We start from the raw sequence: 461,373 nt of genomic DNA on the forward strand, positions 1-461,373 counted from the left end.
ATGCCAGGCCCTTAATTTTTCCAGTGTCAGTAATGCTTCACAATGATTGGCCCGGCCGTAAATTTCCTGTAGCGCATGAAAAACCTGTGATCTCGCAGGGGCGGGGTCGTTTATCAGCTGTTCATGCCATTCGCTTAAAGGTTTATCCAGTAATGGGGCTACGCCCATGGCCCGGGCATGAAAATACTGGTGTGCAGGCCGTAAACCGGATGTTAGGTTGTCTTGAAAAATAACGTTTTTGTTGGCCTGAATATAGTCGTAATCGAATTGCCAGATGGTGCGGTAATAATGAAAGATCTCGTTTAGTTCAGAAGTTGTGGCAGGACGCCCAGACCTTTCCAGTTCGTACATAATTGCCGGCGGGTTAGATTTTATGTCTTTTGGAAAAAGCAAATTCAGGGCCAGCCAGGCAATCATTAGTGACATCAGTACGCCCAGGGCCAGGCCAAATTTCACTTTAACCCCATCCTGCTGATCGGTAAGTAAGCAAAGTTTGTCTTTTATTATTGTGTGCATGACTGGCCGCCTTAAATGCGTTGCTTATTTATATAGTTATAAAGTGAACTTAAATTGCCATTTCTCTCATGATTAATAAAGGATTTTTTCTCATAGGCCACCTATAAAGGAGGGGCTGGAGGCTGAAGAGGGAAGCAGTTATACACTGAAATGTTAAATTAATTTACCTTTTAAGTGTGATTTTTGAGCAATCAGTGACAGTATATAAAACAAGTATATTGGCTGGTCTCGTTATTTTACGAGACGCCAGCCAATAAAGGGTTTTGGTCCCTGGCAGTAAAGCACAGTGTCATTAGGGCAGTATGCTGTTCAATCGTAACCATGGTTGTATTATCTGCGGAGGGGAGCATGCTTCTACCTAACTATATTGTCACATCTGCTGTATTACTGGCTGTTAGTGCCTTAATCACATCACCTGTTATGGGCGCAGAAAAGCGCTTTTCATCCTGTACAGAAGAAGGTTGGATCAATAAATCTGATGCCCGTTTTGCTGCGGATTGCGCCAACATGGCTTTTGAGGGCGATTTGGCAGAGCGTCAGAAGATTGCCTGGATGTTTTTCGCCAGAGTGAACCAACAAATAGCCAGCGGTAAACACAAAGGAATGTCCGGTGGTAAAACCGTGCCGCAATGGATGGCGTGGCCTACCGACCCGGATACTTTTGCTACCACTAAACCGTTTGATTTTTCTGGCGCGCCTCGCACTGCGATGATGCCATCAGCGGAGAAGAAGGATCTCAACGTTGGTAATGTATCCACGGCAAATCCCGATGGCGCGAATGAAGAAGTCACCCGTAATCGCATTTCCTACGATTATTTGATTGAAAACCACCTGACAACCCGTGCCGATATTGCTGCCTTTTTCGAGAACAATGATTACGTGAATATGCCGGTTGGCACGGTTGAACTAAAAGCGTCCTGGCTACAGGTAACGCCTGGAAGCCCGGCACCGGAGGGTGCCCTAACGTTTGAATTTGATGCGGGCAAATACTGGTGGCGAGGTCTCCACATCATGGTAAAAATGCGTGTGTTAGAAGACCCTGCGCAAGTGTTTTACAGTGAAGAGCCCAGCTGGTTCTGGTCGACTTTTGAGTTTAATGGTAACCCGGGGATTCGCCACGTCAGAGAGCAATTAATTACGCAGCGAAAATCGCTGAGTAAAAGCGAAATCGAGAATCTGCTCCAGGCGGCCGATCTCACTTCGCCCGAGTACCAGAATTTTGCCCCTAATGGCACCCAAATACGCTTTACCGATAATGCAGATGGCGTGACCCCGGTTATTTTGGGACACACCGATATGGAAGATTTTGCTGGCAAGCCGAATACTGCTCAACCCGCTTACTGGACGTCGTTTGACGCCAGTTGTCACAGTTGCCATGCCACCGCAGCCTATAATCCTGCTACCAGGGCAACATTCCCTTTCTCCTCACCTACCGGTGCACTTGATCCTGCCTATAACGCCGCCGATAGCAATGGGTCAACGGTGTACCTTGGACAGGGGTTTAAGCCGCTTGATTTTATGTGGCCTATTGTATTTCAAACCAAATAATCCTAAGCCGATTGCTCAGAGTCAGGCTGCAATGATTCTGAGATTGTGTTTGGCGGGGCAATTCATGTAGCCACCGATTACTTTTACGTTCACCCGGGGAGAGAAGAATGAACAGTAAAGCACTAGCGGTTTTAAGCTGGATACTGGCCACCACTGCGGTTCATCCTGCCATTGGGGAGTCGACCGCGCCGTTTCGCTATGAAGTGCCGGCAAATATACAGGATTTTGCTGATGATCCAAAAAAGCAGCAGGCGCTTAATCAGCTATGGAATAACAATATGAATGCCTTTAATCTGCAGGCGATTAAAGGCAATCCCTGGACTAACGAACAGGATTCACCGCGCAGTAATTACCTTGATCCCAACGAATACGGGACACCGAGTCAAACGGTTATTCATCCGATAACCTGGACTGCCTTTCCAAACAGAGTTAACTGGTATTTTAGTACCAGCCAGAACAACCCTTACCAAATCCCAACGGATCTGCTTTATCCACTTGCTGATGATGGCCGGCTTGACCCGGATGATCCTGCGCTCATTGCCTGGGTGAGCCGTGAGTCATCACCATCACTCAAAAAAGAACTTTATCGGTTACTGACAAAATACCCCGCGCTGACAAGCGACGATATTAGCAATTTTGCGAAACTTCCGGTGCCATCGGATATTTGCCCGACCGTTAACTGGCAACAACCAGAGGATAAGTGGAAGACCGGAACATCATTCAATAGCTTTGGGCCGCCAGGCCCCCGAGGCTGGAAAGACGAATATAATGAGTGGGTAGTCACGCGCAATGAGCAAGGCAAAATTATTCGCGTGAACTTTACAGCGGAGAACCCTGAGTACTGGTTTAGTCTGTGGCATGTAGACCCAGGAAAGGTACTGCAACTGTATCGTGAACTGGTGAGTGAGAATGTTCGCCTGGAGGACCTTTACCTTAAGGATGCGAAAGGCAAAACCGTTAATGATTATCGTAATAAGCCTTACTACAACCCGTTAAATAAATGGAATTACGGGAATCGGGCCACTTCATCAAGGGGTGGTGCGGCACATCTCACCAGCCCACCGAATACTGTGGGGGCTGAGATATTTTTGGGGGCTGCTGCAACAATAATACGCGATTTAAACCCGGCTGATTACTCACCGCAAGAAAACAATTGTGTATCAGAATATGGCTCTTCATTTCGGAACAGTGATCCGAACATTGGGTTTCAGGCCAATCAGGTTGTCAAACAACTTAACTATCCTATTTCATTAAGTAATCCTATTGCGCTATACATGCAAATGCCTGATTTTTCGAATTACCAACTGCCAGATACAGAAACAGATCCCAACGCTAAAGCCAGGGATTTCTTTAAAATTCTCCGTGGTAAAACGGCCAGCGAGACAGGTCGCAACTATGACCAGATCCTCCACGCCGTCTTTGAAGTTCCCGCAGACAGAGGGTATACCGTGAGTGATATCACCATTAATGGTAAACCTATCTGGTGGGGCTCTCAAATAGCAGAAACCTTTAATCAGGCCCTCGCCGCCACCGCTTATACCAAGCAACCATTAAAAGACTCCACAAGCCATCCCGGTGTCGGCACACCTCAAAAACAACAACCGTGGCCGCAGCCTCTGGTTAAAAATTCGGTGCTTAAAACCATTAACAATACGCCTTCAATTAGTGCCGCTACCATTCCGTTGCTGCCACCGGTGGTTGAAGCCGGCAGTCGGTTAACCGATATGGCGCTCGAAGCGTTGGAGGGAGGCAGCAATCCCACCATCGAATTTACCAATCCCGATGGCACCGTGGCGGCAGACATTAAATTGGAAAATATAACTTACTACACGCCAAGTAATAACCAGGTGCCCGGCAAGCATAAGCTCTACAGTACTATCATTTATGTGTTTGATATTGATATTGGAGAAAATGTCGCGCCAGGCCAATATGGAATTCGGGTGAGTAATTATCCAGACAGTGTCCCTTCACCCGTACCGGCGGCGTTAACCGTTGTAGCCCAACCATAAGGAATCATTATATGAAACGTCTCTTTCCCGTGGTGATGCTAATAATGTGTGGGTTGATTTCGGCATGTGATGAGAACAAACAAGAAAAGTCAGTAAACCAGCCACATTGCCTGATTAACGTAGCGGTTTCATCCACTATCCCTCAGGATACCAAGCTAAGCGATCAGGCATCGTTTAATTGTATGGCGTGGCAACAGTTTATTGCATTGAACTGGTCGGCAGATCTTAATGCCGACGCTAAGACCTTTGGTACACCCGGTGATTACACCCCAAAAGTTTTTGAAACTTATAAGAATATTCATTCATTCTTAGGCGGGGATGGTAGCGATCCCGGTCCTTGGCGTAATCAAACCACCAGTACCGTGGTAAATGGTGAGAAGGTAGCTCACCCCCGGTATCTGAGCAGAACTTCCAAATTTAGTGATGGTTTTGATTCAGGTGATATTGAAGAAGCGGCTCCCAGTCCCAACGCCTGGCTGGCCGATAAACAAGGTAACCTGGTGTGGTATGAAGTGCTAGTTAACCAGGACGAATACGACTATTTCTATCGTAATGGTTTTTATAAAGCGAAGAAGCAAAATGAAGCCGCCAGCCAAGGGATCCATATCAACCTGCCGAAAGGCGAATTGGGCGGCAGAGTAGGGGCTATGGAAATTAAAACGGCCTGGCTGACAGTAGAGGAGCCCGACGATCCAAAATGGCAACGATACAAGCTGGCAAACGGGGTATTTTGTGACGATACCGAGCACTGCAGCAGCAATACTGTGGCGCTGATAGGTATGCATATAATTCATAAAACCGTGTCGCAGCCAAGCTGGATATGGTCCACTTTCGAACATGTTGATAATGCGCCGGACAAAGCCGATATCAATAGTGGAAAAGTACTTAAGAGAGATTACAATTTTTATTCCGAGAGTTGTACAGAGCAGGCAATACCAAGCGCCTGTATAAAGGGAACTGCAAGCCAGGACAAAGCAGTCACCACGACTTGTGAACCCAATACTGCACCAAAATTTGGCCTGAATATCGAGGCAGGCAAGCCCGTTGGGCAATGCTTACCTTATCCCATTCAGGTAGTCAGAGAATATCCAATCCCCAATACAAATGAAAACCCGGTTAGGGATATCAACGACATGGCGCACGCGCTAATAAGACAGGAGAATCCGGATTCGGTGTATCAGAACTATCAGTTAGTTAATGTCATCTGGAACGACTCCACGGTAGATGAAAATAAAGCTAAAGCGTTGCCCGTTGATAGTTTGTCATTAACCGGATTTCGGCCGAATCCCGCGACGTTTCCCGTGGCGAATACTGTACTGGAAACCTATGTACAGTAAACAAGCTGCGTTGAATGCCATGCTCACGCCCACATAGCAACGTTATCAACTTCAAAAACATCAAAAACATCAAACACAACACCGCCCGAGTTTGCTTCTGATTACAGTTTTCTATTTAAGCTGGCAAAATCCAAAGAATCTCAAACCCAACAGGTAAGCCCGGATGAATAACCTTTGCCAAATAACGCAATGTAGATCTTTTATAAAATAATTTCATCCCAGGTTGATACCAATATGATGGCCTATTAATTTACATTACTTTAACAGTGATATTCTTCCTAAGGGAGGCGTATCACGGTGGTAACTGAGTAGGAATATCGGGATGAAATTTTATCCAAAGGTGGTTGGCTTAATAACGGCAGCTATTTGGTTGGCAGGTTGCACCGGAACAGGCAGTACCGAGAACACAGAGTTAGCTTCCAGCTGTCCATTACCGTCGAAATTTGAGTGGGAGGCCAGCTCAGCGCTGGTTTCACCTAATGAAGGGATATTTGGCCTTAAGGATCCGTCGGTGGTTTTTTATGACAATCAGTATCATATTTGGGCCACTATTAATGATGGAAACTGGAAGTCGGTCTACTTTAACTTTACCGATTGGAAGGATGCGACCAAAGCAGTTCAGCAGCCAATGAGCGGCACTAACGTTGGTAATACCGTTGCTCCCCAGGTCTTTTTCTATCGCCCGCACAATAAATGGTACAACTTTACCCAATGGGGCCGGGGTTACTCTACTACCAGTGACATTACCGATATCAATAGCTGGACGCCAAGAAAAGACTTTTTACAGGATGGTCCGCCCGTTGAGACGTAACCGTTCACCAGGGCCCTATTGACAGGCAGCTTTAAAGTCGTTGAGCAGAGGATAGGTGGTTTTATTCAGCGTCGCAGCAAGTATTGCCCGGATCCAATTCATAGGATTCAGCTTTTGCTTTCGGCAGGTTTCTACGATGGTGAGTATACGTTGTCTGAACAGTTCGCCCCGATGTGACCACACGCCATAGCTGCCTTTGCGCCACAGCACATAGCTACGCAATGAGCGTTCTGCTTCATTATTGGTCAGGGGCACGCCTTCGTTTTTGAGGAATACCCAGCACATATCATCGTGTTTTAGCAGCAGCTTACACCGGTTCTGATAGCGGGGAGTGACACAACGCCTTGATGCCAGTTCAAGTTGTTCTCGCCAGGCGATGCGTAGTTTTTCCATTCGGTCCCGGTATCGCTTTTCACTTAGTTCGTTACTCTCATACCGGTGTTGCAGCCGGAACAGTATGCGAATGAGCCTGACTAACGTCGTTCCATAAGTCTTGTTCGTTCCCCAGCTTTCCGCCAGCGCATTCATGTTTCTTAAGATATGCGCCCAGCACAATTGTCGGTGGTCAGTATCAATGTAATGATAACCGGCATACTGGTCGGTAACTACAATGTTTTCTGGATTATCACCCAGTAATTTCTTTGCCGCCCATGCGCCGCGTGAGAAGTGGGTCATGAAGCATGATAACTCTGCTGTGCAGACCTGCCACATCCAGCGGTTTTCGTTACCACGCTGATGACGGGTTTCATCGCAGTGCACCACCGCCTCAGTGCGCATCGTCTCTTTGATATCCTGATACGCTGGCGTCAGTACTGAACTAACCCGGCCCTGCGCTTCAGAAATAGCACCGCGACTGAACGATAAGCCGAAGTTCTGTTCGAGCTGTTGCTGGATTTTACTGATACTCTGGTGAAACTGACCGGACTGCATTGCCACATATGCCAGCAGGTTATTGCCCATCTGCCCTTGATTCACGTTGTCAGGTAGCGTTGCTTTTACCGTTTTGCTGCACTGACAACACTGACCCTGATGTAACTGATGTTCAACCACAGAGAAGGCCTGAGAAGGAATATCAAAAACCTGATGGCGGCGATACGGTGAATCACTGATAGTAATGGCACCACCGCAATCACACGTATCATCGGGATAGTACGTCAGGGTTTCATCAACGCTCTCGGCTAACATCCGCTTGCTACCTTTATGACCGGATTGCGCACCACGCTTACGGCCTGTCGGCTTTTTAGCTGGCGCAGAAGAGGACGCCCCCGGCCCATTAGACGATGGCGGGCGCGACGAGTTACGACTGTTTTGATTCAGTCGGTCTTCGAGGTCATTTAGCCTGTCCCAGAGTGCTTGAATAACCAATTTTGCATCATCTAAGTTATCGACTGCGGGCGGCTTTGATAGCTGTTTTTTACGTGGCATGAAGTCACTTTGACAGACTGGGGGGATCAATCAATAGGATCCAAGAGATCACTGAAAATAAATATATTTAGCTGTCAATAGGGCCCTGGTGAACGGTTACGTTGAGACAGGTAAACCGGAACTCGATTACTGGGTAATTTGTGATGATGTGAATTGCCATTTATTCTTTTCCAGGGATGATGGTGTACTTTATAAGTCGAAAACATCCAGAGAAAACTTCCCGAACTTTGTAGGCTACGAAGTCGTCATGGAAGACCATCGCGGTAACGGTAATAGCTTCTTATTTGAAGCCGCCAATGTATATAAAATTGATGGTACCGGTAAGTACCTGTTATTGGTTGAGGCTTATAATAGTGAGGAGGGGAGTCATGGACCAAGATTTTTCCGCTCATGGACAGCCACTGATTTAGATGGCCCATGGACACCTTTAGCCGATACCGAACAAAACCCCTTTGCGGGTAACGCCAATGTTGACTGGGTTGAAGGCAAGTGGGCAGATGGAATCAGCCACGGCGAAATGATTCGTTCGGGCTATGATGAATATCTAACCATTGACCCGTGTAACTTACAGTTTGTCTTTCAGGGGGATTCTGGCGTATCGCTGAACGGCGGTTATGGCGGTGAACCTTATAAACTGGGCGTGTTGACACTGAAGTAACATAAATATTTTGCTTTGAAAAAATCGGTTAGTTCAATCTACAACTGTAAGCGGTTGAATTGAATTATTAAAATAAAGTAAGGACCATTGAAGTTTTATAATAATACAGGACTCTTAACAGAGTCCTTTTTAAGTAAATCCAATGGTTATTTTCGGGTATAGATATCTTTGAAATACAACATCTCTACAACCCGGTTAGATGCCCCGTTATAGAACCCCGTTTCTAGCTCATCAGTTTTGGGGTTTCTGAATGTGCCAAAAACAATGTCAAAAATAGGTAAATCGCTGTAGTTATAGTGATGAATCCCCTTGCCATGGTGAACTCTGTGACTTTCTGGCCGTTGGATCACATAGCCCAACCAGTAGGGTGTTTTAATATTACTGTGCTGAAATACAGCTAAAAACTGGCTTATAAAAAGGAAGTAGGTTGCTGCTTCTGGTGAGACGCCTACCACAACGACCAAACTTATACTGCCGAGTAGCGTAAATCCAATCATATCCAGCGGGCTAAAATAGAACGCTCCAATCGAATCAACGACTTCAGCACTGTGATGCATTTGGTGGAATATCCGCCATAACCAATTAGATTCATGCATCGCTCTGTGCCAAATATAAATTAATAAGGCTATGTTCGGATTAACTGTTGTTGAATCGAAAAGAGCCTGTTTTCGTTAAGGTTTTCTGGATTATCCATAAACCTGAACCAACCCAGGTAGTGTTCCAAGTATTTTGTGGCTACTCCGTGAAACCGTTTTATCCACGCTTTCAGACGGCTGTGATAGGCGTTAACATTCTGAATATGAAAGACTTTATCTATCACCTTAACACCTCCCGCCACGTCTAAGCGCTTGTGTATTAAATCATTTTTCTCAGAAAGAGCTATGTAGGGCTTATATCCATCACTACATAACACACTGTCTTTCTCTAATTTTCCTGCTAGCTCCTGATGCAGAGTTGCCGATGTAACACTTGGCACAACGGCCTCATACGTATTCTTGGCTCTGTCTCTGACCGTTAAAACGGGCACCCAGTCATCTTTTGAACGCCCTCGTTTTTTCGCTTTCATCCCTCTTTTGCGGGGCTGACGAGTCATCCGTTTTGAGCCTTTCTCTGAGTAGGGAAAAAGTGTTTCGTCAGCCTCGATAATACCTTCTAGTTTGCTCGCCTTCAGTGCTGATGGTAGCGCTAGGAATCGATGCCGCCACCTGAACGATGTTTCAAGGTGGAGACCACATTCTTCGGCACATTTACGCAATGGCTTACTGTCCAGCATACAGCGAATATATTCTAACCAAAGCTCTTTGTACCTCAGTCGAGCTAGCGGTGTCGCCGTTGTCGCTACAAAGGTTTTGCCGCAGTTCTTGCAGCGATAACGCTGCATCTTGTTTACCTTGCCGTGCCGATTGATCAGTGAGCTATGGCAGTGCGGACATTCAGGGTTTTCAACCATCCGCTCCTCAAGCTCTGTTATCAACTGTGAGACGCTATCAGTGCCTTTCAGCAGCTTCTCAACATAACGGGTTTGACTATCTGTTAAGTGTTCTAACTCGGCTATAAGCTTTGTAAATTGTGCTGGGATCATGATCAACCCTCAATAACTGTATCCATATACAGTATAGCAACAATTTAGCAGAACATAGCCATTAATAATTCAAAAATAAACAGGGCGGTAAAAGCGCTAAGCCAAGCGTTGGATTGGGTTAAGTCAAAGAGTTGATAACTTGCCAGATAATTATCCCAAATGAGTGGCAAATAACTGGCCAGGTAAAAATAACTAATTAACGCTATAGTACATTTCAGGTACCAGGCTTTGGGGCGCTGCAATTTTTTGCCAGGGAATAGATGTTCTATTAAAAATAGTCCGCAATACATTGCTAAGAGTCCCAGTGAAATGGGGTCGAGTAATACTTCCAGTGGTGTAGGCATGAGCGCTCCGGATATAGATAGCTAAATTGTTTTAAAATTATGCCTGGCAGAAAATATTCATCATGAACAAGAGCACACGATTGAATAATATTTAGATAACGATTATCTAAATGTGAAAATATTGGTGTGTGACTATAATCCGGCGCGACATAATGGCTAATAGAAGGACTTGACCTCGTTATGATTTATCAGCTGGGTAATATTCAGATTGATACAACACAATTTAAAGTAATGGCCGACGGCAGGCCAGGGCAAGATCGTGAACATTTCTTAACCAGTTGATGGGGAACTAAACGATCAGTTTGACGATCCGGTTTAGGCGTGATCTTATACTCTCTTTTCGGGGAGCTAAGCCATGTATATCGAAGCCTTCACCACACACTTTGGTGAATTATCTGACACTCGTCAATCAGCAAAAGTGACCTATCCGCTTGAGGATATTTTGTTTATCACCTTGTGTGGTGTCGTCGCTGGAGCCGAAGGCTGGAGCGAGATCCGCGATTATGCCGACGGCCACATTGACTGGTTTCAAAAGCATGGTTATCTGCGCGATGGTGTCCCCGTTGATGACACCATAGCCCGTACCGTTTCGCGTATCGACCCAGAGCAGTTCAGAGCCTGCTTTATCAACTGGATGCAGGCGATGCATGAAAGCACCGAAGGACAACTGATTGCGATTGACGGTAAAACGCTGCGAAGCTCCTACCAGCGCGGTGACCGCCAATCCACGATACATATGGTGAATGCGTTCGCTTGCGCCAATAAAGTGGTGCTTGGCCAGGTTAAGACGTCAGAAAAATCGAACGAAATTACGGCGATTCCTGACCTTATTCAGTTACTTGATGTCCAGGGTACCTTAGTATCAATTGACGCTATGGGCTGTCAGACTAGCATTGCAGAACAAATAGTCGAGCAAGGCGGTAATTACCTGTTCACGCTCAAAAGCAATCAAGGCAAGCTCTGTAAAGCGGTGGAAGATGCATTTGATGAGATACGCAAAGCGCCTCTCGGTGGCTTAACGTTCGAGCAAAAACGAGGACGCATAGACGCCCGCACCTACCATGTACTAAGCGCTGATGACGTGAGCAATGCGTTTCCACAATGGCCAGAGCTAAAGACGCTTGGCATGAGCATGAGCTTCCGCCAACAAGAAGGTAAAGCGCCGGAACTGACGTATCGCTATCATATTAGTTCAGCATCTTTGAGTGAAAAGCAACTCGCCGAAGCTGTGCGTTCTCACTGGGCTGTAGAGAACAGCTTGCATTGGGTTCTGGACGTTAGCATGCGTGAAGACGACTGCCAAATCCACCAGAACCACGGTGCCGAAAACTGGTCGATGCTACGCCACGTGGCTTTAAACATGTTGCGAGCTGAATCATCAAAAGGCAGCATACCCGCTAAGCAAAAACGGGCTTGGATGAAAGCGAGTTACCTGGAAGCTGTATTAACAGCGGGATTCAGCGGCATGGTTAATTAATGAGCCTTCATGCGGTTGCCCTGGACGGCAGGCCTATTCCTGTTGAGCCGAAAGTATTTGATTTGATTATTTATCTGATAACCCATCGCGATGTAGTTATAACCAGGGATGAGCTGTTTTCCCAAATTTGGAAAGGCAGGGCGGTTTCAGACACAACCCTGAGTAATCACATAAAATCAGCGCGAAAGGTACTGGGCGATGACGGTGATCTGCAAAAAGTAATTAAAACCGTAAGAGGAAGAGGCTATCAATTTGTTGGCGATGTAGTAGAACATTCAGCGGTAACGAAAGATTCGAAACCTATTGATCAACAATCAATATCCAACGCAGCAAAACGCACTCCAATCTTGTTACGGGCGCCTGGTTACCTAGTTTATGCAATTGTCACCTTATTTCTAATTGGACTGATCGGGATCGCATCACTAAAACTCACTAAACAACCGGCGCCGCATATACTGGTAATGCCCTTTGAAATTTCCAGTATGGAAGAGGGGAATTGGCAACCTTTTGCCGACCAGATGACCCGCGAGGTAATTCGCAAACTAAGCCGGATTTCCTCCTTAAAAGTAGTCCCGGCCACGTCGGCTTTCTCATTTAATCAACAAACAAATAATGACAGTCTTGAAGATAACCTGCCTCAAGTAAATTTAGTATTGTCGGCGGTTGTGAATGTGTCATGGGATAGCAAAATACGTATCACTACAGAGTTATCGGAGATTGAAAAGCATAAAATTATTTGGAATAAAGCTTATGAAACTACTATCGACAATACCAATTTTTTTTCCGTCCAGGAAGATATTGCTCGCTCCGTAACCAACTCTTTGAAGCTCATATTAGGGCAGGCTGAACAACATGCACTGGCAAGCTTCCCTACCGCTAATTTAGCCGCATATGAGCTCTACGTAAATGGCCAGTATGAAGCGAGCAAGCTAAACCATGATGCTTTACTTCATGCAATATCTCTATTTGATCAAGCTATAGAACTGGATCCTGACTTTGCGTTAGCCTATTTAGCAAAAGCCGATGCGTATCGGAATGTCATGGCGTATTTTGAAAGGCCTGTGGAGGTATTACCTGAAGTCGCCACAGCTGTGAACGCCGCGCTTAGTCATCAGGGTGATTCCGCCGAAGCGTTATCCTCTCTTGGTTTAGCCTATGCTTTTGCATGGCGTTGGGAAGATGCGATACGAACACTCTCTGCCGCCAAGGCACTCAATCCAAGGTTGGCGCAAACGGAATTGGGTTTGGCAATTTATTATAGCGGTATTGGTGATACAAAAAATGTTCTTAACTCAATCACCCTTGCTGATAAATTGGATCCATTGAACGTTGAAATCGCAGATTGGGGACACTGGCTGCTGGCCATGGTAGGTGAACTGGAAGCCGCGAAGCACTGGAGTCAGGAGAAAACAACACTGCATCCGAAAGTAGGGATGATCTTCAGCGGCGCGAGTATGTCTGCGTCACTAAGAAAGGAACATTCAGAAGCGATCAGGCTGGCAAAGCAGGGGATCCTGCTCGACCCTGAATCGCCATACTCATATTTAGCACTAGCTCAGGCATATGGTTATGCAGGACAACAGGAAAAGATTTTAGATTTACTAAAGGCTATGTTCGGATTAACTGTTGTTGAATCGAAAAGAGCCTGTTTCCGTTAAGGTTTTCTGGGTTATCCATAAACCTGAACCAACCAAGGTAATGTTCTAGGTATTTTGTGGCTACTCCGTGAAACCGTTTTATCCACGCTTTCAGACGACTGTGATAGGCGTTAACATTTTGAATATGAAAGACTTTATCTATCACCTTAACACCTCCCGCCACGTCTAAGCGCTTGTGTATTAAATCATTTTTCTCAGAAAGAGCTATGTAGGGCTTATATCCATCACTACATAACACACTGTCTTTCTCTAATTTTCCTGCTAGCTCCTGATGCAGAGTTGCCGATGTAACACTTGGCACAACGGCCTCATATGTATTCTTGGCTCTGTCTCTGACCGTTAAAACGGGCACCCAGTCATCTTTTGAACGCCCTCGTTTTTTCGCTTTCATCCCTCTTTTGCGGGGCTGACGAGTCATCCGTTTTGAGCCTTTCTCTGAGTAGGGAAAAAGTGTTTCGTCAGCCTCGATAATACCTTCTAGTTTGCTCGCCTTCAGTGCTGATGGTAGCGCCAAGAATCGATGCCGCCACCTGAACGATGTTTCAAGGTGGAGACCACATTCTTCGGCACATTTACGCAATGGCTTACTGTCCAGCATACAGCGAATATATTCTAACCACAGCTCTTTGTATCTTAGTCGAGCTAGCGGTGTCGCCGTTGTCGCTACAAAGGTTTTGCCGCAGTTCTTGCAGCGATAACGCTGCATCTTGTTTACCTTGCCGTGCCGATTGATCAGTGAGCTATGACAGTGCGGGCACTCAGGGTTTTCAACCATCCGCTCCTCAAGCTCTGTTATCAACTGTGAGACGCTATCAGTGCCTTTCAGCAGCTTCTCAACATAACGGGTTTGGCTATCTGTTAAGTGTTCTAACTCGGCTATAAGCTTTCTAAATTGTGCTGGGAGCATAATCAACCCTCAATAACTGTATCCATATACAGTATAGCAACAATTTAGCAGAACATAGCCTTACTAAAACAGGCTGATCAATTTGACAGTTATGTTTGTCCTTACGAAAAGGCAATTAATTATATTTTACTGAATGACATAGACCAGGCTTTTGCTAATTTGCAGGACGCCATCGAAGCACGCTCAAATTGCCTTGTATTTACCCGACAAGATCCCCGCTTAGCACCCATAAAAGAAGATCCAAGATATCTGATATTGTTGAAGCGTATCGGTTTAGATGATCAATCTATAGTGCGCTATTCAAAATAAAAAACAAGCTTAGGCTTTAAAGCGATAAATCAACTGCAATGCGATTTTATGAAGTGAAGGGCCAATGAGACTCGGCCCTGAACCATTAAAATCATTAAGCAAAATCGAGTAAATCGGTACCAAAAAAGTTATCGATAATACAGCGCCATTCACCATGTGGCTGACGCTGCATTACGTACAAAGCTCGCTTTCCCTCGCAGGGTGTTGCCAGTGGCGTAGCCTTAGGTACGAGATATAACTTGCTAATTACCAAGGCAATATCACCAGCCTCGATAACAATTTCATCTCCAGAGGTAACCAAATGCGATGGCATATACTTTTTCTGAAACGCCTGCAGTGCGGTAATGCTATCGTGTTGTTGCTGGCCTAATGGGGTAGCAACGATTTTGGCATCGTCACTGTAACAATTTGAAATAGCTTGCAGATCACCGTTATTTAGGCTGAACTACCGTTTAGGTCACTGAAATTCGATATTTTAACGTAAGTACCTGTTTTTTATATATAAGTCATTTAGTTTTAAAGTTTTCACTTAACGTTACCGCGACAGATATCGCTGAATAAAATGTCATTAAAACTACAAAACCTTTGGGCCTATCATCATAAATTTTATAATAGAAAACCTCTGGATTTGCTCCAAAACTTTTTGTCTCGCTTAAGAACGATGTTACACGCTCAATAGTATCGTCAGTTATTCTATTTACTTCATCAGAATTTATAGAGCTCAAATCACGTAATTCTTTGCTCATAACAAGCGTGGCGCCTTCCCACTTACTTTGAGTGTGATGGTAATACAATCCACATGCTATGTGCGATAACACGCTGTCAAAACGTCTTAGGTCGATTGAATACGCTGCAGTGTGTTCTACTTTTCCATCGGGATGTTTCAGCATTACACGTTGATAGTTATCTAAAAAGTTCGAATATGTGTCAGGTCGACGATCAATTGCTCGCATGATCTTGGTATTAAACACTGAGGGATCCCCACGAATTTAGCATGTAATCTTGCTCATGCAAGCTTCAGCGGTGAGTTCATCAAGCCAGCGGATCGTCTTTTTCCACTGATGCAGGGTAAATCGCATTGAGGTGTTAAAAGCTCTCAAGCCAAGAAAGTGAAAGGATAGTACGGATTTTGTTTCGGTATTTGCCTGAAAGCGTCGATGCTTGTTACTGACAACTAATAGCATGCCCAACAGTACAGCCACTAACGAAGCCAGTGTGGTAAGCAAGACCAGAACAGTAATGCGTGTCTTGGTTGTGCTGCGATTATTTTCATACCCCAGACCAAAGCGCGTGCTTTTCATATCCCGAAAGCCTTCTTCTATTTGCATGCGCTGGCGATAAATATCGATGACTTGTTTAGATAAGTGACGATGGTAGGGCAATGACGTCGCCAGTAGCCACGGATCTCTTGCGCCATCAGCATATTTCAATGAATTGGTATCCCGTTGGCGCGAGCCATTGGCATTAAACGCTCGTCGACCTTTCGCTTTCTCTTTAACCAACACCAAGGTACAGGCAAAAGGTCGTGACTTGACGATAAGCGCGTTATCAAATCGCTTGGGCCGTGTTGTAGCCTTTAGATAAAGCTCAGCGATAGATTGCCATTCATTACCGCCATCCAGCGAATATAAATGTGGCTTTCGCACACGTCCGACAATATGCCATCTCAATGCCTGCACTTCACGAAACCACGGCGATTTGTAGCCCGCATCAGTGACAATAATGGGCTGGCAGGTATCCGGTAAGAGCGTGTGCAATATCTCTAAAAAGTCTCTATGTGTAGTCGCTTTTGCACTGGCTTTTCTATCATGCACTTCCTGATAAAGGGTAATAGGCCGCCCTTTAACGACAATTGCGGCGCGAAGTAAAAAGTGCTTTTTGCACTTATCCAAATCTGACCAGTCAACGGCAATGACAGGATGTTTACAGGTACAAAATAACCGGCAAATCATTGCATAGATAAACGGTACTTCACGCTGGAGGTGACCATTAGATAACAGCCGGTCAGCCCGCTTAATACGGTGTTTCTCATAGGCATTGGAACGGATACCGCGCCCCATACTGGTCACAGTGGCCGAACCGCTCTCAATCAAGCTTCGCACACAGGCGACAACGGCCTGTTTGCGGGTTTTATGCATTTTATGGCTGACAAAAGAGACAAGATTGTTCAATATAGAGCGTGCATTCATGGTGTTTTCTGTGTTGGTTTTTTTTGGCGAAAGATCTGATCACCAAATGCCATGAATGTTCCCTAACTCTTTGACTTTATTTTACTATTCGTGGGGATAGCTCAGTATTAAACAGCTGCTCTTTTATGTCATTTCCATGAAAGCACGTAGACAGACAAAACACTAAATACTCATCGTCTTTACTCTTACTATTATTGTGTTCCTCGCAAGATGGTACCGTAATTAATTCTTTGCGTAGACTGAGCTCCCTAAGCACATCTTTTTGTTTTGGAAACAATGCTTTCGGAGGAATATGCTCTGTCGTTGTCGCTAAGGCATCGCACATGTAGCATGTTGTCTTTCGCATTAGCTACTCGACTTTTCTGTCTTTACCAGACGATGCACGTCGTTTTCGTTCTACCTGGACATAAACCGTATCGGTCGTTGCACTACTAGAGTGCCCTAAATCTTCGGATAAATCTTTCAGTGGACGATCTCTTTCAATCTCCATGCTGGCACCGGTGTGACGCAAGTAATGTGTCGTTGCTTCATTTAATTTCTGTGCGGCTTCTACTCCATGTTCAGACTTCATCTTGTCGAAAGCCGCATCAAAAACATGCTGTACAAGCCTGGAAATTTGACGACTCGTTAAACCACCGCGACCGCGAATTTTTTCGACCAAAACGGTTTGTTCACCTTTGGTTGGTAACGGTGACAGTCCACGCCACTGTCTGTAACGTTTCAAAAACGTAAGATAACCCGGTGGTACCGTGATATCTCTAATCTTTTTGCCTTTTCCATAGGCCTTAAACCACCAGTTGTTGTCCTCATCTGTCCAAAAATGACTCATCAACGGTGTCCAGTCTTGGCGCTCCGAGAGCTCTGAAAGCCTCAGAAACAGGGTTTTCATGGTAGCAATAACAAATAAATTGCGTTCTACAAGTGGATCGTTATCAGCCATCTCAACTGCGGTATCTAAGAGATATTGCCATTGCTGCTCCGTTAATCGACTGATCGTCTTCACCTGACTGTCTTTTATCAAATATTTGCAGTCACGTTTCGCCAATGGAATGGGATTGCCGAAACAAATTTCTTCATCGATGAGATGACGGTAAAAAGAACTTAATGCCACAAAGGTAGATTCGAGGGTTTGCAATGACGGTTGGTACTTTTTTGGATCGAGCACTCTATTCTTATCGTATTTGGGCGGCGATTGCCTGAACGGCGTCCACTTAAGGTTTGAAGCAAAGTAACCGTTATTGAGGCTAAATCGATCATGGAGCTGCGTACTTATCCATTTAACCGGTGGCGCCACACAAAAATCAATGTATCGCAAAATATCTGCTTTGCGTAAATCGTCCACTGGCTGTTTATCCACCATGAAGACCCACAGTAGAAACTTTTCGATATCATTTCGAAAACGCACATAGGTGTGCTGTGATTTGTTGCGACCGATATATAAAAGATATTCTTTCGCCCAGTCCCAGTGCTGTCTCATCCATGTTGGTTGCTTATCTAAGAATGAACTTAGCTGTGGATAGTCAGACAGACTGAGCTCTGCCAGCTCAGTATACGTGGGAAACAACGGTGTGGGTTTAGTGATGGCCAAGTGTGTTTTAATTGTTAGTTAAGATGGCAACACTATAACTTACCCCTACCCCCTATGTCTAATACTAAACCGTATTAGACATAGTAGAGGTTACATGTAGAAACTGTAACTGACCTGAGGTTTCTTTCCTAAATCAACATACTTCATTATTTCTCCCACTTTCTTTGCACACTCAAGAGTAATTGGTAAGCGCCCGTCCAATTGCGTGTTGTTCCAGTTCATCTTGGTTAAACCAAGAATTTCCTCCGCAAGCTCTTCAAGCGAAGAATCATTTTCAAACACATCAATTTTTAACGGATTGGGAATATATGCCCCCGGATATGTCTGATAAAAATCTATGGTTCCTCGTGTGTACAGAATACCTTCATTTTCATTGATTGAAAGTAAAGTACCTCTTACCGGTGGATAGTTTGAATCGCTGAACAAACGCATGTCAGTGTTTGTTATCGAAACAAAGTCCTTTGCACTGATGCTCTTTTCCTCAAGTACACGATTAAATCCTTTAATCTCAGTATCTCTAAACTTCGAAGTCTTATGGATGACAATCCTTGCAGGCATGTGCATTAGTGCTTTACCATATTCTGACAATGCTGAGCTCAACAAATCATAGGCTTGTTGCTCAGACATATATGGTCGTTTATCATTTTTGTCTATTACAACGGGCGTGCCACGGAGAATGACACCGTGTCCGAATTCATCGAACACCTGAGCAAGGCTTGTTGAGATCGTTTCACCATCTCTGCTTCGATAAAACCCTATTCCAACATAACAACTTTTGGGTTTAAATCGCTCTTCTTTTAACCGCCAGGGAACTGTTTTGTTACCCTTGTAATAGAGAGCTGTTGCAAAATTCCAAGCTCGTGTCGCATCATCCTGATTGCCTCTGTTAGCTTTACCCGTTAACAATGTGCTCTCAACAACTAACTGCAGTGGTACACCGAGATGCATACACTTTGCTTTTAGGAGCCTTCTGAAATCATGTTCCAGATAGAGTTCAACTTTCCCAGTGTCCTCTGTTGAATGCTTTTCTCTTTTTGTCAGAGAGATAAACATTTCATCAGGAATTACACAGATGATTACATCAATTGAACGATTTTCCGCAAGAAATTGTATCTGCTCATAAAACAAGTTAACGGCATCGACAACTCGCTCCTCTCGCGTTTTATTTTTACCAACTTTGACAATTGATGATTTTTGAATAGTGCGTGTGTAGCCCGGAGACGAAAGTAATTGGGTATGAAACCCATAATCCAATGACACCCCTCCAAAGCCTTTAAATAGATTTGAAAGATGGCTTTCTTTGGCTAAAATACCAGTTCGACATAAATCCAGCCAGACATTTAGCTTGTCAACACCTTCCCCTCTTCCCACGATCCCTAATCTAAGTTCTGAGCGCCGCAATTCATCTTTTGTGTTATATACGCCCATACGTTCAATTCCATTCCTTGGACATATATGAGTACCTTTCCCAAAGGCTATGTTCTGCTAAATTGTTGCTACACTGTATATGAATACAGTCATTGAGAATTGATCATGCTCCCAGCACAATTTACAAAGCTTATAGCCGAGTTAGAACACTTAACAGATAGTCAAACCCGTTATGTTGAGAAGCTGCTGAAAGGCACTGATAGCGTCTCACAGTTGATAACAGAGCTTGAGGAGCGGATGGTTGAAAACCCTGAATGTCCACACTGCCATAGCTCACTGATCAATCGGCACGGTAAGGTAAACAAGATGCAGCGTTATCGCTGCAAGAACTGCGGCAAAACCTTTGTAGCGTAAGCGATCAATATAGACCCGGATCACCCCATTTTATCTAAATCGCTCGTCAATTTTTTGTCCGCGAATTTCTCTTTCCAGACTCTTGGCGTCAGGTCGAGTACATCTTTGGCCGGGTGCAGTGCTACACGCTGCAATACATCCACCAGATAATGGTAGGGATTGACGCCTTGCAGGCGGCAAGTCACCATCAGGCTTTGTAATATGCCCAGTTGTTCAGCCCCGAGTTCGGACCAACAGAACAAATAGTTTTTTCTGCCCATGGGGATTACCCGCAGTGCCCGCTCAAGATGATTGGTGTCCATGGGTAACGCGGGGTTACTCAGGAACACCTTGAGTTGGCTCTCTCGCTCAGCGGTGTAATGAAGCGCCTTGGCGAAGGGGGATTTGGGTAGTAAATCAGTGCGCTGGCGTTGTTGGTAGACCCACCGGAAGAAGTCAGTCACGAGTGGTTCGCTGTGTTGTTGGCGGTAGGTATGGATATCGGCCAGGTCTGATTGCTTATCCCGGATGTGTTTTTCATGCCGGTAGAGTGTGGCGATAATATCCAATGCCTGTTGCGCTGTTTGCGGCTCACTGTCGAGGGCTTTTTCAAAGCCTCTGCGCATGTGTACCCAACAGGCAGCGTGCACAATCTGCCGTTCGTGTTGATTTAATTGTTCAACCGTTTTGGTGTAAGCGGCATAGCCATCTGTGAGCAAGGTACCGGTAAAGTCCTGTAACTGTGCTTTGGCGTGCAACATGCCCCGGCTGTGACTCCAGGTAAACGCCACCTCATCACTGTCACCGTACATCGGCCAGAAGTAGGTTTGTTTCATTTGCCCCGGTTTTCGGCCAGCCCCTTTGGTACGCCCGGCTTTAATGGGCACTTCATCCATCATCAGGATTTTGCTTTGCAGAATGTGCTGCCACTGGGCCTTGGCGATGGGCCGAAGCAGCTCAATGCCTTGTTGTATCCAGTTGATTAAGGTAGCCCGGCTAAGGGTGATACCGCTATCGAGCATCCGTTGATGTTGGCGGTGAAGCGGTAAGTGATATACCGCTTTATCCACCATCAGCCCAGCGAGTAGTGAGACATCGCAGTAACAGCCTTCCAGTACATTGATGGGGGCTGGGGTATCCTTAAGGGTTTGCGTGGTTTTATGACGCACGACCTGACGACGATACACCAGTACCACATAACTGCCGGGCTGTTGTGCTAAGCGACGGGTTTCTTTGATATCCACGACATCATACTGGTCGGCATCCGCCCCCTGTAACTCAGGCGCAGGCACATCAATAATCAGCTGAGGCACCGTCTCATCAAAGCGTAGGCCGTCATCATTCACATCCGAGTCGCGACGTTGCTTTTGTGAGGAACGGGTATGGGCCTTCACCGGTTTGGTGTCTGCCGGTAAGGCGTGCGTTTCCCCTTCGCTAAACAGACTACTCTGGGCCGGGTTATCCACTAACACTTTTTCAGACTTACGCCCGAACAACTGGCGTTTAAGCCAGTCCAGTTGATGCTTGAGTTGCGCAATCTCCTCAGCTTGATGAGCAAAGGCAGCCTCAATTTCAGACGGTGAAAGGTGACTAATAGAATGTGTTTTCATGGCGTAAATTATAACAAAATCAGTCAATTAAATCGCCTGTTTTGTTTGTCTTTTTGCCAGTAAATGCCATCAATCAAACACTGTAACTGAGCACTGTTTAATGGTGTTTTTGCTGTACCGTCAGTGACTTTGGCGAAGGTGCCTTTTTCTAACCGTTTACTCCACAAACAATAACCGCCCTGGTAGTAATACAACACCTTTAGCTGGGTGCGGCGCTTATTGATAAACACAAACCAGTCACCACAATGCGCTTGCATCCCCAGTTTGCCCTGTACCAGTGCCGCCAGCCCATCAAACTGTTTGCGCATATCGGTATTACCGGTATACAGCCAAATACGCCCATTGGATAAGGGTAACATCAGGCAGCCCGGTTCATCCGCAGCACCACACCACCGGGTAATGCCAGTTCAATCTCCCAGGCAGAGCCTGCGCTCTGGTTCGCACTTGCTGGCATATCAAAGGCAAGCCAGTTATCCTGCGGCGCAAGCGATTGGCTATCATCGCTCAGTTTTTTACGCCACAGATAGAAGTTTGATACTGTTAACGCATGCTGTGCACAAAATTCACTGACCGACAGTTCGCTTGCTGCTTGCTTATCAACCAATACCTGCCATTGCTCGCGTGTACGTCTTTTTGTTGCCATCGATTAAGTCTCCGTGAGTAAAATCTACGGGGACTATTTTACGGGGTAGTTCAATGAGGAAAAGACGGTCTAAATTGATCGCTTACTTTGTAGCGACAACGGCGACACCGCTAGCTCGACTGAGGTACAAAGAGCTTTGGTTAGAATATATTCGCTGTATGCTGGACAGTAAGCCATTGCGTAAATGTGCCGAAGAATGTGGCCTCCACCTTGAAACATCGTTCAGGTGGCGGCACCGATTCTTGGCGCTACCATCAGCACTGAAAGCGAGCAAATTAGAAGGCATTATCGAGGCAGACGAAACACTTTTTCCCTACTCAGAGAAAGGCTCAAAACGGATGACTCGTCAGCCCCGTAAAAGAGGGATGAAAGCGAAAAAACGGGGGCGTTCAAAGGATGATTGGGTGCCAGTTTTAACGGTCAGAGACCGAGCTAAGAATACGTATGAAGCCGTTGTGCCAAGTGTTACATCGGCAGCTCTGCATCAGGAGCTAGCAGGGAAATTAGAGAAAGACAGTGTGTTGTGTAGTGATGGCTATAAGCCCTACATAGCTCTTTCTGAGAAAAATGATTTAATACACAAGCGCTTAGATGTGGCAGGAGGAGTTAAGGTGATAGATAAAGTCTTTCACATTCAAAATGTTAACGCCTATCACAGCCGTCTGAAAGCGTGGATAAAACGGTTTCACGGAGTAGCCACAAAATACTTGGAACACTACCTAGGTTTGCTTTGTTCGTGTCTCAAGTTTGCAGGAATTTTCCCGCCATTAGCAAAAAACAACCACCGGGCAAACTCATTGAACTCTTCGCTCTTACAGGTCGCTGCCTGGATTGTTTTGCGCAGATCAACGTCGGTAATGTATTCCAGCAAAAACATGGTTCTGACCACGCGCCCGAGTTCACGGAACGCAAAGTACAGCTTGTTTTTCCGGTTCTTGGTGCCGAACCGGCGCAGGATTGTCGAAGCGGTGATTTTCCCTGCTTTAACTGACATGGCCGTTCGCATCATATCCGCATAGTGCTTTTCAATGAGATCCCACTTGATCGGCTCCTTGAACAAAGACTGAATATGCTTGAGTACCATGGAGCGATCAGGCTTATAAAAGCTGAGATCTTTGATATTTCGGATACGGGGCATGAGCTTTATGCCCAGCAAGTACGCCAGGCCAAAGACGGGTGTGGATTGCGCCTGTGTATCGCCGTGAACGGTGTCCGGATTAAAATCAGATTCATCGTTGAGTAGGCCGTCCAAGATATAAATCGCCTCGTAGACACCGCAGGGAATAAACCGGCTGAACAATGCAATATAGGTGTCCGAGACGTGGTAATAGGCAATGCCGCCATAGCTGCCATACCGAATATGGTATTCAGATAGCAAATTATCTTCGTAGAGATCCCAAAGCTTTCCATCAGCGGACACACTGCTGCCTGATCCCCAACACTCAATGAGCCGGTATTTCTTATACTCGCTATTGATCTTCGCAATAGCTTTATCGAGACGCGCTTCCGTCGTGCGTTTTAAGTTAAGCCAGGCGACTTGCTTGCGAGAAACGCCCTGCACAGATCGCACGGTTTCGGTGGGACCAATGTGGGGTTCTAGGGATTTTCCCCTCTAAAAAGACATAATCCTCTGTAGACCACACCAATAAATGGCTGCGGAGGTGGGTTACTACTTATAAGTGTGGCAAATTAGGTAAATATCGTACATTTAATACGGAACAGCCCTGATATGGCCATCAAAAACGAAATTACTATTCTCACGAGAGCAGAACAGGCAGATCTTTATTCCCCACCCATTTTTTCAATCGAAGAACAACGTCTGTACTTTTCTCTGAACGATGCGGAATTGGCAGTTTTTCGGTCAATTCGTCTCAGAGCTCATAGATGTTACTTTGTCGCGATTTTGGGATACTTCAAATCAAAGCCCGTCATCCTAGATATCGCTTACTCGCAGGTTTCTAAGGATTTAATGTTCATCAGTAAAGAGCTGCTTGGCGGCAAGGGGCTCAGACCATTCACTCCCTCACAAAAACAAAAAGATCGACTCTACGCAAAAGTATTAGACCTTGCTGGTTATCACAAATGGGACGAAAGTCAGCACTTCAATTCTCTTTTCGACCACCTTGTTCAGGTGGGCAATGCCTGGCTGGAGCCGCGTTACCTCTTTGATACTGCTATTGAATTCCTAGCCAGTCACAGCATTGCTATCCCCAGGTATACCGTACTCCAGAGACTGATAAGCAGAACAATGCAGCAGGTCAGAAAAGACCTGGCGCACCAACTTAATCAACTCACCAGTCCTGAACTTCACGTCTTTCTGGACAGCATAACAGCCATTGATGACGGACTAAGCCTGAACCAGCTCAGAGGCGGTGCAAAAAGTCTGACCGTACCTGAGCTTAAAAAAGAGCTTGCCCTTTATCATCAGTTAGCGCCATGGCGCACGCAAATCAATGGCGTTATCGATGGGCTTAATCTGTCTCTTAAAAATCGACAACACTTCGGTGAGCTCATCAACTATTACGGCAGTAAACTCAAACGATTCAAACGCGCACAGCAGCATCTATGGTTGCTATGTCACCTGACAGAGCGGATACAACTGGCACTGGAACGGTTAACTGATGGGTTCATTTACCATATCCGCAAGCAACAAGAAGCTGCCAACACCTTTGCACAACAAGCAGTGTTCCTGTCCTGGCAGTCAGCCGCGGACAATGTCACAAAAGCGGCAGAGTTACTGCATCTGTTTGTGGATGAGAACATTGATGATAATCAACCCTTCTCAGTAGTCAGACAACAGGCATTGAAGGTCATGAATGACAGGGATATCCAGACCCTCTGCCTTTACCTGAAAAAACAGAAACGGACCGTGGAAGAGTACCAGTGGCAACATTACGATGAACAATGCAATCTCCTGAAGCAACTGTTAAGGCAGGTGTTCTTGTGCCTTGATTGTGAGGCCGGTAAAGGCTCAGAAGCCGTCGTCGCCCAACTTCAACAGATTCAGACGGAAATCGCATCCGGTGGACCACTGAAGACGATGGATACGTCGCTCATCCCGAAAAAGCACCTCCCATGGTTGGTTAAACAGGATAACGTTAACCCGCAACGTTACGAATGGCTGCTCTACCGCCAGTTGACTTCGCGACTGAACGGACGCATTTATTTGCCAAATGTTACCAAATACCGCGCACTGGAAGACGACCTGATCCCCCAGACATCGCAGGATACCTTGCTGGCCTCATCAACACTGGACAGACTAAAACAGCCCGCAGAGTTATTGTTACAGGAGCAACAACACCGGCTGGAAAGTGCGCTCAAAGACGTTGCTCTCCATATTGATGAGGGAGACAATCGAAATGTGATCATGAAAAATCGTACCGGTACCCGCTGGCGTCTGCCGACCAAAAGCGCTACATCTCTGGTCAACAATCCCTTTTTTAAGCGAATGCAACCGGTCGATATCGCGGATGTACTGCGGTATGTAGAGCGCGAAACCGGGTTCATGAAATGTCTGACTCATGTACTTCCGATACAAAAACAAGGGTTCACTCATCAGGATGATTTACTGGTCATTCTGATTGCCAACGCCACTCACCGTGGTGTGTATGGCATGGCGCAGATCTCCGATCGAAGCTATGAACACCTGAGTACGGTGCAGGCCAACTATATCCGGCCTGAAACGCTGCATGATGCCAGCGATGTGATCAATAATGCGGTTGCAGCGCTACCCATCTTCCGCCACTACCATATTCAGGAGGACCAGTTGCATGCCAGTGCGGATGGTCAGAAATTCGAAACCCATCTGGAAACCTTTAAAACCCGGTACTCCTCTAAGTATTTCGGCACCAATAAAGGGATCACGGCCATGACACTGGTAGCCAACCACAGCGCCCTCAATGCTCGGATCATCGGTTCCAACGAGCACGAATCACACTATATTTATGACCTGTTACAATCCAACAGCAGTGAAATCAAACCTGACGTACTCTCGACAGATACACACGGTGTCAATCATGTTAACTTCGCCTTACTGGATCTATGCGGTTACAGTTTTGCACCGCGATACGCGCAGTTCAGTAGTGTCATCAATGATCTGTTTGACGTAACTGAAAATGAACACGGCGGCACCAACCTTGCCCTGAAAAAGCCCATCAGGACGAATGTCATCGAAACGGGATGGCAGGATATTAGGCGCATTGTTCTGTCACTTCAGACAAAGCGAACGACACAGGCAATGCTGGTAAGAAAGTTGTCTGGTTATCCTTCGGGGCACCCGACATTACAGGCGCTGACGGAGTATAATCGACTGGTCAAAGCGCAATATTTACTGGATTACATAGACAATGCCAGTTTGCGGCAGTACGTTCAGCGTGCCCTTAACCGGGGAGAAGCGTGGCACTTCCTGAGACGGGCTATTGCGTCGGTGAATGGCGATCAGTTCCGAGGCAAAAACGAGAGTGAAATCGCTATCTGGAATGAATGTGCAAGATTGCTTGCCAACGCGATCATCTACTTCAACTCCGCGATACTGAGTCATCTGCTGGGACACTTTGAAGCGAGAGGAGATGAAGAGAAAGCGGGTATCACTCGTGCTGTTTCGCCCGTTGCGTGGCAAAATATCAACTTAAGCGGAACGTATAACTTCACTAATACTGGGAAATTGCCCAATATTGGCGAAATAACAAGGCCGATAGTGGATGATTAGGCTCCAAGCTGAAAGTAAACCACCTCCGCAGCCATTTATTGGTGTGGTCTACAGAGGATTATGTCTTTTTAGAGGGGAAAATCCCTAGAACCCCTTTGTTGTTCATGAATAGGATTTCCTTCGATGTCGCTCAAAAGGCGGCTATGTACCGGCGTTACAAGTCGAAAATTTACGTCAAGATCAACTAGCCCACGATAAGGATGATTATCAGTGGTTAGTATCATGAATTCAAGCGATCTTGAAACGAACCAATATAATGTTATATTACGTGTTATGTAATATGTTACTAAATAATCCGAGAGGAATCACCATGGCCCGTGCCGGAGTCACTTATCACGATATCGCTAAAGCCGCTGAAGCCATTAAAACGCAAGGCCAGGAACCCACGGTGGATCGGGTGCGCGAACACCTGGGCACCGGCAGCAAAAGCACCATCGCGCCATTGCTCAAGCGTTGGCGGTCAGACAATGGGGAGGCGGCCGATGTCAGTGGGCTGCCGAACGACCTCGTCGAGGTGGTAAAGTCCCTGCATGAGCGGGTACAGCAGATGGCCGACCACCGTATCGAACAAGCTCGCCAGGAATTCGAGACTTTAAAGGAAGAACTCCGCAAAGAGTTGACCCATGCCGACAACACCATGGCGCAACTAACTGCCCGACAACGGGACCTGGAGAACCAGACCGAACGGCTGAGCAAAGAAAAAAGCGAGCAAAGTCGGTCCCTGGAAGACGCGCGTGTCAGCCTGGCCAAGGCCGAGTCCCAGCGGGACGAAGCTGCTGCACGGATTGTTGAATTGAAGGAGAGCGTTGCGGAACTCAAACAAGAAAATAAGGATATCCGCGATCATTTCGAACATTACCAGCAGCGTACTGCCGAAGACCGCCAGCAGGAGCGCGAACAATTCCGTTCAGTTAACCAGGGGCTGAACGATCAGATCCAGGATCTGCAACACCGGCTCGCCCAGGCTGAGTCGAGAGCGTCAGAGCTGTTTGACGCCAATGTGCAGTTACAACGACATGCCGATGAATTAAAACGGGCCAATGGGGCGCTAAATAGCGACGTGAAGGGAAAGATAGAAGATGTCCAGAACCTGAAACACGAGCTTGAATAAGCCGTGGCAAAGTGCCGGGAATACCAGCATCAAAATGATCATTTGGCGCAAAACATGGCCGTGCTCACCACTCAGAAAGCTGATGTTGATAAGCAAGTGGCCGTCTTATCCCAAACACTGGAGACCACAAAAACCGAATTGAAAACCACCCAGGATAAAGCGGCGCTTCTGATCGACGAGAATAAAGTCATTCTTCAGGAAAAAGCCGTGATCCAAGGTCAATTTAAACAGCTCCAAAGTTCGCTGTAGCCGGATGGATGTATTTTGAGCGCCCGGCAGCTTAATAGTGGAATCGTCGTAGCTCATCAAATTTGTCGGTTCTTCCACTTGAAGCTTCTGTGCTTCTTCACATCAAGGATCTTTTGCCAATGAATCTGCTGTCAATTTTCACAATATTTGTAATTACTGCGGTTGCCGAAATTGTAGGTTGTTATCTGCCGTGGCTGGTACTGAAACAGAACAAGTCGGTATGGTTGTTAATTCCTGCTGCGCTTTCGCTGGCGTTATTTGCGTGGCTGTTGACGCTTCACCCAACGGCGGCAGGTCGCACTTATGCTGCCTATGCGGGCATATATCTGGGCGTTGCTCTCCTCTGGTTGCGTATTGTTGACGGAGTGGCGCTCACCCGTTGGGACATCGCGGGGGCTTTGGTCGCATTGGTAGGGGTTACCATCATCGTTATACAGCCAACGGCCGGTTAGGCAAGGCGCCATAATGTTGAATAATATCAGCCGCTTATGCTCAAAGTGGCTAAATCCAACGCTTTTACCGGCCGGACCTCTAATAGCGGTACTGTTCGTTAGCCAGCCACCAATAAACTCGATAATGGTGAACACCACATTTAGGAAAAACGCCCAACCAATACGCTTTGACGCATCACTCGAACGTCCATGTGAATGGTCGTGACTATGATTGTGACTGTGCATGATTTAACTTTTTAAGCACATGATGTTTTGCTGCTTTACTAAAGTTCATAAAGCCCCTCCCACATATCTAATGTAGTTGCTTGGAGCGTCCTATTCATTTTCTTAATAGTATTATCGATTTAGTTACAAAAAAAAACCAATGACACCATCAACTATTACTTTCCAGCGTTTGTATTTCAAAGGTCGATACTAGGAATCGACCTTCTCCATAACCAGTATTAACTAGCGTGATTAATCGTCAATTTAGTTAAATGTCTCCCATACACTATTCTGTAGAGAACTGGTAGAACAACCAAAGTAAGCAGTGTCGAGGACAAAATGCCGCCAATCACAACCGTCGCCAACGGTCTTTGCACTTCTGCACCTATGCCCGTATTCAGCGCCATGGGCACAAATCCTAAGCTTGCCACTAGTGCTGTCATTAATACCGGACGCAAGCGAATAAGTGCCCCTTCAACAATGCTATTCACTAATTCTCCGGTTTCTAGCAAACGTTGCTTGATGAAGGACAGCATTACCAATCCGTTTAATACGGCAATCCCAGACAGTGCGATAAATCCTACCGACGCGGATATGGATAAAGGCATATCCCTTAACCAAAGAGACATTACACCGCCTGTTAATGCCAAAGGGATACCTGTGAAGATAATCAACGCATCGCGTATAGAACCAAACGCAATTACCAGCATTGTCAAAATCACAAACAACGTAACCGGTACCACAATAGTCAATCGTTGACTCGCACTCTCGAGCTGCTCAAAGGTTCCACCATAGTCGAGCCAATAACCAGCAGGTAAATCTACTTCATCATTGATTCTCGCCTGAGCTTCTTCAACAAAAGTGCCAATATCTCTGTCACGCACATTTGCTGTGACAACAATACTACGTTTGCCATTTTCCCGGCTTATTTGGCTAGGTACTTCTTTAAATGCCAGTGTGGCTAATTCGCTTATCGGTACATGCTCACCAGAGGGCGTGACGATGGGAACGCTCTCAAGCTGAGTGAGTTCATTTCGAATGTCGTCGCCATATCGCACGACAATCTCAAAGCGTCTGTCGCCTTCAAAAATCATTCCAGCGGTTTCTCCACCTGTCGCAGCATTGAGCCATAACTGCAAGTCGGCTATATCCAAACCAAAGCGTGCCAATTGATCAGGCTTTGGTGTGACGGTGAAGATTGGAATGCCTTCTACCTGCTCAAGCCTCGCGTCATCAGCTCCTTCAATCGTTGAAATAACGGTCAAAATGTCAGAAGCAGATGCAAAGAGCGTATCTAAGTCATCCCCAAATAGCTTTATCCCCAAATCTGCCCTTACGCCACTAATCAATTCGTTAAAACGCATTTGTATAGGTTGCGTAAATTCATAATTATTGCCGGGCAAAGTAAACAAGTCCTCTTCAAACGTTTCCACTAACTCAGCTTTTGTCATTGATGGATCGGGCCATTGCTCCCGAGGCTTTAAAATAACAAACGTATCAGTAATGTTTGGTGGCATAGGGTCGGTGGCGACCTCACCCGTACCCGTGCGACCGAATACCGTCTGTACTTGCTCATACTGCATAAGTTTCGCTTCAAGAGTTTTTTGCATTTCAACTGCTTGTTCTACCCCTGTCCCAGGGATCCGTATTGCCTGTACTAAGATATCACCTTCATTGAGCTGAGGAATAAACTCGGAGCCTAATTTACTGCCCATCCATAAACTGCCGACAACCAAAGCACTCGCTGCTACTACCACTAGCCATCTAAAACGCAGCGCTCCGGTTAAAACAGGACGATAGACTGCCTTTGCACCTTTAATAATTGGGCTTTCTTTTTCGCTAATTTTACCTCTCATGAAAATCGCTATCGCCGCAGGCACTACGGTAAAACAAAATACCATTGCGGCAAGCAAAGCCATTATCACGGTCGCTGCCATGGGGTGGAACATTTTACCTTCGACGCCAGTGAGCGTGAACAAGGGGATATAAACAATGGTAATGATCAATACACCAAACAAACTGGGACGTATGACTTCATTAGTGGCTTCATATACAACATTCAGTCTTTCTTTGAGCGGTAGAGTTGCGCCGTTTTGCTTCTGGGATTCGGATAATCGCCTGATACAGTTTTCAACAATGATAACTGCGCCATCGACAATCAAGCCAAAATCCAGTGCGCCTAAACTCATTAAGTTAGCAGACACATCGGTTTTGACCATACCCGATATCGTGGCAAGCATTGCCAGGGGTATTACAGCGGCTGTAATAAGTGCAGCTCGCACATTCCCAAGCAAAACGAATAGCACAACGATGACAAGTAAAGCGCCCTCGACGAGGTTTTTCTGTACTGTGTCGATGGTTTTGTCAACGAGGCTTGTTCTATCGTAAACCGCTTCAAGGATAACGCCCTCGGGTAAGCTTGTTTTAATGGTTTCGAGCTTACTGTCCACAGCTTTGGCGACCGTACGAGAGTTTTCTCCCACTAACATCATTGTCGTGCCAATCACTGTTTCTTGGCCATTTAACGTGCCGGCTCCAGAGCGCAGCTCTTTACCGAGGTTGATTTGGGCGATGTCTTGAATTTTTACCGGTACGCCATCAATGATCTTAACAACCACTTGGCCGATATCGTCGATGCCCCTCAGTTGGGCTTCCGATCTGATCAGTACTTGTTGCCCATTTTGTTCTACAAAACCAGCGCCTTGATTCGCATTGTTGCGTTCTAGCGCACTGAGAAGGTCACCTGTACTTATCCCAAAGTTTATCATTGCGACTGGATTAGGATTCACATGATATTGCTTTTCAAATCCGCCTATCGCATAAACCTCGGTCACCCCCTCAACAAGCGACAATTGGGGCTTAACTACCCAATCATGGATCTCCCTTAATGCCATAGCATCATAGGGTTGACCGTTGTCCTGTCGCGCCTGAGGCTCAGCACTTAACGAGTACATGTAAATTTCACCCAAGCCTGTGGCGATAGGGCCCATTTCAGGGGTTAACCCTGTTGGCAATTGCGCCGCGATGGCGGTGAGACGCTCGTTGACGAGATTTCGTGCGAAATATAAATCGGTGCCCTCTTTAAACACGACTGTGACTTGCGACAAGCCATAGCGTGATATCGAGCGGGTATACGATAAATTAGGCAAACCGGCCAGCGAGGTTTCAACTATAAACGTTATGCGTTGCTCAGTCTCCAAAGGCGAGTAACCTGGGGTTGCGGTATTTATCTGCACTTGCACGTTGGTGATATCAGGCACAGCATCAATCGGCAGTTGTTTGTAACTGTACATACCAAAAAAGGCGACAAACAAGGCGAACAACATCATGACACCACGGCGCTCAATCGACAGACGGAGTATTCGTGCAATCATGCTCTCACCTCACCGTTTTTATGGACTTGGCTTTGCTTTTGACAATAAATGCGCAGGTAATTAGTCATCATCGCCCGCCTCCATTTTTAATAAATCAGCTTTTAGTAGATAGCTATTTTCTACAACGACTTGCTGGCCTATTTGAACGCCCTTCACAATCTCTACTAAACGGTTGTCCGTGTTCCCAAGTTTTACTTGGCGGGGGTAAAATCGTTCCCCTTCTTTGACAAAAACAATGGTTTGCCCATCTAACTCTTGTATTGAACTTTTGGGGAGTGCCAGATTGACTTCTTGGAAACCAATCTGAATATAACCCTCTACCATAGCGCCTAAAGGCCAATAACCACTGCCATTATCAACGTTCACAAACGCGATAGAATAGGGTTTGTCATCCGGTGAGGACGTAATGTGGCTTATACTTGATTGTTGCTGCAATTCCTCAAGCCTTAAAGTGACTTCCATATCAGCGGCAATATGAGTACGTTGTTTGGGGAAAATAGCCAATTGAGCAATTGCGCGAGAGTAATTAGCAACAGAAAGCAGCACTTGACCGTTGGTGAGCTCACCATCATTGGCGTGTCTAGCTATGATTTTTCCAGACATCGGTGAGGTGATTGAGTATTGATTTAAACTCTCGTTTGACTCAATGATTGCCAGCGTGTCACCTTTTTCTACTTTATCTCCAATATTCACCATGATACGTTTTACAACACCGTCGAAGCGGGCACGAATATGACTCAGTGATGCAGGATCATGAACTATCCGCCCAAACGTTCTGGTTGTGAGCGATAATGTTCCTGATGCGGCAGAAGCAGTCACGATATCGTTTTCAAGCATCCGTTCTTGAGATAACACTACGTACTCGGGTCTTTCTTCGGCTTCCTCATCGTCATCATCAGCCAGGGCGACAGTAGCAAACAGTAAAGTCAGTAGCATGGCTAACACGCCAAGCAAGTCACGTGCGCTAGTGAGTAATGTAAATTGTGATGTATTCATTATTTTTTCTCTAGTAATTCTGATGATTGAGCAGACGTCGAGGGAGAGTCAGAAAACACGGGAATTCCCGTAAGTGCCTCTAGATCTGCGCTTCGAAGGTGGACTAAGCCTGCGGCTTTTATCAGTGTTCGTTGCATATCGATGAGTTGCTGTTGCGTTGTCACCCACTCTATATAGTTGTAGCGACCACTTTCATAGCCATCCCGCGCCAATTTCAATGCAGATTCCAATGTGGGAACGACATTGTCTTGAAGGGTCGTAACAGTGAGCAAGGCTTGGTCTTTTGCGCTAATGACTTGATTTAATTGGCGAGTGAGTTCACGAATTTTCGCTTGTTTTTGATAGTCGATACTGTCAAGCAATGCGCGCTGTTGTTCGTATTCTCCTAGATTCCGCTGCTTGGTATTTAACGGCACCGAAATACTGGCGACTAACGCTGTGTCATTAATTCCCTGCATTCTTCGGATACCGGCTTCCCACGCAATGTCGAACTGCTGACTGGCCTGAACCACTCTCAATCTGGCCTCTTGTACCCGATAGTTATCAGCATAAAGCAGAACGTGTGGATTGCTTTGAAGCTGTGAAAGCATATGTTCAAGTGATAGTGAATTTGGAAACGATAACAGTGTCCCTTCAACTTCCGCAAACGCAGCGTTAGTGTCACCCCACATGATGGCCAGGTCGCGTTTATACTCATTGAGTTTTTGTTCACTTATCAATAACGACAAACGCGCCTGCGACAACGCTGACTCTGCACGTTTTTTCTCAAGTGGTGAAGAAGCCCCCGCTTCAACCCGTGTAGAGACTGTCTGAAGCATTGTGCGAGCCAGCATTTCAGCTCGTTGCTCAGTCTTGTGCAACGCTTGTTGGACAATGACATTGATATATCGTCGAGTTGTTTCACCCAAGATGTCCAGCGTACGAATGCGCCGTTGTGTAAGCAGTTGTGCTTTTTTTGAACTCACCACATTCATTCGGCCGCTGACTTTATCTCCAAGCTCGATGACCGACGATAAGGTCAGTGTCAATTCGGCATCTTTGATACCAGACACTTCGCCTGTTCCCAACACATTTTCAACTTCAACCCCAACTGACATTTCAGGTCGTAAGCTGGCCATTTTTGATTCACCATCCAAAGCCGAAGATTTAAATTCGAACACAACTAAATCTGGGTTGTTTGATAATGTGCGTTTGAGCGCATTTTCAAGCGTGATTGAAGACTTTTGCGCATTGGCAGATTGAACAGATATGCTCATGGTTACCAGTGCAGCAGATATCAATTTCAGATACGCTGAGCTAGCTTTTTTTATGCCCAATGGGCGTGAAGAACTCATAAAAGAACCTTTTGTTCATAAGATAACGACATACATGGAAAGCACCCATGCAAACATATAGGAGGGAATGGATTAATGTTGAGGTGGGCGCAAAAGGCCTTCGACTAGGCCGTCAGTGACGTTGCGGGAATAACTGTATTGATTGGTATATAACGGTTTAGATACGTCATTTATTGGGTGTTGTGCCAGAAACTTAATCTGTCCACATTGACACAGCACACAATGGAAACACTTAGACTCTTCACTCGACGTATCATCAGCATTTACATTTTTTTCGGGAACATCATAAGTGCCTATGGACTTTGATTGTTCAGGGACTGACGATACCTCCGCCGGGTAGTCATCGCATTGAGCGGCGAACGAAAAGCCCGATTGACACATGAGCAAAGTAATAAGTAGCCATGCCAACCTACGCAATTTTGATGTGCAATTAAAAATTGGCATGTTCTTATCAACTTTGCGCATTAAGCGCTCGCTGTCTTTCATTTCCAGCCTCTTCGAGGATCATTTTTGCCCCGCGCAACACAACGCACGAAACTATCACACCGATAACCAGATCAGGCCATCGAGAATCGAGCCAAAACACCAAAACGCCAGCAAAAATAACGCCTAAGTTGGCAATCACATCGTTGGCTGAAAATATCCAGCTTGCCCGCATATGCACTTCTTCATTTCTTTGTTTGCGTATGATCACAAGACAAATGACATTAGCAACCAGTGCAACTGCCCCCATAGCCATCATTAATCCTGATACAGGTTCGCTACCGTAAATTGACCGTCTTACAATATCAATGATAATCAACAGACCCAATGCCATCTGAAAAAAGCCGCTAATTCTAGCCGCATTCGCTTTGTGCAATAGCGATTTACCAATAGCATAAAGGGCAACACCATAGACAACTGCGTCGGCGAGCATATCAAGTGAATCGGCTATTAATGCGGTTGAATCAGCAAGCAACCCGATCCCCATTTCTATAACAAACATTGTCGCGTTTATTCCCAAAAGCCAATACAAAACCTGTCGTTGAGACTGGTCTTTTATTTCAACTTCGCACCCACATCCGCTCATTGGAAACACACTCTTTACTGATGAATAAAATGAGTATAAAGTCTATACTTGGTATAGAGTCAACGGTTAGGAGAAAAAAATGAAAATTGGTGATGTCGCAAAGACGACAGGTTGTAGTATTCAGACCATTCGTTTTTATGAAAAGAAGGGGCTCTTGCCTGAGCTTAAGCGCTCAAGTGGAAATTATCGTGTCTACGACAAGGGGACTATTGAACAACTCCTGTTTATCAAACAGTGTCGTTCATTAGATATGTCTATCATGGAAGTAAAAACGCTAATGGACAGTCGTTCGAGGCCAGATCAGAGCTGTTCAAATATCAATACGTTAATAGCTAAGCATTTATCAGACGTCATTATTCGCATTGAAGAGCTAAACGCATTAAAGTCATCACTCGAAAATATGGCGTCAAAGTGTGATCAAAACAAAACCATTAGGGACTGTGGCATTTTAAATTATTTACACACTTAAAAGTGTAAGAAGCACACAGTTTCACTGTGCGCACTCGCCTTAACGTGTATCTATCGGCTAACATTCTTCATGCGTATAGATTTGTGAAGCAAAAAACACTAGCCTGAACTTTTGATTCTGAGGCAGCTATGCATATTCATTTGTGGCCCTACAAAGCGATTACATCGGAGTCAGTCCTGACAATAATGTTCATGCACATCATGCTGTCCAAATTTGCATTAGTTTAGACAAAGACATCTCGGTTCAAGATTACAGAGCACAAAGTATTCACACCGGACAATGTATTGTGATTTTCGAAGATGTCCCTCACAAGGTTTTGGCACAGGATCATCAAATTGTAGTCATCTATTTAGAGCCTGAAGATAGGCAAAACCAACAATTTCTCATTGCCTTACGTCAAGCCAGGAGTAATGGAATTAATACTCTGCCGCTTACTGGCAAAGAATTGGGATCCATTTCTCAGCATCTATTTACTGACGTCGATATCGACAAAGTGTGGAAAACAGTAAATAAAGCGGTAGGGCTAGTCTACAGTCCTCCGCTTTCATCGCGCCCAGAGGATAAACGGGTACGAGCCGTCATCGACATTATTGCTTCGCAGCGAGGTTGTGCAATCGATATGGCGTTTTTATCATCGAAGGTTTTCTTGTCCCCAAGTCGTCTCACACATCTTTTTAAGCAAGAAGTGGGTATACCTATTAGTCGTTTTATTGTCTGGTGGCGTGTGCGCGCCGCAATAGAACAACTGAGTAAGTCAGCAACATTGACTGAGGCTGCCCATGCTTCGGGTTTTTCTGACTTACCTCATATGAGTAAAACGTTTAAACAGCTGTTTGGATTTGCACCTTCCTCGTTATTCAAACCGCACACCATTAAAATTCACAGTAATTAGCCGTTTGATACAAGCCGAATCAAGTTTGACTAGGGAATAATATACGCATCAATAAAAACGCGAATGTGTAAATACTATGAGAACGTTGGTCCAATGGATGTTCAGTCCATTATTTTTTTTAAGCTTTATCTTTGCTGCAACCAGTATTTCCCAAAACACAGGATCTCCAGCTTGGCTTATCCCCCTGCTTTTATTCGCCATCGCCTTATCTTTTGTAGCTGAGAAATGGTTACCATATGAAAAAGCATGGAATACACCGCAGGGAGATTTCGGGCGAGATATAGTGCATGCCATTGTCAATGAAGGCTCTTTGGCTCTCACGGTCGCGTTTATCCCAATAATGACCGCGATAGTGCCCCACTTCAGTATTTGGCCTCACCATTGGCCACTACTAGTACAACTTGGCTTTGCCATCATCGTCGCTGACTTTGGGATAACGATGGCACATTATTTTAGTCATAAATACAAAGTGCTTTGGCGCTTACACGCGGTTCATCATAGCGTTGAACGAATGTACGGGTTCAATGGATTGTTAAAGCATCCCCTTCACCAAGCGATTGAACTAAGTGCAGGTACACTCCCATTACTTTTGATAGGTATGCCCTTAGAAATAGGCGCATTGTTAGGGTTTAGTGCTACCATACAGTTGCTGTTGCAACACTCTAACGTTGATATGCGGCTTGGCCCGCTAAAATATGTTTGGGCTGTTGCCCCAGGTCACCGACATCATCACGTAAAAGACGGTACCAGAGGTGACGTTAATTTTGGGTTGTTTACACATTTATGGGATCACCTCCTTGGCACATTCGTCACCAATTCTAATGAACGACCCTCACCACGTAATGGGGAGCTAGGAATTGGTAGTCAACCTAATTACCCACAAAATTATATCTCGCAGCTTTTTCAGCCTTTTAAGTGAAAGATTTAGCTTTTGGTTTTCTAATCAACTGCTCGACAATTGCTGCTCCAGACTATTATTCATGAGGAATATTACAAACATGTAATCAAACAGTAATAGCAGCGTCATGAGTTAATTACTTATGTTCGGTAGCCTAACTTAACCTGAGCTTCGGATAAGAAGTTAAGAAATCGAAGGAACTAAACGCTCGTTCCCTGATCCGATCATTCGACCAAGAGTAATTGGTCCAAAAAGAAGGAACGAGCGTGAATAAGTTAGTTGAAACCTACTGCGATGTCGATGATTTCTGCCAGTTATTTATCAAGCACTGGCAATGCATGCTGTTAGAGAACGGAGATATCAAGCGTCGCAGAGCCTGCCGCTTATCTCCCGCCGAAGTGATGACCATCATTATCCATTTCCACCAGTCGCATTACCGAGATTTCAAGAATTACTATCTTCACTATGTTTGTCGCCAGCTCAAATCCTACTTTCCAGAGTTATTAAGCTATACGCGGTTTCTTGCTCTGATGCCTGGTGTCGTCGTTCCTATGTGCAGTTACCTAACGTCAAAGCTTGGCGAACCCACCGGAATACAATTTGTCGATTCCACCAAGATAGAGGTATGTCACATCATTCGCGCTAAGAGAAATAAAGTGTTTGAAGGCATTGCCCAGCATGGCAAAGGCACAATGGGCTGGTCGTTTGGATTTAAACTGCATTTGATCATCAATCACCTGGGCGAAATCGTGGCACTGAAACTCACAAAGGGCAACGTGGATGACCGAAAACCGGTGGCAGAAATGGCCGACTCGCTATTTGGTAAACTCTACGGTGACAAAGGGTATATCAGCAAAGCACTATCTGGAGAGCTGTTGGACAAAGGCGTTGAGTTGCTCACAACGGTTCGAAAGAACATGAAGAAAAAGTTCATATCCCTGTGGGACCGGGCTATCTTAAAGAAGCGATTCATCATTGAGACGGTGAACGATCAATTGAAGAATATTTCTTACATCGAACACTCACGACACCGCAGCATGCACGGGTTTATGTTGAATTTGCTCGGCGGACTCATCGCCTACTGTTTAAAAGAAGAAAAGCCATCATTGGACTTGACGTCTCAGGAGCTTGAACTGTTAGAGAGCAACAATCTAATGCTGGCTTAACCAGATCTGAGGTTAACTTAGCAGTTATCGTTATTTCGAGGAAAAACAAATGCAAATTGAGCAATTCAGTGACATTTTAGAGTGGACAGCTAATTACCATAAGGCTCTCGCTGAACAACTGCATTGCTGTTGTAAGAAGACGGATTTGAACAAACTTGTACTCGATTATCTCGCAATGCATGAAAACCACCTAAGTAAGCTGATCTTAGCCTTCAAAAACTTAGGTAAAACCGGAGAATTGGATACTTATTTTGTTGAGTACATAAACGATAAGCCTGACATACCTTTGCTGTGTCCGCCTAACCTAGATGATTGCACTACTTATGAACAGGTCATAGAGCACGTTATGAAACGCCATCAACAAATTATCGAATTATTTTCGTATCTAAGGAAGCAAATGGTCGTTGGGCATCAAATAGAACTACTTGATTCTATTATAGAAACCGAACAACAAGAGATTAAAATAATGGCACATGGTATTAACCGAGCGCACGAATTATAAGCCTTTCATTGGATTCATAAACTATGGAGTGAGGTTGTGAGGAAGCACCAACACAAGTCAAATTACAAAGAAGGAAGTCTCAGTCTTATTGGCGCGGTTGCAATGGGTACAGGTGTCATGATCGGTGCAGGTATCTTTGCTTTGACCGGACAAGTGGCTGAATTGGCCCGCGAGTGGTTCCCATTAGCCTTTATCATAGCGGCAATGATCACATCAGCAAGCGCGTATTCCTACGTGAAGTTATCCAATGCTTATCCTTCTGCAGGAGGGATTGCCATGTTTTTACAAAAAGCTTATGGCAAGGGGACTGCCACTGCGGTTTTCGCATTACTCATGTACTTTTCAATGGTAATTAATGAAAGCTTAGTTGCGCGGACATTTGGTCAATATACCGTACAAATAATTAATACAAAACCCAACGATTGGTTTGTCCCAGCGTTAGGTGTAGCAGTATTGATCTTTGCCTTTTTCATAAACATTATGAGTAACAAGGCTATCCAATCTATTTCATTTGTAATGGGAATCGCCAAAGCTTTAGGATTGGCGGTATTAGCGTCTGGAGGAATATATGCGGCCCAAAGAGGAGTTGTTGACACTTTTGTTCAAACGACCGACGCTTCGATTGTTGACTTTCTGGGGGCCGTCGCGCTAGCCGTATTGGCATTTAAAGGTTTTACTACAATAACAAATAGTGGCGGTGAAATCGAAAATCCACGTAAAAACGTGGGTCGCGCAATAGTCATTTCAATTGCGATTTGTATTTTCATATACCTATTAGTTGCCGCAGCAGTTGGAACAAACCTATCAATCCAGGAGATCGTCGCAGCGCGCGATTATGCATTGGCAGAAGCAGCAAAACCAGCCTTCGGACAATATGGACTTTGGATAACAGTCGGTTTTGCGATAATTGCTACCGTGTCAGGCGTCATCGCAAGTGTATTCGCTGTATCGCGTATGTTAGCGATGCTAACTGACATGGAGCTTGTACCACACAGCCATTTTGGTATGCCAGGAAATATCCAAAAACACACGCTGGTATATACAATAGTCCTTGCTATGACGTTAACGATATTTTTTGATTTAAGCAGAATCGCTTCTTTGGGTGTGATTTTCTATCTGGTGATGGATATTGCGATTCACTGGGGCGTACTAAACTACCTGCGTAAAGAAATTTCTGCCAACCGGTTTATACTGTTAACCGCCATTATATTAGATTTAATTGTACTGATAGCTTTCATCGTCGTTAAGGTGAAAACGGATAGCATCGTAATTTGGACGTCATTAGCGGGCTTGTTTCTGATAATTACCGCAGAGAAGCTTTATCTTAGCCGCAAAAGAAAATGATTTTACTGTTATATAGATAGGTAACTGAGGTCTGCATAACTCTTTTCCACATTCTGATTTTAGTAGAAGTAATCTCACACTAAATTGTAATCCGTATTTTCCGGCGAATGAAAATCGTTACTTTATTCAGCTCATTGATTGATAATTGTAACAGCAATATCACGTATTAAAGAACTTATGGCACAAATATTGGATTGTCTTAGGTAAACCGTAAATATATACTAAGCAAACGGCATAAGCCATCTGACGCTGTAAATGTTATGCGCGGATAGGTAATTTTTACACTGTGTCGAATTGCAGCTATTAAAGGATTGTAAATTTAGATGACTCACGACGACCACACGACAATAGCTTTAAGTACACTTATCAAGTGCTTGATGCTTATTGCAAGTGTGACTTATGGTTCATCTGTATTGGGTTGCGAAAGTGAAGGTACTGGCAACATCTCATCCATGAAGGGAACACCGGAAATTGAACAAGCAAAGCTGCATGTTCAAATGCACATTGAAGATAATGTTGATGAGAGCTGTCATGAGGAGTGCTGCACAGGATCTTGCGATTGTTCTCATGGAAATTGTTTTACAATTTGGCTACTGACCGGCAATTATCACTACAAAATTAAGTCATTTGATTATGTTTTCTCATTATTCGAAGGTGATTTACTACGGTCTCCTCCTTCTAGATTGCTTAGACCCCCAATAGCATAAGCCCGTTCTAGTTTTAACTACGAAAACTCGGTACATGCTCGGTCCGTTTTAACGTAAGCATGTGTCTGAATCTATCCATCAAATTAGAGAACAATTTATGTTAAACCAATTAAATAAAGATAGGCGCAGATTCGTTAAGTCTGCCGCTTTGACATTAGGTGGGACAGCGCTTTTACGTCAAATTTCACCAGCCTGGGCTAATCCAGAGGGCTTATCTCATGCTGGGCAAGAGTTAAAACCAAGTTTTGGAAACAACGTTGTCAGCGGGGAAAACATCGATATGATGATTAGCAGGCAGCACAAGCGTATTGCAAGCGCAGCTGGCCTACCAATTACAATTAATGGTTCGTCACCGGGCCCGTTAGTGCGTCTAAAAGAAGGTCAGCATGTCACTATAAATGTAACTAACAACTTGCTTGAAAGTACGTCAATCCACTGGCACGGATTGATACTCCCTTACACGATGGACGGTGTACCTGGCGTATCGTTTCCCGGTATCGCCGCTGGCAGTACCTTTACCTATGAATTCGATATTGAACAAAACGGTACATATTGGTACCACAGTCATTCAGGTCTTCAGGAGCAGCTTGGGCACCTTGGCCCCATGGTTATTGAACCAAAAGATGGCGACATCGGTGCAGATCGGGAGCACACCATTATTCTCAGCGACTGGACCTTTGAAGACCCTCACGATGTTTTCCGTCACCTTAAAGTTGCTGAGGGCTATTATAATTATCAGCAGCGTACAGTCGAAAACACGATTAAAGATATAAAGAGCCAAGGACTGATCAATACGGTCAAAGAACGAGCAATGTGGTCTCGTATGCGCATGAACCCAAGAGACATACTCGATGTAACCGGCGCGACCTATACATACCTGATGAACGGCCGTGACCCGCAAACAAACTGGACTGCATTGTACAAACCCGGAGAAAGCATACGCCTTAGGCTTATTAACGGGTCAGCAATGACCTATTTTGATTTCCAAGTTCCAGGGTTGGATCTGACAGTTGTTGCAGTAGATGGTCAGCCTGTTAAGCCAGTAACAGTAGGTGAAATACGGATCGCTGTTGCAGAGACCTATGATGTCATCGTAAAACCCAAAGATACTAAAACCTATACCATTTTTGCACAAAGCATGGACAGAAGTGGCTATGCCAGAGGCACATTGGCAACATCTGTCGGCAAAGAAGCAAGTATCCCGGCACTTCGCCCAATGCCTGAATTAGGTATGGACGCTATGGGGATGTCGGGAATGGCTGACATGGATTCAATGGACGCTACGAACAACAAGGAGACTTATGGTGGCCAAGAAAATCACGGTCCTAATCATTCGATGGCAGCGATGCAAAACAAGGTAGTTCCTGTGGACGGAATCCCTATTACGCACTCACCGGACGGTCACGGACCAGGTGCGTCTATGATTGCCAAAAATCCGATCAGCCGACTAGACGACCCTGGAATAGGGTTTGATGGAGTTTCTCACAAGGTACTTGTTTATTCAGACCTTACAGGTGCCAAGCAGTGGCCAGATAACCGTGAACCAACACAAACCATCGAACTGCATTTGACCGGTAACATGGAAAGATACATGTGGTCTTTTGATGGAAAAAAATTCACTGAAGTGGATAAGCCAATTCACTTTAAGTACGGGGAACGCGTGCGTCTCATTCTTGTCAATGATTCGATGATGTATCACCCCATCCATCTTCACGGTATGTGGATGGAGCTGGAAAATGGTAACTCCCCTTCCCCTCGTAAACACACGATCAGTCTCAAACCGAGCGAAAAAGTCTCTTTACTGATCAACGCTGACGCACCTGGCAATTGGGCATTTCATTGTCACCTTCTATATCACATGGACGCTGGTATGTTCCGCGTTGTAAACGTTTCTTAAGGAGTATCTTCATGAATTTGCGAATTATATTTGGACTAATAATACTTACCGCTACACTTCGCACTGTCGCACAAGAAACGCCTGAAAGCTGGCCATCGCCGGTCAAAGACACACTTAATGGTATTGTTCTATTTGACAGGCTAGAAGTAGCGCGCAACAACCGTGAGGAGAACATCGCGGTTTGGGATATGATCGCATGGTATGGAGGCGACACGTACCGTCTTTATTTTAAAAGTGAAGGTGAAAATAAACAAAACGATGGTGAACCAACCGACATTGAAAGAGCTGAATTGCTTGCTAGTCGCTTAATTGCACCCTTTTGGGAGATTCAGGTTGGAATTGGCGCCCGTGGCGAATTGACGAGTGACAGTAATATGGAAAATTATGCTGTTATTAGTCTTTTTGGAATGGCACCCTATCAATTCGAAGTAGATAGTTCACTTATTATTAACGAAGAAGGTGATGTCAGTGTCTCAATGGAAGCCGAGTATGACTATCGCATTTCACAAACCTCATATTTGCAACCGCGAATATCACTCTCTGCTTCACTTTCTGAGTCAGAACGGTTTGATAGACCTTCTGGGTTTAATTCAATTCGTGTTGGCCTTCGCTATCGAATGGAGGTCTCACGGGAATTTGCCCCGTATATTGGTGCCTATTGGTCTAGAGCTTTGGGAAACTCAGCGGATAATCTACGTGGCCTAGGCGATCCTGTGCATGAAGCAGGTGTGGTTCTCGGTGCCCGAGTGTGGTTCTAATGTCTGAATTATCCCAACAGTTTACGGCGTTACTGATTCAGTTGTCAGTCGCATTACTAAGGCGTGTTGATCTTTCGTGATTAGTTTTTGAGCGGCATGATAAAGAGTTGTAATTTGTTTCGCCAAAAATAAACTAACAACTCAATATCATGCCGAGACTAATGCTAACTGATAAACGGTGGCAAAAGCTACTTCAAGTAATGAAAAGCACGGGCCGCATTTATAATAAACCAGAACACAGAATGACGTTTGAAGGGATACTCTTCCGGCTGAGAACCGGAATTCCGTGGCGTGATTTACCAACAGAGTTTGGTGATTGGAGTGCTGTTTATCGCCGGTTTAATTTGTGGTCGAAGAAAGGTTTATTAAACATGTTATTCAATGCAATGAGTTAGCAAAACTCTCTGATTACGATTGGGTCTTTGCTGACGGCTCTATTGTTAAAGCTCACCAGCATTGTACCGGAGCGGCTACTGAGGATAGTGAATGTATAGGAAAGAGCCGAGGTGGTAACTCCACAAAAATACATTTAGCCGTGGATAGTGGTGGGCTTCCAATTTATTTTGAACTATCAGGGGGCCAGAGAAATGACATTGCTCGGGCTCAAAGTCTGGTTGACCATTTAAGGGAAGTAAACATTTTCGTCGGTGACAAAGGCTACGATAGTGACACATTGAGGAAATATATCGAAGCCAAAGGGGGGACTTCAGTCATACCCAAACGCAATTATGGCCAGGATATAGACAAAAGCAGTGTCGATTGGTGTCTATATAAGTATCGGCACTTAGTAGAAAATGCATTCGCACGAATAAAGCATTATCGTGCAATATCAACTAGGTATGAAAAATTAGCGAGGAATTATGCCAGTATGGTTTCACTGGCATTTTCGATGATGTGGTTGCCGATGTATTGCTGAGTGAAATATGTACAGCAAAGATCAACAAGCCTTAGGGAAACTGCGAATAAGTCCTGCAGTTTAACGCTCAGTTAAGCCGCAGCATCACCTGCCTAATTTTTAAACTCTAATTTTGCAGTTTAGGCCAATATGCCGCCGTTTTAGGCAGGATTTTGGCCTTATTTCGGGCTATTCCCGGATTCTAGACAGATCTTGGCTGTCGTCGCAACATCTGGTCAACTTTAAACACGTTCGCCAGAGTGAATAACATAGCCAATTGACTGTCGTTTTTCACCAGTCCCTTATAGCGAGCTTTGATAAAACCAAATTGGCATTTGATGATGCGAAACGGGTGCTCAACTTTTGCTCGGATGCTGGCTTTTAAATATTCGATGTTGATGGCCGTTTTGTTTTTGCGGGGATGCTTTTTCAGTGCCCGAACTTTTCCAGGACGCTCAGCAATCAGCCATTCCACATCCTTTTCTTTAAGTTCTTCACGCTTCTCTGCGCCTTGATATCCAGCATCGCCAGAGATGAATTCCTCATCGCCATGCAACAGGTTCTTCATCTGATTCAGGTCATGTTCGTTGGCGGCGGTGGTCACCAGCGTATGGGTCAGGCCGCTCTTGGCATCCACACCGATATGGGCTTTCATACCGAAGTACCACTCATTACCTTTCTTGGTCTGATGCATATCCGGGTCACGTTCATTCTTTTTGCTTTTAGTGGAGCTGGGTGCTTCAATAATCGTGGCATCCACCAGTGTGCCCTGCGTCATCATCACACCGCAGTCAGACAGCCATTGATTAACCGTTTTGAATAATTGGCGAGTCAGCTTGTGTTTTTCCAGCAAGTGCCGGAAGTTCATAATGGTTGTGCGGTCAGGAATGGCTTTATCCAGTGATAGTTGCGCAAATTGACGCATCGAAGCAATTTCATATAATGCATCTTCCATGGCTTCATCACCGAGGCTATACCATTGCTGCATACAATGAATGCGAAACATGGTCTCAAGCGCGTACGGACGTCTGCCATTGCCAGCTTTAGGATAAAAGGGTTCAATCACTTCCAGCAGTTGAGGCCACGGCAGCAGTTTATCCATTCTGGATAAGAATATCTCTTTACGAGTCTGGCGGCGCTTGCTGGAAAACTCACTATCGGCAAAAGTTAACTGTTGGCTCAAGGGCGGTAATGGCTGTGATTCACTATGCAGCTATGATCTCACATTCAGGACTTATTCGCATCTTCCCTAATTCTTTTATTACTTATGATTTACTAGCGATGCGCAGTGTGCGATACGGTTACGTTTATCCATTTGCGGAAGCGTTCGCTGGGATTGGTATGCTTGCCGGAATATCAGGCTATGTCGTTGGCCCCGTATCTCTCTTTATTGGAACCATTGGTGCAGTATCGGTATTTAAAGCTGTTTACGTAGATAAACGCGAGTTGAAATGCGCTTGCGTCGGCGGAGACAGTAATGTTCCCCTCGGTTTTGTTTCGCTTACTGAAAATTTGTTTATGATTGGTGCTGGAATTTGGATGCTTTATCAAGCAATTGGAGCTTAAACATTGGGTGTTGCTCTAACACCTATTGATGAAGCCACAATCACTTTCCAAATTGCTCTAAAATACTTTATGCGCCCATTTGCCCGCAATGGGAAAATAGGCGCTTCCAGCGGCCAAAATTTGCCACGTTTTTAATCGTCACTCTTTGTCGAGAATGCTTTGAAAGCTTTTTCTAGCGAATCTTCAAACTTCTCTTTGTTACAACCCCCGTCTTCACTTTGTTTGGTTTCGTTGTCTGTTGGTTTAATGGCTTGATTTGGCGTGTTCGTGACTTGGAGTAAATCGGTATTTAGCATCGTGGAAACCCTTCTGTTCGCGTTGATCTCATTAAAAACTGGTGTGCCGGATAACACACACATTATCTAAAGCAAATAACAGGCCAAATTTCCATGTTAACAAATGTTTGGGGTTAACCCGAATGACAGTAAACTGCACTGAGAACGAATGCTTTCTATGTAGCTTTTCAAGGCATCGTCTACCGACGCTATGTCACGAAAACATATATCAATCGCTTTATCTACATGTGGACGAGATTGGATACTTGCAATAACCTGATCTCTATCACCACACATCATAAGCAAACGGATAGCCTCTTCCAACAGGAGCATATGGCAACCTTCCATTGCTAATACACCGTTATGTTGCATTCGGTTAACCGCCTTTAAAGCTCGTTTATCACCCGTAAAAAGGTTTGATGGTTTGTTTTCTTGAGCGCCAAACGTGAGAATAAGATCTCCTGCGTCAAGGTGAGGGGTACGAAGTTGTGCAATAACATCAAGGGCTTGCTCGTCGGAGATTGTGACAGGTTCGCTGTGAGATACAAAATAAAGAATACTTTGTATGTGCGCCGGTTCGAATCCCATTTCATTCTTACTATGATCCACAGTGCTAATATCCTGTTTTAATTAACCCGAATCCTGTTTAAGAAATTGAACTAAATGCCGGTTCCAAGATCCGATCTTTCGACTAAGAAAATTGGACCAACCAAGGAACCGGCATGAAGAAGTTAGCTGAATTATTTTGTGATGTCGATGATTTTTGCAAAGTCTTTATCCCTCAATGGCAAAAGCAATTGCTTGAAGATGGTACTCGAGTAAGAAGGCGGGAGTGCCGTATGTCAATGAGTGAAATGATGACCATTATTATCGGTTTCCATATGTCACATCATCGCGATTTTAAGAATTACTATTTGGGATATGTGAAGGCCTTCTATCGAAAAGACTTTCCTGAACTGCTCAGCTATACGCGCTTTTTAGAAGTAATGCCTCGTACCATTGTACCCATGTGCGCATACTTTAGTTCACTTAAGGGAAAGCCTACAGGTATTGAATTCATTGACTCTACAAGTCTTAAGGTGTGCCATAATATTCGAATACCCCGACATAAAACCTTCGATGGTATTGCCCAACGAGGAAAAGGCACTATGGGCTGGTTTTATGGCTTTAAGTTACACTTGATAGTGAATCATCTCGGTGAAATTGTGGCGGCAAAAGTGACGACGGGTAATGTACACGACACAAAACCCGTCGAGGAATTAGCGCGACATTTACCGGCTAAATTGTACGGCGACAAAGGCTATCTGAGCAAAGCACTCGAAGCCAATTTATTTGAAAAGGGCGTTGAGCTTATCACTACGGTTCGCAAAAATATGAAAGCAAAAGCGATGTCTTTATGGGACAGAGCGATGCTCTCAAAACGCTTCATTATTGAAACAATCAACGACCAATTGAAGAACATTTCATTCATCGAGCACTCAAGACATCGCAGTATGAATGGTTTTACACTCAATCTGATGGCAGGCTTGGTCGCTTATTGCCTCAAGAAAAACAAGCCATCCCTGAATATTAGTGATGTTGAGCGGAATTCAATGGTCGTTGCTTAAGCCGATCTCGGGTTAATTAGTGCTGATTGGTGAAGTCCAACATAAAGTTGCTCGATTCGCGCTACGCTATTTCTTTCTATTGCTTTGCCCGGGTGGGACACGATGGCAGCTCCAGGGTTTATGTTTCGCATTTTCACGAATGTTTTCGTCAACGAATTGGTAGTAGCCTTCTTTCATCTTTGTCCAAAAGTCATCAGAAATGTCTGCACCGTGTGCACGAATGATTGTCTCAATGCCATCTAAATTGCAGTGGGTCGCGTCATAGCCGATATGCAAAGTGTTTTTGGCTTCTTCAAATGAAACGGCATCAATACCAAAGGTCCCATCAATTTCAGCAACAATTGCTAATAAATTACCGTCGGTAATGCCGGTTAACTTCAAATGCCGTACCACTAAATTAGCCTCAGAAACGCCCACTCTGTGATCTAAATCGCTCATACTTTTCTCCTATAAATTAATTACCTACACAGTTATGTCAGTCACGTCACTAATTACTTAAAACGCTATTGGCATTAACCACTTGCTGCATTAACGATTGTAAAACTGTCATTCTTTGTTCTATTAACAACAAATGTTCATCTATCGAGTTCCCCATCACAACAATGTCGCTTGCTGATATGCCGCTTTCGATAAGAACAAGACTTCTTTGCAGGCCTTTTCTATATGTCTCTTTTAATAGTATCTTTTGTTCAGTATTAGATTCACTTTGGATCCTCTTCTCAATACTCGTTAAGTAGGTATCCATCATCTTCATATGCTCAACAATCAACGTTTGCCTCTCAGAAACGTCATTGATCCGTTGGATGCGTTGCATTAATGCATCCATGACGCGCTCGTTACTGCGTAACATCTCATCGGCACTCATGGATGTCTGAGCACTCGTAAAGGTAGCGGATAAAACGCCTGCGACAAACAATATTGAAACTAATGCTTTCTTCATTTTGTAATCCTTACACGGGGCTTGAAACGTTTGAATTGAGAAATCGTGGGAACCAACCTGGCGTGGCTTGCTTATATTGCCTATAGGTATCACCAAACTCAGTTTCGGCGTGCTGCTCTTCGCGTTTGGCCAGTCGAACATAGACAACAATGAGAATGGGAAACATGAGCAAAGTGGGTAGTGTTGGCCATTGCAGTAAAAAGCCAAACATGATCACAATGAAGGCAACATATTGGGGATGCCGACAACGTGCGTACCAACCGCTGGTCGCTAAACTGCTCGTTTTTTGCGCGTGATGCAGGACATTCCACGAAGCAGATAAAACAAAGAATCCTAAAACGATGAGAACATTACTCAAGATGTGCAGTACATCCCAATGCGCATCGCCAGATAACCCCAACAGTGTATGCCACAAGTGACCATTTTCGTGACTTAAAAAATCTACGCCTGGGTAACTTTCGGCTAACCAACCGGACAAAAAATAGATGGTAAGCGGGAAACCATACATTTCAGTAAATAACGCCACGATAAAAGCGGAAAATACGCCTAAGCTTCGCCAGTCTGTTTTTGACTTCGGCTTGACGAAACTAAACGCAAAAAAGATAAATATTGCGGAGTTAATGATGACTAACGTCCAAAGCCCATAATCTGATTCACCGTGCATTGTCGCTCTCCGTTTTACGTCTTTCCTTGCGTGCCTGCTCTAACCCTTCGATATAACCTTGTCTGTATTGATCATTGTCTTCGGTTTGCTCTTTAAATGTTTGCTCGTCGTTAGTATGTGTCTCATGCCCTTTACCATGACTTCCGTGCATAAAGATATGCATCACTGGGCATAGCAGCAGGATCAAGTAAGGTAGATAAGGGAAAACATGTTCACCATGCTCGACAAACAAGAAATAGCTTGCCGCCGCTATAAGTCCGATGGCGGACCAACCACTGGGGGTGCGCCAAAAAGGTAATTTTTGTTTATTCACAATACACCTCGCTTTTGTGTCGTTTAAGTTTTCAGAAAACGGTAAGTCACTTGATCACCAAAGTGCCACGGTACATTTGCATCTGACAATGAAACGGATAGCGACCTGCCTTTTTGGGGGGAATAGTGACCATCACACGCTTGTTAAGCACTAATGTTTCACTGATCTCCAACTCGGGTATTAGTAGTGTTTCCGCACAGGGGGTCGCATCTTCTCTATAGAACATCAGTTGTACAGACTCATTCGCGGGCACTGTGATATTGGCAGGTTGATATACGCCATCTTTCACGCGGACTTCGATGCTGCCGTCTCGTACTTCAGTTGACTTTGTTTGGTAAAGCCAAAACCACCAAACAATAAGCCCAATCACGACTAACCCTATCAAATTAATCCACATCATCTTTAGGTTCTCCTAGTGCTCTTTAGCTTTGAATAAACGTAATCGATTCGCGTTGGTCACTACCGTTAACGACGAGAATGCCATCGCTGCACCGGCAATTACTGGGCTAAGTAGTAAGCCTAAAAATGGATAAAAAACACCTGCAGCAAATGGGATCCCCGCGACGTTATAGATAAATGCTCCGAAGAGATTCTGCTTTATGTTTCTCAGCGTTGCCTTACTCACTGCAATCGCATCCGCTAACCCATGTAAGGAGCCTCGCATCAACGTGATATCTGCACTTTCTATTGCGACATCAGTGCCTGTTCCGATAGCAAATCCGACGTTGGCATGGGCTAAGGCGGGCGCATCATTGATCCCATCGCCGGTCATTCCGACGATTTCACCCTCACGTTGAAGTTCGAGCACTTTGTTTGCTTTATCTTCTGGCATCACTTCAGCAACGTAATCAACAATCCCCGCCTTTCGAGCAACGGCTTTTGCAGTCATACGATTGTCCCCCGTCAACATCACCACACGTATTCCGTTGTGCTGTAGGCGGTTAATCGCATCTATTGAGTCTGATTTTATTGGATCGGCAACAGCAATGACGGCAACTAATTTTGAATCAATCGCGAAATACATTGGGGTTTTAGCCTCTGCGGCCAGCCTCTGCGCTTTATCAACGTAATGATGAAGTTCTATTGATTTTTCTTTCATCAATTTTTCATTGCCAAATAGCAAACGCTGAGAATTCAGTGTTGCCGCTACGCCCTTCCCTGCAATGGACTCAAAATCAGTCACCGAGTGGATCGGCACACCTTGCTCTTTCGCTGATTCAACGATCGCCATTGCGAGTGGGTGTTCGGAACCCGACTCCAGGCTTGCAGCTAACGAAAGCACGTCATCTTGATTGTGAGCTGACGCAATAACAACGTCGGTAACTTTAGGCGCCCCCTCTGTTATGGTGCCGGTCTTATCTAATACCATTGTGGTAATTTTCGAAGCAGATTGCAGCGCTTCACCGTTGCGGATAAGTACGCCTGCTTCAGCCGCCTTGCCAACCCCCACCATGACCGACATCGGCGTGGCTAAACCTAATGCGCAAGGACATGCAATAATCAGTACCGTGGTTGCTGACACGATTGCGAAGGCAACCTCGGGAGCCGGACCAAAATTGAGCCACGCTAGTGCGCTCATTACGGCAATGATCATAACAACCGGCACGAAATAGGCAGAAATAACATCTGCCAATCGACCAATAGGTGGTTTTGAATTTTGTGCACGTTTTACCATGTTGATGATCTGAGCTAGCGCGGTGTCTTTTCCCACGCGTTCTGCCCGAAAGACGATAGAGCCTGATTTGTTGATGGTACCGGCCACAACCTCATCGTCTTTTCGCTTCTCAATTGGCATAGGCTCACCCGTTAGCATTGATTCATCAATACTGGTTTGGCCCTCGACGACTACACCATCCACAGAAATGCGTTCTCCGGGTCGAACCCGGATAAGATCATTGAGCAAAACATCTTCAATAGGAATATCAATATCATCGCCATCTCGGATGACACGTGCAGTCTTGGCTTGCAAGCCTATCAGCCTTTTAATGGCCTCTGAGGTTTTACCGCGTGCTTTGATCTCAAGGGCCAGGCCTAAATTAATTAGGCCGATGATCATAGCGGTTGCCTCAAAATAAACATGTCGTGCCATTTCAGGGACATAGCCCGGGAAGAACACAACTGTCATCGAGTACAACCAGGCGGTTCCTGTACCCAAGGCTATCAAAGTATCCATATTGGCCGAATGATTTTTAAACGAATTCCATGCACCCACATAAAAATGACGACCAGAGAACACCATGACACCTAATGTCATGAGCCCAATAATCAACCATACAATTCGCTCCGTGGTCGTGTTGACGCTCATTTCCCCGGTTACCAAACCATAGATCATGAGCGGTACTCCAAGCGACAATGCGATGACCATGTGTCGCATTAGCTTTTTATAATAAGCCCAATCCGCTTGCTCTTTTTCTTCAATGGCAGCCTCATCAGAATCGGCATTTGCCAGCGTTGCGTTATACCCAGCTTCTTCTACCGCACCAACCAGTTCGCTTGGTGAGGCATTACCATTGATAAGCACTGTACGCTGTGCAAAGTTCATTTCTGCGCCGGTGACGCCTGCGACTTGTTTTAAGGCTGTTTCAATTTTAGTGACGCAACTGGCACAACTCGCCCCTTGAATATTAAGTTGTATCTCGCCTGCTTCGGAAGACACCTGTCTGGTCTGCGTTTTAGTGTCAACCGCTTCGTTCGCCGTTGATGTTTTATCGCCGCCACTACAACACCCATGTGCTTTCGCACTGTCTGTTTTAGAATTCATGAACCACTCCCTATTTAAACCTTGTTATGACTTAAGCGCTGTGAAACCTTCAATTAAATGGCATATCGTATCGGCCGTTGGAGGTTGATCGGGTTTGTTTTGCCACTCTGAAGTGGCTAAGCGCATGCGCTCTCTAAGTTCATGCATGTCCTGATACCGCTGTTCAGTCTCTTTCAACCTCTTTTCAATAAGACGCCTTACCGTTGGACACGGCGCATTGGTTTGTGAAGATGTAACTAGGATCTCTTTAATATCATTGACCGAAAAACCTAAGGCGCGCGCACTTAAAATGAACCGCAGTCGCGTCACATCCGCCGGCCGATAATACTTGTATCCATTGTGGGATTTATTTGGGACCAAAAGTCCAATGCGCGTATAATAGCGCACGGTATCAACGCTAATATCTAGTGCATCTGCTATTTGTTTTACCCGCATTTTAACCCCCCGTCTTTATCAACATTGTTGTGCCGGTAAAACACGCCTTTAATCCTATGTTTTACTCTCACCTTCACACGATAAACCTGTGAGCCGCTCACAGGTCAACACCTAAACCTTCAACAGATCCGTGGAAGTGGCTCATCTTCAAGCTCACTCATGAAGCGTCGCCCTCCCATTGGCGTAATAATCGACACGCGGCCCTTTAAGCCTGTATTTTCCGTAATGACACCAATATGTTGGGCATTTTCACCGTTTTTTATACCCCGCCAATGAGTGAGTACTTCGCTGCTAATATCGGGACTAACAATTGCAATAACGCGTCCCTCACAAGCCAAAACGAAAGGATCAAAGCCTAGAATGTCACACACGCTTGCGACCTCTGGACGCACCGGAATGTTATTTTCAATTAGCTCGATATTGAAACCCGTTTCAGTTGCCACGTCATGGAGTAACACTGATAGTCCTCCACGCGTTGGGTCTCGGACAAAACGAACGCCTTCTAAGTCTCTGATTGCATTGACTAACGGGAAAACGCTGGCACAGTCGGACTTTAATTGGCCATGCAACCCATAGTCCTCACGCGCCAGTAATACGCAAGCACCGTGATCGCCAACAGAGCCACTGACAAGTACATGATCGCCCGGCCTTATAAGACTCGTATCCCAAATTGGTGTTTCTTGGCTGTCACCCACACCCGTTGTATTGATATAAACGCCACCACCGAATCCCTTTGGAACGACTTTAGTATCTCCCGTTATTATGGACACATTGGTTTCTACAGCAGCTTGATGCATTTTATGGACAACCTCCTTGAGAGCCGTCATCGAAAAGCCTTCTTCAATAATGAATGCAGTACTGATATACCGAGGGGTCGCGCCAACGACAGCCAGATCATTCACGGTACCGTAAATACTTAATGCCCCCACATTGCCACCTGGAAATGTGTAAGGTGAGACAACGAAGCTATCGGTTGTCATACTCAGAAAGGGACCGGCGAAGGTTACCGAAGCCGCGTCGTGTAGCAGATCTAGTTCTTTATTGGCAGTATTTTTAAACACATCATTAATAAGTTTTTTGGTCAATATTCCACCATTGCCTTGCGCTAACCGAATAGTATCGGTGTCCAACGGTTCTGATGATGCTCGATTATTACGCTCTATGCCTTTCATGATGATCTCCTTGAGCAATATTCGTGAATTTGCCCGACACTTATTGCTGCATCGTTTAAAGGTAAACTGCTTGGGATAACAACAGGAATGTCTGATTGTGCAAAACGTTCAGCTAGGCCATCGCATAAAATGCGGTTTTGGAAGACGCCTCCGGCCAAACCAATATGTTTGAAATCATACTTTTTGCGACAACGCTGGGTTAACTCCCACGCAGTTTCAATGAGTGATGCGTGAAAATTTGCGACGCGAACTGCTGGCGAACATGTTTTTGCGGATTGCATTAGCCTCTGTCCTCTATTAACTGTGCTGTGCTGGTATCGACCAGCCAATCACAAAGGATAAGGAAACAACAATCGCGCAAAGACCAAGCAATTGAAGCGATTTGAAGCGTTGTTCTTTGGGGCGCAGTAGTACTAGCTTGAATGCGATGAGTGTTTGTATAAGGTAATACAGTGCAAATCCCTTTGACGCGAGATTAATGATTTCAAATACGTTGGATGACCAAACTAATATGCCTGCAATCGCGATGACAAGAACATAATAAAACTGAGGAGATATAGGTAAATGGAAGAGTTCTTTTAGCAAACCACCGCCACCGATGGTATCGGCTAATGCGGCACTTAACTGGCTTGCCGTCGCGGCCACAAGTAATAATATCGGCAATACCCAAATGGCTTGACCCAGGGTATAACTAATGGTTGTTTCATTCAGTTCGGTTATCGGAAAATCGAGAAAAATGGGACAGGTTAAACCAATAAAAACAACGTAAAGGAAAATGGCAATCCACTGGGCATATCGTCCCGCTTTAATACGCTGCTCTGCATTATAGCTATTGCCCATAAAACGCGTGGTTTCGAACCCTTGTGTCACCATGAGCATACCGGCAAGCATGCTAAGGGTTTCAAAATGGCTGAGGGATTGTATCGCCTCATGTTTAAACCACGCACTTTTTACTTGTATATCGTAAGTTGCTAGTGCTGTTAGTACACCAATAATAATCGCCAACTTAATTGTGACTGCGAATAACTCGATGGTTTCCAATCCTCTTGCACCACGAAGCCAAGCGACCAACATAATGATGACAAGCAGCCCACTGGTAAACAATTTAATGAGTGTTGTATCAGCGATAGCCAAGCGGTCAAAGACAAATGCGGCAAACAAGCTAATGTAAAACGCCACAGAAATCGCATAGGCAGCGCCAAGTGCCCATTGACTGGCTTTCTCAAGCGTTGCGATACTGCCGTGGGGATTGCGAGCAAGCTCAGGCTCTGCGTGACGTATATTGAAGCGAATGACCGAACCCAACGTATATGCCAGAATGGACAACAGAATAATGCCCAGCAGCGCCCATTTGCCCATCACCGAATGCAGCAGTGGTGCAATGATCAAAAAGCCACTGCCAATTATTGAAGCCAACGGGGTGACTGTTGCTCGCCATTGGACAGATTGTCGTAGGCGAGGCAGAAACAATACTATTGCTACCAACAGTGAGGTTGCCAGCGCAATGGAATTTGTGATCACAGTTTCACCCCCTTAATGATGCTTGTACCAGCCGGCACGCTTAATATCGTTCCAGGAAGTCGATTGATGACAGGCATAACACGCCTCCACTTTGGCTTTTGGCTCGCCAGCGACTTTGGCGGAAATCATTTTAAAATGTTGCATGTAGTGACTGGGCGGCGCTTCATGACATTGATTGCAATCACGAGATTGACTCGAGGGGTGAATAAACGTCGGCAGTGACCACTTGTCTGTACTGTGGCATTGCACGCAATCCTCTCCGAACAACGTAAAGTGGCGATCATCGTTGCTGTGGCACTGTGAACAATTCAATAATGCTTCTTTATCACTGACGTCGGGATGCACAAATAGGGGATCAGCCGTTTGCTTATTCGCTAGAACATTTTCTAAAAAAGCCATCGTGGCTGCGCCTTCGTCAAACGGCACGTTTGGGTTGGGGAGCATATTGAACCCAATATCGACCAATGCAATATGGTTCATCAGTGAAATCTTAGCATCCTCACCTTGATGCTCAGTATGACAACTAGCACATTCTGTTATGTCGGCGTGAAACGCAGTAGGTTGACGCGCGACGATATGCGTATCATTTGCATGACAGGCCACACACTTGTCGCGCTCAACGCCTTCTACTGGCGTGTGACAACTCAAGCAGTCATCCGCCAAAAACGCATGCGCTTTGCTCAGTGAACCAGGCTCTACCATTTGTTCCCATGGAATTTTTGAAAGATCCTCTGGTGTGTGAAAAAAATGGCTAACACCAAAGCCCGCTGCGACTAAGCCCAGAATGACTATTATCCACTTGATCATAACCAGCGTAGTCCAAAGTAAACTTCACTGAAAATGTGAAAGAACAATACGCCATAGAGCGTTATCGAAATCACGATATGAAATTTCAACCAACGAGCAAACCAAGTTTTCGCAGTGTCGTGAATCAGAATGCTGTATTCAACATCAGAAATTGCATCGATAATAGATAGAACCTTACTCTCTTGTCGAAACAGCTTACTTTGCGCTGAAGTAGGTACACTTAAAGCAATGTATGGAATGTGTCTCGCTGATGTTTGGGCGAAAGTCGAATATCTTACGTCGCAGACCGCGTCTTTTAGAGATTGTTTGGCGCTTGAAAGTGCACCTTGGAGTTCGGTCACTTGACGCTTTTTCTCTTTCACATTTGAGGAAATAAGTCCTAGTACATACCGACCAACAAACCCACTGATCACAACGACCATCATAAAGATGATGATGGAGACTCCAGTAGCACTATCAAAACGATGGGCGCTATGGATGAGTGCAAGAATAGGTCCCAATACTCCAGCATAAATATGAATGCGCAGTAGCGTAGGCATGGCTATTTGCTTGGTCACGACTTTCTTAAGTGCTTTGTTGCGTTTAATGATCATGTAAAGCAACGGAATAAACATCAATACCAGCGCAGTCAAACCAACGACAAATCCAGCAAAGCTGCCAGGGAATGCTGGGTCACGGTGCCACACAAACCCTAGCCAAAGTAAGATCATTAAGACCACCAAGCTGCCTACAATGGTTCGTTCTTGACTATTCACTATGCTTCCACCTCCACATCAGTTTTAGGGATGGCTTGACAGGCTAAAATATAACCACTGACCCTATCTTCTGGCTCCAACCCATCATCAACCTCCATATCAACATCGCCGCGCAGTAATTTCACTTTGCAACTGCCGCAAGAGCCTGCCCGGCACGAATTCTCAATATCAACATCAAGTCCATCAGCAACGTCCAATACGGTTTCATCTGTGCCGGCTTGTGCCTGTGCATTTGATAAACTAAATCGCACTTGGCGCGTATTGTTTACAGGCGTGTTTGGGGCGACCTCCGTTTTAGTGGCCGTTTTCTTCGGACTCGCACCACCGAAAGCTTCTGTTTTAATATTCGCTTCAGGCATACCCAATTCAGATAAAATATCCTTGGTTGCATCCATCATTGCCGGCGGCCCACAAATGTGTGCTGTTTTTAATGCTATGTCCGGCACGAATTCATTTATCAATGCCGATGAAAAACGCCCCTGAGGTCCCATCCAAGATGTGCCATCCGCCTGTGTCATACTGACGAGTACTTTCAACCTTGGGTGACGTGCTTGTAGATATTTTAATTCCTGTTCAAAAATAAAATCGTTAGACGTTCGCGTACAAAACAGAAAATAAATGTCACCGTCCCAGCACGTCGTGGTTAAATAACGTACCGCGCTCATCATGGGCGTGATCCCAACCCCCCCTGAAATCAATACAACGCTACTTGCATCTTGACCATTGAAGTAAAACTTGCCGCCAGGCGCTTTAATTGAAAGCGTATCTCCCACATTTACGACGTCATGCATATGACGAGAAACAACACCGAATTCCTCGCGTTTGATGGTGACTTCAAAGTAATACTGCTCAGTGGGTGATGATGCGATGGTGTAAGACCGTTTCACCGGTTTTTCAACACCATCAATCGTGAGCGTAAAAGTCACAAATTGTCCAGGTTCAAAACTAAATGGGATGACTTGACCATCGGCGCTGGCAAGTCGAAACGTTTTAACATCATGGGTCTCATGAAAAATACCGGTGACTTGCATACTGCCACTATAGACACCTTTACGCGGTGACATAGTCGTAGAAGGTAATACATGCGCTGTAGCGGGTATTAAAACAGCGTCAGTCCCTACAGGTGCGTTAGTAGGTATCTCGTTAGGTGATGTTTGCTTAGTGGGCGCAGAAGCGCTTGCGGTCTCAGTGGACCTAAGCTCTTCTAGCAATGCGGCAGCTCTGCGCATTTTAAATCCATAAACATACACCATGACGACAGTGAAGATCAGCAGAACAAGCATCACTGCAGTATGAAACGGCGTCATGCCAAATAGTGTTGAGGAATCATTCACTGGTGAACTGGGTAGCAAATTCATTTGCGATTTAAACCAGGTTAATGCCACTCTTCTGGGATCTTGCCCATCTTGTATTGCCCGTTTTGCCGCAAGACCACTATCAAAATGCGCGATCCCTTCTTTAACGGTCTCAACAGCTACTTGCATTTGGGTATAGTCATCAACGGCTGCGGCACGGGCGAGCGATTCAAACCCGGTAGTCAGTTGTTCACTTCCTTGTTGCATACGCGCCGACGCTTTGCCTAAGATACTATCTCTTTGTTCCGGCGTGGTTGATTGCATCCGCATTAAAGTTGGATAGAGATCTTTAGGTTTAGGCGCTCCCATTTTCTCCATCATTTTATCCATGCCTTTTGCCATACCTGGCCCCATCATTGCGTTGGCATTGCCCGGCTGACCTTTAACTTGGTTGGCTAAAGGCGGAGAATCTGTGCTTGCCGCAACAATCGGCCCATTCGCTGCCTCAGGATGATGACTGGCATGCTCACTATCCTCAGTCTGTTGCTGTGCGTGCGCATTTATAATCACGAAAAAAAGAACGACGTTTAGAATGACACAATAGCGGTGAATGATTGATGCGTGTTTACTCCCCCTAGTCATGACGCATCCTTTTGTTCAGCCGCCCATAGCGCATTTATTTTCGCAATCTGCGGGGGTGTTAATACTGAGACGGCTTTCCCCACCGAAGCAATAAACTGTAGGCGTAGGGTGCTGTTTATGGCCTCTATTTCACTAATGGTGTCTTTAATATTGTCGTATTGAGGCAATCCTTGGGCTGTCAATTCCCACAATAATGCCTCTAATGCACTACGCTGCTGCGCAAGGCTTTTTTGGGAAGACTCCCACTCAGATTGAATCGATAACAACGTTTGATACTGCGTATCTGTTAGTTCTAATGTTGTTGTGTGGTTTAAGAAAAAGGCTTGTTCACCAAGGTGGTAAATATGAGGTGCACTACTCGCACCTGGCAAGCTTATCGTTGATGAAGGTTTGGATATCTCCGGTGTATTTTGTTCAGGAGGCATACCCATCATCGAACTATTTTTCATCATCATCTTACACATCATCCCCATGCAAGACTTTCCGTTCATTGTCATCTTCTTTTTCCCTTTTCCCATGCCCATCTTCATCTTGCTCGTCGCTTTGGGGGGCGTAGATGATTCGTTGAGTTGAGGGCTGGCATCGCTTTGTTTAACGCCGATATTGCTTTTTGATCGCGCTGCCAGTGAGTTGTCTAATGAGCGCAAAGCTGATTGGATCTTTGCAAAGTCAGCCGGTGCTAACTCGGGCGCAGTGTCTGAAGATTGTGTTTCTTGAGATTTTTCTTTCGAACTAGTTTGTTGTGTTACCGCTGAACACGCGGTTGTGAATAAGACACTAGATAATACCAGACTCACAATAGCCGCTAAACGGTAGGTTTGGTGACACTCTCTAATCTTCACAACGGCATGCTCCTATTCAAAAATATCGATTAAAACCCACGATCAAACTCGATCATGTCATAACGTGCAAGTTCGCCATCAAGTACAATAGCCTCTGCAAAATGCTCATCCTTCGTCTTACCTAATCGAATTTTGCCCACGAATTCGCGCGAGTAGCCGTCTTCCCCTTCAGAAATTGCTGTCGCATCAAAAACGGTGCGATAAACATTAAAGACTTGATGTTCTTTGAGACCATCGGTGTCAGAGACACACACCACTACTTGTTTATCATCGACGGTAACAACCTGCCCACTCATGATGTAGTCATGGTATACCTGGCTTGCACAGCCCCCTAGTAGCCCAACAGACAAGACTGCAATTGATAAAAGCTTGATTAATTTGTTCATGTAAAACTCCCGCGATTATTAAAAGAAAAGAGGCAGTCGCTTTTCCAGCCTCATAACGCATTGATTAGTTCTTTTTATGCTTGTGTATTGGCTTCGCTTTTTCAGCCGTATGTCCCATCATTTGCCCCATCATGTCTTCCATCATGGCCATACGCTGTTCCATCATTTTCATTTTCTCATCGGTCGACATATCACTGTGTTTATGCTCCATGCCCATGCCGCCTTTCATTCCTTTTCCATCTTTCATTCCCATCGAATCTTTGCCTTCCATCATGCCCATCATGTCTTGCATCTTTTGGGCATGCTCATGCAACATGGCTTCACGCTTTTCAGGATCAGATTCACTTTTTACTGCATCTAAAACTGCTTGCATTTCTTCCATATGTGTTTGCATTTTCTTCATCATCTGACCGTCCATCATCGGCATGTCAGATTTATCAGTGTGTTGATGCGCGTAAGAAGTCGCAATTGGCGCAGCGACAAGGGCGCTGGCCAGTAATAATGACGTTAATGTTTTCATAATTTTTCCTTTAATTGTGCTCACATGAGCGGTTTAGGTTTGAAATAGACGACTTGTCACCTTAATCCTATGTCTTAGACTCAGGTCAAGGTGCTATTTGGGCGATAAAAATTCGGCCAAAACCTCAAGCTCTTCATCTGTTATAGGCATTTGTGGCATTGCAGATTAGTGCTATCGTAATTTTTTGCACCCGATTTATCCTTTGCTTTTGATGAAATCCATCCTATAAATCACACGATAAATGTAATTGATTTAGATCAATCCTTCACGACAATCGGATTACAGAATCATTACATTTCCGTAATCTAATCATCGATTTATTTATCCTTGGTTCAAAATTATCTATGCTCAAGCTGCGTCAACAGGTCTCCTCATAGCTACTTTGCAGCGGCATATGCTGAATACCAGATGCAATTTTTAATTGGGTGAGCGGATAATAAGAAATGACGAAACACAAAATTGCGGTAATTACCGGTGCAGGATCAGGGATTGGATTAGCATTGACTAATGAATTCTTATCAAGGGATCCAAATATGCTTGTTGTTGCACTGTGTCGTGATAGCTCAGGACTAGGAGCGTTCAATGAAAAATTTGAACCCCGCCTCATCATAGAACACGTTGATTTTAATAACGAAGCGGCAACGATTGAAATTCAAGAAACGCTTAGCCAATACGAACAGATTGATTACTTAGTGCATTGTGCAGGTATTGTCACACCGCTTAAACCTATTCAATCAATAGGCTACAAAGAATGGCGCACGGCACAAAGAATCAACTGCGATATCCCCTTTTTGATAACACAACTGTGCCTGGATAAGTTTAAACATAGCCGCGTACTGTATTTGACAAGCGAGCAACCCGTTAGTGCAGTGAAAGGCGCATCAGCATACTGTGTGAGTAAAACGGCTTTAAATATGGTGTGTAGTTGTTTTAGACAAGAAGTTAATGAAGATGTAGCTGTTTTTGCCACCGCAGCTCCCGGAAATGTTGATACAGCGATGCAAAAAAAAATCCGGCAAGTGCCAAGCGATGTACTGCCGATGTCGGCCTTTTTAAGAGGCTTACATGAAGAGAACAAGCTACTACCGCCGCGCCTTGTTGCACAATACCTTTGGCAATTGTTAAATCGTATAGACCCAAAGACATTTAGCAGAACAAATTGGGATTTATTGCAAAGCATTGACGAAGCGCCGCTCAACCCAATTGATACCAATAAAACTATTTCAACGAAGCCAACTGAATCTGACTTACTGTCGTTGCGAAACAAGTTAAGCGGCAGTGTCTGGGACGTTGGAAGTACAGGCTATTCAGCGCGGCGTCATGTTTTTAATCGAGCCATTTCACATTTTCCATATGCGATAGTCGTGCCTGAGTCAGACGTCGATATCATTAATACAATTGACTATGCCAATCGCCTTAATTTACAAATATCAGTTAAAGGCGGCGGCCATGGGGTAACGGGTGCGGCCGTTATTGACGGTGGCATTGTCCTTGATATGTCTGCCTTTCAAAGTATAGAACTTTGCGCAGTTGGTCAGTCAGTAAGAGTGGGCGCGGGTGTGAAAAATCATAATTTGGATCTGTTCTTATCGAAATATAAGAAAGTGATCCCATTAGGCACCTGCCCGGATGTCGGTGTTGTAGGAGCAACGTTAGGCGGCGGGATCGGTTTTTTGTCACGCAAACATGGGTTAAGTTGCGACAATGTCTTGGCGTTTAATCTGATCACAGCAGATGGTCAGCAAAGAGTTATAAACACTTTGGAACACTCTGATCTTTTTTGGGCACTACGCGGCAGTGGCGGCTCTCAATTTGGCGTTATCACCCACATAACATTTAGGCTGCACCCGGCTCCAGCTTATGTTCAAGGAGGTATCATTGAATGGCCAATTCAAAAGGCAAAGCCTATTTTAAAGCAATACAGCGATGCTGTACTGCAGGGGCCGAGAACGCAATTCTTATATGCATACATCGCTCGTTCAGCGTTACAAAATGCAAAAATATCAATTATGGGGTTTAGTGAAGACCCTGACTCCAACCTAAATAACATAGCAAAATGGGAAACGGATGCCGATATCTCTGTTACGCATAAACAATACATAGAGTGCCAGTCAAATGAATATGAACAAGGGCACGCACTTTATTGGCGCAATGGGATCATTGAAGGTGAACTTACGGAACAGTTTATTGATGCGCTTTTGCAATGCTATCAGTCTTGCCCAGACAACGCAGCGGGCATTATGCTCGATCCGTTATGTGGCGCGATCCAGGATATCGAGACCCATGAAACCGCATTTATTCATCGCGATGCCTCATTTGTATGTAGCATCACGGGTGTGACTCTGCCCGATCAAGACAATACCAAGGTTATAGACTGGGTTAATCAAACCTATGAACGATTATCCCCATTTTTTAATGGCCATGCCTACCAAAATTATGACATGGGCAACGACTGTCCATTGACCAGTTATTTCGGTCACCATGTAGAGCGTTTGATTGCTTTAAAAAAGAAATACGACCCTCAACTTAGGTTTGCAGGCTCTTTGCAGCGGGATTTACAATAAACCGTTAAGCTGGTGTAATACTTACTCAAGCGCTATGGCGATCAACCGTCAGTTGCAGTAATTAGGATATATACAGTGTTTAAATGGATGTTAGTTTTTACTCTACTTCTTCCCACCATTTGCTTTGCCGATACCGATGACTATGTTCACGCAGACTTCTATCGCGGATTAGTTGGCCTTAAGAAACAGGTTGATGAGATTAATCGAGATTTACTGTTATTGGAGAATGCTACGCTTTCCAATGCAGAAGTTAATCGTCGACTTGCGCGTATTGAACAAGATATTGATGCGGTGAAAACGTTATATAATGAAGCGATCAAAATGCAACCCTCAACGCTTAGCGCATCTGAGTTAGAGCAAATAAAATCATCTTTGGATATTCTTGATATGCAAGAGATTCGCTTACGATTGCAATCCGAGTTAACGCAACAGCATCAATCTGTTAAATCAGAGACATTGTTAGCTTCGCGCGACTTTACTAATGAAGCTACACGCAATTTGGCCACCACAGTATTAACATTAACAGCCATCCTAGTTGCCGTTATTTCTGCAGTTATTGCTTGGATGAACCACATTCAAAGTACTCGAACTCAAGCAGTAAAAAACAAAGCAGAACAAGACTTGGAGGCGCTAAAAGAGGCAACAGATCAAGATCTACTAGCGTTAAGGGGGGTAACACAACGTCAAATTTCAGCGCTCACTGAGCGGCATGAGAAAGATATTAAGAGGCTCACAGACGGACACCAACAAAAAATTGAACGTTTGGAGCAGATAAATTTAGAAAAAGTTCAGTACGCGGCAAACGCTTTCGATAAGTTAATGAGTGAGACGGAGACGCAAAACGGTCTTGTTTTTAAAAATTTAGCGATATCGATTTATCTTCGCCGGTTTCTAATTGAAGACGGTTATGACCGTTTCTTTGATGATCTAAGCATGACGTCAGTTGAAGACAGCACTACCGCTCGTTGCGATCCGAGTGTTCTTAGAGAGGTCATCGCAATACAAGAACATGCTATTTCACGCTTCGAAATGGTCAAAGACAAATTAGATGACGCAAGAATGCTTTACTATGAAGCGCTACTCGATTTAGCATTTTACGAAGCAGAGATGACCCGCTTTGGTGTATTAAATGACAATGCCTTGCAGAGTATTAACAAACGGTTAAAAAGTTTTGAAGAGAATTTAAATTTTTGGTTGACCGAAGAGCGCAGTGAATACCAAGATCCTGAGCGGCTTCCGCGGTTCATTTTTCGGGTGATATGCATGGTCGATAGTCTAATTTTTATTAGAGTCTGTTTACGTGATAAAAGCCTTTTTACGAAACAAGCGGCGATGCATGAAATTTCTTGTCAGGTGAGACTATTATTGGCAGAAAAAGAAATGGCCACAGACGACGCTATCACTAACGTACTCGCGGGAGCACAATGTAACAGTCTATGGCAAAAATATACTGGATTCCAGAAAGAGCGCCCAAGATTGTTTGAAGACTAGCGGTAATCTGGGTTTGTTGGCACTAAAAGCACAGCGGTCCCTACCTAAAAATGTTGTTGTACGCTAAGTATATCCACACTATTACTGATATACAAGTGCTAGAAACGCCGAGACTACTTGTAAAACAAACAACGCTCTACTTTTGTCAAAGGTCCCTTATTATCATTGTCTCATCTTCAACTTAGACTCACATAACCGAATGCGAAAGCCAATACACGCTGCCTAATGTTACAAAAAACAGAGGTTGATGTAACACATACACAGCAAGACTGTGACGTCCTAAAAACGTGATTTTAGTTGATAATTTCAGTGAAGCACAGGGATCTATACCCTTAATAAACATATGGCCAACGCCAATGCCCAGCAATACAACGCCAACCCAAGGAAATAGTGCAACATAATCGTTGGGTGATGACGGCAGCCCCAATTCCCATAAGTTAAACGGCCATTTACTTGTAACCACATTCGTTAAGAACAGTGTAATAATCCCTATCCCAATAAAACAAGCCATGACTGGATAACGTGCGAAGGGAAGGCATAGTACACTGGCCACGGCGATAAAGTGTAAAACACCAAAAAATATCCAATTACTATTGAAAAACCAATAAGTAAATAGTGATATAACGCATGCCCATACCACTATCCACATTATTCGCTTCGCAAAGGATTTCAAATCCACGCGTTGGTGATGAGCGAACACCAATGATGCACCCACACTTAAGAAAAAGAGTGATAAAATGACATACCGAAATTGTTTCCAGCCAGGACCATTTGGCACACTCCAATCTACCCAGCCAAAGAACCGCAAGTCATACGCGAAGTGAAAGATCACCATTAATACAATGGCGACCGTGCGCATGATGTCTAGGGTAACGTTGCGAGTGATGGGCATACTGACGTCGCTTAATGATGCTTGTGGGGCTTTTTATCGCGGGTAGACGAATGTGAATGTATGACTTTCCATCCTTTACTCGTTCGTTTAAACAAGTACGTTTGGTAGCCCTTTTTGTCAAATGTTGAGCCAGTTTTTCTTACTTCACCAGACACATTTACGGTCGTAATCGCCCATGCCATATCGTCATCAATTGTAATATCCATATCCAATATATCGATGGTGAGGCGTTTGAGTACTTCTTTCTCTGGCTCCACATGATTTTCGACGAGATCACTTAATCCTGTGTTTTGGCCGCCTGATTCAATGTATCGAGCACCTTTATGGTCGAGATAGTGTTCATAAAAAGGCCGTCCTTGGCCCGACTCCCAACCGTTTTCAATAGCAATGATAATTTCTTCAATCGTCGCTTTGTCTTCATCTGCCTGTGATGCAAAGACGCCCAGTGTAGTTGTGCTTAACATCAGGACGAGTGAGATTCGCATAAGTAACGTCATTTAAAGTTTTCCTATAAATTAAAGTGTTAATGGGACCAGTGGATATGACTTATTTTCCAATGACCATTGATAAGGTTAAGTACCAGTGTTTCATTTCCTTGCTTATCAATTTGTTTACCTTTGTATGTGCCAAGGGTGTGGCTTCTGGCAATTGAGACCGCCGTATCCCCATAAACGCGAACATGATGTTCAATTGTTGTGGTTTTGACAGCCGCAGAAAACCGCATATCACCGTGTAAATGATGTTGTCGATATTCTTCAGCACTGCGTTCTATTCGCGATCCCTCTAAAATAATGACTTCGGATGTCAATGCACTCATGACGTCATCCGCTTGTCCATTAGATAATGCTTCGTGATAAGCGAGCACACTGCGACCCGCTGCAGTATCCAAGCCACTGAAGTGAGTTGCAGAGTGCTCTATTGATTTGAGTGGCTCATGAGCAAACGTACTAAATGAAAGCAGCGCAATAGACAAAACAGTCGTTAAAACGTAATTAATTTTCAGATAAATCCAAAGTTAAGATTGAGGACCAAGAACAGTAGTCAAAACAGCGGTGATCAGAAAAATGCATAGTCCAATGAGCATTTCAATTTGGATCGAACGGCGCATGTCTATCGCTGCGTTACTGTGCGTTAAAAGCTTGGGCGTTAATTTTAATTTATGCCATGCGGCAAGCAGCAGGATCGCATTGACAAAGCCCAGCTTTAACAGAAGGCTTTGTCCATAGATTTGATTGAATAAATTACCTACAGAACCAACTAGCTCCCATGCTAGCAGAGTGCCGGCAAGGAGCAGCAGGCTCACCAGTCCTATAGCAAGATGACCAAATTGCCGCATCAGACTGTATAGCGGTGTAGGCGATAGGTGTAGGCATGCTGCTGACAACGGCCAAAGAGCGCCCATCCAGCTTAGCGCGATGATCACATGCACAGCTAATGCATAACCATATGAACGTTCCAGTTGCACGGTATGCCCGGAAAGCATGAATACATATCCAATACTCCCCCACAGAATTATTGCACCAAGAAGAGTCACGATAAATTGAGGCGTTTTTTTGCGAGCGAGTTGCCAATAAAACGATCCACAAAAAGCAATGCCGACGATGAATATGCACAGCCGACTTATTGCAATAGTCCCTAAAGTAGATTGTGCAACCATACGTCGCATGACCGCATCAAACATGCCTGTGAAACCCGTTTGAGATAGCGACCCCACTTGGAAAAAGAAATCCAACGTAGTCGCGAAAACACCAACTAAACCAAACATAGCCATATACTTAATAATATGACCTTGCAGAAGCAGACGAACTTGAGATTGTTTTTCCAGACTAAATGGCACTAAAAGAAGGATAAGAAATCCGCCTAAAAGCGCCGACAGTCCTAGATAGACAGTAAGCTTGGTGGATAGGATCAATACTTCCCAAATTGCCATTTTAATCTTCCTCTTTAATGGTCTTTGTGTTGACTATGGGCTTTTTTGTCATCTTGCATGGACTTGCTTCCGTGAACCATGAAGTCAAATGAACCGTCCATTTTGTGCCCATCCTCACCAAGTAACATCCACTGTGCAGTATAGTTACCCGGCGATAACGTCGGTAAGTCGTAATTAAAGAAAGTGCTAGACTCCATCGATGGAGAAAAATTAAAGTCGACAGGCTCGCCGTTTTGAGAATTTAACGTCAATTTGGCCAAACGAACTGGCTCAGTAAAAACAACGGACAATTGTGGAGGCGATGACATTAACATCGCATTGTTTTTTGGCATGGACGTTTTCAACGATGTGTGAGCATAACTGCTTGTGCTCAAGAAAAGAGCGGTCAGTAAGAACGTTGACAATAGTGTTTTCATAAATAAACCTCGGTAGTTTTAAGTAGTAGTAAATGGTGAAAATGAATCGATTTGTATAGCATTTTCATTGACGGAGTAGCGTAATAGTAATTGGGTTACATCGTTCATCATTGCCGGAGGACCGCAGAGGAAAAACAAACACCGATGGAGGTCGCGGTGTGTATCTAAAAATACGGCCAAAGGTATTTGCACGCGCCCCACCGGTCCACACCAAATTGAAGAGGCGTTTGAAACAATCGGTTGATAGGTAAAATTAGAATGCTGTGTTTCAACCGCTTTCAACCAACAATAATTTGCCAGTTCAGCAGGGTGTTTGGCGCCATAAAAGAGGGTTATAGGCAGTGTCGAATGCAAGCCAAATATTAGTTCATCGATTAGAGCTTTTAGAGGTGCTATACCCGAGCCCCCACCAATCAACACAATTTCTCGTGCTCCAAGGTCCTCCGGTATGTTAAATCCTCCTTGAGGCGCAGCTATATCAATCACCGTGCCCACATTTAAATTACCAAGATGGAAAGAACCGATGCCAGGTCTTTGATTGTTAGATTGTGCCGGTTGCATTTTTATATTAAATGTAATCACGCCACTACCATCATTTCGGTTTGCAACTGAATAATGCCTGACAGTGGTTGGATGGGAAAATGTAGCTGATTCAAAACGCGGCCAATAAGGCTGATAGCGTCTCGGTAAGTCTTTCGGAAACGCTAAAGATTGACCTTCTTTAATCGTGAATTGAACAAAACTGCCAGGCTTAAAATCCAGTGGAACACTGCCTTGATATTTAAATCTTAATTCTTTGATAAAGGGTGTAATGAATGTGTTTGAGAGCAACTCGCATGATACTGTTTTGGGGTTTGGAGACTCTACAAGCTGAACGTTGCCTTTCAAATCAGTGTTTTGCTGACAAGCTAAACGATACCCGGACAACAACCTGTCTTGAGATAAGCGGTATCGTTCTGCAACTGAAATGGCAGCCGATGGATCAAGGCGCACAATACATTGGCCGCATGTTCCCCCTCCCCCACATACTGACCCAATAGAAAGGGCGTTGTGCTGTAGACAATCCAGAAGTGATTCATTGTCCTTAGCAACGACGTTTTGGAGGTAACCTTGCTGATCTCGTACCACTAAGTCTTGCTTTCTATACCACCACCCAATGAATACTTGCTTATTTTTAACGAGGCTAACCAGCCACGTAATTCCTGAAATACTCATCAGCACAGTCAGTAACGCGAGAGCCTTGATCCACCAGTGATTAAATGAGCCGGTGTTCTGATAATCCATAAAGTGCAATAGCATCAACAAGTTTGTCCATTCCCTGTTGCTATCGACGACGCCGGCCAATTCCCCTGTCGATGCTCGGACATAAATGTGTGTCGTTTCTCTGTCTGATAAACGTACATGCCAAACCGATTGTTGCTCTTTGGGTAGATGCTCTATCGGCGGATCAACACGGCGCAAATCTTGAATAGGCGAAGTTAGCCGGAACTGATTGTTGACCAGATCACGGATATCGTTCGCTGTTAGTTCTATTTTATTTCCCTTTATCGCGTCTATTAACTCATACTCTCTTTCATTGGCATGTCTAGCATAGTGCGTCATAACCTTATAGGTCGGGTTTCCCAACAAGCTAAGCAGCTCAATAGAGAGTGCATTGGGTGAGCGTATAAGGACGTTCTCGACGGATATTAGGTTTGGCGTTAATACACTTCCTGCAATAGCGTCACTTGCGATTCTGGAGAGCGGTTTACTGTGCTCAGCCTGTCCGAGTAAAAAACCCGTAGCAAGCCAAACCATTAATTGTGAAAACACAATTAATGCAAGGTATTTGTGAATGATCCGCCAGAACATTTCAGTCAGCTGCCTTTCGCGATGACGAAAAGGAATAAGGCAGCAATAGCAAGCCTGCTAATGCGGCCAACAGCCCTATGATAGTCATGCTCACTAATAGTGTATTACTAACGTCTTCACCTTCTTGGTAATCCATAATATGGAGGCGCCATAACCAATCAAATACTTGCCAAGGGGCATGTCGAATATATTCAACCGTACCTGTGTCTTGACTGACGTAAAATGTTGGCGCAAGTGCGCCTTTAAATTCAACTCGCCATAATGGACGTCCTCGTTGCCCAACCGGACTATCCTCTTCGTTTTCACCCAGCAAGGTCACATTGTCGACCTCATACGACCGACTTGACCTGGACATTGCGATGGCGGCGGCTTGTTTGTCTGACAACGGTTGGATGACGTCTCCTGATAAGCCGCTGATCAGGTGCGTCTTACTGGTGAGGGTTAATCGGTAAACCGGCATCTCCCCCACACTGCCCAAAACGATTGACTTAGCATCAGGGTAGCGAGCGACTATCTCATCAAAGCCAACGTTTACCGTTGACAATGATGAAAGCGCGGGCGAGCTTTTCATGAAATGATCGCCATGAATATAGTGGATATCAAACCAGACCATGTAGAGTCCACTCACTGACCAGAGGAGCATCTGCACACCGACAATCAACAGTAGGTATCGGTGTAACCGACGAGCAAGGCGACGCATAACTACCAATTACTCATCGTTTTGAGCTGCTGTTTTCGCCATATTAAATAAATGGCTGGTAAAATAAGTAGCGTCAATAAAATCGCACTGACCATCCCGCCCACCATGGGCGCAGCGATACGACTCATCACTTCAGACCCCGTACCTGAGCCATAAAGTACCGGTAATAGTCCGAATATAATGGTTGCGGTCGTCATCATGACTGGCCGGACACGCAAACCCGCGCCATGCAATACGGCTTCGGTTAGCATTCCTACGGTGGGTTTGATACCGTCCATTTTGCATTTGTCGATTAACGCCTGGTACTCATGATTCAAGTACACCAGCATAATGACGCCAATCTCGACAGCGACCCCGGCCAATGCAATGAAGCCAACGCCCACTGCCACTGAAAAGTTATACCCCTCTAAGTACATAAGCCAAATACTACCGACCATCGATAAAGGCAACGTTCCCATGATGATCGCTACTTCAATAAAATTGCGGAAGTTGAGGTATAACAAGATCACGATAATAGCTAAAGTCAATGGCACTACATAGGTTAATTTTTCTTTTGCCCGCATCATATATTCATATTGTCCCGACCACGTTATGGAGTATCCTGCAGGCAATACCAGCTCCTCACTGACGACCTGCTGCGCCGCGACGACATAAGAGCCAATGTCTACGCCATCAATATCCACATACACCCAGCCATTAAGGCGTGCATTTTCACTTTTAATGCCTGGGGGACCATCTTCAATATACACATCCGCGACATCAGCCAACGCAATGCGTTTGCCTTGTGGTGTGACAATAGGCAACAATGACAATGATTCAGGTGATGAGCGATATGATTGTGGATATCGAATATTCACTGGGTAGCGCTCTAATCCTTCGACGCTCTGTGTAACATTCATTCCTCCAATCGCACTAGAAACAACTTGTTGAACGTCTGCTATGTTGAGACCATAGCGAGCGGCCCGTTCACGTTGGATATCGACTTTGACATAACGCCCGCCGGCAACGCGCTCTGAATAAACGGATGCCGTGCCCTCAACATCTGAAAGTATCGTTTCAATTTGTTGACCAATCTTTTGAATTTCCATAAGATCTGGACCTCCAATCTTGATGCCAACGGGGGTCTTAATACCGGTAGCCAACATATCAATCCGCGTTTTAATTGGCATAACCCATGCGTTCGTTAACCCCGGCAAATTAACCACAGCATCAAATTCTTTGATCAGATCCTGTGTCGTCATGCCTTCACGCCATTGATCTTGAGGTTTTAATTGTATAAACGTTTCTATCATTGTTAATGGCGCAGGATCGGTTGCCGTATCGGCTCGGCCGACCTTGCCAAACACCGTTTCGACCTCAGGAACGGTCTTGATCAGTTTATTGGTTTGTTGCAATAACTCGCGTGCTTTACCTATCGAAATACCGGCATAAGTCGTCGGCATATACATTAAGTCACCTTCATCAAGCGGCGGGATAAATTCGCTACCGATCTTATCAATTGGCCAAAGCCCAATTCCCAGTACAATAACGGCGACCAGCATGGTCAACTTGGGAAAACGTAATACCGTTTTCAGTGTTGGCATGTATAAAAACGTCAAGAACCGATTAACAGGATTCTTATGCTCCGCAAGTACTTTACCGCGCACAAAGTACCCCATCAAAACTGGCACCAAGGTGATAGCAAGCGCTGCGGAAGCGGCCATCGCATATGTTTTGGTGAATGCAAGCGGCGAGAACATCCTGCCCTCTTGCGCTTCCAGCGTAAACACTGGTACAAAACTAACGGTGATGATCAACAAACTGAAAAACAGCGCAGGTCCGACTTCAGACGCTGAATCCATGACGACCTGCCATCGATTTTCTTTCGTCAGGGGGGTTCGCTCCATATGCTTATGCATATTTTCGATCATGACAATGGCCCCATCGCTCATTGCACCAATAGCAATAGCGATCCCCCCCAAGGACATGATGTTCGCATTGATACCTTGCATATACATCACGATGATTGCCGTGATGATTCCGACAGGAATACTTATAATTGCGACCAACGAAGAGCGTACATGAAATAAGAACGCGATACACACTAGGGCAACGACGATAAACTCTTCTACCAGTTTAGAGGCCAAGTTATCTACCGCCCGTTCAATCAAAGCTGAGCGATCGTAAACCGTGACGATTTCGACGCCATCCGGCAATCCTTTTTTAAGATCGTCGAGTTTAGCTTTGACTCCGTTAATGGTTGTTTGAGCATTTTCTCCAAATCGCATAACAACGATGCCGCCTACGGTTTCTCCTTCGCCATTCAGCTCAGCGATACCCCTGCGCATTTGAGGACCTAATTGCACATCCGCGATATCCCTAACCAACAGCGGCGTACCATTTTCATTCACGCCGAGAGGGATCGTTTCGATATCTTGTTTGCTTGAAATATACCCTGTCGCCCTGACCATATATTCAGCCTCAGCCATTTCAATAACAGATGCGCCAACTTCTTTGTTGCCTCTTTTGATGGCCGTTTGAATATGCGATAGCGGGATCCCATAAGCCCGCAGTTTTTCAGGATCAACTTTAACTTGATATTGCTTTACCATACCGCCTAGCGCAGAAACCTCAGAGACACCGGGAACGGTTTGCAGTTCGTACTTGAGAAACCAATCCTGCAGACTACGTAGTTGTGATATGTCGTTTTTGCCTGTGCGGTCAACCAATGCATACAAGTAAACCCAACCCACACCCGTTGCATCTGGGCCTAATTGTGGCCGAGCATTTTCAGGCAAATTGGGAGCAACTTGAGACAGGTATTCTAATACGCGGCTTCGGGCCCAATATAGATCCGTGCTGTCATCAAAAATGATGTAGACATATGAGTCGCCAAAGAAAGAATAACCCCTGACTGTTTTAGCGCCTGGTACCGACAACATCGCTGTTGTAAGCGGATAAGTCACCTGATCTTCAACCACCTGAGGTGCTTGTCCAGGGTAACTCGTCTTAATGATGACCTGGACATCAGATAGGTCGGGCAATGCATCAATTGGTGTATTCTTTATCGTGAATAAACCACCGCCGATAATAATTAAGGTCGTCAGTAATACGAAGAAGCGGTTGGAAACTGACCATCGAATAATAGCAGCGATCATTCGTGTGCTCCTCCATGGTTGCTATGATCCATCGAAGCATCTTGGCTTTCAGACTGAATGCTCAGGATCCTAAAGTTGCCGTCAGTGATCTCAAACGTAAATGTAATGTCAGCACCGACCGTAAATTGGCTGATATCGATATCGTCGCTCAAGGTAAAGTCAAGAGTTGCCGCAGGCCTATCCCACTTTGGGATCGCTTCACGTGAAATATTGACTACACGAGACTGCGTATTGATGGCATTAATGGTGCCTGTCACCATTGCGCTTTGCGCTGAACTTGGTTCTGCTGATTTTACATGGATGGTTGTTACCAGATAGTCGCTATCACCGGTTTTGGTGATTTCAATATGCAAATCCATACCAGCTTTCAACTGTGATAAATCGATAGTGTCAGCAACAAAGAAATCCATTGTCATCGCGGGCCAATCCCACGCTTCAATTGCTCCGTGGTCAAGATTTAGCATTTTGTGTGAGGGCATAACCGAATTAATCGTTGCTTCAGTCCATATAGTGCGTCCATTTATCGTCTGTGTATCAGCATTGTCGTCAATGATATGCACCGTCGTTACCACATACTGACCATCGTTTTCTTTACTAATTTCAATATGCGCCCCCATACCTTGCCGCAAACTCGTTAGGTCTACGTGGTTAGCGACAGTAAAATCCATTGTCATTTCTGGCCAATCCCATTCACTGATGGCGCCATGGTTCACTGTTATCATGTTATGTGAGGGCATAACATCGGTGATGGTGGCTTCGGTAAAAACCGACGACGGGAGTGCACCAGGTGCTTCCATCCGTTTAAAATCTGAACTGATACTGCTTTCTGAATCGAGTAAAAAGTGTGCCGAGGTGACAATCTGATCCCCGTCGATGAGACCTGTAGTAATCTCAGTGTAGTCCTCTACCACTCGACCTACATCTACGGCAATGGACTTGAATTGCCCGTCACCCAACGCCAAGACAACACGATCTTGCGTGCCGGTTCTGATAACCGCTTCTGATGGCACAAGAACGTTGTCTGAGTCAAAGTCTGAATGTATTGTGATCTGGGCAAACATGTTCGGCTTAAGCGCGTAATCGGCATTTTTAAAGCGTAACCGAACCCGTAGCGTTCGAGTGCTCTGTTCAAGTGTGGGGTAGACGTAATCAACCTCACCCTCCCATGTTTTGCCGGGTAAAAAATCTAACGTCATTGTGACGGGAAGTCCAACAGTGACTTGCGCGGATTGCCGTTCAAAGATTTCAGCATCAACCCACACCTCATCCAACGCACCAATGGATAGGAGGGTATTGCCTGGCTTGATAAAGAATCCTTCGCGGATATTTAAATTGTCAACAAACCCGGTATGCGGTGCCGAAAAAGTGATCGTTTGACGAACTTTTTTGCTCGATATTAAGGACTGAATCGCTTCATTTGGCATTTGCAACGCATCTAACCGCGACCGAGCAGCATTGATCAAATCGTCGCTCCCGCGGCGCATCGCGATCAGCAGCTCTTCTTGCGCATTGACCAATTCTGGGGAATAGAGCGAATACAATGGTTCGCCTTTTTTGACATACTCTCCCGAGGCTTTCACATGCAGTGTATCTACCCAACCTTCAACGCGTGGGTGGATATGTATCAAGGTGTCTTCATTGTATTGCAAATAGCCAACCGTACGAATAGGGACATGCAGCGAGCGGCGTTGAACCGATGCTGTTCTTACCCCTAAATTATTAACTACATTGGGTGATATGCTAATGGTTCCCGGACCTTCATTACCTCCGGTGCTCTCCTCATAAACGGGGACGAGATCCATTCCCATCGGAGATTTACCCGGTTCATCACGACGGTAATTGGGATCCATCGGTGCCACCCAATAGAGTGGCTGGGGTTCTGTGCTTTGCCCTGCTGCGTTAGATGGTGCATCAGAAGGAAGTAGGGATGTATATGCTAACGCAGTCATTGCACCGCCGATAACACATCCTAAAATAATGGCTTTCGTGTTATTCATTATTGTTCTCCGAATTGAGTCTTGGAAATACCTGCGGTGGTATTGAAATAATAATTAAGTCGAATGTTTGTTCTGACGAGATCCACATCGATATCCAATGCATCAATACGCGCATTCAAATCCGCGATACGCGCGCGAGCAACTTCGGCGAAATCGCCGTCATCATTGGTGTAGGCATTCAAGGACGCATCTGCTTGTTCTTGCATTTGTGCTAATAACTCGTCGTTGTATAACGATTGCCTGTCAGTTAAACGTTCTCGCTCAGCGTATAACGACTGGATGGCAGACATCATTTCGCGCAGTGCGAGTAACTTGTCAGTCTTTATGGCTTCTGATTGATTTACGGCTGCAGAGACTTCTTTGTCTTGACGGTTTTCAGTAAAAATAGGTAAATCAAAACTAACACCGACTGACAAAAAATCAGCTCGACTTGCACCTGCCGGGGTATCATCGCGAAAAGCGTAACTGGCATTTACGCCCCATTGGGGTTTGTATTTTTCTTTAGCTAACTCAACCCCGGTTTGACTCGCTCTGATACGTTGATTAATGGATAAAATATAAGGGTGATCTGCGAGTATTTCCGCGAGCTGTTGTTGGTTTTTCCTTTTTACCATTAACAACGTGTTGTCAGTGATTTTTGCAATGGCAGGTAATGTATTAGGCAACTGCAACGCGCTAAATGCATCAAAGCCAAGTTGGCGTGCAGACTGCTGGTTTTTTAGGATCCATTCCAATAACTTACCTGTGGCGCGTTCTTCCAGTGCTTGTAGTTTTGTTAATCTGTCTTCTAACCGCGTCAATTCTAACTTTGCCCTAATGATGTCTTGCTGTCGCACGCGTCCAAGGGCGGTCGCATAATTCGCTTTGGCAATGTCACTGAGTTGCTCAAACAATGCCCTATCTTGATGGATTAGCTTAATACTCTGCTGCGCGCGATAAATTTCAAGCCAAATATCAGAGACCTGCACACGTGTGCGGGCGATGCGATCAGCACGCATTAATGGGTGCTCGGCGGCTTGCTCTCTTAATTGACGAGAACGAATATCTAACGAATCCCCTCTGGGGAACATCTGCGAAACCCCTGCCTTAAGTTGCGTCATGGGTTCTTGATCGAATGCGAATCCATCTGTTGGTAAGTTCGCCAAACCAATATTAACTACCGGGTCCGGCAAACTAGCGGCTGCCACGCTACTTGAAACAATGGCTTGCTCGCGATACTCACTGCCTACAAGCCAAGGGTCGTTGTTAATCGCGATTTCAACAGCCTGCTCCAATGTCAATACCGACTTGGTTTGACTTTGGGCGAGCCCAGTATTCAAAAGCGTCATTAGTACAATGACATGAAATGAAAAGCGTCTCATTAGAATTGCTCCTCATAGGTATTAACTTCGGCATAAGTGGTTGCGCTGCCATCGTCATTGAGTTGCAGAATAAGATAAGGACGAAATTGATCACCGACTTCCATACCAGGTGAGCCAATTGGCATAGCCGGCACACTGAGTCCGATGGCGCCTTCAGGTATATTGTCTAAAAATTGCTGAATGAATTTTGCTGGAATGTGACCTTCAAAAACAAAACCGCCTGGGGACAATGCCGTATGGCACGAACGGTAATTAGGCGCAACACCATATTTGTCTTTAATTCGAGACATTAACGTAACATTGGATACGTCTGCGTCGAACCCGTGCTCTTCAATATGGTTCACCCACTTTTGGCAACACTTACAAGAACGGCTTTTGTAGACTGTTAAGGACGTTATCGGGGATTCAGTCACTGCCTCTGAATCGTTATTTATCTGTGTTGCGTCGGTACATGCTGATAAAAACAGTGCAAACACCAAGGCTATCCACATCGAGCGATGCGTAATAATTGACATAATTACTTTCTCATTTCTATTGTTTAAATAAATGGCTTGCTACGAACATTCGACTAACAAGCGATATCATTGCCCGGATTCTAGACGGACTTATCCTGCTTAAATGAGAGAGTGTTTCGGAGGGCGCTGCAATCCACCTAAAAAGATTTGGTTTAGGTTTGGGTTAAGAGACTGAATACTCAGCGACACGCCATCGGGTGACGAATGAGCTTGACTAGAGAGAAGACCAATATGAAACATCGCCATTGGACAACAGCAATCTTGCTGACAACAATCATCCATATCATCGCTTTGCGAGTGTTTCATCATGTCATGAGCGCTGTGCATATCGTGAGATCCGAGATCCATCTCCGCTGCCATTTCGTCACTGCATGGCATTTGCGCGAATGCAAATGACTCACTCACTTGCACACTGAGCAATGCAATCACAATAATTATGTGAATGAAGGCGCTTTTCACGGTCTCGTCGTTCCTTGGTGTTTGACAGACAGCAGTCAATGACTGTTTATTAATTGTTGCTGATGTTAGCACCATCGCCTGACAACCAGATTACCCCTACATTACAATTCGGTAATATAAACAATTGTAACCGTTCAGCAGGGCCCTATTGACAGCTAAATATATTTATTTTCAGTGATCTCTTGGATCCTATTGATTGATCCCCCCAGTCTGTCAAAGTGACTTCATGCCACGTAAAAAACAGCTATCAAAGCCGCCCGCAGTCGATAACTTAGATGATGCAAAATTGGTTATTCAAGCACTCTGGGACAGGCTAAATGACCTCGAAGACCGACTGAATCAAAACAGTCGTAACTCGTCGCGTCCGCCATCGTCTAATGGGCCGGGGGCGTCCTCTTCTGCGCCAGCTAAAAAGCCGACAGGCCGTAAGCGTGGTGCGCAATCCGGTCATAAAGGTAGCAAGCGGATGTTAGCCGAGAGCGTTGATGAAACCCTGACGTACTATCCCGATGATACGTGTGATTGCGGTGGTACTATTACTATCAGTGATTCACCGTATCGCCGCCATCAGGTTTTTGATATTCCTTCTCAGGCTTTCTCTGTGGTTGAACATCAGTTACATCAGGGTCAGTGTTGTCAGTGCAGCAAAACGGTAAAAGCAACGCTACCTGACAACGTGAATCAGGGACAGATGGGCAATAACCTGCTGGCATGTGTGGCAATGCAGTCCGGTCAGTTTCACCAGAGTATCAGTAAAATCCAGCAACAGCTCGAACAGAACTTCGGCTTATCGTTCAGTCGCGGTGCTATCTCTGAAGCGCAGGCCGGGTTAGTTCAGTACTGACGCCAGCGTATCAGGATATCAAAGAGATGATGCGCACTAATGCGGTGGTACACTGCGATGAAACCCGTCATCAGCGTGGCAACGAAAACCGTTGGATGTGGCAGGTATGCACAGCAGAATTATCATGCTTTATGACGCACTTCTCACGTGGCGCCTGGGCGGCAAAGAAACTACTCGGCGATAATCCGGAAAACATTGTTGTGACTGACCAGTATGCCGGTTATCACTACATCGATTCAGACCACCGTCAATTGTGCTGGGCGCATATCTTAAGAAACATGAATGCGCTGGCGGAAAGCTGGGGTACGAATAAAACCTATGGAACAACGTTAGTCAGGCTCATTCGCATACTGTTCCGGCTGCAACACCGGTATGAGAGTAACGAACTAAGTGAAAAGCGATACCGGGACCGAATGGAAAAACTGCGTATCGCCTGGCGAGAACAACTTGAACTGGCATCAAGGCGTTGTGTTACTCCCCGCTATCAGAACCGGTGTAAGCTGCGGCTAAAACACGATGATATGTGCTGGGTGTTCCTCAGTCACGATGGCGTCCCCCTCACTAACAATGAAGCAGAGCGTTCATTGCGAAGCTATGTGCTGTGGCGAAAAGGCAGCTATGGCGTGTGTTCTCACCGAGGGGAACTGTTCAGCCGTCATTCCGCACCTAATTAACTGATTTATTTTTCTTGACACCGATCCCCTATTTTGATCTATTACTCATCTTTGGGTGCAGCAAAATGGCAATTTCTACTACCTCCCTATCAGGGTTAACTATCAAACGCATGGACCATCTTGGTTTAGTATCCGGTATGTGTCGGGAGCTTGGTATCGCTAAGATGATTGACGCGGTTATCCCAAAAAACAATGAGCATAAGGTGACTCATGGAGAAGCCTTTGTCGCCATGCTTCTCAATGGTTTGGGTTTTCACAGTCGCACCCTACACATGTTTGCAGATTTTTTCGCTGACAAACCCACTGAACGCCTGATTGGTCCGGGTGTACAGGCCAAGCACCTGAATGATGATGTACTTGGTCGGTGTCTTGATGCCCTCTATGAAGCAGACGTGTCGTCGCTATATCAAGTCATGGCTGAGCGAGTGGTCGACACGCTGGGGTTAGCCAGTAACGCTGTGCACCTGGATATCACCAGTTTTCATGTCGATGGTGAATACGCTGTTGATGAACAAGATAGCGAGACTAAACGCATTGAGCTGGTTAAAGGTTACAGCCGGGACCACCGGCCAGAATTAAACCAGGTGATACTGGAGCTGATTTGTGAAAATCAAGCCGGTATCCCTGTCTATATGCAGGCTTTAAGTGGCAATACGAATGACCAGAAAGCTTTTGCAGAAGTCACCCGTCACCATATTCAGTGTTTAAAGGCCGCACAACAATGCCGATATTTTGTTGCCGATGCGGCGCTTTATACCGAAGAATCTATCACTGCCCTGGCAACACAGAACCAATTGTTTATCTCACGAGTCCCCATGACCATCAAAGACGCCAGGCAGCACGTAAGCAACGTGACGGAAGCCAGTCTCACTGCCATGGGTAACGGTTACCACGGTTGTTGGGTGGATGCAGACTATGCCGGAGTGAAACAGAAATGGTTGATTCTGCGCAGTGAGCAGGCGACTAAACGGGAGCAGCAGACACTGGCCCGCAATTTACTTAAAAGCAGTGAAAAAGAGCACAAGCAATTTATTAAATTGTGTAAGCAACGCTTTGCCTGCCAGACCGATGCCGAGACGGCAATGAAAGTCTTTAGCAAGACGTTAAAAACAACCCGCATCAGTGAGTTTGACTGTATAGCCCACCCCGTGTTCTCAGGTAAAGGTCGCCCCAAAAAAGGACAACAGCCAGCATACTATGAATACCAACTCGATGGGCTGATAGCCACCTGTTTGGATAAAGTTGGAATAGCTCAGGCGCAAACCGGGATGTTTATCCTCGCAACCAATGATTGTAGCGGGGAACTCAGTATGCAGACAGTGTTAGATACCTACAAATCCCAGCAACATGTTGAGCGGGGATTTCGTTTTCTCAAAAGTCCGGAATTTTTGACATCCTCACTGTTTCTAAAGAAACCGGAAAGGATTGAAGCGCTGCTCATGGTGATGACGTGCAGTCTGATGATATACGCCGCCCTTGAACACCGGATCCGAACGTCATTAAAAGAAAGACAACAATACTTCCCTGACATGAAAAAGAAACCGTCCCAGAAGCCAACGGCACGATGGGTATTTCTGTGCTTTAGTGGGATCCACGAAGTCAGCATTGGTGACTCTCCCCCCGTAATCACAGACAAACAGGAGCGCCAGCAGGTGATCATTGATGTACTTGGCACATTATACCAAGAGATTTATTCCTGAATTTGATGCGGAATGTCGGGTTCAGACAACGTATACTCACCATTGTAGAAACCTGCCGGAAACAAAAGCTGAATCCACTGAATTGGCTCCGCGCCATTCTCGAAGCGACGTTAAACAAAACGTCCTATCCTCTACTCGGCGACTTCAAAGCAGCCTGTCAATAGGGCCCTGCTGAACGGTTACATGCAGTTACCTACAGTAAGAGATAACATCTCTCCCTTACGTATTCCTGTTTCATAAAGAAGTATAATAATTAGCTTATTTCTAAAAAATATGCACGTTAGTTAAGTGTTATTTTCACTGTTTGGGATAAAATGTTGGTCTAATTCAGTTTTAATTTTTTTGAGATTTTATCCCTTCTTCAGTTTCATAGCTAAAAGGTACAATAATGGCTTTATCAAATACCTAAACGCGTTAATTCGAAACGACATTTAACGTAAAACCATAGTATCTAATGTAAAAAGCCGCTAAATAAGCGGCTTGATTTTACGTGATAATGCGTAAACTTTTAATTAAAAGTTATAACGCACTTTTACGCCATATTGGCGAGGTTCACCATAAGTGTTACTTGTATTACCGCTATCGGTAAGTGAGCCATCTAAATTTCGGCCAGCGGTGATATAAGTAGCATAACGTTCATCTAGCATGTTAGTGCCGTATAATGAAACTTCCCATTGATCATCAAATGTCATCAACGAAACTCTTAAATTAAGTAATGAATATGAGTCTGACTGGAATTTTTCTTCGTTGTTGCTTTTAAAGTAAACACCGTCACGCCATGCATAATCACCTCTGAAGACTAAGTAACCAACATTGGCTATTTCGGTAGTATATTGCGCGCCTAGTGAATAGGTTAAATTTGGCGTGTTAGGTAACTCGTTGCCAGCAAAATCTACACCTTCCCCCTGTGGAAAGTAGTCAAATTCGGAATTAGTATAAGTAACCACCAAATTAACATCAAAATTATCACTTACACGAGCAACAAACTCACCTTCAATACCTTGAATAGTGGCTTTACCTGCGTTTGTTGTGGTTGAAATGCCACTATCATCATCGTATTCAACAACCTGCAAATTGGTGTAATCATATAAAAACAAACCAACATTGGCACGTAAACGATTTTCCAACAAGGTTGATTTTATGCCTGTTTCATAACTCCATAAGTCTTCTTGTTCAAATGAAGTGCCATCACCAATTTGAAAACCGCCCGATTTAAAGCCACTAGTTGCTGAGGCATAAATCATAATGTCATCAGCTAAGTCATAATCTAAGGCAAAACGCGGTGTCCATGCACTCCAACTGTCATCCGGTGTTCCTGTGTCATCAAGGCCGCCATTAACATTAGTAATATAGCCATAATTTTTACTTTCATAGCTATAGCGTAAACCAAATGTGGCTCTTAATTTAGGGTTAACATCATAGGTCATTTGGCCAAAAGCCGCATAAGCTTCGGTAACATTTTCTTCGGTAATTTCAATGGCCAAACCATCAAATAAAAGATCAATACCCCCGCTGCCATCTTCTTTTAAATAAAATAGGCCAGTGATCCAATCTAAACCATCAGGTGTGGTATTTGATAATTGAAACTCTTGAGTAAATGATTCTGAGGCTTCAAAAAAATTGATGTTAAATACCGTAAACTCTGTAGCATCCGCATCCGTGGTTTGATCGAAATCACTTTCACGGTATGAACTAATCGACTTTATGGTGTAATCATCGCCAGTCCATGTCAACGTTGATGAAAGCCCCCATACTTCAACGTCTGTTTTAGGTTTATAGTTTAGCGCTATATCGTAGTCATCTTTTGGTATTGCCGCACCCGCGTCAACATAATCTTGGGTATAACCACCGCGTTGGCTAATATAGCCCGTGCCGCCATCATTGTTGTAATCGCCTCTTAAAACGATTTCTAATTTATCTGATAAATCAATAGCAAGCGTTCCACGGCCAGCAAAGGTATCTTCATCTTGGTATTCTTCACCCGTTAACATATCTTTGTAGATACCATCACGGGTATTTTTTAATAGCGTTACTCTACCGCGGCTATTGTCAGTTAAACCGCCAGAAAAAGTACCTGTTAGTGTTTGTTTATTATAACTGCCAAGTGTTAAACCAACGGTTCCTTCAGCATCATCGGTGGGCGCTTTAGAAATAATGTTTAAGGCACCACCAACAGAATTTCGACCAAATAAAACCCCTTGTGGACCACGCAGCAATTCTAAGCGTTCAACATCGAACATATCTTGATAGCCCGTGGTTGGCCTTGGTTGGTAAATTCCGTCAATATAAATAGTTGAGCTAGGATCAGTGGCGACACCAAAAGCGGTTGTGCCAACACCACGAATATTAATAATTGCCATCGAATCATTAGTAATCGTTATACCTGGGGCGAAAAACTGAAAATCGTCCATGTTGGTGATACCCATTTGATCCAAAACATCGCCTGAAATAGCGGTAACACTAATAGGAGTTGACTGAATACTCGCTTCACGTTTTTGCGCCGTGATTTGAATCGTTTCAAAAAGGGTATCTTTTCTAGCCACTTTTTCTTCTGTTTGTTGCGCTGTTTTAGTTTCCGTCTGATCGTTGTCGCTGTTTACTTGAGCTTCAGCAGCAAAACTTTGCCCCGATGATAAAGCCATAGCTAAAGTAAGGGCACTTAGCGGGTAGATAGTTTTTAACTTATATTTCATTCGACTATTCCTTTCATTAATTATTATTTAACCCCAACTCGGTTTAAGAAATTGAACTAAATGCCCGTTCCAAGATCCGATCTTTCGACCAAGAAAGTGGGAACAAAACAAAAGGAACAGGCATGAAGAATTTAGTAGAGTTGTACTGTGATGTCGATGATTTTTGCAAAGTATTCATTCCACAATGGCAAAAGCAGCTACTAGAAGATGGTAGTCGCCAAAGGCGCAGAGATAGTCGTATGTCTATGGGCGAAATGATGACAGTCGTCATTGGTTTCCATATGAGCCATCATCGTGATTTCAAGAATTATTACCTAGGCTATGTCTCGTGTTTTTATAAAAAGGACTTCCCTAAATTATTGAGCTACACACGATTTTTGGAAGTGATGCCTAGTCTTATTGTACCCATGTGTGCTTATTTCACTTCACTCAAAGGTAAACCCACAGGTATTGAATTCATTGACTCTACAACCTTAAAAGTGTGCCATAACATTCGGATACCAAGGCATAAGACCTTTGAGGGTGTTGCACAAAGAGGAAAAGGTACGATGGGCTGGTTCTATGGGTTCAAGTTACATTTAATTGTAAACTATAAGGGGGAGATTGTTGCCGCTAAAGTCACCACAGGTAACGTGCACGATACCAAGCCAGTCGAAGAGCTAGCGGAAGGTTTAACAGATAAACTTTACGGCGACAAAGGCTACTTAAGCAATGCGCTCAAAGACAATTTATTTGATAAAGGCGTCACGCTTATCACAACGGTTCGTAAGAATATGAAAGCAAAAGCGATGTCATTATGGGATCGGGCAATGCTGTCAAAGCGATTCATTATCGAGACGATTAACGACCAATTAAAGAATGGCTATGTTCTGCTAAATTGTTGCTATACTGTATATGAATACAGTTATTGAGGGTTGATCATGATCCCAGCACAATTTACAAAGCTTATAGCCGAGTTAGAACACTTAACAGATGGCTATGTTCTGCTAAATTGTTGCTACACTGTATATGAATACAGTTATTGAGGGTTGATCATGATCCCAGCACAATTTACAAAGCTTATAGCCGAGTTAGAACACTTAACAGATAGTCAAACCCGTTATGTTGAGAAGCTGCTGAAAGGCACTGATAGCGTCTCACAGTTGATAACAGAGCTTGAGGAGCGGATGGTTGAAAACCCTGAATGTCCGCACTGCCATAGCTCACTGATCAATCGGCACGGCAAGGTAAACAAGATGCAGCGTTATCGCTGCAAGAACTGCGGCAAAACCTTTGTAGCGACAACGGCGACACCGCTAGCTCGACTGAGGTACAAAGAGCTTTGGTTAGAATATATTCGCTGTATGCTGGACAGTAAGCCATTGCGTAAATGTGCCGAAGAATGTGGCCTCCACCTTGAAACATCGTTCAGGTGGCGGCACCGATTCTTGGCGCTACCATCAGCACTGAAAGCGAGCAAATTAGAAGGCATTATCGAGGCAGACGAAACACTTTTTCCCTACTCAGAGAAAGGCTCAAAACGGATGACTCGTCAGCCCCGTAAAAGAGGGGTGAAAGCGAAAAAACGAGGACGTTCAAAGGATGATTGGGTGCCAGTTTTAACGGTCAGAGACCGAGCTAAGAGTACGTATGAAGCCGTTGTGCCAAGTGTTACATCGGAAGCTTTGCATCAGGAGCTAGCAGGAAAATTAGAGAAAGACAGTGTGTTGTGTAGTGATGGCTATAAGCCCTACATAGCTCTTTCTGAGAAAAATGATTTAATACACAAGCGCTTAGATGTGGCAGGAGGAATTAAGGTGATAGATAAAGTCTTTCACATTCAAAATGTTAACGCCTATCACAGCCGTCTGAAAGCGTGGATAAAACGGTTTCACGGAGTAGCCACAAAATACTTGGAACACTACCTGGGTTGGTTCAGGTTTATGGATAATCCAGAAAACCTTAACGAAAACAGGCTCTTTTCGATTCAACAACAGTTAATCCGAACATAGCCATAACTATTTGCATTTCGGGGGGTGGAAAATCTGTTTTCGACCCTTCTGTACAAAAACGTCAGTGGGTTGGAAATTGATTTCTCGGGTGCGCTAAGCACAATAAAGCGACGTTGACAAGGTCGCTCTTGACTGGCAGTTGCCATTCTAAGGTTGGAAATATCAACTGAGAAGTGAGTGAAAATTCGACATTTAATGAGTTGTTTGCGGTTTTAGTTGACTGACAAAAAACATCCAAACCGGACATTCAACCAGTCGTAAGTTAGGTCTTTTTTTGCCACACTTGTCGGTACACAATTCAGGGATGAAGGAGTGTGTTGGCATTACAACAAAGTGAAACATACAAGCGCCATCGACCAGAAACAACGCTACTCTATCAATTGGTTGAACGTTACTACCCAGACTTTACCGCAAACCTAGCCGACCAAGGCAAGTATTTACCCAATTATGTTGAGCGTGAGTTTGATGATTTCTTGCGTTGTGGACGACTAGAGCACGGCTTTTTACGCGTGGTGTGTAATGACTGCAAGCATGAAAAGTTAGTCGCTTTTAGCTGTAAACGCAGAGGTTTCTGTCCTAGCTGCGGAGCCAGAAGAATGGCAGAAAGTGCAGCGCTACTTGTAGATGACGTATTACTTGGTTATCCAATTCGTCAGTGGGTCTTAAGCTTACCTATTCCACTTCGATTACTGCTAGCAAGAAACCCAAGTGAATTGAGCAAAGTGATGCAAATCATTCACCGCGCCATTTCCACGCACATTGTGAACAAGGCCGGCTTTACCAACAAACAATCGAAAACTGGGGCTGTTACCCTTATTCAGCGATTTGGTAGCGCCCTCAATCTAAACATCCATTTCCATATGCTGTTTTTAGAAGGAGTAATCAGTGAAAATCCATGGGGTGGTACGACTTTTACCCGCATCAAAGCGCCGTCCCATAGCGACATGGTGGAGCTAGTTCACACCATTAGCTATCGAATTGCCAACTATTTGGAGAAAGTGGGGTTAGTGGAGCGCGACATAGAAAACAGTTTTCTTAACTTACCTATTGATGATGAAGATAGTCTATTGCAGTTGCAAGGGGCCTCCGTCAGCTATCGGATTGCCATGGGACCACAACAAGGTCAAAAGGTGTTTACACTACAGACACTCCCTGCCAGCAATGAAGGCGAATATGGTCAGTTAGCCAATACCTCAGGTTTTTCCTTACACGCAGGGGTCTTCGCTAATGCCGATGAGCCAGAGAAGTTAGAAAGACTATGTCGCTACATCAGCCGCCCAGCGATTAGTGAACAGCGTTTAAGTATGACTGACCATGGAAAAGTGCGCTATGAATTAAAAACACCCTATCGAGACGGCACAACACATGTATTCTTTGAACCGCTCGACTTTATTGGCAAACTAGTGGCCCTCATTCCACCGCCAAGACTAAATCTCACCCGATTTTATGGGGTATTTGCTCCCAACAGCAATCTAAGAGCACAAATTACTGCGTCACAGAGAGGCAAAAACAGCCCGAAAATTGTCAATCAAAAAGATGGGCAATCAGATAAACCTTACCATGCAAGGGCTATGTCATGGGCACAGCGGTTAAAGCGGGTATTCAATATAGACATTACCGAATGCGAAAAATGCGAGAACCACAATGTAAGCATCATCGCTTGTATTATAGATATACACGTTATTCAGAAAATACTGGCACATATAGATAAAAAGCACCCAACTTCTAAACAAACAAAGCTATTGCCACATTTGCGTGCACCACCTGATGAACAATACACAAACGATTTCACTATTCAACGTGACTTCAATTTTGGGGCGTAGGCTCCATTTACTGCTGCAAGAGTAAAGAAAAACGCTAGTAAATGGTGGGGCTATTCGCGCTTCACCCCCCATTTCCTGCACCAAAGGCCTATCGTCGCAAGACATTGCAAACTAACACGCCTTAAAATACTCCCACAATTCGATAATTCAACAAACCAATCTAGTCAAAAAGACAACTGTCATAGGGGGTAGCAAATAGCTTTAATCCGTCTTATACTCCATTTTGGTTACGGAACCACAGAGTTACTGATGCAAAAAAAGAATAAGTACTCTTCGCTCAAAGCGCTTGAAAAGTTTGAAAAACGTAAAAGACCATCTCTGATTAAACTCTGCTTTATTTTCCCTCTTACCTTTGTCAAATCCTATGTTCTGCAAAGAATGTTTCTGTCTGGTAAGCGGGGGCTTGTGCATGCGCATATTGAAGCTATGTATGCTTTTCTAAAAGAGGCAAAATTGTTTGAATACCAACAGCTTGCCGGTAAACAACATGCCGATGCTCTGCAGAGAGGACGATTAAAATGAAAATTCTGCACGTACTGCAAAGTAAATTGTCTTTGCCTGCTCGAGATTACGGTGGAACTGAGCGTATTGTCTGGGGCTTATTAACTGCGCAACAGGCGTCTGGTCACGAGGTACGTTTGTTGTGGGGGGACGCTCCAGACTTACCAAAGAATGCTGCTCGGTATGATGCGACAAAGTCTATGCGTGAGCAGATAGGCGGCTGGCCCGATATAGTGCATTTTCACCAGCCCTTTGATGGTGAGTTAGATGTGCCTTATATTAGTACTGAGCATGGTAATGCAGAACATGCCCGTAGCTATGGCCAAAATACAGTGTTTTTAAGTGCACGCCACGCTAACAACCACAATGCGGAGTGTTTCATACACAACGGTCTGGACTGGACCGAATATGGCCAGCCGCATTTAGGTAAACCACAGAATTATTTCCATTTTCTGGGCAAGGCCAAATGGCCGATAAAAAACCTCAGTGGCGCAGTGGCTGTGTCAAAGCAAGCGGGTGTCAAGTTACAGATATTAGGTGGTGTCCGATTTAGCCTCAGTAGCAGAGGCTTTTATTTCCATCCTGATTGGCATTTACGTTTTAACGGCATGGTGGGGGGCGCAGTTAAAAACAAGTTGGTGCGTAATTCACGGGGGCTGTTATTTCCGGTCCGCTGGCACGAGCCTTTTGGTCTTGCCATTATTGAGTCTTTATATTTGGGAGCTCCTGTTTTTGCAACGCCGTATGGTGCAATTCCTGAAATCATCACCCAGCCAGAGCTTGGCTTTCTGTCGTCAAGTTACAGTGAGCTTGCATCGGTGATGCAAGACAGTAGCAAGTATGATCGCGAAGCCTGTCATCACTACGCTAAAACCCGATTTAATAACCTGACGATGGCTGCGGCTTATCAGCAGTGCTATCTAAAAGTTATTAGTGGTGGTGTGTTGAATAGCAAGAAGCCTTATGCGGAGCATCGCTGGCATGAGCTATTACCTGTTACTAATTGATGGGGCTGACGTACTTTGTTGTGTTGTAAACACCCATGATTAAAGTATTGTATTCAACAGCGTTGCTGCTGCTCACGCCTGTATTGCTGTTATATTTCCTGCTGCGTTCGCGTAAAGACCCGGCCTACCGTAAGCGTTTCAGTGAGCGGCTGGCGTTGCAGCCGGTGCCTACGCAAGCTGTAGGCGGCATGTAAGCGTTCATTCCACGACGTTCTGCCACCCCGCTAAAATTCGCCCTAACCCGGATTTCTCATGAAGGGATAAAAAGAAGCGGCTAAAAGTGCTATAGTTTCAAGAACCTAACCAATCCACCAAGCACCAGTAGCCGCATCCAGAATGGTACCTCAAAAACTGACCTTCTCGCCACTTTCCCGCCGCCAGATTGAAACCGACTTCTCCGGAGGCCATATCACCTCCGATGCCGGCTTGCTGTTACTGCGCGAAGTCGACAAACAACACCGGTTAGCACAAATTACTGCGTCACAGAGAGGCAAAAACAGCCCGAAAATTGTCAATCAAAAAGATGGGCAATCAGATAAACCTTACCATGCAAGGGCTATGTCATGGGCACAGCGGTTAAAGCGGGTATTCAATATAGACATTACCGAATGCGAAAAATGCGAGAACCACAATGTAAGCATCATCGCTTGTATTATAGATATACACGTTATTCAGAAAATACTGGCACATATAGATAAGGCTATGTTCGGATTAACTGTTGTTGAATTGAAAAGAGCCTGTTTTCGTTAAGGTTTTCTGGAGTATCCATAAACCTGAACCAACCTAGGTAGTGTTCCAAGTATTTTGTGGCTACTCCGTGAAACCGTTTTATCCACGCTTTCAGACGGCTGTGATAGGCGTTAACATTTTGAATGTGAAAGACTTTATCTATCACCTTAACTCCTCCTGCCACATCTAAGCGCTTGTGTATTAAATCATTTTTCTCAGAAAGAGCTATGTAGGGCTTATAGCCATCACTACACAACACACTGTCTTTCTCTAATTTCCCTGCTAGCTCCTGATGCAGAGCTGCCGATGTAACACTTGGCACAACGGCTTCATACGTATTCTTAGCTCGGTCTCTGACCGTTAAAACTGGCACCCAATCATCCTTTGAACGCCCCCGTTTTTTCGCTTTCATCCCTCTTTTACGGGGCTGACGAGTCATCCGTTTTGAGCCTTTCTCTGAGTAGGGAAAAAGTGTTTCGTCTGCCTCGATAATGCCTTCTAATTTGCTCGCTTTCAGTGCTGATGGTAGCGCCAAGAATCGGTGCCGCCACCTGAACGATGTTTCAAGGTGGAGGCCACATTCTTCGGCACATTTACGCAATGGCTTACTGTCCAGCATACAGCGAATATATTCTAACCAAAGCTCTTTGTACCTCAGTCGAGCTAGCGGTGTCGCCGTTGTCGCTACAAAGGTTTTGCCGCAGTTCTTGCAGCGATAACGCTGCATCTTGTTTACCTTGCCGTGCCGATTGATCAGTGAGCTATGGCAGTGTGGACATTCAGGGTTTTCAACCATCCGCTCCTCAAGCTCTGTTATCAACTGTGAGACGCTATCAGTGCCTTTCAGCAGCTTCTCAACATAACGGGTTTGACTATCTGTTAAGTGTTCTAACTCGGCTATAAGCTTTGTAAATTGTGCTGGGAGCATGATTAATCCTCAATAACTGTATTCATATACAGTATAGCAACAATTTAGCAGAACATAGCCATAGATAAAAAGCACCCAACTTCTAAACAAACAAAGCTATTGCCACATTTGCGTGCACCACCTGATGAACAATACACAAACGATTTCACTATTCAACGTGACTTCAATTTTGGGGCGTAGGCTCCATTTACTGCTGCAAGAGTAAAGAAAAACGCTAGTAAATGGTGGGGCTATTCGCGCTTCACCCCCCATTTCCTGCACCAAAGGCCTATCGTCGCAAGACATTGCAAACTAACACGCCTTAAAATACTCCCACAATTCGATAATTCAACAAACCAATCTAGTCAAAAAGACAACTGTCATAGGGGGTAGCAAATAGCTTTAATCCGTCTTATACTCAGGGAAAGAGTCAAAGCTGTGTCACATGGGGCACATCCTGACGGAAAATCGAAACGGACTGATCGTAGAGGCTGAAGTCACTGAAGCTGGCACAAGTAAAGAGTGGGATGCGGGTACCACGATGTTGGCAAAACAGGGAACACGTCCCGGAAGAACCGTAGGTGCCGATAAAGGCTACGACACCCTGGAATTTGTTGAGGGTAGTCGTGGCTTGGGCATTACCCCACACGTAGCTGCCAAGTCCTTGCGTAGCTGCATTGATAAACGAACGACGGGCACCGAGGGCTATAAAATCAGCCAAGTCAAACGCAAGCGAATTGAAGAGTGCTTCGGCTGGATGAAAGATATAGGGCTGATGAGAAAACTTCGTCATGTTGGGCGAGCCAAGGTCTCTTGGATCTTCCGCTTTACGGCGGCTGCCTATAATTTGACCCGATTGAAGGTGTTGATTGTCTGAAAGGGCAATTAAGGGCTTTGATAGCTGACATTTACGAGTGTTTTGATCAAATTTTGAACAAGACTTGCTGCAGAAAGATTATTGGTGCTGAAGCATCGAGAAATACCAAGATAAATTTTACTAAGGCGCACTTGTTATAAAAGTCGTAGCATTCAGGAAAACCAGATTTTTCAACAGCCTGTTAGGGTAGGCTACGCCGCCTTTCACTGTGACACAAAATTATCCCTGGATAGGGCCGGTGTGATTATAGAGGAGTTTTTATGGCGATTAGCGCCGTTTTGCCCCTGAAAGCCAGTGGCAGTTATGATGTCAACGACTTAAAGCGGGCGCACATTCTTTTTACGTCGCTCAGCACTTTTTTGCCGGCGGGGTTGATTAGCGAATTGTTTGTTGTCGTGCCCGGGTATGAAGTGGAATTGGTCAGACATGAATATGCCTGTTGGCAAGGGTTAAATATAATCGTCATTTCTGAAGACGAGTTGCTGCCGGAGCTGAAAAAATACCCTAAGATGCGCGGCTGGCGTAAGCAGCAATTGGTCAAAATAGCGATTGCAAATAAAGTGTCTAATAAGTTCTATCTGACATTGGATGCCGATGTGGTCTGCTTAAAGCCGTTAACAGAATTATTGTTACTACCCGAGGGCAAGGCGTTGTTGCAGTATGAGCCAAGGGCACAGCATCCGAAATGGTGGCGTTCGTCTGCCCGGCTGTTAGGTATCAGTGCAAATATCGGCCCGAAAGGAGTAGGTATGACAGTGACACCGGCGTTGATGGCAAAAACCATCAGCCAACAGTTGATGCAGGATTTAAAACCAAAAAACAGACAGTTAACTTGGGCTGACAGGTTGTGCTCATTACACAACCCTACAGACCCACGCAACTGGTGGCTGGGCCGTTACCTGCAGCTAAAGTGGACCGAATATTCGCTATATTATCTGTGTGCGCTAAAGCATCAGCTGTTAGAGCAGTTTCATGTGATTGCAGGCACCAGTAAAGTGCCGCAGCTCATGTTGATACACGACTCTCACCCCTATGAGCAGTGGCAGGTGGCGGATAGCTTCGCAGCCGACAATCCGGGGTTATTCTGTGTGGTGGGCAGTAAAACACGCTTGCCGCCAAAGCAGGTATTTGAGCGGTTGTCGGCATTTATTCAGCGGCAACCTGATGCGAGAGTACTGGCGCTTTTCGATTAAGGCGTCAATGAAGCAGCGTAGTGTGATACTTGGACAAAATAGCCATGAGAACGAGAAAAATTTCCTGTTTTGTGATTGTCTGTAATGAAGAAGATCGGATAGAGCGTTGTTTGCAATCGCTTTCTGGTTGGGTAGATCAGCTAATCGTATTGGACTCGGGCAGTAAGGATAATACTGTAGCTATAGCACAACAGTATGCAGACAAGGTTTATCAGACTGACTGGCCGGGCTTTGGCCCTCAACGTAATCGCGCTTTAACCTGGTGTGAGCATGATTGGGTATTAAACATCGATGCTGACGAAGTCATGACTGATGCCCTTAAAGCAGAAATTGATGCTGTCTTGTCTGAACCAGATTTGCAGGAAAATTTATTTAAAATGCCTTGGCATACTTACTTTTTTGGTAAGTTGCTGAAGCATGGTCGTTATTCCTCGCCGCAGGGTAAATTATTTTTAAAGACCGGTGTGAGTTTTAAGAACCGCCAAGTGCATGAAACGCTGCTTATTCCAAATGAGAAAAGTCGTACGCTTAAGTCTGCCATTATTCACCACAGTTGGCGCAGTTATCATCATGCACAGGAAAAACACCTGAAATATGCCTGTTTACTGGCTGAAGAAAAATATGCCAAAGGAAAAAGGAGTAGCCTGGCGTTTGCAGTGCTACGTTTTTTTACCGACTTCTTGCAGCAATATTTGTTACATCTTGGTTTTTTAGACGGGTGGAGAGGCTTTTTGATGGCCATTATTTTGGGGCAATACGGTTTTAATAAATACGCTGCACTGGTTACTTTACAGGCTGAGCATAAGGCAAAACAGCAATGACAAAGTCTGCTGAAAAATTACCCATAAGTGCCTTTCTGGTGACATGTAATGAGGCAGCGCACATAGCATCCGTTTTGGATGCTTTGCAGGACTTTGCCGAAATTATTCTGGTTGATTCGGGCAGTACAGATGGCACTCAGGAAATAGCCAGGGCAAAAGGTGCTAAAGTAGTTCATCAGGACTGGCTGGGATTTGCTAAGCAAAAAAACTTTGCCATGTCATTGTGCCAGTATGATTGGGTAATTAATGTTGATGGCGACGAAATACTTTCATCTGAGGTGATAACACATATTCGGAAACTGTACGAACAGAGCGAAGACATTGCCATGCGCTTGTACTTTGAGGATGTTTTTTGGGGCGAGCCCATGTCGCCGTATTCAGGCAAACGTTCTATAGTCCGCGTGTTCCGGCGAAGTCAGGCGCAGTACCCACTTGATCGAAAAGTTCATGAAAATCTGGTGTTGGCAAAAGGGGTATCGACTGTCAAAGTGCAGGGGCTGGTTACGCATTTTGGTTACGGAACCACAGAGTCACTGATGCAAAAAAAGAATAAGTACTCTTCGCTCAAAGCGCTTGAAAAGTTTGAAAAACGTAAAAGACCATCTCTGATTAAACTCTGCTTTATTTTCCCTCTTACCTTTGTCAAATCCTATGTTCTGCAAAGAATGTTTCTGTCTGGTAAGCGGGGGCTTGTGCATGCGCATATTGAAGCTATGTATGCTTTTCTAAAAGAGGCAAAATTGTTTGAATACCAACAGCTTGCCGGTAAACAACATGCCGATGCTCTGCAGAGAGGACGATTAAAATGAAAATTCTGCACGTACTGCAAAGTAAATTGTCTTTGCCTGCTCGAGATTACGGTGGAACTGAGCGTATTGTCTGGGGCTTATTAACTGCGCAACAGGCGTCTGGTCACGAGGTACGTTTGTTGTGGGGGGACGCTCCAGACTTACCAAAGAATGCTGCTCGGTATGATGCGACAAAGTCTATGCGTGAGCAGATAGGCGGCTGGCCCGATATAGTGCATTTTCACCAGCCCTTTGATGGTGAGTTAGATGTGCCTTATATTAGTACTGAGCATGGTAATGCAGAACATGCCCGTAGCTATGGCCAAAATACAGTGTTTTTAAGTGCACGCCACGCTAACAACCACAATGCGGAGTGTTTCATACACAACGGTCTGGACTGGACCGAATATGGCCAGCCGCATTTAGGTAAACCACAGAATTATTTCCATTTTCTGGGCACTGAGAAGTGAGTGAAAATTCGACATTTAATGAGTTGTTTGCGGTTTTAGTTGACTGACAAAAAACATCCAAACCGGACATTCAACCAGTCGTAAGTTAGGTCTTTTTTTGCCACACTTGTCGGTACACAATTCAGGGATGAAGGAGTGTGTTGGCATTACAACAAAGTGAAACATACAAGCGCCATCGACCAGAAACAACGCTACTCTATCAATTGGTTGAACGTTACTACCCAGACTTTACCGCAAACCTAGCCGACCAAGGCAAGTATTTACCCAATTATGTTGAGCGTGAGTTTGATGATTTCTTGCGTTGTGGACGACTAGAGCACGGCTTTTTACGCGTGGTGTGTAATGACTGCAAGCATGAAAAGTTAGTCGCTTTTAGCTGTAAACGCAGAGGTTTCTGTCCTAGCTGCGGAGCCAGAAGAATGGCAGAAAGTGCAGCGCTACTTGTAGATGACGTATTACTTGGTTATCCAATTCGTCAGTGGGTCTTAAGCTTACCTATTCCACTTCGATTACTGCTAGCAAGAAACCCAAGTGAATTGAGCAAAGTGATGCAAATCATTCACCGCGCCATTTCCACGCACATTGTGAACAAGGCCGGCTTTACCAACAAACAATCGAAAACTGGGGCTGTTACCCTTATTCAGCGATTTGGTAGCGCCCTCAATCTAAACATCCATTTCCACATGTTGTTCTTAGAAGGTGCAATAAGTGAAAATCCATTAAGTGGTACGACTTTTACCCGCATCAAAGCGCCGTCCCATAGCGACATGGTGGAGCTAGTTCACACCATTAGCTATCGAATTGCCAACTATTTGGAGAAAGTGGGGTTAGTGGAGCGCGACATAGAAAACAGTTTTCTTAACTTACCTATTGATGATGAAGATAGTCTATTGCAGTTGCAAGGGGCCTCCGTCAGCTATCGGATTGCCATGGGACCACAACAAGGTCAAAAGGTGTTTACACTACAGACACTCCCTGCCAGCAATGAAGGCGAATATGGTCAGTTAGCCAATACCTCAGGTTTTTCCTTACACGCAGGGGTCTTCGCTAATGCCGATGAGCCAGAGAAGTTAGAAAGACTATGTCGCTACATCAGCCGCCCAGCGATTAGTGAACAGCGTTTAAGTATGACTGACCATGGAAAAGTGCGCTATGAATTAAAAACACCCTATCGAGACGGCACAACACATGTATTCTTTGAACCGCTCGACTTTATTGGCAAACTAGTGGCCCTCATTCCACCGCCAAGACTAAATCTCACCCGATTTTATGGGGTATTTGCTCCCAACAGCAATCTAAGAGCACAAATTACTGCGTCACAGAGAGGCAAAAACAGCCCGAAAATTGTCAATCAAAAAGATGGGCAATCAGATAAACCTTACCATGCAAGGGCTATGTCATGGGCACAGCGGTTAAAGCGGGTATTCAATATAGACATTACCGAATGCGAAAAATGCGAGAACCACAATGTAAGCATCACCGCTTGTATTATAGATATACACGTTATTCAGAAAATACTGGCACATATAGATAAAAAGCACCCAACTTCTAAACAAACAAAGCTATTGCCACATTTGCGTGCACCACCTGATGAACAATACACAAACGATTTCACTATTCAACGTGACTTCAATTTTGGGGCGTAGGCTCCATTTACTGCTGCAAGAGTAAAGAAAAACGCTAGTAAATGGTGGGGCTATTCGCGCTTCACCCCCCATTTCCTGCACCAAAGGCCTATCGTCGCAAGACATTGCAAACTAACACGCCTTAAAATACTCCCACAATTCGATAATTCAACAAACCAATCTAGTCAAAAAGACAACTGTCATAGGGGGTAGCAAATAGCTTTAATCCGTCTTATACTCCTTTAAAGGGATTAACGATTCCCTGGGCCATGACTATGGTGACAAGTTGCTCAGAGTGATTGCGAATCGTATGCTTAATCAGGCATCCAAGAGTGATACTGTAGCCCGCTTAGGCGGTGATGAGTTTGTTATCGTTATGGAAGAGGTTGAGAGCGAGTCAGCGGTATCCAGTTTCGTGTCGCAGCTCATAGAGTCTATCGAAACGCCCATATCATTGGGTAAAGAAGTGCTGAGGGTGTCTTGCTCGGTGGGCATTTCATTTTTCCCTGATGATGCGACCGATCCGGCAGAACTGCTTAAACAGGCCGATGTGGCTATCGAGACGGCACAACACATGTATTCTTTGAACCGCTCGACTTTATTGGCAAACTAGTGGCCCTCATTCCACCGCCAAGACTAAATCTCACCCGATTTTATGGGGTATTTGCTCCCAACAGCAATCTAAGAGCACAAATTACTGCGTCACAGAGAGGCAAAAACAGCCCGAAAATTGTCAATCAAAAAGATGGGCAATCAGATAAACCTTACCATGCAAGGGCTATGTCATGGGCACAGCGGTTAAAGCGGGTATTCAATATAGACATTACCGAATGCGAAAAATGCGAGAACCACAATGTAAGCATCATCGCTTGTATTATAGATATACACGTTATTCAGAAAATACTGGCACATATAGATAAAAAGCACCCAACTTCTAAACAAACAAAGCTATTGCCACATTTGCGTGCACCACCTGATGAACAATACACAAACGATTTCACTATTCAACGTGACTTCAATTTTGGGGCGTAGGCTCCATTTACTGCTGCAAGAGTAAAGAAAAACGCTAGTAAATGGTGGGGCTATTCGCGCTTCACCCCCCATTTCCTGCACCAAAGGCCTATCGTCGCAAGACATTGCAAACTAACACGCCTTAAAATACTCCCACAATTCGATAATTCAACAAACCAATCTAGTCAAAAAGACAACTGTCATAGGGGGTAGCAAATAGCTTTAATCCGTCTTATACTCTCCTATGAAGAAAACATGTTTGCTGAGTATGGTTATGCTGATTCTGAAGAGCATAAACGACAACACAATGAGTTAATTGCTCAAGTGGTCGAATTAAAAGAAAAATTTATGGTGAACCCTCAAGGGACAATCAGTGCAGATTTGATGCTATTTCTCAAACGTTGGTTAACCAATCATATAATGAGAACAGATAAAGAATATTCAGAATTTTTAATTTCAAAGGGGGTTAAATACTGAGGGATCCCCACGAATTTAGCATGTAATCTTGCTCATGCAAGCTTCAGCGGTGAGTTCATCAAGCCAGCGGATCGTCTTTTTCCACTGATGCAGGGTAAATCGCATTGAGGTGTTAAAAGCTCTCAAGCCAAGAAAGTGAAAGGATAGTACGGATTTTGTTTCGGTATTTGCCTGAAAGCGTCGATGCTTGTTACTGACAACTAATAGCATGCCCAACAGTACAGCCACTAACGAAGCCAGTGTGGTAAGCAAGACCAGAACAGTAATGCGTGTCTTGGTTGTGCTGCGATTATTTTCATACCCCAGACCAAAGCGCGTGCTTTTCATATCCCGAAAGCCTTCTTCTATTTGCATGCGCTGGCGATAAATATCGATGACTTGTTTAGATAAGTGACGATGGTAGGGCAATGACGTCGCCAGTAGCCACGGATCTCTTGCGCCATCAGCATATTTCAATGAATTGGTATCCCGTTGGCGCGAGCCATTGGCATTAAACGCTCGTCGACCTTTCGCTTTCTCTTTAACCAACACCAAGGTACAGGCAAAAGGTCGTGACTTGACGATAAGCGCGTTATCAAATCGCTTGGGCCGTGTTGTAGCCTTTAGATAAAGCTCAGCGATAGATTGCCATTCATTACCGCCATCCAGCGAATATAAATGTGGCTTTCGCACACGTCCGACAATATGCCATCTCAATGCCTGCACTTCACGAAACCACGGCGATTTGTAGCCCGCATCAGTGACAATAATGGGCTGGCAGGTATCCGGTAAGAGCGTGTGCAATATCTCTAAAAAGTCTCTATGTGTAGTCGCTTTTGCACTGGCTTTTCTATCATGCACTTCCTGATAAAGGGTAATAGGCCCAGGGTGAGAGCATGAACGTTCAAATATCGTTCAACGCTACCAAACCCGCCGCTAACACCTTTTCCAAATAATCAGTGCTGCCATGCGCACGCTTCTGTTTCCGTGGCACACTCACTTTTCTGGTTGTCTCCGCGCGAAGCATGTTCAAGGCAAGTTTCCTCGCCCCCGACAGGATTTCGGCGGCATTGCCACGATATATCTGACAGTCATCTTCTTTCATCGAGACATCAAGGACCCAATGAAGACTGTTTTCTACTGCCCAATGACTTCGCACGGCATTGGCGAAGCGTGCTTTGGTCAAAGCGGCTGAGCTAATGTAGTACCGGTATTCCAAAGATTCCTTACCGTTTTTTGGTTGACGATAGCTTAGCGTAACGCCTATTGTTTTCAGCCCTTTCCATTCAGGGAACCTATTCACTAACGATGCCGCATCCATAACATGGTACGCTCTCGCTTCGCCTCGTCCATGATGTTTCTCCAGGCAAATGACTTCCTGGTTTATGGCACCCACAAGCTCATTGCGCACGGCATCATGAAGTTCCTTTTGATTACCTTTTAGGGCCAGAAGGTAATCACCACCGCTCTCTATAATCTTCTCCGCAATAGTAGTTTGACAGCCCATCGCATCTATTGATATCAAGCAACCCTTGATATCCAGCAGGTTCAGTAAGGCTGGAATGGCTGTGATCTCATTCGACTTACTCTGGGTCTTAATTTGCCCCAGTACCACATTATTTTCGGCTGCAAACGCATTCACCATATGGATAGCTGATTGCCGGTCTTCACGATTGTATGAACCACAAAGCCGCTTACCATCAATCGCAATTAGCTGCCCGTCGGATAAATCCGCGACTGACTGCATCCAACCTATAAAGCAACGCTGGAATTGTTCGCTATCGACTCTTGATATCACACGAGCAATCGTGTCATGAACGGGCAATCCATTCTTGAATAGCCCTTTCTCGCGGAACCAGTCAAAGTGTAAATCACCAAAATCTTCGATGTCTTCCCAGCCTTTGGCACCAGCGATGGAAGCACACACAACAAGGAATAAAATATCAGTGAATAAATGCGCCACCTTAGCTGATTGACGAGGATCTTCTAACTCACTAAAAAGCTGTTCAAATGCACCTGTACCCATGACTCTCTCCGCAAAAGAGAGTATAAGATCACAGTCACTATATTTCGTCCAGTTGTAATATCTATTGTTAACTCAGTTGGTCAATAAATGTTCGTGATCTTGCCCTGGTAATAGGCCGCCCTTTAACGACAATTGCGGCGCGAAGTAAAAAGTGCTTTTTGCACTTATCCAAATCTGACCAGTCAACGGCAATGACAGGATGTTTACAGGTACAAAATAACCGGCAAATCATTGCATAGATAAACGGTACTTCACGCTGGAGGTGACCATTAGATAACAGCCGGTCAGCCCGCTTAATACGGTGTTTCTCATAGGCATTGGAACGGATACCGCGCCCCATACTGGTCACAGTGGCCGAACCGCTCTCAATCAAGCTTCGCACACAGGCGACAACGGCCTGTTTGCGGGTTTTATGCATTTTATGGCTGACAAAAGAGACAAGATTGTTCAATATAGAGCGTGCATTCATGGTGTTTTCTGTGTTGGTTTTTTTTGGCGAAAGATCTGATCACCAAATGCCATGAATGTTCCCTAACTCTTTGACTTTATTTTACTATTCGTGGGGATAGCTCAGGGTTAAATAGTATAAAGATAAATTACGAGTGTAGCGTTTCAAAAGCCGTAACTCGTGGCTTACCGCCATTCATAATAATTATTGCACTTGGCTGTTCTGGGTGAACACCGATGAGCTAAATCACAATAGAGGTAACTGGAGTGTATGGATAACCATATTATTTTATTAATATTAACTTTACTAATATTAACTTTTGGCTTGTTTTCCAAATTATCTGAACGCTCATTTATCAGTGGCCCGATGGTGTTTTTATCCGTAGGTATCTTGATTAGCCCAATGGGATTTAACTTGATCACTGTTAACCTTGACACTGAAATTGTTAAAACCTTGGCTGAGTTAACATTAATACTTATTTTATTTGTCGATGCATCCTACTTGAAATATTGTCGCTTAAGTAAAATTCTCGCGGGCATTCCTGCGCGTTTATTATTAATTGGGTTGCCATTAACCATGTTGGTTGGTGCGTTCAGCGCTCAGTACTTTTTCCCCACCTATAATCTATGGGTACTGGCCTTATTAGCACTTATTCTTTCTCCAACCGATGCGGCATTAGGTCAGGCTGTTGTCCAAAGTAAAATGGTACCTAAACGTATACAAGAATCTATTAGTATTGAAAGTGGTTTGAATGACGGCATTGTGTTACCACCAATATTATTGTGTATTAGTGTTTTAGGAAGCGGAATAACCTCACTGAATAATGAAAGTTACTGGTTAACTTTTATGGCAACACAACTTTTTATTGCTCCGTTAGTTGGTGGATTGGTTGGTTATGCTGGTGGGAAATTAGTTGATCACGCTACATTAAAAAACTGGATGAGCCATACCTTTCACCATTTGGTATCTTTTGCATTAGCAATTTTAGCCTACTGTGCTGCAGAGCTTATTCATGGCAATGGTTTTATTGCCGCTTTTTTCGCAGGCCTGATGCTCAGTACAAAAATTCCTTTAGTTAGAACACAGATTCAAGAATTTAGTGAAGCCCAAGGTAAACTTTTTTCTTTGATCATATTTTTTCTTTTTGGTTTAGTGTGTGTACCTAATTTTTATATTTACTGGGATCTTAACCTTTTAATGTACGCATTATTAAGTTTAACACTTATTCGTATGATCCCTGTTTTCATTGCTTTAATTGGTGTTAAAATTGATTTTTATAGCAAAATATTTATTGCTTGGTTTGGCCCTCGGGGTATAGCTTCAATTTTATATTTATTTATTGTTATTGTTGAACTTGAAGTGACAGGTTACGAGCAGCTTATGGCGGTAATTGTATTAACCGTTTTGTTCAGTGTTTTTGCTCATGGTATAACGGCTGTGTTGATGTCAAAACAATTTAAAGCGATTAGCGAAGATGCAAATAGCGAAAGTACAAAAAATTGTCAATAAAAAACCGCTCAATGAGCGGCTTTTATGGCATGACTTTTACAAAAGAATTATGCGTTAATAAAATCAATACCTTCTTGAATGTCTTTCTTTAACGTATCAAGCATATCTTCTTTTGCTTTTTGCTCAAACGCGCTTAACTCACCGTAAGAAAGAATTTCTTCAACGCCGTTTTTACCTAAGGAAGATGCGAATAAGTCCCCGATGTGAGATCATAGCTGCATAGTAAATCACAGCCATTACCGCCCATGAGCCAACAGTTAACTTTTGCCGATAGTGAGTTTTCCAGCAAGCGCCGCCAGACTCGTAAAGAGATATTCTTATCCAGAATGGATAAACTGCTGCCGTGGCCTCAACTGCTGGAAGTGATTGAACCCTTTTATCCTAAAGCTGGCAATGGTAGACGTCCGTACGCGCTTGAGACCATGTTTCGCATTCATTGTATGCAGCAATGGTATAGCCTCGGTGATGAAGCCATGGAAGATGCGTTATATGAAATTGCCTCGATGCGTCAGTTTGTGCAACTGTCATTGGATAAAGCCATTCCAGACCGCACTACCATTATGAACTTTCGGCACTTGCTGGAAAAGCACAAGCTGACTCGCAAATTATTCAAAACGGTCAACCAATGGCTGTCTGACTGCGGTGTGATGATGACGCAGGGTACACTGGTGGATGCGACGATTATTGAAGCACCCAGCTCGTAACCGTTCACCAGGGCCCTATTGACAGTTAGTAATATTTATTTTCAATGATCGTGGGGATCCTATTGATTGATCCCGCCAGTCTGTCAGAGTGGTTTCATGCCACGTAAAAAGCAGCCCACAAAGCCACCCGTCGCTACTAATCTCGATGATGCCAATGAGCTCATTAGTTCACTCTGGGACAGGCTAAATGACCTCGAAGACCGACTGAATCAGAACGTAACCGTTCACCAAGGCCCTATTGACAGGCAGCTTTGAAGTCGTCGAGCAGAGGATAGGACGTTTTGTTCAGCGTCGCTTCGAGAATGGCGCGGAGCCAATTCAGTGGATTCAGCTTTTGTTTCCGGCAGGTTTCGACGATGGTGAGTATACGTTGTCTGAACGTAACCGTTCACCAAGGCCCTATTGACAGGCAGCTTTGAAGTCGTCGAGCAGAGGATAGGACGTTTTGTTCAGCGTCGCTTCGAGAATGGCGCGGAGCCAATTCAGTGGATTCAGCTTTTGTTTCCGGCAGGTTTCTACAATGGTGAGTATACGTTGTCTGAACAGTTCCCCTCGGTGAGACCACACACCATAGCTGCCTTTTCGCCACAGCACATAGCTTCGCAATGAACGCTCTGCTTCATTGTTAGTGAGGGGGACGCCATCGTGACTGAGGAATACCCAGCACATATCATCGTGTTTTAGCCGCAGCTTACACCGGTTCTGATAGCGGGGAGTAACACAACGCCTTGATGCCAGTTCAAGTTGTTCTCGCCAGGCGATACGCAGTTTTTCCATTCGGTCCCGGTATCGCTTTTCACTTAGTTCGTTACTCTCATACCGGTGTTGCAGCCGGAACAGTATGCGAATGAGCCTGACTAACGTTGTTCCATAGGTTTTATTCGTACCCCAGCTTTCCGCCAGCGCATTCATGTTTCTTAAGATATGCGCCCAGCACAATTGACGGTGGTCTGAATCGATGTAGTGATAACCGGCATACTGGTCAGTCACAACAATGTTTTCCGGATTATCGCCGAGTAGTTTCTTTGCCGCCCAGGCGCCACGTGAGAAGTGCGTCATAAAGCATGATAATTCTGCTGTGCATACCTGCCACATCCAGCGGTTTTCATTGCCCCGCTGATGACGGGTTTCATCACAATGAACCACTGCCTCATTATGCATAGTCTCTTTAATATCCTGATAGGCAGGCGTCAGCACCGCACTGACGGTAACCGTTCACCAGGGCCCTATTGACAGTTAGTAATATTTATTTTCAATGATCGTGGGGATCCTATTGATTGATCCCGCCAGTCTGTCAGAGTGGTTTCATGCCACGTAAAAAGCAGCCCACAAAGCCACCCGTCGCTACTAATCTCGATGATGCCAATGAGCTCATTAGTACACTCTGGGACAGGCTAAATGACCTCGAAGACCGACTGAATCAAAACAGTCGTAATTCATCGCGCCCGCCATCGTCTAATGGGCCGGGGGCGTCCTCTTCTGCGCCAGCTAAAAAGCCGACAGGCCGTAAGCGCGGTGCGCAATCCGGCCATAAAGGTAGTAAGCGGATGCTGGCCGATACCGTTGATGAGACGCGCACCTATTATCCCGACGATACTTGTGCTTGCGGTGGTGACATTGCTATCAATGATTCCCCTTATCGTCGGCATCAGGTATTTGATATTCCCAGCCAAGCATTCTCTGTAGTCGAACATCAGTTGCATCAGGGCCAGTGTTGTCAGTGCAGTAAAACGGTAAAAGCCACACTACCCGACAACGTGAATCAAGGGCAGATGGGCAATAACCTGCTGGCGTATGTGGCGATGCAGTCGGGTCAGTTTCACCAGAGTATCAGTAAAATCCAGCAACAGCTCGAGCAAAACTTTGGTTTATCGTTCAGTCGCGGTGCTATCTCTGAAGCACAAGGCCGCGTCAGTGCGGTGCTGACGCCTGCCTATCAGGATATTAAAGAGACTATGCATAATGAGGCAGTGGTTCATTGTGATGAAACCCGTCATCAGCGGGGCAATGAAAACCGCTGGATGTGGCAGGTATGCACAGCAGAATTATCATGCTTTATGACGCACTTCTCACGTGGCGCCTGGGCGGCAAAGAAACTACTCGGCGATAATCCGGAAAACATTGTTGTTACTGACCAGTATGCCGGTTATCACTACATCGATTCAGACCACCGTCAATTGTGCTGGGCGCATATCTTAAGAAACATGAATGCGCTGGCGGAAAGCTGGGGTACGAATAAAACCTATGGAACAACGTTAGTCAGGCTCATTCGCATACTGTTCCGGCTGCAACACCGGTATGAGAGTAACGAACTAAGTGAAAAGCGATACCGGGACCGAATGGAAAAACTGCGTATCGCCTGGCGAGAACAACTTGAACTGGCATCAAGGCGTTGTGTTACTCCCCGCTATCAGAACCGGTGTAAGCTGCGGCTAAAACACGATGATATGTGCTGGGTGTTCCTCAGTCACGATGGCGTCCCCCTCACTAACAATGAAGCAGAGCGTTCATTGCGAAGCTATGTGCTGTGGCGAAAAGGCAGCTATGGCGTGTGTTCTCACCGAGGGGAACTGTTCAGACAACGTATACTCACCATTGTAGAAACCTGCCGGAAACAAAAGCTGAATCCACTGAATTGGCTCCGCGCCATTCTCGAAGCGACGTTAAACAAAACGTCCTATCCTCTACTCGGCGACTTCAAAGCAGCCTGTCAATAGGGCCCTGCTGAACGGTTACAACAATTAGACCGATTATAATGGATTAAAAGCAAGGATTTCGTTGCATAATCAGCTACCTAAGGACTAACATATTTAGTGCACTCAACATTAAAGTATCTGGACATCGGCGAAATTACAAAGCGACCTACATAGTAGGTGTTTCGTTTCACGGTTTCGTTAGGTACATTAATATTGTAAGCGGGCTTATCATAAGTAACACGGGCGGAACATCGCATGAAAATATTAGTCGTTGAAGACGAAACAAAAACTGGAGACTACATCAAACAAGGCCTTGCCGAATCGGGCTTTGTTGTTGAGTTAGTTCGGACCGGCCTCGATGGCCATCACAAAGCCATGCTCGGTGAAAATGAGTTGATCATCTTAGACGTCATGCTGCCTGATATCGATGGTTGGAAAATATTGTCATCGTTACGAGAGTCTAACAATCATACACCGGTTCTTTTTCTTACTGCTCGTGATCATGTGAATGACCGTGTTAAAGGTTTAGAGCTCGGCGCAGATGATTACTTAGTGAAGCCGTTTGCATTTGCTGAGCTGCTAGCGCGTGTGCGTACGTTGATCCGCCGCGGCACGTCCGTGCCCAATAATATTTTACACATAGCCGATTTGGAGCTCGACATTCCTTCGCGTATTGCCACGCGAAGTGGGCGCACAATAAACCTGACAACTAAAGAGTTCACCTTATTAGAATTAATGGTGAGACGCCAAGGAGAAGTGTTGCCACGTTCTCTTATTGCCTCTCAAGTATGGGATATGAATTTTGATAGCGATACCAATGTGATTGATGTCGCCATTCGCCGTCTTCGAGCAAAAATCGATGATGACTTTTCACCAAAGCTCATTCAGACTGTGCGTGGGATGGGATATAAATTTTGTATTAATGAATCTTAAGGATCTATCAAAGCGACCAAGCTCTCTCGCCTTTCGAGTCACTATACTCGTTGGGCTCACTATCTTTGTTTGCCTAACGTTTATAAGTCTTATGGTGCAGCAATCTATTGCTCAGCATTTTGAAGAGCAGGATGCAGATGAGCTGAATGAGGTGTTTCTAGCCGTGAAACGCAAGCTTAATACAGCGTATAATGAAGGGGTCGCACCGTCTAGCATATTATTCCAAGCTGTCTCTGGGCATCACGGTGTCTATTATTTAGTTAAAAATAAAGACAACGAAGTTATTTTTAGCAGTGAGAGCGCGGTGCTAGAAAAATACCCTGGGGATACGTATGAAATAGAACAAATAACGCCATCCATGTTAAGCCTCTTTTTCGACGGCGAACATATGTTACGGGCAACGGAAATAACCGTGCGTATTGAAGACGGCAACAGCCAAACACATTATCAAGTCATCGTTGCCTCGAACATGGAATTTCATATGAACTATATGGAAGACTTCGAGACAACATTGTGGGGGATCATTGTATTGTCTGGGGCTATTACGATCTTAGCCGCGCGGTTTGCTGTTTATCGTGGTCACTCCCCCTTACGACGTCTCAGTCGCAAAATCGGTTCCATCACCGCGGATAAATTGGATATCAGGTTGGAACCCACCGAAGTCCCAGTGGAGCTTGCTAATCTGGTGGAGTCCTTTAATGCGATGATTGAGAGACTTGAAAGCGGGTTTGAGCAGCTGTCCCATTTTTCCGCTGACATAGCTCATGAACTAAGAACGCCTATCACCAACCTGACTACACAGACCCAAGTCATACTCAATCAACCACGCTCGACGAATGAATACACTGACATCTTATATTCTAACTTAGAAGAGTACGAGCGAATGTCGAAAATGGTCAGTGACATGTTGTTACTAGCACAAACGGAGCATGGCTTGATCAAACCCAACGCTGAGCGGATAGACTGTCAGAAAGAAATCGGTGAATTAATCGAATACTTTGAGCTCTTGGCCGAAGAGAAGCACATCAGCATTCAACTTATTGGTCACAAAATAACGTTAATGTGCGACAAATCGATGTTTCGACAAGCACTGAGCAACTTGTTATCTAATGCCATTCGGTACACTCCCGATAATGCAGAAGTAACCGTATCTACTCAAATACAGGATAACGAAGCATTGATATCGATTTCAAACCCAGGTAATAAGATCCCTGACATTCAACTTTCTCGCCTTTTCGATCGTTTCTACCGCGCGGATCCATCTCGAAAACGTGACGGGCAAGGCGCTGGATTAGGATTAACCATTGCGAGATCTGTTCTTGAAGTTAACGGTGCACATATACAAGTGGGATCAGATGAGCAGGCAACCACGTTCACGGTCATCTTTCCATTGCGTAGCTGACGCCTCGAACACACGCAAGTGTTAGTTCGAGACGCCCGTTGGACTAAAAGGTATACACGCCTTTTAAATAATAGAAACCGCCGTTAATGCCAATGGGTGACGTCGTTGGGTACTTTGAACCCGCCACTTCGGTATCATAAAGCACATTTTCATCAGGGAGGTTATCAAACGCATTTCGAGCGCCTAGTGTCATAATAAATGATTCATTAATATGATAACCAACTTCAAAATCGACCGTGTATTCCGCACCCACTTCCTCTATGGGTAAACCGGCATCGATGTGATCTTCAAAAATGTCACTAAAATAATTAAGGCGCGTTAATACCCGCCAATCGCCATTCGTATGATTGCCAGTCAGGCTGAAGCGGTATTCAGGCAAATTATCCTCAATCATTCGAATGCGAGTGGGTGAAATGTTTTGGACTTGCTCACCATTCACATCGAACGTTTTAACATCATCAACTTCTGTATCGGTCCAGTTCCCCGCAAACGAGAAAACCGTATCTCCTCCCAACATTTCCATTGAATAATTAGCGACGACATCAATACCTTGTGTTGACGTTGCAAAGTCATTTGTGAAGAAACTTACTTCACTAAAACTCGATGCGTCAGTGACGCCTTGGGCGAGAAGCGCATTGATATCCGCTTGCGTGAGGGTGATCCCCGACGTTGTGCTGATCCTATCTTCAACTTCAATATTGAAGTAATCGATGGTAACAAATAGCCCATTTTCAAATTCTCCTACCCATCCCACACTGTAGCTCGTAGATTCCTCAGGTTGGAGGGGCGTTGCCCCCTTTTGAATGGAAATCGGATCCGACGGCGGCAGCGTGGCTCTATCAACCAATCCCGTTGCACTGAACGCGGTAGTGACGTTTCGTACATTCGATTGTCCTATGGTCGGCGCTTTGAATCCAGTTGCAATGGCGCCGCGTATTGCGACGGTTTCATTCAGTTGATAGCGCGCAGACAACTTGCCTTTGGTTGTGTCACCAAAATCACTAAAGTCCTCGTACCGAATAGCTGCTCCCACCATAAAATCGTCGCTAAAGAAATACTCCGAATCAATATACAGCGCTGCGCTATTACGACTATTCTTGCCTTGGAACCGAGCGGCTAGCCCAGGAAAGCCGTTTGAACCGATACCAAATCCCTGTGCGGCTAAAGGGCCTACTTCGTAGGACTTTGGATCCCCAGCGATGGCTTCAAACGCTTCATATCGATATTCAATGCCCCCGGCTAAGAACAACGGTTCATTCCCGCCAATATCAATATACTTATTGATGTCGATATTGAAGCTCGCTTCTGTTTGAATGTAGCGCCCGGGATTAAACGATGTTGGTGTATCCGGTCCTAATGACGGATTTATGGTGTTGCTAATGGCATAATCGATTTCATTAGTACCATAAGCACCACTGACATCGTAATTTAGCTCGTTATCCAATTCTCCACGAGTACCAACAACCAATGAAGCATCAGTAACGATCCCCCCAAATTTTGGGGTAAATCCACCAGGAAAGAGTTCGTTGAATGCAAAACAATCAGGATTGTTTGCAACTTGGTTGATATAAACAGGGTTTTCTAGCACATTTGAGCCGACGGCTATATCGGTCGGACAGTTGCCCGATAGATCTGGCGTCAAGTCGGCTACCAGTAATAATTGCTCACCACTGTCATTGGTTCCGCCATCATTGACACCACCGCGGTTGTGTGGGTTTCGAAAGTAAAACCCGCCCTCCACTTCTCGTCTCGCATAGTTACCAAATAAATACGCTTCACTGTTTTGATCAAGCTCCAAACCTGCATTGGCAAAAAACTTAAGATCCCCTTTTATTTCAGGACTCCCCCAGACTTGCGCCGGATCTTCAACGAACGTGTTGCCATTGTTAATCAGCGCCGCCGCATCATCGCGTTGTACGCTTCGTGACGTGGGATCGGCCGTTCGATATTCTAGAGAGAGATTGACAAACCCTTGATCAGTCAATGGCAACCCAACATTGCCCGCGACCATCGTCGTTGCGCCATCCCCTTCATAATATTGACCTTTATTAAATTCCACTAGGCCTCCTTCAGCGTCTCACGCCGGCAATTGCGTCAGAGCCATATTGCGCTGCCGCACCGTCCCGTAATACTTCAACTTGTTTAAGTGCAACAGACGGTATGACGGATATATCAGGCCCTTGCGCACCGTCGGATATTTGACCACCTAAAAACGTAATAACCGCTGAGCGATGACGCCGTTTTCCATTCACCAGTATCAAGGTGTGATCCGGCGCGAGCCCTCTTAAATTCGCGGGACGTACTAGGGTTGAAGCATCATTGATTGGTTGGTCGTTAACATTAAAGGATGGCACGGCGGCTTGCATCATTGTCGTGATGTCGGTGGACCCCGTACTTTTAAATTCTTCTGCGCTGATAATGTCAACAGGTACCGCAGAATCTCCTATCGAGCGTGGCGCTGAACGCGTACCGACCACTGCGATTTTTTCTACATCCGCCTCAGTGGTGCCGGCCTGCTCTTGTGCAACCAGCGTGGGTGAAATAGCCACTGCGATGGAAGCAGACAAAAGAGTCTTTGCAAACCCCAACCTTGTCGCCTTTGATTTAGTGTTAGTCATGTGTTTCCCTGATTTTATGTCTATGTCGTGTTGTTTGAAAAATCTCTTGAGAACCCAAACCGGTTGTTACAGATGTAGGAGGGCTAAGAGACTACCGTGCTGCGCAAAATACGCGCAGACACTGGCCAAAACTGACAAAATCCGCCATGACCTACATGGCGGTGGGATTACATGATAATTACAATTTTGAAAGGCACTGAGAGTGTAAGAAATGCCTGATCTTCAGCCGGCAAATCATGACGATGCCATGGGACGCATAGGCTATGCTGCGCAGCGCCCCAGCACCGATAGCGTCATGAACAACGGTAGGGATTGGATCTTGAGCACAGCAATGTCATAAGAAAAGCAGACGGTCGATGTGCTCACCTGGTGAGACATTGTTCATTTGATAAGGTGGTATGTTTATCGTTCGCTACATAACATCTTGTGTCGTTTACGCATCAACAGCATTATCATTGCGGCGTATCATCGTTTACGCTTAACTTCTTCGTTTTTTTCACCGTTTTGTTTGTTTGGTGCATGTATTCTGCGATCAGATGCGCTTGTGTGTTTACCGTCGCGTCAGCTGCCACTAATTGTTGGCGAGTTTCATTAAGTGCAATCGTTTGTGTATTCAGAGCGTCAGTCGAAGAGGACAGATCATCGCGAAGCAGATCGGATGCGTGCTCTAACCTCTCGACGGTTTGTTCAAGACGCTGATTGTTACTGCGGGATTGCGCGAGTGCCTCTTCCAAAAAGCGGTTCTGCTCTGCCAATGCTTTGTGATCGTTAAGCGCCTGAGACAATGTAACCTCCAATCGCGCCAGTGTAAGTTTTTGCTCTTGGTTGGTGCCGGTTAAGCCGGCCAGCTCTTGCGTCAACGCGTGTTGTTGATGATTGAGTTGTGCGATCGTACTTTCAAAATGATGGGTTTCGCGCTCACGCTGAGACGCGACAGACGCACGATAATGCTCAAGCGCCGCACGCGCATCCACGTGCTTGTCCTCTAATGATTGATTATGCGTTGTCAGTAACTGGATTTCCTGTGTCATTGATGCGAGCCGTTGTTCGTAACGATCACACTCGCGAAGTGCTGTATCGCGCGCCGCTGTGATGTCAGTCACATATTGAGTCAATTCAGCGATGTCATTGTTAGCTCGCGCAATCTGAGCCTGCAACGTATCGTTTTGCTCCGATAGTGCGACTGCGCAAGCCGCCTGCTCGTCAAGTGACTTTTTAAACCTACTTTCACGTTCAACCAACGTGGCATGCGTCTCCTTTTTTAATCGCGCCGCAACGTGGCTTACAAGCTGCTGTAATTCTTCAGACAGTAAGACTTCTACCGGCGCATTTTCGCCCCCTTCGGTTAAGCGTTTCAAATGCTTATGAATAGTGCTCTTTGAGCCCGTATGCCCGAGCTCTGCGCGCACAGCGTCGATCGACACACTGTTACCGCGCGCAATGATGGCCTCTGTGGCTTGTTTAACGTTTGTCAGCGTCACGCCGGTTCGCGCCATGATAATGTACTGTATTACGTAATATTTATATACAGTATAATGTTTGAAGCATTCGAAATCAAAATAGGGAAATATAAACAAGCGATAATCTTGAATTATGCTATCTTGACTGGTGAATATCCCCTATTCTCATTCTTTAGAACTGTACTGACCGGACGGAGTCATCACGTCGTGACGAAATCACTCTCTAAACACAATGAAGCAAACGAGCAGGAAATCGCTGAGCGAATTTCGCGGTATATCAATGCGGCTACTCGGGATAACACGCGTAAAACGTATCGCTCGGCAGTCGAACACTTTGAGGTGCATTGGGGCGGAAAGTTACCCACGTCGCCTGAGAATATCGGACGCTATCTGGTGACGTATGCCAATGACTTAGCCCCTAGTACACTGAAGACACGACTGGCTGCGCTCAGCCAATGGCATAAAACGCAAGGGTTTGCAGACCCCTGCTCTTCTGTACACGTTCGTAAAATCATGCGAGGGATCCAGGCCGTTCACAGTAAAAAGCCTAAGCAAGCTCATCCATTACAAATAGAACATTTGCAACAGATCACTGGATCGTTGGACGCGCAAATTCGCGCTTCTGAGAACAATGCCAGCGTACAGCGCGCCTACCGTGATAAAGCTCTGGTGTTATTGGGATTTTGGCGAGGGTTCCGTAGTGATGAATTATCCCGGTTAATGTTTGAGGATTTGGAGATCATCAATAATGTCTGTCTTCGTGGTTATGTAAGGCAGTCCAAAACCGACCGACATAACCAAGGGATGTATTTTGAAGTGCCGGCACTTCAAACATTATGCCCCGTCAACGCTATTTCAGAGTTTGCAGCGCAGATAGAAATGGCTAATGGACCTGTATTTCGTAAGATTGACAGATGGGGCAAGCTAAATCAAAACGGCATCAGTGCCGGCAGCATTCCGGCAATACTCCGACGAGTTTTATTTCAATCAAACATACCAAATTCCAAAGAGTTCAGTAGCCACTCGTTGCGGCGTGGATTTGCTCATTGGGCTAATCAGCAAGGATGGTCTTTACATGAATTGATGCAGTATGTGGGCTGGAAAGATATCCAATCCGCAATGCGATATCTCAATCATAGCGATGCTTTTCCTAATAGATTAACCCAACTTAACACTAGAATTTAAAGAATTACAGCCCTTAATAAATTATTAAGGGTAAAGTAAACTAAATCAATTCAGCAAGTCGTCAATAAAACCGGTCTTTCTTGTAACTGTTTTATGACTGCTCTGTACGTGATATGCAGGCGCTTAGATTGCCGGTTAGATATCGATTCGCTTTATTTATTACTTACCAGTTTTGCGTGCGCCTAAGTGTATGACTTGGCGGCGTAAAGCTGTACTATGATGGTAGTGATTCATTTATATGCGGTTCTTAGGGGCCGTATCATTTAATTGATAGGCCTTTGGGGGAATTTTGAGAACACACACTTCACAATTCGAGTTTTTACCACTTGGACTTCAGTATTATGTTGGCGGCAGGTTTTTGGCGTTACAGTTACAAACACCTGTCGCTGGTAATTTGCTGCATCATGCGATTGAGCTATTTCTCAAAGCTGCCTTATCTGATCTACCAATAAAAAAGCTTCGTTCAAGAAAAGATTTCGGTCATGACCTACTCAAACTTTGGGCAGAATTTAGCCAAAGGAGTGGTGGGAGTAATGAGCAACATGTTAAGGCTATCAATGATATAAATAAATTTGAAGAGATTCGTTACCCATCCGAAAACGTTGAGGAGCTTTCATTACATTTAGCAATTTTTCGCCAAAAAGACGGTAAAAATATGGGGCCATCCGAGGCCTACTCATTCGTTTTAGAAGAAGTTGATTCATTAGTTTCTTTCATTCTAAGCTATCCAAAAATTTCGGGGTTTATAAATAATATGACAGCTCATTTTTCTGAGTTGAGCAAAAATAGTTTATTAGAGGCTAATAAATATCCAATCATATAGGCCTAACAATCTGCTTTAGTCCCTCGCTGGGACGCAAAAACATGGGCTGCGTAACTTCGTTCTTAATTTTATCCCATGTGTTTCCGCCCTAAGTAGGGCGTTAAGCTGAATATTGGCAAACCATAAATGCTGAAAATACAGTTTAGATATCTGCAATTTGAGACCTAAAAAATGAAGAGAAATTATATTATTCCATCAAAAATAATTATATATCTCAAACGCATTGCCACTGAATATCAGGCTCTGGGCCAGGAGTTAGAGGCACGGGTTGTGAATTCATCAGTCATCTATGTTCACGAAGAAACCAGTTATGATAATTGGAACGGTGGTATAGACGGACATGATGTAATTTTATTTTTACCCCCTGAAATTTATGGAGAAGTTACCTTAGGCAGAAAGAGTGACTTCGAGGCTGATTTACTTACGAAGCTACGGTTGTGTTGTCAATCCATCGAAAGCGAGTTTATCAATGCTGTGAGGTTTGAGGATGAAGATCAAAATGATCCTCAATTTCAAAATGCCATATCAATACATGATCGCCCAGGAATCAACCCGAATACACTGTCTATTTGGAAGCCTGATCATGTCAGAGTATTTATTAGTCACAGAGACATTCATAAAGTGCAAGCACAAGAACTTTCCATTTCATTAGAAGAGTATGGTATTTCTTCTTTTGTAGCCCATGACACGATTGAGCCAATGAGTACCTGGCAAAATGAAATTGTCAAAGGTCTAGAAACTATGGAAATTATGTTGGTTTATTTAACCGATGATTTTCATGATAGCGTATGGACAAACCAGGAGGTGGGTTTTGCTCTTGGACGCAACATTCCAGTTATTTCACTTAAGCTAGGAGTAACTGATCCCCAGGGGTTTATAGGTGAACGACAAGCACTGAAAAATAATCCGCATGATACGCTTCAAACGGCGCTAGATATATACAGTCTTATTGCTGAAAAGCTTGGCAATAAACATCGTTTGCAAACGGCGCTAATTAACGCTTTTTGCGTTTCCCCTAATTTTACTGAAACAAAAAAGCGATTTGATCGTATGAGTGGAGTTATCAAGACGTTAAGTGATGATGAAGTTACAGTAATAACAAGTGCCTTTCGTGATAATAGCCAGCTTTATAACGCAGGTCATCTAGTCAGTAGTAAAAACAGGCTCATTAAGTTTCTTAACCGTGTATCAAGTAAAACCTATGAAAAATCCGGGCGAGATATAAAGCTGATATCCATCGATAAAGAAATACCGTTCTAAGAGACATTACCGGTATTATGTGTGCTCCGGTCGTGCCTATAAATTAATATGCGGTTCTTAGGGTCCGCATCATTTAAATGTTAAGCATACAAATTAGAGTATCGAGAAATGGACAGAGAATCAAAACGACTAAAGAAACGGGAAGTACAGCCTGAAACCCATGAGTATGAAGAAGAAGAGATAGATATCGGGCCGTTTCTCGTGTATCTCGAATCTGAGAAAGGGCATGAAATTGCATCAAGAGTTCTCTGTATTTTCGAAGATATTAAAAAGGCAGCATTAGAGAAAAATGCCAGCCATGCTAAATTTGAAAAATGGCTTCAGGTTGGGATAGTTTTATTTGTCATCATCGCATCTAGCCTGCTTACTTACGCTGGAAAATTTGATTCAACCGTAGCCGTGCTTTTTGGTACTTTGGTAGGCTATTTGTTTGGTAAAAAGTAATGCTTAACAAGACCATTAAATTAGCTCCCTTCGCTCGTAGGCTAGCGCCGTTTATGGCGGTGTTAAACGTCTGCTGTTTGTCTTAAGTTGTCATTGAGAAAACGACAAAAAGTTGCTGTAATTGCCCCTAGTTGCGTTAAAACAAACATAGGACTCATCTCTGTGGTTGAAATTGGTTTGACATATTCACGGAAGTAAATCGTGGGGATTCACCTTAATAACCTCAGATAATTTATATAACAAGTCGACAGTAATATTCGCTTCCCCACGTTCAATACGTCCCATATAACTTCGGTCAATCTTAGCCTGCAAGGCTAAACTTTCTTGGGAAAAGCCTTTAGCCTTTCTAGTTTCACGAATGTTTTTCCCTAATATTTGTGCAAGAGACGACATACATAGACCTTTTCAAAAGTCAGTAATATCTCTACTTGCCGCCTCATTAACCACGGACTATAATCCGCATTTTTAAAATTCCCTTTGCAGTAAAAAGGTAACATTATGCGTCAATTTACACCTCATGCTGATTTGGTTAAGGCCATATCCTCTTTTGGTGAAACCCCTTTTCGTGTAACGATGTTGCGTGATCGTTACCTAGAATTATTTTCGACTAACAAAACTAAAAATGAGGTTAGACGCTGGGCGCATAGTTTTATGCGGACATTTGTCAAACATGGTTTGTTAATCGAGTTAACCGGGAATGAATACAACGTTGCACATTACATGGCAACGGAAAAGCTATTGGGTGTAAGAGGCACTGAAAAATCAGGCTCTAAGGATGTTTCACCACTTCATAATTACGCATCAGAGATCCAAAAAAGACTTCAGGCTCGCCAAAAGGATATTTTAATAAGCCTGGGAGCGACGGAAGAGTTAGAAAGTTTGAGAAGGGAATTTCCTGAGATGGCGAGTCGTATTGACAGTAAGCTGCATGATTTAAGAGAAGATAATGTCCGCACACTAGGCAAGATAAAGGCGTTGGAAACTTTATTGGCTACACACTCATGATATTAAGGTATTGGCAAGAAGTATGTCGTGATCTGGCCCTCACCCACTTTCTCCTGGGATATCGTCAGTTTGGTTGTTCAGCGACTCCCGGCTCTGGAAAAACCATCTTTGCGGCGGCAACCATCAAGGCCATGTTTGATAATGACATGATAGATTATGTTATTTGTCTTTCCCCCTCACTGGCTGTTAAGGAAGGATCTCGAAAAACGTTTGAGCAAGTGTTGAATCGCCCAATGGATGGCCTCTTTGGATCAGTCGGTATCTCACTCACATTTCAAAGCCTTGCAAATATCGCTGAAAACGTTATACAACGTTGGCAAAAATATAGACTGGCGATAGTCGTCGATGAAATTCATCATTGTGGCGGGCAAGAATTAGATAACGCTACAGCTTGGTCAAAGCCATTAATCAAACTGATTGATTCAAAAAAAGATATTTTTATCTTATCGCTTTCTGGGACGCCCTGGAGAACAGATGGCGCAATGGTAACGACATTATCCTATAACAGTGATCTTAAACCGAAGATGCATTTTGAGTACGGATTGAGAGAAGCGATAAAGGATGGCGTATGCCGAATACCGACGATATTAATGGTGGATAATGATAATTGGAAATCAACCGACTCACGAAGAGGAGATCGCTACCATTCCTCATTATCTGCACTTCTGACGGATAACGCATTATCCTATCAAATGGTGCTTAATGATGAAGAGTTTCTTAAGCACATGCTAGACTTATCAGTCACTACACTTAACCGATATCGACGAGACAAGCCAGATGCTGGCGGTTTAATCATTGCGTCTTCTATTTCTCATGCAAAAGAAATATATAACCTGCTAGAAAAAGCGACAGGCGAGTCCCCGGTATTGGTAACTAGTGAGGACAAAAACAGTCAAGACACTATTGTAAACTATAAATCCGGCACTCAAAAATGGCTGATTTCAGTAGGCATGGTCACTGAGGGAACTGATATCCCTCGCCTACAGGTCTGTTGCCATTTGAGTCGTATCTGTACTGAACTTCACTTCAGGCAAGTTCTCGGTCGGATATTAAGAATAGAAACCCAATATGACGATCATACAGCGACATTAATCATGCCAGCTCAACCTGATTTGTTTGATTTTGCTTCTCGATTGAAATGCGATGTCCCTAGAGCTGTCGTTAAGATAAACTCTATGAAGGCTGGAAAGCCAAACACGATAAATACTTTTGATAGTGCACCGGACAGACAGTTCAATTCAGATAAATCCAAGATTGAAGACATTAAATTAATACCAAACGGTATAGTCCAATGGGCAGCTGATGGTGTTAACGAAGTAGTAGCTACAACTGCTACTATTTCAGTCTATGGTCGCTTTAGAGAAGAAGTGTTGCGGATTTCACCGTAGTAAATGTTGATGAGATTTTAAGTCTGTAATCTACTATGAATGTTAAACTCTAGTAAGCAAGAATAGGTATTATTTTAATTGGACTTTACGAACGGCGTGTGACAATCGCCACAGATGATATTAAGCTCACAGGGCAACCGCATACTTTTACCCAAAAATAAGCTCTGCTCTGAATTCATCGGCCCAGCCAGCCATTTTGAGTTTGCTTCTCATGCTGGCTTTCTTGGGGTGTAAACGAGCCATATTCAAACAAAACCGCCTAATCACTCCGACATTTTCCGCTCCGTCCTCTTTGCGTATTCGGCTATCATCTTCTTTGAACGTCACGTCTAACACCCAGTGGACTTTATTTTCGACTTCCCAGTGTGCTCGGATAGCCTGGTTGACCGCAACGGGGTCAATATCCAGTGAACTGATGTAATATTGCGTTTCAGTGCTCACCTCTTTGTCTTTAAGGTGGCGCTCTCGCTCTATTTTGATAACACTGCGTATACCTTTCCAGTGCTGTGCTTCACTTATCCACTCACTGACTCTTAGTTGCTGGCACCGGCGTACTTCAATTCGTCCATGGCCAGAATCAGTCTGTTCATTACAGGCAATCCAAGCGGGATTATCCCTCTCTACCTTATGGAAATAGGCGGCAATTTCATCGCGTAGTTGTTTGTGGTTGTTTTTGATGCAGAGCACATAATCTGCGTTCTCCGAGCTGATTTTCTCGACTATCTTTTTCTGAGAGTTCATGGCATCTGCACTGATAAGAGCGCCTTTAATATTAAGCGTGTCGAGTAGGTCCAATACCGAAGCATTCTCATTTTTCTTGCCCGATGACTTCAGTTGCGCAAGCACTAAACCTGCATCTTTGCTCCAGGCGGTAATGCTATGTAATGCCGTTTGCTTATCGCCATCGTAGGAATGACGAAGTGTCTTACCGTCGATGGCAATTTGAGGCTTACCCGTTTCAACACGCACTTCATTCACCCAATTCATAAAGGCTTTATTTAATTGTTCAGGGCATATTACTCGAACAATTCGGGCAATGGTATCGTCAACAGGAATGCCGTTTTCAAAGGGACGGTATTGGCGCAACCAATCAAGTTTATCTCGACCAAACACTTCTATATCGCTCCAACCCTCTGCTCCAGAAAGGACTGCACTCACAGTCAGAAATATCACATCAATAAAGTCATGTTGAACATTAATTTGCGTGCGGGGATCGGTAACTTCTGAAAAATGGCTTAGAAAACTCATAATTAACTCGTGTCATCAAAAAAACTATTTGATCACACTAATGATGATAAATATAACGAATTAAATCGATCAGATATCAGAGTAATTTAACAAAAGTACGATCTTGCCCTGATTAAGCTCATGCTTACCGTATACTTTTACTTGACAAGATGGACACTCGAACTTGCTACGCGTTTGCTTACGCGCTACTTCTTCGACAAAGAACGATGTCGGTAGAGAATGCGTCGCGGGCATATGATGTTCATTTTCGGAATTCGAGTAGTGCATTTCCAATGACTCACTATTAATACACTGAGGAACCACGGAAACATCATCTGACTGACCTGATGATTGGTTATGATGATAAGTGATGTCCATATCAGCAATCACAGAATCATGCAGACGTGGTAACGCAAACCTGTCTACCCATTTGAGTTGATAGCTTTTATCACTAAGCAATAAATCAGCCACTTCAATAAACCGACCGCGTTTAATAATGTAATCACTCATCTGCCTCCCTACAGTTGCACCACCAGGCTCTCCAGTAGACGAAGGCATAAGCCCAATACTAATCATCTTTTGTGCCCATTCCTTATTATGGTAATGCGCGTCAACACAATGCCCAAATCTCGCTTGCCAAGCGTGAACCATTTCATGAACAAGCGTTTGAAAAACTTCAATCATACGACAATTTGCGAAATAGGACGGATTGATGGCTATCTCACTGCATGTTTCACCTTTTGTATTACCCCACCTTTGGGCAGCAAAATAACCCATAACGTTTTTTTTGCGTTGTAAAGTGAAAATAACAGTAGGTAACTCACCAGCAAACAAATAATGGTTGAAGTGATCGTATGCGAGCACTAAGGGCTCATAAAGTTCATGTGTAGGTGTACTCATCCCTTTATTGTACATAACAGGAATAACCAGAAAATACCTTTTCTAATAACTTGATGGAATAGAGATTCATATCTTTATAATTTTATTTTCATTTTTATGCACTGTACAGTGCATGAATTTAGATTTTTTGTTATATAAAAAAGCCGTTTGATATTTAAATCGAATAGAAGATAAAAGGAATACGACCGTGCCACTTCTAAAAATTCTGTCACCAGCAAGAAAGCGGGCCTTTCAACAGGCACCAAAACTTTCTAAAGAGGCAAGAAATACCTACTTTTTGGTCGACGTGGCTACGCGTAAAGTACTTTCAAAACTGCAGAATGATGTTAACAAAGTTGGATTCTTAGTTCAAAAAGCCTATTTCCAAGCAAAAGGGTGCTTCTTTGAGCCAAAAGATTTTCACAATGACGATGTTAAACGGGCAGTAAAAGCAATAGGTATAAGAATACCTATTGATATACTTGAGTATCGCGCAGAAGCACAGCATCGTCACAAAAAGATGATACTAGCACATTTTAACTGGAGTGCTTATAGTGACGACAAAAAGGCCGATTTAATCGCCTATGCAGAAAACCTAGTTGCTGTTCGTCAACACAAAGAAGACATTTTGTTTGCCCTAGTCTCGTATTGTTGGCAGAACAAAATTGAGATCCCAAGCTACAATCAACTCAATGAAATCATCACTCTTACCTTCCAGGATTATGACAATCAGGTACTTCTGCACTTTGGAGAAAAAGTCGATGCTGAACAAATAGCATCGCTAAACGAGTATCTCGATAATTTTGGGGTAAATTTTACGGCAAAAGAACTTAAACGCATTGATCAGGGCGAAACGCAACAAAAGCTTCAGCTTAATGCGAAGCTACTAGAGCTTTACAAAGAGCATTTCGTCACTATATTACCGTTAGTAAAATCCATCAACCTTACAGATGAAGCCGTTAAGCACTTTTCAGACACTTTCTACTTAAATGATTTATCCGTAATCAAACGATTAAAAAGGGATAACAAAACTTTTTTACACCTTTCAGCGTTAATTAAAGATCAGTTTTATCAACGACAAGATTTTGCTGCAATGGCTTTAATTAAAGTTATGCGTCAACATATCAGCCGAGCGCGAGGTGAGGAGCGTAAACGAAGAGAAGTTAGTCAACGTGAAACAATTGAAGCAAATAAAACTGTTTTATTAAGCGCCAAAGACTCAAAACAAGTTCTTCGCCTTATCCTCTCAATTACAAATGACATAGCATTATCAAATGCAGAAAAAAATGAACGTACTCGCCAGCTTATCATGGCTTTTTTTGAAACTGAAAACCCTGCGTTTGATGATTGTGCAGAAAAGTTAAATACCAGTTTGAACAAGCAAATTACGCAAGCTGATTTTTATAAAGCAATGTTTAGTAAAGCGCTTGTTATTCAGCGTCAATTTGGCAATCTTGTCAAAGCGATGGCTTTTGATACAACAAGTAAAAATAAAGCCCTACTTACGGCCGTAAAGTATTACCAGTTGCATACACCGGAGCAATCCGGACATCGATTCCGGCATTATCCGGACACCCTTTCCGTTTTAATCCGGACACCGATTCCGGGATAAGCCAGCCAGTTTTCTGCTAACTCCGGAATCACTGTCCGATTAGGCGGAAACCCTGTCCGGAATGCCGGAATCCCTCTCTTTTCTCTTTTAAATCAATTAGTCACAATCCTCGTTATCGATTGAATTATAGCGAGGACGTGAGCATGACAAAAAAGAGGACATCTATGGCAAATATCAAAGAGATTTTGCGCCTTAAATTCGAATGTGGTTTGTCTGTCAGAAAGATCGCCGCCTGTACCAAGGCAGGACGCTCGACCATCTCTGATATCCTGACGCGCTTTGAACAAAGCGCATTGCGCTGGCCACTTACCGACAACTGCTCCGATACCGCGTTAACACAGACCCTGTATCGGGAAAAAACGGCGGCTCAAAATAAGGTCATGCCTGATTTCGCTCAGTGCTTTATCGAGCTTAAGCGTAAAGGCATGACCAAGCAGCTTCTGTGGGAAGAATATGTCGCCGAACATCAGCACAGAGCCTACCGTTACAGTCAGTTCTGTGAGTATTACCTTCGATGGCATAAGATGCAAAAGCGGAGTATGCGTCAGATCCACACTGCCGGCGATAAGCTGTTTATCGACTACTGTGGCCCGACAATCCCGGTCGTGAATCCTGATACCGGAGAGGTTCGGTATGCGCAGATCTTCGTTGCAACGTTGGGGGCATCCAATTACACCTACGTCGAAGCCTGCCCTAGTCAAAAACTGGAGCATTGGCTGGAAGCGCACGCGAATGCCTTTGAGCACTTCGGAGGCGTACCAGCGCTTCTGATCCCGGATAACCTTAAAGCCGCGGTCACCAAAACGGATCGTTACGAGCCGAAACTCAACGACAGTTATCGTAAACTCGCGAATCATTACGGTACAGCGGTGATGCCCGCACGGCCTTATAAACCGAAGGATAAAGCCAAAGCCGAAAACGCGGTACTGATTGTTGAACGTTGGATCATGATGCGTCTTCGCCACCGCATATTCCACACTTTCCATGCATTAAATCTGGCGATCCGGGAGCTGATGGATGAGCTGAATCAAAGAGAGATGAAACAACTGGGTGCCAGCCGCAAAGCTTTATTCGACAGCCTGGATAAACCCGCGCTGAAACCTCTCCCGGTTCAGCGCTATCTGTATACAGAAAGCAAACGCGCCAAGGTAGGACCGGACTATCACATCGAATACCGACAGCACTATTACTCAGTCCCTCATCAACTGGTAGGCCAGCATGTTGAACTGGAGGCGAACGCGCGGTTAATCCAGATCTACCACCAGGGAAACCTGGTGTCTCAACATCCGACCAGCAAGAAAGCGCACGGCCTCAGTACACACACGGAGCATATGCCCAGCAACCATCAGTACCAGAAGTGGTCACCGGAGCGCCTGCTGAGCTGGGGTGGCAATGTTGGGGCTGCGACCCGACAGGTTGTCAGTGCTCAGCTCAGCGCCAAAGATCATCCCGCGCAAGCGTACCGCAGTTGCCTTGGCCTGCTTAATCTCACCAAAAAATACGGCGATGTGCGCCTGGAACAAGCCTGCAAAGATGCGCTGATGGTAGATAAGCCCTATCTGCGCTTTATCAGAAACCTGCTTAAAAACCACCGGGAAGGCCAGTTATCTTGTGAGTCTCATACCACCCCGGATATCCAGCACAGCAATGTGCGTGGCCCAAATAGTTACCACTAGGAGAACGACATGAATCAGCTTAATGAGCAACTAAGAACCCTGCGTCTTGGCCATGCCGCCAAGGGCCTTGAGCAACAGCGAGAGCAACTCTCCACCTATGCTGAGTTGACGTTCGAGGAGCGGCTTAGTCTGCTCCTTGAAAGCGAGGTACTGGGGCGAAGCCAGGCCAGGATCGAACGCCTGAAACGACAAGCCAAGTTACGTATTGATGCCTCACCCAATCAGCTTATCTACAAAGAAGATCGGGGGCTAAAACGTATCCAGATAAGTGAACTATTAACCGGGAGCTACCTGCTAAAGCACCAGAATATCCTACTCACCGGACCAACAGGTGCCGGAAAAACTTACGTAGCCTGCGCCTTGGCAACCCAGGCCTGTGAGCAGACGTACAGCGTTCGTTACTATCGTCTTAGCCGTTTACTGGATGATCTGAGTTCAGGGCGGCTGGATGGCAGTTATCAAAAACAGCTACTCGCCTTATCAAAGAAACAGCTGCTGGTAATCGATGACTGGGGAATGGAAAAGATGAACCAGGAGCAAGCCGGTCATCTACTGGAGTTACTGGAGGATCGTTATCAAACAGCCAGTACAATCATGGTAAGCCAGCTCCCGGTTAAAGAATGGTACAACATGATAGGCAATGCAACGGTGGCAGATGCTCTGCTGGACAGGCTGATCCACAACAGCCATCGGATTGAGTTGGGAGGAGAATCAATGAGAAAGCTGGCACAATCCGGACAGATAGGATAAAAATAGGATTAGAGAAAAGCGAGGAAAACAGGCGTCCGGATTAAACCGGTGCTGGTGTCCGGATTAGCCGGAATATGCAACCAGTCAGGCCCTACAAGTATAGACGATACGAGCCCCATTGATTTTTTAAACCAGGCCGAGAGACAACTTTTAGAAGCGGAGGATGATGTTTTACCAATCCATAAATACAGAGTGCTTTTGCTTATGGCAGTACAAAATGCCCTAAAGGATCGCAGCCTGACGCTTGAATATTCCTATAAACACCGGCAACCGTACCAATATTTAATACCTGATGAGGAGTGGCGAAACTATTGTCGAGAAAAACTACTACGAGCCGTCTCCATGGAAAAATTCAATGATGGTCCATCAATACTTAATCAAATAGGAAACGCGCTCACAATTGAATTTGACAGAGTAAATCAAAGGGTTATTAACGATGAAAACCCATATTTCAACCTCAAACAAGATGGTACATGGCGGATAAAACTACCGGACGCAGAATTCAGTATCGCTAAAGTAATCCCCAATCTTCTAGCTGGGTCGAAATCCGTGACCATACAAGAAATCATGTTTGAAGCAGATACACACTGTCAATTTTCATCATGTTTTACAAACCGTTCCCCTACATCAGGTAAATCTGAAATTGATATTCGACTACTATTTGCGACCATATTAAGTCTCGGTACCAACCTTGGACATACGGGGATGGCGCGCGCGACAAAACAGTTCAGTGAAAAGGCACTTAGAGATACAGAATCTAACTGGGTGACTCTAGCTAATGTAAAAAAGGCTAATGACAAAATCGTTAAGGCAATTCAAGAGCTTAACCTTCCTACTATTTATAATGATAATAAAGGCGTCCTTCACACGAGCAGCGACGGCAAAAAAATTGTAGTAAATGTTAACTCATTATTAGCAAACTATTCTTATAAGTACTTTGGTAAAGAACAAGGTATCAACATTAACAGTTTCCTTGATGAGAAACAGTCATTGTTCCATGTTAATGTACTGACGTCTTCAGATAGAGAGGCGCCTTACATGCTCGAGGGTATGGTGTCGTCTAAACATACGTTGCAACATGAGAATATTGATTTGCACCGCCACTCAACGGATACGCATGGCTACACAGAAGCAGTTTTTGCTGGTTTATATTTCTTAGACGTTGCTTTTGCGCCCAGAATTATGGATGTACATAAACAGACATTGTATTACTTTGACAACAAGACAAAGATTACACATAGCAATTCGCCCATCTCTCCGAAATCCGGCATCAATAAAAAACGCTTGCTGGATAACTGGGACAATATTTTAAGATTGATGGTGTCAATGAAGCTCGGGAGATGTAGTCCGTCTCAAATGTTAAAAATACTCTCTGCAAGTGAAAAAGACAGCGAACTATATTTAGCATTCAAAGACTTCGGGAGACTTTTAAAAACACATTTCATTTTGAATTATGTAAATGACGAAAATTTAAGGAAATCCATTCAAAAGCAATTAAACCGTGTAGAGCTTGGCCAAAAATTAGCGGAAGCAGTATTGTTCGGCAGAAAAGGCAAACTACAAGTTGGTTTAGAGAACGAAATACAATTAATCGCATCGTGCAATACCCTGCTTCGAAACATGATCATTTTTTGGAATTACCTTTTTCTCTCTGATACATGTCTCAAAACCGACTCTGAAGAAGGAAAAGAAGAACTCCTCCAATCAATTGCGTCGGGATCCGTTATAGCGTGGGCACACATTAATTTCTTAGGGACATATGAGTTTCAACCACAGCCTAAGAGTTCTTTTATTGCCTCATATCAGCAGATGAAAAACCTAAGGATATGAAGAACAGCGTAAGCTTTTTAGTCAAAAATACGAAAAAATTAAATATATTTCATATAGATAGAATTATTTTCCAAAATCTACAACCTCAAACTGTCGGTCACCCTGCCAATTGAGCACGCGCTCATTAAGCGAATTCCCTTCACTGAGTTTGTAGGCAGCATAACCGTTTACGGCGATACCAAAGATTGACAATAACAACATCCCGTCAGCCTGGGGCATTTCAGGCTCAGCCAGTCTGGGAATGGCTTCAAATAAGTATCCAAACGGAACCAATAGTCAGCACAACGCCGTTAATTAATGCGCCCAGCAGTGAAAACCGTTTGTATCCATAGGAAAATGTACGATTAGCATCTTTTTCACTGAGCTTGTTTAAACCCCATGAGGTGCCAATAGATAAACTATCGCCTAAATCATGAACAGCATCCGCCATAATAGCGGTACTGTTAGTTAACCAGCCACCAACGAACTCGATAATGGTGAACACCACATTTAGGAAAAACGCCCAACCAATACGCTTTGACGCATCACTCGAACGTCCATGTGAATGGTCGTGACTATGATTGTGACTGTGCATGATTTAACTTTTTAAACACATGATGTTTTGCTGCTTTACTAAAGTTCATAAAGCCCCTCCCACATATCTAATGTAGTTGCTTGGAGCGTCCTATTCATTTTCTTAATAGTATTATCGATTTAGTTACAAAAAAAAACCAATGACACCATCAACTATTACTTTCCAGCGTTTGTATTTCAAAGGTCGATACTAGGAATCGACCTTCTCCATAACCAGTATTAACTAGCGTGATTAATCGTCAATTTAGTTAAATGTCTCCCATACACTATTCTGTAGAGAACTGGTAGAACAACCAAAGTAAGCAGTGTCGAGGACAAAATGCCGCCAATCACAACCGTCGCCAACGGTCTTTGCACTTCTGCACCTATGCCCGTATTCAGCGCCATGGGCACAAATCCTAAGCTTGCCACTAGTGCTGTCATTAATACCGGACGCAAGCGAATAAGTGCCCCTTCAACAATGCTATTCACTAATTCTCCGGTTTCTAGCAAACGTTGCTTGATGAAGGACAGCATTACCAATCCGTTTAATACGGCAATCCCAGACAGTGCGATAAATCCTACCGACGCGGATATGGATAAAGGCATATCCCTTAACCAAAGAGACATTACACCGCCTGTTAATGCCAAAGGGATACCTGTGAAGATAATCAACGCATCGCGTATAGAACCAAACGCAATTACCAGCATTGTCAAAATCACAAACAACGTAACCGGTACCACAATAGTCAATCGTTGACTCGCACTCTCGAGCTGCTCAAAGGTTCCACCATAGTCGAGCCAATAACCAGCAGGTAAATCTACTTCATCATTGATTCTCGCCTGAGCTTCTTCAACAAAAGTGCCAATATCTCTGTCACGCACATTTGCTGTGACAACAATACTACGTTTGCCATTTTCCCGGCTTATTTGGCTAGGTACTTCTTTAAATGCCAGTGTGGCTAATTCGCTTATCGGTACATGCTCACCAGAGGGCGTGACGATGGGAACGCTCTCAAGCTGAGTGAGTTCATTTCGAATGTCGTCGCCATATCGCACGACAATCTCAAAGCGTCTGTCGCCTTCAAAAATCATTCCAGCGGTTTCTCCACCTGTCGCAGCATTGAGCCATAACTGCAAGTCGGCTATATCCAAACCAAAGCGTGCCAATTGATCAGGCTTTGGTGTGACGGTGAAGATTGGAATGCCTTCTACCTGCTCAAGCCTCGCGTCATCAGCTCCTTCAATCGTTGAAATAACGGTCAAAATGTCAGAAGCAGATGCAAAGAGCGTATCTAAGTCATCCCCAAATAGCTTTATCCCCAAATCTGCCCTTACGCCACTAATCAATTCGTTAAAACGCATTTGTATAGGTTGCGTAAATTCATAATTATTGCCGGGCAAAGTAAACAAGTCCTCTTCAAACGTTTCCACTAACTCAGCTTTTGTCATTGATGGATCGGGCCATTGCTCCCGAGGCTTTAAAATAACAAACGTATCAGTAATGTTTGGTGGCATAGGGTCGGTGGCGACCTCACCCGTACCCGTGCGACCGAATACCGTCTGTACTTGCTCATACTGCATAAGTTTCGCTTCAAGAGTTTTTTGCATTTCAACTGCTTGTTCTACCCCTGTCCCAGGGATCCGTATTGCCTGTACTAAGATATCACCTTCATTGAGCTGAGGAATAAACTCGGAGCCTAATTTACTGCCCATCCATAAACTGCCGACAACCAAAGCACTCGCTGCTACTACCACTAGCCATCTAAAACGCAGCGCTCCGGTTAAAACAGGACGATAGACTGCCTTTGCACCTTTAATAATTGGGCTTTCTTTTTCGCTAATTTTACCTCTCATGAAAATCGCTATCGCCGCAGGCACTACGGTAAAACAAAATACCATTGCGGCAAGCAAAGCCATTATCACGGTCGCTGCCATGGGGTGGAACATTTTACCTTCGACGCCAGTGAGCGTGAACAAGGGGATATAAACAATGGTAATGATCAATACACCAAACAAACTGGGACGTATGACTTCATTAGTGGCTTCATATACAACATTCAGTCTTTCTTTGAGCGGTAGAGTTGCGCCGTTTTGCTTCTGGGATTCGGATAATCGTCTGATACAGTTTTCAACAATGATAACTGCGCCATCGACAATCAAGCCAAAATCCAGTGCGCCTAAACTCATCAAGTTAGCAGACACATCGGTTTTGACCATGCCCGATATCGTGGCAAGCATTGCCAAGGGTATTACAGCGGCGGTAATAAGTGCAGCTCGCACATTCCCAAGCAAAACGAATAGCACAACGATGACAAGTAAAGCGCCCTCGACGAGGTTTTTCTGTACTGTGTCGATGGTTTTGTCAACGAGGCTTGTTCTATCGTAAACCGCTTCAAGGATAACGCCCTCGGGTAAGCTTGTTTTAATGGTTTCGAGCTTACTGTCCACAGCTTTGGCGACCGTACGAGAGTTTTCTCCCACTAACATCATTGTCGTGCCAATCACTGTTTCTTGGCCATTTAACGTGCCGGCTCCAGAGCGCAGCTCTTTACCGAGGTTGATTTGGGCGATGTCTTGAATTTTTACCGGTACGCCATCAATGATCTTAACAACCACTTGGCCGATATCGTCGATGCCCCTCAGTTGGGCTTCCGATCTGATCAGTACTTGTTGCCCATTTTGTTCTACAAAACCAGCGCCTTGATTCGCATTGTTGCGTTCTAGCGCACTGAGAAGGTCACCTGTACTTATCCCAAAGTTTATCATTGCGACTGGATTAGGATTCACATGATATTGCTTTTCAAATCCGCCTATCGCATAAACCTCGGTCACCCCCTCAACAAGCGACAATTGGGGCTTAACTACCCAATCATGGATCTCCCTTAATGCCATAGCATCATAGGGTTGACCGTTGTCCTGTCGCGCCTGAGGCTCAGCACTTAACGAGTACATGTAAATTTCACCCAAGCCTGTGGAGATAGGGCCCATTTCAGGGGTTAACCCTGTTGGCAATTGCGCCGCGATGGCGGTGAGACGCTCGTTGACGAGATTTCGTGCGAAATATAAATCAGTGCCCTCTTTAAACACGACTGTGACTTGCGACAAACCATAGCGTGATATCGAGCGGGTATACGATAAATTAGGCAAACCGGCCAGCGAGGTTTCAACTATAAACGTTATGCGTTGTTCAGTCTCCAAAGGCGAGTAACCTGGGGTTGCGGTATTTATCTGCACTTGCACGTTGGTGATATCAGGCACAGCATCAATCGGCAATTGTTTGTAACTGTACATACCAAAAAAGGCGACAAACAAGGCGAACAACATCATGACACCACGGCGCTCAATGGATAGACGGAGTATTGGTGCTATCATGTTCTCACCTCACCGTTTTTATGGACTTGGCTTTGCTTTTGACAATAAATGCGCAGGTAATTAGTCATCATCGCCCGCCTCCATTTTTAATAAATCAGCTTTTAGTAGATAGCTATTTTCTACAACGACTTGCTGGCCTATTTGAACGCCCTTCACAATCTCTACTAAACGGTTGTCCGTGTTCCCAAGTTTTACTTGGCGGGGGTAAAATCGTTCCCCTTCTTTGACAAAAACAATGGTTTGCCCATCTAACTCTTGTATTGAACTTTTGGGGAGTGCCAGATTGACTTCTTGGAAACCAATCTGAATATAACCCTCTACCATAGCGCCTAAAGGCCAATAACCACTGCCATTATCAACGTTCACAAACGCGATAGAATAGGGTTTGTCATCCGGTGAGGACGTAATGTGGCTTATACTTGATTGTTGCTGCAATTCCTCAAGCCTTAAAGTGACTTCCATATCAGCGGCAATATGAGTACGTTGTTTGGGGAAAATAGCCAATTGAGCAATTGCGCGAGAGTAATTAGCAACAGAAAGCAGCACTTGACCGTTGGTGAGCTCACCATCATTGGCGTGTCTAGCTATGATTTTTCCAGACATCGGTGAGGTGATTGAGTATTGATTTAAACTCTCGTTTGACTCAATGATTGCCAGTGTGTCACCTTTTTCTACTTTATCTCCAATATTCACCATGATACGTTTTACAACACCGTCGAAGCGGGCACGAATATGACTCAGTGACGCAGGATCATGAACTATCCGCCCAAATGTTCTGGTTGTGAGCGATAATGATCCTGACGCGGCTGAAGCAGTCACGATATCGTGTTCAAGCATCCGTTCTTGAGATAACACTACGTACTCGGGTCTTTCTTCGGCTTCCTCATCGTCATCATCAGCCAGGGCGACAGTAGCAAACAGTAAAGTCAGTAGCATGGCTAACACGCCAAGCAAGTCACGTGCGCTAGTGAGTAATGTAAATTGTGATGTATTCATTATTTTTTCTCTAGTAATTCTGATGATTGAGCAGACGTCGAGGGAGAGTCAGAAAACACGGGAATTCCCGTAAGTGCCTCTAGATCTGCGCTTCGAAGGTGGACTAAGCCTGCGGCTTTTATCAGTGTTCGTTGCATATCGATGAGTTGCTGTTGCGTTGTCACCCACTCTATATAGTTGTAGCGACCACTTTCATAGCCATCCCGCGCCAATTTCAATGCAGATTCCAATGTGGGAACGACATTGTCTTGAAGGGTCGTAACAGTGAGCAAGGCTTGGTCTTTTGCGCTAATGACTTGATTTAATTGGCGAGTGAGTTCACGAATTTTCGCTTGTTTTTGATAGTCGATACTGTCAAGCAATGCGCGCTGTTGTTCGTATTCTCCTAGATTCCGCTGCTTGGTATTTAACGGCACCGAAATACTGGCGACTAACGCTGTGTCATTAATTCCCTGCATTCTTCGGATACCGGCTTCCCACGCAATGTCGAACTGCTGACTGGCCTGAACCACTCTCAATCTGGCCTCTTGTACCCGATAGTTATCAGCATAAAGCAGAACGTGTGGATTGCTTTGAAGCTGTGAAAGCATATGTTCAAGTGATAGTGAATTTGGAAACGATAACAGTGTCCCTTCAACTTCCGCAAACGCAGCGTTAGTGTCACCCCACATGATGGCCAGGTCGCGTTTATACTCATTGAGTTTTTGTTCACTTATCAATAACGACAAACGCGCCTGCGACAACGCTGACTCTGCACGTTTTTTCTCAAGTGGTGAAGAAGCCCCCGCTTCAACCCGTGTAGAGACTGTCTGAAGCATTGTGCGAGCCAGCATTTCAGCTCGTTGCTCAGTCTTGTGCAACGCTTGTTGGACAATGACATTGATATATCGTCGAGTTGTTTCACCCAAGATGTCCAGCGTACGAATGCGCCGTTGTGTAAGCAGTTGTGCTTTTTTTGAACTCACCACATTCATTCGGCCGCTGACTTTATCTCCAAGCTCGATGACCGACGATAAGGTCAGTGTCAATTCGGCATCTTTGATACCAGACACTTCGCCTGTTCCCAACACATTTTCAACTTCAACCCCAACTGACATTTCAGGTCGTAAGCTGGCCATTTTTGATTCACCATCCAAAGCCGAAGATTTAAATTCGAACACAACTAAATCTGGGTTGTTTGATAATGTGCGTTTGAGCGCATTTTCAAGCGTGATTGAAGACTTTTGCGCATTGGCAGATTGAACAGATATGCTCATGGTTACCAGTGCAGCAGATATCAATTTCAGATACGCTGAGCTAGCTTTTTTTATGCCCAATGGGCGTGAAGAACTCATAAAAGAACCTTTTGTTCATAAGATAACGACATACATGGAAAGCACCCATGCAAACATATAGGAGGGAATGGATTAATGTTGAGGTGGGCGCAAAAGGCCTTCGACTAGGCCGTCAGTGACGTTGCGGGAATAACTGTATTGATTGGTATATAACGGTTTAGATACGTCATTTATTGGGTGTTGTGCCAGAAACTTAATCTGTCCACATTGACACAGCACACAATGGAAACACTTAGACTCTTCACTCGACGTATCATCAGCATTTACATTTTTTTCGGGAACATCATAAGTGCCTATGGACTTTGATTGTTCAGGGACTGACGATACCTCCGCCGGGTAGTCATCGCATTGAGCGGCGAACGAAAAGCCCGATTGACACATGAGCAAAGTAATAAGTAGCCATGCCAACCTACGCAATTTTGATGTGCAATTAAAAATTGGCATGTTCTTATCAACTTTGCGCATTAAGCGCTCGCTGTCTTTCATTTCCAGCCTCTTCGAGGATCATTTTTGCCCCGCGCAACACAACGCACGAAACTATCACACCGATAACCAGATCAGGCCATCGAGAATCGAGCCAAAACACCAAAACGCCAGCAAAAATAACGCCTAAGTTGGCAATCACATCGTTGGCTGAAAATATCCAGCTTGCCCGCATATGCACTTCTTCATTTCTTTGTTTGCGTATGATCACAAGACAAATGACATTAGCAACCAGTGCAACTGCCCCCATAGCCATCATTAATCCTGATACAGGTTCGCTACCGTAAATTGACCGTCTTACAATATCAATGATAATCAACAGACCCAATGCCATCTGAAAAAAGCCGCTAATTCTAGCCGCATTCGCTTTGTGCAATAGCGATTTACCAATAGCATAAAGGGCAACACCATAGACAACTGCGTCGGCGAGCATATCAAGTGAATCGGCTATTAATGCGGTTGAATCAGCAAGCAACCCGATCCCCATTTCTATAACAAACATTGTCGCGTTTATTCCCAAAAGCCAATACAAAACCTGTCGTTGAGACTGGTCTTTTATTTCAACTTCGCACCCACATCCGCTCATTGGAAACACACTCTTTACTGATGAATAAAATGAGTATAAAGTCTATACTTGGTATAGAGTCAACGGTTAGGAGAAAAAAATGAAAATTGGTGATGTCGCAAAGACGACAGGTTGTAGTATTCAGACCATTCGTTTTTATGAAAAGAAGGGGCTCTTGCCTGAGCTTAAGCGCTCAAGTGGAAATTATCGTGTCTACGACAAGGGGACTATTGAACAACTCCTGTTTATCAAACAGTGTCGTTCATTAGATATGTCTATCATGGAAGTAAAAACGCTAATGGACAGTCGTTCGAGGCCAGATCAGAGCTGTTCAAATATCAATACGTTAATAGCTAAGCATTTATCAGACGTCATTATTCGCATTGAAGAGCTAAACGCATTAAAGTCATCACTCGAAAATATGGCGTCAAAGTGTGATCAAAACAAAACCATTAGGGACTGTGGCATTTTAAATTATTTACACACTTAAAAGTGTAAGAAGCACACAGTTTCACTGTGCGCACTCGCCTTAACGTGTATCTATCGGCTAACATTCTTCATGCGTATAGATTTGTGAAGCAAAAAACACTAGCCTGAACTTTTGATTCTGAGGCAGCTATGCATATTCATTTGTGGCCCTACAAAGCGATTACATCGGAGTCAGTCCTGACAATAATGTTCATGCACATCATGCTGTCCAAATTTGCATTAGTTTAGACAAAGACATCTCGGTTCAAGATTACAGAGCACAAAGTATTCACACCGGACAATGTATTGTGATTTTCGAAGATGTCCCTCACAAGGTTTTGGCACAGGATCATCAAATTGTAGTCATCTATTTAGAGCCTGAAGATAGGCAAAACCAACAATTTCTCATTGCCTTACGTCAAGCCAGGAGTAATGGAATTAATACTCTGCCGCTTACTGGCAAAGAATTGGGATCCATTTCTCAGCATCTATTTACTGACGTCGATATCGACAAAGTGTGGAAAACAGTAAATAAAGCGGTAGGGCTAGTCTACAGTCCTCCGCTTTCATCGCGCCCAGAGGATAAACGGGTACGAGCCGTCATCGACATTATTGCTTCGCAGCGAGGTTGTGCAATCGATATGGCGTTTTTATCATCGAAGGTTTTCTTGTCCCCAAGTCGTCTAACACATCTTTTTAAGCAAGAAGTGGGTATACCTATTAGTCGTTTTATTGTCTGGTGGCGTGTGCGCGCCGCAATAGAACAACTGAGTAAGTCAGCAACGTAAGCGATCAATTTAGACCGTCTTTTCCTCATTGAACTACCCCGTAAAATAGTCCCCGTAGATTTTACTCACGGAGACTTAATCGATGGCAACAAAAAGACGTACACGCGAGCAATGGCAGGTATTGGTTGATAAGCAAGCAGCAAGCGAACTGTCGGTCAGTGAATTTTGTGCACAGCATGCGTTAACAGTATCAAACTTCTATCTGTGGCGTAAAAAACTGAGCGATGATAGCCAATCGCTTGCGCCGCAGGATAACTGGCTTGCCTTTGATATGCCAGCAAGTGCGAACCAGAGCGCAGGCTCTGCCTGGGAGATTGAACTGGCATTACCCGGTGGTGTGGTGCTGCGGATGAACCGGGCTGCCTGATGTTACCCTTATCCAATGGGCGTATTTGGCTGTATACCGGTAATACCGATATGCGCAAACAGTTTGATGGGCTGGCGGCACTGGTACAGGGCAAACTGGGGATGCAAGCGCATTGTGGTGACTGGTTTGTGTTTATCAATAAGCGCCGCACCCAGCTAAAGGTGTTGTATTACTACCAGGGCGGTTATTGTTTGTGGAGTAAACGGTTAGAAAAAGGCACCTTCGCCAAAGTCACTGACGGTACAGCAAAAACACCATTAAACAGTGCTCAGTTACAGTGTTTGATTGATGGCATTTACTGGCAAAAAGACAAACAAAACAGGCGATTTAATTGACTGATTTTGTTATAATTTACGCCATGAAAACACATTCTATTAGTCACCTTTCACCGTCTGAAATTGAGGCTGCCTTTGCTCGTCAAGCCGATGAAATTGCGCAACTCAAGCAGCAACTCGACTGGCTTAAACGTCAGTTGTTCGGGCGTAAGTCTGAAAAGGTGTTAGCGGATAATCCGGCGCAGAGCAGTTTGTTTGATGAGGGGGAAACCCTCACCTTACCGGCAGAAACAAAACCGGTGAAGGCACATACTCGTTCCTCACAAAAGCAACGTCGCGACTCGGATTTGAATGATGACGGCCTACGCTTTGATGAGACGGTGCCTCAGCTGATTATTGATATACCTGCGCCAGAATTACAGGGGGCGGATGCCGACCAGTATGAATTAGTGGATACCAAAGAAACCTGTCGCTTAGCACAACAGCCTGGCAGTTATGTGGTATTGAGATTCCGTCGACAGGTCGTGCGTCATAAAACCACGCAAACCATTAAGGATACCCCAGCGCCAGGCAATGTGCTGGAAGGCTGTTACTGCGATGTCTCACTGCTCGCCGGACTGATGGTTGATAAAGCGGTGTATCACTTACCGCTTCACCGCCAACATCAACGGATGCTGGATAGCGGTATTACCCTTAGCCGGGCCACCTTAATCAACTGGATACAAAAAGGCATTGAGTTGCTTCGACCCATCGCCAAAGCCCAGTGGCAACACATTCTGCAAAGTAAAATACTGGCCATGGATGAAGTACCCATTAAAGCAGGTCGCACTAAAGGCGCTGGCCGAAAACCCGGACACATGAAACAAACCTACTTCTGGCCCCTGTACGGTGACAGTGATGAAGTGGCGTTTACCTGGAGCCACAGCCGGGGCATGTTGCATGCCCAAGCACAGTTACAGGACTTTACCGGTACCTTGCTCACCGATGGCTATGCCGCTTACACCAAAACGGTAGCGCAGATAAACCAACAAGAACAACAGATTGTGCACGCAGCCTGTTGGGTACACATGCGCAGGGGCTTTGAAAAAGCCCTCGACAGTGAGCCGCACACCGCGCAGCAGGCACTGGATATCATCGCCACGCTTTACCGGCATGAAAAACACATCAGGCATAAACAATTAGACCTGGCCGATATCCATACCTACCGCCAACAACACAGCGAGCCACTCGTTACCGACTTCTTCCGGTGGGTCTACCAACAACGCCAGCGCACCGATTTACTACCCAAATCTCCCTTCGCCAAGGCACTCCATTATGCGCATGAGCGAGAAAGCCAACTCAAAGTGTTCCTGGGTAACCCCGCCTTACCCATGGATACCAATCATCTTGAGCGGGCACTGCGTGTTATTCCCATGGGGAGAAAAAACTATTTGTTCTGCTGGTCTGAACTTGGCGCTGAACAACTGGGCATACTGCAAAGCCTGATGGTGACTTGCCGACTGCAAGGCGTCAATCCCTACCATTATCTGGTGGATGTATTGCAGCGTGTAGCACTGCACCCGGCCAAAGATGTACTCGACCTGACGCCAAGAGTCTGGAAAGAGAAATTCGCGGACAAAAAATTGACGAGCGATTTAGATAAAATGGGGTGATCCGGGTCTATATTGATCGCTTACATTTCAATCCCGTTATTTAATGTAACTGTATTCATATGAAATCCTCTTTAAACCTTAGTGTTCAATCTGATGCGTATCACGCACCTTGCTGAATGTTAATCCCAGAATTTTCCAGTCCCCATCAACGTTGCTGAAAACCTCTGTAACTGTAAATTCATTCTCAACATCGCCACCACGCACATGTGCAGTTAAGGTAATTCGACTCCAAACGATACCTGTATCACCAACGATCTCCGTTGCGCGGTCATGGATTGTAGCTTTCTTGTACCAGATTGAGCCGCTTTTAATAATTTCCAGTTCTCGTTCTGTCTTCCATGAACCACTCATGTGCACAAATTTTGCGTCTTCGTGAAACAACTGTTGTAGCGGTGCATTTTCTTTTGCGGCCATCCATTCCCATTTACTATCTGATAGTGCTTCCAGGTGTTTCGCGGTATCTGCAGCAACTGCAAATTGTGTAAAGCTATATGTAACCATAAATATGATTAGTGATTTAATGTTCATCATTTTATTTCCTCATATATTGAGTAGTTATGCCCTGGTTGAGGCTAACCGTTTAAATTAGTTGCGGTAATCGTTACTGAGCACTAATGTCGCTAAGGTGACGCTTAGCTGACACGATAGTCAGTTTTGTAAACATCCATTAGATTGAAGCTTAAACACTGAAACCGTACCCTGTATTTTCATCCGCTGTTTAATAACAAGATCAGCATTATCAAAGTCTGATAAATGAAGTCTTAACCTTTAGGTGGCGCCTCTACATCTGAAAATGCCTGAACAAACTCTGGCAACCTTTCACCTTTAATGGTTATGGCATTGAGTGAGTTATTTAATTCGTTCAGTTCGCCTCTTGAGAGCTCGATTGTTGCTGCAGAACTGTTATGCAACATGTGTTGCAGGTTGGTTGTCCCCGGAATAGGGACTATCCAGGGCTTCTGATGTAATAACCAGGACAACGCTATTTGCGCAGGTGCCGCATTTTTCCTTTCCGCCCACTCCAGTAACACATTAACCAGAGCCATATTGTGCCGCACATTTTCAGGGCTGAAGCGAGACTCTAATGACCTGAAATCCCCCTCAGCGAACCGGGTCTGCTCATCAATCCATCCAGTCAAGAATTGCACACCAAGTGGACTCCATGGCACAAAGCCAATACCCAGTTGTTCACATACGGGCAATACAGATTTTTCAGGCCCACGCCACAACATCGAATATTCACTCTGAACAGCGGTAACCGGAAGCACCTTATGAGCACGTTTCAGCGTATTGATGCCCATTTCAGAGAGTCCCCAATTAAGCACTTTGCCTTCTTTCATAAGGTCTTCAACCGCGCCCGCAACATCTTCTATTGGTACATCAGGATCAACCCGGTGTTGATAAAGTAAGTCAATGCGATCCGTTTGCAAACGTTTGAGCATGGCTTCTACAACTTTTTTGATGTGAGCTGGCTTACTATTCAATCCAGGGAGCCTTGCTCCGGTCTCTTGATCAATATTCCAGCCAAACTTAGTCGCAACCACAACGTCATTTCTGAAAGGTTTTATGCCTTCTCCAAGTATGCGTTCAACCTCAAAAGGCCCATAGGCCTCAGCGGCATCGAAAAAGGTAACCCCGTTGTCATATGCTGAACGAATAACTTCATACATCTCTTTACGATTTGGCACTGAGGTATCGTACTTTCGGCTCATGTTTTGAACCCCCAGTCCAACAGCCGAGACTTCCAGGTTACCGAGTAAACGCTTTGGCATCGCTGCAACGGTTGGTGATCTTGTGTTTTGAGCATACGTCACGGATTTACCCGAACTCATAAAGCTTGTTGCAGTTAACCCAGCCCCTGCAATAAGAAATCCTCTTCTGTTTAACATCTTCAACTCTATCTAATGTAAAAGAACGTGCAGTATTTCCGTGCACGTTCGGTTTTTGTTATTTATAGATTAACGATGCATGACTGAATGCCATATCCAATTCTTAGGCGAAGATAGCCTATTTCTCTGATAAAATGAGAATCTATCGTTATCATTGAATTAAAGCAGCTATACTCTACGTGATTGTTTTGGAGTAGATCAGGAAATGCTAATGTCGGAGAATACAGTTTTGAATGCGCAGATGGGCCAGTTAGCACAAGGGGTTATGCGCCTGACGAAAAGTGAATCTAACATTCAAACAGCCATCCCTGGTTTTTCTGTATTTAAAATTTCAGAGAACACAAAACCCCTTACGGGATATTATGAGCCGTGTGTTTGTCTAATTGCTCAGGGAGCTAAACATGTTCAGCTTAATGACGATATGTTTGTCTATGATACTGAACATTATCTGTTCTCCGGCCTTCATTTGCCTGTGTTTGCGCAAGTCGTCAACGTAACGCAAGACAAACCTTATTTGGGATTAAAGCTTTCTTTTGATTATCAGGAAATTACCCAGTTGATGCTTGAAAATCATATCCCACCCCCCAAAGGTTTACGCTCTGCGAGGGGGATGGTGACAGGCAAGCTAGACAGTCAACTGATCAATGCATTTCAACGGATGATTGACCTCACAGAGGAAGAAACACACATTCCCACTCTTGCTCCGATGATAAGAAGAGAAATTTTTTACCGGCTTTTAGTGGGAGAACAAGGAGAAACGCTGCGCAATCTCGCGGCCATGGGAACGCCATCTCATCATGTGGCAAAAGCAATTTCTTGGTTAAAGTCTAATTTGTCTCAGAATATTCGTGTAGAGTCCTTAGCCGAATTAGCAAGCATGGGCGTATCCACGTTTCATCATCACTTTCGCAATATTACCGCTATGAGCCCGCTTCAATATATAAAGACATTACGGCTGCATGAAGCACGCAGACTAATGTTAACCGAGCATCTGGATTCTGCCTCTGCAGCTTATAATGTAGGTTATGAAAGTCCGTCTCAGTTTGGCCGTGAATATAAACGTATGTTCGGTAATTCCCCGATAAAAGATGTGGAACAGTTACGGGAAAAATTCACAGAGTCTGCTCAATAAACAGTTTATGATAGGTATATCTCAAAATAAGTAGGATCTACTATCGCCGGTCGACTATGTTTTGTTAAACCACACTTTCTGCAACCACTTATCTAATTGTTTGCTCACCTCTTGTTTCCTCTGTCCTGCGATAGCCAGTTTGATCCCTTGTCGCTCTTCTCCACCTCTTACACTGAATACCTCTTCAATCAAGCTGCCTTCACATAGCCGCGTTAAAGTCTTGATACTGCTACCCACTCCATATCCTGCGTTGGTATTGAAGGGGATAATCCGCTTCCCGCTCAGATCATTATTCACAATAAACGACTTTATAGGCGGGGGTAACTCCATTCCCCAGGTCGGAAATCCCACAAATATAGATTGATAATCCTCGATATAATCAATCTGTGTAGCCAAAGGCGGTAAAAAGCCCGACGCATTTTCCTGTCGCACTTGTTCAACCGTCTTCGCATAATCTTCTGGGTAAGGTGTTATCAGAGTGATCTCAACCAGCTTTCCACCCACTCTCTGTTGGATAAAGTTTGCAACAGCAGCAGTATTTTGTGTACGAGTTAAATAAACGATAAGGACGCGGTTATCATCTTGCGTCACGGTCATTGGCAGAGCATTTGCGTGCACACTATTGCTCAGCGCTATCCATTGCAAAATAACCAGTCCCAAAAAGCTTAATGGACCTGATCTTTTAGTCAAATAAAGAAAACGTAACATATATTGATAATCCACAGTTCGGTTAACAAGGTACCAATCGACTCATCCCTGCGAATAAGTGTGCAGGGAAACATTGTACCTACTTGGACGCAAGGCCTTTACATCAGATATAGATGATAGAACGCTATGTTGATTAATTACGCCCTTGCCTTATCCAAACTTAAGAGATACCCCCCCGTAACTATAGAAAAAACTAACTTACGAGCGGGTAATACAATTTGAAAACAACAAATTAGAGCAGAAGTATTAACTCTGTTCTAACTGTTTAATAAACGGTTGCTCGTAAAAGCGTTTGCCTGTTTGTTGATACAATGCATTGGTGAGTGCCGCAAAAATTGGTGGAAATGGCGGCTCCCCGAGTCCTGTAGGATCGATATTACTTTTAACAAAATGCACATCGATTGATGCCGGCGCTTCGTCGATCCGAATCATACGGTAACGGTCAAAGTTCTGTTTGTCAGGCTGTCCGTTGGTAAATGTCATCTCGCCATACATGGCATTACCTATGCCATCCACAACCGCGCCTTGTACCATATTCGACGCTGCAATGGGGTTCACCACAACCCCGCAATCCAGCGCGCTAAACACCTTGTCCGCTTTCGGTAAGCCATTTTTAACAGTAGTTGTCACCACATGTGCCGCATAAGAGTTATGACAATAATAAGCTGCCACGCCTTTATTTATGCTAGCTGGCATGGTGTCCCAACCAGACTTTTCTCTTACCAGTTCAAGCACGCCGGCGTATCGTTCAGCATCGTAATCGTGCTTTTCACCCACCGGTGACGACATGGCCTTTTTAAATAATGCCAAACGAAAATTGATGGGATCGGTTCCTGCCATTTCGGCCACTTCATCTAAAAATGCCTGCTCAGAAGCGCCCATGAAATTGGACCGCGGCGCCCTGAATGCACCAGTGGTAATGTTAGAGCTTATCGCTTGACCCCTTGCCAGGTAGTTATCTACAGCACCAGCAGGAAAACGATCTGCGTGAATACAATGTTCCGGTACGCCAACACCATCAACCTGATAGGCAATTAACTCATTTTGATTATTGAGTGCGGCTTTGAATTTGACCATATAGGTAGGCCGATAGATGCCGCCGGTCATATCGTCTTCGCGGGTATAAATAAGCTTAACCGGCTGTTTCACCCGCTGTGAAATTACTGCTGCCTCAACTGCATAATGAGAGTATGCGCGTCGCCCAAAACCACCGCCCATCCGGGTGACTTCTATTCTCACTTTCTCTGTTGGCACATTTAATCGTTCTGCCACTGTCCCAATAATAAAACCAGGTGCTTGCAATGGACCTGCTATATGCACATCTTCATTTGTTACGCTGGCATAAAAATTCATCGGTTCCACGGCGTTGTGTGCAAGATAAGGGGCATAGTAAGTACGCTCAATTACCTGTTCAGCCTTGGCAAACACGCTAGCCGGATCCCCATCCTGTCGCAATACCGGAAGCTCGGTATTCAGTAGCGATTCCATTTGTTTGCGATGATCGGAGGTATTTTCCAAACCACCCGGTACGTTTACATCGACCAGGGTTCCAAAGCGGTTCATCTTTTCGCTGTAGGAGTCAAAAGCCTGCCAGGTTACATTTAAGGCTCGTTTTGCTTTAAGCACAGCCCATGTCTTATGACCAACAATCGCCACCAGTGTCGTAAACGCACTGGTATCGAAATAGTTACGGGTGTAATCAGGTTGCATTGATTCAAATACAAAGGCATCTACAATGCCCGGCATTGCTTTAATGGACTCAAGATCCGCCTCTTTGACGGTCTTTCCAAACGCGGGCGCGTGGACTATGCTAGCAACCAACATATTGTCGCTGTGATAATCGATGCCAAATAGCGGTTTTCCGGTAACGATTTTACGGCCTTCCAGATTAAGTTGCGACTGACCGATGATATTAAAATCATCATTACTCTTGAGCGGAATACTGGCTGGTAAGGTTATAAGGGCAGCGTCGCTTGCAAATTCGCCAAAGGCTGCGCTTTTCCCTGAAGCCTTATGACTAATTACGCTGTTTGCAACCGTTAACTGAGCTGTTGGTACCTGCCATTTAGCCGCGGCAGCCATCATTAACATATGTTTAGCGGTAGCGCCTGCCATCCTGAGGCTTTGCCAACCGCGCCGGATAGACTGACTCCCCCCGGTAAACTGACGTTCAAACTCATCAGGTTGATAGTCGGCTTGTTTTGCCACAATGTCTGACCAATTTGCATCCATTTCTTCAGCCAATATCATAGGCATTGAGGTCATTAGGTTTTGGCCAAACTCCGGGTTTGGGACGATGGCAGTAATCTCACCGTTTGGTGCAACAAAGAGGTACGCGTTGAGTTTAATTGGTGCATCGTCTGTAGGCTTGCTGCTTAGTGCTGAGGCAGTACCTAGCCAGCTGAAGTTAATCATAAGGCCGCCTGAACCGGCCAACGATGCCTTTAAGAATTGGCGACGACCATTTGACGTGGCAACCTGGCGTAATCCTGTAGGTATACTTGTTTTCATGGTTTAATCCTCAGGCTTTCGCAGCCAGTTTAATGGCTTGCTTGATTCGCACGTAAGTACCACATCGACAGATATTCCCTTTCATTGCAGTGTCAATCGCTGCGTCATCCGGATTAGGGTTTTGCATTAATAACGCTGCCGCATTCATAATTTGCCCGGCCTGACAATAACCGCATTGCGCGACATCCTGCTCTATCCATACCTTCTGTAACGGATGGTCGCCATGTTCAGACAATCCTTCAATAGTTGTCACATCGTTATCACCGACTGCCGATACCGGGATTGAACAGGAACGCACGGCGTTGCCGCCTAAGTGAACTGTGCAGGCCCCACACATGGCCATACCACAACCATATTTGGTTCCCGGCATATTGAGTTCATCTCGTAATACCCAAAGTAAAGGGGTGTCGGCGTCAGTGACAACGTCATGGTTCTTGCCATTTATGTGTAATTTATAACTCGGCATTCATTACTCCGTTTAACTACATTATGCTGGATAAATGTGGCTTAGCTCTTTTATATACAATCTTTTCCACGTTTAACTATAGCGCATGATTTATCATTCACTATTGTGAAACCAGGCATGAGTTTATAACTTTTTTTCATTAATCATCGTGTGACTTTGTCGGCAGTATAGGAAATCAATAAAACGCTATGCTCAACGAATAGCGATTGAAAAAGCGACCAAGGACACATTAACGATGTCAGCAGATATAAATCCAGATAAAGCTACGGGCATAACACCAGAAAATAGCCGTCGTTCATTTATCCGCAATATTGCCATCGCAGGAGCCAGCGTGGGGGCGGGTCTATTGAGCCAATCTGTGCATGCAACCAGCAAAAAGGAATGTAGCTCAGGTATTGCCACTAATAGCCGGCGAAAACTGGGGGAACTTGAAGTCTCTTCTATTGGTTTGGGATGTATGAGTATGTCAAGTGGCAGCTACAACCCACCCCGTTCAGCCAAATCAATGGTGCCTGTTATTCGCGGCGCGATTGACCGTGGCGTCACCTTTTTTGATACTGCGGAAGTCTACGGGCCTTTCACTAACGAGGAAATAGTAGGACAGGCTTTACAAGGCGTTCGCGATAAAGTTGTACTGGCCAGTAAATTTGGTTTTAAGTTTGAAAATGGCCAACGTGCAGGCCGAGATGCGAGGCCTGCTGCAATTAGAACTGCCGTTGATGGTATGTTAAAACGCCTACAAACCGATCGCATTGATTTGCTATATTTACATCGTGTTGATCCAAACGTACCAATTGAAGACGTTGCCGGCACAGTGGGTGAATTGATAAAAGAAGGGAAAGCTCGTCATTTTGGTTTATCAGAGGTATCACCTACGACTCTTCGCAAAGCTCATGCTGAGTATCCGGTGACGGCAGTGCAAAGTGAATACTCCATAATGGAGCGCTCGGTGGAAAATCAGGTACTCAATACCTGTAAAGACCTCGGTGTGGGTTTTGTTCCCTGGGGATCGGTTGTGCGCGGCTTTTTAGCTGACAAATTTAATGAGTACAGCCGTTTTTCTGACGATTCACGGTTTGCATCGGTGCCCTACTTTACGCCAGAAGCTGTCCGTAACAACCTCGTTATGCTGGATTTAATTCGACGTTGGAGTGATGAGCGAGGGCTCACGCCAGCTCAGTTCTCAATTGCGTGGTTGCTCGCGCAACATCCGTTTATTGTGCCTATTCCGGGGACAACAAAATTGCATCACCTTGATGAGGATTTAGGCGCCTTGAAGGTTAAATTCTCCAGTCAGGAACTCACAACATTTCGAGCTGAGATCGAAAAGCTGAATCTCATTGGCTTCAGAGCGAAAGATTCCGCGCTGACCGACAAGTGATGTGACTAGCGTCTTGACCTGAAGGCTAAATTAAATTACTCAAAACCATTACAGCAAGTTGTTAGGCGCCGGCGTTATCGCCGGCGTACTCAGAAATAAAAGTAGTCTGAATTTTATCTCAGCAGTAAATGGACTATGGCGGGTAGTGGTTATCCCTCATCGCCTCGACAAACAACGAAAAAGCCGGTGAATACTGGCTACGGTTGGGAAAGTATAGATAATAGCCTGGAAACACATCGCACCAGGCATCAAGTACTCTTTCAAGTTTGCCTGCAGCAATATCATCTAAAACCATGTCTTCCGGTAAGTAAGCAATACCCACCCCTGCAAGTACGGCGTCCCTGATAAAGCTCGACGTGTTAGCGGTAAACTGCCCTTCCACGCGCACGTTGACATCGTGCCCATCTTTCTCAAAGTCCCACACCAGCAAGCGGCCATAGGTTGGCAGCCGTAGGTTGATGCATCTATGCTCAGACAAATCTCGTGGATCAACCGGTTTACCATAGGCCGAAAAATATTCCGGGGTCGCGACCACCGCCATTCTCAGTGGCGGCGATATACTCACGGCTATCATGTCTTTTTCTACACTTTCGCCAAGGCGCACGCCAGCATCATATTTATCTGCAACAATATCAGATAAAGAATAGTCAATCGTCATTTCAATATGAATATCAGGGAAACGTTGCATAAACCCAAGTATTTTTGGCCACACCACCGATCGCGCTGCATGCTCAGCGGCGGAGATCCTAATGGTTCCCGCAGGCTTTTCTTTTAAGGCATTTAATGAATCCAATTCGTTTTCAATCTCAAGCATTCTAGGTGCTATTGACGAATAAAGCCGGCGACCGATCTCTGTTAACGCTACGCTGCGTGTCGTTCTGGTAAGTAGGCGTAAACCGAGCCGTTCTTCGAGCCCCTTTATGGTGTGACTCAAGGCTGATTGAGAGACCGATAAGCGCGCGGCGGCCCGGGTAAAGCTTTCTTCTTCGGCCACTGCGATAAACGCGATCAAATCGTTAAGTTTGGTTTTCATACTCGCTTTGCCTAACTGCTTTTACCTAAGGTTAATCTGCGCACTACTTCACCGCTGGCAATACCATCCGGCGGATTAGTGATCACGCTGTCTTTTTCTGTCAGGCCTTCAGCGATTTCAATCACTCTACCTAAATCCCGGGCTATTTTAACCGATTTCAATTCGACACTAGTACTGCCTTCATTATCCTCGTTTAAGGTGGCCACAGAGAGGCCACTGGCATTAAAAATAATGGCACTGGCGGGAATGGTTAACACCGGTGCAGGACTGCTAACAGGAAGTCTTACATTAGCATAAGCTCCCGGGAGCAATGCGTCATTGTTGTTGTCTATGAGCAATTGAACCATTACGGTGCCGTTTTGTGGATCAATGGCAGAAGCACTGCGCGTCACTTCAGCAGCATAATACGTTCCCCGGTATTCAGGTACACTCACTGTACCCTGACTACCCACCTGAATTTGTGGCGCGAACTTTTGTGGTACCTGCACATTTAAACGTAACTGATTGGTCGCGGCTAACTCAAAGAGTGGCTCACTGTTTTCACTACCGGCATTGATCAAATCACCAATATCGATATTGCGGGCAACAACGACCCCGCTGAAGGGCGCTTTGATGATCGCCATCCCTTTTTGCACCGCCAGTTGACGAACTTGTGCTTTGGCCACATCAAGTTGTGCAACCGCAACTCGATATTCGCTTTCACGCTGAGCCAGTTCCTGTTCACTTACCGCGTTGGTTTCGACCAGGTTTTGCCAGCGAGTAAGTGTCGATGCCGTGAGCTCGAGTTGGGCTTCCATACGTTTAACTTCGGCACGGGCGGCATTAAGTAGTTCATCTAACTCCGGAGTATCCAGTTCGGCTAATACGTCCCCTTGTTGTACCCTGGTGCCAATATCTGTATGCCACCGTCGAATATAACCATTCACTCTGGCATAAATTGATGCTTGTTTTAGTGCCTGTAACCGACCCGCCAGCTGCAAATCTTCGGTATTTACCGCTTTCACCGGATTCGTGGTTGAAACTACAGGTATTTGTCGCTGCGCAGTCCATTGCGCAACTTCGGCGCTATCTGCACTACGGGAAATCATACCGGCAATGACCACAGTGAAAGCTACTATCGCTAACAGCATTAATAAAACTGTCAGTTTTACCCCGCCAATTTGATTGACATATTTATCGGTCATATTACATCTCCTGCTTGGCAAGTAGGGTGTTGTCGAAAGCATCATTTCGATGCAACACACTAAAAATTACGGGAACAAAAAATAACGTTGCGACGGTGGCAAATAACAAGCCACCGATAACAGCACGGCCCAAAGGCGCATTTTGCTCGCCGCCCTCTCCCAGACCTAATGCCATCGGTAGCATTCCCACCATCATTGCCAGTGCTGTCATCAGTACCGGACGCAATCTGGCAAAGCCAGCTTCGAGTGCTGCTTTGGTGGCATCCTGAACAATCGCAAGCCGCTCTTTAGCAAAACTCACTACCAGAACACTGTTAGCGGTAGCCACACCCATACACATAATTGCGCCAGTTAACGCCGGGACGCTGAATGTCGTTCCCGTGGTGTACAACATCCATACAATACCGGCCATTGCCGCAGGTAAAGCCATGATGATGATAAAAGGGTCACGCCAAGATTGAAAATTGATCACGATAATAAAATACACGAGACAAATTGCCCCTAGTAAACCGGTAAGTAAGCCTGTATAAGCCGACTGCATGGTGCTCACCTGCCCTTTCAAGACTACGGTAGCGCCCCTTGGCTTATCACCTTCATGCGTACTAAGAACTCTTTCAACGTCTGCCGCAACCGCCCCCAAATCACGCCCTTGGGTTGTTGCAAAAATCTGTACCATCGGCTCAATGTTATATTCCGAAAACACAGCACTTGTTTGGGAGCGATCAAAATTAGCCATTCCTCCCAGAGTAGCATAGTCAGATTGCGCGTCGGCGCTTATGGGGATGTTATTGAGTTCAGCGAAAGAATCTATTTTGTGTTGTGGTACCTGCATAACGATGGGGTATTGCACCCCATTGGCAGGGTTTAACCAGAATGTTGAACTCACCTGCGCAGAACCAGCCAGATTGACCACTAAACTGTTACTAATATCGCGTTGTGTAATGCCTGCATAGGTAGCCTGATTTCTATCTATGTTAATATTTATCGCCGGCGCTTGCCGTGATTGTTGAATACGAGCGTCCACCATCCCATCAATTTTTCGGATATCCTTGAGTAACAGGTTCGCGTAATCATAATTGGCGTTAAGATCCCTGCCTCGAACTTGTATATCTATGGGTGACGGCGCACCAAAATTAAGGATCTGACTGACAATATCCGCTGGCAAAAAGGAAAACGTCATGTCGGGGAAACGTTCCGGTAAAACCTCACGAAGTCTTTTTATATAAGCGGCCGTAGGTTGATGCCCCGACGCCAGCGTAATGGAGATATCCCCGTCGGAAGAACCAATCATGCCGGTATTGGCGTAAATAGTATTCATACTGGAAATATAGGTGCCAACGTTATCCACCATAGCATCTAGCTCATGAGACGGGATGACTTCTCTGATAACGTCCTGAACATCTGCAAACCTGGCTGCAGTCTCTTCTACACGCATCCCTACGGGCGCCCTGGCATGCAAGGCAATCTGGCCACTGTCCACATCCGGAAAAAAATTACGGCCAATAAATGGCACTAATGCAAAGGAGAGCATCACAATGCACAGGAATGTCACAATAAACCACCTTCGATGTTGTAAGGCGCGTTCTAGTGTATGCTGATACTGCGTTCTGAAGTGCTCGAAGCCGCTTTCAAAACGTTGTTGGAACCGACTAAAAACATCCCCTTTTGGCGCCATATCAGCATGAGGTTTAAGCATGTATTTCGCCAGCGTTGGCACCAGCGTCCTGGACAGTAAAAATGAAAACAACATCGACAACATGACTGCCTCTGCCATTGGCACAAACAGGTAACGCGGCACCCCTTCTAAGAAGTACATGGGTACAAACACCACGCAGATACACAACAGAGAAACAAATGCCGGTACCGCAATTTGACTGGCTCCGTCGAGAATGGCCTGATTAACCGGCTTGCCATGCTCCAGATGATAATTAATGCTTTCAATGGTGACAGTAGCTTCATCCACCAGTATGCCCACCGCTAATGCCAAACCGCCAAGTGTCATGATATTCAGGGTATGCCCCAGCATCGACATCACTAAGATTGCGCCCAGGATCGACAACGGAATAGACAGGGTAACAATCAGCGTTGAACGCCAACTGCCTAAAAATAGCAAAATCATGATACTGGTAAGTAACGCAGCAATCACTCCCTCTAACACCACGCCATTAACTGCATTGAGCACAAACATGGATTGATCGCCAATTAGTTTCACTTCCAGGTTTTCAGGCAACGCGTCTTTAACCTCAACAAGGCGTTGTTTGATACCGTTGATTACATCCAGTGTCGATGTATTACCCGTCTTAAAAATGCTCATCAGAACTGAACGACTACCGTCAACATGGACAATATTGGTTTGCACCGCGCTCCCGTCATACACGTTGGCAACGTCTTTTATGTAAATAATGGCGCCATCTGCCAATTTAATAGGAAGGTCGCCAATCTCCTTAATGGTTGCCGGTGCATTATTGATTTTTACTGCATATTCGTATTCACCGATTTTTTGCGTACCTGCTGGGATAATGACATTTTGCTCAGCCAAGGTATTGGCGACATCCTGGCCTGATAATCCCCTCGCTTGCAATGCGTCAGGATCCAAATCAATCTGAATTTGCCGTGACTTACCGCCAAATGGCCAAGGAATTGATGCCCCCTGTACCGTTACTAGACGGGACCGGAGTTGATTCATACCAATGTCCGCTAACTGCTGTTCACTCAACCCCTTTCCCGACAGTGCCAACTGTAATACGGGTACCGTTGATGCGTTGTAATTCATAATTAAAGGAGGTTGTGTACCCTGAGGCATCTGTCGCAATAACGTTTGGGCAACTCCCGTTACCTGAGCATTTGCCATATTGATATCGACGGTGGGATGAAAAAAGATTTTAACAATGCCAAACCCTGTATAGGACGTCGCTTCTATATGTTCTACATCGTTAACTATACTGTTAAGCGCACGCTCGAAGGGCCTGGTGATCCGTCCTGCCATTTCTTCCGGTGGCAAACCGCGCCACTGCCAGGCAACAGCAACGACAGGAATATCGACGCTTGGAAAAATATCAGTCGGTGTACGATTTGCTGATAATGGCCCTAGTATGGCGATCAATATTGCCAGTACCACAAAGGTATAGGGCTTACTCAAAGCGATTTTAACAAGTGCGAGCATAATCATTTTAATTCATGAGTGAATACCTGGATTTTATCCAAATAACTCATAAATGATTAGGCAGTAAAATACGTAAAAGCTTATGAATATTTTTACTTAATACAGAGCGCTTAATGCAATAACCTGAAACATTAGACGACAAACCTTATTGAAAGGTTTAGACAAAACCTGGGGTAATTAATGATTCCACCAGACTGCCGCTATTCTCAGCCAATAGTTTTGTTGACAACAAGCAATCCTTTTTCCACGTTAATGTTCTATCTTCATCAGAAAGAGAAGCTGCCTACATGATAGATGGCCTGGTGCGTGCAAGAGAAAACATTTACGAAGAGTCAGAAAAGGATTTGTTTGTAAGAGATTTAGATGACGAAACGTTCAATAAAAAGACACACCGCCATTCTACTGATGAGTTTGGCTATACAGATGCTGCATTCACAGGCCTATTTTTTCTTAACGTTTCGTACGCGCCGCGTTTCAAGGAGATTGAAGAAAGAACCCTACATAGTTATACACACTCTCTAACTAGGTCAAAAAGCACATTACCTGTTGTGCCAAATTCTGCAATAAACAAAAAATTGATATTGGAAAATTGGGATGACATCTTGCGCTTAATGACAACTATTAAACTTGGCTACGCGTCAGCTTCAACGCTATTTCGCATGCTTTCTTCAAAGGGAGACAGCGCTCTATATAAAGCCATGAAAGAATTTGGAAAGCTTCTAAAAACCCAATTTATCTATTCATATATGGATGACAATGACCTTAGACGAAGAATCCAGAAGCAATTGAACCGTGCTGAACTTGGGCAGAAATTTAAAGCAGCAATTTTTCATGGGCGAGGCGGTAAGCTTAAGGTGGGCGACCATGAAAACATAGATAAGGCAATGCTCTCTTGCGTTGTACTACAAAACATTATTGTCCTTTGGAATTATTTGTTTCTGAAAAAACACCACAAAGAAATTTCTTCCAAGGAAGAACGGGAGTCTGAAATTGACCTTATTTCAAAAGGCAGTGTTATTGCTTGGGCACATTTTAATATGGCTGGCACACTCGATGTTGAGCACCTAGATTTTGAATCATTTGGTATACCCTTGTCTCGACTGTTTAGAATTAAATCATTTTGAAGATACCTAAAGCATAACAGTTGAGTTCTCAATCAATACGGAGGTTGCAGAGTGTAATTGTTTAAAAACTATTGTGATAACAAACAATTAAATGAATCAGACTAGATATAGACCCCGAGGATGTCAACTTGCCATGAAAGGTTGAGGGGGCCTGATTTAATCAATACCACCCATTTCGAACATTTAATCCATTGCTTAATACGGGCTCATTGATTCCGTCTACTCACATTATTACATCAGTTAAGTGTTTAGATTATGCAACCCTGCGCTTAGTGAATTTTATAACAGTATGTGAACCATTACATGTGATTCTCTAAACCAGCGACGTTAAATCCAATTGCCCATCATGGGTATTCGGTTTTTTCATGAATTTTGGCTATTCTGTTTTTACTTGTTGTAAGCTTGGTATTCACCAGCTATCTGGAGTTATTCATTGATGAATGCAGTTTCAGCAAAACTTAGCGCTTTTCTTGAACAAGTTACCATCGCCAGAAATCAGGCTTTGCAAAATGGTATTCAACCTTCGCCGGCACTTGCGCGCGCCAATATGGCAAATCTGTCGGCCATAAATGGTAAAGGTCCGGATGTCCGGTATGTCTCAGACGGCAGCTTTTTTGTAGAAACTGATTCTCGTACAGAAATAACTTTTCGTATTTATTCGCCGGACCCAACGGCTAAATTGCCAGTGATACTTCATTTACATGGCGGTGGCCATATGTGCGGCGATCTGGAGATCTACGATGCGATAAGCCGCAGAATGGCTATTCACACTAATAGCGTTGTCATTACATTGGACTACCGCTTGTCTCCGGAACACCCTTATCCAGCGGCTATTGAAGACTGCAAATTTCTATTAACGCACTACCAATCTCTGTTAGGTAGCGTTGGATTTAAAGACGAGCTCATACTGGCTGGTGACAGCGCCGGCGCAGCTCTTACCGCAACACTATCGGCCTCAGCGCAATATAGTGCTGAAATAAGTAAGCAAATCCTGCTTTATCCGAGTCTCGATTACACCATGGAACACCCTTCAATGGATGCTTATGGCAGCGGTTATTTATTGGAAAAACAAGGTGTTGCCTGGTATTTTGATAATTACCTGCAAAACGGTGAAGACAGAAAACAGGTATCGCCACTTTTTATGCCGGTGCCTGCTTGCATGCCTGAAACATTATTGATTGTGGCCAATTGCGATCCGTTACAGGATGAAGCGTACGCCTATGCCGAAAAACTGCTCAAATCAAGCGTATCAGTGCAATTAAATGTATTTGAAGGCATGGTTCACGGCTTTTTACTATTGAACACTTTGGCCGAAGAAGAATGTGACCTGGTTTATGAATTAATGAACCAGTTTATTAATGGCTAACACGTTAGCTCTCCTGCCTTGCTTTACAAGTACCTTATTCGTCCTTCAAATGCGCTTTGAGGATCTCGTACAACTCAGGGCGGTTTTGAGCAATCTCCTGAGTACTGAGCCCCTCTAATGAATGCGGGTACTTAAGCCAGGCTTCTGTTTCATAGAGATAATAATCTGGCACCAGTTCGGTTTGATTACGCTGTGGCTTGTAATATGGCACCGCTACACGAATATCCTCCGGCGTATTAAGGCGGCACAAATCAGTCAGTTTATTAATGATGGCCTGCACGGAACGGCCGCTATCAAACACGTCATCAACTATTAACAGCTTGTCCTGATGCTGAATATTCTTAACCAAGTAGTTTAAGCCATGTACTTTGACTTCTTTGGCCTGATCATCAATACCCTGATAGGAAGACGTTCGAATAGCAATGTTATCGGTTTCGATGCCATGAAACGCCAGATATTCCTGCACCGCTATGCCAATGGGGGCGCCGCCACGCCACACAGCAATAATAAAAGTCGGCTCAAACCCTGAATCATAGACCTGAGCTGCCAGTTTAAATGAATCATCCAGCAACCCCTGGGCATTTAAATATGTTTTGCTTTTCATTGCTTGTCCTGTAAAAGGTATTAACTAACCGGCCAGTCAAATGCTATGGTAGCCTTAACATGGCACTGTGTCACACTGGAGATGCTCGGTGGAAAAGCGTTATCTTGAAGAACAGCAGATTATTGAAGATTCTTTTCGTTTAGGGGGTCAGATTTTTGAAAGTGGTTTTCGGCCTACCTTTATTGTTGGCTTGTGGCGCGGCGGCAGCGCTGTAGGCATTTACGTGCAGGAGTGCCTGCAAACGCTGGGCGTACAAACGGACCATATAGCGTTAAGAACCTCTTATCCAGGATTGCCAGAATACCAGAATATGGTAGAAACGCCTGAGCGCATACGAGTGCATGGAACCCAGTACCTTATTGAAAATTTGAATATTGATGACGGTTTGCTGATTGTGGATGACGTGTTCAGTTCGGGCCATAACATCACTGCGGTGATTAATCGCTTAAGTACCAAGCTCAAACGAAACATGCCCGAAAAAGTCCGAATAGCCACCCTTTATCAGCGAAGTGGATATAACCGCACTACCCTCAAGCCCGACTTTTGCCTGCATGAAACCTCAGACTGGTTGGTATTCCCCTACGAATTAAAAGGGCTGAGTCATGAAGAAATCGCAGCCAATAAGCCTTATGTAGCGCCCTATTTACGAACCTGACTATCTGATATTACATCTTGATTAGTTTATTAAGGTAAGCTTTTAGCGGCGTGTTGATAACTTTGATTTCCGGGCTGTCATTTATTTTAAGGGCGGTAATTAATATCGCCTTTAGATACTGAAACTCCTCAGAAATTTCGGGAATATCGAGGCGTTTTGTAAGCGTTTCCAGCTCTGCATCGCTAAGTTTTTTACGGTTAATGTAACGCCGGATATAGCTACGCCATTCATCAACATGGCTAATTTCCAGACGTTCCGGAAAAACTCTGAGATCCTCAATATCCTGCTTAAAATCATGTGGCGGCTGCGGTTCGTCGAGTAGATAACGGTAAGTAAATAGCGTGACGATTTCATTGTTGTTCTTATGCATTGGCTTTACCTGCTTTGCTTGGCTTATTGCCTGCTACGCATGAAAAGCTCATCTGTATCACCCCCGAAGGGCAAAGCGTCACAAACCAGCGGCCGTCAGTGGCTTCTGAAAATTGTGGCCAAAACGCTATACAAATGGTTCATATCAATAGGTTTACCAATATGCTCATCGAACCCCAGTTGCAGGTATTTTCGCACTTCATCAGCCATTACATCTGCCGTTAGCGCGATGACGGGCAGATTCGGGAATTGCGCTTTAATTTCCTTGCATGCCTGAACACCATCCATGACCGGCATTTGAATATCCATCAGCACCACATCATAACTGCCCTTCTTGCTGTTAACAGTATCCAGCGCCAACTGACCATTTTCGACAATATCAAAGCTCACATTGGTCGACTCCAGCATAGACTCAATGACGGTCTGATTAATCATATTGTCTTCTGCTATTAACACGTATTTGCCGGTAAAGTCGGGTACCGTCAGGCTTGAAGGTAATTCGGCTTCCCTGTCCAGGTCGGTCTGCGGTAATGGCAGTTCCACCGTTACCCGGGTGCCCTGCTGTTCGGCGCTTTTTAGGCTGAGTCGTCCATCCATTATGGCTACCAGACCATGGGTGATAGCCATACCAAGGCCGGTACCACCAACCTTACGTGTGCTGGATGCATCGGCCTGAGAGAAGCGCTCAAAAATCTTACCCTGCATCGTTTTACTCATGCCGATACCTGTATCGGTTACTTCTATTACAATTTGTTCTTGTTGGTTACTGACGGGGGCAAGGCTTAACCTGATGGTTACCGAACCCGACTCGGTAAATTTCACCGCATTGGATACCAGGTTAACAATGATTTGTTTAACCCTAACCGAATCGCCCAGCCAGCCATCCTGGAAGGAGCTCTCAACCACCACCTCCAGCTTCAGGTCTTTGCTCTGTGCCAGTGCTTGAAGATCCGACACGGCAGACTCGGTAATTTCCAGCAGTGAAAATGGTTGTTCCTCGAGTTCGAGTTTATTGGCCTCAATTTTGGAGTAGTCGAGTATGTCATTGATGATGGTTAATACCAATTGCATTAATTAATTGACCAAATTTGTCCACTCTCTCCAACAGAGACTTTTGACTCGCTCAACATCCGCAATGAATGTATTCCAGGCACGAGAGACCTGTTCTACTATTTCTTCGTAACCTCGAAATACCCGGTTTGATAAGCAACGCTGCCGTAGCCATTGCCATACCTGTTCCATCGGGTTCAGCTCCGGAGAATAGGCTGGGAGTTTTACGAGACTGACGTTGGTAAATGGGCTGGCCGTGTCGAATGTATGCCAGCCAGCGCCATCCATCACAACAACGGCATGACGCCCAGGCTCTGTCGCTTCGCTGATCAATTTCAGATGCTGCTTCATCACCTCTTTATTGACAAGAGGGCTGATAAGCGCCTGGGTATTGCCATTGCTCGGACACACCGCACCAAAGATATAGCCATAATCGAATTGCTGTTGCTTTACCACTCTTGGTCTGCTGCCCTTCGCAGCCCATATTCTGGACGTCTGATTTTGCTGACCGAATCGTGCTTCGTCTTGGAACCAGACGTCAACGCGATCCAGAGGGAGATGACCTGGAGTGTGAAGGATCGTTTCCAACTGGAAGTTTTTTAAAAGTATCTTGGGTTTGCTGTGATTGTTTAGGGTGTTTAGAGCGGTTGGTTATCCAACTGAAACCGAGCGTATCCATGATGCGGTATACGTTTCGCAACTGATAGTCGATTTGGAAGGTGTCGCTAATGTATTGTCGTACATCCTGAGCAATCAAACGACCTCCTTCCTTTTTAACCGCGTTTTCTTCAATAAAATGTGCGACCTGTTCTCGCTGAGAGACGGAGAGCTGGCAGGGTCTACCCGGACTAGGTTTGGATTGCAGGCCTTCAAGTCCGTGAGCCAGATAGTTGGATACCCATGTATTAACACTGCCTCTGGCAACCCCAAGGTAAGCGGCTATCTGAGTACGTGTTTCTCCTTTCTTGAAATGATACAAAGCTAAATAGCGGGTCCGTAATTGGCCGTTGGATGTCTGCTTTGCTAATTGTTTAAAGTCGTCGGCGGTATGCATATGAAAATCACTCGAATATGAATACTGCCATTAGATCAAACTTTTAAGGCAATTGGTATAACAGGTGTTTAGCTGAAAATAATGCTTTGCTGACCCGTTCTTTGGTTTGGCTGGTTAAATCTGCACGCTCCAGCACCTGCAGAGTGCCCAGAACACCATTCATCGGCGTTCGGATTTCGTGGCTCATATTAGCCAGAAACTCGCTCTTAGAACGGTTGGCGCTGTCAGCATCCACTAAAGCTTTTACCATATTTTTATTATGTAAGTGGGCGCGATACAGCATGAATATGGTCATAACAATGATGATTACCAGAAAAGAACTCACAATAACTAGTACCACCTCTAAGGAGTAAACCGAGGGTTCTTCATTCACCAGTTCAGCACCAGGCGGCAACGCATCTGCATCAATATCCCAACGGTCCAGCTGCTGTGCGTTGAATTGCTGGCTGACCACATTATTTTGATGAACAGGCAACTGCTTACCGGCAGCCAGGGCAATGGCAGCATCGGCTATTCTTTCCGGCACCACCACAGCGCCACCGGCATAACGGCTCAAATTATGAGCAAATATGGTAAACACGGGATGCCTGGTTTGCGTGGTTAACCAGTTATGCACGGTCTCCCAGTTACGTTCATAAAATTTATAGTTGATGTATATAATCGGCGTACCAGCTTCGCTATTGCGTAATGCAGTCAGCGTTTGCTCGGGGAATTGAGCTGGGTTGAAATATCGGAAGTCAATGCCGGGGGGGACCTGTGATACAAAGTTTTGTACCAATCCGTTATCCTGCTCCAGGCCAAGGTTGCCATGTACCAGCAATATTTCTTTGGTATCAGGTAAAGCGTTTAAAATCTGCGAGTAAGATAACTCAGGCTCATAGTCAGAACGCACCAGGGTGCCCGATCTGGGACTCCAGTCAATGTGTAAAAAAAAGCGTTCTGCGTTGGGTAGGATGCTCGGGTTGGTATCCACAAATACACTGGCATGGCGACCAATCGCAATCAGTCTGGAAAAACTCGCGGTTTGTTTATCACTAAGGAGGGTCTGTAATTGATAGTTAAAATTATCGAGAATGGTTTTTTTGACGTCAGGGCCAAAATCTTCAACGGAATCGGCGTAATAGGCCGGTACCGTTAACACCAGGATATTTTCCGTCGCAGACACCTGGGTCATTAACCGGTACATCATTTTAACTTCAAAGTCAGATTCGTTAAACGAGTTAACCAGGATCACGCTATAGTCTTCGGCTTGTTTGGCAGATGTGCTGACCGAAAAAAAGAACAACAAGACAAAAAGCCGCAACATCATAATATGCAATCACTTTAAGAAAACATGAGCCTTAAACCGTAGGGTAACCAAAGGCAATATCTTTTAGAGTAGCGAATTTTTACAATATTGTTAATTTATTTTATCTGCTGAAAATAACCTACACGTACAATCCGGATTAGGCTTCTGTAACAGTGTTCCAAAGTTTGGTTAAACACCTCAGTTACCTACGTGTATAATGCGGTGAGTCTTACCGGTAAAACAGAATCATCTATGGCTACTCCCCTTACCTACCTGTCTCATTATCCGCAACATTTGCAGGATCAGGTTGCCCAACTATTGGAAGCCAACAAGCTTGGAGACTGGCTGCGTACTCGCTATCCCCGGGTGCATAACATGAATAACGATAAAGCGTTACGTGATTATGCGATGACAATCAAAAATCAGTACATGAAGAAAACGCAGCCATTGAGTAAGGTAATTTACGACAATAAAATTCACATTGTTAACCATGCACTGGGCCTGCATTCTTATGTTTCGCGGGTTCAGGGCGGCAAGCTGAAAAGTAAAAATGAGTTAAGGGTGAGTGAGCTGTTTAAAACTACCCCGGAAGCTTTTTTAAATATGATTGTGGTGCATGAGCTCGCCCACCTGAAGGAAAAAGAACATAATAAAGCTTTTTATCAGCTGTGCCGGCACATGTTGCCCGACTACCATCAAATTGAGTTTGACGTTCGTGTGTACTTAACCGAGCTGGAAAATACCGGCCATGTATTTGTACCACCCACTGCCTGAGATAAACCATGGATTTTGAATTTTTAACCGATGTCACCGGCGAACCGCTGGCAAAATGCGATGTGGAAAGTGAATACTTTGGTGACTGGCTAAGCCATGATATTGGTGCAGACACTGAAGCTGTTACCAATCTACTGACAGCGATTGAAAGGTTACTCGCCAGACAACAAATGGAATTTGAATATACCGGCAAAATTTATCACCTGATGATAGCCGACGACGAAGTAGAACTGTTCCTAAATAACACCGAACTCAATCACAGCGAGTTCGATGTAGATTTAGCTGAAGGCCCCGTTTCAGGCTGTGGTCTGATGGATTTTGCTAATCTGCTCGAAAACTGGCTGACGTTTATCCGTTAGAGACTTAGATGAAGTGTTTAAATTGTAACTGTTTTTCTGAAGTTAAGCGGCTGTGGTGGTAATGTACTGGTTCAGCAAACCCTGGCAACGAAACCAACTAATAGGGTGTGTCAGCGCACCAATAACCTAGCACCGTGAATAACTGTTAGCCCAGAAAGTCCGGTTGGTCATGGTGTCATGGGTATTGTATTGATTGAGGTACATGGCCCCCAACAAGTAAGCTTCCAGCTCGCCCTGATTACTACACTGCCATTGCTTAACCGCTTTTGAATGCCACTGAACGTGATGCACCAGTTCATGCAGCAAAACCTCTTTAAAATTGGGGTTGTCTAATGGATTGTCATAGTGGCGGGCATTAGTAACCGACTGCGGGTCCAGAATATAAATAGTACCATAAGCGCCATCCTCAAAAGCATAGAGTGCTTTGAGCCGCATATCGACGTCCGATTCAGGCGCTACTCCGTCGGCATTTCGATAATATTCCTCAGTGAGTTTTTTGTGACTCAATACCACAACTTCAGGATGCGGCAGCTCATGCGTACGATAGTTCGTATGCATCTCAATCCAGCTTAGCAGTGTGGTGATCAATAACTCCATATCTGGCCCGGGCAATAACCTGAGTTATTATCATTACGTTAAAGCTGATGAAAAAGTGCACCAGTTACGCTGCGCAGAATAAAAAAGCCGGCTATCAATGATAGGCCGGCTGTTGAATGTGGTTGGATACCATTCAAAACTGGTTAGGTGTATACCCCTAAAAAACTCTCCGGCACATGCAGAGACTGTGAAAATGCGGCATGGCCTAGTTCATCCATGGTCCAGGTTAACAGCGGCATGTCCGGATAATAGGTATAACCGTCGCAAAAAACTTCGTTGCGATTACCTGATGGATCGAAGTAATAGACCGTTTTGACCTGAGTCACACCATGGCGATCATTCATTTCAACCGGTATTTCATACTTGCCAATCAGGTCGGCTGCTCGAATGTGATCCTGGGAGTTTTCAAGCCGGAAAGAAACGTGGTGGATTAGGCCAGGATTGGGGTTAACCCCAAAAGCAATGTCATGAGCCCGGCTTGAGCAGCTAACGAAAAACAACACCGTATTGCCCTCGCCATCTATAACCCTTTCGGTATAGTTAAAATCAAATACTTCGGTAAACAGTTTTAAGTTTTGGTCAGCATCTGGCCCAACGATAAACACATGATCCAGTCCGTTTATACGAAAGCCTCGACACACATCATCATCTGGGATCACATCAGGATTGTGCGTACCGAGTGAGTTACCTACCTGCTCTTTTTCGGCAAACAAATGCATTTCATGTCCGGTAGGCAGAATAAATTTTAAACGGCGGCCACTTTTAGGGTAAACGCCAGCATCCACACGTTCTACCTCAATGCCAAAGTCGATAATTTTCTTTTCTAAATCATCCAGAGTAGCATCGTCGTAGACTTTAAAAGCGATATGATCCAACCCGGCCTGATCAGTTTCCCGCAATACCAGACTATGGTGATCGTGTTCCGCCCAGGCTTTAAAGTAAACCAGACCATTATCGTCTGTCATCATCTCGTGCAAGCCCATCCGGGTACCGTAATGTTGTTTGGAGTCGGCCATATCCAGTACTCGCATCTGAACTTCAGCCAGTCTTAGCACACCACGCATTGACATATTCACCACCTTGTATTTGTTACATTTTTTATGACTATGGAATGAGTTGGCAACAACTTGTTAAATTTATTATGTCGCTGACTTACTTTTTGTACTGGTGAAAACAATCCAGCGTCCAATGGTAGGTGTTTGTTATACCTGGGTTTACGTAACAGATAAAAAATAAACGATACGATCACTCAGGTTAAACGTAGCTACCTTTACCAAGCCATTCGTTAACATAGTGTAAACTTACACGCGCTTCGATTGGCTGGGAAATACCTTTTACTCGCCACTCCTATACCCTGAAGGTATACTCCCTTTTGTTAGTATGGTTTCTTGGGTATGAATACGCGAGTCTCATTGTGTCGTTTGTGATTACGCCAGGCGATACATTTGCGGTTCAGTAATGATAACTGCCCCTCTCTGTCCTTCAGTTGTACGTTTTCTTACAGAATTCTGCTTGTAAGACAAGTGTCCAATTTTAAAATAAGTCGATTTCAACGACCGGCAAGGAAAAGCTTAACATGAGAATAAAACTGATAGTGGTGGCTACAATGGCATTGTGGCATGGCGTCACGCTGGCAGACGAAATGATCCTCAACAATTTCACCCTCGTGTCGGCACATCTTAATGCTGCTCAGAAAAATACGCAGGTAAGAATTGTCGATGGCGTTATCACCGAGGTAACCACTGTTCCGTTGCGGCCATACAACCCCGCTGCCACTATTATTGAAGGTGAAGGTAAATACCTTACGCCCGGTATTATGGATAGCCACGTGCATGTAGGCAGTATCCCGGGGATTGGTTTTCTTGATTCGCCTAATGCCAGTCAGTATGCCGGGATGGTTGATGAGTATTTAACGCAATTACCCAGAAGCCTGTTGTATTATGGGATTACTCAGGTACTTAACCTGGGGGGGAGTGATGGAGAATCCAGATTTACCGCTGCACAGCAACACCCTGATTATTTTACATGTCAGTCCATTCCTGTGATTGGCGGTTACCCTCACCTGTCTGCAGAGTTTACTCTGCAAAAGGCTAAATATTTTGTCATTGAAACCCCTGCTAAGGTTACTTTACCTGACAATATAGATCCTGCCCAACATACGCCGGAAGCGGTGGTGACTGCGATAGCCAAAACAGGCTCACCCTGCATCAAAATATACATTGAGGATGGATTTGGCGGGGCTTCTCACTGGCCGCTATTAACCGATGATACACTGCAACGCATCCGCAAAGCCGCAGATAAAGCGAATCTTCAGATTTGGGCCCATGCCAATGCCCTCGACATGTATCAGATTGCCCTGGAACATAAGGTAGATGGAATCGCCCATGGCCTATGGAACTGGCAATGGCAGGCTGCCCCGGATAACCCACCGGTTAACGCCACCCTAGACAGGCTGATTAACACAGATACCGCCTATATGCCTACTATCCAGGTGATGCTATCGCTGCAGGAGATGTATGATAACAGCACGCTCAGTGACGAACGGCGAAAAAAAGTGTTACCTGCAGCGCTGCTTCAATGGTATTCGACTCATGAAGGGCAATGGTTTAAACGCGAAATCAGTGCAGATTTTGGTGGATTACCCGACGCCAAAGTATTTGAACTGAGTGGCTACGGGGTAAACCGGGCTAAACAGGCTGCCGCTTATCTTGCCAGCCACAATCATCCATTGCTACTGGCTTCTGATTACCCGTCAAGCCCCTCTTTTGCGGCCGCTCCGGGGCTCTCTACCTATTATGAAATGCAACAAATGGCCGCGGCGGGAATAAGCGCGTCACAAATCTTTGCCGCAGCGACTATAAACGGCCCACAGCAATTTGGATTGGAAAACCAGTATGGCACCATTGAGCCGGGAAAAGTCGCAAACTTGCTTATTTTGCACAAAAATCCGAAACAAGACGTGGAAAACTGGCAAACCATCGACACCGTTATCCTGCATGGCGAACTTATCCAGCGTGAGTCACTGGCCGTTACCCCAAATGAGGGGTAACTGGCTCAGTGTTAAAACAGAGACAACAGCCCTTCTGCACCAACCATAACTATTTCAAAGGCAATAAGGATGATAATGATCCACTCTAAAAACGAAGAGTGCTTATGATTAAGTTCGTCGGCCAGCATATCGAACAATTCGTGGATAACATTAAGTTTGTTCGATAACAGCTCAACCCGGGGGCGAATATCAAGATACTTCGCTGCCGTGTTGTAGGCCAGTTCGTAAACCGGGTATTCCCAGAAAAACTCAGGGGTATCGAGCAGATTATAATGCAGGAAAATGTCGCTTTTAGTGCTAAACAGATGCCCGCGAATACTGGCGATGTCACGTCGCCCCAGCTTGATAGAGCCGGTCTCGGCGAGCACTTTGGGTAAGTGACTGTATTCAGCAATAGTATGCTGAGCTCTGAGTTCATAATCATTAAGCTTGATGGACTGTGCCAGCGCGTGACTTATCGCCAGACGGAGCAAAGGATCATCCGACGATAGCGTAATATGGTCTTTTTGCAGCTTGACCTCACCCGCACCAACGGTAAACCGAAAATGCTCCTGATGTTCACCAGCCAGCAACTCGCTCTGAATCTTTAAGCGATGTAACAGCGACAAACGTTCATCTTCGTCGATGCCCCAGAAAACCATAACACCGTAGTCAAATACCCAGGCTTCGCCACCTGGTAGCTCGATCAGTGAGGCGTCGCGATAACGGGTACCAATATCAATCGCATAGTCTGAAGTCAGCTGACTTTCCGGCAATGCGTAAACGGAAACACGGTCATTAGTAAATTGCATGAATGCTGTAACCAATAGATGAAAACCGCGCGATTATGCGCTTTGTCGGTCCATCTACCTATGACATTCAGAGTGGAAAATATTCTTCGACAGGACAAATTATTTTCATCGGCACAATAATGGTAAAACGCAATTCGCTAGCTGAGCGTATAGTCGTTGGAACGTAAAAACGAAAGTTGTTTTTACCCTGGCGTTTTACTTCATAAAGTGCCGCGTCGGCATTTTCTATTAGCGCGTGTTGCTCGGTACCATGGTTGGGAAATATTGAGATACCAATACTCACGCCTACCTGTAAACGGTGGCCATTAACATGCATTGGCGCTTCGAAAGCACGGATAATGCGGCTGGCTACCTCTCTTATTGCCCCTTTATCAAGTGGTTTGTAGAGCACAATGGCAAACTCGTCGCCGCCCAGACGGGCAATTAAATCGATTTGCCGGCAGTTTTCACGAAATTCCTGAGCGATAATATGCAGGAGCTTATCCCCGGTCTGATGACCATAATTATCGTTAACGGATTTAAACCTGTCCAAATCGAGGATCATTACGCCGAGTAGCGCACTATCCCGCTCAGCCATAGAAATGAATTTGTCAAAGGTGGCATAAAACTGGTTGCGGTTAGCCAGCCCGGTTAGCTGGTCCGTCATGGCCAATTGCTTAATTTTTTGCTGCGCTAGTTTGCGTTCAGTGATGTCCTGAACAATGCCATGGGATTGCACTACGTTGCCCATCACATCACGATCGTGCACGCACTTCTCATGTACCCAGCGCACCTCGCCATTACCCTGGCGGGTGATACGATGCTCCACATCAAACGGCGTATTCGTGGTTTTAGAAAGATCAAACCGCTGCAGCACGTATTCTCTGTCATCAGGATGGATGACGGTGATAAAGAGTTCTTTACTGGTCGAGCGGACAGACTGGGGAAATCCACAAATGTTGTAGATTTCTTCTGACCAAACCAGCTTTTCAGTTTTCTGATTCCAGTCCCAACTACCAATATGACCAACTCGCTGCGCCTGGTTAAGGGTTTCTTCCGTACGCTTTTGCGCCGTAATGTCGGTACGAATGGCGATATATTGATAAGGCTTGTCGTGTTCATCCAGCACCGGAACGATGGTGGCATTTACCCAGTAAAATGTACCATCTTTCGCCCTGTTTTTAATATCACCGTGCCATACATTGCCGCTGGAAATCGTCGACCAAAGCGCTTTGAAGAAGCCTTTGCTATGATAACCCGAGTTGACAATTCGATGATTCTGACCAAGTAGTTCCTCGCGAGTGAAGCCGCTTATCTGGCAGAACTTATCATTTACATAGATGATATCACCGCTTTTACCTGCGGTACTCACTATGGCGTGTTCATCGAGCGTTCGTTTTTGCAACGCAAGGTCGTTATTCACCTGCCTCAACTGACAAAGGATACGCTTTTCGTCAGCACGCATCTTAAGCAGACTCTTCTCATAGGGCTGGATGACTAAGAAGTAAATCACCGGCATGGAGAGCAAAGCAAGGAATGCTGCATCAACCAGTGCATATTGCCACGGCGATAACTCAGTAGGTAATGCGTAAAGCCCAACCATTATCATTGTTTCAACAACAATAATAACCGTCAGAATTTTGATAAACAGTTTTTGAGTACCGATTAGCTTTAACTCCTGAATAACCTGACTATCACTGCAGACAGACCTGCATAATACCAAATGCAGCCACCGGCTAAGGACAAGTATCACAAACATTATAGCGCACAATTAGCCTATCTAAACGCCCCGAAAAGATAGTTTAGTTCGAATCGGCGGTGAATTCCGGGAGTTATAACCAGCCGTTTTTTTCCCTTGAGCGGGTAAAACCAGCACGCTAATTTACTTGGGAGTAGTGTAAAAACAGACCTGAACATTCCTTAATAATAGCCATGCTGGTGCTTGCTACACGCGTGAAACAATCGTTTCATAGAGGAACCAGCCAACTATTCTCCTTTCCGGCCGGATGCTACCAACATTGCTTTTACGGGAAAAACACACTGAAAACCTGGCATAAAGCGTTACGCGTAACCATTTATGGTGATTTTATCACCAAAACCCCGATGTATTGTCAATCTGCAGAGTAAGCTCCTTGTCAAACAACCCACCCCCGACGCGTTCCTTTTTGGGTTCCAATTGCTTTTTCAAACGTATTTTATTCGTAGCTAATAAAACCAATCGCAGTATACACCTGGTGATCTATTCCTGAAGAATAAAAGGCTCCTGTGATGAGTTAAACAGTGAGGCGTGGCAGACAGAGGAGAAAAACAACGATAGAGGATTTTAAATTTCGGTGATAGAAAAACAATGCTCCCCTGGTGTAAGGGGAGCTCGTCAATCAATCAGGCATTCACGTCGACAACAATTCGACCCTGTACCTGACCTGACAGAAACTGAGGAGCAACCTCAAGCGCTTCTGCCAGGGTAACCTGTTTGGTAATGGTCGAGAGGCTGCTTTCAGGTAAGTCTTTTATAACCCGTGCCCAGGCTTTCTCACGCACCGCCAGGGTTTGTGTCACACTGTTAATCCCCATCAGTTTTACGCCGCGCAGAATAAATGGCGCTACGGTAGCCGGAAAATCCATGCCCTGAGCCAGGCCACAAGCTGCTACCGCCCCCTCAGACTGAGTGGCCGCACAGGCATTAGCCAACGTGTGACTCCCTACAGAATCGACGACACCCGCCCAACGCTCTTTAGCCAGTGGGCGACCTGGTTCACTGAGTGTCGCACGATCGATGACCTCTTTGGCGCCCAGGCCTTTTAACGTATCCGCCTGTTCTAACCGACCTGTAGAGGCCACTACGTCGTAACCAAGGTTCGCCAGGATTGCAATAGCAGTGGTGCCCACACCACCATTTGCACCGGTAACCAGCACCTCGCCCTTGTCAGGTGTAACGCCCTGCGATTCAAGCGCCATCACACACAGCATGGCGGTATAACCGGCAGTGCCCACTGCCATAGCGTGCTGACTGGATAGGCCCGCTGGCATCTGTTGCACAAAATCAGCGTTGATTCGGGCTTTTTGTGCTAACCCTCCCCAATACTGCTCGCCCAGCCCCCAGCCGTTTACCAGTACCTTATCGCCAGTGGAGAATCTTTCTGAACGGCTTTCAATCACCGTACCCGCCAAATCAATACCCGCTACCATAGGGAATTGTCTGACTACCGGGCTTTTACCAGTAATGCCCAGCGCATCCTTGTAATTCAACGTGCTGTAGTCAACCGCTATCAGGACATCCTCATCTGGTAATGCCGACTCATCAAGTTCGGTAATTTCTGCAGTGTAGTCCTGGTCGTCTTTATTAATATAAATCGCTTTAAACATTGTGCCCTCCGGGGTTAACGCTTGATAGAAAGTTGATGGATAAAACCATCGGCAAATTTTTGCATTGGCGAGCTCGACTGCATGACCTTGGCAGTCAGAATGGCGCCTTCCCAACCAATCCAGAAAAACTCAGCCTGCTGTAAACAGTCTGTCTCCTGCTGAATTAAACCGAGAACTTTCGCCTGCTCCAGGTTATGTGCCAGCATGGATGTCCAGTTTTTTAAACACTGAGCCAGCGGTTGCTTGAAAGACGCCGACAGGATTGGCATTTCCTGGCCAAAGTTACCGATTAGACAACCTCTGCTAAACCGATACTTTTCCATCCCATCGATGGCTTCACTAACAAATGCTTCTATTCCTTTGAGAGGCTCTGACGGTTGAGAGGCCAGGCAACGGCGTAACTTAGCGCAAAAATACTGGTCATAACGATCTATCACCTGCAGTCCAAAATCGTCCTTATTTTTAAAGTAGTGATAAAACGAGCCCTTAGGCACCCCAACACGTTTAAGGATCATATCTATTCCTACAGTGTTAAAGCCTCGCTCTGTAAGAATAGCCATACCAGCTAATAACAATGCCTCTTTTGTGTCAGCAAAATTTCTGGCTGATTTGGGGGGCCTCCCCCTTCGACTTTCCTGCATACCGCACCTTTTTAGACCGACCGTCTAGCTATTATAGACCGAGCGGCTAGAAATAAAAGAGAACTTCCAAAATAAATAGGTATATCACTGTTAAATAAACTAATTATTGCGTAACAATGAAATCTTTATAGTTCTCCAGCGTGCGCTGCGATTGAGGAGAAAGAAGAGGATTCTGAAGCTTAAGAATATCTCTGCCTTTGAGTATCTTAAAGGCAGATTGAGAGAAAGGTTGCTTATTGAATAGCGCGACCAGACTACCATCATTCAATGCAATATCGAGCCCTTTATGAATTCTTTCGGCGAGCATCCGATTGCGCTTATTAACAAAAAAATACATCGGGGATGGATAGTAAAAGCCTCTGGCCGGCTCAATCATTAACGGCTCGCTTTGTCGGGATGACAACTCAAATTCTATTTCCATAACAGAACGGGGAAAATAATCGGCCATTTTCGATTCTATCAATTTAAACATCATTGACATGGGCACTTCTTTAACGCGATAGCCATTAAATCGCATAATATCGGTGTCCGGCCAGCCAATCCCCTGCACTGATAAACTCTCTTTTAGTTCGCTTAAAGGCTTTTCGCGATATTCATTTTCATTATCCGGGTGAATCAGAAAAACACGATAACCGAGCAAGCCTCGTGCAAGCGGAAAAAACACGGCCTGATTCGCTTCTTCCCTTTCGATTGATGTTACCGCCCAGGTCACATCGGTTGAGCCCTCTTTAACCTGACGAAGGAGTCTATCCTGGTTGGCATTAAAAGGATCCGGCACAATTCTGAAAGGTAAACCGTTACGTTGGGTTTTATTAAGCGCCAGGGTAAGAACATCTACAAAATAAGAGTGGATAGTATTGTCATCAAAAACCCGGGCTGGCACCCGGATATTATGAACCTTGCCTTCCTCGTTTGTTGCCCACACAAAGTTACAAACCACGGTTAATACCGCGGCAACAACTGTCTTTACCAAACCAAGGCGTATAATTGATATGTTTGAGAGAGACACGATGCCCGTTTACCTGTTATATCCACTATTGCTAAGCCTAGATGGCGAAAGGTAAAAAATACAGGTAAACGGGTTATGTTTAAAAATACTGACTGTCAATCGCCTGGTGGAGTTTCACTACACCAAGCTGAATGTCATCAATGACTTCGTGGAGTCTGTCCTGAGTCAGTTCATGGGTATCGAGTTGTTGTAATTCCTCTGATAACGCTTTGACCTGCTGTGAAATACTTTCAGAGTTCGGCAGCTCCAGCAGGCATTTGCCAATTTGCATCAGGCCATGCTGAAGTGAACGCGGGAATTGTTTATTGTTGATTAAAAATTCCAACACGTCAGCACGGTTAATTCTGATACGCATTTCCTGGCGGTACATCTGATACGCCGTTAGCGACTTTAACACTCCCATCCACTGGATATTTTCGAACGCCGACTGCTCCGGTGAAAGATCCGGTAACAGCGACGCTGAACGCACATCAATAATGCGTGATGTCATATCGGTACGTTCCAGATGGCGGCCGAGTCGCAGGAAGGCATATCCTTCGCCACGCAGCATGGTTCCACCAAGCAAGCCGGTAATGGTTTGGTTGGCCACAATAATACGATGCAGACAGTTAAACCGGTGCCGGCGGGTTAACACGCTCTGGCCATCGGCTTTGGCTGCAATATACAGGTTGTTGATTTGTTCCCAGGCTTCTGAGGGAATAATTTCACGAATGATCCGCGCATTTTCACGCACCGCCGCAAGGCAGTTGATGATAGACCCGGGGTTAGCCGTGTCAGTCACCATAAATTTGATTACGCTTTTTTCATCGGCTTCTTTATACAGGTCGTAAAACACATCCCGAAACGACAACATGTCGATAATGGGTTCCCAGCCAAGAGTAACGTTGCGTGGTAAGTCGAGTAAAAGGTGGGTGTTTACCTGAATTAAGCGAGCGGTGTTTTCCGCACGCTCCAGATAACGCTCCATCCAGTAAATATGATTAGCTACCCTAGATAACATCGTTAGTCGGCCTCCATGTCTACAATCCAGGTATCTTTACTACCACCACCCTGCGACGAATTAACCACAGTAGAGCCTTTACGCATGGCTACCCGGGTAAGCCCGCCAGTGGTCACGCTGATGTCATTGCCGCTTAAGATAAACGGTCTGAGGTCAAGGTGTCGGGGTTCGGCTTTAGTGCCGATAATAGTAGGAGCGGTCGATAACAACAACATGGGCTGAGCCACGTAATTACGGGGGTCACGGCGGATCAGGCGAACAAATTTTTCACGTTCTGCTTTAGTGGCGTGAGGACCAATCAGCATGCCATAGCCGCCCGATTCATTAGCCGGTTTGACTACCATCTTTTCAATGTTCTCAATAACGTAATCCCGTTCATCTTTATTAACACACTTATAGGTGGGGACATTAGGCAGTAGCGGCTCTTCATCGAGATAGAATTTAATGATCTCAGGCACAAAAGCATACACTACCTTATCGTCGGCAACGCCGGCACCCGGTGCATTGGCCAGGCCAACGTTACCGGCTTTCCAGGCCCGCATTAATCCGGGCACACCCAGCATGGAGTCTTCCCGGAAAGCTTCCGGATCGAGAAAGGCATCATCGATTCGACGGTAAATCACATCCACCCGCGACAGGCCGTCAACGGTACGCATATACACAATGTCGTCGTCAGCGACGACTAAATCACTGCCTACCACCAGTTCGGCCCCCATCTGCTGTGCAAGATAGGCGTGCTCAAAATAGGCGGAGTTATAAATTCCCGGTGTTAGTACCACTACTTCGGGCTGTTCAATGTCGCGCGGCGACAACTGGCTAAGCATGTCGTACAACTGCGACGGGTAATCGTCAACCGGCAGAATGTTGTATTTTTCAAACATATCCGGGAAAACACGTTTCATCACATGGCGATTTTCTAGCATGTAAGATACACCCGACGGTACCCGTAGGTTATCTTCCAGTACGTAAACAGTGCCATTGTGATCGCGCACCAGATCCGAGCCACAAATATGCGCCCATACCCCGTGTTTAGGTTTAATGCCCATGCATTCGGGCAGAAAGTTTTTTGACGCATCCAGCAGGCTTTTAGGCACAACACCCGCCTCAAGAATACGCTGCTCATTATACAAATCGTCGATAAACATGTTGAGCGCTTTAACACGCTGCTTGAGGCCCTTTTCAATTTGCAGCCATTCTTTTTTGTCGATAATGCGGGGGATAATGTCGAACGGCCAGGCTCTGTCGATTGAGCCTTCTTCTTCGGTATACACCGTGAATGTAATACCCATTACATGGATAGCGGTGTTGGCGGCGGTTTTATATTCTTCTAATTCCTGGTCAGTAAGGTTGCGCAGGTATTTACAAATTTCTTCTGCAGCAGGACGCGGTTTATTTGCAACGCGAATGAGTTCATCGTAAAACTCCCCTACCCGATAATTTCCCCATCTTATTGCCATCTACAATCCCTAGAGCTTATTTTCGGTATACAAAATAACATCTAAGCGACTTTTGACCGAAATTGCAATGAAAATAATGACAAATTGATGACAAATTAATCTGGAAAAATGCGCTGAATCCCTCCATGCTATCGTTATTGTTTTTCGTGTGTTTTCAGAGAGTTTCCTTTGACCTATTGTTTAGCCGTAAAAGTTAATCGCGGATTAGTATTTGCATCAGATTCGCGCACCAATGCCGGTGTCGATTACGTCGCCACGTACAGTAAAATGCGCCGTTATTGCTGGCCGGGAGAGCGCGTTTGTGTGCTAATGACATCCGGCAGCCTGGCGACTTCTCAGGCAGTGATGAATGCCATCAATCGAGATCTCAATGATCCGGACGCCGAATTCAGTCTGCGTCACGGCAAGCAGCTGTATGAAGTAGCGCAGTACATTGGAAAGCTCAGTCAGGCAGAGCAAACTTTGCATGAAAAAGCGATGGAAAAATCCAACGCCAGTGCAGAGTCTAACTTTATTCTTGGCGGCCAAATAGCCGGCCAGGCCGCGGAGATTTTTCACATCTATCCGCAGGGTAATTTTATCAGCGCGTCAGAAGACACACCCTACCTGCAAATTGGTGAAACCAAGTACGGAAAGCCAATTCTGGATCGTATTATTGCTAAAACCACTACGCTGGAGGACGCCGCACGTTGTGCAATGGTGTCATTGGATTCGACTATTCGCAGTAATATCTCGGTGGGGCCGCCCATTGAACTGGCGATGTATCAGGATGACTCGCTCGATGAGCCCTTTCATCACACCTACACCTTAAACAGCCCGATGTACAAATCCATGAAAAAACAGTGGACAGACGGCCTGCACCGCGCGTTTGAGCAATTACCCCGGTTTGACTGGGAAAAGGTTAAAGCGGACGAACCAGCAGGTGAATAAAATGGAGCTTTTCACGGGTCTTGTCGTTGATGACAAACGGATAAGCATCGTCCAGGCCCATGCTGTTGTTCAAAGAGTTAAGCAGGTTAGTAAGCTGATCCCAGTCGTCAATTAAGGTATCAAAACTTTCTTCGTTGTAACTGGCGGTATGCGGATGATCGGCATTTAGCGGGTTGGAGAGCAACCGGTTTTCTAAACTGGTTTCGTATTCATTGGCCGTCTCAAGGGTATCTACCATATGCAGGTAGTGCGCCCATGTCTCGGCCCAATCTTCCCATGGATGCATGCTGGCATAGGCACTGATACAGCGTTGTTGCCAGTCAGCGGCAGGCCCGTTGGCATAGTAGTTTTCCAGACTTTGCTGATAATCCCTACGCTCGTCACCAAATAACGCCCTGAAGGCCTCAATATACTGACTTCCTTTGATCAGCACATCCCAGTAATAATGGCCTGATTCATGCCGGAAGTGGCCAATCAGCGTGCGATAGCGTTCGTTCATTAACTCACGCATAGCGAGGCGCTTAGTCTCTTCCGCCTCTTTCAGGTTGATGGTGATCACACCATTGCTGTGACCAGTTAGCACCGTATTCTGCACGGTGAGCTCCCGGCCATATAAGGCCTGAGAAACTTCATCCTCTAGAAAGCGAAAGGACAAACCGCGGGGGGTATGGCGCTTGCCAATAACCGGTAACTCGAGCTTATACAGCGTGTAAAGCAGATGCCGTTTGGCCTGCTCCATACGAAACCAGAGTTTCATGTTGTCAGGTTTGGACAAGTTCGGAATGGTATCGGTGAGTTGGCAGGACGGACAGAGCTTAAATTCGCTTTCAACCGGAACCAGCCAGTTGCAGATATTCTGCTTTGCATAATTGCTGCACTGGCGGTAAGCCTGCCCATTGTGGCCAGCTATCCAGTTACCGTCTGCATCAATGTCGCAGGAGGAAATCACCTTGGCATCCGACAAAAACCCCACCGGGCGCTGGCAGGACAAGCACTGGCTATTGGCGAAATATAAAGTGTTACCACACTGGCAAGTATAAGTTTTCAAATCTTTAGCTTCTGTTCGGGCAAACTGCAATTAGCTCACTAAGACTATAGTAGCAGAGGATATCACAGCAAAGTAATGACAGTTTCACTACATGACGATTATTTTGCTGTGGTGTGTCGTGAACGAGCACTACTGCAGCGTTTTGAGCAGTACTTCACTTCAGCCCAGTTTTTTTCCCATTTTTTACGCCACACAAACGGACGCTGGCATACCGGACAGATTTTACCGGGCAAATCCGCTTTACGCATCGTCGATAGCCGAAAGTAGCTGCTCTGCCTGTTCCTGCATGGCATCCACCGTATCCTGGGACATCCGGTCAAGGCTTTTATAGATCAACCCCATACGGTGGTTTTTGCTCAGTTTATCGCGGTGCTTAATTAAAAAATCCCAGTATAAATAGTTAAACGGACACGCGTTTTTGCCCGTTTTTTTAGACACCGCATAGCCGCAGTTTTTGCAATAATCCGACATCCGGTTGATGTACTGACCACTCGCCACATAGGGTTTACTGGCCAGATTACCGCCGTCGGCAAACAGGATCATGCCGCTTACATTAGGCATTTCCACCCACTCAAAGGCATCGGCATACACCAGCAGGTACCATTCATTTACCGCTTCTACCGATAATCCGGCCAGCAAACTAAAATTACCAATCACCATCAAACGCTGGATGTGGTGCGCGTAGGCGTGGCGTTTAGTATCACCAATGCACTGGCGCATACAGTTCATATTGGTATGTCCACTCCAGTAAAAATCTGGCAACTTGCGCTGATGATTAAAATAATTTTCCTGCTGCAGGTCCGGCATGCAGTGCCAGTAAAAACCCCGAACGTATTCGCGCCAGCCCAGGATCTGACGAATAAAGCCTTCTACCGCATTGAGCGGTGCGACGCCGTCGAAGTAGGCCTGTTCCGCCGCTTTCATTACCTCCATGGGCAGCAATAACCCGCAGTTGAGATAGAATGACAAGTGGGAATGAAACAGCCACACGTTGCCCTCGCGCATGGCATCCTGATAATCGCCAAACTCTTTAAAGCGCTGTTCTATAAACTGATCGAGTACCTTTAATGCTTCGTCGCGGGTTACGGCATAATTGAAGTCTTTAGCATCCCCCATGTGATCGGCAAACTCAGCTTCTACCAGTTCAATCACTTCGCTGGTAATGTCATCCGGCGAGACAGTATAAGGCTTAGGCGGAGACACCTCCGCCGGCAGTGACTTGCGATTATCCTGATCGTAGTTCCATTTACCGCCGATGGGTTTATCACCTTCCATTAACAGCCCGGTTAGCTTGCGCATTTCCCGGTAAAAATACTCCATGCGCCATTGTTTTCGTCCTTCGGCCCATTCGCTGAACTGGTCAAGCGTGGCAATAAAGCGATCGTCATCGCAAATCTCAACCGGTATCCGCAACTGATGTTGCCACTGCTGCATGCTCTTGAGTACCCGGTATTCACCAGGAAACGTCACTACAACTTTGTCAAAACTGTGTTGGCTGCACGCGTATTTAACTTCATTGAGCAGCGACCCCTGATTATTATCATCGTCGTAGCGCCGGTAGATAACATCGAAACCATCGTCGCTTAACGCTTTAGCGAAGTGGCGCATGGCCGAAAATAACAACACAATCTTTTTCTTGTGATGCTTCACATAGGTGGCTTCTTCGCGCACCTCGGCGAGCAGGATCTTATCCTGTGATTTGTTGCAGTCCCTGAGGCACGACATCTCGCGGGAGAGCTGATCGCCCAGTACTAAACGTAAGACCCCGGCCATTAGTCCTCCTTAGTATCCGCGTACGCGTCAAGCGCGCGCTGGCGTGATTGTTTGAGGTCAGCAATAGGCTTGGGATAAGTGCTGCCCAGTTCAACACCGGCTTTTTTCAATACCTCTTTGGGCGCATCCCAGGGTTTGTGGAGGTATTTGTCTGGCATGTTGGCAAGCTCGGGGCAGTATTTTTTTACATAACTGCCCTGCTTATCGAATTTTTCTCCCTGGAGTACCGGGTTAAAAATGCGGAAATACGGCGCTGCATCAGCACCCGATCCCGCTACCCATTGCCAGCTGGCAGAGTTACTGGCCCGGTCGGCGTCTACCAGGCAGTCCCAGAACCAGCGTTCACCTTTACGCCAGTCGATGAGCAGATTTTTGACTAAAAACGAGCCGACAATCATTCTTACCCGGTTATGCATATAGCCGGTTTGCCACAGTTCGCGCATACCTGCATCGACAATGGGAATACCGGTTTTCCCTTTGGTCCAGGCGCTGTATTTTTCATCCTGGTTAAGCCACTTAAACTTATCAAACTGGCTGTTAAAATTTTTATCGGTAATGGTAGGAAAATGAAACAGTAGGTAGTAGCTGAACTCACGCCAGCCCAGCTCACTTAAAAAACAATCCAGGTCACTACTACTCTCATCGTCAAAGGCATTTAGCAGCGCATACCACACCTGATTAGGCGAGATTTCGCCAAAGTGCAGGTGCGGGGATAAGCGGGATGTGCCCCGTACCGAAGGGATGTTACGTTGATCCTGGTACCCTTTTGCCGCGTGTTGAATAAATTCACTAAGTTTGTCGGCAGCACCCGCTTCGCCCGGTTTCCAGTGTTTGGCAAAATCACTGTCCCAGTTTATCTCAGGTAGCAGTCCGGCATCATCAATGCTGTGCCCTTCATTTGCTACGTCGGCGTAGGTAATTCGTTCGGGCGCAGAAGACGGATAACGAGGGGCTGAAGCCTGCAGACAGCCTTTACGGTAGTAAGGGGTAAACACACGGTATACGCCGCCATCCTGCTTGCGGATACTCATTGGCTCCCACAGCAGTGATCCGTTAAAGCTACTGACCAGGCAATCGCATTCGCGCAAGGTCTGTTTTATCTCCTTGTCTCTGTCGATAACCGCCGGCTCGTAGCAACGGTTCCAGAATATCGCCTGAGCACTGAATTTATCGACCAATTCGTTGAGGATCTTCTTTGGCTCACCGGTAAAGCACTGCAGGTGACCATTAAGACGCTTGTTCAGTGAAACCAGAGAATGATGAAGCCACCAGTTTGAAGCCCCACCAGGTTGGTCAGCCTCATCGAGCTCTGTGTCAAAAATATACACCGGTACCACGGTGCCGTGCTCAACTGCTGCAAGCAATGCCGGGTTATCAATTACGCGTAAATCCTGCCGGAACCATACAATACATACGGGCTGACTCACTCTATTGTTCCTTTTTTAATCGTTGTTTTTGATGTGCCCTGCTTTGTACGTAAATCGCCTGAAAACGATCGCAATCATCACCATGGATTATGGGTTAATTTAGCCATTAAAACAGGCAGACTGTTTATTTTAAATTTTCTCATCTATGCTTAAATCCATATCGATAAGGACATCGTAAAGACTGCTATGAATATGACTTCTTCTAAAACGGGCCTGTACTGGTTCCGACACGATTTACGCCTCGACGATCAGCCGGTATTAACAGAGCTGGCTTCGCGTTGCCAAAAATTAATGCTGGTGTATTGCATCGACGAAGAATGGTTTACCCCCAATCAGTTTGGTTATTGCGCCATGGGGCACCACCGTCAGCAATTTTTGTACGAGTCACTCTGTGCGCTAAATCAGCAATTAAATAACTACCAGCAAACGCTGCTGGTAGTCACCGGTGAGCCAGTAGAAGAGATTGCTCAACTTATAAAGGCTTATGGTGTTGATATACTCGGTGTCGGTGAGTATCCGGGGCTCAATGAACGGGAACAGCTTAAGCAACTCACCTCAAAGTATCCTGGGGTGCATGTGATCACGGGCAGTAATAACAGCCTGTTCAAGCCAACGAACCTGCCGTTTGAAGTAAGCGCGATGCCTGATAAATTCAGCCCGTTCCGTAAAAAAGTTGAGAAAACCATTACACCGCTCCCCCCTGCAGAGCTCGCCGCGCTGTTACCTCCGCCTCCGATTGCGCTACAAACCGACTGGCTATCACTGTCATTGCAGCGTGGGAAATCTTCATCCTACAACGGCGGAGAACATGCCGCGCAGAAACAGCTTAAGTATTATTTTTTCGATAAACAGCTTATTAGCCAGTACAAAGAAACTCGCAACGGCCTCGACGGCTGGGGTTATTCGAGCAAATTTTCCGCCTGGCTGGCTAACGGTTGTATTTCGGCCCGCCGCATTTACGCAGAATTAAAACGCTTTGAAGCAGAGCATGGCGCAAACGACTCTACCTACTGGCTGTACTTTGAATTACTGTGGCGGGAATTTTTCTGGTGGCTGCAAGTAAAACATGGTGCCAGGTGGTTTGCCCCGGGCGGTATCCAACAGCAAGCTACTGCAACCACGCCGCCTTCTGCTTCGTTACTCGACTGGCAACAAGGCACCACTGACAATGCGCACATTAATGCCTGCATGCGACAATTGAATGCGACCGGCTATATGTCGAACCGGGCCAGGCAATGGGCTGCCAGTTATCTGGTCAACGAACTCGATGAGCACTGGCGTTACGGCGCGGCCTATTTTGAACAACAACTGATTGATTACGACGTGGGCGCCAACTGGGGAAACTGGCAGTATCTGGCCGGTGTTGGCAGCGATCCCCGTGGTCTGCGCCATTTCAATATTGAGAAACAAGCGCAGATGTACGATCCCGACGGTAAGTTCACCAATCTCTGGTCATGATCTGGTCATGCCTGCCAACGTAGTTTGCAGTTAACGATTGTGATCCTTAAGCCACTCGTTTAATAGCTTTACCTGGCCACAGCGATAAGCCGCGTACATTAACCGAATGGAGTTTGACAGTACTTCGCTGTCATTCCAGCCTGTCTTCTCCTGTATTTCTTCATAACAGCTCAATGCCTCTGGCGTCACATAGCCTCTGACCTGACGCTTACCGGCTTCACGCTGGCGTTCGCGGAAGCGTTTTTGTTTATCAGCATTAGCACGTGGATTTTTCTTAGATTCTGTCATGATACCCTGTATTTAGTCGAAATTTTTGTAGTGCAACAACCGCCGTTTAGTTCCCTGAATCAAAGGTGGTCACTAAGGTTGTGCACCACTTCGCGCATTTTAGCCTAAAATTAGAGTATATCCTTGCCTGACGGCAAAAAAATTACTGTTCAGAGTTGTTTAGCGTACAAGTGTTCGCTAAATTACGCACGTTAAAAATAATCGATGGGAACACAATGACAACGAAACAATCCAGTTTTAACAAAGAAGACCTGTTAGCCTGTAGTCGCGGCGAAATGTTCGGCCCGGGTAACAGCCAGCTTCCGGCTCCAAATATGCTTATGATGGACCGTGTGAGTCTGATCACTGATGAAGGCGGTGAGTTTGGTAAAGGCCAGATTATTGCTGAATTAGATATCACTCCCGATTTATGGTTTTTCGACTGCCACTTCCCTGGCGATCCGGTGATGCCTGGTTGTTTAGGCCTTGATGCCATGTGGCAGCTGGTGGGCTTTTTCCTGGGCTGGAGCGGTGGTCCGGGCAAAGGTCGCGCATTAGGGGTTGGTGAAGTGAAATTTACCGGTCAGATCCTGCCTACGGCAAAAAAAGTGACTTATAAAATTCAAATGAAGCGTGTAGTTAAACGTCGGTTATTTATGGGCCTTGCAGATGGCATTGTAGAAGTTGACGGCCGTGAAATTTACTCTGCGAAAGACCTGAAAGTGGGTCTGTTTCAGGATACCAGCGCTTTCTAACATTGGCTGCTACCTTTAGCTACCTGATAGTCTTAGTGCTAACAGTATTGCCAAGAAAAAAGCCCCTTTTACGGGGCTTTGACTCAAGAGATGTTAACGAACCACCACACCTAACTGGCGGTCTTCCATGGCCTCTCTGTACCCGCCTAACCATTCTGAGCGAGTATCGCTCGTTTGAAAGGGACATATTTCCTTAGAGCGACCGCTGATTCCTGCCTGATAGCCTTTAGCGTGAGCGCGAGTCAGTTTATCTCTTTTTTGTCTTTTCATTGAATAGCCTCATTTGTTGGGTTAACAGTGAACAGAATAGGCCAGCAACTCAATACAAAATCAGTGGTAGTGTGGCGTTTTCTGAGCACTATTTATTAGATAGTGCAAGGCTGGTTTTGGTTCAAGAGCGATTCGTTTTTTTTACGCTTGACAAACTATAACGATCTGAAATTTCTATTCATTTTATATTACATTTTTTTTTCATAATTGTTTCAGCATTTAAAAAAAATTGGTCTAAAAAGCATTGCAAGTTGGTACAGGTCGAATTATGACCACTTTTTAGATGCAATTTATGCTTATATAGCAGTTATTTAGCGCTTAATTATACGAATATTCAGGGTGTTAATTAACGATACGAGTACAAAGCTCAGCAACATCAACAAATACCACGAACTCAGCTTGGCTAGAGACACCATTTTCCATTCTTCATGCTGATTAGGGTATATCCAGATATTAGCAAATGTTGCGATATTTTCTGCCAACCAGATAAATAAAGCCACCAGAAACCAGCCAAGCAATAATGGCATATAGCGGTGTGTTTTAATGATCCGAAAATAGATACGGGTGCGGTAAAACATTACCACGGTAGCAGCCAGTAATAGCCAGCGAAAATCCGGGATAAAGTGATGCGAAAAGAAATTAATATAGATCAGGCAAACTAAAGCCACGGTGAGTTTTTTAGGTGGATAATGACTATATTCAAACTCAAATATCCGCCATACGCGGGCAATATAGCTCCCCACCGCACTGTACATAAAGCCGGTAAATAAAGGCACGTTGCCGATACCAAATACATAAGCTTCAGGATACGTCCAGGAACCAATGGCATCTGATGTCTTGAATAACTCCATCACTGTGGCCACCAGATGAAAAACAATGATGACCAGCGATTCCCTGAGCGTTTCCAGTTTTAAAACCAGCAGGACAACCTGAAATACTATCGCGGCGATGAATATAAAGTCGTAACGGTGCAATTCGTCCAGCGGATACCAGAGGTTCGTGCCTATCATTAGTGCCAGCAAAAAGCCGCCAAATATACAGGCATTGGCCTGCTTAAGTCCGAATATCCACAGTTCCCTGATAAATTGCTTCACCGTTGTTGGTTTTATTATTAGCGTTGGTCAGTAAAAAACACCCGGCTAATTGCCGGGCACTTTGAATGATTTTTGGTGTAACGGTTGTTTATTTTTTAACGCGGCGGCGGAACACGGCCAGCAACGATAACAACGCAATGCCATACCAGCTTGCTGAGGCTCCCTGGCGCTCATAAGGTGCTTCTTCAACACCATCACACTGCTCAATGCTGCCGGTGCTGTTAGGCGTAAGCTTAACGGCGACAACACGGTCTGTCTCAACGGTATCACCTGCATCGGTTAATACTTCTTCACCGGTAATGTAGCGCTGTGTTGAAATGTAGCGGGCATTGGCAATAATTTCGTCATTATCGTTTATGTCCATAGCGGTGACCAACGTATACTGCTCACGCTGTTCACAGGTAAGAAGCGTATTAAGATCAACAAACTCACCCACATTCATGTCGTACATAAAGGCGCGTAACTGACGACCCGTCTGCACATCTGACTCGTATTCGCCCTCGCCTACAACAATGCCGTTATTGTTGATAGCACGTGGAGTGACCGCGGCTGTCTGGAAGAAACCTTGCGGATATTCCGACTCACCGCTGTCGATGTTATAGATAAACATCTGGTTACGGGCCACACCGTTGTTCTCGCGCAGCACTGTACCGACAACCCAGTTATCGTCGTTAATGTCTACCGCTGAACTGCTAAGGTTTTCTTCACGAGGTAACAACTCTGTGGTTTCACCATTGGCGAAGGTAGCAGCAACAATATTGGCGTAATAAGCCGCCCGGCCACCTGGTAATGTATAAATAATACGTTCACCGGTATGAGAGGTACCTACTGCGATGCCATTGTTGTTGATGGCATAAGCGGTACTGGTGTACCCCGTAGAGTCTTCATCTTCTGCCGGTTCAAACACCATACCGTACTGGGTAGAGGACAATACGTTGCCCTGGGCATCCAGTTGCCAGGTTACCGCACGGCGGTAACTGCCAGCCGTAATGCTTCTGGCCAGATTGTAGATACATAGCTCTGCCGGTGTATCGCCCCGGGTTTCATCATCATAGCACTCGTCGATATCAGTTTGATAATCTTCAGTAAGCGCAACGCTGCCCCAACCGGCCACTTGTAACGGTTCATTGATGGCAAAGGCTTCACTGAAGCCATTAATACCGGTATCGCCTGGCATCGTTGGTGGCAAAGCCGTGGTTACACCATTAGCTTCAACGAAAGCCTGAGTCAGCGTGTCGTTTACGATATAAGTAAACTCATTACTGTCTTCATCGGTGTAATCCACTTTGAAAAACGGCGTGCTGCCGGCGCCCACAAAGAAGTCGCCACCTACGGAGTCATTTACCTGGCTATAGGCACTGCGGGTGTAGTCTTCGAAGGTTTCATCAATAACGTCAAAGCCGGGGATTAAATCGGCAGTCACCGTATCGCCATGATAACTACGATAAGTCGCTAATGACTGAATAAGAATATTGATACCGTTGCTGCCACTGCGACCGTTCACAACATAGGCATACAGCGCCTGGTAGTCGGCATTACTGAATACCCCCTGTTGAACCGCTTCAGGATCTTCAAAGCGATCGGTAAATAGCTCGTTTTCAAAGTCCAGTATCGACAGGTCGATTGGCGGATTATATTCCGACTCACTCACCACCACCATGGTGCCCGTGTTATCAATGGACTGAGCAAAGTTAAAAAATGATTTGTCCTGCACCGGTGCCAGGGTTAAATCATAGGTTGCTGCAGTCGCTAATGGCGATACTGCAACGGCAGTGACCGCGGAGGTTGCAAGGATTACTGCAGATGCAAGCTGTTTTAGTTTCATTCAAAATCCTGTTTACTGCTGTCAATCTTCCAGCATACTTTCTAGTTCGTCCCAGCGCGCATAAGCCTGGGATAATTGTTCTTCACTCTCAGCTAGCGCATTGAGTACGGCGCTGGTCTGTTCGCTGTCCTGTTTAAAAAATTCAGGATCATTCACCAGCGTCTGTTGTTCTTCTACCTGTTTTTCTAATTTCTCAATTAGCGCAGGTAAGTTATCGAGTTCGCGTTGATCTTTATATGATAACTTTTTCGCCTTGCGCGGAGAAGCCTTTGCAGTCGGACTGGCTTTTTCTGATTTAGTTTCATTTTTTACCGATTTAGCGGAAGAAATATAAATGGACTTCCCCTGCCCGGCATACCAGCTCTCTATATCAGAATAACCGCCGACAAATTCCTCTACTTTGCCGTTTTCGGTAAACAGCAAACTGGAATTTACAACATTATCAACAAATTCGCGATCGTGGCTGACTAAAATCACCGTACCTGTGTAATTAATCAACAATGTCTCGAGCATTTCGAGAGTTTCCACGTCCAAATCATTGGTTGGTTCGTCGAGAATAAGCACATTACTGGGTTTAAGCATTAACCGCGCTATCATCAGACGATTTTTTTCGCCACCGGATAAAGACTTCACCGGCGCATTGACCCGCTCCGGGGTAAACAGATAATCCTGCAGATAGCTGATAACATGACGAGGATGGCCGTTGACCATTAAGTCTCGCTTACCATCAGCCACGACATCAATCACTGATTTTTCTAAATCCAGGCCCAGACGGTGCTGGTCAAAATACGCCACTTCCAGGTTAGCCCCCTGCCGACTACTGCCGGATACCGGCTCAAGCTCGCCTAACAGCAACTTGATTAAAGTACTTTTACCACAGCCGTTAGGGCCAATCAGGGCAATCTTATCGCCGCGCAATACGGTTAAATCCAGGTCTTGTACAATAGTCTTGCCTTCAATGGCATAGCTTAAGGCCTGGGTTTCAAACACCAATTTTCCGGAACGAGCCGCGGCCTGCTGCGCCATAGCTGCATTTCCAGTGAGTTCACGGCGGGCAGCGCGCTCTTCGCGGAGCTTTTTCAGCGCCCGCACCCGGCCTTCATTACGGGTACGCCGGGCTTTAATCCCCTGACGGATCCAGACTTCTTCCTGAGCCAGCTTTTTGTCAAACTCTGCCTGCTGGCTGGCTTCCACCTCCAGGTCGTGCTCTTTTTTATCCAGGTACGTCTGGTAATTACCCGGGTAGCTGGTGAGCTGGCCACGGTCTAAATCCACGATGCGGGTAGCCATGGCTCGGATAAACGCCCGGTCGTGACTGATGAACACAATGGCGCCCTGATACTGCTGCAGGCTTTGTTCCAGCCAGCGGATCATTTGCACGTCCAGATGGTTGGTGGGCTCATCGAGCAACAGAATATCCGGCGAACGCACCAGTGAGCGCGCCAGTGCTGCCTTGCGTCGCCAACCACCCGACAGCGATGCCAGCGAGGCATTACCATCCAGTTGTAACATGGTCAGCGTCTGCTCAATTTTTTGTTCAAACTGCCAGGCATTCTGAATTTCGAGCTGCTCCTGTAGCGACTGCAACTTGTTGAGGTTTTTTTCGCTGGGATCGTCTGTGACCAGCTGAATTTGCTTAAAGTAGCCTTTTAGAATATCACCTACTTCCGCCAGACCTTCGGCCACGTAATCGAATAAGGCGATATCTGTGGTTTGCGGCGGATCCTGCTCGAGACGAGCAATAATGGTATCCCGTTCCACAACACGCTGGCCGTCATCGGGGATCACATCGCCACTGATCACTTTCATCAGGGTGGATTTACCGCTGCCATTCCGGCCAACAATACACACCCGCTCGCCCGGTTGAACCACCAGTTCAACACCGTCGAGTAAAGGCGGCGTGCCAAATAGCACAGAAATATTTTTAAGTTGTAACACACTCACTTCAGAAACAGCTCCAGTTCATCGAGCGTAAACGGCCAGCCCAGTTCGGTGCCGTTATCCTCACGCTTTAATACCGGTATACGCACCGCGTACAAATGATAATGGTCGGTATTATCACGGATATTATGTTTGGTTATTTGCAGTTGCTCGTATAGGGATGATTGCCTGAGCAGCGCATCCGCATCATCACATAAACAGCACTGTGGGCCGGTAAAAAACGCTATCTTCATGATAAGGTCAGCACAAAGCACTGGTGAATATTACTGTGGCGGGCAAAATCCTGCGGAATGGTTTGCGCCGAGATATTTTCAACCGCTAAACCCAGTTCTGCCATGGCGTCGTTGTCCAGTTTAAACCCACGCTTATTGTTCGAAAACACAATCGTGCCGCCCGGATTCAGACAGCGGCGTACCTGGGTTAATAACATCACGTGGTCTCGCTGGACGTCCCAGGTGGTGTCCATTCGTTTGGAGTTGGAGAACGACGGCGGATCAACAAAAATCAGGTCGTACTTACCATTATGACCTACTAACCACTGCAAACAATCGGATTGTACAAAGTGGTACGCCCCGTTGAGTTTATTGAGTTTAAAGTTGTCTTTCGCCCAGTTGATGTAGGTGTTGGACATATCTACCGTGGTCACCGAGCGGGCCCCGCCAAGCGCTGCCGCGACCGACACACTGCCGGTATAGGAAAATAAGTTGAGCACGTCTTTGCCTTTAGCCATCTGACGGACCCTCTGGCGGGTGATACGGTGATCCAAAAACAACCCGGTATCCAGGTAATCGGTAAGATTAACGTAAAGTTTGGCGCCGTTTTCCCACACCACTTTACGATTACCGGTGGTATTAACCTTCTCGTACTGCTGCTTGCCTTTTTTCTGCTCACGTACCTTGAGCATGATTTGCTTAGCCGGTACGCCTGTGACAGCGGGTAAATACAGTAGCACTTCCTGCAGGCGGCGACGGGCTTTTTCGGCATCGATAGTTTTAGGCGGCGCGTATTCCTGTACTACCAGGCAATCATCGTACACATCAATGGCTACGTTGTACTCGGGCAAATCGGCATCATATATCCGGTAGCAATTGGTATCCTGCTTTTTAAGCCAGGGTTTAAGCTTTTTAAGATTTTTTTTCAGCCGGTTAGCAAAGTCGTTGTCCTGACTGTCACCAAACTGCTGGCAGTTATTGGCGTCGAGTTGGTAATTAACCAGTTTACACTCGAGTTTACCGTTCATCAGGCTGTATTCTTTGTTGCCGCGCAGCTTTAATAGCCGCAGTAATTCCCGGTTACTGCTTAACAGCGACACCTGCCAGTCCTGCCAGTGTTGCTTTAATTGCTCGCCCCACTGAGCGAACAAAGGAATAAGTTCAGTAAGCTCCCCCAAACGCTCGCCGTAAGGCGGGTTAGACACCAGATAACCCGGTTCGCTAATCGCCGCCGGCGGGGTAAATTTGGTCGTATCAGCCACGTTGAACTCGATGAGTTCAAACACCCCTGCCTCATTGGCATTTTGTTTGGCAATGGCGATTAACTTACAGTCGATATCGCTGGCAAATAACACAATGTCAGGCTGAATTTGTGCGGACTTAGCGTCTTCAATTAATGCCTGCCAGTCACTTTCCCGGTGACCCAGCCACTTGCTGAAGCCCCAGCGCGGCCGGCCCAGGCCGGGTGCTTTATGCATTGCCATCAGCGCCGCTTCGATGACCAGCGTGCCAGAACCACACATAGGATCCAGTAACGGCTTCTCCATATTGGCTGCCCAGCTGCTACGCATCAGCATGGCTGCCGCCACATGTTCTTTTAAGGGGGCCAGGCCAGCATCCTGACGATAGGCCCGCTGGTGCAGACTGCCACCAGAGAGCTCAATACCAATGAGTACTTTATCGCGATGCAAACGGCCACTGATGACCATATCAGGAAAGTCGCGCTCCACATTAGGGCGCGAGCCGTCTTCTTCATAAAAGTGATCGACAATCGCGTCTTTAATCTTTAACGCGCCGAACTGGGTATTATTTATGGCTTTACTGCTGCCATTAAACTGCACTGAAAACGTATTGTTCACGGCGAAATGCATCGACCAGTCGATGTCACGGGCGCTATCGTACAGCTCTTCAGCCGTGCCTGCGTTACCTTCGTTTAATATCCAGATCACGCGGTTAGCCAGACGCGACCACAAACACACCTTGTAGGCCGCTTGTAGATTATCTTTTACTCTGACCCCACCACGGGCGATGGCCAGTTCAGCATCGGGGCAGAGTTCACTGAGCTCCTGTTTGAGCAGCTCGTCGAGACCGCGACTGGTGGTAACTAAAAATCCGGGCTGAGTTTGTGAAACAGACATTAAAGGCCTTCAACCAGTTGTTTAATTAACGCTGGTCCCTGATAAATAAAAGAAGAATATACCTGAATAAGCTCGGCACCGGCCGCCATTCGGGCTTTAGCACTGGCGACGTCATGGATACCGCCGACCCCGATAATGGGCATTGTACCGTTAAGTGCTGTGTGTAATTGTTCGGTGATCAGCTGGCTTTGATTCACCAGCACCTCACCGCTTAAACCACCTGCTTCATTGGCATGCTCGAGGCCTTTCACTGCTTCGCGATCCAGCGTTGTATTGGTGGCAATCACGCCGTCCATTTCTGATTTTATCAGCGACTCGGCAATGCCATTCACTTCTTCAGGGCTTAAATCCGGCGCAATTTTAATAAACAGCGGTACATACTTACCGTGCACCTGAGCCAGTGCGCCCTGGGCTTCTTTCAGACCACCCAGCAGAGCTTCCAGCGCCTCGCCATACTGCAGGTTTCGTAGACCCGGCGTGTTTGGCGAGGAAATATTGATGGTTACATAGCTGGCATGTTCATACACTTTGTTGAGGCATTTTAAGTAATCGTCCAGCGCGTTAGCTTCTTCGGTGTCTTTGTTCTTGCCAATGTTAATGCCCAGCGCGCCGTCATATCGACAGGCCTTTACCTGGTCAACCAGATAATCTACGCCTTTATTGTTAAACCCCATGCGATTAATGATGGCGTTTTTTTCCGGTAAACGGAACAAGCGCGGCTTGGGGTTACCCGGCTGCGGACGAGGTGTGACTGTCCCAACTTCGATAAAACCAAAGCCCATAGCGGCAAACGCATCAATGCACTCACCGTTTTTATCCAGGCCGGCAGCAAGCCCTACCGGATTTCTGAAGGTAACACCTGCAACCGTAACCGGCTTATCCAGAGTGTTTACCCGGTACAGTGCCGACAGCGGTGTGCGCTGGGTGCGGTGTAACCATTTAATACTGAAATCGTGGCTCTTTTCGGGTTCGCAGTTAAGCAAAGCTTTTTGGATAAGTTCGTACATGAAGTGTTATAACGCCATAAATTAAAGCCCCGGCGGGTACTTATACCGGTCGGGGCTGTGAAGATATTGTATGCAACCTTACACTGACAAACGCCAGCGAAAAGCAGGTATCAACCCATGGTTGCGTAGTTTACTGGTTAGACTTCATGCTTAAAAGCATCAATTCACGCAGCGCAACAGAAAACTTCGCAAAATCGTGGCTCGAGCTGGTTTTAAACTCACTCATCATATGATACCAACGTTTTAGCAAAGCTTCATTATTTTGCATCCAGTTGTCTAAAATCGCATCCGCATCTTTCGATTTACCGTTGCCGGCCAGTAAAGTGGCCACAATCGAGCGCTGCTGCCAGTCGAGCTCTTCACGATATGATGCCCGGGCGAGTGCCTGCCAGTGATTACCCACCGGTTGATTATTAATTTGCTCAAGGAACCAGTGCAGTTCAAGGGTTGAGCCTAACTGATAATACAACCGCCCGACTACATCGATGCTGTGCGAGCCCTGCTCCACTACCTGAGTGAGATCCAGCGCACTGAACAGATTACTGAAGGCTGCAACCCGGGCTGCGATATCCTGAGGAACGCCTTTTTCCATCCAGTTTTGAGTGGCTTTCTCGAGCTGGCTGATTTCCTGTTCTACCAGATAGTTCGGCAGGTTCTCACACAGGTCATTTACCGCAGGCTGATACTTCTCGATGCTCTGCTGAATATCATTGCAGTTATCACCGTGGCGAATATACCAGCGAGTGCCGCGACGCATTAAACGGCGCGCCGATTCCAGCATAGACAGTTGTACCTTGGCATCCACTTTATTGTCGAGGCTTTCAATGTCCTTCCACAATTGGCCGATACTGAAGACCCCCTTAACGATACTGTAAGCATTGGTGATTTCCACAATATCTGCGCCGGTTTCTTCCTGCATGCGATAGACAAAGTTCGCGCCCATATCGTTAACCATATTATTAGTTAACTTGGTGGCAATAATCTCTGCCCGCAGCGGATGCTGCTGCATTTGCTCAGCAAAGCGCTCGCGCAATACCGGCGGAAAGGCACTGATCAGCAACTTACCGTGATACGGATTATCGGTAAGGGCCGGAATATTAAGCTGGTCTTTTAATACCATTTTACCGTAAGCGGTAACCACACTCAGCTCTGGTCGGGTCAGGCCGCGATTCTGTACCGCGCGGTCGGAGATTTCATCATCGTTGGGGATAAACTCCAGTTCGCGATTTAACGCGCCATCGCGCTCAAGGCCATGGATAAAGCGTAACTGCTCTTTAAGCGAAGAAACGCCAGTCATCTCGGTGACCGAGATAGTTTGGGTCTGACGGTAACAATCCTGCAGCACTATTTTAGCTACATCATCGGTCATTTCATACAACAGGTTATTTCTTTGCTTAACGGTCAGATCACCATTGCTTACTAATGCATTCAGCAGAATTTTGATATTGACTTCATTATCCGAGCAATCAACCCCACCGACGTTATCGATAAAATCGGTGTTCACCCGGCCCCCATTCGCTGCGAATTCCATCCGCCCCAGTTGGGTAGCTCCCAGGTTACCGCCTTCACCGATAATTTTGGCTTGAATGTCGCACCCATTCACCCGCAACGCATCGTTGGCTCTGTCGCCCACGTCACTGTGGCTTTCTTTTTTGCTCTTAACATAGGTGCCGATACCGCCATTCCAAATCAGATCGACCGGCATTTTAAGGCAGTTATGAATAAGCTCAGTAGGTGTCATCGAGTTCTGACGGGTACCCAGCCAGGTTTTCATTTGTGGCGTTAAGGTAATCGACTTAGCCGCCCGGCTAAACACACCACCGCCTTTGGAGATCAGCGATTTGTCGTAGTCATCCCAGGTCAGACTGGGGTTTTCAAATAATCGCTGACGCTCTTTATAACTTTTCGCTGCGTCCGGATCCGGATCGAAGAAAATATGCAGGTGGTTAAAGGCAACAATCAGGCGGGTATGCTCAGACAGCAGCATACCATTACCAAATACATCGCCGCCCATATCGCCTACGCCAACACAAGTAAAGTCAGTGGTCTGACAATCGATACCAATTTCGCGGAAGTGACGTTTAACCGACTCCCAGGCACCGCGGGCAGTAATGCCCATCTTCTTGTGGTCATAGCCAATGCTACCGCCTGAGGCAAAAGCGTCGCCCAGCCAGAAGTTATATTCTTCTGAGATACCGTTAGCAATATCCGAGAATGTCGCTGTACCTTTATCGGCAGCAACAACCAGGTAAGGATCGTCTTCGTCCAGCCGCACAACATTTTTCGGCGGCACAATTTCACCGTCGACAATGTTGTCGGTAATATCCAGCAAGCTGCGGATAAACGTACGGTAGCAAGCTTTGCCTTCTTCGAAGATTTCCTGACGGCTGGCCCCCGCAGGCAGTTGTTTACACACAAAACCGCCTTTAGCGCCTACTGGCACAATCACGGTATTTTTAACCTGCTGAGCTTTTACCAGACCGAGAATTTCGGTGCGGAAGTCTTCCTGACGGTCAGACCAGCGTAAGCCACCGCGGGCTACCCGGCCGCCACGTAAATGCACACCTTCAATTTTCGGGCTGTACACGAAGATTTCATACTTCGGTAGCGGTAATGGCATTTCAGGGATCAGCTCTGGCAGCAATTTAAACGACACATAAGGCTTGTCGCTGCCATCTTCTGCCGGTTGGTAGAAATTAGTCCGCAGTGTGGCGTTGATCATATCCAGATAACGACGAATGATACGGTCGTCATCCAGGTTACTCACCTGGTCCAGCGCTTCGGTAATTTTATCCTGCAGCGTTTGCTGACGCTTCTTACTCGGCTTACGGCCCGGATTAAAGATCAGCTCAAAATAGCTGATCAGCATTTCGGCGATGTGCGGATAATTCGACAGTGTATTAGCAATATAATCACGGCTGAAACTACTGCCGGTCTGGCGCATATACTTAGCAAACGCGCGCAGAATGGTTACGTTACGGCCAGTGAGTTCTGCGCTCAGCACCAGGCGGTTAAAGCCGTCGTCTTCCAGATCGTTGTACCACACCTTGGCAAAGGCATCCTGGAATAACTGCTGGGCCTTGACCATGTCCAGGTCGTTACCGCTCTTATGCAGCATGGTAAAGTCCATGACCCACTTGAGCTTGCCATCAGCGCACTGGATCTTATACGGGCTTTCGTCAATAACCCGTAAACCAAAGTTTTCCAAAATCGGGAGTACATCAGACAAATGAATCGGTTCAAACAAGTGGAATAGCTTTAGCTTCACTATCTGACTGTCGGACTGCTCTTCCTGTGGTCGATAAAACAACATACCGAGGTTTTCTTCGGGTGTCAGTTGTTCCAGCTTTTCGATATCGACTAAGGCTGCACTGGGCAGGTTTTGCTCGGTATAAGAGGGCGAAAAAGCATTGAGATAATTACGCTCCAGCATTTTCGCTTTGGCTTCACCATAAGCCGAAGATAAAGCAGACGACAGGCGGTCATTCCAGGTTTTGGTTAACTCAATAATATTCTGCTCGATATCCTTCACGTCTAATTCCGCATTGTTGTCTTCTACCCTGGCGATGTAATGAGTCCGGGCATACACCGACTCTGAGAAAAAGGTAGTAAATTCCACTTCCCCGCTGGCATTCAGCGAGCGCTTCAATAATGCCTGGGTTTCTTTACGCAACTGGGTGTTATAGCGCTCTCTGGGCACATACACCATACACGAGAAGAAGCGGCCAAAGGTGTCTTTGCGCACGAATAAGCGGGTAATACCACGCTCTTGCATCTGGAATATGCCGCGAATAATTTCGGCCATTTCCTCTTCTGGCGTTTGCAGCAACTCATCCCGGGGGTAAGTTTCTACTATGTTGTTAAACGCTTTAAAAGCGTGAGTGTCCGGATCGAACTGCGATAGTTCGCAAATGCGGCGAATTTTATCCGACAGTAACGGAATATCCTTGGTACTGCTGTTATAAAAGCTGGCAGAGTATAAACCCAGAAAGCGGTGCTCGCCGGTGACCTGACCATTACTGTTAAATTCTTTAATGCCCACATAATCCATGTACGCAGGACGGTGAACCCGTGAACGACTGTTGGTTTTAGTCAGTAATAACAGATGCTGACTTAACGCCTCTTCCCGCGCGGTTGCCGGTAGGTTGGATAATAACCTAGGTTTATCGCTGATGGAGTTTTTCATCAGGCCCAGGCTGCTGTCGTTATCTGGTGTCCACTGATGGTCGCCCTCAATGGCGCTAACCGAATAGTAGCGATAGCCCATCAGCGTAAAATTGTGATCGCTTAGCCAGTCCAGAAAACGCAGCACGGTATCTTTATGGGATTTATCCACCGGTAATGTTTTGGCTTTACTAACCTTACCGGTAATGGCTTTAAGCTTATCCAGCATCGGCTGCCAGTCGGCTACCGCCAGTGACACTTCGTCGATGGTGGAATGCAGTTCTGATGTCAACCGTTCTAAGTCAGCTTTGCTGGTCTGACGGTCAACCTCGATAAACACCACGGTTTGTCTTAAGTTGCTGGTTTGATTGGCATCGAGAAAATTTACCAGTTTGTTGCTATCATCGCGCTCAATATTCAACGGGCTGTGAATCAACAAATGTGCAGTGATGCCCAGGCGATTTAACGCCATTCGCACGGAGTCGACTAAAAATGGTACGTCACGGAGGATCAGCTCAACAATGGTATGGCTCGACTTCCAGCCATGCTTTTCGATTTCCGGGTTGAATACGCGTACGTGGGGTGAGCTGGCATCAAAATTGGAGAAGGTATTCCACAAACTGAGTGTGGCACCGTATAAATCGCTGTCGTTACGATTCTCAAGATCGTCCAGTGAGATATTTTTAAAAAAATGCCGTCCAAAGGTGTGAATATGCTCACGGCTTTTGGCATCTACTTTTTTGTCGATCAGTGAAAAAACATTCTCAAGCAAAACTGAGTAGCGCTGAGAGTTAGCTGTCATGTGCTCTACCTAATGATGATTTGTAGTTAAGTATAGATTGTACCTACATATTTTCTCGAAAATATGACGGAATTAAAAGCCCTGTTTTTACATTGTATTTACATTTTGGGTAAGTATTCAGATTATGCAAATAAAAAGGAGCCTTAAAGGCTCCTTTATTGGTTACTTATGCGAAAAAATTTACTTTTCGCTACGGTTAAACCATAACAGTCTGGCCAGTGCCGGTAACACAACGATGGCACCAAGCATATTCACCAGGAACATAAAGGTCAGCAGAATACCCATATCCACCTGGAACTTGAGAGACGAGAACACCCAGGTGCTCACGCCAATCGCCAGAGTAATACCGGTAAACAGTACTGCACTGCCCCGCTCCTTAAGCGCCTCAAGATAGGCTTTTTCAACGGACATGCCCTGTTTAATCAATCCGTTCATGGTCGACAGGATATAGATACCGTAGTCCACACCAATACCCACACCCAGTGCAATTACCGGTAACGTGTAAACAGTGAGGCCGATATTCAGGTAGGTCATTAATGCCTGTGCCAGTACCGACACCACATACAATGGTAATACTACAGAAATAGTAGCGCGTAGAGAGCGGAAACTCAGCAAACACAGGATAATTACGGCACCAAACACGTACATCATCATCGGCGTTTGCGCTGCCTGTACCGCTTCATTGGTAGCCGCCATTACACCTACCGGACCAGACGCCAGACTAAAGCGGGTATCTCCGGTCTGATATTGCTGTCTGAAATCCTTCACCGCATCAACTACCCGGGTAATGGTTTGCGCCTTATGATCTTCCATAAACAGGATGATAGGCATGACCGAGCAGTTACCGTTTAATAAACCAGACGATGTCGGCACCCGGGAGATTGCCTGCACCAGGGTTTGCTGATTACGCGGCAATACCTGCCATTTTGGGTTACCTTCGTTGTAGCCGGCATTCACCACTTTCGCTACCGAAGCAAGGGATACCGCAGACTGCACACCATCCACATTGGTCATCTTCCACTGGAAGTCATCGATAGCGCGCATAGTTTCGTAGCTGGTACAGGCCTCCGGTGTGGTTTCCACCAGAACCGAAATATAGTCTACCGTCACTTCAAAGCGGTCGGTGATCAGAGCCGTGTCCTGATTGTAACGTGAGTCCTGATGTAATACCGCAGCCCCGGCCTGGATATCACCAATCTGCATTTGCTTGGACTGCACAAAACCCAGCGCAAACAGAATACCGGTAACCAGTACGATAGTAATCGCCGTATTTTTACGGGTACACACATCCAGTACTTGCCACAGACCTTCTGACTTCGATTCCTTACCGGCAAAGCGGTCGAGGTAGTGCTCCGGGAAGCGGATAAAGCTCATTAATACTGGCAACAGAATAAGGTTGGTCAGAATGATTACCGCCACACCCAGGCTGGCAGTAATCGCCAGTTCGCGAATAATACCAATATCGATCACCAGTAAAGTTAAGAACCCTACCGTGTCAGATAGCAGCGCTATGCCGCCGGGAATTAACAGTGCGCGGAACGCGGTCATTGCTGCCTGTTTGGCATTGTTACCTTTAACAACGTTTTTCTCTACCGCGTTAATCATCTGCACGCCATGACTCACGCCAATGGCAAAGACCAGAAACGGCACCAGTATCGACATGGGGTCCAGACCAAAGCCTAACGTGGTAAGCAAGCCCATTTGCCAAACCACTGCGATAACCGAACACATGATAGGCAGCACGGTGAGCATGATATTTCGCGAGAAGAAATACACCATGAAAGCCGTAATCACGATAGCGATGGCAAAGAACAGCACTACAAATTTCGCGCCGGTCGCCACATCGCCAATCATTTTGGCGAAACCGATAATATGTACACTTACCTGGTCGTCTTCATACTGCCCGCGCAGCTTGGTTTCCAGCTCATCAGCTAGTGCCAGGGTGTTAAGCGCTTCACCGGTTTCCGGATCTAACTCAAGTAACTGGGCTGTTACCATGGCACAGCGGTAGTTATTAGACACCTGACGGCCAACAATCTTGGCTTTTTCGATATTTGCGGCAACTGTCTCTAACGCTCTGGGGTTAGACGAGTCAAAATCAGCCGGGATCACCGGGCCGCCGGCAAAGCCACCCTCAACAATTTCGGTAAACCGGGTGGAAGGTGAATACAGTGAAACTACCAGTGAACGATTCACGCCGTTGATAAAAAACAACTCATCGTGAACATTCTTCAGCGTGTCGAAGAAGTACTGATTAAAAATATCACTGTCTTTGTCGCATACTGCCACAAGCACATTGTTAGCACCGCCAAAGTCTTTACGGTGCTCCATGTAGGTTTGCATGTATTCGTGGTTCAGCGGAATATTTTTTTCGAAGCCGGCATCGAGCTGCATACGTGATGCCTGAAATGCCAGCACCAAAGTAGCAAAAATAAAGAGAATGATAACCAGCGGTCGATTATTGAAAATCAGACGCTCTGAAACTTGACTAAAAGAAGACATAACTACACGTTAATCCAAAGAAAGTGAATAGATGCCATCGGCGGCAGTGACTACAGTTTGTCCGTCTACGGACACCGCATTTAAGAGCGCAGATTTACTCTCTGTTTGAGAAACACTCACCCCGGCGGCGGCTTCACAGTTAAGCGTTGGTGCCGCATATGGGTCGAACGTCGATGTTTGTAAAGGCAGTGTGGCCTTAACCATTACGCCGTTATTGCCGATAAAAGACAACTTATTCTGACCGGTGAGAATCGAGTTTAACGTGGCGGTATTACAGGTTTGCAGAGTCTCCCACTGCTCTCCATCTTCGCTGACCAGAATGTTACCGCGTAAGCCCGCAGCCACCATTAATCCGGAATCCAGCTGCACAAAATCGAAGAATGAGCCGGTGTAGTCTGACTCCAGACGCTGCCAGCTCTGACCGTTATCTTCGCTCATGGCCAGTAACCCGGCTTCACCGGCTATCAGGAGAGTACCATTCTGGCCACGAGTGATACGGTTTAAGTGCGGTAGAATTGAGTTTAACTCCAGTTGATAAAACGCTTCGTCTTCCTGACGAATTTCTTCGAGATACTCGCGATCGAAAGGATTCAAAAACTCGGCGTGGCGCACGCTATCCCAGCTATTTCCACCATCACTGGTTTGATAAAACAAACCATAGGCGCCAATGGCCAGGCCACGGCGACTATCAAAAAATATTACATCTAAAAACGGGCGTTCCAGCTCGGGCTGGTACATTTGCACCTGCCATTGCTCGCCGCCATCGCTGGAATGCAGGATAATAGCATCATGACCAACGGCCCAGATATGATCCCCTATCAGGGTAACAGCCGTTAACGTAGATTGGGTGGGAACGGTGACCTGAGTAAAGTCGCTATCAGCGCGCTTTATGAGCACGTGGCCTCTCTCGCCCACAGCAACAGTGATATCGCCGGAGGCAATATCCAGTAACAGAGATTCTTTAACAAGTGGTGCCTGATAAGACTGTTCTGCATACAATGCAAAAGAAACTAACAACAGTAGCACCGAAGAAATGGATTTACGCATTAAGACGTTTAGCCTCCGGATAGTTATATCTGATTAAGAAAACGGTTGGCCAGGCCAACCGTTATTCTGAAGTGTTATCTCATGCCTTCGCGGCGCAGTGCCTGAGGCGTGAACTCCGCTTCTCTCGGAGTAATTGAGAAGTCGTACATTTTCTCCTCATTATCCAAACCAATTGCCAGGTAGCGGCGTGAGTTCAGGTCGTGATAAACATCCAGCGTAGACCACTGAGTCGGCACTTCGTAGTAGTTCACGCCATAAGCCACAGCAACACGGTACAGTTCACCGCGGTTGTCGTACATATCGGCCAGTTGGATCTGCCAGCTGTCTTCATCGATATAGAACACGCGTTTCTGATAGATATGGCGTAAGCCTTCTTTCAGTGTTGCCTCAACAACCCATACACGGTGTTTTTCCCAACGGGTTAAATCAGGATTTACGTGGTTAGGCTTAAGAATATCTTCATAGCTCACTGTATCGCCGTGCAAGGTATAGTTGTTATACGCAACGTACATTTCTTTCTTGCCTTTCAGCTCCCAGTTATAACGGTTTGGGGAGCCGTTAAACATGTCGAAGTCATCAGTGGTACGCAGGCCGTCAGCCGCTGTTCCCGGCGTATCATAAGCGATGTTCGGTGCCAGGCGCACACGACGCTGACCGGTGTTGTACGTCCAGGCTTTACGTGGCTCTTTTACCTGATCCAGTGTTTCATGAACCAACAGCGCAGTACCCGCCAGACGTGCAGGCTCAGTCACCTTCTGTTTAAACATAAATAGCACGTTGTTTTCGAGCAGGCTTCCTGGTGTTGCATTTGCCTGCGAGTACTGAATTAACAGTTGCTCATCAAAGCCGATAACGTTGTAGTCGCCGCCAGCAGTAACCGCTGCCTGACCACCATTACGCTGCACAGCCGGGCCACGATAGCGGGCAATGTGGTTCCAAATCGCTTCCAGCCCATCAGCTGGGATGGGGAAAGGAATACCAACTGCTGCACCTGCCATACCGTTACCCCCATCTAACAAGGTAGCACGGGTAGCATTTTCTTTGGTCGCATCGTAAACAAACTGAGGGTTTGACGCTGAGCGGTGGGTTTTGTAAACCGGTAACTTAAAGGTGTCCGGGTAAGTCTGGAACATCTTCTTTAAGCCTTCTGATAACTGATCAGCATATTGCTGATAGTTAGCAGCGGTGATCACAAATTCAGGCTTCTCACCCGCATAAGGGTCCGGGTGGAAGTCCCCTGCACTGTAACCTGCAGGTGCTGAGGTAATCCCCCCTGTCCACGCCGGGATAGAGCCGTCGGCGTTACCTGCTTTTTCACCACCGAGCGGCGTTAATTCTGCACCCAGTTTAGCTGCTTCATCCGCGGTTACCTTGGCCTGTACAGGCACTGTCGTTAGCGCAACCGTCAGGGCTGCTGCAATAATTCCGATTTTTTTCATCATAATAAATACTACTCTTTATTAGATTGCGTACTTGATGTTGAACGAAACAAAGTCACGATCAGATAGTTGGTTGGTGGTACCAATACCACCCCAGAATGCACTATATGAGGCCGTTGCCGACCATTTACTCAAGTAATCAAAAGTGAATGAAATATTGGCTGACTTAGTATCTTCAGTGAACAGGAATAAAGGATCCGGAGTGGTACCTTTCACATCATGAGAAAAGGTCATACGGGTCCGCAAATTAATCCCTGCAAAGACGTTATTGTGATCAGCCACTGCCAGTAGTCGATAACCCCAGGCATCATCCGTAGCAAATGGGTTAGTTTCAGGTCCGTTTGAAATGCCTATTAATAACCCAGTACGCGGGTCGCCTGATGAGGTAGGTTCTACAGATGGTGTCCTCCCAGTTCCTGGTGCACTTAAGCGCACCACCGATGGATCCGGGAAGTCAACGATATTGACATACCCGGCTTCACCCAGCAGGATCAGGTTGTCAGTACCCAGTGCAGGTCCAAACACATGAGACAACGTAAACTGGGCCTGCCAGGTATCAGAAAATACGTAACCCTGGGCAGTTTCGCCCGGGCCAACCGCTCGGTCGATGTTATTTAACTGAGAAATTCCGGCCAGATCAGGACGCAATCCCGCATTCGCTAACTGTTCAGGCATCGCCATAAATAATAGTTCATTATCGTCTATTTGGAGTGGCTCATCCTGACGATATGCAAATTCACCGGCAAGGGCTGTGGTACCGATATTGGTATTGAAGCTGAAACCGTACAGTTTAATGTCTTCAGGATAATAGAACTTCGCTTCGGTGAAAGCTTGCAGCTCGGTAATGTTATCACGGTTGATATTATGACTGGCGATGTAAGCCAAATCTTCGGCAATGGCCGCGCTGGTAAAGTTAGACGTTTCACCAGAAATCAGCGGGCGCTGGCTATGATAGTTTATATGATAAAAACTAAATTCGGTTTCATTTAATGCCTCGGCGAACCAGGTTAAACGTAAACCATACTGGCCCTGATCGTCTGCATCAACATGTGCGGCGTCACTGTAACCACGAATGGCTACCTTGGTTGGGTAAGCAAGATATGCCTGGCTAATCGCTGCAGGGTTACCACCCGCACGCAGGGCATCACCAATACCATTCAGAGAAGACAGCAGGTAATCAAGGTCGATATCCGGATTACCCGTACTAAGTTGTATTGCATTTGCTTGTCCCCCCTCACCGGCGAAATCGTTGGTGGCGAAGTAACTACCGGCAACCGGTAACCAACTGCGTTCCCACTCATACTGATAATAGGCCGACACGCTAACATTCTGGGTGATACCCAATTGCGCGAATACCATGCCTACCGGAATAAACACTTCTTTAAGTTCTGCGCCAGGCGTACGGGCGCGGGTAACATCAATAGGGTTAGTGGTATTGATACCGTGCTGAATAAAAGTACTCTCACCCCAGCTGACTACCTGCTGACCAACACGCACGGTTAACGGGTTATCGCCAATCCACCAGTCGCCATAGAAGAACGCGTCCAACAGACGTACGTCTGTACACAATAATTCTTTCGCTCTTGGATCGTCGCAAAGCTCGGTATTATTGCCGGTAATCGGGTTATCCCATGGACGGTCGTTGTCCATTTGCTCAAAATCGTAGAACCAGAAACCCCGGGCAAAAAAGCCAATATCGCCGTAACGAATGTCTAATTCGTGGTTGCCGGATATTTGGGTTGAGAACGCTTCGCCAGAATCATGCGCCAGGTTACCCAAATCACCATTACCGGAATAGGCGCCGTCAGCCAGCGCCCATACATCGGCACTGGGATAAATAACATTGGTCGCTGCATTATAGCCAGACCAGTTAAACTGAGGATGATTACTGTTACCAATTAAACTGTAGTCGCGGTCTTCAACGCGAATACTGGTAGCGAGTGTCAGGTTAGTATCCAGCGATACGGATACATCACCAAAGTCCCATGAAGCCGCACCAGCCGGTAGCGAGGCGGCACCTAAAAAGGCAAAAATTCCAGCTGCGATAGGCGATTTCTTAAATGCGCTAAGCCTGGTTATCATAATTTTTATACTCCTGATTCAACAGTAACCTGCTGATAAAACGACAAACTCATCGGTTTATTTAACAAAATGATTACATCATTTTACACAGATGGCAAGAACTAATCGTACCAGTTGAAAAAAAGCTGATTTTTTAATCTGTTACAAAAATAGCGTCTGGTGAAAACGTTCTTAACCGATTGATAGTTATAGTTCAAATTCAGGCGATGCGCTCAAAAGATTTTATTTTATTTTGTGCACTGACCACGAGTCTGAAACGGCCATAAAAGCCTCGACTATCAATAAATTGGCGAATGCGGCCCGATGGTACCTGCACCCGCTCGCCAGAATCAGCGGTCAATACCACCACGGGTATTGAGCCGCTGTAAAGGAGCTGACACTGGTGATATGGCTCATTTACCGAAAAAAAATACACCTTATCGGAACTATGAATCATGTCCGTAGGCCAGTGCTTTGCTGACTTTTTCGTAAAGATCCTTACTTAATGAGGCATCATCAAGCAAACGTGACAGTTGCTGTCGCATCAGGGCCTGACGCGATGGCGCAAAGTGTTGCCATTGGGTTAATGGCGTGACTAACCTCGAAGCCACCTGCGGATTGGTTTTATCCAGCTCCAGCAAATAGTCGGTCAGGAATCGGTAACCACTGCCGTCATCGGCATGAAAACCTGAAGTATTATAAAACGCGAAGCTGCCAATCACCGCGCGAACCCGGTTAGGGTTTTGCTGGCTGAACTGCGGGTGCTGACGCAACAGCGTAAGTTGCGCCAGAATATCACTGCGATCACAGGTAGCATGTAAACCAAACCACTTATCCAGTACCAGCGGATCGTCGCGCCAGCGTTGCTCAAACTCATTCATCAGATTATTAAACAACACTAAATCGAACTGTTGCGCAGCTTTCAGTGCACCCAGCGTATCTGACATGTTGTCTGAACCGGAGAATTGCTCAGTGATCAAGGTTTCAGCCAGTGGCAATTCTGCCAGTAGCGTAAGCACCACATTCTTACACCGCCGTGAACTAACCTGAGCCGGCTCATAGGCATAAGAATCTGATTGATTGGTTTGGTAAATTACCAGTAACAAGTCAGACATAAACTCAGCCAAATCGTGGCTAAAGGTTTGTCTGGCTTCGTTTAAGGCATGTACATCGATATTCTCACGGGTCTGGCACAGGGTTTCAAAGCTCGGTACCACCAGGCACTCTCCGAGAATTTCCGGATTATCCTGGCTGGCTTCAACGGCTTCATAGAGCCCTTGCCAGATGGCTTTTTCTACCTGCTGGGGGCTGCCCTGATAATATTGTTCAATGCACCAGTTATACAACTGCTGAATAGCATCCCAGCGGCTAAAGGCATCGTTAGCAAAACGGAAGGTATGTAACCACTCTAACGGCGTTAGATCGGAAGTCAGTTTAACCGGCGCGGAAAAATTGCCCAACGCCACCGGCGTTATATTACTCCCTTTACCGGTAAAGGTTAATTCAGTCACCGGTTTATCCAGAATAACCAGGTTATCACGGAACATGCCGCTATCTGGCGCTACGTGCTGACCGTCTGCTGCCAGAAACTCAATTTGCAACGGGATATACAGGTCTTGTTTTTCAGCCTGATCAGCGGTTGTCAGATTTTGTTGAGTCAGCGTTACAGTGAGTTTATCGCTGGCGGCATCATAGGCACGTCTAACCTCAACGCGAGGTGTGCCCGATTGACTATACCAGCGGGAAAAATGGGTTAAATCAATATCAGTTGCTGACTGCATGGCTGACACAAAGTCATCACAGGTAACAGCCTGACCATCATGACGTCTGAAGTATTCATCCATCCCTGCTCTGAAACCTTCAGCCCCCAATAAGGTATGCATCATCCGAATGACTTCAGCGCCTTTGTCGTAAACCGTCACCGTGTAGAAGTTGTTCATTTCAATCACTTCATCCGGGCGGATGGGATGACTCATGGCACTGGCGTCCTCAGCGAACTGATGCTCGCGCATCACCCTTACCTGCTTGATACGGTTACTGAGCGGCGAGCTCATATCGCTGCTGAACTGCTGATCGCGAAACACCGTAAGGCCTTCTTTTAAACTTAACTGGAACCAGTCTCTGCATGTTACGCGGTTACCGGTCCAGTTATGAAAGTACTCGTGGGCGATAACCGATTCCACATTAAAGAAATCTTCATCGGTAGCAGACGCCTGATCGGCAAGTACAAACTTACTGTTGAAAACGTTCAGCCCTTTGTTTTCCATGGCCCCCATATTGAAGAAATCCACGGCGACTATCATGTAAATGTCGAGGTCATACTCAAGGCCAAATACTTCTTCATCCCAACGCATAGAACGTTTTAAGGCTTCCAGGGCAAATTCGCCGCGCTGGCGTTTACCTTTGTCTACAAACAGTTCTAATGCTACCGACTTGCCGCTTTGGGTGACAAAGGTATCGGTTAACTGATCAAAGCTGCCGGCTACCAGTGCAAACAGGTAGCTTGGTTTAGGAAACGGATCCTGCCATAAAATCCAATGCGTGCCGTCGGTGTTGCTGCCCTGTTCAATGGGGTTACCATTTGCCAGCATAGTTGGCAGACTGGCTTTGTCACCGGTAATTTTAACCGTAAAACGGGCCAGTACATCAGGCCGGTCCAGATAATAGGTGATGCGGCGGAAACCCTCGGCTTCACACTGCGTGCAATACACGCCGTTAGACAGATATAGCCCTTCCAGCGCCTTATTCTCAGACGGATTAACTTGCGTCACGATGCGCAGCGTAAAGGCATCCGGTACATTATTCAGCACCAGGCCGCTATCGGTTTGCTCATAGTCACCAAAAGGTAAATCATCAATAGCCACTTCTAACAGTTGCATATGTTCGCCATCGAGCTTTAACGGCGCGTTGGCTGCGCCCTGGCGCTTTACCTTTAGTTCGCTGACCACTTTGGTGGCAGACGGATCCAGGGTAAAGTCCAGGGCAATATCAGTAATTGTAAACTCGGGCGCGCGATAATCTTCGCGACGTTTAGCCACTAGCGTCATTGCATCTCCTAACAAGATGTTTATTTAGCTGCAGTCACGGATTGCGGTGGCTCAAGACGGAGAATTTTAATTCCCAGATAAGCATAAATCACCGCCAGAACCGGACTAATTAAGTTAAAGAAGGCAAAGAAAATATAGTCAAACGGATGCACCATTAACACGCCATGCATATAAGCACCGCAGGTATTCCATGGAATAAGCGGAGACGTAATAGTGCCGCCGTCTTCCAGACTTCGGGATAAGTTTAGTTGATGGAGGCCACGTTTGGCGTACTCATCCTTATACATACGACCAGGCATAACGATAGCCATGTACTGATCAGAAGTGATCAGGTTAGTACCAATGCAGGTCAGAATTGTGCGACTCACCATCGCACCGGCCGTTTTAGCGCCGTGTAAAATAGCGCCGACGGCACGGGTGAGTAACCCTACCCGCTCCAGTACCGCGCCAAACGACATGGCACACACTATCAGCCAGATAGTATTGAGCATGGAAGACATGCCGCCACGGCTGAGCAGGCTGTTAAGGTTGTCGTCGCTGGTATTAAAACTTACGCCGTCGAATAAGGCAGTCCAGACCACTTTAAGGGCACCAACAGAAAACGAATCTGCACTGTCTTTCATGGTTTGAATGACATCAGGCTGGAAAATCAACGCCCACACGCCGCCTAACAATGCCCCGATACCTACAGCCGGGAAAGCCGGCATTTTACGGACCGCCAGGGTCAGCAGCACAACCAGCGGTACCAGCATAACGATATTGATGTTAAACGTATCATCCAGTAACACCTGCATTTGCTGAATTTTCTCGGCAGACTGCACGCCGGATTCACTGAGGCCGATGATAACAAATAACATCAGCGCCAGTGCAAAGCTGGGAATAGTCGTCCATAGCATGTAGCGAATGTGTTCAAACAGATCGGTACCAGCCACCGCCGGTGCCAGGTTAGTGGTTTCTGATAACGGCGAAATTTTATCGCCAAAGTAAGCACCGGAAATGATCGCACCGGCGGTGATTGCCGCCGACATATCCATCCCGGCCGATACGCCCATCAGTGCCACACCTACGGTTGCTGCGGTTGTCCACGAACTACCAATACTCATTGCCACCACGGCACAGATGATACAGGTAGCCGCATAAAACATACTAGGGTTGAGCAGCTCAAGCCCGTAGTAAATTAACGTAGGTACCGTACCCGCCAACATCCAGGTACCAATCAGTGCGCCTACAACCAGCAGGATAAGACAGGCGCCCAGCGACACCGAAATGCCCTGAATAATGCCTTTTTCAATATCGTGCCATTTGTGGCCATTCCTCATACCAATAATAGCCGCCAGGCCAGTACCAATTAACAGCGATACCTGATTAGGCCCATAAGAGGAATTATCGGCAAACAGGTACACGGCGGTGCCAAGCATCAGAATGAGTGAAATTACCGGGATAAATGCGTCTAACAACGTCGGTTGTTTTATTTCTCTGGTCATGGTTATTTCCTTATGCAACCGAACGATAGAACATCAGCAGAATGACCAGCGGGCAGACAAACTTCACGTACCACGGCCAGATTTTCCAGAATAAACGCTGCTCCATTTCCGGCGCGCTTACCTTTAACTCGGCCAGTATTTCGTTGCGCTTCCATACCCAGCCGGCAAAAATACACAAAGCAAAGCCAAGTAACGGCTGGCTGTACTTAGTGGTCAGCGCGATAACAAAACCAAACAATGTTGAAAAGTTAAAGATGATCAGCGCGCTGGCAGCAAAAATAACCGTTGTAACGATCATTACAGCCTTAGGACGGGACAAATTGCGGCTTTCCGACAAATAGGCCACTGGCACTTCCAGCATCGAAATAGAGCTGGTCAGGGCGGCAATGACCATAAGCGCAAAGAACACGGTAGACACCACAACGCCAATCGGACCGATGGTATTAAATAACGCTGGCAGCACAGTAAAAATTAACTGGTCGCCGGCAATCAACTCCCCTGTTGATGAGAAGATTTCCACGCCATTATTCAGGGCCACATACATCGCCGGGATAATCAGCATACCGGCAATAATCGCCACACCAATATCCACCAGGGCTACGGCGGCACCAATGGTCGGTAAATCTTCTTTTTTACTCATGTAAGAACCATAAACCAGCATGGTACCTACGCCGAGAGACATGGAGAAGAACGCCTGCCCCATGGCATCAATCAGCAAATCCGGATTGAGCACCACTGAAAAATCCGGAACCAGATAGGCAGCCCAGCCTTCGCTCGCGCCTGGCTGAAAGCTCACATAGACAATCAGTATTCCCATCAGAATAAACAGGGTTGGCATCAGGCGTACAGACCAACGCTCAATACCGGCTTTCACGCCGCCAAGTACGATGTAAGAAGTGAGGCCCAGAAACAAAGCACAAAAGATAAGGTTGGTGCTTAGTGAATAGCTGGTAAGCCAGTCACTGACAGCCTTAGGGGCCACTGGCCGGCTGGCTGATTCTGCAAAGAAGGCAATCATCCAGCCGCCAACAATAGCATAAAAGGCCAGAATTAATGACACCGTAACACAGCCCCACAGACCGGTAAGCCGCCCCAGTGGGTTGCTGGTGATCTGACCCAGTGAGTCGACCATATTGGCCCGGTGAGCGCGGCCGATTACCAGCTCTGCCATTAATACCGGATACGCCAGCGCAAACGCCAGCAACAGGTAGACTAAAACAAAAGCTGCGCCGCCGTTACTGGCTACCTGGGTTGGAAACCCCCAGATATTACCCAGTCCTACAGCCGACCCCGCAGCCGCCAGTATAAATCCGATACGAGAAGAAAACTCACCACGAGCCGCCATACACGTTGTTCCCTTTATTATTGTTTTATAGTTATTTTACTACTGTCGTTAGTATTTGTGTTTTGAGTGTCTGATGCAATGAAAAAGGGCTGACAGTGCTGCCAGCCCTTTATGAAGCGAACGTCTAACCGCGGGTTAGTGCGTATTTCCCCGTATTTACCATGTCGAGGGTAATGTTAGCGGCTTCCGTGAGGTACGGATCCAATTCCTCAAGCTCTTCAGGCAAGTCCTCAAGATCTTCAACAACTGGCAACCCCATGCGGGTGAGTCGCTCGTTAGCACGGGCCAGTGCTTGTTCTTCATTCTCTTTTTTCTCTGCCAGTCGTTCTGACTCAACCAGAGAAATAAAGTCTTTATCTTTATTTTCTTTATATTTTTCGATGTCCTGCTGAATATAGCCAAACTCAGGATCCTGCATGATACGGGCATTGTGTTTAGCGGCCAATACATCCAGTGCACTCTGAGTATCACCGAAGGTAGTGTAATTCGCACGTTTGATACTATCCCACGGCAAGGCGTTTTCTTCCTGACTTTCGCCCCACTCTGCCGGATCGATTGGCGATGGGAACGGAATATCCGGCACGACACCTTTATGTTGCGTACTGCCGCCGTTGATGCGGTAGAACTTAGCGATGGTGTACTGCACGCTGCCCAGTGGGTTTTCGTAGAGGTCGTAGATACGCCCTAACCCTTTATGCTGTTGTACCGTACCCTTACCAAAGGTTTGCTCACCGATGATCAACGCGCGGTTATAATCCTGCATGGCTGCGGCAAAGATTTCAGATGCCGAGGCACTGTAGCGATCAACCAGAACAGTGAGCGGCCCCTGGTAGGCAACTTTACCATCAGTATCCTGATTTACGCTCATACGACCGCCTTCATAACGGATCTGCACAACCGGCCCCTGTTCAATAAACAGACCGGAAACCAGTGTGGCTTCTGATAACGAACCACCGCCATTACCACGTAAATCAACAATAATCGCTTTCACTTCTTCCGACTTCAGCGCGTTAATTTCCTTTAACACGTCAACGTGAAGGTTATTGTAGAAGCTCGGGATAGAGATAACGCCTACCTTTTCATTCTGATGCGGGCCTGAGTCAGGCACGAATACTTCAGATTTGGCAGCACGATCTTCCAGTTTAATTTTGTCACGAATTAAGGTTATTACCGACACCGTTGTGCTTTCGGTTGCGCCCTTTTGCACCTGCAGGCGAACTTCACTGCCTTTGGGGCCTTTAATCAGTTCAACCACGTCGTCCAGACGCCAGCCAATGACATCAACAAACTCTTCGTCTTCCTGGGCGACACCAATAATTTTGTCTTCCGGTTTAATTGCCTTGGATTTATCAGCCGGACCACCCGGAACAATGCTCTTGATAACGGTAAAGTCATCTTCACTCTGCAACACTGCACCAATACCTTCCAGCGACAGATTCATATCCATCTGGAATCGTTCTGCATTGCGCGGCGATAAATAACTGGTGTGCGCTTCGATGCTCCGGGCAAAGGAGTTCATTACCGTCTGGAACACGTCTTCGCTTTGAGTTTGCTTAAGACGTTTAATGGCACGCTCGTAACGCTTGGTAAGCAACTCTTTGATCTTATCCTGCTCTTTACCAGCCAGCTTCAGGTTCAGCGCATCGTATTTAACGCGCTGACGCCATAATTCATCAAGCTCATCCTGATCTACAGGCCAGGCGGCTTCTTCGCGGTCGAAATAAAACTTGTCGCCTTCTTTCTCGAAGTCAAACTCACCGTCGAGCAGGGTTAAGGCATATTCATAGCGACTGATGCGCGATTCGAGGTTGCGGTTGAACATGTCGTAAGCCACTTGCAGGTTTCCACGCAAAATGGCTTCGTCAAACTCGTCCCGATGCTGGTTAAATTCAGCAATATCGGACGCTAAAAAGATATTTCGATTTCCGTCGAGAGATTTGAGATAGCGGTCGTACACTTTCTCAGATAACGAATCATCCAGTTTGATCAGTTTATAATGTTCACGGGTGAACAGTGTACTGATACGCTTTGCCGCGGAGGAATGTTGCGGCTCTTGCTGGAGAATGGGCAGATCTTCGACACTATTGCCAGATGTAACCGCTCCGGCTCCTACGCTTAACGCAAGAATTGCACTGGCAACGGAAATGCGAAGTATATCTTTCATATTACTACCTCTTAGAACGTGCTAAACGCAGTGTTTGCGGATTAACCTTTACTACCATCCCCGTATCCAGTTGAACATGTACACCGTCTTTTGCTACTTCGGTGATTACCGCGTGCATTGGTGCCTTGCCTAGTTTTACCGTAACTGATGTACCAACGGTTAAATCAGCATCAGACAGTTTGGCCGGGGGCGTCTTAATTGGTCTGCTATTTTTCGATTTAGTTCCGTTATTATAGCGTCCGGCAGGAGATTTACCCGCTTTATCACCGCTATTCGCCGCAGATGAGCGGCCATCTTTCTTACGATTCGACTGTGCTGCCTGCTTACGCTTTTCAGCAGCTTTGGCTTTGCTCTCGTCAAGTTGCTTTTTGGCGTGCTCTTCGTGCTCTTCTTCTATTGCCGCATCCTGATTTCCATCCAGATCAACGCGAAAGTTCCCTTTCTTGATGCTGTACAAATAGCGCCAGCTATTTGTGTAATGGCGTAAGCTCGAGCGCAACAACGTTTTACTAACGCGTTCATCTTCGGCGAGGCGCTCGGCAAGATCCTGAAAGATGCCAATTTTAAGGGGTTTGGCTTCACCTTCTAAGGTAAAGCAATTAGGAAATGTCTCGGCAAGAAAGGCGATAACCTCTTTGCTGTTACTAAACTTCTGCGATGATTCCATAAATGTCAATGTATGTCAGTGTTAATCCAGATTGTCTGCATCATCCCAAGTTGCTAAGAGATGGTCAACCCAATCAAGCAAATCATCATCATTTACGTACAATAAATTGTCATCCTGATGCCAAATTGACCAGGTGTGGGCCAATAATTTCTCTAAACGCTCGATTTCGATGTCTTCTTCGGCGCGATCATAAACCATGTGTAACACGGTATTGAGCCGTTCTGCGGCCTCATCCGGATCCTCAAACACATCTTCCATATCTTGCCAGGTGGCCAGGACCACCTGAACATCCACCATGTGCTTCATGATATTTCCGCCACCAGAGCATCCACAATGGCCACCAGACCGGCTTCGTCTTCGGCACTAAAGCGGGATAGTTTTGGGCTATCAATATCCAGCACACCAACTAACTTGTCGTTTACCACAATCGGGATAACAATTTCTGATTCTGACGCGGCGTCACAGGCAATATGCCCAGGAAACGCGTGAACATCGTCGATACGCTGGATGGTATTGGATTGCGCTGCCGTGCCGCATACGCCTTTGCCCATCGGAATGCGAATACAGGCTGGCAGCCCCTGAAACGGCCCCAGTATTAACTGCTCTTCTTTATACAAATAAAAGCCGGCCCAGTTAACGTCGTCCAGATTGTGATAAATCAACGCGCTTAAATTAGCCAGGTTGGCAATTAAATCAGGTTCGCCGGCAATCAGGCTTTTCGCCTGTTCAATTAATTGAGGGTAAATGCTACTGTCGTTCAAACTATAATTCTCAATTGAAAAGTGACAAGACCGGCAGAGTGTAGCAGTTCCCTCAATAAAGGTTAATCGATGAAAATCACCCGGGTGATTAATTCTCGATAGCGAAGGTAACGTTCACCGCAGCCGTGCTATCGGTCTGGCCGGGTAAACTGAAAGCATCTTCCTGTTGAACACGCATTCTTACCCCAACCGGTGGCTGGTTATAAGACATGGATTCGCTAATCGAAATGACCCCGGCGATAGTTACGCCCATTTGCTTGGCGATAAGACTGGCGCGCTCTTTAGCGTCTTCCACCGCGGCAATTAGTGCCTCGCGATAGACCTTTTCGGGATTGGAGTTAATAAACTCAAACTGATCGATACGGTTAATGCCGCGTTTCATGGCACCATCAAGGACTGTATCGTAGTTTTGCAATTGATTTGAGGTTACGCGTACCTGCCTAGTAAGTACGAAGCCCTTATGTTCTCTGCCATTAGGCGTGTGTTCATACCAAGGGGATAAATTAACAGACATTGACTGTATGTGCTGTTCGGCAACGCCCTGAGACAATAAAAAGCTCACTACGGCATTAAGTTTGGCATTGGCCTGCTCGTTAAGCTTGCTCACTACCGCACCACGCTCTTCAATGACCATGGTCAGGGTATAAGCATCCGGCGTTGCCGCCACAATCCCCTGGCCAGACACCTGTAAGGTTTTTTCGTCTGCCTGAGAATGAAAACTTAACGCCAGACCCAGCGCTGCTAAAGCAATGACTTTCCAATTCATAAAACAACTCCAGTTATAAGACCTGCGCAGTATGGCAACGAAAGACTTAACCTAACCTGAACTGTTATCCCATATATGTTATTAACCGAAGAACCAGTAACTCACCACAATTGCGGTGGCAATACCGGCCACGTCAGCTGCCAGACAACAGGCTACGGCATAGCGGGAGTGTTTAATACCAACTGCGCCTAAATACACTGCCAGCACATAGAAGGTGGTTTCGGTAGAACCCTGCATCACCGATGATAAACGCCCGGCAAAGGAGTCTGCGCCATGGTGCTGCATGGTTTCAATCATCAGCGCCCGGGCACCACTGCCACTCAGCGGTTTCATTAAGGCGGTGGGCAGTGCATCCACAAAGCGCGGGTCAAAGCCCATCCACCCTGCTGCGGTGGCAATCATCTGGACCAGAATATCCATAACACCACTGGCGCGTAACATGCCAATAGCGACTAACATCGCCAGCAGGAATGGAATGAGCGATACCGCCACTTCAAAGCCTTTTTTAGCGCCATCAACAAATTGCTCATAAGTGTTATTGCCTACCCGCCAGCCAGAAATGAGCACGCCGACCACAAAGGTAAATAATAAGCTGTTGGCCACAATAGCCGACTGACTGGCCAGTTCGGTGGCGGCCAGCTGGGCAAAATACAAAATAACCGCTGCCAGCAAGCCAAACACACCAACCAGATACAGCAGCACCACACGATTAAACAGGTTAATACGCTGCACCAGGCAGGTAACAATTAATCCTGCCAGCGTTGATGCACTGGTCGCCAGTAAAATAGGAATAAACACATCGGTGGGCTGCGCCGCGCCCTGCTCGCCACGGTACAGAAATACCGCGATGGGAAATAAAGTTACCGACGAGGTATTCAGTACCAGAAACAGGATCTGGCTGTTGGTAAGCGTATCTTTTTGGGGTGCCAGGGTTTGCATATCCTGCATAGCCTTAATACCAAAGGGCGTTGCCGCATTATCAAGACCCAGCAAGTTGGCCGACATATTCATGGTAATACTGCCCAGCGCCGGGTGGTCGCGGGGAATGTCAGGCATTATGCGACATAAAAACGGTGCAAGTACCCGGGAAAACTTCTTGATTAAGCCCGATTTTTCAGCCACCTCAAAAATGCCCAGCCAGAATGCCAGCACCCCTATCAGGCCAATGGCGATTTCTACACTCAGGGTTGCCATGCTGCTTACAGCATTCATTACATCCTGAAAACCGCCAGGGTTTTCGCCCCACAGGGCCTGATATAAGGTCGCCAGAAATGCGCTGACAATAAAGGTAAGCCAAATTCGATGCAACATAGATGATTAACCTGAATAATGAGTAAACAACGGGCGGACAGGTTAAACCGTAAAACAGGAAAGCAGAGATAGCAGATTAATGCACTGTCGTTCTCACCTTCCCGGGTGTTACCTGACACGACAGTCTGAGATAGTAGCGTTAAAGGCTGGCAATTAACAATTTTTTATTTTGCCAGCCTTTATATTCAGGAATTTTTTAGTCGTCCTGCGGACGTCGTCTTTAAGCGGTATTATTTTAGTACCGTCTTCAGTGCAGCCAGACAAAAGTCGACGTTTTTGTCGGTACAGGCCGCGCCCATCAAACCAATTCGCCATACTTTACCGGCAAAGGCGCCCAGGCCAGCACCAATTTCCAGATTAAAATCAGTTAACAGGCGGCCACGAACCTCTGCATCATCTACTCCCTCAGGGATACGAACTACGTTTAGCTGCGGTAAACGACAGGCTTTATCAACGGCCATTTCAATGCCCAGTTCCTCAAGGCCGGCAACCAGCTTATTATGCAGCGTGGCGTGGCGTTGCCAGGCGTTTTCAAGGCCTTCCTCGTGCAACATAACCAGTGACTCGTGCAATGCATAAATACTGTTTACCGGGGCTGTGTGGTGATAAGCACGCTTACCGCCCTGGCCCCAGTAACCAACAATCAGGTTCATATCCAAAAACCAGCTTTGCACAGGCGTTTGACGACCTTTAATCACCTCAAGGGCCTTATCGCTGAATGAAACCGGCGAAATACCCGGTACACAGCTTAAACATTTTTGCGATCCTGAATAGATCGCATCTATTTGCCAGTCGTCAACGGCCAGCTCGATGCCGCCTAACGAAGTCACCGCGTCAACAATGGTCAGACAGTCATACTGGCGGGCCAGCGCGCACATTTTCTCGGCGTCATTACGCACCCCGGTAGAGGTTTCGGCGTGTACAAAGGCAACGATTTTAGCTTCCGGGTGGGCTTTTAACGCGTCTTCGAGCTTATTGAGATCCGTTTGCGTTCCCCAGTCGTCTTCAACTACCACTGCCGTGGCACCACTACGCACGACATTTTCGCGCATACGCATGCCAAACACGCCATTGATGCAAACGATAACCGTGTCGCCCGGCTCAACAAGGTTAACAAACGCAGCTTCCATTCCGGCCGAGCCCGGTGCGGATATCGGCATCGTTAAGGCATTTTCAGTTTTAAAGGCGTACTGCAACAGTTCTTTGGTTTCATCCATTAAACCAATAAAATCAGGATCGAGATGACCCACGGTACTGCGAGCCATGGCATTTAACACACGGGGACTCACGTCAGACGGACCCGGGCCCATTAACGTACGTTGTGGCGGAATATGACTGCTGTATGATTTCATTGATGATACCTGCTCAGTAAAGTAAACCTGTGGGCGCTATTCTGGCAATTCGGTTACTAAACCACAATCACAGTTTCGGGTGATTAGCTGATTATCATTATTCACATAGTGAATAAGAAAACCAACATGTGATACGCATAAGTATATAGAACAATTTTAATGCACATTACTTTTGGGCAAATAATGTACAGCCGGGTTATATTTTGTGCATTCGCTGTCAATTATGTGCTTAATCACTGGCGTAAATTACTGGTTAGCATCTATAATTGATTAAAAATGGGACAGAATAAAAAATTGTTTATAAATTGAACGATTTTGAGCTATGATTACAAATCTACAAAGACGATTTGTTCACTTCTCCCTTTGTAAAAGTTAGCGCACGGCTCAGCAATGAGCCATTCCCCTAGGCCCGGAGCTTTTTAAGTTCTGGGCATTTTTTATGGGCAAACAAAAATTTGTCAGTGCATTGCTGCCAGCGCCAATAACGCCAGCAGTTCGTTGACTCATTCAATCATGCTCTGAGAGGGCCAAAAATTAAGGGTTCAGTCGGTGATCCGCATCAGACCTTCCTGCATGGTTGACGCCACCAGCTCACCCTGCTGGTTAAACAACTGCCCTCGTACCAAACCTCTGGCGCCACCACTGGCCGGACTCTCCATGGAATACAATAACCAGTCGTTCATGTTAATCGGGCGATGGAACCACATGGCATGGTCGATAGTAGCAATCGCCAGGTTGCGGTCGGTAATTTGCACGCCATGGGGCTGCAGCGACGTACTTAAGAAATGATAGTCGCTGGCATAGGCCAGCGCCGCCTGATGCATGGCCTGTGAATCGCCAAGGTCTTCGTTTGCCCGTAACCAGGTATATCGCTCAGGCTTATCATTTTTTGACGTAAATGAACGCACGGCATCGACGGTGCGAATATCAATGGGGCGATGGTAACTTAGCGCTTCACGCATTCTGCGGCCGATATTCTCGTAGTTACGCTCGTACATTCTGATGTCAGGCTCAACCTCTTCCGGTGCTGGCACATCAGGCATCTGGGCATACTGATGCTGCATGCCCTCTTCCGGTTGCTGAAATGAGGCTGTCATATAAAAAATGTTGCGGCCATTCTGAATGGCTTTTACCCGCCGGGCAGAAAAGCTTTTACCATCCCTCACGATTTCTACGTCGTAAACTACCGGCTGCTTTGCATCGCCGGGTAATAAAAAGTAGCTGTGAAAAGAATGTGTAACGCGGCCCTCAGGTACGCTTGCCCACGCCGCCTTTAACGCCTGACCTAACACCTGACCACCAAATAAGGCACGAAAGCCAAGATCCCAGCTCTGGCCACGATAAAGTCCCTTTTCCAGGGTTTCTAATTCCAGTAAAGAAGCAACTTTAACTTCGTTTTGCTGTTCCAAGAGTAACTCCCAATAGATAAACAGACAGGTTCACTGCCAAAAAGACTGACTACCGCGTTCGGGGATTGCGAGGATAAAATTTGTCGGCACACTTTGCCCGGTGCTCAAAAAAACGCGTGTCTTTGTAAGGTAACTTCATAAAACCACAGGTGCCTTCACCGGTAAGGAGTGGCAGTGAATCAATGATTTCTTTCAGTAACGCATTAAACTCATTTTCCTTCGTATGATCAAGCAATCGATAGTAACTATGAATTTTTAGGTGCGTCTCGAGCGCCTCGAAAATGATACAGCCGGTGTGATGAATAGTATTAAGCGCTTTGATGGCCTGCATAATTTGTGGCGGTAATGCGAGGAACTCGTCCGGATCATCACCGTCTTCAAAGTACGAATGCACCCGGCTTTCAGATGTGCTCAATGACACACTGGATTTTTCATAAGGAATAATAGTAGCCGCACCGGCTACAAACGGCGATTCAATTTGCTCACGCTCAATGTGCAGAGTGTTTTTGGCATCAAAAAGACAGCATTTAAATACACCCTGACGATGAATGGCACGGGCCAGCGTAACCACAGTATTTACCGCATGCTTGAAAGCCTGTTCTCTGGCAGGATCCTGTAAATTCAGGCTCGAATCAATATACACACCTTCCGGCTGCCAGTGAATTACCAGGCCGCCTACCACCGGATAACGGGCCAGGCGGCCAACCGCCGCTAAAAAGCCTTTCTCGGTGGCGCCCATGCCATCCAGGTAATTTTTGTAATACCGCTCAAATTGAGCATCGTTTAAATAGCTTAACTGGCTGAGTTCATCCGACTGCTGCTCACTGAGATCGTTTTGCTGGCGTAAAAAAGACTTACGTGAACTGTATACCACCGATTCGATATTTTTGCGCTCTTTGGCTACCCACACCGGTAATAAGGATTCGTAGCGCTCGACGGTATCGTTAACAAACACCAGGTTTTCCAGTAATTTAAGGTGCGACAGCAAATAGTCACCGCCACTGTGCTGTTCTGCAACGCTGTCGCTGAGCATATAGATAAGAATGTCAGACAATATTTTCGGTAATCCCAGCGAGGATGGCGGGATAACCTGGTGGGCAAACCGCGCCGACTGGCCGGAGGCCAATGCATACAAAGTACCAGCCAGCCCCTGCTCGTCGAAGCGCGGACTTGAGCGCTCACCATTAAGCTGCGCATCGCCAATAAAGTAGATATCCCCCAGGCGGGCATTGGTTTGCTGGATATCTCCCGACATTAAATCGAGCACATTGTTTTGCACCGGCTGCAGGTGTTCATCAAGCTGTGCGTATACACTGGAGCCCCAGTCGATAAGGCTCAGGCGTTCGTTGGCTTCATCCCACACCAGGTTAGAAGGTTTAATGTCGCCGTGGACGATAGGCCGGTGTCCGCCGTCCAGCTCAAACTGACGTAAATACAGCAGGATTTTACCCAGTTGCACGGCCATCTTAACAATCAGTCGCGGCCCGATGGGCCCCTCGCGCAGACTGTATTGCTCAAGGTCGATCCCCGGCGCCCGCTCCATCATCAGAATGGACTGCCTGCCCCGTTGGTAGAATTCTTTCACTGCCGGAATATACGAGTGCCTGAGCAGCCCCTGCATAAACGCTTCTTCCTCGAGGCGGTCCTGAATGCTCACAGGCAGGGTAATGCGGGTGAATTTAAACACCAGTTCGGCACCGGCGTGGTCGCGCCCGCCAAAGGCAAAGCCATACGCACCTTTGCCTATCAGGCTTATATCGGTAAAACCTAGGCTTTCGAGCTGCGCGATACATAGCGCAATCCAGTCTTTAAGCTTTTTGGCATCCGCATGAGAAAGCAGATACACCGACTGCTCTTCAGGAATATAAAAATGGCGGATGCCTTTTCTGGTCATGACTCGGTGTGATTAAGCCAAACCACGTTGTGCTGGCATTGCGTGCCTAAACGTGGGCAAAGCTCAGTCAGGCTATTGGTTAAAATGGTGTCGATTTGCCAGGCCGGGTTAATAAAGCACACGCCGGAACCATACATGCCGGCATCGGCGTTTTTATCCTGGGCCAGCAGTTCTACCTGCAATACATTGTGATTAAGCCTGGAAAGGGTCTGGCACATAGCTTCAGATTCCCCCGCCTTATCGCCGGCACGGGCCGACAACAACGGATACCAAATCAGAATTTGTGCCTGAGGCCAGCGTTTTAAACACTCTTTTACCGCATTTATCACTGCCTGGTATTCGCTGCGTGACTCATAGGGGGGATCGATTAGCACCGCGCCACGGTTAGGCTTAGGCGGCGATAAAGCGACCAGGCCTTCCAGGCCGTCACGAAAGTGGCTGTGTACCTGCCCCTCGCCTTTATGGCGTTTAAGCACCCCTTTTAAATTTTCAAATTCCCCGGGATGTAATTCCATTACGTGCAATGCGTCGTTGGTGCGCAGTAAATCTGCAGCCAGTACCGGTGAACCCGGGTACTCGTTGTTATTGCGGTATAACGCCAGCGCGGCCAGATAATCAACGAGCAGCGGATCCTGCGGCGAGAACTGATCCAGCTTCACCACACCGTCTTTGTACTCGCCGGTTTTATTGGCCTGTTCAGAATCGAGGCTGTAACAGCCAGAGCCGCCGTGGGTATCAATCAGATTAAACGGCTTGTTTTTTTGCTTCAGGCGATTAATCACTGCCTGCCAGCAGAGGTGTTTGAGGATATCGGCATGATTACCGGCGTGATAACCGTGTTGGTAACTCAGCAAAATAGTGCTCTCTCTTGAAACCTGTTATCAAGGATCTTCGGACCGCAGATACAGGCGAAACTTGCGCGAATCGCGCAAGTTTATCGCCCGCTGCACCAAGATACCAGTGCCGTAACGGGTTAACGTAGTTTGCTTAACATTTTGAGCGGATTGGACAGATAATCCAGCCATACATTGTTAAACCTTACCATGGTGGCACCATCGATAACCCGGTGGTCGGCCGACCAGCTCACCTGCATAACAGACTGACTGATAACCTGTTGCTGATCATCAAATCGCGGCAACTGCTGTATTTTACCCAGCGCCACAATGGCCAGTTCAGGGTAGTTAATAATTGGTGTGGCGGTAGTGCCGCCCAATACACCTACATTGGAAATGCTAATAGTACCGCCTTTCAGGTCGCTACTACTCACCTTACCCTGTTTGGCATCGGCAACAATGCGCTGCATGGCCTCAGCGATTTCCAGCACACTCAGGTTCTGTACCTGTTTAATGTTTGGTACCAGTAAACCGGCGCTACTATCTACTGCAAAACCAATATTGTGGTCATCAAAGTAGGTCATGGCGTTGCCATCCTCACTAAGACGGGCATTAAACTGCGGAAATTCCGTTAAGCATAAGGACAAGGCCTTAATGAAAAACGGCATAAAGGTCAGCTTAATATCCGCATCGGCAAACTGTGCCTTTAACGACGCTTTAAGCGCAATGAGCGGATCCATCACCAGTTCATCCGACACGGTAAAGTGCGGAATCGTACTCACAGAGCGGACCATCTGTTTCGCCATAGCTTTTTGTACCGGTGATAATGGCACGATGCTGCTTGCCTGTTCTTCAGCCGCTGTACTTTTTGCCTGAGAAGTGGTTAGCGCCGAACTCTGCTGACCTTGTTGCAGCGCATTAAGGACATCCTGTTTCAGCACCCGGCCTTTTTTACCGGATGGGGTAATGTCCTGCAGAGCCAGGTTATTCTCTTTCGCCAGGCGGCGGACCGCCGGGCTGGCCGGTACCTTACCTTCAATCACTTTGGGTGGCTCGAACCCACCTTCCTGAAAACCCGTGGGTACCGTTTTGCCCGGAGCTGGCTGTGATGACTGCACAGCAGTTTCTTTACTGGCGGTTGCGCCTGAAGTAACCCCCGCACCTTCGTGCTCGACTGACAAATCAAATAAAGGCTCATGCACTTTGGCAATCTGCCCGACCTCGTGATAACGCTTAACAAGGGTACCGGCATGCTTGGCGGGAATTTCCACCACGGCTTTGTCGGTCATTACTTCAACCACCACATCATCTTCGGCAACAAAATCGCCGGCGTCGATGTGCCATTTTACGATTTCACATTCGACAATGCCTTCACCAATGTCAGGCAGAATAAACGTTTCTACGGCACTGCCTGCGTTATCGGATGGCGCCGTCTCAATCGTTTTCTCTGGCGCTTTCTCAGGTGTTTGTGGCGCATCCGGCTCTTGCTGCTGCGCCGTGTTGCTATCGTCATTAGCAGGCTTAAGTTCAAACAGAGGCGCGTGCACTTTGGCAATATCGCCGGGTTTATAATACAACCGGGTAATAACGCCACTGTGGATAGCGGGAATTTGTACCGTGGCTTTGTCGGTCATCACCTCTGCCACCGGCTGGTCTTCTTCTACCGTATCGCCTTCACTGACCAGCCACTCGAGTAGTTCGCACTCGACAACGCCTTCGCCAATATCAGGCAAAATAAAATCTGTCATATTTACCTCAGTAGTTCAGCATGCGTTTAAGGGCTTCGTATGTCTTGTATTCGTCTGGCATGTATTCTTTTTCGTGCGCAAGCGGATACGGCGTATCCAGACCGCACACCCGGGTAACCGGCGCTTCCAAATATAAGAAACACTGCTCTTGAATATGTGCGGCAATTTCGCTGCCAAAGCCGGAAGTCACCGGCGCTTCGTGGTTGATCAGCAGACGGCCGGTTTTCATTACCGATTCGGCAACGGTGTGTGCATCCCAGGGTAAGATGCTGCGTAAGTCGATAATCTCACAGGACACTCCGTCTTCCAGCGCCATGGCTGCCGCTTTTTGAATAATTTCAACCTGAGCGCCCCAGGCCAGCAAGGTAATATCGTTACCTTCCTGAATCACCTCGGCTTTGCCCAGACCTATGGAATAATCTTCTTCCGGCACCTCGCACACTGAGGCGCGATAAAGGCGTTTCGGCTCCATAAATAACACCGGGTTGTCATCGCGAATAGCGCCCAGCAGCAACCCTTTAGCCTGATACGGGTCGCGCGGTACCACGACCTTCAGACCCGGGATATGGCTAAAAAATGCCTCCGGTGACTGGGAGTGATAATGACCACCCGCTATGCCACCGCCGTACGGCGTTCTGATGGTGAGTGAACCACAGGAAAACTGACCACCGGAGCGATAACGAAACTTCGCGGTTTCATTAACGATCTGGTCAAAGGCCGGAAAGATGTAGTCACCAAACTGGATCTCGGCCACCGGCACACTGCCCTGGGCCGCAAGGCCGTTGGCAAAACCAATAATGCCCTGTTCGGTCAGCGGCGTGTTAAAACAGCGGGCTTTACCAAACTTTTCCTGCAAGTGACTGGTTGCCCGGAATACGCCACCAAAATGGCCCACGTCTTCGCCAAATACCACGACTTTTTCGTCTTCGGTCATGGCAGTGATCAGGGCCTGATTGATTGCCTGAAGTAAATTTAACTTTGCCATTACTTACCTACCTCACCCGACGTTTTAGGATATTTATCCGGGTAGCGATTAATGTGCTCCAGTAATGCTTCCCGCTGTGCTTTGAGGTGCCATGGCACTTCGCTGTAGACGTCTTCCACAATATCGCTAATTGGATTTACCGGGACTTTCTCAGCCGTTTTAAGCGCGGTAAGAATGTCGCTGCGTACTTCTTTAAGGTACTGTTCGGTGTCTTCCTCCTTCAGCCAGCCTTTGTTCTGTAACCACACTTTAAAACGCTCTATGGGATCTTTCAGACGCCACTTTTCTTCTTCTTTCTTCGAGCGGTAACCGCTTGGGTCGTCTGAGGTAGAGTGCGCCGCCAAACGGTAGGTCATGGCCTCAATCAATACCGGTTGCGAGGCTGACAGAGCAAGCTCCCGTGCTTTTACCGTGGCGCTGTAAACAGCCAGCGGGTCATTGCCGTCAACCCGGATAGTACGCACGCCATAGCCAATCCCACGTGAAGCAATACCGTCGCCGGCGAACTGCTCTTCAGCAGGCGTAGAAATGGCATAACCATTATTACGGCAGAAAAAGATCACCGGGCAGTCAAGCACCGCTGCCATATTAAGACCGGCATGAAAATCACCTTCAGAGGCGGCCCCTTCACCAAAATAGCAGATAGTTAATGCATCGTTGCCCGCCAGTTTCTGACCATAGGCATACCCTGCCGCCTGTGGAATTTGCGTGCCCAGGGGTGACGAAATGGTCATAAAGTTAAGGGCTTTATCGCCATAGTGGATAGGCATCTGACGCCCTTTGTTGGGATCCAGACGATTGGAAAACATCTGATTCATAAACTGTGCAGAGGTATAACCGCGAAACGCCAGGGCACCCTGCTCGCGATACTGACTCATGATCATGTCACCTGCCGACAGCGCTGCAGCGCTGCCCACTACTGCGGCTTCCTCACCGGTACTGGCCAGATAAAAACTGATCCGGCCCTGGCGTTGAGCAGCGACCATACGCTCATCCAGCATGCGCGTGTAGAGCATGGTGTGATACATTTTAATGGCCAGTTGCTGATTGATTTCTGGCTCTTTGGCTTGCGGATAAACCGTACCGTCTGCATCCAGAATGGCCAGCATCGGAATATCCAGTAACCCATTTTCTATTATCCTGACCTCATGTGTCACCGACACATTACCCAGGTGATTTCTGTCGTTCATAGGGTTCCTCTAAAACGCCTTATTGTTTGTGTACACTCTAGTGCAACCGAGGCAGGAGCGTCCTGCCAAATTAACAATATGTTTACGTTTTATTAAATTAAACATCCTAATGTGATCACAAAAGTTGGGATAATTATTTTAATCTTTAAAAAGGCAGGGCAATTCAGGCTAAGTTCAGACGAACTATTTAGGATAAAACGGTCCAAATTACTTACATGGCACGTACATACGATAACGAGCATTACATATCCCGCGCGGCTGTGTTAAAAAACAATCCCGACAGAACAAGGACAACGTTCTTTTCACTATGGAGTATTAATGTGAAGCAATTATCATTGATCACACATGCTGTTAGTGCCATATTGCTGGCTAATGCCTCTGTTGCAGCCGCTCAGCAAATCTCGCCAACATCGGTCAATAAACCCGTTCATCGCCTCAACCCAACAATAAACCAAATCAAAGATCAGGTTGATGGTACACAAACTTACATTATTCAGTTGCAAGAACCTTCGGTTGCTCAATATAACGGCGGCATAAAAGGTTTTGCGGCAACCAATCCGAAAACCCGTTTACAGACATCACGTTTAGCCAAAGCTAACCGTGGTAAACTGGATGCTTCGGCCAGTCACGTCACGGCTTATCGTGAGTATTTACAACAGCGCCAGCAAACCGTATTAGGTAAAATTGCACAAATTACCGGTCAGGCCAGCGCCACTCGCCAGTTACAGTTTGCCATTAACGGGATGGTGCTACAGCTGACACCAGCACAAGCAGAAAAAGTCAAAGCACTAAGCGGTGTAAAATCGGTAGAGGCCGATCGCAAACTTAAACTCAGTTCTGATACCAGCCCGGAATTAACCGGCGCAAGCGGCGTTTGGGCCGGTGCTACCCTGGCTGGCACCAGTGCACTGGGTGAAGGTACGGTCGTTGCTATATTTGATACCGGTATTAATACTGATCATCCTTCTTTTGCCGCTACCGGCGGTGATGGTTACACCCATAGCAATCCTCTTGGTAGCGGCAACTATCTGGGCGACTGTGCTGGCAATTATCCGGCTTTATGTAACGACAAGCTGATTGGTGTTTACAGTTATCCGCAAATTACCAATCAATATGCCGACACCGATGTGTTCCCACCGGGACTGCCCCGCAACGGTGAGGACTATAATGGCCACGGCTCCCACGTGGCGGGTACCGCTGCAGGCAATATTTTATACGACGTGCCCTCTGTAGGACTGGCGTACGATCTTGAAGAAAGCGACGGCTATGCCGGTGAATTCACCTTTGATCAAATCAGCGGTATTGCGCCCCACGCCAATATCATTTCCTTCCAGGTTTGTTTACCCGGCGAAAACGACGATGAATACAACGGCTGTTACGCTAACCTGGCAGTAACGGCAATTGATGATGCTATTGCCAGCGGTGTGGTGGACGCGATCAACTATTCTATTTCTGGTGGTGAGGAAGTATGGGGTAATACACTCAGTGAAGCCTGGTTGTCTGCCAATAACGCCGGTATTTTCGTAGCACATTCCGCGGGTAATGATGGCCCGGATGCATCGACCAGCGACAAACTGTCGCCCTGGCTTACTCCGGTTGCCGCCACTACCCATGGCAGAACTTTGGATCTTTCTAAATCCATTGGCAGTTTCTCCGGTGGTTCTGGTGCTCCCGCAACCATCAGTGGGCAGAGTAACACCGGCGCTATCACGGCTGATATTGTGTATGCCGGCGATTACCCTAACGCAAACGATCCCAACGGGGATCCCGCTCAGTGCCTTGAGCCCTACCCGGCAGGCACATTTAATGGTGAGATAGTCGTATGTGATCGTGGTGATATTGCCCGAATTCAAAAAGCCATTAACGTGTCGCAAGGCGGTGCTGGTGGTTATGTGCTCGCTAATGTAGAAGGCGGCGCCGAAAATCTGGTGCCTGACGAATACGTTATCCCCGGGATCCATATTGCCGCAAGCGATGGCGACAGGCTAAAAAGCTGGCTGGCTGCTGGCAGTAATCATCGCGCCACCATTACTGCTACAGCAGGTATCCGTTCAGTAGACAGCACCCTTGCCGATAAGGTCGCAAGCTTCTCCTCACGTGGGCCTAACACTCAGTTCAGCACTCTGTTGCCGATGATAAGCGCACCGGGCGTAGATATTTATGCGGCCTATTCTGATGAGCATTATGGCCATGAAACCACCGGCCCTGCGCCAGCAGACTATGCCTATCTGGACGGTACATCCATGGCGTCGCCCCATGTCGCGGGGGCCGCACTACTGCTGCGCGAATTGCACCCGGATTGGAGTGCTGATGCCATTCGCTCGGCGCTGATGATGACAGCCGAGACCGATATTGGCTTAAACGGCAGTACCGCCCAGGCTAACTGGCTGGATATGGGCGCCGGTCGTATTCAAATAGACGCGGCGGCCAATGCTGGGTTAATTATGGAAGAGACTCAGGCAAATTATGAGGCCGCAGATCCGAACAGCGGCGGTGAGCCTAAGACGCTCAATATTCCGGCCCTGGTTGATAATAACTGCCTGATCGAATGTACCTGGCAGCGCACATTTACCGCGACCCGAAATGGCACCTGGACATTCGGTCTGGATGATATGGACAGCGGTCTGGCCCTTGAAGCACAGCCGACCAGCGTAACGCTATCCACAGGGCAGTCGCAAACCGTAACCTTCACGCTAAGTACCTGGAACGTGGCTGACAACGACTGGGTATATGGTGATGTGCTCATTAATGGTAATGATAATACCCCCCAGCATATGCCTGTTGCAGTGGTTGCTTCTAACGGCAACTTCCCGGACTTTGTAGAGCGCACCAGTCATCGGGATGCGGATTCTGCGGTCCTTGAAGACCTGTTGGCAATTGAAATTACTGATTTCACTTACGAGGTAACGGGCCTGACTATGGGCACCAAGGTTTCGGGCAATGTTGCCGAAGACAGCGATCCCAGCGATTTTTACGATAACCTGAATGACGGTGTATATACCCTGGATGTCATGGTTGAGGAAGGCACGCCACGGTTTGTGGCACAAACCACCGAATCCAGTGCACCGGATTTAGACTTATATATTGCCTATGACAATGACAGTGACGGCATTTTTGACGAAGATGAACTTCTCGCCTTTAGCGCCGGTTACAGCTGGAATGAATATATCAGTATCGAGTCGCCACCCGCTGGTACCTACCGGATTTATGTTCACAACTTTACTGGCAGTGCTTTGCAGCAAGATAACTTTACCCTCGACTATGCCTTGGTAGGTAGCAGCAGCGACGGATCGCTTACCATAGAAGCCCCCACTTCAGTAGCCTTACGTGAGTCTTTCGACATGCGTTTATTATGGTCGCTGGACAGCAGCATTCCGGGCGATCGGTTTTACGCCAGTGTCGCTCTGGGTAGCAGTGCACAAACGCCGGATAATCTGGGGATTATTCCGGTAGATATTATCCGTGGTGAAAATGATGTGAAGCTGGCGGTAGATGGCAGCGATCGCGTGTCGCCGGGCGATACGGTGGATTACACGGTAAATGTTCTGGCCAACACGAGTACCGAAGATCGCAACTACGAAATTGACGTCACCATTCCCGAAGGTACCAGCGTGGTTGCTGGCAGCGTTACAGAGGGTGGTACCGTTAACGGTAATACCATCAGTTGGTCGATTACCCAGAACGTCACAGCGGGTGTATCAGGCTATTCGGTTACCACACCTGAAACAGACGGTCAGTGCCGGGTTGATACCAACAGTAATGATGGCTACATCGACTTGTCAGCACTCGGTTATCAGCCTTTACAAGACAGCGGCAGTGAATTACTCGCCGCCTTCCCGGTTGCGGTTAACGTATTAGGCGAACAATGGAATGGTATTGCGGTGTCATCCAAAGGATTTATTACGCCAGCATCTGCTGCCGTAAACGCCTTCCCTGCTATTAACCGTATGCTGGCTGATGAGTCTTACAGTGGTGCCGTATTAGCGCCACTATGGCGAGACTGGTCTTTCAATGATGACGCGGGCTCAGGGATCACGGTAGCGACCCTTGATAACGGCGCAACAACGGTTGTTGAATGGACAGGCTTACAATCTGGCGGCCATAGTGCTGACATGCAGGTTATCCTGAATCACCATGCCGGCCCCGGTGAACCCAGTGTGATTTATGCCTACCGGAATGTACGCAGTGGCACTGAGTCTTTAGCCGGTACTGTAGGATGGCAGGATCAGAATGGTAAGCTGGGCACTACCCTGGCCTTTAACTCTGCCAATGCCAATAATCCAGGTGGCGAAGTGGAATCGCTTATTCAGTCGGGAACGGTGTTATGCCTGACGCCACAAACGTCTATCACTGCTACCGGACCAGCAGATCTTGATTTTAGTCTGCAGGTAGATGCTAACGCCGAGCTGACTGGCTCGCTGCCAGTGACCGTTGCTTCACAAGTACCTAATATTCCTGGGACTCAGGAAGAAATCGGCGAAGTGAATACTGAAGTGCAAATGCACGCCGCACCAGAACTGCTGATCGACGGCAGTGAACAGGCGAGCATTAGCCTGACAGAACTACAGGCTTCAGTACTGCCAATCTCAGTTACCGATGCCAACGGCGACAATGTGAGCCTGAGTGTAGAGCAATTAAGCGGCCCCGCAGCCACGATTAACGTGGCGGGCGAAGTGGTAACGGTAACCCCTGCATCAGTCGACGCTGGTACAGCGTTACGTTTAAGGGTAACGGCCACCGATGAGTATGGCTTTACCGACACCGCTACGGTAGACATTACGGTAACCCCCAATCAGCCTCCGGTACTGACCGTTTCGGCGCCATCCAGCGTGCAGGAAGGCGCAACCATCACCATCAGAGCCAGCGCTTCCGATCCTGAAGATGATGAGATTGTGTTTACTATCAATGGTGTTCAGGGCTCTACCTTCAGCTCTACCGCGCCGGATACCGACGATAGCACCTCTGTAAGCTTTACGGTTACCGCTACGGATGGTCAGAATACCGTTACCGAAACGGTGACAGTTACCGTGACTAATCGCCCGAGTGGCGGTGGCGGCAGCCTGTCACTGGTATGGCTCGGTGGATTAATGATTGCATTCATCAGCCGCCGCAGAAAGCGAATACACTAACTAATCAATACAAAAGTACAAGGGAGCTTTTAACAGCTCCCTTTTTTGATCATATTCATATTTAATTCCACTTGTTGCCTATAATCACTGGCTATAGAGTATCCCCGGCTCACTCGTGAACAATAGTAGAGAACCCACCGTAGATAAGGCGCTTGCCATCAAATGGCATGGGGTTATTGGGGTCGGGCTTCATTCTGGGATCTTCCATAAGTGCCTTCCAGCCCTCATTCCGAGCTTCTTTAGATGGCCACACCGCCCAGGAAAACACCACCACTTCACCCTCTTTACATTGCACAGCCTTGTAAAACGAGGTGACTTCGCCTTCGGGTACATCATCTCCCCAGTTCTCATAAATCTCGATGACACCGTGTTCTTTAAATACGCTGGCGGCGATTTTAGCTTGCTCGATATATTTGTCTTTGTTCTCTGCTAACACCGGTATCACGTAGCCATCTACATAAGTCATGGTGGTTTCCTTTTATTCAGATTTCTCAATGAAGCCCCGCAGGGGCTCGCTAAAACAACGCTTAATTCAGGCTATCACAGGTGTAAGGCTAAACTGTAGTTAATCTTTAAAAGCCGAAACACCCCAGTAGCTGTTGGATTTTTGCAGTTGCGTTAGCCCATAGCGACGAAGATGTTTTCTGATGTGGAGAATCAGATAGCCGTGTGAAAACAGGATGATTTTATCGTGTTGCTGCGCTAGTGCAATCAGCTCACTGGCGGCCAGCTTTGCGCGCTTTCTGGCCTGAGCATAAGACTCAAAACGCCCCTTTTTACCCAGCGTCCATAAAGTGCGGTTAAGATAAACCCAGCTCCATGCCCTGATGGTAAATGGCAGCTTATAGCGAGGAATATCCATCTCACGAAATAGCCTGGACTGATACTGGGGCGGACTACCGGAAAAAATTGAGCAACTATGCACGGCTCGAGGCAGATCGCTCGAAACGAGATAATGCTCGTTATACTTCGCCTTACTAATTTTACAGGGCAGGCTCTGCTCTGAAACCAGTGAATGATTATAGTTTTTCACCCAGTTGGCAAATCCCGCAGCATTCAGTAGTGCATTACCGGCTTTTTGCGGCCGGCCATGACGCACTAAAATAATTTCCATTCCTTGCTGACACTCCTTTATCAGGTAATGACTAGATAACTACAAACTACAAGAAGTTTTAAACACCTTGGTTTAGTGTTTGTTGTCCAGGCTGCACTCTTCGTTTTGCTGTTGTACTATTTTCGCGACTTTTGCTTTTTCCCATTTGGTACCAAAGGGCTCAAAAACATAAATTGCCAGGCCCGCAACTAGCGTAGCAAACGATAAGAAGACCACTATCAATGGGCCGGTATTCTCGCCACCGTTATAATTTGGCAGCATAAACAAAACAAATACCGTGACCAAAAAAGCTGTGAAAGCGTAGAAATATTTGAGCGCTGTAACTTTTGCCTTTGCCTGTTCATGCACTGCTTTGCTGTTTCCAGCGTTAAAAGTTTCTTCACTCCCGGGTTCGTTATCCCGTTCAATCACGGACCTGAGCTCATCCACAGAGATTTCAAACACTGATGCCAGTGATTTGAGCGTTTCTAAACCAGCACCCTCGCCCTTTTCAACCCGTTGGATTGTGCGAACGTTTAAATGGCTTAATTGCGCCAGTTGCTCCTGCGACCAATGCCGGGTGATTCTTAATGATTTCACAGATATTCTCTTATTGTTGTGAATGCCGTAACACTATACACCACCGGGGATTAGTGCGTAACGACAACCAGCCGACAGTTACCCGACAGCGACTAAAAATCGCTCGGTTACAACAACCTTATGTCTTACCGACGGAGGGAGCTTTGCCACGTAACACCGTTAAAAACAAACCACCCCGGACCCGGTTTAACAAGGCAAAAAACGGGTACCCTAAGGTCCCCCTGTGTCAGGATAGTTGTCGCCTCAGTTTTTCATAGTATTAGACAGGGTGCGGAAGTTAGGCATGAGTGAGACATTATCCAGAAGAACATAAAAAGGCAGTGGTTAGTAAGTTGATTGAAAGCGGTTTATCATTACGCCAGTTTGCGCAAAGAGAAGGTATTAGCCTGTCTACGTTGTATGGTTGGCGGGACAAGTATACAGAGGCCGATTTCAGTTTGATTAAAAGTAATACGCCAGAGAATTGGACCGCAGAGCAGAAGTTTTCTGCGGTGATAGAGACTGCTGCCATGTCGGAAGTTGAGGTAAGTGAATACTGCCGGAAAAAGGGCCTTTTCCCGGAGCAAATCCAGCAATGGAAACATAGCTGTATCTCCGGTAATCAATCCGAGGCGGATAAGCGTAAACAGCAGGCCCAGGAACGTAAAGCGGATAAGAAACGCATTAAAGAGCTGGAAAGAGAGTTAAAACGCAAAGACGCAGCGTTAGCCGAAACTGCTGCGCTTCTGGTGCTTAGAAAAAAGTTAAATGCCTACTGGGGGGAAGACGAGGACAACTAACCACGTTCTCAGATAGGCAATACTATATTTCACTGATTGATGAAGCCGTTAGTGCGGGGGCCAGAAAGCACAAAGCCTGTGGCATCATCGGCTTATCCCTGCGCACGTTACAACGATGGCGGGACGCGGATGGAATTTGTGCAGATAAGCGCCCGGAGGCGAGCAGGCCGACGCCTGCAAATAAGCTAACTGAGATAGAACAACAAGCCATTTTGGATATCTGCAATGAAGAGCGGTTTGCCAGTCTGCCGCCCAGTCAGATTGTGCCCATGTTGGCCGATGAGGGAGTTTATCTGGGTTCGGAATCCAGCTTTTACCGTATATTGAAAGCCAATAATCAGCTTAGCCACAGAGGCAAAGCAAAACCCAAAGGTACACTGGCAAAACCTGATGGATTTACGGCTACGGGTCCCTGTGAAGTGTGGACCTGGGATATATCGTACTGCCCCTCTACGGTCATTGGTCGGTTCTTTTATCTGTACATGATAATGGATATTTTTAGCCGTAAAGTTGTGGGATGGGAAGTGTATGATTGCGAGTCTGGTGATCATGCCGCTAACCTCTTGGAACGCACGCTATGGTCTGAGAAATGCGTGAATGACGAGATAATCTTACATTCTGATAATGGCAGTCCGATGAAGAGCCTGACCATGCAAGCTAAGATGATTGAAATGGGCGTTATCGGCTCACGTAGCCGTCCCGGTGTCAGTAATGACAACCCTTACTCAGAATCTCTGTTCCGCACAGTCAAATACTGCCATAGATGGCCGAGTGAAGGCTTTAAGTCGCTGGAGGAAGCGCGAGCCTGGGTGCGAGATTTTGTCCGCTGGTATAACACCGAACATCGCCATAGCCGCATAAGATTCGTTACCCCAGAGCAGCGACACAAAGGTGAAGACCAACAGATACTGGCAAAGCGCACTGAGTTATATGCCGAGGCAAAAGTGAGAAATCCAAGTCGTTGGTCTGGTGAAACCAGAAACTGGGATAAGATCGGAAGCGTAGAGCTAAATCCGGAGAATAAAAAAGAAGCAGCTTAACAGCTCAGGCGACAACTACCTTGAAAAACGCCGAGGTTGCGAATAATATAAAAAGAAGGGGCAAAACTAACAAGGCGACGAAAAACGCACCAGGTGCTGGCGCTTCAATGCCTAACAATAGGAACAGTGCATAAAAACAACAAAAAAATAGATCGAGAGATATCGCAAACACTGCGAATATCTTCACAACAGAGGGTAAGCGTAACTGCACACGGTTATGTTGTTTCAACTGAGGGCCTCTCATAACGCCTGTTTTCACTCCCTGTTTAACTGCGGCTAAACCGTCGGTTTAGTTTTATTTAACGCGCTAAATATCTTATCGATGATCAGATAAACAACCATTAAAACCATCAACTTTGTGGCATAGTGAAACACATCGGATAATGTGGATATTGTAAATATGGAAATATCAAAAAATCCGATGCCCATTAATCCGGCGAGCTTTTCTATCATCACCATGACTAACAGGAAAGTAAACAATACCTTCATAAAGAAAAATCCTTTTCATCCCGTTTGAGTTGTCTAGCTAATCATGACTGTATCCTGTTTTAAACTGCTCCAGGGGACTGATTGTCAATTATCGCTTAATTAGCTCAGCGAAACTGATTCAAACAAACTCATATACAATAATAATGATACCGCCAGAATAAACGACGATAGCAAAGAAACGCCAATGGGAATAACGATTAACTGCCAGAGTTTGAGAACAAGAAACTTTCTTAACACAAAACTGAATATCACTATCGACAATACCGTACCGGCGGGTTCGACCAGACCTGCATAGTAGATAAGCAAACCTGAAAGCGCCTGTACCGTGAGAAAAGCGAAAGTAAGCAGCAGACTCCGTTTATTTAACTTCTCAGTTACCTTGAGTAACCTGAGCGTAATCCGGAACCCTATAAAATTGCCTGCAAAGCTGGCGACTAAAAAGAATAATGCAAACAAATGAATGCCCTGTAGTGGAAAGTGAAATGCCGGTGCCAAACCAGGTGCTGCTAAGGCAGGCCGTTAGAAGTGATCAGACATCCACTTTATATTGTATATCCGCCGCTTCGTCACCCGTCATACCACGAAATCCCCATTGATATTTTTCCTGCTCCTTGATGGTAATTTCAATATCCACAGGCAAAATCCCCACAGTTGAGGAACTGGTCTTGAATAACGCTTTGATTAACGCCTTTCGTGTTTCCGGCGTTCTGCCCTTCATCATATTGATTTCGATGACAGTGTATGACTTGGTTCTGCCACCCGGGTAGAAAAAGTCACCTTCATCAAGTGGCACAAAGCGATGCGCGCGTTTATCTTCAGGCATACCCAAAACCGATTGCATGCAGGCGTGGATAGCATCAGACAATTCGCGCTTTATCGGATTGAGATGTTTGTTTATTCCGTAAATAACTACCATTACCTGTCCTTAGTGGCTAACTATTAGCTAAACAATGTTTGAGACGTTCTTGCCAATGCGACCGGGCCCTACTGTTCAATTTGGCTCCTGACCAGGCCAAAAGCCTGACGACGTCATCCGATGCATGATGCAGCGCAACCTCCAATGGCACCACACCACGGTTATCCTGACGATTAACGTTTATGCCTTTTTCAATCAAAAACTGAATTAGCCTGACGTCATCATTATTAATTGTGGCGATTAAAGCACTACCGTGTTGAGGATCCTGATAATCAATATCAGCGCCTTCAGCGATTCTTTCTTCAACTAAGCGGAGGTTTCTGCCTCGGGCCGCAAAGATTAATTATTGATGGATGGTAAATGACATAGCAGTGCAAATTTCTTTTAATAATAAACGCTTATGCTGAGCAAAATGATATTAAACGGGCAGCTTTGTATTGTCGAAGCAACGGCAGGGATAGCTTCAATCTGTTCCACCTTCAATGCTTTTGCCGAGAAATATCAAACACTGTAAAAACCAATACAAGCAAGCGAGTATTAAAATCAGACCGCCAAAGAGATTAAAAACAAACAAGCAAACCAAGGATCCCGATACTACATAACCATGGGTAAGATACCGAAACTGCCTGAACGTTTTAAAGCACGTTTGAGTCTCATCATGCATAAACACCAGCACGTAAAATGTGGCAGAGAATATAGCCGCGCTTAAATACTTATTACCGAACGCATCGTAGCTCCAGATGATGGCTAACAATGGCATTAAACCGATCCCCAGAAAACTTCTTAAATGAGGCAACGCGGACTTAAAGCCAATAGCAAGATGCGCATTTTGTGTTTTTTCAGACGCAGTCAATTTAGCCAGAGCAAAAGGCAAAAACAAGAAGAAAGCGATTATGCCCAATGGAATTAATACAATTTCCACTGTTAGTTTCTAATCCGTAAGCGCTGGTTCAGAAATAAATCCATCGGTTTACTGCTTTTCATCCCGGATCATATCATTTGCCACTTCTAAGGAAGATGCGAATAAGTCCCCGATGTGAGATCATAGCTGCATAGTAAATCACAGCCATTACCGCCCATGAGCCAACAGTTAACTTTTGCCGATAGTGAGTTTTCCAGCAAGCGCCGTCAGACCCGTAAAGAGATTTTCCTATCCCGGATGGACAACTTGTTGCCGTGGACTCAACTGCTGGAAGTAATTGAACCCTTTTATCCTAAAGCAGGCAATGGCAGACGTCCGTATGCGCTTGAGACCATGTTTCGCATTCACTGTATGCAGCAATGGTATAGCCTTGGTGATGAGGCAATGGAAGATGCGTTATATGAAATTGCTTCGATGCGCCAGTTTGCGCAACTGTCATTGGATAAAGCCATTCCAGACCGCACTACCATTATGAACTTCCGGCACTTGCTGGAAAAGCACAAGCTGACTCGCAAATTATTCAAAACGGTCAACCAATGGCTGTCGGACTGCGGTGTGATGATGACGCAGGGTACACTGGTGGATGCCACGATTATTGAAGCGCCCAGCTCCACTAAAAATAAAAAGAATGAACGTGACCCGGAGATGCATCAGACCAAGAAAGGCAATGAATGGCACTTCGGCATGAAAGCCCATATTGGTGTGGATGCCAAGAGTGGTCTGACTCATACGCTGGTGACCACCGCCGCCAACGAACATGACCTGAACCAGTTGCACAACCTGTTGCACGGCGAAGAAGAATTCGCTTCCGGCGATGCTGGTTATCAAGGCGCAGAAAAACGCGAAGAGCTGAAAGATACAAATGTGGAATGGCTGATTGCCGAACGCCCCGGAAAAGTCCGGGCGCTGAAAAAGCATCCTCGCAAAAACAAAACGGCCATTAACATCGAATACTTAAAAGCCAGCATCCGGGCGAAAGTAGAGCATCCGTTTCGGATCATCAAATGTCAGTTTGGCTTTATCAAAGCACGCTATAAAGGACTGATGAAAAATGACTCGCAGTTAGCCATGCTATTCACCTTGGCGAACCTGTTTAAAGTAGACCAAATGTTACGACGACAGCCAAGATCTGTCTGAAATCCGGGAATAACCCGGAATAAGGCCGAAATCAGGCCTAAAAAGGTAGTATATTGGCCTAAATTGAGAATTTAGCGTTCAAAAATTAGGCGGCGAATGCAAAGGCTGGTTCAAGAACTAAATTGCAGGACTTATTCGCAGTTTCCCTAACATAATAAGCACCTCACATGGAGAATACTGTTCGAGTAAGGATACCGAACGATAGTTTACCCATTCAGAGATCGGATCAAATTCATTTTTCTTTTTAAACGTCAGTTCTTTTAACTGCACCAGGCATACGCCCTGCATTTTCGCGTCTTCTACCACATTCGCCTTAAGCGCAATCTGTTCATACTCTTTCGCCACCATGTCATATCTGCTGGTTGCTGAAAAAGACGAAAAAGAAATCAATGTAAGCGCTAGCGTGAGCAGAATTTTATTCATTTTTTAAACCTTAAAAGATATAACGTCATGGGTAACAAAACTGGCAACGTGTAGTGGTATCATGTCACACGAACTATATTAAGATTCTCGCTGCCAGTTGGTGCTTCAAAGTACCCGGTGACCTGATGAAATACCGCTTCTGTATCAAACTTGGCTCTTTGCGGCTGTTCAACGCGACGTTGAGCAAGTTGCGCTATACACTGTTCATCAGAAACATCTAAATACCAGAGTTCGTGTTCACTGTGTGTTTCGGTGGAGAGCGATGTAAACCAGGATCTTTGTTTAACAGTGTTGGCAGGAAAATCCATAACAACATTCACGCCGATGTTAAGTAGGCCCTGTACATGGCTTTTAATAAAAGGACGGATAAGTGTTGAGTAGTTGATGTAATCGTCAAAGGTTTGAATCAGCTCAGGGTAATGCGCTGCGAGCCAATCATCTTCTGCAATCACTACCGCATTATTTTCTTTTGCGACAAGCATTGAACGAGTTGATTTACCCGCGCCCATTTTGCCGCAGAAAAAAAACAGCTTTCCAGGATTACTCATGTGTTCTCCTTTAATTAGCAGCAAATAAATGCATCTTGAATACCTTAATCAAAGGAGCTTTGCAGCCGCCTCCGACATCCGCTTATACTCATGGCCAACATCAGGCACAACCTGTATCTGCCAGTTAAAATCGAAGCCGTTATTCCCAGCCACGGTTTTAGACGCCTGAAAAAAGTTTGCGCCCCGTTCTAGCCGATTAGCCCCCTGCTCCATTGCCATTTCGGTTTGGTCCAGCCGCCCTTGTTGGGCATTGTTATCCAGCTCCCCAAGCAGTACCACCAGATTTTTAGCAAAAGATCCCTGCAGATTATAATTAACGTCACCCAGTCCGTAAGGGTAAGGCGCCTCCTCCTCCATAAACGAATACGTGCCGGCGTTGGCTGCTATGGCTTTATTGATACGGGATTGCGGCTTCATTGCCACCATGCGCTGCACAAACTGACCGCCGGCCGAATGCCCGAAGATAAGGTAACCATCAAGTGAAAGCCCGTTTACGGTATTCACATGGTCAAAAACATTTTCCACTACGGTAAAAGCCCACTCACTCTCGGGGTTTTGCCACCCAAAATAACTCTTTAAATTTCCTTCCTGATAGTCATTAGTAATGACCCGATAGAACTTGCTGGCAAATTCGGGAGCAATCAGCATTATTCCTTTCTGCTCGGCAAGCTCTGTCCATGCATCGAGATAATCCTCCGCATTTCTGCCCATGCCATGCATAACAAACAGTACCGGATCTGCAGGCGTCCACTCTGCTGGTTTGTATGTCCAGACTCTGATGGTTTTGCGATCAGTATGTTTATAGGCGTTAATGACAAAGCTGTCTTTACCTGTGGCAAAAGGTTTTGCTTCGGTTCTTTCTGGCCCGGTAGGAAGAACGTACAGATACAGGTAGCCAACGGCCACAATAACAACGGTAATCAAAAATACAGACGACACCAGCCATTTGAAGACTCTCACTAAAAACTCCCTTTAAAAATGTACTTCCTGACCTGCTATGAATATGGCATGACATTATCGCCCTATAAAGCGTGCAATACTGTTGAAGACTCTCGAGTAGCACGCCGCAGACAGAACGTTAAGCCTCTGTAGTTATAAAGACAGGCTGATTAACGTGATTATTTCAACAGACTATATCAACTTTTTATTATGCTGGGTGAAGACCACAAGAATTCTTACAAAATGTTGTTACGTTGGGGTTTATCGATAATGTCTGGTAGCTAGTGGCGATGGTTTGGAGCGGTTGCCAGGAAAATGAAGCAACAACAGTTTATTTAAAAATTTGGTAATGACGTCCTACATTCACGGTAACCTTGCCCCAGTCAGAATCTCTTACTCTATGCTGATGTTGCTCAAAAGCGCTTTGACTCGTGAACTCTTCATAAACATCAAAACGAAGCGGATCCTTTTTATTTTCAACAACTTTAAAGGTAATGCAGCCAGGCTCTTCCAGCGTGAGCTGCTTATGCTTTACCAACGCTTGCTTTACTACTTCAAGATCTGACGCAGGCACTAAAATAAAGCCCTCTAATGTAACTTTTGACATAAATTCCCTGTGAAGCAACGTAGTATTGAGCTTAACTGCCGTTATGAATGAGCCGAAGCGCCGCACGGACCGGTGTGTTTAATAGTTTTACCCGACATTAATTCCGCTAAAACGGGTCGACATTTTTCGGCACATCCAGCAAGGTGTTGGTGCTACCACATACCGAACATCTCTGTCTGATGGTTAACCTGTACTTGAGCAAATAACTGCAAGCATGCAGAAACTTTCCCAGTGATTTGATTAAAAACACGATAAAAAGCGCGAACTCAACGCCTAACTCTAACAAAAACCTGAATTGGCCAAACTCAAAAAAGGCCATAAAGATAGAATAAAAAAGACTCCCCACAACAATGCTAATTGCACAAATGGCAAACAGGTAAAACGCTAGCAGAATAGTAAGCCCAAACATGTCCAGTAAACTGACGGCACCTGAAAATTTCCAGTTTTTATATTTACAACAGCATTTTAATTTCATCGTTAAACGGACATTATTACGTCATCAGTTGTGCCTTTGGTTGTTGTAGTCTTGTATTGGCAACTATAGTGCTTGGCTATGCCTATGTCCTAAGGCTGTAACAATTGCATTTTCCATGGTGAACCGTTGTCCCTTACATACTGTTCCCTAATATGTACTCGACTGTCTCTAAATTTCAGAATTTCTATTGAATTTGGTACAACAGTATACCCACCCCATGAACTCGGGCGAACGATGGATTCTGGTGAAGCAGCGAGCGTAGCAGAGTATTGGTTTTCCATTGAAACTGAAGAATCCCAGATTTCGCTTTGTCTAAAAAAAGTAGTAGCAACACGCGCCTTTTTGGAACGAGAAAACCAAAATTTATCTGCTAGTTCGTTGGAAATAGTTACGGCCTTTCCAACAACACGTATCTGACAGCCAATATGATCCCACCAAGCAAGCAAGGCAACTTTTGGGTTTTGCGAAAGTTCGCTGCCTTTTGCTGAGTTGTAAGATGTACAAAAAGTAAAACCTCGCTGGTCGACTTCCTTGAGGTCAACGAAGCGAGATTGAGGAAAGCCTGCAGAGTCTATTGTTGAAACGCACACCGCACTCTTTTGAGTAAGGGGAGAATTCGTTTTCGCATTTTCCCATATTTGTATAACTTTATTTGTTAGCTGTTCATCCACCGTAATTCTCCGCAGGCATAATATAACTTACCACTGAAAGGTGATAGTACATGGAATAAAATTAGAAGCGAAGTGGTGCAGCCCATGCGCTAGCACCCCAGCATTACGCTTCCTTTCATTGCTGTATTAGTCCTTTTTATGTTTCAAGTTGCACATGATTTGTCAATATAAACACAAACAAGTATGCGAATATGACAAGGTCGCTCCCCACGGGCCTGCAAGAGACTAAAGCAGTTTAGTTGGCGATTCTGTTAATATAACCTTGAATTGCCTGCTCATGTTCCTGAAGGTTAAAATCATCAGCGCAGCAACAATATAGCGGTTCGTGATATACCAGTCCTAAGTAATCCGCAATTAACTCGAACTGGCTGTTGAAACCAGAAGGCAATTCCGCATCAGTTCCTGTTGAAATGACTGATATTGGTAAACCGCGTAGTTTGCGTCCAAGTTCTTTGTTTACCGTCAGCAAATCAGTAAACCGGTCGAAGAAGGTTTTTAGTTGAGCTGACATTGCATACCAATATACTGGCGTTGCAAACACAACAATGTCTGCAGTAACCATGCGTTCCACTAGCGGAATAAAGTCATCAGAAATATTGCGATGTTTGTAATCAAAATATGAAATTGATATATCCTGAAGGTCCACGAACTCAGCTCGCAAACCCTTTACTATCTCTTGAGACAACGTTGCAGTATTCCCACGGGATCTCGAACTCGCTAAGATAACCAGAGAATTCACATTGATATCCTTTTCACATAACCCCCTTTTTAATTACTGATTAATCCGGTTCAAGATCAAATGACGCTCCGGCAGGCTGATAGAGTGAAGGTTTATTAATAGGTAATACTTTAAACTGGTGGCGTATTTTTGGTATTAACAAATCTTCAAGTGCCTGTGGCTCAGTAGTATCTGCATCCAGCCACCGCTGCAGGCTGTTATCTTTTAGCGATAACATTAACGGCGTGGACTTTTGATGAACATCCATTAATTTTTGGTGTGGCGGTAGCGTAACCACCGAGCACGAGGTTTCCACAAACTCGTTACCGTGGCTGTCGTGACCGTGCCATTCACGATACAAGCCGCCCATGGCCAGTTGGGCATCGGGTTCGGCAATCATATCGTGGTAAGTCATTTGACTGCCGACTTTTTGCGATTCGCCAAAACCGGCTACCGGAATGATACAGCGATGCTGACGAAAGGAGTGATATCCCGCACTTCGCGGCACGTTGAGTTTGTCGTAACGGGTATTAAACGATGTGTACCGGGACGGTTTGAAATGCATAATGCCGGTACTGTGTTCTGGTTCCAGTAATAACCACCAGATGGCATTCCGCGCTACCCTTTTCCCCTGTTGTTCAAGCACGATGGTAACTCTTTCAGTGGCGCGTACAAAACGGCTAAATCGCATTCCCTCTTCCGGCCAGAAGCTAATTTCCAACTGGTCGCACAATTGCCTCACACCCGGGCTATCGGTAACATTTAACCGGCCACACACAGCACCACTCCTAATAATAATGGGGTTGCCAGGGTCATCATCACATTCTGCCCCATTGCCGCCAGAAAGCTTTTGTCGGGCTGTTCAAACTGTTTGGCTTGTTGATAGATTCGCCAGCCTGGCAGCATAGGTAACAAACAAACAAGGCTGTACCAGGGCAAACTAAAAACCATAACGGTTGATACCACCACCAGTATGGTGAGCAGCCATTGTGCTAAGTAAAGCCTGGCGGAAAACGCATAGCCGTATTCAATGAGCACATGGTTTCGGCCATGCTCTGCGTCACTGGCGGCATCCGGAAACTGATTGAGTAACAACAGATTGTTAGTGAGCAAGGTGGGGATCAACGCCAACAGCAGCATGGTTATATTATGTGAGCCGCTAACCGCCACATAGCTGCCGTAAGACATCAGCATACCAAAACCCAAACCTGGTGCCACCAGACAGAGCCAGGGATAACGATTAAGCACCGGCGTATAGCTCACCACGATCACAACACCCAGTACACCCATGGCAAATAACGACAGCCAAGCCTCAGGCGTTTGGCGCAACACCATAATGCCCGACACTATGGTGAGCAGCACAAAGGCAATACCGATGTATTTAACCAGCCCAGCCACTGATGGTTCGCTTACCAGTGCCCCGCTACCGCCACTGAAGGGGGTACGGTTAGTAGCAAAGTCCAGTTTGCTGGTGCAATCCACATATTCGTTGAGCATATTCACGGCTATATGAGCACACAGGCCACAAACGAGAATTAAACTGAATAAAAACCAGGAACCGTCTATATTTAAAAAGTTGACAAAGCCAAAGCTGAGTGTCAGACAACTCACTACCAGCAATAAAAACGGCGGACGCATGGTTTTTACAACGGTTGATAGAACGCTCATTCCCTGCTCCTGTGCAGTCGGTTGGTTAATGATCTGATTCAATAATAAATAACGACAGTTGCGCTAAACTGAAGGTATGTCGAGCTGATGGCATTTTGATGGATACTCTCCTTTCAACCAGTATAGAGTTAAACAAAGTCAATATCTTACTGACGCTATTGTTCAGTATTGGCTGGATAGTTATTGCCAAACCACTGCAGTTGTACCACAACAGCAGTATCCGCTTTGCGCTGGCCAACCTGTTATTTGCACTGGCTCTGTTACTCGACTTTCGTCATCCCGACAATCCCACACTTTTTTTGTGGGTGATTGCCGATATCATATTACTGATTTCATTTATTATCTATAACCTTGCACTTCGTCACCTGTTCAGATTAACCATCGATTCTAAATGGTTTAGTTCAATGATTATCCTGGTGAGTGTGACGTATGTTTTGTTTTTACCTGGCTGGATAACGCCTGAAACGGTAGCTGTACTGAGTTTGGTAATGGTTATTGTGGTGATGCTGGCCACCCTCAAAATGAAATTTAAAGCGCTGCACGCGGCTTTTTCTGCCACTATTGCCGGCATTTTGTGTCTGGCAGACGTGCTGATCATCACAATGGTGATCAGTAAGCTTACGTTTTGGGTATTTGCGGTGCCCATCCCCGAAAACAGTTTATTTTTTTCGCCTTACCATCCGTCGCTTACGTTATGGATGCAGGTTGTATTGATTATACTCATCAATACCACGGCGGTGGGCACTACCATATCGCGGTTAATCGTGCGCATGAAATATCTGGCCGAGCACGATCAGCTTACCGGGTTACTTAATCGCCGGGCGTTTCAGTCACAACTGGAATACCAGTTCTCGGTCTTTCAGCGCTATCAACGGCCCTTCAGTATTCAGATGCTCGACATCGATTATTTTAAACTAATCAACGATACCTTTGGACACAGCGCCGGCGACAAAGCCATTGTGCATACTGCCAGACAGCTTAAACAGCAAGTCAGGCAATCCGACTTAGTTGCCCGTTTTGGTGGAGAAGAATTTATTATTCTGCTAGCCGATCAATCTTTAACCGAGGCCAAACTCATTGCCGATAAGATATGTCAGTCATTAAGCGAAACTAAATGGGCCGACGCCGCCGACCCTCTCACGATCAGTATTGGTTGTGTAGAAGCAAGCCAGGCCCGGGACCCGGACCAGTTGCTTAAACTGGCCGATGATGCCCTGTACCGGGCCAAAGCCAATGGCAGAAATCAGGCGGTCATGGCTGGCAGTAAAGCGAGCTATCTGACTTAATCCTGCTCGTCTGCTTCATCATCACTGGTATCGGTCAGGCGCTTACTGGGTTGAACACCCAGCGCACGAAATTGCTCAACCTGACGCACCAGATTGCCCCGCCCGCTGGTTAATTTATTCAGCGCAGCATCGTAGTGTTTCTGGGTACTTTCTACCGCTTTGCCAATTTTTTCCATATCACCCACGAAGCCAGCAAACTTATCGTAAAGTTTGGCTGCATGTTGCGCGATTTTCTGGGCATTCTGATTCTGATATTCGTACTGCCAGATGTTATTAATGGTGCGTAGTGCTACCAGCAGGTTGGTCGGCGAGACCAGCATTATGTTGTTATTCAACGCCAGCGTCACCAGTTCCGGATCGCTTTCTACCGCCAACAAAAACGCGGGCTCAACCGGTATAAACATCAGCACGTAGTCCAGCGAGCGAATGGCTTCCAGCTCGTGGTAATCTTTTGCCCCCAGCGCTTTAATATGAGTACGTAATGAGTTGACATGTTCCTTTAAATAGCGCGCCCGTTCATCGTCGTTATCACTGTTAAAATACCGTTCATAAGCAGCCAGACTCACCTTGGAGTCGATGATCACGTCTTTATCATTAGGCAGATGAACCACGACATCCGGCTGCTGTAATTTGCCCTGTTCGTTGCGAGCAGATACCTGAGTCTCAAATTCATGGCCTTCGCGCAACCCGGATTCTTTTAAGATGCGTTCCAGTACGACTTCGCCCCAGTTACCCTGTTGCTTATTATCGCCTTTTAAGGCGCGAGTCAGCGCAGCAGCATCTTCAGTGATTTGCTGATTCAGTGCTTTTAGACCCAGAATTTCGGTTTTCAGCGAGGCACGTTCCTGCCCCTCTTTCACGTATTGATCGGTAACCTGCTTCTTGAAGCCTTCAATCTGATCTTTTAACGGGTTGAGCAGCGCATCCAGGCGGGTTTTACTTTCATTGCCAAAGCTTTCCGCCTTTTGCTGGAAAATTCGGTTCGCCAAATTTTCAAATTGCTCCTGTAAGCGTTTTTCGGCTTGTTGCAGGGTGGTGAGCTTTTCTTCATGGGACTTCTCTGCGGCATCAAAGGCGGCCTGCCTTGCGTCACTGGCAGCTTTTAATTGCGTATAATCGGCCTGCAGGGCTTTCAGATCGCGTTGTAATTGCTCACGCTGTTGCTGAGTTTCTGGTAGTAGCGCCGCTTTAGCCGATTGTTCCTGTAGAGAGATCTGAAGTGATGAGAGCTGTTGTTTAAGCTCGCTGATATCCTGCCGGGCTCTTTGTTGTACAGCGTCCAGATAGTGTTGTGCCTGCTCCAGTTGCTGGGCTATTAACTGTTGCTCCGCCAAAGCCTGTTGCGCCTGCGCCCTGCCCTGAAAGCGGCCGATTATCAGGCCAATAATTAACGCCAGCAGTGCTGCGCTGGCAGGAATAATAATATTAAGGTGTTCCATTACCAAGCTGAATGACTTCAATAAAAAAACGGGTAACTCATGTTACCCGTTTTTGACTTCGGTTTAAGCGAAGAATCGCTTATTCGGTATTAAATGCTGGTTATTTAGACAGTGCTTCATCCAGTTCAGCAATTTTAGCTTTCCAGATAGCCGGGCCAGTCTGGTGAGCGTTGGCACCAGTAGAATCTACTGCCACGGTTACCGGCATGTCTTCTACTTCAAACTCGTAGATGGCTTCCATCCCTAAATCTTCAAAAGCAACTACACGAGCTTTCTTAATAGCTTTAGATACCAGGTAAGCTGCCCCGCCCACTGCCATCAGATAAACTGACTCGTGTTTAGCAATGGATTCAACGGTTGCCGGGCCACGTTCGGCTTTACCAATCATGCCTGCAATACCTGTTTTTTCCAGCATCATGTCGGTGAATTTATCCATTCGCGTAGCAGTAGTCGGGCCTGCCGGGCCAACTACTTCGTCACCTACTGCATCAACCGGACCAACGTAGTAAATAAACTTGCCGTTAAGATCCACGCCTTCCGGTAAGCCTTCACCGTTTTCCAGCATGGTCTGAATGCGCTTATGAGCGGCATCACGGCCGGTTAACATCTTGCCAGACAGCAATACGGTTTCGCCCACTTTCCATTCTTTAATGTCTTCCTTGGTCACTTCGTCCATGTTTACACGACGAGTGTTTTCGCTGACTTCCCAGGTAACTTCTGGCCATTCTTCCAGTTTAGGCGCTTTTAAATCTGCCGGACCACTGCCGTCGAGATAGAAATGCGCGTGACGGGTTGCCGCGCAGTTCGGGATCATGGCTACTGGCTTAGATGCGGCGTGAGTCGGTACCGATTTAATTTTCACATCCACCACGGTAGTTAAACCACCGAGGCCTTGTGCGCCGATACCCAGTTTGTTTACACGCTCGTAAATTTCCACCCGCAGTTTTTCATCGGTGGTTTGTGGGCCGCGTTCAATCAGTTCCTGAATATCAACCGGATCCATCAGGCTTTCCTTGGCTAAAACGGCAGCTTTCTCAGCAGTACCACCAATACCCAGGCCAAGCATACCAGGCGGACACCAACCAGCGCCCATGGTAGGTAAGGTTTTCAGTACCCATTCAACAATATCATCGCTGGGGTTTAACATTACCATTTTAGATTTGTTCTCAGAGCCGCCGCCCTTGGCCGCGATCATCACTTCTATTTTATCGCCTGGCACGGTGTCGATATGCACTACCGCCGGCGTATTATCTTTGGTGTTCTTACGGGCACCGGCAGGATCTTCAACAATCGACGCCCGCAGCGGATTATCCGGGTTTAAGTATGCTCGGCGGGTACCTTCATCAACCATTTGCTGAACGGTCATGTCGGTTTTATCCCAACTTACGCCCATACCGATTTTTACGAAACAGGTAACAATACCGGTATCCTGGCATAACGGGCGTTTACCCTCGGCTGACATACGTGAATTAATCAGGATTTGCGCCATGGCATCTTTTGCCGCCTGGCTTTCTTCCTTGAGATAGGCCTGTTCAACAGCCTTCACATAATCAAGTGGGTGGTAATAAGAAATGAATTGCAGCGCATCTTCGATGCTATCGATAAAGTCTTGTTGACGAATTACGGTCATGGCGTCCTCTTATTTTTAGGCTCACATAGTCATCTAGACGAAGAATCCGTATACTACCGCATGTCGACAACTGGCACCATTAAAACCATCTGCGACTTTGGTGGAGTGAACGCACTCTGCTGGTAGCAGTGGGCTTGCCGTTAATTTGTTAGTGATAAATACAAGAAAAGAATTGAATGCCCCAGTCCCGATTTTCATTCCCGACAGAGACGCTGCATATTACACAGGTAACACTACCGGCTAACACGCCACTGCAAGCCGTTTTTCAGCGGCTTGCCGGGGATAACTGGAGTCTGTTGTACGACTCCGGCACCTCGACCCAGAGCAACAGCCGCTACGACATTGCGTTGTGGTCTCCGGCCCTCACCATCACCACCAAAGCGGGTACAACTGTAGTTCAGGCGCAGGGTGACACGCTGGAAACCATTGCCTGCACAAATGAATCACCGCTGGACACGGCAAAACGTTATTTTAAAGCCTTTCAGCATAGTATTACGCTCGATGCAGCAATTCAGCATTATGAAGAGCTACCTTTGGTGCTCGGACTGGCAGGATTCTGCAGTTACGATTTGGGCCGCGATTATGAAACCCTGCCGACGCTCAACCGCGACGAATATCAGTGTCCTGAAATGGCGCTGGGGATCTATAACCGGGCACTGATCCATGATGTTCAGGAAGACCGCTGGTATTTTTGCCACACGAGTGACGTTGCAGTGCCTGATTTTAATCAATGGTTAGCCACCCCTTCTGCGCCTTTTGCTATCAAGGGTGGCTGGCAAAGTAACATGACGCAGGCACAGTACAGCGAAGCCCTGTCTGCCGTACATAATTATCTGGTGGCCGGAGACTGCTACCAGGTCAATTTTGCGCAACGATTTACTACCGGCTACGAAGGTTGTTTGTGGACCGCTTACCGGACACTCACCCAGGCCAACAGTGTGCCATTTTCAGCGTTCATGCGCGTTGCTGGCAGCGCTGTACTGAGTTTGTCACCAGAACGGTTTATTCAGTGCCGTAATGGGGTTGTTGAAACCAAACCGATAAAAGGTACCCGGCCACGTTTTGCTAACCCGGCTGAAGATGCTGCCAGTGCTAAATCGCTGTTAAGTGCCGAGAAAGACCGGGCCGAAAACCTGATGATAGTAGATCTTTTACGAAACGATATCAGCAAACACAGCGTGCCTGGCAGCCTGCAGGTACCTGAGTTATTCAAACTTGAAAGCTATCCGGCAGTGCATCATATGGTCACCAGGATCACCAGTAAACTGGCGGCTAACAGTCACCCGCTGGACTTGCTTGCCGGCTGTTTCCCCGGTGGTTCCATTACCGGCGCGCCTAAAATTCGCGCAATGGAAATTATTGAAGAGCTGGAGCCCAATCGCCGTGGCATTTATTGTGGTAGCTTTTTGTATCTGGGTTTAAAGAACGACCTGGACTCAAGCATTTGTATCCGCACCTTGCTGGGTGAGCAAAATCAGCTGTTTTGCTGGGCCGGCGGCGGTATTGTGCTCGACTCCAATGCGACTGAAGAATACCAGGAAACCCTGGATAAGGTCGCTCGTATCCTGCCGGTACTGGAGGCCAGTTGTGAATAAGGCCGCTTTCCTGCACCGCTTTCATTCGTCGCCGCCGCTAGCGGTGAGTGATGATTACCCGCTTTCTTATGCCGGGCGTGCAGCAGGCGTTCTGGTACCGCTTATCGACCGACCGGAGGGGCTTACTGTACTGCTCACTCAACGAGCCTTACACCTGGCTCACCACCCCGGGCAAATTAGTTTTCCCGGCGGGAAACAGGAAGAGCAGGATAAAGATTTAATCGACACCGCCCTGCGTGAAGCCTGGGAAGAAATTGGCCTGCCCCGGCAAAATTGCCAGGTGATCGGCGTGATGCCGAAGCACCGCACTATCACCGGCTTTTGTATCACTGCCGTGGTCGCGATTGTTAAGCCTGAATTCGATATCATTATCGATAGCAATGAGGTGAGCGACACCTTTGAGGTGCCACTGGCGTTTCTGCTGGATACCAATAATTATATCACCGAGCATTTTCACCGCGGGCCGCTTACCAATCCGGTTCACTTTATTCCCTGGCAAAACCGCATGATTTGGGGGGCTACAGCCGCCTTGTTGCGCAACCTGGCGTCAATTTTTACTGACAACCCTTAATTGCTACGCAATAAGCGCGGCTTATCAATAGATATTCTCATGCTACCATTAGCTTAACTGGTTTGTTCTGGTGCCCGTACACGGGCAGAATGGAATAATAATTACAATAATGGTAAACGCATCTAATGATTAGTGTATTTGATATGTTCAGTGTGGGCATCGGCCCATCCAGCTCGCATACCGTTGGTCCGATGAACGCGGCAGCGGAATTTGTTGATGAACTTAAAAGCCAGCAAGTCATCAATCGGGTTACGCATGTAACTACCGAGTTATTCGGTTCACTGGGCCAGACCGGAAAAGGTCACGGCAGCGGCAAGGCGGTTATTCTGGGTTTACTCGGTGAGCGCCCTGAAACCATTGATGTCGACAGTATCGACGCCTGGCTGGCGGATATCGACGCTAGTGAAAGCCTTAATCTTGGTGACGAGAAATCCATTAGCTTTCCGCGCACCAAAGCCATCATATTTCACCGGCGTAAAACCCTGCCCCGCCACGCAAACGCCATGACTTTACACGCCTTTGATGGCGAACACCTGCTCTTGTCACAAACTTATTATTCTATTGGTGGCGGCTTTATTGTCCGTGACGATCAGTGGGATGTAGCCAAACAGGAAGCAAAACAAATCAGCAATACGGTACCTTTTAGTTTTCGTACCGCAAGCCAGCTGCTGAGTCTTTGCAAAGAACAAGGATTAAGTATCAGCGCGCTAATGCTCGAGAATGAGCAGGCGCTCCACCCGGGTACAGACATCAAAACCCGCTTACAAGATCTCTGGATGACTATGGATGCCTGTATCGAACGCGGTATCGAGAGTGAAGGTATTTTACCCGGCGGATTAAAAGTGATGCGCCGCGCACCTTCGCTTTACCACCGGTTGATGACCGAATACAGCGGCGATCCCATGCAACCACTGGATTGGGTTAACCTGTTTGCCCTCGCCGTTAACGAAGAAAATGCTGCCGGCGGCCGGGTAGTTACCGCACCTACCAATGGTGCCGCGGGGATTATTCCGGCAGTACTTAAATACGTCGACAAATTTGTCCGCCCGGTTGATAAAGACATTGCCAGCCGCTTTTTATTAACCGCTGGTGCAATTGGCATACTCTACAAAGAGAATGCCTCCATTTCCGGAGCTGAAGTAGGCTGTCAGGGCGAAGTGGGTGTAGCGTGCTCCATGGCTGCTGGTGCCTTAACAGAAGTACTGGGCGGTAATATTGCAGCGGTTGAATGTGCTGCTGAAATTGGTATGGAGCACAACCTTGGTCTCACCTGTGATCCGGTGGGCGGCCTGGTACAGGTGCCCTGTATCGAGCGTAATGCCATGGGAGCCATTAAAGCCATTAATGCATCCCGACTCGCCTTGCGTGGTACCGGCGAACAAAAAGTATCTCTCGATAAAGTGATTAAAACCATGCGGGATACCGGCGCCGATATGAAAACTAAATACAAAGAAACCGCCCGGGGTGGTCTCGCGGTAAATATTATCGAGTGCTAATGCCGTTGGCTGCGTGTTTTTGCTGCCAGGCTTTGTATTCATCGGCTATCAGGGGCGCTGGCCAGCGCCCGTACCAGTCGTAACCGGTTCGGCGCTCCCGGGAGATTTGCGCCAGTGTATCTACCCGCTGCCCTTGCCGGTCAGCCAGTAAAGGCTGATGGGTGGTTAAATCGTAAAACCTTGCCCAGATAGGCTGGCTATTCCCTGTGGCGACCATCACCCTGTCCCACGTTGAGGTATGGTACTTATATCTCACCGGCTCTGCAGCAACCTGCACCATGTCAATACCGGTTAACGCGTTTCTTTTAAACCACGCCATGGCACTATTAATAGCCTGACGCTTCCTGGCAGAAGGCGCAGGATCGCTCATTAAATAACGCACCACATCCACACTTTCCCGGCTTACCAGCGAAGCTAATTCAAAAGCACGGCCCTTGGCAGGTAACAAACTGTTTGCATCGTACTGCCCGGCCCAGATGGTCAGCTCACCGTCCGTTTTTACCTGTAGATCGAGGATTAACGCATCGCCCCGGCGATGCGCTTCACTTAACTGTTGTACTAAATCGGCAGGTAAAAAATCAAAACGCTGACTGCCGAGTTTGATTTCCTGTAACAAACCGAGCACGCCGGCCATCACATCATCCATTATGGTAATGTGGCCATAATAACCTTCGGTGCTTGGCGGAGAGTGAGTAAAGCCACCATTGGCCAGCTGGGCTGATAAAATAAATCGCAGGCCGCGAATTACGGCTTGTTGATATGTCTCATCACGGGTTTGTTGATATGCTTCAGCCAGATAGCGGATTTGCGGGTACACATTGCGGTTATCAAAGCTGGTATCCGTGGCAGAATAAAATGCAGCCTGGCGGGCGATTTCCTGCTCAGACATGATCCTTAACGGGTTAATGTTTTCCGGCCAGCCTCCGTTTGCTCGTTGATAACGCACTATATTATCGGCAATCAAACGAATTTGATGAAGTGCATAGCGCGGCTGTGTATCGCGATGATTCTGATCGTTCCAGTGCTTAATCACATCGCTGAAACCGTTCACTTCGATGGCTTGGTACTGACTTTCAGAGGTTTGACAAGCGCTGCAAGCAAACCCAATCGTCACCGCTAACGCCAGTTGTTTTATTGCCACACGCAGCTTCCCTGAACCTTTGCTATCCAATTCCTGCGATCCGGATTATTTAACCGGTAATGTATGCCCTTTAAACATGCGCTCTACTTCATCGTTGTTTTTCAGCATCATTGCCTTTTCCACTTTGTCTTTGGTCAGATGCGGGGCAAAGCGTTCGATAAAATCAAACATGTAACTGCGCAGGAAAGAGCCTTTGCGGAAACCAATTTTGGTGGTGCTGTATTCAAACATATGGCTGGCATCTATTTTAACCAGATCGGCATCGAGTTCTTCGCTCACAGCCATGGAGGCAATAACTCCAATGCCAACCCCCAGCCTCACATAGGTTTTAATGACATCTGCGTCGGTGGCAGTAAACACTATTTTAGGCGTTAACCCGGCTTTCTCGAAGGCATGATCGAGCTCTGAGCGGCCGGTAAAACCAAATACATAAGTCACCAGCGGATACTGTGCTACATCTTCAATGGTGATAGAAGTTTTCTTTGCCAGCGGGTGGTCTTTATTAACAATAACGCTGCGATTCCAGTGGTAACACGGCAGCATCACCAGGTCGTTATATAAGTGCAGGGACTCGGTAGCAATCGCAAAATCTGCCTCACCTTTAGCTGCCAGATCGCTGATTTGCGATGGCGTCCCCTGGTGCATATGCAGAGAGACTTTGGGATATTTGTTCATAAAGCCTTTGATCACATCCGGTAAGGCGTATCTGGCCTGGGTATGCGTGGTGGCTATATTAAGTTTGCCCTGATCAGGCAGATTGTGTTCGCGGGCGACCGCTTTGATGCTCTCAACTTTGTTGAGGATCTCGCGGGCAATATTGATCACCTCATTACCCGCGGGTGTCACATGGGTTAAATGTTTGCCGCTACGGCCGAAGATCTGCACGCCGAGCTCATCTTCGAGCATTCGGACCTGTTTACTGATGCCGGGTTGTGAGGTAAATAAGCTTTCAGCAGTGGCTGATACGTTAAGGTTATTGTTCTGTACTTCGACAATGTATCTTAATTGTTGTAATTTCATTGTATATCCACGCGTAAACCTGACAACCGTCAACACACACTCATTCAATGAAGCCTGAACAGAGTGCTGATCTGTCGACAAGCTTAATCGCATGCTTATGCAAAAGTAGAGGAATTAGTTATTATTATGTTGGATACTAGCATAAGCAAGTCTGAGAACAATTGGAAGTAACAGAAATGACAACCCGTTCTGAGGAAAACAACAACGCTGAACTCTCTACAGACTCACAGTTTGATTTTTCAACTGTACTGGCGGCAGCGGTACACGATATGAAGAACTCACTGAACCTGTTAGTGCAGTCGGTTGAGCAAATCGTTTCCACACTTCCGCCGGAGCTTACCGAGACCCGCAGTCAGATTGTCGATTTACATTACGAAGCCAATCGCATGAACACCGGGCTGGTGCAAATTTTATCGCTCTACCGGGCCAATCGCGAAACCCTGCCGGTTATGATTGACCAGTGTTTTATTAATGAATTACTCGAAGATATTGTGCTTTCTAATCAGCTCTATGCATCGCAGAAAAACTTTACAATTAAAAATCAGTGCACAGAAGAGCTTGCCTGGTACCTTGATGCAGATCTTATGTACCTGTTAATTAATGATGTTTTGATCAATGCGCTTCGATATGGTAAATCAGACATTATTATCAATGCGTATCAACAAGATGGCTATTTAGTTGTTAAAGTAGAGGACGACGGTACTGGCTATCCGGACCACATGCTGGTTACCGTGGATACCAAACCCTCAGATTTTAACGTAACTCAGGGCCGCACTGGTCTGGGCTTGTACTTTGCGCATCTGATTGCCAGAGCACATGCAAAGGGTGAAAAACAGGGTTTTATTACCCTGTCTAACGGTGGAACTTTAGGTGGTGGCATATTTGAAGTTAAAATCCCCTGAGTTCGGGCCGATAAACCAATAACAACGATAAAAGCAAGACTAAGACGGGAAGCACTGAATGACATTTATAATCATCATTGTACTGATAGTAGTGCTGGTAGTACTGGCCATTGTGGTCAATGCCTATCAACAGTACAAAGCGAAAATCGATGCCGAGCGCCGGGCCGAAGTAGCCAAGCAGCGCACGATTATCGATGAAACTGAAAATGTCCTGATGGCGACTTCACAGATGCCTATCTCGCAAGGGCTGATTAAAATATTGCTCAAACGAATTCAACGCGCGCTGCAGGTTACCCACGAGCTTAATCCTAATTCACCGGATATTAAACAGCACCTCGAAGACATCAGCGCCCGCATTAAATCCATTGATATTAAGCCGGATAATAATAACCAGTTTGCACTGCCTGAAACCGACAAAATGATTATTCAGTATATTCAGGCGGTCAAAAAGCTCCGTGTAATGCTGCGCAGCGAGAGAAGTAAAGGCAAAGTTGACGGCAGTACCTATCTGGAGCAAGACAAAATACTTGAGCGGTTGCAGTTAAAAGTAAATGTTGAAACACTCATTCGCCGTGGTCGTGGCGCTCAACAAACTAATATGCTCGGCTCTGCCCGTCAGTATTACGAGAAAGCCATTGCCGCACTTGAAGCCCAGACTCAGCCGGATGAATTTGTTCAGTCCCGTCTGGAGTGGCTGAACCAACAGTTAAAAGACATTCAGGAAAATCTCAAAAACGCCAATGCCCAGGACCGCGCTAAGCGCCGCGAAGAAGAACGCGATGAACTGGACGAATTATTCGCACCCAAGAAAAAATGGTAACCCGCCTCTGCATTTGGCACAGGCGTATGCGGCAACTAGGCAACATCTGATTCGCTACACATATAATTTGTTAACCCCCCTAACTTTTACATTTTCGTTACAATGATTCTGTGCTACTGTCAGTTATCTAAACCAGTATTGCGGAGTAGTACATGGCATTTGGCCGTCGTCATTTTTTAAAGTCCAGCGCAGCATTAGCCACCCTCGCCGGCTCACCTTTATTGTGGTCCTGTTCAGACCAGAAACCCGCAGCAGCTTGCAACAGCAGCGCTGACTATGGTGTTCAACTCTACATGTTCAGAGAGAGCTTTGCCAAAGATCCGAAAGGCACACTGGCACGCATAGCCGCTATGGGATTTACGCAGGTCGAACCCTTTGGTTTAGGCGGCTTTATTGGCATACCCGGAGCCCCCTTTTTTGGTCTGTCGATAGATGAAATAGCCAGCGCCTTAAAAGCAGTTAATCTCAAAACCCCTACTGCCCATGTAAGTGGAAAGCTTGATGATGCGAATCATACCCATGAACTGGCCAGCAAACTGGGCATTGACTACTTTATAGAGCCGCTGGCACAAGAGTTACTGGCTTTTAACAACGGAAAAGTAAGCATCGCCGTACCGGATACCGCCGATAAAGTGCTGCAGATGGCCGACAGAATTAACCTGCGAGGTAAGAAATTCCACGAGCAGGGGTTTGGTTTCGCTTACCATAACCATCATATGGAATTTACTCAGGTAGAAGGAAAAACCATACTCGACTGGCTAATGGAAAACACTGATCCGAATTACGTAAAACTGCAGTTGGATCTGGGCTGGGTGGCCGTTGCCGATATTGCACCGCTCGAAGCGCTTAAAAAATATGGCAATCGCGTAATTGGCTGTCATATGAAAGACCGTGACTACAGTATCAGTGTCAATCCCGATGAAACAGATGAGCTGATGCCAGAAGCGCTACAGGTAAAAGCCCCAGGTCAGGGCGGCATCGACTTTACACCGATTCTGGCGCACCTGGACGAGCTGAACATACAAAACCGCTACGTGGAAGTGGATGTAACGGCCAAACCCTATGAAGACGCCAAATTTGGCCTGGCACACTTACAAAACGTATGTCGCTAACCAATTTACACCTGTGGGCTGGTATGGCCCACGGTTTATGCCAAAGCCGCCCGCGCTATCACTAAGTCTTCCTCGGCACTGCCGCCAGAAATACCAATCGCGCCAATTTGATTATCACCGGCGAAGATTGGTACACCCCCATTAAAGCCCATCAGGTTGTCATTCGACAACTCAAAGCCGGTGAGCTGTTCACTGCGGATCAGTGCACCCAGCTGGCCCGATTCCAGCGGAAACAAAGCAGAGGTTCGGGCTTTTTTAATGGCAATATCCACTGATCCCAGAAAAGCACCGTCCATTCGTTCAAAAGCCACCAAATGGGCACCGCTGTCAACAATTGCAATACACACTTTGATGCCAAGCTGTTCTGATTTAGTGATAGCATCAGCGATATGGCGACGCGCCGCCGCAAGAGTCATGGATGTGGTCATAAGCATTCCGTATTCGATTTTTTCTTACCTTGCCCAATTTAACTCACTGATTCAATTTACAAATTTGTAGAGTAATCTGTTACTACCTGTTGCCACAGCGTTTGCGCTGCCACCGCCATCGCACCGCGATTGGCCCGCACCATCCCTACCCGCTTGACCAGCGGACTACCTTCAATGTCACGACAAATAAGCCCCTTACGTAGCATTTGTTCGAGGCACAACGAAGGCACCACAGAGATCCCCATACCGTTCGCAATGAGCTGGCCAATGGTGCCGTACTGGCCCGTTTCTGCCACAATATTGAGCTGGCCATACTCGGCGGTCATCACCTCTGTCCATTGCCTTACGCTGGAACCCCGGTTGGGAGAAATAAATGGCTGGCTAACAATGTCTTCAAGGGTAATGGTCCGGCTGGCACCCAGTGAGTGGTCTGCTGGCATAACGGCCACAAAACGGTCGGTAAATAACGGAAAAAATTCCAGGTTATCCTTGCTTTCAGGCTCAAAGCAAAAGCCGATATCTACCCGGCCAGACAGCACTGCCTGAAGGGTTTCTTCCATGATCACATCCAGCACCCGCACCCGGATATTACTGAATTGCTGATGAAATCTCACCAGAATGCCCGGCAATTTTGACTCAGCAAAGGATGGCATCGCTGCAACAGCCAGCCGCCCCTGTGCCATGGCAAAAAGATTCTGTACTCCCTCTACCGCATCATCCCAGTCGTGGAGTAATCGCCGCGCATGGGGTAAAAAAGTTTCACCTTCCGGGGTAAGCTGCACCCGGCGGGTTGTGCGACTGAATAACTGCCCGCCCAGTTGCTCTTCCATTTTTTTAATCGAACTGGATAACGCGGGTTGGGTAACAAACAATTTTTCAGCGGCTTCGGCGAAGGTGGCAGATTCCGCCACACAGATAAATGCCTGCATATTACGGTAAGAGATACTCATATTAATAAAGTTTATTTATCAAAAGTGATATTTAATTAATTTTACAAAATTTTAACCCTGATTGATACTAGCGGTGTTCATTACTTAAAGGAGAGTATGCTATGTCTGGTTTCGATAAAGTCGTATCCAGTTACGAAGCTGCGATGGAAGGGTTAGCAGATAACATGACCGTCATCGCGGGTGGATTTGGCCTGTGTGGAATTCCCGAGGGCAGCATTGCCCAAATTAAAAAAATGGGCACCAAAGGGCTGACAATCGTATCGAATAACTGTGGTGTTGATGGCTTTGGCCTGGGCATTCTGCTCGAAGATAAGCAAATCAAAAAAATGATTTCATCTTACGTAGGTGAAAACGCCCTGTTCGAACAGCAACTGCTTAACGGTGAACTGGAAGTCGAACTCACCCCACAAGGTACGCTGGCCGAAAAGATGCGCGCTGGCGGTGCAGGTATCCCGGCTTTTTATACCGCAACCGGTTACGGTACACCTGTAGGTGAAGGTAAAGAAGTCAAAGAATTTAATGGCCGCCCTTACATCCTTGAGGAGTCGATTACCGGTGACTTCGCGATTGTGAAAGCGTGGAAAGCAGACCGTTACGGTAATTGTATATATCGCCACACTGCACAGAATTTTAATCCAATGGCCGCAACCGCCGGTAAAATCACCGTAGTGGAAGTGGAAGAAATTGTAGAACCGGGTACATTAGATCCTGCTCACATACACACGCCGGGCATTTATGTGGATCGGGTTATACAGGGTACGTTTGAAAAACGAATCGAACGTCGCGTAACGGCTAAATAGGAGGCAGTCATGGCATTAACAAGAGATCAGATTGCGATGCGCGTGGCGCAGGAATTTCAGGACGGTAACTACGTAAACCTGGGCATTGGTATTCCTACGCTGGCTGCGAACTATGTACCAGATGGTATCAGCGTTATGCTTCAGTCAGAAAATGGTTTACTGGGCATGGGCCGCTATCCAACGGAGGAAGAAGTCGACGCGGATATGATCAACGCAGGTAAAGAGACCGTGACGGCCATTACCGGCGCCTCCATTTTCAGCTCAGCAGAAAGCTTCGCCATGATCCGTGGCGGGCACGTGGACTTTACCGTTCTCGGTGCGTTCGAAGTGGACGTAAATGGAAATATTGCCTCGTGGATGATCCCGGGCAAACTCATTAAAGGTATGGGCGGTGCAATGGATTTAGTCGCCGGCGCGAAAAACATTATTGTTACCATGACCCACGCCGACAAACACGGTAATTCCAAACTATTACAAGAATGTACCCTGCCGTTAACCGGTGTTAACTGTATTACGCGTATTATTACCGACTTAGCCGTACTGGAAGTCAAGGACGGTGCGTTCTACCTGCGCGAACGAGCCCCTGGCGTTTCGGTAGATGAGATCAAAGAAAAAACCGCCGGTAAACTGGTGGTAGAGGGTGATGTGCCGGAAATGGCCTTCGCCTGATTGTAATTTGCTTAAGAGCTGTCAAAGGGGCAAGCGTACTATACGGTTTGCCCCTTTTCTTTTTGGCTGGTGACTTTACTCAGGTACGTAATCAGGGATAATAGGCGCGGATCTAAACCGGAGCGAAGCAATCTTGTTAATTACTGACTTACCTGTACACCATACCCTTATCAGCCGCATAGAAGATAAAGGCTTTACCGAACTCACGGAAGTTCAGGAAAAAACCATTCTGCCGGCCCTGTTGGGTAAGGATATTATTGCTTCCTCGAAAACCGGCTCAGGTAAGACTCTGGCGTTTTTAATTCCTGCCGTGCATCGCTTGCTCACGCAAAAAGCATTAAGCCGTAAGGATCCTCGTATTCTTATCCTCGCTCCTACCCGCGAACTGGCCAAACAGGTGTTTGGTGAAGCAAAATGGCTGTGCCAGAAGAAAAACCTGGCCACAGCGTTAATCGTGGGCGGCGATAATTATAACGATCAAACCAAGGCGTTGCGCCGCAACCCTCATATTATTGTTGGCACACCGGGCCGGGTTGCGGATCATTTAGAAGATAAAAGCTTCTTTATTAACGGCCTGGAAATGCTGATTTTTGATGAAGCCGACCGCATGCTCGATTTGGGCTTTGCCCAGGCGCTGAATATGATTAACCGTAAGGCCGATCACCGTAAACGACAAACAATGTTGTTCTCGGCCACCATGGATCACGTTGAACTCAATCATGTGCTGGATGCCTTACTCAAAGCTCCGGTACGGGTAGCTATTGGCAGCGCCACGGCAGAACATACTGACATCACCCAAACCCTGTATTTTGCCGAGAGCATTGAGCATAAAGATGCCCTGCTCTGCGATCAGTTAACCAATAACACCTATAACCAGGCGATTGTATTTACCGCCACACGGGATGATGCAGAGCGCCTCAGTACCATGCTGGGTGAAAACTTACCTAAGCGCACCTCTCAGCCACTCAGAGGCGATTATGCCCAGTCTAAACGATCGTTGGTGATGAATGAGTTTGCCCGTGGTCAGTTTGATATTCTGGTTACCACCGACGTGGCCTCCCGAGGGCTAGATTTGTCTAAAGTAGGCCTGGTCATTAACTATGATATGCCCAAGCACCCGGAAGAGTATATCCATCGGATTGGCCGTACCGGCCGGGCGGGTAATCAGGGCGCTGCAGTATCGTTTGTTGGTAAACGGGACTGGCAAAGCTTTTCAGCGCTAAAACAGCAACTCGCGTATCCGCTGGAGCCGCAGCAGCACGAGAGTTTACCCTCTAAATTCAGCGGTATTAAACCCAAACCTGCTAAACCGAAAAAAGCAGCGAAAAAGCATAAAGGTGCAGAAGGCAACACGGCACAGCCGGTTAAGAAAACTCAGCGGGTAAGAACGATGACCGGAGAGGATATCGGCCATATGCCAATGCGTAAAAAAGCCACACCGCCTCCCCAGGACGAGGAAGAATAAAGGCTAACAGGACAGACTGATTGAGTCTGGAGGTGATGCTATAAAAGTCTGCCCTGGTAAATTAGCACTAAAGCTGCAAAGCATCCGGGCCCATCGATTTTTCTGGTCACCAAGCTGCTTTAACTGTTTATATTTAGCCTGGCAAGGTAATGTCGCCTGGTCAGTGATTAATACAAAATGAGACAAAAGGCGCACGCCATCGTTGCGCTACTTTGCTACTAAATTAATCGAGTAGGAGGGAGTTTTACAACTCCCGTCCTCTCACACCACCGGGCATACGGTTCCGTACCACGGCGGTTCATATTAACACTGGAACTGTCGGTGACACTCCAGCAGTGATACCAGCCCCATTTTATCGAACCACCCTTTTCTGAAGGCCTGATTCATATGGCTAGCCCCCGCATTCCACCATGCACCTCGTTGGTTTGTCGCTGACCACCATGCCCGACTCTCGCTAAGGCCTGCTTTCATCAGATTACCAGCACGGGTAAACACTCCCTTCCATTGCCGCCATAACAGGCAGCGGAGTTTTCGTCGTATCCAACCGTCCAGTTCCTCCAGCACGCCTTTGACTTTTGTCAGGCGGAAGTAGCTTATCCAACCCCGAAGCACGGGTGTCATTACGTGTATTGTCTCACTGATAGAGCGAGAGTAATGCCCTGTCGTCATTTCGCGGATTTTATCCTTGAAGCGATTTACACTTTGCACGGCGATTTTCACCCGGCTCTCTTTGTGCCGGGTAAAGCTATAGCCTAGGAACTTGCGTTCCCACGGCCGGGCTACCGCGCTTTTGTCGGCATTGACTTGCTGCTTCAGTTCGTTAGACAGGAAGTCGGTGATATCGGCCAGTAAGCTCTCGCCTGCTTTCTGACTGCTCACGTAAATATTGCAGTCATCAGCATAGCGGCAGAAGCTATGACCTCGTTGCTCTAATTCCTTGTCTAAGCTATCCAGCAGGATGTTTGATAGCAATGGTGATAGTGGGCCGCCTTGCGGCATGCCTCTGTCCCGCGTTACCCGCTGGCCATTGGCCATCATTTCCACTTCAAGGAAGCGGCGGATGAGTTTCAACAGCCGTTTATCTTCTATCAGGTGCGCCAGTTTCGACATTAAGATGTCATGGTCTACCCGGTCGAAGAACTTCTCCAAATCCATGTCTACAACCCATCGCTTTCCGCTACGTATGTATTGCTGTGCTTGTTGCACGGCTTGCCATGCATTGCGGTTTGGTCTGAATCCGTAGCTGGACTGAGAGAAGTGCGGTTCCACCAACGGACTTAGCCGTTGTGCTATCGCTTGCTGGATGAGTCTGTCTACCACCGTTGGCACGCCTAACGTCCTGACGTCGCCATTCGGTTTCGGGATGTCCACTTTACGGATGGCCCGCGGTAGATAGCTGCCCTCTGTCAGTGAGACCTTCACACCTTGCCAATGCTGTTTCAGCCACGGTTTTAAGTCCAGCGTGCTCAGGTTATCTACACCCGCTGCGCCTTTATTCTCCACCACCCGCTGATAGGCCAGCATCATATTGGCTCGGTCTGTCACTGCTTCCATCGTCACCGATGGTTCCGCTTTCGTTCGCCCACTGCCCGCCGTGTCAATTTCAACACCAGAGGCGTATCCCGACAGGTTCCGCCCGTCTTCGCACTCACTGGCCGCAGTCTTTTGCGCTTGTGCATCATTAATCAACATCGAGTAACAGTGTCCTAATAGCGGTTAAGTATGTTCAGCCCTTCATGTTATCGGTTTAATAACACTACTACGGCCTCGGCTGACTTCTGATATTCCATCCCAACACCTCTTGATGTCAGTAGCACGCTGTTTTTTTAAAAAAAAATAAATCAGAGGCAGAACATCAGACCTCCCGGGGTAATTCGCGCGACCTTCCTGCTTATGCCTGTCGGCTTTACGTTGCTGCATTCCGTGCAAGTATTGGGCTTTAGTGATAATCGCCACCTCACCCTGCAGCAACGCCTAAACCGCTTCCTGTTCGTCAGGCCAGCATTTTGCCTTCGGCTTCCTTCAGATTTCACCTCGCGGTGAACACCCTTGCCGTTCGGCTAACACTTCCCCTTGCCGGGTGTGCAGAGGACTTTCACCTCCAAGTCATCAACTCACCACCACAGTGAGTTAAACGGTGTCGAAACACCACGCGCCATGCCCGGCGCACGACAAAAAAGCCGCTTGGTAGCGGCTTTTTCTGAATCGGGCTTAGTATTCCCACCAGCACTCCTGCCACCAGGCAAGAAATTCTTCGAAGTCGATATACCCATCGTGGTTTTCATCGATAAGTTTAAAACCTTCTTCAACGTGGCTGACTTTGGTTTTAGGTGAAATTACCGTTAATAACTCAATAAATTCCTGCAGGTCGATCTGACCGTTACCATCACGGTCAAAGAAGCTAAAATCTTTTTGAATCGCTTCTACTTTTTCGGGTGTTAATTCAGTAGACACTGTCTGATTCCCTGTCGGTTTCCGGTGAAATGGAGTGTAACCCCAGCTCTACCGAATGTCTACGACTTAACTTGTTTTTGCGCCTGCAAAGCACGTAAACGCTGCTCTTCTGCCTTGGCCTTGCGACGGGCTTCCATCGCATCACGAGCTTCAGTACCAACGTGTTCTTCGTTGCGCTCGCGGGCCAGATTAATTTGCTTCTCCCGTTCACGGAAGCGTTCAATCTGTTCTTCGCTATGCGTACCAAAACAATGCGGGCAGCTTACGCCGCTTTCATATTTATCGCTTTGCTTATCGGCTTCAGTAATAGGTAATCGACAAGCATAGCACTGATCATAAGCACTCTTTTCCAGATCGTGATTAACCGCTACGCGATTATCAAAGACAAAGCAGTCACCTTCCCACATGGTCTCTTCTTTCGGCACATCCTCGAGGTACTGCAGAATTCCGCCCTCAAGGTGATAAACTTCCTCAAAGCCCTGCTCTTTTAAATACGCAGTGGACTTTTCGCAGCGGATCCCACCGGTACAGAACATGGCGACCTTTTTATTTTTCGCCGGGTCGAGGTTTTCTTTCACGTATTCCGGAAATTCACGAAAGGTTTTGGTATTGGGGTTCACCGCATTTTTGAAGGTACCAATTTCGATTTCATAATCGTTTCGGGTATCGATTAGTACCACATCAGGATCGCTGATAAGGGCGTTCCACTCTGCGGGTTTCACATAAGTCCCAACGGTACGACGCGGATCAATGCCTTCCACACCCATGGTGACAATTTCTTTTTTCAGTTTTACTTTTGTACGGTAAAACGGCTGGGTTTCGTGGAATGAAGTTTTGTAGGAAATCGGGTTAAAGCGTTCATCGCTATTTAACCAGGCCAGCAGGTTATCTATGCCTTGCTGCGTACCGGACACAGTGCCGTTAATGCCCTCTGCTGCCAATAATAGAGTGCCTTTAATTTGATTCGCTTCCATTACATCGGTAAGCGGCTGGCGGATAGCTTTATAATCTTCAAGCGCGACAAATTTGTATAGCGCGCATACAACATACTGACTCATATTTTTTAACCTTTGCGAGTTGGAACGTAAAACCAAAGCAAAAATGCGCGCGGAATATAGCAAAAAAATCGCCAGGCGAAAACCCGAAAGGAGGATTAACCGGCGTTTAAACGGCGATAGCCAGGGAGGCTGGAATGGTATCAGCCAGCAAGGTAGCGTCAGGCTCTCTGATTTGCGACGCTTTTTCACTTACCCAGGCGAGTTGAGTGCGATAAGGGCAATTTTGTTTTACTTCAGGTTCCAGCCGCTTACTGTTGTTATGAAAACTTAACGGATCCGGGCTGATGGCCTGCCACAGGCGAATGTGCTCATTGCTGAATGACCGGCTCAGACCAGACTGCCATTTTAAATAGCTGTCTACGTGTTCGGATGTTGATGCCAGAGGGCTGCGACGGTAGTGATTTAATCTGGCGGGAAAATCCGGATCATCAACCTGTTCCGGGGGTGACGACCACCTGACAGGCTCATCTCCCCTGGCCTCACTGATTGCCAGATATAATGAGAACAACGCAGCACTGCCCCCCACCGCTTTGTTGAGCGGTAGTGAGGAAATGACATTCTGCACATCAAAAGATGTCTGAGTAATGGTATCTGGTTGCAAAATCATTCATAGGTATTAACGACTTACTAGCTTAATCGGCATATACCCATTATCCTTTAGTATATTATCGAACAGTTTCGCATTTAATGGGAGCGGCCTTTGGGAGTGCCCTATCGGGACGTTAATATTCTGATTGTAGAAGATCAGCGTCCCTTCCTTATTTTGCTAAAAGGATTATTAACCAACCTCGGCGCCAAGGATGTCATGACGGCAACCAGTGCCGACCAGGCGATTCGCTTTTGCCGCAACCACAGAGTCGATATTATTGTTTGTGACCTGCATCTCGGCACGAATAAGAAAAACGGCTTTGAGCTGTATCAGGAACTGCAATATCGCAAGTTGGTATCCGCCGGCGCGGTATTTCTGCTTATCAGCGCCGATGCCACACGCCCCATCGTGCTGGGCTCATTGGAGCACAAACCCGATGATTATCTGCTAAAACCCTTTTCTCAGGCGCAGTTAAAAAGCCGGCTGAATAAATCCTGGCAACGTAAGCAGTACTTTTTAAAAGTACTACAGGCAATGAGCAAACAGGAATTCACGGCGGCGACTGAGGCGCTCGATAAACTAGAGGATATGCCTGCACCTTATCAGCGTATGGCTTTGGAAATCCGTCTGGAGATCCTGTGGCATGAAAATCAGTACGAGAACGCGCTGGCTCTGTTAAACAGTCATTCAGACCAGTTACCCACGCAGTGGGCACAACTGGCCCTGGGTAAAACCTATCTGGCCATGCGCAAGTTTAGTGATGCCATTCAGTGCGCCAATAAGGTACTGGCACTTAACCAGTTTGATCCGGAAGCGCTGGATATTCTTGCTCAGGCAAAATCCGCCTCCCAACTTCCCGAAGAAGCACTGGAAGATATTCGCCGGGCCATTAAAAACTCACCGTATTCACTGCAACGTCAGATCCTGGCCAGTCGTATTGCCAGGGACAATAATGACTATGAGTTACTCACTGAAGCCACTAAAGCAACCTGGCAGTTATCCAAAAACACCATATTTAAACAGGTTAATTACTGGTGTAATCATATATCCAGTCTACTGGATGCGGCGGAAGCGGCAGAAAGTAAAACCCAGCGACACCGGTTTCAGCAAGAAGCGCTATTGCAGTTACAGCGTGCCGGCCATGATGAGGCGCTGACCCGGCTGGAAGAGCCGTTCAGCCTGGATATATTCGATCAGATCATGCACGCCCGGGTGGATGCCATCGACGGCAAACTGATTGACGCCAAACGATCACTTATGGACAGTCAGATGGCCATCGAGAAACAGTTTGAGTTATACCCAGCCTCACTGGCGCCCTCAAGCATGCAATTAATGGTCGACCTCGGCGAATTTGAAGAAGTAAACCAACTGCTGCAAATCCTCGCCAGCCAAAATACTGAACTCGACGATAGCAGCCGCTTGCTGGTGCGGTCCATGTCCAAACAGGTGAAAGAAACTGAGCAGCAATACAGCCACATTAACCGCCGCGGTATCCAGTTGTATCAGCAGGAGAAATATGCCGAGGCGAAAGCCGCGTTTAATAGCGCGCTGGAACTTTCACCGGTTAATGCCGGAATTGCGCTAAACTTGTTACAGTGCCTGATTAAGCTGATGACTAATAATGGAAAAGACGACGGCACGATGATCAAAGAGGCTCGCCAGGTGTATAAGATACTGAACCATGCGCCCATGCGGGAGCAACACCAAAGCAAGTTTGATGGTTTACGGGACGAATTGCTGCGCTTGGGCATTGCTACCCTGTAGCCACTGTATTTACCGCTCCTCACAAAGGATAAGATATCATGCAAAAACACAGTTTATTGGTTACTGCAGTTCTGGTTGGCTCAGGCTGGTTATCGGGTTGTGCGAGTCAGTCTAACCTGTGTGAGGATATTCTTGAGGTTAAAGCTCAGGCTCAGCAATGCGAAGTACTACAGAAAGCCATCAGGAATCCTAAAAATCCGCAGATGGCGCTTACTGCCCGACAAAGATATGAAAACGAGTGTGTGAACTTTCGTTATTACCGGGATGATTACGACACTATTTGTAAAGGCGGCGAACAACCTATTGGTCAGCCTGCGCCAAAACCGGTAAACAAGGATAACTAACGGGCTCCGCGGCCCAGTGCAGCCATAACTGAGCCACCGATTACCATCACCGCCCCCAATACAGCCAGCGCACCTAACGGTGGCTGTGTAAAACTGCTGGGATAAAAATACTCAGCCACGGCAACCGAGATAAAGGTAAACACTGGCGCGGTGGCAATCACTGCACTTACCCGCGAGGCATACCATACCCGCATGGCTTCAGTGAAAGCCCCATAAGCCACAAAGGTATTTAAACAACAAAACAACAGCGCCCAGCCTTGTGCTGCGTTCATCTCGGTAATGGCTTGCAAATGTGTAAACGGCAGCAACATCATGCTACCAATAATATAAATGATCAGCGTAAGCTGCATGGCCGACATGGTTTTCATCAGAGACTTCTGACACAACGCGTAGCCGGCCCAGGTCACTGCGGCGATAATAACAAACACCACACCCAGGGTATCTTCGGTTTCTGAAGCAATAATCTGCGGTAAGCGTTGATTGAAAAACAAACCAAGCCCAAGCAGCAACGACGACGCGCCCCATAACTGCAAGCGACTGAATTTTTCTTTGTACAACACGATACCGCCAATCATCAAGGCGAATGGCGCCACCTGCATAAATACCTGCACACTGCCGGGACTGAGATATTTAAGGCTGTGCACGTTAAAGACATAGTTGACCACCAGCATCAGAGTACAGGCGACAGCCAGAATAATAACGGCTTTGGGGTAACGTAAAAAGTTAGGAATGTTGCGACGATAAAACAACCAGCCGCCCACCAGGATGGCAGCTGCTACAAACCGATAAAGGGTGATGGTCTGACTGTCCATAACCTGCAGGCAGATCTTAAGAAACAGGGGTAAAACTCCCCACAGCACTGCGGTAACCAAAGACAAACAAAAGCCATAGAGCGGCCGGTAACTACTTTCCAACTAATCATTACTCATGAGGTATTCAAAGTCCTCAATCATATCGTCAATCTTACTGATTAGCTTTCTTTTTTGCTTGTTATCCAGGGTATAGAACAATTCTTCAGCCATTTTGGCATAGGTTCGGGTATTGTCATCCCGCAGTTTCAGATAGGCTTCACTACGAAATTTGTCTGGATGGGTCATCAGCGCAACAAAGTCTTGTTTAAACGTTGGATTAGCCGCGCGATTGTCGATGACTTCCCGGGCCGCCTGCTGGAATTCCTGACGATAGGTCAGCCACAGTGCCCGGGTACTGGTAAACTGTGACGCATAACCTTTAACGATGGCTTTCTGACCAGCATTAAGGCGACCGATGAACTCGCTTACGCCCTCTTCCATATCGTCCAGTCGCTCTTCGGCCTGCTCTTCAGGTGACAACTCCTTAAACTCTTCCAGCGACTCACGGATGTCGTCATTCTCTTCGCGCAATTCTTCAAATAGCGAACTCACCTGTTCGTCGGTTAACTTAGCAGCCATGTCTGCCAGCTCCGGGCTAACGCGATCGCGCAGTCGTTCCCAGTGTTGCCGGCTGTCGAGCAGATGCCTCTCAATTTGCGCAGCATTGAGTTCTTCGCTGTTTAAGTCCGCTTTCAGGCTTTTAAGGTGTTCGATGTACTTGCCAAGCTCTTCACTGCGATGCCAGCTTTGCCAGTCGGCAAAATATTCATCAAACAGTGCTTCCTGATTATCCGATAACGATACGTAATCATCGATATACCAATGAATTAACCAATCCAGATTATTGTAGGTAAACTTTGTCGAACATCCGCTTAGAAAAATGATGATCGCAATCAACAAACCTTTCTTCATTGTCACTTCCTGTCAATTTACACTTGGCACACGTGGTTATACCTGACAATCTATCATTACGTGCTGATGGCTGTTCCCGATCTCCGGGCTTTGTATTTCAGCCCTCTGCCACCAAGCTGACTGTGATTTTACGTGGTATAACAACATAATACTCATACTTGGACTGCAGAAGCGATGATAAATTCACCCTGCGCTATTGGTGTGTTTGTATCAAATTGTAAAGGAACGCTTTATGACCAATAAAAGAATTGCGGTACTGACCTCCGGCGGCGATGCACCGGGGATGAACGCCTGTATTCGGGCAGTTGTAGTAGCCAGTGAAGGCGCAGGCCATACTGTGATTGGCTTTGAACACGGCTTTAATGGCTTGCTGGCCGCTAACTGGCGTAAGCTGGATAGTAAAAAAGTACACAATATTATTCAGCGCGGCGGGACTATTCTGCGCAGCGCCCGCTGCAAGGAGTTCAAACAGGACGTCTCCGCCAAACTGGCCGCTAAACACCTGGATGAGCTTGCCATTGATGCCTTGCTGGTGATTGGTGGTGACGGTTCTTTTCATGGCGCTAAGCACCTGAGTAACTTCTGGGACGGTCAGGTTATTGGCCTGCCCGGCACCATCGACAATGATATTTACGGCACCGATGCCACCATCGGGTATTACACCGCTATCGAAACAGCAATGGACTCGATTGATAAGGTGAGGGATACCGCCGATGCCTTTGAGCGTATTTTCCTTGTTGAGGTAATGGGCCGTCATGCTGGATTTCTGGGTGCCAGTGCCGCGCTTTCCGGCGCGGCAAACTACGTGATATTACCTGAATTGTTCACCGACACAGAAACTACGCTCAAAGATATTCATCAGCAACTCTCTATTCACCGCCAGCGCTATGGGCATGAGAGTTTTATTATTGTACTTACCGAAAACCTGTGGCCTGAGGGGATTGCCAAATTGGGCGTACAGTTGGAAGAGCTTACCGGCGGTGAAGTCCGTCCGGTGATCCTTGGCCATATTCAGCGAGGCGGCTCACCAGTGAGTCAGGATCGAATGCTGGCAACCTTGCTGGGAGTAAACGCGGTACGCTGTGTGGAGCAGAATAAAACCGGCATTATGGTTGGTTTGCAAAACAACCAGCCGGTAGAAATTGAGCTGAGCCAAACCTGGGAAAACCGCAAGGAGCTTGGTGATACTCTGACACAGACCATGGTAACCATGCTCAATGAACGCCATAACTGGGGTATGACAACCTGAGTAAGACGCCTATTTTCTAAAATAAGTGGCTTTGCATTCCCCCATAAAAGGGAGCTCTATTGAAATCGAAGTAAGAACAAATTTTGCGCCCTAATTCAGTGTTGTCATCGTCACTGGCATACATAGCAAACTAGAAAAAGCATCATGGAAGAGGATTCAGTCGATGCTGCATAGGGGTGACGAGTAACCGAAATGCCAGTGGCATTTCGCAGTATGAGAAACGGCACGCCATGGAAGGCGTGGGTGGATGAATCACAGGGACGTTTGTTGCGATGGGACCAATTTACGCTGTCGGCGACTCCGACAACAATCTTTTAAACATCTTTCTTTGCTGGCTTAAACCTCTACTGCGGGTAAGTAATAAAGTCACAGACCAGACTAGAAAATAAACCACGATGATCGGTTGTCAGTTGGGCATCCAAAGCATTAAATTACCATACTCGAATGCCAACTATCGCAAAAACTGCACGTAGTTCGAGTATTATAGTTGCATACTGAAAACGTCTCTTCTTGGTCAAAAGCGGACATACTTACTTATATTTCGCTCAATAAACTTCCAATAGTTCTTTGACTTTAATCTTTGCACTGTCAATATCGAACGCTCTCGCGGCATAACCAGTTATAAGTAAATTTTCCGGTAGATACTCATCAAATTTATCGATCGCCTTTTCAGGAATTGATCCAGCCAACTCATCCGCAGATATTGTACCATCAGCCTGGAAACTCTTAAGTGCATCGATTACATCTTGCGAATCGGCCTTTTCAATTTCGATGACCCCTGCAAATGCTCCAGCAGCGAAACCCTTGCTAATCAGTACAGCAACGATAGTGTTTACAACTTTATCGCCAGCCCAGGGAAGGATCACAGTTCTATTACCTTGTTGAATAAAATTAGTTTTTGCCAGGTTAGCTGTTTGGAAAAATTTTGCCGCTTCCTGAAACAATGACTGTGCAGTTTCATCCGCAAACTCTATTCGGTGTTCGCCAACCTTTATTTTGTAGTCGCTCTCACTCAGTATTTTAAACATTTCTTGTCGAACCACATCATGAACCGCCATTCCAGCGCCGCCAAATTTAGGTGGCTGGCCTCCTTTGGCGCGGTTGACTAATATTACCTTTTTTTCCACATCAACTAATTCAACCACCCACCTTTTTCCTGCAAAAACGATATGTTGACCTCCTAAAATCAAGCTATCTACAGGAAGTGTTCCTAGCGTTTTGCTGCCTGAAACAATTCTAAATTCTTCAGGTGTTTTAAAGACGGCGTAAAAACTATAATGATTCGTTATTTTTTCGCCAGCATGCCCTAAAACTAGCTCTCCACTACCTAACTGAGTAATTAATTCAGTAATGCCCATATGGGACAATAAGCATTTAAAATGAGCGACGGTAACATGCTGAAACGGGCCGTCCTTACACAGCAAACTATATATTTGATCAGCTCTTATTCCTCCCCACTGGGCAGTTAATGCTAATATTTGATGCAGTAGTGTCGATAAATGCAATAGTGAGGAGTCAGCCGGTTCATACCACTTACTAGCAACTAATAGTCTGACCATCGCTAATGACTGAACTAGCTCCAGACGTAACTTATCTACAATACTGGATTGCTCTGTCAGTTCGTTCTCGGTAATTAGCATCCTTAGAATACTTGCACCACCGCGTCTTCCTGACCGCCCCATTCTTTGCCTCAAACTAGCTATCGAATGAGGCGCTGTAACTTGCACAACTGAGTTAACTTTCCCAATATCAATACCAAGCTCCAAGGTCATGGTACAAATTGCAGTAGTTGGGAGCCTTTCCTGCTGTAGCCGAGCTTCTAATGTTTCTCTCATTTCCTTTGAAAGGGAACCATGATGAGGAAAAAACTCATTTGGTACAGCGTTACTCTCACACATATCGGCTAATACTGCTGCAAGGATTTCAGTACGACTTCTGCTATTCGCAAAGACTAGATGGTTACCACCTCGGCAAAGTTCATATAAATCATTACAGACAAGCTGCTCAGCTCGCACGGCATCACCTACTGCTGTATTGGCCTCGATGTAGCCCTTGACCTGCATTTTTAGCGAAGCCGAAGATTGCGTTTGCTTAATTATTTTGCATGGTAATGATTTATTTGGCCTAAGAGAGAGTGGTACGGTCTCTAATTCACCAAGAGTGGCACTTAATGCAGTTCTGGGTATAGGAATTTTTAGGCGACCAAGCAAATGCTCTAATCGGTGAAGTAGACTCAACAAATGATGACCACGTTCAGTCCCTATGAATGCGTGAAATTCGTCAATTACAATGTGTTTTAAATTTTGAAAAGCAGATTTAACCCAACCACTATCTCGTATTAATAGTGACTCTAATGACTCAGGTGTGATTAAAACAATACCAGAAGGATTTCGTTTAAGCTTTGATTTACGACCTTGAGCACTATCACCGTGCCAAGGCGTAACTTGTAAGTCTAGTATATCTGCTAGACTTTCAAGCCTTCTATCTTGATCGTTTATTAGTGCTTTTAGGGGACTTATATATAAGATCCCGACGCCCCGCTTATCCTCTACAATAGTACTTATTGCGGGTAAAAAAAATGCTTCCGTTTTGCCTGCTGCTGTAGAAGCGCTGATGAGCACATCAGTGCCACCGGTCAAGATAGGATCAATCGCTAGGCATTGAATTTCTCGTAGGCGATCCCAGCCCTGCTTAAAAATCCACTGCTGTACACGAAAATCCAGCTTCTCGTGTTCATCTATCATAATTTGAAATCAGCTAGTCCATCTTCTTCTGATTCGATATCAAGCTCAACATCCGATGGTTTTTCTTCCACAATATCAAGTTTCGCAATCAAGCTATCCCACGAAATACTTGGATTTTGATCTATTACTGCGAGCATATCTAAAAAGGCTTTTATGGTATTTCTAGGAGTTCTGAAATAAGCATCACCAATTGTTTTACTGCAATGTACTAAAAATGCTTTAAGGGATTCATCAGGTACTAAATACTGTGTTTCATCGCCAGAGGCATAAACATGCCTCAGATTTTTCAGAAGAATAAATAACTCCTCAGGCGTCAAGCTAGCTAAATGTAGCGCAGGCGAAGAATAATCAATAACACCCGCTTGTTTTGCAAATGTATTACCTGCTAGGCGTGATTGCAGTGCTTCATAGCTATGTAAGCCTTTTCTTGGGTCAAGCAAGAACTCAGGTGTTCCCCCGAGTAAAAAGCCTAGATACTCCGCAGAACCCTGCAAACAGTCATTTAATATTCTTAAGATCTGTTCATAGTTCGACACTCGCGCTTGAGTACTATTAAGTTTGTATAAATTTACCATTTCATCGAGGTTAACCAATAGGCCCTCGTAGCCTGCTTGCCTCACGAATAAGCTCATTAGCTTTAAAGAATCATAAAAGGATGCATCAGAAATAATACTCCTAATCCCAAGATCTTTGCGTGCATCGGTCTTAGTTGCATATTCGGCTCTTAACCATTTTACTGCATTGTTTTTTAGCGTCTCATTGTCTGTTTCATGTCCAGTCCAGTAAGCTTCAATCACTTTAGAGAAGTCGTATCCTCCCACTAGTTCTGACAATGAAGATAATCTTTCTTGAATTACAGTGGTGATATCTTTACCGTTATTATCAGCTTCTTTTCGCGCTTCAGTAATGAACTTTTCTACTACGCTCGTTAAAGCATTACCGTCAGGCTTATTGCGAGTGGACATATTCCGCATGAGCTCAGAGTATAAATTCCTGGCTTGTCCAGATGATGCATGAATACGTCTATCCGGAGATAAATCAGCATTCACAGTTACCAGTTTTCGCTCCAAAGCTATAGCCCTTACAACACTTAAAAAGAACGTTTTACCGGAACCATATTCACCAATAATTAAACGAAAAGCTGAGCCACCTTCAGTAACCCGAGCTATATCCGCAATCAGAGCTTTTAACTCGTTGCCTCTGCCGACCTGTATGTGCTGTATCCCTACTTTTGGCGTAACACCCGATTTAAGCGACTGGATAATAGCATCACGCTCTTTAGCTCTAATTTTTTTGGCTGCCATTGCTATAACTCCCTTATTTCTTCAACTATTTCTTCATCGATGTATATTTCGCCATCATCTTCAATCACTGGCGCATCGACTAAATCAAACGCCCAATCATTAATGGTTTCGATTGCACCATCAATCATAAGATTAAGATCACCGCATATTTTAGCCACTTCATTACGGCTCCATTGCGCTTGAGTACATAGCTTTTCATAAAGCTGGCTATGGGCTTGATCTAATCCATTAATATCATTTGAAGATTCAGCAAGTTCTAAACTTTCACTTTCATCATCTTCTTCAGAGGTAAATATCTCCTCTAGCATACCTTTCGCCTCTGTAGTTTGACTCTCATGAAGCGCTAAGATAGCTTCATCAATGGAAAATTCGGATGAACTTTCGCGTCCGGAAACTGATTGATGATTACTCGTAGTTAGTTGGTGTATATCACTCGATACAGTATCTTTGTCCAGCCCTAATTTCGTATAGAGTTTCTCGATCTGTTTTACTTCTTTGTTATCAACATTGCCATCAGCGAGTGCTATAGAAATAATAAACCGCTTAACAAACTCGATCTCCTTTGCTCCCAGGCTACTAAGTCGATTTTTCAAACCGGTATTGTCGGAAGGTGTCGCTAAGCGCCATGTCAAATATGCTTGCAAAGAGCGCTTTTCTGTATCTGTTAGCTTTTCATCATGCGCAATAAGCTTCTGTAACTCAGTGCTTTCTGATTCATCAACAAAACCATCTATACTGGCAATCATCGCTCCTAACCGAAGGGCCACACCGACTTGGTTAAATGTATGACTGGGGATAAAACCGTTTTCATGACCTGGTGCAAACAACACAATTTTCCCATCTAACTTAAGTTTCGCGTGGTGATACCTTAAATCAGGAGCAACTCCAACATTCGCAAAGTTTGCCAGACTACAAATCAATTCACTTTCTTTTTTGTTAATGGCTTTTGGTTTCGGTAATCCTGTTTGTAACCAAAACTCAGCAACATCTGTCAATCCCTCATTTTCAGAAATGATAGTCTGTGCCCAAGCTTTAAACGTTTCGACTAGTGGGGATGGCTGACTATTCGCGATCGCACTAGGAAGTAACATTAATGCTGCTAAGTCATCTTTCGTTGTGTCAGCTTTACCTAAATATCGACTGTAACTTGCCAATTCCTCAGTCACCCTATCTGCAACTGGAATGAGTTTGTTAATAGGCCCCTTTAGAATACTTGGATCAGGCAAGCCTTCTAATAAGATTTTAACCGAAGGTATGCCACCACTGGCAGCAGAATACTCTGCATTTAATTTAGTCTTGTTAGGTTTAACAGGCATTCCTTCCGGAAATTTCTGTTTAAAATAAATCTTAAATAGGGAGTCAAATTCAACTTCACAACGTCTTGCTGCTGTTCTTAAACTGTATTGTTCTGAATTTTTAATCCATTCAAGCGCTAATTCTTCATCAACTTTTTCTGTTGAAACAACTTGCTCTGCTAAACGTAATTTGAAGAGTAATGACTGACGTGTTTTAGGCAGCTTATGTTTTTCACTTTCAAATAAGTCAGGTTTAACCAAATACATAAACTCCAAGAAGTTTGCCGAGTAACCAGCAAATGAACGGTTAAATCCAAAGACCGTGTTAAGTCGAAGCACTTCCTCAAAAATATGCTCAAAATGTATCGCTTCAGTATATGTATCTTTACTATTTTCCAGGAAAAACCTTTCAAAGCCGTAAAAATATAAAAAAACAAACCCTATAGGCGTATTTTCTGCACTTCTATCTGAAGCTAACCAGTCAAGGTAGGAGCCTCTGCATTCCCGTGACAGTGAATCATAGCTGGGCCAGTAACCTAGTGTTCCATCAGTGTAAAAGACCGAATGGTTAAATGATTGCCCTGCGGCGGGTAAGGAGCTGTTCACTAGCGCAGGCTCTTGCATATATCCACGTAGGGAGTCCATACGCTCCCCAACATACAGAAAGCCTCTTAGTGTACGGCCGTGTAACTTAACCTCCTGGTACTTACCAATCCACGCCCCCTTTCTTCCTACTTTGACTAAATCGCTTTGGGGTTTTGAGCTTTCAAAAATATTGAACGAAGCGAGACCATCATCGGAAGAAGATGAACTAGATGCATGTTCAACTCTTGAAGTAGAGTATTGAGATTGGCTTTTAAGTCGAGAAGCCAAATTTTCCAAAGCCTTTTTGGGAGTAGCTGAAACTTTTGAAGCTTCTACCGGAGCGTTACCTTTAGTCTCTTCCTTGTCTTCTACTATTTTGACCTCTTTACTCCGCTCAGATACATCTGGCTTAATACCATTCTCGCCTTTATCTTCTATACGTCTGTTGATCATCTGATCGTCAATATTTCGAGAACCAAGATTGGCTTCTTTTTGTTCTTTATAACTTCCGGCAGAATTTGAATCAGATACGTGCACACTTTCAGTTTCGTAAACTGCTTTAAGTGAAGCTTTTTTAAATTCTTTTGTTGGATTATCGTAAACTTTATCAGACTCACTCCTAGGTTTTACTATTTCAGCTTTACGTTTAGGCTTTGCTAAAAGAAAAACGATAAATATGGCGAGAAGAACATATACAACTTCCATGTAAAAAACCTCTATATTAGTCCCCAAACCTGTATTGTCGGGGCCAATGATAAAAACTTGTCTTTACTTAAACTAACTGATTTGGCTTGATGAAGCCATACTCAAAGCAAACGAAAAAAATATTCTAGTTTAGCTCCCGTATCACCAAAGCCCAAAGTGTCCGCTACTCGCTCAAAGCTGTCTCGAGCATTATAAATCTATATTACTCAGTATGGTGCCAGTTTACTCTCCGACTTCTACAGGCATAGCTCTACCACTTGTGATAATTACCTACCGAAGTCCATACATTAGGGCTTACAAAAGAATGACGGCGCTTAAAGCGCCGTCTTGTTTTAGTATGTAGTTAGTTTAGCTTACATCTTCATGGCCGCTTTCACCTTATCACGGTGACTACGACTCACTTTGAGCTCGGTATCGTTATTGAGGATAAGGTGATACTCACCGCTTATGTGACTCACCAGTTTTTTCACGTAACGAATATTAGCGATAGCTGAACGGTGAACACGCACAAACAATTGCGGGTTTAATTCCTGCTCAAGTTCTTTCATGGTTTTACGCATAATATGCATGCCATCCAGGGCATGTACGCACATGTAATCACCGGCTGCATCAATCCACTGAATATCAGATACATTTACCCGGGTCACTTCTGAGCCGTCTTTAATCGCCAGTACATCCGGATAAGGATTCGTTTCTACCGCTTCACCACTGGCAAGCTTACGTAAGATTTCTTCGCAATCGTCACCGGTCAATTCGGCCACCAGATTGACCAGTTTTTTGGACTGCTCATCTTGGTTCTGGGTAGCATAGTACTCGCGAACTTTCTTTATAGCGGCACTCAATCGTTCGTCATCGGCTGGTTTAAGCAAATAATCGAGAGCATGAACATCAAAAGCCTTAATGGCGTAGCTGTCGTAAGCGGTAACAAAGATAATCATCGGGATGGGCTGCTTCAGCTCTTTGAGCTTGTTGATTACCTGAAAACCGTTTAATCCGGGCATTTGAATATCGAGAAAAACCAGATCCGGACGATGCTGAGAAATCATACTGACTGCGTCCAGACCATTCTGACATTCAGCAACCACTTCTACATCATCGAACTTTTCCAGGCGTAAGCGTAAACCACTGCGGGCCAGAGGCTCATCGTCGACGATAAGAGTTTTAATTTTTTGCTGACTCATTTAAATATCCTTTACATCATAAGGAATACGAACACTAACGCGTACTCCCTGCGGCTGATTATGTTCAACCGTAAAAGCAAAATTCCGATTATACAAAGCGTGCAGGCGTTCTTTTATATTAGGCAGACCCACACCGCCGGTGCGGCTTAACTGACCATCAAGAATATCTGCCCCCGGGCCGTTATCGGCTACATCGAGAAGCAGATCGTTACCAAATCTGCGTGCATCAATGGTGAGCTTGCCTGCATGTTCAAGCTTAGAGATAGCATGCTTAATGGCATTTTCAACGATGGGTTGCAGTATCATACTTGGAACCATAGCGTTTTCGCAATCTTCTTCGATATTCCAGACCACTTCCAGACGTTCGCCGAAACGCACTTTTTCAATTTCTAAATATAACCGTAATGCCTTGATTTCCTGACCTAATGCCACTTTTTTAATGGGATCGTTATCCAGCGAGTAGCGCAAGAAGTCACTCAGTCTCGATACCATGGCTTCGGCGGTATCATTGTTCTTCATCAGGATCAGCGTTGAAATGGCGTTGAGTGTATTAAACAAAAAGTGCGGATTAAGCTGATAGCGCAGCATCTTGAGATGTGCCTGATGAGCCATGGTGCTGGCTTTTAAGGCATTTTGCTTTTCCCGCTGTAGCATCTCAAAGTTTTTGATACCAAAATACAAACCGCTCCAACAGCCGATCATGATCATTGAATCAATGGTATTACTGAAATACATATACCAGGCATCGGGCCTGAAGCCGTGTTTGTAGATTTCCCAGTAGTTAACATTTTTTACTACTGCCCATAACAGGGCAACAGCATAAGACGCGGCTAACACGGTGAGCAGTAACTTAACGGCTCCCTGATTGCGCGCCCAGCGATACACGTAGCGCAGCGGGATAGTTAAAATCCAGCCAGCATAGGAATTGAGGATAATAATAAACAGGAAAATGGGACGAACTTCATGCAAAAACGACCCAATGTAATAAACCACAGCAAATCCCGCCCACCCTGCGGTATGTAATACCCAGAATAAACGTTCGTTGTTTTCAAATAGTCGCTGCCACTTCAGCACAAAGGTACCAGATTGTTTTGTCATCTACTGCATTATACGTGTATTTGTGAGGGTGAATAATGACTTAGTCGTAATTGATTTACGATTTATCGCACTATTGGTATACCTGAGGGTAACAGGCAATGTGGACGGTACAGACTTTGCGCAGAAATTGCCACATTGCCGGAAGGTTAATAACTAATATTTAAACGTTTGAGCCAGCTACCCCATACCCAGGCAGGGCCAATCAACAGAAAACGTAAATCGGTGAAAAACGACGGCCTCTTACCTTCAATCGCATGGCCAATAAACTGCAAAATCCACATGATCACAAACACCCCGACACTCACCTGCCAGACTGGCACGGCAGATTGAGCGATTTGTTCGATAATCAGGAAGCACGCAATGGTTAGCAGCGTCATGGCGGCACCAATCGGGCCGGATAGCAGGAAATAATAATACAGCACCGGGATGGCAATGATATGCGCAAAGTTAATCCCGTATTGTTCAATAAAACCAGGCACGGGTATCGACCAAATCAACCCGATGACTGAAAAGTAGATGGCCGGCACGGCCAGATTGTGAATCATCTTGTTGGTTGGATTCATGTGGCTTTCTGAATATTCGTTAAACAGCCGTTCAATATCACGCATACTAATTGTCCCCGTTTCCTGTTTGATACGAAATGAGGCAAATAATTGTTTTATGGTCGGCCTCTTTTCGCTGCTGGTACAACCAGCGTAGGATCTATCCTAAAGCTCAACAATAAAACGATCCAACAATTTTTTAACAATTCCTGCGTCAGCGGCAAATTGGACGCCATAAAACACCCGCGTTTGAGTGGTACTGCTGTTTTTAATGAGCCCTTTAATCACGTTTTCTTTGTCTTCAGCAATTTTCAGCTGAATGGTTTTACCTTTTTCCAGAATGGGGAATTCCGGGCTCGATTCGAGTACGCACCGACACCCCTGCAAGGACACATCCAAAATCATACAGTCGGTGCTTAAGGTTTGCTTATCATCACTGGCACTGACACGGGCCTGAATGCCCGGTGTCCAGCGCTTATGCTTGCGCAGAGCGAGTGTTTGCAATGACTCCGGCATAGCCACAAACAGTATAGGTACGGGATGAGTAATCACTTTGATAACGTGGGAACGAAACGCAATCACCTTGCCTTCATCGCCTTCCAGCACGTAGCGTAAAACCACTTCATTGTCTGGCACCAGCACGTCTCGCAGATACCCCCAACGGGACTCACTGGGAACCTGAAACAACAGGCAGTTGGGTACATCGGCGCCAATATAGCCGGTTTTTACCCGCTTAGGTGCGGTGGGCGTGGAGATTTGCAAATCCACCACACTGCCGGGCATAAGCGACTGTAAGCTATTGATATCAGCACTACTAAGCAGGATCTTTTTTTGTTTGGGCATCATTTAAAACTGAATCGCAATCACTATAGCTATATAATCATATTTTCAGTATTTCACAACTATTCATGTCCATTCTGGCTAAAACAGGCTGCAAGAAGAGGTATCTCCCATGGCGCAACAATCGCCCGTCCTTCAGTATTCATTATCGGTAAACTCCGTCAGCCAGCATTTGTTTGATGTCACGTTATCCATTCCGTCTATGGATAGTGAACATCTCAAGCTGAGCCTGCCGGGTTGGATCCCGGGCAGCTATATGGTGCGCGACTTTTCCCGCAATATCGTTAACTTTACCGCCACTAACATTGAAGGACACCCCATTGACGTTAAACTGCTGGATAAACAACAATGGCAGTTAACCACTGGCGGCGAGGCGGTAGAGATAGCGTATCAGGTGTATGCCTTCGATCTGTCAGTACGTAGCGCCTACATCAACGATGAGTACGCCTTTTGTAACGGCACCAGTGTTTTTGTAAGCGTTTCTGGCTGTGAAAGCCTGCCCTGCGAACTGGTGATTAAGAGCCCGGCGAGCAAGCCATACTGGCAAATAGAAACCACGCTGCCTCACCTTGAGGATAACCGTTTTATCAGTGCTGACTATGATGAACTCATTGACCACCCGATATTTATTGGCGAATGCACCAGTGCCGACTTTGAGGTAGATGGCGTTACCTTTACCCTAATGTTCAGCGGCACCACGCAGTACGATCTGCCTCGCCTGTGCGCCGATCTCAAAAAAGTCTGCCAGCATCATTTATCATTGTTTGGTAAGCCCTACCCGGTTAAACATTATTTGTTTATGACCTTGATTGCCAATGAAGGCTATGGTGGCCTTGAGCATCGCAGTTCAACTGCGCTGTTATTCCCCCGTTTTGAACTGCCACTTGCAGGTGAGCCTGAAGAACTGAGCGACAGCTACGTTAACTTTATCAGTTTGTGTAGCCACGAGTTGTTCCACACCTGGCACGTGAAGCGCATCAAACCCGATGTGATGGTGGTGCCGGACCTCAGTCAGGAAACCTACACCGACCAGCTGTGGATTTACGAGGGCTTTACCAGCTTTTATGACGATGTCACTCTGGCCCGCGTAGGCGTAATCCCGCCGGAGCGTTACTTTAAAATAGTCGCGCAAAACCTCACCAGGCTGTATAAAAATGCCGGGCGTTTTAAGCAAAGCATTGCCGAGTCGAGCTTTTATGCCTGGAATAAATTTTATAAACAGGACGCCGGTTCAATTAACCATATCGTGAGTTATTACAACAAAGGCGGCATCGTTGCACTGGGGCTGGATATTCTGCTTCGCGAACGCAGTAACAACCAATACAACCTGGACGATCTGATGCGCTTGCTGTGGGCACAATACGGTGATGAAAGCGGCACGCCGGCCCATGTGATTGAACAACTTTGCCGTGATGAACTTAACGTCGATATAAAAGATTATCTAGATGCCGTGGTGTACGGCACACAAGATGTGGCGCTGGATAGCTTGCTGGAACAAATTGGCGTCAGCCAAACCTTACAAACGCCGCTTTCTTTACAGGATAAGGGCGGTGATGAGGTGTCTGGTAAAGTATCGCCCCGTTATGATTTTGGTGCGGTGACCAAAGATGCCGATACCGGTTTAATCATTCAGGCGGTGCAGGAAGACTCAGCGGCGTGTCAGGCCGGCCTGCAGATAAACGATAAACTTATCGCTGTAGACAGCTACGTGGTCAATAGCAAATTATTGCAGAGGCTGCTCACCTTGCCTAATGACGAGCCTCTGACGCTAAGTGTAATCAGGGATGGCCGCTTACTCAGCCTTTCCTTGCCGTTGCTCCCTGCTCAGGCGCAAAGCTGTGTGCTGAAAATTACCGATGAAGAAAAGGCCGCAGCATGGTTAGGGCGTCAATAACCGCCCTGTTTGAAAGCGCTAGCGAGGCGGTACCAGTAATGCGGGATCCAGTCGCTCACTAAACCAGTTGATGCGCCAGTCAAGGTGGGGCCCGGTTGCCCTGCCCGTGTCACCAATCTCACCGATTTTCTGGCCTTGTTCCACCAGATCACCGGGCTTAACCGTAAGCTTGCTTAAATGCAGAAACGTTGAATTAACCCCAAGGCCATGATCAAGAATAATGGTGCCGCCGGAGTAATATAAATCCGGGTGCGCCAGAGTCACCTTGCCACCGGCCGGTGCAATCACCTGTGTACCGGTTGGGGCGCCAACATCCACACCGTAATGCGGGCGTTTGGGCACACCGTTAAACACTCGCTGACTGCCGTAAACACCGGTAATTGGCCCTTCGGCCGGCCAGATAAAGTCCACCGCAAAATCCGTTCGCTCACTACTGGTTTTACGTGCTTTAGCAACCCGCCAGTTATCATCTTTTATGCGCTCCAGCACACTTTTGGGCGGCGTTACCATGGCTTGCGGTACGCCTTCAATACGTTGGGTGGGATATTCCCGGGCAGTCAGCGTTAGCTCGCGATTTTGCACCTCGCCGTCGGGCGTTTGCCAGCGCAGCGCCTGAGTGAGTTTGGCATCACGGCCAAACCCCATCACAAATATACCGTTGGCCAACACTTTAACCGGCTCATCATTCAGCCATACTGCACTACCGGGCGTAAGCTCGCCACGCAATAAACTACCTTGGGTTAACTCGCCGCGCAGTTCCATAGCCTGCAACGCACTGCTAATGCATAACAAACCAAACAATACGCTTTTCAGCTTAATCACCTACCATGGCTCCCTTGCCAACCCCTTCGTAAGCCATCACGCAGCAGCTATCATCTGGCAGTCGCTGTTTTTGCTGGGTGTAAATGTATTGTGCAAGGCACTCTACGGTTGAGTCGGTATCAATGATTTCGCAAATTGATTCAGGCAAAACAATTTCAAAATAGCCCTGGGCTGCCTCGTAGGCAAAACACACATGAGCATCATAGTTTGCTAACCGATGCTGACATTGCAGTGCATCGGCACTGATCTGATCTTCCCGGGAGGCAATATAGATGTCTTCCCAACGCCTGGCCCAATAAGCTTCACTCTCCAGATCCTCACTGCCGTTGGTGATTATATCAACCCGCGAGCGATGGCCATGTGCGATCCGCTGACAGTTACCATCGTGCTTTTTTAGCCCATGGGTATAGTGATAAAACGGTGTGTTAATGACTTCCGTGCGTAGCTTAATGGTAAGGTTGTCCACGTTATCCGGCAAATGGGTGGCAATCACCTCGCGCAGATATTCACTTACCGAGTCCATGGTGATAGTGGGCGCATAAATAAACGCGTAGGCTTCCGCCGGGCAATACATCTGAATGGCCTGCTCATTAGGCAGATCAAAGCGTACTTCTACTTGTTCTGAGTCTTCATCACGGCGGATATGTGCCTGTTCGCTTTCTGCCGGCACCAGCAGTTTATGGTCGATATAACCGTCGATCAGGCGTTTAAGGTTCTTCTTCACTACGCCAAAATCCTGGATCATACTTTCTTCATTCAAGGTGCCATCCAGCAGCACATCCACAATCCAGCTCTCGCCAACCATGCCACGCTCAGGGCATAGGTAAGAGAAGTCCATGACGGTGAGGTCGTTTACAAATAATTGCATTGTATCTCGTTTAATCTTTAACAGGTTGGCGGCTCACCGACTGCGAGACGCCCAATAATCCACTTAGTATACCAGCGATAGTAAAGTGACTGTACTACTAGCTAGCTTAGCTGTTGCGTTTTAACTGGTCTTTTAAGTTAGGCGGGATCCCTTTAATCGTCAGCGTATCGGAATCCGGGTGATAGATAATACGGTCACCCAGTAATTTACGGTCAAAACTCAGCGACACGCCGCCGCCCTGACCACTGAACTTCGCCAGTTGCCGAATTGCTGCCGGATCTGGCTGGACTTCCGGCTCAATGGGTGTTTCCAGCCCCTGGGTAAACTGGGCAAAGTCCCGCTGGTTGTCTTCATCACGGGGTAACTTTTCAGCCAGTTCGCTTATTCTTATGCTGTCACCGCTGTCTATCTGCTGTTTAAAGTAGTTAGAAACTTCGGTGCGATGTGCGGTTTTCTCTTCGGCATCCAGTCCTTCACTAGCCAGATAATTCTCTACTGAGCTTATCAGTTGTTTATTTTGCTGCTTCACATCAACCTTTTCTTCGCAGCCAACAAACTGCATGAAAAAGTCAGAGACCTTACGCCCCATGCGCCCTTTTATAAAACTCACATAGCGCTGTTGCTCAGGCTGAATGCGGTACTGGGTTAAATCAATTCGCACCGCCAGCTGCATTTTAGCCAGATCTAAATGCTCACGGCTGTTAAGTTCCAGCTGTTGGTTTATCTCTACGTGGGCCTTGGTGTTCAGCAGCGTAACCAGTAAATACTGGGTGGCCAGGTATTCATAATGCACAAACAACACAAACCCGGTTTCCACCTGACCGGTGTCAACCAGCGATTTCAGCAGCAGATCACCGGCGGTTTTGGTAAAAGGCACAAATACCGTGTCGCTGTCCGAAGGCGAGGCTTCGTGGTGGGCCGTGTAGCCGTTTAACGATTCAGAAAAGCTGGCATCTTCTTGTTCTGTTTCAATAAAATGTCCTACCCCTTTGCCCGGTTTACTCACAAAGGTGTGATGTAATTGCTGGCCCAGTTGTTCCAGAGCCGGCGTTACCGGCAGGCAGCCTTCCCGGGGGATCAGTTGCATTTTACCTTCGTTATTAACGATAAGCTGATGCACGACAAAATGATGAATCAATATACTCATGAATTACCAGTGTCCAATTCGTTGATGAATGATGCAGTTTTTTGAATGAATGATTGTTATCAGATGCACAACGATTATAATCGCTTTATTGCCAAAAACTTTGCTTTTTCAAGCGATTTAACGATAAGAGGCGTAAAATGCCCCAACAAAGCCGATACAGTGATGCTGAATTCGAACGTCTGATGAACGACGTTATTATGGTACTCGAAAAACACGGTGCAAGTCGTGATCTTTCTTTGATGGTACTGGGAAATGTGATTTCTCATATTTTTGAGCATCAGGTCCCCCCTGCCAATCGCGAAGCGATGGTTGAACAGTTTGCCAGCGTGCTGGTAAAAAGCGTGAAAGGAACGGCCTGACCCCCATGATTTTAGCAGAATCCCCAAGGCGTCAACGAGTAACAAAACTGGTAAACTGGGGTCACTGGTTTGCACTGGCGAATATCGTTATCGCCATAATTATTGCCTCTGTGTTTGTTATCTCCTCGCCGGCGCCGGGTACGGTACTGGGTACCTTTTACCTGTTTGCCAACTGGTTCGGGCACATCAGCTTCTTAACCTTTTTTGGGTTTGTGATATTTATTCTGCCGCTGTGCTACCTGGACGTTTCCCAGCGTGTAATAAAAACCATTGCCTCCGCCGTGTCAGCACTGGGGCTGGCGTTAATGGCCTTTGATGCTCTGCTGTATAACCGCACCGGCTTTCATTTAAGTCATAACTCCGCTTACCTGATTAAAAACGAAGCCGAAGCCCAGCTGTTTCAGTTTGGCTGGCAACAGTTTTTGTATCTGTTGCTATTGTTTGTGGTGTGGTTTGGTTTTCAGCTAATCCTGGCTAACGCCGTCTGGAAGCGTATCGACCGATTAATGCACTATCGCATTGGCCGTCGGGTGGTGAGCTTTTTTGTGGTGTGCTTTGTGTCTGGCCACGCTATCCACGTCTGGGCAGATGCTCAGCTCTATCAGCCGATCATCAAACAGGACAACATGTTTCCGCTGTCCTACCCGGCCACGGCAAAAACCACCATGTCGCGTTATGGGCTGCTGGATATCGAACGCTACGAACAGCGTAAGCAATTACAGTTTGACCCGGACATACATAGGGTCAATTACCCGTCGGATCCAGTGTATTGCGCGCTGGAGCCGGAAAGGCAGGCGCTGTTACTAGTGCAGATTGACGAGACGGATATCAGCCAGGCGATGAAAGAAGCAGACCTGCGCCATATCGACAATTACTTCACCACCTCTACCAGCATGGGCGGCTTAATTACAAGTACGCTTTACGGGGTTCCGGAGTTGTATCAGCAAAGCCTCAAAACTACCCAACCTGTGCTGTTTGGTTTAAGTGATGCCTATGGCCTGAGCACAGAGCTGTACGCCGGCTCAGACGCGCAGCTTAAAGCGGAGTTTACGGAGCTTACCTTTAGTGAGCGGTTAACCGGTTCAGCGAATATTGTGGTGGCATTTGCCGACGGCGGTGCACTCACCCGTTTACTGCAGCGCAGCGATTTAACTAACACTCTGGTAATGGTGGCAACCGGTTATCAGCAATCCAAAGGCACGTTGTATACCAATTTAGCAGTTAACAGCGAACTGGCCAGTACCGAAGATTTAATACCAACCCTGGTCAATGCACTGGGTTGTAGCGCACCTTCACAGTTTTACTCCACCGGGCAGAACCTGTTATCTCCAAAACGTGACTGGTTAGTCAGTACCTCGGGCGAAAAAATTGTGGTGTTTTACAGCGATCAGCGTATCGATGTACTGAGTAATGGTAGTTACGACATCACCAATATCAGTAATGAAATGCGCAGTGACGATGCGCTCAATGTTGATTTACTCAGCCGGGCAATCAAACACCTCACGCGGTTCTCACAGTAAAGCAAAAAATAGCAGCCAAATGGCTGCTATTTTTATATCCGCCTGAAGAAAGTCTTAGTCCTTTGCAAACAGATTAAAGATACTTGAAAAGTCTTTATCGGCATTGTCGCTCTGTCCCTGATGCAGTCGATACAGCGCCTGCGCCGCAGAGGCCATAGGTGTAGCTGCGCCAACCTGTGCAGCGGTATCCATGGCCAAGGTCAGATCTTTATTCATCAGTTTAACCATAAAGCCGCCCTGATAACCATTGCTTGATGGCACGTTATCCATAACGCCGGGGCAAGGGTTGTATTTTTGCAGGGCCCAGTTGCAGCCCGAGCTTTGCAGCATAATGTCTGACATCACTTTTGGGTCGAGGCCATTAGCAATGGCCAGTTGCAGTGCTTCGGACGTGCCTGCCATAAGCACAGATAGCAACATATTGTTGCAGACTTTGGCAATTTGCCCGGCCCCCAGATCACCGGCTCTGAACAGGTTTGCCCCCATCATCGACAGCACCGGCCGGGCCCGTTCAACATCCGCTTCCTTACCGCCCATAATAAACGTTAGCGTACCGGCAGCTGCACCGCCTACGCCACCGGAAACCGGCGCATCAATAAAAGCAATGCCTGCCTGCTGAGCCTGCTCTCCCACCGCGATTGCACTTTGCGCATCAATGGTACTGCAGTCGATCAGCAACGCGCTTTTATCAACATGAGCAAGCAAACCGTCTTCGCCCAGATAAAGGGATTTAACATGGGCAGCTGCGGGTAACATGGTGACGACTACATCAGCGCCAGCCACCGCTTCCTGCGGTGAGCCTGCTTTGTGGGCTCCGGCTGCTACTAATACATCCACCGCTTCCGGCATCAGATCAAACACCGTAACATGCTGATTATGTTTTAACAGGTTGCGAGCCATTGGCCCGCCCATATTACCCAATCCGATAAAGGCAATTTGTGTCATGATTATTCTCCGGATAGTGTTAGCGGGGATTGCTCCCAGGGGCTGGTAAAATGTAGCTCTACAACGTCTTCAGAGACGCTGTCTACATCGGCAAAGCGCCATTGGGGCTGTTTGTCTTTGTCAATAAGTAACGCTCTGACACCTTCGGCAAATTCGCCGGACTCGGCGCAGCGACATGACATAATAAGTTCCATCTCAAAACATTCAGCCAGCGAAAGCGATTTACCCCGCCGGATTTGCTCCCAGACCAGGTGCATGGTGATCGGCGAACCTTTACTCAGCGAATGCTGCGCCTTACTCAGCCATTCATCCTCGGTAGACTGCATGGCTTGTATCGCTTTTACCGCCTCACTGGCGCTTGTGCAGCCTTGCAGGGCCTCATCAATACTGTGCTGATGAGCGGCTAGTTGTGCCTCAGGCCGCTCATCGGCGCTTAGTTGGTAACGCTCACACAGATTATCTAACTGAGCAGTCACCTGCCCGTCCTGCCACTGAGTGTCACCAAGCGCTTGTAGCAGTGAAGGCAAAAACTCATTAGCCATGATGTATTCGCCTAAACCAATAAACAGTCCGTCAGCCGCGTTTAACGACGCTCCTGTCAGCCCGGCAAATAAGCCGGATTGACCCGGCGCGCGGGACAGAAAATAGCTCGCTCCGACATCGGGATACAAACCAATGGTAATTTCAGGCATGGCCAGCCTCGATGAAGCGGTCAATAACCGGTGGCTGGCCCCAGCCAGCAGGCCGATACCGCCGCCCATCACAATGCCTTCGCCCCAGGCGATAATCGGTTTTTCGTAGGTGTGAATGGTGTAATCAAGACGGTATTCAGTGGCAAAGAATTCAGCAATAAATTCAGGGATCTGATTAGCCGCCGACTGCATAGCCTGATACATGGAGACAATGTCGCCGCCAGCACAAAATGCCTTGGGGCCACTGCCACTTATCACCACCATTAAAACGGAATCATCCGATCGCCAGGCATCCAGTTGTTGCTGCATCGCCATGGCCATATCCAGATCCAAAGCGTTAAGCGCCTTCGGTTTATTTAACTGCAGATGACCAATCTGGCGTCCACAACGGGTCGGAATAAGACTGCTCTGTAGTTTATCTGTCACTGTTTTCTCCTAAACAAGTTCGCTACCTTCCTGCAGCACGCTTCGACTGATAATTAAGCGCATAATTTCGTTGGTACCTTCGAGAATTTGATGCACCCGCACGTCCCGCACATGGCGTTCAAGCGGGTATTCTTTAATGTACCCGTAGCCACCATGGATCTGCAGAGCTTCGTTACATACCGTAAAGCCTACATCGGTGGCAAAACGTTTTGCCATGGCACAATAAGCCGTGGCCTGGGGATCACGCTCATCAAGCTTGAATGCAGCCAGCCGCACTAACTGCCGGGCCGCAACCAGTTCGGTTGCCATATCGGCCAGTTTAAATTGCAGCGCCTGAAATGCGGCCAGTGGCTTACCAAACTGCTGTCGCTCATGCATGTAATCGCGGGCGGTATTTAACGCCTGTTGCGCCGTACCAATAGAACAGGTAGCAATGTTGATCCGGCCGCCATCGAGCCCTTTCATCGCAAAAGTAAAACCCTGACCTTCCTCACCGAGTAAATGACTGGCCGGAATACTGACATTATCAAAGGTGATCATTCGCGTGGGCTGGGCATTCCAGCCCATTTTTTCTTCCGGCTTACCGTAGCTGATACCCGCCGAGTCTGCAGGTACTGCGAACGCAGAAATTCCTTTCGCACCATTATTGGCTGTACGAGCCATTACAATGAGTAAATCAGTGCTGCCCGCCCCGGAAATAAACACTTTGCTTCCAGAGAGTACGTATTGATCGCCCTGCCGCTCTGCTTTAGTGGTTAAGCTGGCTGCATCTGAACCGGCACCGGGTTCGGTTAAACAATAGGAAGCCAGTTTATTGCCGCTAACCAGATCCGGTAACCAGGCATCTTTTACTGGCGCCTGGCCATAAGATGCCAGCATCCAGGTGGCCATATTATGAATCGTTAGCATGGCCGTGGTGGCAGTACAGCCCATAGCCAGCTGTTCAAAAATAATTGATGCGTCGAGGCGGCTGAGCCCCAGTCCGCCGTCTTCTTCCGGGGTATAAAGCCCACAGAACCCCAGTTCACCGGCCTGACGTAAGGTGTCTACCGGAAAGGTGTGGTCTTTATCCCACTGCGCAGCGTAAGGCGCCAACGCCTGTCTGGCAAACTGGGCTGCCACATCGGCAAAGGCCTGTTGGTCTTCGTTTAGATTAAAATCCACTGACTGTCTCCCTAGCGTAAATTAATCGTCAGGTTCGGGCCGGCGGGAATGCTGTCTTCCGGCCAGCGCGAAGTGATGGTTTTAGTTTCGGTATAAAAACGCACTGCCTGCTTGCCGTACGCATGCAGATCGCCGAAGAAGGAATTTTTCCAGCCGGTAAACGAGAAGAACGGCAGTGGCACAGGAATAGGTACATTAATCCCCACCTGACCCACGCTGACTTCAGACTGATATTTACGTGCGGCGGCACCACTAGCGGTGAAAATGGACGTACCATTACCGTAAGGGTTGTCGTTAACAATAGCCAGCGCTTCATCCAGTGAATCCACACACAGGCAGCACAACACCGGGCCAAAAATCTCTTCCTGGTAAATGCGCATGCTGGTAGTGACATCACTAAATACCGTAGGGCCAATCCAGTGACCTTGCTCGTAGCCCTCAACCGTACATTCTGAGCCATCGACCAGACAAGTAGCCCCCTCGTCCTTACCAGACTGAATAAGACCTAGTACCCGCTCTTTGGCAGCATTACTGATGAGCGGCCCGAAGCCGGCTTCTTTGTCATCCCATAGGCCGGGTTTCACTTTGGCGATGGCACCGGCCAGTTCGTCTATCCACTGCTGCGCATCGCCAACAAATACGGCTACCGAAATAGCCATACAGCGTTGTCCTGCAGCGCCTACTGAAGCGCCAACCAGATTATTGATCACATGCTGTTTATTGGCATCAGGCATGACTACGGAGTGGTTCTTAGCACCGGCAAAACACTGGGCCCGTTTCATATTGGCCGTGGCGGTCTGATGAACGTGTTTACCTACCGGTACTGAACCAACAAAAGAAACCGCGGCGACATCCGGATGATTAAGCAACTGGTCAACCCGCTCGCGACCACCATGAACCACATTCAGCACACCGGCCGGCGCGCCGGCTTCCATAAACAATTCGGCCAGTAATACCGGTGTTTGCGGATCCTGTTCAGAAGGTTTGAGCACAAAGGTGTTACCACACACCACGGCAAGCGGGAACATCCACAATGGGATCATGGCTGGAAAATTAAACGGCGTAATGCCCAGGCAGACACCGAGAGGCTGTATAACACTGTACGTATCAATGCCCCGGGCAACATTTTCTACCGTTTCGCCCATCATCATGCCAGGCGCGTTCATGGCCTGTTCAACTACTTCAATGCCACGCCAGACATCGCCCATGGCGTCATCAAACACTTTACCGGTTTCACTGGCTAAGACTTTAGCAATGCGTTCCTGCTCACGCTTGAGGATGGCCTGATAACGCATCATCACCCGTGCCCGCTCTGTTACCGGCACATTTTTCCAGCTGTTAAAGGCTTTTTTAGCGGCAGCAACCGCTTGTTCGGTTTCTTCTGCTAATGCATCCGGTACGCGGGCGATCACGTCGCCACTGGCAGGATTGGTGACATCAATCATGTGTTGACTGGCGGAGGATCTAAATTCACCGTCGATTAATAGCTTAACGTTTTGCATTACCGTTTATTCTCTGTCGTTAGTTTTATCCTAACGCTATAGCATGACTCCGTTTACGTAAACGTAAGCAGGCGTGAAAGCTGCGTTAACATTGTAAATAAATTGTGACATTGTTAGTCGTAACCATACCTATTATTGAATTTACGCTTTTATTTTAGGTCCCTGCTGATATGCTTAACTCAGGTAACACTGACGAACGCGGTAGATGAATGGTGCAAAAAATCAGAGTCGCAATTATTGAAGATAATGCGACAGCCCGGGCCACCATTCGTAGCCACCTGATTACCATGGGTAATTTGGAGGTGGCAAGCTTTAGCACCGGCAGCGAGTTAAAAAACGTGCTGCGCAAGCAGCATTTCGAACTGTTAATTTTTGATTTTCATCTTGGTCAGCGCCGTAACGGTGTTGAATGGGTCCAAGCCCTGCGACAGGCTGATTTTATCCGCCCGAGTACCGGTATTATTTTTCTGACCGCCGACAGAATGCCTCAGACCATTGGCCAGATTATCGACATTCATCCCGATCTGCTGTTACTTAAGCCCTACACTATCAATTCACTGCAACGCGGACTGAATCATTACCTTGAGTACCGCAAGCAAGCCAGTAAAGCGCTGATGTACCTTGATGATGGTGACTGCGATCGGGCTATTGATCAGATTCAGCAACAGCTTCAGTCGCCGCTGTCAGCCAGACTGCGCTCCGATCTGGAAAAACTTCAGGCCAGATTGCTACTGCAGGTTCATCAGTATGCTGAGGCGCTCGATATTTATCAGCGGGTACTACAGCAATCCGATAAGGTACTGTGGGCCCAGTGGGGCAAATTAAAATGTCAGTTTTTAATGGGCAACTGGCCCAACTGTCAGGAATCACTGGATGCTATGCTCGATACCTTGCTGACCCGCGACAAAGCCTTTGAATGGCTGGCGTGTTTGTCTTTTGAGCAAGCGGCTTATGAGAAAACCGAATACTATCTCGATCACATTCAGGACAGCGAACTCAGCCTGCCGGCGACCCGCCTGAAAACCATGACCTACCAGAAACAAAACCGGGTCATTGAAAGCATAGATTTGCTACAAAAAAAGCGTGAGTACAACCGCTCTACCAAAGAGCGCTTCGACGAATTCACCTTCGAGCTGGCCGAGTTTTACCTGAGTATTGCCCAAAACAGCCCGATGAATAACCGCAAAGAGAGCCTCACTCAGGCCAGAAAGTTAGCCGGTGTAGCAGCCCGCAGCCAGGGCGACTCGCTGGTCAGACAGCGCCACGATTATTTGTTGGCCTACAGTTATGTTCTGGAAGATCAGGGGGATAAAGCCAGAAGTCTCACGCAACGCGAACACATGCAGGTATTTAACCGAAGTTCTGCAAACACGTTAATTACGGCCGCCAGGGTGTATGGTGCACTTGGCAATGAAACCCAGGCGTTATATTTACTTGATATGGCTAAAGTAAAAAGTGAGCTGGGAGAAATGCCGGCAGAACAGCAAACGCTGCAAAGCCGGTTGATTAACGCGGAAAAAGAATCTGGCCTGGCTCATAGCCGTGCCGATATCTTTAACGAACAGGGCCAGCAGCTATTTGTTAAGGAAGCGTATCAGCAAGCGCTTGCCGCGTTCTATCATGCCCTTCAGCTACGCCCGTCATTGCCGGCGATTGCTCTCAACATGTTGCAAACACTGCTGGTAGAACAACAAAGTAGCTACCGCAGTGTTCTGCTGAATGATTTGGTTCAGCAAATTCATCACAGTGAACTGTCTGAAACTAACCAGCAGCGTTTTGCCAGATTACAGAAGAAATACCCGCAAATTAATGAGGTATTGATGGCAGCAACTCACGCCAGCGCCGCCAACCCGGTAACCCCGCCTTAACCCTGATGCAAACGGGTTAATAAGCTCGACGTATCCCAGCGCCCACCGCCGCTTTTTTGCACGTCAGCATAATACTGATCAACCAGCGCCGTCAGCGCCAGCGTCGACCCGTTCTTACGAGCTTCATCCAGAGCGATCGCCAGATCCTTACGCATCCAGTCAACCGCAAAACCAAACTCATATTCACCTTTGATCATGGTTGCAGCACGGTTTTCCATTTGCCACGACTGCGCAGCGCCTTTACTGATAACATCGATTACGGTGCCACAATCAAGCCCGGCCTGCTCACCAAAGTGCAGGGCTTCGGCAAGGCCCTGAACAATCCCGGCAATGCAAATCTGATTCATCATTTTAGCCAGCTGGCCGCTGCCGTGACCACCTATCAGCTGACTGTGACGGGCATAGGCATCCATAACCGGCTGCGCGCGGGCAAAGTCGCCCTCTTCGCCACCAACCATAATCGTTAGCTGGCCATTTTCTGCACCAGCCTGCCCGCCTGAAACCGGCGCATCCAGAAAGCCAGCCTGCCGTGCTGCACAGGCCTCAGCCAGCTCACGGGCGAGTTCGGCTGACGCTGTGGTATGGTCAACCACCAAAGTACCCGCACTGGTGCCAGCCAGAATGCCTGACTCGCCATAAACCACCTGACGAACATCATCGTCGTTGCCTACACATAAAAACACCAGTTCGGCGCCCTCTGCCGCTGCGCAAGGTGTGGTGGCTATGCGCCCACCATACTGACTCTGCCAGCTTTCAGCCTTACTGGTAGTGCGGTTATATACACACACGTCAAACCCGTTGGATTGCAGATGCCCGGCCATGGGAAATCCCATTACGCCCAAACCAATAAAACTCACTTTCATTATTTTTCCTTAGTCCCCGAATCAAGGTGAAGAATGTCGCGCTGCCAAGTGTAACACGCTGACAATTTATTCAAGCAAGCTTAACTTGACTGTAGGGCGCATCCTAATAGTATTAGCGGTACAGGGAAAGACAACGGGATTGCTAATGACTCCTCCACCACGCGTTGCCATGTTCAGTGCGCAGCAGTACGACATTCAATCATTTAAACAGCATCCGCTGTATGAGCAGATTGATCTGACCAGCTTTGAAACCTCGCTGGGGCCGAAGACCGTCTCGCTGTGCCAGAATTTCGATGTGCTCTGTGCTTTTGTTAACGATTGCCTCGACAATTCGATTTTACAGCAGTTAAGCGATCAGGGCGTTAAACATATCGCACTGCGCTGCGCCGGATTCAATAACGTTGATATCGCTGCCGCCAAAGAGTTGGGACTGGCCGTTTCACGGGTACCCGCGTATTCGCCTGAGGCCGTGGCCGAACATGCTCTGGCGCTTATCATGACGCTGAACCGCAAAACCCATAAAGCTTATAACCGGGTCAGGGAAGGCAATTTTAACCTTAACGGTCTGCTAGGCTTTACCCTGCATAACAAGAAAGTGGGAATTGTAGGGACCGGCCATATCGGCGCCGCGCTGGCACGTTTACTGACTGGTTTTGGTTGTGAGATTTATTGCTACGACCCCTACCCTGATGACGCGCTGATTAAACAAGGAGTGGTATATACCAGTCTCGATACCTTGTTTAAAGAATGCCATATTATCAGCCTTCACTGTCCGCTCAATGAGCAGAGCCACCATCTTATTAATGCTGAGTCTCTGGCCAGCATGCGCGATGGGGTGATGCTGATTAACACCTCTCGCGGTGGCCTGATCGACACTCACGCGGTTATTGAAGCGTTGAAAAAACACAAGATTGGCTACCTGGGCCTGGACGTATATGAAATGGAATCAGAACTGTTTTTCCGCGATCATTCCAGCGAAATTATTCAGGACGATGTATTTGAGCGACTGCAGACCTTTCACAATGTGTTGATTACCGGCCATCAGGGCTTTTTTACTGCCGAAGCACTTGATCAGATTGCTGAAGTTACGCTACAGAATATGCTGGCGCTTAACAATAATACGGCCGACGACAGCCGCTTTGTGGTACTGCCGGATTAATCCGGCTGTTTTTCCAGCCACAGGTGAAAATACTTGCCCAGCCATAAATACGGCTCCTGGTGACCATACTGACGTTCGGTGGCCAGTAGCTCCTCATATTTGGAATCGGCCATGTCACGGTCACGAAGGTAATCATGAAAACAGCGAATACCGCGCATTGAGTGCACTGTAAAACCAAGGTTTTGAACTTCAGCGATAACGTCTTTTGGCACCAGCGGCTGCTGAGGGTTTAACCGCACCTGCTTTTTCACTTTCATACCGCGGGCAATGTAATCAAAATTACCGTAAACCGCGTTACTGAACAGCGCCGCATCGCGATTAAAAAAAGTCAGACTTAGTTTTGCCCCGGCTTGCATCCGCTCAGCCAGCATGGCTAATGCCTGATACGGTCGGGCCAACCATTCCAGCACGGCATGGCACACGACTACATCAAACTCGCTGAGGTCGTTGATGTCGAATAAGTCGGCCTGCCTGATGGCGATAGCGGCACCCAGTTGCTGACGCGCGATAGTTAAAATATCTTCTGAAATATCAGTCAGCGTTAACTGATGACCAAGCCCGGCCAGAAAGGCAGACATCACGCCTGTGCCACCGCCCAGTTCAATAATGTTTTGCGCCGGCTCTTCGGCCAGCACTTCACTTAACACATCGCAAAGCAACTGGTGGCGCAGGCGACCTTTGGTAGTGCCATATATATTACGGTTAAATTTTTCCGCCAGGCCATTAAAGGATTGATCTTTCAACAGGGTCGTCTCAGGCCGGGTTATCAATGTCGATAAAGGTTACCTTCAGGCCAAATTCACCTGCCAGGTGCTCACCCACTGCTTTAACACCGTAGCGCTCGGTGGCATGATGGCCGGCAGCAATAAAGGCAATGCCCATTTCGCGGGCGATATGAATGGTCTGCTCCGACACTTCACCGGTAATAAATAGATCACATCCGGCCATTGCGGCCTGTTCGATAAAACCTTGTCCGCCGCCGGTACACCAGGCAACCTTGTTAACCGGCTTATCTGCTTTGCCTTCGCAAACTACCAGGGGTCTGTCCAGCTTTTGCTCGATTAATGCAGAAAGTTCACCAAGCGTGGTTGAAGTCTCGCCCTGGTAAACAATACCCGTTGGGCTGACTGCTTCCAAAGGCGCAACGTTGCTAAGTTCAAACAAGGCTCCAAGCTGCGCGTTGTTGCCCCACTGATGATGCATATCAATGGGTAAATGATAAGCCAGCAGGTTAATGTCATGGGCCAGTAAACTGGCAATGCGGCGTTTTTTCATACCTACAAGCGGCTCACTCTCGCCCTTCCAGAAGTAACCATGATGGACCAGCATGGCATCGGCACCGACCTCGATGGCGGCATCGATAAGTTGCTGAGAGGCGGTAACGCCGGTCACTAAATGCTGGATATCCGCACAACCTTCAATTTGTAAGCCGTTCGGACAGTAATCCTTGATGGTCGCGACCTGCAGTTCCTTATTCAGATAATCAACAAGTTGAGTCGTCAGCACGATTTACCCCTCGTTTTGATAGCCGTCGCCGCTGATCCCCTGGGCAACGAATGGAAACAGATGTTCAATCACATCGGCAATATCGATGTCTTGCTGATAGTCGGCCTTGGCAATGTCTTTCAGCGCCTGACTCGATGCCATGGAGAACACGAAGCTGCCAATAGCAAAGTGTAGGCGCCAGAATAGTTCATCGGCCGGAATAGCCGGTAATGCCGTTCGTAGCATGGCGAGTATGGTTTGTACTGTCTCGCCGTAGCTGCCCATAATAAAGCGGCGTAAGTGGCCCTGGGACTCGGTATAGCCCTTACCCAGCAATTGCACAAACATTTCGGTGCCATCGGGCTGCACCGCATTGAGGTTAAGCAGCGGCCCCTTTAGGTTTTGCAGCACCTGATCCACGCCTTTGCGACCCACGCTGGGAACCAACTTTGCCAGCGCCTCATCAATTTGCGGCATCATTACATCAAAGTAACGCTTGAGCACCGCCTGAATGAGGTTTTTCTTACTGCCAAAGTGGTAATTCACTGAGGCCAGATTCACGTCGGCCCGGGCGGTAATTTCACGCATCGAAGTTTGTCCGTAGCCCTGTAATGCAAACAGGTACTCAGCGGCTTCAATAATTCGCGCTTTGGTTTGCTTACTCATTTACGACTTTTTAAACCATTGTGGAAGTTGACTGACCATACGCATTGCGGCCCTTTCTGCGCCCTGAGCAAAAGACATCCCCAGCTTTTCGGCAACGTTTTTCTTTTGCATAAATTTCACCGCAAAAATATCGCGCTCCGGATAAACACTCATGATGTAATCATCAGAGGTACTGATGCCGTCAATCAGGCCCAACTCCAGCGCCTGGCTGCCATACCAGTATTCACCGGTTGCCACTTTGGCAATATCCAGTTCTTTACGGTTGGTACTAACCCAGTCTTTAAACATCACATGCACAGCTTCAAGCTCTTCGCGGAATTTTTCCCGGCCTTCGTCGGTATTTTCACCAAATACCGTGAGTGTACGCTTATATTCACCAGCGGTGTGCTGCTCGTAATCGATGTCATTTTTCTTTAGTAACTTGTGGAAGTTAGGCAGCTGAGCCAATACCCCAATAGAACCAATAATGGCAAACTGACTGGCCACCAGATGATCGGCCACACAGGCCATCATGTAACCACCACTGGCAGCCACTTTATCAACCGCTACGGTAAGCTTTAAGCCTTTATCACGAATACGCTGCAGCTGCGCAGCGGCCAGCCCGTAACCATGCACCACGCCGCCGCCACTTTCGACTTTAACCAGCACTTCGTCTTTCTCGGTTGCAATACACAACACGGCCGTCACTTCTTCGCGCAGTTTTTCTACCTCATGGGCGTCCATTGAGCCCTTGAAGTCAATAACAAACAGTTTACCGCTGTCCTCTGACGGCTCTTTATTCTCTTTCTGCTTTTTCTTTTGTTCTTTGGCCAGTTTCTTCAGGCTGGCTTTGTCCAGCGTTACCTGTTGAGCATAGTGAGTAATGTCTTTTAACTGCTCACTTACTGAATGAATTTCCAGCTGCCCTTTACCTTGCTTTTGTTTTGCCGCAGCACCTGCTGCCAGGGCCAGAACAATCACAATTGCTGCTACCAGCGTAACTGCCTTTGCTAAAAATAGTCCGTATTCGTATAAGAATTCCACAGATGCCTCTTGTGTTATTGTTTGTCTGATTTTTTCAAGCTGAATCATACCAGTGATCGTCTTCGCTGACGATACACAAAGCCTATTCCGCGTGCAGTGCCTCACCCGCCAGACAAAAATAAAGCCAGCTAAGCTGGCTTTATTGGACTCACATTAGTGCAGTAGTGTTAGTTGGCCACTACATCGGTATTAATGATGGGTAATGCCTGTGCTTCAGACTTGATAAAACCACCCACCTGCAGTTGCATCTCGCGGGTAACTGCAGGGTCGGCAGCCGGGCTTAAGCTGGATGCATGCGCACCGCTGTTAAAGCGTACCTGACCACTTACCGTACCGGTCTCCGATGAGATGGTAGAAGTCACCTGCTCAAGACCAATCATCGCAGCCATTGGGTGCTGACCCGCTAATGGCAGCGAAGTTACAACAGGGTTAACCTGATCCGGCAGATTCTCACCACCGTCACCTACTACTGACATAAAGTGCACTGGCGTGGTAGCGCCAAGCATTCCGGCATAGGCAGTCGGATCACCCGCGTCGAGAATAGTTTGGGCAGCAAAGTTAAACTGCGCAAACACCGCTTCAAATTCTGCTCTGGCTTCTGCGTCAAGTAGTGCGACGAAATCGGTATAGGCCTCTCGTAGCTGGGCTTCTGTGGCGTTTTCACCATATACCTGACCAACATAAGCAACAAAGTCTTCTGATGATTCGCTCAATAACAGGGCTTTAAGTAGCGGCCCGAAGTCTGGTGACTCCATCAGGAAGGTCGCAATACCACTGGCCGGTGACTCCAGTGAGGCAGCGTTAATAGCAAACATACCGTCTAGGGTATCGTTACCCAGAGAGCTGTTTGCCATAGCAGCAAAGTTAGCACCGGTAATGGCTCCCAGTGAAACGCCCATTACAGACACTTTTGACACGTCCAAATCAATGGCCTGTGTTGCGGTCATATCAGCCACCGCATTTAAACCCAGGCGCAAGCCCAGCAGATCGGCCATGCCCTGACGAACATTATCTCGTGCAGTAGGCAGTGAAGCCAGATTCATAAAGTGAGTCGGTGATACAAAGGTTGCACTGATATCGTCGGCCCCATCACCGTTTACATCAAAGCCGCGGCTGCCATGCAATGGCAAATCAATGGCAACAGTTGCAATACCGTGAAGAGACAAAGTACCGCTAATAGCCATCATTTGCTCTTTGGTACCGGTAATACCATGCACCAGCATGACTACCGGCCAACCGGCATCAGGTTTGCTGATCGGGGATCCCAGTGCAGTAGCAATGGCCGGATCAGGAATGGTAACTTGTACTTCCAACGGATTTTCCGCAATGGTGGTTTGCGGGATGGGGCTGTAACGGGTAACGTTCCGCGCATCATCAATCATTTCGCCGTTCACACGCAGATCAGACAAGCCAACCTGGGTACACATTTCGTAGTTCGGACCAGGTTCCGCCATAGCCAGTACTTCAGCCGGCGCACCGGCCAGCACGATACCGCTGTCACAGGCAGCGTGCCAGAAGTCGTTAACCGGCGCGAGTGGATTGGTCATCGACGGAACCGGCAGATAATACGGCAGCGAAACAGAACCAGTGTAGCGCTGAGCCGCACAGAGTGGGCCGGCTTCGGCAGCAAAAGACTGTGAAATTCCCGCAGCGACGGTTTCCATGCCACCCCAGTAAGCGCTTAGCTGACCGGATAAGGTGCCAAAAATACCATCACAGGTTTGTAGCAAACTGAAATCAGTGGCATCGATAGCCGCCTGAACCTGAGCAGACTGCCCCTCTTTAGCCAATGCAAGGGCACCGTCAAGTGTGGCACTGTTAATTAAGCCCAGTGCTTCCATGGCGTTATCCGCACCATCCGCATCCTGCACCTGGACCACCGGAAGTGCCGTTGCCGGATTCCCCTCACCAGTAGTGAGAATTTCCACCAGATCGGCAACCAGCAGTTGTTTAACCGTGCCCATCACGTCAACCGTAGACTGGGTAGTAAAGGCAGACACGTAAGTGATGTCTTCGCGCTCATATCCCGCCCCCAGTAGTGGAGTAACTAAGGAGTTTACCAGCGTTTGTAAAGTCAGTTGGTCTTCGGTAGCCAATGGCGCAGTGTTGATGTCCTGACGAGCCAGATCCCAGGTGGTAGACCCCTGCACTGCCTTACCGGAAGTGTCTTTCAGATCGGTGGTCATTACCAGCATGTAACCAGAAGCAGGTTTAAGTGGCTTAAGCGGCACTACGCTTACGGTGTCGTCATCAACCAGTGACAATACGTAATCAACGCCATAGGTGAGCTGATCGCCCAGCTTACAACCCGATGAAGGGATAGCCGCCGCGGCACACTCAGGGTCGCTCTGATCAAGGCCCAGGGTAGCTTCATATAAATGAATACCCGCCGACAAGGTAGCAGCGTCCAGAGCCACACCGGAGGGCGTTTGCACATCAATGACAAAAGGATGCTGAATAGACCAGCCATCCAGAATATTCAGGGCATTCTGGGGATCACCAAAATCAGTTGGATCGGCGACCGGAATGTTCAGTGTGTAGTCAAAGAAGCCATCATCACCGGGTAACATTAGTAAATCGTTTGGAATATTCAGATCGCCGTTGGCCGGGTCAAATACTATACGAGAAAAAGGCGTGTCGACCTGGGTTTCGTTATTAATGTCGTCAATGGACTCACCGCCACCGCAACCGGCTAACCCCAGTGCCAAGGCTACACTGGTGCTAAGGATTAGTTTTTTCATTATATCTCCCTACAAAACGGATTTTTGTTATTCTGGCTCATGATAAGTCCGACAGCTTTTGTGAAGGCTAAATACCTTGATCGCTGGGCAAATATCGAACAAGTACGACCAGTTACTAAACACATATTATTTTCTTTACGATGATTTTGCAAAATATTGTTAACTTTTTGTAACCCATTCTTGTAAATAACTGTAAAAACGCCAATTTATTCGTCTATTGTAGTCACATATTTCAACTACATAAAAGAATCGGTTTACATAAAACAGGATATTTGTATCATCACAGCACTTTTGCGCCCTAAATGCTGGGTATGATGAGAAAGTTTAGCAGGAAACTTGATTTATGAATGACTACATCGCACCGGACCACTTACTGAGTGGAAAAACCATTCTCATTACCGGCGCCGGTGACGGCATCGGCAGACAAGCGGCTATCAGCTATGCTACCCATGGCGCTACCTGTATTTTGCTGGGTAAAACGGTTAGCAAACTGGAAGCAGTGTACGACGAGATTGTCGCCGCCGGTTACCCCGAGCCAGCGATTATACCGCTGGATTTAAATGGCGCTACCCCGAAACATTATCAGGATATGGCAAATACCATCAGCGATCAGTTTGGTGTACTCGATGGCATATTGTTTAATGCTGGCAAGCTGGGTCACTTAAGTCCTTTCGCTCAAATCCCGGTGGATGAGTGGCAACAGGTCATGCAGGTAAACCTCAACAGCGCCATGTATATGCTGCAGCCACTACTTCCACTATTACTCAAGGCCGAGGCCGCTTCGGTCATCTTTACCAGTTCCTCAGTGGGCCGCAAAGGCCGCGCGTTCTGGGGCACCTATTCGGTATCAAAGTTTGCTACTGAAGGCCTGATGCAGGTATTGGCCGATGAGTACAAAAACAAACCGCTGCGGTTTAATTGCATTAATCCGGGTGCAACACGCACAGCCATGCGGGCTAAAGCATTCCCGGCCGAAGATGCCGAGACACTAAAAACCCCGGCCGACATTATGCCGCTGTATTTGTACCTGATGGGTTCAGACAGCCAGGAGGTAAATGGTCAGTCACTGGATTGCCAGCCTAAATAACCCGCTACTCGCTTTAGCGGCTAACAACAGATACCAAAAAGCCCCGCGATGCGGGGCTTTTTAATGAGTAAAACTTACCTACAGCATAAAACTGACTTAATCGCCAATCTTAGCCCAGGTATCACGCAGACCTACAGTCTGGTTAAACACCAGTTGCTCAGACGTGGAGTCTTTATCCAGACAGAAGTAACCGGTACGCTCAAACTGCCAGCTACCCACTTCTGGTACACGGCCAGGCAAGCCAGGCTCTACCCATCCTGACTTCACAATCAGGCTGTCCGGGTTGATAGCGTCAACGAAGTTCTCTTCCGCGGCCGGGTTAGGTACGTTGAACAGACGATCGTACAGTCTGAACTGCGCAGCCTCACCGCTGGCTACATCTACCCAGTGGATAACGCCTTTAACCTTGCGGCCGTCTGCCGGGTCTTTACCGAGGGTGTCCGGGTCATAGGTACAGTAAACCGTGGTTACATTACCCTCTGCGTCTTTTTCAACGCGGTTGGCTTTCACCACATAGGCATTACGTAAGCGCACTTCTTTATCCAGTACCAGACGCTTAAACTTCTTATTGGCGGATTCGCGGAAATCTTCTGCTTCAATCCAGACTTCGCGACCAAATTTAAGGTTACGCGTACCCATAGATTCATCATTAGGATGGTTGGGCGCAGTCAGTGTTTCAGACTCACCTTCCGGAAAGTTTTCGATAACCAGTTTAATTGGCTCAAGTACAGCCATAGCACGGGGCGCATTAACGTTAAGGTCGTCACGAATACAGGCTTCCAACATGCTCATTTCAACCATGTTGTCCATCTTGGTCACGCCAATACGCAAACAAAACTCGCGCACTGAACCCGGTGTATAGCCGCGGCGACGCAAGCCGGCAATGGTTGGCATGCGGGGGTCATCCCAGCCTGCCACATGCTTTTCTTCCACCAGTTGAATAAGACGACGCTTACTTAATACCGTGTATTCCAGGTTTAAACGGGAAAACTCATACTGATGCGGCGTACAGTCAATAGTGATGTTTTCGATAACCCAGTCATATAACCGGCGGTTGTCCTGAAACTCCAGCGTACACAAAGAATGGGTTATGCCTTCAATGGCATCCGAGATGCAGTGGGTAAAGTCGTACATCGGATAAACGCACCACTTCTCGCCGGTTTGATGGTGATGGGCAAACTTAATCCGGTAAATAACCGGATCGCGCATACACATAAACGGCGACGTCATATCGATTTTTGCCCGCAGCGAACAATGCCCTTCCGGGTACTCACCGGCAGTCATTTTAGCAAATTCCTGCAGGTTGGTTTCGATGCTGGTGTCGCGATACGGGCTGTTTTTGCCCGGTTCGGTTAACGTGCCACGCATCTCACGCATGGCTTCCTGGGTACTGAAGTCCACATAGGCCAGGCCTTTTTCGATAAGCTCCACAGCAAAACCGTGTAACTGGTCGAAGTAATCAGAAGAGTAACGCGCCTCACCATCCCATTCAAAACCAAGCCACTTCACATCCTGCTGGATGGAATTGACATATTCGATGTCTTCTTTAGCCGGATTGGTATCGTCAAAACGCAGATTGCAGCTGCCCTGATAATCTCTGGCAATGCCAAAGTTCAGACAGATGGATTTAGCATGCCCAATGTGCAGGAAGCCGTTTGGCTCTGGAGGGAAGCGCGTTTTGATGCTCGTGTGTACCCCGTTAGCGAGGTCTTTATCAATAATTTGACGGATAAAGTTGGTCGGACGGTGTTCAGTCTCGGCCATTCGCGGTGCCCTCTTATTATAATGTTTAAGTTAAATACGTGATGAAGCAGAAGAAAAACGCTATGCTTACACTACTTCGTGTTTAACAAAAGTATATCACTGTCTTAGGGGTGCTAACCAACACTACTTACAATTCAGTGCAATAAAACGGGTATCGTGCAGATATTAATCAGCTTGGACCCATCGGTTAAATTATAATATGAACTATAATAACGACGCATGAAGCATAAACCGACCTCTTTTGACATTGCTCACCTTGCCGGCGTGTCGCAATCCACTGTATCCAGGGCATTGAATGACAGTCCGCTGGTCAATATTGCAACCCGCCAAAAAGTGCAGGAAATCGCGCGAGAGCTTAATTATCAGGTAGATAAAAACGCCAGTAATCTGCGCCGTCAGCGCAGCAGCACCATTGCTTTATTGTTGTTTGAGGATCCGACTTCAGATGATTCACTGGTGAACCCCTTCTTTCTGGCCATGTTAGGCAGTATTACCAAAGCCTGCGCCGCTAAAGGCTATGATCTGCTGGTATCGTTTCAGAACCTCGAGAGTAACTGGCAGGCAGAGTACGAAGACTCCCATAAGGCCGACGGGCTGATCCTGCTCGGTTACGGCGATTATCGCTCCTATGCCGGTAAACTCAGTCAGTTACATCAGCATAATACGCATGTTATGCGCTGGGGAGCGCCCGTTGAGCAATGGCCCGGGATCTCCATTGGTTGTGACAATTTTAGTGGCGGGCAGTCTGTTACCCGTCATTTACTCTCCCACGATTACCAGTCGTTTGCGTTCATTGGTGATATCGGCGACAAAGCGCCTGAGTTTCAGAGTCGTTACGAAGGCTTTCTCAGTGCGCTGGATAAACAGCACAATCACCAACAATATGATGCAATCTCTTCTGAGGAGGCAGGTATTGAGGCAGCAAAGTATTTATTGGCAACCACTTCAGCGCTGCCCGATGCCATTGTGTGTGCGGCAGATATTATTGCGGTGGGCGTGCTTCAGCAGCTTAAAGAAGCCGGGATACGGGTGCCAGAGGATGTTGCGGTAGTCGGTTTTGACAATATTCAGTTAGCGGCATTTACTACTCCTGGCCTGACCACCGTGCAACAAAACACGGCTCAGGCCGGCGAAAAACTGGTGGAAAATCTGTTGCTGGCGATTGATGGCCAGCCAACGGATGACCATTTGTTGCCGACTAATCTGGTGGTTCGTCAGTCCTGCGGTTGCGACATTAAATAAAGCCGGTGTTACTGACGGGCCATCTGGTTTAACAATGCCTGCGTAAAAGCCGGGTTGCTGATTGGCTGATTGCGCACATACACCCTCGCTGAATGCGCCGGGACCGTGCTGATCAGTGTGCCATTTAGTGTTTCCGCTACTTTGCCGGTTAATTGCTCCTGCCACACGCCGGCTTCGACAAATTTATCGGCGGTCATGGCGACCTGCGTATCACCTTTATTCAGCATAACCAGGGCAATCTGGGTTTTACCATTCTCCACCAGCACCCGATAGAACATGGCCAGGTCACTTTCCATAGCAAGATTGTATTGCAGGCCACGCTGCAGGGCTGGCGTGGTTTTGCGAACCTCAGCAATAGCTTTTAAGGCCTGGCGAATAGGGTTTTCACGCTGCTCGTTAAGTAACGCCTGGCCAATAAAATTGCGGTTACCGGCGTGTTCGGCAGTACCGCGCATAAAGGCAAATTCTGAGCCCTGATAAACCACCGGGATCCCACGCGCAGTAAACAGCCAGTTATGCGCATCGATAAACCCCTCATCACTGGCATTCATTCGCGCCATATCATGGTTGTCATAAAAGGTCGTGAGCTCGTAAGGGTTATGATACGGGCCGTGGGTCAGATAAAGGTGTTCTGCTAACGCAGCAAAGCTGCTATCAGCATTTTCAAACACATTTACCATCGCTTTTTGCAGCGGAAAATCAAGCACCGCTATGCCGCCATTTTTAGGCTGCGTATGCTGGGCGATAAAATTGGCGTCGTACTGAAAGCTCTCGCCAAACATGTAAAAGCCCGGATGCTCAGCGCGGATCCGCTCCGCCATCGTCCACCAGAAACTATGCGAAACATGCCGAATGGTATCGATTCTGAACGCGTCAGCGCCCTGCTCTATCCAGTACAAATAACTGTTGATCAGATAATCCTGCACTGCCGGGTTATGCTCGTTGAGATTAGATAGCTTAACCAGATCCGGGTACGGATGAAAAAAAGCATGCAATGGTTCTGTTTGGGGCGACAGCGCCTCAGGGGCTAAATTCATATGGTCGGCCACCAGCTCGCCATCTGCGTTATACAATTCACCATAGCCTGGCTGATCGACGGGCATAGTCCAGCTCGGGGTACCGTGATTGGCAACAATATCAAATACGGTTTTGAACCCCTTCTTGCGCATGGCACCGGTAAAGTCAGCATAGCTCAGTGAATCGCTGACCAGGTGTTCGTCGGGCTTATAAAAATTGGTTGCCCAGTAACCATGATAGCCGGTTTTACCGCCGTCTTTAAACTGGCCGCCATAGGTGATTTGCTCATCCCCGGTGAACGCTTCATCCGGATTATCCAGTACCGGTGATAACCACACTGCCGTAAAACCCATGTCGGCGATATAGTCAGCGTTATCTAACACGCCTTGTAAATCGCCCCCCATGTAGCCGACGTTGGCAAATTTGCCGTCGGGACCGTTTAAGCGCAATTCCCAGGTTGGGTTTTCGCCGCCTTGCTGTTCATGATTGTTGGTTGGGTCACCATCCACAAAACGGTCGGTCAGAACAAAATAAATGGCTTGTGCCGCAAAGGGCTCTTTGGTGCCATAAATTTCTTCCTGCACTCCCTGCTCAGTGGTGCTGCAGCCAGTCAATGATAGAGCAAGTAGCACTGAAGCTGCGGGTATAGTCAATTTCATAAGAGCCATTATCCTGTAGTTCTGACGCCGAATCCGGAAGTTAAAAACATCGCCAGTACCCCAGCTAGCAACGGCGTACCGGCGATAACAATGAGAAGCGTCTCATCATTGGAAAAAGGATGCAGTATCTGGCTGTAACCCTGCTCACCTTTGCGCGAATTAGCGATGCGTAACAGCCTGTTAACAATGATTTAAATACTAACGGCAGTTGGCCGGAACGCCAACTTTGTGCATACGTATTCACAGAATAAATGCAAAAGGACATGTTTATTTTCAAAGGTACGAATATTGCTTAATTAATGGTTAATTTTAAATTTATTGCTGCGGTTGGTAGAGCAGATTTACCTGACACAATCTGCTTTAAAGGGTGACATTTTGGATACAGGCTGGTTATTGTTCGCTGCGATTTTAGTTTTTTGCATGCAGGCGGGCTTTTTATGCCTGGAAACGGGCAAAGTACGCAGCAAAAACAGTATTAATGTGGCGGCGAAAAATCTTTCAGATTTTATCGTCTCGTCAATATTATTCTGGATGTTTGGTTTTGCCATCATGTTTGGTCAGTCCAGCATGGGTTATTTCGGTACATCTGAGTTCCTTTTTGGTGCAAACCACTCTCCCTGGCAGTACAGTTTCTTTTTATTCCAGCTGATGTTTTGTGGCACAACCGCCACGCTGGTATCCGGCGCGGTAGCCGAACGGATGTCCTATCGCGGCTATCTGATCATCACCATAGTGTTGTGCACGCTTATTTACCCCTTCGTCGGTCATTGGGCGTGGAGCTCGTTATACTCTCCACAAAATCCGGGTTGGCTTGAAAGCCTGGGCTTCTTTGACTTTGCCGGCTCAACCGTAGTGCACTCGGTGGGCGGCTGGGTCAGTCTGGCTGCCATTATAGTGCTCGGAGCGCGAGCCGGGCGCTTCGACGATAATCATACATTCCCCGCTGGTAGTAATTTGCCCCTTTCCGTACTGGGTACCCTACTCATCTGGCTTGGCTGGTTTGGCTTCAACGGTGGCAGTACTCTGACTCTCAATGAGCAGGTACCAGTCATTCTGGTAAATACCTGTCTTGCAGCGGCTTTTGGTGGGCTTAGTGCCAGTGCATTGTTTGTCAGCCGGCATCGGTTCCTGGACGTGAGCATAATGCTCAACGGCGTCATAGCGGGCCTGGTTGCAATCACCGCCAGCGCCAATGTTGTTGAACCGGCTTCAGCGGCACTGATTGGTATTATCGCCGGGCTGGTGATGTACGGCGGCGAGCGCCTGATGCTAAAAATGCGTCTCGATGACGCTCTGGGTGTAGTGCCAGCACACTTGTTTGCCGGTGTTTGGGGTACGCTAGCCGTAGCGTTTTTCCATCAGTCTATAACCCTATTTTCTGACGCTTTCTGGGCGCAATTAAGCAGTCAGCTCACCGGCATAACGGTAGTCGGCCTGTTCAGCTTTACCCTCGCCTGGCTGGCACTGAATTTAATTAACCGTTTTATACCGCTGCGGGTGAGTGCTGAGCAGGAATACCTGGGTATGAACGTCACTGAGCACAATGCCACTACCGAATTGCTCGATTTACTTAACTCAATGCACACTCAGGAGCGCCAGGCCAATTTTAACCAGCGGGTGCCGGAAGAACCGTTTACCGAGGTAGGCCAGATTGCCAGGCAGTACAATCGGGTTATTGAACGTGTTCAGTATGAAATGACACAACGGGACTCCCTGCTAAGCGATTTTAAAAGCAGCGAAAAGCGTAAGAGCGCGATCCTCAATTCCTCGATGGACAGTATTGTTACCATTAACCTTGAGGGTAACATTATAGAATTTAACCCGGCAGCAGAACGCACCTTTGGCTGTTTACAGGCCAAAGTGATTAATCGCAACTTTATTGAACTGTTTATTCTGGAAAAAGACCGCCCCTCGGTGACAGAAAGCCTCAAAAGTAAGTTTGTAGCCTCCAGTGGCCTGCTCATCAACCGCCGCAATACGCTGATACTGCGCCGCTCCACCAGCGATACATTCCCAGCAGAGATTACCATTACCGGTACGACTTTCGGCAGCAGTATAAGCAATGAGTTTACCCTGCATATTCGTGATGTAACACGCCAACGCCGCTTGCAGGAAAAATTGCGTGAGCTGGCCTACAGCGACCCGCTCACCGGATTATACAACCGCACCTATTTCCTTGATGCCTTACAGATTGCCCTGCGTAACATTCATCAGGATTCTGACTCTGTAGCCGTGTTTTTTCTGGATCTGGACCGCTTTAAAAAAATTAACGACACGCTAGGCCATAAAGCAGGTGATGAACTGCTAACCGAAGTTGCCGCACGTTTAATTAACGTTACCCGGGAAAGAGATACCATTTGCCGCTGGGGCGGTGATGAGTTTGTGATCATGATGACGGGTAATCACGATGAAACCACTGTGGTTACCAGTGCAACCAAAATACTCCAGGTTATGCGTGAAGCGGTAAACCTGGGCGGCCGGGATCTCAAAATCCCTACCAGCATCGGCATCAGCATCACCAGCGACGCTAATTGCCAGCCCATGACGCTTATCCAACAGGCCGACATTGCTATGTACAACGCCAAGCAGGCTGGGCGGGATAATTTTAAAATATTTGAGCTGACCATGGCCCGGGATGCATCTGATCAGTTTAACTTTGAGCAAACCTTGCGCCAGGCTATCCAATCAGCCCAGCAGTTTGTCATGTTTTATCAGCCTAAGGTGAATCAACATCGCGAACTGGTTGGCCTTGAAGCATTGGTGCGGCTTGAACTGAGCCCGGGTAAATTCACCTCACCGGCTGAGTTTATTCCAGTAGCAGAGGAATCTGGCCAGATCATCGCCCTGGAAGAACTGATCCTGCGACTGGTCTTTGCACAACTGGCCAGTTGGCATCACACTAATCCCCTGACGCCACGGGTCTCGATTAACCTGTCAGGCCTTCACCTGCTGTCTGACACGTTTCTGCCGTTTTTGAATCAGTGCATGGAAGAGTTTGCCATTCCTGGCGCCTGGATAGAGTTTGAAGTCACCGAAAGCGTGTTTCTTAACGATATTGAACGCTGTATTCAGGTGTTACAGGTCCTACAGGGAATGGAAATTGCCATCTCCATTAATGACTTTGGCACCGGCTACTCTTCGTTAAACTACCTTAAAAACCTGCCGGTGGATGTGCTGAAAATCGATCGCTCCTTTGTATTGGAGTGTGCCAGCCAGAAAGAAGATGCCAAAATTTGTTCAACTATTATCGAACTGGCGTCGACCCTGGGGCTCAGTACCATCGCTGAAGGGGTTGAAAACCAGGCTCAGTTTGAGTTTCTGGCCGCCCACGGCTGCGATAACTTCCAAGGCTATTATTTTTACCGCCCTTTGTCAGTCACACGCATCGATGAATTGCTGGCCGCCACTTTGGAGGTATCGGAGACTCACTGATCCAGACGTAAGCGATTATTAGTGTCCCGGCTGGTCCGGATTAATTCCAGCGAGCTGTCATAGTCACTTTTCGCCAGTCTGTCATAAAGTAACACATTGACTGTGGCGGCCAGATTAAGACTGTTAAAGGTAGGGATATACACTACGTGGTCACACTTCGCAACGAGCGAAGCCTCCATACTGCCGTCTTCCGGACCAAACAGATAAAAAGCATTATCCGGGTGAACGAATTCGGGCAAGGGTGTTGCGCCTTCTACCAGCTCAACCCCTACAACAGTGGCGCCGGACGGAATAACTGTTTCCAGATGGTCAACGCCAACCGTGGGGATCACGCGGTGATAGGCTTTGGTATCAGCATTAAATTCCTTGGCGTGACGAAAACGCTGGCCGGTATAAAACACACTGCTAACGCCAAAGCAGCCGGCGGCTCGTAGAATACTGGCAACATTAGTCGCTGATTTCGGATTTTGTAACCCTATAGAAACGGCACGATACACGCTTTACCTCCAGTCTGAAGAAGCAAGCATTTTAGTCGGCTGAGACAAAATCACAACAACCATTACAATCCAATAGCGCTTTATCAGCGTAGTTATGAGGTCGGGCAATTCCTACAGACAGTCGGGAAATATTTGCCCGCGGTACCAAACCAGCATCAATACGCCATTATTAAAAATCCATAACCCCCTTTAATTTCAATAGGTTACAAATAAAATCCCGACCAATCAAACGGTACAATTCCTGCAACCACTCTTGGTTAACTATCATCAGGTCCTGATATTAACTGACAAAATTTCAGCGACACTGATTTATCAAGGATAAGGGTAATCAGGGGCTTACTATGAACAAGCATAATATTTTCGAACCAGGTAAGAATTGTTGGCAGGAAACTCAGGCCTGCTATTCCAGCCCGCTTATCGACTGTGCTAACTACTACCGGGCCTTGCATTCAAGTATTTGTAAAGCTGAAAAGCAAATCATCATCGTCGGCTGGGATATCGACAGTCGTATTCGTCTGCTTCATGGTGAAGAGGAGGAACAGTCTGAAGCCCCTTCACGGATTGGCGACCTGATCAGGTGGAAAGCCGAGCAGAATCCTGACCTTAAAATCTATCTGTTACGCTGGGACTCGTCCTTCGCCTTTTTCGATCAGCGTGAAATGTGGGCGCTGGAGGTTTGGCAGGATAAAACACCGGAGAATGTTCAGGCTATCCTTGATGACTCCATTCCCATGGGCGGCTCGCAGCACCAGAAAATCGTTGTCATCGATAACGAAGTGGTATTTTCCGGCGGTATGGATGTGGCATTACATCGTTGGGATACTCGTGAACATAAAATCGATGAACCCGGCCGTAACGGTCCGGACGGTGAATATGGTCCATTTCACGATGTGCAAATCGTGTCCAGTGGCCCGTTGGTAAAACATTTTACCGAACTGGCACACTGGCGCTGGAATCGTATCGCCGAAACTCCTATCGAGTCAATTCCGTTTCCTGACACCGACACGAGTGATTTACCCAGATGCTGGCCTGAGGGCGTTAAGCCCTGCTTTACCAACGTCGATTGTGCTATCGCGCGGACCATTCCGGAAATGGAAGACGCCGAGCTGGTTCAGGAAGTGCGGCACATGCTAATCAATCTCATTGGACAGGCAGAGAAATTTATCTACATTGAAAATCAGTTTGCCACTCGTGAAGAGATAGCCTATGCCATTAACAAGCGGATGAAAGAATGTCCTGATCTGCACGTGGTCATTGTGAGTTCTTATGATCCGAAAGGATTGTTTGAATCTGAGGCTTACTGGGCGAGCCGTATTACGTTTAAGAATATTATCGAAAAAGATATCGATGACGGTCGGGTGATGATGACCTACTCGTCTATCCGCGATCAACAAGGCCGGATGGCATACAAACGGGTGCATTCAAAGGTGATGACCATTGATAACCAGTATCTGGTTATTGGCTCATCGAACCTGAGTAATCGCTCAATGACCCTGGATACGGAGGTGGATTTGGTCTTTCATGGCAGCACGGAAGAAAACCAGCGCTGCATCGAATTTGTCCGCAACGATCTGCTGGCTGAACATACCGGCCGGGAAACAGACCAGATGCAGGATCTGATCAACAGTGACGCGCCGGTAACGGCCATTATGGAAGGTCAGTTAGCCCACGGTTATGTGCTTACAGAAATTGATGACAGTGAATTTACCACCGCATCGGAAACCAATGTATTTCGCAGTATTTCTGATCCGGAAGAGCCGCTCGGTCCGGCAATACCGGATTTCCATGGTAAATTCAGTGCCATTACCAATCCTCGTCGCCGGACCATTATGATTAGCCTGGGCGTTATCATACTGGCGCTGATAGCGGGTGCGCTGATCCTTATCAGTAATACCGTTCCATGGCTCGACGGCGACCGTATTCAGGCCTTCCTGGAAGAAAGCCGCGGCACCTACTTTGCGTTACCGACCGTATTACTGGTGTATCTGGTAGGCGGGCTACTGTTCTTCCCGGTCACTGTACTCTCGCTGGCGGTGGCTGCAATTTTCGGCCCGATATGGGGGCCGCTCTACGGCATCATGGGCGCCCTGCTCAGCGCAGGCACCACGTTCCTGCTGGGTAAACTGTTAGGTAATGCCGGACTGCGCAAACTGGGCGGCCCGAAAGTTGAGGCGGTTGATGAGAAGCTGAAGAAAAGCGGCATCATTGGCGTTGCGGCAATTCGTATGCTGCCGGTAGCGCCTTTCAGTCTGGTGAATCTGGTGGCCGGTATTTCATCTATCACACTGGTACAATTTTTAATCGGCACCTTTTTAGGCATGGCCCCACAGATGGTTGCTAAGGGCCTGGTAGGCGACTCTATCATGCAAATATTCAGAAACCCTTCAGCTGAGACCGTGACCTACCTGGTAGGTGGTCTGGTGTTCTGGCTGGCTATGATTATTGGTTCGCAGAAAGCGGCTAAAATGTATCAGGCGAAAAAAGAAGAGGCAAAAGAAGAATCTGAAGAATGTATCGCTTAATTACCTATAATCTGCACAGCGGCGTCGGCCGGGACGGCATTCAGGATTATGCTCGCATCGGCCGCTTTTTGGTTGAACAGGACGCCGACTTTGTACTGCTACAGGAAATGGATACCCGCTCAGCCGAACGCGACGTTAACGATGATATCAGTGCGATTTGTGCTGACGGCAAATACATGTTGATACCTGCGCCAACGGTGACTACCGAGCATGGCTGGTATGGCAATGCGATTCTCACCCGCCATCCGGTTTTGCACCGTCAGCAGTTTAATATCAGCGTTCCTGGCCGCGAGCCGCGCACCCTGCAACACGTTGTGGTGACACTGGGCAAACAGCCGCTTAGTTTGCTGAATGCCCATTTAGGACTCAAAAAGAAAGAGCGGGCTTATCAGGCCAGACGCTTGCACGAGATCATTCAGTCTGTTAACGAGCGTAATCAAATGCCGGCCTGCCTGGGTGGTGATATGAACGAATGGTGGCTGAACACCCGGCTGTTTAAGCGGCTTGATCAAACCTACCAGCAGCTTCGCACCGGCAGAAGCTTTCCAAGTCACCTGCCACTGTTTAAGCTGGATCGCTTATGGACCAGTCCTGAGCTTAGGGTAAACCACTGTGACCGGCTAATGGATAAGGGTTACCGCCATTACTCTGATCATTTAGCGGTTAAGGTGGATTTTGAGATGAGTCCGCCTACTGAATAAAGTAGGCGGTGACTTTTAGCTGACCACCCTCTTCCGACAGGACCAGGATTTCGCTGAGTGAACTGGCCTTCTCAAACTCACTGGCAAACTTTAACACCCAGTATTCGCCGTCGGGCAAACCGCTGAACTTTTGACGTTTGCCATAACCGGTGAGATTACGGTTGGTTAAATTTCCCAGTTTGCTGCGGGTTCCTTTCAATACCTGATCCCACTGCGAGGCATCAATACGTTGCTTAAAACTCTGACTGGCATATTGCCAGGTCTGGTAGAATCGACCGTTATCCAGTAACTCCAGCCAGGTATAGGCAGGCGCCAGATCCATCTGGGGCTCATTAGCATAAGACGGCACAACCGCCATCAAACACCAGCTAACTAACAGTAAACGTGCGAACCTGCGCATTATTATTTCCCCCAAAAAAAGCGCGCCGGAAACCAGGCGCGCTTTTACGGTACAACAAGTCAGGGTTATTTCGCAATAACCGTCAGGATGGGTTGGGAAGCATCCGGACCGGTTACCCTGAACTCGTAAGTTCCGGCTGCCAGTTCAATCAGCAGATTGTTGTTACTACTGCCCAGAGTCTTGCTAACACCCTCATCAACGGTATTGATCAGAGCATCGTCCGGATTGCCCAGATTCACCGTCGCCCAGTCTTCTGAGGCAACCTTAAACTCGGTAGCACCACCGCCTAGAGTAATATCGACGGAATAGACACCAGCGCCCTGATAGATAAGTTCATCATCCGTACCCCAGCCATTCATACCACCACGCAGATAAACCGGGGTATTGCCAAAGAATTGCTCATTGAAAACCTTAAGTACAGGTTCAGCCTTATCAGTAGCATCAAGCACAAACACATAGTCACCGTCTTCTTCAATGGTCAGTACCAGGTTGTCATTGGTCGCCGCCAGGTATGTCGGCTCACCTAATACCACCTGTTTATCGGCATCCGCTCCCGACAGCGCCCCAAGGTTTACGATTGCCCAGTCTTCAGATGCGACCTTAAACTCATAGCTGCCAGCAGTCAGCGACATTGCCACCTGATACTGACGACTACCCTGATACAACAGTGGTGTGTCTGTACCCCAGCCGTTAAAGCCGCCGCGAAGATACACCTCGGTTCCCGCATAAGGCTCCTCGTTTTCAACCGTTAATACCGGTGCCTGGGGATCGCTGGCATCTATGGTAAACAAATAGGTTGCATCGATTGTGGGGGTAAAGAACAGGTTATTGTTAGTGGTTCCCAGCGCCACCGGTTCGCCCTCGGTAACGGTTGCTTCAGACGCATTGGCTGCACCAAAGTTAACCGTTGCCCAATCTTCGGAGGCAAACTTAAACTCATACTGGTTACCCGCAGTTAACTGGGCTGTTGCGGTATAGATACCGTTACCCTGATAACTGAATTCACCATCGGTTCCCCAACCATTCATGCTACCGCGCAGATAAACCGGCGTATCACCGTAAGGCACTACATCCGGGGCTCCCGCGGTGGCATAACTCGCCAGACCATAACCCTGTGCCCCTGCCTGAGGCTTAACAAATACAGCAATGGTTAGCGCTGGCACCGTAAAGCTACCATTACCCGATTGATCTTCGGTGAAATACGCGCCGCGTACGGTGCTGTCGTAAGAGCTTTGCTGAACCGGGTGTAGTACAAAACCACTAGCGGTATTGACGCTCAGGGTCTTTTCCTCATAACCGGTATTTACCATTACCATCACGGCATCATAATTAACATCGATATCAGTAAGCAGGGTTTCTGCCTCACTGTTATAGCCGTCGTCAATGCTCATGGCGATCAGGCCAACCTGCTGGCGGGTACCCAGATTATGAAAACCTACCCGCTGCATGATTTGTTCGGCGGTAGTGAGTCGAAATAACGGGCTGGTCTGGCGAATAGTTAGAAATTCCTTAAACACTTCTGCCGCCAGTTCAATTTCCGTCATGCTGGCAGCCCGTTCAGGCGATGACACAAACTGGCCCATTTCTGACCAGCGGGCCTCGTTTTTCTCAGCGAGCGGTAAACCCACATTCCAGTTGTTGGTTTGCATGGTGAAATCTACGTAGTTAAACCAGTCACCGGAGTCGTAGCTGTCGCGATCCATGGATTTAGAGCGCAACATATCACCGCCCATCTGTAAAAATGGAATACCCTGGGATAACAAAGTAATTCCCATACCGGCATTTTGCGCCCGCACTCGTTCGTGGAGGGTCAGCGACTCTGGTAACACGTAGTTAAGCTGATCCCACAGGGTTTCATTATCGTGTTTAGACACATAATTGATAATGTCGGCAGGATCTTTAGCATAACCACCAAGTGCTGAGGCCGTGGTAGCGCGTCCACCCGAGGTGTTTAATACAAAGTCAGCCAGCGTTCCGGCCATGCCCATTTTGACCCTATCCTGTTCATACAGTGCAGAATCACTGTCGGGGTTAAAAATATGACCATAGCGGATCGCATCACGCAGTCTGTCGTTATAGGTACCAATTTCGGTACCGGCCATATTCAGCTGGTTAGCCTGCTCGTAACCACGGTCTATCTTGTTCCAGCCTTCACCGTAAAAGTAGTTGTCAGGATCGATAGCCTGGATGGCTTCACGTAAGCGCACCATACTGTTTTTGGTCGACTGACTCATTATGTCAAAGCGGAAAGCATCAAACTTGTATTCACTGGCCCACATCGACAATGAGTCCAGCATCAGCTTTTCCATCATTACGTTACGCGGCTCGGTATCCTCGCAACAGGTTTCCCGCACAATAGCACCAGTATCCGTTTCATAACGATGGTAGTAACCAGGCACCACTTTATCGAGTACCGATTTAGTGAAGATACCTGATGCATTGGTGTGATTATACACTACGTCAAGGGCTACCCGCAGGCCAATCTCGTGCAGCGCCTGTACCATTGCGCGCATTTCAATGATCCGCTCAACCCCTTCAGCACTGGACGCATAACTGCCTTCCGGCGCATTGAAGTGATGCGGGTCATACCCCCAGTTGAAGCTATCGACACTGCGTAAATCCTGGGTCAGCGCCTGGGCACTGCCTGCTTCGGATAGCGGGTCGTAGCTGTTGTACACATCCAGTAAAATGCTGCTCGGATCTTCTTCGTTACACACCTGGGCATCCGGTTTTTTCACACAAAGCTGACCTACGGTATCGTAGATGTCCACGGTATTGGCCGGATCTTCATCGATGGTGGCAATATCGTTGCTGGGCAGAATATGAAAATGGGTTAATCCCGCATCGGCCAGGGTCTGTAAGTGATTGACCGGATCGCTGCCGGCTTCGGTAAAAGCCAGGTATTTACCACGATTGGTTTCACTGGTAGACATATCGCGAATACTGAAGTCGCGCACATGTCCTTCGTAAATCACCGCATCTTCCGGATTCGCAATCTCCGGGATCCACTGGGTATCCCAACCGTCTGGTTTCAGCGATTCATCACTTAAATTCACAAAACGTGAGAAGCGCCCGTTGGTCGACAACGACACCGAATACGGATCGGTTACTTCGAGCGTAGTAATTTCCTCCAGCGATGGATAATAAACGGTGACTTCATATCGATAGAGTTTTCTGTCGAGACTGGTATCACCGGCATAGGACCAAACGCCAGACGTGTCATCAAACGCCATTGGGTAACGGTTAGCCAGGGTCTTATCGTCATTGAAGATAAGCAAGTTTACTTCCGTTGCCGTAGGGGCCCAAACTGCTGCGGTAATGCCTTCATCGCTATAGACGCCACCGAGCATGGCTTCATCGGCGTCATTTTCACCACGGGTGTATAACTGGTCGAGTACGTTGGCATGTTGTAAGCGTGTGGCTGCCAGCAAAGTACCATCGCTTGCATAACCGCCAACAACCACCTGGGTTTTCAGCACTGCTTTGGCCTCATCGCTATTCCATTGGCCTTCGAATGCCGGCAATGAAGCCAGATGTGGGGCAATAGCAACCTGCTCTTCGGTAAGGCTGGTCGCGCTGAGCTCGACGGCGGTACCGTTGAGACCATTTTCCACCGTGGTAGCCAAATCGGCCGCGGCAGAATAATGCAGTTTAACCGTTTCAACACCGTCCGGTACGTCCCATAACACAACCTGTGTATCGAGCCAGTGCGCCGCTGCACCTTCAATTTTTACCGGTTGCGGACCAAGTGATAATAAAGGAAATTCAAAAACGGTGGGCACGCCGGAGAGCGTAAAGTTCATCCGTGTGAAGGTTTCATCGTCCTGATCCAGTGGAGCCTGGAAATCGGCTCCGCCCATTTCTTTGCCTGCATCGTCAGTCCCTTTGTGAATAATAAAGTTATGACAGGCGCCCGGTGTGCCGGCTACGCCGGGTTTAAGCTCCAGGATCCAGTACGCCCCGAAGTTAGGATCGATACCAGAAATCGCCCGGCCATTGGCCCAGTCGGTATCGCCATCGGCGTAAGCGTCACAGGCATCATTATTCCAGGTATGCAGTTTCCAGCCGTCATAGGCACTGTCGCCAGGATCATTTGTGGCCCCTACTCCAGCACGGTTGTAGTACAACACGGCCTGATTAGCAGTTGGGAAATACACCGGATCGTCCAGCGTTGGATCAGCACCAACCACGCAGGCACTGTTATCTTCATTAGGTACCGTGGGTGGATCGCAAGCAATGGGCGGTTTTTCCACGCACATCATGCCAGCTTCATCGGGCACCAGAGGCGCATCACACACCAACAAGTCATTGGAACCAGAGTCTGTGCCAGAACTGCCGCACCCGGTAAGGGTAAGCACCACTAACACCATTAGGCCAGCCAGTATTTTATACAGCATGCCGGTGGATGCTGTGGGTTGAGTAAAAGTATTCATAGCGAGTAAGTCATCCCCAGGAAGTATTGGGTTCCGAAAAACTGAATGGTTCCTGTTTGTTCAGGCGAGGTGAAATAGCTTTTGGTGGGTTCATCGGTCAGGTTATTTATCTGGAACAACACACTTATGTTGTCGTTGATTTCATATGATGCCTGATAGTCCACCACTAACTCGGAATCAAAATTGACGGTCTGATCGTTGACCGCGACCTGCTTGGAAACAAACGCGTCGCGGTAGCGGCCAGACACCCGGGTTTCAAACCCTTCGTATTCCCAGAACAAGGTCATAGTGGCAACGTTTTCTGACAAGCCCGGTAGCTGGCTGGCAAACACGCCATTGCCGACGGTGCGCTGTATCTCACTTTCGGTATACGAATAGCTGGCATTAACGCCCAGTCCCGACCACATACCCGGTAAGTCACTGTATATCTGGGTATAAGCCAGCTCTATACCGCGAATGTAACCGCCGCGGGCATTATTAATAGCGGTTTCATAGCGACCATCAGTGGTAGGCACCGTAACGGTAACCGGCGCTCCGGTATTATCTACAACCGGCTCAGGCGCCTGACCCGGATAATCGGCTTCGTAAAACACCGGTACAGTAACTGAATCCGGCACTACAAAGCCGTTACCTTCAAAGTCATAGGGTTCGATGGCGATGTTTTCGATAAACGACTCAATGTTCTTATAAAACCCTGCAACGACAATCGCGCCGTCACTATCATCAAAGTAGTGCTCATAGGAAATGTCATACTGAGTAGCGTAAAACGGATCCAGATAAGGGCTGTTATTCGATGACCCCGAAATGCGCGCCTGCTGATTGGATAAGGTAATCTCACCGGAGTCGCGGTTCTGCGTAGCACTGATTAGCTCAACATTGGTGGACGCATTGGCTGCAAAACGATTGATCGGAGCCCGACCCATTACCCGCGCAGCAGCAACACGAAGTTGCGAGTTATCAGTAAGCTGGAAATTTAAGTTAATCGACGGCAGGACATCGGTGTACTCGTAGGTGAGTATGGCCGGGCGATAGAAATTATTGATATAGCCAAGCTCATCGACAATATTTTGTGCCCCGGCAGTGGGATCGCTGACCTCTACATCCTGCCCGGTCTCCGGATCCTCCACAAACATGGTTGCTCTTTGCAGTGTGGTAGAGCTCTGTTTTGATTTTACATAGCGAACGCCGATATTACCGGTAATCGGTAACCCGCCGATTTCAGTATCGATATTGGCCATCAGGTAAGCAGCTGAGACGGTTTCAAACACGTCTCCACTTTCCAGGACCGACCATGCGGTAGACACAGTGGCATCGTCAGGGCCATTAATTACACCCGGGTCTCCTGCTCCCCAGGTTTGGGCTGGTTGCGGTATCCCGGATGGGAACCAGGCTTGAAGCGCTTTGCCCAAATCAATGGAAAGGTAATTGGGAAAGTAAGCAAAGTCGCCCTGCCAATTTACCACTTCGGCTAAATCATCGGTCAGACGCAGCGGCGGCTGACTCGAGGAAAATGCCTGGTCGTTACCATATTCAAACACCGAGCGATCGTTACTGTAGGTGCGATCTGAGTAGCGGCCACCAAACTCGATTGATGATATGAAGTCGGTATCAATAAAATACTGGAAATCAGCCCGGTAGGCATCCAGTTCATCACTGTTAACATAGGGATAAATGCCATACTTACTGACCATAACCCGGTCCAGATCGTTAAAAGCATCGGCCTGATTGAACTGTAAGTCCGGTAAGTCCATACCATTGAGCAGATACGAAATCTGTATATTTTCATCAAAACGCGGACTAGCGGCGGTGGCATCATCGCCAACCAGTGACCACAACAAGCCATTGCGGAAATTACTGTTAGCTTTTGATAATGCAATATCAAACTGTGCGGCGAAATTATCGGTGATCTGCCAGTCAGCATTGATACCGTAGCTTTCTACTTTATCGAAATCCTGATTATCGTCATTAACCAGTTCGATACGGGTTTCACTGCTATCGGAACGCACAAAAGTGCCGCCAACAACACTGTTATTCACCACCACCGGATTGTAAATTTCGGTATTAACACCACCGAGTTTTACCCGGAAACCGCGGGCAAAGGCTTCTGAATCAAATTTGGATACGAAGGCATCAGCTTTTAAGGTGAAGTTATCCAGTGGTGCCCATTCGATCGCCGCGACATAGCCGTTTCGGGTTTCTTCACCACCCTTGTGCTGCATTTCAAAGCCTTCGGAAATGAGTTCACATTCCAGGCATTGATCTTCCCGGGGCACATCTGAATTCGGGTTATAATTCTCCTCATCACCGGCCAGGCCATCGACATCAACTTCGGCATTGTAGGCAAAGCCGATAAACTGCGTAGAAACACTGGGTTGATATAACCTGGCGTAACCAAGGGAAACACCCAGGGTGTCATCCAGGAACTTGCCCTGATAGGAAAAGCTCAGGCGATGGCCAAACTCTTCAGCGTCGGCCACTTCGTTGGCCCGGTCGTTAAACATACCGCGCACGTTGGCATTAAAAGTATGTTTGTCATCCTTAGCTAATGCACTTGCGGTTTGTAACTCAACCGTACCAGCCACCCCGCCCTCAATCAGCGATGCTTTGGGGGATTTATACACGGCTGCTGAATTGATCAATTCAGACGGGTACTGATCAAATTCGATTGATCGACTGCCACTGGTAGATACCTGTTCCCGGCCGTTCAGTGTCGAGAAGACAAAGTCTCCGGATAAGCCCCGAATATTGATTTCCGCAGCCTGACCACCGGTTCGTACCGCGGATATCCCCGGTAAGCGGGTTAGTGCATCGGCCATACTGACGTCGGGCAAACCGCCCAGGTCGTCGGCTGAGAGTTGTTCTGAAACGGTATCACCAAAACGCTTTTGGTTGAGTGACTGAATAAGACTGCTGCTAAAACCGCGCACCTCAATGCGCTCTATAGCTTCTTCCTGTTTTCCCTGGTCACTGTTTTGCGCTGAGTCTTGCGCCAAAAGCGGATAACTAGTGAAAACCAACCCACTGGTTAATAGTGCCAGAGTGATAGCACTGGGTTTGAACGTTTTCATGTTTTCCCCATTATTAGTTATGTTGAGAAATGCTGTGCAACATTTCGCCGGTTTGATTACCGAATTTCATACTAATTGCTAGGTGAAAAACTGAAAATGTCATGCATACGTATTCAGTTAACTATTTTTACAAATTTTTCACATTCGATTTATAGTAATAAAAGAGGAGATCCCTAAGGGCGTCTTAAATCACCTACCTTTTTGATAAATAATAAAAAAGCCCGCATAAAGCGGGCTTTTATCAAACAATAAATTGTTAACGCATTGGCGCCAAACCAGTGGTAATTACCAACCAGTTTGTTCGCGTAGCGCTTTACCGATGTCGGCCAGTGAGCGAACAGTTTTAACGCCTGCTGCTTCCAGCGCTGCAAATTTTTCGTCTGCAGTCCCTTTACCGCCAGCGATAATCGCACCAGCGTGACCCATACGTTTACCTGGAGGTGCAGTAACACCAGCAATGTAAGAAACAACCGGCTTGGTGACGTTTTCTTTGATAAACGCAGCCGCTTCTTCTTCTGCAGTACCACCGATCTCACCGATCATAACAATTGCTTCGGTTTGTGGATCGTCCTGGAACAACTTCAGGATATCGATGAAGTTAGAACCCGGGATTGGATCACCACCAATACCAACACAGGTAGACTGACCGAAACCTTCGTCAGTAGTTTGTTTTACCGCTTCGTACGTCAGTGTACCAGAGCGTGAAACAATACCGACTTTACCAGGCTTGTGGATGTGACCAGGCATGATACCAATCTTACACTCACCCGGAGTGATAACACCCGGACAGTTTGGACCAATCATGCGTGCGCCTTTAGAGTTTACGTATTCTTTAACGTAAAGCATATCCAGCGTAGGAATACCTTCAGTGATACAAACCACTAATTCGATGCCGGCATCCACTGCTTCAACGATTGAGTCTTTACAGAAAGGTGCTGGTACATAAATAACAGAAGCTGTGGCGCCAGTTGCTTCAACGGCTTCACGGACTGTGTTAAATACTGGCAGGCCCAAGTGCTCAGTGCCGCCTTTACCTGGCGTTACACCGCCAACCATTTGCGTACCGTAAGCAAGCGCTTGTTCAGAGTGGAAAGTCCCCTGACCGCCAGTGAAACCCTGACAGATAACTTTAGTATCTTTACCGATCAAAACTGACATTATTTGCCCTCCGCAGCTGCAACAACTTTTTCTGCTGCATCAGTTAATGATTCTGCAGCGATGATATCCAATCCAGAGTTACCCAGCACTTCACGGCCAAGCTCTGCGTTGGTACCTTCAAGACGTACAACAACCGGAACTTCAACGCCCACTTCTTTAACTGCGCCAATGATACCTTCTGCGATCATGTCACAACGTACGATACCGCCGAAGATGTTAACCAGAACGGCTTTCACGTTGTCGTCAGACAGAATGATTTTGAATGCTTCAGCAACACGCTCTTTCGTCGCGCCGCCACCAACATCGAGGAAGTTAGCCGGGCTACCGCCGTGCAGGTTTACGATGTCCATGGTACCCATGGCCAGACCCGCACCGTTAACCATACAGCCAACGTTACCGTCCAGTGCTACGTAGTTCAGTTCCCACTGAGCAGCGTGTGCTTCACGAGCATCTTCCTGTGAAGGATCTTTCATGTCCTTCAGCTTAGGCTGACGGTACATTGCGTTGCTGTCTACGCCCAGTTTAGCGTCCAGACAGTGCAGGTTGCCGTCTGCTTTGATTACCAGCGGGTTAATTTCGATTAACGCCAGGTCCAGGTCTTCAAACATTTTCGCCAGACCTAAGAAGATCTGTACGAATTGCTTGACCTGTACGCCTTGCAGACCCAGTTTAAATGCCATTTCACGCGCCTGATAAGGCTGAGGACCAACGATTGGGTCGATTTCAGCTTTCAGGATTTTTTCCGGGGTTTCTTCTGCAACGGTTTCAATTTCAACACCGCCTTCAGTAGACGCCATGAAAACTACGCGACGTGTGCCACGGTCAACCACAGCACCTAAATACAATTCGTTTGCGATATCAGTGCAAGACTCTACTAAGATCTTGCTTACAGGCTGACCGTTCTCGTCAGTCTGAAATGTCACCAGGTTTTTGCCTAACCACTTTTCAGCAAAAGCGCGAATTTCGTCTTTGGTTTTTACCAGCTTAACACCGCCGGCTTTACCACGGCCACCAGCGTGGACCTGACACTTAACAACCCATTCGTTACCGCCAATACGGTCAGCAGCTTCTACTGCACCTTGAGGGGTATCTGATGCGTATCCTTCAGAAACAGGTAAGCCGTATTCTTTGAATAGCTGCTTACCTTGGTATTCATGCAAATTCATGGTGTTTCTTTCCGATTATTATTTAAACGAAAGCCAATATCTGGCTCGACTAATTCCCAACTGGTATCCGTCCCCAAATACCAGCATGTGAAGATGATACATGAGTATCATCTTCACATATAGTTATGCTACAAAAGTCTTACACATCCAGAAGCAGACGTGTTGGATCTTCCAGCATTTCTTTAACGGTGACCAGGAAGCCGACCGATTCTTTGCCATCGATGATCCGGTGGTCATAAGACAACGCAAGATACATCATTGGTAAAATTTCAACTTTGCCATTAACCGCCATTGGACGATCCTGGATCTTATGCATACCCAGGATAGCGCTTTGTGGCGGGTTAATGATTGGCGTAGACATCAGTGAACCAAACACACCACCGTTGGTGATGGTGAAGTTACCACCTTGCAGCTCTGCCATAGACAGTTTGCCATCACGGCCTTTAATAGCCAGTTCCTTGATACCTTTTTCGATACCGGCCATACCCAGAGTATCTGAGTCTTTCAGTACCGGGGTAACCAGACCACGCGGTGTAGACACTGCGATAGAAATATCAAAGTAGTTGTGATAAACAATATCATCACCGTCCAGTGAAGCATTAACTTCAGGGAAACGCTTAAGCGCTTCGGTAACTGCTTTTACGTAGAAAGACATGAAGCCTAAACGGATGCCGTGACGCTTCTCAAAGCCTTCCTGATACTGCTTGCGCAGGTCCATGATAGGCTTCATGTTAACTTCGTTAAACGTGGTTAACATTGCGGTAGAGTTTTTCGCTTCCAGCAGACGGTTAGCAATGGTTTTACGCAGGCGTGTCATTGGAACACGTTTTTCACTACGCTCACCAGCAGGCGCTGCAGGTGCTTCTTCTGACGCAGGGCTGGCCGGAGCCGGCTTGCTGTCAGACTTCAGGTACTGCTCAACATCTTCTTTGGTGATGCGGCCGTTCTTGCCTGAACCTTTTACTTTTGCCGGGTCAACGCCTTTTTCTGCTAACAGGCGACGTACCGACGGACTGAGCGCATCACTGTCACTGTCGTCACTGCTTTCTTCGCTGGCAGCAGCGGCTGGCGCAGATGAACCTGCACCTTCGGTGAATTTAGCAATCACTTCCTCGGCAGTTACCGTGGTGCCTTCCTCTGCCAGTACTTCGGCGATAGAGCCGTCAGCCGGCGCCACCACTTCCAATACTACCTTATCGGTTTCGATATCAACCAGATTCTGGTCGCGGCTTACTTTTTCGCCTGGCGCAACGTGCCAGGTAGCAATGGTTGCATCAGCCACTGACTCAGGCAGCACAGGTACTTTGATGTCAACGGTTTCACCGCTTGCTTCTGGCGCTGCTGGAGCTTCTTCTTTGGCAGGCTCAGCGTCGGCTTTGTTTTCTGATTTGCTTTCAGATTTGGCCGGTGCAGCACCGCCCTCTTCCAGTTTAGCAATCACTTGTTCACCAAGTACGGTTGCACCTTCTTCATCGATAATCTCACCGATAACACCATCTGCAGGGGCAACAACTTCCAGTACCACCTTGTCCGTCTCAATGTCTACCAGGTTCTGGTCGCGTTTTACACTGTCCCCGGCTTTTACGTGCCAGGTTGCAATCGTGGCGTCGGCAACTGACTCGGGTAGAACCGGAACTTTTATCTCAATTGTCATCTCTGTTCCTTATTTTATCGTGAGAGCGTCTTCAACCAGGGCTTTTTGTTGCTGGTTGTGAACGGATAAATAACCTACGGCTGGCGACGCTGATGCCGCCCGTCCCGCATATGTTAACTTGGCACCATCTGGGATTACCTGCCAGAAGTGATGTTGGCTACAATACCAGGCACCCTGGTTTTGTGGCTCTTCCTGACACCAAACCCAATCTTTAACATGGCTGTATTCAGCCACAATCTTCGCGCATTCTTCCTGCGGGAACGGGTATAACTGTTCCAGACGAATAATGGCGACATCGGTTTGTTCATTCTTACGGCGTTGATCAAGCAGGTCGTAGTAAACCTTACCAGAACACATCACCACACGTTTTACATCTTTAGCAGGCAGTTCATCCACTTCGCCAATCACGTTGTGGAATACGCCTTCAGACAGTTCTTCCAGTGAAGAAACCGCCATGGGATGACGCAGCAGTGACTTAGGTGACATCACAATCAATGGCTTACGCATTGGGCGAATCACCTGACGGCGGATCATGTTGAACACCTGAGCTGGGGTTGAAGGCACACAAACCTGCCAGTTGTGATCGGCACACAGTTGCAGGAAACGCTCAAGACGTGCTGAGCTGTGCTCCGGGCCCTGACCTTCGTAACCATGTGGTAACAGCACTGTCAGACCGCATAAACGACCCCATTTGGCTTCACCTGAACTTAAGAACTGGTCGAATACCACCTGGGCACCGTTGGCAAAGTCACCAAACTGCGCTTCCCAGATAGTCAGACAAGTTGGCTCAGCTGTGGCGTAACCGTATTCAAATGCCATAACCGCTTCTTCAGACAGAACCGAGTCATAAATCTCGATAGCTTCCTGATCTTCGCTGATATGCTGAAGTGGCATGTACGTTGAGGCATCAGCCTGGTTATGTAAAACCGCATGGCGATGGAAGAATGTACCACGGCCTGAATCCTGACCGGTCAGACGGATACTGGTGCCACCCTTAACAATGGATGCGTAAGCCAGCAGTTCGGCCATACCCCAGTCGAGGTTACGCTCACCGGCAATCATGGCTTTACGGTCGTTATAAACCTTATTCACCCGTGACTGTAATTTTACGTCTTCCGGGAACGACACCAGGCGATCACCCAGTGACTTAAGTTCATCCAGACTAATGCTGCCATCGTACGGCGTATCCCAGTCATGGCCGAGATACGGGTGCCAGTCAACACTGTGCTCGGTCATTGGCCGCCATTCTTCAACCACGCAGGCGCCATGGTCCATAGCAGCCCGATAGTCTTCGATAAGTTTATCGGCATCCTGTTTGCCCAGTACACCTTCGGCAATCAGCTGTTCGGCATAAAGCTCACGTGGTACCGGATGCTTCTTAATCTTCTGATACATCACCGGCTGTGTAGCATTCGGCTCATCCGACTCGTTATGGCCGTGACGACGATAACAAACCAGATCAATCACTACGTCGCGCTTAAATTTGTTACGGAAATCAAGCGCCAGCTTGGTAACAAATAATACAGCTTCAGGATCATCTGCATTCACGTGCAGAATCGGCGCCTGAACCATTTTAGCGATGTCAGTACAGTACTGGGTAGAACGGGTATCTTCAATTTTCGAGGTAGTGAAACCAACCTGGTTGTTGATAACGATTCGAACCGTACCACCTACTGCAAACCCGCGGGTTTGCGACATGTTGAAGGTTTCCTGAACCACACCCTGACCGGCAATGGCCGAGTCACCGTGAATAGTGACAGGCAGTACCTTGAGGGCGCTGTTTTCGCGACGGTCAAGACGGGCACGTACTGAGCCCATAACCACCGGGTTAACAATTTCAAGGTGTGACGGGTTAAAAGCCAGCGCCAGGTGAACGTTACCGCCCGGCGTAGCGAAGTCTGAAGAGTAACCGGCGTGGTATTTTACGTCACCAGCGCCCAACGACTCGTCGTGCTTGCCGCCAAATTCATCAAACAGTACTGACGGGTTTTTACCCAGTACGTTAACCAGCACGTTAAGGCGACCACGGTGAGCCATGCCCACAACCACTTCTTTAGTACCTTGCGAACCGGCCTCTTTAATCAGCCCTTTCAGCATCGGGATCAGCGCATCGCCACCTTCCAGTGAGAAACGCTTAGCGCCCGGGAATTTCGAGCCCAGGTACTTTTCCATACCGTCAGCGGCAACCAGGCCTTTGAGGATATCAATTTTCGAATCGCGGTCTAATTCAGGACGCGCTTCGACTGATTCAATACGTTGTTGTAACCAGCGCTTTTGCTCGGTATCGGTAATGTGCATATATTCTGCACCAATGGAGCTGCAATAGGTTCTGTTTAATGATTTAAACAGTTCACCTAATGGCATGGTTTCCTTACCGATGGCGTAAGAACCAACGTTGAAAACCGTATCAAAATCCGTCTCGGATAGATTGTGATGCGACAACTCCAGGTCTCTGACCCGTTCCTGTTTCCACAATCCCAGCGGATCGAGGTTGGCATGCTGGTGCCCACGGAATCGATAGGCGTTAATTAACTGCAACACCTTAACCTGTTTCTGGTCAGACTGATTACTGCTCGCTGTGGTAGCAGAGCCACTGCTACAACGGGCCAGTGGTCCCAGAGACGCCAGTTTGCGGAACTGGTCTTTGATAAGGCTATGGTTACTTTCTAATTCCACCCCATCCACTTTGGGTAAAGCGTCAAAGGTTTCACGCCAGGAATCAGAGACACTCTGCGGGTCGTCAAGGTAGGCTTCGTACAATGCTTCCACATAGGCAGCATTGGCTCCAGCCATGTGCGATGAGTCCCACCACGCTTTCATCACGCTTTCTTGCATTATTGTGCCTTGCTAGGTTGTCAATAAAACTATCAGGTCAGATGTCTTACCCGACCACATTTACAAAAAAATAGCCACCCCATAAGGATGGCCATTTATGCATTACTCACTTGTTACTGAAGCAGTAATCAAGTTAATTGCTAAACAGCCCGTTGTAAAAGCATGGACTTAATCTGTCCAATTGCTTTTGTAGGGTTGAGTCCCTTAGGACATACACTTACACAGTTCATGATACCGTGACATCTGAACACGCTGAAAGCATCATCCAGATCGTTCAGTCGCTCGTCTGTTGCTGTATCGCGGCTATCAATCAGGAATCGATAGGCGTGCAACAAGCCGGCTGGTCCGATGAACTTATCCGGATTCCACCAGAATGATGGACAAGATGTTGAACAACATGCACACAGTATACACTCATAGAGTCCATCCAGTTTAGCACGCTCTTCAGGAGACTGCAGATGCTCTCTTGCCGGCGGCTGTTTGCTGTCGTTAATTAAGAACGGTTTAATCTTCTCGTACTGAGTGTAGAACTGGGTCATATCGACCACCAGGTCACGCACTACCGGCAGACCAGGCAGCGGACGAATAACCACTTTACCTGAGCCCAGTGCTGACAACGGAGTGATACACGCCAGGCCATTTTTGCCGTTCATGTTCATGCCGTCAGAACCACAAACCCCTTCACGACAAGAGCGACGGAACGATAATGTTGGATCCTGTTCTTTTAAAAGAATCAGTGCATCCAGCACCATCATATCCTGGCCTTCTTCCACGTCCAGGGTGTAATCCTGCATGCGAGGTGCATTATCCACCTCAGGATTATAACGGTATACCGAAAAAGTTAATTGCATGATCTAACCCCTCTTAGTATGAACGTACTTTTGGCGGGAAGGCTTCGCGAAGCTTAGGCGCCATATTGACATCACGTTTAACCATATCTTCAGTCGCCGGGTTGTAAACACTGTGACACAACCAGTTCTCGTCATCACGATCCGGATAGTCAAAGCGGCTGTGTGCACCACGGCTTTCTGTGCGGAAGTTTGCTGCCACAGCAGTGCTGTAAGCAGTTTCCATCAGATTATCGAGTTCTAAACACTCAATACGCTGGGTATTGAAGTCGGCACTCTTGTCATCAAGACGTGCGCTTTGCAGACGCTCACGGATCTCTTTAAGTTGCTTGAGACCTTCGGCCATTGCATCACCTTCACGGAATACCGAGAAGTTAAGCTGCATACATTCCTGCAAATCTTTCTTGATTTGTACCGGATCTTCGCCTTTGCCTTTTTCTGAACCTTCCCAACGATTGAAACGCGCCATTGCACCTTCCAGATCAGACTCTGAAGCCTCGCGGCTTGGGGTCATTTCGTCCAGCTTGTCACCCAGATGTAAACCTGTAGCACGACCAAACACTACCAGGTCAAGCAGTGAGTTACCGCCTAAACGGTTCGCACCGTGTACAGATACACAGGCAATCTCACCACAGGCAAACAGACCGTTAACGACTTTGTCGTTACCGTTTTCGTCCAGCGTCAGACACTGACCATCAACGTTAGTCGGAATACCGCCCATCATATAGTGACAGGTTGGAATAACCGGAATCGGTTCTTTAACCGGATCAACGTGCGCAAAGGTACGAGACAGTTCAAGAATACCCGGCAGACGTGATTCAAGAACGTCTTTACCCAGGTGGTCCAGTTTAAGTTTGATGTGCGTACCCCATGGGCCTTCACAACCACGACCTTCACGGATCTCGGTCATCATTGAACGGGCAACTACGTCACGGCCGGCTAAGTCTTTAGCATTCGGTGCATAACGCTCCATGAAACGCTCGCCGTCTTTATTCAGCAGGTAACCACCTTCACCACGACACCCTTCTGTTACCAGGGTTCCCGCGCCGGCGATACCGGTTGGGTGGAACTGCCACATTTCCATGTCCTGTACGCAAACGCCGGCACGCAGGGCCATGCCCACGCCGTCACCAGTGTTGATGTGTGCGTTAGTGGTCGATGCGTAAATACGCCCTGCACCACCCGTTGCCAGAACAACCGCTTTAGATTTGAAATAAACCACTTCACCGGTTTCGATGTCGATAGCCGTACAACCAACTACATCGCCATCCTGGTTCTTAACCAGATCCAGTGCGTACCATTCGCTGAATACTTTAGTTTTGTTTTTAACGTTTTGTTGATACAGCAAATGCAGTAACGCGTGACCAGTACGGTCAGCCGCTGCTGCGGTACGTGCGCCCTGCTCGCCACCAAAGTTCTTAGACTGGCCACCAAATGGACGCTGATAGATTTTTCCGTTCTCGAAACGAGAGAAAGGCAGACCCATATTTTCCATTTCGATAATGGCTTCAGGTCCGGTTTTACACATATATTCGATAGCGTCCTGGTCACCGATATAATCGGAACCTTTAACGGTATCGTACATGTGCCATTCCCAGTTATCTTCATGGGAATTACCCAGCGCTACAGTAATACCACCCTGAGCGGATACTGTGTGCGAACGGGTTGGAAACACTTTTGATAGTAATGCACAGGATTTGCCAGACTGCGAGATTTGCAGTGCTGCGCGCATGCCTGCACCGCCGGCGCCAATTACGACGGCGTCAAACTCATGAACGGGTAAACTCATTTTACACTCCCCACAAAACAAACAAACCAGCGGCAACGTATACAAACGCGATAATATTCAGAACATACTGAATGGTAGCGCGCAGACCGGTTGGCTTAACATAATCGGTTAACACCTGCCACAGACCAATGCGAACATGGATCATGATGGAAACCAATGCAGCGAGGGTAAATACTTTCATCGCAATACCAGAGAACAAGCCCTGCCATACGTCGAAAGTAACTTCTTCAGTCGTGATAAAGAATCCAGCCATGAAGAATGTGTAGACTGCGATAATTACCGCAGTTGCGCGTAAAGAAACGTAATCCTGTACACCATTACGCTTGATGCTTGCCTGATTAGTTACCATAACGCAACCCCTATAACTACTGTCAGTACCACCCACAAACCAATAACAACTTGCGCACTTAAGTTACCTGACTCAAGCTCTTCCCAGTGACCCATATCCATTATGCCGTGACGGATACCGCCAAGGATGTGATAGGTCAGCGCAGAAGCTGTACCGATTGCAATGATCTTTCCAATCAATCCATCCATTAAAGCCTGCACGTTGGCGAAGCCTTCTGGAGATGATACCGAAACGGCCCATGCCCAGATCACAAACAGCAGCGCAAAAAACATTGCGACACCGGTTACGCGATGGAGAATTGACGAAATAGCAGAGGGAGGAAATTTAATGGTGTTAAGGTCTAAATTTACTGGTCTTTGCTTTTTCACAATTTTTGCCTGTTTTATCCGTAGGGACAAACCACTCTCGTGTTGAGTCCTGACAGAGTGATTCTGATTGTTACTAAGTTAATTTTCTCATCCAATGAGGTGTTAACATTTTGTGAATATTTTATTACTTAGTTAACAGAATAAATATTCAGTTAATTTAAGTAGGCCAGAGTATATCCACGACCTATTATAATTACAATTTTTTGTGTGGTATTAGGACATTAGTCTTAGGTCGTAGAAAGGATAAAAATGCTTGATCCCGGGTACTACATAACCAGTATAATCGATAACAATCTAGAATATTTATGTGGAATATAAGTAATAAAATTGACTTGTTACTGCATAATAAAGTACAAATACGCCACTTTTCCCACCGGATTGCTCAAAATTGAGTAACATCCCGATAAAGAAAATTCTGAGGAGAGCAACTTATGGCAGATCAAAAAGCCATTCTGAAAGCGGGCGACAAGGAAATTGAACTTCCTATCTTGTCTGGTACAGCAGGCCAAGATGTGATTGATATTCGTGCCCTTGGCAAACACGGCTATTTCACTTACGACCCTGGTTTCCTGGCGACTGGATCTTGCGAGTCTTCCATCACATTTATCGACGGCGCAGAAGGTGTATTATTACACCGCGGCTTCCCAATCGACGAACTGGCTCGTGATGCCAACTATCTGGAAGTTTGTCACATGCTGCTGCACGGTGATGCACCGAATAAAGAAGAATACGAAGAATTCGAAAACACCATCAAGCGCCACACCATGGTACATGAGCAGATTCACATGTTCTTCCATGGCTTCCGTAATGACGCCCACCCTATGGCGATGCTGAACGGTACTGTTGGTGCGATGTCCTCGTTCTACCACAGCGACCTGGACGTTTCTAATTTTGACATGCGTGTACGTTGTGCACACCGTCTGATTGCGAAGATGCCTACCCTGGTAGCGATGTGTTATAAGTACAACATCGGTCAGCCATTTGTTTATCCTCGTAACGACCTGAGCTACGCGGCTAACTTCCTGAATATGATGTTCTCTGTTCCGGCTGAAGATTACAAAATCAGCCCGGCGGTAGAACGCGCTATGGACCGCATCTTTACCCTGCACGCCGACCACGAGCAAAATGCATCAACCTCTACCGTGCGTTTAGCGGGTTCTTCCGGTGCTAACCCCTATGCCTGTATCGCTGCAGGTGTTGCTTCACTGTGGGGCCCTGCACACGGTGGTGCTAACGAAGCTTGTCTGAATATGCTGGAAGAAATTGGTTCAGTAGACCGCATTCCTGAGTTCATTAATCGTGCGAAAGATAAGAACGATCCGTTCCGTCTGATGGGCTTTGGTCACCGTGTATACAAAAACCACGACCCACGCGCTACAGTAATGCGCGAAAGCTGTCACGAAGTACTGAAAGAGCTGAATGTTCAGGATCCGCTGCTAGACGTAGCAATGGAGCTGGAACGTATTGCTCTTGAAGACCCGTACTTCGCCGAGAAGAAACTGTTCCCGAACGTAGATTTCTACTCTGGTATCGTACTGAAGGCAATCGGTATCCCAACAAACATGTTTACCTGTATTTTTGCCCTGTCACGTACTGTTGGCTGGATTTCACACTGGCACGAAATGATGTCTGATCCTGCACAAAAGATCGGCCGTCCTCGCCAGTTATACACCGGTCACAACCAGCGTAAATATACGCCAATTAAATAACGTTTAATTTAATTGTTAAAAAATAAAGGCTCGCATTGCGGGCCTTTTTTATTACTAATAAGTAGCTTAGGAAACTGCGAATAAGTCCTGCAATTTAGTTCTTGAACCAGCCTTTGCATTCGCCGCCTAATTTTTGAACGCTAAATTCTCAATTTAGGCCAATATACTACCTTTTTAGGCCTGATTTCGGCCTTATTCCGGGTTATTCCCGGATTTCAGACAGATCTTGGCTGTCGTCGTAACATTTGGTCTACTTTAAACAGGTTCGCCAAGGTGAATAGCATGGCTAACTGCGAGTCATTTTTCATCAGTCCTTTATAGCGTGCTTTGATAAAGCCAAACTGACATTTGATGATCCGAAACGGATGCTCTACTTTCGCCCGGATGCTGGCTTTTAAGTATTCGATGTTAATGGCCGTTTTGTTTTTGCGAGGATGCTTTTTCAGCGCCCGGACTTTTCCGGGGCGTTCGGCAATCAGCCATTCCACATTTGTATCTTTCAGCTCTTCGCGTTTTTCTGCGCCTTGATAACCAGCATCGCCGGAAGCGAATTCTTCTTCGCCGTGCAACAGGTTGTGCAACTGGTTCAGGTCATGTTCGTTGGCGGCGGTGGTCACCAGCGTATGAGTCAGACCACTCTTGGCATCCACACCAATATGGGCTTTCATGCCGAAGTGCCATTCATTGCCTTTCTTGGTCTGATGCATCTCCGGGTCACGTTCATTCTTTTTATTTTTAGTGGAGCTGGGCGCTTCAATAATCGTGGCATCCACCAGTGTACCCTGCGTCATCATCACACCGCAGTCCGACAGCCATTGGTTGACCGTTTTGAATAATTTGCGAGTCAGCTTGTGCTTTTCCAGCAAGTGCCGGAAGTTCATAATGGTAGTGCGGTCTGGAATGGCTTTATCCAATGACAGTTGCGCAAACTGGCGCATCGAAGCAATTTCATATAACGCATCTTCCATTGCCTCATCACCAAGGCTATACCATTGCTGCATACAGTGAATGCGAAACATGGTCTCAAGCGCATACGGACGTCTGCCATTGCCTGCTTTAGGATAAAAGGGTTCAATTACTTCCAGCAGTTGAGTCCACGGCAACAAGTTGTCCATCCGGGATAGGAAAATCTCTTTACGGGTCTGACGGCGCTTGCTGGAAAACTCACTATCGGCAAAAGTTAACTGTTGGCTCATGGGCGGTAATGGCTGTGATTTACTATGCAGCTATGATCTCACATCGGGGACTTATTCGCATCTTCCCTTAACAATATATTAACCTCTATATTTACTATTATTTAACATTTATCGCATGCGCGATTTTAAATTAATAAGTAATGGGTTTATGTGACGGATTTAATAATCCACCGATTAGAAATTTTCGTAATAAATTTTAAATATTTATTATAATTAAGGTATTTCAATAACAATGCAACCTCTCATAAAGCAATTAGGTTACGCCGGATTACTGCCTTTTATTGGTTTAAATGCGCTGACATTTACCGATATCCTGCCGCAATCGCTGGTCTACCTTTACTTTACGCAGTATTCAGCCGTGCTGTTGTCGTTTTTTGGTGGCGTGCACTGGTACGATGCCATTAGTAGTAATAAGCCAGCCCATCAGATGTACGTGGCAATGTTGCCAACGATTGTAGGCTGGATATGCTTAACTCAAACCGGCGCGCCCTGGGTACTAGGCGTGTTAAGTATTAGTTACCTGCTAATGATGTTTTACGATAAACAGGTACTAACCCTGCCAAAAGAAATGGTAGTGGCTTACACCAAACTGCGTATGCAGTTAACCACAGTAGTTGTGTTATCTCATGCTCTGATGATTTTCAGCCGCTAAGAGCCTGCTAATTGATCGCTTGAAACAAAAACACCAGCCGAGGCTGGTGTTTTTTATTGAATAGTAAAGTAAGCCTGGCTTATTCCGCTCTGATCAAATCCAGCAGTTCTTTGGTTTTTTCTTCAACCAATGCAATATCACCTTTCGATTCAACATTCAGACGGATCACCGGTTCGGTATTGGATTTACGTAGATTAAACCGCCAGTTCCCAAATTCCAGGCCAATACCATCGGTTTCATCAATTACCTCTGCCAGTGGCTGATATTTTTCAAGTACCCGAGCCAGCGCTGCATCAGCATCCTTTAGCTTGCTGTTGATTTCGCCCGACGACGGGAAAGCTTCGATACGCTCTTTCACCATAGACGCCAGCGACTTCTGACGGGTACAGATAAGCTCTGCCACCAGCAACCAGGGGATCATTCCCGAGTCACAATAGGCAAAATCCCTGAAGTAATGGTGAGCACTCATTTCACCACCGTACACAGCATCTTCCAGGCGCATCCGCTCTTTAATAAACGCATGACCCGTTTTACATTTAATCGGCGTACCACCTGCAGACTTAATAATGTCTTCACTGTTCCAGTACACACGTGGGTCATAAATAATTTTGCTTGGTCCTTTATCAAGAAACGCCTGAGCAAGCAGACCCACAATGTAATAGCCCTCAATAAAGTTACCGTCAGCGTCAAACAGAAAACAACGATCGAAGTCACCATCCCAGGCAATACCAAAGTCGGCGCCACTTTCGATTACCGCATTAGCGGTATCGGCGCGATTTTCCGGTAATAAAGGATTAGGAATACCGTTCGGGAACGTACCATCGGCATTGTGATGCACTTTAACAAATTCAATCGGCACGTCTTTTTCGTGTAATTTTTTCTCAATAGCATCCAGTGCCAGACCTGCTGCGCCATTACCAGCGTTGGTCACAATTTTCAGCGGCGTAAAGTTATTGATATCAACGTAAGATAAAATGTGCGAAACGTACGCGTCCATGTTCAGGTGACGATGGTATTTCCCGCTTTCTGCCAGGATGTCTGTAGCAATGTGGGCTTTGCCATTAAAAAATGCGTCCGCGTCGATTTTTGCACCTTTGGCATAAAAATCCAGACGCTCAGCCACATAGTTATTGTCGAGCGCCTCGGCGCGGTCTTTAATAGCATTCAGGCCGGTATCGCCACTTATTGGTACCGAACCGGCTTTCACCAGTTTCATTCCATTGTAATTAATCGGGTTGTGGCTGGCGGTTACTTCGATTCCGCCATCCACGCCAAGGTGTTTGGTCGCGAAGTAGATTTCTTCGGTACCAGCCATGCCAATATCAGTGACTTCTGCGCCACCATCAACAAGGCCTGCACTCAGTGCCAGCTTCAGCGGTGTGGAAGTGAGACGAACATCACCGCCCACTACCACAGACTTAGCTGCCAGTTCTTCTGCAAAAGCAAAACCAATCCGGTAAGCGACCTCTTCGTTAAGCTGAGTGTTTAACTCACCACGGATGTCATAGGCTTTAAAACAGGTAATAGGTGTTGTCATAGTTGTTTTTACTCAGCTTATTTTGACTCGGTTCTGCCGTAGCGATCAGAGAAACGGACAATGTCGTCTTCGCCCAGATAAGCCCCCGATTGCACTTCGATAAGTTCTAGTGGAATTTTGCCCGGGTTTTCCAGCGCGTGTACATCACCAATAGGAATGTACACCGATTCATTTTCGGTAACCAACTGGGTTTTCTCGCCGATGGTCACATTGGCAGTACCTGATACCACAATCCAGTGCTCAGCTCTGTGGTGATGCATCTGGACCGACAGTTTTTCACCCGGCTTAACGGTAATGCGCTTAACCTGGAAACGCTTGCCATTATCGATGGAATCGTAGCTGCCCCATGGGCGGAACACCTCGCGATGGAACTGGAATTCAGGGCGTTGTTCAGCCTTTAACTTATTCACGACATTTTTAATGTCCTGCACTTTGTTTTTGTTGGCCACCATCACGGCATCTTTAGTTTCTACCACTACCACATCATCAAGACCAACTACAGCTATCAAACGTTCCTCAGCGTTAATATAGCTATTATTTACGCCTTCAAGAATCGCATCACCAACAATTACGTTACCGTTTTCGTCTTTATTATCTGCGGTTTCCCACAAGGACGACCAACTGCCTACATCAGACCAGCCAGCATCCAGCGGTACCATGGCTGCCAGTGCGGTTTTTTCCATTACGGCATAATCGATCGAGTCGTCAGGACAGGTGGCAAATATCTCAGGATCGATACGGATAAAGTCTAAATCTTTGCTCTCTGAAGCAATCGCCTGCTCACAGATACTGTACATTTCAGGTGCATGCTTTTTCAGCTCAGCCAAATAAACGCTGGCTTTAAACATAAACATACCGCTGTTCCAGAAGTAGTTACCGGAATCGACATATTGTTGTGCCGTTGCCAGGTCTGGCTTCTCGACAAATTCATCCACCTTCATGCCTACATCAATGGCCTCACCGCCCTTAATGTAACCATAACCGGTGTGGGCCTGATCCGGCACAATACCAAAAGTGACCAGGTTGCCATCCATCGCCAGCTCGTTAGCCTTACTAACAGCAGCCTGGAAGCCGGCAGAGTCTTTAATCAGGTGATCGGCAGCCAGTACCAGTAATACCGGGTCGTCATCTGTTTGCATTGCGTGCAGCGCTGCCAGCGCTATGGCCGGTGCAGTGTTGCGTCCAACAGGCTCCAGAATAATACCACCATGGTCGCCGCCCATCTGGCGTAACTGCTCAGCCACTAAGAAGCGGTGCGCATCATTACAAATCACAATAGGATTAGCGGCACTGCTGCCGTCCAGGCGCTGCAGTGTTTCCTGCAACATGGTTTGTTCTGAAGTTAAAGCGAGAAACTGCTTAGGCAGGGCTGCTCGGGATTTAGGCCATAAACGGCTGCCAGAGCCACCGGCTAATACGACTGGTTTCATGTTGGTTCCTGTTGATTGCGGGAGCGAATTACAAGCAGTGGTTGTCTGCTTATTCCCTTATTTATTCCTTAATCCATGTTAATCAAGGACTGCAGGGCAATCAACATTCACAACGTAATTTATCGAAATAAATTGGCAGGACAGACTAGTCGACGAGGAATTGTTTAATTTCCCGTCAACCAGTTATTCTTTTTATCATTTTTTAAGCGGTTAATTTACCTTGCTGATAATCGGTAATGGCCTGTTGAATTTCGGCCTGGGTATTCATCACAAAGGGACCATACTGAACTACAGGTTCGCCAATCGGAGCAGCAGCAACTAAAATCGCCTTGCCGGCTTCGCTGCTGGTTATATCCAGCGTATCACCGTCATTCAATACTGCCAGTTTGCCGCAGGTAATGGTCTCGCCGCTAACGGCCAGGCTGCCTTCATAACAATAAATAAAGGCGCTGTGGCCTGCCGCAACCGGGAGGGTCGCCGAGGCATCTGCCAGCCAGTGTAGATCGGTAAACAGCGGCTTTACTCTGGCAGTATTAACCGGTCCGCTCACACCATTGAGTGAACCAGCCAGCACTTTTGCTTCAATTCCCTGCCCCACAGACACCGTTTTTACCTCGTCAGGCTGAATATCCTGATAACCGGGTGCCGACATTTTATCTTTGGCCGGCAGATTTACCCACAGCTGAAAGCCCTTGAGCAGGCCGTCGGTTTGCTGAGGCATTTCTTCATGAATAATGCCCTTACCAGCATTCATCCACTGGATACCGCCATCTTCAATGATTCCTTCATTGCCCACCGAATCCCGATGGCGCATTTTCCCCTTCAGCATATAAGTTACCGTCTGGAAGCCGCGGTGCGGATGCGGCGGGAAGCCGGCAATATATTCATCGGGTTTATCCGAGCCGAAAAAATCGAGCATCAGGAACGGGTCAAGATTGGGTAATAAACGCTGGCCGATAATCCGGGTTAAGCTTACCCCTGCACCATCCTGGGTTGGCATCCCACTAACAAGTTGCTTAATAGTTCGGTTGGTCATTGTTTTTTACTTCCATAAAGACAGATCGGGCCCTACGGGAACGACCTGTGTAGGATTAATCATTGTGTGACTGTAATAGTAGTGACGCTTAATATGTTCCATATTCGTTGTATCGGCTACGCCCGGCATCCGGTAAATACGCTTCATATAATTAAACATGGCCGGATAGTCACTGATTTGTTTACGGTTACATTTAAAATGGCCATGATACACAGCGTCGAAGCGCACTAACGTAGTAAACAAACGTATATCGGCCTCAGTCAGCGTTCCGCCCACCAGGAAAGGTTGTTTTTCCAAGCGAGCTTCCACCTTATCTAAAGCTGCAAATAACGCATTAACCGCTTCTTCATAGACCTGTTGCTCGGTGGCAAATCCTGCTTTATATACGCCATTATTAATATCGTTATACACCCATTGATTCACTTCATCTATCTCAGCTTGTAATGCGTCGGGATAATAATCAGTGTGGTTTCCGGTGATGTCATTGAAGCTCGTATTCAGGATGCGGATAATCTCAGCCGATTCGTTATTGACGATTTTTTCGGTCTTTTTATCCCACAACACCGGTACCGTAACACGAGTAGTGATATCTGCCTGCTGACGTAGATAAATCTCATACATAAACTGATGGCCATAAAGCGTATCCCCGGTACTGCCCTTATGCGGCAAAAAGCTCCAGCCTTTATCAAGCATTTCAGGGTTTACAACCGAAACTCCGATATGAGCATTGAGGGATTTAAGCTCTCGCATTATCAGAGTGCGGTGTGCCCAGGGGCAGGCCAGAGAGACATACAAATGGTAGCGGCCACTTTCCGCCTTAAATTCACTGTCTTCACCGATGGTATTTCTGAACAATGAATCCTGACGCTCAAACCGACCGCCGCTTTTATCGGTGTCGTACCATTTGTCGTGCCATTTGCCGTCAATTAACAAGCCCATGATGCTCTCCCGTGTAAGATAAATGAATGCGTGCTAAGTGGAACACACATCTGTCTAAACGGCTTAACGGAACATTTGGATTGATTGTTCTATGTTTTAGAACAGTCTGTTAATTATCTCATCAGCAATAGGTAAGGCACTGGTGGCCGCCGGTGATGGCGCATTGCCAACGTGTAGCGCATGGGTAGATTCCACAAACTTAAAGTCGTGCACCAGTACACCTTTCCTGTCTACCGCCTGTGCTCGGATCCCAGCACGATAAGGTAAAAAGTCTGCTGCGGTAATGCCAGGGCAATAGCGGCTCACCAATCTGGCATAGTGCGTTTTAGACAAGGACGAATGTAACTCTTTAACGGCAGCACGCCTGTACCGCCAAAGCAATTTCCACACATCACCGTGGGCAAACAGGTGCAACCATTCAGCATCAGTGCTGAATAAACTATTATATGCCTCGCGGCCTGTGGTCAGAACAGCATTTGGCCCCACAGTAGTGTACCCGCCTATCATTCGGGTTAAGTGTACTCCTAAAAATGGCATCGCCGGATCCGGTACCGGATAAATCAGGTGACAGGTGATGTCATCGTACTTACGGTTTAAACGGTAATACTCACCTTTAAAAGGCAACATTCTGAAGTCGCACTCAAGTCCCTGCATCCGGATCAGTTCGTCACTATAAATGCCTGCGCAGTTAATTAATTTAGCCGCCCTGACTGTGGTTTCGCCCCGCGGATAAGAAAATCGTAACAACACGCCGCCACTATCATCCTCTATACTCACAAGCTTATGCTGATAATGGATCTGGCACCGGCTCTGAGCGCTTGCCTGCTGTAACAGACAAGCCGTGATAGCTTTGTAGTCAGTAATGCCGGTTTGCGCGACAAAAAAACCGCCTACAGCATTGATGGCTGGCTCACGGCACTGGATTTCAGACGCTGTTAACCGCTGTGGCTGGAGTTCGTTCTGTACACAGCGATGGAATAAGTCTTCCAGAGCGGGTAACTCATCTTCGCTCGTTGCCACAATCAGTTTGCCGCACTGTTCATGGGGCAAACCAAATCCCCTGCACAATTCAAAGGTATGCTCCAGCCCGGCGCGGCAAAAACGGGCTTTATAACTGCCCGGCGCATAATAAACCCCGGCGTGTATCACTCCGGAGTTACGCCCGGTTTGATGGGCGCCACAGTCACCTTCCTTATCAAACAGCATAATGCGGGCACCAGGCTGACGCTGACTCAGCTTATAAGCCACCGCAGCACCAATAATACCAGCACCGACAATGGCAAAATCACATTCTGTCATGGGTATTCTATTGAAAAATGCTAAACTCACCCCGATACTACCCGTCCCATCTTTAACATCAACCAAAAAGGGTCTGAAATGTTTGATTCACAACGCTTTGGTGGTGTTGCCCGGTTATATGGCGAGCAACAAACCACGCAAATTGCCGGGCTGCATATTGCCGTAATTGGCATTGGCGGTGTTGGCTCGTGGAGCGCTGAGGCGCTGGCCAGAACGGGCGTAGGTCAGATAACCCTGATTGATCTGGATGACATCTGTGTTACCAATACCAACCGCCAGATCCATGCTTTAAATGACACCGTTGGCCAGGCCAAAGTTACGGTAATGGCACAGCGTATCAGTCAAATCAACCCGGCATGCAAAGTGAATGTTATTGAAGATTTTGTTACGCCTGACACGGTTATGGAACACCTGGCCGGTGGATACGATGGCGTTCTAGAGGCTACGGATTCCATCAGGGCTAAGGCCAGCATTTTATATTACTGCAAACGCAATAAATTACCCGTGGTTACCGTAGGCGGAGCCGGCGGTCAGGTTGACCCAACCCGGATAACCTACGCCGACCTGGCTAAAACCATTCAGGATCCGTTAGCGGCAAAACTTCGCAACGAATTGCGCCGTAACTACGGATTTTCCAAAAATCCTAAACGACGCTTCGGCATTGAATGTATCTATTCTACTGAACAACTTCGCTACCCGCAGCCCGATGGCTCGGTTTGTCATAACAAGTCCCTCACCGATGGCAGCACCCGACTTGATTGTGCTTCCGGATTTGGTGCATCGGTTATGGTAACGGCCTCCTTTGGTATGTTTGCCGCCGCCAGGCTTATCAATAAACTCACCGGTATTTAAGTGTAACGCGGCTCGACATTTCACGCGGGCTCGCGCACAATACCGCAAAAGGAGAGCCATTATGCAACAACACGAACTAGAACAACTGATGGCAGACAGCGCGAAAGACGCTGTAGGTACCAGTCGGGATATGTTTAACATTGAGTTAGACTACAGCGCTGAAAGTATTGAGATGGTAGACAACCTGCTGCTGGCGTTTATCGACCGCTTTAAGGATCAAGCCCTGGAAGATAACGCGGTATTCACGCTGTGTAATATTTATGGTGCTTACATCGGTGAAGTTATGCGTAGCCTGATAGGCGGCAGCTGGCGGTATGACGAGTCAGATAAAACCGCGCCTTATGTGGTGCTGGATGTGGGTGAGTATTCTTACGCCTTTGCCGGAATTTGTTATGAACGTTTGGTTAATGACAGCCAGGTAAGTGTTAAGGCCTACTTTGATCAGGCTCTGGCAAATAACACTCAGTAATTTATTCTTCTGTCTGCTCCCTGACTGGCGGCTGACGCCAGTCATGTAACATGATGGCCAGGTGATGGCTGCGGTTAACCATATACATCAACGCAATCATCAGCAGTGCCACCGCACCAAGATAACCATTAAACTGCCAGCCGGCGCGCTCCAAAAAGCTGCCAATCAGTAACAACTGACACAAACTTCCCAGGGTGCAAAGCGGCTTTATCAATAAACGCCAGCCGGTATACCCTCGTTTCCACAAATGTTCCCTGAAGCTCATCAGTACGATCACCAGCAGAAAAGGTAGTGTCACTGCAATTTGCAGCCATAATACGTCGCTGTGCGGAAAGAAAATACGATAGAGCCTGTCAGACTCAGCCGGGATAGCGGTAAACGCCGCCACCAGCAGCAGATCGCGACAGGCTATTGCCAACATCCAGTATAACCATCGCGGCGGCAGTACCGTGCCGGCTTCGTCGTAATGTTTGAGTGGTAAAGGGATCATAAACTACTTAAAAATTCAGAAAAATGACCAGAAAAATGACTGTCCGTTAATACCGGGCCTTTCAGCCGGTAACAGCAAACCTGACTATACCGCGGGCAGATTGCATTTGCAGATCCCGCGGGCAGGCATTTGTGCCAGTTTAACACAGCCGCATCTCGGGCAAGAATGAATATTGCCGGGTTCAACAAACCGCTTTACTCCCCTTAATGGTTTTCGCATTTAAACCATGGATACAGTTATTTGGCGGAATGGCCTTAATCTAACCCTCTTGCGACGCCAATTGTTATCCAAATCACCGGTAATTTTTGTTATTCGACTCCCCCGCCGGGTGAACTTAACAATCTTTTTGGGTATAATCTGCGCCCTTTTGAAACTGCCGTCGCACACCATCAGAGCTCACTATGACCGTTGAAAAATTTGACCCGAAACAAACCACCACACTGGAAGGACCTAAAGCGGTGTTAAAGCAGCAATCAGAAACGACATCCAGCTCTGATACTGCGAAAGCAAAAATCGGTTTTGTGAGCCTCGGCTGTCCGAAAAACCTGGTGGACTCAGAACGAATTCTTACTCAGCTTCGCACTGAAGGGTACGAGGTAGTACCTACCTATAATGATGCCGCGCTGGTTATCGTGAATACCTGTGGTTTTATTGACGCAGCGGTGCAGGAATCACTGGATACCATTGGTGAAGCCCTGGCTGAAAACGGCAAAGTGATTGTGACCGGTTGTTTAGGCATTAAGGAAGATGAAATTCGTGAAGTACATCCCAATGTACTGGCGATAACCGGCCCTCATGCCTATGAGGAAGTGGTTAATCAGGTGCATGATCACCTGCCCAAGCCTCAGCATAACCCGTTTGAACACCTTATTCCGGATCATGGTATTAAACTCACGCCTCGTCATTTTGCCTACCTTAAGATTTCCGAAGGCTGTAACCATCGCTGTACGTTCTGCATTATTCCATCCATGCGCGGCGATCTGGTGAGCCGCCCTATCGGTGAAATTCTCGATGAAGCCCAGCGCTTAAAAAATGCCGGCGTAAACGAACTGCTGGTGATCTCGCAGGACACCAGTGCGTACGGCGTGGATATGAAGCATCGCACCGGGTTCTGGAACGGCATGCCGGTAAAAACTCACCTGCAACAGTTATGTGAAAAGCTCGGCGAAATGGGCATGTGGGTAAGACTGCACTATGTGTACCCCTACCCTCATGTAGATAACCTTATCCCGCTGATGAACGAAGGTAAAATCCTGCCCTATCTGGATATCCCCTTCCAACACGCCAATAAGCGCATCCTGAAATTAATGAAGCGTCCGGGTAGTTCAGAACGCTCGCTTGAACGGATCAAAAAATGGCGCGAGGAATGTCCGCAGCTCATCATTCGCTCCACTTTTATCGTTGGCTTTCCTGGTGAAACCGAAGAAGAGTTTGAGGAATTACTCGACTTTATGCGTGAAGCACAACTCGACCGGGTTGGTTGTTTTGCCTACTCGCCGGTTGAAGGGGCTGTGGCTAACGATCTGCCCGATCCGGTAGATGAAGACGTTAAACAAGAGCGTCTGGCCCGCTTTATGGCCGTTCAGGGCGAGATTAGCGCAGAACGTCTGAAACAACGTATTGGTCAGGAATATCAGGTAGTTATTGACTCAGTGGATGCGGAAGGCGCGGTTGGTCGTTGTTATGCTGATGCCCCGGAGGTAGACGGCGTGGTGCATTTAAACGGCGTTTACGATGTGACACCCGGCCAGCACGTCTGGGCTGAAGTCATCCATACCGATGAGCATGACATGTGGGCCGTGATGTCTGAAGAGCAGGATGAAACAGACGATGAGGCGGAGTAATCCGCCTCGGTAACCCTTTTACCAGGGGAGCTCATCACCCTTAGCGTGAATAAATCGCCCTGCATTCGCCAGGGTCAGTTCGCCAATCCGGGCAACCAGACTGGCCGCGGCAGTTTCGGCGTCAACATCTCCATTACCGCCCACCATTTCAGTTTGCACAAACCCGGGATGAAACAAGCCTACGGCAATGCCATCGGCTTTGAGGTCATTGGCCAGGGAAACGCCTGCGGCATTAAGCGCCGCCTTGCTCATGCGATAGCCGTAGTATCCGCCGGAACCGTTATCGGCCATTGATCCCATCCGACTGGTAATAAGGGCCACCTTGCTACCAGATGAAAGCTGTTTTAACAAACACTGGGTAACCAGTAACGGGCCCATGGCATTCACTCTGAACTGATAATCGATGGTATTGGGCTGCCAGTCGGTGATCGCCTCATTAGCCAGCACACCGGCATTATTGATTAGAACATCAATGTCAACATCACTTAAAGGTGCCAACGCTTGCGGTAGACTGTCTGGCACACCCACATCCACGCCACTGAGCACTTCTGCGTCGGTAGCATTCAGTGCATCTGAGCTGTTGCGGCACAGTGCATAAACCGAATGGCCAGCGGCCAGATACTGCTTCACTAACGCCAGGCCAATGCCGCGATTGGCTCCGGTAATAACAACATTCATATGATGACTCCTTACGCGCTTTACGTTCGCTATAAGCTCTTAGTACCTAATTATCCGCGGCCAGACTGGCCAGCAGGTTAGTCAGATCATCCGGCGTATCTATACCTACCGGCGGCTCCGACAGCGCTTCCTCAATATGGATAGCATCGTCATACCAAAGGGCCCTTAACTGTTCGAGCGACTCAATTTGTTCCAGGGCAGACGGCTCATAGCTCACATACTGATTAACATAGCTTGCGCTATAAGCATACAAACCAATATGGCGATAGTACAAGCCGGGATCCGCACTCACCGGAGGCTGCATCATAGTTTCGCGGGCAAAAGGTAACACTGATCGAGAAAAATACAGCGCTTTACCCGATGCAGAAAAGACCACTTTTACGATGTTGGGATTAAATACATCATCTTCGTGAGCAATGGGCGTGCACAGTGTTGCCATTTGCATAGCAGGGTTGGCTGCCAGGTTGGCCGCCACCTGACGGATATTGTCTGCTGGTACAAAGGGTTCATCACCCTGCACATTAACGATAATGGTGTCATCGGCGATCTGCTGGGTCTGGATCACTTCAGCAATACGCTCAGTGCCGGACGTATGCGTGGTGGCTGTCATCACCACGGTTGCAAACTGCGCGGCCACACTGGCAATGCGTTCATCATCGGTAGCGACAATGACCTTGCTGGCGCCTGCCTCATTGGCCCTGTCAACCACATGTTGAACCATGGGCTTACCCTGAATATTGGCCAGCGGTTTACCGGGGAAGCGGCTTGACTGGTAGCGGGCGGGAATGACAACCGTAAAATCCATGGGCAAGCTTATCCTTTTTTCAGTGCTTCGAGTTCTTCAAGAGATATCGCCGTGGCCTTCTCTTCCAGCAATACCGGAATACCATCGTTAATCGGGTAAACAAGACGGTCATAACGACATACCAGGCCAGGCTCATTATTGCGCTCTGTGTACATTAATTTTCCTTTGCACACTGGGCAGGCTATTATTTCCAGCAGCTTTTTATCAAATGCCATGGTGTTTCCTTTGTTATTTTTGTTCAGCGTGCAATACGCTGAATGAGCTGAGTATAAAAATCTTCGGCCAGCACCGCATCCACCGGCTGGTACCAACAGTTATCATGGGCGTGCGCCACCGCCTTTACTGCATCTTTTTCGGTCATAATCACACAGCCGTCTGGAATATCCTGTTTACCGATAGCATGATGATCGGCCAGCGCAACACAATGATCAAGCCTGACGCCCATCTCTTTTAACTGGGTAAAGAAACGACTCGGGTCGCCAATTCCTGCCATGGCAGTAATATGAAACTCCTGTTCCAGCTCCACAAGTTCTCGCTGTAACTGGGGGCGCAATACATTAATCAGTTTGCCGGGCTTTAAAGCCATTTTAAAGGGTGGCGGCATGGTGTTTCTCTGCGGCAACTTAAGCGCTTCGCCTGGCTGATTTAAAATTAAGAAATCAATGCTTTTTAGTCGCCACAGACCTTCACGTAACGGCCCCATAGGCAGCAACTGTTGGTTACCAAACAAACGTCTGTCGGCCACCACACACTCAACATCCCGGCCTAGCGCGTAATGTTGCAAGCCATCGTCACTGATGATCACTGTACAGCCTTGCTCTGTCAGTTGCTGCGCTGCGCGGGGGCGGTTGGGATCGATAACCACCGGCACACCCGTGCGCCGCGCTATCAATAAAGGTTCATCGCCCACCATGGGGGCAGAGTCGTTTGCGCTAACCTGATGAGGAAACTCGGTGGTTTTAGCGCCATACCCACGACTTACCACACCGACTTTGTAGCCGGCCTGTTGGAGCCTCTCGCAAAGCGCCACTACCAAAGGCGTTTTGCCATTGCCGCCCACGGAAAGATTGCCAACCACTATAACCGGCACTGGCAGTGTTATGGTCTTTTTAACGCCCAGTCGAAACAGTAATCGACGTAATGCTGATAACAGAATAAACAGCAGCGTAAAGGGTAACAATAACCATTGATACCAGCGCCCTTCATACCACATACGGTTAAGCGCCGACATTGCTACTCCCCAAACTGTAGCGCATGTAACTGTGCATAAGCACCGCCCTTGTTGAGTAACTCCTGATGTTTACCCTGCTCGATAATCTTACCCTGATCGATCACCAGGATCTGGTCGGCATTTTCGATAGTGGATAACCGGTGGGCAATAATGATACTGGTGCGATCCTGTTGCAGTGTTACCAGAGCATCCTGGATCATCCGTTCTGATTCGGTATCCAGCGCCGAAGTTGCCTCATCGAGAATTAACACCGGTGCATCCAGCAGCAATGCCCTGGCAATGGCCACGCGCTGACGCTGTCCGCCAGACAACACAGAGCCATCTTCGCCAATCATGGTATCCAGACCGTCTTCGAGCAACTCTGCAAATTCCATTACGTGAGCCAGTTTGGCTGCTTTTTCAACGGCCTCTCTGGAGACGTTTTCCGCCACGCCATACGCAATATTGTTAGCGATAGTATCGTTAAACAAGGTTACCTGCTGGGAAACCAGCGCGATATTTTTGCGAAGCTCAGTGAGCCTAAATTCGTTGATATCGGTGTTATCCAGCGTGATCTGCCCTTGCTCAGGCAAATAGAAACGGGTGAGTAAGTTTGACATGGTTGACTTGCCGCTACCAGATCGGCCCACCAGCGCAATACTGGTGCCAGCGGGGACATCAAGATTCATATTATCGATCGCCGGAGTGTGCTTACCCGGATAAGTAAATGTTACGTTGTTAAAGCGTATGTTGCCCTTTACTTCGTTGGCATCAAGCACACCGATATCTTTTTCAATTTGCTCATCCAGCACGGCAAAGATGCTTTGGCAGGCTGCCATGCCTTTTTGAAACTCGCTGTTAACCGTAGTCAGCTGTTTTAACGGTTTTAGCAGCATCACCATATAAAATACGATGGTCACAAAGGTACCGGCGGTGAGCTCGGCCAGCATACCCGGCGTACTGGCAATATACAGCACCACCGCCAGGGCTATAGAAGCGATGACCTGAATGCTCGACACACTCAGGGTTTGTGTAACAGCCAGCTTCATAGTTTGCTGGCGATTGGTGTTATTCTTTTTGGCGAAGCGATCCTGCTCTTTTTGCTGACCACCAAACATTAAAACCACTTTGTGGCCTTTTACCACCTGCTCAACCGCGCTGGTAAGATTGCCCATGGACTTCTGGATATTGCGGCTAACCGTACGAAAGCGTTTGGTAACAAACGTTACGATAACGGCTACCACAGGCCCGACAAACAAAAACACCAGTGATAACTGCCAGGAGAGATAAAACATCCAGGCCAGGATCCCTATCACCAGGGCACCTTCACGCACCAGAATCGCCAGTGATTTACCTGCTGCACGGGCCACCTGGTCGGTATCGTAAATGACTTTAGAAATCAGATTGCCTTTAGCCTGCTGGTCGTGAAAGCTTACCGGTAGATGAATATATTTACTGAACAGTTGCTGACGCATGGTCATTACCACCTGAGCCCCAATCCAACTCAGCGCGTAGCTGCCCATAAAATTAAAAATGCCGCGAATAATAAAAACCGGTACCACAAGGTAGGCTGCCATGCGCAAATAACCGTAATCCTGGTTGTTCAACGACCGGTCGATCACAGGCTGTACCTGCGAAATCACGAAGGTATCGAGTGCCGAGTAACCCACCATACCGATAAATGCCACAATAAAGGCAAGTTTGTAGGCTTTCAGGTAGCTAAAAAACCGTTTTACCGGCAATGCTTGTTCATCATTTTGTTGCATAGTTCACTGTTTACTATAAAAATCGGCGCCATTGTACCTGCTATACCCATGACACACCAAAATAATCGATTCTCGTTGTCAAAACCGTTTGCACGGAATGTCTTTATTTATGGGCAGTTTACTGTTTTACAAACGTTTTATGATACCAGCGGCTGTGCTGACTTTGGCGATAAGCATAAGTGCTAATGCTGTCGTCGGTAATATCAAAGCGCATATAGCCGCTCTCACTGACAAGTAAAGCCTTGCTGCCCGCATTCCGATAACGCTCAGCAACGTGCCCATGAGGAAAGCCCCAGCGATTTAGCCAGCCCTGGGAAAACACTACAAATTGCGGCTTTACCTGTTCGATAAAGGCAGTGGATGATGAGGTTTTGCTGCCGTGATGCGGTGCCAGTATGATGTTTGAAGTCAGCTCCTGACTGACTTCAGGTAAGCTCAACAAAACCTGCTCCGCCTTTTGCTCAATATCGCCCGGCAGTAATACGCTGTAGCGGCCATTTGTAACTCTAATCACGCAGGAGCCATCGTTATCAGACCAGCGCTCACTAGCGTCAGGTAAGGGCCACAAAGCCTTCACTTTTAAGCCTTGCCAATGCCAACTGGCGCCCGAATGGCAATTATCCTTCGGGGTAACAATGGTAAGCCCAGGATACGTTGTGCGAATAAAATCTATCCCCCCGGCATGGTCATTATCAAAATGACTGATAAATACCAGCTCAAGTTGCAATCCACGGGTTTGCAAAAAGGGGCGGATAACCGCCTCAACAAAATTAAACCCCGAGCCAAAGGCAGCGCCGGTATCAATTAAAATAGCCTTACTATTGCGGCTGATAAGTGTGGCATTACCCTGCCCCACATCAAAAATGTGTACCTGCCAGTCATCCTGCTGCCTTGCTATTGGCTGGTAACTGCCAGAACAAGCCAGCAGCGTAACGATCAACAACAACAAGCGCCCTTTAAAAGGCGGTATCAGAACGAGTAATAAACCTATAAAACTGGCCAACAACAACGTGGATGTATATACCGGGAATGCCGCATAGTCACCAATAAACCTAGCCACTAGCTCAAGCTGCTGCATCAGCCATTCGAGCACGGTGCCGCCCCCCTGCAACACCCAGGCAGTGATGGGATGATCAGCCGGCAGAACAATGAGCATTAATAACCCAAGCAGACACAAAGGGATCACCAGCAACGACATTACCGGTACGATCAATAAATTAATCAACGGCGAAATTAAACTCACCTGCCCCAGTAGCGCCCCTACTAAAGGCGCCATGAGTACACTTAGCATAAGTTGTAAAAGCACCACTCCCCGGATCCAATGACCACTGCGATCTGACTTATTCCACCACCAGTGAAACCAGATAATTATGGCTACGGCACCAACGCTCAGATACAAGGCCGCGCCGTAAATTGCCATGGGGTCGAGCAAAATGCTCACAGCCAAGGTGAGTAACACCAGTGTTAGCCGCGACAAACGGAGTTTGCGCAAGTACAACACAGCAATAATCAGCAGCGCACAGTACGCTCGTAGAACGGCAGTTTGCCAATCCGCCAGATAGGCATAAAAGCCACAGGTAGCAAGTACGACAATTGAAGTGCCAAAATACAGGCTTTTCGGTAAGGAAAATGTTATCCAGGCCGATGCCGCAATACAGCCTCTGACAGCAATAAGGATTGCGCCTGCCACAATCATCAGGTGCAAACCAGAGATAGCAAACAGATGAGCCGTGCCAGTTTGCTGTAATAACTGCCAGTCTGGTTTGGAAAATCCCTGACGCTCACCGAACAATAAGGCCAGCAACCACTTCTCTCCCGGCAGCTGTAATGAGGCGAGCCTGGATTTTAATCGATTACGGATGGACGTATTCGTCTCTAGAAGCGCAATGCGATGGCCACGTACGTAGCCGGTTTTGACTATCCGTTGACTCACATACCAGCGCTGCATATCAAAACCAGCCGGATTAGCGATAGCCCGGGCCGGTTTGATTCTGGCAGCCCCCCGAATACGCTGGCCTGTGGTAAAACCTGCCTGAGGCCGGTAATAGTGCAACTGTATCGCCCATGATTTATCCCAGACATGCTGATTGACGATAATATCGTTCAATATCAGCCTGTCGTAGTCGGCAAAGCGCTGATAACCAACAACTCGTCCCTCAATTATGACATCTTGTTGAATTTCACCACCAAGCTGTTGCCACTTGAGGTATGATTGCCCTACACTCGTTGCCACGAAAAGGCCGGCTGTTGTCGCCCCCATTGCAACCCAGGCAAAGCGTAACGGTTTTTGCCATCGTTTTGCGTTACAATACTCAGCCATAAGTAACGCCGTGGCTGATAAAGATATAAATGCGAGCACAAACGGCAACCCGCTGTGGGGCAGTTCTGACCACCAGCGACCTGAAATCACTGCGCCGCTAAATGCTGTCGCCGCAGTTGTTAGCATGCTTGTATTCACCAGTGACTCTGTTTGAGAAAAGATTGTTAGATATATGCCGAAGAAGTTTATAAAACGCTATTTGCCTGATCCGCATTCGATAAAGGAAAATCGGGCCTTAAAAATCTTTGGCAGCATTCTTCATGAGCCCAATTTATGGCATCTGAACCGAAAATCCGCTTCCGGCGCTTTTGGTATCGGATTGTTCTTCGCGTTCTGGCCGGTGCCTTTTCAAATGTGGTTATCGGCGGCCACCGCAATTCCCTGCCGGGTGAACCTGCCACTGTCTGTAGCAACAGTCTGGATCACTAATCCCTTTACCATGCCTCCCATATTCTACGGCGCCTATCTGGTTGGCTCTACTGTCCTTGGGACCAAGTCTGAAGCCTTTCATTTTGAACCCACCTGGGACTGGGTTGTTAGCTCGCTGTCGACGATCGGGCCGTCTTTTTTACTTGGTTGTGGGATCTGTTCGGTGGTGTTTGGTTTAACCGGATACTATACGCTGAACTGGTTATGGCGCTTCTCGGTTCGCAAAGCCTGGCAACTAAGAAAAGAAAAACGCCGCCAGGCACAGCAAAACCAGCAGTAAACAAACCGAATTCAACATAAATCAGAAGCGGATGTAAACCCCTACACTAGTTTTCATTTTCTGTGCGTTTGGTTTATTTAATTAGGTTTGACAGTCAAAGATGATGCATCCTCCGTTTCGATCACCAACATTTTATAAACGCCTTCTCCATACTCATTGACCGTACTCTTTGTGAATATGTAGTTTTCACTAAATTGCGCTAAATTTTGATAACGTTCAGTAGCTTCCGGATCTCCGATAAACGTAACCGCGCATATTTTGTTGGCACATGAGAAGCGTTCAGAATACGCAGTAGCAGCGAATTCCTTATAAAAATAATCTTTCAGCTTGTTTTTTCGTGACACAGATTTTTCGTTGGTTCCAACTTTATCCATCGCATCCAATATTTCATCAAGATCTTTTGCTTTAAAAAAACTATCCAACCCACTTTTCAGTAATTCGCCTTCTTCATTAACGAAATATGCTTCAGCACTCTCAGTAGAATAGAAGGAATCTTCCCATTTGATTACATTTTGATTGGTCGATTCGGCTAAAGGCGTTTGTTCACTAGTTTGATTTTTAGCTAATTCTGCTACTTCATCAGGCATTAGGATGAGCTTTTCTTCTGGTGGCTTTTTACCTGACTCTAATTCAGATGGGACAGGCTCACTTGTCGCAGAGAATTTATTGGCGGGAGTAAAGATAAAATCCTGCTTTTGCAAAATGTAGCTGACACTAACCACCAGAAAAAATATTACTATAGAGAATAGAAAAAGCGCCTTTTTTGTCATGATATGGTTCCTTCCTTGAGGGTAAAATAAAGAGTCTGATTGAACTTAACTCAACGATCATCCCTGTTTTCGAAATTTCTTTTATTATTTAATCTCTTTGTAATACATGCAAAAAACTTATACCTAGATGATTATTAGCCTACCATCGATTTGTTGCTTATCAAACTTGTGGCTCAAAGCTGCTTAACCATCGAAAAGCGAAGACCAAGTTAAAAGAAAGTTTTAAGTACTTTAAAGGGACTACTTTAAAGGGACAGTCACTCGCTAGACTCAGGTCCAGTTGGATTTTGCCTTTGTTCTGACACAATGAGTGCACAATTTTCTAGTTTTATTAAATAGCTGTGCCCAGACCCCGTAAAAGCCTTATCAACCTCTCAGATACCCCTTACTACCATTGCGTTTCCCGCTGTGTTCGACGGGCGTATTTATGTGGTGAAGATAATCAGACAGGAAGAAGCTACGAGCATCGCCGGCAGTGGGTAGAAGACAGATTACTATTTCTGGCAGAGGTATTTTGTGTTGATGTGTGCGCTTATGCAGTAATGAGTAACCACACCCACGTGGTATTACGCATCAACAAACAAAAGGCCGATTCGTTAAGCGTTAAAGATATCATCAAGCGGTGGCACAGACTCTACAAAGGCATATTGTTGTCTCAACGCTATATTAACGACGCTGAATCGACTACGTTGTCTAAAGCGGAAATTGAAACCGTACAGTGTCTGGCTGAAGTTTACCGTAAGCGACTGTACGATATCAGCTGGTTTATGCGGTTGCTTAATGAATACATCGCCCGTCGAGCCAATAAAGAAGATGATTGTACAGGTCATTTCTGGGAAGGCCGGTTTAAGTCACAGGCGCTCTTAGATGAAGCATCTTTAGCTGCATGTATGGCGTATGTTGACTTAAATCCTGTACGTGCCAGTCAGGCCAACACCCCAGAAGAATCAAACCACACCAGCATTCAAAAACGCATCAAGGCGGCCAAATCAAACACACAACCTACGCAATTACTGCCCTTTGCAGGCACCCCGCGTAACAACATGCCTGACGGCTTACCCTTTCGACTAGAAGAGTATATTACGCTGGTTGAAATTTCAGGCCGCTATTTGCACCCCAACAAACAGGGCAATATCGATTATTCATTATCACCTATCCTGGGCAGGGTTGGATTGGCGCATTGTGATTGGAATAAAATGGTAACCGGTATTGAAACAGCCTTCAAATCATCGGTAAGCATTGCAAAACTGCAAAATCAACGTCGGAAACACACGGGATTCGGTTAAAGCATGCCTGAGCTAACAGCCAACGTAAGTATCAATTATAATTCTTTACTCCATATCACCTAACACTGAGCGAAGAGTGATTGACGGCTATTTTCCAGCCTTATCAGCCTTTCAAAGACCGAACGCTTCAACTTCACACTTTGAAATATAACAAGCACCCAGATCAGATTCTTGATGCTGGAAAAATTGCTTACTGCATAAAACCAAGAAGCCAAATGAATAAGTGCCTGTCCATAATCGAAGGAGGAAGTTCTCTTACAAATAGGGCACGTAGGAACAACCGGACGGCGTCCGGCTTCTTATTTATATCAGACTATTATCCGTCAGAAACGCCATTAATCGCTCTTCATCCCACACTTCCACATCCAACTCCTGGGCTTTGGCCAGTTTGGATCCGGCTTTTTCGCCGGCCACCAAAAAGTCGGTTTTTGCTGATACGCTGCCTGCCACCTTGGCGCCCGCTTGCTGCAGTAATGCCTTCACATCATTACGTGACATCTGACTCAGCGTGCCGGTAACCACGCAGGTTTTGCCATCGAGTACCAGATCCGCCTCGTCCGGCGCTTCAATATCCGGCCAGTTTAAGCCTGCATTCAGTAAGCCCTCGAGCACCTCTGTATTGTGCGACTCATTAAAGAAGTTAAACACATGTTCGGCTACTACAACCCCCACATCTTGCACTGCCTGTAAATCATCCAGACTCGCATTTTGAATCGATTCTAAGGTTTGAAAATGCAGTGCAAGATTTGCGGCCGTAGTTTCACCTACTTCACGGATCCCCAGTGCGTAAAGAAATTTCGGTAATGTGGTCTGTTTTGCATTGTGAATTGCCTGCAGCAAATTTGCCGCCGACTTATCCCCCATCCGCTCAAGCTGAATCAACGCCGGGAACGTCAGGTTGAATATATCCACCGGTGTTTTTAATAGCCCGGCATCGACAAGTTGCTCTATCAGTTTGTCACCCAGACCGTCTATATCCAGCGCTTTGCGTGATGCAAAATGCTTTAAAGCCTGCTTGCGTTGGGCCGGACAAATTAATCCACCTGTACAGCGAGCCACGGCTTCATCGGCCAGTTTCTCTACCTGGGAGTCACACACAGGGCACTGAGCAGGAAACTGAATCTCCCGGGCGTCTTCCGGTCGCTTATCAGCGACCACAGAAACAACCTGCGGGATCACATCACCAGCCCGGCGGATAATTACTGTATCGCCGATACAAACGCCCAACCGCTCTACTTCATCCTGATTGTGTAAAGTCGCGTTTGATACCGTTACGCCGCCAACAAATACCGGTTCAAGGCGGGCAACCGGCGTGATCGCACCTGTGCGTCCAACCTGAAACTCCACGTCGAGTAAACGGGTCATCTCTTCCTGCGCCGGAAACTTCTGTGCGATTGCCCAGCGTGGCGCCCGGGCAACAAACCCCAGCTGTTGTTGTAGCGCAATATCATCCACCTTAAACACTACGCCATCAATGTCGTAAGCAAGGCCATCACGTCGCGACAGAATTTGCTCATAATACGCTAAACAACCGCTGGCCCCTTCGGTAATGCCAATATCCGGGCATAAGGGGATCCCCCACACTGCTAACTGCTTAAGCCGCTCATGGTGACTGTCCGGTAAGGTGAAATCGATCGGTGCCACAACGCCCAGCGAGTAGGCATAGAACATTAGCGGGCGTTTAGCGGTGATCCGTGAGTCCAGTTGACGTAGGCTGCCGGCAGCGGCGTTACGCGGATTAGCAAACACCTTAAGCCCGGCATTACGCTGCTTTTCGTTGAGTTTTTCAAACCCATCGCGAGGCATAAACACTTCACCGCGCACTTCAATCCTTGCGGGTAAGTCTGCGCCGCGTAATTTGAGTGGCACGTTAGCGATGGTTCTAACGTTGGCGGTGATATTTTCACCTACCTGACCATCTCCGCGGGTGGCAGCACGAACCAGCACGCCGTTCTCGTATAAAATCGACACGGCCAGTCCGTCAAGTTTTGGCTCACAGCTGTAGGCAAGCGTATTATCGGCTTTAAGGCGGTCGTGCAGGCGTTTTTCAAAAGCTTTTAGATCGGCTGCTTCAAAGGCGTTATCCAGCGACAACATCGGCACTTCGTGTGTTACCTGTTCAAAAGCCCCCAGCGGCTCTCCGCCTACCTTCTGAGTGGGTGAATACGGGGTAACAAGCTCCGGATACTCGGCTTCCAGCGCTTGTAGTGCTTGCATCTGACGGTCGTATTCGCTATCGGGCACAGTGGGATCATCCAGCACGTAGTACTGATAGTTATAGTCATTAATTTTCTCGCGCAATGCTTCGAGTTGCGCGATGACGGTTTGATCACTCATGGGAATTGCTCATTTGATGTTGTACTACTGCCTTTTAACAGTAGTACAACGAATTCAGGATAGTAAACTTAGTGACGGGCTATCATACGTTTGCGTTCAAAGTCGCGGATCTTTTCTACGTACTGCTGCAAGCCCTGTTTACATAACACGCTGCGACGACCGTCGAGCACCTGAGCGTTAAACTCATCGGCAATCTTGCGAGCGGCATTATGCATCATATTAAACACCTGGTGCGGGTCGCCTTCTATCGGCAATAGCATAAACAGAGAAACGCCGCGTGTTGTGAAAGTTTCCAGATTATCAATATCAAAATTACCCGGTTTGAACATGTTAGCTAAGCTAAACAGCACCGGACCTTTGCCATTGGAATTGACATGGCGGTGGAAAATATCCTGATCGCCAAACTTAAAGCCCAGGGTTAACAGCATAGGGAGCAATGCAGCGCCACTAATAGGGGCATCTTCTGGCGCCCGTACGTTGAGGATCAACACTTCCGGCTCTACCTGGCTGGCAGGCTGCGGCGTCTCTGTTTGGGCAGCCTTAACCGAGTCGTCAAAATCAATTTGCATCTGGTCTTCATCACCAAAACGCGGCTCCTGCCGTTTCCGGCTGGCCGGGCGGCTGCGCTTTTTTGGTGTCGCGGGAACTGCTTCCTGCGCTTTTTCGGCGTTATCATCAGCAGCCGGGGATTTGGATTCCGGTGGCGCAGGCTGTGCATCCAGAGAAAAGTCGTCCTGTTCATCAAGCGGTGCAGACTCTGGCTTTACCTCAGGCTGAGCACTTTCCTCTTCTTTTAACAGGAATGACGGTGGCGCAGGCACTGAATCAGGTAGTTCAACGACGTTATCGTGCTGATACTGTGGTTTCGGATTGGTGACTACCGATGCGTAAAGTTTTTCTTTAGGTGTCTCGGCAGGCTCACTTTCACTCTCATTGGTGTCAGTGTCGTCATTATCACCCGAAGCAGAAGGCTCAGCGCTGTCGTCATCTTCAGTTTCGCTTGAAGTCTCGTCCTTCAGCTCGGCGGGTTCGTACTCTGACTGGTCAGCGTCGGTTGTCGAATGACGAACCACTCGTACTTCGCCAATGCCGAACTCATCAAAATCGTCAGCAGTTTTCCGGTTGCTTTGCTCGTCGTCACGCTCTTCATCCTGCCAGCCTTCCGGCTCAATACGCCGCTGCGGCTTTTTGGCCTGACTGTTTTTGCGGATATTCCATAAGCCATGTGCCAGCACACCAAGGATAAAGAACCCACCCAGTAGCAACAATGACAAACGTAATTCTTCTTCCATCGACTTCTTTCGCCTTTAATTTTATGCGTCTACCATGGAGACGGCTTCCTCTACATCCACGGCTACCATGCGTGACACGCCTGGTTCAGCCATGGTGACACCAGTGAGGTGACTCGCCATCTCCATCGCAATTTTATTATGTGATATGTAAATAAACTGTACCGACTTCGACATTTCAGAAACCAGATTACAGAAGCGTCCGACGTTAGCATCATCCAGTGGCGCATCCACTTCATCCAACAGGCAAAATGGCGCCGGGTTAAGCCTGAAAATTGCAAACACCAATGATAATGCGGTTAAGGCTTTTTCTCCACCGCTAAGCAGATGAATTGTACTATTTTTCTTGCCGGGCGGACGGGCCATTATGGTCACGCCGGTCTCCAGTAAATCATCATCGGTTAAGGCTAAATAAGCCGAGCCCCCGCCAAATACCTTAGGAAAGAGCATTTTAAGATCTTCATTCACCTGCTCAAACGTCTGACTAAAGCGGGAGCGGGTTTCACGATCAATTTTACGTATGGCGTTTTGCAAGGTCTCAAGCGCGTCATTCAGGTCGTCAAACTGCGTGTCCAGATGCGCTTTGCGTTCTGCCTGAACGTCGTATTCTTCTACCGCCGCCAGGTTAACGGCGCCGAGCCGGCTAATGGCCGCGGTAGTCTGTTCCAGATCCCGTTGCCAGTTGGTTTCACTGGTTTCTGCCGGCAGGGTTTCCAGTACCGCTTTAAGTGTGACCCCAATTTCGCTGAGTTGTTCCAGAATAGCCGTGCCGCGTACGCGGTAACCTTCCGCCTCTATTTTCAGACTGTCGAGCTGTTCCTGCCGTTTGGCAATGTCACCTACAATTGCCTGCTGGCCTTGCATAGCCTGATTAAGCAATTCTTCTGCATGCTCCAGATCCTGCTGTAAGCTGTAGCGCTGTTCTTCAAGCGCCGCTTTTTCAGCCAGTAAATCCTGCAGTTGCTCCGCTTGTTCGGTTTGTGGCTGATTGAGCGATTGTTGCTCTTGCTCTAACTGGGCGGCGCGCTGTTCCAGGCTGGTAAGCTGCTGGCTTATACGTTGCTGCTGAGAACTCAGCGATTGCTGGCTATTTCGGCTCTCCTGCAGTTTGAGCGCCATCTGATGCAGTTCACGGGTATTCTGCTCATACTGGCTACGCTGACTGCTAAGCTGCTGCTGGAGCGACTGTTGCTGATCCTGTAGCCGCGCCTGGCGCTCAGCCTGCTCTGCTAGCTCCATCTCGTAAGTTTCAAGCCCTTCATTAAGCATTGCCAGTTCGGTAGCCTCTTCTTCAAGCTGCTCTTGCTGGCGACTCAGCTCTTCATCCAGACGTTCACGCTTCTGCGCTTCCTGGCGTTGTTGTTCGCTTAACCAGCTTAACCGCTGAGTCAGTTGCTGACGCTGATTATTGCGCTCATTCAATCCACCCTCACAGGCACTCACCTGTTCCCGCGACTGTTCTATGTCGTTCTGCGCTTCGCTTTCCTGCTCCTCTAGCGTGGCAAGCTGTGCTTCCTGAGCAGCAATAATATCGTTAAGCTCCTCGATTTGTTCGGCACGCTGTAATACGCCCTGCTCGGTATCCTGCTCACCATAACGAAACCAATCCGGGCCAAACCACTGGCCATCATGCGTAACAATCAGCTCAGTTTCACCGGCCTGTTGGCGCATCACCAGCGCATTTTCGGCATTTTCAGCTACCAGTATCTGATTAAACTGATGGGGCACCCATTCGTCTTCTAATAATGCCGCTACGCTACCGGGCCGTTTATCCCTCGTTAAGGCTGCCTGGCTGAAATACTTAAGACCTGCGCTTAAATTGCCGTGACTGTCCGCCAGTGATGCGATGCTCTCGCTAGTCGCCAATTGCGCATCACCAAGCTCATTCAGCACATGTTCAATAATGGCCGCAGCGCCGGCTTTTGGAGTTAACTGCTGCCACAGCGGTACTATGCCTTCAGGTTGAGGTCCGGTAGGGCTTGCAGCTTGTTGCAGAGTTTGTAGCGCCACGCGCCGGGATTGATTTTGCTGTAATTCAGCCCTCATTGACTGGGTTTGCTGCCGTACCTGCTCATGATAATGCTGTGACTGTCCCAGTTTTTGTCTGGCGTTTTGGAGCTTATCCTGCTGTTCCAGGATTTGCTCGGCCAGCATTTCCAGCTCAAGCTGTAAATCGTCGATGGCCTGTTGATGGTCGGCCTTGGAAAATTCTTGTATCTCGCGCTCCAGCTCACCAATTCGTTGCTGAGTACGCATCTGCATTTGTAACAACGACTGCACCTTACTGTGGTGAGAGTGCACTTGTTGCTTTAGCTGGTGATACTGCTGGTCGGTTTGCTGAAAATCGCGCTGATGCTGGTGTAGTGCAGCCTCAGCCTGGTCACGCGTAACCTCCAACTGCTCACAGGCAGCTTGCTGAATCTCGTAAGCGGGCTCTAATTCCACAACCAGTGCCGCCTGTTCTTCGGCCTGTACAGTCAGTAGTTCTTCTTCTTCATTCAGGGCTGCTTGTTGAGTGTGGATATCGCTAAGCTCGCTGTCAATTTGCTTCAGACGTTGCTGATTATGCAAAGCGGACTGCTCAAGCCGGGAAATCGTGGCACTCACCGTGAATAAATTCTGCTGCAGATGGTCGAGCTTTTGTTTACAGTTTTGCTGCGTGTCACGGTATTTCTCAATACCGGCCTCATCGCCCCGCTGTCGTGCTCTGAGCGCTTCAATATCAGTATCGAGTTGCTGCTGTGTTTGTTGTAGTTTTTGCAGGTGGTCATCATGCTTGAGCCAGCGAATAGCAGCCAGTTCACTTTTTAACGTACGTTCCTGCGCTTTAAGGGTAGTATAGCGTTTGGCGGCTGCTGCCTGACGCTGTAACTTTTCAAGCTGCCTGCCAAGCTCTCCGCGTACATCTTCCAGACGTTCGAGATTGTCCTGGGTATGGCGAATACGGTTTTCCGTTTCCCGCCGACGCTCTTTATATTTAGAGATACCCGCCGCTTCTTCAATGAACACCCGCAATTCCTGGGGCTTAGACTCGATTAACCGGGATATCATGCCCTGCTCAATAATAGCGTAGCTGCGCGGGCCTAATCCCGTCCCTAAAAACAGATCGGTGACATCACGGCGACGGCATTTACTGCCATTTAAAAAATAGGTGGAGATGGCGTCACGGGTAACAACGCGTTTGATCGACAATTCATTGTATTTGGCATATTCACCAGCGATCCGGCCACTGGAATTATCAAACACCAGTTCAACACTGCACTGCCCTACGGGCTTGCGGGCCGACGAACCATTAAATATCACGTCGGTCATGGCATCACCACGTAGGTTTTTCGCGGAGCTTTCTCCGAGCACCCACCGCACCGCATCAATTACGTTAGACTTACCGCAACCATTAGGGCCAACAATAGCTGTCATATCCCCCGGAAACGGGATTGTGGTGGGATCAACAAAGGATTTAAAGCCGGCCAGGCGGATTTTCTTAAGGCGCACAACAACACCACTCTGTTAAAAGAGCGTGATTGATAGCGATACCCGCTGATCCTGTCGATAGCGTTGAACCGGGAACTCTCAATATGCGCACGCGATGTTGTGGTTGTTATTATAAGTTGAATGTAACAAAGTTCATGAACTGTAACAATTATGAATTCACAGTGGGATCCCACGGTTTTATACTGTGGGTGTTTGAAAATATGCTATTTTTTATCACCCCCTCTGCAGATAATGGCATGTTCTTTTCACCAGACAGCAGGAGTTTTAATGGCACAACGCAGCGGTATCGGTTATTTCGGGCAAGGGTTTGATTTAATTACCACAAAAGGCTTAAAGCGCTTTGTGTTTATTCCTTTGATGATCAATCTGGTGTTATTTTCAGCGGCATTTTATTTTCTGCTCGGCGAAATTCAGGCCGGTGTGGATTATCTCATCGGGTTTATTCCTGACTGGCTGGGCTGGCTCAAGACCTCTATTACCTTTTTACTCTGGCCACTGGCAGTGATCAGTATTTTACTCAGCTTTGCGCTGATGTTTGGTACCCTGGCCAACTGGATAGCTGCCCCTTTTAACGGCCTGCTGGCTGAAAAAGTGGAACGTCACCTTACAGGACAGTCACTCGGTGATGACGGGGTAATGGCCATCATTAAAGATATTCCCCGTACGCTGGGACGGGAGATCACCAAACTGGTGTATTACCTGCCCCGCGCCATCGGTTTTTTACTGTTATTTTTCTTTCTCCCGGTAATTGGCCAGGTATTGTGGTTTTTATTCGGTGCCTGGATGATGGCCATCCAGTATTGCGACTATCCGTTTGATAACCACAAAGTGCCTTTTGGCGAAATGCGCCAACGTCTGGGCGATCGTAAGGGCCTCAGCTACTCGTTTGGTATTGCTGTAAACGTGATGGCGATGATACCGATTGTGAATTTTCTGGTGATGCCGGTGGCCATTTGCGGCGCTACTGCCATGTGGGTCAACGAGTACCGCTCAGATGTTCTCAGTCGGCGCTGATGTTTTCTACCATAGCGTCTGCCGCCGGGTCGGTTGTTAAACCGGTCCGCTGCTGGCGGAATACTTCCAGCCAGTAGGACGCTTTCTGAGTATTGCCTGCTTGTTCAAAATGCTGAAACAGGTTCATGGCGATTGGACGCTGTGCCTTGGGGTTGTTCAGTAACGAGCTCCAGATCGAAAGGTAGATAGGCGGGATATATTTAGCGTCGTGATTTTCCATAAAGGTGATCCGAGCGCTGGGTTTAAAGCTCGCTACGCCGATGTTATTACAGGTACGCGACGGATAAAGGGTGACCGGGAATTCGATAGACTGCCAGTATTCGATGTTACTCAGCGGCGCATAAGTCAGTGCGCCCAAAAACACCAGATTAGGCGCCGATTGCCGCGCACAGTACTCTTTGGCAAAACTGCGGGTTAACGGATATTCGTCGACAAACCCGACAAAATGCGCCAGCTCGTGAACAAATACGCTGTAGGTATCGCCAACATCGAGATACATCACGCCATTATTAACATTCGCCTTGCCTGATTTGGCCAGCACCACCGCATGGGTAAAGCCGCGCTGCCTGACAACCGGTTCAAGCGCTTCAATATTACACCCGAGGCGACCCTGACCTTGCCAGTTAGCATCACAATTTAATGACTCGCGGGCCAGCCAGATGGGTTTGCTCACGCATAAGGGTAAGGATTTTAGCCGTTTGTCTGCTAAGAACTGCTGATAAATACGATTCGCCTGCACCATCTCGGCCAGTCCGGTAGCGAAAGGCTGAATTTGCTGCCGGCATTGCGCTGAATTACCACTAGCCGGCTCAGTCGACAGGTCAGCGAGTGACTCAGGCTGATATTGTTGCAGTACGGCTAACACACTCTCAGCCTGCTCATGTTGCTGTTCAGCCGCCTGTTTAAACAGTTCGTAACCTTCGTCTTCGCGGCCCTGCTGCCAGCGGATATAGGCCAGCTGAAATGCGCTCTGGCTGTCCCGGCTGGCGGTTTTTTGTAACCATGGCTCGGCTTCACTTTGTTGTTCGTGGAGCAAATACCAGTCAGCAAGGGCAGTTTGCGCCACAAAATAATCCTGCTCAGCAGCCGCTTTTAACCAGGTTTCACGGTGAGCAAAATCATCCCGCGTGAGGGCATATTCGTATTGTGCTTCGGCCACCCCGCCGCGCGCCGCCAGACGCACCAGCCGCTGGGTGATCCTCGGATTATCCTCTAACCGGGAAAGTGTCAGTGCCGCGGGTGAATAACCGGACTTAATCAGCATTTCCAGCCAGTACTGGTTGCGGTTAGCCTCTGCAAACGCCATCAGGCGTTGCTTAGCCACCAGACTATTTTGCTGCACAGCAACCCATAACAATGGTGCAGGCTTGTCGGCCTGCTCGGCGTTATTGAGCAATTGGGAGGGCATATGTCCACTGTCTGCGGCGATGGTTAATGAAGTAAACACCGCCAGACAGGTTGCTCTGAAGAACATCATGACTTAGTCGGTAACCGTGTTTTGCCTTAAGCGTTGCAGCTCCAAGCGGGCATAACGGTGTTCAACGTACTCATACACATTGGTGCTGAGGGCAAACTTAAAGTAATTGGAGGCCACGCCAGGCTGGTTGTTTTCTTCGTGATACTTACCCAGATAAAAATAAGCTTCACACAACCTGTCGGTCAGCTCTTTCTCGCTGGTAATGCCATTTAGCAGCGAGTCGAGCAATTGTTTTTCGGTTTGCTGGCCTAAAAACAAATCTACCAGACCGGTAGCCCAATGACTGTCAGGCAGGTTTTCCCGGCGCTGAGTGAGTTGTTGCCGGGCCGTTTGCGGAGCGTACTCTGACTCTGCAAAATAGGCCCATAACACCCGGAATGGATCATCCGGCGCTTTGTTAGCAAAGGTCGCTAAATCAGACACGGCTAAGTCAGCGCGGCCGCCGTAATATAACGCAATGCCGCGGTTTAAAAAGGCGAAATCATAGCCCGGATCGATATCAAGAGTTGAATCAAAGGCTTCATAGGCACGGCTAAACTCTTCCTGCTGTACCATGTGGACACCAAGTGAGTTGTACGCTTCAGCCATATCCGGTTTAAAGTTAATTGCCCGGTTATAATCGAATTGCGCCAGGCCACCCAGGCCCACGCTGTCGTATAACATACCACGCTGGAAATGTAACTGGGCTTTATCTTCGTCAGTTAGCTCGGCGTTGGAGAGGATCTGGCCGAATCGGGCGATAGCCACCTGCGAACGAATACTCAGGGGAGCAGGTTCCGGCACTAACAGGTTCCCCATTTCGGTTTGCTGTTGTTTTGGTGCAGTTTGTGCGCAACCGGTAACCACTAAAACAAAAAAGATAAGACTCAATCGACTAAGCATGGTAAATATAATTCTTTCCTATTCGCCGCGTTTGACACAACTATAACAGAAGTCAGACGCTAACACGTATTGATGAATGAGACTATATCAGTTCTCACCGGATAGTAGACAAAAATAACGACAGTTAAGGAAGCAGTAAATTGTTACAACAGTTAAAAGATGCCGCACTAAAGGCCCAGAAAAACGCCTACGCCCCCTACTCTAAGTTCCGGGTTGGCGCGGCAATCGTCGCCGAGGACGGCAATGTATATTACGGCTGCAACGTTGAAAACGCCGCTTTCCCACAGGGGCAATGCGCCGAAGCCTCGGCGATTGGCACTATGATTACCGCTGGCGCCACGCAGATTAAACAAATTCTGGTTGCCAGCCCCAATGATGATTACTGCTATCCCTGCGGTGGCTGCCGCCAGAAAATCGCCGAGTTTGCCAGTGCAGATACACCGGTATTTATGCTCACCGCTAGTGGCGAATGCACTAAAACAACAGTCAGTGAACTGCTCCCCCACACCTATAGTTTGCCGGAGGAGCAAAACCGGGATTAAGCCTTTTTGGCTGCCTGTTTGGCATTAAATGCAGCCAGTTGCTCGTCGGTAGCGGGCAGCTGGTGTTTTTCCTTCCACTCGCTGTAAGGCATTTTATAAACCACGCGTCGGGCTTCATCATAGTCCACTTCTTCGCCACGTTCTTCGGCAGCTTTGCTATACCATTTAGCCAGACAGTTGCGACAAAAGTCAGCCAGAATCATCAGTTCGATATTCTGCACGTCTTTATGTTCATCCAGGTGAGTGATTAAACGGCGGAATACGGCTGCTTCGATTTCAGTTTGTACGGATTTATCCATGTTACTTTTCCTTAAGGCCTGTTCATGATCGAGTAGGAGGCGGGATTACTCCCGCCGTCCTCTCACACCACCGGGCATACGGTTCCGTACCACGGCGGTTCCTGTCTGTATTGACCATAGCCAATACCTGAGTCTGTTTCGTGCATCGTGTCGCCGCTTTACCGTTTAGAACTCCGCAAACACCGCCCAGGTTTCCGACCCTTCTTGTATATTTGTCCCGGAGCAATGATTCTTCATTGCCTTGTGTTCCGATAACGCGAGAGCACGCGTGACTTGCCGCTCGTGACAGGTTCAGCCCTTCGTGCTATTGGTTTACTAGCACTACTACGGCGTCTGCTGACTTCTGATATCCCATCCCTACACCTCACGATGCGGGTAGCTCTTTAGCAAAATATCAGACCTCCCGGGGTAATTCGCGCGACCTTCCTGCTTATGCCTGTCGGCTCTACGTTGCTGCATTCCGTGCAAGTACCGGGCTTTAGCGATAATGGCCACCTCACCCTACAACAACGCCTAAACCGCTTCCTGTTCGTCAGGCCAGCATTTTGCCTTCGGCTTCCTTCAGATTTCACCTCACGATGAACACCCTTGCCGTTCGGCTAGCACTTCCCCTTGCCGGGTGTGCAGAGGACTTTCACCTCCAAGTCATCAACTCACCACCACAGTGAGTTAAACGGTGTCGAAACACCACGCGCCATGCCCGGCACACCATGAAAAAAGGGGCTTATAGCCCCTTTATACCTACGAATTTCGCTTTGAGATTAAGCGTCGTCAGAAGACTCAGGCTTAGCTGGCTTTTCTAACAACTCTTTAATGCTTAAACGTACACGGTTCTGACGGTCGATTTCCATTACTTTTACGTCAACCATCTGACCTTCAGACAGGTAGTCAGTCACTTTGTTCACACGCTCGTGAGCAATTTGTGAAATGTGAACCAGACCTTCTTTACCCGGCAGTACTTCAACGAAAGCACCAAAGTCAACGATACGGGTTACTTTACCGTTGTAGGTCTTACCTACTTCGATTTCAGCAGTCACCTGTTCAATCTTAGCAATGGCGATTTCCGCTTTGGCACGCTCGGTTGCGAAGATCTTCACTGTACCGTCATCTTCGATTTCGATGTTGGTGTCAGACTCTTCGGTGATCGAACGAATCATTGCGCCGCCTTTACCGATAACGTCACGGATCTTGTCCTGATCAATCTTCAGCGTGTAAATGCGCGGTGCAAACTCGCTCATTTCTTCACGGTGGCCGCCCAGGGCAGAGTCCATTACGCCAAGAATGTGTAAACGGGCTTCTTTTGCCTGTTTAAGGGCAATCTGCATGATTTCTTTAGTGATACCTTCAATCTTGATATCCATCTGCAGCGCCGTAACACCTTCGGTAGTACCGGCAACTTTAAAGTCCATGTCACCTAAGTGATCTTCATCACCCAAGATGTCAGACAGAACTACGAAGTTGTCGTCGCTCTTCACCAGACCCATAGCGATACCAGCAACAGAGGCCTTAATTGGTACACCAGCATCCATTAACGCCAGTGAAGTACCACATACAGAAGCCATTGAAGATGAACCGTTTGATTCAGTGATTTCTGATACCACACGTACTACATACGGGAATTCTTCATCAGAAGGCATAACCGCCTGAATACCGCGCTTAGCCAGTCGACCGTGACCAATTTCACGACGCTTAGGCGAGCCGATCATACCAGTTTCACCTACACAGTACGGAGGGAAGTTATAATGCAGCATAAACTTGCTGTCGCGACGGCCAGCCAGTTCATCAATCATCTGCGCATCACGCTCGGTACCAAGGGTAGCCACAACCAGTGCCTGTGTTTCACCACGGGTGAATACTGCAGAACCGTGGGTACGCGGCAGTACGCCGGTAGACACGTTAAGGGCGCGTACCATAGTAGGATCACGGCCATCGATACGTGGTTCACCTGCCAGGATACGTGAACGTACTACGTCACTTTCCAGTTCGTGCAGCAGATCAAGCACTTCTTTAGAGTCTTGCTCTTCGTCAGCAGCCAGAATCTCAGCCGCTGCTTTTTCGGTAACCGCTGTCACTGCGTCTTTACGCTCGAGCTTGTCAGAAATCTGATAAGCAGCAGTCATGCCTTCAAGGGCAAGGGCTTTAATTTTGTCTTTCAGACTGGTGTTTTCCTGCGGAGCAACCCAGTCCCACTTCGGCGTGTTCACTTCAGCTGCAAACTCATTAACCGCAGAAACAACAGTTTGTAATTGCTCGTGACCGAACATTACCGCACCAAGCATCACTTCTTCAGACAGAATGCTGGCTTCTGATTCAACCATCAGTACCGCACCTTCAGTACCGGCAACCACTAAATCAAGTTGGCTTGCTTCCTGCTCACTGGTGCGGGTGTTAAGAATATATTCACCATCAGTGTAGCCAACACGTGCCGCACCAATCGGACCATTAAACGGAATACCAGAAATGGCCAGAGCCGCTGAAGTACCAATCATTGAGATCACATCAGTGGGTATTTCCGGGTTTGCAGAAACCACGGTGATAACAACCTGTACTTCGTTCTTAAACCCTTCCGGGAATAATGGACGAATTGGACGGTCAATCAGACGCGCAGTCAGGGTTTCCCCTTCAGAAGGACGACCTTCACGCTTGAAAAAACCACCGGGGATTTTACCCGCAGCGTAAGTTTTTTCCTGATAGTTAACGGTCAGAGGGAAAAAGTCCTGATCGGCTTTGGCTTCTTTTTTACCAACTACGGTAACCAGTACAGAAGTATCGTCCATGCTGGCTAATACTGCAGCGGTTGCCTGACGGGCAATCACACCCGTTTCTAAAGTTACAGTATGCTGTCCATACTGGAATGTTTTTGTAATAGGAGTCACTATTTGTCCTTTAAATCTTTCTTTAAAATTCTTCGCTATTAAACGCGGCCGTTAGTATAGCGGCGTCAAGGTGCGTTTACCAATAACTAATCACCGATAAGCCAAAAAATTAAGTCTTACGGGCAATTTGCGCATTTTTAACCCACCCTGTGGCGTCTTTTCATCAATCTGTCATACTGATTCGTAACAGTACTGTTTGCCAGGTCGACAAGACCTCTAAAGGATTGAGGGCCGGACATGTTAATATTACGTCTCAATAAAGCAGGTGCGCCACAAGACTGGCTCGACATTTATCAGGCCGCTCGTTACTACGCCCAGAATAAAGTACTGTTTGAACTGGGTAATCAGCACCGTACCCTGCTCGGCGGCTGGAACCGTGAAGGCCAGCAAAGCCAGCTGCGTATCAGTTCGATTATCGCCTGCGATGGTAAAGTAGTACAAAACGGCAAAATTGCCTTGAGTAACCACTATTTATTCCGTCGCGACAACTACCTGTGTTTATATTGCGGCAATCAGTTTCGTTCCGGCCAGCTCACCCGGGATCATATTATCCCACGCTCAAGAGGCGGTAAAAACAACTGGCAAAATGTCGCCACTGCCTGCGCCCGCTGTAACCATCAAAAAGGTGCCAGAACACCGGAAGAGGCGAATATGCCATTACTGGCTGTGCCCTTCGCGCCCAATTTGTATGAACGCTTTTACCTGATGAACCGGCGTATTCTGGCCGATCAGATGGACTTTTTAAGCCACCATTTCAGCCAGCGTCGCGCCTGGTTGTAATCTAAGCCTGATCTGAACTTACTGGTGGCAAGCCGCCCTTTTTCTGTTCTGCTTTAATGGTATCAAACCATAAAGACAACCAGTCTGCGCGAATTTTCTCTTCCAGTAACAGCGACTCGTCAGAAGGACAAAACAGCCCTACCTTCACTACAAACTTGGCAAAATTATTGGTTTCAATGTCGATAACCGGATCAATGCTAATGAACTCAGCATCCAGGTTACGTTCAATCCAACTTTTATAGCGGTCGGCTACATCACGGAAGTGACTGCAATGTTCAATGGCTTTCGCTCTGAAATCATCCAATAGCACATAAGGATTGACCAGCGGCTCCAGCGTTAACGAAAATTCATGCAATCGATAGCGGCGCAGGAAGTTGAGGTTCTTAACTACTTGAATCATCAATTGATTATTCGGCACATACACGTGCTTACCGGTATAGCCATAGTGTTCGGCATCCACTTCCAGCAGCGTGGTTTTAGCCCAGTCCATTTCTACCACTTCGCCCACATTATCGCCTAACTGTACCCAGTCACCGACCCTGAACGGACGCGTTGTCATGTAATAGATAAAGCCCATAAAGCACTGGATCATCTCGCGGGTGGCAAAAACGATAGCCACCATAAATGCCGCAATGGACAGTGCCAGACTCTGCACTTCGGTTGACCAGAGCATAAGCAGCAACACCAGCAGGATGGCATTGCCTAACTGGTCGATAATATTAATGGAGTGACGGCGGTCATCGCCGCTTTTTTTACTTTGTCGTCTGAGCAACCTGATAATGATGCGCTTGCAACCAAGAAACACCATTATAAGTAACAGTGAGGTTAGTAATTTATACGACTGGGTATAATCCAGAAAAACGCGCCAGGCTTGGTCGATTACGTCAGGCATCGCCATGAACTCAAGTTCCTCCAACAAAAAAGCCCACCTTATAGGTGGACTTTACATATTCGTAGCAAAGCGTGGCAGGTTATAGTAAAAAACTCAATCTTACCACGCCGACCATCGGTTATCCGTCGCTATTATTCGCGGATTTGTCCGGTGCCGGTGACTACGTATTTTTCAGTGGTCAGCGACTCCAGTCCCATAGGTCCATAGGCATGCAGTTTTGTGGTGGCGATGCCGATCTCTGCGCCAAGGCCAAGCTGGCTACCATCATTAAAGCGTGACGACGCATTAATCATTACCGCTGAGGCATCCACGGCACGCTGGAAGTGCTTCGCGGTATCCATGTTCTGAGAACAAATCACTTCGGTATGGTGGCTACCAAATTTGTGAATGTGCGACAGTGCTTCGTCGTAGTCTTTAACGACCCGGATAGCAATTTCAAGGCCAAGGTACTCCTCGCCGAACTCGTCATCACCAATCACATCAGCATTGTCGAAATATTTTGCTGCCGCTTCATTGGCATGCACCGTAACGCCTTTTTCCTCACACATCTTACTGACCCGTGGCAGGAAATCACCGGCAACCGCCTGATGCACGACCAATCCTTCCAGTGCGTTACACACACCGGTACGCTGGGTTTTACCATTGATCAGAAGCTCCAGACCCATGTCCAGGTCTGCGTCTTTGTCGACGTATAAGTGGCATACACCCTTAAAGTGCTGAATTACCGGCACCTTACTGTTATCTGTTACATAGCGGATAAGGCCTTCACCACCACGTGGAATAATCACGTCGATAGTATCAACCTGCTCCATCAGCTCCTGCATCAGAGCGCGGTCCGGGTCGGGGATCACGCTGATTAACGCTTCAGGTAAATCGTGCTCACGCAGTACCTGCTGCAATAAGCCGGCAATCGCCATACTGGTTTGCAGGGCTTCTTTACCGCCACGCAGAATGACACCGTTACCCGATTTAAAACACAATGCACCGGCATCAGCGGTTACGTTAGGACGTGCTTCGTAAATCATACAAACCACACCAAGGGGCACACGCATTTTGTTAATTTGCAGGCCGTTAGGACGTTCCATAATCGAACGCTCCTGCCCTACCGGATCGGCCAGCTCAATAATGGTTTCGATGCCTGCGGCCATATCTTCGATACGCGCGGGCGTCAGAGTCAGGCGGTCTAACATGGCATCATCCAGACCCGCTTCTTTACCCTCGGCAACTTCTTTCGTGTTGACCTTAACAATCTCGTCCTGGTTATCACGAATGGCTGCAGCCATGGCAGCCAGTACTTTGTTTTTTGTTGCTTCATCTAAAATCGCTAACGTTTTCGCAGCGTTAGCTGTGTCGTTGGCAATTTGTGTAATTAAACTCATTTGTTCTCCAATACTGCAATGTGCTGTTCTGAAATAATCGGGCCGGTTTTCTCTTCGAATTCCGATGCAAACTTCTGATTACCTTCATTAGCAATGAAGTTTAACAAACAGCTACTGTAATTTGATTTAGCTTTGGCCAGTTTTACGCCATCTTCACGGCGCACCAGAATGGTATCACCGACTGAAAACTCGCCTTTTACATCAAGGATCTCGCTACTGGTAAGTGACTCGACACCTTCATCCAAATCATCGCTAAATGCTTCTTTAATCACGACCTCACCCTGCGCGTTCGAGGTATGGGTCATCCAGTGCACGTTTTCTTTCATCGGCTTTTCATGCGCCTGGAAGTGCGTGCCAGGGTTTTGTCCTTCGAGCATCAGATTAAATGACAGCTCGGTGAAGCCGTTAATGATAAAGGTATCAATACCGTGGGAAACCGCTTTTTCAGCTGCTTCCACCTTAGTGCGCATGCCACCGGTACCAACACCATCCTCGGCGGCGCCGCCCGCCATGGCATAGATACTCTCATCAATATTGTCTACCCACGATAACAATTTCGCATCGTCATGCTTGTGGGGGTTTTTGTCGTACAGTCCGTCCACGTCAGAACAGATAATCAGGGCATCCGCATCGGCAGCTGCCGCGACCATGGCTGACAGGTTATCGTTATCACCTACTTTAAGCTTGTCGGTAGTTACCGTGTCGTTCTCATTAACGATAGGCAATACACCGTGGTCAAGCAAGCTATCCAGTGTTTCTCGGATACTTACATAGCGCTCACGGTCGCGTAAGTCGGCGTGAGTCAGTAACACTTGGGCCGACGGGAAGTCGAACAGTTTATCCCAGGTTGCCATCATTTCGGTCTGACCCGCTGCGGCCATCGCTTTTTTGATAGCTATGTTCTTTTTTGTTTCTTCCGGGAATATGTGCGCGCCCGCTGCTACCGAGCCTGAGGACACCAGCACTACCTGAATGCCCTGCATCCGGCAACGAACTATAAATTGCGCAATACTCAGAAGATAATGACTACTACATCCCTGACGGTTAGGGGCAATCAATGCACTCCCAACCTTAACTACAATGCGTTTCCAATTTGAACGATTCATATTTCCTATCACCTTAAGATAATTCTGCTAAAACTTTATTTGTTTCGGTAAATTTCGCCTGCACTTCCTCGTGCGGCTCTTCACTGAAGATAATCACGCCCCAGATAGTCAGTGAACTAATGATAAAGCCGGGGACAATCTCATATACCACACTGCTAAGTGTTGCACCGCCTTCGAGGACAGGCGCATAGATCCAGAACAGTACCGTTACAGCACCGCTCAAAATGCCTGCCAGCGCGGCTTTATGAGTTAAATTTTTCTTGTATAAACAAAACAGCACCAGCGGACCAAACGCTGCACCAAAACCTGCCCAGGCGTTACTGACCAGCGACAAAATGCTGTTCGATGAATCCCATGCCAGCAGTAACGCAGCGAGTGCTACGCCCGCTACACCATAGCGCCCTATAGCCACGGTTTGCTCCTGGGTCGCTTCTTTTTTACTCACTACACGGTAAATGTCTTCCGTTAGCGAGCTGGCCGACACCAGCAGCTGCGATGAGATAGTACTCATAATGGCAGCCAGAATTGCAGCCATCAGAAACCCACTGATCAACGGATGAAAGAGGATCTCAGAGAATATAATAAAAATAGTCTCTGCATCTGCTACCTGCAAGCCAAACTGGTTTGCATAAGCAATCCCGACAAAACCAGTACCCAATGCGCCAATAATCGTTACCAGCATCCACGACATACCAATGTTACGAGCCGTTGCAATGGCTTTCACTGAGCGAATGGCCATGAAACGCACAATAATGTGCGGCTGTCCGAAATACCCTAAGCCCCATGCCAGGCTGGATACCAGACCAAGCAATGTAAGTTCCTGCCATGATTCACTTAACGACGGAACTGATTCCAGCGCCGCGCTGTTCATTTGCGCCAGACTGTCAAACTCGGTAAACGCAACAATCGGTACCAGCACCAGCGCCACAAACATGATGCAGCCCTGCACAAAGTCCGTCATGCTTACCGCCAGGAAACCACCCAACAATGTATAAGACACCACGACCGCCAGCGTAATAATCAGACCTGTCTGGTAACCCATACCAAACGCACTTTCAAAAAGCTTACCGCCAGCCACTAAACCGGCTGACGTATATAATGTAAAGAACATTACAATAATGCCGGCTGATACCATTCTCACACTGGCATTAGACTGACCGAAACGTTTGGCAAAAAACTCAGGTATGGTCAGCGAGTCATCGGCTACTTCGGTATACACGCGCAGTTTTGGCGCTACCAGAAAGTAGTTAGCCAACGCACCGGCCACCAGGCCAATGGCGATATACATGGCATCAAAACCAGTTAAAAACATCGCACCGGGTAACCCCATCAGCATCCATCCGCTCATATCAGAGGCACCAGCGGATAATGCAGTTACGTGTGGGCTAACCTGGCGACCGCCAAGTATGTAGCCGGAAATGTCACTGGTTGATTGCTTATATGCGAACAATCCAATGCCCAGCATAACTGCAAAGTAGATCGCTAGTGAGATGTAACTTTCAAACGCCATAGAAAAATATTGCCTTTGTATTTTTGTCGTTAACTGATCATCAATATTAATTAGAGGTCTAATTATACGCAGATAAACATTTATTACAAGGGCGAAGACTGCGAGGGGGAAGCGTAAAATCCATTAAAACAGCCATCTACAAACCGTATAAACGTCTTTCACCCCTACTATTCCCGGTTAAATCAAGTTACCAAGGATGAACTATAATAAACTGATTAGTATCGCTTTTTATTTCGATCTTGGAAGTTATACCTGCTTAACATTAAAAACCTACTAAAATGAATTGAATAACCATCTTTGTTCAATTCGTGACATTTTTATTACGGGTCTAAATATTAGAGTTCGTTTTCATCTAAGCCGCAAGCGTTGCAGTTTTATTGACAGACTGACGCACTGACATTGCTATGCCTTCACACCAGGATTGAAACGCTACAGAATCTGCCGCGGAGTAATCGAGCCCTAACCAATGACATTGAGCGCCGTGGGATGCAAAACTCACCTGCATCGCCAGTTCAATATTTGAACAGTTATTATCCTCAACTAAGGTAAATGCTGCGGCTACACCGCAATCTACCAGCAAAGACTGTTGGCAGTGACGAAAAATTAACTCAAAACGCCTCGCCAGCGGGCTGTCTCCATCAGGCGGCAATTGAAATATAACGCCCTGCAGGTGTTTGGCTTTGTCGTCATGCCTGACGAGATCTGAATGGGTGAGTAACTGTAACTTGATGCCACTGTTACCAAAATGAGTACCAAGGCGCTGCACACGCTGGCGGACAGCCTCGTTCCACTCATACAATACAATGCCAACAGAAACTACCGCTGGTTGATAATGATCCTGAGTTATACCCACCTTTTCCTGTTTGCCTGCACCGGCAGACACCGCTAAAGACTCACTCACTGACTAATCTCCTTTCGAAGCCGGCTGATGATTTATCGCCTGTCGCTTTGCATCAGTTATTACAACTAATCCTGCAAAGTCGACGCCAATTTAGAAAAGGGAAAAATAGCCTTTAAATTTCAATAATATATATTGATAAATAACAAGAAATAGATAAGCAGATAGATGAAGGTTCGCCCAGATCTGCCCGCCAGTGTGAAAAATATTCACACCGGCGGTTGCACAGACTACCAGCTGATAGGTTTGCGCTTGCGGAAGAACATCCCGTTAGGACTGTCTTCATCGAGACTGGCCAGCCAGATAGCCGTGTCAGCGCCCTCTTCCGGCGTTAGTGGTGCACTGGGGCCGCCCATTCGGCTGTGAACCCAGCCCGGGCACATAGCATTTACTTTGACATTTTTACCGGCTGGCACTGACGCCGCCGTTTTCACTGTCAGCGCATTCAGCGCCGCTTTCGTGACCGCGTAAGCTGGTGGTCCGCCAAGTTTCTCTGCAAAGCTGCCATATCCACTCGACACATTAATAATACGCCCATAGTTGTTTTCCAGCATGGCGGGCAACACGGCTTTTGTCAGCATCGCCGGACCTTTTACATGTACATCAAACGATGACTGCAGGTCGTCTGCACTTAGCTCCGCGAGATTGTCACTGTGCATCACACCCGCGTTATTAATCAATATATCGATATCACCGAACACCGCCACTGCTCGTGTGAGAACGTCTTCCATTGCCCCCTGTGCAGTAATGTCCATCACGATTGGATGCACATCGCCATTGAGGTCTGCACAGGCCTGCTCTGCTTCTTCTTCGTCACGGGCTACCAGTAATACCTTGTGACCCAGCTTCAGCAAGCCTTTTGCTATTGCAAAACCGATCCCACGGTTACCTCCCGTTACCATCGACAAGGGTGTCATAACTTCTCCTTTGTGGTTTGGAATGTGTCACTGCCATTAACACGTTGTGCTACGGCTTCAACGCGTTGGCTTAGCAAAAAGATCACAGGCATAAGGCATGCCCAGATGGCGGCAAGTAAAAATACGGTAGGATAAAAAGCTAAGCCGAAAGTAACTGCCTGTAACTTCATACCCGCCACATAGCTAAGCGTACCACCGACCGCACCAAGTCCGGCAGCTAACCAGTAGTGTGTGCTGAGATATGCCAGACTGTGCCTCAGCGTAGAGGCAAAGGCGAACCATAGTAAAATAAGCCAGAAAGGGATCGGTAAGAATTGCCCGGAACCAGAAAAAATGTACACACCAAACATCGCCAGCAAACTGTCGGTAATGACGCCTGCGATTGCTGCAACCAGCACTACGGCGAATTCTGTGAGTGACTCCCCAACCAGCACAATATGGGCAATCAACAGCGCAGCAACCACCCACCAGTATTGATTCTGGTACAGGATAAGCAGCCACCAACTAGCCTGAAAACCGATAAAATTGATTAACTTAAACAATCCTTCACCCCACTAAAATAAACCGCACGGCACAATACTTGTATTACCAGTATTACCGAAACTAACGTTTTAACTGATTGCTGTAACTGATACGGCGCTAACGATTGTGGGTTCACTGAGGGAGAGAATAACCAATGAAGATGGTTAAGTATTATCTGTTGGCTGGCATTTTACTTTGTGTCATTGCGGCCTATGTGCCCTACTGGTGGATAAATGTGGTCATTCTGTGGACTGCGGCATCGCTGTTTGCCGTGTGTGTAGCTTATCTGACTAATTACCCCGAATTATTCAGAAAACGCGAAGACGGGCGGATCCCGGTTTACGTACGCTGGCTGTTTATTCCTTTTCTGCTGGGTGCCCGTTTCTATAACTATTATGAACGCAAAACCGATAAGGTACCCAATATTCAGAAAATCGAAGAACAACTGTATCTGGGTACACGACTGGTCGGTAGCGACATTGAAAAACTCAGCAACCAGGGGATCGACTGTATTCTGGATGTAACGGCAGAATTCGACGGCCTCGACTGGACCAGTTACCGCTATGATGTGGATTATCTGAATATTCCGGTACTCGACCATGCCAGTCCTACCAATGAGCAGCTTCACCTGGCACTAAACTGGATTGATCAACACATTCGCGATGGTCGCAAAATACTGGTTCATTGTGCTTTAGGGCGCGGTCGCTCGGTGCTGGTAATGGCTGCCTACCTGCTGGCCCGCAACGATGCGCTGTCAGTGGTTGATGTGATGAATAAGATTCAGTCAGTACGAGCTACTGCCAGACTTAATAAGCACCAGCTTAAGAGTCTTTCAGCGGTGAAACAACGTGGCCGTTTAAAATTAAATGCGCAGCTGGCTCTCATTGCCAACCCGGTAGCAGGCGGCGGCAAATGGAAAACGTACAAGGAAGAAATCCTTTCCCATTTAAACAGTCAGTTCCGGGTCACCATATATGAGACCACACCTGAGCTCGATGCCACCTGGCAGGCACATCAGTCAATAAAGGCTGGTAACGAAATATTAATCGCCTGTGGTGGCGATGGTACAGTTACAGAAGTTGCCACAGTAACCCGCGAACACCAGAAGGTGCTGGGCATTATTCCTCTGGGCACTGCCAATGCACTAAGTCAGATTGTATATGGCCTGCGTAGCAAGCTCGCGCCCATCACACGTGCCTGTGAAGTGATTTGTGAGCAGCAATATACGCCGGTGGATACGGCAGAATGTAATGGCAGACTAATGCTTTTAGTGTCTGCCATTGGCTTTGAGTCTCAGATGATTGAACATGCCGACCGAGAGGAAAAGAATAACGGTGGTCAGATGGCTTATCTTGAGGGCCTGTGGAAAGCAATGAACACCAGCAACCCGCAAAAGCTTCAGGTGACCCTTGATGATGAAAGCTTTGAGCTCGATACCCCTTCATTTGTTATCGCGAATGCGGCGCCACTTAGCACTGCACTCGCTCAGGGGGGCGACCTGCCGGATATGACAGATGGTGAACTGGATATCACCTGGCTCACCCCTACAGAAGATGACATGCCGTTATTTACCGTGGCCGAACTGGTGTTTGGCAACGAGCAATCAAAGAAATCATCACAAATCATTCATCACAAACGGGCTAAGCAGGTCAGTATAAAACTGCCTGAGGAGCAAACTTACGTAATTGATGGTGAAACCTACACTACAAGCGAAATCACCGTTAAATGTCAGGCCAGAAATCTCAATATTCTGGCCGACAGCAAACGCTTTGATGAAAGCTATGAGGTGAGTGACTAACGTTTCCGGATTACATTACCAAGGGTAACTATTACCCTTGGCCTTCCCTTTAACTCCCACCAAAACAGAAATACCCATTTTAAATCAAACATATAGCTTCGGGCACAGGTATTGCAAACAGGTATTGCAAAATACTAGTCAGAGAGTAACAAACGGTAACCCGCTGGAAGACTCAATTAGTCACACATAACACGTTATGGTTACCATCTGAACAACTAGTCAGGAGCACCTTATGAACATTTTTGAAGCATTACGTCAGGATCATGAAAAGCAACGTTTATTACTAAAGATCTTAGTAGAAACACATGGCGACACTGCCGCTCGTCGTGAATATTTCGATGAGCTGAAGGACGAACTGGAGCGTCACGCAACAGCCGAAGAACGTCACTTTTACGTACCGCTTATGGATGATGACAACGCAGTTGAACTGTCTCGTCATGGTATCGCAGAGCACCACGAGATTGATAAATTAGTGGAAAAGCTCGATGGCACGGAGTTTAGCTCTCCCGCCTGGTTACGTTTTCTTAAACAACTTAAGGAGCAGGTTGAGCATCACCTTGACGATGAAGAACAGGAATTTTTCCAGATTGCCGGCCGCATCCTCAATGAGAAGCAGAAAAAAGCGCTCGGTGAGGCTTATCGTGACGAAATGAGCGAACTGGCCTAACAGGATACGGATGATGAAAATGCTGAAGCTGGCGATTTATCTGATGCTAGGTGTACCAGTGGTCACGCAGCTGTTTTTGCTGCTCTCACCACTGCAGAAGAACAGCTATGGCCTGATGGTGGCAGGCCTGCTTTTGCTACTTATTTTAATCAGCCTTTCGCTCACCCTTACACAATTCGTGTGGCGGGCCCATAGTGACTCGGCCTAATCCCGCGGGAAGTTAACGGCTCCGATGTCTAGTAATTACTGTATAGAGCGCATGTACCGCCCCCGGTACAAAACCGAGCATGGTAAGTAGCACATTTACCCAGAACCGACGGGTTATTCCAGCGGACAGGTAAACCGCCAGTGGTGGCATTAACACAGCAATCAAGGCCATAAGATAGATATTCATTAGTTTCACCCTACCCTGACAATGTTTCAGGCATAAAAAAACCACCCTTCTGGGTGGTTTTTTATTTGGTGCGGAAAGCGGGACTTGAACCCGCACGGCCGAAGCCACCACCCCCTCAAGATGGCGTGTCTACCAATTCCACCACTTCCGCAAAATCGTTTCTATATGCCCTTAGTTAGGCGTATCACCGGTGTTATCTTCAACCGGTACCGCTGGAACATCGGTATCAGCCGGCGCAGCCTGCTGAGTTGCCGGAACTTCCAGGTTTTCCCACTCATCAGGCGCTTTTTCCTGACGAGCAGTAATATTACCCAGTAACAGGCTGATGACAAAAAATGCCGTTGCCAGAATACCTGTGGCACGAGTCATAAAGTTACCTGAACCGCTTGAGCCGAACACGGTATTAGAACCGCCGGCACCAAAAGAAGCGCCCATATCGGCACCTTTACCCTGTTGAATCAGCACAAAGCCAATTAACAGCAGTGCTACAATCAGGTATGCAACCAAAAGCACTTGATAAATCATTTTCTATCCTCGTTAGCCTGCCGCCTGGCAAACTTGTCTAAATTCTTCTACTTTCAGGCTTGCTCCGCCAATCAGACCACCGTCAATATCCGGCTGAGCAAATAATTCTTTCGCATTCGATGCTTTAACGCTGCCACCATAAAGGATTTGCATCCCTGATGCCAGATCCTCACTGAAGCTGGCTAAATGCCCGCGTATAAACGCATGAACGTCCTGAGCCTGTTCAGGTGTGGCTGTTACACCGGTACCGATGGCCCAGATAGGCTCATAGGCAATCACCGCTTTGCTTAATTGCTCTGCTGACATCAGGCTTGTTAATGCATCAAGCTGAGCAGCTAAAAAGCTTTCCAACTCACCCACTTCGCGGGTTTGCAGCGATTCACCGATACAAATAATCGGTGTCAGGCCACTGTTGATTGCCTTTAAGGCTTTCTCAGCAACCAGTTTGCTCGTCTCGCCATGGTCATCACGACGTTCTGAGTGACCGACAATGACATACTTACAACCAAACTCAATCAGCATTTGAGCTGAGATATCACCGGTATGTGCGCCGTTATCAAGCTCACTTACCGTTTGTCCGCCAAGGGCGAAGTCAGCGCCGGCAAACTCACTAAGATAACACGCTGGCGGGCATATTATTACCTCTACCGCTGCGCTATCAACACCATCCATTAGTGTAGAAAATTCTTTAACCAATGAACGGCTGCCGTTCATCTTCCAGTTTCCAGCTACGATTGGCTTTCTCATGTATCGTCTTCCAACTGTGTTTGACTTCATCCCGGCGTCAAAGCGGGCGTGATATTAACTATTCCCTTACGATTATACAAGTAAAAAACCGCAAAATATTGAGCTAAAACAGACTAACTGGACACATTACGAACAGCATCGGCGATTTTCTCCGCCCAGGTCGTAGAAGCCAGTTCATCATCTGACTCAACCATAACCCGAATTAACGGTTCAGTACCACTCTTGCGTAACAACACGCGGCCCTGTTTACCCAGTGCACTTTCGGCTTCTGCTTTCGCCGTTAGTACCTCATCGCTGTTTAACGGATCGCTATCGGCGTTTTCAAACCGGACGTTGACCAGCGTTTGTGGGAATTTTTCAAAACCACTGGCTAAATCGTGCAATGTCATATTGGCGCGCAGCATGGCAGAAATAACCTGCAGGCCGGCAATAATCCCGTCGCCGGTAGACGCCAGGTTGAGGTTAAGCACGTGCCCTGAGTTTTCACCGCCGATGGTCCAGTTTTTCTGCTGCAGCAATTCCATTACATAGCGGTCACCGACTTTAGAACGTTCAAAAGGCACGCCCAGCTTATTCAGCGCTATCTCAAGGCCAAGGTTACTCATCAGGGTTCCTACTACACCACCGCCATTGAGACGGCCGCCTTTTAACGCGTCGCGAGCAATAATGAATAACACCTGGTCGCCATCAATGACATTGCCCAGATGATCCACCATCATGATACGATCACCATCGCCATCCAGGGCAAAGCCTAAATCGGCTTTGTGTTCCAGCACGGCCTCAACCGTTGAGCGCATACTGGTGGCGCCAACGCCTTCGTTAATATTCAGGCCATTGGGTTTAGTACCCAGTTCAATAACCTCGGCACCAAGCTCAGCCAGTACATTCGGCGCAATGTGATACGTAGCGCCATGAGCACAATCTACCACGACTTTGAGCGCCTGCAGGGATAACTCAGACGGAAAGGTACCTTTGCAGTATTCGATATAACGGCCTGCTGCATCATTAATCCGGGTGGCTTTACCCAGTTTATTCGATGCGACACAGGTCATTGGTTTATCCATCATCTCTTCAATGGCTATTTCAATGTCATCATCGAGCTTAAAGCCGTCAGAAGAGAAAAACTTAATACCGTTATCATAATAAGGATTGTGCGAGGCACTGATCACAATGCCTGCTTCAGAGCGAAACGTTTTAGTCAGGTAGGCAATGGCCGGGGTTGGCATTGGCCCCAGTAAACCACTATTGATACCGGCCGCCGACAGGCCTGCTTCAAGGGCTGATTCCAGCATATAACCGGAGATTCTGGTGTCCTTACCTATCAGTACCTTATTAGTACCATGGCCGGCCAGCACCTTGCCTGCCGCCCAACCCAGTTTAATGACAAATTCCGGGTTAATGGCACTTTCACCCACTTTGCCGCGGATACCATCAGTACCAAAATATTTTCTCGCGCCCATAACGTATTTCCTAATTATAATGTATTCATATAGCTGGCGACTTTCACAACATCGGCAGTTTCCTCGACGTCGTGTACTCTTATTATTTGTGCGCCTTTCAGCGCCGCAATGGTTGCCACTGCTAAACTTCCTGCCAGCCTTTTATCCACCGGCTGACCGGTTAAATTCCCTATCATGGATTTGCGCGACATGCCCACCAGTAACGGCATATTAAACTGGTGAAATCGCTCAAGTTCATTTAATAACTGATAGTTGTGTTCAAGAGTCTTACCGAAGCCAAACCCCGGGTCAAGCAGGATTTTATCCCGACTAATACCAGCCGCTTCGCAAGCTGCAATTTGCTGGGTGAAAAAGGTTTCGATGTCAGTAAACAAATCCGCATAATGTGGACTGGCCTGCATAGTTCTGGGCTGCCCCTGCATATGCATCAGGCACACCGGTACGCCATATTCAGCCACTACCTCACGACAGCCGGGCTCCTGTAACGCCCGAACATCATTGATCAGATCGCCACCGGCGGCCAGCGCTTCGCGCATTACCGGCGCTTTACTGGTATCAATGGATATAACAATATCAGATTGGGTCCGAAGGGCCTCCACTACAGGTACTACCCGTTCGAGCTCCTCATCAAGGCTGACATCCGGGGCCCCCGGGCGGGTGGACTCTCCGCCAATATCAATTATCGTCGCGCCGGCCTCTTCCATCGCCCGGGCCTGCTCAAGCGCAGCTTGCAGGGTATTGTGCTGACCACCATCCGAAAAGGAATCGGGTGTAACGTTTAAAATCCCCATCACCTGGGGCTGAGAAGTAGATAAGGTTATCGATCTGATTTGCATAACGGATAATAGCTTACTGTAAATACAAAAAAGCGCCGGGATTACCGGCGCTTTTAATTAATTGTCCGAGGCTTAGCCCGGCAGGTCACCCGGTTTACCAACAGACGGCTTATCAACACCATCATCAGTAATCTCGCCTTCTTTGCTGGGTGCACCACCACTTGGCTTATCGCCACTTGACGGACGGTCATCCCAACCGGCTGGTGGTCGCACATCGCGACGCGCCATCAGGTCATCAATCTGTTTGGCATCAATGGTTTCGTACTTCATCAGTGCATCTTTCATTGTGTGCAGAATGTCGATGTTTTCTTCCAGGATTTGCTGGGCACGGTCGTAGTTACGATCGATCACAGACTTGATCTCCGCATCAATGGCACGGGCAGTGTCATCAGACATGTTTGATGCCTTTGACATAGATTTACCCAGGAACACCTCACCTTCGTCTTCGGCGTATAGCATTGGTCCCATCTTGTCTGACAGTCCCCATTGAGTCACCATCTTCCGGGCAATATCGGTAGCTCGCTCGATATCGTTCGAGGCCCCGGTAGTCACCTTGTCGTTGCCATAAATGATTTGCTCAGCAAGACGGCCGCCAAACAAGCTGGAAATCATACTCTCCAGGTGTTGTTTGCTGTGGCTTACCCTATCCTGTTCCGGCAGATACATAGTCACACCTAGTGCGCGACCGCGTGGAATGATAGATACTTTGTAAACCGGATCGTGCTCTGGCACTAAACGCCCCACGATGGCGTGGCCAGCCTCGTGGTAAGCCGTCATGGTTTTCTCTTCTTCAGACATCACCATAGACTTACGCTCAGAGCCCATCATTATTTTATCTTTGGCTTTCTCAAACTCTTCCATCGATACCAGTCGACGGTTAGCTCGCGCAGCAAATAGCGCCGCTTCATTTACCAGATTAGCCAAATCGGCACCAGAAAAGCCAGGCGTACCACGGGCGATTACCGATGGTTCAACATCGTCAGCAACCGGTACTTTACGAACGTGTACTTTAAGGATCTGTTCACGACCACGAATATCCGGCAGACCAACAACCACCTGACGGTCGAAGCGACCAGGACGTAACAGAGCCGGGTCAAGCACATCCGGACGGTTAGTCGCAGCGATAACAATGATACCTTCGTGACCTTCAAAACCGTCCATTTCTACCAGCATCTGGTTAAGGGTTTGCTCACGCTCGTCGTGACCACCACCTAAACCAGCACCACGCTGACGGCCAACGGCATCGATTTCGTCGATAAAGATAATACAAGGCGCCGCTTTACGGGCCTGTTCAAACATATCACGCACCCGTGATGCACCAACACCAACAAACATTTCGACGAAGTCAGAACCGGAAATGGTAAAGAACGGTACTTTGGCTTCACCGGCAATCGCTTTTGCCAGCAGGGTTTTACCGGTACCAGGAGGGCCTACCATCAATACGCCCTTCGGGATCTTACCACCCAGTTTCTGGAACTTGGAAGGGTCGCGCAGGAAGTCTACTAACTCGGATACATCTTCCTTGGCTTCGTCACAACCGGCAACGTCGGCAAAGGTCGTTTTAATTTGATCTTCACTCAGTAAGCGCGCTTTGCTCTTACCAAATGACATTGCACCACGGCCACCGCCGCCCTGCATTTGTCGCATGAAGAATATCCACACGGCGATAAGCAGTAACATTGGGAACCAGGAAATGAAAATTGACGTCAGGATCGACGGCTGCTCAGGTGGCTCACCCAACACGCGGACGTCCTGCTTGACCAGATCAGAGATTAGCTGATCATCAAAATACGGAATGAACGTTTTAAATGTCTCGCCTGAGCGCTTCACACCACGAATTTCGTTTGTGTCGCTGCTTATCCGCACTTCACGAATTGTGCCTTGCTTCACTTCTTTAAGAAATGTGGTGTAGTCAGTTTGTGCCCGGCCAGATTCGCTGGGAGAAAAACTTTGGAAAACCGCCATTAAAACTACTGCGATCACCAACCACAAGATTAAGTTTTTTGCCATGTCGCTCAATGCTACTAACCTCTGTAAAAATCATCCGGTCTCAATGTGACGCTATATTGCGCCACTAAAAACAACCGGTGAGTGTCTCAAAAACGCGATAACTAAGCCTACTATACTTTATAATCGCTTGCTACCTAATACGCTTCTCTGTAACGCGCTCCGGGCAGATCCGATGCGCGTAATTTAATGGTTCAGGCGATGTTTTGATTGATGCTGAAAAAATCACCTGAATACTTCCTGCACTGTTACGCTGTAAGACTGCAAATCTGTTGGCAGGTTCCAGTCATTTACCGCGTAACACCGCTGTTAATGGTAACCCCAACTCTCTGATGAATCTCGCCCGGTAATCTTTAGCCACCGTGCAGTTCTACCCTTTCTACGGGGTAAACAATCAATCTGTTCAATCCAAAGACTAAAAGTATTTCGCCAATTGCACCTTGCCAGTCAAGCTAGTTGATCAATAACTGATTGAAATGTTCAATTAATCAACGGTTAGCCCTGACTTGCTGCGTCTTTTTTGTCTTTACCGTACGATCTCATTAGGATTGTAGTCGAGATGGCGTTAGAATACGCTTTTTCAAGACAGACTTTGCACTTAAATTGTAAGAAAAACTTAAATAATGAAACTTTCAAATAAACAAAAGCAATTCCTTAAAGGCCTCGCCCACCCGTTAAAACCCGTTGTTCAGCTTGGCGGTAATGGTTTAACCGAAGGTGTACTGGCCGAAATCGACAACGCGCTGAACCACCACGAATTAATCAAGGTAAAAGTACCTTCGGATGATCGTGAAGAAAAGGCGCTAATTATGGACGCTATTATTCGCGAAACCGCCAGCGAGAAGCTACAGGTAATTGGCCACACGCTGATTCTGTATCGCCCCAGCGAAGAGTGTAAAATTCAGTTGCCAAAATAAGTTATCCCATCACTTCCTGCACATTCCCTTTCCGTAAACGTTAGGTAAAATAAGTTTAACATTTTACTAACAATAAACGGAGTTGCAATGCAGATAGCCAACCATACAGCTGTGATCACCGGCGGGTGTTCAGGGCTGGGCCTGGCGGTTGCCAAACAGCTGGTGTCAATGGGCGCCAATGTTGTTCTTATCGATATCAACAGTGAAGCCGGCGCCAGACAGCAAGCTGAGTTAGGTGCTGACAACACGCTGTTTATCAATGCCGATGTCACCAGTGAACAAGCCATCAGTAAAGCGCTGGATAGTGCCGTGGAGCGCTTTGGTGCAATTCATTTTTGCGTAAATTGTGCCGGTATCGCCCCGGCGGAGCGTTTACTCAATAAACAGGGCGAACCCGCCAGTCTGACGCGTTTTAATGAGACTCTGTCAATTAACCTCAGTGGCACCTATAACGTGGCGCGGCTGGCCGCGGCGAAGATGGCAGAAAATGCTCCCCACCCAGACACGGGCGAACGCGGCGTGATCATCAACACAGCGTCCATCGCCGGTTACGAAGGCCAGATTGGCCAAACCGCTTACGCAGCAAGTAAAGCAGCAATTATTGGCTTAACACTGCCAATGGCAAGGGATCTGTCGAACCTGGGAATTCGGGTGAACAGCATTGCGCCGGGCGTGATGGGCACACCACTACTCACAGCTATGCCGCAACAGGTGCAGGACGCGCTGGGTGCAAACGTGCCTTTTCCGGCCCGCCTTGGTAGCCCGGAAGAATTTGCCCACCTTGCCCAGCATATTTGCCAGAATAGCTATATTAACGGCGAAACCATTCGTCTGGACGGTGCATTACGCATGCAACCAAAGTAACTCAAGGTTGAAGCTGAAAAATCGGGCTGCAGGCCAGCCCGCTATGTAACATGCCGGCTTTATTCTTCTGCGCCATTCACTGTACAGGCAATCTGATACAAGCGCTTAACGGCCAGGTCATTTACGGTATTTTTCGGATACCGGCCACGACTTGACAGGACACCGGCTTCTTTCTCCATCAGCAGTTCAAGCGCATCATCCACGGTTTCCACACTGTAGATAGCAAACTGACCTTTTTTCACCGCATCCACTACAGCTTTATCGAGCACCAGGTGACGAACATTGGATTTGGGGATAATCACGCCCTGCTCACCATTTAAACCGCGGTGCTGGCAAACATCGAAGAAGCCTTCAATTTTTTCATTAACGCCGCCCACGGCCTGCACTTCACCGTACTGGTTAATGGAGCCGGTGACCGCCAACGACTGCCGGGCAGGAATATCAGTAATAGCTGAAATCAGCGCCACCAGTTCGCCTAAAGAAGCGCTGTCGCCGTCGATATAGCCGTAAGATTGCTCCAGGGCAATATTCGCGGATACGGTTAACGGAAAGGCCTGCGCGTATTTGTTACCGAGATAACCGGTGAGTAGCATTACCCCTTTCGAGTGGATCGGCTGTCCCAGTTCGACTTCCCTCTCAATATCCACCACCCCACTGGCACCGGCATAAACCGTTGCGGTGATCCGTGCCGGCGTGCCAAACGCCGTATCACCAATGTCCATTACCGTCAGGCCATTTACTTTACCGATAGCATTACCATGCGTTGCAATGAGTACCTGGCCTTCCTTTATATCGTTTAGTAACGAGGTACTAACACGGCCGGTACGGCGTTTCTTAGCCATCAGAGCCGAATTCAGGTGACTTAAATCAATTTGCTTATCACCCACTTTTACGCAGAAATAATGGGCCTCATTGAGCAATTCTATGACATCGGCAAAATGGGCCGACAGCTTTTCCTGATGTTCTGCCATGCGCAAAGAATATTCAACCAGGCGGTACATGGCAGGCTGGGTAATTCCCTTCAGGCCAAGCTGAATGATTTTCTTGCGCACCCGACCAACAAAATCAAACAGGTTTTGCCGGGTTGCGCTGATTTCATGGTCAAAATCAACCAGTACCCGAAACAGTTCATTAAACTCTGAGTCGTAATCCTGCAAGGTATAGTACAGGTCGCGGGAGCCCATCAGAATGACTTTTACTTTCAGCTCGATGGCCTGGGGCATCAGTGTCATGGCACTGGCCATGCCTACGTCCTGTTGCGGTAAGTCCATTTTTAACTTACCAAACTTGACCGCCAGTTTAAGTGCTTCCCACACGTAGGGCTGATGTAGCAGTTGATCGGCGTCGAGCAGCAGATACCCGCCGTTGGCCTTGTGCAGTGCACCCGGACGGATCATTTTATAGTTGGTGTACATTGCCCCGCCCAGATGGGTGTACTCAATTAAGCCAAACAGATTCTGATAAGTCGGGTTGGGCTCATAAACCACCGGCGCACCGCCTTCCAGACTATGTGCACAGATAACATTTGGCAAAAAATGCTCTTCGAGTATTTCCCGGCGGTCCCGTTCATCCAGTTTTTCAGCTTTGGGTTCTTCGGTCAGAAAAGCAATCACCGCTTCAATCAGGTGAGACTTTAACTGGCGCAGGTGTTTAAGCACCCCGAGGTCACCAGAATACTTATGTTCCAACTCCTTAAGCAGTGGTCGGATACCGTGTTCTGCAGTATCCCGGTTCAGCTTGCGTAACTGCTCTGAATTTTCCCGCTTCCACACGGGTAACGACAGCAAACTCTCGCTTAGCCGGTTTTCCAGCTCATCGATTAACTTGTAAAACCCTTCGCGCTGCTGTTCGGTGAGTTGGGCAAATTCACTGTCATCAATGGGTTTATTATTTACAATGGGGGCAAAGCTTACGGTGCCCTGCTCTTCATGCATGGCCACTGAATTAGCCTGGGCAAAGCGTTCAACACTATTGATGGCTTCATCGTATTTTTGTTCAAAGTGCCTGGCAATTGCCGCTTTTTTACGCTGATATCCAGGGTTATCAAAGGCCGCCGGGAAGGTATCGAGCAATTCATCCACCAGATTGGCCATATCCCGGGCAAATTCCCGCGCTCCGCCCGGGTGCATGCGCAGCACAAGAGGCTCGCGTTCTTCCTCAAAATTGTTGATAAAACACCAGTCATCGGGCGTGGCCAGCTTACTTACATGCCGTTCGATGTATTCCTTAACCAGGGTGAATCTGCCCGTGGCATGCTCGCCCATCACATAAAGATTGTAACCGGTAGAATCGATATTTAAACCGAAGGTGAGCGCCTCGCGGGCCCTCTCCTGACCTATAAAGGTCGAATTTAACGCCGCGTCATCCTTAAGTGCCTGATTGATGGCGCGACGATTTATATTGGGGGTGAGCTGTGTGGCAGGTAACCGCTCCCAGGTCATAGCTATATTCTTCTTTATCTAATCTCACTACAGTGAATCCTGAATCCCCTTGCCTGTCAAACCCTAAACTTGTGTTTGCTCAATTTCCATACTAGCCTGAGCCATTGACTCATAACCCCATGTTTGGAACCTCCATAATGAAGTTAGTAGCCTTGTTTACCTTGCTGCTGAGTACTGCCTGCTTCGCCAAACCAGAAGTTATTGCCGTCAGTGAGAACGGCTTTATTGTTGAGAATAAGGTCCATATTGCTGCACCGGCGGATGAGGTCTGGCGTGCACTTATCACTGATATTGATAAGTGGTGGCCGAAAAGCCACAGTTGGTGGGGCGAAGAAGGCCAATTCACCCTGCAGGCAAACGCCGGTGGATGTTTTTGTGAAGTAGCAGGAAATCGCTCCGCACAGCACATGCAGGTCGTATTTGTCGATCCACTAAAATTACTCAGAATGACCGGCGGCCTCGGCCCCTTGCAGGGCATGGGCGTGTTTGGCTCGCTGGACTGGGTATTTGAGTCAGTGTCCAATGGTACTCAGATTACCCTGACCTATCGTGTACAGGGTTTTACACCCGATGGCTTTAGCAAACTGGCGCCTGTGGTAGCCGAGGTGCAGGGTTTGCAGTTACAGGGCCTGGCAAATTACCTCGCAAACGATTAAATTACGGTCAATTGAGCCAAATATTCCGCTTCATTCGGTTCCGCCTATTGTGGCATACGCCACCGCTAAGTTATTCTATGGGGTTATTATACCCATAATCTACTGGTGGTGGTGTTTAGACTCTTTTTCACACCTGCCGCCGGTACAGTTGTTAAAGTTAAATAAAGCGGAAGCCTCAGGTAAATGGCCGAAAATCAGTACAACCCACAAGAAATCGAAAGTGCGGTGCAGCAGCACTGGCAAGATACCAATGCCTTTAAGGTGACAGAAGAGCCGGGTAAAGAGAAGTTTTACTGCCTGTCTATGTTCCCCTACCCCAGTGGCCGCCTCCACATGGGACACGTGCGCAATTATACCATCGGTGATGTAATCAGCCGTTTTCAGCGTATGCAGGGCAAAAATGTACTGCAACCCATGGGATGGGATGCCTTTGGTCTGCCAGCAGAAAACGCGGCAATTAATAACAATACCGCGCCGGCCAAATGGACCTACTCAAATATTGACTACATGAAAAACCAGCTTAAATCGCTGGGCTTCGGCTACGACTGGGACCGTGAAGTCGCCACCTGTAAGGCAGACTACTATCGTTGGGAGCAGTGGTTCTTCACGCGCCTGTATGAAAAAGGCCTGGTTTATAAGAAAAACTCCACGGTTAACTGGGATCCGGTAGACCAAACCGTGCTCGCCAACGAACAGGTTATTGATGGCCGTGGCTGGCGTTCAGGCGCGGTGGTTGAACAAAAAGAAGTCCCCCAGTGGTTCATTAAAATCACTGATTACGCCGAAGAGCTGTTACAGGATCTCGAACAACTGGAAGACTGGCCGGAACAGGTTCGGGCTATGCAGGCTAACTGGATTGGTCGTTCTGAGGGCGTTGAAATTACCTTTAAGATGGCTGAGCAAGTTAATGATGTCAGCGATTTAACGGTTTACACCACGCGTCCGGATACCTTTATGGGCGTCACCTATGTTGCCGTGGCTGCGCAGCATCCGCTGGCCGAGGCCGCCGCGCAGAACAATGCCGGTGTTGCTAAATTCATCGACGAATGCAAAAACACCAAAGTCGCCGAAGCCGAGCTGGCCACCATGGAGAAAAAAGGCTGTTCAACCGGCTTTTACGTGGTCCATCCGTTAACCGGCGAGCAATTACCAGTATGGGTAGCTAACTTCGTATTGATGGATTACGGCTCAGGCGCAGTCATGGCGGTACCTGGACACGATCAGCGTGACTGGGAATTTGCTACCCGCTACGATTTACCCATCAAGCAGGTTATCGAGCCACAGCAAGGTAGCAATGTCGAATGTGATCTGAGCGCGTCAGCCTTCACCGAAAAAGGCGTACTGATTAATTCTAACGACTTTGACGGACTGGAATTTGACGCTGCCTTTAACGGTATTGCCGACAAACTGGTGGATCTCGGCTGTGGTCAGCGTAAGGTAAACTATCGCCTGCGTGACTGGGGCGTGAGCCGTCAGCGTTACTGGGGGGCGCCTATCCCGATGCTGAATCTGGAAAACGGTGAATCCGTGCCGGTACCGGCCGATGAACTGCCGGTAGTATTACCTGAAGATGTGGAAATGGACGGGGTAACCTCGCCAATTAAAGCCGACCCACAATGGGCCAAAACCACTTACAACGGTGAAGCTGCACTGCGCGAAACCGATACCTTTGACACCTTTATGGAATCTTCCTGGTACTACGCGCGCTACAGCTGTGCGACTACCGATGATGCCATGCTGGATCCGGCCAAAGCTAACTACTGGCTACCAGTTGATCAATATGTAGGCGGTATCGAACACGCTATCCTGCACCTGTTATATTCCCGCTTCTATCACAAATTACTACGTGATGAAGGACTGGTTGAATCTGACGAACCTTACAAGCGTTTGCTGTGTCAGGGCATGGTGCTGGCTGACTCCTACTACAGTGAAGACGAAAAAGGGAAGAAAACCTGGTATTCGCCCACTGAAGTGGCCACCGAAAAAGATGACAAGGGCCGGATCGTGAAAGCCTGGCTAACCGCCGATAATACGCCGGTTCAGCACGGCGGTATGACCAAAATGTCGAAATCGAAAAATAACGGTATCGACCCGCAACAGGTTATCGATCAGTACGGTGCCGATACGGTACGTTTGTTTACTATGTTTGCAGCGCCACCAGAGCAAACGCTGGAATGGGTAGACTCAGGGGTAGAAGGCGCTAACCGCTTCCTGCGCCGTGTCTGGAAACTGGTTAATGATCATCTGGCTGCCGGCACCCCCGGGGAGCTCGACATTAAAGCGCTGGATAAGCCGCAGCAGGCACTGCGCCGTGAACTGCACAAAACCATTGAAAAAGTTAGTGATGATTTGGGCCGTCGTCAGACGTTCAACACGGCGGTAGCCGCGATCATGGAGTTGCTTAACCACCTGCAAAAAGCACCGCAGGAAAGCAGCCAGGATATCGCCTTAATGCGTGAAGCGGTTAACAGCATTGTCTTGCTGTTGAATCCAATCACGCCGCACATCTGCCATCACCTGTGGGCTAAGCTTGGTCATACCAACAGCATTGAAACAGCGCCGTGGCCGGTGGCTGATAAAGACGCATTGGTTGAAGACGAAAAGCTAATCATTGTTCAGGTTAACGGTAAACTGCGGGCTAAAATTACCGTCTCAGCCACTGCCAGCAAAGACGAGCTGGAACAACTGGCTAAAGACCAGCCCAATGTGCAGCAGTTTACCGAAGGCAAGACCATCCGTAAGGTCATTGTGGTGCCCGGTAAGCTGGTGAATATCGTGGCTAACTAATGCGCGGATTAACTGTTATCAGTAAAAGTCTGATCCTGATGATAACCACACTGGCTCTCGCCAGCTGTGGTTTTCATTTGCGCAGCGATAAAACCCTGCCAAGCAACACCGACTACCTGTACGTTCAGGCAACCAGTCAGAACGCACCACTGGTGCGAGCGCTGGAAAATCGCATGAATGTATATCAGATCAAAGGCGGCCCGGAAGCCGCCCCCGGTCTTGAAGAAACAACGATAACCCTGCGCCTGCAACCCGAGTCATTGGATCGCCGGCTACTGTCGGTCTTTGCTACCGGTCAGGTAGCAGAATATGAGCTCATTTATGCTGTTCGCTATACGGTACTGTTTCCCAACGGTGAGGAACTGAAAACCTCCTTTGAAGTATTACGGGAATATCAGGATGACCCCGATCAGGTGCTGGCAAAATCGCGTGAGCTGAATCTGGTGCTCAGTGAAATGCGTCTGGAAGCAGCCGATCGCATGATTCGTTTGTTATCCAGTCAGTACGCGGGGCTTTAATCAGGTGCAGGTTTATCCCGATCGCTTCAGGCAAACCTTAAAAGAGGGTCTAAAGGGCTGCTATCTGGTTTTTGGTGATGAGCCTCAGCAAAAGTTTGAAATTCTACAGGCATTAAGAACAACAGCCAAACAGCAAGGCTTCGATGAACGCACGGTTCTGGTGGCTGATGGCGAGTTTAGCTGGTCACGTTTAATCGATGCGACCCAGAGTATGTCGCTGTTTGCGGCCCGCCAGCTAATCGAGCTTGAATTACCCACCGGCAAGCCCGGTACCGAAGGTGCAGGTATCCTTACCGACCTGGCCGGAAACTTATCGAGCGATACGCTGCTCATCATCCATGGCGGCAGAATTGGCAAGGACGTGCAGCGAACCAAATGGTTTAAAGCCCTCGACGCCATAGGCGTATTCACCATTTGCTATCCGCTGGAAGGCGCGCAGCTGCACAAGTGGATCCAGCAACGCCTGCAATCAGAGTCCTTTCAGTTTACACCCGCCTGCGTGAAGCTCATTGCTGACTTTAGCGAAGGCAATTTGATGGCTGCCGCTCAGGAAATTGAAAAGCTTACCCTGGCCTACCCGGACAAACAGCTGGACGAAGAAAAACTGGCCAGCGCCCTGGTGGATCAGTCGCGCTTCAACGTTTTTCAGCTGGTGGATATCATGCTGCAGGGCGATCGCACCCGCTGCGTCAAAATACTGCAACGGCTGGAAAGTGAAGGCATTGAACCTAATATTATTATCTGGGCACTGGTACGCGAGTGGCAGACGTTGTGGAAGCTGAATCATCTGCAAAACAGCGGTCAGACAATCACCTGGCCGAAGCTGGGGATCTGGAAAAACCGTCAGGGCTACTATCAGCAAGCAATGCAACGGTTGTCTAAACACGATCTGACGCTGATTGGTGAGCAGCTCACCGAAGCCGACCAGCTTTTTAAGCAGACGTCTGTGGTCAGGCCATATATCAAACTTTGCCATTTATGTCTGTTGTTCACCGGTGTGCCGCTGGCGCATATGGCATTTGCTGAAAGTGCAGATACGCTCTGATGCGAGCGATATTAGGGGGGACCTTTAACCCGCCGCATCAGGGCCATATAAAAGCGGGACTGGAAGCCATTAATGAGATTGGCGTTGAGCGGCTGGCTTTATTACCGTGCAAATTACCACCGCATAAAACGGCGCCGGAAACAACCACAGCCCACCGCTTAAAAATGCTTGAACTGGCCTGTGCGGATGAGCCCGCGTTATATGTTGAGCCGTTGGAATTATCCTTACCTGCGCCCTCTTATACAGTAAAGACGCTACAGCATTTACGCCGCACGCTGGGCAGTGAGCCATTGTTTTTTCTGTTGGGTGAAGATTCACTGTATAATCTGCCGAGCTGGTATCATTGGCAAGCATTAACAGACTACTGTCATATTGTGGTTATGCGCAGACCAGCTTCGCCCGGCGAGCCGGATGAAACACTGCGCCACTGGCTGACTGAACGCCAGTGCACGCAATTAGACACGTTTTATCACCAGCCTGCCGGGCTGGTGTATTATACCGACAGTCAGGACTATGCCGTGTCTTCCACGCAATTACGTGATGCGCTGACTGCCGGACAAACAACTGACCGTGTGGTGACTGACTGGCTTAGTCCGGCAGTTCTGCACTATATTAAACAACATAAGTTATACGGCACCATTTAAGGTGTCAGTGAGGAGAACTTTTGCAACACGAGCAACTCAAAGCGTTTGTCTTAGACAAAATTGACGATATGAAAGGACGGGATATCGTTGAATTAAATGTAAAAGGAAAATCAACCGTCACTGATACCATGGTTATTTGTTCGGGTAATTCCAAACGCCATGTCAGTTCGATTGCCGAACATGTGCAGGTAGAAGCCAAGCACGCCGGTCATGCCCCGCTAAATGTGGAAGGCAAGGAAACCGGCGACTGGGTACTGGTCGACTTAGGCGATATCATTGTGCATATCATGCAGGATGAAGCCCGGGATTTTTATCAGTTGGAAAAGCTTTGGGGTTAACTCCCCGGCCGACACGGAGTTAGTAAACTGTGCGCATACAGGTAATTGCGGTTGGTAATAAAATGCCAGACTGGGTGAGCACCGGCACCAACGAGTTTTTGCGTAGGTTCCCGGCGGATATGCCGATAACGTTTACCGAAATTGTGCCGGGCAAACGCGGCAAAAACGCAGATATCAAACGTATCCTGCAAAAGGAAGGCGAAGCCATGATTGCGGCTATTGGTAAGTCCGATAAAGTGGTCACGCTGGAAGTCACCGGCCGCCCGTGGGACACTCCGGCGCTGGCCCGCCAGTTAGACAGCTGGAAAATGGATGGTCGCGATATCAGTTTACTCATCGGCGGACCAGAAGGCCTTGCCCCGGCATGCTGTGAGCTGGCCGAACAACGCTGGTCACTCTCCCCTCTTACTCTGCCGCACCCTTTGGTACGAATCATCGTCGCCGAATCTCTGTACCGGGCCTGGTCTGTTACCCAGAACCACCCCTACCACAGAGAATAATGCATGCCGATTAAGCGTCAGACCATTCGCGACCACACGGCTGAGGCAAACCTGTTTGCCCGCCGGGCAGTGATTGCCGGGCTGGTAGTATTTGCCCTGCTGGCAATGGTGGTGAGTAACCTCTACTTTTTGCAGGTAGAGCACTTTGAAGATTACCAGACCCGCTCAAACGGCAATCGGATTAAAGTGTTGCCTATTGCGCCAAATCGCGGTCTCGTTTACGACCGTAACGGCGTATTACTGGCAGAAAACCGGCCGGTATACAGCCTCGAAATTATCCCCGAGAAAGTCGATAATCTTGAGCATACGCTCATATTTTTGCAGGCGCTGATGGGTATTACTGATGATGAGGTGGAAGATTTCAAACAGTCTCTGCGCGGACAGCGCCGGTTTAAGCCGGTAGCGCTGCGCACCCGCTTAACGGAAGAAGAAGTGGCCCGCTTTGCCAGCCGTAGCCACCGTTTTCCCGGCGTTTCCATCGAGGCGCGCCTGGCCCGTTACTATCCGTATAAAGAAACTCTCACCCATGCCCTCGGCTATGTGTCTAAAATCAATAAAAAAGACCTGCAAAAAATCCAGGAGGCCGGTGAGGAGGCCAACTACGCGGCCACCTATGATATTGGCAAACTGGGCATTGAAAAATATCACGAAGACATTCTCCACGGCGAAGTCGGTTATCAGCAGGTTGAAGTCAACAGTCAGGGCCGGATAATTCGCACTCTGGATGTTCAACCGCCCACTCCGGGTCGCGATATTGTTCTGAATATTGATATTCGCCTGCAGCAGGCGGCGCAGGAAGCGCTGAAAGATCAGCGCGGCACAATCATTATTTCCTCTGCGCATACCGGCGGTATCCTGGCGATGTACTCTAATCCCAGTTACGATCCCAATTTATTTGTGCATGGGATCAGCAGTAAAAATTACTCGGCATTACTTAATTCGCCGGACCGCCCGTTAATTAACCGTGCCACCCAGGGGCAATATCCACCGGCTTCAACAGTTAAGCCGCTGCTGGGATTACTGGGACTGGAAACTGATACGGTGACACCTGAATACTCGATTACCGATACCGGCAAGTACCGCTTGCCCAATGTCTCTCATGTCTGGCGCGACTGGCGTAAATGGGGCCACGGCGAGGTAAATCTGACCCGCGCGGTGGAGGTGTCCTGCGATACGTATTTTTATGATCTGGCCTACGAAATGGGCATCGATAAAATCAGCGATTACATGTCGGAGTTCGGCTTTGGTGATTATACCGGCATCGACTTATACGAAGAGAGCGACGCCAATATGCCAAGTCGAGGCTGGAAACGGGCCCGCTTTAATCAGCCCTGGTACATCGGCGATACCATTGCGGTAGGCATTGGCCAGGGATACTGGACAACGACCCCTATTCAACTGGTTCACGCTACTAATGCGCTGGTTAACTACGGTGCCCGGTTTGTACCGCAGATCCTGCAGGGCTATCGCGAGGCCGACGGCACTATGCAACCTGAACCGCTTAAATTTTTGCGCCCCATCGATATTGTTAACCGCGATAACTGGGATGTCATTCAGGACGCCATGTATCAGGTGGTTAACGGCGAAGTTGGCGGTGCCCGCTTTGCATTTGCCGATACCCCATACATCTCAGCCGGTAAAACCGGTACCGCGCAGTTATTTTCGGTCGCTCAGGGCGAGGAATATGAAGCAGACAAAGTCGACGAGCGTCTGCGCGACAACGCCATGTATATAGGCTACGCACCTTACGATAAGCCGGAAATCACTGTGGCCGTAGTGCTGGAAAACGCTGGTGGTGGTAGTAAAAATGCAGCCCCCATGGCGCGACTGATGATGGATGCTTATTTTGAACTTTATCAGCCGGAACTCTTTGCCGCCGGGCAACAGACTAACAGAGAGTTTTCCCAGTGAAGCGCAGCACGTTAAAAGAAAATCACATCAGCTTTTGGGATCGGATCCACATTGACCTGCCGTTACTACTAGGTTTGTTGGTATTGATGGGAGTGGGCCTGATAACTATCTACTCCGCGGGTGGTCAGGACATGGCACTGATAGAACGTCAGGTTGTCCGTCTCGGCATTGCTATCGGTGTAATGGTCGTGCTCGCTCAGGTGCCGCCCATGGCGTTCAGGCGCTTAAGTATTTACGCATACGGTGCCGGAATACTAATGCTGATAGCAGTGCTGGTATTTGGTGATATTGGTAAAGGCGCCCAGCGCTGGCTTGACCTTGGATTTATTCGCTTTCAGCCGTCCGAAGCGATGAAGCTGGCGGTTCCCATGATGGTGGCCTGGTATATCAGTAAATTCACACTGCCACCACGGCTGCCGCAAATTATAATTGGCTTTATGCTGGTGGTGATCCCCACTATCCTGATTGCCAAACAGCCTGATCTCGGCACCTCCCTGTTGATTGCCAGCTCCGGTGTATTTGCTATTTTTCTGGCCGGCATGAGCTGGCGACTGATCACCATAGTTGCCGGGCTCGGCGGTGCGTTTCTGCCGATTATGTGGTTCTTCCTGATGCAGGATTATCAGAAGCAGCGGGTTATCACCTTTATGAACCCGGAGAGTGATCCTCTGGGAGCCGGTTATCACATCATCCAGTCTAAAATTGCCATCGGCTCTGGAGGACTCGAGGGCAAAGGCTGGTTACAAGGTACCCAGTCCCAGCTGGAGTTCTTACCCGAACGCCACACTGATTTTATTTTTGCCGTGTTCAGTGAAGAGTTTGGCCTAACCGGAGTGTTGCTGTTACTTGCTATTTACCTGTTTATTATTGTCCGCGGCCTGATGCTGGCAGTACGTGCCCAGAACGCTTACAGCAAATTACTGGCCGGGAGTATTACACTGACCTTTTTTGTGTACGTGTTTGTGAATATGGGCATGGTTTCGGGTATTCTGCCGGTGGTTGGGGTTCCTTTACCGCTGGTAAGTTATGGGGGCACATCAATGGTGACTTTGTTAGCCGGATTTGGCATGCTTATGGGCATCGGCACACAAAAACGATTATTGTCGCGCTAATGACCCGGTATTCACTTTTCTTAAGCCTTACTGTAACGATGTTACTAAGCGCCTGTCAGGCGCCGTCACGCTATTCTCAGACCACAGATTCTGCACCGGATTTTGTTTATCCTGAGCCGCTTATGGAAGATGCAGAGCCTAAGTATGAACCTTACCGGGAACAAAACAGCCTACCCTACGAGGTGCTGGGCAAATATTATCGTCCGCTGAAAACGGGTAAAGGCTATACGGCCATGGGGAAAGCCTCATGGTATGGTCAGAAGTTTCATGGCCACATCACCTCTAACGGTGAAGTGTACGATATGTTCGGCATGACAGCTGCGCATAAAACCCTGCCGCTGCCGTCTTACGTGCGGGTAACTAATCTCGATAATCAACAACAGGCTATTGTAAGGGTAAATGACCGAGGCCCGTTTCACTCTGAACGGATCATAGACTTATCTTACGCAGCAGCCAAAAAACTGGGTTTTCATCAGCACGGCACCACCCGGGTAAAACTCGAGGTTATCCATGTCGACAGTGATGATATGGTCACCGTTGGCAATGAACCACCCGTTCCCTACGCGCTGTATGCCGGCGAATTACCTGCCGAGGACGTTCTGCAAACTGCCAGTCAGACTGCCGCAGAAACAGGCCCGGATCCACTGGCCACCGAACAGGGTGACAGTGATGTTTTGAATGAGATAGCTACCAGTCAGGGCTATTATATTCAGGTGGCAGCCCTGTCTGATGCCGACCGCGCAAAAAAGCTGTCGGACGGGCTGTCGTCGCTGTACCAGGTACCGGCCGAGTTTCCCCTCATTGATGATATTTACCGGCTGCGACTCGGGCCCCTGACCGACCGCTTTAAGCTCAATATGTTACTGGATGAACTGAAACAAAATGGCTACCCCGGCGCGTATAAAGTAGCGGCGAGTCTGTCGTTATAAAAATCGCAGAAAATATCTTGCAGCCTCATTGAAATTAAACTTTTTGCCCCGACTCTAGTCCAAGCCTACGGCATACGTTAAAATGCCAACGATACAACAGATTTTCGCTTTCAACTCAAACGGTAAAACCATGCATAATAAAATAAAGCGCGCTAAACCGTCTTTCCTGTCTGCCTTGCTACTCAGCACTTTGCTTTTACTCAGTGCTTACTGGCAAACTGCCAGAGCTGCGGTCGTAATTCCACCGCCTCCGACCGTTGCCGCCGCCGGCTTCGTGTTACTCGATTATGAAACCGGCACCAGTATTGCCGAACAAAACGCTGACATGCAGCTGGCGCCTGCCAGTCTGACCAAAATTATGACGGTTTATGTGATTGGTAAAGAGTTGCAAGCCGGCAACATTTCGTTAGATGACGAAGTGAAAATTTCTGAAAATGCCTGGGCCAAGAATTTTCCGGATTCTTCGAAGATGTTTATCGAGGTAGGTACCACAGTCACCGTGCACGATCTGTTACGCGGCATTATTGTACAGTCTGGTAACGACGCCTGTGTAGCCATGGCCGAACACATAGCCGGTTCTGAAAGTGCGTTTGCCAGCATGATGAATGCCCATGCCGCCAACCTGGGAATGAATGCCAGTCACTTTGTTAACTCCCATGGCCTGCACGATCCGGATCACTACACCTCACCACGTGACATGGCAACGCTATCGCGCGCGCTGGTAAAAGAGACACCGGACATGTACAAAATCTACAGTGAAAAAGAATTCACTTACAACGGCATCAAGCAGTATAACCGCAACAGCCTGCTGTGGGATCAAAGCCTTAACGTAGACGGCATTAAAACCGGCCATACCTCGGATGCCGGTTACTCGCTGATTACCTCTGCCACCCAGGGTGATATGCGCCTGGTCTCAGTAGTAATGGGCACAGACAGCGAACGAGCACGTAAGGTAGAGAATAAAAAGCTCCTGCGCTATGGCTTCCGTTTTTACGAAACTGTGACCCCTTATAAAGCCGGTGACAGTTTTGTTTCGCATCGTATTTACATGGGTGATCGGGATACCGTGGATTTAGGTATTAACCAGTCTACGCCAATTACCATTCCCCGTGGTCAGGTGGCTAACCTGGAAGCGAACTTTGAACTGGATAAAAGTCTGGAAGCACCGCTCGCTAAAGGCGAAGTGGTTGGCACCCTGTATATCCAGTTAGAAGGTGAAGACGTAGCGCAGTACCCGTTAGTGACCTTACAGGAAGTTAAAGAAGGTGGCCTTTTCGATCGGCTGCTCGATTATGTAACTTTACAGTTAGGTCTGAATGATTAATACCAGATAATCGCCTGGAACCTACATGCGTCTGGTGGTGTACGGCACGAATTGGTAGAATTCGTGCCGTGCTATTTTGAGAGGTAAGCAAAAGTGACTAAATTAGACACTCGGTTTGACGAACTGCTGGACTTCCCCACGGTTCAAACCTTTAAAGTGATGGGCATCGCCCACGAAGATTTACCGTTACATGTGGTATCCTGCCTGCAGGAACACGCGCCGGGCGACTATGCGCCAGCGGTAAAGCCAAGCGCTAAAGGGAATTACCACTCTGTATCGGTTGCCGTTACGGTAACCAGCAAAGAACATATGGAATTAATTTATACCGAACTGGCCAAAATCGAATTAGTGAGAGTTGTACTTTAAGTGACAGATGCCGTTAATAAGGACGCCCGGGATAAGGTGATTGTCAGGCAGTTAGGCAAGCGAACTTATGAGCCGGTCTGGCAGGCTATGCAAACCTTCACTGATCAGCGTACCGCTGAAGACGCCGACGAAATATGGCTGGTTGAACACGAGCCGGTGTTTACCCAGGGTCAGGCCGGTAAAGCTGAGCACATTCTGATGCCCGGTGATATCCCGGTAGTGCGGGTTGACCGTGGCGGACAGGTCACCTATCACGGACCAGGCCAGTTAGTTATCTATCTGATGCTCAATGTCAGGCGCCGTAAGATGGGCGTTCGCGAGCTGGTAAGCGCTATGGAAGACGCGGTAATAGCCACGCTGGCAGACAGCAACATTACCGCTAATGCCCGCCCCGATGCGCCTGGCGTCTATGTTAACGGTGAGAAAATATGTTCACTGGGTTTACGCATTCGTAAAGGCTGCTCTTTTCATGGTCTGGCACTCAACGTTAATATGGACCTTGCGCCTTTTGAGCGAATCAATCCCTGTGGTTATCAGGGTATGGCCATGACAGACTGCGCCCGCCTTGGCGGGCCGGATAATATTCAAGAAGCGACAGAGCTGATGTTAAGCCATTTACAGGCCAAACTTGCTCTGCCCAATTTGCAAACAATAGAAGGCTTTAATGAGTAACGTAAAGGCAAAAGCCGGAGTAAAACTCCGCGATGATGAAAAGGTCAGGCACATTCCGGTTACCATCGTTCCGACTGAAAAAGAGGAAATGCTCCGTAAGCCGGAATGGATCAAAATCAAGCTGCCTCGCACCACTGACCGGATTGATCACATCAAGAAGACGCTGCGCAAAAATAATCTGCACTCGGTCTGTGAAGAAGCAAGTTGCCCTAACCTGGCGGAATGTTTCAACCATGGTACCGCAACGTTTATGATTCTGGGTGATATCTGCACCCGTCGTTGCCCGTTCTGTGATGTTGCCCATGGTAAACCATTACCTCCAAGCGCCGAGGAGCCACTTAAACTGGCCACTACCATTAAAGAAATGGCGCTGAAATACGTGGTGATCACCTCGGTAGACCGCGATGACTTGCGTGATGGCGGCGCTCAGCACTTTGTGGATTGTATTAATGCCATTCGTGAACACAGCCCGGCAACTAAAATCGAAGTGCTGGTACCGGATTTTCGTGGCCGAATGGACCGAGCGCTGGAGATATTTAAAGATGCGCCACCAGATGTATTTAACCATAACCTGGAAACCATTCCGCGTTTGTACCGCGAATGTCGTCCAGGCGCCAATTACCAGTGGTCACTCGACTTACTCAAAAAATTCAAAGCCCAACATCCTGACGTACCCACCAAATCTGGTTTGATGATGGGAATGGGTGAGAGTCAGGAAGAGATTGCTGAGGTTCTGAAAGACCTGCGTGCGCATGATGTGGAGATGCTGACACTGGGCCAGTACCTGCAGCCAAGCCGTCACCACTTCCCGGTAAAACGCTATGTGCACCCGGATGAATTTAATGCACTTGGCGATACCGCTAAGGCATTAGGCTTTACCCATGCCGCGTGTGGCCCAATGGTTCGTTCGAGTTATCATGCCGACCGTCAGGCGGCCGGAGAAGAGGTTAAATAGCCTCTTCTTTACTGCCCTGTTCCATCGGGTATTTTACGGCCTGGCGGCGTCCGGCTTTTTTCGCTTTATACATAGCGAGGTCGGCGCCGCTGATAAGCGAGTCCAGTTGTTTACCTACCTGATGAGTGTCGCATACCCCAAAACTGGCACTCAGCTGCAAACCGTCCAGTTTCGCTTTAGTATCAATTCCGGCCAGCCAGCTTTGAATATCGCTACAATAGGCCAGCGCCTGATTGACATCCATCCCCTTTAAACACAGGACAAACTCTTCCCCGCCAACCCGCGCACAACTGACTGTGGTTTCTACCAGGCGCGCGCTTAAGATTTTGCCAACCTCACACAGCACCCAATCGCCGGCCTGATGGCCAAAATTATCATTAATCCACTTCAGGTTATCCAGGTCAAACATGATCAGGCTGAGCGGCTCTTCAGTGTTATTGCTGCGCAGTGCCTGTTGCGTGACTTGCATAAATTCACGACGGTTATCGAGCCCGGTGAGGGTGTCCGTTGAAGCGAGACTGGATAGTAGTAGTTGTTGCTTTTGCAACTTACGAATACTAAAAATCGTGATAAACACCAGCGACACTGCCAGCGCAACGAGTAAATAAGTACCAATTACGTTTTGTTCAGCCCGGGCAAGCTGATTAGCCAGCAATGCCTGATGACTGGAGAGCAGGCGAAGGTTTTCGTCTGCCTGGCGAAGAGTCGCCTGGGCCTTATTCACCGCGAGTTGTTTGGTAGCAGCCAGGCGGTTTTGACTACTTTCACTGTCGATGGCAATTTGCTGCCAGTGGTAGGCCTGCTCATAATCGTTCTGTTGTTTGCGGATTTTCGCTTTCAGCACGGCTGCAGCAACCAGCCCTTCTGAATAGTCAGCCATCTCTGGCCGCGCCAGTAAGGGGTCGACTATCGTTTCAGCTTTATCGTACTGGCCCAATGCATAGTGGGCCTCGGCTTCGATGTTTTTAAGGACAACCCAATAGTAAAAATAGTTGAGTGATTTAACTGCCTGTTCATAACGCCTGACAGCGGCTAAAACGGCCTCATACTGCCCGGAATCAAGTAAATAACGGGTCCAGTTCAGGAAGGGCTCAACGGTGTAAAGCGTTTTTGGCAGCGACAGACAAGCCACCTCCAGGGTTGCCAGCCATCGAGGGGTAATCGCATTAATATCGAGACCCTTTTGGGCTCTGAATTCCTGTGCCAGATAGCGGCAGCGCATCTCGCCGCTTACCTTCGCCAGTTCGGGGCCGGTAACCCGCTCAAGAAGCTGTAGCGCTTCGTTGTGCATATCCAGATTAATATAGTACATCAGCACGCTTAGGTTGGCGGTGTACCAGGTATTGTTGCGCGGCAATTGGCCTAACAGCTCCCTAAGTTCGGCAGTCAGCAGCAACCCCTCCGACCATTCCCGGTAACCATAGTAAATGCTAAGTAGTGTGGCTCTGGTACGTAAGCCAAGCTCATCAGCCGGGTGCCGGCGACTTATAGGTTCGATAATGCTAACTGCGCGGTCAGAATCACTGGCTATTGCAGCGTGAAAGCCCAGCAAATAGTCACGGAAATCCTGTTCAACCGGGGTTAAAACCTGGTCATCTAATGCCTGTAAGATCTGTCCTGACCTGGCAGGATCGCTGACACGCAGCGTGTCGGCTTGCGCCAACAACTGTGCGGGGTTTTCTGCTGCGCTTACCGGCAACGAAAGCATTACTATCAGCAACCCGATGACACCGGATAACTGCTGTAACGGTCTGGGAATAACTCGCGACACCAAATAACTTGCCTTTACTTCAGACAGACGGACTTATTAATCATTGCACGGATAGTTAAGGATAAATACCCATACAGTTTACAATGCTTGCTGAGCGCGCTTGCAGGGGTAAATATAGCAGTAAATGTAAAGAATTAACCTACCAGTGTTGACGAGTATTCGTAAACCCGGTTGCGACCATAATGTTTGGACTGATAGAGCGCTAAATCGGCTGCCGCATAAAGATTTTCAAGCTTGTAGCCAGCCTGGGAAGAATTGCTGACGCCGGCACTCACGGTTAACTTAAACTGATACTCGCTCATGGTTGACTGAATATTTTCAATCGCAAGCCGGCAACGTTCGGCAATGTGCATAATTTCGCCCTCCAGCTTACCGGTAATCACTGCGCCGAACTCTTCGCCGCCTAACCTGCCCACAATAGTATCGTCACCAACACTCTCTTTAATGGCTTTTGCGGTTTGAATTAATGCCCAGTCTCCGACCTGGTGACCATAGGTATCATTAATATTTTTAAAATGATCAAGATCGAGCAGTATCAGGCCAACCAGACTACCGTTTTTCTGCGCCTGAGTTAATTTTTCGGTTAAACAATCAGTGAAGTGACCACGATTGGCAATCTGCGTCAGCGCGTCGGTTTGTGCAAACATCCTTAACTTGGACTGCACTTTACGACTGCGATACGACCAAAATAACAACGATGACAACAGAATCGACACCAACGCCAGTGCCAGTAATGAATTCTCCAAACGTTCGTTGATAAGCATGGATTCGGCTTTTAGCAGTTCATTCTGTTTATCCAGTAACTCAATTTCACTTTGTTTGGCATCAATGTCAAAACGTGCCTGCTGGATAGCAATTTCATCCGCCAGTTGCCGTTCGTACATATTCTGTTCCAGTTGCTGACGGGTCGTCAGATACTGGTAGGCCTGTTGGTAATTGCCATTGCGTTCGGCCAGTTGCCTTTTTATGTCATAGGTGTCGATGAGCGGCTGCGGGAAGTCTTCCTTAAACTCCACTGCCATAACTTTGTCGGCATATTCACTAGCATTGTCGTACTCCTCATTGGCCCAATAGACCATGGCAAACAGACTATAAATCTCAATTAACTGCCCACTGGTGGGAAAGCTTTCTGCTTTCATTAACGTGGTCGTCAGCACCGTTTGCGCTTCATCGAGGCGATTCTGTTGTAACAGCCATTTGGCTTTCCAGATGTTGATATTAACAATCGTGTAATTCTGATCCGCATTGTTACAAACCCGGTCTGCCTCAGTGAACTCAGCCAGGTTAAGAGAATCGAGTTGCAATTTGGCCTTGGTTGAAATAACCACCAGATGCAAACCGCAGCGAATGCGTGGCACCAGCGTTTCACTGGAGAAGGCTCTTTCAGCAAAATGCAAGGCGGTTTCTGGTTGGCCAATATTCAGGTGAAAGTGAGCAAGATTCAGATAAGCATCCGGCTTATAGGTGGAATCCGGGATTTCCTGCAACAAGGCTAACAATTCCTCAACCCGCTGTAAGCCACTTTTCCAGTCGCGCTTTACGCCGAGTAAATTAATTAGCGAGCCCAGTACGCGGATCCGCAGTTCCGGCTGCACAGGTTCTTCCAGCAGGCTATCGTAACGAGCGATAATATCGGTGAGTTCACTATCAACGGTTAAGATTAAACATTGCAGATAGCGGTAGTAGTGCACTTCATCACTGTCTAGAGCCGTAACCGGGATGCTCGCCAGTTCGGCTTTCGCCGTTTGATGATCGGAGAGTCGAACACTATCGATATGCCGCAGTTTATCGATATGCTCTGAACTCAATACAGGCCAACTCACGCACAGAAGAAAACCGAACCAAATAAATCGCATCTGTACCGTTCTTACCCTACCGTTATTAAAATCAGTTTAAGCGTCTTTAGCTGGCTCTTCGGATGGTACGTTATCGTCATCATCCGGGTCGGTCGGCTCGTTAATAGAAAGCGTGGGGTTATTTTTTTCCTGCGCTAAGGTGGCTAACAGCTGCTCCACTTCAGCACGCTCTGCTGGCGATAAATCATTGATATTCAGGCTCGGGTCGGCACCTAATTTTTCTAACAGAGAGATTGCACCCATAGTTGGCTCCTTATTATCAGCCTTCGTCTTTAAGTGTATTTTTATCATGTGACGCCGGATAAATCGACTTTAATCGTGTGACAATTTCATCATTCGGTATTAAGCGCCGCCCGGGCGGGATCACCAGCGTCGAAATTAATGAAATATCCGCCTCTGGCAGTTCATCCAGGCGTTGCCAGATGATCCGCGGTTGCTGAGTAGGCAAAAACGGCGACTCATATATCGCCACCTCATGAGAAGGCGCATAATACTCAAGCAACATATCTACCAGAACCTGTCTTTCCGGCGCACCGGTCAGACGCGGCGTGAGAGATAAGTCACCAGCATGACCCAACTGCCACAATATAACATACGCACTGGGGTCGAGCTGGCGTTGATAAAACATAAATTGACTTGCCTCAAACTGCTGGCAGCCATAAGCCCCGGGGTCAATGCCCATATCAGCGTACAAACAGGCGTCGGCTGAAATACCCGGCTCCATCCACGCCTGATAACCTTCCTCAATAGCCTGTTGAATAGAGCGGTGAGGCACCTGAGCAAACACCCCCGGGTGCCCATAAAAAACACCAACGACTTTTTGATTGTTGCGGACCTCTTCGAGCATGACCTCCTGCATCTGGCGGTAAGTATTGCGGCGATCCTTATTGTCAGCATACAAATGCTGTAATGAATAGGTACAGGAGTTGAGCGTCGCCAGCCATTTTTCAATAACCGGATGACAGCTGGTAAACACCACGTCGGCCTGCTGGATATGATTTTTACAACGCTCAGTCATATGTGCGCCAAGTATCATGCCAGGCCCGACACACACTAACGATCCGTTTTTATTCATCCTGTTCCCTGTCATAACTGCAAAACTTCCGTTTATTATCAGTTAACTTTTCGCCATTGTGAACTCATCAATTAACTAATAGCCACATTAAGCATTTAGCCAACCACCGATCCCTTGTTACAATCACGCCACTGACAGTAGTTTATGGTAAAACCATGCGTAAACAGATTTACATTGCCTATACCGGCGGTACCATCGGTATGCGGCCTTCATCCCAGGGTTACGTGCCAGCGGCTGGCTTCCTGGCCAAAACCCTGGCTTCAATGCCGGAATTTCATCGCCCGGAAATGCCGCAGTTCACACTACGTGAATATGATGAACTAATGGACTCGTCAGATATGAGTCCGGCCGACTGGCAGTTTATCGCCGATGATATTGCGGCGAATTATCACAAATTTGATGGCTTTATCATCCTTCACGGCACTGACACCATGGCGTATACCGCCTCGGCACTGAGCTTTATGCTCCAGGGCCTGAGTAAACCGGTGATTGTAACCGGCTCGCAAATTCCGTTAGCCGAACTGCGCTCTGATGGTCAGGTGAATTTATTAAATGCTTTGTATATTGCCGCCAATTACCCCATCGCTGAAGTCAGCCTGTTTTTTAATAACAAGCTGTTTCGTGGCAACCGCAGCCGCAAGGTAGATGCGGATGGTTTCGATGCTTTCGACTCTCCAAACTTCCCCCCCCTACTCGAAGCGGGTATTAATATCCGGGTTAAAGCGGGCAAAATTGCCAAGCCTGACAATACCGAACTGAAGGTAAGCAAGGTGACCGCCCAGCCCATTGGTTTAGTGAGTCTGTATCCGGGGATCTCGCCTATGGTGATTGAGAATACCTTACAACAGCCGGTCAACGCGCTCATTTTGCTTAGCTATGGTGTGGGTAACGCGCCTCAGAACAAACAACTGCTAACCCAGCTGGAAACCGCCGCGGCCCGGGAAATAGTGGTGGTTAACTGCACCCAGTGTTTTAAAGGCCGGGTCAATATGGGCGGTTATAAAACCGGTCACGGCCTGTCTCAGGCGGGCGTAGTTTCCGGTTTCGATATGACGCCGGAAGCTACATTAGCAAAATTACATTACCTGCTCAGCCAGTCACTGTCATTCGACGAGCTTAAACGCCAGCTTGGCCAGAGCTTGCAGGGTGAACTGAGTAATTAACAGGAACAGACAAACATGCAGTATTCAGGAACTCTCAGAAAAATGCGCGTCAGCACCGATGCCGCCCACGTAGCTCAGTATGAATTGCCGGTGGGTGACGATTCGGTATCCATGAACCCGCTGATCGGCAAGTCGGTCAGCATAGTGCACACGGGCAATATTTATTGCACCCATTGCCAGCGTAAAACCAAAAAAAGTTTTAATCAGGGCTACTGTTATCCCTGCGTGATCTCACTGGCCCAGTGCGATACCTGTATTATCAAACCAGAAAAGTGCCACTTCCACGAAGGCACCTGCCGCGAGCCTGAGTGGGGAGAAGAAAACTGTTTTTCCGACCACTTTGTTTATCTGGCCAATACCGGCAACCTGAAAGTGGGTATTACCCGCCATGTCACCGACGGCATATCCAGCCGCTGGATTGATCAGGGGGCCAGCCAGGCAACCGTGATGTTAAGAGTGCCCGACCGCCTGACCAGCGGCAAGGTTGAACAGTTATGTACGCAGTATATTGGTGATAAAACTAACTGGCGGACCATGCTGAAAGGTCAGCCTGAACAGCAGGATTTAATTGCCCTGAAACATCAGATGCTCGAAAAGCTGGCCGATGATTTAGCTCAGATAACTGCCGATAAAGGGATACAGGCGGTGACTACGGTGGATGATGTAAGCCATGTAATTGGCTACCCGGTTGAGGACTACCCGGTTAAGATTAAATCCATTAACCTGGATAAAACCCCACAATTCAGCGGCACATTAACCGGCATCAAAGGCCAGTACTGGATGCTTGATGGTGACCGGGTGATTAATATTCGTAAATATGCGGGTTACGAGGTGGAATTCAGCGCAGATTAACGCGTTCAGGCAGGCCTGATCAACTCAGACCTGCCTGCTTATATCAAACTTCCTCGCCTTCCATCTGGCTGGCCAAATCGTCAAGCTCACCCAGAGTCGAATCAAAACCTTCCGTTTTAATCCGGTAGCTCACTTTAACATGATGATTTGTCTGACCGTATTTAACAACCAGTTGCTCGGCGTCAAAGTGCTTTACCGTATTTAAAAACCGGTAAGCCAGCGGCTGAGTGGGAAATTTATATTCAACACTGTTTTTCACTACTTACGCTTCTCCGGGCAATCCAAAATGGACACAGACGTCGAATAACCGTTGTCTGAACGGTAAGGTATCCAGTTCGGCCAGGACAGCCTGACTGGCAAGCAGTTTGGCGATTAACGGATAGGACGACGGCAATGACTCGCCATTCAGTTTTGCCTGCATCATTTGCAACTGCACTGTCGAGCGCAATGAACCATCCGCTTCCGGCGAGTCCAGTTGCGCCAGTACCTCAAGGGTAAGTAATGTTTTAAGCCAGTCCTGGGGTTCATCAATCCCATTACCTTTAAACCAGCTCGCAGGCAGGATCGGATAATCTTCAGCTAGCGCCGAAACAGGCTGTTTAGCAGTTAGCACCTGTTCAAGCATTTGTTCTGTAGCGCTGGCGAAAGCTTCATTGAGCTGTAGGTCAACCGCTGCATCAAGTGTTGATTGTACCGCTGCCAGCTCTATTGCCAGCGTTTTTTGAAGCTTGCTGTCGTTCACCTCTTTTAACGCCAACTGGCACTCATCCAGCATTTGCTGAACATCACTGGCAGCTGTCTGGTCATTCTGAAGCGCTTGCTGAACCTGCTGCAATTGTTCACGCCACTGACTGGCGGCCTGTGATTGTGCCGCTTTCTGCTCAGCCTGAACTGATTTAGCCTTATTAAACAGATTATCGTTAGCAGCCTTAAACGCAAACCACAGCTTCGACTCATAACGCTTGCCCGCCGGGCCGATAGTTTTCCACCGGGCCTGCAGCGCTTTGGCCTCGGTTCTGGCCTGTTGAATATCGTCGAGCTCACTCAGGGCGTTAACCTCATCAATGAGTGCCTGCTTGGTCTGACGATTTTGCTGTAACCACGGGGTAATCACCTCGGTAACTACACTACAGGCCTGGTCCCAGGTTTCCCGTAACTGGCGATAACGCTCACTTTCGGTTTGTCCGGCCTGCTGCCACTGCTTTTTAAGTGCTTCAAACTGCTGAAACTGCTGCGCCGGCTCATCTGAATCGTTGGCGAGCGCTACCATCTGCTCAATCAATTGCTGACGCTCGGCTGCCGCCTTGTCGTTCTGTAGTTCCAGTTCAGCGTAATAACGGCGACACGGCTCAAAAGCCTTCTCTAACAATTCGTCGAAACGCGTGTTTAAGGCCTGATCTTCGACCGTATTTGATTCACCCAGACTCTGCCATTGCTGCCTGAGGTATTTGATTGAACGTGCCCTGCCCGGCATATCATTCTGACTTTCCTGCAGCAGCGCTTCGGCCTGTTCAATCAGTTCCGGCTTGCGTGGTGCGGCAAGATAAATCTGCCAGCCTTCCAGCCGGGCAATTTGCTCCCGGGTTTGTTCAAAACGTTTCTCAAGCATGGCCCGGGTGTCAGGCGGGAGGCTCTGATAGTCTTTTTCAAGCTGCTGAAAGCGTGCCATAGCGGCCCGGTATTTGCCCTGCTCTACCATGTTATTGATGATGTTAATATGCTTGCGGCAGTGTTTAAGATGACGTTGTTGACTGGACTGACGCTGCTGTTCACGGACTTTTAGTTGTTCCAGTAACGTCTGCCATTGGGTACGTAAAAATACCGGTACAACAGCCATTGAAGCAGTTTGTTCACGCCAGCTGGTTTTGATCTCGTCGAGCTGCCAGCTAACGTTGTCATCTACCAGCCATTGCTGCCAGGTTTGTAATTGTGTTTGCAGGGCCGCTACCTGACGCTGTAAGTCTGGCAGGCGATCCCAGATATGCCGGTAACTTTCCAGCATACTCTCAATTTCTTCTGTCGGCTCGGCATACTCCTGCAGTGCCGCCAACGCATTTTCCGCTTTTTCAACAGCCTGTTGAAACACCGTTACTTCGCCGAGGGTAAGACTGAGTATTTGCTCGCCCTGTAGTTGCTTATGAAGTCGTTTGACTTCTGCCACAGTTTCACTACAAACCTGTTGAGCTTCTTGTTGGGCGGCGGCGCGCTGTTGCGCCTCAAACTCTGGTTTAAGTCGGGCTAACAATGCTGAAACGCGTTCATTGAGCGTCGTTAGTTTGGCTTCATATTCCTGGCGCGCTTCGTCATCCAGGCAGCCAAAATCGGCCTTGAGAACCTGATACTCCTCATTAAGCGAGGCCTGGTCAGCACTAATTTTCTCAAAATCAGATTTGTCCAGTAACGCCAGCAGTTTCGATAGCACCAGGGTCACTTCGCGGCCCAGTCGAACCGGTTTTTGTGCCAGTTCCTGCAAATAGTCAAGGCGGTCTGCTAACGCCTGTTGCAACGTCTCATCGGTTGCCTTACGCAACAACTTTTGCAATAAATCAGAATCCTGACTGTTCTCGATAATGGCGAATTTTAACGCTGACTCAGGGGTGGCCGAAAACAACTGTTGGGTAAAACTGCTGCGCCCGAGCTTGTTGAGGATATCCAGGCAAAAGGTTTTATCCTGATGCAATTCGGTCATCAGCGGCAGACATTTGCTCACCTGCTCCGCCGGGGCCGATTTTAACAGGTACTCTTTGATTTCCTGCTGACTGATTTCAGCATTACCATCAATCAGGGCGCATTCAACCCTGGCCTGTGCGGCGGTAACTAGCCGCGGTTCTTTGGCGATCTGTGACATTTTCAGCCACAGGGCAAAAGAGTTGAGCTTTTCCAGGGCCGCCAGACTGACTGCCGCGGCCGAATCATTAAAGGCTAATTCATGCAGGATGCGTCTTTCGTTAGGCGAATCTGGCGATAATTTTTCAATGGCTTTAATTCTTGTGTCCGGATCATTACTACTATGGGAAGGCGAAAAAAATCGACTAAATATCATCCTGTTTAAACCGCGCAATGGATTGTTCATTAGACTGGCTTTCGCGTAATTCGCGACGCAGCTCACTTTTGCTCTTGTGGATAATTTCGCCACTTTCACCAACGGTCATATGTTCGTTGGATTGAGCGATTCTGGCCTGGTACAACAATACCGCCTGCAGACAGTTTTCTTTTTGTTCGTCAGACAGTACCTTGCCGTCAGGCCATTTACCCGTTTCGACAGCCTGACGCAAACGTTCGTAAACGTCTGGCGTCATGGCAGCGAGAAGTTGTTCTACATTCATTTACTCGACCGTTTTAAAAGCACAATTCGTACGCGATTGATGCCATACCATAAAAAACCTATTACACAGGCCATCAGCGCTGCAGAATGCTGGGTATCACCTGGCGCGACCCCGCCCCAGTACATAAAACCGAAACCACCAATAAATAACAGCATCGCGAGCATCGACTGGTTTTGAATGCTATGCATTTTCTTAAACCGTTTCATGTTCTCTTTGCGTTCAATATCCTCGACTGACGCTTCGCCATAAGAGAAATCGCAGTTAGGGCAAGTCTTGGCTTTATCTGACATCTTCTTACCACACGACGGACAATCAATTAACGCCATTCTATCTCCTCTGATCGTTATTTCCGGGTGACGCACTGTTGTTGCTGACAAGCTCCAGCGAAAGGCATCGCTGCACATATCGGTCTGTAAACAATACAACACCATATCAAAAAGCCAGGAGTCAGCCCTGGCTTTTAAAAAACATTGCCGGCGTCAGTGTTTTTACTGACAGAATCCGGCTCTGGTTTACTTTTACTTTTCGTTCTCTTTTACACGCTGCCAATATTCATCGACAGTCGCTTTCATCTCTTTACTCAGTAATACAATACCGAACAGGTTAGGCAGGGTCATTACCACAATAGCCACCGCAGAGAGTGCCCATACCAGGGTTGTATCAGAGAATGACGCCCAAACAAACCCGGCCACATAAATTACCCGATACGGCATGATTGAACGTGGGCCTAATAAATAGGTCATGGCACGGTCACCGTAGTAAGACCAGGCAATGGCGGTTGAGAAGGCAAACAACAACAAGCCAATAGACACAATGTACTGACCAAAGTCACCAAACCAGCCACGGGTAAAGGCAATGGTCGTCAGTGAGGCTGAGTGAACCAGAGATTTACCCTGAATAATCAGGTTTTCTTTGAGCGGCTTACCGTTTTCAATCTGCAGGGTACCAGAGAAAGGATCCTCGCTGCCCACCAGGTATTGTACGTCTTCGGCAACTGAACGAGCGTTAATCAGCGTGAAACCACCGGTTACGGCAGAACCATTAACCACCGTAATGGCACCGGTATAACTTTCGACTTCGTTGCCATCAACACTGTTTAAGAAACCGTAGAGTTGCGATTTGTCGGCTTCTTCTGTGTCGGTGTACTCACCCGCCACAAACACCATATCAGAGCGATCAAACACGTTTTCATGTTTTTCTTTCCATACGCCAGATGACAAAATCACCAGGCCGGTAATGGTACAAATGATAATGGTATCGATAAACGGCTCAAGCAGTGACACCATCCCTTCCGACGCCGGCTCTTTGGTTTTAGCCGCCGCGTGAGCGATAGGCGCTGAACCCTGACCGGCTTCGTTAGAGAATAAGCCCCGGTTAACCCCGCGGTTAAACGCATAAGCCAGTGACGCACCCAGGAAGCCCCCTGCTGCCGCTGAACCGGTAAAGGCATCGCTGATCACTGCGGCAAAAGATGGCGCCACATTTTCAATGTTAGCGAAAATTACCGCCAGCGCACCAATCAGGTACACCACCGCCATAAAGGGCACAACCCGGGCAGTAAACGCCGCAATACGCTGGATGCCGCCAAGAATAACCAGTGCCAGTAAAATACCCAGTACGCTACCTACGATCCAGGGCTCAAAACCAAAGGTGGTTTCGATACTGGTGGCAATACCGTTGCTTTGTGGCAGGTTACCGGTACCAAATGATGAAATAACCGTTGCAATGGCAAACGCAACCGCCAGCCATTTCATGTTCAGACCACGGTCCATGAAATACATGGGGCCACCAGCCATGGTGCCATCTTCGGTTTTGACCCGGTATTTGTGTGACAGCGTGACCTCAACAAACTTGGTTGTCATACCTAAAAATGCCGTTGCCCACATCCAGAACAACGCCGCCGGACCTCCGAGGAAAATCGCAAACGCCACACCACTGATATTACCGGTACCTACGGTGCCGGATAACGCGGTCGTAAGCGCCCGAAAGTGCGTGGTATCGCCCGGGTCGTCGTTGTGATCGTACTTGCCGGTAACCACTTTCCACGCATGTTTAAAAAAACGAATTTGCGGAAATTTAAGATAAATCGTAAAAAACAGACCTACGCCTAACAGTACAAAGGGAAACCAGTCGGCTCCCCCGAGCATCCCGTCAAGCGACGTTAAAAAATTAAACAAGCCTTCCAAACCAGTTTCCCCTTGTTGTTAATGTTTATTGTTGTTATGTCCTTAAACTGCCAACCACATTGTATGCGGCTACCAGGATATCTTCACCAAACTGCTGGCAACGTTGCACAGACCAGCCGAATAATGGATCAGGTAAATTATTATTATCTTTAAAAGGCATTTCTATCGTATAAGCCAGACACTCAAAGGCCTGACCCACTGCATTCGATGCAATAGTCAGGTCGGCTTGTCCGGGTTCGTCTTTGGCATAGCCAAACTCATCCTGAAACTCAGGCGTGGCCATCAGCAAGGCGTCCTTAAACTGATTTTCCAACGCTTTAAGTTTATCGTTGTAAGCCGGGATCCCTTCGCTGCCTGCCACAAAGTTATACGGCAAAGCTTCATCGCCATGCAGGTCCAGATACATGTCGACACCTACTTCATGCATCGCATTCAACACATAGTAAACTTCCGGACTGCGCTCAGGCGTAGGTGTTTTCCATTCGCGGTTTAGGTTTGCGCCCACCGCGTTAGTGCGCAGATGGCCGCGGGCACTGCCATCAGGATTCATATTAGGCACGATATAGAATACCGCTTTTTCCAGTAGTGCCCGGCTCAGTCCATCCTGCTCATCCAGTAAGCGGGCGATAATGCCTTCGGCACACCACTGGGCCATACTTTCACCCGGATGTTGGCGCGCGGTTATCCATATGTTGCGCTTATCTTCGCCCGGTTCACCAATTACCAGCATGGACATATCGCGGCCGTCGAGGGTATCACCGAGGTATTTAAGCTCACATAATGGCGAACATTGCGCATCGGCTAACAGGTCGAGATGGCGCTCGTAGCTGTATGGAATAAAATAAGCAAAATAAACCTGCGGCTGCTCCAGCGCAATGCTGAAAGTCAGGATATCGCCATTAAACTCGCTGTCGACCCGAAACCAGGTCTGACGGTCATAGGAGGCCAGCACATTGTAGCCTTCCCACCCTTTTGGATAAGCTGAAGAAGCCAGGTCGCTGATGTGCAGGGTATGCAGTCGGTTAACTTCACCGGTCAGGCGAAAATGGAACCACTGATAAAAATCGGATTGATTGTCTTTATTGATAGCGAGCATGATGTCATCAGGTTGCTCGGCACGGATTACGCGGATGTTACCGCTGTCAAATAGGCTGGAAATCTGCATCTGTCGTTATAGTTATCTGTTTTATTTTAGGTGTGCCAATGGCTTTAATTTAACACAGTCGAGTTTAACAATACTATGCACTTAAACGGTGAAAAGCGGATTTTTGTGGATTCTGGCCAACTATTAGCCAGTTAGGTGCGGATAAAAAAACGGCACCAGTAAAGGTGCCGTTTAAAGCTTGTACAATTGCGGTTTAGACTGGCAGTGTCGGCACGGTGATACCGGCCATATCCATCGCCACACGCATTACCTGGCAGCTGTAACCAAACTCATTGTCATACCAAACATACAGGGTTAAGCGATTATCCGCGACAATAGTCGCCTGGGAATCGATCACTGACGCTGCACGGGTGCCAACCATGTCGGTAGAAACCACCTCCGTAGAGGCCGTGTAATCAATCTGATGCTGCAAAGACGAAAACAATGCCGTATCGCGAAGGAATTCATTCACTGCCACTTTGTCGGTGGTTTTATCCAGATTCAGGTTCAGAATGGCCATCGATACGTTTGGTGTAGGTACCCGAATCGCATTACCGGTAAGTTTGCCGGCCAGTTTTGGATACGCCTTGGCAACAGCCTTAGCCGCACCGGTTTCGGTGATAACCATGTTCAGCGGTGCACTACGGCCGCGGCGCTCGCCTTTATGATAGTTATCAATCAGGTTCTGGTCATTGGTATAGGAGTGCACCGTTTCTACGTGACCGTTAACAATACCGTACTCTTCATCCAGCGCTTTAAGGACTGGCGTAATAGCATTGGTGGTACAACTTGCTGCCGACACGATAGTGTCAGACTCAGTAATGTCGCTGTTATTCACGCCGTATACAATATTTTTAATATCCCCTTTACCAGGCGCAGTCAGCAGGGCTTTTGAGGTACCTTTGGCTTTAAGGTGCAGGCCCAGACCATCGCGGTCACGCCAGATACCAGTGTTATCAATAACCAGCGCATTGTTAATGCCATACGCTGTGTAATCGATTTCGTCAGGGCTGTTGGCGTAAATCACCTGGATATACGAGCCGTTGGCTTTCAGGGCATTACGCTCGTGGTCGATGGTAATGCTGCCGTTAAACGGCCCATGAACCGAGTCACGACGTAGCAGGCTGGCACGTTTTTCCAGATCGCCGTCACGACCGCCACGCACTACAATTGCGCGCAGGCGCAGTTTATTATTTTGTCCCTGGCGCTCAATCATTAAGCGGGCCAGTAACCGACCTATACGGCCGAAACCATACAGCACAACGTCCTGAGGTTCATGATCATCTGATTTATCGACCACGTCTGCTAACTTATCCTTCAGATATGCGTTCAGGTCGGTTTTGTCGACGGCACTGCCATAATGAAAATCGAAAGCCAGTTTACCAATGTCTATCTGGGCCGGTGCCAGTTGCATGGAGTTGATGGCTTCTAAAATAGGATAGCTCTCGCGCAGGCGTAATTTAATGCCTTCGTGCAGACGGACTTTACGATGAGCTTTGATTACATCAATCGCACTGGCGTTTAACAGTGTGCGACCGTACACAGAGATTTCGATAGACTTGTTACGGTATAATTTACCGATGATCGGTAACATCATTTCTGCGTATTCCTGGCGCTCCTGCCAGCTGGATTGCAATTCTTGCTCAAAGGGTTGGTTCATACTAGTGCCTTCATCAAATAAATCATGTATAAAATTGACGATGTGTACAGGAATATGTGGTTGTACGTCAGAACACTCTCACCGCTTATTCCCGTCGGCAGGTATTCTAAATAATCAAAGAGGTAACTCCAAATTGTTGAAAAGTTTCAGAAAATCGATAAAAACAATAAAGCAGAGGGATTTATTAAGTAATTTTTCCACACTTTTGAGAGGTGTTGTTTATCTTACTTCTGCACTGTTTATCAGCGCTTGTGGTGATTTATTTGCGCCAAGCATTAAAACTATTTGTGAGGATTACCCACATTTTTGTGCCGATTTAAATACCGATGGCTGGTGCCGGGCAGAGCGCTCAGAAATAATTCGTCACCGCTTTAACTTCAAAGATGATGACAGTGACCGGCCTAAGTATGCGTTATTGGTCAACTACGAAAACTACGAGTCCTGCATAGCCAAAGCATCGCAAATCGAATACATCAAATACCGCGATAAGGAATTTGCCCGTAAAGAAGCCACGGTTTCCATTAACAAAGCATTAAAGCAACTGCAATGGCAAACCAAGAACTCACCGGACCCTTATATCTCCTATTATCAATGGTCTAGATTTGGCTATGAGGATGCGAGGGGGCGGTTTGTGGCGGCGGCTAAGCAAGGTGTATTCAGTGAGCCGAAGTATTATATCGATCTGGCAAGTATTCTGATTGCTGACGATCCACTGGCAGCCCGCGATGCCCTGTTTATGGCGCTGAGTCAGTATGGCAACGTAGAGCAGGAAATTGACGGTCATATCACCAGTATGCTGATGACGCTGTCGATGGACATTGAGAATTACCGTATGGCGTATGTCTGGACCAAAGTAACCAATCATTTTGCCGACAGTATCGATAACAGCCAGCTGGTGGCATTAAGTAGCCAGTACAGCCTGCCGGTAGACATTCTCGACCGGCTCGCCGACGATATTACCGGTGCTATCGAGTCGCGGGAATTTGACGCCCATGCGCTAAAAATTGATCGTCTGTGACAGCAAATTTGAAATTTAATTACAGAAAAAAACTTAAATTTTTTTCAAATAATGGTTATTGCGCCACGAAATAACGAGGAATATTTTCAGGAGGCAGACTTAAAGGACTGCTGCCTCCTGAGAAGAAAGATCAGACTACTCAGGATTGAAATCCAGACTCACAGAATTCACGCAATACCGCTGGCCGGTAGGCGCCGGCCCATCACTGAATACATGCCCTAAGTGAGCATCACAGTTTTTGCAGTAAATTTCGGTACGGCGCATGCCATGACTTTCGTCAAAACGATAACCGACGTTGTCGTCTTTACTTTGCGAGAAAAACGACGGCCAGCCACAGCCCGACTCAAACTTACTAGTATCGTCGAACAGCTTTACGCCACAGCATTTACACACATAGCTGCCGCTGCGTGACTCATACAATAAGGTACCGGAGAATGGCCGCTCAGTGCCGGCAAGGCGGGTCACCCGGTATTCCTCTTCGGTGAGTTTATCGCGCCATTGATCGTTGTCAGCCATGCTTATCTCCTCGTACTTGCAAAACTGCTACTAGATAAGCTGCAGCGGACGGGATGGATCACTCCACTCAATATGGTATTTCTCTGCCGCCGGTTTATCAGTACGCGAGAAAGTGTGAGCGCCAAAGAAATCCCGCTGGCCCTGTAACAGGTTGGCCGGTAACACCGCGGTACGGTAAGAATCGTAGTAACTTAGCGCCGACATCATTGCCGGGCAGGCAACGCCCTGCACTGCGCTAAGGGCAACAGTAGCGCGCCAGTCGGCCTGGTAAGTGGCGATTTGTTCTGCAAAGAACGGATCCACCAGCAAGTTAGGCAGATTGATATCGCGGTCGAAAGCGTTTGAAATTGACTGCAGGAATACCGCGCGAATAATACAACCCGCACGCCAGATTTTGGCAATCTCAGCAAAGTGCAGCGTCCAGCCCTGCTCCTGTGCCGCCGCGTTCATAAGCTGGAAGCCCTGCGCGTAAGCACAGATTTTTGAGCAATACAGCGCATGTTCCAGCTGATTGATGACTGCTTCGCGCTGAGCTTCGCTAACCTCTGCCACCTCAGGGCCGGCCAGCACCTTAGCCGCCTCAACCCGTTCGGCTTTAAGCGCAGACAGGCTGCGGGCGAATACCGCCTGAGCGATAGTTTGCGCCGGGCTGCCGGTTTGTAGCGCGCTTACGGCCGTCCACAGACCGGTACCTTTCATTCCCGCTTTGTCGAGGATCACATCCACCAGCGGCTGCTGTGTTTCCGGATCCTGCTGGTCGAGCACTTCCGCACTGATTTCAATTAAGTAGGAGTCCAGCGGCCCCTGATTCCAGCGACGGAAAACAGCGGCAATTTCACCAGGCGTCATGCCCAGCGCCACACGCATGATCTGATAAGCTTCACAGATTAGCTGCATGTCGGCATATTCAATACCGTTGTGGACCATTTTAACGTAATGGCCGGCGCCATTGGGACCAATGTAAGCAGCACAGGGTTCGCCATGTTTAACCGGCTCTCCCGGCGTGGCTGTCTCAATGGGCTTGCCGGTTTCCGGGTCAACCTTGGCGGCAATAGCACGTAACATCGGACCAACGCGCTCCCAGGCTTTTTCTGAGCCGGAAGGCATTAATGAAGGGCCAAAACGGGCGCCTACCTCACCACCGGAAACGGCAGTGGTAAAGAACAGGAACTTATCAGCAAAGCGTTGTTCTCGTTCTACCGAATCACTCCACAAACTGTTGCCGGTATCAATGATCACATCTTCGCTTTCAATACCCGCGGCAATAAGTTGTTCACACACCATATCCACCGGCTTACCGGCTGGAATAGAAAGTAAAATAACGGCCGGTGAAACCAATGAACTACGCAGCGCTTCAAGGGTATGCACTGGTACGATCCGGGTAGAATCTGCACCATTTTCGTTGCGGTCCTGAGCAACAATGGCATCAATTCGTTTAGCGTCTAAATCAAAACACGCTACCTGATAACCATGATCAGCCAGGTTGAGGGCCAGGTTTTTACCCATAACACCTAAACCAATGACACCAATATCACATGAATTATTCGGCTGAGAACTGCCACTATTTTGCATCAAAAAACCCTCTACACTTCGATGGGTGGGAATAATACCATCGACTTACAGAATGAAAAGCACAACCCGCCGATTATCGCTATTTAATAGCAATCCACAGATGGCTGACAGCCAGTTTAAACAGATACGATGAGTATACCAGTGTTTGGCAACCAACCCCGAATTTCGCGCAGGCCTTTTAGCTAACGAGGAAAGTCGGTATACCTGAACAAAGCAAAGGAATGCGCTGCCTGTAAAAACAGGTGCTGGATACGCAGGCCGGGTTGCTTGGCCGGGTGGCTGTAACGGGTATCCAATACCAGCGACCAACCGCCATTAGGCGATTTTAACGGCGTATTAAATTTAATATCCCGATCGCAGGCGTTAAAACACAGCAGCCAGTGTTCACATTTGTCGCCGGCTTCCTGATGACCAATGATTTCCAGTGCAAACGCTTTATTGCCGCCAGCCTGCCAGTCGTCATCCGCTTTGCCTGAACCATCAGGCTTATACCAGTTAACTTCAGAGACGTTGGAATGCAGCTGATAAGCGTCGTCCGGCAGATACATACGACTCAATAGTTCAGACTGCTGGCGAATGGCAATAACCTGCTGGCAATAGGCCAGAAAATCCTGCCGGTACTTATCCAGTTCCCAGTCATACCAACTGATTTCATTGTCCTGGCAATAAGCATTGTTATTGCCCTGCTGGGTGCGACTCAGCTCATCACCGCCAAGAATATGCGGCGTGCCCTGAGAAAACAGTAAGGTGGCAAACATATTACGTTTTTGCTGTGCGCGCATGGCCAGAATAGCTTTGTCCTGCGTTTCGCCTTCCACGCCATAATTGGCCGACAGGTTATGGCCATGACCATCGCGGTTTTCTTCGCCATTGGCTTCATTATGTCGTTCGGCATAGCTCACCAGATCGTGCAACGTAAACCCATCGTGGTAGGTCACGTTATTTACCGAGGTATTGATAGAGCGATAACCTTTATGAAAGACATCCCTTGAGCCCATCAGGCGCGTAGCAAAGTCAGCGGTAGTACCTTTATCGCCGCGCCAGAACGCTCTGACACAGTCGCGGAATTTATCGTTACATTCCAGCCAGCGGGCACCAAAAGTACCCAGCTGATAACCACCGGGACCGATATCCCAGGGCTCAGCAACCAATACCGCAGACTTTAACACCGGATCCTGATGGATAGCGCGAAGCAAGCCGGCAAATACTGAGAATTGCTGTGGGTCGCGTCCCAGACAGGCGGCCAGATCAAAACGGAAACCATCAACACCAATGTCGCTTACCCAATAACGCAACGCATCCATGATAAGGGTAGTCATGATAGGGTGAGCAGAGTACACGGTGTTACCACAACCAGAGTGGTTGCTGTATACCAGTCCGCCTTTCGCGGTTTGCTCCATCAGATAAGCCTGATGCGGGAACATGCCCCTGAAGCACAATACCGGGCCATCTTTACCGCCCTCAGCCGTATGGTTGTATACCACATCAACGATGACTTCGAGCCCGGCCTTATGATATTCATCGACCATGGTTTTACACTCATTTAGCGGATCGCTGTGAGCGTAGCGTGGCTCGGGAGCAAAATAATTGACCGGATTGTAGCCCCAGTAGTTAGTCAGTCCTTTCTCGGTAATGTACGGCTCAGGCATGAATGACGCTAACGGCATAAACTGCACCGAGGTAACTCCCAACGACTTCAGGTGATTGAGCACCACCGGATGGCTGGCGCCAAGATATTTACCCTGCTGCTCAGCCGGAACATCCGGATGGCGCTGCGTGAGCCCTTTGACATGGGCTTCATAGAGTATACGGCGATGCTTCTCAATAACCGGCTTGGGTGGGCGCGCTGCTGACTCCGGCACTGCGACCACCACTCCTTTTGCCACCATAAACTGGCTGTCACCCTGGTACTGGCGGGCATTCCAGTGCATGGGCCGGCTTAGCTGGGGGGCATAGGGGTCGATAAGCAATTTATCGGTGGGCGAATAGTGCAAGCTCTCGCTGCCGCGATCTACGCGGTAACCATATAACATGCCCTCGCCCACACCTTTAATGCGGGCGTGCCATACATCACCGGATTTCGCCGGCATCACAATTTCATCCAGGGTTTCTTCGGTGTCGGCATGAAACAGGCACAGGATAACCGCTCTTGCGTCCGTGCAGGTCACCGCAAAATTACACCCCTCTTCCGTTAGCGTAGCGCCTAATGGAAAAGGACTGCCTAAATCAACTTCCCTGGAGGTAAAATTCCGTGCGCCGCTCAAGGTCACTCCTTGTTAAATACAATAAATAATGTGGCCAGTGGGGGTAAATTCACATTAATTGAATAAGGTTGATGATTCCATGGCACCGGCTCGGCCTCACACTGCTGTGGTGTTGCAGCGCCACTCCCCCAATATACGCTATCATCGGTGTTTAATACCAGTTGGTATTCGCCCGGTTGTTGCACGCCAAGGCGGAAGTTTTCCCGCGGTGTTGGGGTCATGTTACTGATCACATAAACCTGCTGTGTGCCATTTAAGCTATGACGTACAAAAGAAAACACGCTTTGTTCATGGTTATGCAGGTCAATCCAGTCAAATCCGGCTGGCTCGTGATCTCTTTGGTGTAGCGCTGGCAAAGCTTTGTACAGATGATTTAAATCACGGTACAGACGCTGTATGCCCTGGTGCTTATCAAAATCCAGCAGACGCCAGTCGACCGATGCATCGTGATTCCATTCACTGCTCTGGCCAATCTCGTTGCCCATAAAATTAAGTTTTTTGCCCGGATGGCCAAACATAAATGCCGCGTAACAACGGTGGTTGGCCGCCTGTTGCCATTCGTCACCAGGCATTTTACCAATCAGACTGCCTTTACCGTGGACCACTTCATCATGGGAAATCGGTAACACAAAATTCTCGTCAAAGGCATACACCATGCTGAAGGTCATTTCAGAGTGGTGGTAAGTGCGGTAGGCGGGGTCCTTGCTGATATAATGCAGTGAGTCATGCATCCAGCCCATGTTCCATTTAAAACCAAAGCCCAGCCCGCCATCAAAGACCGGTCGTGAAACTTTTGGAAAGCTGGTGGACTCTTCGGCAATGGTCATCGCATGGGGGAAATGCCGATACACTTCTTCGTTCATCCATTTCAGCAGGCTGATCGCCTCGAGGTTTTCATTACCGCCATGAACATTGGGGATCCATTCGCCGTCTTCCCGCGAATAATCGAGATACAACATACTGGCTACCGCGTCGACACGCAAACCATCAACGTGGAAGTGCTCGAGCCAGTACAGGGCGTTAGCAACCAGAAACTGTCTTACCGTATCCTTGCCAAAGTCATAGATACAGGAGTTCCAGTCGGGATGCCAGCCGCGGCGCGGATCGGCATACTCATACACATGACTACCGTCAAAGCGGGCCAGGCCATGGCCATCTTCCGGGAAGTGTGCCGGTACCCAATCGATAATAACGCCAATATCGTTCTGGTGGCAGGTATCAACAAAAAACTTAAAGTCGTCAGGCGAACCAAAGCGACTGGTGGGAGCAAATAAGCCTACCGGCTGATAGCCCCAGGAGCCGTCGAACGGAAACTCTGAAACCGGCAGCAGCTCAATGTGGGTGTAGCCCATTTCGGTAACATAGGCGACCAGTTCTTCGGCCAGTTCGCGATAGCTGAGATAGCGCTGTTCGGGGTTACCCGGTCGCTTCCATGAGCCCAGATGAACCTCGTAAACGCTCATGGGAGTCTGGTATTTATTCTGCTTCGCGGCTTTTTCGAGCCACTTTGCATCATGCCATTCATAGCGCTCGTGGTCGTATATCAGCGACGCATGAGAAGGATATTGCTCGGCATAAAAACCCAGCGGATCGGCTTTGTGCGGTAGCTGATGGCCATTGGCATCCTTAACCTGATACTTATACCGCGTTCCTTCTGCAAGTCCCGGCACAACCAGTACCCAGTAACCCATATCGGTTTTTTGCATGGGATGGCACCGTCCGTCCCAACCGTTAAAGTCGCCAATCACCGATACCGCGGACGCATTCGGTGCAAACACCGCAAATCTTATGGCCTCGGCGTTGAATCCGTCACGCTCCAGGGTAATACGCTGCGCCCCTGCCTGGCGGTACAGGTTTTGCGGCTTATGATCAATAAAATGCACCGCATGATAGGCTTCGGCCTGAAACTGATACGGATCGGCGACCAGCGATTCACCGTCATCGGTCGTCACCTTTAACTGATAGGCTGACGTGCTGCTAAGCCCCTCAATGACGCCATTAAACAGTCCGTCACCGTTAACAGATGTCAGTGACCCGAGTGGTTCAGCCGATACTGCGTCGACCACCTCAACCGCCTGCGCGCCAGGTTGCCAGTACTGCACAAAGGTATTCGTGCCATTAAATTGCGGGCCTAACACGGCGAACGGGTGCTGGCACTGTGCCTGAGCTAACTGTCCTTCAAATTGCATTCCTCACTCCTACTTCATCTGCGGCGTTGCGATTAATTTACTGCCTGTCCTGCTAGCGGCCGGTGTTTTACCGACTGGCTTCCTGACGGCCCGCGTCAATACCGGCGGCAAGCGACTGAATATCCTCATCAGCGAAAATACTTTCCAGATTGCGTGAAAGCTTACGTCGCCAGTTTGGATACTCCATAAACGTGCCCGGAATATTGACCGGTTTATCCATTTGCAGCCAGTCTTCGAGCTGCAGGCTCAGTAACGCACTGCTGCCATAAGCCATATGCGTCTGCAAGGCGAAGTTGAGTTCACGGCTCATACCCGTGACATTCACATCTCTGCCCACTTCGTCCCCTGCCCGACCATGGCCGTGCAGCGAATTAAGAATTTCCTGCTTATCTTCGTGACGGGAAGCATACAAGGTTTGTAGCACATCGTCGTCGGTATACAAGCCTAATTGCTTACCCAACTCTAAATCCAGGCAATGCCAGTAGCCTATCAGGGTTGGCATATCATGGGTGGTCAGAGTCGACATACTTTGCTGCGGATAGTGCGCCGGTGAATAAAAACCACCGTCTTCGGCTTTTTCAAAAAAGAACACCCGGTAGGAGTACACGCCGTTATCCGCCAGTACCTGACGAATTTCTTCTGGTACGGTACCAAGGTCTTCGCCTATTACCATTGCCTGATTACGATGACTTTCCAGCGCCAGAATGCCGAGTAAATCTTCCAGTGGGTAATACACATATCCACCTTCTTTAGCATGATCGCCCTGACATACCCACCACAGGCGTAATAGCCCCATAGCGTGGTCAATTCGCAGCGCGCCGGACGATTGCATATTGCTGGTAAACAAATCAATGATTGGCTGATACGCCTGTTGGTAGAGGATCTCGGGATCCATTGGTGGCAGGCCCCAGTTCTGACCGAGCGGGCCAAGGATATCCGGCGGCGCGCCGACACTGGCAGCGGTACAGTAAAGGTCTTTATTGCCCCAGATTTCCGCACTGCCTTCGCTCACTCCCACCGCTAAGTCGCGATAAATGCCCACAGGCATTCCCGCTGCAATAGCGGCCTGATTGGCTTTTTCGAGCTGTTCTGCGGCCTGCCATTGCAGGAACATGTAAAACTGCACGCGCTTTTTGTGTTTTTTGGCAAACTTTGCTACCGCTTCGTTGTGGAAATCGCGCCAGTTTTCCGGGAATACCGGCCAGCCCCAGGCATCCTTACCGTCATTTTGCAGATATTCCTGCATGGCATCGTAGGTGGCCTGCATCACAAGGCTTTCGCCACCGGCTTTTATGAACGCTTTAAACTCACGGTTTTGTTTGCTGTTTTTCTTCAGATAAGCGTTGTAATACTCATCAAAAAGGCTGTTGAGTGCAGCCATTTTAAGCTCGGTCACCAGACTGTAGTCGACATACTCCACGCTTCGGGCTGTTTCGAGGCGAGCCTGAAACTCCTCGGCGTTGACCACGGCCTGCACAGCAGCACTGTTATATTCCGGTAATGCCGTCACATCTATGTAAAGAAAATTCAGCCAGCGTCGCGACGACGGTCCGTACGGACTGCACGCTTCAGGGTTTGAAGGATACAGGGCATGAATAGGGTTCAGGCCAATAAACCCGGCGCCCTGCTTGCCTGCTTTAGTGACCAACTGGGCTAAATCAGAAAAATCACCAATGCCCCAGTTATTTTCGCTACGCAGGCAATACAGCTGAACACTCAACCCCCACAATTTTTTACCTGCCTTAATCGCCTCGGGCTGATAACAGGCAGCAGGAGCGACGATATAGCGCATGTCTGCGATTACGGTTTGTGCTTCACACAATGAGATACCGTGGTAGCCGCAGGGCAGTTCCTGTGGAAGTGCTATACTGTATTCATGAAATTCCAGGTCATCAACTACGCCAACATTGAGCAAAGTTTGATCAACTGGTATAACTATAAAGGTATGACTCTCACCTTCTTCGAGATCGATTTTAACGGTGTATTCCGTATTGACCGAAGCCAGTGGCAAGCGCAGGCGAATTTGTTTTTCGTCATCAGTACGCTGCACACAGACCGGATCGAGCAGCTGAGACCATACCGTAGCGATCTCCGTATCGAGCTGTTCAGCTATCACTGATTCGTTACTGATGTCATATCCGAGAGCCTGAAGAAGTTTCGCTTTACTGGTTTCGGAAATTGTCGCTGGGTTACCCCATGCATCAACGTATTGGGTTTCTACGCCCCGCATTTCGACAAGCTTTTGCAAAACCTGATTAGTCATAGTTGTTCCTGTGTGTGAGGTTCGCCTGATAAGCAAACCGGGTGGCATAGGCCATTTAACAATACTCTACATTATTGTTGAAGATGTTCAGACGTAAAATTGAATACGTTTGCATTGGCATTTCTGTAATTTTGCAACAAAATTAGCATAAAGTTTTGCCTTGGGTGTAGTTTTGATCCATACTTTACGTAATTATTTTTCAATCTATTAACTAACGATACAGAGGCATGTTATGACAATTCGCGTCGGGATCAATGGGTTTGGCCGCATCGGACGACTCGTGATGCGTGCTGCACAAAGCAGACAAGACATTGAAATAGTTGGTATTAATGATTTATTGGACCCAGATTACATTGCATACCTATTAAAGTACGATTCAACCCATGGCATCTTCGACGCTGACGTAAGCGTTGATAACGGCCATTTGATCGTTAACGGTAAAAAAATCCGTGTTACCTCAGAAAGAGATCCGGCCCAGTTAAACTGGTCTGAAGTGGATGCCGACGTAGTTGTCGAATCGACCGGTCTGTTCCTGACTAAAGAAACTGCCAGCAAGCACATCGAAGCAGGCGCTAAGAAAGTAGTCATGTCGGCACCTTCAAAAGATGACACACCGATGTTTGTTATGGGTGTAAACCACGACAGCTACGCTGGTGAAAGCATTGTATCTAACGCATCATGCACCACTAACTGTCTGGCACCAGTAGCCAAAGTACTAAACGATAAGTTTGGCATTGTAGACGGTCTGATGACCACCGTTCACGCAACAACTGCAACCCAGAAAACGGTTGACGGCCCGTCTCAGAAAGACTGGCGTGGTGGCCGTGGTGCCGGTCAGAATATCATTCCTTCATCAACTGGTGCAGCAAAAGCGGTAGGTAAAGTTATCCCTGCTCTTAATGGTAAGTTAACTGGCATGGCGTTCCGCGTACCTACGCCTAACGTATCTGTGGTTGACTTAACTGTAAACCTGGCCAAGCCAACCAGCTACGAAGCTATCTGTGAAGCCATGAAAGCCGCTTCTGAAGGCGAACTGAAAGGCGTTCTGGGTTATACCGAAGATGCCGTAGTATCTAACGACTTTGTTGGCGATGCACGCACCAGCGTATTTGATGCGACTGCAGGTATTGCCCTGACCGACACATTCGTAAAAGTTGTATCCTGGTACGACAACGAATGGGGTTATTCAAACAAGGTACTTGAACTGGTTGCACATATCAGCAAGTAATCCCTTCTGATGATAACGAAAAAGGTGCGATTTTTATCGCACCTTTTTTATTTATCAGGCAAGATAAGCATTGCCGGGCCACCTCAGGATTGTCGTTATCAACGCGTTGCGGTTTGCCTGACTTGCAGACGTATCTAATTCTGCTCATCACCCGTTACACAGCGCGGCCTGAAGTACGTTGAGGTGACACGGAAATCAACAACAATAAATGGCATTAAGTACCGACTTAACTGACCAAAAAACAGGGTCAAGGGATATCACGAATGAATGACCAAACTTATCAGATAGAAGAAAAAGACGGTAATCGCTTCGTTACCGTATCCAACGCATCAGCGAGTTGTCGCATCAGTCTGTTTGGCGGACACGTGCTGTCGTTTATTCCAAGTCATGACAACCGCGACCGCCTTTGGGTCAGCCCGGTAGCCGTTCTTAATGGTGAGCGCCCTATTCGCGGCGGTATTCCGCTTTGCTGGCCCTGGTTCAGCGATGCCCACGGCAAAGCGAAGGGCGAACTGCCCTCCCACGGTTTTCTGCGTACCCAAATGTGGGATATCAGTGAGTTTAACTGCGACGGCACCACCTCAGAAATGGTGCTGACACCGGCCATCACCAAAGGCCCGGGATTCAGTTATGAATGCGCGGTAAAATTACGCCTGAAGATTGCCAGCGAGCTAACCGTCAGCCTGGAAACCACCAGTCTGGAGGAACAACAGGCCTTTACACTAAATTGCGCCCTGCATACTTATTTCGATGTCAATAATATCGCCGACGTGGCGCTGGAAGGCCTGGCGGGTGAATATAAAGACAAGCTGGAAGACTGGGCAGTAAAACCGGCACCAACGCCGTATACTTTCAGTAGCGAAACCGATCGCATCCATCAGGAAGCCCCGAAAACATTAACTATCGTCGCCAATCAGTCGCCTTACATTACCATTGGCTCAGCGGGTCACGATAGTATTGTAGTGTGGAATCCGTGGCAATCCGCAGCCTCGATGAGTGACATGGACGCTTTCGGTTACAAACAAATGCTGTGTGTGGAAACCGCGGTGACTAATGGTATCACCCTTAATCCAGGCGACATTCATACGCTTACCCAGGTGATTGCTTAATCATCCCGGCGCCGACCAACATGATAAACAAGATCGAGTAGGAGGGAGTTTCGCAACTCCCGTCCTCTCACACCACCGGGCATACGGTTCCGTACCACGGCGGTTCCTGTCTGTATTGACCATAGTCAATACCTGAGTCTGTTTCGTTCATCGTGTCGCCGCTTTATCGTTTAGAACTCCGCAAACACCGCCCAGGTTTCCGACCCTTCTTGTATATTTGTCCCGGAGCAATGATTCTTCATTGCCTTGTGTCCCGATAACGCGAGAGCACGCGTGACTTGCCGCTCGTGACAGGTTCAGCCCTTCGTGCTATCGGTTTCATAGCACTACTACGGCGTCTGCTGACTTCTGATATTCCATCCCGACACCTCGCGATGTCAGTAGCTCTATAGCAGAATATCAGACCTCCCGGGGTAATTCGCGCGACCTTCCTGCTTATGCCTGTCGGCTCTACGTTGCTGCATTCCGTGCAAGTATTGGGCTTTAGTGATAATCGCCACCTCACCCTGCAACAACGCCTAAACCGCTTCCTGTTCGTCAGGCCAGCATTTTGCCTTCGGCTTCCTTCAGATTTCACCTCACGATGAACACCCTTGCCGTTCGGCTAGCACTTCCCCTTGCCGGGTGTGCAGAGGACTTCCACCTCCAAGTCATCAACTCACCACCACAGTGAGTCGAACAGTGCTAAAGCACTACGCGCCATGCCCGGCGCACCATTAAAAAAGGGTACGTCCAAAAACGTACCCTTTTTATATTCTCTGCAAAATATTACTTGCTGGCGTTAGCTACCGCTTCTTTAGCCAGATCGGTAATGCGGTCCCAGTCACCATTCTTGATAGCGTCGTCTGGTGCCAACCACGAACCACCTACGCAGCGTACGTTAGGTAACGCCAGGTACTCGTTGTAGTTATTCGGGCCGATACCGCCAGTAGGACAAAATACCGTTTCAGGGAACGGACCGCTGATAGATTTAATGGCTTTCACACCACCAGACGCTTCAGCCGGGAAAAACTTCAGGTAGGTATAACCTGCATCTTTCGCTTTCATCAGATCAGAGGTTGATGAAATACCCGGAATAAGTGGGATTTCAAAATCGTGACCCGCTTTTAACAGGTCATCAGTCATACCAGGACTGATTGCAAACTTAGCGCCTGCCTCAACAACCTGCTTTAACTGCTGAGCGTTAGTCACAGTGCCGGCGCCAATTAACGCATCAGGAACTTCATCTGCAATTCGCTTAATCACATCCAGCGCAGCCGGGGTACGTAAGGTCACTTCCAGTACTTTAATGCCACCTGCCATCAGAGCATGAGCCAGCGGCACCGCTTTTTCCACATCTTCAATAACCAGTACCGGCACTACCGGGCCTGCGGCAAAGATGTCTGCAGGTGAACTTTTCCAATTAGTCATAAAATCAACTCGCAATCTGTTGTTGTAAATACGCTGATGCGCCTAATAAACCATGGTCCGGTTCATTAATCAGGTATGTCGGAATATCTTTAACGTAATGTTTCATGCGTCCTTTGGCTTCAAAACGGGCTCTGAAATCGCTGTTAGTCAGAAACTCCGTGAAGCGGGTAGCGATTCCGCCACCAATGAATACGCCGCCGGTTGTGGCCAGATTCAGTGCCAGATTACCGGCGAAACTTCCCATGATCCGACAGAACTGGGTCAGTGCAGATAAACACACTTCGCACTGGCCATTTAATGCCTGTTCGGTCACCTGAGCCGGATCGGTAATTGCCGGCTCTACACCCTGATGCAAAGCCAGAGCACGATAGATATTGAGTAATCCACGACCAGACAACACGTCTTCGGCAGATACCCGGTCGAGTTCGTTTTGCAGATGACGCCACACCACGATGTCTGTTTCATCAACCGGCGCAAAATCCACATGACCACCTTCACCGTCGAGTGTTTTCCACCCTTCAGCAGTGTGCATCATGTGCTCAACGCCTAAGCCGGTGCCGGCACCAAAAACGGCAACGTTACCTTTATCAACCGATTGACCGGTGCCTATCTGGATAAGCTGTTCTGCGCTTAATACCGGCAGTGAATGAGCAACTGCGGTAAAGTCGTTAATTACAAACAAATCGTTAAGATTGAGCTGCTGCTTCAACGCACGCTGCGAAAAAGTCCAGCTGTGGTTAGTCATTGCTACTTCGTCACCGGTAACCGGACAGGCTATGGCGATACAGCCCGCACTGAAGGTTTCACCGGTATCAGAAAAATACTGTTTCAGAGCAACATCAATGCTGGCAAAGTCATTACACAGATACTTCTTAATATTGCTCAGGCCGCTTTCGGTTATGGTGGCAACACGAATGTTCGTGCCGCCTACATCTGCGACAAACCAGGCGCTCATACATTTTGCTCCTGCGTGTAAAACAGCGTACAGGCACCTTCTTCTGCGCCGGAGATCACACCGCGCATACCGCCAAATAATTCGCGGCCCATGCCTTCATGCTGCATGGTCAGGTCGGCAACCGCTGCAGTACGTTGCGCCAGTGTTGCTTCGTCAACGTGCAGAGTTAATGAACCGGTTTTGGTATCCAGCTCAATAATGTCGCCACTTTCCACTTTTGCCAGCAAGCCGCCTAAGAATGCTTCCGGGGTAACATGGATAGCGGCCGGTACTTTACCGGATGCGCCAGACATGCGGCCATCGGTAACCAGCGCTACGTTGTAACCACGGTCCTGCAGCACACCCAAAGGTGGCGTTAAACGGTGCAGTTCCGGCATACCAATCGCAGCAGGCCCCTGGAAACGAACAACCACAATACAGTCTTTATCCAGTTCACCTGATTTAAACGCAGCGTCGAGCTGATACTGATCTTCAAATACCACAGCGGGAGCTTTAAGTGTGCAATGCGGGTTACGCAAAGCAGAGGTCTTGATCACTGCCCGGCCCAGATTACCTGACAGCACATTCAGGCCACCGTCTGGCTTGAAGGGTTCTTCAACACTGGCAAAAACTTCTGTGTCGTGAGATTTAACCGGACCGTCACGCCAGGTAACTTCGCCGTCTTCCAGGGCGGGTTCCTTGGTGTACAGATCCAGTCCGTCACCGACGATGGTTTTGACATCGTTATGGATAAGCCCGGCATCGAGTAATTGTTTGAACAACAGCGCCATGCCGCCAGCTGCCACAAAATGGTTGATGTCAGCTGAACCATTCGGGTAGATACGGGTTAACAGTGGTACCGCATTCGAAAGCTCTGAGAAGTCATCCCAGGTAACGATAATGCCGGCAGCACGTGCTACAGCAATTAGGTGCATGGTGTGGTTTGTTGAACCACCAGTAGCCAGCAAGGCTACAATACCGTTTACGATCGCTTTTTCGTCAACGATATGGCCGATTGGCGTGTAGTTGTCACCCAGTGCAGTCAGACGTGTAACCTGACGAGAAGCCGCTTTGGTTAACGCATCACGTAATTCTGTGCCCGGATTAACAAAAGACGAACCTGGTAAATGCAGACCCATCATTTCAACCACTAACTGGTTACTGTTTGCCGTACCATAAAACGTACAGGTACCAGCTGAGTGATAAGACTGAGATTCTGCTTCAAGTAGTTTATCGCGGCCAACCTTGCCTTCAGCAAAAGCCTGACGAACCCGGGCTTTTTCTTTATTTGGCAAGCCACTTGGCATCGGACCGGCTGGTACAAATACCGTTGGCAGGTGACCAAAGCTCAGCGATCCTATCAGTAATCCCGGGACGATCTTGTCACAGATACCGAGCATCATGGCGCCGTCGAACATGTTATGAGACAGAGCAACTGCCGCCGACTGAGCAATGACATCACGGCTCATCAGGCTCAGTTCCATGCCCGGGTTACCCTGAGTAACACCATCACACATGGCTGGCACACCGCCGGCAAACTGAGCCACACTACCCACTTCCTTCACCGCGTCCTTGATAATTTGCGGATAGGTTTCGTAAGGCTGGTGAGCTGACAGCATATCGTTGTATGACGAGACAACCGCAATGTTGGCTTTCGTCATGCTGCGCAGATCTGATTTATCACTGCTGCTACAGGCGGCAAATCCGTGCGCTAAGTTACCGCAAGACAACACGCCTCGGTGTGGACCCTGTCCACGGGCGCGCTCGATTTTTGCCAGATAGGCCTGACGGCTGGCTTTACTGCGCTCAATAATGCGCTGCGTAACTTCGTTTACCTGTGTATTCATTACTGACTCCTACGGTGCCCATTTCAAGGTCACTTGTGCTGCGTTAATCACAGCAACAATTGGCTTTTCAGTGGCCGTGGCATTGGCAACTGCGTCTTCAAGTACCTGACGTTTCTTATCACCGGTCAGGTGTAGATAGATATTTCGGCTGGCGACAATCGCCGGCAGCGTCAGCGACATCCGCTGATGCTGGGCCGTGGTCGGCTGCGTAGCAATGCATACACGGCCGCTGTTCATGGCCAGACCATCTTCGAGTTGTTCACAGCACGGGAACAATGAAGCGGTATGACCGTCTTCGCCCATACCCAGGATCAGCACATCAAATGGCTGTGACATGGCCGATAAACGGCTTTCGCAAGCTAACGCTGCATCGGTGGCATCAGCCTCGGCTGATTTTATTTCGATAAAGCGCGCCGCGCTGGCTTTGCCAACCAGCAGGTTTTCTTTCACCAGGCGGGTATTACTCGCGTCACTGCTTTCTTCTACCCATCGCTCGTCAACCAGTGAAACATCCACACTGGCCCAGTCGATATCGGTTTCGCTTAATGTTTTAAACAAAGGTAACGGTGTACGACCACCGCTGACCATCAGACTTGCCCGACCGCGCTGAGCAATGCCCTCGGCAAGCTTTTCAGCAATCTCCGCGGCAAACTCTTCGTTCAGCGCCTCAGCACTTTCATATAATGATTGTGTTAATGGCATAATTACTTTTTCTTCGTGATTTTGCTTTCGTACCAGCTGCGGTCTTCACGCGCCAGCAATCCAATCGAAGCCACCGGGCCCCAGGTACCTGCCTGATAAGGCTCTGGCGGTTCGTTACTGGTGCGCCATGCTGCCAGTATTGAGTCGACCCAGGTCCACGCCTGTTCAATTTCGTCACGGCGCACGAACAGCGCCTGGTTACCAAGCATCACTTCGAGTAACAGCTTCTCGTAGGCGTCCGGGATACGGTCGTCGGAGAACTCTTCAGAGAAACTCAGGTTCAATTTGGATTTTTGCAGATCCATAGAGCCTGATCTGGTCAGCCCCGGCACCTTGTTCATTACGGTGATTTCGACACCTTCATCAGGCTGCAGACGAATTACCAGCTTGTTAGGTGGTAGTGCACTGAAGCTTTCGGTAAACAGATTGTGCGGCTGGCGTTTAAAGTAAATAACAACCTCTGATACCTTGGTAGGCAGACGCTTACCGGTTCTCAGATAAAACGGCACACCGGCCCAGCGCCAGTTGTCGATTTCAGCTTTAATTGCTACGAAAGTCTCGGTTTTACTGACCGTATTAGCGTCATCTTCCTCAAGATAACCCGGCACTTCCTTACCTTTAACAAAACCAGCGGTGTACTGACCACGTACGGTCACGTCATTAACGTTACTGGCATTGATTGGGCGCAGCGCTTTCAGTACTTTTAGCTTTTCGTCTCGAATGCTGTCGGCGTTTAGGTTCGCTGGCGGCTCCATGGCAACCAGCGACAAAATTTGCAACAGGTGGTTTTGCACCATGTCACGCATCTGGCCGGCATCGTCGAAGTAACCCCAGCGGCCTTCAATGCCCACTGACTCCGCTACTGAAATCTGCACATGGTCGATGCAGTTATGGTCCCAGTTAGTGGTGAAGATAGAGTTAGCGAAACGCAGTGCAATCAGGTTAAGTACCGTTTCTTTACCCAGGTAATGGTCGATACGGTAAATCTGGCTCTCGTTGAAGTATTCAGCCACCTGTTCGTTGATAACTTTCGATGATTTCAAATCGTGACCGATTGGTTTTTCAAGCACCAGGCGCACACTTGAATCAATAATATTACAGCCGTGTAAACCGCGGCAGATGTCACCATATATAGCTGGCGGAGTCGCCAGATAACAAACCATGGTGCGATCCGGATTAACATGGGGCTCCAGCGCTGCGTAGCTGGCGATATCTTTCATATCGATTTGCGCATACGCCAGTCTTTCTTTAAATTTGCTCCAGGTATCTTCGCAAACCGTTTCACCGGCAAACTCAGCCAGCGCATTCTTTACTTCTTCAACGTAATCTTCAGAGGTCAGCTCCTGACGAGCCACACCTACGATAGTTGTATCCGGATGCAACAACCCTGCTTTTTCGAGTTGGTATAAAGACGGCAATAACTTGCGTCGAGAAAGGTCACCTTTGGTACCAAACAACACAAAATCGCAGGCTTCAAAAGAACTATCCATCACCATGAATTTGGCCTTATTTCAATTTATACAGTGGGCTGCTGTGATACAGCATGCCATCGTGGTAATTTGTTGCCATATAGTTAACAACAAATGTAGTAAAATTACAACTTTTGTTTCGCATTTGAATTAACAAAAAACTTTCTTCGCAGATTCGCACCTCAACCCATGCTTGGTGCGGACTTAATCGTGTAAGTTTAGCCTAAATACGACCAAAGTAGTAATCAATAAAAAGGGCCGGAAACCGCCTTTTTACCCGGCCAGTGACCTCACACCCCGACACCATTGTTTGTTAGCTGCATCAGTCTCTTTTGCTCTATATATACAGCAAGTAAGCCAATTTACTTTGCCATTGGTCATACAATATTAATTTTAAGACGTTCACTAAAAACCGCCATTTTTTGAATTTGATCATCCTGAAGTTTAATTTCGAGATGAAATACCGCAAATCATGTTAATAAATTACATTTTTCTTGTACGATCTTTCATATTCAGTAGTATAGCGCTTGGGAGAACACACTTTTCACACTCAGTGTTATTGAAAATAATATGAATATTTTAGAAAAAATCACACAGCACAAATCTGCGTTCAGTAAATCGGAGCGAAAGGTGGCAGAAGTGATACTGGCGAATCCTCAATCGGCGATCCATTCCAGTATAGCAACTCTGGCAAAAATGTCAGATGTCAGCGAGCCAACGGTTAACCGTTTTTGTCGTCGTCTTGATACCAAAGGCTTTCCGGATTTTAAACTGCACCTCGCGCAGAGCCTGGCCAACGGTACGCCTTATGTTAACCGGCATGTAGACGAAAACGACGGCCCGGACGAATATACCAATAAGATATTCGAGTCGACCATGGCGTCGCTGGAAGTGGCCCGTCAGTCTGTTTGTGTAAACACCGTCAACCGCGTGGTAGACCTGTTAACCCAGGCACAGCGTATTTCGTTTTTTGGCCTGGGTGCCTCAGCATCTGTAGCTCATGATGCATTGAACAAGTTTTTCCGTTTTAATGTACCAGTGGTGTATTTCGAAGATATTCTGATGCAGCGCATGAGCTGTATGAACTGTAACTCAGGCGACGTCGTCATGTTGTTTTCACACACCGGCCGCACCAAAAGCCTGGTAGAAATCGCCCAGATTGCTAAAACGAACGATGCAACAGTGGTTGGCATTACATCGGCTGACAGCCCATTGGCTAATGAATGTACCTATGTATTATCGCTGGAAGTCCCGGAAGATACCGACATGTATATGCCCATGGCCTCAAGGATTGCCCAGTTAACCCTGATAGATGTACTTGCCACCGGGTTTACACTGCGTCGTGGCAATAAGTTCCGTGAAAATCTTAAGCGCGTAAAAGATACGTTGCGTGGCTCCCGCTACGAAAAACGCGGCAACGAAGCCTAATTCTCTCTGAGTGGGCGGATTTTTCTGCCCGCTTTTTACATCGAGTAAAAATTTTTTTAGATATCAGTCACCACCTTCCAATCCCCTCACCCACACGCTCACTCAGGGGTTAGCGGTTCATTTGTGTTACTTTTTATTGCCATCGCTGTTCAGACCATCATAAAGAATCTTTAATCAACCATTCACAATTTGGTCAAATTCGTCTACTATTTTGTAATTAAATTACGAAATAGATTTTCAGCTATACTTAATCACTGGTTGTCCCACATAAACTATTAACAAGCGATAACACACATGACTAGAAGAACGAAAATCCTGGCTACTTTAGGGCCTGCTACAGACACGCAAGAAAAAATTGAAGCGATTATTGCCGCCGGAGCAAACGTAGTACGCATGAATTTTTCCCATGGCCAGGCCGAAGATCATATCGAGCGCGCCAAGCGTGTCCGCGCTGCTGCTGCCAAGCTGGGCAAATACGTAGCGATTTTAGGCGACCTGCAGGGGCCAAAAATCCGGGTTTCACGCTTTACCAACGATAAAGTTTTCCTTAATGAAGGCGACCCGTTTGTGCTGGATGCAGAGCTTGACCGCGATGCAGGTACTGAGCAACAGGTTGGTATCGATTATAAGGCGCTGCCTGACGATGTTAGCACCGGCGATATCCTGTTACTCGACGATGGCCGTATTCAATTAGAAGTGACCGGCGTTGATGGCCGCAAAGTGCTGACTAAAGTAACTGTAGGCGGCAAACTGTCTAATAATAAAGGCATCAATCGTCTGGGTGGCGGTTTGTCTGCTGAAGCACTGACTGAAAAAGACAAGCGTGACATCCTTACTGCCGCTGAAATTGGCGTTGATTACCTTGCAGTCTCTTTCCCACGCAGCGGTGCAGACCTGAACTATGCCCGCGAACTGGCCGAAGCAGCCGGCTGTAAAGCCAAAATCTGCGCCAAGGTAGAACGCGCTGAAGCCGTTGCTACGGATGAAGCCATTGATGACATTATCAGCGCATCAGACGCGGTAATGGTTGCCCGTGGCGATTTGGGTGTGGAAATTGGTGATGCAGAGCTGGTTGGTGTTCAGAAAAAGCTGATCGCCCGTTCTCGTCAGTTAAATAAGGTGGTTATCACGGCAACTCAGATGATGGAGTCGATGATTGAAAGCCCAATGCCTACCCGTGCAGAAGTAATGGACGTGGCTAACGCTGTACTGGACGGTACCGATGCGGTAATGCTCTCAGCAGAAACTGCGGCGGGTAGCTATCCGGTTGAAACCGTAAAAGCCATGGCCCGTGTTTGTGAAGGCGCAGAAACCCACCCAAGTGTAAAAATCTCCAAGCACCGCATGGACGAACTATTTGGTTCAGTGCACGAGACTATCGCTTTATCAGCGGTTTATGCTGCTAATCACTTACCGGGTGTAAAGGCTATTGTAGGCTTAACAGAAAGTGGCAGCACGCCGCGTCTGATGTCGCGTATCACCACTACCCTGCCGATTGTTGCCATGTCACGTCACGAAGAAACGCTTAATCTGATGGCGTTATACCGTGGCGTAAAACCGGTTTTCTTTGACTCTCGCGACAGTGCACCCGGTGAGCTGCGTAAAGATGTCGTAGCCCTGCTGAAAGAGAAAAACCTGGTGGAGAACGGTGATATCGTGATCCTGACCCACGGTGACCGCATGGAAACTATCGGCGCCACTGACGCGATCAAAATTATCGTCGTTGAATAAAACCAGCAATACGCTGCATGCTGAAGCCGGGAACGCCAATGGCGGTCCCGGCTTCGCTATTACTAACACTCCACAACCATCTAGTCGCCTGCCCCGTAACATTTTCATTAATCGCCAAAGCTCTCGACAACCGTTTCCCCCTAAACCTATTTATGCAGTGTTAACCTGAGTGACTTGTTAGTGCTTGCGATTTCCAAAAAATGCCCCGCCACTGGCGCAGCCAGACAATTAAAACCAATGCCCCCATGTCCATAGAATTCTAGTGCCCATGTAATTTTGCATGACATCCCGCCGCCACCGTGAAAAATTGCGACACATTCTGAAAGCGAGACCAGTTAGCGCTGAGAAAATAACCACCAAAATACAATAAACCATTGTTTAAATTAATGATTTACAACCTGGCATAGCACTCGCTTTGTAAAATATGACATTCCCTGTAATGGGGTCATTCATCAAATTGGAGTGTATATATGACACGACTTGCAAAACTCATTGCCTTAACGCTTTCTCTAACCACCGGCGCAGTTTCTTCGGTTTACGCAGCCCAGAAAGTGCAGGACAACGAAAAAGCAATGAATCAAATTCAGACTTCTGTTGAACAACAACAGTTTGATGATTCAACGTTACAAAAATTTACCGTGGCGATGTATGCAGTACAAGATGTCGCGAAAAAGTTTGAGGTTAAGCTGCAACAAGAGCAATCCACCGAAAAACAGCAGCAACTGCAAACCAACGCGCGTGAAGCGATGGTAGACGAAATAAAACAAGCTGGTCTGGAGGTAAAAACTTATACCACTATCGCTCAGCGGGTGCGTCAGGATGAAGCGCTTCGCCAACGGATAATGAACATCGTTAACGATCAGGATAATAGCTAGCCTTTCCTATCAGCAATGCGCCACCGACAGGTGGCGCTTTTTTTCTCAGTAAAGAGCAGTGTCAGAATAGCCGTTATGCAAAGACAGTAAAGTAGTCTTCCGGTTCAAGTTCTGGCTTGGGTCCTGCGTCTTGTGCTGGCGTACCCAGATATAAAAAGCCAACAATTTCGTTGTCGGCAGATACACCCAGCCCTTCTTTTACAATATTGCAATGGGCATAATCGCCGGTGCGCCACATGCCCTGAAAGCCCTGGGCAACCGCAGCCATTTGCATGGCCATAGCCGCACAACTGGCCGACGCGAACTGTTCTACCTGAGGCACTTTTTCGTGTTCCTGATAGGCCGTGGTGATCACAATAATCATCGGCGCACGGGTAGGTAACTGCGGCGCGCGCTGTATTTCACGTTCCGTTTTATCATTATCAATAGCAGACTGCTCAAACAGTGCACCGAGCTTGTCGAGTCCTTTGCCCTCACACACTATAAATCGCCATGGCTTAAGTGCCGCGTGATCCGGCGCCCGCAAAGCCGCGCGTTTAATATTATCCAACGCCTCGCCAGCCGGTGCCGGCGCGGTTAGTCGGGGCTGTGAGCGACGATTGATAACAAGTTCCAGTGCATCCATGGTGCTCTCCTTCTGGCAAAATAATTAGTTTACCCGTGCTGATACGGGCTATTTCACAAAAAGACCAGCATACTGGCAAGCGATTTTAGTGCAATCCCTGCAATATAATTTATTAGTGATTAAAATGCCGCGCCAGATAATAATCAATACTCACATAACGCCCGCCACCAAAGCAGAACAGCACCATAAGCATAATAAAATAAGTAGCGGCAAACTCTATACCGTTATTCAGGATCACAAAGTTACCACTGGATGTCAGCCAGTCGATATAACCGTGTTCGTTAAGAATAGCTTTCGCTGCAGAGAGCTTCTCAGGGGCCGCCATGACAGATTCATTTGTTAACAGCGTACCATCGGCCAGCCAGCTGCCTGCATCGGCAATAGCCGGCCATCCGTACTGCCAGTGGACGGTAATCATGGCCACTACCATGGTTATCATTAAAGGAATAGCGGTTAGCCGGGTAGCCAGGCCTAGCACTAAAAACGCAGCCCCAATAAACTCACTCAATGCAGCCAGGCCAGCCAGTAAAAATGGCAGCGGCAACCCCAACCCGTAGTCCGGATTACCAAACCAGTCTACCGTGCTGTCGAAGTTAGCCAGTTTCTGCCAGCCCGCCTGAGCCATAACCGGAGCCAGATATAACCTTGTTAGTAACAGGGGAATACCGTTCAGGGATGCTGCCATCCCATTTAATTTAGTATTTAACTTACGGATAATTGCGCTCACCACGGTTTACCTCAATAATGCCAATTACGATTAAGACCGCGGGGTAACGTTATTTCTTTCAATCGATGAGTCGTTTTTCTCAGTTAATGCAAAAAGGTCAGCGCAAGGTAAATTACAGGCAACGTCAGGGACGCCTGTTAATGACCCTGTCTGATGAACAGCACAAAGCCATTGCCAGGTTGATTCAGCAATGGCTGGATGACAGTGCTGATCAACCAGTTGCATCCTCTGCCGAGAAGAAGCGTCATAGATAAAGGCAATAACATTTCATTACAAAATTAACTCGCGATAATTTTTTGAATCGATAACATTAGGTTGTTTTGTTAATTAGGTAAGTAGTCAGTATGGCCGAAAAAAGTAAAAGCTGGACCAAAGCGCTGTTTGTGGGGTTATGGACTGCCCTGAATTTTTGTCGAAAATTATTTTTCAACGTTGTGTTTCTGGTCATTATCATAGGCATTATCGCAGTGGCCAGCCGTGAAGAGAGCGTCCCACAGGTAACCCCTGGCAGCGCCCTGATGCTTACCCTTAATGGCGCACTGGTCATTCAGAAAACAGCGGTAGATCCGGTATCTGAGTTTCTTCAGGAAGCATTTGACGAAGAGCCTGATAACCCGGAAGTGCTGGTTCGCGATGTGGTTAAAGTGCTGGAGAACGCCAAGGCTGATAAGCGTATTAAGGCGGTAGTACTTAACCTGCAGGGCTTACGTGGCGGCGGCCTGGATAAGCTGCGTACCATTGCTGAAGCCATCGACGATTTTAAAACCTCCGGCAAACCTGTACTTGCCGTTGGCGACTACTACACGCAGTCTCAATATTACCTGGCAGCCCATGCCGACAAAGTGTACCTCAACCCTATCGGCGGCGTCTCAATCGACGGTTACGCCAATTACGGTATGTACGTAAAGCGTGCGCTGGAAAAGCTCAAAGTGAATATGCACATTTTCCGTGTAGGTACGTTTAAGTCGGCGGTTGAACCCTATATCCGCGAAGATATGTCTGACGCAGCCAAAGAAATGAATGAACGCTGGCTTAACCAGTACTGGGCGCAATATAAAACCGATGTTGCCGCAGCGCGCGGTGTGGACATCAATAACTTTGACGAAAGTCTTGAGGTGATGCTGGAGAACTTCGAGCAGGCCGGTGGCAACTCTGCCCAGTACGCCATTCAGAAAGGCTGGGTAGACGAAGTTAAAACCCGCGAGGAAGTGCGTCAGGAAATTATTGCCCTGGTTGGCAAAGACGAAAATAACCGTGCCGGTTTTAAACTCACCACCTACCGCAACTACAACCGGGTGATTAATCCGCCTATGCCTATGGTTACCCGTCAGGGCGATAAAGTGGCCGTAGTAGTGGCTAAAGGCACTATTATGGACGGTGAACAGCGCGCCGGTAACATTGGTGGCAACAGCACCGCACAGTTACTGCGTCAGGCCCGTCTTAATGACGAGGTTAAAGCGGTCGTGCTACAGGTAGACTCGCCAGGAGGCAGTGCATCAGCGTCTGAGATTATTCGTCAGGAAGTGCTTAATTTGCGTAGCGCCGGCAAGCCAGTGGTTGTATCAATGAACACTTACGCCGCTTCCGGTGGTTACTGGATTTCGGCTTCGGCAGATAAGATTTTTGCCAGCCCGAGCACTATTACCGGTTCCATTGGTGTGTTTGCTGCACTGGCTACCTTTGAGGATGCTGCCGATTACCTGGGCATTGATACCGATGGTGTCGCCACTACCGAAATGGCCGGATTTTCCACTTTGCGCGGTATTGACCCCATGTATAAGCAACTTATTCAGCGCAGTATCGAAAGCAAATACAGTGAATTTTTAAGCCTGGTTGCCAGTGAACGCGGTATGGATGTTAGCGCCGTTGATGATATTGCCCAGGGCCGTGTATGGATTGGCACCGATGCGCTGCAGATTGGCTTAGTGGATGAGCTGGGTACGCTGGATGATGCTGTAACCGCGGCTGCCGACCTGGCCGGTGTAGAAGATTACGATACCGTTTATGTTACCCGTAAGCTGTCTGAGAAAGAGTTGTTCTGGAAAGAGTTTTTTGGTCAGGCGGTTATCTACGCCCTGAAGCTCAATCTGATTGATAACAACAATATTCTGACAGGTCTGGTACGTGAAACCATGGCACAGGTTGATCTGATCTCATCGCTCAACGATCCACAAAACATTTACACCCTGTGTGTGCGCTGCAGGGTGATGGACAATCATTGATATCCGCCAGCGATAAGCAGTTACTCAATGACCGTCTCGAGGAATTATACCTCGGGGCGGATAGCTATTTCAGGCGAACGTTTGTTCGCCCTACCCTTACCTTCAGACGCAGTGGCCGCCATGCAGGCACAGCGTTTTTACAGCAGAACAGGATAAACCTACACCCGGTATTGTTTGCTCACAATCAGCAAGCTTACTTTTCCGACGTGCTGCCCCATGAAGTCAGCCACCTGTTGGTTTATCAGTTGTACGGGCGGGTAAAGCCCCACGGTAAGGAATGGCGGGCAATGATGCAGGAGGTGTTTAACTGTGCCCCCGAAACCCGCCATGAATTTGATTTATCACCACTGAATATCCCCAGTGCGCGCTATCGTTGTGGCTGTGGAGACGTTGAGTTGAGTATCCGCCGGCATAACGCTGTAGTACGCGGCCAGCGGCAGTATCAGTGCCGCAAGTGCAAACAGATATTACAACCGGCAGCTTAAAACCACTGACGGGTAAACGCCTTATCCAAATCTTCGAAAGCCGTTTTTAGCAGGCGGGCTAATTCGCGGTAACGGGGCTTATGCTGCGGGTTTTGCACCGCACACCCCTGGGCCCGCATTTTGGTGAGGATTTCCTGATACCAGTGACGTAACTGTGGCGGCAGGGTCTGATTAGATCGTTTGCCCAGCCACAGTAATCCCTGCATTGGCATACTCAAAAAGAAAGCGCCAACGGCAAGGGCCTGAGGTAAATAATCCGTACCAAAGGTATTAAGCATGGTAGCGCAGGCTAGTACAGCCACCGGAGGCATAAAGCGCACCGCAAATCGGGTAGCTGCCACTACACGGCAATCCGGAAATAAGGTGTAAAGCTCGCGCTTTAACGGCCAGGTTTTCATGTATTCCTGTCCGTCTTTAAGCATAGTGGTAACTGACTGGGCCATAGTGAACCTCGTAAGTGATAACCGCAACCCTGGGTGGCTATACCGTTGCAAGAGTAAATGCCTGTTTACTAATAATAGTCCGGAATGTCGAAAATGGTTTATTTAACGATGAATTTCCGGGCCGCTTTTAAGATAATATCACAGCCGGGTATTGAAAGTATTCGATTCGACCGCACAATGTCTCATAATAACTTATGATTGCAGGGTGGCAGGTAATCTGTAGCATACGCAACTGCGTATAACTGACCCTATTACGGTGCAGTGTTATTGCAAATAACCTTTCACCTACCGCATTAACCAATACGATGTGCTTGTCGCGTACTGCTGCGTCAGGCGTTAACTGGAGAAAAACATGGCAGAAAGCAGACACGTTCGTCTACTCATTCTTGGTTCAGGCCCGGCTGGTTACACCGCCGCTGTTTATGCAGCCCGAGCAAACCTGTCCCCGACCCTGATCACCGGTATGCAACAGGGTGGCCAGTTAACCACTACCACCGAAGTAGAGAACTGGCCTGGCGATCCGGAAGGCCTTACCGGACCTGATTTAATGGTTCGTATGCAACAACATGCCGAGAAATTTAATACCGATATCATCTTTGATCACATTAATAAAACGGACTTAAGCAAGCGTCCGTTCACCCTTTACGGTGATAGCGGTACTTATACCTGTGATGCCCTGATCATTGCGACCGGCGCGTCAGCAAAATATCTGGGGATGCCTTCAGAACAGGCATTTATGGGTAAAGGTGTGTCTGCTTGTGCAACGTGTGACGGCTTTTTCTACCGTAACCAGAAAGTGGCTGTAATCGGTGGTGGTAACACCGCTGTTGAAGAGGCGCTCTATTTATCTAACATTGCTTCTGAAGTACATGTGATTCACCGCCGTGACAGCTTCCGCAGCGAAAAGATCCTGGCCGACCGTCTGCTTGATAAAGCAGAAAACGGTAATGTGGTACTACACCTTAACCGCACTCTCGACGAAGTACTTGGCGACGAGATGGGTGTGACCGGCGTACGGATCAAAGCTACCGACTCTGATGCCACCGAAGAACTGGATGTAATGGGTCTGTTTGTTGCCATCGGCCACAAGCCTAACACCGACATCTTCGACGGTGAGCTGGATATGAAAGACGGCTACATCACAGTAAACAGTGGTACTAACGGTATGGCAACACAAACCAGCGTGCCAGGCGTATTTGCTGCCGGAGATGTGTCTGATCATATTTACCGTCAGGCGATTACCTCAGCCGGCACCGGCTGTATGGCAGCGCTTGATGCGGAGCGTTTCCTGGACGCACAGGAATAATCCTGACTGGCGGTGGCTGTAGAGCCTCCGCCAGCCATGCTTTTTGCATGATTAGCCTGCCCTATTTAGACCCTGATACGCCCTTTCCTCCGGTCGACCATGCACTGGACGATCCCAATGGATTACTCGCTTATGGTGCCGATCTTTCGCCCGGCAGATTGCTGACAGCTTATAGTCAGGGAATTTTTCCCTGGTTTAGCGAGGGTGAACCCATTTTATGGTGGAGCCCCTCTCCCCGGGCCATTATTCCACTCGAAGGTTTTCGTGCCAGTACCAGCCTACGCAAACTCATGCGTAAACAACTTTACCAGGTCACGCTTAACCAGGATTTTACCGCAGTAATTCGCCAATGTGCGCATATCCCGCGTATTCAGTACGGCCAGACATCCACCTGGATAACCGAAGATATGATTGCCGCTTATCAGGCACTGCATGAATTAGGCCTGGCTCATTCGGTTGAAGTCTGGAAAGATGATAAGCTCGTAGGCGGCCTGTATGGCGTAGCAGTAGGTAAAGTGTTTTGCGGCGAGTCGATGTTTCACTGCTTGCCAAATACCTCCAAACTGGCCCTGGCCTATCTGGTGAATCATATGCAGCATCACGGCGGTGATTTTATCGATTGTCAGATGCCCACGGAACATCTTATGAGTCTGGGGGCAGTGAGTATTGAGCGTGATGCGTTCATTTCCCGTCTGAACAATAGCAATCAAACTCTTGATCAGGAGGGCTATATTTGTTCAGATTATCAGCAAACCTGGTGCGCTCAAGCGTTAAGTGAATAACCTGTATGAAATTTGGCATAACCCAAACATTCGACTGTAGCTACCTGCCTCGTAAAGAGGAGCAGCTCCTGGTGTATGTGGGCAGCCATTCAGATTGCGCAGTGCATTATCCGCAGCTGATACAGGCAGGATTCCGCCGCAGTGGCGAACAGGTATACCGCCCCTATTGCCAGCAATGTAGAGCCTGTCATTCTATTCGGTTGCCTGTGGCTGATTTTGCGCCATCACGAAGCCAGCGCCGATTGCTCAATAAAAATAAAGCCTTCACCACTCGTACCACTACCCAAACCAGCGAAGATTACTACCCGTTGTACGAGCGTTATATCACTGAACGCCACGCAGACGGCAGCATGTATCCGCCAAACCCTGCACAGTTTGAGAGCTTTCTCGCCTGTGAGTGGAACTCACCTCTGTTTGTTGAGGCCTATGATGGCGACAAACTCATTGCTGTCGCGGTAACAGATATCATCGATACCCGCGATCATTGCGATGGGTTTTCGGCAATGTATACCTTTTATGATCCGGATTATCATCACCGCTCGCTGGGCACCTGGATGATTCTGCAGCAGATCCATCATACTCAGGCACAAAACAGGCATTACCTGTATTTGGGCTATCAGATAGATGACTGCAATAAAATGAACTATAAAAATAGGTTTTTACCCCACGAACGCTATTTTAATCATCAGTGGCATCGCTTTGAAAATGCGCAACAGGTGAGTGAAATGGCCAGCCGTAGCAACGATTTGATGATTGATTTAGTCCGCTAGGTCAGCATTTCGCCAATTAGCTTATTTAATTCTTTACTTATATCTATGAATTGGTTAATGTCTGCGCGGCGAAAAATTTGTGATTAATTGAGGTTATTGCTTTAGATGGCGAAAGAAGATTGTATTGAAATGGAAGGTACGGTGCTTGATACCCTGCCAAATACCATGTTCCGTGTTGAATTAGAAAACGGTCACGTAGTGACTGCGCATATCTCTGGAAAAATGCGTAAAAACTATATCCGCATTCTGACCGGTGACAAAGTGACAGTGGAAATGACACCCTATGACCTGACTAAAGGTCGTATTGTCTATCGTGCGCGTTAATTCATACCGGCCTACGCCAGCTTACGCGATAATGTGATAAGCATAAAAAAACCCGAACCAAGTGTTCGGGTTTTTTGTTAGTTGTGTACGGCGTCCGGATTAATCACTGGACTCGGCGGCCGACTCAGTCTGATCTTCAGAGTTATAAACAAACACCAGTTTGTCGTCTTCTAAATCGACTCTTACATCACCACCGTTGCTCAATTTACCGAACAACAGCTCGTTTGCCAGCTCTTTCTTCAGCGACTCCTGAATCAGACGAGACATCGGGCGTGCGCCCATAGACTTGTCGTAGCCTTTTTCAGCCAGATGTGCTCTTGCTGCCGGTGACACTTCCAGTGAAACACCTTTGGTATCCAGCTGTGCCTGTAGCTCGATAATAAATTTATCCACCACCTGTAGAATGACATCGGTATCAAGGTGATTAAACCAGATAATCGAATCCAGACGGTTTCTGAACTCAGGTGAAAACACCTTGTTGATTTCACTCATGGCATCGTGGCTGTGATCCTGCTGTTTAAAACCAATAGATGTTCGGATAGTTTCCTGAACGCCCGCATTGGTCGTCATTACCAGTACCACGTTTCTGAAGTCCACTTTACGGCCGTTATTATCGGTTAGCGTACCGTGATCCATAACCTGCAACAGAATGTTGTAAATATCACTGTGCGCCTTTTCAATCTCATCAAGCAGCACTACCGAGTACGGGTGTTTGATTACCGCATCAGTCAGCAGACCACCCTGATCGAAGCCCACGTAGCCAGGAGGCGCACCAATCAGGCGACTCACGGCGTGACGTTCCATATACTCAGACATATCGAAGCGCACCAGCTCAACGCCCATAATCTTCGCCAGCTGTTGCGTTACCTCGGTTTTACCTACACCGGTAGGACCAGCAAACAGGAAAGATCCAATGGGTTTCTCTTCTGTACCAAGACCCGCGCGGGACAGGTGAATGGCATCAGACAGCGACTCAATTGCTTTATCCTGACCGAATACCACCATTTTCAGGTTACGTCCCAGATTTTTAAGCACTTCTTTATCTGACGCAGAGACCGATTTTTCCGGAATACGCGCCATCTTGGCAATGATTTGCTCAATCTCGCCCACATTTATGACTTTTTTACGCTTAGACTGTGGTAGCAGGCGCTGGCTGGCGCCGGCCTCATCCATCACGTCGATAGCTTTGTCTGGCAAGTGACGCTCGTTAATATACTTGGCCGACAGCTCTGCTGCCGCCTGCAGTGCTTTTTGCGTAAAGCGCACGCTGTGGTGCTCTTCATAGCGTGATTTCAGGCCCTGCAAGATCTTGGTAGTGTCAGTTACACTTGGCTCCACCACATCGACTTTCTGGAAACGACGCGCCAAGGCACGGTCTTTCTCGAAGATACCCTGATATTCCTGGTATGTGGTTGAACCAACACAGCGCAGTTCACCTGAGCTCAATTTTGGCTTGAGCAGGTTAGACGCATCCATTACACCGCCAGATGCCGCACCGGCACCAATGATAGTGTGGATTTCATCGATGAACAGGATGGCGTTTTTATCTCGCGATAACTCTTTAAGAATGCCTTTTAAGCGTTTCTCAAAGTCGCCGCGGTATTTGGTACCGGCCAGTAGGCCACCCAGATCTAACGAGTACACTGTGCATTCTTCGATAACCTCAGGCACCTGTTTTTCTACGATGCGGTAAGCAAGCCCTTCAGCGATTGCAGTTTTACCTACGCCGGCCTCCCCCACCAACAGCGGGTTATTTTTGCGACGACGACATAAAATCTGAATAGTCCGCTCCAGTTCAGTGTCGCGGCCTATAAGTGGGTCGATTTTCCCTTCCTGCGCCTGACGGTTCAGGTTGGTGGCATATTTAGCCAGCGCTGAGCCGGATTCATCACCTTCAGCGGCTTCTTCACTGGCTTCATTGGATTCGGGCGCTTCGTCTTCTGCTTTGCTCACGCCATGGCTGATGAAATTCACTACGTCCAGGCGGGTTACGTCAGATTTTTTCAGTATATATACTGCCTGGCTTTCCTGCTCACTGAAAATGGCCACCAGGACATTAGCGCCGGTGACTTCTTCTTTACCCGATGACTGGACATGAAAAACGGCACGCTGTAACACACGCTGAAAACCCAGTGTTGGCTGAGTTTCGCGATCGCTGGCCTGATCATCGAGGATTAACGGTGTGGTATCCTTCACAAACTCTACCAGCTCGCCACGGATATTATCGATATCTGCGCCGCAGGCTTTGAGGGCTTCCTGAGCAGCAGAATTATCTAACAAGGCCAACAGCAAGTGCTCAACCGTCATAAATTCATGACGATGCTCTCTTGCGAATACAAAAGCCTCGTTTAACGTCTGCTCTAATTCTTTATTCAGCATATACATTGCCCCTGTTAGGTTTATAACTCACGCCTGCTCCATCGTACACATCAACGGGTGTTGATGTTTGCGGGCATATTGATTGACCTGCATGACCTTTGTTTCTGCTATCTCAGCAGTATAAATGCCACATACAGCCTTGCCCCGGTAATGAACGGTCAGCATCAGTTGGTTTGCTTTTTCAGCATCCATTCGGAAAAAACGCATCAGAATTTCTACCACGAAATCCATTGGCGTGTAGTCATCATTGTTCAATAGGACCTTATACATCGGAGGCGGTTCAGTTTTCTTCCTCTCCTGATCGAGTAAGCGTTCCTTATCGATACTTATGGCGTTACCTTTACTCATAATTTAATCATAGTGCGTCTGCAAGCAATTTATCATCTTTTTACCATTAATTTGTGCGGAAAAAAATAAAATGCGCTTGCATAATGCGGTCAAAATATCTACAGTTTTAATATGTTTTGTGAGTGACGCACAAGACTAGCTGTCCCATGCCTTAATTGTATTGTGGGGGCAGTTTCCCGTGAGTTCAAGGATTAAGAGGAAGTCGATGTATGGCGGTTGGCAAAGTTAAATGGTTTAACAACGCGAAAGGGTTTGGATTTATTGTGCCCGAGGAAGGTGGCGAAGACATTTTTGCTCATTACTCAACAATACAAATGGAAGGCTATCGATCGTTAAAAGCCGGTCAGGAAGTAACCTACGAGGTTCAGCAAGGCCCTAAAGGCCTGCATGCCGAGAACATAGGTATTGTCGAAGACGAAGAGCGTTAACGCGCGCCAAAGAAATAGATTAAGTAACAAGCCTTACCCGGTAATCGAGTAAGGCTTGTTTATGCGACCACAAAAAGGCTGGTTTCCAATATCCGACGTATTTTTTTGTGCCTGACTAGTTTTTATTCCTCTTATTACTTTCAAAACAAGCAAGTCTTATTTGACTAACGCTTTACCTGGCTTTTCAGAGCTCAATCCACCTGCCCCTCACTGATTATTACGTTTCTACTATTGGCTGTGACTTCACTCACTGAGTGCACAAAGCGATATTATTTAGCTAAGCTGGTACGGACATGAATTCTTAATCAATCAGTTCCATTTATAGCGATTGCCGGTTGCTTTGCTTTTAACGACAAAGCATTGATAGACAAATCTTGCTCTGTTAAACCACGATTAATATCAATGCCCTTATACCACCACTCGTGGGCATCAATACTAATTGGCCCGCGTACACGCTCAAAGAAGTGCGTGGGGAAGGTAAAGCCATCTATTTCGGTGTATTTAAAATAAGTGGTATCGGCATGTGCGCCCTTCGTGGCATCGAAGCCATCCAGAGTGATATGTACCCGATAAGTTAACGCCGATTGTTTGTTAACCCATAGCGTAACGTAATCGCGTTCTGACAACCCAAAACCGGGGGTTAGCTGTGCGTTGATACGGTAATACGCGTTGCCATCTTCGGTTGTATCCGGCAGCCTTTGCCAGTTCTTTACCCTTTCATGTAACGCTAATGGGCCAAGGGTGAACAAGTAAAACGCGTCAGCGGTAAGTGCTGCCGCCGCATTTTTCTGCTCGTCACTGGTTATTACCCCGTTGTACGCCACTTTTATCACGTTCGGCGTTCGATATACCCGCTTGGTTCCACCTTCCCCCTGATAGTTTGCAAAGTATAATTGCTCATTTAACAACAACCTTTCTTCAGATTGTTGCCGATAGTCGGCATCTGCAATTAACGGCTGAATTTGGGTAACCAGAAAATGCCACTCGCCATCAATTGCCACGTTTAAATCATTCAACTCATCAAAGTTTGCACCGCCGTGTTTCTCAAACGTGAGGGCGAAGATATCATCAGCCGTGCGATTGTCCGGTAGTCGCTGCATTACCTGCTCAAACTGAGGCGAGGTTTTTGCACAACCACCACAAACTATTATCAGCGCCAGCAGCACATACTTATTTTGCAAATTATTTAAAAAACCGGATAGAGGAAACGCCATTTCGAATCTCTTTAACTGTGATACGTGTGTATGAGTGTTATACAGCGAAGCAGTCGTTGTGGATTATTAATCGTCTTAGCAAATAACACCCGCTTAACGGGCAATATCAGGTAGGGTAAAAGTGACGGGAGCCTGCGTATTAGTGTCGCAGCGAGCCTGACAACGAATTAATGCCTTTATGAGAAGTCGACTCAGATCAACAAACCTTGAATAGATCTTAGATGCACGAAAACAGACTGTTTAAGGTAAGCCAGCCTTTTGAGGAGTTCCCTGATATCGCTCGGCGATTCAGGGATGACAAACTTGGATAATTTCAGGTATTACGAAGGGTGCCGAAGATGTCTGCTTTACGCCTGAAACATTTAACCAGTGTCGAGCTACCAGATTAGATAGCTCTTAATCCAAAGAATTCTGCAAGTGCATGAGTCACTATCCCCTGGTAATCACTTCGGTACAGTCAATCAGGCGATTTCCCATCATTACTCACATCAGGAGTAAGCAGCCGAATCATCATTAGCATTCCGGCCGCACTTCCCCCATACACGTAAAAGCTTTCACTGCCCTGTCTGAGCTTAATTGCTCGGGCTGGTTACATTTGGCAGCACGAAAGATCTCACGTTACCGTGCAAGCGGATCCACAACCCCGGATTGGCATCCAGTAAACCTGCCAGTTCCGTTTTGTCCTTAGGTAATGAGGTTTGCCTTACTTTCGCGTAGGTGTTGATTTTCGCCGGCGCAGTCTCTGCGTCCACCACCGACTGTACCACTTTTTTAGCGCTCAGTATGGCTGCGGGCCCCAGGGTAAGAATGAATTGCGCAGCACGGCACTGAGCTTCATCCTCCGCGCTAATGTCGCTGCCGCCGGCTTTGAACTTACTGATATGGTGCTCAAGTATGGAGCTGGAGATGGGGATGATGCCAGCCATATGATGAGCCTTGGCACCGGAAAAAGGTTTAATGTAAGCCAGGTGAGAGGCGTCATTGGCCTCCGGCCCGTGGCCAATAAAGAAAATATCCAGACCGCCTGAATTTTCAAGCTTATTAAGGTAATCAGTTAATGCCCCTTCCAGATCAGGGGTATCGGTTTGCATGGGCGTAAAGCTTTTAATTTTTGCAAAAAAGGCTTCACCGAGGATGCGTTCGAAATCACGCACAAAACTCAGACCATTCCCCATAGCCAGCGGTGCCAGGGCATCCTGGGTAAACACATTGAGCCGGGCTAACAGTTCATCGATTTCGTTGCTAGCGGCTTTCTCACCGAGTAGGCGATGTAATTGCTGGGCACCACGCCCTCCAAGCAAGGCAATGTTAATGTCGCCGGTTTTCGCTGCTGCCGTGCTAAGCAGCTCCTTAAACATGGCTTCGCCCACATCGACTTCAGACGTTAACACTATGGGCTCAATGCCATGATCAGTCGCAGAGGCAAGGACCGGCTCATTATGTGCCAGCCATAGGTTGCCATTTTTATTTTCGCGTTGAAAAAGAGACGTTGCTGTGGTCATTTTTCACCTGTCGCGTTGTTAGCAAAACGTAAAATTTGTCGTTTAAACGGTACCAAGAAGGCAATTAAAATACCAGTGCCACCGGTAGCATTTTATCTAATAAAAAACCGGCCGAAGCCGGTTTTTTTAAATAAATCAGAAACTAATGATTTAATTAAGCGCCAAGAATTTCGTTAAACGTCGCACTTGGGCGCATTGCTGCGGCAGTTTTCGCTTCGTCAGGCAGGTAGTAACCGCCGATATCCTGAGGCTTGCCTTCGGTTTCGTTGATTTCTTCAATGATTTTATCAACGTTTGCCGCCAGCTTATCGTAGATAGGTCCAAACTGAGCAGCCAGTTCGGCATTTTCAGTTTGCTTGGCCAACTCTTCTGCCCAGTACATGGCCAGATACACGTGGCTACCACGGTTGTCCAGTTGACCCACTTTACGTAAAGGCGACTTGCCATTATTCAGCAGTGCTTCTGTGGCTTTATCTAATGCAACGGCCAGTTGCTTGGCTTTTGCATTACCGTGCTTAATCGCCACATCTTCAAGCGAAACCGCCAGCGCCAGGAATTCACCCAGTGAATCCCAACGTAAGTGACCTTCTTCAACAAACTGTTGAATGTGCTTCGGTGCAGAGCCACCAGCGCCTGTTTCGTACAGGCCACCACCGGCCATCAGCGGCACGATTGACAGCATTTTCGCACTGGTACCCAGTTCAAGAATTGGGAACAGGTCGGTCAGGTAGTCACGCAGTACGTTACCGGTAACCGAAATAGTGTCCAGGCCACGAATCGCGCGTTCCATTGAGTAACGGATAGCACGAACCGGTGACATGATTGAAATATCCAGGCCGTCTGTGTCGTGATCCTGCAGGTACTTCTCTACTTTCTTGATCAGCTGTGCATCGTGTGCGCGCTCATCATCCAGCCAGAATACTGCCGGCATGCCAGATTGACGGGCACGGGTAACAGCCAGTTTTACCCAATCCTGAATCGGTGCGTCTTTGGCCTGACACATGCGCCAGATATCGCCTTCTTCCACTTCATGCTCAATTAGTACGTTGCCGTCCTGATCAACAACCTGAACGGTACCGTCAGCTTCCATTTCGAAAGTCTTGTCGTGTGAACCGTACTCTTCGGCTTTCTGCGCCATCAGGCCAACGTTAGGTACTGTACCCATAGTAGTTGGGTCGAAGGCACCGTGAGTCTTACAGAAGTTGATTACTTCCTGATAGATAGTCGCATAGGTACTTTCCGGGATAACCGCTTTAGTATCGTGTGGCTTTCCATCCGGCCCCCACATCTGACCAGAGTTACGGATCATCGCTGGCATAGAAGCATCTACGATTACGTCGCTCGGTACGTGCAGGTTAGAAATACCTTTGTCTGAGTTTACCATCGCCAGTGGTGGGCGATCGGCATAGCACTTGTTAATGTCGCGCTCAATCTCAGAACGCTGAGACTCAGGTAAAGTTGAAATCTTGTCGTAAACGCTGCCCAGACCGTTGTTTGGATTAACGCCCAGCTCGTCAAACAATTCACCGTACTTTTCGAACAGCTCTTTGTAGAAGACTTTAACGCAGTGACCAAATACGATGGGGTGAGACACCTTCATCATCGTCGCTTTTACGTGCAGAGAGAACAGAATACCCGTGTTCTTAGCATCTTCGATTTGCTCTTCGAAGAACTGACACAGCGCCTTTTTGCTCATGTACATGCCATCGATAACTTCACCAGCCAGCAGGTCAACTTTTGGCTTCAGGGTCTTCTTGCTACCGTCTTTGCCGGTAAACTCAATGCTTACATGGCCTTCTTTTTCAACGGTTACTGATTTTTCACCTGAATAGAAATCACCGCCGCGCATGTGCGCTACGTGAGTTTGTGAAGCCTGGCTCCATTCACCCATGCTGTGCGGGAATTTTTTCGCGTAATTCTTAACTGCAGTGGGTGCACGACGGTCTGAGTTACCTTCACGCAGAACCGGGTTTACTGCAGAACCCAGTACTTTTCCGTAGCGTTCGCGAACGTCTTTTTCTTCGTCAGTTTTTGGATCTTCAGGGAATTGCGGAACGTTGAAGCCCAGTGCGTTCAGCTCTTTAATCGCCGCGCGCAGCTGCGGGATAGAGGCACTGATGTTCGGCAGTTTGATAATATTCGCTTCTGGATCCTGCGTCATTCCGCCTAATTCGTTCAGGGCATCAACCACTTTTTGGTCGTCAGTCAGATAATCAGGGAAATGGGCCAGAACACGTGCGGCTAGAGAGATATCACTTACTTCAACATCGATATCAGCTTCGGCGGCAAAGCGACGAATAATGGGTAACAACGAGTAGGTGGCCAACATTGGCGCTTCATCGGTTTTGGTATAAATAATTGTAGACTTACGGTTGGTCATTATGTACCTCAATAGTTGCAGTAGCTGGCTGCGTTTTTTCCATTCAACAAATTCCAGCCGCTTATTTCAGACTATTACGTTCTGACAAGAGACCGGATCTCGTGATTTTCCTAAGTACCTACATGTGTCAACCTGAAGGGAGTATCGATTCACGCACGCAAAAAACTCAGCATCCACTTTACTGAGTATTTAATTCACTAATTTTACAGGTTGACGCTGGCCATGTAATGCACATGAATCATAAGGTCTTTAGTATAGGGTCAAGCGAACCAGTTACAAGTCATACCTTTGTCTTAATTACGAAAAAATGGTTAATAAATTAGTTTTCATGGGTAATTATTCAACAAGGCGTACAAAAATTCATCACCAGCAGGTTCCCGGTGTGCTTAAACAACAACTTTGATAAACTGTTTACTCAAATCACACCGGCCAGCAATCGTTGCATGACTTCAACCGTAATTCTGTTCAATAAACCCTATATGGTGCTTTCGCAGTTCACCGATGCTGAAGGCCGTGAAACCCTGAAAGATTATATTCAGGTTCCCGATGTCTACGCAGCAGGACGGCTCGACCGTGACTCAGAGGGATTACTGGTACTTACCGACAATGGCGCGTTGCAGCATAAACTCGCCCATCCAAAAGCCAAAACCAGCAAAACTTACTGGGTTCAGGTGGAAGGCGAAGTATCCAATGAAGCCATTGAAGCCTTACGCACTGGAGTGGAATTAAAAGATGGCCTGACCCAGCCTGCCAAAGTACAGCGTATGGCAGAGCCAGCGGTATGGCCTCGCAATCCGCCTATTCGGCAACGGGCAAATATTCCAACCACCTGGTTGTCCATCACAATCAGCGAAGGCCGTAACCGCCAGGTACGCCGTATGACCGCCGATGTGGGAAACCCTACCCTGCGACTTATCCGCTACCGGGTAGGCAACTGGACGCTGGATGGCATCGCCAATGGTGAATACGTCAACCTGCCTGGCCCGCCAATGAAACCGGTCGGTAAGGCAAATAAACGCCCTGCCCGACGGAGCCGGCCCAAACAACGGCAAAAAACACGTTGAGCGCCGCAAAAAGGCGCTTTTAAAGGTGCCAAAAGTTGCATTTTCTGGTAAACTCCGCGCCCCGTAAATAACATGAGAGTGCACAGTAAAATAATGTCTCAGCTTGCCACTTCGGCCCCCAATAAACAAAAAGTCATCGTCGGTATGTCCGGTGGTGTGGATTCTTCTGTTTCTGCTTATTTGCTCCAGCAACAAGGCTACGAAGTTGAAGGCCTGTTTATGAAAAACTGGGAAGAAGACGACAACGACGAATACTGTGCCGCGGCTGAAGATCTGGCCGATGCCCAGGCAGTTGCCGATAAGCTGGGTATTTACCTGCACACGATTAATTTTGCCGCCGAGTACTGGGACAACGTGTTTGAGTACTTCCTGGCAGAATACAAAGCCGGTCGCACGCCGAACCCGGATATCATGTGTAACAAGGAAATTAAATTTAAGGCTTTCCTTGAATACGCTGCCGAAGACTTAGGTGCCGACTTTATCGCCACCGGCCATTATGTGCGCCGCCGTGAAGTTGACGGCCACTGGCAGATGCTGCGCGGTCTGGACAACAACAAAGACCAAAGCTATTTTCTCTACACTCTGGGTGAAGAGCACGTGGCTAAAACGCTGTTTCCGGTGGGTGACATCGAGAAACCACAGGTTCGGGAAATCGCCGAGCAACAAGGCCTGGTTACCGCCGGTAAAAAAGACAGTACCGGCATTTGTTTTATCGGCGAACGTAAGTTTAAGGACTTCTTAAGTCAGTACCTTCCGGCCCAGCCTGGTATCATCGAAACCGCCGAAGGCGTGGAAATTGGTCAGCATGAAGGCCTGATGTATCACACGCTGGGGCAGCGTAAAGGCTTGCACATTGGTGGCCTTGCCGAGTACGGCGACGATCCCTGGTATGTGGTCGACAAAGACGTTGAGCGCAACGTGCTTATCGTTGGACAGGGTGCCAACCACCCGCGCCTTTATTCTGACGGTCTGATTGCAAAGCAATTGCATTGGGTTAACCGAACAGTGCCAACCGAGCCATTTCGCGCCGCCGTGAAGACCCGTTACCGCCAGCAGGATATTCCTTGTCTGGTTACGCCCATTGGCGACGATCAGGTAAAGGTGACCTTCGACGAACCGCAAAAAGCAGTTACGCCCGGTCAGTCAGCGGTGTTTTATCAGGACGAAGTCTGCCTGGGTGGCGGCATTATTGAGAGTTATTTACGCTAATGTTGGATACAGCCATCGAAAAACAACTGGGTCTGGCGGGTGTTTGTCAGGCCGCGCGACTGGTGCAATCGATTGCCCGAACTGGTGAAGCCGATAAGCAAGCAGTAGAAGCCAGTTTATCAAGCATTCTGGTCACCGATTCAGACACCACACAGCAGGTGTTTGGCCAGTTAGAAAATTTAAAAACCGGTTTTCAGGTTATCGTCGCGCAGTTAGGCGATCATAACTCTAAAAAAGACACCGAGATGACCCGCTATATCGCCAGTGTTCTGGGGCTCGAACGAAAACTGGCGCGCAACAGTAAAGCCATGAATGAGCTGGGTGAGCGAATCTCCCATGTACAACGCCAGCTGGCGCATATGGACTTTGAAAGCCCGCAGATTTTATCGTCGCTGGCGAGTATCTATTCAGACGTAATTAGCCCGTTAGCGCCAAAGATTCAGATTGCCGGTAATCCCAGTTGCCTGAGTCAGCCACTCAATCAACACCGGGTTCGGGCCCTATTGCTGGCGGGTGTTCGCGCCGCCGTATTGTGGCGACAGCTGGGTGGTCAACGCCGACAGATTTTATTTAAACGTAAAGCAATTCTACGCAGTGCCCAGCAGGCGCTGAGATTAATGAACTAATTGAGGAGCAAAAGGTGGAACTATCCCAATTAACGGCAATTTCTCCGGTCGATGGTCGGTATGCCTCTAAAACAGGCGAGTTACGGTCTATTTTTAGTGAGTACGGCCTGCTTAAATACCGGGTTGAAGTTGAAGTCCGATGGTTACAAAAACTGTCCAAGCTGGACGGTATCACCGAAGTCCCTGACTTTTCTCCTCAGTCGCATAAACTGCTCGACAGCATTGTGGCAGAGTTTTCGGTAGACGATGCCCGCCGCATCAAAGAAATCGAACGTACCACCAACCACGACGTAAAAGCAGTAGAGTATTTCCTTAAGGAAAAAGTCGCAGATAACAGCGAACTGAACGCTATCAGTGAGTTTATCCACTTTGCCTGTACCTCAGAAGACATCAATAACCTGTCGCATGCCCTGATGTGCACTGAAGCACGCAATACCGTTATCCTGCCTTACTGCGATAAGCTAATCGATGCGCTTAAAGATCTGGCCCGCGAATACCGTAGCATTCCAATGATGGCGCGTACGCACGGTCAGCCGGCATCGCCTACTACCATGGGCAAAGAAATGGCCAACGTAGCCGTGCGCTTACAACGTCAGCGCGACCAAATCGCGGCAGTGAGCCTGCTGGGTAAAATTAACGGTGCGGTGGGTAACTACAACGCTCACCTGTCGGCGTACCCTGAGCTGGACTGGCATACTATCTCTGAAGAGTTTGTCACCAGCCTGGGCATTACCTGGAATGCCTTTACCACGCAAATCGAGCCGCATGATTATATTGCCGAGCTGTTTGATGCCATTGCACGTTTTAACACTATCCTGCTGGACTTCGATCGTGACATTTGGGGTTACATTGCACTGGGTCACTTTAAGCAAAAAACGATTGCGGGCGAAATTGGCTCCTCTACCATGCCGCATAAAGTTAACCCTATCGACTTTGAAAACTCTGAAGGTAACCTGGGCATCGCTAATGCTATTTTCGATCACCTGGCAGCCAAACTGCCGGTATCACGCTGGCAGCGTGATCTGACCGACTCAACGGTACTGCGTAACCTGGGTGTTGGCGTTGGCTATGCGGTTATCGCATATCAGGCCACGCTTAAAGGCATCAGCAAACTGGAAGTTAACGAGCAAAGCCTGCTTAACGAACTGGACAATAACTGGGAGCTGCTGGCAGAGCCTATTCAAACCGTTATGCGTCGTTACGGTATCGAAAAGCCATATGAAAAACTCAAAGAGCTGACCCGCGGTAAGAAAGTGAATGCTGAGGTGATTAGTGAGTTCATCGATAATCTTGAGATGCCACAAAGCGCCAAAGACCAGCTGAAACAGCTGTCTCCACAGGCCTACATTGGTGACGCAATCCGTCTGGTAGATCAGTTACTGGGCGAATAGTCCTTTGCTACGCTTGGCAACTCCTACGTTAAGGAGTTGCCATGTTACCGTTAACCACTTCTCTTCCCGCTTCGCAGCGCACCGCTGAACAAGTCAGGCAAACACTTAAACTTACCCTGCTGTTATTTACGGTAGCTATGCTGCTACAACTCCCGGCACTTTATTATTTTGCGCGGCCGGACTCTTTACAACGCTACAACTGGCTGGGTCATTTTCTGGCCTTACTTGCGCTGTTACTCGCTCAGCGAAAGATGAGCCTCAACTGGCTTAAACTAGCCCTGTTTATGCTTTATTACAGTTATCTCACCTGGGTATTGTTATTGTGGCCTGGGTTATCCAACACCCACTACTATTACCTGCTTGCCGTAGTGATAAGCGGATTTGTGTTTACCCGTGCAGAGCGACTGGCACAAGTCACTGTACTTACTGGCGCAGTATTCTTATTCAGCCTGTTTAGTATTCTTCACTATCAACCCCAACTGGAGTTTGGCATTGTGCGACTTACCAACGACCTCACTCTTGGTGCACTAAGTCTGGGGATTTACCGGGTACTTCGTCAGCAAACACTCAACCGCTGGCAAAGCCTACGCGGCGCACATCACTCGTCTGTAAGTACTCTGAATCAATTATTACCAAAGGATCCCGAACAGCCTGCCAGTTTCTGGCAGCCCGGAAAAACCCGGCGCTACCCTTTCGCCTGCGTGTTATTTGCCGATCTCAGTGGCTACACAACGCTTAACCAGCAATACGGCGACCGCGCTATCCTTACCGGCCTGAAGCGTCTTTATTCGCACATCGATAGTTTGTGCGACCAGTTTTCGGTAGAGAAAATCAAAACTAATGGCGACCAGTATATGGTAGTGAGCCATTTACAACCCCAAGCAGATAAGACTTGTTGTGTGCACATGTATCATTTTGCCTGTGCGTTGCACCGCACGATTGCTAACTACAGTGATAACCACCACCTTAATTGTTCGGTGCGCATTGGCATCGCTACCGGCCCTTTAACCGCCGGCATTATTGGTAAAAACCGGCCATATTTTGATCTCTGGGGCAAAACGGTCAATTTGGCCGCCTGCCTGGAGCAGAATGCAGTCAGAGGCTATATTGCCGCATGCTCCGTTACCGCGACACATCTTCCTTCCCATCTGGTAGCAGCCGAAACCAGTCTGGCAAGCAGCAAACACCCTGATACAAAAATTTACTACCAATTGAAAATCACCTGACAACTGCGGGCCGTGGGTTTTAATCCACCGCCAACCCGGGGATAATGGCGCAAATACAAAACGATAATGATAATTGTGCTTAATTTAGATATTGCTACATTTTTACAGGATTACTGGCAGAAAAAGCCCTGCGTTATTCGCCAGGCTCTGCCCGACTTCACCGATTTTATTGATGAACACGAACTGGCGGGTCTCGCCATGGAGCCAGAACTCGATAGCCGGGTTATCAGTAAACAAGCTGAGCAGTGGACTATTCAGCAAGGGCCCTTCGAAGATTATTCGGCGTGTCAGGGGCAATGGACATTACTGGTTCAGGGCGTAGACCGATTCCTTGATGAAGCCAGCGATCTTATGGACAGATTTAACTTTATCCCCAACTGGCGGGTTGACGATCTGATGATCAGCTTTGCGGTACCTGGCGCCGGAGTGGGCCCCCATGTTGATCAATACGATGTATTTTTGCTGCAAGGTAAAGGTAGCAAGCGCTGGCGGGTGGGTTCGCCCGAGGGCCTCACCAACACCCAACCGGTTAAAGGGCTGTGTCATGTGGATGACTTCACACCGGTGATTGACTGTGAGTTACAGCCTGGCGATATTCTTTATATTCCTCCAGGCTGGCCCCATGATGGCGTAACACTAAGCGATAGTCTGACTTACTCCATCGGCTTTCGTGCGCCGGATCAGGTTCAGCTTGGCAATTATCTGGCCGAACATTTACAAACCCAGCCAACCGGCATACAGCGCTATACCGACCCGTCACTGGCCCTGTCAGAATCGCCTGCAGAGGTATCGGCCAGGGAAGTCGATGCACTAAAAGAATTGTTGCACAAGGCCATCGATGATGACAACTTCAATCAAAACCTGTTAGCCATGTTAAGTGAACAAGGTATCGAGCCGGAGATCAATGAACCGCTTGATAGCCAGTCTCTGCAGGAACATCTCGAATCGGGCGCTACGCTGGTTAAATTGCCGGGCTGCCGGCCATTGTTAAACAAGCAATTCCCGGATTGTTTATTTATTAATGGTGAGATAATCAATTTTTCGCCTGAAAATTACCCGCTAATGTGCCAGCTAATGAGCCAGGCTGACGTTGATCGCGCTGATATGGCAACCGCCCCGGATAAACTGGATATTTTTTACACATTCACTACACTGGTTAATATGGGGTACTGGGAACTCTTACCTGAAAAACCGCTGTAAAGGTAGAGACAACTCACCGGGATAACTTGCTGGCGACACTGGCAACATGGGGGGAAGTATGGCGTATAAAGTCCAACAGGTTCTTTGGCAAGAGGCCTGTGATCAACTGAAAACACTTAGAAATGCAGTGTATGTGTTGGAATGGCAGCTCCCGGAAACCACCGAATTTGACGATTTAGACAGTAAAGCCGCCCACGTTTTACTGTTTTGTGAGCAGGACACCCCTATCGCCACCGGCCGCCTGACTCCAAACGGCGAGCTCGGGCGAATCGCTGTATTACCCGGCCACCGAACCCTTGCTGTTTACAAGTTATTGTTCGCAGCTCTTCTCAAACACGCCGAATCGCAAAACATTAAACAAATCCAGTTACAGTCTGAACTCGCCAGTGTTGAGTTTCATCAGGCCAAAGGGTTTAAGCCGGTTGGTAAGGTGTTTATCGAAGCCGGTATTCCCATGCAAAAGATGGTGTGTAACCGGCAAAACTTTGATATTCCGGATGTACGGCATATTCATTAATGCCGCACGGCCATGGGATGGAGTCCCCAAAGGTTGGGTATTAGTGATTAGGTAATTGAGACTAACCCCAAAGCCCCTCGTTTTCTTGCAATAGGTAGATTTTTTCCGCACGATCTGCCAGTAATTGTGCATAAGATGTCTGACTGGCATCTGCTTTATCGTTATTTTGCAGTAGATTCTCAGCTTTAATTTGCCAGCGCATCGAAAAATAACGCAGCGCCCCACGGGCATCTTCAGCGTTATCGGCAAGCGTAAAATCGGTCGGTAAATCACCGGTTAGTACCCAGTACAGCTTGTTATCCATGGCTTTAATTTTCCACACCGCTACCAGCGGAGCCAGATAACGGCACTCTTCGGTCACTACGGTGTCAAAAAGCACGCCTTCCTTTGCAAGAAACTGGTTTGCTTGCTGAAAGGCTTCGCGGGCCCAGGTCTGAATTTGTTCTTCTGTTAGTTGTTCTGTCATGGTGCTTATGTTCTTTTAGTTAAACACTGCAATAACACTTGCAGCGGGTGTTTTGGTTTAAACTCATCAATACGATTAACCTGACTGCGGCAGGAATAACCACTGGCCATTATCTGTTGCGGTTGATAGCGTGATACCGCCTGCTGCCAGCTCATTTCATAAATACCCAGCGAGTTGGCTTTATTGACCGCTTCATGGCCGTAATTGCCGGCCATGCCGCAACAACCCACTTTCACG

General features: G+C 47.3%; 392 protein-coding genes, 1 tRNA gene and 16 pseudogenes (2 of these 409 running past the window's edge). 156 read left to right on the forward strand and 253 right to left on the reverse strand.

Annotation, left to right across the window (positions count from 1 at the left end; all coding sequences use genetic code 11):
- Positions 1 to 516 carry the 5' portion of a hypothetical protein gene (locus AC566Q_RS12050; RefSeq protein ID WP_499617009.1) on the reverse strand. 321 nt of this gene lie to the left of the window's left edge, so 516 of the gene's 837 nt are visible here — the first part of the coding sequence; its start codon is at positions 514 to 516; its stop codon lies beyond the left edge, outside the window.
- Positions 517 to 864: 348 nt separating this feature from the next.
- Between AC566Q_RS12050 and AC566Q_RS12055 the strand changes: the two genes are divergently transcribed.
- The 4 genes from AC566Q_RS12055 to AC566Q_RS12070 all read left to right on the forward strand — a co-directional run bounded on the left by AC566Q_RS12055 (position 865) and on the right by AC566Q_RS12070 (position 6,221).
- Positions 865 to 2,064, forward strand: coding sequence for a hypothetical protein (locus AC566Q_RS12055; RefSeq protein ID WP_296052140.1), 1,200 nt, complete (start codon positions 865 to 867; stop codon positions 2,062 to 2,064).
- Positions 2,065 to 2,171: 107 nt separating this feature from the next.
- Positions 2,172 to 4,073, forward strand: a complete 1,902-nt coding sequence (locus AC566Q_RS12060) for a DUF8225 domain-containing protein (protein ID WP_499617012.1) — start codon at positions 2,172 to 2,174, stop codon at positions 4,071 to 4,073.
- Between the two features lie 11 nt (positions 4,074 to 4,084).
- Positions 4,085 to 5,410 carry a hypothetical protein gene (locus AC566Q_RS12065; RefSeq protein ID WP_499617015.1) on the forward strand — a complete coding sequence of 442 codons (1,326 nt, stop codon included), beginning with the start codon at positions 4,085 to 4,087 and terminating at the stop codon, positions 5,408 to 5,410.
- 322 nt (positions 5,411 to 5,732) lie between these two features.
- The gene (locus tag AC566Q_RS12070) at positions 5,733 to 6,221 is read left to right on the forward strand and encodes a non-reducing end alpha-L-arabinofuranosidase family hydrolase (protein WP_499617017.1); all 489 of its coding nucleotides are present in this window, start codon (positions 5,733 to 5,735) and stop codon (positions 6,219 to 6,221) included.
- Between the two features lie 15 nt (positions 6,222 to 6,236).
- Here AC566Q_RS12070 and tnpC (AC566Q_RS12075) read toward each other — a convergent pair whose 3' ends face one another.
- Entirely contained in the window at positions 6,237 to 7,646 is a 1,410-nt protein-coding gene (gene tnpC / locus AC566Q_RS12075) for an IS66 family transposase (protein WP_499617020.1), read from the reverse strand.
- A gap of 88 nt (positions 7,647 to 7,734) precedes the next feature.
- Here tnpC (AC566Q_RS12075) and AC566Q_RS12080 point away from each other — a divergent pair, with 88 nt between their 5' ends.
- Positions 7,735 to 8,304 carry a non-reducing end alpha-L-arabinofuranosidase family hydrolase gene (locus AC566Q_RS12080; protein ID WP_499617023.1) on the forward strand — a complete coding sequence of 190 codons (570 nt, stop codon included), beginning with the start codon at positions 7,735 to 7,737 and terminating at the stop codon, positions 8,302 to 8,304.
- Positions 8,305 to 8,450: 146 nt separating this feature from the next.
- On the opposite strand, the gene AC566Q_RS12085 is transcribed toward AC566Q_RS12080, so the two are convergent.
- Genes AC566Q_RS12085 through AC566Q_RS12095 form a run of 3 tightly spaced genes read right to left on the reverse strand, consistent with a single transcriptional unit; the run spans position 8,451 to position 10,230 of the window.
- Positions 8,451 to 8,900 (reverse strand): sterol desaturase family protein, encoded by a 450-nt coding sequence (locus tag AC566Q_RS12085; RefSeq protein WP_499617026.1) that lies wholly within the window; start codon positions 8,898 to 8,900, stop codon positions 8,451 to 8,453.
- A 29-nt stretch (positions 8,901 to 8,929) separates the two neighbouring features.
- On the reverse strand, positions 8,930 to 9,886 hold the full coding sequence (locus tag AC566Q_RS12090; protein WP_499608922.1) for an IS1595-like element ISAma5 family transposase: 957 nt from the start codon (positions 9,884 to 9,886) through the stop codon (positions 8,930 to 8,932).
- Positions 9,887 to 9,930: 44 nt separating this feature from the next.
- Positions 9,931 to 10,230, reverse strand: a complete 300-nt coding sequence (locus AC566Q_RS12095) for a hypothetical protein (protein WP_499617029.1) — start codon at positions 10,228 to 10,230, stop codon at positions 9,931 to 9,933.
- Positions 10,231 to 10,585: 355 nt separating this feature from the next.
- Here AC566Q_RS12095 and AC566Q_RS12100 point away from each other — a divergent pair, with 355 nt between their 5' ends.
- Together AC566Q_RS12100 and AC566Q_RS12105 are read left to right on the forward strand one after the other, a co-directional pair.
- Positions 10,586 to 11,707, forward strand: coding sequence for an ISAs1 family transposase (locus AC566Q_RS12100; RefSeq protein ID WP_499617032.1), 1,122 nt, complete (start codon positions 10,586 to 10,588; stop codon positions 11,705 to 11,707).
- The gene (locus AC566Q_RS12105; RefSeq protein ID WP_499617034.1) at positions 11,707 to 13,365 is read left to right on the forward strand and encodes a winged helix-turn-helix domain-containing protein; all 1,659 of its coding nucleotides are present in this window, start codon (positions 11,707 to 11,709) and stop codon (positions 13,363 to 13,365) included. The genes AC566Q_RS12100 and AC566Q_RS12105 overlap by 1 nt, the downstream gene beginning before the upstream one ends.
- Here the strand turns inward: AC566Q_RS12105 and AC566Q_RS12110 are convergent.
- Positions 13,316 to 14,272, reverse strand: a complete 957-nt coding sequence (locus tag AC566Q_RS12110; protein ID WP_499608136.1) for an IS1595-like element ISAma5 family transposase — start codon at positions 14,270 to 14,272, stop codon at positions 13,316 to 13,318. The genes AC566Q_RS12105 and AC566Q_RS12110 overlap by 50 nt on opposite strands.
- 114 nt (positions 14,273 to 14,386) lie before the next feature.
- On the opposite strand from AC566Q_RS12110, the gene AC566Q_RS12115 reads away from it, so the two are divergent.
- Entirely contained in the window at positions 14,387 to 14,581 is a 195-nt protein-coding gene (locus AC566Q_RS12115; RefSeq protein ID WP_499617491.1) for a TPR end-of-group domain-containing protein, read from the forward strand.
- 94 nt (positions 14,582 to 14,675) lie between these two features.
- On the opposite strand, the gene AC566Q_RS12120 is transcribed toward AC566Q_RS12115, so the two are convergent.
- From AC566Q_RS12120 to AC566Q_RS12140, 5 genes are all read right to left on the reverse strand, one after another.
- On the reverse strand, positions 14,676 to 14,894 hold the full coding sequence (locus tag AC566Q_RS12120; protein WP_499617036.1) for a Cif family virulence factor: 219 nt from the start codon (positions 14,892 to 14,894) through the stop codon (positions 14,676 to 14,678).
- A 193-nt stretch (positions 14,895 to 15,087) separates the two neighbouring features.
- A complete protein-coding gene (locus tag AC566Q_RS12125; protein WP_499617039.1) occupies positions 15,088 to 15,552 on the reverse strand; it encodes a hypothetical protein in 465 nt (154 codons plus the stop codon).
- An 18-nt stretch (positions 15,553 to 15,570) separates the two neighbouring features.
- Positions 15,571 to 16,770, reverse strand: coding sequence for an IS4 family transposase (locus tag AC566Q_RS12130; protein ID WP_100970741.1), 1,200 nt, complete (start codon positions 16,768 to 16,770; stop codon positions 15,571 to 15,573).
- Between the two features lie 349 nt (positions 16,771 to 17,119).
- Entirely contained in the window at positions 17,120 to 18,358 is a 1,239-nt protein-coding gene (locus AC566Q_RS12135; protein ID WP_499617042.1) for a tyrosine-type recombinase/integrase, read from the reverse strand.
- A gap of 90 nt (positions 18,359 to 18,448) precedes the next feature.
- Entirely contained in the window at positions 18,449 to 19,786 is a 1,338-nt protein-coding gene (locus tag AC566Q_RS12140; RefSeq protein WP_499617044.1) for an argonaute/piwi family protein, read from the reverse strand.
- A 105-nt stretch (positions 19,787 to 19,891) separates the two neighbouring features.
- On the opposite strand from AC566Q_RS12140, the pseudogene AC566Q_RS12145 reads away from it, so the two are divergent.
- Positions 19,892 to 20,137: pseudogene (locus AC566Q_RS12145) on the forward strand (transposase); the annotation flags it as partial.
- A 23-nt stretch (positions 20,138 to 20,160) separates the two neighbouring features.
- On the opposite strand, the gene tnpC (AC566Q_RS12150) reads toward AC566Q_RS12145, so the two are convergent.
- From tnpC (AC566Q_RS12150) to tnpA (AC566Q_RS12160), 3 genes are read right to left on the reverse strand one after another with little or no spacing between them, the layout of a single operon-like run.
- Positions 20,161 to 21,729: an IS66 family transposase gene (gene tnpC, locus AC566Q_RS12150; RefSeq protein ID WP_499617493.1), complete on the reverse strand. Its 1,569-nt coding sequence runs from the start codon at positions 21,727 to 21,729 to the stop codon at positions 20,161 to 20,163.
- 23 nt (positions 21,730 to 21,752) lie between these two features.
- Positions 21,753 to 22,088 carry an IS66 family insertion sequence element accessory protein TnpB gene (gene tnpB, locus AC566Q_RS12155; RefSeq protein ID WP_126874057.1) on the reverse strand — a complete coding sequence of 112 codons (336 nt, stop codon included), beginning with the start codon at positions 22,086 to 22,088 and terminating at the stop codon, positions 21,753 to 21,755.
- Positions 22,088 to 22,372 (reverse strand): IS66 family insertion sequence element accessory protein TnpA, encoded by a 285-nt coding sequence (gene tnpA / locus AC566Q_RS12160; RefSeq protein ID WP_499612145.1) that lies wholly within the window; start codon positions 22,370 to 22,372, stop codon positions 22,088 to 22,090. Before tnpA (AC566Q_RS12160) ends, tnpB (AC566Q_RS12155) begins: the two co-directional genes overlap by 1 nt.
- A gap of 86 nt (positions 22,373 to 22,458) precedes the next feature.
- On the opposite strand from tnpA (AC566Q_RS12160), the pseudogene AC566Q_RS12165 reads away from it, so the two are divergent.
- Positions 22,459 to 23,097 (forward strand): annotated as a pseudogene (locus tag AC566Q_RS12165) (IS1595-like element ISAma5 family transposase); the annotation flags it as partial.
- On the opposite strand, the pseudogene AC566Q_RS12170 reads toward AC566Q_RS12165, so the two are convergent.
- Positions 23,097 to 23,963: pseudogene (locus AC566Q_RS12170) on the reverse strand (Tn3 family transposase); the annotation flags it as partial. The pseudogenes AC566Q_RS12165 and AC566Q_RS12170 sit on opposite strands and share 1 nt — an antisense overlap.
- Before the next feature lie 138 nt (positions 23,964 to 24,101).
- On the opposite strand from AC566Q_RS12170, the gene AC566Q_RS12175 reads away from it, so the two are divergent.
- The 4 genes from AC566Q_RS12175 to AC566Q_RS12190 all read left to right on the forward strand — a co-directional run bounded on the left by AC566Q_RS12175 (position 24,102) and on the right by AC566Q_RS12190 (position 28,892).
- Positions 24,102 to 27,080: a Tn3-like element ISShfr9 family transposase gene (locus AC566Q_RS12175; protein ID WP_273604201.1), complete on the forward strand. Its 2,979-nt coding sequence runs from the start codon at positions 24,102 to 24,104 to the stop codon at positions 27,078 to 27,080.
- Positions 27,081 to 27,390: 310 nt separating this feature from the next.
- A complete protein-coding gene (locus tag AC566Q_RS12180; RefSeq protein WP_499617046.1) occupies positions 27,391 to 28,191 on the forward strand; it encodes a DNA-binding protein in 801 nt (266 codons plus the stop codon).
- A gap of 54 nt (positions 28,192 to 28,245) precedes the next feature.
- Positions 28,246 to 28,440, forward strand: coding sequence for a hypothetical protein (locus AC566Q_RS12185; RefSeq protein ID WP_499617049.1), 195 nt, complete (start codon positions 28,246 to 28,248; stop codon positions 28,438 to 28,440).
- Between the two features lie 119 nt (positions 28,441 to 28,559).
- On the forward strand, positions 28,560 to 28,892 hold the full coding sequence (locus AC566Q_RS12190) for a YnfA family protein (protein WP_040133149.1): 333 nt from the start codon (positions 28,560 to 28,562) through the stop codon (positions 28,890 to 28,892).
- A gap of 48 nt (positions 28,893 to 28,940) precedes the next feature.
- Here the strand turns inward: AC566Q_RS12190 and AC566Q_RS12195 are convergent.
- From AC566Q_RS12195 to AC566Q_RS12215, 5 genes and pseudogenes are all read right to left on the reverse strand, one after another.
- Positions 28,941 to 29,117 (reverse strand): annotated as a pseudogene (locus AC566Q_RS12195) (cation diffusion facilitator family transporter); the annotation flags it as partial.
- 218 nt (positions 29,118 to 29,335) lie between these two features.
- Positions 29,336 to 32,470 carry an efflux RND transporter permease subunit gene (locus tag AC566Q_RS12200; protein ID WP_499617052.1) on the reverse strand — a complete coding sequence of 1,045 codons (3,135 nt, stop codon included), beginning with the start codon at positions 32,468 to 32,470 and terminating at the stop codon, positions 29,336 to 29,338.
- 60 nt (positions 32,471 to 32,530) lie between these two features.
- Positions 32,531 to 33,466: an efflux RND transporter periplasmic adaptor subunit gene (locus tag AC566Q_RS12205; protein WP_499617054.1), complete on the reverse strand. Its 936-nt coding sequence runs from the start codon at positions 33,464 to 33,466 to the stop codon at positions 32,531 to 32,533.
- Positions 33,466 to 34,800 (reverse strand): TolC family protein, encoded by a 1,335-nt coding sequence (locus AC566Q_RS12210; protein ID WP_029937684.1) that lies wholly within the window; start codon positions 34,798 to 34,800, stop codon positions 33,466 to 33,468. The genes AC566Q_RS12205 and AC566Q_RS12210 overlap by 1 nt, the downstream gene beginning before the upstream one ends.
- A 451-nt stretch (positions 34,801 to 35,251) precedes the next feature.
- A complete protein-coding gene (locus AC566Q_RS12215; protein WP_278346604.1) occupies positions 35,252 to 35,869 on the reverse strand; it encodes a cation efflux transmembrane domain-containing protein in 618 nt (205 codons plus the stop codon).
- A gap of 79 nt (positions 35,870 to 35,948) precedes the next feature.
- Between AC566Q_RS12215 and cadR (AC566Q_RS12220) the strand changes: the two genes are divergently transcribed.
- From cadR (AC566Q_RS12220) to AC566Q_RS12265, 10 genes and pseudogenes are all read left to right on the forward strand, one after another.
- Complete coding sequence (gene cadR, locus AC566Q_RS12220) at positions 35,949 to 36,338, forward strand: Cd(II)/Pb(II)-responsive transcriptional regulator (protein WP_105937005.1); 390 nt, start codon at positions 35,949 to 35,951, stop codon at positions 36,336 to 36,338.
- Between the two features lie 142 nt (positions 36,339 to 36,480).
- Positions 36,481 to 37,230 carry a helix-turn-helix transcriptional regulator gene (locus tag AC566Q_RS12225; protein ID WP_499617059.1) on the forward strand — a complete coding sequence of 250 codons (750 nt, stop codon included), beginning with the start codon at positions 36,481 to 36,483 and terminating at the stop codon, positions 37,228 to 37,230.
- A gap of 76 nt (positions 37,231 to 37,306) precedes the next feature.
- Positions 37,307 to 38,149 (forward strand): sterol desaturase family protein, encoded by an 843-nt coding sequence (locus AC566Q_RS12230; RefSeq protein WP_105937007.1) that lies wholly within the window; start codon positions 37,307 to 37,309, stop codon positions 38,147 to 38,149.
- Between the two features lie 245 nt (positions 38,150 to 38,394).
- Entirely contained in the window at positions 38,395 to 39,294 is a 900-nt protein-coding gene (locus tag AC566Q_RS12235; protein WP_499607656.1) for an IS982 family transposase, read from the forward strand.
- 49 nt (positions 39,295 to 39,343) lie between these two features.
- A complete protein-coding gene (locus tag AC566Q_RS12240; RefSeq protein ID WP_105937008.1) occupies positions 39,344 to 39,796 on the forward strand; it encodes a hypothetical protein in 453 nt (150 codons plus the stop codon).
- A 36-nt stretch (positions 39,797 to 39,832) separates the two neighbouring features.
- Positions 39,833 to 41,140, forward strand: coding sequence for an APC family permease (locus AC566Q_RS12245; protein ID WP_499617064.1), 1,308 nt, complete (start codon positions 39,833 to 39,835; stop codon positions 41,138 to 41,140).
- Positions 41,141 to 41,463: 323 nt separating this feature from the next.
- Positions 41,464 to 41,847 (forward strand): hypothetical protein, encoded by a 384-nt coding sequence (locus AC566Q_RS12250; protein WP_071980008.1) that lies wholly within the window; start codon positions 41,464 to 41,466, stop codon positions 41,845 to 41,847.
- Positions 41,848 to 41,944: 97 nt separating this feature from the next.
- Positions 41,945 to 43,744, forward strand: coding sequence for a copper resistance system multicopper oxidase (locus tag AC566Q_RS12255; RefSeq protein WP_105937013.1), 1,800 nt, complete (start codon positions 41,945 to 41,947; stop codon positions 43,742 to 43,744).
- A gap of 11 nt (positions 43,745 to 43,755) precedes the next feature.
- On the forward strand, positions 43,756 to 44,502 hold the full coding sequence (locus AC566Q_RS12260; protein ID WP_105937010.1) for a copper resistance protein B: 747 nt from the start codon (positions 43,756 to 43,758) through the stop codon (positions 44,500 to 44,502).
- A 149-nt stretch (positions 44,503 to 44,651) separates the two neighbouring features.
- A pseudogene (locus AC566Q_RS12265) lies at positions 44,652 to 45,418 on the forward strand (IS5 family transposase).
- A 181-nt stretch (positions 45,419 to 45,599) separates the two neighbouring features.
- Here the strand turns inward: AC566Q_RS12265 and AC566Q_RS12270 are convergent.
- On the reverse strand, positions 45,600 to 46,580 hold the full coding sequence (locus AC566Q_RS12270; RefSeq protein WP_487119507.1) for an IS5 family transposase: 981 nt from the start codon (positions 46,578 to 46,580) through the stop codon (positions 45,600 to 45,602).
- 8 nt (positions 46,581 to 46,588) lie between these two features.
- Here AC566Q_RS12270 and AC566Q_RS12275 point away from each other — a divergent pair, with 8 nt between their 5' ends.
- Complete coding sequence (locus tag AC566Q_RS12275; protein ID WP_487119505.1) at positions 46,589 to 46,963, forward strand: MauE/DoxX family redox-associated membrane protein; 375 nt, start codon at positions 46,589 to 46,591, stop codon at positions 46,961 to 46,963.
- A 392-nt stretch (positions 46,964 to 47,355) separates the two neighbouring features.
- On the opposite strand, the gene AC566Q_RS12280 is transcribed toward AC566Q_RS12275, so the two are convergent.
- Positions 47,356 to 47,847 carry a hypothetical protein gene (locus tag AC566Q_RS12280; protein ID WP_487119503.1) on the reverse strand — a complete coding sequence of 164 codons (492 nt, stop codon included), beginning with the start codon at positions 47,845 to 47,847 and terminating at the stop codon, positions 47,356 to 47,358.
- A 113-nt stretch (positions 47,848 to 47,960) separates the two neighbouring features.
- Here AC566Q_RS12280 and AC566Q_RS12285 point away from each other — a divergent pair, with 113 nt between their 5' ends.
- Positions 47,961 to 48,845, forward strand: coding sequence for an IS982 family transposase (locus AC566Q_RS12285; RefSeq protein ID WP_487119501.1), 885 nt, complete (start codon positions 47,961 to 47,963; stop codon positions 48,843 to 48,845).
- A 66-nt stretch (positions 48,846 to 48,911) separates the two neighbouring features.
- Here AC566Q_RS12285 and AC566Q_RS12290 read toward each other — a convergent pair whose 3' ends face one another.
- From AC566Q_RS12290 to AC566Q_RS12365, 16 genes are all read right to left on the reverse strand, one after another.
- On the reverse strand, positions 48,912 to 49,283 hold the full coding sequence (locus tag AC566Q_RS12290) for a hypothetical protein (protein ID WP_013755265.1): 372 nt from the start codon (positions 49,281 to 49,283) through the stop codon (positions 48,912 to 48,914).
- 49 nt (positions 49,284 to 49,332) lie between these two features.
- Entirely contained in the window at positions 49,333 to 49,785 is a 453-nt protein-coding gene (locus AC566Q_RS12295) for a hypothetical protein (protein ID WP_499617070.1), read from the reverse strand.
- A 10-nt stretch (positions 49,786 to 49,795) separates the two neighbouring features.
- The gene (locus tag AC566Q_RS12300; RefSeq protein WP_013755267.1) at positions 49,796 to 50,449 is read right to left on the reverse strand and encodes a methyltransferase family protein; all 654 of its coding nucleotides are present in this window, start codon (positions 50,447 to 50,449) and stop codon (positions 49,796 to 49,798) included.
- Positions 50,439 to 50,762 (reverse strand): DUF2933 domain-containing protein, encoded by a 324-nt coding sequence (locus tag AC566Q_RS12305; protein WP_013755268.1) that lies wholly within the window; start codon positions 50,760 to 50,762, stop codon positions 50,439 to 50,441. Before AC566Q_RS12305 ends, AC566Q_RS12300 begins: the two co-directional genes overlap by 11 nt.
- 46 nt (positions 50,763 to 50,808) lie before the next feature.
- Positions 50,809 to 51,162, reverse strand: a complete 354-nt coding sequence (locus tag AC566Q_RS12310; RefSeq protein ID WP_044447459.1) for a cupredoxin domain-containing protein — start codon at positions 51,160 to 51,162, stop codon at positions 50,809 to 50,811.
- Positions 51,163 to 51,174: 12 nt separating this feature from the next.
- Positions 51,175 to 53,523, reverse strand: coding sequence for a heavy metal translocating P-type ATPase (locus AC566Q_RS12315; RefSeq protein WP_198033593.1), 2,349 nt, complete (start codon positions 53,521 to 53,523; stop codon positions 51,175 to 51,177).
- A 24-nt stretch (positions 53,524 to 53,547) separates the two neighbouring features.
- The gene (locus tag AC566Q_RS12320; RefSeq protein WP_044447457.1) at positions 53,548 to 53,958 is read right to left on the reverse strand and encodes a MerR family transcriptional regulator; all 411 of its coding nucleotides are present in this window, start codon (positions 53,956 to 53,958) and stop codon (positions 53,548 to 53,550) included.
- A gap of 119 nt (positions 53,959 to 54,077) precedes the next feature.
- Entirely contained in the window at positions 54,078 to 55,130 is a 1,053-nt protein-coding gene (gene hypE, locus AC566Q_RS12325) for a hydrogenase expression/formation protein HypE (protein ID WP_044447455.1), read from the reverse strand.
- On the reverse strand, positions 55,127 to 55,411 hold the full coding sequence (locus tag AC566Q_RS12330; RefSeq protein WP_241155671.1) for a Kae1-like domain-containing protein: 285 nt from the start codon (positions 55,409 to 55,411) through the stop codon (positions 55,127 to 55,129). Before AC566Q_RS12330 ends, hypE begins: the two co-directional genes overlap by 4 nt.
- A gap of 16 nt (positions 55,412 to 55,427) precedes the next feature.
- Complete coding sequence (locus AC566Q_RS12335; RefSeq protein ID WP_499617076.1) at positions 55,428 to 56,651, reverse strand: Aq_097 family APC-type transporter; 1,224 nt, start codon at positions 56,649 to 56,651, stop codon at positions 55,428 to 55,430.
- 12 nt (positions 56,652 to 56,663) lie between these two features.
- The gene (locus AC566Q_RS12340; RefSeq protein ID WP_013755284.1) at positions 56,664 to 57,458 is read right to left on the reverse strand and encodes a multiheme c-type cytochrome; all 795 of its coding nucleotides are present in this window, start codon (positions 57,456 to 57,458) and stop codon (positions 56,664 to 56,666) included.
- Positions 57,455 to 58,213: a hypothetical protein gene (locus AC566Q_RS12345; RefSeq protein ID WP_013755285.1), complete on the reverse strand. Its 759-nt coding sequence runs from the start codon at positions 58,211 to 58,213 to the stop codon at positions 57,455 to 57,457. Before AC566Q_RS12345 ends, AC566Q_RS12340 begins: the two co-directional genes overlap by 4 nt.
- A complete protein-coding gene (locus tag AC566Q_RS12350) occupies positions 58,213 to 60,150 on the reverse strand; it encodes a 2Fe-2S iron-sulfur cluster-binding protein (RefSeq protein ID WP_499617079.1) in 1,938 nt (645 codons plus the stop codon). The genes AC566Q_RS12345 and AC566Q_RS12350 overlap by 1 nt, the downstream gene beginning before the upstream one ends.
- Complete coding sequence (locus AC566Q_RS12355) at positions 60,147 to 60,992, reverse strand: hypothetical protein (RefSeq protein WP_105935249.1); 846 nt, start codon at positions 60,990 to 60,992, stop codon at positions 60,147 to 60,149. The genes AC566Q_RS12350 and AC566Q_RS12355 overlap by 4 nt, the downstream gene beginning before the upstream one ends.
- Before the next feature lie 29 nt (positions 60,993 to 61,021).
- Complete coding sequence (locus AC566Q_RS12360) at positions 61,022 to 61,378, reverse strand: hypothetical protein (protein ID WP_499617083.1); 357 nt, start codon at positions 61,376 to 61,378, stop codon at positions 61,022 to 61,024.
- Positions 61,379 to 61,442: 64 nt separating this feature from the next.
- Entirely contained in the window at positions 61,443 to 61,898 is a 456-nt protein-coding gene (locus AC566Q_RS12365; RefSeq protein ID WP_105935250.1) for a hypothetical protein, read from the reverse strand.
- 443 nt (positions 61,899 to 62,341) lie between these two features.
- On the opposite strand from AC566Q_RS12365, the gene AC566Q_RS12370 reads away from it, so the two are divergent.
- On the forward strand, positions 62,342 to 64,462 hold the full coding sequence (locus tag AC566Q_RS12370) for an SDR family NAD(P)-dependent oxidoreductase (RefSeq protein ID WP_105935251.1): 2,121 nt from the start codon (positions 62,342 to 62,344) through the stop codon (positions 64,460 to 64,462).
- Positions 64,463 to 64,537: 75 nt separating this feature from the next.
- Positions 64,538 to 65,953: a hypothetical protein gene (locus AC566Q_RS12375; RefSeq protein ID WP_487119473.1), complete on the forward strand. Its 1,416-nt coding sequence runs from the start codon at positions 64,538 to 64,540 to the stop codon at positions 65,951 to 65,953.
- Positions 65,954 to 66,140: 187 nt separating this feature from the next.
- On the opposite strand, the gene AC566Q_RS12380 is transcribed toward AC566Q_RS12375, so the two are convergent.
- From AC566Q_RS12380 to AC566Q_RS12435, 12 genes are all read right to left on the reverse strand, one after another.
- Positions 66,141 to 66,845, reverse strand: coding sequence for an acetyltransferase domain-containing protein (locus AC566Q_RS12380; protein ID WP_105935253.1), 705 nt, complete (start codon positions 66,843 to 66,845; stop codon positions 66,141 to 66,143).
- A gap of 11 nt (positions 66,846 to 66,856) precedes the next feature.
- The gene (locus AC566Q_RS12385; RefSeq protein ID WP_105935254.1) at positions 66,857 to 67,342 is read right to left on the reverse strand and encodes a nuclear transport factor 2 family protein; all 486 of its coding nucleotides are present in this window, start codon (positions 67,340 to 67,342) and stop codon (positions 66,857 to 66,859) included.
- Between the two features lie 26 nt (positions 67,343 to 67,368).
- Positions 67,369 to 67,818 (reverse strand): YybH family protein, encoded by a 450-nt coding sequence (locus AC566Q_RS12390; protein WP_240621974.1) that lies wholly within the window; start codon positions 67,816 to 67,818, stop codon positions 67,369 to 67,371.
- Between the two features lie 42 nt (positions 67,819 to 67,860).
- Complete coding sequence (locus tag AC566Q_RS12395) at positions 67,861 to 68,775, reverse strand: CopD family protein (RefSeq protein WP_071978934.1); 915 nt, start codon at positions 68,773 to 68,775, stop codon at positions 67,861 to 67,863.
- 14 nt (positions 68,776 to 68,789) lie between these two features.
- Positions 68,790 to 69,191 (reverse strand): copper resistance CopC family protein, encoded by a 402-nt coding sequence (locus AC566Q_RS12400; RefSeq protein WP_071978933.1) that lies wholly within the window; start codon positions 69,189 to 69,191, stop codon positions 68,790 to 68,792.
- Between the two features lie 18 nt (positions 69,192 to 69,209).
- Positions 69,210 to 71,042 (reverse strand): 2Fe-2S iron-sulfur cluster-binding protein, encoded by a 1,833-nt coding sequence (locus AC566Q_RS12405; RefSeq protein ID WP_105935257.1) that lies wholly within the window; start codon positions 71,040 to 71,042, stop codon positions 69,210 to 69,212.
- Position 71,043: 1 nt separating this feature from the next.
- Entirely contained in the window at positions 71,044 to 71,655 is a 612-nt protein-coding gene (locus AC566Q_RS12410) for a peptidase (protein WP_240621975.1), read from the reverse strand.
- 89 nt (positions 71,656 to 71,744) lie between these two features.
- The gene (locus AC566Q_RS12415; protein WP_499617089.1) at positions 71,745 to 74,879 is read right to left on the reverse strand and encodes an efflux RND transporter permease subunit; all 3,135 of its coding nucleotides are present in this window, start codon (positions 74,877 to 74,879) and stop codon (positions 71,745 to 71,747) included.
- Positions 74,876 to 76,876 carry an efflux RND transporter periplasmic adaptor subunit gene (locus AC566Q_RS12420; RefSeq protein ID WP_499617092.1) on the reverse strand — a complete coding sequence of 667 codons (2,001 nt, stop codon included), beginning with the start codon at positions 76,874 to 76,876 and terminating at the stop codon, positions 74,876 to 74,878. The genes AC566Q_RS12415 and AC566Q_RS12420 overlap by 4 nt, the downstream gene beginning before the upstream one ends.
- A complete protein-coding gene (locus tag AC566Q_RS12425) occupies positions 76,876 to 78,237 on the reverse strand; it encodes a TolC family protein (protein WP_044447421.1) in 1,362 nt (453 codons plus the stop codon). The genes AC566Q_RS12420 and AC566Q_RS12425 overlap by 1 nt, the downstream gene beginning before the upstream one ends.
- Entirely contained in the window at positions 78,237 to 78,752 is a 516-nt protein-coding gene (locus AC566Q_RS12430) for a DUF411 domain-containing protein (protein WP_044447419.1), read from the reverse strand. The genes AC566Q_RS12425 and AC566Q_RS12430 overlap by 1 nt, the downstream gene beginning before the upstream one ends.
- Positions 78,753 to 78,851: 99 nt before the next feature.
- Entirely contained in the window at positions 78,852 to 79,211 is a 360-nt protein-coding gene (locus AC566Q_RS12435; protein WP_044447415.1) for a hypothetical protein, read from the reverse strand.
- Between the two features lie 226 nt (positions 79,212 to 79,437).
- Between AC566Q_RS12435 and tnpC (AC566Q_RS12440) the strand changes: the two are divergent.
- From tnpC (AC566Q_RS12440) to AC566Q_RS12450, 3 genes and pseudogenes are all read left to right on the forward strand, one after another.
- Positions 79,438 to 80,705: pseudogene (gene tnpC / locus AC566Q_RS12440) on the forward strand (IS66 family transposase); the annotation flags it as partial.
- A gap of 89 nt (positions 80,706 to 80,794) precedes the next feature.
- Complete coding sequence (locus tag AC566Q_RS12445) at positions 80,795 to 82,429, forward strand: IS1634 family transposase (RefSeq protein WP_202942833.1); 1,635 nt, start codon at positions 80,795 to 80,797, stop codon at positions 82,427 to 82,429.
- A 20-nt stretch (positions 82,430 to 82,449) separates the two neighbouring features.
- Positions 82,450 to 82,593 (forward strand): annotated as a pseudogene (locus AC566Q_RS12450) (IS66 family transposase); the annotation flags it as partial.
- A 348-nt stretch (positions 82,594 to 82,941) separates the two neighbouring features.
- On the opposite strand, the gene AC566Q_RS12455 reads toward AC566Q_RS12450, so the two are convergent.
- The gene (locus AC566Q_RS12455; RefSeq protein ID WP_105934129.1) at positions 82,942 to 85,122 is read right to left on the reverse strand and encodes a TonB-dependent receptor; all 2,181 of its coding nucleotides are present in this window, start codon (positions 85,120 to 85,122) and stop codon (positions 82,942 to 82,944) included.
- Between the two features lie 257 nt (positions 85,123 to 85,379).
- Between AC566Q_RS12455 and AC566Q_RS12460 the strand changes: the two genes are divergently transcribed.
- From AC566Q_RS12460 to AC566Q_RS12490, 7 genes and pseudogenes are all read left to right on the forward strand, one after another.
- Positions 85,380 to 86,033 carry an IS982 family transposase gene (locus AC566Q_RS12460; RefSeq protein ID WP_334050961.1) on the forward strand — a complete coding sequence of 218 codons (654 nt, stop codon included), beginning with the start codon at positions 85,380 to 85,382 and terminating at the stop codon, positions 86,031 to 86,033.
- A gap of 123 nt (positions 86,034 to 86,156) precedes the next feature.
- Positions 86,157 to 87,113 carry an IS1595 family transposase gene (locus tag AC566Q_RS12465; RefSeq protein WP_139336491.1) on the forward strand — a complete coding sequence of 319 codons (957 nt, stop codon included), beginning with the start codon at positions 86,157 to 86,159 and terminating at the stop codon, positions 87,111 to 87,113.
- Positions 87,114 to 87,427: 314 nt separating this feature from the next.
- Positions 87,428 to 88,936: a transposase gene (locus AC566Q_RS12470; RefSeq protein ID WP_499617097.1), complete on the forward strand. Its 1,509-nt coding sequence runs from the start codon at positions 87,428 to 87,430 to the stop codon at positions 88,934 to 88,936.
- A 249-nt stretch (positions 88,937 to 89,185) separates the two neighbouring features.
- A complete protein-coding gene (locus AC566Q_RS12475; RefSeq protein WP_499617099.1) occupies positions 89,186 to 89,458 on the forward strand; it encodes a hypothetical protein in 273 nt (90 codons plus the stop codon).
- The gene (locus tag AC566Q_RS12480) at positions 89,455 to 90,444 is read left to right on the forward strand and encodes a glycosyltransferase (RefSeq protein WP_105933634.1); all 990 of its coding nucleotides are present in this window, start codon (positions 89,455 to 89,457) and stop codon (positions 90,442 to 90,444) included. The genes AC566Q_RS12475 and AC566Q_RS12480 overlap by 4 nt, the downstream gene beginning before the upstream one ends.
- Positions 90,445 to 90,479: 35 nt before the next feature.
- Positions 90,480 to 90,638, forward strand: coding sequence for a hypothetical protein (locus AC566Q_RS12485; RefSeq protein WP_205622664.1), 159 nt, complete (start codon positions 90,480 to 90,482; stop codon positions 90,636 to 90,638).
- A 142-nt stretch (positions 90,639 to 90,780) separates the two neighbouring features.
- Positions 90,781 to 90,933, forward strand: a pseudogene (locus AC566Q_RS12490) (transposase); the annotation flags it as partial.
- 211 nt (positions 90,934 to 91,144) lie between these two features.
- Here the strand turns inward: AC566Q_RS12490 and AC566Q_RS12495 are convergent.
- A complete protein-coding gene (locus tag AC566Q_RS12495) occupies positions 91,145 to 92,101 on the reverse strand; it encodes an IS1595-like element ISAma5 family transposase (RefSeq protein ID WP_168477428.1) in 957 nt (318 codons plus the stop codon).
- A gap of 409 nt (positions 92,102 to 92,510) precedes the next feature.
- On the opposite strand from AC566Q_RS12495, the pseudogene AC566Q_RS12500 reads away from it, so the two are divergent.
- The 9 genes and pseudogenes from AC566Q_RS12500 to AC566Q_RS12540 form a co-directional block, all read left to right on the forward strand.
- A pseudogene (locus AC566Q_RS12500) lies at positions 92,511 to 92,957 on the forward strand (transposase); the annotation flags it as partial.
- 260 nt (positions 92,958 to 93,217) lie between these two features.
- A complete protein-coding gene (locus AC566Q_RS12505) occupies positions 93,218 to 94,150 on the forward strand; it encodes a DUF6492 family protein (RefSeq protein ID WP_027951217.1) in 933 nt (310 codons plus the stop codon).
- A 29-nt stretch (positions 94,151 to 94,179) separates the two neighbouring features.
- Positions 94,180 to 94,971 carry a glycosyltransferase family 2 protein gene (locus AC566Q_RS12510; protein ID WP_499617104.1) on the forward strand — a complete coding sequence of 264 codons (792 nt, stop codon included), beginning with the start codon at positions 94,180 to 94,182 and terminating at the stop codon, positions 94,969 to 94,971.
- Entirely contained in the window at positions 94,968 to 95,780 is an 813-nt protein-coding gene (locus AC566Q_RS12515; RefSeq protein WP_105933636.1) for a glycosyltransferase family 2 protein, read from the forward strand. Before AC566Q_RS12510 ends, AC566Q_RS12515 begins: the two co-directional genes overlap by 4 nt.
- The gene (locus AC566Q_RS12520; protein ID WP_499617108.1) at positions 95,777 to 96,229 is read left to right on the forward strand and encodes a glycosyltransferase; all 453 of its coding nucleotides are present in this window, start codon (positions 95,777 to 95,779) and stop codon (positions 96,227 to 96,229) included. Before AC566Q_RS12515 ends, AC566Q_RS12520 begins: the two co-directional genes overlap by 4 nt.
- Positions 96,230 to 96,366: 137 nt before the next feature.
- Positions 96,367 to 97,875, forward strand: a complete 1,509-nt coding sequence (locus tag AC566Q_RS12525) for a transposase (RefSeq protein ID WP_499617111.1) — start codon at positions 96,367 to 96,369, stop codon at positions 97,873 to 97,875.
- 274 nt (positions 97,876 to 98,149) lie between these two features.
- Positions 98,150 to 98,467 (forward strand): diguanylate cyclase domain-containing protein, encoded by a 318-nt coding sequence (locus tag AC566Q_RS12530; protein WP_499617114.1) that lies wholly within the window; start codon positions 98,150 to 98,152, stop codon positions 98,465 to 98,467.
- Positions 98,410 to 98,886, forward strand: a pseudogene (locus AC566Q_RS12535) (transposase); the annotation flags it as partial. The gene AC566Q_RS12530 and the pseudogene AC566Q_RS12535, both read left to right, overlap by 58 nt.
- Positions 98,887 to 99,099: 213 nt before the next feature.
- Entirely contained in the window at positions 99,100 to 99,342 is a 243-nt protein-coding gene (locus tag AC566Q_RS12540; protein ID WP_276309516.1) for a hemerythrin domain-containing protein, read from the forward strand.
- Between the two features lie 15 nt (positions 99,343 to 99,357).
- On the opposite strand, the gene AC566Q_RS12545 is transcribed toward AC566Q_RS12540, so the two are convergent.
- The 3 genes from AC566Q_RS12545 to AC566Q_RS12555 form a co-directional block, all read right to left on the reverse strand.
- A complete protein-coding gene (locus AC566Q_RS12545) occupies positions 99,358 to 100,233 on the reverse strand; it encodes an IS4 family transposase (protein ID WP_499617497.1) in 876 nt (291 codons plus the stop codon).
- On the reverse strand, positions 100,226 to 101,347 hold the full coding sequence (locus tag AC566Q_RS12550) for an ISAs1 family transposase (protein WP_105937012.1): 1,122 nt from the start codon (positions 101,345 to 101,347) through the stop codon (positions 100,226 to 100,228). Before AC566Q_RS12550 ends, AC566Q_RS12545 begins: the two co-directional genes overlap by 8 nt.
- A 67-nt stretch (positions 101,348 to 101,414) precedes the next feature.
- Positions 101,415 to 101,816, reverse strand: a complete 402-nt coding sequence (locus tag AC566Q_RS12555; RefSeq protein ID WP_499617117.1) for a hypothetical protein — start codon at positions 101,814 to 101,816, stop codon at positions 101,415 to 101,417.
- A 249-nt stretch (positions 101,817 to 102,065) separates the two neighbouring features.
- On the opposite strand from AC566Q_RS12555, the gene AC566Q_RS12560 reads away from it, so the two are divergent.
- Positions 102,066 to 103,304, forward strand: coding sequence for a cation:proton antiporter (locus AC566Q_RS12560; protein WP_499617119.1), 1,239 nt, complete (start codon positions 102,066 to 102,068; stop codon positions 103,302 to 103,304).
- Positions 103,305 to 103,351: 47 nt separating this feature from the next.
- Here AC566Q_RS12560 and AC566Q_RS12565 read toward each other — a convergent pair.
- Positions 103,352 to 103,483: pseudogene (locus AC566Q_RS12565) on the reverse strand (malate dehydrogenase); the annotation flags it as partial.
- A 66-nt stretch (positions 103,484 to 103,549) separates the two neighbouring features.
- Here AC566Q_RS12565 and AC566Q_RS12570 point away from each other — a divergent pair.
- Positions 103,550 to 104,005: pseudogene (locus AC566Q_RS12570) on the forward strand (IS5 family transposase); the annotation flags it as partial.
- Between the two features lie 238 nt (positions 104,006 to 104,243).
- On the opposite strand, the pseudogene AC566Q_RS12575 reads toward AC566Q_RS12570, so the two are convergent.
- Positions 104,244 to 104,387: pseudogene (locus tag AC566Q_RS12575) on the reverse strand (IS66 family transposase); the annotation flags it as partial.
- Between the two features lie 20 nt (positions 104,388 to 104,407).
- Positions 104,408 to 105,214: pseudogene (tnpC, locus tag AC566Q_RS12580) on the reverse strand (IS66 family transposase); the annotation flags it as partial.
- Between the two features lie 101 nt (positions 105,215 to 105,315).
- Between tnpC (AC566Q_RS12580) and tnpC (AC566Q_RS12585) the strand changes: the two are divergent.
- The 3 genes from tnpC (AC566Q_RS12585) (at position 105,316) to AC566Q_RS12595 (ending at position 109,039) form a co-directional block, all read left to right on the forward strand.
- A complete protein-coding gene (tnpC, locus tag AC566Q_RS12585) occupies positions 105,316 to 106,725 on the forward strand; it encodes an IS66 family transposase (protein ID WP_499617122.1) in 1,410 nt (469 codons plus the stop codon).
- 234 nt (positions 106,726 to 106,959) lie between these two features.
- Positions 106,960 to 107,637, forward strand: a complete 678-nt coding sequence (locus AC566Q_RS12590) for a heavy metal response regulator transcription factor (protein WP_499617124.1) — start codon at positions 106,960 to 106,962, stop codon at positions 107,635 to 107,637.
- Complete coding sequence (locus AC566Q_RS12595; RefSeq protein WP_044447536.1) at positions 107,627 to 109,039, forward strand: heavy metal sensor histidine kinase; 1,413 nt, start codon at positions 107,627 to 107,629, stop codon at positions 109,037 to 109,039. The genes AC566Q_RS12590 and AC566Q_RS12595 overlap by 11 nt, the downstream gene beginning before the upstream one ends.
- Positions 109,040 to 109,082: 43 nt before the next feature.
- Here AC566Q_RS12595 and AC566Q_RS12600 read toward each other — a convergent pair.
- Together AC566Q_RS12600 and AC566Q_RS12605 are read right to left on the reverse strand one after the other, a co-directional pair.
- Positions 109,083 to 111,657: pseudogene (locus AC566Q_RS12600) on the reverse strand (TonB-dependent receptor plug domain-containing protein).
- A 452-nt stretch (positions 111,658 to 112,109) separates the two neighbouring features.
- Positions 112,110 to 113,153: a DNA-binding protein gene (locus AC566Q_RS12605; RefSeq protein WP_499617127.1), complete on the reverse strand. Its 1,044-nt coding sequence runs from the start codon at positions 113,151 to 113,153 to the stop codon at positions 112,110 to 112,112.
- A 171-nt stretch (positions 113,154 to 113,324) separates the two neighbouring features.
- On the opposite strand from AC566Q_RS12605, the gene AC566Q_RS12610 reads away from it, so the two are divergent.
- From AC566Q_RS12610 to AC566Q_RS12625, 4 genes are all read left to right on the forward strand, one after another.
- Positions 113,325 to 114,302, forward strand: coding sequence for a tyrosine-type recombinase/integrase (locus tag AC566Q_RS12610; RefSeq protein ID WP_499617128.1), 978 nt, complete (start codon positions 113,325 to 113,327; stop codon positions 114,300 to 114,302).
- 358 nt (positions 114,303 to 114,660) lie between these two features.
- The gene (locus AC566Q_RS12615; RefSeq protein WP_499617131.1) at positions 114,661 to 115,125 is read left to right on the forward strand and encodes a HEPN domain-containing protein; all 465 of its coding nucleotides are present in this window, start codon (positions 114,661 to 114,663) and stop codon (positions 115,123 to 115,125) included.
- Between the two features lie 171 nt (positions 115,126 to 115,296).
- Positions 115,297 to 116,385, forward strand: coding sequence for a toll/interleukin-1 receptor domain-containing protein (locus AC566Q_RS12620; protein WP_499617133.1), 1,089 nt, complete (start codon positions 115,297 to 115,299; stop codon positions 116,383 to 116,385).
- A 108-nt stretch (positions 116,386 to 116,493) separates the two neighbouring features.
- Entirely contained in the window at positions 116,494 to 116,829 is a 336-nt protein-coding gene (locus AC566Q_RS12625) for a hypothetical protein (RefSeq protein WP_499617136.1), read from the forward strand.
- 186 nt (positions 116,830 to 117,015) lie between these two features.
- Here AC566Q_RS12625 and AC566Q_RS12630 read toward each other — a convergent pair whose 3' ends face one another.
- Entirely contained in the window at positions 117,016 to 117,222 is a 207-nt protein-coding gene (locus tag AC566Q_RS12630; RefSeq protein ID WP_499617138.1) for a helix-turn-helix domain-containing protein, read from the reverse strand.
- Positions 117,223 to 117,327: 105 nt separating this feature from the next.
- Here AC566Q_RS12630 and AC566Q_RS12635 point away from each other — a divergent pair, with 105 nt between their 5' ends.
- Both AC566Q_RS12635 and AC566Q_RS12640 read left to right on the forward strand, forming a co-directional pair.
- On the forward strand, positions 117,328 to 117,834 hold the full coding sequence (locus tag AC566Q_RS12635; protein ID WP_499617141.1) for a VspR family transcription factor: 507 nt from the start codon (positions 117,328 to 117,330) through the stop codon (positions 117,832 to 117,834).
- Positions 117,831 to 119,222 carry a DEAD/DEAH box helicase gene (locus AC566Q_RS12640; protein WP_499617143.1) on the forward strand — a complete coding sequence of 464 codons (1,392 nt, stop codon included), beginning with the start codon at positions 117,831 to 117,833 and terminating at the stop codon, positions 119,220 to 119,222. The genes AC566Q_RS12635 and AC566Q_RS12640 overlap by 4 nt, the downstream gene beginning before the upstream one ends.
- A 147-nt stretch (positions 119,223 to 119,369) precedes the next feature.
- Here the strand turns inward: AC566Q_RS12640 and AC566Q_RS12645 are convergent, their stop codons facing one another.
- Complete coding sequence (locus AC566Q_RS12645) at positions 119,370 to 120,470, reverse strand: ISAs1 family transposase (RefSeq protein ID WP_123323549.1); 1,101 nt, start codon at positions 120,468 to 120,470, stop codon at positions 119,370 to 119,372.
- Positions 120,471 to 120,539: 69 nt separating this feature from the next.
- Positions 120,540 to 121,313 (reverse strand): SprT-like domain-containing protein, encoded by a 774-nt coding sequence (locus AC566Q_RS12650; RefSeq protein ID WP_499617146.1) that lies wholly within the window; start codon positions 121,311 to 121,313, stop codon positions 120,540 to 120,542.
- A 223-nt stretch (positions 121,314 to 121,536) separates the two neighbouring features.
- Between AC566Q_RS12650 and AC566Q_RS12655 the strand changes: the two genes are divergently transcribed.
- The 4 genes from AC566Q_RS12655 (at position 121,537) to AC566Q_RS12670 (ending at position 127,196) form a co-directional block, all read left to right on the forward strand.
- Positions 121,537 to 122,940, forward strand: a complete 1,404-nt coding sequence (locus AC566Q_RS12655; RefSeq protein WP_499617148.1) for a DUF4158 domain-containing protein — start codon at positions 121,537 to 121,539, stop codon at positions 122,938 to 122,940.
- Between the two features lie 143 nt (positions 122,941 to 123,083).
- Positions 123,084 to 124,616: an IS21 family transposase gene (gene istA, locus AC566Q_RS12660; protein WP_499617151.1), complete on the forward strand. Its 1,533-nt coding sequence runs from the start codon at positions 123,084 to 123,086 to the stop codon at positions 124,614 to 124,616.
- Between the two features lie 9 nt (positions 124,617 to 124,625).
- Positions 124,626 to 125,366: an IS21-like element helper ATPase IstB gene (gene istB / locus AC566Q_RS12665; RefSeq protein ID WP_499617154.1), complete on the forward strand. Its 741-nt coding sequence runs from the start codon at positions 124,626 to 124,628 to the stop codon at positions 125,364 to 125,366.
- 54 nt (positions 125,367 to 125,420) lie between these two features.
- Entirely contained in the window at positions 125,421 to 127,196 is a 1,776-nt protein-coding gene (locus tag AC566Q_RS12670; RefSeq protein ID WP_499617157.1) for a Tn3 family transposase, read from the forward strand.
- Between the two features lie 105 nt (positions 127,197 to 127,301).
- On the opposite strand, the pseudogene AC566Q_RS12675 reads toward AC566Q_RS12670, so the two are convergent.
- From AC566Q_RS12675 to AC566Q_RS12695, 5 genes and pseudogenes are all read right to left on the reverse strand, one after another.
- Positions 127,302 to 127,770 (reverse strand): annotated as a pseudogene (locus AC566Q_RS12675) (cation diffusion facilitator family transporter); the annotation flags it as partial.
- Between the two features lie 218 nt (positions 127,771 to 127,988).
- On the reverse strand, positions 127,989 to 131,123 hold the full coding sequence (locus AC566Q_RS12680) for an efflux RND transporter permease subunit (RefSeq protein WP_499617160.1): 3,135 nt from the start codon (positions 131,121 to 131,123) through the stop codon (positions 127,989 to 127,991).
- Positions 131,124 to 131,183: 60 nt separating this feature from the next.
- Entirely contained in the window at positions 131,184 to 132,119 is a 936-nt protein-coding gene (locus AC566Q_RS12685; RefSeq protein ID WP_015065925.1) for an efflux RND transporter periplasmic adaptor subunit, read from the reverse strand.
- Entirely contained in the window at positions 132,119 to 133,453 is a 1,335-nt protein-coding gene (locus AC566Q_RS12690) for a TolC family protein (protein ID WP_029937684.1), read from the reverse strand. Before AC566Q_RS12690 ends, AC566Q_RS12685 begins: the two co-directional genes overlap by 1 nt.
- Before the next feature lie 451 nt (positions 133,454 to 133,904).
- Entirely contained in the window at positions 133,905 to 134,522 is a 618-nt protein-coding gene (locus tag AC566Q_RS12695) for a cation efflux transmembrane domain-containing protein (RefSeq protein ID WP_278346604.1), read from the reverse strand.
- A 79-nt stretch (positions 134,523 to 134,601) separates the two neighbouring features.
- Here AC566Q_RS12695 and cadR (AC566Q_RS12700) point away from each other — a divergent pair, with 79 nt between their 5' ends.
- The 5 genes from cadR (AC566Q_RS12700) (at position 134,602) to tnpC (AC566Q_RS12720) (ending at position 138,051) form a co-directional block, all read left to right on the forward strand.
- Positions 134,602 to 134,991 (forward strand): Cd(II)/Pb(II)-responsive transcriptional regulator, encoded by a 390-nt coding sequence (gene cadR, locus AC566Q_RS12700; protein WP_105937005.1) that lies wholly within the window; start codon positions 134,602 to 134,604, stop codon positions 134,989 to 134,991.
- 142 nt (positions 134,992 to 135,133) lie between these two features.
- Positions 135,134 to 135,757, forward strand: a complete 624-nt coding sequence (locus tag AC566Q_RS12705) for a hypothetical protein (protein WP_499617164.1) — start codon at positions 135,134 to 135,136, stop codon at positions 135,755 to 135,757.
- A gap of 82 nt (positions 135,758 to 135,839) precedes the next feature.
- Entirely contained in the window at positions 135,840 to 136,124 is a 285-nt protein-coding gene (gene tnpA, locus AC566Q_RS12710) for an IS66 family insertion sequence element accessory protein TnpA (RefSeq protein ID WP_499612145.1), read from the forward strand.
- Positions 136,124 to 136,459, forward strand: a complete 336-nt coding sequence (tnpB, locus tag AC566Q_RS12715) for an IS66 family insertion sequence element accessory protein TnpB (RefSeq protein WP_126874057.1) — start codon at positions 136,124 to 136,126, stop codon at positions 136,457 to 136,459. Before tnpA (AC566Q_RS12710) ends, tnpB (AC566Q_RS12715) begins: the two co-directional genes overlap by 1 nt.
- 23 nt (positions 136,460 to 136,482) lie before the next feature.
- Entirely contained in the window at positions 136,483 to 138,051 is a 1,569-nt protein-coding gene (tnpC, locus tag AC566Q_RS12720) for an IS66 family transposase (RefSeq protein ID WP_499617500.1), read from the forward strand.
- Between the two features lie 78 nt (positions 138,052 to 138,129).
- Here tnpC (AC566Q_RS12720) and AC566Q_RS12725 read toward each other — a convergent pair whose 3' ends face one another.
- Both AC566Q_RS12725 and AC566Q_RS12730 read right to left on the reverse strand, forming a co-directional pair.
- A complete protein-coding gene (locus AC566Q_RS12725; RefSeq protein ID WP_499617166.1) occupies positions 138,130 to 138,582 on the reverse strand; it encodes a nuclear transport factor 2 family protein in 453 nt (150 codons plus the stop codon).
- A gap of 230 nt (positions 138,583 to 138,812) precedes the next feature.
- Positions 138,813 to 139,940, reverse strand: coding sequence for an aldo/keto reductase (locus tag AC566Q_RS12730; protein WP_499617169.1), 1,128 nt, complete (start codon positions 139,938 to 139,940; stop codon positions 138,813 to 138,815).
- 211 nt (positions 139,941 to 140,151) lie between these two features.
- Here AC566Q_RS12730 and AC566Q_RS12735 point away from each other — a divergent pair, with 211 nt between their 5' ends.
- Positions 140,152 to 141,072, forward strand: coding sequence for an AraC family transcriptional regulator (locus AC566Q_RS12735; protein WP_499617171.1), 921 nt, complete (start codon positions 140,152 to 140,154; stop codon positions 141,070 to 141,072).
- A gap of 54 nt (positions 141,073 to 141,126) precedes the next feature.
- On the opposite strand, the gene AC566Q_RS12740 is transcribed toward AC566Q_RS12735, so the two are convergent.
- From AC566Q_RS12740 to AC566Q_RS12750, 3 genes are all read right to left on the reverse strand, one after another.
- Positions 141,127 to 141,780 carry a flavodoxin family protein gene (locus AC566Q_RS12740; protein ID WP_499617174.1) on the reverse strand — a complete coding sequence of 218 codons (654 nt, stop codon included), beginning with the start codon at positions 141,778 to 141,780 and terminating at the stop codon, positions 141,127 to 141,129.
- A 246-nt stretch (positions 141,781 to 142,026) separates the two neighbouring features.
- Entirely contained in the window at positions 142,027 to 144,291 is a 2,265-nt protein-coding gene (locus AC566Q_RS12745; protein ID WP_499617176.1) for a xanthine dehydrogenase family protein molybdopterin-binding subunit, read from the reverse strand.
- A 10-nt stretch (positions 144,292 to 144,301) separates the two neighbouring features.
- A complete protein-coding gene (locus tag AC566Q_RS12750) occupies positions 144,302 to 144,757 on the reverse strand; it encodes a (2Fe-2S)-binding protein (protein ID WP_483309735.1) in 456 nt (151 codons plus the stop codon).
- Positions 144,758 to 144,992: 235 nt separating this feature from the next.
- Between AC566Q_RS12750 and AC566Q_RS12755 the strand changes: the two genes are divergently transcribed.
- Entirely contained in the window at positions 144,993 to 146,138 is a 1,146-nt protein-coding gene (locus tag AC566Q_RS12755; protein ID WP_499617179.1) for an aldo/keto reductase, read from the forward strand.
- Between the two features lie 133 nt (positions 146,139 to 146,271).
- On the opposite strand, the gene AC566Q_RS12760 is transcribed toward AC566Q_RS12755, so the two are convergent.
- Genes AC566Q_RS12760 through AC566Q_RS12770 form a run of 3 tightly spaced genes read right to left on the reverse strand, consistent with a single transcriptional unit; the run spans position 146,272 to position 151,524 of the window.
- Positions 146,272 to 147,171: a LysR family transcriptional regulator gene (locus tag AC566Q_RS12760; RefSeq protein WP_499617183.1), complete on the reverse strand. Its 900-nt coding sequence runs from the start codon at positions 147,169 to 147,171 to the stop codon at positions 146,272 to 146,274.
- Between the two features lie 11 nt (positions 147,172 to 147,182).
- A complete protein-coding gene (locus AC566Q_RS12765) occupies positions 147,183 to 148,355 on the reverse strand; it encodes an efflux RND transporter periplasmic adaptor subunit (RefSeq protein WP_499617186.1) in 1,173 nt (390 codons plus the stop codon).
- Position 148,356: 1 nt separating this feature from the next.
- Positions 148,357 to 151,524 carry an efflux RND transporter permease subunit gene (locus tag AC566Q_RS12770; protein ID WP_499617189.1) on the reverse strand — a complete coding sequence of 1,056 codons (3,168 nt, stop codon included), beginning with the start codon at positions 151,522 to 151,524 and terminating at the stop codon, positions 148,357 to 148,359.
- 188 nt (positions 151,525 to 151,712) lie between these two features.
- On the opposite strand from AC566Q_RS12770, the gene AC566Q_RS12775 reads away from it, so the two are divergent.
- Both AC566Q_RS12775 and AC566Q_RS12780 read left to right on the forward strand, forming a co-directional pair.
- Positions 151,713 to 152,642, forward strand: a complete 930-nt coding sequence (locus tag AC566Q_RS12775) for a Tn3 family transposase (RefSeq protein WP_499617503.1) — start codon at positions 151,713 to 151,715, stop codon at positions 152,640 to 152,642.
- Positions 152,643 to 153,078: 436 nt separating this feature from the next.
- Positions 153,079 to 154,008 (forward strand): alpha/beta hydrolase, encoded by a 930-nt coding sequence (locus AC566Q_RS12780; protein ID WP_483309792.1) that lies wholly within the window; start codon positions 153,079 to 153,081, stop codon positions 154,006 to 154,008.
- Positions 154,009 to 154,042: 34 nt separating this feature from the next.
- Here the strand turns inward: AC566Q_RS12780 and AC566Q_RS12785 are convergent, their stop codons facing one another.
- The gene (locus AC566Q_RS12785) at positions 154,043 to 154,612 is read right to left on the reverse strand and encodes a phosphoribosyltransferase (protein WP_483309791.1); all 570 of its coding nucleotides are present in this window, start codon (positions 154,610 to 154,612) and stop codon (positions 154,043 to 154,045) included.
- 88 nt (positions 154,613 to 154,700) lie between these two features.
- Here AC566Q_RS12785 and AC566Q_RS12790 point away from each other — a divergent pair, with 88 nt between their 5' ends.
- On the forward strand, positions 154,701 to 155,267 hold the full coding sequence (locus tag AC566Q_RS12790; protein ID WP_483309790.1) for a phosphoribosyltransferase: 567 nt from the start codon (positions 154,701 to 154,703) through the stop codon (positions 155,265 to 155,267).
- A gap of 10 nt (positions 155,268 to 155,277) precedes the next feature.
- On the opposite strand, the gene AC566Q_RS12795 is transcribed toward AC566Q_RS12790, so the two are convergent.
- The 4 genes from AC566Q_RS12795 to AC566Q_RS12810 all read right to left on the reverse strand — a co-directional run bounded on the left by AC566Q_RS12795 (position 155,278) and on the right by AC566Q_RS12810 (position 159,049).
- A complete protein-coding gene (locus AC566Q_RS12795; RefSeq protein ID WP_483309789.1) occupies positions 155,278 to 155,637 on the reverse strand; it encodes a hypothetical protein in 360 nt (119 codons plus the stop codon).
- Between the two features lie 95 nt (positions 155,638 to 155,732).
- Complete coding sequence (locus tag AC566Q_RS12800; protein ID WP_499617194.1) at positions 155,733 to 156,707, reverse strand: ATP-binding protein; 975 nt, start codon at positions 156,705 to 156,707, stop codon at positions 155,733 to 155,735.
- Between the two features lie 3 nt (positions 156,708 to 156,710).
- Positions 156,711 to 157,740, reverse strand: a protein-coding gene (locus tag AC566Q_RS12805) for an IS630 family transposase (RefSeq protein ID WP_499617197.1) whose coding sequence is annotated in 2 segments (ribosomal slippage) — positions 156,711 to 157,287 and positions 157,286 to 157,740 — 1,032 coding nt in all. Because the reading frame shifts where the segments join, the coding sequence is not laid out codon by codon here.
- A gap of 43 nt (positions 157,741 to 157,783) precedes the next feature.
- Positions 157,784 to 159,049 (reverse strand): histidine kinase dimerization/phospho-acceptor domain-containing protein, encoded by a 1,266-nt coding sequence (locus AC566Q_RS12810; protein WP_499617200.1) that lies wholly within the window; start codon positions 159,047 to 159,049, stop codon positions 157,784 to 157,786.
- 231 nt (positions 159,050 to 159,280) lie between these two features.
- On the opposite strand from AC566Q_RS12810, the gene AC566Q_RS12815 reads away from it, so the two are divergent.
- Positions 159,281 to 159,802 (forward strand): M48 metallopeptidase family protein, encoded by a 522-nt coding sequence (locus AC566Q_RS12815; RefSeq protein WP_499617202.1) that lies wholly within the window; start codon positions 159,281 to 159,283, stop codon positions 159,800 to 159,802.
- Positions 159,803 to 159,810: 8 nt separating this feature from the next.
- A complete protein-coding gene (locus AC566Q_RS12820) occupies positions 159,811 to 160,161 on the forward strand; it encodes a YacL family protein (RefSeq protein ID WP_499617205.1) in 351 nt (116 codons plus the stop codon).
- A gap of 126 nt (positions 160,162 to 160,287) precedes the next feature.
- Here AC566Q_RS12820 and AC566Q_RS12825 read toward each other — a convergent pair whose 3' ends face one another.
- Together AC566Q_RS12825 and AC566Q_RS12830 are read right to left on the reverse strand one after the other, a co-directional pair.
- Positions 160,288 to 160,758, reverse strand: coding sequence for a DUF6647 family protein (locus AC566Q_RS12825; RefSeq protein WP_499617207.1), 471 nt, complete (start codon positions 160,756 to 160,758; stop codon positions 160,288 to 160,290).
- Positions 160,759 to 160,901: 143 nt separating this feature from the next.
- A complete protein-coding gene (locus AC566Q_RS12830) occupies positions 160,902 to 161,828 on the reverse strand; it encodes a catechol 2,3-dioxygenase (protein WP_499617210.1) in 927 nt (308 codons plus the stop codon).
- A gap of 506 nt (positions 161,829 to 162,334) precedes the next feature.
- Here AC566Q_RS12830 and AC566Q_RS12835 point away from each other — a divergent pair.
- Entirely contained in the window at positions 162,335 to 163,807 is a 1,473-nt protein-coding gene (locus AC566Q_RS12835; RefSeq protein ID WP_499617214.1) for an amidohydrolase family protein, read from the forward strand.
- An 11-nt stretch (positions 163,808 to 163,818) separates the two neighbouring features.
- Here the strand turns inward: AC566Q_RS12835 and AC566Q_RS12840 are convergent, their stop codons facing one another.
- From AC566Q_RS12840 to AC566Q_RS12870, 7 genes are all read right to left on the reverse strand, one after another.
- Positions 163,819 to 164,598 carry an RMD1 family protein gene (locus AC566Q_RS12840; RefSeq protein WP_499617217.1) on the reverse strand — a complete coding sequence of 260 codons (780 nt, stop codon included), beginning with the start codon at positions 164,596 to 164,598 and terminating at the stop codon, positions 163,819 to 163,821.
- Positions 164,599 to 164,665: 67 nt separating this feature from the next.
- Positions 164,666 to 166,300: a sensor domain-containing protein gene (locus AC566Q_RS12845; protein ID WP_499617222.1), complete on the reverse strand. Its 1,635-nt coding sequence runs from the start codon at positions 166,298 to 166,300 to the stop codon at positions 164,666 to 164,668.
- Between the two features lie 659 nt (positions 166,301 to 166,959).
- Positions 166,960 to 167,943 (reverse strand): acrylyl-CoA reductase (NADPH), encoded by a 984-nt coding sequence (acuI, locus tag AC566Q_RS12850; protein ID WP_499617225.1) that lies wholly within the window; start codon positions 167,941 to 167,943, stop codon positions 166,960 to 166,962.
- 14 nt (positions 167,944 to 167,957) lie between these two features.
- Positions 167,958 to 168,584: an acrylate utilization transcriptional regulator AcuR gene (acuR, locus tag AC566Q_RS12855; RefSeq protein ID WP_499617228.1), complete on the reverse strand. Its 627-nt coding sequence runs from the start codon at positions 168,582 to 168,584 to the stop codon at positions 167,958 to 167,960.
- Positions 168,585 to 168,687: 103 nt separating this feature from the next.
- Positions 168,688 to 169,557, reverse strand: coding sequence for a transporter substrate-binding domain-containing protein (locus tag AC566Q_RS12860; RefSeq protein WP_499617230.1), 870 nt, complete (start codon positions 169,555 to 169,557; stop codon positions 168,688 to 168,690).
- A gap of 115 nt (positions 169,558 to 169,672) precedes the next feature.
- Complete coding sequence (locus AC566Q_RS12865) at positions 169,673 to 170,593, reverse strand: alpha-E domain-containing protein (protein WP_105936360.1); 921 nt, start codon at positions 170,591 to 170,593, stop codon at positions 169,673 to 169,675.
- A 2-nt stretch (positions 170,594 to 170,595) separates the two neighbouring features.
- Positions 170,596 to 172,050 (reverse strand): circularly permuted type 2 ATP-grasp protein, encoded by a 1,455-nt coding sequence (locus AC566Q_RS12870; protein WP_499617234.1) that lies wholly within the window; start codon positions 172,048 to 172,050, stop codon positions 170,596 to 170,598.
- A gap of 168 nt (positions 172,051 to 172,218) precedes the next feature.
- Between AC566Q_RS12870 and AC566Q_RS12875 the strand changes: the two genes are divergently transcribed.
- The gene (locus AC566Q_RS12875; RefSeq protein ID WP_499617237.1) at positions 172,219 to 172,980 is read left to right on the forward strand and encodes a proteasome-type protease; all 762 of its coding nucleotides are present in this window, start codon (positions 172,219 to 172,221) and stop codon (positions 172,978 to 172,980) included.
- Here the strand turns inward: AC566Q_RS12875 and AC566Q_RS12880 are convergent.
- The 4 genes from AC566Q_RS12880 to AC566Q_RS12895 form a co-directional block, all read right to left on the reverse strand.
- Positions 172,952 to 174,028 carry a zinc-binding metallopeptidase family protein gene (locus tag AC566Q_RS12880; RefSeq protein ID WP_499617240.1) on the reverse strand — a complete coding sequence of 359 codons (1,077 nt, stop codon included), beginning with the start codon at positions 174,026 to 174,028 and terminating at the stop codon, positions 172,952 to 172,954. The two genes, AC566Q_RS12875 and AC566Q_RS12880, sit on opposite strands and share 29 nt — an antisense overlap.
- A 98-nt stretch (positions 174,029 to 174,126) precedes the next feature.
- The gene (locus AC566Q_RS12885; RefSeq protein ID WP_499617243.1) at positions 174,127 to 174,276 is read right to left on the reverse strand and encodes a DUF2256 domain-containing protein; all 150 of its coding nucleotides are present in this window, start codon (positions 174,274 to 174,276) and stop codon (positions 174,127 to 174,129) included.
- Positions 174,269 to 175,801, reverse strand: coding sequence for a cryptochrome/photolyase family protein (locus AC566Q_RS12890; RefSeq protein WP_499617246.1), 1,533 nt, complete (start codon positions 175,799 to 175,801; stop codon positions 174,269 to 174,271). The genes AC566Q_RS12885 and AC566Q_RS12890 overlap by 8 nt, the downstream gene beginning before the upstream one ends.
- The gene (locus AC566Q_RS12895) at positions 175,801 to 177,228 is read right to left on the reverse strand and encodes a cryptochrome/photolyase family protein (protein WP_499617248.1); all 1,428 of its coding nucleotides are present in this window, start codon (positions 177,226 to 177,228) and stop codon (positions 175,801 to 175,803) included. The genes AC566Q_RS12890 and AC566Q_RS12895 overlap by 1 nt, the downstream gene beginning before the upstream one ends.
- A 186-nt stretch (positions 177,229 to 177,414) precedes the next feature.
- On the opposite strand from AC566Q_RS12895, the gene AC566Q_RS12900 reads away from it, so the two are divergent.
- A complete protein-coding gene (locus AC566Q_RS12900; protein ID WP_499617251.1) occupies positions 177,415 to 178,686 on the forward strand; it encodes a DASH family cryptochrome in 1,272 nt (423 codons plus the stop codon).
- Between the two features lie 30 nt (positions 178,687 to 178,716).
- Here AC566Q_RS12900 and AC566Q_RS12905 read toward each other — a convergent pair whose 3' ends face one another.
- Complete coding sequence (locus tag AC566Q_RS12905; protein WP_105936353.1) at positions 178,717 to 178,974, reverse strand: hypothetical protein; 258 nt, start codon at positions 178,972 to 178,974, stop codon at positions 178,717 to 178,719.
- 215 nt (positions 178,975 to 179,189) lie between these two features.
- Between AC566Q_RS12905 and fabA the strand changes: the two genes are divergently transcribed.
- A complete protein-coding gene (gene fabA / locus AC566Q_RS12910; protein WP_123327380.1) occupies positions 179,190 to 179,708 on the forward strand; it encodes a 3-hydroxyacyl-[acyl-carrier-protein] dehydratase FabA in 519 nt (172 codons plus the stop codon).
- Between the two features lie 93 nt (positions 179,709 to 179,801).
- Here fabA and rmf read toward each other — a convergent pair whose 3' ends face one another.
- From rmf to AC566Q_RS13055, 29 genes are all read right to left on the reverse strand, one after another.
- Entirely contained in the window at positions 179,802 to 179,978 is a 177-nt protein-coding gene (gene rmf, locus AC566Q_RS12915; RefSeq protein WP_105936351.1) for a ribosome modulation factor, read from the reverse strand.
- A gap of 311 nt (positions 179,979 to 180,289) precedes the next feature.
- Positions 180,290 to 181,072 carry a DUF817 domain-containing protein gene (locus AC566Q_RS12920; protein WP_205664807.1) on the reverse strand — a complete coding sequence of 261 codons (783 nt, stop codon included), beginning with the start codon at positions 181,070 to 181,072 and terminating at the stop codon, positions 180,290 to 180,292.
- Positions 181,073 to 181,160: 88 nt separating this feature from the next.
- Positions 181,161 to 182,897: a DUF3466 family protein gene (locus AC566Q_RS12925; protein ID WP_499617256.1), complete on the reverse strand. Its 1,737-nt coding sequence runs from the start codon at positions 182,895 to 182,897 to the stop codon at positions 181,161 to 181,163.
- Positions 182,898 to 182,918: 21 nt separating this feature from the next.
- Complete coding sequence (uup, locus tag AC566Q_RS12930; protein WP_499617259.1) at positions 182,919 to 184,841, reverse strand: ATP-binding cassette ATPase Uup; 1,923 nt, start codon at positions 184,839 to 184,841, stop codon at positions 182,919 to 182,921.
- Positions 184,838 to 185,071 (reverse strand): glutaredoxin family protein, encoded by a 234-nt coding sequence (locus tag AC566Q_RS12935; RefSeq protein WP_499617262.1) that lies wholly within the window; start codon positions 185,069 to 185,071, stop codon positions 184,838 to 184,840. Before AC566Q_RS12935 ends, uup begins: the two co-directional genes overlap by 4 nt.
- Positions 185,068 to 187,188 (reverse strand): bifunctional 23S rRNA (guanine(2069)-N(7))-methyltransferase RlmK/23S rRNA (guanine(2445)-N(2))-methyltransferase RlmL, encoded by a 2,121-nt coding sequence (rlmKL, locus tag AC566Q_RS12940; protein ID WP_499617264.1) that lies wholly within the window; start codon positions 187,186 to 187,188, stop codon positions 185,068 to 185,070. The genes AC566Q_RS12935 and rlmKL overlap by 4 nt, the downstream gene beginning before the upstream one ends.
- On the reverse strand, positions 187,188 to 188,195 hold the full coding sequence (gene pyrD / locus AC566Q_RS12945; protein WP_499617267.1) for a quinone-dependent dihydroorotate dehydrogenase: 1,008 nt from the start codon (positions 188,193 to 188,195) through the stop codon (positions 187,188 to 187,190). The genes rlmKL and pyrD overlap by 1 nt, the downstream gene beginning before the upstream one ends.
- Before the next feature lie 130 nt (positions 188,196 to 188,325).
- The gene (locus tag AC566Q_RS12950) at positions 188,326 to 193,161 is read right to left on the reverse strand and encodes an NAD-glutamate dehydrogenase (RefSeq protein WP_499617270.1); all 4,836 of its coding nucleotides are present in this window, start codon (positions 193,159 to 193,161) and stop codon (positions 188,326 to 188,328) included.
- A 180-nt stretch (positions 193,162 to 193,341) separates the two neighbouring features.
- On the reverse strand, positions 193,342 to 195,663 hold the full coding sequence (locus AC566Q_RS12955; RefSeq protein ID WP_499617273.1) for an efflux RND transporter permease subunit: 2,322 nt from the start codon (positions 195,661 to 195,663) through the stop codon (positions 193,342 to 193,344).
- Positions 195,664 to 195,672: 9 nt separating this feature from the next.
- Complete coding sequence (locus tag AC566Q_RS12960) at positions 195,673 to 196,710, reverse strand: WD40/YVTN/BNR-like repeat-containing protein (protein ID WP_499617276.1); 1,038 nt, start codon at positions 196,708 to 196,710, stop codon at positions 195,673 to 195,675.
- Positions 196,711 to 196,784: 74 nt separating this feature from the next.
- Positions 196,785 to 198,152, reverse strand: coding sequence for a DUF1329 domain-containing protein (locus tag AC566Q_RS12965; RefSeq protein WP_499617279.1), 1,368 nt, complete (start codon positions 198,150 to 198,152; stop codon positions 196,785 to 196,787).
- Positions 198,153 to 198,170: 18 nt separating this feature from the next.
- Positions 198,171 to 200,231, reverse strand: a complete 2,061-nt coding sequence (locus AC566Q_RS12970; RefSeq protein ID WP_499617282.1) for a DUF1302 domain-containing protein — start codon at positions 200,229 to 200,231, stop codon at positions 198,171 to 198,173.
- A 199-nt stretch (positions 200,232 to 200,430) separates the two neighbouring features.
- Positions 200,431 to 200,667, reverse strand: a complete 237-nt coding sequence (locus AC566Q_RS12975; protein ID WP_105936340.1) for a DUF2835 family protein — start codon at positions 200,665 to 200,667, stop codon at positions 200,431 to 200,433.
- A complete protein-coding gene (pepN, locus tag AC566Q_RS12980; protein ID WP_499617286.1) occupies positions 200,657 to 203,257 on the reverse strand; it encodes an aminopeptidase N in 2,601 nt (866 codons plus the stop codon). Before pepN ends, AC566Q_RS12975 begins: the two co-directional genes overlap by 11 nt.
- Before the next feature lie 20 nt (positions 203,258 to 203,277).
- Positions 203,278 to 204,741: a Na+/H+ antiporter NhaC gene (nhaC, locus tag AC566Q_RS12985; RefSeq protein WP_499617289.1), complete on the reverse strand. Its 1,464-nt coding sequence runs from the start codon at positions 204,739 to 204,741 to the stop codon at positions 203,278 to 203,280.
- 10 nt (positions 204,742 to 204,751) lie between these two features.
- On the reverse strand, positions 204,752 to 206,086 hold the full coding sequence (locus tag AC566Q_RS12990) for a sodium-dependent transporter (RefSeq protein WP_499617292.1): 1,335 nt from the start codon (positions 206,084 to 206,086) through the stop codon (positions 204,752 to 204,754).
- Between the two features lie 124 nt (positions 206,087 to 206,210).
- Positions 206,211 to 208,250 carry a carboxy terminal-processing peptidase gene (prc, locus tag AC566Q_RS12995; protein WP_499617295.1) on the reverse strand — a complete coding sequence of 680 codons (2,040 nt, stop codon included), beginning with the start codon at positions 208,248 to 208,250 and terminating at the stop codon, positions 206,211 to 206,213.
- Positions 208,251 to 208,254: 4 nt separating this feature from the next.
- Positions 208,255 to 208,917 (reverse strand): RNA chaperone ProQ, encoded by a 663-nt coding sequence (proQ, locus tag AC566Q_RS13000; RefSeq protein ID WP_105936335.1) that lies wholly within the window; start codon positions 208,915 to 208,917, stop codon positions 208,255 to 208,257.
- Positions 208,918 to 208,938: 21 nt separating this feature from the next.
- A complete protein-coding gene (locus AC566Q_RS13005; RefSeq protein WP_499617299.1) occupies positions 208,939 to 209,223 on the reverse strand; it encodes a hypothetical protein in 285 nt (94 codons plus the stop codon).
- Positions 209,220 to 209,678, reverse strand: coding sequence for a free L-methionine (R)-S-oxide reductase MsrC (locus AC566Q_RS13010; RefSeq protein ID WP_105936333.1), 459 nt, complete (start codon positions 209,676 to 209,678; stop codon positions 209,220 to 209,222). Before AC566Q_RS13010 ends, AC566Q_RS13005 begins: the two co-directional genes overlap by 4 nt.
- 88 nt (positions 209,679 to 209,766) lie before the next feature.
- Positions 209,767 to 210,444, reverse strand: a complete 678-nt coding sequence (locus AC566Q_RS13015) for an SIMPL domain-containing protein (protein WP_499617302.1) — start codon at positions 210,442 to 210,444, stop codon at positions 209,767 to 209,769.
- An 81-nt stretch (positions 210,445 to 210,525) separates the two neighbouring features.
- A complete protein-coding gene (locus AC566Q_RS13020; RefSeq protein ID WP_499617305.1) occupies positions 210,526 to 211,755 on the reverse strand; it encodes a nucleoside recognition domain-containing protein in 1,230 nt (409 codons plus the stop codon).
- A gap of 230 nt (positions 211,756 to 211,985) precedes the next feature.
- Positions 211,986 to 213,107 (reverse strand): pyridoxal-phosphate-dependent aminotransferase family protein, encoded by a 1,122-nt coding sequence (locus AC566Q_RS13025; RefSeq protein WP_499617308.1) that lies wholly within the window; start codon positions 213,105 to 213,107, stop codon positions 211,986 to 211,988.
- Positions 213,108 to 213,649: 542 nt separating this feature from the next.
- A complete protein-coding gene (gene tesB / locus AC566Q_RS13030; protein ID WP_499617311.1) occupies positions 213,650 to 214,516 on the reverse strand; it encodes an acyl-CoA thioesterase II in 867 nt (288 codons plus the stop codon).
- Between the two features lie 49 nt (positions 214,517 to 214,565).
- Complete coding sequence (locus AC566Q_RS13035) at positions 214,566 to 216,410, reverse strand: protein kinase domain-containing protein (protein ID WP_499617314.1); 1,845 nt, start codon at positions 216,408 to 216,410, stop codon at positions 214,566 to 214,568.
- Positions 216,407 to 217,264 (reverse strand): 23S rRNA (adenine(2030)-N(6))-methyltransferase RlmJ, encoded by an 858-nt coding sequence (locus tag AC566Q_RS13040; protein ID WP_499617317.1) that lies wholly within the window; start codon positions 217,262 to 217,264, stop codon positions 216,407 to 216,409. Before AC566Q_RS13040 ends, AC566Q_RS13035 begins: the two co-directional genes overlap by 4 nt.
- A gap of 119 nt (positions 217,265 to 217,383) precedes the next feature.
- Entirely contained in the window at positions 217,384 to 218,991 is a 1,608-nt protein-coding gene (locus AC566Q_RS13045; RefSeq protein WP_499606841.1) for a dihydrolipoyllysine-residue acetyltransferase, read from the reverse strand.
- Positions 218,992 to 218,998: 7 nt separating this feature from the next.
- Positions 218,999 to 219,976 (reverse strand): alpha-ketoacid dehydrogenase subunit beta, encoded by a 978-nt coding sequence (locus tag AC566Q_RS13050; RefSeq protein WP_499606842.1) that lies wholly within the window; start codon positions 219,974 to 219,976, stop codon positions 218,999 to 219,001.
- Positions 219,976 to 221,166: a thiamine pyrophosphate-dependent dehydrogenase E1 component subunit alpha gene (locus AC566Q_RS13055; RefSeq protein WP_499606844.1), complete on the reverse strand. Its 1,191-nt coding sequence runs from the start codon at positions 221,164 to 221,166 to the stop codon at positions 219,976 to 219,978. The genes AC566Q_RS13050 and AC566Q_RS13055 overlap by 1 nt, the downstream gene beginning before the upstream one ends.
- Before the next feature lie 320 nt (positions 221,167 to 221,486).
- Between AC566Q_RS13055 and AC566Q_RS13060 the strand changes: the two genes are divergently transcribed.
- Positions 221,487 to 226,295: a S8 family serine peptidase gene (locus tag AC566Q_RS13060; protein ID WP_499606846.1), complete on the forward strand. Its 4,809-nt coding sequence runs from the start codon at positions 221,487 to 221,489 to the stop codon at positions 226,293 to 226,295.
- A 109-nt stretch (positions 226,296 to 226,404) separates the two neighbouring features.
- Here the strand turns inward: AC566Q_RS13060 and AC566Q_RS13065 are convergent, their stop codons facing one another.
- From AC566Q_RS13065 to AC566Q_RS13075, 3 genes are all read right to left on the reverse strand, one after another.
- Positions 226,405 to 226,761: a DUF1428 domain-containing protein gene (locus AC566Q_RS13065; protein WP_499606848.1), complete on the reverse strand. Its 357-nt coding sequence runs from the start codon at positions 226,759 to 226,761 to the stop codon at positions 226,405 to 226,407.
- Positions 226,762 to 226,860: 99 nt separating this feature from the next.
- Complete coding sequence (locus AC566Q_RS13070; protein WP_499606850.1) at positions 226,861 to 227,409, reverse strand: histidine phosphatase family protein; 549 nt, start codon at positions 227,407 to 227,409, stop codon at positions 226,861 to 226,863.
- A 72-nt stretch (positions 227,410 to 227,481) separates the two neighbouring features.
- Positions 227,482 to 227,988 carry a helix-turn-helix domain-containing protein gene (locus tag AC566Q_RS13075; protein WP_499606852.1) on the reverse strand — a complete coding sequence of 169 codons (507 nt, stop codon included), beginning with the start codon at positions 227,986 to 227,988 and terminating at the stop codon, positions 227,482 to 227,484.
- 287 nt (positions 227,989 to 228,275) lie between these two features.
- On the opposite strand from AC566Q_RS13075, the gene AC566Q_RS13080 reads away from it, so the two are divergent.
- A protein-coding gene (locus AC566Q_RS13080) for an IS3 family transposase (protein ID WP_420836937.1) occupies positions 228,276 to 229,807 on the forward strand; the annotation gives its coding sequence in 2 pieces (ribosomal slippage) (positions 228,276 to 228,738 and positions 228,738 to 229,807; 1,533 coding nt in all).
- A gap of 276 nt (positions 229,808 to 230,083) precedes the next feature.
- Here the strand turns inward: AC566Q_RS13080 and AC566Q_RS13085 are convergent.
- From AC566Q_RS13085 to AC566Q_RS13105, 5 genes are all read right to left on the reverse strand, one after another.
- On the reverse strand, positions 230,084 to 230,296 hold the full coding sequence (locus tag AC566Q_RS13085) for a hypothetical protein (protein ID WP_499606854.1): 213 nt from the start codon (positions 230,294 to 230,296) through the stop codon (positions 230,084 to 230,086).
- Positions 230,297 to 230,395: 99 nt separating this feature from the next.
- The gene (locus AC566Q_RS13090; RefSeq protein WP_499606856.1) at positions 230,396 to 230,752 is read right to left on the reverse strand and encodes a hypothetical protein; all 357 of its coding nucleotides are present in this window, start codon (positions 230,750 to 230,752) and stop codon (positions 230,396 to 230,398) included.
- Positions 230,753 to 230,825: 73 nt separating this feature from the next.
- Positions 230,826 to 231,212 carry a tautomerase family protein gene (locus AC566Q_RS13095; RefSeq protein ID WP_499606858.1) on the reverse strand — a complete coding sequence of 129 codons (387 nt, stop codon included), beginning with the start codon at positions 231,210 to 231,212 and terminating at the stop codon, positions 230,826 to 230,828.
- Positions 231,213 to 231,228: 16 nt separating this feature from the next.
- Complete coding sequence (locus AC566Q_RS13100; RefSeq protein ID WP_499617505.1) at positions 231,229 to 231,552, reverse strand: ankyrin repeat domain-containing protein; 324 nt, start codon at positions 231,550 to 231,552, stop codon at positions 231,229 to 231,231.
- A gap of 123 nt (positions 231,553 to 231,675) precedes the next feature.
- A complete protein-coding gene (locus tag AC566Q_RS13105) occupies positions 231,676 to 232,134 on the reverse strand; it encodes a hypothetical protein (protein WP_499606860.1) in 459 nt (152 codons plus the stop codon).
- A 156-nt stretch (positions 232,135 to 232,290) separates the two neighbouring features.
- Between AC566Q_RS13105 and AC566Q_RS13110 the strand changes: the two genes are divergently transcribed.
- The gene (locus AC566Q_RS13110) at positions 232,291 to 233,271 is read left to right on the forward strand and encodes an IS5 family transposase (RefSeq protein WP_499606862.1); all 981 of its coding nucleotides are present in this window, start codon (positions 232,291 to 232,293) and stop codon (positions 233,269 to 233,271) included.
- A 117-nt stretch (positions 233,272 to 233,388) separates the two neighbouring features.
- Here AC566Q_RS13110 and AC566Q_RS13115 read toward each other — a convergent pair whose 3' ends face one another.
- The 8 genes from AC566Q_RS13115 to AC566Q_RS13150 all read right to left on the reverse strand — a co-directional run bounded on the left by AC566Q_RS13115 (position 233,389) and on the right by AC566Q_RS13150 (position 239,320).
- Positions 233,389 to 233,694 (reverse strand): hypothetical protein, encoded by a 306-nt coding sequence (locus AC566Q_RS13115; RefSeq protein WP_499606864.1) that lies wholly within the window; start codon positions 233,692 to 233,694, stop codon positions 233,389 to 233,391.
- Positions 233,695 to 233,753: 59 nt separating this feature from the next.
- Positions 233,754 to 234,242, reverse strand: a complete 489-nt coding sequence (locus AC566Q_RS13120; protein WP_499606866.1) for a P-loop nucleotide/nucleoside kinase family protein — start codon at positions 234,240 to 234,242, stop codon at positions 233,754 to 233,756.
- A 48-nt stretch (positions 234,243 to 234,290) separates the two neighbouring features.
- On the reverse strand, positions 234,291 to 235,202 hold the full coding sequence (locus AC566Q_RS13125) for an alpha/beta hydrolase family protein (RefSeq protein ID WP_499606868.1): 912 nt from the start codon (positions 235,200 to 235,202) through the stop codon (positions 234,291 to 234,293).
- 310 nt (positions 235,203 to 235,512) lie between these two features.
- Positions 235,513 to 235,788, reverse strand: coding sequence for a putative quinol monooxygenase (locus AC566Q_RS13130; protein ID WP_499606870.1), 276 nt, complete (start codon positions 235,786 to 235,788; stop codon positions 235,513 to 235,515).
- Positions 235,789 to 236,352: 564 nt separating this feature from the next.
- Positions 236,353 to 236,934: a pyridoxine/pyridoxamine 5'-phosphate oxidase gene (locus AC566Q_RS13135; protein ID WP_499606872.1), complete on the reverse strand. Its 582-nt coding sequence runs from the start codon at positions 236,932 to 236,934 to the stop codon at positions 236,353 to 236,355.
- 235 nt (positions 236,935 to 237,169) lie between these two features.
- Positions 237,170 to 237,673 (reverse strand): flavodoxin family protein, encoded by a 504-nt coding sequence (locus AC566Q_RS13140; protein ID WP_499606874.1) that lies wholly within the window; start codon positions 237,671 to 237,673, stop codon positions 237,170 to 237,172.
- Between the two features lie 40 nt (positions 237,674 to 237,713).
- A complete protein-coding gene (locus AC566Q_RS13145) occupies positions 237,714 to 238,430 on the reverse strand; it encodes an SOS response-associated peptidase family protein (RefSeq protein WP_499606876.1) in 717 nt (238 codons plus the stop codon).
- A complete protein-coding gene (locus AC566Q_RS13150; protein WP_105935215.1) occupies positions 238,415 to 239,320 on the reverse strand; it encodes a prenyltransferase in 906 nt (301 codons plus the stop codon). Before AC566Q_RS13150 ends, AC566Q_RS13145 begins: the two co-directional genes overlap by 16 nt.
- Positions 239,321 to 239,418: 98 nt before the next feature.
- Between AC566Q_RS13150 and AC566Q_RS13155 the strand changes: the two genes are divergently transcribed.
- Positions 239,419 to 240,606, forward strand: a complete 1,188-nt coding sequence (locus AC566Q_RS13155; RefSeq protein ID WP_499606878.1) for a GGDEF domain-containing protein — start codon at positions 239,419 to 239,421, stop codon at positions 240,604 to 240,606.
- Here the strand turns inward: AC566Q_RS13155 and AC566Q_RS13160 are convergent.
- Complete coding sequence (locus AC566Q_RS13160; protein ID WP_499606880.1) at positions 240,603 to 242,045, reverse strand: DNA recombination protein RmuC; 1,443 nt, start codon at positions 242,043 to 242,045, stop codon at positions 240,603 to 240,605. The genes AC566Q_RS13155 and AC566Q_RS13160 overlap by 4 nt on opposite strands.
- Positions 242,046 to 242,145: 100 nt before the next feature.
- Positions 242,146 to 243,675 carry a fumarate hydratase gene (locus AC566Q_RS13165; RefSeq protein WP_499606882.1) on the reverse strand — a complete coding sequence of 510 codons (1,530 nt, stop codon included), beginning with the start codon at positions 243,673 to 243,675 and terminating at the stop codon, positions 242,146 to 242,148.
- A gap of 176 nt (positions 243,676 to 243,851) precedes the next feature.
- On the opposite strand from AC566Q_RS13165, the gene pabB reads away from it, so the two are divergent.
- From pabB to AC566Q_RS13180, 3 genes are all read left to right on the forward strand, one after another.
- Positions 243,852 to 245,270 carry an aminodeoxychorismate synthase component I gene (pabB, locus tag AC566Q_RS13170; RefSeq protein WP_499606884.1) on the forward strand — a complete coding sequence of 473 codons (1,419 nt, stop codon included), beginning with the start codon at positions 243,852 to 243,854 and terminating at the stop codon, positions 245,268 to 245,270.
- Entirely contained in the window at positions 245,263 to 245,841 is a 579-nt protein-coding gene (locus tag AC566Q_RS13175; RefSeq protein WP_499606887.1) for a CoA pyrophosphatase, read from the forward strand. Before pabB ends, AC566Q_RS13175 begins: the two co-directional genes overlap by 8 nt.
- A 125-nt stretch (positions 245,842 to 245,966) precedes the next feature.
- Positions 245,967 to 247,337: an L-serine ammonia-lyase gene (locus tag AC566Q_RS13180; RefSeq protein ID WP_499606890.1), complete on the forward strand. Its 1,371-nt coding sequence runs from the start codon at positions 245,967 to 245,969 to the stop codon at positions 247,335 to 247,337.
- Here the strand turns inward: AC566Q_RS13180 and pelA are convergent.
- Both pelA and cysB read right to left on the reverse strand, forming a co-directional pair.
- Positions 247,324 to 248,478 carry a pectate lyase gene (gene pelA, locus AC566Q_RS13185; protein ID WP_499606893.1) on the reverse strand — a complete coding sequence of 385 codons (1,155 nt, stop codon included), beginning with the start codon at positions 248,476 to 248,478 and terminating at the stop codon, positions 247,324 to 247,326. The two genes, AC566Q_RS13180 and pelA, sit on opposite strands and share 14 nt — an antisense overlap.
- A 45-nt stretch (positions 248,479 to 248,523) precedes the next feature.
- Positions 248,524 to 249,498 (reverse strand): HTH-type transcriptional regulator CysB, encoded by a 975-nt coding sequence (gene cysB, locus AC566Q_RS13190; protein WP_123326864.1) that lies wholly within the window; start codon positions 249,496 to 249,498, stop codon positions 248,524 to 248,526.
- A 176-nt stretch (positions 249,499 to 249,674) separates the two neighbouring features.
- On the opposite strand from cysB, the gene AC566Q_RS13195 reads away from it, so the two are divergent.
- The 3 genes from AC566Q_RS13195 (at position 249,675) to AC566Q_RS13205 (ending at position 252,332) form a co-directional block, all read left to right on the forward strand.
- On the forward strand, positions 249,675 to 250,400 hold the full coding sequence (locus tag AC566Q_RS13195) for a sensor histidine kinase (RefSeq protein ID WP_499606897.1): 726 nt from the start codon (positions 249,675 to 249,677) through the stop codon (positions 250,398 to 250,400).
- Positions 250,401 to 250,458: 58 nt separating this feature from the next.
- Positions 250,459 to 251,220, forward strand: coding sequence for a hypothetical protein (locus AC566Q_RS13200; RefSeq protein ID WP_499606900.1), 762 nt, complete (start codon positions 250,459 to 250,461; stop codon positions 251,218 to 251,220).
- A 152-nt stretch (positions 251,221 to 251,372) separates the two neighbouring features.
- A complete protein-coding gene (locus AC566Q_RS13205; RefSeq protein ID WP_499606903.1) occupies positions 251,373 to 252,332 on the forward strand; it encodes a sugar phosphate isomerase/epimerase family protein in 960 nt (319 codons plus the stop codon).
- A 35-nt stretch (positions 252,333 to 252,367) separates the two neighbouring features.
- On the opposite strand, the gene AC566Q_RS13210 is transcribed toward AC566Q_RS13205, so the two are convergent.
- Both AC566Q_RS13210 and AC566Q_RS13215 read right to left on the reverse strand, forming a co-directional pair.
- Positions 252,368 to 252,760, reverse strand: coding sequence for a GlcG/HbpS family heme-binding protein (locus AC566Q_RS13210; RefSeq protein WP_499606906.1), 393 nt, complete (start codon positions 252,758 to 252,760; stop codon positions 252,368 to 252,370).
- Positions 252,761 to 252,816: 56 nt separating this feature from the next.
- On the reverse strand, positions 252,817 to 253,710 hold the full coding sequence (locus tag AC566Q_RS13215) for a LysR family transcriptional regulator (RefSeq protein ID WP_499606909.1): 894 nt from the start codon (positions 253,708 to 253,710) through the stop codon (positions 252,817 to 252,819).
- 101 nt (positions 253,711 to 253,811) lie between these two features.
- Here AC566Q_RS13215 and AC566Q_RS13220 point away from each other — a divergent pair, with 101 nt between their 5' ends.
- The 3 genes from AC566Q_RS13220 (at position 253,812) to AC566Q_RS13230 (ending at position 256,644) form a co-directional block, all read left to right on the forward strand.
- A complete protein-coding gene (locus AC566Q_RS13220) occupies positions 253,812 to 254,510 on the forward strand; it encodes a CoA transferase subunit A (protein ID WP_499606912.1) in 699 nt (232 codons plus the stop codon).
- Positions 254,511 to 254,519: 9 nt separating this feature from the next.
- A complete protein-coding gene (locus AC566Q_RS13225; RefSeq protein ID WP_489807160.1) occupies positions 254,520 to 255,179 on the forward strand; it encodes a CoA transferase subunit B in 660 nt (219 codons plus the stop codon).
- 133 nt (positions 255,180 to 255,312) lie between these two features.
- Entirely contained in the window at positions 255,313 to 256,644 is a 1,332-nt protein-coding gene (locus tag AC566Q_RS13230) for a DEAD/DEAH box helicase (protein ID WP_499606914.1), read from the forward strand.
- A gap of 303 nt (positions 256,645 to 256,947) precedes the next feature.
- Here the strand turns inward: AC566Q_RS13230 and ltrA are convergent, their stop codons facing one another.
- From ltrA to AC566Q_RS13250, 4 genes are all read right to left on the reverse strand, one after another.
- Positions 256,948 to 258,336: a group II intron reverse transcriptase/maturase gene (ltrA, locus tag AC566Q_RS13235; RefSeq protein ID WP_499606917.1), complete on the reverse strand. Its 1,389-nt coding sequence runs from the start codon at positions 258,334 to 258,336 to the stop codon at positions 256,948 to 256,950.
- Between the two features lie 519 nt (positions 258,337 to 258,855).
- Positions 258,856 to 259,098, reverse strand: coding sequence for an EF-hand domain-containing protein (locus tag AC566Q_RS13240; protein WP_105935198.1), 243 nt, complete (start codon positions 259,096 to 259,098; stop codon positions 258,856 to 258,858).
- Between the two features lie 59 nt (positions 259,099 to 259,157).
- On the reverse strand, positions 259,158 to 260,156 hold the full coding sequence (trhO, locus tag AC566Q_RS13245) for an oxygen-dependent tRNA uridine(34) hydroxylase TrhO (RefSeq protein WP_499606920.1): 999 nt from the start codon (positions 260,154 to 260,156) through the stop codon (positions 259,158 to 259,160).
- A 106-nt stretch (positions 260,157 to 260,262) separates the two neighbouring features.
- The gene (locus AC566Q_RS13250; protein WP_499606923.1) at positions 260,263 to 260,763 is read right to left on the reverse strand and encodes a VC2046/SO_2500 family protein; all 501 of its coding nucleotides are present in this window, start codon (positions 260,761 to 260,763) and stop codon (positions 260,263 to 260,265) included.
- Between the two features lie 99 nt (positions 260,764 to 260,862).
- Between AC566Q_RS13250 and AC566Q_RS13255 the strand changes: the two genes are divergently transcribed.
- Positions 260,863 to 262,509, forward strand: a complete 1,647-nt coding sequence (locus tag AC566Q_RS13255) for a response regulator (RefSeq protein ID WP_499617507.1) — start codon at positions 260,863 to 260,865, stop codon at positions 262,507 to 262,509.
- Between the two features lie 38 nt (positions 262,510 to 262,547).
- Complete coding sequence (locus tag AC566Q_RS13260; protein WP_499606925.1) at positions 262,548 to 262,853, forward strand: hypothetical protein; 306 nt, start codon at positions 262,548 to 262,550, stop codon at positions 262,851 to 262,853.
- On the opposite strand, the gene AC566Q_RS13265 is transcribed toward AC566Q_RS13260, so the two are convergent.
- Both AC566Q_RS13265 and AC566Q_RS13270 read right to left on the reverse strand, forming a co-directional pair.
- Positions 262,850 to 263,767 (reverse strand): DMT family transporter, encoded by a 918-nt coding sequence (locus AC566Q_RS13265; protein WP_499606928.1) that lies wholly within the window; start codon positions 263,765 to 263,767, stop codon positions 262,850 to 262,852. The genes AC566Q_RS13260 and AC566Q_RS13265 overlap by 4 nt on opposite strands.
- A complete protein-coding gene (locus AC566Q_RS13270) occupies positions 263,768 to 264,616 on the reverse strand; it encodes a DUF6279 family lipoprotein (protein WP_499606930.1) in 849 nt (282 codons plus the stop codon).
- Between the two features lie 232 nt (positions 264,617 to 264,848).
- On the opposite strand from AC566Q_RS13270, the gene AC566Q_RS13275 reads away from it, so the two are divergent.
- On the forward strand, positions 264,849 to 265,865 hold the full coding sequence (locus AC566Q_RS13275) for an ATP-dependent 6-phosphofructokinase (RefSeq protein WP_499606933.1): 1,017 nt from the start codon (positions 264,849 to 264,851) through the stop codon (positions 265,863 to 265,865).
- 545 nt (positions 265,866 to 266,410) lie between these two features.
- On the opposite strand, the gene AC566Q_RS13280 is transcribed toward AC566Q_RS13275, so the two are convergent.
- From AC566Q_RS13280 to AC566Q_RS13310, 7 genes are all read right to left on the reverse strand, one after another.
- Positions 266,411 to 268,609 carry a DEAD/DEAH box helicase gene (locus AC566Q_RS13280; protein ID WP_499606936.1) on the reverse strand — a complete coding sequence of 733 codons (2,199 nt, stop codon included), beginning with the start codon at positions 268,607 to 268,609 and terminating at the stop codon, positions 266,411 to 266,413.
- Positions 268,606 to 269,913: an ATP-binding protein gene (locus AC566Q_RS13285; protein ID WP_499606939.1), complete on the reverse strand. Its 1,308-nt coding sequence runs from the start codon at positions 269,911 to 269,913 to the stop codon at positions 268,606 to 268,608. The genes AC566Q_RS13280 and AC566Q_RS13285 overlap by 4 nt, the downstream gene beginning before the upstream one ends.
- A gap of 2 nt (positions 269,914 to 269,915) precedes the next feature.
- Positions 269,916 to 272,498, reverse strand: coding sequence for a tellurite resistance TerB family protein (locus tag AC566Q_RS13290; protein WP_499606942.1), 2,583 nt, complete (start codon positions 272,496 to 272,498; stop codon positions 269,916 to 269,918).
- A 353-nt stretch (positions 272,499 to 272,851) separates the two neighbouring features.
- Positions 272,852 to 273,679: a LytR/AlgR family response regulator transcription factor gene (locus AC566Q_RS13295; protein WP_499606945.1), complete on the reverse strand. Its 828-nt coding sequence runs from the start codon at positions 273,677 to 273,679 to the stop codon at positions 272,852 to 272,854.
- Positions 273,680 to 274,777, reverse strand: coding sequence for a sensor histidine kinase (locus AC566Q_RS13300; protein WP_499606947.1), 1,098 nt, complete (start codon positions 274,775 to 274,777; stop codon positions 273,680 to 273,682).
- A gap of 146 nt (positions 274,778 to 274,923) precedes the next feature.
- Positions 274,924 to 275,385, reverse strand: coding sequence for an Mpo1 family 2-hydroxy fatty acid dioxygenase (locus AC566Q_RS13305; protein ID WP_499606949.1), 462 nt, complete (start codon positions 275,383 to 275,385; stop codon positions 274,924 to 274,926).
- Positions 275,386 to 275,484: 99 nt separating this feature from the next.
- The gene (locus AC566Q_RS13310; protein WP_499606952.1) at positions 275,485 to 276,165 is read right to left on the reverse strand and encodes a flagellar brake domain-containing protein; all 681 of its coding nucleotides are present in this window, start codon (positions 276,163 to 276,165) and stop codon (positions 275,485 to 275,487) included.
- 106 nt (positions 276,166 to 276,271) lie between these two features.
- On the opposite strand from AC566Q_RS13310, the gene AC566Q_RS13315 reads away from it, so the two are divergent.
- Positions 276,272 to 278,053: a M61 family metallopeptidase gene (locus AC566Q_RS13315; protein ID WP_499606956.1), complete on the forward strand. Its 1,782-nt coding sequence runs from the start codon at positions 276,272 to 276,274 to the stop codon at positions 278,051 to 278,053.
- Positions 278,054 to 278,071: 18 nt separating this feature from the next.
- Here the strand turns inward: AC566Q_RS13315 and AC566Q_RS13320 are convergent, their stop codons facing one another.
- The 3 genes from AC566Q_RS13320 to yejK form a co-directional block, all read right to left on the reverse strand.
- Positions 278,072 to 278,815 carry a M23 family metallopeptidase gene (locus tag AC566Q_RS13320; protein ID WP_499617509.1) on the reverse strand — a complete coding sequence of 248 codons (744 nt, stop codon included), beginning with the start codon at positions 278,813 to 278,815 and terminating at the stop codon, positions 278,072 to 278,074.
- Positions 278,816 to 278,867: 52 nt separating this feature from the next.
- Entirely contained in the window at positions 278,868 to 279,743 is an 876-nt protein-coding gene (locus tag AC566Q_RS13325) for a 6-carboxytetrahydropterin synthase (protein WP_499606959.1), read from the reverse strand.
- A 106-nt stretch (positions 279,744 to 279,849) separates the two neighbouring features.
- Complete coding sequence (yejK, locus tag AC566Q_RS13330; RefSeq protein WP_499606962.1) at positions 279,850 to 280,890, reverse strand: nucleoid-associated protein YejK; 1,041 nt, start codon at positions 280,888 to 280,890, stop codon at positions 279,850 to 279,852.
- A gap of 137 nt (positions 280,891 to 281,027) precedes the next feature.
- Here yejK and AC566Q_RS13335 point away from each other — a divergent pair, with 137 nt between their 5' ends.
- Together AC566Q_RS13335 and AC566Q_RS13340 are read left to right on the forward strand one after the other, a co-directional pair.
- On the forward strand, positions 281,028 to 281,249 hold the full coding sequence (locus AC566Q_RS13335) for a YejL family protein (RefSeq protein WP_105935111.1): 222 nt from the start codon (positions 281,028 to 281,030) through the stop codon (positions 281,247 to 281,249).
- Positions 281,250 to 281,254: 5 nt separating this feature from the next.
- Positions 281,255 to 282,769 (forward strand): DUF3413 domain-containing protein, encoded by a 1,515-nt coding sequence (locus AC566Q_RS13340; protein WP_499606964.1) that lies wholly within the window; start codon positions 281,255 to 281,257, stop codon positions 282,767 to 282,769.
- A 54-nt stretch (positions 282,770 to 282,823) separates the two neighbouring features.
- Here the strand turns inward: AC566Q_RS13340 and mmsB are convergent, their stop codons facing one another.
- The 4 genes from mmsB to AC566Q_RS13360 are packed head-to-tail and all read right to left on the reverse strand — an operon-like array spanning position 282,824 to position 287,498.
- Positions 282,824 to 283,714 (reverse strand): 3-hydroxyisobutyrate dehydrogenase, encoded by an 891-nt coding sequence (mmsB, locus tag AC566Q_RS13345; RefSeq protein WP_499606966.1) that lies wholly within the window; start codon positions 283,712 to 283,714, stop codon positions 282,824 to 282,826.
- Positions 283,715 to 283,716: 2 nt separating this feature from the next.
- Entirely contained in the window at positions 283,717 to 284,832 is a 1,116-nt protein-coding gene (locus AC566Q_RS13350) for an enoyl-CoA hydratase/isomerase family protein (protein WP_499606969.1), read from the reverse strand.
- 9 nt (positions 284,833 to 284,841) lie between these two features.
- Positions 284,842 to 285,996: an acyl-CoA dehydrogenase family protein gene (locus AC566Q_RS13355; protein ID WP_499606972.1), complete on the reverse strand. Its 1,155-nt coding sequence runs from the start codon at positions 285,994 to 285,996 to the stop codon at positions 284,842 to 284,844.
- 11 nt (positions 285,997 to 286,007) lie between these two features.
- On the reverse strand, positions 286,008 to 287,498 hold the full coding sequence (locus tag AC566Q_RS13360; RefSeq protein ID WP_499606974.1) for a CoA-acylating methylmalonate-semialdehyde dehydrogenase: 1,491 nt from the start codon (positions 287,496 to 287,498) through the stop codon (positions 286,008 to 286,010).
- A gap of 209 nt (positions 287,499 to 287,707) precedes the next feature.
- On the opposite strand from AC566Q_RS13360, the gene AC566Q_RS13365 reads away from it, so the two are divergent.
- The gene (locus tag AC566Q_RS13365; RefSeq protein WP_499606977.1) at positions 287,708 to 289,366 is read left to right on the forward strand and encodes a response regulator; all 1,659 of its coding nucleotides are present in this window, start codon (positions 287,708 to 287,710) and stop codon (positions 289,364 to 289,366) included.
- Here the strand turns inward: AC566Q_RS13365 and AC566Q_RS13370 are convergent.
- On the reverse strand, positions 289,363 to 290,229 hold the full coding sequence (locus AC566Q_RS13370; RefSeq protein ID WP_499606979.1) for an NAD(P)-dependent oxidoreductase: 867 nt from the start codon (positions 290,227 to 290,229) through the stop codon (positions 289,363 to 289,365). The genes AC566Q_RS13365 and AC566Q_RS13370 overlap by 4 nt on opposite strands.
- A 145-nt stretch (positions 290,230 to 290,374) precedes the next feature.
- Between AC566Q_RS13370 and AC566Q_RS13375 the strand changes: the two genes are divergently transcribed.
- Positions 290,375 to 291,388 (forward strand): 2-hydroxyacid dehydrogenase, encoded by a 1,014-nt coding sequence (locus tag AC566Q_RS13375; RefSeq protein ID WP_499606982.1) that lies wholly within the window; start codon positions 290,375 to 290,377, stop codon positions 291,386 to 291,388.
- Here the strand turns inward: AC566Q_RS13375 and AC566Q_RS13380 are convergent.
- The 5 genes from AC566Q_RS13380 to AC566Q_RS13400 all read right to left on the reverse strand — a co-directional run bounded on the left by AC566Q_RS13380 (position 291,385) and on the right by AC566Q_RS13400 (position 297,303).
- Positions 291,385 to 292,131, reverse strand: coding sequence for a methyltransferase (locus tag AC566Q_RS13380; RefSeq protein ID WP_499606984.1), 747 nt, complete (start codon positions 292,129 to 292,131; stop codon positions 291,385 to 291,387). The genes AC566Q_RS13375 and AC566Q_RS13380 overlap by 4 nt on opposite strands.
- A gap of 10 nt (positions 292,132 to 292,141) precedes the next feature.
- Positions 292,142 to 292,894 (reverse strand): Nif3-like dinuclear metal center hexameric protein, encoded by a 753-nt coding sequence (locus tag AC566Q_RS13385; RefSeq protein WP_499606986.1) that lies wholly within the window; start codon positions 292,892 to 292,894, stop codon positions 292,142 to 292,144.
- A 3-nt stretch (positions 292,895 to 292,897) separates the two neighbouring features.
- Positions 292,898 to 293,539, reverse strand: a complete 642-nt coding sequence (locus AC566Q_RS13390) for a TetR/AcrR family transcriptional regulator (protein ID WP_105935101.1) — start codon at positions 293,537 to 293,539, stop codon at positions 292,898 to 292,900.
- Positions 293,540 to 294,562 (reverse strand): protease SohB, encoded by a 1,023-nt coding sequence (sohB, locus tag AC566Q_RS13395; RefSeq protein WP_499606989.1) that lies wholly within the window; start codon positions 294,560 to 294,562, stop codon positions 293,540 to 293,542.
- A 167-nt stretch (positions 294,563 to 294,729) separates the two neighbouring features.
- On the reverse strand, positions 294,730 to 297,303 hold the full coding sequence (locus AC566Q_RS13400; RefSeq protein WP_499606992.1) for a VolA/Pla-1 family phospholipase: 2,574 nt from the start codon (positions 297,301 to 297,303) through the stop codon (positions 294,730 to 294,732).
- A gap of 343 nt (positions 297,304 to 297,646) precedes the next feature.
- On the opposite strand from AC566Q_RS13400, the gene AC566Q_RS13405 reads away from it, so the two are divergent.
- Complete coding sequence (locus tag AC566Q_RS13405) at positions 297,647 to 298,390, forward strand: YciK family oxidoreductase (protein WP_123326894.1); 744 nt, start codon at positions 297,647 to 297,649, stop codon at positions 298,388 to 298,390.
- A gap of 96 nt (positions 298,391 to 298,486) precedes the next feature.
- Here the strand turns inward: AC566Q_RS13405 and glnS are convergent, their stop codons facing one another.
- Positions 298,487 to 300,154: a glutamine--tRNA ligase gene (glnS, locus tag AC566Q_RS13410; RefSeq protein ID WP_105934107.1), complete on the reverse strand. Its 1,668-nt coding sequence runs from the start codon at positions 300,152 to 300,154 to the stop codon at positions 298,487 to 298,489.
- Positions 300,155 to 300,373: 219 nt separating this feature from the next.
- Here glnS and AC566Q_RS13415 point away from each other — a divergent pair, with 219 nt between their 5' ends.
- Entirely contained in the window at positions 300,374 to 301,396 is a 1,023-nt protein-coding gene (locus AC566Q_RS13415) for a LacI family DNA-binding transcriptional regulator (protein ID WP_105934108.1), read from the forward strand.
- Between the two features lie 8 nt (positions 301,397 to 301,404).
- Here the strand turns inward: AC566Q_RS13415 and AC566Q_RS13420 are convergent, their stop codons facing one another.
- Positions 301,405 to 303,081, reverse strand: coding sequence for an alpha-amylase family glycosyl hydrolase (locus AC566Q_RS13420; RefSeq protein ID WP_105934109.1), 1,677 nt, complete (start codon positions 303,079 to 303,081; stop codon positions 301,405 to 301,407).
- Positions 303,082 to 303,447: 366 nt separating this feature from the next.
- Here AC566Q_RS13420 and amt point away from each other — a divergent pair, with 366 nt between their 5' ends.
- Positions 303,448 to 306,504, forward strand: coding sequence for an ammonium transporter (amt, locus tag AC566Q_RS13425; RefSeq protein ID WP_499606996.1), 3,057 nt, complete (start codon positions 303,448 to 303,450; stop codon positions 306,502 to 306,504).
- Here amt and AC566Q_RS13430 read toward each other — a convergent pair.
- Entirely contained in the window at positions 306,498 to 307,001 is a 504-nt protein-coding gene (locus AC566Q_RS13430; RefSeq protein ID WP_499606999.1) for an RNA methyltransferase, read from the reverse strand. The two genes, amt and AC566Q_RS13430, sit on opposite strands and share 7 nt — an antisense overlap.
- A 341-nt stretch (positions 307,002 to 307,342) precedes the next feature.
- Here AC566Q_RS13430 and AC566Q_RS13435 point away from each other — a divergent pair, with 341 nt between their 5' ends.
- The gene (locus AC566Q_RS13435) at positions 307,343 to 309,523 is read left to right on the forward strand and encodes a VTT domain-containing protein (protein ID WP_499607001.1); all 2,181 of its coding nucleotides are present in this window, start codon (positions 307,343 to 307,345) and stop codon (positions 309,521 to 309,523) included.
- Positions 309,511 to 310,224 carry an endonuclease/exonuclease/phosphatase family protein gene (locus tag AC566Q_RS13440; RefSeq protein ID WP_105934111.1) on the forward strand — a complete coding sequence of 238 codons (714 nt, stop codon included), beginning with the start codon at positions 309,511 to 309,513 and terminating at the stop codon, positions 310,222 to 310,224. The genes AC566Q_RS13435 and AC566Q_RS13440 overlap by 13 nt, the downstream gene beginning before the upstream one ends.
- Here the strand turns inward: AC566Q_RS13440 and AC566Q_RS13445 are convergent.
- The 11 genes from AC566Q_RS13445 to sdhC form a co-directional block, all read right to left on the reverse strand.
- Positions 310,214 to 310,624 carry a DUF4019 domain-containing protein gene (locus tag AC566Q_RS13445; RefSeq protein ID WP_105934112.1) on the reverse strand — a complete coding sequence of 137 codons (411 nt, stop codon included), beginning with the start codon at positions 310,622 to 310,624 and terminating at the stop codon, positions 310,214 to 310,216. The two genes, AC566Q_RS13440 and AC566Q_RS13445, sit on opposite strands and share 11 nt — an antisense overlap.
- A gap of 65 nt (positions 310,625 to 310,689) precedes the next feature.
- Positions 310,690 to 315,021, reverse strand: a complete 4,332-nt coding sequence (locus AC566Q_RS13450; protein WP_499617510.1) for an alpha-1,6-glucosidase domain-containing protein — start codon at positions 315,019 to 315,021, stop codon at positions 310,690 to 310,692.
- A 32-nt stretch (positions 315,022 to 315,053) separates the two neighbouring features.
- A complete protein-coding gene (locus AC566Q_RS13455) occupies positions 315,054 to 318,125 on the reverse strand; it encodes a TonB-dependent receptor (RefSeq protein ID WP_499607004.1) in 3,072 nt (1,023 codons plus the stop codon).
- A 285-nt stretch (positions 318,126 to 318,410) separates the two neighbouring features.
- The gene (gene sucD / locus AC566Q_RS13460) at positions 318,411 to 319,283 is read right to left on the reverse strand and encodes a succinate--CoA ligase subunit alpha (RefSeq protein ID WP_499607006.1); all 873 of its coding nucleotides are present in this window, start codon (positions 319,281 to 319,283) and stop codon (positions 318,411 to 318,413) included.
- Positions 319,283 to 320,449 carry an ADP-forming succinate--CoA ligase subunit beta gene (sucC, locus tag AC566Q_RS13465; protein ID WP_279321180.1) on the reverse strand — a complete coding sequence of 389 codons (1,167 nt, stop codon included), beginning with the start codon at positions 320,447 to 320,449 and terminating at the stop codon, positions 319,283 to 319,285. The genes sucD and sucC overlap by 1 nt, the downstream gene beginning before the upstream one ends.
- A 139-nt stretch (positions 320,450 to 320,588) precedes the next feature.
- Positions 320,589 to 322,103, reverse strand: a complete 1,515-nt coding sequence (odhB, locus tag AC566Q_RS13470; RefSeq protein WP_105934116.1) for a 2-oxoglutarate dehydrogenase complex dihydrolipoyllysine-residue succinyltransferase — start codon at positions 322,101 to 322,103, stop codon at positions 320,589 to 320,591.
- A gap of 9 nt (positions 322,104 to 322,112) precedes the next feature.
- On the reverse strand, positions 322,113 to 324,938 hold the full coding sequence (locus tag AC566Q_RS13475; RefSeq protein WP_105934117.1) for a 2-oxoglutarate dehydrogenase E1 component: 2,826 nt from the start codon (positions 324,936 to 324,938) through the stop codon (positions 322,113 to 322,115).
- A 140-nt stretch (positions 324,939 to 325,078) separates the two neighbouring features.
- Positions 325,079 to 325,789: a succinate dehydrogenase iron-sulfur subunit gene (locus AC566Q_RS13480; RefSeq protein WP_105934118.1), complete on the reverse strand. Its 711-nt coding sequence runs from the start codon at positions 325,787 to 325,789 to the stop codon at positions 325,079 to 325,081.
- A 13-nt stretch (positions 325,790 to 325,802) separates the two neighbouring features.
- Positions 325,803 to 327,575: a succinate dehydrogenase flavoprotein subunit gene (sdhA, locus tag AC566Q_RS13485; RefSeq protein ID WP_105934119.1), complete on the reverse strand. Its 1,773-nt coding sequence runs from the start codon at positions 327,573 to 327,575 to the stop codon at positions 325,803 to 325,805.
- 1 nt (position 327,576) lies between these two features.
- Positions 327,577 to 327,924, reverse strand: coding sequence for a succinate dehydrogenase, hydrophobic membrane anchor protein (gene sdhD, locus AC566Q_RS13490; protein WP_105934120.1), 348 nt, complete (start codon positions 327,922 to 327,924; stop codon positions 327,577 to 327,579).
- Positions 327,918 to 328,292 (reverse strand): succinate dehydrogenase, cytochrome b556 subunit, encoded by a 375-nt coding sequence (sdhC, locus tag AC566Q_RS13495; protein ID WP_105934121.1) that lies wholly within the window; start codon positions 328,290 to 328,292, stop codon positions 327,918 to 327,920. Before sdhC ends, sdhD begins: the two co-directional genes overlap by 7 nt.
- Before the next feature lie 431 nt (positions 328,293 to 328,723).
- On the opposite strand from sdhC, the gene gltA reads away from it, so the two are divergent.
- Complete coding sequence (gltA, locus tag AC566Q_RS13500; protein WP_105934122.1) at positions 328,724 to 330,001, forward strand: citrate synthase; 1,278 nt, start codon at positions 328,724 to 328,726, stop codon at positions 329,999 to 330,001.
- Between the two features lie 215 nt (positions 330,002 to 330,216).
- Here gltA and AC566Q_RS13505 read toward each other — a convergent pair whose 3' ends face one another.
- Entirely contained in the window at positions 330,217 to 331,197 is a 981-nt protein-coding gene (locus AC566Q_RS13505) for an IS5 family transposase (protein ID WP_499606862.1), read from the reverse strand.
- Positions 331,198 to 331,429: 232 nt separating this feature from the next.
- On the opposite strand from AC566Q_RS13505, the gene AC566Q_RS13510 reads away from it, so the two are divergent.
- Positions 331,430 to 331,849, forward strand: a complete 420-nt coding sequence (locus AC566Q_RS13510; RefSeq protein ID WP_105934123.1) for a DUF3429 domain-containing protein — start codon at positions 331,430 to 331,432, stop codon at positions 331,847 to 331,849.
- A 79-nt stretch (positions 331,850 to 331,928) separates the two neighbouring features.
- Here AC566Q_RS13510 and AC566Q_RS13515 read toward each other — a convergent pair whose 3' ends face one another.
- The 5 genes from AC566Q_RS13515 to lhgO all read right to left on the reverse strand — a co-directional run bounded on the left by AC566Q_RS13515 (position 331,929) and on the right by lhgO (position 338,090).
- Positions 331,929 to 333,386 carry a phosphohexomutase domain-containing protein gene (locus AC566Q_RS13515; protein WP_105936857.1) on the reverse strand — a complete coding sequence of 486 codons (1,458 nt, stop codon included), beginning with the start codon at positions 333,384 to 333,386 and terminating at the stop codon, positions 331,929 to 331,931.
- 17 nt (positions 333,387 to 333,403) lie between these two features.
- Positions 333,404 to 334,816, reverse strand: a complete 1,413-nt coding sequence (locus AC566Q_RS13520; protein ID WP_499607013.1) for a mannose-1-phosphate guanylyltransferase/mannose-6-phosphate isomerase — start codon at positions 334,814 to 334,816, stop codon at positions 333,404 to 333,406.
- Positions 334,817 to 335,018: 202 nt separating this feature from the next.
- Complete coding sequence (locus tag AC566Q_RS13525; protein WP_105936855.1) at positions 335,019 to 335,852, reverse strand: pirin family protein; 834 nt, start codon at positions 335,850 to 335,852, stop codon at positions 335,019 to 335,021.
- 6 nt (positions 335,853 to 335,858) lie between these two features.
- The gene (locus AC566Q_RS13530; RefSeq protein WP_499607016.1) at positions 335,859 to 336,791 is read right to left on the reverse strand and encodes a glutathione S-transferase family protein; all 933 of its coding nucleotides are present in this window, start codon (positions 336,789 to 336,791) and stop codon (positions 335,859 to 335,861) included.
- A gap of 96 nt (positions 336,792 to 336,887) precedes the next feature.
- Positions 336,888 to 338,090, reverse strand: a complete 1,203-nt coding sequence (gene lhgO, locus AC566Q_RS13535; protein ID WP_499607019.1) for an L-2-hydroxyglutarate oxidase — start codon at positions 338,088 to 338,090, stop codon at positions 336,888 to 336,890.
- A 78-nt stretch (positions 338,091 to 338,168) separates the two neighbouring features.
- Between lhgO and tcdA the strand changes: the two genes are divergently transcribed.
- Together tcdA and AC566Q_RS13545 are read left to right on the forward strand one after the other, a co-directional pair.
- Positions 338,169 to 338,942 carry a tRNA cyclic N6-threonylcarbamoyladenosine(37) synthase TcdA gene (gene tcdA / locus AC566Q_RS13540; RefSeq protein WP_499607021.1) on the forward strand — a complete coding sequence of 258 codons (774 nt, stop codon included), beginning with the start codon at positions 338,169 to 338,171 and terminating at the stop codon, positions 338,940 to 338,942.
- A gap of 61 nt (positions 338,943 to 339,003) precedes the next feature.
- The gene (locus AC566Q_RS13545) at positions 339,004 to 339,411 is read left to right on the forward strand and encodes a hypothetical protein (protein WP_105936851.1); all 408 of its coding nucleotides are present in this window, start codon (positions 339,004 to 339,006) and stop codon (positions 339,409 to 339,411) included.
- A 1-nt stretch (position 339,412) separates the two neighbouring features.
- Here AC566Q_RS13545 and AC566Q_RS13550 read toward each other — a convergent pair whose 3' ends face one another.
- Positions 339,413 to 339,901, reverse strand: coding sequence for a DUF2919 family protein (locus AC566Q_RS13550; RefSeq protein WP_105936850.1), 489 nt, complete (start codon positions 339,899 to 339,901; stop codon positions 339,413 to 339,415).
- A gap of 401 nt (positions 339,902 to 340,302) precedes the next feature.
- Between AC566Q_RS13550 and rimO the strand changes: the two genes are divergently transcribed.
- Entirely contained in the window at positions 340,303 to 341,745 is a 1,443-nt protein-coding gene (rimO, locus tag AC566Q_RS13555; RefSeq protein WP_499607025.1) for a 30S ribosomal protein S12 methylthiotransferase RimO, read from the forward strand.
- Between the two features lie 18 nt (positions 341,746 to 341,763).
- Here rimO and AC566Q_RS13560 read toward each other — a convergent pair whose 3' ends face one another.
- From AC566Q_RS13560 to AC566Q_RS13585, 6 genes are all read right to left on the reverse strand, one after another.
- On the reverse strand, positions 341,764 to 342,423 hold the full coding sequence (locus AC566Q_RS13560) for an SDR family oxidoreductase (RefSeq protein ID WP_499607027.1): 660 nt from the start codon (positions 342,421 to 342,423) through the stop codon (positions 341,764 to 341,766).
- Positions 342,424 to 342,469: 46 nt separating this feature from the next.
- The gene (gene kdsB, locus AC566Q_RS13565; protein WP_105936847.1) at positions 342,470 to 343,228 is read right to left on the reverse strand and encodes a 3-deoxy-manno-octulosonate cytidylyltransferase; all 759 of its coding nucleotides are present in this window, start codon (positions 343,226 to 343,228) and stop codon (positions 342,470 to 342,472) included.
- An 8-nt stretch (positions 343,229 to 343,236) separates the two neighbouring features.
- Positions 343,237 to 343,443, reverse strand: a complete 207-nt coding sequence (locus AC566Q_RS13570; protein WP_499607030.1) for a Trm112 family protein — start codon at positions 343,441 to 343,443, stop codon at positions 343,237 to 343,239.
- Positions 343,444 to 343,466: 23 nt separating this feature from the next.
- A complete protein-coding gene (gene lpxK, locus AC566Q_RS13575; RefSeq protein WP_499607033.1) occupies positions 343,467 to 344,459 on the reverse strand; it encodes a tetraacyldisaccharide 4'-kinase in 993 nt (330 codons plus the stop codon).
- 2 nt (positions 344,460 to 344,461) lie between these two features.
- Positions 344,462 to 346,204: a lipid A export permease/ATP-binding protein MsbA gene (gene msbA, locus AC566Q_RS13580; RefSeq protein WP_499607036.1), complete on the reverse strand. Its 1,743-nt coding sequence runs from the start codon at positions 346,202 to 346,204 to the stop codon at positions 344,462 to 344,464.
- A gap of 118 nt (positions 346,205 to 346,322) precedes the next feature.
- Positions 346,323 to 348,650, reverse strand: a complete 2,328-nt coding sequence (locus tag AC566Q_RS13585; RefSeq protein WP_499607039.1) for a DNA internalization-related competence protein ComEC/Rec2 — start codon at positions 348,648 to 348,650, stop codon at positions 346,323 to 346,325.
- A 46-nt stretch (positions 348,651 to 348,696) separates the two neighbouring features.
- Here AC566Q_RS13585 and AC566Q_RS13590 point away from each other — a divergent pair, with 46 nt between their 5' ends.
- Positions 348,697 to 349,233: a DUF2062 domain-containing protein gene (locus tag AC566Q_RS13590; RefSeq protein WP_499607041.1), complete on the forward strand. Its 537-nt coding sequence runs from the start codon at positions 348,697 to 348,699 to the stop codon at positions 349,231 to 349,233.
- Positions 349,234 to 349,310: 77 nt separating this feature from the next.
- Here the strand turns inward: AC566Q_RS13590 and AC566Q_RS13595 are convergent, their stop codons facing one another.
- The gene (locus tag AC566Q_RS13595) at positions 349,311 to 350,003 is read right to left on the reverse strand and encodes a hypothetical protein (RefSeq protein ID WP_499607044.1); all 693 of its coding nucleotides are present in this window, start codon (positions 350,001 to 350,003) and stop codon (positions 349,311 to 349,313) included.
- 341 nt (positions 350,004 to 350,344) lie between these two features.
- Here AC566Q_RS13595 and AC566Q_RS13600 point away from each other — a divergent pair, with 341 nt between their 5' ends.
- Positions 350,345 to 351,289 (forward strand): transposase, encoded by a 945-nt coding sequence (locus AC566Q_RS13600; protein ID WP_499607046.1) that lies wholly within the window; start codon positions 350,345 to 350,347, stop codon positions 351,287 to 351,289.
- 303 nt (positions 351,290 to 351,592) lie between these two features.
- On the opposite strand, the gene ligA is transcribed toward AC566Q_RS13600, so the two are convergent.
- The 3 genes from ligA to smc all read right to left on the reverse strand — a co-directional run bounded on the left by ligA (position 351,593) and on the right by smc (position 358,407).
- The gene (ligA, locus tag AC566Q_RS13605; RefSeq protein WP_499607049.1) at positions 351,593 to 353,626 is read right to left on the reverse strand and encodes an NAD-dependent DNA ligase LigA; all 2,034 of its coding nucleotides are present in this window, start codon (positions 353,624 to 353,626) and stop codon (positions 351,593 to 351,595) included.
- Positions 353,627 to 353,694: 68 nt separating this feature from the next.
- Positions 353,695 to 354,918: a cell division protein ZipA gene (gene zipA / locus AC566Q_RS13610; RefSeq protein ID WP_499607052.1), complete on the reverse strand. Its 1,224-nt coding sequence runs from the start codon at positions 354,916 to 354,918 to the stop codon at positions 353,695 to 353,697.
- A 21-nt stretch (positions 354,919 to 354,939) separates the two neighbouring features.
- Entirely contained in the window at positions 354,940 to 358,407 is a 3,468-nt protein-coding gene (smc, locus tag AC566Q_RS13615) for a chromosome segregation protein SMC (protein ID WP_499607055.1), read from the reverse strand.
- A gap of 267 nt (positions 358,408 to 358,674) precedes the next feature.
- Here smc and cysZ point away from each other — a divergent pair, with 267 nt between their 5' ends.
- Positions 358,675 to 359,421 carry a sulfate transporter CysZ gene (gene cysZ / locus AC566Q_RS13620; RefSeq protein ID WP_499607057.1) on the forward strand — a complete coding sequence of 249 codons (747 nt, stop codon included), beginning with the start codon at positions 358,675 to 358,677 and terminating at the stop codon, positions 359,419 to 359,421.
- Here the strand turns inward: cysZ and AC566Q_RS13625 are convergent.
- Positions 359,408 to 360,898, reverse strand: a complete 1,491-nt coding sequence (locus AC566Q_RS13625; RefSeq protein WP_499607060.1) for a tetratricopeptide repeat protein — start codon at positions 360,896 to 360,898, stop codon at positions 359,408 to 359,410. The two genes, cysZ and AC566Q_RS13625, sit on opposite strands and share 14 nt — an antisense overlap.
- A 3-nt stretch (positions 360,899 to 360,901) precedes the next feature.
- Complete coding sequence (gene nlpI, locus AC566Q_RS13630) at positions 360,902 to 361,780, reverse strand: lipoprotein NlpI (protein WP_105936835.1); 879 nt, start codon at positions 361,778 to 361,780, stop codon at positions 360,902 to 360,904.
- A gap of 140 nt (positions 361,781 to 361,920) precedes the next feature.
- Between nlpI and cdd the strand changes: the two genes are divergently transcribed.
- A complete protein-coding gene (gene cdd / locus AC566Q_RS13635) occupies positions 361,921 to 362,322 on the forward strand; it encodes a cytidine deaminase (RefSeq protein WP_499607063.1) in 402 nt (133 codons plus the stop codon).
- Here cdd and AC566Q_RS13640 read toward each other — a convergent pair.
- Together AC566Q_RS13640 and pnp are read right to left on the reverse strand one after the other, a co-directional pair.
- Positions 362,319 to 362,621, reverse strand: a complete 303-nt coding sequence (locus AC566Q_RS13640; RefSeq protein WP_105936833.1) for a DUF1244 domain-containing protein — start codon at positions 362,619 to 362,621, stop codon at positions 362,319 to 362,321. The two genes, cdd and AC566Q_RS13640, sit on opposite strands and share 4 nt — an antisense overlap.
- Before the next feature lie 761 nt (positions 362,622 to 363,382).
- Entirely contained in the window at positions 363,383 to 365,497 is a 2,115-nt protein-coding gene (gene pnp, locus AC566Q_RS13645; protein WP_499607065.1) for a polyribonucleotide nucleotidyltransferase, read from the reverse strand.
- A 237-nt stretch (positions 365,498 to 365,734) separates the two neighbouring features.
- On the opposite strand from pnp, the gene AC566Q_RS13650 reads away from it, so the two are divergent.
- A complete protein-coding gene (locus AC566Q_RS13650; RefSeq protein ID WP_105936831.1) occupies positions 365,735 to 366,277 on the forward strand; it encodes an HNH endonuclease in 543 nt (180 codons plus the stop codon).
- Between the two features lies 1 nt (position 366,278).
- Here the strand turns inward: AC566Q_RS13650 and AC566Q_RS13655 are convergent, their stop codons facing one another.
- From AC566Q_RS13655 to AC566Q_RS13685, 7 genes are all read right to left on the reverse strand, one after another.
- The gene (locus AC566Q_RS13655; RefSeq protein ID WP_499607068.1) at positions 366,279 to 367,175 is read right to left on the reverse strand and encodes a mechanosensitive ion channel family protein; all 897 of its coding nucleotides are present in this window, start codon (positions 367,173 to 367,175) and stop codon (positions 366,279 to 366,281) included.
- Between the two features lie 125 nt (positions 367,176 to 367,300).
- The gene (locus AC566Q_RS13660; protein ID WP_499607071.1) at positions 367,301 to 368,548 is read right to left on the reverse strand and encodes a glutamate-5-semialdehyde dehydrogenase; all 1,248 of its coding nucleotides are present in this window, start codon (positions 368,546 to 368,548) and stop codon (positions 367,301 to 367,303) included.
- Positions 368,545 to 369,654: a glutamate 5-kinase gene (gene proB / locus AC566Q_RS13665; RefSeq protein WP_499607074.1), complete on the reverse strand. Its 1,110-nt coding sequence runs from the start codon at positions 369,652 to 369,654 to the stop codon at positions 368,545 to 368,547. Before proB ends, AC566Q_RS13660 begins: the two co-directional genes overlap by 4 nt.
- A 13-nt stretch (positions 369,655 to 369,667) precedes the next feature.
- Positions 369,668 to 371,164 (reverse strand): sodium/proline symporter PutP, encoded by a 1,497-nt coding sequence (gene putP / locus AC566Q_RS13670; RefSeq protein ID WP_499607077.1) that lies wholly within the window; start codon positions 371,162 to 371,164, stop codon positions 369,668 to 369,670.
- 352 nt (positions 371,165 to 371,516) lie between these two features.
- Positions 371,517 to 372,065, reverse strand: coding sequence for a hypothetical protein (locus tag AC566Q_RS13675; RefSeq protein ID WP_499607080.1), 549 nt, complete (start codon positions 372,063 to 372,065; stop codon positions 371,517 to 371,519).
- Positions 372,066 to 372,292: 227 nt separating this feature from the next.
- Positions 372,293 to 372,979, reverse strand: a complete 687-nt coding sequence (locus tag AC566Q_RS13680; RefSeq protein WP_499607083.1) for an SDR family NAD(P)-dependent oxidoreductase — start codon at positions 372,977 to 372,979, stop codon at positions 372,293 to 372,295.
- Positions 372,976 to 373,521 (reverse strand): DUF2878 domain-containing protein, encoded by a 546-nt coding sequence (locus AC566Q_RS13685; RefSeq protein WP_499607086.1) that lies wholly within the window; start codon positions 373,519 to 373,521, stop codon positions 372,976 to 372,978. Before AC566Q_RS13685 ends, AC566Q_RS13680 begins: the two co-directional genes overlap by 4 nt.
- A gap of 134 nt (positions 373,522 to 373,655) precedes the next feature.
- Between AC566Q_RS13685 and AC566Q_RS13690 the strand changes: the two genes are divergently transcribed.
- The 3 genes from AC566Q_RS13690 (at position 373,656) to AC566Q_RS13700 (ending at position 376,174) form a co-directional block, all read left to right on the forward strand.
- Positions 373,656 to 375,299: a diacylglycerol kinase family protein gene (locus AC566Q_RS13690; protein WP_499607089.1), complete on the forward strand. Its 1,644-nt coding sequence runs from the start codon at positions 373,656 to 373,658 to the stop codon at positions 375,297 to 375,299.
- 232 nt (positions 375,300 to 375,531) lie between these two features.
- Positions 375,532 to 375,966 carry a hemerythrin domain-containing protein gene (locus tag AC566Q_RS13695; protein ID WP_499607092.1) on the forward strand — a complete coding sequence of 145 codons (435 nt, stop codon included), beginning with the start codon at positions 375,532 to 375,534 and terminating at the stop codon, positions 375,964 to 375,966.
- 10 nt (positions 375,967 to 375,976) lie between these two features.
- Complete coding sequence (locus AC566Q_RS13700) at positions 375,977 to 376,174, forward strand: hypothetical protein (RefSeq protein ID WP_499607094.1); 198 nt, start codon at positions 375,977 to 375,979, stop codon at positions 376,172 to 376,174.
- Between the two features lie 12 nt (positions 376,175 to 376,186).
- Here AC566Q_RS13700 and AC566Q_RS13705 read toward each other — a convergent pair whose 3' ends face one another.
- The 7 genes from AC566Q_RS13705 to ftsH all read right to left on the reverse strand — a co-directional run bounded on the left by AC566Q_RS13705 (position 376,187) and on the right by ftsH (position 381,947).
- Positions 376,187 to 376,360, reverse strand: coding sequence for a YqaE/Pmp3 family membrane protein (locus AC566Q_RS13705; protein ID WP_105936821.1), 174 nt, complete (start codon positions 376,358 to 376,360; stop codon positions 376,187 to 376,189).
- 66 nt (positions 376,361 to 376,426) lie between these two features.
- Positions 376,427 to 376,511 (reverse strand) — tRNA-Leu (locus AC566Q_RS13710).
- Between the two features lie 20 nt (positions 376,512 to 376,531).
- Positions 376,532 to 376,885 (reverse strand): preprotein translocase subunit SecG, encoded by a 354-nt coding sequence (gene secG / locus AC566Q_RS13715; protein WP_105936820.1) that lies wholly within the window; start codon positions 376,883 to 376,885, stop codon positions 376,532 to 376,534.
- 12 nt (positions 376,886 to 376,897) lie between these two features.
- Positions 376,898 to 377,632, reverse strand: a complete 735-nt coding sequence (tpiA, locus tag AC566Q_RS13720; RefSeq protein ID WP_240622065.1) for a triose-phosphate isomerase — start codon at positions 377,630 to 377,632, stop codon at positions 376,898 to 376,900.
- A gap of 113 nt (positions 377,633 to 377,745) precedes the next feature.
- On the reverse strand, positions 377,746 to 379,092 hold the full coding sequence (gene glmM / locus AC566Q_RS13725) for a phosphoglucosamine mutase (RefSeq protein WP_105936818.1): 1,347 nt from the start codon (positions 379,090 to 379,092) through the stop codon (positions 377,746 to 377,748).
- Between the two features lie 14 nt (positions 379,093 to 379,106).
- Positions 379,107 to 379,928 carry a dihydropteroate synthase gene (folP, locus tag AC566Q_RS13730; RefSeq protein ID WP_499607098.1) on the reverse strand — a complete coding sequence of 274 codons (822 nt, stop codon included), beginning with the start codon at positions 379,926 to 379,928 and terminating at the stop codon, positions 379,107 to 379,109.
- Between the two features lie 72 nt (positions 379,929 to 380,000).
- Positions 380,001 to 381,947: an ATP-dependent zinc metalloprotease FtsH gene (gene ftsH / locus AC566Q_RS13735; protein WP_499607101.1), complete on the reverse strand. Its 1,947-nt coding sequence runs from the start codon at positions 381,945 to 381,947 to the stop codon at positions 380,001 to 380,003.
- 611 nt (positions 381,948 to 382,558) lie between these two features.
- Here ftsH and yhbY point away from each other — a divergent pair.
- Both yhbY and AC566Q_RS13745 read left to right on the forward strand, forming a co-directional pair.
- Positions 382,559 to 382,852: a ribosome assembly RNA-binding protein YhbY gene (gene yhbY / locus AC566Q_RS13740; RefSeq protein ID WP_105936815.1), complete on the forward strand. Its 294-nt coding sequence runs from the start codon at positions 382,559 to 382,561 to the stop codon at positions 382,850 to 382,852.
- A gap of 87 nt (positions 382,853 to 382,939) precedes the next feature.
- Entirely contained in the window at positions 382,940 to 383,716 is a 777-nt protein-coding gene (locus AC566Q_RS13745) for an SDR family NAD(P)-dependent oxidoreductase (RefSeq protein WP_499607103.1), read from the forward strand.
- Between the two features lie 59 nt (positions 383,717 to 383,775).
- Here the strand turns inward: AC566Q_RS13745 and AC566Q_RS13750 are convergent, their stop codons facing one another.
- Positions 383,776 to 386,157 (reverse strand): Lon protease family protein, encoded by a 2,382-nt coding sequence (locus AC566Q_RS13750; RefSeq protein WP_499607107.1) that lies wholly within the window; start codon positions 386,155 to 386,157, stop codon positions 383,776 to 383,778.
- Between the two features lie 137 nt (positions 386,158 to 386,294).
- On the opposite strand from AC566Q_RS13750, the gene AC566Q_RS13755 reads away from it, so the two are divergent.
- The 14 genes from AC566Q_RS13755 (at position 386,295) to lipA (ending at position 399,914) form a co-directional block, all read left to right on the forward strand.
- Positions 386,295 to 386,813 carry an SRPBCC family protein gene (locus AC566Q_RS13755; protein WP_499607110.1) on the forward strand — a complete coding sequence of 173 codons (519 nt, stop codon included), beginning with the start codon at positions 386,295 to 386,297 and terminating at the stop codon, positions 386,811 to 386,813.
- A 183-nt stretch (positions 386,814 to 386,996) separates the two neighbouring features.
- Positions 386,997 to 389,600: a leucine--tRNA ligase gene (gene leuS / locus AC566Q_RS13760; RefSeq protein WP_499607112.1), complete on the forward strand. Its 2,604-nt coding sequence runs from the start codon at positions 386,997 to 386,999 to the stop codon at positions 389,598 to 389,600.
- On the forward strand, positions 389,600 to 390,118 hold the full coding sequence (locus AC566Q_RS13765; RefSeq protein ID WP_499607115.1) for an LPS-assembly lipoprotein LptE: 519 nt from the start codon (positions 389,600 to 389,602) through the stop codon (positions 390,116 to 390,118). The genes leuS and AC566Q_RS13765 overlap by 1 nt, the downstream gene beginning before the upstream one ends.
- A 4-nt stretch (positions 390,119 to 390,122) precedes the next feature.
- Positions 390,123 to 391,163: a DNA polymerase III subunit delta gene (gene holA, locus AC566Q_RS13770; RefSeq protein ID WP_499607117.1), complete on the forward strand. Its 1,041-nt coding sequence runs from the start codon at positions 390,123 to 390,125 to the stop codon at positions 391,161 to 391,163.
- Positions 391,163 to 391,807, forward strand: a complete 645-nt coding sequence (gene nadD / locus AC566Q_RS13775) for a nicotinate-nucleotide adenylyltransferase (protein WP_499607119.1) — start codon at positions 391,163 to 391,165, stop codon at positions 391,805 to 391,807. Before holA ends, nadD begins: the two co-directional genes overlap by 1 nt.
- A 20-nt stretch (positions 391,808 to 391,827) precedes the next feature.
- Positions 391,828 to 392,145 (forward strand): ribosome silencing factor, encoded by a 318-nt coding sequence (gene rsfS / locus AC566Q_RS13780; RefSeq protein ID WP_105936807.1) that lies wholly within the window; start codon positions 391,828 to 391,830, stop codon positions 392,143 to 392,145.
- Positions 392,146 to 392,174: 29 nt separating this feature from the next.
- Positions 392,175 to 392,645 carry a 23S rRNA (pseudouridine(1915)-N(3))-methyltransferase RlmH gene (rlmH, locus tag AC566Q_RS13785; protein WP_499607122.1) on the forward strand — a complete coding sequence of 157 codons (471 nt, stop codon included), beginning with the start codon at positions 392,175 to 392,177 and terminating at the stop codon, positions 392,643 to 392,645.
- A 3-nt stretch (positions 392,646 to 392,648) separates the two neighbouring features.
- Positions 392,649 to 394,556, forward strand: a complete 1,908-nt coding sequence (mrdA, locus tag AC566Q_RS13790; protein WP_499607125.1) for a penicillin-binding protein 2 — start codon at positions 392,649 to 392,651, stop codon at positions 394,554 to 394,556.
- Positions 394,553 to 395,668, forward strand: coding sequence for a rod shape-determining protein RodA (rodA, locus tag AC566Q_RS13795; protein WP_499607128.1), 1,116 nt, complete (start codon positions 394,553 to 394,555; stop codon positions 395,666 to 395,668). Before mrdA ends, rodA begins: the two co-directional genes overlap by 4 nt.
- A gap of 38 nt (positions 395,669 to 395,706) precedes the next feature.
- The gene (locus AC566Q_RS13800) at positions 395,707 to 396,597 is read left to right on the forward strand and encodes a septal ring lytic transglycosylase RlpA family protein (RefSeq protein ID WP_499607130.1); all 891 of its coding nucleotides are present in this window, start codon (positions 395,707 to 395,709) and stop codon (positions 396,595 to 396,597) included.
- 130 nt (positions 396,598 to 396,727) lie between these two features.
- The gene (locus AC566Q_RS13805; protein WP_499607133.1) at positions 396,728 to 397,921 is read left to right on the forward strand and encodes a serine hydrolase; all 1,194 of its coding nucleotides are present in this window, start codon (positions 396,728 to 396,730) and stop codon (positions 397,919 to 397,921) included.
- Positions 397,922 to 398,014: 93 nt separating this feature from the next.
- Positions 398,015 to 398,287, forward strand: coding sequence for a DUF493 family protein YbeD (gene ybeD, locus AC566Q_RS13810; RefSeq protein ID WP_123326962.1), 273 nt, complete (start codon positions 398,015 to 398,017; stop codon positions 398,285 to 398,287).
- 87 nt (positions 398,288 to 398,374) lie between these two features.
- Positions 398,375 to 398,959 carry a lipoyl(octanoyl) transferase LipB gene (gene lipB, locus AC566Q_RS13815; protein ID WP_499617512.1) on the forward strand — a complete coding sequence of 195 codons (585 nt, stop codon included), beginning with the start codon at positions 398,375 to 398,377 and terminating at the stop codon, positions 398,957 to 398,959.
- Entirely contained in the window at positions 398,952 to 399,914 is a 963-nt protein-coding gene (gene lipA / locus AC566Q_RS13820; protein WP_499607136.1) for a lipoyl synthase, read from the forward strand. Before lipB ends, lipA begins: the two co-directional genes overlap by 8 nt.
- On the opposite strand, the gene AC566Q_RS13825 is transcribed toward lipA, so the two are convergent.
- The 4 genes from AC566Q_RS13825 to AC566Q_RS13840 all read right to left on the reverse strand — a co-directional run bounded on the left by AC566Q_RS13825 (position 399,907) and on the right by AC566Q_RS13840 (position 404,616).
- Positions 399,907 to 401,685 carry a GGDEF domain-containing protein gene (locus AC566Q_RS13825; protein WP_499607138.1) on the reverse strand — a complete coding sequence of 593 codons (1,779 nt, stop codon included), beginning with the start codon at positions 401,683 to 401,685 and terminating at the stop codon, positions 399,907 to 399,909. The genes lipA and AC566Q_RS13825 overlap by 8 nt on opposite strands.
- Before the next feature lie 134 nt (positions 401,686 to 401,819).
- Positions 401,820 to 403,493: a diguanylate cyclase gene (locus AC566Q_RS13830; protein ID WP_499607141.1), complete on the reverse strand. Its 1,674-nt coding sequence runs from the start codon at positions 403,491 to 403,493 to the stop codon at positions 401,820 to 401,822.
- A gap of 84 nt (positions 403,494 to 403,577) precedes the next feature.
- On the reverse strand, positions 403,578 to 403,784 hold the full coding sequence (locus tag AC566Q_RS13835; protein ID WP_499607143.1) for a hypothetical protein: 207 nt from the start codon (positions 403,782 to 403,784) through the stop codon (positions 403,578 to 403,580).
- 16 nt (positions 403,785 to 403,800) lie between these two features.
- On the reverse strand, positions 403,801 to 404,616 hold the full coding sequence (locus AC566Q_RS13840; RefSeq protein WP_499607146.1) for an SAM-dependent methyltransferase: 816 nt from the start codon (positions 404,614 to 404,616) through the stop codon (positions 403,801 to 403,803).
- Positions 404,617 to 404,771: 155 nt separating this feature from the next.
- On the opposite strand from AC566Q_RS13840, the gene ansA reads away from it, so the two are divergent.
- Positions 404,772 to 405,779 carry an asparaginase gene (gene ansA, locus AC566Q_RS13845; protein WP_499607148.1) on the forward strand — a complete coding sequence of 336 codons (1,008 nt, stop codon included), beginning with the start codon at positions 404,772 to 404,774 and terminating at the stop codon, positions 405,777 to 405,779.
- Positions 405,780 to 405,794: 15 nt separating this feature from the next.
- Positions 405,795 to 406,631, forward strand: a complete 837-nt coding sequence (locus AC566Q_RS13850; protein WP_499607150.1) for a DUF2797 domain-containing protein — start codon at positions 405,795 to 405,797, stop codon at positions 406,629 to 406,631.
- A gap of 43 nt (positions 406,632 to 406,674) precedes the next feature.
- Here the strand turns inward: AC566Q_RS13850 and AC566Q_RS13855 are convergent, their stop codons facing one another.
- The 7 genes from AC566Q_RS13855 to AC566Q_RS13885 form a co-directional block, all read right to left on the reverse strand.
- A complete protein-coding gene (locus AC566Q_RS13855) occupies positions 406,675 to 406,890 on the reverse strand; it encodes a hypothetical protein (RefSeq protein ID WP_105936794.1) in 216 nt (71 codons plus the stop codon).
- Between the two features lie 3 nt (positions 406,891 to 406,893).
- Positions 406,894 to 409,674, reverse strand: a complete 2,781-nt coding sequence (locus AC566Q_RS13860; RefSeq protein ID WP_499607153.1) for a DUF349 domain-containing protein — start codon at positions 409,672 to 409,674, stop codon at positions 406,894 to 406,896.
- Positions 409,664 to 409,957 carry a YeaC family protein gene (locus tag AC566Q_RS13865; RefSeq protein ID WP_123326971.1) on the reverse strand — a complete coding sequence of 98 codons (294 nt, stop codon included), beginning with the start codon at positions 409,955 to 409,957 and terminating at the stop codon, positions 409,664 to 409,666. The genes AC566Q_RS13860 and AC566Q_RS13865 overlap by 11 nt, the downstream gene beginning before the upstream one ends.
- The gene (locus tag AC566Q_RS13870; RefSeq protein ID WP_499607157.1) at positions 409,954 to 410,283 is read right to left on the reverse strand and encodes a zinc ribbon domain-containing protein; all 330 of its coding nucleotides are present in this window, start codon (positions 410,281 to 410,283) and stop codon (positions 409,954 to 409,956) included. Before AC566Q_RS13870 ends, AC566Q_RS13865 begins: the two co-directional genes overlap by 4 nt.
- A 192-nt stretch (positions 410,284 to 410,475) precedes the next feature.
- Complete coding sequence (locus AC566Q_RS13875) at positions 410,476 to 412,143, reverse strand: alanine/glycine:cation symporter family protein (RefSeq protein ID WP_499607160.1); 1,668 nt, start codon at positions 412,141 to 412,143, stop codon at positions 410,476 to 410,478.
- Positions 412,144 to 412,177: 34 nt separating this feature from the next.
- Complete coding sequence (locus tag AC566Q_RS13880) at positions 412,178 to 413,308, reverse strand: M14 family metallopeptidase (RefSeq protein WP_499607163.1); 1,131 nt, start codon at positions 413,306 to 413,308, stop codon at positions 412,178 to 412,180.
- A 193-nt stretch (positions 413,309 to 413,501) separates the two neighbouring features.
- The gene (locus tag AC566Q_RS13885; protein WP_105936788.1) at positions 413,502 to 414,947 is read right to left on the reverse strand and encodes a glyceraldehyde-3-phosphate dehydrogenase; all 1,446 of its coding nucleotides are present in this window, start codon (positions 414,945 to 414,947) and stop codon (positions 413,502 to 413,504) included.
- A gap of 205 nt (positions 414,948 to 415,152) precedes the next feature.
- Between AC566Q_RS13885 and AC566Q_RS13890 the strand changes: the two genes are divergently transcribed.
- The gene (locus AC566Q_RS13890; RefSeq protein ID WP_499607166.1) at positions 415,153 to 415,965 is read left to right on the forward strand and encodes a DUF2989 domain-containing protein; all 813 of its coding nucleotides are present in this window, start codon (positions 415,153 to 415,155) and stop codon (positions 415,963 to 415,965) included.
- Between the two features lie 135 nt (positions 415,966 to 416,100).
- Here the strand turns inward: AC566Q_RS13890 and msrB are convergent, their stop codons facing one another.
- From msrB to malQ, 5 genes are all read right to left on the reverse strand, one after another.
- The gene (msrB, locus tag AC566Q_RS13895) at positions 416,101 to 416,481 is read right to left on the reverse strand and encodes a peptide-methionine (R)-S-oxide reductase MsrB (RefSeq protein WP_499607168.1); all 381 of its coding nucleotides are present in this window, start codon (positions 416,479 to 416,481) and stop codon (positions 416,101 to 416,103) included.
- Positions 416,482 to 416,511: 30 nt separating this feature from the next.
- The gene (gene gnd, locus AC566Q_RS13900) at positions 416,512 to 418,053 is read right to left on the reverse strand and encodes an NADP-dependent phosphogluconate dehydrogenase (RefSeq protein WP_499607171.1); all 1,542 of its coding nucleotides are present in this window, start codon (positions 418,051 to 418,053) and stop codon (positions 416,512 to 416,514) included.
- A 182-nt stretch (positions 418,054 to 418,235) separates the two neighbouring features.
- Positions 418,236 to 420,317, reverse strand: coding sequence for a glycogen debranching protein GlgX (gene glgX, locus AC566Q_RS13905; RefSeq protein WP_499607173.1), 2,082 nt, complete (start codon positions 420,315 to 420,317; stop codon positions 418,236 to 418,238).
- A gap of 2 nt (positions 420,318 to 420,319) precedes the next feature.
- Positions 420,320 to 422,506: a 1,4-alpha-glucan branching protein GlgB gene (glgB, locus tag AC566Q_RS13910; protein WP_499607176.1), complete on the reverse strand. Its 2,187-nt coding sequence runs from the start codon at positions 422,504 to 422,506 to the stop codon at positions 420,320 to 420,322.
- A 67-nt stretch (positions 422,507 to 422,573) separates the two neighbouring features.
- On the reverse strand, positions 422,574 to 424,769 hold the full coding sequence (malQ, locus tag AC566Q_RS13915) for a 4-alpha-glucanotransferase (protein ID WP_499607179.1): 2,196 nt from the start codon (positions 424,767 to 424,769) through the stop codon (positions 422,574 to 422,576).
- 232 nt (positions 424,770 to 425,001) lie between these two features.
- Here malQ and gap point away from each other — a divergent pair, with 232 nt between their 5' ends.
- Both gap and AC566Q_RS13925 read left to right on the forward strand, forming a co-directional pair.
- Positions 425,002 to 425,997 carry a type I glyceraldehyde-3-phosphate dehydrogenase gene (gene gap / locus AC566Q_RS13920; RefSeq protein WP_105936781.1) on the forward strand — a complete coding sequence of 332 codons (996 nt, stop codon included), beginning with the start codon at positions 425,002 to 425,004 and terminating at the stop codon, positions 425,995 to 425,997.
- Between the two features lie 263 nt (positions 425,998 to 426,260).
- On the forward strand, positions 426,261 to 427,106 hold the full coding sequence (locus AC566Q_RS13925; protein ID WP_105936780.1) for a D-hexose-6-phosphate mutarotase: 846 nt from the start codon (positions 426,261 to 426,263) through the stop codon (positions 427,104 to 427,106).
- A gap of 768 nt (positions 427,107 to 427,874) precedes the next feature.
- Here the strand turns inward: AC566Q_RS13925 and AC566Q_RS13930 are convergent.
- The 5 genes from AC566Q_RS13930 to zwf are packed head-to-tail and all read right to left on the reverse strand — an operon-like array spanning position 427,875 to position 433,495.
- Positions 427,875 to 428,516, reverse strand: a complete 642-nt coding sequence (locus tag AC566Q_RS13930) for a bifunctional 4-hydroxy-2-oxoglutarate aldolase/2-dehydro-3-deoxy-phosphogluconate aldolase (protein ID WP_105933951.1) — start codon at positions 428,514 to 428,516, stop codon at positions 427,875 to 427,877.
- 4 nt (positions 428,517 to 428,520) lie between these two features.
- Complete coding sequence (locus tag AC566Q_RS13935; protein ID WP_499607182.1) at positions 428,521 to 429,471, reverse strand: glucokinase; 951 nt, start codon at positions 429,469 to 429,471, stop codon at positions 428,521 to 428,523.
- Positions 429,468 to 431,297 (reverse strand): phosphogluconate dehydratase, encoded by a 1,830-nt coding sequence (edd, locus tag AC566Q_RS13940; RefSeq protein ID WP_499607184.1) that lies wholly within the window; start codon positions 431,295 to 431,297, stop codon positions 429,468 to 429,470. Before edd ends, AC566Q_RS13935 begins: the two co-directional genes overlap by 4 nt.
- A 9-nt stretch (positions 431,298 to 431,306) precedes the next feature.
- Positions 431,307 to 431,999, reverse strand: coding sequence for a 6-phosphogluconolactonase (pgl, locus tag AC566Q_RS13945; protein ID WP_499607187.1), 693 nt, complete (start codon positions 431,997 to 431,999; stop codon positions 431,307 to 431,309).
- A 2-nt stretch (positions 432,000 to 432,001) separates the two neighbouring features.
- Entirely contained in the window at positions 432,002 to 433,495 is a 1,494-nt protein-coding gene (gene zwf / locus AC566Q_RS13950; protein ID WP_499607190.1) for a glucose-6-phosphate dehydrogenase, read from the reverse strand.
- Positions 433,496 to 434,038: 543 nt separating this feature from the next.
- Between zwf and AC566Q_RS13955 the strand changes: the two genes are divergently transcribed.
- The 3 genes from AC566Q_RS13955 (at position 434,039) to AC566Q_RS13965 (ending at position 437,502) form a co-directional block, all read left to right on the forward strand.
- On the forward strand, positions 434,039 to 434,896 hold the full coding sequence (locus tag AC566Q_RS13955; protein ID WP_105933956.1) for a MurR/RpiR family transcriptional regulator: 858 nt from the start codon (positions 434,039 to 434,041) through the stop codon (positions 434,894 to 434,896).
- 294 nt (positions 434,897 to 435,190) lie between these two features.
- Complete coding sequence (gene pyk / locus AC566Q_RS13960) at positions 435,191 to 436,627, forward strand: pyruvate kinase (RefSeq protein WP_499607194.1); 1,437 nt, start codon at positions 435,191 to 435,193, stop codon at positions 436,625 to 436,627.
- 470 nt (positions 436,628 to 437,097) lie between these two features.
- Positions 437,098 to 437,502, forward strand: a complete 405-nt coding sequence (locus AC566Q_RS13965; protein WP_499607196.1) for a DUF4168 domain-containing protein — start codon at positions 437,098 to 437,100, stop codon at positions 437,500 to 437,502.
- A 73-nt stretch (positions 437,503 to 437,575) separates the two neighbouring features.
- Here the strand turns inward: AC566Q_RS13965 and AC566Q_RS13970 are convergent, their stop codons facing one another.
- Positions 437,576 to 438,127: an NAD(P)H nitroreductase gene (locus AC566Q_RS13970; protein WP_499607199.1), complete on the reverse strand. Its 552-nt coding sequence runs from the start codon at positions 438,125 to 438,127 to the stop codon at positions 437,576 to 437,578.
- A gap of 112 nt (positions 438,128 to 438,239) precedes the next feature.
- Complete coding sequence (locus tag AC566Q_RS13975; RefSeq protein WP_499617514.1) at positions 438,240 to 438,812, reverse strand: HvfX family Cu-binding RiPP maturation protein; 573 nt, start codon at positions 438,810 to 438,812, stop codon at positions 438,240 to 438,242.
- Positions 438,813 to 438,919: 107 nt separating this feature from the next.
- Here AC566Q_RS13975 and AC566Q_RS13980 point away from each other — a divergent pair, with 107 nt between their 5' ends.
- The 3 genes from AC566Q_RS13980 to AC566Q_RS13990 all read left to right on the forward strand — a co-directional run bounded on the left by AC566Q_RS13980 (position 438,920) and on the right by AC566Q_RS13990 (position 441,561).
- Entirely contained in the window at positions 438,920 to 439,108 is a 189-nt protein-coding gene (locus AC566Q_RS13980) for a hypothetical protein (RefSeq protein WP_499607201.1), read from the forward strand.
- A 90-nt stretch (positions 439,109 to 439,198) separates the two neighbouring features.
- On the forward strand, positions 439,199 to 441,076 hold the full coding sequence (sppA, locus tag AC566Q_RS13985; protein ID WP_499607204.1) for a signal peptide peptidase SppA: 1,878 nt from the start codon (positions 439,199 to 439,201) through the stop codon (positions 441,074 to 441,076).
- On the forward strand, positions 441,073 to 441,561 hold the full coding sequence (locus AC566Q_RS13990) for a SprT family zinc-dependent metalloprotease (RefSeq protein ID WP_499607207.1): 489 nt from the start codon (positions 441,073 to 441,075) through the stop codon (positions 441,559 to 441,561). The genes sppA and AC566Q_RS13990 overlap by 4 nt, the downstream gene beginning before the upstream one ends.
- On the opposite strand, the gene yfbV is transcribed toward AC566Q_RS13990, so the two are convergent.
- Complete coding sequence (gene yfbV / locus AC566Q_RS13995) at positions 441,558 to 442,004, reverse strand: terminus macrodomain insulation protein YfbV (protein ID WP_123325696.1); 447 nt, start codon at positions 442,002 to 442,004, stop codon at positions 441,558 to 441,560. The two genes, AC566Q_RS13990 and yfbV, sit on opposite strands and share 4 nt — an antisense overlap.
- A 352-nt stretch (positions 442,005 to 442,356) precedes the next feature.
- Here yfbV and trxB point away from each other — a divergent pair, with 352 nt between their 5' ends.
- From trxB to infA, 4 genes are all read left to right on the forward strand, one after another.
- Complete coding sequence (gene trxB, locus AC566Q_RS14000) at positions 442,357 to 443,310, forward strand: thioredoxin-disulfide reductase (RefSeq protein WP_105933964.1); 954 nt, start codon at positions 442,357 to 442,359, stop codon at positions 443,308 to 443,310.
- Positions 443,311 to 443,357: 47 nt separating this feature from the next.
- A complete protein-coding gene (aat, locus tag AC566Q_RS14005; protein ID WP_499607212.1) occupies positions 443,358 to 444,092 on the forward strand; it encodes a leucyl/phenylalanyl-tRNA--protein transferase in 735 nt (244 codons plus the stop codon).
- A 5-nt stretch (positions 444,093 to 444,097) separates the two neighbouring features.
- On the forward strand, positions 444,098 to 444,862 hold the full coding sequence (locus AC566Q_RS14010; protein ID WP_499607215.1) for an arginyltransferase: 765 nt from the start codon (positions 444,098 to 444,100) through the stop codon (positions 444,860 to 444,862).
- A 105-nt stretch (positions 444,863 to 444,967) separates the two neighbouring features.
- Positions 444,968 to 445,186, forward strand: coding sequence for a translation initiation factor IF-1 (infA, locus tag AC566Q_RS14015; protein ID WP_014949333.1), 219 nt, complete (start codon positions 444,968 to 444,970; stop codon positions 445,184 to 445,186).
- Between the two features lie 99 nt (positions 445,187 to 445,285).
- Here infA and clpA read toward each other — a convergent pair whose 3' ends face one another.
- On the reverse strand, positions 445,286 to 447,565 hold the full coding sequence (gene clpA / locus AC566Q_RS14020) for an ATP-dependent Clp protease ATP-binding subunit ClpA (RefSeq protein WP_499607219.1): 2,280 nt from the start codon (positions 447,563 to 447,565) through the stop codon (positions 445,286 to 445,288).
- Between the two features lie 27 nt (positions 447,566 to 447,592).
- Positions 447,593 to 447,913, reverse strand: a complete 321-nt coding sequence (gene clpS, locus AC566Q_RS14025) for an ATP-dependent Clp protease adapter ClpS (RefSeq protein WP_499607222.1) — start codon at positions 447,911 to 447,913, stop codon at positions 447,593 to 447,595.
- 209 nt (positions 447,914 to 448,122) lie between these two features.
- Here clpS and cspD point away from each other — a divergent pair, with 209 nt between their 5' ends.
- Positions 448,123 to 448,341 carry a cold shock domain-containing protein CspD gene (gene cspD, locus AC566Q_RS14030; protein WP_070175905.1) on the forward strand — a complete coding sequence of 73 codons (219 nt, stop codon included), beginning with the start codon at positions 448,123 to 448,125 and terminating at the stop codon, positions 448,339 to 448,341.
- Between the two features lie 305 nt (positions 448,342 to 448,646).
- Here the strand turns inward: cspD and AC566Q_RS14035 are convergent, their stop codons facing one another.
- The 3 genes from AC566Q_RS14035 to AC566Q_RS14045 all read right to left on the reverse strand — a co-directional run bounded on the left by AC566Q_RS14035 (position 448,647) and on the right by AC566Q_RS14045 (position 453,437).
- A complete protein-coding gene (locus AC566Q_RS14035) occupies positions 448,647 to 449,555 on the reverse strand; it encodes a hypothetical protein (protein ID WP_499607224.1) in 909 nt (302 codons plus the stop codon).
- Positions 449,556 to 450,127: 572 nt separating this feature from the next.
- The gene (locus AC566Q_RS14040) at positions 450,128 to 451,057 is read right to left on the reverse strand and encodes a hypothetical protein (protein WP_499607227.1); all 930 of its coding nucleotides are present in this window, start codon (positions 451,055 to 451,057) and stop codon (positions 450,128 to 450,130) included.
- A gap of 154 nt (positions 451,058 to 451,211) precedes the next feature.
- Positions 451,212 to 453,437 (reverse strand): NADP-dependent isocitrate dehydrogenase, encoded by a 2,226-nt coding sequence (locus tag AC566Q_RS14045; protein ID WP_499607229.1) that lies wholly within the window; start codon positions 453,435 to 453,437, stop codon positions 451,212 to 451,214.
- A gap of 443 nt (positions 453,438 to 453,880) precedes the next feature.
- Here AC566Q_RS14045 and AC566Q_RS14050 point away from each other — a divergent pair, with 443 nt between their 5' ends.
- From AC566Q_RS14050 to AC566Q_RS14080, 7 genes are all read left to right on the forward strand, one after another.
- Positions 453,881 to 454,501 (forward strand): pseudouridine synthase, encoded by a 621-nt coding sequence (locus AC566Q_RS14050; RefSeq protein WP_499607231.1) that lies wholly within the window; start codon positions 453,881 to 453,883, stop codon positions 454,499 to 454,501.
- A gap of 93 nt (positions 454,502 to 454,594) precedes the next feature.
- On the forward strand, positions 454,595 to 455,710 hold the full coding sequence (mnmA, locus tag AC566Q_RS14055) for a tRNA 2-thiouridine(34) synthase MnmA (RefSeq protein WP_499607234.1): 1,116 nt from the start codon (positions 454,595 to 454,597) through the stop codon (positions 455,708 to 455,710).
- Positions 455,710 to 456,336, forward strand: coding sequence for a high frequency lysogenization protein HflD (hflD, locus tag AC566Q_RS14060; protein ID WP_499607236.1), 627 nt, complete (start codon positions 455,710 to 455,712; stop codon positions 456,334 to 456,336). Before mnmA ends, hflD begins: the two co-directional genes overlap by 1 nt.
- Positions 456,337 to 456,350: 14 nt before the next feature.
- Positions 456,351 to 457,727 carry an adenylosuccinate lyase gene (gene purB / locus AC566Q_RS14065; protein WP_499607238.1) on the forward strand — a complete coding sequence of 459 codons (1,377 nt, stop codon included), beginning with the start codon at positions 456,351 to 456,353 and terminating at the stop codon, positions 457,725 to 457,727.
- Between the two features lie 41 nt (positions 457,728 to 457,768).
- The gene (locus tag AC566Q_RS14070; RefSeq protein WP_499607240.1) at positions 457,769 to 458,953 is read left to right on the forward strand and encodes an adenylate/guanylate cyclase domain-containing protein; all 1,185 of its coding nucleotides are present in this window, start codon (positions 457,769 to 457,771) and stop codon (positions 458,951 to 458,953) included.
- A 75-nt stretch (positions 458,954 to 459,028) separates the two neighbouring features.
- On the forward strand, positions 459,029 to 460,153 hold the full coding sequence (locus tag AC566Q_RS14075; RefSeq protein WP_499607243.1) for a JmjC domain-containing protein: 1,125 nt from the start codon (positions 459,029 to 459,031) through the stop codon (positions 460,151 to 460,153).
- A gap of 58 nt (positions 460,154 to 460,211) precedes the next feature.
- Entirely contained in the window at positions 460,212 to 460,670 is a 459-nt protein-coding gene (locus tag AC566Q_RS14080) for a GNAT family N-acetyltransferase (protein ID WP_499607246.1), read from the forward strand.
- Between the two features lie 61 nt (positions 460,671 to 460,731).
- Here AC566Q_RS14080 and AC566Q_RS14085 read toward each other — a convergent pair whose 3' ends face one another.
- Together AC566Q_RS14085 and ydiJ are read right to left on the reverse strand one after the other, a co-directional pair.
- A complete protein-coding gene (locus tag AC566Q_RS14085; protein WP_499607249.1) occupies positions 460,732 to 461,136 on the reverse strand; it encodes a DUF4826 family protein in 405 nt (134 codons plus the stop codon).
- A gap of 5 nt (positions 461,137 to 461,141) precedes the next feature.
- Positions 461,142 to 461,373 carry the final stretch of a D-2-hydroxyglutarate dehydrogenase YdiJ gene (ydiJ, locus tag AC566Q_RS14090; protein ID WP_499607251.1) on the reverse strand. Its footprint extends 2,810 nt past the window's final position, so only the last 232 of its 3,042 coding nucleotides appear in the window; its start codon lies beyond the right edge, outside the window — the gene reads right to left on this strand; the stop codon is at positions 461,142 to 461,144.

The organism is Alteromonas sp. H02 (assembly GCF_059682525.1).

Coding starts and splice junctions, on each gene's coding strand:
- AC566Q_RS13755 (WP_499607110.1), top strand. CDS start 386,295: ATGAAGTTAGTAGCCTTGTTTACCTTGCTGCTGAGTACTGCCTGCTTC.
- AC566Q_RS13055 (WP_499606844.1), bottom strand. CDS start 221,166: ATGAACGACAGAAATCACCTGGGTAATGTGTCGGTGACACATGAGGTC.
- AC566Q_RS12690 (WP_029937684.1), bottom strand. CDS start 133,453: ATGAGTTCTTCACGCCCATTGGGCATAAAAAAAGCTAGCTCAGCGTAT.
- acuI (WP_499617225.1), bottom strand. CDS start 167,943: ATGTTTAAAGCGATTTATATTAATAAAGACGACCAGGACTACACTGCA.
- aat (WP_499607212.1), top strand. CDS start 443,358: ATGATTAGCCTGCCCTATTTAGACCCTGATACGCCCTTTCCTCCGGTC.
- msrB (WP_499607168.1), bottom strand. CDS start 416,481: ATGGCTGACAACGATCAATGGCGCGATAAACTCACCGAAGAGGAATAC.
- sppA (WP_499607204.1), top strand. CDS start 439,199: ATGGCCGAAAAAAGTAAAAGCTGGACCAAAGCGCTGTTTGTGGGGTTA.
- AC566Q_RS13070 (WP_499606850.1), bottom strand. CDS start 227,409: ATGGAAATTATTTTAGTGCGTCATGGCCGGCCGCAAAAAGCCGGTAAT.
- AC566Q_RS12925 (WP_499617256.1), bottom strand. CDS start 182,897: ATGAAACTAAAACAGCTTGCATCTGCAGTAATCCTTGCAACCTCCGCG.
- AC566Q_RS13850 (WP_499607150.1), top strand. CDS start 405,795: ATGCAGTATTCAGGAACTCTCAGAAAAATGCGCGTCAGCACCGATGCC.
- tnpC (WP_499617493.1), bottom strand. CDS start 21,729: ATGAAAACACATTCTATTAGTCACCTTTCACCGTCTGAAATTGAGGCT.
- AC566Q_RS13095 (WP_499606858.1), bottom strand. CDS start 231,212: ATGGTAGTTATTTACGGAATAAACAAACATCTCAATCCGATAAAGCGC.
- AC566Q_RS12975 (WP_105936340.1), bottom strand. CDS start 200,667: ATGATTCATAGTTCCGATAAGGTGTATTTTTTTTCGGTAAATGAGCCA.
- AC566Q_RS12810 (WP_499617200.1), bottom strand. CDS start 159,049: ATGATGTTGCGGCTTTTTGTCTTGTTGTTCTTTTTTTCGGTCAGCACA.
- gltA (WP_105934122.1), top strand. CDS start 328,724: ATGGCAGATCAAAAAGCCATTCTGAAAGCGGGCGACAAGGAAATTGAA.
- AC566Q_RS12870 (WP_499617234.1), bottom strand. CDS start 172,050: ATGGCAATAAGATGGGGAAATTATCGGGTAGGGGAGTTTTACGATGAA.
- AC566Q_RS12990 (WP_499617292.1), bottom strand. CDS start 206,086: ATGGCGGCTCGTGGTGAGTTTTCTTCTCGTATCGGATTTATACTGGCG.
- AC566Q_RS13065 (WP_499606848.1), bottom strand. CDS start 226,761: ATGACTTATGTAGATGGCTACGTGATACCGGTGTTAGCAGAGAACAAA.
- AC566Q_RS13370 (WP_499606979.1), bottom strand. CDS start 290,229: ATGAAAGTGAGTTTTATTGGTTTGGGCGTAATGGGATTTCCCATGGCC.
- AC566Q_RS13510 (WP_105934123.1), top strand. CDS start 331,430: ATGCAACCTCTCATAAAGCAATTAGGTTACGCCGGATTACTGCCTTTT.
- tcdA (WP_499607021.1), top strand. CDS start 338,169: ATGTTTGATTCACAACGCTTTGGTGGTGTTGCCCGGTTATATGGCGAG.
- AC566Q_RS13860 (WP_499607153.1), bottom strand. CDS start 409,674: ATGATATTTAGTCGATTTTTTTCGCCTTCCCATAGTAGTAATGATCCG.
- AC566Q_RS13970 (WP_499607199.1), bottom strand. CDS start 438,127: ATGGATGCACTGGAACTTGTTATCAATCGTCGCTCACAGCCCCGACTA.
- sucD (WP_499607006.1), bottom strand. CDS start 319,283: ATGTCAGTTTTGATCGGTAAAGATACTAAAGTTATCTGTCAGGGTTTC.
- AC566Q_RS13865 (WP_123326971.1), bottom strand. CDS start 409,957: ATGAATGTAGAACAACTTCTCGCTGCCATGACGCCAGACGTTTACGAA.
- secG (WP_105936820.1), bottom strand. CDS start 376,885: ATGATTTATCAAGTGCTTTTGGTTGCATACCTGATTGTAGCACTGCTG.
- AC566Q_RS12590 (WP_499617124.1), top strand. CDS start 106,960: ATGAAAATATTAGTCGTTGAAGACGAAACAAAAACTGGAGACTACATC.
- AC566Q_RS13115 (WP_499606864.1), bottom strand. CDS start 233,694: ATGAATAAAATTCTGCTCACGCTAGCGCTTACATTGATTTCTTTTTCG.
- nhaC (WP_499617289.1), bottom strand. CDS start 204,741: ATGACCAGAGAAATAAAACAACCGACGTTGTTAGACGCATTTATCCCG.
- AC566Q_RS13270 (WP_499606930.1), bottom strand. CDS start 264,616: ATGAAGAAAGGTTTGTTGATTGCGATCATCATTTTTCTAAGCGGATGT.
- AC566Q_RS12330 (WP_241155671.1), bottom strand. CDS start 55,411: ATGCAATCCGCAAAAACATGTTCGCCAGCAGTTCGCGTCGCAAATTTT.
- AC566Q_RS12285 (WP_487119501.1), top strand. CDS start 47,961: ATGAAGAAGTTAGCTGAATTATTTTGTGATGTCGATGATTTTTGCAAA.
- AC566Q_RS13215 (WP_499606909.1), bottom strand. CDS start 253,710: ATGAGTATCTCTTACCGTAATATGCAGGCATTTATCTGTGTGGCGGAA.
- AC566Q_RS12185 (WP_499617049.1), top strand. CDS start 28,246: ATGGCCGTGCTCACCACTCAGAAAGCTGATGTTGATAAGCAAGTGGCC.
- AC566Q_RS12110 (WP_499608136.1), bottom strand. CDS start 14,272: ATGCTCCCAGCACAATTTAGAAAGCTTATAGCCGAGTTAGAACACTTA.
- AC566Q_RS12960 (WP_499617276.1), bottom strand. CDS start 196,710: ATGCGTAAATCCATTTCTTCGGTGCTACTGTTGTTAGTTTCTTTTGCA.
- yfbV (WP_123325696.1), bottom strand. CDS start 442,004: ATGGCCCAGTCAGTTACCACTATGCTTAAAGACGGACAGGAATACATG.
- AC566Q_RS12205 (WP_499617054.1), bottom strand. CDS start 33,466: ATGAATACATCACAATTTACATTACTCACTAGCGCACGTGACTTGCTT.
- istB (WP_499617154.1), top strand. CDS start 124,626: ATGAATCAGCTTAATGAGCAACTAAGAACCCTGCGTCTTGGCCATGCC.
- hypE (WP_044447455.1), bottom strand. CDS start 55,130: ATGAAAGGCATAGAGCGTAATAATCGAGCATCATCAGAACCGTTGGAC.
- trxB (WP_105933964.1), top strand. CDS start 442,357: ATGGCAGAAAGCAGACACGTTCGTCTACTCATTCTTGGTTCAGGCCCG.
- AC566Q_RS13975 (WP_499617514.1), bottom strand. CDS start 438,812: ATGGCAGCATCCCTGAACGGTATTCCCCTGTTACTAACAAGGTTATAT.
- AC566Q_RS13440 (WP_105934111.1), top strand. CDS start 309,511: ATGTATCGCTTAATTACCTATAATCTGCACAGCGGCGTCGGCCGGGAC.
- AC566Q_RS13965 (WP_499607196.1), top strand. CDS start 437,098: ATGACACGACTTGCAAAACTCATTGCCTTAACGCTTTCTCTAACCACC.
- AC566Q_RS13305 (WP_499606949.1), bottom strand. CDS start 275,385: ATGCGTGATATTGAACGGCTGTTTAACGAATATTCAGAAAGCCACATG.
- AC566Q_RS13595 (WP_499607044.1), bottom strand. CDS start 350,003: ATGACAAAAAAGGCGCTTTTTCTATTCTCTATAGTAATATTTTTTCTG.
- AC566Q_RS13025 (WP_499617308.1), bottom strand. CDS start 213,107: ATGAAATCATACAGCAGTCATATTCCGCCACAACGTACGTTAATGGGC.
- sucC (WP_279321180.1), bottom strand. CDS start 320,449: ATGAATTTGCATGAATACCAAGGTAAGCAGCTATTCAAAGAATACGGC.
- AC566Q_RS12495 (WP_168477428.1), bottom strand. CDS start 92,101: ATGCTCCCAGCACAATTTACAAAGCTTATAGCCGAGTTAGAACACTTA.
- proB (WP_499607074.1), bottom strand. CDS start 369,654: ATGAATCGTTCAAATTGGAAACGCATTGTAGTTAAGGTTGGGAGTGCA.
- AC566Q_RS13165 (WP_499606882.1), bottom strand. CDS start 243,675: ATGACCGTAATTCGTCAACAAGACTTTATCGATAGCATCGAAGATGCG.
- kdsB (WP_105936847.1), bottom strand. CDS start 343,228: ATGGATTTTACGGTTGTCATTCCCGCCCGCTACCAGTCAAGCCGCTTC.
- AC566Q_RS13660 (WP_499607071.1), bottom strand. CDS start 368,548: ATGAGTTTAATTACACAAATTGCCAACGACACAGCTAACGCTGCGAAA.
- AC566Q_RS12900 (WP_499617251.1), top strand. CDS start 177,415: ATGAATATGACTTCTTCTAAAACGGGCCTGTACTGGTTCCGACACGAT.
- leuS (WP_499607112.1), top strand. CDS start 386,997: ATGGCCGAAAATCAGTACAACCCACAAGAAATCGAAAGTGCGGTGCAG.
- AC566Q_RS13360 (WP_499606974.1), bottom strand. CDS start 287,498: ATGCAAAACGTTAAGCTATTAATCGACGGTGAATTTAGATCCTCCGCC.
- AC566Q_RS12310 (WP_044447459.1), bottom strand. CDS start 51,162: ATGATGTGGATTAATTTGATAGGGTTAGTCGTGATTGGGCTTATTGTT.
- AC566Q_RS12685 (WP_015065925.1), bottom strand. CDS start 132,119: ATGAATACATCACAATTTACATTACTCACTAGCGCACGTGACTTGCTT.
- AC566Q_RS13295 (WP_499606945.1), bottom strand. CDS start 273,679: ATGAGTCAGCAAAAAATTAAAACTCTTATCGTCGACGATGAGCCTCTG.
- zwf (WP_499607190.1), bottom strand. CDS start 433,495: ATGGTGATGGATAGTTCTTTTGAAGCCTGCGATTTTGTGTTGTTTGGT.
- AC566Q_RS12095 (WP_499617029.1), bottom strand. CDS start 10,230: ATGCCTACACCACTGGAAGTATTACTCGACCCCATTTCACTGGGACTC.
- glgB (WP_499607176.1), bottom strand. CDS start 422,506: ATGCAATTTGAAGGACAGTTAGCTCAGGCACAGTGCCAGCACCCGTTC.
- pabB (WP_499606884.1), top strand. CDS start 243,852: ATGCCCCAGTCCCGATTTTCATTCCCGACAGAGACGCTGCATATTACA.
- clpA (WP_499607219.1), bottom strand. CDS start 447,565: ATGCTGAATAAAGAATTAGAGCAGACGTTAAACGAGGCTTTTGTATTC.
- AC566Q_RS12070 (WP_499617017.1), top strand. CDS start 5,733: ATGAAATTTTATCCAAAGGTGGTTGGCTTAATAACGGCAGCTATTTGG.
- AC566Q_RS12465 (WP_139336491.1), top strand. CDS start 86,157: ATGATCCCAGCACAATTTACAAAGCTTATAGCCGAGTTAGAACACTTA.
- cspD (WP_070175905.1), top strand. CDS start 448,123: ATGGCGGTTGGCAAAGTTAAATGGTTTAACAACGCGAAAGGGTTTGGA.
- AC566Q_RS13930 (WP_105933951.1), bottom strand. CDS start 428,516: ATGACTAATTGGAAAAGTTCACCTGCAGACATCTTTGCCGCAGGCCCG.
- hflD (WP_499607236.1), top strand. CDS start 455,710: ATGTTGGATACAGCCATCGAAAAACAACTGGGTCTGGCGGGTGTTTGT.
- tnpC (WP_499617500.1), top strand. CDS start 136,483: ATGAAAACACATTCTATTAGTCACCTTTCACCGTCTGAAATTGAGGCT.
- AC566Q_RS12560 (WP_499617119.1), top strand. CDS start 102,066: ATGGATAACCATATTATTTTATTAATATTAACTTTACTAATATTAACT.
- AC566Q_RS13390 (WP_105935101.1), bottom strand. CDS start 293,539: ATGAGTAAGCAAACCAAAGCGCGAATTATTGAAGCCGCTGAGTACCTG.
- AC566Q_RS12625 (WP_499617136.1), top strand. CDS start 116,494: ATGGACAGAGAATCAAAACGACTAAAGAAACGGGAAGTACAGCCTGAA.
- AC566Q_RS13585 (WP_499607039.1), bottom strand. CDS start 348,650: ATGCTAACAACTGCGGCGACAGCATTTAGCGGCGCAGTGATTTCAGGT.
- ansA (WP_499607148.1), top strand. CDS start 404,772: ATGCGTAAACAGATTTACATTGCCTATACCGGCGGTACCATCGGTATG.
- AC566Q_RS13450 (WP_499617510.1), bottom strand. CDS start 315,021: ATGCTGTATAAAATACTGGCTGGCCTAATGGTGTTAGTGGTGCTTACC.
- tnpB (WP_126874057.1), bottom strand. CDS start 22,088: ATGTTACCCTTATCCAATGGGCGTATTTGGCTGTATACCGGTAATACC.
- AC566Q_RS12350 (WP_499617079.1), bottom strand. CDS start 60,150: ATGACTAGGGGGAGTAAACACGCATCAATCATTCACCGCTATTGTGTC.
- AC566Q_RS12250 (WP_071980008.1), top strand. CDS start 41,464: ATGACTCACGACGACCACACGACAATAGCTTTAAGTACACTTATCAAG.
- AC566Q_RS13560 (WP_499607027.1), bottom strand. CDS start 342,423: ATGAATGTTGTTATTACCGGAGCCAATCGCGGCATTGGCCTGGCGTTA.
- rmf (WP_105936351.1), bottom strand. CDS start 179,978: ATGAAAAGACAAAAAAGAGATAAACTGACTCGCGCTCACGCTAAAGGC.
- AC566Q_RS14085 (WP_499607249.1), bottom strand. CDS start 461,136: ATGACAGAACAACTAACAGAAGAACAAATTCAGACCTGGGCCCGCGAA.
- AC566Q_RS13880 (WP_499607163.1), bottom strand. CDS start 413,308: ATGCAGATTTCCAGCCTATTTGACAGCGGTAACATCCGCGTAATCCGT.
- AC566Q_RS12300 (WP_013755267.1), bottom strand. CDS start 50,449: ATGCACGGTGAATCAGATTATGGGCTTTGGACGTTAGTCATCATTAAC.
- AC566Q_RS13955 (WP_105933956.1), top strand. CDS start 434,039: ATGAATATTTTAGAAAAAATCACACAGCACAAATCTGCGTTCAGTAAA.
- pepN (WP_499617286.1), bottom strand. CDS start 203,257: ATGACGCTAGTGGCTAAACGTCGCGAAGATTATCGCGCGCCCGAGTTT.
- AC566Q_RS13420 (WP_105934109.1), bottom strand. CDS start 303,081: ATGGCTCTTATGAAATTGACTATACCCGCAGCTTCAGTGCTACTTGCT.
- lpxK (WP_499607033.1), bottom strand. CDS start 344,459: ATGTCGGCGCTTAACCGTATGTGGTATGAAGGGCGCTGGTATCAATGG.
- AC566Q_RS12760 (WP_499617183.1), bottom strand. CDS start 147,171: ATGAAAACCAAACTTAACGATTTGATCGCGTTTATCGCAGTGGCCGAA.
- AC566Q_RS12090 (WP_499608922.1), bottom strand. CDS start 9,886: ATGATCCCAGCACAATTTACAAAGCTTATAGCCGAGTTAGAACACTTA.
- AC566Q_RS13155 (WP_499606878.1), top strand. CDS start 239,419: ATGGATACTCTCCTTTCAACCAGTATAGAGTTAAACAAAGTCAATATC.
- AC566Q_RS12475 (WP_499617099.1), top strand. CDS start 89,186: ATGCAAAAAAAGAATAAGTACTCTTCGCTCAAAGCGCTTGAAAAGTTT.
- AC566Q_RS12055 (WP_296052140.1), top strand. CDS start 865: ATGCTTCTACCTAACTATATTGTCACATCTGCTGTATTACTGGCTGTT.
- AC566Q_RS13260 (WP_499606925.1), top strand. CDS start 262,548: ATGCAAAAACACAGTTTATTGGTTACTGCAGTTCTGGTTGGCTCAGGC.
- cysB (WP_123326864.1), bottom strand. CDS start 249,498: ATGAAATTACAACAATTAAGATACATTGTCGAAGTACAGAACAATAAC.
- proQ (WP_105936335.1), bottom strand. CDS start 208,917: ATGGAATCATCGCAGAAGTTTAGTAACAGCAAAGAGGTTATCGCCTTT.
- AC566Q_RS13015 (WP_499617302.1), bottom strand. CDS start 210,444: ATGAATTGGAAAGTCATTGCTTTAGCAGCGCTGGGTCTGGCGTTAAGT.
- istA (WP_499617151.1), top strand. CDS start 123,084: ATGACAAAAAAGAGGACATCTATGGCAAATATCAAAGAGATTTTGCGC.
- AC566Q_RS12415 (WP_499617089.1), bottom strand. CDS start 74,879: ATGATCGCTGCTATTATTCGATGGTCAGTTTCCAACCGCTTCTTCGTA.
- tnpB (WP_126874057.1), top strand. CDS start 136,124: ATGTTACCCTTATCCAATGGGCGTATTTGGCTGTATACCGGTAATACC.
- AC566Q_RS14080 (WP_499607246.1), top strand. CDS start 460,212: ATGGCGTATAAAGTCCAACAGGTTCTTTGGCAAGAGGCCTGTGATCAA.
- AC566Q_RS13520 (WP_499607013.1), bottom strand. CDS start 334,816: ATGAAACCAGTCGTATTAGCCGGTGGCTCTGGCAGCCGTTTATGGCCT.
- AC566Q_RS13250 (WP_499606923.1), bottom strand. CDS start 260,763: ATGATTTTGCAACCAGATACCATTACTCAGACATCTTTTGATGTGCAG.
- AC566Q_RS12680 (WP_499617160.1), bottom strand. CDS start 131,123: ATGATAGCACCAATACTCCGTCTATCCATTGAGCGCCGTGGTGTCATG.
- infA (WP_014949333.1), top strand. CDS start 444,968: ATGGCGAAAGAAGATTGTATTGAAATGGAAGGTACGGTGCTTGATACC.
- AC566Q_RS13315 (WP_499606956.1), top strand. CDS start 276,272: ATGGCGCAACAATCGCCCGTCCTTCAGTATTCATTATCGGTAAACTCC.
- AC566Q_RS12770 (WP_499617189.1), bottom strand. CDS start 151,524: ATGATTATGCTCGCACTTGTTAAAATCGCTTTGAGTAAGCCCTATACC.
- yejK (WP_499606962.1), bottom strand. CDS start 280,890: ATGAGTATATTGATTCATCATTTTGTCGTGCATCAGCTTATCGTTAAT.
- AC566Q_RS12885 (WP_499617243.1), bottom strand. CDS start 174,276: ATGCGTAAAGCGGATTTGCCCGGTAAAATCTGTCCGGTATGCCAGCGT.
- mnmA (WP_499607234.1), top strand. CDS start 454,595: ATGTCTCAGCTTGCCACTTCGGCCCCCAATAAACAAAAAGTCATCGTC.
- AC566Q_RS12640 (WP_499617143.1), top strand. CDS start 117,831: ATGATATTAAGGTATTGGCAAGAAGTATGTCGTGATCTGGCCCTCACC.
- AC566Q_RS12190 (WP_040133149.1), top strand. CDS start 28,560: ATGAATCTGCTGTCAATTTTCACAATATTTGTAATTACTGCGGTTGCC.
- AC566Q_RS13515 (WP_105936857.1), bottom strand. CDS start 333,386: ATGACAACACCTATTACCTGTTTTAAAGCCTATGACATCCGTGGTGAG.
- AC566Q_RS13840 (WP_499607146.1), bottom strand. CDS start 404,616: ATGAATAAAAACGGATCGTTAGTGTGTGTCGGGCCTGGCATGATACTT.
- AC566Q_RS13505 (WP_499606862.1), bottom strand. CDS start 331,197: ATGAGCCAACAGTTAACTTTTGCCGATAGTGAGTTTTCCAGCAAGCGC.
- AC566Q_RS12365 (WP_105935250.1), bottom strand. CDS start 61,898: ATGAAAACATTAACGTCATTATTACTGGCCAGCGCCCTTGTCGCTGCG.
- AC566Q_RS12485 (WP_205622664.1), top strand. CDS start 90,480: ATGATTAAAGTATTGTATTCAACAGCGTTGCTGCTGCTCACGCCTGTA.
- AC566Q_RS12755 (WP_499617179.1), top strand. CDS start 144,993: ATGTCAGCAGATATAAATCCAGATAAAGCTACGGGCATAACACCAGAA.
- AC566Q_RS12555 (WP_499617117.1), bottom strand. CDS start 101,816: ATGAATGCACGCTCTATATTGAACAATCTTGTCTCTTTTGTCAGCCAT.
- AC566Q_RS13225 (WP_489807160.1), top strand. CDS start 254,520: ATGGCATTAACAAGAGATCAGATTGCGATGCGCGTGGCGCAGGAATTT.
- AC566Q_RS13480 (WP_105934118.1), bottom strand. CDS start 325,789: ATGCAATTAACTTTTTCGGTATACCGTTATAATCCTGAGGTGGATAAT.
- AC566Q_RS13320 (WP_499617509.1), bottom strand. CDS start 278,815: ATGGAACTGCGCGGCGAGTTAACCCAAGGTAGTTTATTGCGTGGCGAG.
- pgl (WP_499607187.1), bottom strand. CDS start 431,999: ATGCCATTAACACAATCATTATATGAAAGTGCTGAGGCGCTGAACGAA.
- AC566Q_RS12550 (WP_105937012.1), bottom strand. CDS start 101,347: ATGGGTACAGGTGCATTTGAACAGCTTTTTAGTGAGTTAGAAGATCCT.
- tnpA (WP_499612145.1), top strand. CDS start 135,840: ATGGCAACAAAAAGACGTACACGCGAGCAATGGCAGGTATTGGTTGAT.
- AC566Q_RS12130 (WP_100970741.1), bottom strand. CDS start 16,770: ATGAATGCACGCTCTATATTGAACAATCTTGTCTCTTTTGTCAGCCAT.
- AC566Q_RS12180 (WP_499617046.1), top strand. CDS start 27,391: ATGGCCCGTGCCGGAGTCACTTATCACGATATCGCTAAAGCCGCTGAA.
- AC566Q_RS12595 (WP_044447536.1), top strand. CDS start 107,627: ATGAATCTTAAGGATCTATCAAAGCGACCAAGCTCTCTCGCCTTTCGA.
- zipA (WP_499607052.1), bottom strand. CDS start 354,918: ATGGAAGAAGAATTACGTTTGTCATTGTTGCTACTGGGTGGGTTCTTT.
- AC566Q_RS13405 (WP_123326894.1), top strand. CDS start 297,647: ATGAATGACTACATCGCACCGGACCACTTACTGAGTGGAAAAACCATT.
- AC566Q_RS13590 (WP_499607041.1), top strand. CDS start 348,697: ATGCCGAAGAAGTTTATAAAACGCTATTTGCCTGATCCGCATTCGATA.
- AC566Q_RS13935 (WP_499607182.1), bottom strand. CDS start 429,471: ATGAGCGCCTGGTTTGTCGCAGATGTAGGCGGCACGAACATTCGTGTT.
- AC566Q_RS12935 (WP_499617262.1), bottom strand. CDS start 185,071: ATGAAGATAGCGTTTTTTACCGGCCCACAGTGCTGTTTATGTGATGAT.
- ligA (WP_499607049.1), bottom strand. CDS start 353,626: ATGAGTGATCAAACCGTCATCGCGCAACTCGAAGCATTGCGCGAGAAA.
- AC566Q_RS13445 (WP_105934112.1), bottom strand. CDS start 310,624: ATGCGCAGGTTCGCACGTTTACTGTTAGTTAGCTGGTGTTTGATGGCG.
- AC566Q_RS12175 (WP_273604201.1), top strand. CDS start 24,102: ATGGCCATCAAAAACGAAATTACTATTCTCACGAGAGCAGAACAGGCA.
- AC566Q_RS12515 (WP_105933636.1), top strand. CDS start 94,968: ATGACAAAGTCTGCTGAAAAATTACCCATAAGTGCCTTTCTGGTGACA.
- yhbY (WP_105936815.1), top strand. CDS start 382,559: ATGAAACTTTCAAATAAACAAAAGCAATTCCTTAAAGGCCTCGCCCAC.
- AC566Q_RS13625 (WP_499607060.1), bottom strand. CDS start 360,898: ATGATGTTCTTCAGAGCAACCTGTCTGGCGGTGTTTACTTCATTAACC.
- AC566Q_RS14050 (WP_499607231.1), top strand. CDS start 453,881: ATGACTTCAACCGTAATTCTGTTCAATAAACCCTATATGGTGCTTTCG.
- AC566Q_RS12105 (WP_499617034.1), top strand. CDS start 11,707: ATGAGCCTTCATGCGGTTGCCCTGGACGGCAGGCCTATTCCTGTTGAG.
- AC566Q_RS12835 (WP_499617214.1), top strand. CDS start 162,335: ATGAGAATAAAACTGATAGTGGTGGCTACAATGGCATTGTGGCATGGC.
- AC566Q_RS13220 (WP_499606912.1), top strand. CDS start 253,812: ATGTCTGGTTTCGATAAAGTCGTATCCAGTTACGAAGCTGCGATGGAA.
- lipB (WP_499617512.1), top strand. CDS start 398,375: ATGCAAACCTTCACTGATCAGCGTACCGCTGAAGACGCCGACGAAATA.
- nlpI (WP_105936835.1), bottom strand. CDS start 361,780: ATGCTTAGTCGATTGAGTCTTATCTTTTTTGTTTTAGTGGTTACCGGT.
- AC566Q_RS12425 (WP_044447421.1), bottom strand. CDS start 78,237: ATGAGACGCTTTTCATTTCATGTCATTGTACTAATGACGCTTTTGAAT.
- AC566Q_RS13655 (WP_499607068.1), bottom strand. CDS start 367,175: ATGGCGATGCCTGACGTAATCGACCAAGCCTGGCGCGTTTTTCTGGAT.
- edd (WP_499607184.1), bottom strand. CDS start 431,297: ATGAATACACAGGTAAACGAAGTTACGCAGCGCATTATTGAGCGCAGT.
- AC566Q_RS13085 (WP_499606854.1), bottom strand. CDS start 230,296: ATGAAGGTATTGTTTACTTTCCTGTTAGTCATGGTGATGATAGAAAAG.
- AC566Q_RS12480 (WP_105933634.1), top strand. CDS start 89,455: ATGAAAATTCTGCACGTACTGCAAAGTAAATTGTCTTTGCCTGCTCGA.
- AC566Q_RS13150 (WP_105935215.1), bottom strand. CDS start 239,320: ATGAGCGTTCTATCAACCGTTGTAAAAACCATGCGTCCGCCGTTTTTA.
- sdhD (WP_105934120.1), bottom strand. CDS start 327,924: ATGGTAACTAATCAGGCAAGCATCAAGCGTAATGGTGTACAGGATTAC.
- AC566Q_RS12785 (WP_483309791.1), bottom strand. CDS start 154,612: ATGAAAAGCAAAACATATTTAAATGCCCAGGGGTTGCTGGATGATTCA.
- AC566Q_RS13435 (WP_499607001.1), top strand. CDS start 307,343: ATGAACAAGCATAATATTTTCGAACCAGGTAAGAATTGTTGGCAGGAA.
- lipA (WP_499607136.1), top strand. CDS start 398,952: ATGAGTAACGTAAAGGCAAAAGCCGGAGTAAAACTCCGCGATGATGAA.
- AC566Q_RS13925 (WP_105936780.1), top strand. CDS start 426,261: ATGAATGACCAAACTTATCAGATAGAAGAAAAAGACGGTAATCGCTTC.
- AC566Q_RS13210 (WP_499606906.1), bottom strand. CDS start 252,760: ATGACCACATCCATGACTCTTGCGGCGGCGCGTCGCCATATCGCTGAT.
- AC566Q_RS12430 (WP_044447419.1), bottom strand. CDS start 78,752: ATGTCAATTATTACGCATCGCTCGATGTGGATAGCCTTGGTGTTTGCA.
- msbA (WP_499607036.1), bottom strand. CDS start 346,204: ATGCAACAAAATGATGAACAAGCATTGCCGGTAAAACGGTTTTTTAGC.
- AC566Q_RS12410 (WP_240621975.1), bottom strand. CDS start 71,655: ATGGTCTGGTTTGATATCCACTATATTCATGGCGATCATTTCATGAAA.
- pyk (WP_499607194.1), top strand. CDS start 435,191: ATGACTAGAAGAACGAAAATCCTGGCTACTTTAGGGCCTGCTACAGAC.
- AC566Q_RS12260 (WP_105937010.1), top strand. CDS start 43,756: ATGAATTTGCGAATTATATTTGGACTAATAATACTTACCGCTACACTT.
- AC566Q_RS13415 (WP_105934108.1), top strand. CDS start 300,374: ATGAAGCATAAACCGACCTCTTTTGACATTGCTCACCTTGCCGGCGTG.
- sdhA (WP_105934119.1), bottom strand. CDS start 327,575: ATGAGTTTACCCGTTCATGAGTTTGACGCCGTCGTAATTGGCGCCGGC.
- AC566Q_RS12505 (WP_027951217.1), top strand. CDS start 93,218: ATGGCGATTAGCGCCGTTTTGCCCCTGAAAGCCAGTGGCAGTTATGAT.
- nadD (WP_499607119.1), top strand. CDS start 391,163: ATGCGAGCGATATTAGGGGGGACCTTTAACCCGCCGCATCAGGGCCAT.
- AC566Q_RS13870 (WP_499607157.1), bottom strand. CDS start 410,283: ATGGCGTTAATTGATTGTCCGTCGTGTGGTAAGAAGATGTCAGATAAA.
- AC566Q_RS13200 (WP_499606900.1), top strand. CDS start 250,459: ATGACATTTATAATCATCATTGTACTGATAGTAGTGCTGGTAGTACTG.
- AC566Q_RS12295 (WP_499617070.1), bottom strand. CDS start 49,785: ATGAAGAAAGCATTAGTTTCAATATTGTTTGTCGCAGGCGTTTTATCC.
- AC566Q_RS12395 (WP_071978934.1), bottom strand. CDS start 68,775: ATGGCAATTTGGGAAGTATTGATCCTATCCACCAAGCTTACTGTCTAT.
- cadR (WP_105937005.1), top strand. CDS start 35,949: ATGAAAATTGGTGATGTCGCAAAGACGACAGGTTGTAGTATTCAGACC.
- AC566Q_RS13690 (WP_499607089.1), top strand. CDS start 373,656: ATGAAGATGGTTAAGTATTATCTGTTGGCTGGCATTTTACTTTGTGTC.
- AC566Q_RS12380 (WP_105935253.1), bottom strand. CDS start 66,845: ATGCCCATCACTCGCAACGTTACCCTAGACATCATGCGCACGGTCGCC.
- AC566Q_RS13325 (WP_499606959.1), bottom strand. CDS start 279,743: ATGCAATTATTTGTAAACGACCTCACCGTCATGGACTTCTCTTACCTA.
- glnS (WP_105934107.1), bottom strand. CDS start 300,154: ATGGCCGAGACTGAACACCGTCCGACCAACTTTATCCGTCAAATTATT.
- AC566Q_RS13275 (WP_499606933.1), top strand. CDS start 264,849: ATGACCAATAAAAGAATTGCGGTACTGACCTCCGGCGGCGATGCACCG.
- AC566Q_RS12605 (WP_499617127.1), bottom strand. CDS start 113,153: ATGGCGCGAACCGGCGTGACGCTGACAAACGTTAAACAAGCCACAGAG.
- lhgO (WP_499607019.1), bottom strand. CDS start 338,090: ATGACAGAATGTGATTTTGCCATTGTCGGTGCTGGTATTATTGGTGCT.
- AC566Q_RS12950 (WP_499617270.1), bottom strand. CDS start 193,161: ATGACAGCTAACTCTCAGCGCTACTCAGTTTTGCTTGAGAATGTTTTT.
- cysZ (WP_499607057.1), top strand. CDS start 358,675: ATGGCACAACGCAGCGGTATCGGTTATTTCGGGCAAGGGTTTGATTTA.
- clpS (WP_499607222.1), bottom strand. CDS start 447,913: ATGAGTAAAGGTAACGCCATAAGTATCGATAAGGAACGCTTACTCGAT.
- AC566Q_RS12400 (WP_071978933.1), bottom strand. CDS start 69,191: ATGAAAACACTATTGTCAACGTTCTTACTGACCGCTCTTTTCTTGAGC.
- AC566Q_RS13525 (WP_105936855.1), bottom strand. CDS start 335,852: ATGACCAACCGAACTATTAAGCAACTTGTTAGTGGGATGCCAACCCAG.
- AC566Q_RS13640 (WP_105936833.1), bottom strand. CDS start 362,621: ATGGATAAATCCGTACAAACTGAAATCGAAGCAGCCGTATTCCGCCGT.
- fabA (WP_123327380.1), top strand. CDS start 179,190: ATGACAACGAAACAATCCAGTTTTAACAAAGAAGACCTGTTAGCCTGT.
- AC566Q_RS13980 (WP_499607201.1), top strand. CDS start 438,920: ATGAGTCGTTTTTCTCAGTTAATGCAAAAAGGTCAGCGCAAGGTAAAT.
- mmsB (WP_499606966.1), bottom strand. CDS start 283,714: ATGACACAAATTGCCTTTATCGGATTGGGTAATATGGGCGGGCCAATG.
- AC566Q_RS13195 (WP_499606897.1), top strand. CDS start 249,675: ATGACAACCCGTTCTGAGGAAAACAACAACGCTGAACTCTCTACAGAC.
- AC566Q_RS14040 (WP_499607227.1), bottom strand. CDS start 451,057: ATGACCACAGCAACGTCTCTTTTTCAACGCGAAAATAAAAATGGCAAC.
- AC566Q_RS12815 (WP_499617202.1), top strand. CDS start 159,281: ATGGCTACTCCCCTTACCTACCTGTCTCATTATCCGCAACATTTGCAG.
- AC566Q_RS12750 (WP_483309735.1), bottom strand. CDS start 144,757: ATGCCGAGTTATAAATTACACATAAATGGCAAGAACCATGACGTTGTC.
- AC566Q_RS12970 (WP_499617282.1), bottom strand. CDS start 200,231: ATGATAACCAGGCTTAGCGCATTTAAGAAATCGCCTATCGCAGCTGGA.
- rlmKL (WP_499617264.1), bottom strand. CDS start 187,188: ATGTCTGTTTCACAAACTCAGCCCGGATTTTTAGTTACCACCAGTCGC.
- AC566Q_RS13205 (WP_499606903.1), top strand. CDS start 251,373: ATGGCATTTGGCCGTCGTCATTTTTTAAAGTCCAGCGCAGCATTAGCC.
- AC566Q_RS14070 (WP_499607240.1), top strand. CDS start 457,769: ATGTTACCGTTAACCACTTCTCTTCCCGCTTCGCAGCGCACCGCTGAA.
- AC566Q_RS12620 (WP_499617133.1), top strand. CDS start 115,297: ATGAAGAGAAATTATATTATTCCATCAAAAATAATTATATATCTCAAA.
- AC566Q_RS12765 (WP_499617186.1), bottom strand. CDS start 148,355: ATGACCGATAAATATGTCAATCAAATTGGCGGGGTAAAACTGACAGTT.
- AC566Q_RS12100 (WP_499617032.1), top strand. CDS start 10,586: ATGTATATCGAAGCCTTCACCACACACTTTGGTGAATTATCTGACACT.
- AC566Q_RS13650 (WP_105936831.1), top strand. CDS start 365,735: ATGTTAATATTACGTCTCAATAAAGCAGGTGCGCCACAAGACTGGCTC.
- AC566Q_RS12825 (WP_499617207.1), bottom strand. CDS start 160,758: ATGGAGTTATTGATCACCACACTGCTAAGCTGGATTGAGATGCATACG.
- AC566Q_RS12730 (WP_499617169.1), bottom strand. CDS start 139,940: ATGTTAAACAGAAGAGGATTTCTTATTGCAGGGGCTGGGTTAACTGCA.
- AC566Q_RS13130 (WP_499606870.1), bottom strand. CDS start 235,788: ATGTCAAAAGTTACATTAGAGGGCTTTATTTTAGTGCCTGCGTCAGAT.
- AC566Q_RS12290 (WP_013755265.1), bottom strand. CDS start 49,283: ATGAGCGATTTAGATCACAGAGTGGGCGTTTCTGAGGCTAATTTAGTG.
- mrdA (WP_499607125.1), top strand. CDS start 392,649: ATGCCGATTAAGCGTCAGACCATTCGCGACCACACGGCTGAGGCAAAC.
- AC566Q_RS13680 (WP_499607083.1), bottom strand. CDS start 372,979: ATGACACCCTTGTCGATGGTAACGGGAGGTAACCGTGGGATCGGTTTT.
- AC566Q_RS13455 (WP_499607004.1), bottom strand. CDS start 318,125: ATGAAAACGTTCAAACCCAGTGCTATCACTCTGGCACTATTAACCAGT.
- AC566Q_RS13550 (WP_105936850.1), bottom strand. CDS start 339,901: ATGATCCCTTTACCACTCAAACATTACGACGAAGCCGGCACGGTACTG.
- AC566Q_RS12695 (WP_278346604.1), bottom strand. CDS start 134,522: ATGAGCGGATGTGGGTGCGAAGTTGAAATAAAAGACCAGTCTCAACGA.
- AC566Q_RS12455 (WP_105934129.1), bottom strand. CDS start 85,122: ATGAAATATAAGTTAAAAACTATCTACCCGCTAAGTGCCCTTACTTTA.
- AC566Q_RS12230 (WP_105937007.1), top strand. CDS start 37,307: ATGAGAACGTTGGTCCAATGGATGTTCAGTCCATTATTTTTTTTAAGC.
- AC566Q_RS12215 (WP_278346604.1), bottom strand. CDS start 35,869: ATGAGCGGATGTGGGTGCGAAGTTGAAATAAAAGACCAGTCTCAACGA.
- tnpC (WP_499617020.1), bottom strand. CDS start 7,646: ATGCCACGTAAAAAACAGCTATCAAAGCCGCCCGCAGTCGATAACTTA.
- AC566Q_RS12315 (WP_198033593.1), bottom strand. CDS start 53,523: ATGAATTCTAAAACAGACAGTGCGAAAGCACATGGGTGTTGTAGTGGC.
- ltrA (WP_499606917.1), bottom strand. CDS start 258,336: ATGTTGATTAATGATGCACAAGCGCAAAAGACTGCGGCCAGTGAGTGC.
- AC566Q_RS12275 (WP_487119505.1), top strand. CDS start 46,589: ATGGCTGTGATTCACTATGCAGCTATGATCTCACATTCAGGACTTATT.
- AC566Q_RS12795 (WP_483309789.1), bottom strand. CDS start 155,637: ATGCATAAGAACAACAATGAAATCGTCACGCTATTTACTTACCGTTAT.
- AC566Q_RS13280 (WP_499606936.1), bottom strand. CDS start 268,609: ATGATAGATGAACACGAGAAGCTGGATTTTCGTGTACAGCAGTGGATT.
- folP (WP_499607098.1), bottom strand. CDS start 379,928: ATGCAAATCAGATCGATAACCTTATCTACTTCTCAGCCCCAGGTGATG.
- AC566Q_RS13035 (WP_499617314.1), bottom strand. CDS start 216,410: ATGACCAGAAAAGGCATCCGCCATTTTTATATTCCTGAAGAGCAGTCG.
- glmM (WP_105936818.1), bottom strand. CDS start 379,092: ATGGGCGCGAGAAAATATTTTGGTACTGATGGTATCCGCGGCAAAGTG.
- AC566Q_RS12630 (WP_499617138.1), bottom strand. CDS start 117,222: ATGTCGTCTCTTGCACAAATATTAGGGAAAAACATTCGTGAAACTAGA.
- AC566Q_RS13310 (WP_499606952.1), bottom strand. CDS start 276,165: ATGATGCCCAAACAAAAAAAGATCCTGCTTAGTAGTGCTGATATCAAT.
- AC566Q_RS13695 (WP_499607092.1), top strand. CDS start 375,532: ATGAACATTTTTGAAGCATTACGTCAGGATCATGAAAAGCAACGTTTA.
- AC566Q_RS12140 (WP_499617044.1), bottom strand. CDS start 19,786: ATGGGCGTATATAACACAAAAGATGAATTGCGGCGCTCAGAACTTAGA.
- AC566Q_RS12065 (WP_499617015.1), top strand. CDS start 4,085: ATGAAACGTCTCTTTCCCGTGGTGATGCTAATAATGTGTGGGTTGATT.
- AC566Q_RS12340 (WP_013755284.1), bottom strand. CDS start 57,458: ATGATCAAGTGGATAATAGTCATTCTGGGCTTAGTCGCAGCGGGCTTT.
- AC566Q_RS12320 (WP_044447457.1), bottom strand. CDS start 53,958: ATGCGGGTAAAACAAATAGCAGATGCACTAGATATTAGCGTTGATACC.
- AC566Q_RS12445 (WP_202942833.1), top strand. CDS start 80,795: ATGGCAATTTCTACTACCTCCCTATCAGGGTTAACTATCAAACGCATG.
- AC566Q_RS13180 (WP_499606890.1), top strand. CDS start 245,967: ATGATTAGTGTATTTGATATGTTCAGTGTGGGCATCGGCCCATCCAGC.
- AC566Q_RS13335 (WP_105935111.1), top strand. CDS start 281,028: ATGCCCCAACAAAGCCGATACAGTGATGCTGAATTCGAACGTCTGATG.
- AC566Q_RS12385 (WP_105935254.1), bottom strand. CDS start 67,342: ATGACGTTACTTATGCGAATCTCACTCGTCCTGATGTTAAGCACAACT.
- cadR (WP_105937005.1), top strand. CDS start 134,602: ATGAAAATTGGTGATGTCGCAAAGACGACAGGTTGTAGTATTCAGACC.
- AC566Q_RS13160 (WP_499606880.1), bottom strand. CDS start 242,045: ATGGAACACCTTAATATTATTATTCCTGCCAGCGCAGCACTGCTGGCG.
- acuR (WP_499617228.1), bottom strand. CDS start 168,584: ATGCAGGAAAGTCGAAGGGGGAGGCCCCCCAAATCAGCCAGAAATTTT.
- AC566Q_RS13750 (WP_499607107.1), bottom strand. CDS start 386,157: ATGACCTGGGAGCGGTTACCTGCCACACAGCTCACCCCCAATATAAAT.
- AC566Q_RS13290 (WP_499606942.1), bottom strand. CDS start 272,498: ATGGAAGTTGTATATGTTCTTCTCGCCATATTTATCGTTTTTCTTTTA.
- AC566Q_RS13005 (WP_499617299.1), bottom strand. CDS start 209,223: ATGAAGCACATGGTGGATGTTCAGGTGGTCCTGGCCACCTGGCAAGAT.
- AC566Q_RS13570 (WP_499607030.1), bottom strand. CDS start 343,443: ATGGCATTTGATAAAAAGCTGCTGGAAATAATAGCCTGCCCAGTGTGC.
- AC566Q_RS13805 (WP_499607133.1), top strand. CDS start 396,728: ATGCATAATAAAATAAAGCGCGCTAAACCGTCTTTCCTGTCTGCCTTG.
- tpiA (WP_240622065.1), bottom strand. CDS start 377,632: ATGAGAAAGCCAATCGTAGCTGGAAACTGGAAGATGAACGGCAGCCGT.
- AC566Q_RS12865 (WP_105936360.1), bottom strand. CDS start 170,593: ATGTTATCTAGGGTAGCTAATCATATTTACTGGATGGAGCGTTATCTG.
- AC566Q_RS12420 (WP_499617092.1), bottom strand. CDS start 76,876: ATGAATAACACGAAAGCCATTATTTTAGGATGTGTTATCGGCGGTGCA.
- AC566Q_RS13300 (WP_499606947.1), bottom strand. CDS start 274,777: ATGACAAAACAATCTGGTACCTTTGTGCTGAAGTGGCAGCGACTATTT.
- AC566Q_RS12520 (WP_499617108.1), top strand. CDS start 95,777: ATGAAAATTCTGCACGTACTGCAAAGTAAATTGTCTTTGCCTGCTCGA.
- AC566Q_RS12890 (WP_499617246.1), bottom strand. CDS start 175,801: ATGGCCGGGGTCTTACGTTTAGTACTGGGCGATCAGCTCTCCCGCGAG.
- AC566Q_RS13285 (WP_499606939.1), bottom strand. CDS start 269,913: ATGGCAGCCAAAAAAATTAGAGCTAAAGAGCGTGATGCTATTATCCAG.
- trhO (WP_499606920.1), bottom strand. CDS start 260,156: ATGAGTCAGTATGTTGTATGCGCGCTATACAAATTTGTCGCGCTTGAA.
- AC566Q_RS13885 (WP_105936788.1), bottom strand. CDS start 414,947: ATGAACCAACCCTTTGAGCAAGAATTGCAATCCAGCTGGCAGGAGCGC.
- tnpA (WP_499612145.1), bottom strand. CDS start 22,372: ATGGCAACAAAAAGACGTACACGCGAGCAATGGCAGGTATTGGTTGAT.
- AC566Q_RS13705 (WP_105936821.1), bottom strand. CDS start 376,360: ATGAATATCTATCTTATGGCCTTGATTGCTGTGTTAATGCCACCACTG.
- AC566Q_RS12635 (WP_499617141.1), top strand. CDS start 117,328: ATGCGTCAATTTACACCTCATGCTGATTTGGTTAAGGCCATATCCTCT.
- AC566Q_RS14010 (WP_499607215.1), top strand. CDS start 444,098: ATGAAATTTGGCATAACCCAAACATTCGACTGTAGCTACCTGCCTCGT.
- AC566Q_RS13745 (WP_499607103.1), top strand. CDS start 382,940: ATGCAGATAGCCAACCATACAGCTGTGATCACCGGCGGGTGTTCAGGG.
- AC566Q_RS13765 (WP_499607115.1), top strand. CDS start 389,600: ATGCGCGGATTAACTGTTATCAGTAAAAGTCTGATCCTGATGATAACC.
- AC566Q_RS13120 (WP_499606866.1), bottom strand. CDS start 234,242: ATGAGTAATCCTGGAAAGCTGTTTTTTTTCTGCGGCAAAATGGGCGCG.
- AC566Q_RS12780 (WP_483309792.1), top strand. CDS start 153,079: ATGAATGCAGTTTCAGCAAAACTTAGCGCTTTTCTTGAACAAGTTACC.
- AC566Q_RS12965 (WP_499617279.1), bottom strand. CDS start 198,152: ATGATGAAAAAAATCGGAATTATTGCAGCAGCCCTGACGGTTGCGCTA.
- AC566Q_RS12820 (WP_499617205.1), top strand. CDS start 159,811: ATGGATTTTGAATTTTTAACCGATGTCACCGGCGAACCGCTGGCAAAA.
- AC566Q_RS12085 (WP_499617026.1), bottom strand. CDS start 8,900: ATGCATGAATCTAATTGGTTATGGCGGATATTCCACCAAATGCATCAC.
- AC566Q_RS13020 (WP_499617305.1), bottom strand. CDS start 211,755: ATGTTGCATCGAATTTGGCTTACCTTTATTGTCAGCGCATTTCTGGCG.
- AC566Q_RS13835 (WP_499607143.1), bottom strand. CDS start 403,784: ATGGGTGCAATCTCTCTGTTAGAAAAATTAGGTGCCGACCCGAGCCTG.
- AC566Q_RS12840 (WP_499617217.1), bottom strand. CDS start 164,598: ATGCAATTTACTAATGACCGTGTTTCCGTTTACGCATTGCCGGAAAGT.
- AC566Q_RS12830 (WP_499617210.1), bottom strand. CDS start 161,828: ATGTCAATGCGTGGTGTGCTAAGACTGGCTGAAGTTCAGATGCGAGTA.
- AC566Q_RS13340 (WP_499606964.1), top strand. CDS start 281,255: ATGATTTTAGCAGAATCCCCAAGGCGTCAACGAGTAACAAAACTGGTA.
- AC566Q_RS12745 (WP_499617176.1), bottom strand. CDS start 144,291: ATGAAAACAAGTATACCTACAGGATTACGCCAGGTTGCCACGTCAAAT.
- AC566Q_RS12800 (WP_499617194.1), bottom strand. CDS start 156,707: ATGCAATTGGTATTAACCATCATCAATGACATACTCGACTACTCCAAA.
- AC566Q_RS12370 (WP_105935251.1), top strand. CDS start 62,342: ATGACGAAACACAAAATTGCGGTAATTACCGGTGCAGGATCAGGGATT.
- pyrD (WP_499617267.1), bottom strand. CDS start 188,195: ATGTACGAACTTATCCAAAAAGCTTTGCTTAACTGCGAACCCGAAAAG.
- AC566Q_RS13375 (WP_499606982.1), top strand. CDS start 290,375: ATGACTCCTCCACCACGCGTTGCCATGTTCAGTGCGCAGCAGTACGAC.
- AC566Q_RS13545 (WP_105936851.1), top strand. CDS start 339,004: ATGCAACAACACGAACTAGAACAACTGATGGCAGACAGCGCGAAAGAC.
- AC566Q_RS12725 (WP_499617166.1), bottom strand. CDS start 138,582: ATGATGAACATTAAATCACTAATCATATTTATGGTTACATATAGCTTT.
- putP (WP_499607077.1), bottom strand. CDS start 371,164: ATGGCGTTTGAAAGTTACATCTCACTAGCGATCTACTTTGCAGTTATG.
- AC566Q_RS13530 (WP_499607016.1), bottom strand. CDS start 336,791: ATGGGCTTGTTAATTGACGGCAAATGGCACGACAAATGGTACGACACC.
- AC566Q_RS12645 (WP_123323549.1), bottom strand. CDS start 120,470: ATGAGTTTTCTAAGCCATTTTTCAGAAGTTACCGATCCCCGCACGCAA.
- AC566Q_RS13045 (WP_499606841.1), bottom strand. CDS start 218,991: ATGACAGATTTTATTTTGCCTGATATTGGCGAAGGCGTTGTCGAGTGC.
- rimO (WP_499607025.1), top strand. CDS start 340,303: ATGACCGTTGAAAAATTTGACCCGAAACAAACCACCACACTGGAAGGA.
- AC566Q_RS12905 (WP_105936353.1), bottom strand. CDS start 178,974: ATGACAGAATCTAAGAAAAATCCACGTGCTAATGCTGATAAACAAAAA.
- gap (WP_105936781.1), top strand. CDS start 425,002: ATGACAATTCGCGTCGGGATCAATGGGTTTGGCCGCATCGGACGACTC.
- AC566Q_RS13050 (WP_499606842.1), bottom strand. CDS start 219,976: ATGGCAAAGTTAAATTTACTTCAGGCAATCAATCAGGCCCTGATCACT.
- AC566Q_RS12210 (WP_029937684.1), bottom strand. CDS start 34,800: ATGAGTTCTTCACGCCCATTGGGCATAAAAAAAGCTAGCTCAGCGTAT.
- AC566Q_RS12060 (WP_499617012.1), top strand. CDS start 2,172: ATGAACAGTAAAGCACTAGCGGTTTTAAGCTGGATACTGGCCACCACT.
- AC566Q_RS12360 (WP_499617083.1), bottom strand. CDS start 61,378: ATGAACAAATTAATCAAGCTTTTATCAATTGCAGTCTTGTCTGTTGGG.
- AC566Q_RS12460 (WP_334050961.1), top strand. CDS start 85,380: ATGACAGTCGTCATTGGTTTCCATATGAGCCATCATCGTGATTTCAAG.
- AC566Q_RS13475 (WP_105934117.1), bottom strand. CDS start 324,938: ATGCAAGAAAGCGTGATGAAAGCGTGGTGGGACTCATCGCACATGGCT.
- AC566Q_RS13700 (WP_499607094.1), top strand. CDS start 375,977: ATGATGAAAATGCTGAAGCTGGCGATTTATCTGATGCTAGGTGTACCA.
- AC566Q_RS13365 (WP_499606977.1), top strand. CDS start 287,708: ATGGTGCAAAAAATCAGAGTCGCAATTATTGAAGATAATGCGACAGCC.
- odhB (WP_105934116.1), bottom strand. CDS start 322,103: ATGACAATTGAGATAAAAGTTCCGGTTCTACCCGAGTCAGTTGCCGAC.
- AC566Q_RS14045 (WP_499607229.1), bottom strand. CDS start 453,437: ATGACCAACCGTAAGTCTACAATTATTTATACCAAAACCGATGAAGCG.
- tnpC (WP_499617122.1), top strand. CDS start 105,316: ATGCCACGTAAAAAGCAGCCCACAAAGCCACCCGTCGCTACTAATCTC.
- AC566Q_RS14035 (WP_499607224.1), bottom strand. CDS start 449,555: ATGGCGTTTCCTCTATCCGGTTTTTTAAATAATTTGCAAAATAAGTAT.
- AC566Q_RS12735 (WP_499617171.1), top strand. CDS start 140,152: ATGTCGGAGAATACAGTTTTGAATGCGCAGATGGGCCAGTTAGCACAA.
- AC566Q_RS13110 (WP_499606862.1), top strand. CDS start 232,291: ATGAGCCAACAGTTAACTTTTGCCGATAGTGAGTTTTCCAGCAAGCGC.
- AC566Q_RS12240 (WP_105937008.1), top strand. CDS start 39,344: ATGCAAATTGAGCAATTCAGTGACATTTTAGAGTGGACAGCTAATTAC.
- AC566Q_RS12255 (WP_105937013.1), top strand. CDS start 41,945: ATGTTAAACCAATTAAATAAAGATAGGCGCAGATTCGTTAAGTCTGCC.
- AC566Q_RS12740 (WP_499617174.1), bottom strand. CDS start 141,780: ATGTTACGTTTTCTTTATTTGACTAAAAGATCAGGTCCATTAAGCTTT.
- prc (WP_499617295.1), bottom strand. CDS start 208,250: ATGAAAGATATACTTCGCATTTCCGTTGCCAGTGCAATTCTTGCGTTA.
- AC566Q_RS12200 (WP_499617052.1), bottom strand. CDS start 32,470: ATGATTGCACGAATACTCCGTCTGTCGATTGAGCGCCGTGGTGTCATG.
- AC566Q_RS13800 (WP_499607130.1), top strand. CDS start 395,707: ATGTTACTAAGCGCCTGTCAGGCGCCGTCACGCTATTCTCAGACCACA.
- gnd (WP_499607171.1), bottom strand. CDS start 418,053: ATGCAAAATAGTGGCAGTTCTCAGCCGAATAATTCATGTGATATTGGT.
- AC566Q_RS13400 (WP_499606992.1), bottom strand. CDS start 297,303: ATGAAAAAACTAATCCTTAGCACCAGTGTAGCCTTGGCACTGGGGTTA.
- malQ (WP_499607179.1), bottom strand. CDS start 424,769: ATGACTAATCAGGTTTTGCAAAAGCTTGTCGAAATGCGGGGCGTAGAA.
- AC566Q_RS12120 (WP_499617036.1), bottom strand. CDS start 14,894: ATGCCATCGCATTTGGTTACCTCTGGAGATGAAATTGTTATCGAGGCT.
- AC566Q_RS12405 (WP_105935257.1), bottom strand. CDS start 71,042: ATGTTCTGGCGGATCATTCACAAATACCTTGCATTAATTGTGTTTTCA.
- AC566Q_RS12955 (WP_499617273.1), bottom strand. CDS start 195,663: ATGTCTTCTTTTAGTCAAGTTTCAGAGCGTCTGATTTTCAATAATCGA.